The sequence below is a fragment of the Labrys okinawensis genome (assembly GCF_047345005.1).
GTDB lineage: Bacteria > Pseudomonadota > Alphaproteobacteria > Rhizobiales > Labraceae > Labrys > Labrys okinawensis.
On the sequence record NZ_CP178864.1, the window covers coordinates 4,082,001 to 4,533,510 of the forward strand.

The window sequence follows — 451,510 nt, forward strand, 5'->3', positions numbered from 1 at the left end:
CAACCCTGTGCTCGATTTCGCCGATCTCCAGCCCGGGCATCTTGCTGCCGATGCCATAAGGTCGGCGGCAAGAGACCTTGGGCTGACACCGGAGCATGGTGTCCGCGTGCGGCTGACCGGCGACGTGCCGATGGCCGACGAGGAGTTCAATACGCTGGCCGAAGGAGCCGGCCTGAACGGCGCACTCACGGCCCTCGCCGTGCTGATTATCCTCTGGTTGGCCCTGCGATCGGGCCGTCTCATCCTGGCCGTGGTCATCAGCCTTGTGGTTGGCCTGGCCATCACCGCCGCACTCGGCCTGCTGATGGTCGGCGCCTTCAATCTGATCTCGGTGGCCTTCGCCGTCCTCTTCGTCGGACTAGGTGTCGATTTCGGCATCCAATTCAGCGTCCGATATCGCGATAAAAGACATCAGGTTGACGATTTGACGGAGGCGCTGGACCGGTCGGCGCTCAAGGCGGGCCGTCCCCTTGCCCTGGCAGCGGTCGCGGTGGCTGCCGGCTTCTATTCCTTCCTCCCGACGTCCTACCGCGGCCTCTCGGAACTGGGCTTGATCGCCGGCACGGGCATGATCGTGGCCTTCATCAGCAGCATCACCTTGCTGCCCGCCCTCATCCGTATCCTACGCCCGCCCGGCGAACCGGAACCCGTCGGCTTTCTCTTCCTTGCTCCCGTCGACCGCTTCACCGCCCGCTACCGTTACCCCATCCTGATCATCACCCTGCTGCTGGTCATGGCTGGGCTGCCGCTGCTCTGGCACGTCCGCTTCGACTTCAATCCGATCCATCTGCGCAGCCCGGCTGTCGAATCGGTCGCGACATTCATCGACCTGACGCGCGATCCCGATACCAGCCCTGCAACGATCCACATTCTGCGGCCCTCGCTTCAGGCCGCCCAAAGCACAGCGGATGCGCTCGACAAGGTGCCGGAGGTCGGACGAACCGTAACGCTCGCCTCGTTCATTCCCGATGACCAGGCTGCGAAACTCGACGCGATAGCCGGGGCTCGGGCTGCTCTCGAACCGGTTTTCGCGATCCCGCCATCGAAAGGCGAGACTCCCGATGCCGAGACGGTGTCTTCACTGCGCCAGGCGGCGATGGTCTTGAACGGGTTGGGCCAGCAGGACAAGGCGATTGCGCAGCTCGCCGATCAGCTGACGCGGCTGGCGGATGCACCAGCCGGCACACGCGCGCAAGCACAGCAGGCGCTGTTCAGCGGCTTTCCCGGCCTTCTGGCCAGGTTGCGCGACGGCCTGCAGGCATCGAAAGTGACGCTGGACAATCTGCCCCCTGAGTTGAAGAGCGACTGGACCACATCCGATGGGCGTGCCGCGGTTCAGGTGTTCGCTCGAGGCGACACGAACGACAACCTCGCCCTGCGGAAATTTGCCCAGGCCGTGCGCGGCGTCGCTCCCGATGCGACCGGCTATCCGGTCACGATCCAGGATGCCAGCGAGACGGTCGTCAACGCGTTCATTCAGGCGGGAGCGCTGGCTCTGGTCAGCATCACCATCCTGCTCTTCGTGGTGTTGAAGCGCACCACCGACGTGCTTGTGACGCTGATCCCCTTGCTCCTGGCCGGCGTCGTGGCGATGGAACTGACGGTCCTGCTCGATCTGCCGCTCAACTTTGCCAATATCATCGCGCTGCCGCTGCTGCTGGGCGTCGGCGTGGCCTTCAAGGTCTATTTCGTCATGGCCTGGCGCTCCGGCGAGCGCAGTCTCCTGGCCTCGAGCCTGACGCGCGCGGTGCTGTTCAGCGCCGCCACGACGGCCGCCGCTTTCGGGAGTCTGTGGTTTTCGCATCATCCCGGCACGTCGAGCATGGGAGAGCTTCTGGCTCTTTCCCTGGCCTGCACGCTGATGGCGGCAGTGTTCTTCCAGCCGATATTGATGGGGCCACCGCGCCCGCCAAAGGGGTCTGGCGGAGAAACCGCATCGCCCACGGAACTGAAGGAATGATAGGGCCGGACACCGTCGCCGGCACAAAGCCCCAATGGAGGCGATCAGCTTAGTCCCGCAGTTCCCGCGCCGAGGCCACTGAAACTGCATAGGCGCAATGCGAGCCTCTCGACTAGGTCGCGCGTTTCAGGCGCGGTCAGGCCGGCAAGCTCCTCGGCATAGGAATATCCAGGCGCATGCCCCGGAAAGCCGCCGGTGGTCGCTGGATGGGTGTATATTTCCGTAACGCCGTCGGGCGCGTGCGAGAGAACCCCGCGCAGGCGCGCGCCCGTCATGGCTCCCGACCAGGCAAGGCCGAAGACCTGATCGGGCACAAGCAAGTCCCTGCGGCGGGCTCGGCGGCCGAGCAGATTGCTCCACAGCGCCACCGCAGCTCGGGCTGCGGTGGCGGCGGCAGGCTCTATCGCGCTGATGACGGCTGCGGGTTCGGAGGGAATCCTGAGGGCCCGCATGCCGTATCGCGGCCCGATTGCGAAGAGCAAGGACGCCACTGTCGGGTGCAGATGGTAATGCTTGTGGGCATTGACGTGGTCGAGAGCCAGGCCGGTCGATCGGAAGGCCTCGAACTGCGCGGTGATCTCGGCGGCGAGCTGACGCTTCGTCTTCGGGCTCACGAACATCCCCGTGCCGGCACGCACGAGATCGCGACGAAAGCGGCCCGCTGAATCAACCAGGCTCGGGATGCGTTGGGCCGGCAGGATCGGCACGTCCTCGACAAGGACAAGGTGCAGGCCGATCTTGAGTGTCGGCAAACGCCGCGCGATGGCGACAGCGCCTTCTGCGGCAGCCGCGCCGACCATCAGGCTTGCGCAGGTAAGAATGCCGTTCCGGTGCGCTTCCTCGACAGCCTCGTTCACTTCCGTCGACAGGCCGAAGTCGTCGGCGGTGACTATGACGGCGTTCAGGATGCCGTCCCTTTTGAAATGTCACGCCGCTCCCGCAGGAAGTGAAAGAACTCAACCCCTTCCCTCAGTCGCCGCTTCATCATTTCCGGACTGCGGACCATCTCTCCGACGATCGAGGCGATCTTTCCCGCCCGGAAATAGAACTGGCGGTAGAACGTCTCGACGGACTCGAAGATTTCGGTGTGACTGAGGCCCGGATAGTGCAACGGCGCAATCTGCACGCCGTGTTCGTCGACCAGTTCGGCATTGGCATCGTCAAGCCAGCCGTTCTCGATCGCCTGATTATAGAGGAAGGTCCCCGGATATGGCGCGGCAAGCGAGACCTGGATCGTGTGGGGATTGATGCGCTTGGCGAATTGGATGGTCTCCTCGATGGTCTGCCTGGTCTCGCCCGGCAAGCCCATGATGAAGGTGCCGTGAATGGTGATGCCGAGTTCGTGGCAATCCTTGGTGAAGCGTTCGGCCACGTCGATGCGCATGCCCTTCTTGATATTGTACAGGATCTGCTGGTTCCCCGACTCGTAGCCGACAAGAAGGAGCCTCAGGCCATTGTCCCGCATCACCTTGAGCGCTTCGCGCGGAACATTGGCCTTGGCGTTGCACGACCAGGTTACGCCGAGCTTGCCCAATCCCCTGGCGATCTCCATGGCCCTTGGCAGATCGTCGGTGAAGGTGTCGTCGTCGAAGAAGAACTCCTTGACCTCGGGAAAGGCCTTCTGGCTCCAGGCGATCTCCTCGAGCACATGGCCGACGCTGCGCGTACGATAGCGATGCCCGCCCACAGTCTGGGGCCACAGGCAAAAGGTGCAGCGCGATTTGCAGCCGCGACCGGTGTAGAGCGAAATATAGGGATGCTTGAGATAGCCAATGAAATAGTTCCGGATCGTCAGGTCGCGCTTGTAGATCGGCGTCACGAAGGGCAGCGAGTCCATCTGCTCGATCATCGGCCGATCCGGCGTATGGACGATATCGCCCGAGGCTTCTCGATAGGACAGGCCGCGAATGGACTTCCAGTCCATGCCGTCGGCAACGTCCTTGATGGTGAAGTCGAACTCATTGCGCGCCACGAAATCCACAGCGGGCGCCGCGGCAAGGCTCCCGGCGGCATCGACGGCCACTTTCGCGCCGATCAGCCCTGCCTTGAGAGTGGGATTGGCCGCCTTTAGAGCTTCGATCGTCTTCACGTCCGACTTGAACGAAGGCGTCGAAGTATGCAGCACCGCGAGATCAAAATCGCGCGCCTGCGCGGTTATCTCCGACAAGGGGGTGCGGTGCGGCGGCGCGTCGATGAGCTTGCTGTTCTCGACCAAGGCAGCTGGCTGGGCGAGCCAGGTCGGATACCAGAAAGAGGCAATCTCGCGCCGGGCCTGGTATCGCGAACCCGCTCCGCCGTCGAAACCATCGAAGGAAGGAGCCTGAAGAAAGAGAGTGCGCATGGTCAATCGCTTTCGTGTCGTGCAATCATGGAACCATCCGTCTTGACCAGGAACCGTTCCCCCTTCCAGTGCACGGCACTGGGCAGGAAGCTGGCAAGATAGACGAAGAAGGACAGGCCGTCTCTCAACACCAAAAGCCAGAGGGCCACTTCCTTGATGTCGAAACGCCGTTTGACGCTCCATAGCAGCAAATAGCGGCAGGCCAGAGACGTTGCGAGGAGAATACCGCTCCACTCGCTTCTGCCCGTCAGCAGGAAGGCAATCAGCGCCAGCGGTATGACATGTGTGAGCCCGGTGCCGATGAATCCCGGCCTGTCGACATTGGCAATGGTCTTGGCCCAGCGGATCTCATGCTTGAGGAGGTCGCTAAAAGTCCCCTCCGCGCAAATATGGGTAACGAGGAAGCCGGGAACGGCGACTTGCAGGCCCAGTCGGCGGACTCCGCGCCCGATCGCGTAGTCGTCCGCGAGGGTGTCGGCAAAGGTCTCGAAGCCTCCGAGCCTGTCGAGCGTTTCACGGCGCAGCGCGATTGTGGCGCCAAAGCAAGGGGTCGCGAGCTTTCCCGCAAGCCCGACCACGACGTTGGGAAGAAAGTGGCTGTCGATCGCCAGGGCCGCGAAGCGTGACCACGTCGTACGCAGGCGTCCACCGCGATAGGCGCAGCTTACGGCGCCGACGCCAGGGGTCTGGAGCTCGCCGACGACACGCCTCACATAGTCGGGCTCGACGACGATGTCGCTGTCAGCGAGGACGATGACCTCGCCCTTCGCCTGGAGCATCATATTGATGAGGTTGGAAACCTTCGGATTGCTGCCGTGCCGCTGGGGGTTCACCACAAGGCTGAGATCCTGCCCGGGCAAGGCATCGATCAGGGCTCTGACATCAGGAATGGCAGCATCGGCCAAGCTTTGGACGCCGAAGATGATCTGGATCGGCCCGGCGTAATCCTGTTGCGCAAACGAAAACAGGTTCGCGGCAAGAAGCGGTTCCGCGCCGTGGAGAGGCTTGAGAATCGTCACCAAAGGGCTCGAAAGGTGCGCCGCCGCATTGGTCCTCGAACCAAAACGTCCCACCAGCCAGGCTGCCAACAGCCAATAAAGACAGCCGAGAGCTGCCAGAACGCCGATAATCTGACCCAGAATATACATTGCGAGGGCCACACACTCTGATACTTACGCCCGCCCTGCCCGAAGCCAGCCAAGCTCGATGCCTTGCCAGATCGCCAGACCTGTAATTCCGAGTATGATGTCAGGTATGCGCTTTAACAAGCCAATAGCGACGGCGGTCTGAGGAGAGAGACCATATGTAGCGGCGAGCGCGACAATAGCGCCTTCCTGAATGCCGAGGCCGCCCGGAATCACGAAGAACACCGCCCTTGCCGCATGCGACAGGCTCTCGATGACAAGGGCGGCGCTGAAGTCGACCGGATGTCCTATGAACCGGCACGCAATCCAGACTTCGCTGGCGCCGAAGATCCAGATTGCCATGTGAATCGTCGCCGCCAGGGCGAGGCGCCCCGGGGCGGCATGTATTTCCCGGAGACTGCTGGACAGGCCCGCAATTCCACCCGGCATGGTCCAGCCGTTCCGCCCCACCAAGCCGCCGATGCGTTCTTCGATCCAGGCGATACCACCCCAGCGCTGGACCGCAAGAAATCCTGCGACACCGATGGCAAGCAGCCCGACCCCCCCGGCCAGCCACAGCACCAGCCGTGCATCGCTGGACTTCGACCAGAACAGGAAGAGGCCGAGCAGAGAGAAGACCAGCTGGGTGCCAACTTGCACCAGGAGATCTGCGAGTACGCTGGCCGTCGCCACGGAGGCCTTGACGCCGCGTCTCGACAGGAGGCGCGCACCGACAATGTCGCCGCCAACCTGTGCGACGGGCAGGAGAACGTTGATAGCCTCGCGAACCCAGCGAAGGATGGGACAGACCCACCAGGCGATAGAAGCCTCCAGCACGGCACGCCACGCCACACCCGAGGCCAGCACCTGGATATACCGTGCGATGACGATCAGTCCGACACCCCAACCCGCGGCTCCGACCGCTCTCATTATGTCGCCGGCCCCCCAGTACAGGGTCAATCCTGCCAGGATACAGGCACCCAGAAGCATCGCCAGGGGAAGCCGGGCGAGGCCACGAACATCGAGGCGAAGAGCATTTCCCATGCGGATCAAAGCTTTGTCGAATGCATTGCTGGAACGCTCGCGAGAGTAACCTTACGGTCCTTTGAGGGCAAATCACCGGCTTGGCCGCGGCGTCCCCTCGTCGGCCGTTGCACCCGAAAGGCGGAAGCTGAAAGCCAGGTCAGCAACTCCCGCCTGCAATCTCAGGTGCTTCCTGTCGCTTGCCGCGCACAATTCTCCAAGGCGGTACTCATCATTTCCAATACCTTGTCCTTCCGCGAACCAAGGCCGTGACGAGCAGCCAACCAGCTTGGATCGTTGTAGGAAAGCCAGGTTGCGCCCGCTTCATCCTGCCACACCAGCGCCTTCAGCGGCAGGTCGATGCCCATGGTCTGGACCTCTTGCATCAGTGGTGTTCCGGCCTTCGGATTGCCGAAGATCAGCACTTCCGTGGGCCGCAGATCAAGACCGACCTTCTGGGCGGCGCCAGCGTGATCGATCCGTGCAAGCACCGCCATCCCGCTCCGGGTGACAGCCTCGACAAGCCGGTCCTTCGTCTCCGCGGGACCATGTGAACTTCGCAGGGTCATCAGGCCGTCTGGCTTCATGTCGGGCTCCTCGCAGTCTCATAGCGTCGATATGTCCAGCCGGTCCCAGATCCTGACCAGGTCGGCAACGGAACCGGCCTGCATCTTGCGCATGATCTGGCCTCGCCTCACCTTGACCGTGATTTCGCTGACGCCGAGATCGGCAGCGATCTGCTTGTTCAGCAATCCCCGCACCACCAATCCCATGACGTCGCGCTCCCCCGGCGTCAGCGTTTCCCAGCGCCCCCTGAGTCTGGCTGCGACATCGTCTTCCGCTCGCCTCTGCATGTCTCTCTTGATCCCCTGCTGAATGGCATCCAGCAGATCCTGGTCGCGGAAGGGCTTGGTCAGGAATTCGATCGCCCCTGCCTTCATCGCGCGCACCGACATTTCGATGTCGCCATGGCCGGTGATGAAGATGACGGGAATGCGCATGCTGAGCGCAGCCATCTGTTGCTGGAAATCCAGGCCGCTCTGGCCCGGCATCCTGATGTCGAGGACCACACACGCCGGGGTTTCGGAGACGCCATGTTCCAGGAAAGCCTGTGTCGATCCGAAGGAGCGCACGGCCAGATCGACCGACGCGAGCAAATCCTCCAGCGCGCGGCGCACGGATTCATCGTCGTCGATGACATAAACCACAGCCCCGCTTGCTTCCGGTCTTGCCCGAGTGGACGTCACCATGCGTTTGCTCCGGCAACGGGTAGGCTGACGCGGAAGGTAGCACCCATGCGAGGTTTGGAGGACACCGAAATGCTGCCTCCATGGGCTTCGATGATCGTACGGCTGATCGACAACCCAATGCCCATGCCTCCCTCCTTTGTAGTCCAGAAGGCATCGAAGAGACGCTCAAGTTCGGCCGGCTTGATGCCGATGCCGGAATCGGCAACCGTGATGGTTGCCATTCCGGCATTGTCAATAAAGGACGCGACCTCCAGTTCACGCTTGAAGGTCGGCATGTCATGCATCGCCTCCATCGCATTGAGCAGCAAATTCCCGATGACCTGCTGGACCTGGATCCGATCAGCAAGGATCGGCGGCAGGCCGTCGGCCAGCCTTAGGCGTATCGAGATGCTGTTGCGCTCGATTTCCGCCTGCGCCTGCGCCAGACTCTCCTTGATCACATCATTGAAGTCGAGCGCCTCCCGGTGAGGCAGTTCGCTTCGGGCCAGGCCGCGCACACGTATGATGACGTCGCTCGCGCGGTTCGCGTCGTTGATGATGCGGTCGGCGGCCTGGCGGGCCTTTTCCAGATTTGGCGGTTCGCGGTCGAGCCAGCGCCGGCAGGCATCGCCGCTCGTGACGATGGCGGCCAGGGGCTGGTTGACCTCATGGGCGATCGATGCCGTCAGCGCTCCCAGGCTCGTCAGGCGCGCCACGCGAGCCAGTTGTGTCTGCGCCTCGAAGGCCGAGGCCTGGGCGGCCACCGTCTGCAGAACGAGATAGGTGGTGATGCCGATGGCGGCCACGCTGATCCCGCAATTCAGCAGGCCCGCCTCAAACATGCCGCGCCTGGTAAGGAAAAGACTGAGGACCGTCAGGGCCACGCAGACGCCGGCAAGCACGATGACGCCGCGCGTCGACAGGAAGCCGATCGCAAGGAGGATGACCACGATATAGAACACCGCGAAGGCGATCTCGTAGTCGGTAACCGTATCGGCAACGAACACGCAGCCCAGCAAAATCAAGATCATCGCAGCCCGAAGCCCGGGCCGGGCATGATGTCCTGTAAACATGGCGTTTCGCCCACTGCTGCTCATCACGTCGATCCACGCCCCATGCCGCATCCGATGTTCCCGGCTCCCGGCGGCGGTTTCAGCCAGGTCCTGAACCGGCATGATTGCTGCCTACCAGAACACCCGGTCTGCCTATAATAATGCCGAGTATAGAGCCGATATACTTTCGTATACCAAACTATCGTTCGAATTTCTTGCGGCAAGGAAAGCGCATGGACAGATAATGAAGGATATTGCGAGCGCCTGGTCTTGGCGCAAGGCCTGCGCCCCTATGTCATCCTTTTCGCCCATCCGACCGAACCACAGTCGCCGCCCAATCGCCGGTATTGGCCTCCTGCGAAGGGGCTCCCGCCTGCATCCTCTTATTCGGAGATTCATCCATACCGGCTCGCTGCAACTGCTCCGGTTCGCCTTGTCGCTGCGGCGCCTTGGCCTGATCGTCGAGGCACGGTTGGTTCTTCGCCTGTCTCAGTGGCTGTTCAAGGCAGTGACATGACCTCGCGATTATCTGCCTTGAAGTGCCGCATGTTGAGACGGCACTGACGATCGGCAAGATAGGCGTATTGTTAAGGGCTTGTGGCCATCTGTTGCAGCAGTACGCGAGATAATCGGTAATCACGGAGGCTCCGGATATACCTGCGTATAGGCTCGCTATTCCGATGGATGTGTCCCCTTTCCGCACGCATGCTGGCCGGTCGGCACGACCGGTTCTATAGCATCTCCTGCCAGTGGCTTCGAACCACCGCGTCTTCCAACGGAAACGAGAGCCATGCCCGAAACCCCTGATCGAGAAAGCGCGCCGCAACGAGCGTCCGGCGAGATGAGGTGAACGGGCTCGCCCGCGGCGCTCCAAGCGGCCCGCCGTTGAGGTGACCTATGTTTTCGTTCTCGGCAGATGTTCGCAACCGTACTTCCTTGATCCCACCTATGGATGTGCGAGTACTGCCTGAGCGCAAAGATACGCGGGACCGAGATCGGCGATGCGCCTTCTTGCCCTTCCGGCTGTTGCAACGCTCGACCCAATATCCCGGCTAGCGCGAAACGAGGCCTATCATGTCATCCCAGAAATTTGCCCCGCTCGCCATCCGGCGCTCCATCCTGCCAAGCCTGTGGGACCTGATGGCACTCCTGCTCATCGTCGGGGCCATTGTCCTCGTGGCCTATGGCGCTCACGTCACCACCGCGCCGCTCTCGACACTCGACACGACACCGCTCTCGCTCGATCCCGTCAACCTGCCTCTATATGCCGTCAGGACCATGCTGCGCATGCTGCTGGCGATCGTGTTCTCGCTGATCTTCACTTTCATCTATGCCGCCCTCGCCGCCAAGAGCCGGCGGGCCGAAATGGTGCTGATCCCGATCCTCGACATCCTGCAGTCGGTGCCGATCCTCGGGTTCCTCACCTTCACGGTGACCTTCTTCCTCAATCTCTTCCCCGGCAGCGTGCTCGGCGCGGAATTCGCCTCGGTGTTCGCCATCTTCACCAGTCAGGCCTGGAACATGACCTTCAGCATGTACCAGTCGATGCGCAACCAGCCCAAGGATCTGGAGGAAGCAACGAAAAGCTTCCACCTCAGCGGCTGGCAGCGTTTCTGGCGGCTGGACGTGCCCTTTGCCATGCCGGGCCTCGTGTGGAACACCATGATGTCGATGTCCGGCGGCTGGTTCTTCGTGGTGGCTTCCGAGGCGATCACGGTCGGCGACACCACGATGACGCTGCCCGGCATCGGCTCCTATGTGGCGCTTGCCATCAAGCAGCAGGATATCTGGGCGGTCCTCTACGCCGTCATCGCCATGCTTGTGGTGATCATCCTGTATGATCAGTTGCTCTTCCGTCCGCTGGTTGCCTGGGCCGACAAGTTCCGCTTCGAGACCACCGCCTCGGGCATCGAGCCCACCTCGTGGATGCTCGATCTCTTTCGCCGCGCCCGCATCACACAGATCCTGGCCGCGCCATTCCAGTGGCTTGCGCGATTGATATGGACGGTCCGGCTGCCAGAATGGCCGAAACTCGGCTCCGAGAGGAACAATGCTTCCGCCTCGCGCGCCATAGACTGGATCTGGTTTGCGGTCATTGCCGCGGGCGCGGCCTGGGCCGCCTATGTCAGCATCGACTATCTGCGGGCGAGCATCGGCTGGCCGGATGTAACCACGGCCGTGATCGACGGCTTCATCACGCTACTGCGGGTCATCGTCCTGATGGCGATCGCCACCTTGATCTGGGTGCCTGTCGGCGTGTGGATCGGGCTTCGCCCGGCGCTTGCCGAGAAAATCCAGCCTCTTGCCCAGTTCCTTGCTGCCTTCCCCGCCAACATCGCCTTCCCGGTGTTCGTCGTCCTGATCGTGCATTTCGGCCTTAACGCCGATATCTGGCTCAGCCCGCTGATGATCCTGGGCACGCAGTGGTACATCCTGTTCAATGTGATCGCCGGCGCCAGCGCCTTCCCGGGCGATCTCAAGGAGGCGGCCCGCAGCTTCCATATCACCGGCTGGCGCTGGTGGCTGAAGGTGATCCTGCCCGGCATCTTCCCCTATTACGTCACCGGCGCCATCACGGCCTCCGGCGGCTCCTGGAACGCCAGCATCGTCGCCGAGGTAGCAAGCTGGGGCAGTACGCAGCTCACCACGCCCGGCCTTGGCTCCTACATCGCCAATGCCACCACCGCCGGTGATTTCCCGCGCGTGGTGCTCGGTTTCGTCGTGATGTGCGCCTTCGTCACGCTCTTCAATCGCCTGTTCTGGCGTCAGCTCTATGCCTTCGGCGAACGGCGCCTGCGCCTGGGCTGACCGCATTTCCGCATTCCGGAGGATCTTTCCATGCTTGATCAAATTGTGAAGGCCCCGCTCATCGACATCCGGCAGGTCGGCCGCTCCTTTCCCAAGCCGAGCGGCAAGGATGTCGTCGTTCTCGAGAATGTCGACCTGACCATCCGGGAGGGCGAAATCGTCGGCCTGCTCGGTCGCTCGGGCTCCGGCAAGTCCACCCTGCTGCGCATCATTGCCGGCCTGATCTCCCCCTCTTCCGGCCAGGCGCAGTGCCGGGGTGCTCCTATTCAGGGACCGCCGCTTGGCGTGTCCATGGTCTTCCAGTCCTTCGCCCTGTTTCCGTGGCTCACCGTGCTGCAGAATGTCGAGCTCGGCCTGGAGGCCAAGGGCGTGGACCGGGCCGAACGGCGCAAGCTTGCCCTCGCCGCGATCGACCTCATCGGCCTCGACGGCTTCGAGAACGCTTTCCCCCGCGAACTCTCGGGCGGCATGCGCCAGCGCGTGGGCTTTGCCCGCGCCCTGGTCGTCCATCCCGACCTCCTCCTCATGGACGAACCCTTCTCGGCCCTCGACGTGCTCACCGCCGAGACGCTGCGCACCGACATGATCGACCTGTGGATGGAAGGCCGGTTGCCGATGAAGTCGGTGCTGATCGTCACCCACAATATCGAGGAGGCCGTGCTGATGTGCGACCGCATCCTGGTGTTCTCCTCCAATCCCGGCCGTGTGGCGCAGGAATTGAAGGTGAACCTGCCCCATCCGCGCAACCGCCTCGATCCCATGTTCCGGCAATTGGTCGACAGCATCTACGCCTTGATGACTCAGCGCGCGGAGCCACGTGCGCCGTCGCTGGAAGGCATTCCCGGCACCGGAATGGGCATGGTGCTGGAACCGATCTCCACCAATATCCTTGCCGGTCTTATCGAGGCGCTGGCCGGGGCGCCCTATAATGGCCGAGCTGACCTGCCGGTGCTCGCCGGTACGCTGCAGCTTGAAGCCGACGAACTCTTCCACCTTGGCGAAGCCCTGCAATTGCTGCGCTTCGCCCAGCTCAGCGAAGGCGACATCGTGCTCACCGATGCGGGCAAGAGATTTGCCAACCTCGATACCGACGCACGCAAGAAGCTCTTTGCCGAACATCTGCTGGCCTACGTCCCGGTCATGGGCCTGATCCGTCGCGTGCTCGACGAGCGCCCAAGTCACACGGCGCCAGCGGCGCGGTTCCGCAACGAGCTGGAGGACTACATGAGCGAGTCCTATGCGGACGAAACGATGAACACGATCGTTTCCTGGGCGCGCTATGGCGAGCTGTTCGCTTATGACGAGCAGACCGAAACCTTCAGTCTCGAGAACCCGCAGTAACCGCCCTGCCCCGCCGGGTTTCGTTCCCCGTTCTTCAACGGCTGACAAACAGTATGCGTGATCGCCATATCGTCTTTCATCACCGGGCACTGGATTTCTGGCTGGCGCGTGGCGCCGTCCTTATCATCATCTGCCTCCAGTTGCTTGTCATCAACGACATCTCCTTCGGGCCGCGCTGGCTTGCGCCAGGCCTGGAGGCCATCCTGCTGGTGCCCCTCTCCATCGCCACCGCCTGGACGCAGTCGGCCGTGCGTGATGCGGTCGCGGACCATCACTGGCAGGCAATCGCGCGCTTCCGCGGCTTGATCCGCTGGGCCGCTCTTGGCCTGACCGGGCTGATCAGCGTGATGAATTGCGGGGCACTGATCGAACTGGTTCAGGCCTTGCTCGAAGGGCACGCCGGAAACAACGGCACCACGCTGCTGGTCGACGCCCTCAATATCTGGGTGACGAATGTCATCATCTTCGCCTTGTGGTTCTGGAGCACCGACCGCGGTGGACCTCCGACGTGCGGTCTCGTCGACCGCGCCCATTCCGACTTCCTGTTTCCGCAGATGACGATAAACGATCGGGGCATCAGCGACTGGCTTCCGGGCTTCGTGGATTATCTCTTCCTTGCCTTTACCAATGCCACCGCCTTCTCCCCCACCGACACGCTGCCGCTCACCGCACGCGCGAAGATCCTGATGATGGCGGAAGCCATGATTTCGCTGCTGACTGTCGCCCTGGTCGCGGCGCGGGCGGTGAATATCCTGGCTTGAAGATTCCCGCTCTTCGGTCTCGCCCTGCCCTCAGGCAGGCAAGGCCTGCAACACGCCCGCCGGATCTCCGCAATGGGAAACGGCTGCCCCGATAGCGTGGAGGCCGTCGTCAAAACTGATGAGCGACGCCCTCCATGGTTGCGTACGCTAATACTATCCCTCATGAGTTGATTGTTGCACCCCTGCCTCGTCAGTATAACTACATGGCATCGTCATGTTCGAGGAAGCCGGTGAAAACCCGGAACGGTCGCGCCACTGTATTCGGCTGGGCTTCTTGCCAATCGAGAGTCAGACCCTCTTCGTGACTACGCATGACTCATACCTGGACGCGAAATCCGAGGAGACTCCCTTGATCAGTTCAACTGCAGCGCCGATCGCGGCGCCAATTGCCATTCCCCTTCGCGACGTCATTCCCTGGGCGATTTTTGCCGGCCTTCTGTGCCTGATCGCCATCTACTTCGTGGGTGCCGAAGAGGGAGCCACCTCGATCATTCAAGGCATGTATGTGCACGAATGGGTGCATGACGGCCGCCATCTTCTTGGCTTCCCCTGCCACTGAGAAGAAAGCACCGCCAAAATGGTTAGAGATCTCCTCGTCCGGGGGATGCTGGTCGGCATCCTCGCGGGTCTGTTGTGCTTTGGCTTCCTGAAAATCTATGGGGAACCCCAGGTCGACCGCGCGATCGCCTTCGAAACCCAGATGGACGAAGCCAAGGCCAAGGCTGAAATGGCAAAGGGCATGCCGATGCCGGCGGATGAGCCGGAACTCGTCAGCCGGCCCATGCAGGCAAGCTGGGGCCTGCTGACGGGCGTGATGGCGTACAACATCGCTTTTGGCGGCCTCTTCGCCCTGGCATTCGCCTTCGTGTTCGGACGGCTGGAGGCGACGAGTTCGCCCCGTGTCGCGGCAGTTCTGGTAGCCTTGACTGGTTTCATAGCGATCTATCTTGTGCCGAACCTGAAATATCCGGCCAATCCGCCCTCCGTAGGCAATCCGGACACCATCGGCATGCGCACCGCCCTCTATTTCCTGATGATCGCGATTTCGCTCGGCACCATGATTCTGGCGGCCAACATGCGCAAGGCGCTGGTCGGGCGCTGGGGCAATTGGAATGCCACGCTCATCGTCGCCGCATGCTATCTGGCCGTCGTGGTGATCGCCGCCTTGCTGATGCCCGTGATTGACGAGGTGCCGGAGGCCTTCCCGGCGGTCATCCTGTGGAAATTCCGTGTTGCGTCCATGGGCGCGCAGATCATCATGTGGTCGACACTGGCCCTGGTGTTCGGCGCCTTCGCTGAGAAGCTGATGGTTCCAAACCGGGTTGCCGCCTGACCCTTGATGCCGGCCGCTCGCCAGCGGCCGGCCCTTTGCAAGGGCCATCTCCAGAACACGCCGCGAATTCGGCTCTTCACGGTCTCAGGTCAGCCATTGCAAGTCCTCGAGTGAGCCCTCGGATCACGGCCAAAGCGTCTGCAGAATCGCGTCGAGACCATCCGTCAGAGCGGCAGGCCCGGGCTGCAGGATCAGCGGCGACTTGATCTCCACGATTCGCCCTTCGCGCACGGCGGGAATGCGCTCCCACTCAGGCCGGCCGCTGATCCTGGCAGGCACAACCTTCTTGCCGCACCACGAGGCGAGGATCACATCCGGCGCAGCGGCAATGACCTCATCGGACGTGACGATCCGGTCAGCCGCCGCCTTCTCTCGCGCCTTGTGCGGAAACACATCATCGCCCCCGGCGATGCGGATCAGCTCGGACACCCAGCCGATGCCGCTGATCATCGGTTCGTCCCATTCCTCGAAATAGATCCTCGGTCGAGGCCCCCGCACCCGGGAGGCGATATCGCCAAGCCGCTTCTCGTAGCTCAGCGCCAGCGCCTCGGCCTTCTCGAGAGCGCCCACCAGGGCGCCGACCGTGCGGATCATGGACAGGATGCCGGCGATATCGCGCTGGTTGAAGGCGTGGACTTCGATGCCTGCCTTCACCAAACTCATCGCGATCTCGGCCTGAAGATCCGAAAACGTGAGCACCAGATCCGGCTCGAGCGCGAGGATCTTGGGGATATCGGCCGAGGTGAAGGCGGAGACGCGCGGCTTCTCGCGTCGCACCTGTGGCGGGCGCACCGCATAGCCGGACACGCCGACGATGCGGTCCTGTTCGCCAAGCAGATAGAGGGTCTCGACCGTCTCCTCGGTGAGGCAGACGATGCGCGAAGGTGGAAAGCGGCCGGCCATGGGCTAGAGGTAGCCCGTCGCGCGAGCCTCGGCAATGTTTCGGATCAGTCGAGCACGGAGCAAGGTGGCAGCCAGTCACGTTAGCGACTTCCATCCTGACTGGGCGCCTCGTGAGGCTCGGCCCGTGACAACCCCCACTTCAACGCTGGCTGAAAAACACCGCTCCTAAGTTACATCTAAATCTTACCGGCTACCATCATTGTCATTATCCACATGGGTCAGTCAAATATTCCGGCGACCTTCTCGGTCGGATGATGTTGAATAAATATAGATGAGGTCGACATGAGATCTTCTTCACACAACTCCGAATCCTTGTTTCTGAACAAAGTGCCGGAGGTGACTTTGATCTTCTGGGCGATCAAGATCTTGTCGACGACGGTAGGAGAAACGGCCGCGGATCTGTTGTCGATCAGGCTGGATCTCGGGCTCAGTCTGACCTCCTTTGTGATGGGCGCGGTTTTCCTGATCGCCCTATTCTTCCAGCTTCGAGCCCGGCGCTACCAAGCCCCGATCTATTGGGCGACCGTCGTGCTCATCAGCATCGTCGGCACGCTGGTCTCCGACAATCTGGTGGACGGCATGGGCATCAGCCTCATCACCACGTCGGTGGCCTTCGGCCTCATCCTCACAGCAGTCTTTGCGACCTGGTACGCCAGCGAGCGCACGCTCTCGATCCACACCATCGTGACCCGGCGCCGCGAACTATTCTACTGGGCCGCCATTCTCTTCACCTTCGCCATGGGAACGTCGGTTGGCGATCTCCTGGCGGAGAGCCTCGACCTCGGCTACGGCCAGGCCCTCCTCGTCTTCGCGGCGATGATTTTCCTGGTCGCCATCCTCCACTATGTCGCGAGGATGGACGCCATCCTCTCCTTCTGGCTCGCCTATATCCTAACGCGCCCGCTCGGAGCCTCACTCGGCGACCTCCTCGCTAAGCCGATGCTCGCCGGAGGGCTCGGCTGGGGCACGGTGACGACAAGCATCGTCTTCCTCGCCGTCATTTTGGTCGCGGTCGCTTATCTCGCGATCAGCAAGCCCGACGAAATCGCGCTGGATCAGACCTGACCAGCACCGATGCGGTTGATGACCGGCGCCGCTTCTGCCGCAAGCGCACTCGCGCGCTTCCTCTTCAGGCGCCTCCAAAGCACAGGATTATTTCATGCTGAACCATACCCTCAAGATCGCCTTGGTCAGTGTCATCGCCGGACTCGCGGCTACCGGCATCGCCTTGGCCGATTGCGAAAGCGATATGAACCAGCTCGAAAAGGCTCTGCAGACACCCAACCTGACGCCAGCCGCAAAGGCCGCGCTCGATGAGGCTAAAACCAAATCGGTCGCGGCGCTCAAGAAGGACGATGATGCAACCTGCCACAAGGCCATCGAAACAGGACTGAAGAAGGCGGGCATCCCAATGCAGTGACGACCGCCTCAAAATATGAGGAGCTACACAGATGCGCATGACGTCCCTGGCTATCGCCGGCGCTGTTCTACTCGCCAGCGTCGCCTCCGCGAGTGCCACCACTGTCACGGGCAGAATCACGCGGATCGACGCCAAGTCGGATGCAATTACCCTCGAAGACGGCAAAGTGTTCACCTTGCCTGAAGGCGTCGAGGCTGAAAGTCTGAAAGTGGGAGAAAAGGTCGAGATTAACTATACCGGCAAGACACCCCATCTCCGAGCCTCCAGCGTTCGCCCCGTCAAATAGAGGCGGCTCCCCCAAGGAATACAAAGCCGGCGTACGGGTTTCCCCGCACCCCGGCTTGATTGCTCAAGGTGATGGAAACTGCGGAAGGTTCGGCAAGATCGTGGATCATGGAGCCGGCATGTGTCCGGAACGAAGACAGACTTCCCGGTTCAAGGCCTCACGGCCCAGCGCTCACTCCTTCCGCGGCCGGCGAAACTTCTGCTGCGATATTGCGAAGGGCCTTCTCGAAGGCCTCCGCAGGTTGGCCGCCCGAGATCAGCCATCTCTCGTTGATGACCACGGCCGGCACGGCGCTGATGCCGCGCGATTGCCACAGGCGTTCGGCATCGCGAACTTCCTGGGCATAGCGCCCGGTTTCCAGAACCTCGCGCGCCGCCTCGCGGTCAAGGCCCACGGAGATAGCGGCGGCGACCAGCACGTCCGTCTTGGAAACGTTGGCGCCGTCGGTGAAATAAGCCTTGAACAGGGCAAGCTTCAGCGCCTGCTGGTGGCCGCTCGTCTCCGCCCAGTGCAGAAGGCGGTGGGCGTCGAACGTGTTATAGATGCGGCTCTCGTCCGACGTGTTGAAGGTAAAGCCGACGCCGGCACCACGCGCGCGGATCATGGCCCGGTTGGCGGCGGACTGCTCCACGGTGATCCCGTATTTGTGAGTGATATGCTCGACGATGTTCTGCCCTTCGGCGGGCATCGAGGGGTTCAGCTCGAAGGGCTGGAAGGCAATATCGGCCGCCACTGCATCCGAGGCACGAGCGAGCGCTTCCTCGAGCCCCTTGAGACCGATGATGCACCAGGGGCAGGCTACGTCGGAGATGAAGTCAATCTTGAGATGCTGGGCCATATCTTCACTCCGGCGCTGCTTTTTGTCCCGCGGACGGGCCCGAGATATCGCCCCGTGGAAGGCCGGATGCAATCTTTCCCGCTTTTCCAGCCCATCAACTTCCCGCTATCGACCTCAGGCCCCGCCGTCTCCGCCGGCCTGCAGGAGCGTGCCGGCGATCGCGGCGCCCTCCTCCTCTGTGGATCCGGCCGGCATGGTCCGTCCGGCACGGCCATACCAATAGCGTGCGTTTGACAGGTCTCCCTCGATGCGATGCAGCCAGGCATGCACCCAATCGCTCTCGCGGTCGTCCCCGGCCTGGGCGATGGAGTGGGCGCGGTCCCATTCGCCACGCAGGCCGTGCCATATGGCGCGCAGAGGCGGGCTGATCGGCGCAGGCGGCTCCTCGCGCTTTACGCTGGCCATAAAATCAGAAATGTCGGCTACCATCCGGGCCCCCCTTTTCTATGTCCGGCCATGATCGCCGTCCGCGCGAGGCTCTGCAAGTCCGCCTTCAGTGAGCCATGCTCCAAGCCGCCACACCGCCGCGATACCAGTAGACGTTCCGGTATCCGGCATGGATCGCCCGCAGGGCAGCGTTATAGCCCTCCCAGCAACGCGGCCCCCGGCAGTAGAACACCAGCGGGAAGGAGAAATTGCCGCCTGTGATCTGCTGCAGCTTGGCGACGGCGAGCCTCTGGACATTATCTGAAAAGTTGCCGCCGCTGCCCATGCCGGCCAGGTTGATCGCCGAGGGAATGAGGTTGTGCGGCGCGGTCCAGACATCGATGAGAAGGCCGATATGGGCTCCGGAAAAGCCAGCCCAGACTTCACCCGTCGTCAGCACAATGCCGCCCGGGATGGTCGTAGGCGTCGGCGTGCCGATCTCGAAATTGGCCCTCAGCCGGAACTGGGCCGGCACGCCCCAATCCGTGGCTTCCTCGCCGAGGGTGCGCGCGAAGGCGGCGTTCTTGTAGACACCGGCCATCGGCGACATCTGCCAGGCCTGCAGGCCGCCGCGATACCAATAGATATTGGTGTAGCCTGCTTCGCGGGCCCGCAGGGCGGCGTTGTAGCCCTCCCAGCATTCGGCACCGGCGCAATAGAAGATCAGGGGAAAATCGGTCTTGCCCGCCGTTATGTCCTTGAGGCGGCCGGCGAGCCAGCTCTGCGTGGCATCCGACATCGTGCCGTCCCGCCCGGCACCGGCGACGTTCACGGCGCCTGCAATCATCTGGTGAGGACTTTCGAGGGCATCCAGCAGGGCGAACTGCGTCTGCCGCGTCGCGACCAGGGCGGCCACCTCCCCGGTCGAGATGACGGCGGCTCCGGGGATCGAGGTCGGCGTGGGCGTGCCGACGGCATTGCTCGGGCGCAGCGTCGCCTGCGGGGCGACGGCCCAGTCCCTGGCTTCCTCGCCATAGGTGCGGACAAAGGCCGGATTGTTGAGAAGGCCGCGCTTGGCCGAGGGCAGCTCCAGGGAGGCGCTTTGCTGCGACCCGGATGCAGGAGGGGGAGATGCAGCGGGCGCCGGGGTGACGGTGGGCGAAGGAGTCGGCGCCGGCGCCGCCTGGAGCGATGCCAGCTTGTCGCCGGCCATCGTCGCATAGATCGTGCCGGCATAGCGCTTCTGGAATTCCGTCAGGGCGTTCCTGTCGGTTGACGCCGACAGCGACGGCCAGATCAGCGCGGCTTCCGCAACGCGCGGGTCGACGGTGGCAACGGGGGCGGACGAGGGGGCGCCAGGAGCCGGCGATGGTTCCGGTGAAGTGGAAGCCGTGGTGACCAGCGTGAACTTGTCGAAGAGATCAACGACCAGCTCGGGCTTCTGCGTGCCGTTGGTCGAACTGATCACCGACCGCGCCACATTGTTGAGCATTTCGGTAACGTCGACATTGGGCGCCGGCAATTGCGTCAGCAGCGCCGCTGCGAAGGGTGAATGCTCCCCCGCACCGTCCTTGGCCGTCTGCAGATGCTGCGCGGCATACATCACGATCAGCCCGTCGGCGCTCGATACACGGGCAAGGCCCCGTTCCTGCCCGACCGCGCGGGTCTTCGCTGCGCTCTGCTTGAGGGACTGCTCGGCGGCATTGTCGCGGCAGGCATCGAACAGGGCGATACGCACGCCTTTGGCCTCGCGCAGGCGCGCCAGCACCTCCTCCACCGGGATCACGCTGCGCTCGGCCTTGCGCAATTCGTCGAAGACGGCGTCGGAGGGCACGAGATAAGGCTGGTTCTCGAAGGTGGAGCCGTGTCCGGAGAAATAGACAAGCGCGAGATCGGCGTCCCGGGCCTGGTCCTCGAAACTGTCGAGATCGGCCTCGAAATCGTCCTTCTTCAGATCCTCGCCATAGACGACGCTGAAGCCGAGTTTCAAAAGCGTATCGCGTATCGCGCGAGCATCATTGACGGGATTGGCGAGATCGGGGGCCGAAATCGGGCCATTCCCCTTGGAATAGTGGTCGATACCGACCACGAACGCCACGCGTTTGTCGGCGAGCGCCGCCCCCGAGAAACAGCTCGCGACAACGAATATCATGGCGCTGAGAGTGTTTCGCCAACGCATCGGGGCCCTCCTCTCAGCGGGAAGCAGTGACGGTTCGGCGCGATCCGCATCAACCGATTATCACCGGAAAACGAGGTGTCGGAAAAGGCCACTCTTTGTAGCAGGGCCAGCTTAGATGCTTAAATATTAAGGCGGATGACAGCACCGTCAGGCGCCCTCTTCCAATTTCTCACCGCCATGCGCAAACGTTCTCGTTCCCACGCCCTTTCCGGCTGGGTTGATGAGGAGACCGGGCGATGGCGGCTGCGGAGCAGCCGTGTAAGCAGGATCATGGAAGATGCAGGCCGCATTGTCAGGCCGGCCGCCATCGCCCCGTTCCGGCGGCCCGGCACGCTGACAAAGCATGCAAGGCCACCTGCTTTTCCGCCTCTTGGAGGCGGAGGCGAGCCGGGAGCGGATGGCACGGACCATCCGAACCCGGCCCAGCCGGCTCGGCAAAGGGGCTGAGCGACGTCCGTCCTGGCCGGACGGTGGCATCAGCCGTCTTCACCGCATCGGCGGGAGGAGGGACGAAGGCGTTGCCGGGCTCAAGCCCTTCACGCTCCGTCCGGGGATTGCGTGGTCTTTCCATCGCGAGGCACTTCCATGGGGTGCCGATCCCTCTGTCCCGCTCGTCACCCCTGGAGGCCAGCTTCGAAGGAAGCAGGACCGCCACATGCGCCTGCCGCTGGGACAGGCTGTAGGGGTGGATGGAGGCGTTCGGGGCCGGGCTGTACCTGCGCCGGCCATTGACGCCTCATTCCGTTACGGAATAGAGCATGGCAACGGATGAAAGTCAAGATTCGTTCTGTTTGTGTGCTTGTAACCAATGGCGTGCATCACCGGCGGAGGCCCCTTAGCGCCCGTAGCCCGCCCTCCATATATTTGCGCAGGATCTCCTCATGCAGGAGATCGCCGAGGCGCTTGGCGGCCGCTGTAATATGGGCCCGCTTGGCCGCACGCGCCGCCTGGTGGAGCGGCGTATGACGGTATCGCGGAAGCCCCGCGGGAACGATTGCCGAAACATATCGTCAACCCAGCGGCGCTGCAGCACCCCCGGGTCGCGCAATGGCTGCTCGACAAGCCATGGAGGATCGCCTGGCTTTGCTTCGATGCTCCAGAGCAAAACGCGTTTAGGCGTGAACGCATTTTATTCTAGTTCTTTGTTTCGACGCGCCTTTGCGATCCTTACCGATTCCGTCAAATCGCAAAATGCTATAGCCAAGCTGCTCAGGTCGTCTTGATGAAGCAGCCGATCGTCAGCACCAGCCAGCCTGCCAGCGCCACGAAGGCGGCATAGGGCTCAACGGCAGCCACGAGATGGGCTGCGCCAATCAGCGCAGCGATGGCGAGCAGCAGGGAAACAATGAAGATCCATCGGGAGGGAGTGTGCATGGGAGTTCCTTTCGCGGTACTTCCGTAACGTTATCGACCTTGATGGAGAAAGGTCGATTCTCGTTAGTTTTGTCAAGAAAATACAAGTAAAGTAATTGAGAATGAATAGATCAATATTGGTATATCTATATTTCCATAAGGCAGCAACGAAAGAGACATTCAGAGTAATATCGGTCCGGCCCATCGGCCTGCAGGACGCGACCGCGCTGAAGACGCAAGCATTGCGTGTGAAGCGCCCACCCTCGGTTGGCTGGGGAAATCGCATCCTCGGTCACCGTGACGGGCCGATGCATTATCCCTTCTTGCGCGGTTCCCGGTAACCGTGGCTGTCGCTGTCGACGCTCATGGCCAGCACGCGGCTGATGGCGGTGAGGTCGCGCCCGGATTCCCCGGACCAGCGGTTGAAGGCGGCCTGGACGGCGGCCAGGTCCTTCTTGCCGCTCGGCGGCTTGGCCAGCACGCCCTCGCTGATCAGGGCCGCCACCATGTCGGGTGTGGCAATGAAGGCTGGCTTGCCGATCCCGCGCAGGAAGCGACCGGCCGCATCGCCTCCGAGATGGCTGGCGCGCTTCTTGAGGACATCGAGGAGGCCGACATAGTCGCTGTCGGGCCAATCGGCAAAGAAGCGGGCGGCGCTGCCATGCTCAACCTTGAGATCGAGAAGGAATTTCGCGTTGAGCTGGACGGAACGAATCTTGGCGCCGTTGCGAACAATACCGCGGTCCTGCATCAGCACGTCGAAATGCTCGTCCGTCATAAAGGCGCAGGCATGCGGCTCGAACCCCTGGAAACCCTTCTCGAAGGCGGGCCATTTGTCGTCGATGACCTTGGACGAGAAGCCAGCGTAGAAGATGCGGCGGGTCATCTCGGCCAGGATGCGGTCGTCGGGGATCTGCGCCATCTCTGCTGGCGTGCGGGAGGCGGTGGTCGCGAGCGCCTGGTTCAGCGCGGCGGCGCCGCCCTTCCGCCTGGCGGCCAGCTCGAAGATATCGGCAAAAGGCCTCATCGCGGCATTCCCTGCTGGCCGGCCCGGCGGCGCGCGACGGATTCGGCGTGACGATACCGATAGACAATAGTCAGGCGGCTACCCAGGGCAACCCAGCTTTCCGGCTCTCGCGATTTCAGTTGATGATCGATTTGCGCGCCGTAAGGCAAGGCGGCAGCGCCTGCCGGTCGAGCTGCCTCAACGCCTCCGTGACCTCCTCGAAGCTCACCTGTTGCCCGCCGGATGACGGGATAGGCGCACCGAGCGGCGGCAGCGCTTCCGAGGCACAGGCCTGCGATGCCCAGGACGAAAGGATCGCCCGTTGCTCGGCAATCGTCAGGCCGGCGTCGGCGAGAACATTTGCCGGCCGCTTGTAAAAGCGCTGCGGGCACATCAGCCGGTCGAGTTCGGCGTCATGCGTCAGAAGATGCGCTGGCGGGAGTGGGGTGCCTGGCCGCTGCGTCATCGATCGTCTCCCTGCTCTGCTCCTTTCGATACGGCCCGGCATGGCAGGTCGAGCCTGCTCAATATTTTGTCGTGAAATTCCAGCAGTTCAAGGGCAGCGGCATCGTGAAATGCGATCATTTCCGTCGCATAACCCCACCACTTTCACGGCTGGCCGCGGCGAGCCCCAGCTCTCAGGCCATCCATCAGCAGCGACACCAGGCGCCGGGAGCGATCCCGCCAATCGGGCGAGGCCGGCGCTGCGTAGATGCCCGAGAGGGCGTGGAACACATCCGAGACATCGATATCCTCTCGGATAAGACCCTCGGCCCTTGCCGCGTCCAGAAGGCGGCTCAGGGCTCGCGAGATCATGCCCCACGAGCTGGAGAACAGTTCGGAATTGGACGCGCTGAGCAGCTTGAGGCTGTTCGCCATGCCGCGCTTGGCGGCGATGTAGTCAACGAAGCGCTGCATCCACTCGGAGAGGGCAACGTCCGGCGGATGCCGGGCCGCGAGTTCGTCGGCAGCCACGCTGAGTGCCTCGACCTCACGGCGATAGACCACCTCGACCAGATGCTCGCGGCTGGGAAAATGCCGATAGAGCGTGCCGATGCCGACGCCTGCCTTGCGGGCAATCTCCTCCAGCGAAGTCTCGATGCCGTGCTCGGCGAATTCAAGCGCCGCGACCTCGGCCAGCCGTTCGCGATTGCGCTGAGCATCGGCGCGCGGGCGCTTCGGCGGAACAGCCGTAGGCTTCTCCCTCGTCTCAGCCAGCGGGTCGGCAGTCAATTCGAGCTCCAGTGCAGAAAGGACTTGAACCAAACGGCCCAAACCTATAGTTTCAGAAACGGAGGCGCCTCCGCTTTACAGCCAGAGACGCTCATAGCATCTTATCTCACCACATATAAGGCCTGTCATGCATTTTAGGCAGGCCCAGACGACAAAGGGACGGCCTCGCGAGCCCCCTTCCCCCAAATGCCACTCGCTTCCACAAAGCGCATCGGGGCTTCAGCCTGATCTCACAGGGAACAGGACCATGACCTATCAGACGACTACCACACTTGATATCAACGCACAGCGCCGGCCCGTGACGATCGAACCGCGTATCACCGTGCTCGACGCGCCTCGCAATCCTGCCGGGTCCAACGGCCGAGGAATGCCGCTGGCGATCCTGACGAGCGAATGGGGCGACGCTGGAAAGGCGCTCGCCGAAGCGCCAGTGCGCATCCAAGCCACCTACACAACCTCACGCGATCATGACGTGTCGATCGAAACCCGCGTCGATAGGCCCGCGACGCGCCAGACCCTGACGCTCGGCTCCACGCGGCAGGGCATGCTGCTCTCCATCATGCATCGCGGCTTCAGCGATGCCCCGATGGAGGGCGGCTCGGGCGAGCGGCTCGGCGCAGTGACCTCGATCATGTATGCCACCGAGAATTTCCTGTCGCGGCAACGGCGGCTGCCCGTCGCCGGCGCCTCTTCGGGTACCCTGCATGCAACTGGCGAAACTGCGAGCGCCTTCGGCATCGAATGCGCCATCGACGAGCTTGCCTATGAGCTGGGCATCGATCCCCTGGTGATGCGGCTCCTGAACTATGCCGATGTCGATCCGCTGACGAACAAGCCCTGGTCGACGCGGCAGCTGCGCGAAGCTTTCGCGGCCGGCGCGGAAACCTTCGGCTGGTCAAAGCGCAACCCGCAGCCGCGCTCGATGCGCGAGGGTTCCGAACTCATCGGCTATGGCATGGCGGCCGGCACCTGCCCCGCCCGCCCCTCACCCGCCGAAGGTGACATATCGCGTCACAGCTGGTGCGCCCATTTCGCGGAAGTCCGCGTCAATGCGGATTTGGGCACGGTACGGATCACGCGCATGATCTCGGCGCTGGACTCGGGACGTATCAGCAATCGCAATCTCGTCGAGAGCCAATGGAAGAGCGGCATCCTCAGGGGCATAGGCCAAGCCTTGGGCAAAGAGGGTTCCCCCGACATCAAGATGATCTCGGTGGGCATCCCCGACTACGAGGCTTCGGTCCTGGGCACCAAGGCGGTGGGTGACCTCGGCATTGTCGGCGTGGCCCCGGCGGTCGCCAATGCGGTCTTCCATGCCACCGGCAAGCGGGTCCGCGACCTGCCGATCGCACTGGAGAAACTGATCTGAGAGGCGCCAGACTAGCCGGCGCCGCTCGGGGGCGGGTCTTCAGACCCGGCATCTGGTCGCACTCGCCTCCATAGAGAGGCGGGTCTGCAGACCCGCCCCCATCCCACACAGACCCCCATCCTACTCAGAACGGTGCGCCGGGCAGTTCTTGCGTGTCTTCCTTGACCACCGCCTGGAGCTCGGAGGGATCATAGCCCAGCGCGCGCAGCACGGTCGGGGCGACCTGCGTGGTCTGCACCAGCGCGGTGATGGTCTTCGGCTGGATGCCAGGACCGCTGACCAGCAGGGCGATGCTGCGGTCATTGGCATTGGCGCCGCCATGCTCGGCGATCTTCGAGCCGGAGGTATAGACCACGCCCGGATTGACCGTGACGATGAAGTCCGGCGTGCGGCTATCCTTGGCTGGATCCTGGTAGGCCAGCGCCAGCTGGTTCGGCGTCATCACCTGGCCTATGCCGAGGGCCTTGATCGATTTATCGAGATAGGCCGCTGCGGCGGCGAGGTTCTTCTCGCGATCCTGCGGCTTCAGCCAGATTAGCGAGGCATCGTCGGCGATGTGGAAGCCATAGCCCGGCGTCTTCGAATACGGATCGTCGTCGAACGGCTGGAAGGTGGCAGGGTCGATGGGCGACTGGCCATGCTTGGACGCCACCACGATCAGCGTGCTGTCGTCGAGCTTGTTGTCGTGCAGGGCCGCGAACAGTTCACCCAACGCCCCGTCGACATAATCGAGCTGCTTGGCCAGGCCGCTATTGGGCGTGGCGGCTGCATCGGCGTAGCCACCCGTCAGGCCGGCTTCGTCGCCGGGGCCGGATTTCGGCAGCTTCTGGCCCACGCTGACCGCCTGGAAATTCATGCCGAACAGCGCCGGGACGGGCTCCTTCGTGGCGCCGGTGCTGTCAAGGCCGCGCATCTCGTTGATCAGCACCTTGACGCGGGCCTCGTCGAAATCCCGCTCAGCCTTGAAACTGCCCGTCGTCTTCACCTTGGTACCGGGAATGAGTGAGTCCTGCTCCAGTGCATAGAAGTCATCAAGCCCCTTGCCGGAGGGACCGTTCAGCCATTCATAGGCCGGATGCTTGTCCGACCAGGCGGTGCGGCCGCCATGCTGCTTTACCACCTCGAAGATATTGTTCACGCGCACGAAATCATGAGGGAATACGGTGGTGCATTTGCCGCTCGCCAGTGTGACCGGCAGCTTGGCAGGATCGATCTGCGTCATCGCCTGGCCGGGCGTGCCGCCGCCATCGAGGCGGTCGCTATCCTTGTCGACATTCTCGGCGAAGGAGACTTCCGCGCCGGGAGCGCCCTGGCAATTCGAGCCCGGCGCGAAATAGGTGCGATCGTAGCTGTCGTCATAGAAGACACCGGTCACGGCCGGAGAGCCGCCGGTGACCTGCGCCACCAGGCCAGGGAAGGAATCCGACGGGGCCGTGGTCAGCGCATTGGGATAGAACAGCCCATGCTGAATCAGCCCGGCCAGGGCGCCGGTGGGATGGGACGCGACATAATTGGCCACATCGATAGCGTGCAGTCCGTCAACGCTGATGAGCAACACGTGCTTGTAGGGAGTTGCCGCCGCCTGGGCCTGCTGCATGGCGAATGCCGGCATGATGGCAAGCGAGCCGAGCAGAATCGATCTGAAAAGACGCCTCATCGACTTATCCTTCGTTTTTGAGGGAGTGAGTGCGAGTCTCGGCTATCATTACGAAATGACGGCTACATGAAAATTATGTAATGACGCAATTAATACAGAAATCTAAGCCAAAAGATGCTTCCATGAAGCTTAAGAATATTTGATTCAGGCCAATGAATACGATCAATAATTTCTCATCATCGCCCACGGAGGCGACAATTCATTTAGGTTAAATGGTGGAGGAGCGACTGCCAGGCCGATTATGTCATCAGCGTCCTCCCTATGGCGCTCTGCGGTGCCGGGCTTCCCGCAGCACGGCTTCGATGAGAATGACGAGGCAGCCGGCAAGGAGCACGCCACCACAGAGGAGCGGCTCGACCCTTAGGCCCAGGACCAGCGCCGCCACGGCGGCAACCAGGATCAGGGTAGCGATGGTCAGCCTCGCATCGGCTACGAACATGCCGACAAGTTCGCGGAGGACTTCGAGGAGGACGCTCATGGCCGCACCTCCCGAGCCGGCCGTTTCAGCAACGAGGCCATGACGAGGCCGGCGCACAGGAAGATCGCCGCGAAGCCGAGCAGTGCTGCATCCTCACCGGGCCAGGGCACACCTAGCCCCTCTCCGGTCCAGAAGACGCCGAAGGCAGAGAGCATGACGCCGACGCCGAATTTCAGGACATTCTCCGGCACTTGGGCGAGAGGCTTGCGAAGCACCATCCCAATGGCGAGGATGAGCAGGCAGGCTGCCAGCGCTCCGGTAGCTGCCGGCGCCAGGAGGCCATGGCCCGAGCCCACGGCGATGACGATGAACACCACTTCCAGCCCTTCGAGCAGCACAGCCTTGAAGGCCGCCAGTCCAGCGATCCAGTCGAGCGAACCGCCCCCCGAGGTGGCCGCCAGTTGTGCCGACTCGCTGGCAAAGATGGCATCCTCGTCATGGAGCGGGATGCTGCCTGCACTCCGCAGGATCGCCTTGCGCAGCCAGCCCATGCCGAAGAGCAGGAGCAGCACGCCGATGAAGAGTTGGAGCGCATTCAGGGGTATCTGACCAAGCAAGGGACCGAGCAGGATCACCATGAGGCCGAGGACCACGAGTGCTGCCAGCGTGCCGATGCCGGCGGGGCGCCACCCGCGCAGGGTTGCCACCGCCAGCACGATGGTGAAGGCTTCCACCACCTCAACCAGCGAAGCCAGGAAGGCCGCGCCGATGGCCGGCGCCGCCACATGCCAGGAAACGAATTGCCAGGAAATGAAATCCATTATTGCCATCGCTGGAAACAGGATATGAAGGCTTTGTAGTGTATACTACATCAAGGCAATATGATGGTAGCGCTTGCGACATTAGCGGATAATTAGAGAACTGAATGAACACCTCCCTGAACTTCAACGAGCGAGTGGCCGAACGGCTCGAGGGAATGAGCCCGGCCGAGCAGCGGGTGGTACGCTACTTCCAGGACAACAGGGAGGAAGTGCTGATCGCCTCCGCTGCGGCGCTAGCGGAAAAGGCCGAGACCAGCGACGCAACCGTGGTGCGGGCCACCAAGGCCCTCGGCTTTGCCGGTCTCGAGGAACTGCGCCGCACGCTCGCCGCCGAGCTGCGCAATTCGCTCTCGCCGGCCGAACGCCTGAGCCGGACCCTGGGCGTTGTTGGCGCAAGCCTGCCCGCCGCCTTCGAGACGACGCTGGAGACGCAGATCCAATCGCTGGAGGACCTGCGCCGTACCATCACGCCAGAGCTGTTCCAGGCAGCGATCGAAGGAATGATCGGTGCAAAACGCGTGCTCGTCTTCGGCCTCGGCCCTTCCAGCGCGGTTGCCGACTATCTCGTCTTCCAGCTGACGCGCTTCGGGCTGGAGGCGGCATGCCTTTCCAACACCGGCCTGCTGTTCGCCGACGATCTGCGCAGATTGAGGGCCGGCGATTTCGTCGTGATGCTGGCCTATAGCCGCGTCTATACGGAACTGTCCGCGCTGCTCGACGAGATCCGCCGGCTCGGGCTCGGTTCGCTGCTGCTGACGGATACGCTTGCCGCCACGCTGCGGCATAGAGTGGGAACCGTTCTGCCTGTCGCCCGTGGGCGGGCCGATATGCTCAGCCTCCATACGGCCACGCTCGGCTTGATCGAGACCCTGCTGGTCGGCATCGCCAGCCAACGGCCGGCCGAGACGCTAGCCAATCTCCGTTCGCTGAACGAGGCCCGCGAGAAACTGGCCGGCAGGGCCATGAACCTGCCGGTGTCACCCGAGGGCGGCGCCAAGCCTCGTACCCCATGAGCAAAGGGCAGATGTTAGGGATAAGCCAGGCGGAGATTGCTGCCCGCTTCAGCGAGGTCGAGATGACCTCGCCGGGGTTCTCGCTGAGATCCTCACCGCCTCGCCGACACGAGGGCACTGCCGAGATCAAGGTTCCGGCAGTGCCTGACGTGCAATTGAAGAGCGGTGGAATCGGGGGCGAGTCTTCAGACCCGCCTTAACCGCGCCGCCGTGTCGAAGAGCCGGGTCCGAAGACCCGCCCCCCGAAGATCAGCCCTTGATGAAGGCCAGAAGGTCGGTGTTGATGGTCTCCGCCTCGGTGGTGGGCATGCCGTGCGGGAAGCCCTTATAGGTCTTCAGCGTGCCGTTCCGAAGGAGCTTGGCCGAGAGCGGAGCGGAGTCGTCATAGGGCACGATCTGGTCGTCGTCGCCATGCATCACCAGCACCGGCACCGTGATCTTCTTCAGATCTTCCGTGAAATCGGTCTGGGAGAAGGCGACGATGCCGTCATAATGGGCCTTGGCGCCGCCCATCATGCCCTGGCGCCACCAGTTCCAGATCACCGGCTGCGAGACCTTGGCGCCAGGCCGGTTGTAACCATAGAAGGGGCCGGCCGGCAGGTCGTAGTAGAACTGCGAGCGATTGGCGGCGAGCTGCGCCTGCAGGCCGTCGAAGACATCCTTGGGCAGGCCGCCCGGATTGGCCTCGGTCTTGACCATCAGCGGCGGCACCGCCGAGAGGATGGCGGCCTTGGCCACGCGGCTCTCCCCATGCCGGGCGATATAGTGCACCACTTCGCCGCCGCCGGTAGAGTGGCCGACATGCACGGCCTCCTTGAGGTCGAGATAGGCGGTCAGGGCCGCGAGGTCGTCGGCATAGTGATCCATGTCATGGCCGCCGCCCGTCTGGGTCGAACGGCCATGGCCGCGACGGTCGTGGGCGATGACACGAAAACCCTTGCCGAGGAAGAAGATCATCTGGGCGTCCCAGTCATCCGCCGAGAGCGGCCAGCCGTGACTGAACACGATCGGCTGGCCCGAACCCCAATCCTTGTAGAAAATCTCGGTGCCGTCCTTGGTGGTAATCGTGGGCATGTCGTTGATCCCTGTCGCTGTGTGAAGCTGAACGTGTTTGACGGGGAAGAAGCTACTCCGCCGAGGCCGGCCTGCCGATGGGCGAAACTGACATTCTTCGAGGCGATACTGACATTGGGGCTGGGAGAAGAGTGCGGCTCGCCTCCCCCCACGGGGCTCAGGGAGGTGGCATTGCAAAGCAATGACGGAGGGGTGTGGTCCGACGGGCTCCAGACTTGCAGAATAGGGCCGTGGCCCAATCAAAGAACCTGAGCTTCATCCTCTAAAGTCGAGTCTGTAGGGCCACACCCCCTCCGAGCCGACTTCGTCGGCCCACCTCCCCCAGCTTCGTGTGGGAGGCGAGTCGCGTCCTTCACACAGGATCTATTCCCCCATCTCCTCGTTCCGGCGCATCAGTTCCCCCCGTCGCGGCTCCTCCTTGCTGTTCAGCACCGGGATAAGCCGCCGCAGGTGGTCGTGGTGGGTCTTCACCCCATATTCGAGGTCCGACAGGATCACGCCCTGATAACCCGAGGACGAAGTCGCCTCATAGGACCACACCATAAGCTGCATGTCCTCCTTCACCGTGTCCCAGTCGATGCGGGTTGAGAGGAAGCGCGCCGCCTTCATGGCGCGGCTGTCGTCCTGCAATCCATAGACGCCGCCGCGCTGGAGGGTCTCGCCCGTGGCGAGCGGGAATTCCTGATAGAAGGTGATGGTGTCGGGATAGAAGGTCAGCACCGTGTTCGGGAACAAGCCGAGATAGAGCCAGGCACGGCGATGGCTTTCAGGCAAATGGGTCGCTTCCGGCAGCAGCTTCTTGTATTTGCGCACACTCCACAATGTGCCCTCGGTCTTGTTGAAGGGGCCGAAAGCGCGCGAGACGCCGTTGACGAAGGGCTCGTCATAGTAGCCATGGCCGTAGAGGTCGCGCAGGCCTGGATGAGCCATCGGCACGTGGTAGCCCTCATTGTCGACATCACGCACCGACTTCCAGTTCACGGGCGTTTTGTCGTGCCAGAAATCATGCAGGGGCTGCACCTCCGGCACGCGATAGGGCGCGACTTCGGCTTCGAACGGCGCCATCAGCTCGGCCACCGAAGGCTGTGGACCCGGCTTGAAGCGCACGAAGACGAAGCCCTGCCAGATCTCGGTCTCCAGCGGCACGAGGCCGTGGCTGGGGGGATCGAGGGCTGGCAGATATTTGGGCTGTGCCGCTCCCCGCAGCGTGCCGTCCAGATTGTAGCTCCAGCCATGGAAGGGGCAGACGATGGCCGAGCGGCAATTGCCCTTGTTCTCGGCCACCACGCGCGAGCCGCGATGGCGGCAGACATTGTGGAAGGCGCGCACCACGCCGTCCCTGCCCCGCACCACCAGCGCCCGCTCCCCGATCATGTCGAGGCCGACATAGTCGCCGGGGTTGGGCAGGTTGGAGACGTGGCAGATGAGCTGCCAGTGCCGGCGGAACAGCACCTCCTTTTCGAGCTCCAGCAATTCGGGGTTGGAATAGGTCCAGGCCGGCAATCCGCTGCGGTCCCATTCGACGGGAATGCTGATGTCGCGAGCTTGATAATTCATGGCCATTTCCTATGTATGTACGTTCATTCATGATATAGGAAAGCGGCAGGCCTGGCAACCGCGAGGGCCGCTAGGGGAGGATACGCTTTGATGGAATGGCGCGGGCGACGTCATTCCCACAAGCTTTCGCTTGTGAGTGGGGACCCGGAATCCTTGAACACCACCGTCAAAGGACGATGTTCATGGATTCCGGCATTTCGCTTCGCTTCAGCCGGAATGACGTTGCCCGCTCCCCCCGGAACCTGGTTTTCGAGCGATATTGCGCTTGCGCGGCTGTCTGTTAGGCCATGTCATTATCGCCCGGCGGTACGCTGGCGCCGCGATTCGGAGGCATTAGGCATGATCGAGGTGGCGTCCGCCCCTTTGCAGACAACCGGCAAGCGGGCGGACAACAAGCTGCGCTACCGGCAGGCGATCATCGAGGCGACGCTCGACACCATCGCCGAGCACGGCATTTCCGGCACCACCGTCAGCCGTATCGTCGAACGTGCCGGTGTGGCGCGTGGCATGGTGAACCTGCATTTCGGTTCTAAGGAAGCGCTGCTGATGGCCGCACTGGGTGACCTCAACCAGCGCTACGCCGAGCACTTCACCGCCATCTTCGCCGACCGCAGGAGTCCTCCTTCAGTGCGGCTGATGAACTATGTGGATGCCGAGCTCGATCCCGCCATCTTCAACGTGCGCAACATGTCGGTATGGCTCGCCTTCCGGGGCGACCGGCGTTCCGACCCCGATTATATGCCTCTGATCGAAAGCCGCGATCCCGAGACGCTGGTCCTGCTTACCAGCCTGTTTGCTGGAGCCGGCGGCAAGATGGCACAGGAGCGCGCCCCCAGGCTCGCGGAAGGCCTTATGCTGCTGATGGAAGGCATCTATGCGGATTTCCATCTCCATCCCGACGGCTTCGACCGCGAGAAGGCCCGCGCCATCTGCGCCGCCTTCATCGAAGTGTCGCTGGCCTAGCGTTTTACCCCCGCCAGACGCCTTCCCTGCGCAGATCGTCCATGGTCCGCGAGATGCCCTCGCGCAGGATGCGCACCATGTCGTCGATCTGCTCCATGGTGATCACCAAGGGCGGCGACATCACGCACATGTTGATGAGAGGGCGCACCAGGAGGCCGAGTTCGTGGCAGTGGGCGTCGATGCGCTCGCCGACATTCTTGTCGAGCTGCAGCGGATTCTTGCTCTCGCGGTCGGCGACGCATTCCACGCAGGCCATCAATCCGATCCCGCGCACTTCCCCGACCAGCGGCAGTTCCTCCAGCGTCTTCAACCGCGCCTGGAAATAAGGCGCCATGGCGCGAGTGTGTTCGAGGACGCCGTTCTCGAGCAAATCGAGATTGGCGAGCGCCACGGCGCAACCGACGGGATGGCTGGTATAGGTCAACCCGTGGGCATACATGGCGGTGGGGTGGTTGGAGCGGCGCAGCTCCGCCAGAAGGCGGTCGGAGACGATCATGCCGCCGAGCGGGAAGTAGCCCGAGGTCACGCCCTTCGCGAAAGTGATCATGTCCGGATCGAGGCCGAATACATCGCCCGACGCGAAGACGTGGCCGAGCCGCCCGAAAGCCGTCACCACCTCGTCGGCAATAAAGAGGATGTCGTTGTCGCGGCAGATCTTGCGGATGCGTTGCAGATAATCTCCCGGCGGCAGCACCACGCCGCCCGAGGCCTGCACCGGCTCGCCGATGAAGGCGCCGACACGCTCCGCCCCTAGGCGCTGCACCGTTTCCTCGAATTCGGCAACCAGGCTGTCGGCGAAGGTCGCGACGGTCATGCCTGAAGGGCGGCGGAAGGCGTTGGGCGAGGTGAGTTTGATCACCAGGTCATCCGCCCCGTCCATCCAGTCGCGATCGCGCGGGCGCCCGTTCAGCGAGGCCGAAAGATATGTCGAGCCGTGATAAGCCCCGCCGCGCGAGAGGATGAGCTTCTTCTCCGGGCGGCCACGCACATTGTTGTAGAACTGCATGAAGCGCAGCGCACTCTCCACCGCCGTGGAACCGCCAGTTGTGTAGAAGACATGGCCGAGATCGCCAGGCGCATGGCTGGCGATCCGCTCGGCCAGCACGGCCGAGGGCGCGTTCATCGTATACCAGGGCGTGTTGTAGGAGAGCTGCATGGCCTGGTCGTACATCACGCGGGCAAGTTCCTCGCGTCGATGGCCGACATTGACGCACCACATGCCGGCCGGCCCGTCGATCAGGCGCTTGCCCTCACCGTCGGTGATGTAGATGCCTTCCCCGCCCTCGATCAGCGCGCGGCTCTCCGAACCGATCTCGCCGGCCTCGGGCCAGGGCTGCACCAGATGGCGTTTGGCAAGCTCAACCGCATGCGCGCCCTGTCCGTTCTGCGTTCCCGCGATCCATTCGGCTACGGCCATGACATCCCCCAGAATATTGATCGGACGATTCCAATCATAGTTTCTCTAACTATATAAAATGTCTCGCACTTAGTCGATCATATTGAATATCCGTTCATTCAATATTTCAGAAAAATCACTTGATTTCAACCACCATCGGGGCGCATGATGTGAAGATGACAGCGGCGCGGGAAAAGTGCCGCGTCCTCCAGACGGACGGGTGATCATGCTGAAAGAAGGCAATCGCATCGGCGTGCGAAGGCGCCTGCCATGACGGCACCGGCAGAGGGGATCGTCGCGCTGCCCCCCGCGCGAAACCGCAAACGACCCTTCCTGCAGACAGACGCATCGCGCGGCTTCGCCCTGGTCAGCCCCACGCTTGTCTATGCCCTGATCTTCCTGGTGGTGCCGATCCTGCTGGTACTCGCCAACAGCTTCTGGACGCAGCATTACCTCACCATCGACCGCACCTTCACGCTCGACAATTACCGCACCGCGCTGACCGACCCGATCTACCGCGACCTCCTGCTGCGCTCGCTCTGGGTCTCGCTGCTGGTGAGCTTCTTCACGGTCACCCTCGCCTACCCGATCGCCTATTTCATCTCCTTCAAGGGCGGCCGGCACAAAGGCTTGTGGCTGTTCCTGATCACCATCCCGTTCTGGACCAGCTATCTCCTGCGCGTGATGTCGTGGAAGGTGATCCTGGGATACAACGGCGTGCTCAACTCCATCCTGATGGGGCTCGGCCTCACCAGCGAGCCCTCGACGGCGCTGCTCTACAACACCACCGCCGTGGTGATCACGCTCACCCATGCCTGGGCGACCTTCGCCGTGCTGCCCATCTTCGTCTCGCTCGAGAAGATCGACCGCACGCTTCTGGAAGCCGCCACCGATCTTGGCGACGGGCCGCTGCGCAGCTTCCGTCGCATCACCTTGCCGCTCTCGATGCCCGGAATCGTCTCGGCGGTGATGATCGTGATGATCCCGACAGTCGGTGACTATGTCACGCCCCAGCTCGTGGGCGGCAAGGATGGCGTGATGATCGCCAGCGCCATCCAGGCGCAGTTCGGCCGGGCCGCCAACTGGCCGCTCGGAGCCGCCCTGTCCGTGACGACGATGGCCATCGTCACCGCTATGGCTGCACTGGTTGTGTTCTCCCTGCGCGGCATGGCAAGGCAGATGCGATGAGCGCATTCCGGAACATTCTGTCCAAATGGCTGCTGGTCTACGCCTTCGCCTATGTGGCCTTCCTCTATCTGCCGGTGATCTTCCTGCCGATCTTCTCGGTGAACACGGCCGTCACGCCGCAATTCCCGCTCTCGGGCCTCACGCTCAAATGGTATGAGGGCCTCCTCGAAACACCGGCGCTGACGAGCGCGGCCCGGAACAGCCTGATGGTCGGAGTTTCGGCTTCGATCCTCAGTACCGTCTTCGGCATCTGCGCCGCCCGCGCCATCACGCGCTATCGTTTCCCTGGACGCAGCAGCATTCATGGGCTCTTGATGGCGCCACTCGTGCTGCCGGAGATCATTCTCGCCGTCTCCATGCTGCTGGTGATGCTGCAGCTCGATCTCAGCCTCTCGCTGGTTACCGTGGTGTTCGGCCATGTGCTGGTCTGCATACCCTATTCCATGAATGTGCTCACGTCCGGCTTCGAGGGTTTCGATCGCAGCCTGGAGGAGGCCTCCGCCGATCTCGGCGAGACCGCCTTCGGCACCTTCCGGCGCGTGACGCTGCCAATGGTCTCGCCCGCCATCATCTCCAGCCTGCTGGTCTCCTTCACCATCTCGCTGGACGAATTCATCATGGCCTTCTTCCTCACCGGCTCGGACCCCACCCTGCCCGTCTATATCTGGAGCCAGCTGCGCTTCGCCGGCAAGCTTCCCGGCGTGCTTGCGCTCGGCACGCTGCTGCTGCTCGGCTCCGCCATCCTCATGATCATTGCCGAAATCCTGCGCCGTCGTGCCGCGCGGCGGGCTCAACTGACGGGAGGCCTGGTTGCCTGAACAACCGATGATCGAAATCTCCCGCGTCACCCGCAGCTACGGCACCTTCAAGGCGCTGGACGAAACCTCGCTCAGCATCAATGAGGGAGAGTTCTTCTCCCTGCTCGGTCCCTCGGGCTGCGGCAAGACAACGCTGCTGCGCATGATCGCCGGTTTCGACAATCCCACCAGCGGCACCATCTCGGTGGGCGGCCAGCCCATGGTCGGCGTTCCCGCCAACCAGCGGCCGACCAATATGGTGTTTCAGAGCTACGCCATCTTCCCGCATCTCAATGTCGAGCAGAACGTCGCCTATGGCCTCAAGCGTTTGCGGCTCGCTCAGGCGGAAGAAAAGCGCCGCGTCGAGGAGGCGCTGCAGCAGGTCTCGCTCACGGGTCTCGGCAGGCGCGGCGCCACGGAGCTCTCGGGTGGACAGCGCCAGCGCGTGGCCCTTGCCCGCGCTCTGGTGATGCGCCCGAAAGTGCTGCTGCTCGATGAGCCGCTCTCGGCGCTCGACAAGAAGCTGCGCGAGCAGATGCAGGTGGAACTGCGCCGCCTGCAGCGCGCCGTCGGCATCACCTTCATCCTCGTCACCCACGACCAGTATGAGGCCCTGGCGATGTCCGACCGCATCGCCGTGATGTTCGGAGGACGGATCGCACAGGTCGCCTCGCCCAAGGAAATCTATCAGCGCCCCGTCAATTGCCAGGTGGCTGATTTCCTCGGCGGCATGAATTTCCTCAAGGCCGGCATCGCCGAGGAGGGCACGACCTCGATGACGCTCGATACCCCGCTCTTCGGCCGCGTGAAGCTGGATAAGCCTTCAGCCTTCGTGCGGAACGGCAATACCGCCACGCTCGGCATCCGGCCGGAACGGCTGCGGGTGCTCTGGGATGGAGAGAGTGGAAAATACGAGGTGGCGGGCAAGGTGATCGACCGGCATTATTTCGGTGAGATCACCCATCTGGTGGTCGAGATCCCAGGCCTCGAAAAGCCGCTCGCCGTCAGCGAGACCAATGATTTCGGCGCCGACGACCTGCCGATCGGCGCGCCCATCCGTCTCGCCTACGATCCCGACGCGCTGGTGGCGCTGGCGGACTGAGTGGGCCTTGGCGCTGGCTTTGCAGAGTGAGATGCAGATCTGGAGTGTCGATCTCCAGATCGACATTCTTTCAAACGATGCAGTTGCTCGCAAGGAAGATGTCGATCTGGAGATCGACACTCCAGCTGCGTGCCTCACCCCGCAAGGTTGGCGCCTGTGGACTGAGGAGCCTCCGCGGCTGCTGCCGAAAACCGCGCGATCACGGCGCGTGCCTGGAGCCGCCCGATCGTAATGGCACCCTCGACATAGCTCGGGAAGGACGGCGACAATTCCGAAGAGGCGAAACTCACTTCCGCGAGGCCGCGGCGCAATACGTCTTCCGCATCCCGCGCCGCCATGTCCATGATGTCGTCTGAATACCCCCCGCCGCTCCAGCGGTCGCCGGACCAGTCGCGGCAGATGAAATCAAGGGGTTCGGCCGCCTCCGGCCCGAGCGCCGGCACGAGGCGCGACAACAGCTGCCGCCTCAGCATCGCCTCGCCATTCGCCATCCACAGGGTGGCAATGGGACCGCCGGCAAAGGCGACCAGCATGGCGTGGTCCTCATCGGGGCTGGCGTCACAGACATAGAGGCCGCGCCGGTCCAGCCAGAGCACGCTGCCGCTGAGCCCCTTCCTGCGCCAGAAAGCCGAAGGATAGCGCAGGAAGGACTTGACCACCGTGCCGCTTTCCCAGGCCGCGAGCGCCTCACGCAGCGAAGGCGGAAGCCCGGGCTCGAAAGCGATTTTTCTGACCATGACAGGGGGCACCGCGAGGATTGCATGACGGGCCTGGTAGGTCCGCGAGCGGCCCTCGACGGTCACCCCATCGCTGTCCCGGACGATCCGCTCCACCGGCTGGCTCGTTTCCACGCCGCTGCCAAGGGATCGCGCCATGTCTTCAGCGAGGGAATGCAAGGTCTCGCCGGCAAAATATTGCAGTTCCGAGACCTTGTTGGTGATGCGCTGGTCGTTCGAAGCGACATACCAGAACGGGATTGCTTCAGCCGGTTTGCACCACAGGCCCTCGACCATCGAAAGAAACATATGCCGTGCCTCAGGCGTCGTTTCCTGCCTCTCCGCCCACGCCGAGGCTGTCAGCCCGGCGATGGCCGGATCGGCGGGATCGATGGCCCGCATCCGCTGCCGCAAGGCGGCGGCGCGGGCGAAGGCTTCCTCGATGTCGTGCCCGTTGCGCGACGCGGGCTGCAGCAGCGAGTCGCCCTCGAAAGGCGTGGTCACCAGCGTCTTCCCGTATTGTTGCGCCAGGGCCATGACCCCGGGCATGTCCTCGCAGAAGAACTGGCCACCGAGGTCGACCCTCTCGCCAAGTCCGTTGCGGGCGCCCTCGACGCGGCCACCCACCCTGTCCCTGGCCTCCAGCAAGCGGAAGTCGATGCCCGCCGCCTTGAACTCGCTTGCCGCCGCGAGGCCGGTAAAGCCGGCGCCGACGATGACGACCTCGGTACGCTGCATGCGAGCCCTCAATACCCCGCCTTGATCTTCTCGAACTCGGCGATCATCTTCTGCTTCAATTCGTTTGGAAGCGGCGACTGGAATAGCATCTTTTCGGGCTTCTGGTCTTCCGGCGCATAGCCCTTGTCCTTCAAAAGCTTGGGATCGACGGAGGCCATGCCCTTGGCATTGCTGACGCCATAACCCCACTCCTTCACCATATAGGAGGCGTTGTCGGGATCGTTCATGGCGTTGATGAAGTCATAGGCCTTGTCTTCAGAACCGGGTGCGTCCTTGAAGCGCACATAGCCGCACACCCAGGTGGTGGCGCCCTCGTCGGTGTTGACGTTACGCTCCGCCCGCGTGCCCGCTTTCGCGAGTTGCGTCGCAGTGTCGTTCCAGGCCCAGGCAAGCGTGACCTCGCCGCCGCTCATCGCCTGGATGAGCGCAGTGGGATCGGACCAATAGAGCACGACATTCTTGTGCACCTGGCGAAGGAAATCCGAGGCCTGCTTGAACTGTTCGTCGCTCATCTGCGTCCAGTCGTGCATGCCGATGGCCAGCGCGGCAAGCGCATAGGCATCGTCGACATTGTCGCCGATCGAGACATGGCCCTGGAACTTGGGGTCGGCGAAGGCCTTGAGTGACTGGATATCCTTGGCATCGACCTTGTCGGGATTGTAGGTGAGCGCCGTATTGCCCCAGTCGCGCGGCAGGAACCAGGCCTTGCCGTCGGCGGTCGTCATCAGGTCCTTCATGCCGGCAATGCCGGGCGAAATGTCCTTCCAGCCTGGGATCTTGCTGGTATCGAGCGGCTGCAGCAGGCCCGCCTCGCGCCATTTCTTCACGCTCTGGGCGCAGGGATGGCCGAGATCGGCCTTGAAGCCGGAGCGGATCTTCTCGAAGGCTTCGTCTTCGTCACCGAAGAAGGTGAAGGTTGGCGGTTCCTTGTGCTTGGCCATGTAACTGGGATAATAGTCCTGGGTGTCATAGCCGGCCCAATCGAAGACCATCAGGTCATTATCGGCCGCAAAAGCGCCGGCGCCCGTCGCCATGGATAGAGCGGCCGCCAGCCCCAGCACTCCAAGCAAATGCCTGCTAAACATCCTCATCTGCACTTCCCCTTCTGTTTTTTCTGAGGGCAAGCTGCGATCAGATCGCGTTGTAACTTACCCCAACTCTTTGTTTTGACACTACTTTTACTACATGAGCCTTGCCGCGAGGACCTCAGGCGGAATCACGCGCGTCGAGATCGCTCCGCGAGAAATGCCTGGGAAAGATCGAAGCCAGATGCTCGAACGCAGCCTGGCAGGCGGTCTCGCGGTTGAGTCCTTCGGCGCCGAGCAGAAGACGCAGCCGCAGCCCCTCGAGCATGGCGCTCAGCCCCATCGCAGTTGCCCGGGCGTTGAAGTCGTAGCGGCCATCGGCCTTCAGCGCCTGACAGATCTCGATGATGATGTCGTGATATGCTTGGTCGCGCTTGCCGCACAAAGCCTGATAGGTTGGGCGCGACTTGGCTTCGCCCCAGAAGGCGCACCACGCGGCAAGTTTGCGCTTGCTGCAGATCGACCGGTCAAAATCTGCCGTCACCATGCTGGCAAGCTGGCGGGCCGGGTCTCCTCCACCCTTCTCGTAGGCGGCACGCCAATGAGCCGCATACTCGTCCGCCATATATTGCAGAGTGGCGACAAGAAGCTTTTCCTTGCTCTCGAAATGAAAGTTGACGATGCCGCGCGAGAGCCCGGCCCCAACGGCGACGAGCGCCGTCGTGGTCTCGGCATAGCCGCGCTTGGCAAGGGAATCGATCGTCGCCTCGATAAGCTGCAACTGCCTCGTTTCCTTGGAGGCCTTGTGCCCCCTCGCCTCCGGATCGACCTTCCTCATCGGCGCAGCACCACCTTCTCCCAATGAGGACCGCGAGCCATGGCCCAGGCCCCGCAACAGCTCTCCCGATGGAATTTCCGGACGATGCCGAAAACGCGCACCGGGCATTGAGAGAGGATATCGCGAGCCAGCGGAAATGCAATATAATTTGTTGAACATTCATTCAGAATGAAAGGCGTTCCTGTCGAATTAGCACGACAGATCAGACACTAAGGATCCTGGATATCGCGCTCGAAAGGAGACGGAGGAAAGAAAATCAATGTCGACGTGAGCCCCGTCCCCCAACACATCGCGGGCCGCCCGCCCCCTTCCGGTTTGGCTTGGGAAGGTCGCATTGGCTGCGCTGTCCATGAAGGTTGGTTGGCACGGGAGAGTTGGTTGGCGCAAGCGACAAAGCGCCTATTCCTTCTCTCTCGATGAATCACTGCCGTTATCTCGGATTCTGCTCGGCCTTGAGCCCTCAATTCTCAGGACCGCAGAACAATACGTTCATGTGAGTAAATAGTTACATATAGAGCGAATTGTTCTGACAAATCTTTACAAAATATCCTGTTTCTTTAATCGATTTACACATAATTGGATGCGATTAAATACTTGACGGACCACGAGCAGCCTCACATCATGAAACTTCGATTTGGCTGGCGCATTGAAGTTCGCATTATTGCGGCGTCAGGCCAGTACTCCCGGCCAATTTCGACATTTTAGACTCTGCCGCGTCTGCGGCAGAACCAGCCGACTTGCTCTCGGAAAGGTTTGCCATGAGCACAGGTACCGTTAAGTGGTTCAATTCCCAGAAAGGCTACGGCTTCATCCAGCCGGACGACGGCTCCAGGGATGTCTTCGTTCATATCAGCGCCCTAACGCGTTCCGGCCTTCGCGACCTGCAGGAAGGCCAGAAAATCAGCTACGAGCTCCTGGAAGATCGCCGTTCCGGCAAGGTCGCGGCGGACCGCCTGCAGACACACTGACCGAACAGCGAACATTGTACCTGTCGCCGAGCCAGCAGGACACCCTGCGGCCACGCCATCAGGTGACACCGAACCGCCCGCTGTCCCCTCAGGCGACAGCAAGAAATAGCGGCCGGCAAGGAAGCCATGGGAGAACGCATGCAAGAGCGCAAGGACACTGGCAACGACGCCCGCAAATTCTGCATTGAAGACGCCCAGGACTGGATGGGCTGGGCCGGCTTCTCGCTCGCCGACGTCCTGACCGATGACGAAAACCCTCAGGCTCAGTTGGGCGCCATCGGTTTTACCCGAGCCCGTCGCGGTGCGAACAGCAATTTCCGCTTCTCCAATGACGAAGTGCTGGTGGTTACGAGCGGAAGCTGCAGCATCCATATTCGCGACACCGTCCTGCACGCGGAGGCCGGCCAAGTCATCTACCTGCCTGCCGGAACGACCGGAACGATCCGAGCGGACGAGGATTGCGATCTGGTCTATGTCGCCTCTTCGCTTCGCATGGAGGCAAGCAGAGCCGTAGCCGCCTAGATTGGCGGCCGGAAGCAGGCATCGATGCCGCTACAAAGGCTTCCAGTGGGCCGGGCGTTTCTCGAAGAACGCCCGGATGCCCTCGTCGGCATCCTCTTCCATCATGTTTCGGGCCATGACATCACCGGCATAGGCATAGGCGTCAGCGAGCGCCATTTCGCGCTGGCGGTAGAACATCGCCTTGCCGTAGCGCACGGCCGTGGGGCTTTTTGTGCGAATTTCCTCGACTTTCGCTGCGACAGCGGCATCGAGCTCTTCCGCAGGCACGGCCTGATTGACGAGACCCCAGTCGGCGGCCGTCGCGGCGTCGATGAAACGCCCCGTGACCAGCATGTCGAAGGCCCGCTTCCTCGAGACGTTGCGCGACAGGGCGACGGAGGGCGTCGAGCAGAACAGCCCGACATTGATGCCGGAGACGGCGAAGCGCGCGGCATCGGAAGCGATGGCCAGGTCGCAGCTCGCCACCAGCTGGCAACCGGCGGCGGTGGCGACGCCGTGGACGCGCGCGATGACCGGCACCGGAAGCGCCTGAATCGATTGCATCACCCGGCTGCACTGGGCGAACAGTGCCTGATAGTAGTCGAGCCGGCGATTGCCGTGCATCTCGCGCAGATCATGCCCGGCGCAGAAGGCCTTGCCGGCGGCGGCCAGCACCACGCATCGCAACGATTCGTCCTTTGCAAGGCTGTCGAACTCATGCTGCAGTGCGTCCAGAACGGCCTGCGAGAGAGCATTGTATTGATGCGGCCGGTTGAGACGGAGCGTGACCACGCCATCGCGATCTTCGCGCAGGAGCGGTGCGTCGAGGGCGGAGAAGCTCACATTCATGTCCGGACCTCCCAGCAGGCGGGGCGGCCACCTGCGGCAGCCACGATCAGACCCACATTAAAGCAGTTCCCGCAAGTAAGTGCACGCGGAGGATTGAGCTCGCCGGCCGGATGCCGCTTACTGTGCTCCCCACTCCCGCCGCAATGGAAAAGGCATGACCGCACAGACGCCCGAACAGATACTGACCTCTGACCAGGCCCCCGACGTCCGCGTCATCGCCATGCCCGCCGACACCAACCCATCAGGCGACATCTTCGGCGGCTGGCTGATGGCCAACATGGACCTTGCCGCCGGAAACGCCGCCGCCCGGCGTGCGCGGGGGCGCTGCGCCACGGTCGCGGTGGACCGCATGAGCTTCCACCGCCCGGTGCTGGTCGGCGACGAGGTGAGCTTCTTCGCCGACATCCTCAAACTGGGGCGGACGTCGATGGTCATCCATGTGAAGGCCTTCCGCCGGGCGCGGGAATCGGATGAAACGGGGCTGGTGACGGAAGCGACCTTCACCTTCGTGGCGATCGACGAGAACCGGCGGCCGCGGCCCCTTCCGGATTGAGGAACTCTGCTCCGGGTGCACGGGCATCCTGCCCGTTCTTCCCTTGTCGTAGAGCGTTCATGGCCTTTATCAACTTAAGACTGCCACCGTTGATTTGAGGGCAACGCCGCCATCACGCGGGTAGGCGGCTCTAGCTGCGAATTGCACGCCGAATCGATTGAGGCGGCTGTCCGTAAACTCGGATGAACGCCTTTCTCATGTTTTCAGCATCACCGAAGCCGACAGATTCCGCGATGCGTTCAACGGAATCAGCGGTTGCCTCCAGGCGGCCTCTGGCCAGGTCGGCGCGGATCCGTTCGACTACGCGCGCCGGTGTGGCGCCGGTCTGCGCCCGGAATGTGCGGCTGAACTGCCGAAGGCTCATGCCAACCGCGTCTGCCATCCGTTCGACGCTGAGAGCATCGGCGATGTGATCGCGGGCGTAGCCTAGTGCAGCGGCTATCCGATCATTTTTGGGTGCCAAGTCGAGCGAAGCCGCGAACTGTGACTGTCCTCCGTGGCGGCGATGATAGACGACGAGATGCTGCGCCACGCCCTTGGCGACGTCAAAACCATGGTCCTCCTCCATCAGAGCCAACGCAAGGTCGATACCGGCCGTGATGCCTGCCGACGTCCAAACGTTGCCGTCCCGGCAAAAAATGCGATCCGCTTCAACCTTGATGGAGGGGTATTCACGCTGAAGGCGAGCCGCATATCGCCAATGCGTCGTGGCGCGCCGCCCATCCAACAGCCCAGCCGCCGCGAGGGTAAAGGCACCCGTGCAAACACTCGCCACGCGCCGGCACCTGGCAGAGGCCTCCACAAGCCGGCTCAGCGTGGTAGCGGATATCGACAGATCAATCCGTCCGCCGATCACGAGCAGCGTATCGAGCACGGCATCGTCGAGTGAGGCAGTAGCAGTCTCCATGTCGAGACTGTTCGACACACCGCCAGCTTCGGCTGACAGGAGATGGATCCGATAGGAAGGACCTCCATTCCCACTTGCCGCTTCGAAGGCGCCGGCCGGACCGGCCAGGTCGAGCATCTGAAAGCCCGGAGATACGAAGAAGCCAACCGTGATCATGGCCGTATCATAGGGAAGTTTGGCCTTTAGGACAAATGATCGCGAGATTAGCTTGCCCGTGAGGAGAAAAAGCGATGTCCGAACCAATCAGCGTTCTAATTGCCGCGTATGACGAAGTGACCCAGCTCGACTTCACGGGCCCACATCAGTTTCTCTCGCGCACGCCGGATCTCGACGTTCGAGTAGCTTCCCTAGGCGGCCGACCCATCACCGCGGACCGGCTTGTATTCTCAGAATTGGAAGACTTGGCCTCCATCGCCTCCTGCGATGTGCTTCTGGTGCCCGGCGGCGGTGGCTGTATCCCTGCTATCGAGAACGAACTCTATATGAAGGAGATCGTCCGACTTGGTGGGATCGCTCGCTATCTCACTTCGGTTTGCTCCGGGTCACTGATCCTGGGCGCCGCGGGGTTCCTCACCGGTCGACGCGCAGCCTGCCATTGGGCTTGGCGCGAATTGCTTCCGGTGTTCGGCGCCATCGTTGATGAAGGCCGCATCGTACGCGACGGCAATATCCTGTCTGGAGGCGGCGTCACCGCTGGTATCGATTTTGCGTTGGCTCTTATCGCGGAGTTGCGCGGCCAGCACGTAGCGGAGATGGTTCAGCTTGGGCTGGAGTACGCGCCCCAGCCACCGTTCAACTCGGGGCGCCCGGACACAGCTCCAGCCGAAATATTGGAGGCGCTAAACGCTCGCACGGCGCAGGCTCGGACTCAACGGCGCGCGCGCCTCGAAACATGGGTGGCCTCCCGCAATGTCTGAGCCCTCAAACATGCGCGACCGCCGCGCTTTTCTCTCCCTCGTGGGAACTCAAGTCGCTGGTTTGTCAGCCACAGTTTCGACCCTGCCGATTCGTTCCGCCAAGGCTGACCAACCATCCCAGTCTGCAACGCCAAGGAGCAAAAAGTGAGCGGAAGCGAAAAGCCCGATTTCAAAGACGCGCTGTCAGTTGGCCGTACGTTGGCTGTGACTTTGGCCGATAGCCGCCCTGTCCAGGATGCCTACGCGGAGGCACGGGCTGAATCACCGGACTGGCTCTTCAATCACGTTGTGCGCTCTTGGCTGTACGGCGCGAGGCTGACAGAGCGCCGTGCTCTCAACCCCGACGCCGAGGTCGTTGGCGTTTCGGTGCTGCTCCATGATCTCGGCCTTGCGCGCGGCGGCGCTCCCGATCGTCGCTTTGAGGTTGTGGGTGCGGATGCAGGCCGCGCTTTTGCGCTCGCCCACAACATGGGGGAGCGTCGCGCCGAGACAGTCTGGGATGCGATCGCGCTTCACACCAGCCCGTCAATTGGACATTTCAAAAGCGCCGACGTGACCTGTAGCCAACATGGTATCGCGTGCGACTACGGTGGCGCGGGCTATCAGCAATTCAGCGATGACGAGAAGAAGGCAGTTTTGTCCACCTATCCTCGTCTCGACATGAAGAAGCAACTTACTGTATGTCTGTGCGATATCGTCAGGAATCATCCAAACACAACGAAAGACAATTTTCTGTCGGATTTTGGTCTGAAGTACGTTCCAGGATATACGCGCAATTCAGCGGTTGATTTTCTAGAAAATTCTTCTTTCTCAGAATAATCAACAGCTGGAACTGCGCTAGAGAGAGATGAAGTGGCTACAAAAGATTGTTGATGCAAATAAAATTGAGGGCATCGCATCGGCAGTGCGCTAAACAACGCGGCCTTACTAACAAATCAACCGCGTCTGTCTTTGGGTGATAAAGGTCGCGTGCGTTTCCAAGAACGGGCAGGATGCCCATGCACCCGGAGGGCGGGAACCCCACGCTCCCGGGAGCTACTTCCCCCCATCCACACTCAGCACCTGCCCGGAAATCCACCCTGCCGCGTCGGAGGCAAAGAACAGCACGGCGTTGGCGATATCGTCCGGGCTGCCGAGCCTCTTCAGCGCGATGGATTGCACCAAGCGCTCCTGCGCTGCCTTGCCCATGGCGTCCCATTGCCGCTCGGTCGAGGGATTGGAACGTACGAAACCGGGCGCGACATTGTTGACGGTGATGTTCCACGGACCCAGCTCGTGAGCGAGTTGGCGCGTCAGGCCGATCTGCCCTGCCTTGGCGCTGGCATAGGCCTGGATGCCCGTAAGGCTGATGCCGAGCCCAGCGCCGCTGGAGATGTTGACGATGCGCCCGTACCGGCGCGCCTTCATGCCCGGCGCCACCGCCTGTGCCATCAGGAATGCGCCGGTAAGGTTGACGTCCACGATGGCATGCCAGTCCGCCGGCTCGATCTCTTCGATGGGGCGGCCGACCTGCCCACGGACGCCGCCGGCATTGTTGACGAGGATATCGACCGCCCTACCCTGTCTCTCCAGCAAAGTCATCGCCGCCGTCACGCCGGCGGGATCGCTGACATCGAGCGTGACGACCTGCCCCCTCTCGCCGAGCAGCCCGGCAGTTTCCCGAAGACCATCGGCGAGAATATCGGCGGCGACGACATGGGCTCCGCGGGCAGCGAAGGCGAGTGCGATCGCCCGGCCGAACCCGTGCGCCGCACCGGTGACAAGGGCGGTGCGGCCCGAGAAATTCGCGATCATGCCGGTACCTTTCCGGCAGCCTTTGCGAGATCGTCGAGACCGGCCAGTTCCAGGGAACGCCGCCCTTCCTCGGTGGCATGGATCAGGCCGATAAGGGCCTGCGTCACCGGCGTGGCGATGCCGTGCTGGCGGCCGATCTCGACCACCGGCCCAATCTGCTGGTCGACCTCCGTCTTGCGCTTGCGCACCGCGAGGTCGCGCCAGATGCCGGTATGGGACTTGGCCGATCGACGATTATGCGCCACCATCTCGTCATAGGAGCGCTCGGTCGCGGCAGGATCGGCGCCGGGCATGAAAGCCCTGGGATCGAAGCCGTCGAAGGGCTCGAGCTTTACGCCCTCCGCCGCAGCGACGGCCAAAACCTCATGGGCGAGCGCCGTCAGTGTCGGCCGATAACGCTGCATGGCGAGCACGTCGGCGATGCTGTCATTTGTGACGGCGGTGGCAAAGAGCAGCGAGCCAACCACGAGCTTCGACCACAGATAACCCCAGATATTGCGCGTGAGGACGGCGTTGCGGTCGAAGGCGAGGAACTGGCGGTGCAGCCTTTCGATACGCGGCGTCAAGGTGCCATCGATCTCGCCCACAACCACGGCCCCTCGCCCGCCGAAATGAATCACGCCGGGCTCGATATAATCGGCGCCGAAATTGACGAAGGAGCCGACGGTGCGCTCAGGCCCGACGATGGCGGCAATGATGCGCTCGTTCAGTCCGTTCTGGATCGAGGCGACATAGCCGTCGATGGCGAGATGCGGCAACAGTGCCTTGGTCGCCTCCTCGGTGTGATGAGCCTTCACCGCGAGCAGGATCTCGTCATAGACGCCCGTGACCTCTTCGGGAAGGAAGGCGCGGGCCTTGACGTGATGGGGGTCGATCGCGCCTGTGATGGCGAGGCCGTTGCGGTTGATGGCATCGACGTGGGCGGCGTCACGGTCAACGAAGAGCACCTCCTCGCCGGCGCGGATCAGAGCCGCACCGATGGTGCCGCCGATCGCGCCTGCCCCCCAGACCAGGATGGGTCCGGTCATGCCCAGGGGCCTTCCAGCAGGGCGCGCGTTTCAGCGACGCCGACTTCCCACAGCGCCAGCATCTCTTCATCGGGCCTCTCGTAGTAGCCGCCGAAATTGCCATCGCCGAGATAGGCGCGCACGCCTTCAGGCCCCAGCCAGCGCAGGCGCGAGAGATCGATCATCGGCTTTTGCTGCGTGGGCTGAACCTCGCCCTTGAGGCGGGTCCAGGGGAAGTTCTCCATCCAGGAGGCGTGCGAGGCGACGGGGTCGATCTCCTGCACCTTGGCAAACGTCTTCGGCGCATTCCACCAATTGTGGAATTTCACCGCAACCTCCTGGTTGTCGGCCTGCCATTCGGCGGCCACGCTCTGCGCCGGCTGATTGCCGCCATGGCCGTTGACGATCAAAACTTTGCGAAATCCATGGCGCTTCACGCAGGTCAGAATGTCGCGCAGGATCAGCGCATAGGTCTCGACCTTGAGGCTGATCGTCCCGGGGTAAGCGAGAAAATAGGGCGTAATACCATAGGGAAGTACCGGAAAGACCGGGATTCCCAAAGGCTCGGCCGCATCCACAGAGACCTTCTCCGCCAGGATAGAGTCGACCGAGAGGCTGAGTTTCGAATGCTGCTCGGTGCAGCCCAGCGGCAAGATGGCGCGGTCATCGGTCTTGAGATACGCCTCGACCTGGGCCCAATTCATCTCACTGATCTTCATGTTCCCTCTTTTTCGCTTGCGCAGTGATGTCGGTCCCCTCGATCAAAGGGCCGAGCACGCGCTTGATGTCACCGGGATGGGGTGAATGGCGGTATTCGAAGGCGGGTATGCCGGGACGAAGGCGCGTCACCAGTTCCTCGGCGCCGGTGGCATAGACGAGCACGTCGCTGTTACCAAGCAACTGGTCGAGATCGGGCGCATCGCGCAGCGTTATGGTGATCGACGGCACGTGCGGGGCGAAGCGCTGCACGCCGGCCTTCATCAGTGGCGTGAATTCGGGAAAGATCGAGACGACGCCCACCCGCGTCAGCGGATCGAGCGAAGCGAGGGACCGGCGAGTTTCCTCGGAGGGCAGGAAGCTGATCGCGGTCACCGTGCTGCCGGGCAACAGAGCTGCCACTTCGCGCTGGCGGTGGAGGAAGGTCACCACGATGTCGGCGGCGGCGGCCTTCTGCTGCACCACGGGCTGGCGGGCGATCGCATCGATGGTGACGGCCTCGACAGTCACGCCCGCGCCCAGCACCTCCGCGATGGTGCGTGCATAGGCGGCGGTGGCCCCCTGGAAGTTGCCGGCCATGACGATATGCTTGCGCCGCCCCCGTGCCTGGCGCTCGTTGAAGCGCGCGCTGATCATGCCTGCGAGATCGCTCGAGCGCAGGCCCATGGCGAGACCCTCGTCGATGAGCGCATCGATGCGCCTGTGCAGGTCGACGACCTGCAGGTCATAGGAAGAGGTGCGCATGCCTGTATCGGCGATGAAGGTTCCGGAGCCGGCAAAGGACTGGATGAGACCCTTGCTCTTCAGATCCCGGTAGACCTGCGCCACCGTCATCGGAGCCACGCCCGCGAGGTCCGCCATTTCGCGCACGGAAGGCAGGCGTTCTCCCGGCAACAGGCCCGCCGTTGCAATCCCGAATTCGATCAGCCCCCGCAACTGCGTCCCCAGCGGTATGGGCAAATCCCGGTCCAAGCGATAGTCCATCATCGTCACCATACTGTACTATCTTGTTAGAACGCTTTGCGCCATATCGCAACCAAATCCTTAACGATCTTGCTTGACAAGAAGCAATGCACGCCTTTACCGTACTAATTAACTAGAACACTCTATCGCCACCCCGGGGTACCGTGATGAGAATGTCCTTCAAGCACATTGCAACGAGCCTGTTGTTAACCGCGTGCCTGACGGGCGTCATCGCCACGTCGGGAGCCCGCGCCGCCGACACCATCACGCGCGGCGGCACGCTCACATATGGGCGCTATGCCGACAGCCTTTTCCTCGATCCCGTGCTCAACGACGCCAATGTCGACATCTGGATCCTCTCGAACCTCTACGACACCCTGCTGCTGCCCACCGACGACGGTAAGGGCGTGCAGCCTGGCCTCGCCACCGCCTGGCAGGTCGCGCCGGACGGCAAGAGCGTGACGCTCACTTTGCGTGAGGGCATCAAGTTCTCGGATGGCTCGCCCATCACCGCCGAGGACGTGCAATGGTCGCTCAAGCGCGCCGCCAACCCGAAGAACGGCATCTGGAGCTTCATGGTCGGTTCGATCGACGATGTCGTGATCCAGGATCCCAAGACCGTCGTGCTCAAGCTGAAGAATACGGACCCGGCGATCCTTCCGGCCCTGACGGTGTTCAACACCTCGATCCTGCCGATGAAGGCGTTCGAGGCCTCTCCCGGCGCCACCGATGCCGACAAGGCCAAGGCCTTCGCCGAGCATCCGATCGGGTCAGGCGCCTTCATCCTGAAATCCTGGCAGCGCAATGCCGACATGCAGCTGGTGCGCAATCCCTATTACTGGCGCCAGGGCGCTGACGGCAAAGCCCTGCCCTATCTCGACGGCGTGCATTTCGAGGTCATTCCGGATGACGCCACCCGCATCCTCAAGCTCAAGTCCGGCGAGCTCGACGGCGCCGAGTTCATTCCCTATGCCCGCGTGGACGAGCTGAAGGCGGACAGCACCGTCAACATGGCGCTGTTCCCGTCCACCCGCGTCGAATATGTCACCCTCATGGTCCGTCCCAAGCTGAAGGACGGCAGCGACAATCCGCTTTCCAACGAGAAGGTCCGCCAGGCGCTCAATTATGCCGCCGACAAGGACGGCATCATCGGCATCGTCACCCACGGCGTCGGAACGCCGATGACCTCCTTCATGTCCTCGGCGACGCCCTATCATGCCGGCACCACGCCACTCTTCCCCGTCGATCTCGACAAGGCCAAGCAGCTGATGAAGGACGCCGGCTTCGCGAACGGCTTCAAGACCAGCATGTATGTGCTGGCCGGCAACGAGGACGAAATCGGCATCGCGACGGCCCTGCAGCAGATGTGGGCGCAGATCGGTGTCACCCTCGACATCCAGCAGGTCGACAACGCCACCCGCACCGCCAAATACCGCGCCGGCGATTTCTCCATGCGCCTTGCCGCCTGGACGGACGACATCGCCGATCCCAACGAGATCGCCTCCTACTTCGTCTATTCCAAGACTATCGATGCCCTGCATTCGGGCTGGAAGAATGACGAGGCCGATATGCTGTTCGAGCAGTCCCAGAAGGAACTCGACCCCAAGAAGCGCGCAGACGACTATGCCAAGATCCAGGAGATCTACAACGCCAGCGGGCCCATCGTTCCGCTCTATGAGACGCCCTACCCGGTGACGCTCAAGCCTTCCGTCAAGGGCTTCGTTCAGATCCCGCTCGGCAACAACATCTTCGTCGCCACCCATATCGAGAAGTAAGTCCGGAAGAAGCAAGCATTGGGCATGACGGTCCGGGTTTCCCGCCGATGGACACGAAGTGCGGCGCGCCAGCAGGCGGGCCGCACTTCGGATTCCAGATCAGCCTGAAGGAAGGGAACGACGAGTGGGGTTCTTCTATATCCTGCGCCGCCTCCTGCTGATCATTCCGACGCTGATCGTAATCCTGCTCGTCACCTTCGTGATCGTGCGCCTCCTCCCCGGCGATCCCGCCAGCGCCATGATCGGCGACCGCGCCACCGATGCCGATGTCGCCCGCATCAATGCCGAGCTTGGCCTCGACCAGCCCCTGCCCATCCAGTTCCTTTATTTCGTCAAGCGCATCGTCACTGGCGACCTGGGCACCTCCTTCGCCCTGCATCTGCCGGTGGCGCAGGTGATCGCCGAGCGCCTGCCAGTCACGCTGATGCTGACGGGGTTATCGGCCCTCTTTGCGGTGATCCTCGCCGTGCCGCTCGCCTTCATCGCCGCGCTCTCCCAGGACCGGGCCGCAGACCTTGCCATCCGTGAGGCCTTCCAGATCGGCCTTTCCATGCCGGTCTTCTATATCGGCCTCGTCCTGCTCACGATCTTTGCCGCCAACCTGCGCTGGTTTCCGGTGGGCGGCTATGGCGATGATTTCGGGCAGCGGCTTTACCACCTCTTTCTGCCGGCGCTCACCATCGCCTTCAGCCTCTCGGCCATCCTGATGCGCAATCTCAGGGCCGCCATCATCGGCGTGCTCGGCGCCGAATATGTGAACTTTGCCCGCTCCAAGGGGCTGGCGACCCGCATCATCCTGTTCCGGCATGTGCTGCGCAATGCCCTCATCTCCACGGTGACGCTGCTTGGCCTTCACGTCGGCACGGTGGTCGGCAGCGCCGTGATCACCGAGACGGTTTTCGCCATTCCCGGTATCGGCCGACTGATGATCGACAGCATTTATGCGCGCGACTATCCGGTGGTGCAGGGCCTTACCATCGTGCTGGCCGTGCTCGTCTCGCTCATCTTCCTGGCGACAGACCTGGTCCAGGCCGCCCTCGATCCCAGGGTGGCGCGATGACCATCCCCCTCGATGCATCGCGCGTCAAGCGCCGCTCGCTGCGCCTTCCCCCAGCCTTGCAATTCGGCTGCGCCATTCTGCTGATCAGCCTCTTTCTGGCACTCGCCCCCCATCTGTTCGCGCCCTACGATCCCAACAAGATCGACTACAAGGCGATCCTCAAGCCGCCCTCCTGGGCGCATCCCTTCGGTACGGACAATTTCGGCCGCGACATGCTCTCGCGCACCATCCACGCCTATACGATCGATATGCAGATCGCGCTGTACACGACGCTGTTCCCCTTCGTCTTCGGTACGACGGTCGGTGCGCTGGTCGGCTACTATGGCGGTTGGGCGGAGGCGGTGTTCGGGCGAATTGTCGATGCCGTGGTCACCTTCCCCCTCCTGGTGCTGGTGATCGCCATCGTCGCCGTGCTCGGGCCGGGTCTCGGCAACATGTATATCGCCGTCGGCATCGTCTACTGGGTGTTCTATGCCCGCCTCGTCGCCGCCGAGGTCAAGCTGCAGAAGCGCCTCGACTATGCCGCCGCGGGCCGGGTGATGGGCTACAGCAATGCCCGCATCATCATCCGCCACATCATGCCCAATGTGATCGCCACCGCCATCGTCTACTGGATGACGGATATGGCGCTTGCCATTCTCCTGGGTTCGAGCCTGGGCTATCTCGGCCTCGGCGCGCAGCCGCCCACCTCCGAATGGGGCGTGCTGATCGCCGGCGGCAAGAACTACATGGGGACGGCCTGGTGGATCTCGATCTTCCCCGGCATCGCCATCGTCACCACCGGCTTCGGTTTCAGCCTGCTCGGCGATGGCCTGGCCGAACTGTTGAGGCCGAACCGATGAACGGGCCTGTCAGCCTCGGCGCGCATCCGGCCAAGACGCTCACGGTGCGCAATCTCACCACGGCCTTCTCGACACGGCGCGGCACGCTGACGGCACTCAACGACGTCAGCTTCGAGGTCAAGCCGGGCGAGGTCCTCGGCCTCGTCGGCGAGTCCGGTTCCGGCAAGAGCGTGACCCTGCGCTCGATGCTGCATCTCCTGCCCTCGCACGCCCGCACCACCGGCTCGGTGACCTGGGGCGAGCAGGAACTGATCGGTGCCTCGCCTGCTACGCTGCGGGCCATGCGAGGCCGGGAGATCGCCATGATCTTCCAGGAACCGATGACGGCCCTCAATCCTGTGCTCACCGTGCATCGCCAGATCGATGAATCCCTCGTCGCCCATGGCACGCTCGACAAGCGCCAGCGCCGCGAGCGAGCCATCGAACTCCTTGACCTTGTCGGCATTCCCGCAGCTTCCAGCCGCGTCGACGATTATCCGCATCAGTTCTCCGGCGGCATGCGCCAGCGCGTCATGATCGCGATCGCACTGGCCGCCGAGCCGCGCCTTCTCTTCGCCGACGAACCGACGACGGCCCTCGACGTCACCATTCAGGACCAGATCCTGAAACTGATCCTCGGCCTGCGCGAACGGCTCGGCATGAGCGTGATATTCGTTACCCACGATCTTGGTGTCGTAGCCCAGACCTGCGACCGGGTGGCCGTGATGTATGCCGGCAACATCGTCGAAAGCGGCGCGGTGCTCGACGTCTTCCGCCAGCCGCACCATCCCTATACGCGCGGCCTGCTCGGCTCGGTGCCGCAGGGCGGCGATGAGCGTAAACCCCTGATGTCGATCGAGGGCACCCCACCCTCCCTCTCCGCCATGCCGCAGGGCTGCGCATTCCATCCGCGCTGCAGCTTCCGGATCGAGCGCTGTTCGATCGACAAGCCGGCGCTGGCGACCATCGGGGTCGAACGCCTGGTCGCCTGCTTCCGTCACGAGGCCGTGGCGGCCGCGGGAGGAGGCCTGCATGAGTGACGGAACCGTGCCGGCTCCCTTCCTGTCGATCGAAGACGTCGTGGTGCGCTTCGACATCAGGCGGACGTTGCTCGACCGCATCACCGGCCAGCCTGCGCGCGCGATCCATGCGCTCAACGGCGTCCGGCTGGAGATCCCGCGCGGCGAGACTCTCGGCGTCGTCGGTGAATCCGGCTGCGGCAAGTCCACCCTCGCCCGCACCATCGTCGGCCTGATCGAGACCAATGATGGGCGCGTAATGTTCGAGGGCCGCGACGTCGCCGGGCTCAAGGGCGGGGCGCGCCGGGCGTACAACCGCCGCGTCCAGATGGTCTTCCAGGATCCCTATGGCTCGCTCAACCCGCAGATGAGCGTGCGCCAGGTGCTGACCGAGGCCCTCAGCGTCCACAAGATGCGCTCCAGGGCGGAGATTCCCGGCCGCATCGCCGAACTGCTCGACCTCGTGCGCCTGCACCAGGACTCCGCCGACAAGCGCCCGCACGAATTCTCGGGTGGCCAGCGTCAGCGCATCGGCATTGCCCGGGCACTGGCCGTCGAGCCGGACATCCTGGTCGCGGACGAACTTGTTTCCGCCCTGGACGTTTCAGTCCAGGCGCAGGTCGTGAACCTGCTTCTCGACCTGCAGCAACGCTTCAAGCTGACCGTGATCTTCGTTGCCCATGATCTGCGCCTCGTGCGCCACATCTCCGACCGCGTTGCCGTGATGTATCTGGGCGAAATCGTCGAGATCGGCGAGACGGAGGCACTGTTCACCGCCCCACGTCATCCCTATACGCGCGCGCTTCTCGACGCGGCGCCCGACCTCGATCCTACCAGGCGCACGCGCGTGGCCAGCGCCAAGGGCGAGTTGCCGAGCCCGCTCTCGCTGCCTTCGGGCTGCCGCTTCCATCCGCGCTGCCCCTATGTGTTCGATCGCTGCAGCAAGGAACATCCGATCCTGAAGTCACATGGCTCCAGGCAATTGGCTGCCTGTCATCTCGAAGATTTCAGCAAGGCCGGCGCATGACCAGCCATTAGTACGGCCGAACCGTCTCAATCTGTGGGTGGAAACAAATGAACGCCAGGACGACAGGACTGGCCCGTTTCGAACAGGAAATCGGGCGCCTCAACGACATTCTTTGCGCCATCAACATCCTCAACTGGGATGCACGGACCAAGATGCCAGCGGCCGGCGCCGCGACCCGTGGCCAGCAGATCGCTACGCTCTCGGGCCTGGCGCGCGAAATGGCGACGGGCGACATCATGCGCGATGCCATCGAGGCCGGGCTGGACGAGGTGGAGGCTGGCGGTACGGACGAGCAACGCCGGGCGCTGCTCCTGACAAGAGAGACCATCGAGACGCTGCGCCGCATTCCCGAGGTCCTGATCACCCAGGCGGCCGCCCTCAGGACACGGGCACATGAGAGCTGGATTCAGGCTCGCGCCAACGATGACTTTGCTTCCTTCGCGCCCCTTTTGGCCGAAACCGTGGGGCTCCAGCGGGCCATCGCCCGGGCGATTGGCTTCGAGCGCCATCCCTATGACGCCCTGATCGGCCAATACGAGCCGGGCATGACGCTGGCGACCATCGAGCCGCTCTACACCCGCCTCAAGGATGCCTTGCTGCCGCTGATCGACACCGTTTTCAGCCGGAGCGACCAGCCCCGGCTCGATATCCTGGAGCGGTCATTTCCCATCGAGACGCAGAAGGCCTATGCGCGGGACATTGCCGTCAAGATGGGCTTCGATTTCGCGCGCGGGCGGCTCGACGATACCGTCCACCCCTTCGAAGTCTCGTTCACCCGCGAGGATGTGCGGATCACCGGCCGCTTCCGCGAGAACTGGTTGCCGGGTGGACTATTCGCCATCTGGCACGAGGCCGGACACGGCATGTATGAACAGGGAGTGCTGGCAAAATTCACGCGTTCGGCCTTCACCACCGACATCATCAACCTCTATGCCGTCGGCGGCGCCAGTTTCGGCATGCATGAATCGCAGTCGCGGCTGTGGGAAAACCGGGTTGGCCGATCGCAACGCTTCTGGGAGCTGCACTTCCAATCGCTCCAGAACGCCTTTCCTGAACAGCTCGCCGATGTCGATGCCATGGAATTCTGGCGTGCTGTGAATGCGGTGAGGCCGAGCTTCATCCGGGTCGAGGCGGATGAACTGACCTATGACCTGCACATCATCCTGCGCACCGAGATCGAAGCGGCGCTGATTGCCGGCGAGGTCGAGGTGGGCGAGCTACCCTCGCTCTGGAACCAGAAGATCCGCGACTTCCTCGGCTTGATCGTGCCTAACGACAGCCAGGGCCTGCTCCAGGATGTGCACTGGTCATCCGGTATGATCGGCTCCTTCCCGACCTACACGCTCGGCAATGTCATGGGGGCGCAGCTCTTCGAGGCCGCGAGCCGGTTGCCCACCATCGGCAAGGGCCTGGAAGGCGGCAATTATGCTCCCCTGCGTCTCTGGCTCGGCGAGCACGTGCATCGCCATGGCCGCAGCCGCACGCCCGACGAGATCCTGCGGGAGGCCACCGGCTCAGGCCTCGATCCCACCGCCTATATCGACGCCCTGGCCGAAAAGGTGCGCCTGCTGGCCTGATACGGAAATTCATGGAGAATGAGATGTCCAACTTTGCAATCGCTATCCACGGCGGCTGCGGTGTCATGGCGAAAGCCGACCTCAGCGAGGCGGAATGGATCGACGCGCGCGCCGATCTGGCCAAGGCGCTGCGCAGCGGCTGGGCGGTGCTGAAACAGGGCGGACGCGCACTCGACGCGGTACAGGCCGCAGTAGAGGCGATGGAGGACTCGCCGCATTTCAATGCCGGGCACGGGGCGGCCCTCAACGCGGCCGGCGAGCACGAACTCGACGCCTCCATCATGGACGGACAGACGCTCGCAGCCGGCGCCATTGCCGCTACGCGCCGTATCCGCAATCCCGTGCAGGCTGCGCGAGCCGTATTGGACTCCGGCAATCTGGTGATGCTGGTCGGGCCGGCGGCTGATGACTTCGCGCAGAAGCGCGGCGTCGTCATGGTCGAACCCTCCTACTTCACCACGCCACGCCGGCAGAAGGCCCTCGCGGCCATGAAGGCTCATGAGAAGGCGGGCAGCATCAAGGCTGCGAGCGAGGCCGAGAAGCACGGCACGGTGGGCGCCGTCGCCCTCGACGCCGCCGGCCACCTTGCCGCCGCGACCTCGACCGGCGGCTATACCAACAAGCCCGTAGGCCGCATCGGCGATAGCCCGATCATCGGCGCCGGCACCTATGCGCGCGATGGTGCCTGCGCCGTCTCCTGCACCGGCCAGGGCGAGTTCTTCATCCGGCATGTCGCGGGCCACGAAATCGCAAGTCGCGTTGCGCATCTTGGTGAGACACTGGAAAATGCGGCCGCAAGGATGATTTTGCAGGATTTGAAGCCCTATGGCATCGGTGCCGGCCTGGTGGGCGTCGATACCCATGGCACCGTCACTGCCCCCTACAACACCGACGGCATGTTTCGCGGCTGGGTGACCATCTCAGGTGATCTCTTCGTCGCCAGCCACCACGAGGTCTATTTTGTCGAGAGACTGTAGCGGCTTGGGCCCACGTCTTCAGGGCCTCCCCGACTTTCCTTTCCCAACTGTCGCCTTGTAGCCTTCGTAAATTATTCCAAACATGATAAAGGCACGCCGCATGAGCGAGACCGTCGTCGACAACCCGAGCCAGAACCGCTTCGAAATGACGGTGGATGGCGAGTTGGCCGTTGTCTATTACCGCCAGGAGGGCGAGGCTCTGGTGCTCGTCCACACCGAGGTGCCGCAAGCCCTTTCGGGCCAGGGCGTCGGCTCCAGGCTGGCGCGGGGCGTCTTCAACCTGATACGCGCCAGCGGTCGCAAGGCCATCGTCAGATGTCCATTCCTGGTCAAATGGGCGAGCCGTCATCATGATGTTGATGACCTCGTGGTCGGTTGAACCGATCTCGCCGCCACGGAACGGGGGGTGTCATTAGCGCGCCCGCAAGAAGCGCGGGCGCGAGGCGTTTTACTTTCAGATCGAATCACCAAGAATCGCAAAATACTTTTGATACCAGTCAGTTAATTTCGAAATCCGTCCCTACCTGACCGCATTTTGCTCTAGAGACCCTCAATGCGCGATGGCGGCCAGCGCCTTTTCGCGGACGAGATCGGCTTGCACCATCATGCTCGCAAGCTCGCCCACCGTCGTCCGCGGCGTCCAGTCGAGGATGCGTCCTGCCTTGGCGGGACTGCCGAGCAGCATGTCCACCTCGGACGGACGACGCAACGCAGGGTCGATCTGGACGATGGTGCGCCCAGTATCCCGGCAACGGCCGACTTCATCGTCACCGCTGCCCACCCAGTCGAGATGGATATCGGCGGCCGCGAAGGCCTGGGTGGCGAAGTCGCGCACTTTGGTGGTCACGCCGGTGGCGAGCACGAAGGTGTTGGGCTCGTCCGCCTGCAGCATGCGCCACATGCCGTCGACGAACTCGCCGGCGAAGCCCCAATCGCGCCTGGCATCGAGATTGCCCAGCGTGATGCTCGGCTGCAGGCCGAGACGGATGCGGGCCGCGCCGATGCTGATCTTGCGCGTCACGAATTCCGGCCCACGCAGCGGCGACTCATGGTTGAACAGGATGCCCGAGCTCGCAAAGATGCCGTAGGATTCCCGATAGTTCACCGCCGACCAATGCCCGAACAGCTTGGCCACCGCATAGGGGCTCCGGGGGTAGAATGGTGTCTCCTCGGTTTGAGGAATCGCCTGCACCTTGCCGTACATCTCGGCGGAGGAGGCCTGGTAGACGCGGATCTTCGGGTTGACGATGCGCACCGCTTCCAGGAGTTGCAGCGCGCCGACAGCCGAGATCTGCGCGGTCAGCGTCGGCTCCTTGAAAGAGACAGCCACGAAGCTCTGCCCGGCGAGATTGTAGATTTCGTCCGGCTCGATCGCGTTGATCGCACGGATGTTCGAGCCCAAATCGGTAAGATCATGCTCTATCAGCGAGAAGTTCTCGTGATCGGCCACCTTGAGCTGCGCGAGGCGCCAGAAATTCTGCGAACTCGTCCTGCGGTGGCCGCCAAAAACGCGATACCCTTTACTCAGCAGGTGCGCGGTCAGGTATGCTCCGTCCTGTCCCGTTATCCCCGTTACGAAGGCCTGCTTCATTCGTCGTCCTTTCCTGCACGCTTTCGTTGGAACGGTTGTGCGCCTGCCACTTCGCCATGACGAAATCCTTGAATTCCTGGCGGAAGCGGGGAATCGAGAAACGCTCCGCATGTCGGCGGATCGTTGCGGGATCGAATTTGACAGTGGAGCTCTCGAACTTGCGGACAGCCGCGCAGATGGCATCCGTGGTCTGCTCCCAGAAATGGAAGCCTGTCACACCGTCGACCACGGTTTCCGAAGCGCCGCCACGGCCGAAGGCGAGCACCGGCGTACCACACGCCTGCGCCTCCAGCGGCGTGATGCCGAAGTCCTCTTCCGCCGCGAAGATGAAGGCCTTGGCCTCCTGCATATGCTTGAGCAGCACGTCATTGGGCTGGTACCCGAGCACCGACACATTGGAGCCGGCCTTGCGCAGGGCATCCTTGTATTGCGGGCCGTCGCCGATCACGACGAGCTTCTTGTCAGGCATCTGCTTGAAGGCTTCGACGATCAGCGGGATCTTCTTGTAGGGCACCATGCGGGACGAGGTGAAATAGTAGTCTCCCTTGGTGCCGCCAATCTGGAAGTAGTCGGTGTCGACACCTGGATAGACGACTTGAGATTCGCGCCGATAGGCCTTCCAGATCCGCCGCCCGATATATTGCGAGCAGGCTATGAAATGATCGACGCCATTGGCCGTCCGCGTATCCCAGATCCTGGCCCTGTGCAGCAAGGCGCGGGCCATCACGCCACTTGGCCGCCCGTCGAAGCCCTGTTCCCTGAGATATTGGTGCTGGAGATCCCAGGCGTAGCGCATCGGCGTGTAGCAATAGCAGATGTGAAGCTGGTCGGGTCCGGTGATCACGCCTTTTGCGACAGCGTGGCTGTTGGAGATGACCATGTCATAACCGGACAGATCGAATTGCTCGACAGCGATCGTCATCAGCGGAAAGAAATATCTGTAGACCTTCGCGAACGCCTTGAATCTCTGGAGGAAGCTCGTCTTGAAGCTCTTCCCCATGAAATGTTGCTTGAAGCGCCCTTCGCTGAAATCCACCAGGCAGAACAAATCTGCCTGCGGGAAATCCTTCAGCATTTCTGACAGAACCTTCTCGGAGCCTGCATAGGTCACCAACCACTCATGCACAAAAGCTATCCGCATCGGAACTCCAATGGCGCTGAGACAAATCTGCAAAGTAACGCATGGCGCCACGCGGTACATTGCTACTGTCGCATTTCAACCGTTGTTTTGATAGTTCTGAACCAAAACAAATTCGCCGTAGCTGTTAATGCTTTCGCATAAGGCCTTTCATCAAAAGAATGACAAACTTCCCCTAGGAAATCAATAACCACGACCACCAAGCTTGAAAGGCCGAATTGGCGGCACGACTCGAGAGGACGAGATATAGCTTTCCCAGAAATAGAGATCCAATCTAGTCCTTCTTATATATTTCATCGAGCGATATCAACTCGAAGTTGACTCATCTATATGATGAATATGGTCAATTTCACCTAGCGCAGCATATCGGCAAGCGCATCTCGCATGGCAGTACTTGGAATACCGAACAGGCCGCCATAGGGCAAATCGAGATCGGCAATCACGAACATGGCGCTCGCAACCGCGGTGACACCGATGCCCATGACGATCACAGCCAGCCATTTGCGCGGCGCCTGCAGCCCAAAGCTGAGAAAAACCAGCATTAGCCAGAAGGTGAGGATCTGCGAGAACAGCGGCGATACCGAGTTATGGGCGTCCTCGATCACGGTCCAACGCCGGCTCTGCGCATTCTCATAAGCCTCGCGGCAGCTTGCGGCGAGATTTTGGTGCAGCGCGTCCACCGGGGCGAGCTTGGCGATCTCGAGTCCCACCTGGTTCAGCAGTCCGGCAAGTATGGGATTTTCTCCGACCATATTCATGGACTTGGGATCGGGATAGTCCACGCCGGTCGGCGGTGGCTCGTCTGGCCAGGTGCTGGCGATCACGCCGGCGGTGTAGGAATGGAGCTGGCTGCGGGCCTGCGCCGTCTCGGGACCGTAATTGCGCAGGCATTGATCGAGATAGGCAAGCTGCGCCGCATCGAGGCCGCGGTCGTGATAGGCGTTGTCGAACGAGGTCTTTACCGAAGTAAGCTGCAGGCTCATCACCAGGGCCAGGAAGGTCACCAGCAGGCCGGTGACGAGGCGCAGCGCTTCCAGGTTCTCGTTCGACAGATGCACATCGGACAGGCGCTTGCGCAAGGCAAAGCCGGCGATTGCGCTAAGGCAAAGGAGCGCGAAAACGAGCAATCCAGATAGAGGCTGTTGAATGACACGCTCCCCGAAGGCCCCATGGCCCTGGCGGAAATCATATCATTCAGCAAAGATCCGACAATTCAGAATAGGAGGCTGGCCACTGGGGGCGTGTCGCAGGTCAGATCATCTCGAGAGAGCGTTTCCGGCGCGGCGGCGGGAAGGCGGCATCGAGCGCGGCATGGTCGGCGCTGGTCAGCCGGATGGAAATCGACATCAGGTTCTCCATGACATGCGACGGCCGACTGGATTTGGGAATGACGACGATCCCAGGCCTGTCCAGCATCCAGGCGAGCGCGATCTGCGCCGGAGTTGCGCTGTGGGCCGCTGCGATATCGGCCAGCGTCCTGTCACCGATGAGACGCCCCTGCTCGATCGGCGAATAGGCCATGATCGGCATGGACAGTTCGCGGCTCATGGGGATGAGATCATATTCGATGCCTCGGCGCGCCAGATTGTAGAGCACCTGGTTGGTGGCGCAGGCATTGCTGATGGTCTCGAGTTCGCGGATGTCCTCGACATCGAAATTCGAGACGCCCCAGCGCAGGATCTTGCCGGCCTTGCGCAAGTCCTCGAAAGCCCGCACTGTTTCGGCCAGCGGCACGCCGCCACGCCAATGCAGCAGATATAGGTCGAGGCGGTCGGTCCCGATGCGCTTGAGGCTCTCCTCGCAGGCGCGTATGGCCTGGCGATGCCCGGCGTTGGATGGCAGCACCTTGCTGACAAGATAGGCCTCGTCTCGCCGCCCGGCAATCGCGCTGGCCACCACCCGCTCGGCCCCGCCGCTGCCGTACATCTCGGCCGTATCGATAAGGGTGACGCCGAGGTCGAGGCCCGAGCGCAACGCCCTCGCCTCCGCCTCGAAGCTGGCGCGGCTTTCCCCCATGCCCCAGGTGCCGAGCCCGAAGACCGGCATGAAGGAACCATCGGGCAGCTTCGTGGTTGGAATTGACGTCATGTCCTTTCTCCGCCCGTAACCGTTGAACCATTCGCCGCCCTGTGCGTTGTAGGTAGTTGCGGGCTGCCTCTGCCCGTTCCCTATCCGGAAACGCACCGTTCTGGAGACGATCATGTCAGCACTTATCCATGCCCTCTTCGATCGCCCCGATACTGCTGCGAAGGCCAAGGCCGACCTTGAGGCCGCCGGCATCGCGCGGAACCAGATCTTCATTGTGGAAGGTGGGGACAGGGCCACGCAAGAGGCAAGCCATCTCCTTGACCAGCATGGCCTGTCGAGCGAGACCGCTTCGACCTATGTGCATGCGCTCAGCCAGGGCAGCGCGTTCCTCTGGCTGCGCCTCGATCCGGCGGCCCAGAACGAGGCCGACGTCACCGCCGTGCTGGAGCGCGACGGCGCCATCCTAATCGACAAGGCCGATATCAATGACGACGCCTACGAACTCAGCGAGGCGGAGGGCTGGGACGACTTCAACCAGCACGCTAACGAGCACTCACCCGATCCCGATGCCGAGAGCATGTGGACGGGCCGGGACGGCAGCGTGCGGTAGTCGGCGGAGCATATGGGCCGCGACGCTCTCAGGGCCGGCCCACGACGAGGCGCAGGGAGCCTTCGAAGAACGGCCGCGTCCGCAGATGGCCGTAACTGGCGTCCCAACTGCCGTCGGCGAGGTCGCGGCTGAGATCGGTCACGAAGCGCTGGCCGACTGACGGGTCGACAAAGCTCCAGGCTGAATTGGCGAGCCGGGCGCCTGGGTCGAGCAGCCGTTCCGGGCGCCCGTAATAAGCCTCGCCGAAGCCATCGACGCAGTCGAGCGGGACAGGCACCGGCAGGACGTCGGCCCCCCTGCCGCCGAGCCCTTTGATGATGGCTCGTATCGAGGGATAACGCCGCGCCTCCACGGCGATGGCCTCCGGCGCGTAGGCATGCAGCCAGAACCGTTCCAGTGCGTTGGGATCGCAGCTCAGGATCACCACCGGCCCGATCGTCACCCGTCGCATTTCGGCGAGGCCGGCCGCGAGATCCGCCCATTGATGCACAGTGAAGGTGGCCATGCTGGCCTCGAAGCTGCCATCCACGAAAGGCAGGCTCTCCGCAACGGCGTCGATCGCGACCGGCAGATGAGCGGGGCGCTGGGCCCGCATCGAGGCAGAGGGCTCCACGGCCGTCACCAGCCGGTCCGCCGGCTCGTAGGAGCCGGCCCCTGCCCCGACATTCAGCACAGTGGCGGCATCGCCCAGCGCGGCATGAATGAGGCAGGCGATATGGGGATCTGGCTGGCGGTATCTACGATAATCCATGCCGATGACACCATAATTGGCATCGCCCGCACTGCCGTCTTTGTGTCTTTTACGCACAATGGACTCCTGTCGCGCCTGACGACGGCCGCAGTCCGGCGGAGTGCGAGTGCAGCGTCAAAGCGCTTATTTCTCTCCACCGATCACCAATGCATTCACCGTCCGGATCAGATAGAACCATGGCACGCCTCGTGAAAATCGATATGATCGAACAAGCCTTGTGCGGAAAACTCACATGAAGCGACGCTTGCCTTCCCTTAATGCGCTCCGGGCTTTCGAAGCCGCCGGGCGGCTCGGACGCATGACGCTGGCGGCCGAGGAATTGAATGTCACCCATAGCGCCATCAGCCGGCAGATACGACATCTGGAGGAGATGCTCGGCGTGCCGCTGTTCGACGGAGCGCGGAATGCGTTGCGGCTCACGGAGGCCGGGGCCAAGCTGCTGGCCGGCCTCAGCACCGGCTTCGACCAACTGGACCTTTCCGTCCGCGCCGTGGCCGACCCGCAAGAGGGCGTGCTCGACGTCTCCTGTCCCGGCACCTTCACCATGCGCTGGCTGATCCCCCGGCTCTATCGCTTCCAGGCTGCCTATCCCGAAATCGAGGTCCGGCTGACTGCCTCGCACCGTCCGGTCGACCTTGCCCGCGACGCTTTCGACGTCGCGCTGCGCGTCGGCAGTCCTCCCTGGCCCGATGGAGCGGAGGTGGTGCCGCTCTTTGCCGAGCAGACCGGCCCGGTCCTGGCTCCAGTCTTCGCTGCGGAGAAGGCGTCCGATCTGGCGAGTCTGCCTGTGCTGCACACGCGCACACGCCCGCGCGCGTGGGAGGATTGGGTCGCGCGTTCAGGTGTCACGATCAAGACCGGCACGCGTGTCGACTACGAGCATTTCTATTTCATGCTTGAGGCGGCCGGTGCCGCGCTCGGCGTCTGCGTCGCGCCCTGGCCTTATGTCTGCGACGATATCCGCCTTGGCCGACTCGCGGCGCCGCTTGGGTTCATCGACAGCGGACACCATTACGTGGCGCTTCGCCGGGCACCCCGCCACCGCAAATCCTCGCTCTTCTGCGCCTGGCTGCGCCAGGAAGCTATTGATTTCACGGCAAGATCCAGTCCGCCGCCGGGAGTGGCTTTACAAACGCCGCCTTAGCCGCCAATCTTGCCATGTCCGAAACCAACGAAAGGAGGTGATCCAGTGTCTGACTACACCATGATCCAGGGAATTCGCGCTGGTTCAGAGAAGGCGGTGTTGACCGCCTGAACGTGCCAGCCTTGATGAAAGGCCTGGATCATCCGCCGGACCATCGGTGAGAGGTTTCGCTCACCGGTCCGGTCGCCCACAAGCCGGCGCGCGAGGCGACTCGCGCGCCGGTGCTTTTTTGGGCAATCCGAGCGCCGTTCTGCATGATGCGCATTGCGCTACCCGCACCATCGTCAACGGTGCCACAACTTTGATGACGGTCAAGAAATAAAGCAGTGGATGCAGCTCTATTCTTTCTGCTATAGATATCCAAAATAGAGCGCACAATTCCAGCGCGCCCACTCCTGCCCTTTACTGAGACGACGAAGCACGCCATGGCCTTGATCTTCGTCGGCATGCTGCGCGACGTCAAACTAGGTATCTCCAATATTCCAAAGCGTTCATTTTCCTGAGAACACAGAGGTTCCAGAATGTGCGACATCTGCAGAACTGCCGAATCCGGGCTCTCGCACGGCTTCTCCCGACGCCATGTCCTTCATCTCCTGGCGGCGGCCGGCGCCAGCGCCGGCTTTTCGGGAGCGCTGTCCGCCAAGGAAGCGAAGGCCCCGCCAAAGCCGCAGAACGTCGTCTCGCCGGATCAGGCCCTGAAGTTCCTTCACGAGGGGAACCAACGCTATGTTTCCGGCGTATCGAGGCGGCATGATTTCAAACATGAGCGCGAAGCGCTGACGGGTGGTCAGAACCCCTTTGCCGGTATCCTCAGCTGCGCGGATTCCCGCATCGCGCCTGAATACGCTTTCGACAGCGGGAGGGGCGATCTCTTCGTCTGCCGGGTGGCCGGCAACTTCGCGAACGCCGACTCGATCGCGAGCTTCGAATATGCCGTGGCCATTCTCGGGGCGCCGTTGATCCTGGTGCTTGGCCACGAGAGCTGCGGGGCGATCGAGGCCACCATCAAATCACTCAAGGACAATTCGACCCTGCCCGGCCATCTCCCTTCCCTTGTCAACGCGCTCGCCCCGGCCGTCAAGGAAAGCGCCCAGCAAAGCGGCGATCCCCTGGCCAACGCCATCCGTCAGAACGTCGTCGACACCGTCGCGGCGCTGAAATCGGCAACGCCGATCCTGCAGGCCGCGGTCTCGGACGGAAAACTGAAAGTCGTGGGCGGCATCTACCATCTCGCGGATGGGAAGGTGGAGATGGTGGAATAGGATATTACGAGGCGTTCGCCCGGTGACGCGAGCCTGGCAAGAGGAAGTGCGCCAAACGCGGAGTGTCGATCTCCAGATCGACATTCTTGGAAACGATGCGTCTGTTGGCAAGGAAGATGTCGATCTGGAGATCGACACTCCATTCCCGCGTCTACGGTCGCAAGGTTTGCGCTTGGGAGGCCTCCGCCCGCAGGCAGCGGTAGGCGATCAGGATCGTCTTCATACGGCCTTGCCCGTACCGGCCTCGCCGATCTCGAAATCGCCCGGCTGAGGCGGCGCGATGGGCACGAAATCGCGCCGGTCGGGCTTGATGTCGAGCAGAGGCGTGCCGTCCAGGCAATCGAGCCCGCGCACAAGCAGTGCGGACCCGTTTCGCGCTACCTGCAGCACGATCGAGCTGCCGATCGGGTTGGGCCGCGCCGGCGAACGCAGCGCGAAGGTGCCACGCACCGAGCCGTCATTGGCCGGGCTCTGCAGCACCAGGTCGCGGCGCGACATGTCGAGCCAATAGAGGATTTCCAGCTGTGGATAGCGCTCGATGCCTTCCAGCGCGGCGACCCAGGGCTCGAACAGCTCGATATGGCAGATCGGGCCGTCCTGCCGCCCCTGGCGCGGACAGAGCCGGCGGTGCGTCCAGGGCGTCGAGATGCGCCCGATGAACTGCAGTCCCGCATCTCGCGCGGCCGGCGGCTCGACGACAACCTCGCCGTCGCGGATTTCGTTTTCCCTGACCATGATGCAACTAACCCCGCCGCACTCTATTCCGTCAACCGGGCATACGCGGCGGCGAGCAGCAGGATGATAGCGCCGTAGAGCACCTGCTTGATCGGCTCATGCACATCCATGAGGGTGAGGATGCTGGTGAGCACGGTGAGGATCAGCGCTCCGACGATGGTGCCGGCATAGCCACCCCTGCCACCGAAGATCGAGGTGCCGCCGATGATCACGCAGGCGACCGAAGGCAGCAGGTAGGAATCGGCGAGGCTGAGATCGGAGGCGTTGGTGCCGCCGACCAGCACCAGGCCGGCGATGGCGGCGAGGATCGAGCAGAGCAGATAATCGACGAAGAGCACCCGCCAGACGCGGATGCCGGCGAGATGGCAGGCCTCGCGGTTGTCGCCGATCGCATAGAGCAGGCGTCCGAAACCCGTGCGATGCAGGCCGAACAGCATCAGCCCTCCGACGATGAGCCAAAGGAAGAGATTGACGGGAACGAGGCCTAAGAGCTTGCCGGACCCGAGAGTCTGGATGAGTTCTGGCACATGCGGCTGGCTCGCCATCATCTGCTGGCTGTAGACGATCATCACGCCGCCGGTCATCAGTCCGGTGCCGAGCGTCATGATCAAGGGCTGCACGCGAAGCACCGCGACGCCGATGCCGTTGACCACACCCACGACGATGCCGAGGCTGAGGGCAACGGCAAGCGCCGTCGCATCACCCGAACTGGCGTTGGTGGCGAGCAGATAGGCCGCCCCCGTCGCTACCGATGCCACCGAGAGGTCGATGCCTCCCGTCAGCATCACCAGCGTCTGCCCGGCGCCGAGGATGGCGAGCGGCGCGGCGAAGAGCAGGATGTTGGATATCCACAGCGGCGTCACCGTGCCGGGACGCGCGATCTCGATGCCCGCAACGAACAGCGCCAGGATGAAGATCAGCGCGAAGATGGTCTGGTTGCGCAGGAACTGCAGGACTGCCGTCATTTGCGCGCCTGCATGAAGGTGATGAAGCCGCCGATCATCACCACCAGCACGATCAGCGTGCCCTGGATGACCTGCCCGTAATTGGGATCGATCGAGAGGAAGATCAGATCCATCGGGATCAGCGTCAGCAGCAGCGCGGCGACTATCGGCCCCACCATGCCACCGCGGCCGCCAGTGAGGCTGACGCCCCCGATCACCGCGGCGGCAACGCTGCTCAGCGTGTAATAGGTGCCGGAGAGCGGCGCGCCGATGCCGGTCGTCATGGTGAGCGTAATGCCGCCAGCGGCACATGCGATGCCGCCGAAGGTATAGGCCAGGGTGCGAGCGACCTTGACATTGACCCCACTGCGGAAGGCGGCAACGGGGTCGCTGCCGGCGGCATAGATGAGCAGGCCAATGCGGCTGTAGCGTATGGGCAGCCAGATCGCGGCGGTGACCAGCACCATGACGATCAGGGCGTTAGGCACCCATTCGGAGAGATCGGCGCCCGCCGCGATGTTGAGGAATTCGGGCGGCGCCCCTCCGCCGGGACGTTCCAGGATCAGCAGGGCTACGCCGCCCCAGATGAAGCCGGTCGTGAGAGTCACCACCACATCGGGAATGCGGGAAATGGCGGTAACGATGCCGTTGAGCGCGCCCTGCACGGCGCCGACGATCAGGATGAGGATGGACAGCAGCAGGGCCTGGCGGAAGGAGGCCGTCTGCATCAGGCTCGCCGAGAGCACATTGGAGACCGCAATCAGCGAGCCGACGGAAAGATCGATGCCGCCGCTGATCACCACGATCGCCTGCGCCGCCGCGGCCAGCGCCAGCGGCAAGGCGCCAAGGGCGAGAGACTGGATGTCGAAGGAGCCGAAATCAGGGTGGATGGCAGCCGTTGCGAGAATGGCCGCGGTGAAGACGAGGGGCATGCCGAAGGCACGGAGCTTGCGAAACAAGCCCTCCCCGGATTTGCGCGGTATCGCCGTTGTCTCGCTCACGCCCGTACCTCCGCCGTCTCGGCCGGTGGGAGTCCATGCGCGGCATGGAGCAGCCGGGCCTCGTCGGCCTTTTCCGCCGGCATCTCGCCGGAGATACGGCCGCCGAACAACACGATGGCCCGATCACATGCGAGGCGGATCTCCGGAAGCTCGGAGGTGAACAGCAACACCGAAGCCCCCTGCCCCGCCACCTCGCGCAGCAGCGCATAGATCTGCTGCTTGGTGCCAACGTCGATGCCCCGCGTCGGATCGAAGCAAAGCAGCGTACGGAAACCCGAGGCGATCCAGCGGGCGATTACCACCTTCTGCTGGTTGCCGCCGCTGAGACGGCGCACCTCGGGCGCAGCGCGGATATCGATCTGCAGGCGTTGAATCGCATCGTCGACCCGCCGGCGCTCTGCCCCCATGGCGATGGCGCCCCAGCTCCTGAGGGTGCCGAACGCCGAAAGGGCGATATTCTCGCGAACGGAACGCTGATGCAGCAGGGCCTGCAGCCGATTGGCCGGAACCAGTACCAGCCCGGCCCGGATGGCATCGGCCGGATGACGCAGGCGCAGCAACTCGCCACGCGCCCGCACCTCCCCGGCATCCGCCCGCCGCACGCCGGCGATGCAGTCGAACAGCTCCTCCTGCCCCTGCCCCTCGAGGGCAGCGACACCCAGCACCTCGCCCGGCGCGACGCTGAAGGAGACATCGCGCAAGGCATGGCCATAAGTGAGGTTGCGGACCTCCAGGGCCGGTGGCCCGCTTGTCGCGATATTGGGAGCGCGTCGCTCGACGGCCGCAGCAGCCTTGGCGACATCCGTACCCAGCATCATGTTGACGATCTTCGCCTCGGCGCCGGCCGTCGGCGTTACGCCCACCGTCACGCCGTCGCGCAGCACGGTGGCGCGATCGCAGAGCGCGGCGACTTCGGCCATGCGATGGGAGATGAAGATGACGCTCTTGCCGCCACGACGCCAGTCGCGCACCACCTGGAACACCCGCTCCGACAGGTCCGCCGGCAGAGCGGCAGTGATCTCATCCAGCAGCAGGATCGAAGGGTTGGAGGCAAGTGCCCGCGAAAGGTCGATGAGGCGCAGCAGCGCGAAATCGATATCGCGCGCCGTGCGCGACAAGTCGATGTGGTCGATGCCGAGCGTGCGCATCGCTGCCTTCATCGCCTCGAGCGGCACACGGGCCAGGCGCATGTTCTGCGCCACTGTAAGATCCGGCACGATAGCGGGATCCTGGTAGACGGAGACGATGCCGGCCCTGCGTGCCTCGGCGGGGGAGCGGAACACACTGGGCTTGCCGGCCAGGGTGATCTCACCCCCATCCGCGGGGAAGACGCCGGTGATGATCTTCACCAGCGTGCTCTTGCCAGCGCCATTGGCGCCCATCAAGGCGTGGACCTCGCCAGCCTGCACCTGCAGATCGGCCGAGCGTAAGGCGACCACCGAATTGAACCGCTTGGCCACGCCGTGGATACGCAAGAGGAGATTATCGTCGCCCGCCATCAATCCCGCTCAGGAAAGCCGGCGGCTGGGCCGCCGGGGATATTTTGTAGAGCGTAGCACGAGTCGCAAACACGGGCCTCGGCCGAGACAGCCGCGACGCCGACAGCTCCCTTCCCCCTTGTGCGGAGGGGTAAGGGATCGGTGTCGCACCGATAGGACGAGTTCGTCGCCCAAGGACCTCCGCCCTTTTGTTCCCTCCCCACAAGGGGGAGGGATACGGCGACCGGGGCGCCTTTCTGACTAAAATGTACTCGCGCCTCACGGCCCCTTGCAGCCGATGATCTGGTCCATCGTATAGGTCGTGTAATCGGGCACCGAAACAGCGACGCTGTAGAAGGGATCGAGCTTGGGATTGTAGTTCTTCTTCAGCGTGTCGAGGCCGGCGTCGGAATTGTCCCATACGGTCGGCGTAACCTTCACCACATGCGGGTGATCTTTCGTCTTCTGCAGGATATCGAGGGCCAAGGCGAGGCCAGCGCCGCCCACAGCCGGCGGATTGCTGACAGCCACGCCCGACAGGCCCTTGTCCTTGAGATCGATCAACTGGCCGAGGAAGCCATTATTGTCGGCGCCGACCACCGGCACGAAGGGCTTGCCAGCCGTCACATAGGCATCGACGACGGGCTTATCGAGGCCCGATGTCCAGATGCCGTCGATCTGCTTGCCGGACGCCAGCAATTCCTTGGTGGTCTGCGCCGTCTTGTTGAGAGCCCAGCCGGTGAATACCGAGGTCACCTTGATATCCGGATAGTCCTTCAGGGTCTCGGTGAAGCCCTGATGCCGGTCGGCATCGGCCGGCACGCCATCGATGCCACGCATCTCCAGCACATTGCCTTTGCCGCCAAGCTTGTCGAACAGCCATTTGGCGCCGACCTTGCCATAGGCGACCTGGTCGTTGCTCAGCGTATAGGCCTCCGGCGCGGAGACGGACTGGTCGACGGCGACGACCACGATGCCCTTGGCCGCTGCCTGCTTGATGATCGGGTTCAGCGCATCGCGGTCCGACGGATTGATGATGATGGCATTGGCGCCGGCGGAGATCAGGTTGCGGATATCGGCAATCTGTTCGGAGGGGCCGCCATTGCGGTTGGCGACGATGACCTTCGACACCACGCCCGAGGCCTCTGCCTGCGCCTTGATCGAGCAGATCATCTCTTCGCGCCAGCCATTGCCGATCAGCGTGTTGGAGACGCCGACGACGAATTTCTTGTCAGCGGCATGCGCACCGCTGACGGCCAGCAAGGCCGCAATCAGGCTTGCGCCGGCCAGACCATAGTTGCGTTTCATGGTTCCCTCCCAGTCACTGGCGGTTTCTCGACCGCTCCAACATCGCATAGTTGCATTCAAATGAGCCGCGCGGAAGTCCAGGCACCATCATTGCGACTCGATTCCACTGCCGCCTCGATGAAGGCGACACCGCGCGCACCGTCAACGACGCTGGGCGTGGCCGCAAGCGCAGCAGCGCCAGGCGTGTGCCCGGAGCGCCTCGCGACGATCAGTTCGGCCGCGTCGCGATAGAGATTGGCGAAACCCTCGACATAGCCCTCGGGGTGGCCCGCCGGCATGCGCGAGCCACGCCGCGCCTCGTCGGAATTGCCGGGACCGCCGCGCTGCAGCACGCGCGTCGGCTCACCATAGGGCGTGAAACGCAGGAATTCCGGCGTCTCGCCCACCCATTCGATGCCAGCCCTGGTACCGAAAACCTTGAGGCTGAGGCCGTTGAGATTGCCCACTGCAACCTGACTTGCCGCAAGCACACCGCGTGCGCCTCCAGCGAAACGGAGCAGCACATGGGCGTTGTCGTCGAGCCGCCGCCCCGGCACGAAGGTGGTGAGATCGGCCGAAACCTCGTCGAGTTCGAGCGAAGTAACGAAGAGCGCGAGGTTATGGGCATGCACGCCGATATCGGCAAGGCAAGCGGAGGAACCGGCGCGGGCGGGATCCGTGCGCCATTCGGCCTGCTTCTGGCCGTCGGCATCGACGGGATTGGTCAACCAGTCCTGGATATAGGCGGCATGCACGACACGGAGATGGCCGAGCTCGCCAGCCTGGATCATCTGGCGGGCCTGGCGCACCATGGGATAGCCGGTGTTGTTCAGCGTGACCGCAAAGACGAGCTTCTTCTCCTGCGTGAGTGCCACCAGCTCCCTCGCTTGCTCCAGCGTGGTGGAGAGCGGCTTGTCACAGATCACGTCGATGCCTGATTCGAGGAAGGCCCTCGCCACCGGATAGTGGAGATGATTCGGCGTGACGATGATCACCGCCTCGATGCCGTCGGGCCGGGCCGCCTCGCGCACGGCCATCTCGCGATAGTCCGAATAGGCGCGATCGGGCGCAAGGCCGAGATCGACGCCGGACAGGCGGGCATTCTCCGGGTCGGCGGAGAGAGCCCCCGCTGTCAGCACGATGAGGTCGTCGAGGCGCAGCGCCATACGGTGCACGGCGCCGATGAAGGCATTTCGGCCACCGCCGACCATGCCCACGCGCAATTTCCTGCCCCCGCCGCCGTCCTGCGTGGCATAGACCATGGCATCAGCCTCCCACGCCGAGAAGCTTGAGGTTGGTGGCGCGGTCGGCGCCCGTGGCGGCGAAATCGTCGAAGACGCGATCCGTCACCTCGATGATGTGGTCGGCGATGAACGTGGCGCCCTTGCGCGCCGCCACCTCGGGGTGCTGCAGGCAGCATTCCCATTCATAAACGGCCCAGCCGGCGAAATCATAGGCGGCGAGCTTGGAGAAGATCGCCTTGAAGTTCACCTGTCCGTCGCCGAGCGAGCGGTCGCGCCCGGCCCGTTCGAGCCAGCCCTTGTAGCCGCCATACACGCCCTGCTTTGGCGTGGGATTGAACTCGGCATCCTTGACATGGAACATCTTGATGCGGTCGCGATAGGCATCGATGAAGCCGAGATAGTCGAGCTGCTGCTTGATGAAATGGCTGGCGTCATAATTGATGTGGCAGCGGGGATGCCCGCCCACCGCGTCGAGGAACATGTCGAAGGTGTCGCCGTCAAAGACGTCCTCGGTGGGATGGATCTCGTAGCAGAGGTCGACGCCGTTTTCGTCATAAAGGTCGAGGATCGGCTTCCAGCGCCTTGCCTGCTCGGCGAAGCATTCCTCGATGAGGCCGGCCGGACGCTGCGGATAGGGATAGAAATAGGGCCAGGCGAGCGATCCGGTGAAGGTGACGTGCTCCGTCAGTCCGAAGCGGCGGGAAACCTTCGCCGCCTTCTTCACTTGGTCGGCCGCCCAATGGCGACGCTTCTCGGGATTGCCGCGCAGATGGGCCGGACACTGCCCATCGAACATGGCGTCGTAGGCCGGGTGGACGGAGACCATCTGGCCCTGGAAATGGGTGGAGAACTCGCTGATCGCGATACCGATATCAGCGAGCTTGCCCTTCACCTCGTCGCAATAGGCCTCGCTCTCATCGGCCTTGTCCAGATCGAAGAAGCGTTGATCCCAACTCGGGATCTGGATGGCCTTGTAGCCATAACCCTTGGCCCAGCGGGCAATGCCTTCGAGTGTGTTGTGAGGCGCCGTATCCTGGGCAAACTGGGCGAGAAACAGCCCCGGCCCCTTGATGGTCCGCATGGTTTCCTCCCGAGGGACGGCGCAGGTTGACGTCCCACACCCTTTTGTGCCGGGAAATTTTCGGCGATTGATTTGATAATCGCAATAAATTTCTATTTGTCAATTTAACACCTGACACTTAGTCCGGCTCATAAGAACGTCGGCCGACAGATGTGCGTCATTCCGAGCGACCGAAGGGAGACCCGAAATCCAAGAACACAGTCTTGCGAGGATTGTGTTCTTGGATTCCGGCGTTCCGCTTCGCTACAGCCGGAATGACGCGCGTCTGTCTGTGCCTCTGTTAGCCTGAATTCAGTTCCCTGCATGGCCAATACCGCGAGGCGAACCCTCAATCCTGCAGCGGTATTCTGCCCCACGACAGGCGCAAAACCTAAGAGCCACCAATTTGGAACAAAATTTCTCTTATTTGACATTTGGAATATCTGGCTCAAAATCGCGCCTCACGACAAGCCAGGCAGAGCCAAGGTGGAAACGCAGCTCAAGGACAAGGTGGCCCTGATCACCGGGGGGACGCAGGGTATCGGGCGCGCCATCGCCGTGGCGGTAGCGAAATCCGGCGCGGCCGGTATCGCCCTGGTCGGCCGGAACCCCGACCGCGGCGCCGAAGCCGTACGCGAGGTCAGTGCCCTCGGCGTCCCCGCTCATTTCGTCGCGGCCGAACTCGGCGGCACGGAAGCGGCGTCTGATGTCCTGAATGCCGCCCTCCAGCGGTTCGAGCGCATCGACCTGCTGGTCAACGCCGCCGCCGATACCAATCGCGGCACGGTGGCGGCCGCCTCGCCGGATTTCTTCGACCGGCTCTACGCCGTGAATGTCCGCACGCCGCTCTTCCTCATGCAGGGCGTGATAAACCACCTCACCAGGCGCCGGGCGCCGGGCGCCATCGTCAACATCCTCAGCATGAACGCCCATGGCGGCACGCCGGACCTCGCCATCTACGCCTCCACCAAGGCGGCGCTCGCCTTGCTCACCAAGAACGCCGCCTTCTCCCACCGCTTCGATCGCATCCGCATCAACGGCATCAATGTCGGCTGGGCGGATACTCCGGCCGAGCGGCAGATGCAGGCCGTGACCCTCGGCCTCGGCGAGGAATGGCTCGCCAGGGCCAATGCGGCGCAGCCCTCCGGCAGCCTGCTCTCGCCCGAGGATGTCGCGCGCCTAGCGCTCTTCCTGCTCAGCGACGCCTCCGCACCGATGACGGGCTCGCTCATCGACCAGGAGCAGGCCTTCGTGATCGGTGTCCGGGAATAGGGCTGGAGACATGCAGCGACTTGCGCAAGACACGCTCGCCAAGCTCTCGCCGGGAACACGCCGCCCGCATTACGACCGCACGAAGCTTGCCATCGGCATGGCCCATATCGGCGTCGGCGCCTTTCATCGCTGCCACCAGGGCGAGTTCACCGACGACATGCTGGAGGCCCGCTTCGGGCCCTGGGGCGTCGTCGGCATCAATCTGAGGCCGCCGCTGCTGACGGATATCCTGGCGCCACAAGATGGGCTCTACAGCCGCACCTTGCGCGAAGGCACCATCGCCGAAACGCGGGTGATCGGCGCACTCAGAAAGGTCATAGACGTCAGGGATCCTGCCGATGGAGAGGCCGCGATCTCCGCCCTCGCCGCGCCGCAGATCAAGGTCGTAACCATGACGCTGACGGAAAAGGGCTATTGCCACATCCCCTCCTCCGGCACGCTCGATTGGTCCCGTCCCGACATCATCCGCGACCGCGAGGGCGCCTCGCCCCCGGCCAGTGCCCTCGGGCTGCTCGCTGCGGCGCTGGAAAGGCGGCGCCAAACCGGCGGGGGCGGCCTGACCCTGATCAGCTGCGATAATGTTCCTGGCAACGGTGCATTGCTGCGTTCGGTGCTCACCGCCTTCATTGCCGCCCAATTGTCGCCATTGGCCTCCTGGATTGAGACGAATGTCGCCTTTCCCTCTACGATGGTCGACCGGATCGCTCCTGCCCCGATGGCCGAGGACCTTGTCTCCGCTAGCGAGGCCATCGGCTTGCGGGACGAGGCGGCCGTTGTCGGCGAGCCCTTCCGCCAATGGGTGATCGACGACCGCTTCGCCGCGGACCACCCGCCCTGGGACCTCGCCGGCGCGCAGTTCGTGGCCGACGTCACGCCCTATGAGCTGATCAAGATGCGCGTGCTCAACGCCGCGCAATCGACGCTGTCGCATCTTGGCGCCCTTCTCGGCCATGCGTTCAGTTTCCAGGCGGCGGATGATCCAGTGCTGGCTCCGCTTGTTCGCCGCATGCTTGTAAGGGAGACCGCTGGCACCCTGCCCAATGCCCCCGGCATGGAGATCTCCGCCTATATCGACACCTCGCTTTCCCGCATCGCCAACAGCGCGATCCGGCATCGCTGCCACCAGATCGGCACGGATGGCTCGCAGAAGATCGTGCAGCGCCTGCTCAATCCCCTGCGCGGACGCCTTGCCGCCGGCCATGCCCCCGGCTTGCTCGCGCTGGCGGTCGCGAGCTGGCTCGCCTATGTGCTCTGCGGCGCCCGCCGCCACGGTGCTCGCTGGCAGCCCAACGATCCAATGGCGGCAGGCGTCATCGCCATCGGCGAGCAGGGTGGCGATGATTTCGATGGATTGGCGCGGGCGCTGATCGGTATCGAGCAGGTGTTCGGCAGCGATCTCAGGGATTCGACGGCGGTGCCCGCCATCGCCATGCATCTGCGCGGCCTGTTGGGGGGTGACGTACGAGGCTACCTCCGCGAATGCCTGGTGGAGTATGCATGAGCGGCCGGAGTGCACATTTTGGTGTGTCGCCCCCCGGTCGACCTTCCGGAGAGGCCGGGCATAGCGGAGAGATAATGTCGACCGGGAGGTCGACACTCCAAGAAGGCGAGGCTCGATGGCTGAAATCATTCCGGTGGTGAACAAAGACGAGGATCGCGCGGCCTTCGGCTATTCCCGGCCGGAGAGCTATGAGGAATTGCGCGCGGTCCTCTCTTCCGGAACGGTGCGCCTGCCCAACAAGCTCCGGCAGGTGGCGATCTATCTGTGGCAGCACCCGACCGTGGTGGCCCTCGGCACCGTCACCAGCCTCGCCGAACAGGTCGGCGTGCAGCCCTCGACCCTGGTGCGTTTCGCCCAGACCTTCGGCTATTCCGGCTTTTCCGACCTGCAGGACATCTTCAAGGCCTATATCCGCAGCGGCCAGCGGGACGCGAAGGGCGCCTCGCCGTCCGACGGCCAGGCGAGCACAGAAGCAGCGACATTGGTGGACGGCTTCGTCAAATCCTCAACCGTCTCACTGTCGAGGGTGACGGAGCGCCTCGACCTCCAGGCCTTCGAGGCCATGGCCGCGGCGCTGGCCGCGGCGAAGCTCGTCTATATCGTCGGCTCCAAGCGTGCCTTCTCGGTGTCGAGCTATGTTTCGCTGGCGTTGTCCAAGCTCGATATCCGCAACATCACCGTCGACAATGTCGGCTCGGCAGCCTTCGAACATATGCGGCTGGCGACGCCCGCGGACGCGGTGCTGGCGATCAGCTTTACGCCCTACAATTCGATTACGCCCGAACTTGCCGCCTCGGCAGGTCAGCGCGGCGTGCCCATCCTCTCGATCACCGACAGCGCCTTCAGTCCGCTCGTTCCCCTGTCGAAGGCGTATGTCGAAGTGGTGGAGGAGGATTTCTCCGGCTTCAAATCGCTTGCCGCCACGCTTTCGGTCGCCATGGCGCTTGTGCTGCGCGTGGCGCAATTGCGCGGCGCCGAGGAAGAAGACGCGTCCAGCCGCGGTAAGTCATCGACTATGGCGACGAACCGCAGACAAGGCCGCAAGAACGCCTGAAGCCCGGCCTCATCGACGCAGGTTCATAGAGGACGCTCGGCCAAAGGTAATGAGAGGAATGAAAATGCAGACCTGGCGTGTCGTCGGCCTCAGTTTCGAGCATATGCATATGGGCGACCTCCTGCGAGAGGTCCATGAACATCCGCACGCCGAGATCGCAGGTATCTGCGATGCCGATCCTGCCCGCATGGCCTCCGCCATCAGCACCTTCGCCATTCCCCCCGAGCGGGTATTCACAGACATCAGTGCCTGCCTCGAGGCGACCAAGCCGGATCTCGCCATCATCTGCGCCGCCACGGCGCGCCATGCTGAAGTCGCCGAGATCGCGGCCGGTCTCGGCATCGACATGATAATCGAAAAGCCCTTCGCCGCCTCGCTCGCCGATGCCGACCGCATCCTCACCGCCGTCGCCAGGACGGGCGCCAAGATGGCGATCAACTGGCCGCTGCGGTGGTCACCGGCGCTCGTCACTGCCAAGCGGCTGCTCGACGAGGGCGTGATCGGCGCTCCGATCGAGGTACATCACTATGGCGGCAATCGCGGGCCCCTTTATCACCTGGCCGACAAGATTGAAGTCTCCGAAGAGGAGGTGAACCGCCTCAAGCCCCATTCCTGGTGGTACAAGCAGGCTTCGGGCGGAGGCAGCCTGCTCGATTACATCGGCTATGGCGCCACCCTCGGCACCTGGTTCATGAATGGCGAGGCACCGATCGAGGTCACGGCCGTGGTCGACCAGCCGGCAGGCCTGGAGGTCGACGAGCACTCCATCACCATCTGCCGCTACAGCAAGGGCCTCTCCAAGCTCGAGACGCGCTGGGGCACCTTCACCGATCCCTGGACCACGCAGCCCCAGCCCAAATGCGGCTTCGTCATCGTCGGCACGGACGGCACGATTTCCTGCTACGACTATGACTGCCATGTCAGCCTGCAGACGCGTGGACATTCTGAGATCCATGCGCTTCCCGTCGACGAGCTCAAGGCGCCCTATCGCGCGCCGGTGGAATATGTGCTCCACTGCAAGGCCGAGAAGCTACCCATCGAAGGGCCGCTCGATCCCGCGCTATGCCGCACGGCCCAACGCATCATCGACACCGCCGTGCAATCGGCGCTCGAGAAGCGAACGCTGAGGCTGTTGCCATAGCCGGGAAGGCGCCATTGCCGGAACCGCGGACGTCCTCGCCCGCCTCTTCCGTTGTCGTCGAGCACAACGGTTCCAAGAAGCGGATCGTCCGACACTCACTTGAGTGTCGTAGGGACGTCCGCGCTCCCAGCCACTTAAATCTGCTCCCCCTCTACCCAGACCGATCCCAACGCCAGCCCCTCTTCCAGCATTACCACGCTCGCCAACGCACCCGGCACGATGCGGCCGAGATCGGCAAGTGCGAGATACTCCGCCTGCCTTGTCGAGCAGAGCTCCGAGGCCTCGGCAAGCGAGAGGCCCAGCGACACCAGGTTGCGGAAGGCATCCAGCATGGTGATGGCGCTGCCGGCCAGGGTCGTGCCATCGGCCAGCGTAATGCGCAGACCCTTCTTGATAACCGTGCGGCTGTCGGTGTGGTACTCGCCATCCGGCCGGCCGGCGAAGGTGGTGGCGTCGGTGATGGCATAGAGGCGCGGGATGGCACGATAGGCGGCGAGCAGGACGGTCGGATGCACGTGATGAAGATCGCAGATCATCTCGGCATAGCGACCCTGAGCCAGCGCATACGCGGCAACGCCCGGCTCGCGATGATCGACGCCCGACATAGCGTTGAAGAGATGGGTGAAGCCCGCCATGCCGCGACCGAAGGCCGACGCCGCCTCGCTGGCGCTGGCGAGGCTGTGGCCGATCTGCACCCGGCACCGCCGCGCCGTGAGCGCTTCCATCACCTCCATGCCGCCGGGAATTTCTGGCGCCACCGTCGCTATCGCCAGCCTGCAGCGATCGGCCCAGCGCAGCGCCAGGGCAACATCGCCGGCAAGCGGCACATTCATCTGCGCTCCGAGCTTGTTCGGGTTGATGAAGGGGCCCTCCAGATGGGCGCCGAGCACCGTCGGCTCGCTGGCCCGCCGGTTGTTTCGTACCCTCTCGATATCGGCCAGCGCCCGGTCCAGCACCTCGACCAGCGCCGTCGCCGTGGTGGGCGCGATCGCCACCGTGCCGCCGGCGGCATGGAAGCGGATGAAATGACGAATGGCCTCCTCGCCGCCGCTGTAATCATGACCATCGCCGCCATGCACGTGGAGATCGATGAAGCCGGGAATAACATAAGGCGGCTTCGGCGCCTCGGTCGATGCCAGCGCCTCCCCTTCGACGCGCAGGATACGCCGGCCCTCGAAGAGGAGGCGGCCCTTCACCCAGCCGGACGGCGTCAGGATGCTGCCGGCCAGCACGACCTCGGACGACACGGCCATATCGGGCTCCTTCCACACTATTCGATGATCATGTGCTCGACCGGCGCCCTGCCCTGCGCCACGAGCAGGCAACCCTGGAGTGGATCACCCTCCGCCGTCTGCACCGGCCGGCCGATGCGCGCAAGCAGCCCTGCCTGGAGCGCGTCAGCCAGGCCGCCATTGAGATAGAGCGGCACATCCTCGCAGCGCAGCGTGCCGACCAGGGCCGCGAGATAGGCAAGCCCGCGCGACAGGATCTCCGCGGCAACCGGGCAGCCGGTGTCGGCTCCCTTCAGCACCAGCGGGGCGAAGCTGGCAAGTCGACGGGCGTTCAGCCCTGCGAATGCGCCATCGAGGATGCCCCGCACCCCGCCGACATGCTCCATGACCGCGTGGGAAAGCGACGAGGACGCGGCGATGCCATCGCGGACCTCCAGGGCGTGGCGCACGGCCTGTGCCCCCAGCCAGGAACCGCTGCCACGATCTCCGACGATCCAGCCCCAGGCATCGCGCTGGATCGAGGTGCCATCCTCGAACAGGCGGTGGCCGGCAACTCCGGTGCCGATGGTGAGCAGCCCGCAGGGCCGGCCGCCGCCCGCTCCGACAAGAGCTGCGTAGCCATCGCTCATGGCAATGGTGGCGCCGAAGGCCGGACAACGGGCTAGGAAGGCCTCGCGCGGCTTCTCGACATAGAGCCCCGCGCCGCCGATGGCGAAGGCCGTGTCAGCCCGGTCTTCGACGTCCAGCCCCGTTCCGGCAGTCAACTGATGCCAGAGATCGAGGATACTGGCGACAGCCTGCTCACGGTCATAGCTGGCATTGGCGGGGCCGGCCTCGGCATAGGCAAGCTCGCGGCCATCGGCATCGCAGAGACGACCGCGACTCCCCGTGGCGCCGGCGTCGACACAGAAATAGCGCTCGATGGCCATATCCCAGCGGCCTTACAGCTCGACCACGCGCTTTTCCTTGATGCTGAGATCCGCCGCCAACACGATCTTCAGGCTGTTGACCGCCGCCTCCATATGCTCGCCGAGGTCGACCTTGCCGTTGATCGCGTCCAGCAGATAGATCTGCTCCAGCCGGCAGATCTGGTCATGGTCGGGCTTGTCGACCACCGGGATGATCTCGTCGCCCTCCACTGTCGACTGGTCGGGATTGAGCGCCGAATGATGCAGCAGAACCGATTCCATGCGGCCATGGGTATGGATATCGGAGGAAAACGTCCAGGTCGCGCCCTTCGCCGTCCCAAGCTGGTGGGCGGGCGGGATGACGCTGATGCTGCCCTTCGGCCCCATGATATCCTTGACCATGAAGGCAATCTCGCTGATCGAAGGGCCCCAGGCCGCCTCGTACCAGCCGATCGAGCCGTCATCGAAGAAGACCTGAAGCTGGCCGTAATTGTACTGGTCGGTCGCAATCTCCTCAGAGAGCCGCGCGCCCATGCCGCTGACGCGCACCGGCCTGGCCAGGGTCATCTGGCACATGGCATCGACATAGTGCACGCCACAATCGACGATCGGCGACAAGGCCGACAGCAGGTTCTTGTGCCAGGTCCACGATGGGCCGATCGACTGTTGGTTCAGGTTCATGCGCATCACCAGCGGCTTGCCGAGGCCCTGCGCCAGTTCCACCACGCGCTTCCAGATTGGATTGTGGCGCATGGAGTAGCCGACCACCAGCTTCCTGTCGTGCTGGCGCGCCGCGGCGAGGACGCGCTCGGCATCCTCTGCCGTCTCGGCCAGGGGCTTTTCGATGAAAACGTGGGCGCCGGCCTCAAAGGCGGCAACGGCGAAGGCGGCATGGGTGTCGGGCCAGGTGTTGATGGAAACGACATCAGGCCTCACCGCGGCAAGCGCCTCATAATAATCGGGGAAGCGGGGGATCGGGCGCCAATGGTCCGGGAGGTCCATGCGACTGTGGATGCTGCGGGCGCAGAGCCCTGCGATCTCATAGCCCTCCAGACTGTCATAGGCGCGCCCATGCGCCATTCCCATGTGACCAAGCCCGACCAGAAGAACCCGCAAAGGCGCCATGCCATCCCCCAGGAAATTCGACGGCGCAGGCCCCTCAAAATTTTTTGGCCCGCCGCGCAATATGGATTTGTGCTTATTGGGAAGGAGCCTAAGCCCAAACCATTAGCCGTCAAGCAATAGTAGGAGGCGTCGTGACAGGGTATCCGGACACCGCCATCCTCCTTTATGCTCCCCCCGAGCCAATGGTCGGAGCCCCACCCGCCTCCATTTCTTCCTTCCCATTCTCCGGGAGAGGCATTACCCTTGGGTAGTCATGCAACAGGATACTGTTTTACCATCCGGACAACTCACGTTTGTCCCCAATATGCAACGCTATGACTTCGCGATAATATCGCTTATATCCAGCCAACGACGGCTTGCACCCTTGTTGACGAGGCCTGACAAATTTGCCGGTGTGTTTTTCTTAAAACGTTTGACTAAATTATGTGGAAGCATTTTACCTTCCGCGGAATGTCACGGTGAGTAGGCAACAATGAAAGAACGACAAGATCCGGTGATCGAGGCGGCTCTGGAATATGAATTTGCTACGCACGAAGCGATCCTGAATCTCAGCAACCGGCAATCGGCCGGCAAGGTGAGAGCTTGCCTGCGCTGGGCGGATGCCCTGATGCAGCTCGAAGCCCTGCCGGACACCGAACACCGGCGCGCCGGTGATTTTCTGGCCATGCGAGGTCGGATTCCGTTTTCCGCCCGCCGCGTCATTACGGATGCGATGATGCGCCTCGATGAGGCCGCCCTTCGGAATGAGTGCCGGTTCGCCAAGACCCAGACCAAGCACTGAAACCGGTTCCTCCAGACCGCGGCTGCCCCCTGGCGTGCCGGGCCGGACCGACGCCTGCCCTGGAGATCGCCGTGTCGCTTCCGGCCGGTGATGACAGCGGCCAGGGATGCTGGCGCTCCACCTCTTCCACATGGAAATCGGAACATTCGCTCTCGCAGGCACGTTGGGATTGTATTCGCAACACGCCCTGGGAGCATCTCAAATGCCGACGACATCCGGACACACTACTGCAATCCTTGCCTCGCGCGTGCGGGGAAGCAGCGTCTATAATGTGGATCGCGAGAAGATCGGCAACGTCGAGGACCTAGTTCTCGACAAGACCTCCAACGAGATCATGTTTGCCGTCCTAGGCTTCGGCGGCCTGTTCGGCATGGGCGAGAAATATTTTCCCATTCCCTGGTCTAAGCTCGACTATGATCCCGAAGCTGGCGGGTATGTTATCTGCGTTTCCAGGGATGTTCTGGAAACAGCCCCATCCTACTCGTTGAATGACCTGACCAAGAATGACGGTCAGGTTTCGCGTGCCACGAACGAGTATTACCTCAAGGCGATGTAGACGGGGCCAATCCTCGCCACGGAACATGACCGATCCTACCAGGGAGTACACAAATGATGTCGTTCCCTCCTACCGACCCGCATCCCCCCGGAGCAAGATCGGAAACATGGTCAACCGACGATCCGCCGGACATGGCTTCGGAGGCGCCGAACTCCTCCGTGGATTCCGACGAGGAGCCGATGACGGAGGACCAGATCGGCCAACTCAAGGCCCTGAGCGTACAGATAAACGACCCATACGCGTTTTCCAAATCGCTCACCCGCGGCGAAGCTGCTGCCCGGATCAAGATGTTGGAAGCCGCGATCGCACGCTGAAGGCCAGGGGGCAGCCTCCCGAGGGTGCTAGATGTTTAGTCCCGGCATTTGATGGAGCGGGTCGCGGCGTGGCGATCTCTCATCGCCATCCTTGGGAACGAGGCGCCTTATGCAGAGTGACTGCCACTCCGTCCTTGGCGCGCCTTGTCCACGGAAATCAGCACCTATGAGGCAATCTCCTCACCGACCCACGAAAGAGGGGGGATCGCTCGCCGGGAACGATTCATCACTCGCCTCGTCCACCTCGTCCCAACTCGGGGCCGCGGCCGGCACCGGCTCCCGCCGCATGGCACGCTCGGCCCATAGATAAAGCAGGACTTCGTCCGCCAATGCGGCATTCATCGCCGTGCGATGATCGAGGGCGAGCCGCAATTGCCGATTCTGCTCGAGTATCTTGCCCACGAACACGAGGCCCGCGATGGACGCAAGAATACGGAATGCCGACATGACAAGCCTCTCGGTCAATTCTGTCTGAGCAATGAACGGGCAGCCTCCGGCAAAGTTCCAGCCTCTCGGGCTGGCCAAGACTTGGTTGGTGATTTTCAGCTCCCGCAGCAAGGAACGGAATGTCGCCGGGGCTTCGGCTCCCTACAAGGCGGAACGCGAGCGAAAGGGAGCGGTCAATGAACAACATCACCACGACACGGATTCGCCTGCCACAAGGGTCGGAGCCTGTGAAACCCGCCGACAAGCGGGTCGCGGCCTATGATTGGCCGGGCATTTCAGAGGAACTCGGCAACTATGGCTGCGCCATCCTCGAAAAGCTGCTGACGCAGGAGGAATGCGCCAGTCTTGCCGATCTCTACCCGCAGGAGAAGCATTTCCGCAGCCACGTCCATATGGCGCGCCATGGCTTCGGCAAGGGAGAGTATCGCTATTTCAGCTATCCCCTGCCTCCCCTGATCGGTGAGCTGCGCACAGCCCTCTACCCGCCGCTCGCCGTCATCGCCAATGCCTGGAACGATCTGCTCGGCGTTGATGCCAGCTATCCGCCGGATCATGCGGCATTCCTCGCAGCGTGCCATCAGGCCCGGCAGACACGGCCGACTCCCTTGCTGCTCCAATACGTGCCCGGCGACTTCAACTGCCTGCATCAGGATCTTTACGGCGATCTTGCCTTTCCGATCCAGGTGGCCATCCTGCTCTCCGAACCGGGGCGCGATTTTACAGGCGGCGAGTTCGTACTTACAGAACAGCGCCCACGCATGCAGAGCCGGGCCGAGGTGGTGCCACTTCGGCAGGGAGACGCAGTCGCCTTCGCCGTGCACAACCGGCCGGCGCAGGGCGGGAGGGGAGCCTACCGCGTGAACATGCGCCACGGCGTCAGCCGCTTGCGCTCCGGCCGACGCCACACGCTCGGCATCATCTTCCACGATGCCCGCTAGAGCAATCGGCAAGCGTCCGACATCCCGGAAGCCGGGACAAGGAAAAGGCGCGTCGGAAACTCCCGGCGCGCCTCTAAAAAAATGTCGAGTGGGTCAGGGCTGCTGCGATGCCGCCGGCGGGGCGTTCGCGGCAGTGGCAGCAACCGAGCCCTGCGGCACCACCAGGACGCTGTCCGACGAAGTGCCGGCTCGATCTACCTTGACAACGTCGCCAGGCAGCACTGCGTCCGCCTCGGTTGCCGGAATGGCTTGTGCAACGCCGTCGATCGTGCGCACGATCGTGTAGAGGATCTTGCTGGTGATCGAGCCGATCTGTGCGGCCATCGCCTGCGGCGCCTGCACTTCCGAATTGTAGATCAGCCCCTGGGTCGTTGTGGTCCTCTCGACATTCGCGGCGAGTTTGGCGCGAACCTCGGAGATCTCGTTCAGCGTATCGTTGCGCGCCTTGTTGCGCACATCGGCAAGGTCCCGATCGGCCTTCGATATATCCTGCTGGGCGCGCAGCATCTGAAGTTCGACGTCCAGGCGATTGCTCTCGAAGGCCGAGACATTCTGGTCGAGCTGGAGTTGGCGGGAAGCGATGGCCAGGCCCTTCTGAACCAGGCCGTTGACATTGTCGAGCTCCTGCTTGGCGAGATCGAGCTGGTGCTCCAGCGAGACGGTCTTCTCCTTGAGAGACTGGATCTCGGCGGCGAGCAGCGTCTTGGTCTGTCCGATCGCGGCCTCCTGCGAGGTCACAGCTTGATGCCGGGCCTCGAAGAGCAGTTGCTCCTCGCGCATGAGCTGCTGCACCTGTGGCGAGGCGGACTGGCTCGTCAGCTCAGCGGGAAAGGTGATCGTCTGGGCGCCCTGCAACTCGGCATCGAGCCGGGCTTCACGGGCCAGAAGACCGAGACGCTCCACGGCCAGCGTGCGCAAATCACCCCGGGTCACCAGGCTGTCGCGTTGATAGCCGAGCAAGCCGAGATCGGTGACGCGTATCACACCGCCCGCGGTGCTGACGGCCTGGAGAACGGTGAGGCCGGGCTTGTACGGATACTGGCCGGGGGTCGTCACCAGGCCCATGATGAAGAAGGGGCGATAGGTCGAGACCTCCACCGATGCATCGGGGCGGTTGGAAAGACCGATCGTCGACTGGAGGCGCTGGCCAATCAGGGTCGCCAGATCGGCCGTGCTCTTGCCGGCGGCAGGCACTTCGCCGATGAGCGGCAGCGAGACGTTACCGGAGGCCCCGACGACGAATTCCCCCGTCAGCGCCGCCCATTCGTGCGCATCGTTGTTGGAGGGACGCCAGTCATAGACCCGGATCTTCAGCTTGTCCTCGGGACCCAGCAGATAAGGACCTGCCTGTGCGGCGGAGGCCATTCCCACAAGCACGGTCGAAGCCACGAGCAAGGCGGCCGCCCACTTGCTGATGGCGCCGACCTTTGCTTCGCGGCGATGAGAGCCCTGGTGGAGTCGATCAGAATTCATGAAGCCACATACCAATCTTCAATCGGTGCGCAAGCGAGATTGCATGACTTGCGCAGGTTTGACGAAACAAATCAACAGACAGGAGCTGACTTATAGCCTGTACTGCTTCTCACTAACGCGACGCTCGACATATGCTTTCATCTTTTCCATGAAAACACTCTTTCCGAAAGTCTGCGCATGGGCCGTTATTATGGCCGGGTCGATATCCATGCTCTCCAGCCGCTCGATCGCCTCGATGATCGCTTCAACGCTCTGCGTCTCGAAGAAAACCCCCGTCTTGCCGGCGACCACGGTTTCGGTTGCCCCGCCCCGCCCGTAGGCGATCACGGGGCGCCCGCTGGCCATCGCCTCGACCGGGACGATGCCGAAATCCTCCTCCCCCGGGAAGACAAGCGCCCTGCAGCGCGCGTAGTGATGACGCAATGCAGAGAAGGGCTGCGGCCCCAGGACTGTAACGGTGGGCCCCGCCATGGCCCTGATCTTCGGAAGCATTTCGCCGCCGCCGATAATGATCAGCTTCTTACCCGTGCGATTGAAGGCCTCGACGGCAAGATCCGGCCGCTTGTAGCTGACCAGTTCGCCCACCATCAGATAATAGTCACCGAGCTCTGCAGCATCGACAGCCCGGAAATCGGTTGTATTGACGGGCGGGAATATGACATCTGAATCGCGTCGATAATAAGACTGTATGCGCCGTGACACGGTTTTCGAGTTCGCGACGAAATGATCCACCCGCGAGGCGGAGGCCGCATCCCAGTTGCGGATATAATGCGCGATCGGCGGCATCAACAGGCGCGTCAGGAAGCCACTACGCTCGCGATAGTCGTGAAACATGTTCCAGACATAGCGCATTGGCGAGTGACAATAGCATATATGCGTCGCGTCGGCGGGGGGCACGATGCCCTTGGTTGGGCCTGACTCGCTGCTGATCACCAGGTCATAGCCCCGCAGATCGAGGTTTTCGAGCGCCAGAGGCATGAAGGGAAGATAGTTCTTGTAGAGCTTGTGGGCCGCCGGCAAGGCATTGATGAACGAGGTCGTAACCTTATGTTTGCGAATTGTAGGTGAAACCACGTCGGGACGATACACATGCGTAAATATATCGGCCTGTGGATATAGTTCACAAAGCGCCTCGATGACTTTCTCACCGCCGCGCATCCCAACAAACCAATAATGTACGATAGCAATTCGCATTGCACCATTTCCTGCAGCGCCCAAGTAGAACGCTCACCTCTTCAAGCACAAACGACGACTCCGCCGCCAGCATTTTCATGCTGGGGCGTACGACCAATGGCTTAATCCGCGGCTCTACCCCGCCCGGGACACGACCAGGCGTTCCCATACACGGGTGCTATAAAAATCGCATCATATCTCTTGTGACGGGAGACTTCTGTGCGTTTTCGCACAGACCCCGAATGGACGGATAATCGGCTCATTTTTGCCAAAACCTTGCCAATTTCTATCAATTTTCGACTCAAGTGCCCCATACCGTTGGCTTCGACACCACCATTCGAACAGGTCTCGGCAACACCGAAGGGCGGCAGCGGCATCCCAAAGGGCCCTATGCACATTCATGCGTTGCAGTGGCCGTTCTGCCACACCTCCCAGGAGGGAGAATAACCTACGCCCCGCTTTGAAAAATAAGGCGAATTCTACCGCTACCGAGGGCATCGTTCACGACATAGAGGTACGGACAAATGTGATCTGGTACCTCCTAATAACTAGATTTTACCCCCAATTTTAGTTCTTTCGAGGAGTCATACCTATGATGCGCGACGCAACGGTATGCCAGCACTACTCCGAATTCCGTTGGGGCTAATCCTTGCTTTCTGGTCGAAAATTCAGCAATTCAGTGTTCATTAGTTTAACGCAAATCCAAAGACGGCTGGGCCTCTGTTTATCGTTAGCAGCAAAATATTTTCATCCGCTGCAACATTCCAGACGTTGTTTTGAAATGCCGCAACGCAATATGCTGAGCGGCGCGCGTTTGAGTGTTAGGTAACATAACGTAATTTGCCACTCTGACCGAGGCGACAGATGGAGAACTTGGCTAGCTCTGATAGTCTTAGCCGGATTGCCGGTAGTGATGATGCCTCCTTATTCAAGGCAAAAAAGCAAGGCTCCCGCTTTTTTCCGGATTTCGCGAGAGCAAGCAAGCGTGGGTTCGATGTCGCAGTCGCGATTTCAACGCTTGTATTTTTGCTCCCCATGTTCCTTTTGCTTGTTGGCGTACTTCTTGTTGCCCAAGGACGTCCGATTTTCATTCGACACAGCCGCGTTGGGCGTGGCGGCGCCAGCTTCCCGTGTTTGAAATTCCGGTCGATGGTGACAAATTCGGACGTGGTTCTGCGTGAATATCTGGCGAGCAACCCCAGCGCGCATGAGGAGTGGAAGGAGAGCCACAAGCTCAAGAACGATCCGCGCATCACGCCGCTGGGCCATTTCCTGCGCAAGTCCAGCGTGGACGAGCTGCCCCAGCTCTTCAACGTGATCCGCGGCGACATGAGCCTGGTCGGTCCCCGGCCGATCGTACGGGACGAGGTCGTCCGCTACGGTGCCTATATCGAGGACTATCTGCGGGTTCGCCCGGGCCTTACCGGCCTGTGGCAGGTGAGCGGACGTTCCGACACCTCCTATCAGCACCGCGTCGTCCTCGACGTCCGCTATGTGAGGGAATGGAGCTTGTGGCGGGATATCGTCATCATCTTCAAGACGATCCCTGCCCTGCTGCAATCCAAGGGTTCCTACTGAGGTACAGAACCGGGGGCATGAGCCCACCGCCTGGCTGTCCCCCCGCTCCGAGAGCAATCACCAGTGCCGCCCCGAATGCCAACTTTTCGGGGCGGTTTTTTATTGGGCGCTGAAAGCGGCGTTTGCGGCAACGGGAATGCTTGTTCCCCCCGCGCCCGTTTGATAGCCTGTATCTGAATGGGAAGCTTGCGATGATCGCCGACGCAACGCACCCCGCTGGTGCGACAGGTGCGGCTCTTGCGGAGCTGAACTCAAAGCCTCAGCTGGTCGACCTTCCGACTTTCGCCATCAATGGGCGCTTTCTGACGCAGCCCGTCACAGGCGTGCAGCGCTACGCCCGCGAGATCGTGGATCGGCTCGACCGCATCCTCGAACAGAACGGACGACGGGCCAACATCTATCTCCCCGCCGGCGAGGTATCCATTCCGCCTTATGCCGCGCTCAAGCCAGTGCGGTCTGGCCACATGACCGGGCATGCCTGGGAACAGGCTGCGCTGCCGGTCGCAGATAGTGCCTTCCTGCTCAACCTGTGCAATCTGGGGCCGGTCGTCCGCCACAGACAGATCGTCTGCATGCATGACGCCAATGTCTACAATATGCCGGAAAGCTACAGCCGCAGCTTTCGCGCGGTTTACCAGACCCTGCTTCCCGCCCTTGCCCGCCGGGCCGTAGCGATCACCACCGTCTCCCATTTCTCGGCGCGCGAGCTGGCCCGCCATCTGCGCATACGGGAAGAACGGATCACGGTGCTTCCGAATGGACATGAGCATGTCTTCAAATGGGACGCCCGCCGCTCCGTCCTCTTGGCGAAGCACCGATTTGACCGCCCCTATGTCTTCATTCTCGGCAGCCGCGCCCGCCACAAGAACAACGGGATGATCTTCGGCCTCGCCCGAGCCCTCGACGAACTGGGCATCGACATCGTGGTGACCGGCGGCCAGGCCAGCATCTTTGCCGAGGCCGATCAGACGGTCGCCGCCCCGAATCTGCGTTTCATGGGCTTTGTCAATGACGACGATCTTGCAGCCCTCATGGGTGGCGCACTGTGCCTGGTCTTTCCGTCCTTCACGGAGGGATTTGGCCTGCCGATCGTGGAGGCCATGGCTCTGGGCTGTCCGGTCATCTCCTCGGATCGGGCGAGCATGCCCGAGATCTGCGGCGAGGCTGCGTTGATGGCCGATCCGGACCAGCCCGAGGCATGGCTAGCGCAGATTCGGCGCCTGCTGGGCTCACCCCAGCTGCGCGACGAGCTCAGGGAGCGCGGACGTGAGCAGGTAAAATCCTTTTCATGGGACGCTTCGACGGAGGGCTACATTGATCTCATTAGGGAAAGCCAACGCTGAATGGACGAAATTCCCTCTATCTTGGCATCGCCATCCGAAACTGTGATGTGCTGCGCCTAAGATGGCGTCTGGTCTTGTTCGTGCCGCTTATGGGTCGCCTTGGCAGAGCCGCCCCGGACAGGTTTGGGACATAGTGCCGAATGCGAGTAGCGGTCTCTTGAACGGACCGCCAACGAGGAGGGATCCGGCGGGTCGACATTGGCCCCAGGAGCAGGTCCGACGCGCAAGCCACGGCGGAGCGGAATGAGAGTATTTGCGTTACCGTACGCGTCGGCGCGTGCGAGGGCTATTGGAATGGGCCTGTTGCTGCCCGGCCCCAATCGGGAAATTGGCGTAAGGTTGAAACTCGGATGACGATTGAGCCAGTTGGTGCGGTAGCCTTGCTCCTGGGACTCCTGATCCTTTTTCGGGGCCCCGTGGTGGGATTCTACATCCTCATTCCGTCGGGTCTTCTCGGCTCCTGCGCCGTCCTGTTCCTCACCGCGATTGGCGGCGCTCCGGTGCAGCCGGCTCATCTGATGCTGGGATTCGTCATCCTGGCGATGTTCGCCCAACCTGGCACGGCTGATGAGGTATGGTCGGCCCTCGCCTTTCCGCGCGAAGGCTTCTGGCTGCTGTTGACAGTGCTTTGGGGTACCCTTGGCGCCATCCTCTTCCCGAGGATCTTCGCCGGCGCGGTCTATGTATCCGCCATCAACCAGACTGGCGGTGAGGGATCGGCTCTCCTCGTCCCCCTCGGCCCGACCACCGGCAACATCACGCAGTCCGTCTACTTTATCGCGGACCTGGTCACCTTCCTGGTCTGCTATGTCTTCGCCAAGAACCGCGACAACTTCAACGTCCTGGCGCAGGCCTATTTCATCTATTGCACGTTCAATATCTTTTTTGCCCTCGTGGACCTCGCGACATTCTGGACGAATACCTCGTTCCTGCTCGATTTCATGCGCAACACAACATACGCCCTGCATGATGATACGGTCATTGCGGGCATGAAGCGCATCGTTGGCTCGTTTACAGAGGCCTCCTCCTTCGGCGGCGTGACCCTGGGCACCTTCGGCTTCACCTTCAGGCTGTGGCTGGGCGGCGTGCGCCCGGCGCTGACCTTCACCGTCGCCATGATCAGCCTGATCCTGCTGGTGATGTGCACGGCGACCACCGCCTATGTCGCCCTGCCTCTGGTGCTTGCCATCCTCTACATGACATCGCTGTGGCGCCTGATTCGTGGCCCTGTGCCGAAGACCGTCATGGCGTACCTCATCTTCGCGCCTCTCCTCTTCGTCTTGATCTCCGCGGCGGTCATGTTGATACCCGCGGTCGGCGACCAGGTGTGGGCAATCGCCAATGAGATGCTGTTCAACAAGGCTACCAGCCAATCGGCGGAAGAGCGTGGCAGCTGGAACAAGGCGTCAATAGAGACGTTCTTCGCCACCTACGGGCTGGGCGGGGGTATCGGCGCAGTGCGCTCCTCCAGCTTCCTGCTGGCGGTATTCGGCAATCTCGGCGTCATCGGCTGCGTTACCTATGGCCTGTTCCTGTTCCTGATATTGTTCAGACGCTCGAGAAAGCCACTGGACTGGTACGTCCATGAAGTTCGGGCGGCTGCACGCACCACCTGCCTGGCAAACATCATTACATGTGCGATCTCAGCGTCGCTGATCGATCTCGGCCTGTCCTTCTTCATGCTTGCAGGTTTGGCCTGTGCCGCCAATGACACCAGCAATGTTCCGGCCAAACAGCAGGATGAAGAAGACGTCCCCAATCTCCTGCGCGCGGGAACGCCATCATGAACGTTGGCAGCCGTCGCAACCGACCCGGCCCGCGGAGGTCTTGGCACCTGGAAACGGCGCACGGGCCCGCCGGGCGCCGACACCCACCATTGCGGCTTAGGTTCAAGAACTTTATAAGCAATTCGACGAATGACGATCAGGCTAAACGCTATGCTGGTCGGCTGAACGAAAGAATCGTCGGATCATACTATTTAAAGGATGCTCAATTTGCGTCCGGACGGATAGAAAGGCGAGGAAAAGCGGTTCGATCCGGATTTCCTCATATCCACCCCGTGTTTGATATTTGAAGGTTCAAGGCAGCCGGAATGCTTTATCTTAGGCCGCTCAACGATCAGCCCAACCGTTTCAGTCCTCGCGACGTCATCGTGGAAGTTCTGCGATATGGCTGGGGGCTGGTGCTGTGGTTCATTTTCTGCATGGCCTTGGCGATCGGCTATCTGGTCTATACTCCGCCGGAATTCTACGCCTCCACAAATGTCATCCTGCAGCCGAGGAGTTCCTTCTCGACGGTGCAGGGTACCGACCCCAGCCTGCTGCAGGTCAACCTCGACAACTCGCAGGTGGAAAGCCAGATCCAGATCGTCAAATCCGAGCGGGTGCTGCGCTACGTTTTCCAGACCCTGAACCTGCAGAACGATCCGGAGTTCGTCGGCAAGCCCATCACCGATCCCGACCCCACGGGAGAACTCGCCAGGCGCCGGACCGAGGCTGCTTTCCAGTCCTTCTCCGATCGCGTGACCGTCCGCAGGATCGGGCAGTCTCTGGTGCTGGAAATCGGCTTCCGCTCCCGGTCATCGGCGCGCGCTGCCAGCATCGCCAACTCGATCACGGCGTCGTTCATGCGTGAGCAGATCCTGGGCAAAGCCGTCTCCTTGCAGAGCAGCAATGACTGGCTGCAGGTGCGTAAGGATGAAGTCAATGCGCAACAGAAGGCCGTCGAGGATGCCGTTCGAACTGGCGATCTAGGCCAGCAGCAGTTCTCAGCCTCGGACTCGCGCATCATCAGCGGAGCCATCGAGCCGCTTGCCAAGACCTATCCGCAGACCAAGCTGATTCTGGCGCTCGCCTTCGCCCTCGCCTTGCTCACCGGCCTGGGCATGATCGGCGTGCTCCACAGCCTGGATCGTACGCTGCGCGCCAAGCGGCATGTCCAGCGCGATCTGGGCCTGAACTGCCTTGGCATCGTGCCTATGGCGACGGACAGCCGGGAGGGCGGTCTCCTCAGCTTCCTGATCAATCTGCCGCGCTCGGCCCTTCACTCCCTGCGCTCGCTTTGGCCATTCCGCTCGGACGAGCAGGGCGAAAGCTCCGAGGATTTCCTGTCTTACAGCACCTCCCGCGCGGGCACGGTCTCGCCCTTCGCCGAAAGCCTGCGCGCCGTACGCACGGCTATCATGGGCCGCGAAGTGAGTTCCGGACCGCGGCTGATCGGTATGGTCTCCTGCCTGCCAAGCGAGGGCAAGACTACCATCGCATCGAACCTCGCCCATCTCTTCGCCGCGTCGGGGCGGCACACCATGCTGGTCGATGGCGACCTGCGCAATTCCACGCTCACCCGCCATTATGCGCCGAATGCCAAATATGGCCTCAGCGATGTGCTCCAGCACAGCGAAAGCCAGATCACGGTATCCGATGTGAACATCGCTCCCCGCCTCGACTTCATTCCCGCCATGGGCAGCGGCCGCAGCACCGACATCAACCTCTTCATCGGCTCCTCCGCCATGCAGGGCGAGCTGAGGGTGATGAAAGCCTATGACTACGTCGTGGTGGACCTGCCGGCCATGAGCACATCCTCCGACGTGAAGGCGCTCGTGCCGCTGCTCGATGCTGTGGTGTTCATCATCGAGGCCGGCAAGACCACGAGCGATGATGTCACAGAGGCTCTGGAGACCCTTCAGCAGGCCAATGGCAAGGTTCTCGGCGCTATCCTGAACAAGGTTCCGAAGCGCGATTGGCCCACCCTTCTGCGCCGGCCCCGGCAATAGCTCTTTAGAGGGGCAACAGCCGCCGGCATCGCGCCTGAGAAGGTGCAGCCTATGCTATTTGGGCTCCCTCAGGGCTGTCGACGGGGCTAGGCGGCGCGCTTCACCCCGCGACGCTACTCACATCGGGGGGTTTAGCGCGCTCCGGCGTCATCTACTGCCTTTGAGTTACCTGCTACCTAAATTGGCCCCCTTTCTCTGTTTCTCCTATCAACATTGCTAGATTGAAATGATGGGTCATTTGAATCATTCTGCTACCGTGCAGTATGGCGTAAAAGAAGTTTTTGGTTTTGGAGTTGTGAATAGTGCCACCGATAGCGTGTTGCACTATAAGTAATTCTTCCAAAGATTACATTTGAGCTGCTATGCCGAACCACCGGCTTTCGGTCAATTCAAGCAACATCACAAAGGAAGAGTCCTTGGTACTGTTGCAAAATCTGCGCGAAGTAATTTTGCGCTTGGATCCTATTGATTTGTCCACAGTCACAGGCGGCACAGCAAGTAAACTGCAGGTTGCGAGTGATCCCTCCCCCCCGGCACCCTTATACTCGCCGGGTCAATCAAATGGCGGCTCCATGGTAGCAAGTAGTCCGGTCGGGCCGATAGTTCTGGTCAACAACAGAGCCCTGCAACGCGACTGTCTGGGCCGGGTGTTGGCGGCTGAATTCCCGCAACGGCGGGTACTGACTTTTGCGTCGATCGATGAGTGGGACGCCGTCGCGGATCAGGAAACGGCGACGCCGTTGGTGTTCCTTTGCGACAGCGATACCGCTCTCGATCTGGACGCTCTGGGTGTGGGCACCGCCCTGCGGCAGATGGCCCCTGTCATCCTGCTCTCCGACGCGGAGGACCCCGCCAGCATCTTCCGGGCTCTGGATATGGGTATCAAGGGCTACATCCCTTCCAGCCTGGGCATCGAGGTCGCAATCGAGGCGACTCGCCTCGTGATGGCGGGTGGTGTCTTCGTTCCGGCCGCAAGCCTGATCAGGGCAGCGAACGAACCCAGCGCCCCGCGACCGGAGCCCGCCACCAGGTCGCACACGCCGATCTCGCCCCGCCAATTGTCAATCATCGCGGCCGTGAGCCGCGGCAAGTCGAATGCGGCCATTGCCGACGAACTCAACCTGCGGGAAAGCACCGTCAAGGTGCATATCCGCAACATCATGAAGAAGCTCAAGGTTAAGAGCCGGACGGCCATCGCCCACAAGTCGCGCGACATCCTGCGTGCCCAGGGCCAGGAGATCTACAATACGCCGGACGTCGGCCGGCCACCGCTGGGCACCGGCGTCAAGGTCTCCTGACCGGCACTGCGCGCCCCTGGTCCCAAGGCGTCCGACAGCATGGCCATTCGCGGCCCTGAGGAGGCGGCAGGGCACCCATCGATCCTAAAGCCTCTCTTTCCCGGCGCCGGCCCGGAATGCAAGCCAAACGCCCTTCTGGGGGCCTGCAAACCGGCCCACCAGGTACAACCTCAAAATATCGTCTTGAGCTGAACGCGGGCTGTTCTTTTTCGGGGCGTGGCCCGAAGGCGGCCGCGCTGCGGAGCCGCAGGTCCGTGAAATGAGAAAGCGCCGCTGCTCGGACCGGATTGTTCCGGCACGGGCAGCGACGCTTCAAACAAACAAGGAGGGCCCTTTGAGGCCGTCCGAAATCAGAACAGCTCGTTGGTCAGGAAGGCGATCTCGGTGCGGTTACGCGCCTTGATCTTCCGCATGATGTTGCGAACATGCACCTTCACCGTGCACTCGCCCATGTTGAGCTTGTAAGCGATGAGCTTGTTGGATTCGCCCTGACGCAAACGATCGATCACCTCGAGCTGGCGCTGGGTGAAAACGTTCTGCCGTGACTTGTTGCCCATATCCGTCTCCGCCGCCGAGGCGGCAGGCGAACGAGAAGACAGCAGACCGCTCGCCGGCACGAAGGTGCCGCCAGCACGCACAAGGCGAATGGCCGCGATGGCAACGTCCAGATTGGAGCTCATGGCGATATAGCCCCTCGCCCCGCGCTCGAGCGCCGCGACAATCTCCGTGGAATCCTCAAAGTCGGAAACCACGATTACGCGGGCCTCGGTGGCCGACTGGATGACCAGATCGAGATCGCGCCGAACAGCAGACTCGGTCGACTTGCGCCCCGTGGCGCACAAAAGCACGATCAGGGGAATGTCATGAGCATCCGTTCGGCGCCAATCTTCGACGCTGGAATAGCCTTCCGTTATGAAATTCGGCTCGGAAGCCGAAAGACAGCGCATCAAGCAACTGCGTGAAAGCGCATTCTCATCGATGATGGCAATGCGCGTCTGCAGATCCGGCTCGGGCTTTGCGCCCGAGCGGGCATCGTGAGAACCAACGGGATATTCTTCCTTCTTGAAGTCAAGAAAGGAAGTAGAGGGTTTCGAGGACACCCCTCCGCCCGCCGCAAACGGCTCTAGTTCCTGGCGACCCACAGAAAAATCGTTCACAGTTCTAGTCTCCGAACAAATCATTTTTCCCAACGCCGCCAGCAAGCCTGTCCCAACCAAGCTGCGGCACTCAATATTTCGGTAACCTTCGTGGTTCTATCGGCCACGTTCTAATTCTGGCCGGATCGCAGGAGTAATATGCTACCTCTAAAGAAGGAGGCTCGACCCGGCAAACTTTTCCCGATTACCTAACTAGTATGCAACGATTCCGGTGTAAACTCCATAAGAATGCGAGAGAGTCACTCGGAATTTGTATGATGCGTTACGATAGACACCATAGAGCGTGACGCCTGCGTGATACCTCTAGGACATCTTTCAGTCTAAAGTTGGGCTGCCACCACCTCGCGAGTGCTGCTGCCTCGTGGTGGTGAAACTTCCTGGTGCCTTCCCCTATCCGAAAGCCGATCCATCCTCATTGTCATATATATCGGACTCCAGGCAGGACGCAGTGCGAAAACGCACATCGCGAGCATACGAGGCCCTCGCCGGAAAATATAAATTCTTCAGTAAGAGCAAAAACTTATAGATATTCTGGTGGCAGCTCTGCGAATCGGAATCCTGTCAAATCGCGCCGCGCCCCAGTTCTCCGACATCGGGTCCAGTCGACTGCTTGCGCAAACCAACCTGCACCGCGGCGTCGAGCCACGCCCATGCCTCGCTGCCCTTCGCCTCGCCGCGCGCATTCTTTGCGTCAACTCGCCTACTGCAGGCCGCAAAGGCAAACTCTCCCGAATCGCACCCAAACATGGGCGAGACACCTGAAAACCAGCACATCCGGGCGTCCTATAGTACCATTCACCAGCTCACAGCGACCGATCTGCCTGCCGAATCCCCGCCTTGGAGCGTTTTACTTCCCATCGAATCGGTGGAAAAACGCAAAGACGCGTTAAAACAAGGAGTTAGAGCAATGGGCGTTTACGTGCAAACGCGCTTTGCTCTAAAGCGTTTTACTTTGAGATCGAATCACCAAGAATCGCAAAATGCTTTTGGTACCAATAAGTTAATTTCATAATCCGCTCTTGCCTGGACGCATTTTGCTCTAGCGGGAAGAAGCGGGAGCCTGGGCGAATTCGAGGCTTACCTCTTTGTACGGAGAGGGCATCTGGTCGATGAGACTGGTCGGGCGGCCGGCGACGTAACGCTCGAAAAAGCTCAGTATATAGGCATTGACGATCTCAGGTATGCTGCCGGAGCCGGGCAGAAGAGCGGCAAGTTGCTGGGCGACGGAGCGCTTGGAAACGTCGACGAAGCTCTCGTGGTTGGAGCCGGAGATGACGAGATAGTAGCCGCCATGGCTGATCATGTTGGCACGCAGCTGCTTGTAGTCAGCGTCGTTCAAGCGAGCCACCAGGCGCTTATGCATATCGGGCGCGTCGAGATCGGCCGGCGTGGGAATCGGCGTATCGTCGCTGATCTCCATGAAGGGCTGGACGACACCGAGGGTCGAGGCGTCGGCGAAAAGCCAGCCATCCAGGTTGAGAGCTGCCTTGAACCGTGGATCCTGCCAGGCTGTCTGCGCCGCGACGGCGCCTCCGAAGGAATACCCAAGGATCCCGGTCCGGTTGAAATCGAGGCTGCGGATAAGGGTGATCTTCTCGTCAGATGCCGCGCAGGCGGCGGCCGCCGTCAGCGCACCTAAGACGACAATGTTGTCCGACGCGAATCGCCGTGCCTTGCCGTCGGCCAGGGCTTTGGTCCGATCGAAGGCCTCCTGCGAAGAGAAGTCGAGAAACTGGCCGTACTCATTGAGATCGAGCCGGTGATCGATGCTGATCACCACGAAACCATGCGCCACCAGTTCCCGGATCTGTCCGAAATGGCTGTCGCTGCTGCCGCCCCATGCGGCGTTGAACAGCACCACGGGATAAGAGGATCCCGCTGGCGGCTCCTGGACCTTGTTTGGATACCAGGCCTTCACGACCAGCCGCTGCGCGACGTCCTTCAGTCCTTGGGATACCGGCGCCTCGGGGCAGAGTTCCGTCAGCGGCAACGTCATCACCGCCACCGAAGGTGTGTCGGCTGCAGCGGGTCCGGCGACCCCGAAGGCCGTTACCAGCACGCTGACCACCAGCCGCAGGCCGGAAGACAAGGTCTGCCATGACCTGAGGCGCTTCCCGAGGCCTGCAGCGGAGAGCGCCCAGCGTCTCATCGCTGGCCGGACTGCCGCTTCAGCGTTGCATTGATGATATTGGCGATGGTCGTCGATCCGGCCCGCCGCAGGAGATCGCTATGGCTGCCGGGGACCGACGCCATGGTGACGTGCTCTGTGGTCAGCGCCTGCCAGCCCATCGTCTTGTCGAGGAAGAGCCCCAGCGGCATGTCCGCATTGTGGATCGAGAGGATGGGGACCGGCAGCTGCTTGGTCTCCTGGCTGTGGCCGGCCTGGTCGATCCACTTGTTGCGCTGCGTGATCTCATCGATATCGGCATCGGGCTTCGAGTTCAGTCCTATGGCGGCGAGAAGCTTTCTTCCGAACATTCCCATGCGCCGGCGCGCATTCCTACGCTCCTCCGAGCCCCTGAAGAGCAGGCGGATATAAAAGCCCAGCTTCTGGATGCGATAGGAAGATTCGGCGAGGAAGGCGTTGAGCCGCGACTGACGCATCAGATATTTGGGCGCCCAGGCATCGATGGCCACGAGAAGCTCGACGCGCTCACCCTTCTCGACCAGCTGGCGCGCGATCTCGAAGGAGAGACGCGCGGCGAAGCAAAAGCCGAGAAGAATATAGGGGCCTCTGGGGCGCACTTCCTCGATGGCACGCAGATAATGTGCCGCCAAGTCCGAATAAGGGATCTGCGGCCGGGACTCTATGAAATCCGGCACAGGAATGGAGATGAAGGGACGGTCCCCTCCCAGGCGATCGGCGAGATCCTGGAAGATGAAGGTGTCGTGCACCGCCACGATCGGCGTCTCATCGCCAAGTGGCTGCATCACGACAGCGCTCTCGGACTGAACCTCAGGCTCGCCGACAATGAGGTTCGCCAGGCCCGCGATAGTGGGATGGGTGTAGAGATCCTCGAAGGGAATGCGCTTGTCGAAGCTCTTCTCGACGCGCGAGAGCAGGCGAAACGCCGTGAGCGAATGGCCTCCAAGCTCGAAGAAATTATCGGTCCTGCCAGGCATCGGGATTTTCAGCACGGTCTTCCAGATTCCGGCGAGTTGTGCCTCCACCCCTTCGCGTGTGGTCGTGGGGATGGCAGGGACCCGCAGGAACGGTTGAGCCGGCTGGATGGCGCGCACAGGAGCCGCCTGCCTCTCCGCGATCGGCTGATCGGGATCGGCAATAAAGCTTTCGAGCAGCCCCTGCAGTCGCAGGAGATAGCCCTCCGCCGTCTCAGCATTGTAGAGCGAAGTGTTGTACTCGCAGGACATGCGCCAGCCGTCGGGCCGTTCCACGAAGAAGAAGTTCAAGTCATAGAGCGCGCCCGGCGACACGGAAGGCATGTCTATCAGCGTCAGGTCGGGCCGTACATCCGTTGGAATGAACGAGCGCTGGCAGATCACATTGACCGAGAAGAGCGGATTGCGGCCGGGATCCCGCACCGGCTTGACAATGGCGACGATGTCTTCGATCGGCATGCGCTGGTTGACAAGGGCACCTTCGATGACATCGTGCATGCGGCCCAGCAGTTGCCGGAAACTCGGGGTTCCCCCGGCATTGACGCGCAAGGGCACGGTATTGATGAAAGGGCCGATGACGTTGTTGAGCTCCACGCGGTCACGCCCGGCGATCTGCGTGCCGAGGGTGATATCCTCCTGCCCAGTAAGGCGATAGAGCATACTGACCAGCGCCCCTGCTCCCACCATGAAGAAGGTGCAGCCCTCGGACGTGGCCAAGGCGATCATGGCGTCGGTGAGCGTACGCGGCAACTGGCGCCCCGCGATTACCGCAGGCGCGGAGCCTGCGCTGCGGGGCTTATCAGTCGGCAGGTCGAACGGCTGGAAGCCAGCCAGTTGCGTCGTCCAATAATCGCGCTCGGCCTTGAGGTCGTCGACCTTGATCCACTCGGTCTGCCACACCGCGAAATCGGCATATTGCAGCGGCAGATCCGACAATTGCGGCGCCCTGCCCTTCAGACCGGCCTCGTAGAATTCCATCATGTCACGGGCGATGATGCCCACCGACCAGCCGTCGCTGGCTATGTGATGGACGGTCACCAGGATGATGTGTTCTTCGGCGCCGACCTTCAACAGCGTTGCCCGCAGATTGGGAACCGCCGTCAGATCGAATGGCTTGCGTGCCTCGATCAGGCTGATGCGTTCCCGCTCTTCCAGCCGCGCCGGTTCGGGCAGCAGCGTGAGGTCGATGATCGGCAGCTGCAGCGAGGCTTCGGGCATGACAAGCTGCACGGGCTCGCCGTCGACATCACGATAGGCGGTACGCAGGATCTCGTGCCGATCGATCACGGCGTTCAAAGCCTGCTGGAGGACCGGCACGTCGATGCGCCCCTGGAGGCGCCAGCGCACGGCGACATTCAGGGCCGGGTTTTCGGGGGTGATCTGGTCGAGCACCCAGAAGCGGCTCTGCGCCAGGGAGCACGGGAACTCGTAGATCTCGGTCTCCTGAGCCGGAAGATCAATCCCGCCGCTGTTTCCAGGATCCGTATTGGACATCGACATCACCGCTCGGGGTACTGCAAAGTGCTGATCGCCGCAGCCGCCGCGCCACCGGCACGGCGCCCAGCCCTGGCGACACGTACGAGCTGGGGTAGTTCTGGCCGATCCACCAGTGGCGCGATCGTTGAAACGGTCGCGGCTGCGCGGGCGATGGTGCGATTCTGCAGGAGAGTCTTGGCCGAAAGGCTCAGTCCTGCCTGGTTGGCTCGCGCCACGATCTGGAAAATGTGGATCGAATCAGCTCCCAGCGCCAGAAGATCATCCTCGGTACTTACCCTGGACTGCCCCAATACTTCAGCACAAATTTGCGCGAGCGTGGCTTCGGTTTCGTTATTGGGCGCTACGTAAGTCGATTGCTCCTCAACCAGCGTATTGTCGGGCTTGGGCAGCGAACGACGGTCTAGCTTGCCGCTGGAATTGCGCGGCATCGCATCGAGCCGAATCCACTGGCTCGGCACCATGTAATCCGGCAAGGTCTCGGCGACTGCGGCACGCAGCGTCTCGATGCGCGGTGCCTTCTGCTCGGGCGCCTCGAAATAGGCAACCAGGCGCGGATCGCCGGGCGTGTCCTCGCGCAGGAGCACCGCCGCTACGTCGAGGCCTGCCTTGCCCAATGCGGCTTCGATCTCGCCGAGCTCGATACGGAAGCCCCGCAGCTTGACCTGATGGTCGTTGCGGCCAAGCAGTTGCAGACGCCCACCGGGCATCAGGCGCGCGAGATCGCCCGTGCGATAGAGGCGCGCCCCGGACTTGCCGGCGATCGGATCAGCGATGAATTTCTCCGCCGTGAGCTCCGGCCGCCTGAAATAGCCATGAGCCACGCCGTCGCCGCCAATATGAAGCTCCCCCACCACGCCCACGGGCACCACGCGATCGAACTTGTCGAGGATGTGGAACTGGGTGTTGGCAATCGGCTGGCCGACGGTGATCGGCTCCGGACCCGGCTTGATTGGGGCAATGGACGACCAGATCGTGGTCTCCGTTGGCCCATACATGTTCCATAGCGCGCCGCCATTCTGGACCAACTGGTCCGCAAGGCTGCGGGGCAAAGCTTCGCCGCCGCAAAGCATCTTCAGCTTCGGCGAAGGCTTGAAGCCGCTCTCCAACAGGATCACCCACGTAATGGGAGTTGCCTGCATCACGGTTGCGCCGCTCTCGTTGAGGCGCTTCAACAGGGCAAAGCCATCCGCCGTCTCGCTCTGCGGCGCGATCACGACGCTGCCGCCGGTGATCAGCGGCAGATAAAGTTCGAGTGCCGCGATATCGAAAGAGATCGTCGTCACGGCGAGGAGCCGGTCGTTGGCGGTGAAACCAGGCTCGATACGCATCGAAGCGAGGAAGTTCGCCACGCTGCCGTGGCTGACCTCCACGCCCTTTGGCTTGCCTGTCGAACCGGAGGTGAAGATCACATAGGCCAGGTCATCGCCGCCGACCTCGATCGCGCCTGTCGCCAGGGGGACAAGCGAAGCGATGGCGTCGCGCTCGCCGTCGAGCTGGATCACCATGGCCGGCCCAAAGCCAAGCCCGGCATGGTCAGCCTGGGTCACCACGGCGGCTACCTCGGCCTCTTCGATGATCGACTTCAGGCGCGCCGCCGGGTGATTGGTGGCGAGCGGCACATAGGTGCAGCCGGCCTTGAGCACACCGAGCAGCGCCACCAGCATATCGACCGAGCGATCGACCAGCACCGCCACGCGCGAACCGCGGGTGACGCCGCGCTGAACGAGACAGGCGGCAACCTGTCCGGCCCTCCGGTCGAGCTCGTGATAGTTCACCGTCTCGTCCTCGAAAAACGCCGCATCGGCGTTCGACGTCGCCGCAACCTGAGCTTCGAACAGACCATGGATGGTTTTCAGATGCGCTTGGGCAGGCACCGGCAAAGCCGGCCCGTCCAGCGTGGCGACTGCATCCCCTGGCGCAAGCAGAGGCAGCACGTCGACAGGCCTCGTGATGTCGTCGGCGATCGCCTGCAGCAGGTTGCGATAATGCTCCATCCAGCGCAGGATGGTGGCTTCGTCGAAAAGATCGGCGTTGTAGTCGCAGTCGATGCGCAGCCCGTTCGCCGACTCCGTCACATTGGCGAAGAGGTCAAAGGTCGAGAAGCTCTTCGGGTTGGCCGAAACCTCGGTCTTCAGGCCCGGGAAGGCAAGATCGCCGCCGAGACGTTCCAGGTTGAACTGGACTTCGGCAAGAGGAAGGCGGCTGGCATCGCGCGGCAGCGTGAGCTTGCGCAGGATGGTGCCGAGCGTGCAACTGCGATGATCATAGGCATCCAGCACGCTCTGCCTGGTCGCGGCAAGGAAATCGGCAAAGGTCACGCCGTCCTGCCAACTCGCGCGAAGCGGCAGAAGGTTGACGCAGTGCCCCACGAGCGCCCGGTCATCCTCGATCAACGACTGGCCGGCAGCTGGAATGCCTACCACGACCTCGTTCTGGCCCGCAAGCCGGCCCATCAGTATTTCGAAGGCCGCGAGCAGCGTCGCGAACAGGGTGCTACCGCGCTTGGCCCCCGCTTTCTTGACGGCATCGTAGAGCGGCTTGTCGATGGTGAACGGCACCGAGCCGCCGTTGAACGTCTTGATCGGCGGACGCGGACGGTCGGTCGGCAGTTCGAGCGGTGGCGGCGCGGTGCGGTACTGGCCGATCCAATAGGCTTCGTCAGCGGGAGAACCGGCGCTCTGCTGCTCGCTCTGGGCGTAGAGACTGAAGGCCAGAGGCTCAGCCAGCACAGGCAGCGTCTTCTCCAGCTTGGCGCGATAGAGCTCCGAGAGTTCGCCGATCAGCACATTCATCGACCAGCCATCGCAGACGATGTGGTGGGCCGTGAAGACGAGCACATGCTTGTCGGCGGCGAGGAGCAGGAGCTGCGCCCGCACAAGCGGACCACCGACCAGGTTGAACGGCGTCCTGGCGTCCGTCTCGATGCGCTCCTTCAACGCCGCTTCCGGCGCCCCCCCGCCCGAGAGGTCGATGACCGGCACGTCGAGCTGCAGGTCCGGCGCGAAATGAATGAGCGTGCCGGTGGTGTCGAAGCTGGCGCGCAAGGCATCGTGCCGAGCGAGCACATCATTGAGCGAGGATGCCAGGGCGCCGGCATCGAGAGCGCCATCGAAGCGCAGGCTGATCGATTCGTTGAAGGCGCAGGACGCCTCGTCACCGAGCTGAGCCGACAGCCAGACTTCGGTCTGCGAGGCGGTTGGCGAAATCGGGCCGGGGGGCGTAGCTGGCCTGGCGGCTGGGACGGTCCCGACCGACCGGCTCACCGTAACGGCTTCACCGGCCGGCAGCAGGCCGTCGGCCTGCATCGCCTCGATGCTTTCGCGGAAGGCCTGGACGATGCGCGCGACGTCGTCATCCGTATGCTCCGTGGTCAGGAAGCACGGGAAGCCCTCGTGCACGTAAACACCGCGGGCACGCAGATGATAGTAAAGCAGGCTGCCGAAGCGGTAGTCATGGCTCGGCTGCATGTAGAACATACTGCCATAGACCGGGGTCGGCAGGCTGAGCCCGCACTCGGCGAAGCAGGCCTGCAGTTGATCGACCAGCCGGCCCATGCGCGCGGAGACGTCTTCCTGCAGGGCCGGGCCCCTCGCCTTCATATGCTCCAGCACGGCAAGCAGCGCCGCCAGCACCAGGGGATGGCGCACGAAAGTGCCAGCGAAGAAGGTGACGCCGACTTCCGGATAGGAATCGTCGCCATAGCTCCAGGAGCCGCCGTCGAGCGCATCCATGAAGCTCGACTTGCCCGCCAGCACGCCGACCGGCAGGCCGCCGCCGACCACCTTGCCGTAGCATGCAAGGTCTGCCTTGATGCCAAAGATGGCCTGCAGGCCGCCCGGATGCATGCGGAAGCCGGTGACGACCTCGTCAAACACCAGCGCCGCACCTGATTCCTGCGTGATGGCGCGAACCTGCTTGAGAAACTCCACCGGCTGCAGATCCGGACGGCGACTCTGCACCGGCTCCACCACCACGGCGGCAAGCTCGCCGGCATGCTGGCGGATCCAGGCGAGCGCTTCGTCGGAACCGTACTCCAGCACCGTGACATTCTCGACCGACTGGGGCGGGATGCCTGGCGCGACGGGGAGCGAGCGATGCTCGCCCTTGCGCACCTGGCCCTTGACCAGCACCTCGTCGAACTGGCCATGATAATCACCGGCAAAGGTCACCACCCGCTGGCGGCCGGTCACGGTGCGGGCGACGCGCATGGCGGCCATTACGGCTTCCGAGCCGGTATTGCAGAAGGTGACACGGTCATTGCCGGTCATCTCGCAGAACAGCGTGGCGACCTTGCCGGTCAGCGCCGACTGCGGGCCGATGGCGAAACCTTCCTTGAGCTGCCGATCGACGGCCTCGACCACGAAGTCGGGCGCATGGCCGAACATGGTCTGGCCATAGCCATTGACCAGGTCGATATATTCATTGCCGTCGACATCCCAGATGCGCGAGCCCTTCGAACGGGAGGCCACCACGGGATAGACCATCTCCTTCCAGTCGGGATTGAAGCCGGAGGCGGCGCGTGGATCGGCAAGGACCCTGCGGAAGTCCTGAGTCATGCGCTTGGAGCCGGGGCTGCGGGCGCTGTAGAGGGCAGCCAGCGCTTCGATATGAGAGCGCTGGCGGGCGTCGATGCCCTGCTCGTGCGACTTCTGGGTATTCTTGTAGACGGCGAAGCGCGAAGGCAGATCCTTGTCGCCCGCCTCCGGAGCAGCGGGTACCGCCGCAGGCGCCGGTACGGCGGCGACCGGCGCTGGGGCAACGGGTTGAGGCGCGGAAAACTGCGCCGGTACGATCGCCGCCGCCGGTAAGGCCGTCCCGCCCCGCAGCGTCTCCAACTGCTGCTGCATCAGTTGCGCCATGATCTGCAACTGGTCGCGCATCAGGCCCTCGACGCCACCACCGGTCCCAAGCGGAACGGCCGCGGCGAGGGGAGCGAGAGAGGCCATCGCGGAGATTGGCGGGGCTGCAACGGGCGCAGCAATGGCTGGAGCTGCCACCGGTGCTGCGGGAGCCGGTGCAGCGGCGGGGGCGAATTTCTCGGGCGGCAAAGTCGTGGCGACATAGCTCGTCAGGGCGTCGATGCTGCCGAGATCTCCCAGCAAGGCACGGAAGGTGATCTTCAGGCCGAACTTGTTGAGAAGCTCTTGCGCCGCCTGAGTGAGGAAGAGCGAATCGAAGCCCATCTCCAGGAAGGTGGTGCCGGCGGGAGCCGAGCCGACATCCTCTCCCGACAGATCTTCGAAGATCGAAACCACGACGGCGCGGATGGCGTTTTCGCGGGCATTCGCATCGGGCGTGGCGGCTTGCTCAGGCAAAGGCATCAGGCTGGTATCCATGGTCGCGCCGGCGGGAAGCGGCGCCGCGTCGGTTGAAACTCGGGCTTCGGCCATCGGGACGTTCTGAGCGGGCTTGGGGGCATCGACCCAATGGCGCTCGCGCTCGAAAGGATAAGTCGGCAGGGAAACCCGCCGAGGCTGTGCGCCATCGCGCAGACCGGGCCAATTCACCGGCACGCCGGCGGCCCATAGCCGGCCGAGCGCCTCGGCCATGCTGTCCTCATCCGGCCGTTCGCGCTGGGCATCGCCCAGCGAGGGCACGACCACCCTGCCCTTCGCGGCCCCCTGCAGGGCCAGCGAGGTCAAGGTATTGCCGGCGCCGACTTCGAGCAGCACTGCATTCGCGTCGCCCAGCAGCAGTCCCAGGCCATCGGCGAAGCGCACCGGCTGACGGAAATGGCGCGCCCAGTAATCGGGCGAGGTCGCCTCGGCCACGGTGATCCACTGGCCGGTGACGCCCGAGACATAGGGAATGCTCGGGGCTTGCAGCGCGAGCTTGCGCACATGCCCGGTGAAGGGCTCGATGATCGGGTCCATCATCGGCGAATGGAAAGCATGCGAGGTGTGCAGCCGCCGGCTGACGACATTGCGGTCCTTCAGCGCCGTCTCCAGCCGGTCGATCGCCTCGTACGGACCGGAAGCCACGCATAGGGAAGGGCCATTGATGGCAGCGATGGCGAGATCCTTGTCGAGCAGCGGCGCCAGTTCTGCTTCGGGCAGGCGCACCGCCAGCATGCCGCCCGGCGGCAGGTCCTGCATCAGGCGCCCCCGCGTCGCCACCAGCGGCAAGACGTCCTCCAGCGCGAAGACGCCGGCGAGGCAGGCGGCGACGAACTCACCGACACTATGGCCGATCATCGCACGGGGTTGGATGCCCCGGCTCATCCACAACCGGCCCAGTGCATATTCGATCGAAAAGATGCCGGGCTGCGCATAGCAGGTGGCCGCCAGCTCCTTGTGATCGTCCTCGCGACGCTCGGCCGGATAGAGGACCTCGCGCAGATCCCGTTCGAGGTAGGGGCGCAGAATTTCGGCACAGCGGTCGATATCGGCCCGGAAGCCGGCATTCCCTTCATAGAGATCGCGCGCCATGTCGGGATACTGCGAGCCCTGGCCCGGAAACATGAACAGCACGCCGGGATCGGCGGCGGCCTTCACAGCGCGGGCGGTCGCGGCATTGCCGAGGGCGGCTATGGCGCCGTCGAGATCACGGCTCGCAGCGGACCAGCGGTAATCGAAAGCCCTGCGGCCGGCCTGCAGCGTATGCGCGACTTCGGCAAGCGGAAGATCGGGCGTCTGGCGCAAGTGATCTGCCAGCGCGGAACGGGCCCTGCCGAGGGCCGCTTCGCTGCGAGCCGACAGGATCAGCACCTCTACCTGAGAGGCCGTCACCGGCACGGGAAGTTCGGACGCTTCCTCCAGCACGATATGAACATTGGTGCCGCCGACGCCGAAGGCGCTGACACCGGCCCGGCGCGGTTCTGGTCCGGCCGGCCATTCGTTCAATGCCGCATTGACGAAGAAGGGGGTGTTCTCGATGTCGAGGCGCGGATTCGGCTTCTTGAAATGCAGCGTCGGCGGCAGCAGGCGATGCTGGAGGCTCAGCGCCGTCTTGATGAAGCCGACCACGCCGGCCGCCGCATCGAGATGGCCGATATTGCTCTTCACAGAGCCTATGGCGCAGAATTGCCTCGTCTCGTCGCCCGTGGCGCGGAACGCCTTGGTGAGGCCCGCGATCTCGATGGGATCACCAAGCGGCGTCGCCGTGCCATGGCATTCGACATAGGAGATCGACGTAGGCTCTATGCCGGCGTTGGCGTGCGCCATCATGATGGCGTTGGCCTGTCCGTCCGAACTCGGCGCCGTGAAGCCAACCTTGGCCGAACCGTCATTGTTGACGCCGGTTCCGCGCACCACGGCGTAGATATGGTCGCCATCGGCAACCGCATCCTCCAGCCGCTTCAAGAGCACCGCCCCTGCCCCGCTGCCGAACACCGTGCCATTCGCGTCGGCATCGAAGGTGCGGCAATGACCGTCCTCGGAGACCATGCCGCCTTCCTGGCTGAGATAGCCGCGCTTCTGCGGGAAGGTGATGGAGACGCCGCCCGCGATCGCCATGTCGCACTGATAGAGCAGCAATTGCTGGCAAGACTGGGCGATCGCCATCAGCGAGGTCGAGCAGGCGGTGTTCAGCGTGAAGCTCGGCCCGTTGAGGTTGAGCTTGTAGGAGACGCGGGTAGCCAGGAATTCGGCGCTGGCGCCCAGCAGCATCGGATATTGCCCGACCTGAAAGGTGTTGGTGAAATCCTCCGAAACGCCGCGATTGCCCACGACATGATGGAGGAAATAGGTGTTCATGCTGCAGCCGGCGATGACGCCGATGGCGCCAGGATAACTCGCCGGATCATAGCCGCCATCCTCGAGCGCCTCCCAGGCACATTCTAGGAAGATGCGATGCTGCGGATCCGTCAGCTCCGCTTCGCGCGGATACATGCCGAAGAACGGCGCATCGAAGAACTCGACATCGGGCAGGATCGGCCGGGCGCGCACGAAATTCGGAGCGCGGCGAACTTCCGGCCCGAAGCTGTCCTCGAGCTCGCTGTCCTCGAAACGCGTGATCGATTCGACGCCGTCGCAGAGGTTGCGCCAGAACGTGCCAACATTGCGCGCGCCGGGAAAGCGACCGGCCATGCCGATGACGGCCACCGCGTTGAGTGGCAACTCGCTGGCGGGTGCGTCGTTGAAGGGATCGTTCATTTGGCACCCCCGCTCTGACGCTGGCGCAGGCGCTGGAGCGCCTCCGCCTGCTGCCGGGCTCGCAACTGTCCCGCGTTGAGGGCGGCCGACTGAGGGGTAGTGCTGCCGCGGATGAAGGCGGCCAGCGCCTTGATGGTCGGCCGCTCGAACAGATCGTTCATGCGAAGATGCGGGTGAACACTCTCTTGGATCTCATTGAGAACAGTCACCATTTGCAGCGAGCTGCCACCTTGGTCGAAGAAGTTCGCGCTCGTGCTCACCTGCGGAACGCCCAGCACACGCGCCCAGATGGTAACGATCCTCTGTTCGAGCTCGTCGCGTGCTTCAGGAAGGATGGGGGCTACCGCTATGGCCGGAGCCGGGAGTGCCTTGCGGTCGAGCTTGCCGTTCTCCGTCATCGGCAGCGCCGCCAGCTCGACGAAGGCCGAGGGCAGCATGTAGTCGGGCAGCGTCTGAGCGAGATGTGCGCGCAATTCGGCGGCCGTGGCAGACGTGGCGGCCGGTACGACATAGGCCACCAGACGTGCCTCGCCGCCCAAGCCGTCCTTGCGGGCAATAACGGCGCAGGCGTTCACGCCGGAATGTTGGATGAGCTGGCTCTCGATCTCGCCGGTCTCGATGCGAAAGCCGCGGATCTTAACCTGATCGTCGCTGCGTCCGAGATATTCAAGATCCCCATCCGGCAGGCGCCGGGCAAGATCGCCCGTCTTGTAGAGACGCTCCAGCATGCCCGTCTCCGGCGAACGCCATTCGATGAAGCGCTCGGCCGTAAGCTCGGGGCGATTGAGATAGCCGAGGCAGACGCCCCCGCCGCCGACATACATCTCCCCAACTTCACCCCGAGGCGTGGGCATGCGCGCTTCGTCGAGCACATGCACGGTGAGATCGGGGATCGGCACGCCGATGACGCTGCCGCGGTTTTCGTGGAGATCTGCCAGGTTGATCGGCCGATAGGTGACATGCACGGTGGTCTCGGTGATGCCGTACATGTTGACGAGCTGGGGCCTCTTGTCGCCATGGCGGGCGAACCAGGGACGCAGCATCTGCAATTCCAACGCCTCGCCGCCGAAGATGACATAGCGCAGGCTGAGGCTTCCCGGCTGATGGTCGCTGCGCCTGTCCGCCTCGATCAGAGTACGGAAGGCGGACGGCGTCTGGTTGAGCACCGTGACCTTCTCGCGCACCAGGAGATCCAGGAACTCGGCGGGCGATCGGCTGATGACATAGGGCACCACCACCACCCGGCCACCATAGATCAACGCGCCCCAGATCTCCCACACGGAGAAATCGAAGGCGTGCGAATGGAAGAAGGTCCAGACGTCCTGCGGGCCGAAGCCAAACCAATGTTCGGTCGCGCTGAACAGCCGCGCCACGTTGCGATGGGTGACCTGACACCCCTTGGGCTTCCCGGTGGAGCCGGAGGTGTAGATGACATAGGCTAGCGAATCGAGATCCTCGGCGATGTCGGGAACCGTCGAGGGTTCCTCGGCGAGGCTCGCAGCGTCCGAATCAAGCAGGACGACGGGCACATTGCTCTCGGGCAAGGATGGACGTCCCGTAGACGTCGTCACAAAAGCCACGGGCCTGGCATCATCGAGGGTAAATGCCAGCCGCTCACGCGGATAACCTGGATCGAGTGGCAGATAGCCAGCGCCAGACTTGAGAATGCCCAGCAATCCGACCACCATATCGATCGAACGTTCGAGACCGATCGCAATCAGACGCCCGGGACCGGCGCCCATTTTCAGCAAACGATGTGCAAGCTGATTGGATCGGGCCTCCAGCTCTGCGAAAGTTACGGACGCTTCCCCACATGTAACTGCGACACCGTCGCGGCGCGAAGCGGCCTGCAGGCTGATCAGAGCATGCAGGGGCCGTTCGGAAGCAATATCGATCATAGGGCCTCCGGATAAACGATCGCGCCACAGTCATGCTCGTCGCACGATACATACAAATCCTGACAAACTATTTTGCGATCGCAGACGAGTTCCTCCCCAAGAGTTCTCGCCGCACAAATCGTTCCGACACGGCGTACCTTATTGCGCGCCGCCTCGAATGAGTCCAACATAATACAGTCCCAACGCGGCCAAAAAGCACAGAACTATTGAAGAACGAAATAAAATCCAGAGTATTGATCTAGGTTATATTTTGAGTGAGCAGGAATTCTACAACCAAGGCCCGGATTCTTCCATTCATCCACCAAACGATAACCCAAATCGGTAAATTTCGAAAGAAACTCTTTTCTATTGAATAGATAATAGGGACAAAAAGAAGTGCCGATGGATTGCAGCGTCACCACCGTCTCGCTCTCCCGCACTGAAGTTCTGTTGACCAGCACATGTCGGGGTCGCTTCGCAGCTTCCCTAAGGGAGCGTACGGGATCTTCGATATATTGCAACACGCCGGACGCCAGGAAGATGTCCGTCTCTTCCAGACCCTCGAAATCCGTCGTGAAAGAAAGTTGAGTGGCGCCTTCGTCCCTGGCGATCGCCGCGCCGGCCGCTGCCACGGCTGGGACGTCGCAGACGATCCACCGCATCCTCGGCGGATAGGCGAGATAGCGCTGGAAGTTGTAGAAGCAAGTGCCAACATTGCCGCCATAGTCGAAGACAACGCTATCGTCGCGAATAAGCTTTTGCAGCCAGAACATCACGGGATAGTCTGTCGGCGAGGCCTTGTGACGCTCGTGCTCCAGTCGGAGGGCCGAGGCTTCATTATCATAACCGATCGGCTTGGTGGCCGGCGCTGATGCGCGTGCGGTAACGAAATCGGAATAGATGCCGCGAAAGAGCCGTACGTCACCGGAGGCCGAGGCAAAATAACGATCGTAGAGACCATTCAAGACGGGCAGCCCCACCATGCCGTCAAGGCGCCGGCCCAGGCGTCTTGCAACAGCACGTATGTTCATATCCCGAAACCCTTCATGACACCTGCCAACCGGTGACCGACCAACTTTTCCCCCTTGCGCTTCTCACCAACTCCGGCTGCGCCAGGGAAACAAGGAACGACGTGTAAGCGCGCACGTTTCACGCTATAGGTTCTTTTGGACATGTCGCTCCCTACGTCTAGTTAAATATTTCCCATCTTCGCTGCGAAGAAAGGTCAAGGGGACGGCTAATAGATTGTCAGGACACAACTGAACGAAGTGTAACCTGTCCTTGAATATATTATGCATTGTTTATTTAACGCCAAACTATTGTCCAGCAGAGTGATACCCTTTCCCCGAAATCGGTATAAATACAACACAGCACAAAGTCAGTATCGGAGCGGCGATGCCCGGTTCCGTCGGCCTTGCGAGTAACCTACGGGAATCTCTAGTCAAGCAACCAGCGGAACGCCAATTGAAGGTCGCATCCGAATACTAGGACCCATGAACTCAAGCCTCAATCCCGAAATTTGAGGGCTGGCGATAGGGAAAAAGAGACAGAATTCCCCAAAAGGCGTATACATGCGATCCCGAGACCGAGGAATTTCTGAATACCTCCAAAGAGTTAGCTCTCGCAGGAAGAGCGAGGAAACCAAAAAATAGAACAAGAGACGGCTCACTCCCATCTCGAAGTATCGGCTTTTGTGCCTCGCAAGAAAACAGTAAGCGTCAGCGCGGGAGCAGCGGAAAGTAAAATCCTCTCTGAAATTTGGCCTCGATCTTTTCGAATTACCAAGGACGAGTCGGAATCCAGTTATAAGGGGCTATGCCTTCCACGAATCTAGCCCCTCGTCCTGGCGACGGACATGTTCATCTCTGGCTATGGTCGCTGGATACCTCAACCACGGATCTTGAAGCCTGCTGGCAAAGCCTGTCGCCCGACGAGGGCCGCCGAGCGGAATCCTTTCGCTTCGAGAAACATCGGAAGCGTTTTGTCATCGCACGCGGGCGGCTGCGCTTCATTCTTGCGGACTATATGGGCTGCGGGGCCAAAGAGATCGCTTTCGGTTATGGCGAAGCGGGAAAACCCTACAGCCTCACACAGCCGGACGCCTGGCGCCTTGACTTCAACCTCAGCCATAGTGAAGAAAGCGCCGCGCTCGCTGTCTCGGCGGGGATGGAATTGGGTGTCGATATCGAACATATCCGCCCGATTGAGGAGGATATTCTGCCCCAGATCCTTTCGGCAGCAGAACAACGCCAGTTCGAGACCCTCCCCGCTGCACAAAAGAGCGATGCCCTTCTTGAGAGCTGGACACGGAAAGAAGCGTGCCTGAAAGCCTTGGGCACCGGGCTTCAGGGGTCACCGGCCAGGTTCGAGTTCGATCTTGCAGGAAGAGACGACGATTCCTTGTTGCGTGTCGACGAAAGCGCCGGCGAGGCGGCACAATGGCAGGTTCGTACATTCGCGGCGCCCGGTCCCTGCAAGGGCGCCGTCGCCGCGCGCGCCAGGGGATGGTCGCTTCTTGCCATGCCACCAGCACCAAGGCCCTGAAAGTCCCTCCTCAGATGGACGCAGAGGGAATTTCAGAGCTCTTGTCACTACCCGTTCGTACAGCAACCAGCAGGCCGGGTCCGACAGCGGATATCCGGCCCTGCCGCAGCCTCAGGCCGCAGCGGCGTCGACGTTGGTACTGGGCAGCAGCACCGACCCGGTGATCTGGCCGGCCCTTGCAATGCGACCGCGCATTTCCTCGCTGATCTCGAACAGTCCGGCATAGGTCATCACCCGGCCTATGCGGGTCGGCACGCCGATGATATCGGCGGGACAATTCGCCAGCTTGAAGATTCGCGCCATGCGTGCGTCATAGACCGAGACCACGAAGTCTATGCCTGCCAGCATACCGACTTCGACGATCCCGCACAGCAACTCGGTGGTCACGGAATGCAACCGGCGGCTGCCGTCCGTAGCCAGATCGGGATCAATGGCGAAGCGCGAGCTTTCCCAGATCAATGGGCTCTCCACGATCTCGCCATCCGGCAAGAGGACCGGAAAGACGTCGCGAAGCATGTTCGGTCCTGTTGTCGGCAGCAGCCGCAACCCGCCTTCAACGCGGCCAGTGTACTGATTTCTCGATATTAGATAGACAGGATCGCAATCATCAAAATAATCGGTCTCGCGGCCTTCTTGAACATCAACTTCCCAGTTCAATCTATCCTTAAAAACTCTGGCACGCAGTTTATAGAGTGCGTCCAAGGTCTCTGCGTGTAGATGACGATCAAAACTTTGAATCACTTCAATCATCGAACAGTCCCTCCGTCGGAAACTGCTCGACTATACTTAATGATTTACTCTCTTAGAAATACGGCAGATTTGACGGGTTACCTGACGCCAAAAAAAATGCTCATATTTAGTGCCTTAGCTACAGCATGCGTAACATTGGTTGCATTCAGCTTTGCACGAGCAAGGTCGAGATAGAAACGCACCGTCCTATCTGAAAGGGAGAGAATGGTAGCCGTCTCTGAAACTGTTTTGCCACGCGCCACCCATTTCAGGCACTCGATCTCACGAGGAGAAAGGTGAACTTCCTCTTCCTCCACGGTTTCGGTGCGAAGAATGGCGTTGTGAATGTGATAGGCGAGGACCTGAAAATCGCGCTTGAAGGCGCGCAGGGTTTGATCCCACTCGGTATCGGAAACGTCACTGGTGATGGTGAAGAGAGCCCGTTCACCATGACGCCCGCGTATCGGAAAGGTCAGGCCCTGCCGGCCAAGCCCAAACTCGGCAGCCTCGCCGAAAAAGGCCCTGAGTTTGGCCCCCTTCAGATCGAATTGGCGCCAATCGATCGGCAAAACCGCTGAAAATCCCTCGCGAAGGACCGGATCAATTCTTACGTAGTTTTCGCTCTTATAATGCTCAACCCAATCATCGGAGTATGTAACGGCCAGATAAGGATCGTCGGTTGTAGAACTGGGGATATTTACAGCGAAATAGGCCGCCGTCCGCAACCCATAACTCTGAACGACGCGATTTAGCATGCTCTTGACGTCAGAAGACGTCGGTACGCTGCCAATCTCATCGACAATATCATAATATATCTTGTCGAGCGCTTTCATGTTTCGCCCCCTAAAGCATTCAAGCGGTATGATAGTGCAAAACGAACCGGCATGCCAGTTCCCAGACTACGTCTCTCACCCTGAATACCGGAAAGCAATGCTTGGATCATGTACTATAATGTTTTTTCCAATCTCCAAACCGAGAGAGGCGGGACTTGAAATCTCGTACAAGTTTCCTCAGAAGTCCTTTGACTCTTTATTGTTGAAGCAGTCAATGATCCCAGCAGGCAGTACCGGACCAAGCCTAGAAATTGGTTGAACTTCCCTATTCCTCATAGAAAAAGGGTTATCGCAGCGATGAAAAGCGTACATGACGGAATGACATGGTTACAAGAAGATAAGTCGGTGCTTACCATCGACGACGAAACGGGTGCCATCACGATTGACCTCATCGCGTATGGTCCCGTGCGCATCGTCATGACGGCTGAGGGAGACATCGAGGTCGAGGGTCGCAGTATCCTGCATACGGTGCACTGGATCAATTACTCGGGGGCCATCCTCAAGCAAGCCTGACTCAGGCGACAGGCACAGTTGCGCGGGCCAGCATCCCGGTCACGCGCAAAAGGCGCCTCTCGAACGATAGGCGTCAGCAATCGACGTCTTCAAGCGGCCCTCCCCAAGGCGCAAGTGAACATCTCGCGGACGACCGACCTTCCAATGCCGACAGGCGAGATTTTGGGCGCTGAGCCCATATGTGCCCCTTGATCGCGAGCCGATCAGGCCCAGCGCATTGCAGTCGCCGGATTGCGATCAAATGTCGCCCCCCCGTTAGCGCCGCCTATAGATCTCCGAGAAGTCACATGGCAATCGACTGACCCGCCTGGGCAAGCCGGGCATGCACAGGCGTGTGCAGCATCTTTTGCGTCGATCGGGCTCGAGCCGGGGACAGCAACTCCTGAAGTGCTTTTCCACGCACCTCTCCGGTGGGGAGGGTCCGCAGGGCACTCTTGGCGAGGCCTGCCGCTCATGCGGTTGACGGTCCCCCACCGTCCCTGGCCAAAAATGGATCACCAGGAGAGGAACGGGTCCTGGGCCTATTCAACATAGGACCTTCCGGGCGGAACTGGCAGTTCCGCTGGATACAGCCCTTACGTCTTCGGTGAGGTGTGTGCGAACTCGCACATCTTGCCTGCCCAATTTGTTGTTCATCGTTGATTGCCAAGTTATCGCACCACTTCGGCTTATTGAGACGTTGGCAAGCAGTGTTAGCGTCCAATTATGTCAAGCTAAACGGTACGGTTTCTTGAAACTCGCCCGCATTGTTTTTCCACAAGGGAAACAATTTGTGGCCCCGTAACAATTATAGTTGCGGCAATTTGACATTTAGTCAGAAGCCCTTGCCTCGTTATAGTCAAGGGAAGGAGGAACCCGTGACACCGCATGGTGAGCTTGGTCCGACGCTTGATGGAGAGCGTTACTTGAAGATCCCCGTCTGTGTAATTGATAAGCGCACCTTCTGGCGTGATTGCCTGACCCAGTGCTTAACCGCATCGGAGGCAGATCTCGTGGCGGAAGGATTTGATACGGTCGAAGACTGGATCACGACTTCGGTGGATGATGCCCTCGCAATCATTCTTCTTTGCGCCGGCGGCCGCGAAGCCACCGAACTGGCCGTGGCGCGCGATCTGGACACCCTCCTGAATGCCAGACCGGACGCCAACGTCGTCATCGTCTCCGACATCGACAGCCCAGCGACCATGGTGAGCGCCCTGGAAAGGGGAGCCCGCGGCTTCGTGACGATGAGCCTCAGCCTCGAAGTCACCATCGAAGCCATCCGCATCGTCAAGGTCGGCGGCACTTTCGTTCCCGCCAGCGGCCTGCTGTCGGCCCGCCAGGCCTACACCGCGCCGTCCGAGCCTCAGCCCGCCGCCAATGAGGGCCACGCCCATTTTACGGAGCGCCAGCTGGCGATCATCGCCTGCGTGCGCAAGGGCGAGCCCAACAAGATCATCGCCCACAAGCTCAACATGACGGAGAGCACCGTGAAGGTGCATATCCGGAACATCATGCGCAAGATCAAGGCGAAGAACCGCACCGAGGTTGCCTTCCTGACGAACGAACTGCCGCTGCCGAACGAAAATCCGCCCCGCCAGTGATGACTTCGGGCCGCATGTAGGAAGCCGGCCGATCCCGATCCGCGATGCCCAAGGCCCGATTGCTGCAGCGATCGGGCCTTATGCTTTGGCGCGGCAAAAGCTGAAGCCTGCGACCTGCTCTTCCATATCCTTGGACTCCCCGCGCGATTTTATTATCAATAGCTGCGGGGTGGGTTTGTACATATTTGGAGATGGGGATGTCGAATGCAGTCGAGAAATCACCAGCTTCCGAAACGCCTCCGCGCAGCATGCTGTCGCGCTGGCTCTACCCGGCCCTGAGAGCCGGCTTCCTCATCCTCGCGGCCTGGCTGGTCTGGTATGTGGCCGGCAACTGGAACCGCTGGACCGGTGCCGCTCGCCTGGCTGTCACGGATGACTCCTATGTGGCCGGCGATGTCACCCCGCTCTCCGCTCGCGTCTCCGGCTATATCCAGAGTGTGGCGGTCCAGGACTACCAGACCATCCACAAGGGTGACCTGATTGCCACCATCGACCCATCCGACTACCAGGCCCAGCTTGAACTTACCCAGGCCAATCTGTCGGCGGCGCAGGCAAGCCTTGCCAACATCGCCAACCAGAAGAATGTCCAGAATGCCCTGATCCGCCAGGCCGGCGCCAACATCGATGCCGCCGACGCCGATGTGCTGCGCTACCAGGCTGAGGCAGTACGCCAACGTGACCTGCTCAGGGACGGCACGGCGGGCACGCAGCAATTCGTCGAGCAAGCCGATGCCAACGCCAAGCGTGCGATCGCCGTGAGGGCCTTGAATGGGGCCCAGCTCGACCAGCAGAAGGCCCTGCTGACCGGCCTCGACATCCAGGAGCAACAGGTCAACGCCCAGATCAAGGCGGCCGAGGCGCAGCTGATGCTGGCGACCAACAATCTCAATTATACGCATATCGTCTCGCCCGCCGACGGCCTGGTCGGCCAGCGCCAGGTCCGGCCTGGCCAGTTCGTCAATATCGGCACGCAGGTCATCGCCGTCGTTCCTCTCCCGAACATCTGGGTCACCGCGAATTACAAGGAGACGCAGATGACCAATGTGCGCCTCGGCCAGAGCGCCAAGGTCACCGTGGACGCCTTTCCCGATCTGGTCCTGACAGGCCATGTCGAGGCCTGGTCGCCCGGCACGGGCAGCACTTTCGCGCTGCTGCCACCCGATAACGCCACGGGCAATTTCACCAAGGTGGTACAGCGCGTTCCGGTGAAGATCGTGCTCGACACCAATCCGGCCCTCGGCACGCTGGTACGGCCGGGCATGTCGGTCGTTGCCACCATCGACACCGGTAGCAAGGGCACGGATGGCGCGGCTGCAGCAGCGGCTGCCAAGCCATGAGGCTGCATTTCGCCCCCTTCACCGCGGCGGGTGCGGCTCTTCATCCGATATCGCATTTTCACCCGCGCCTGAACACCGACACGCTGCGGCCCTATGTCGGCATCCTCGGGGTGCTGCTCGGGGCGATCATGTCGACGCTCGGCAGCCGCGTCACCAACTTCGGCTTGGCGGACCTGCGCGGCGGCCTGCATCTGGGCTTCGACGAAGGCGCCTGGATGACCACGAGCTACGGGCTCGGCCAAATGCTGGTGGGCGTGTCCTGCCCCTATCTCGGCGCGATCTTCGGCGTGCGGCGCGTACTGCTGCTTGGCATCATCCTGCTGTTCGTTGCGAGCCTGCTGGCGCCACTCTCGCCCAATCTCAACGCTTACCTTGCCATGCAGTTCATGGCTGGCGTGGGCTCAGGCACCTTCATTCCGGTGACCATCAGCTTCATCGTGCGCAGCCTGCCGGCACGGCTCGTCGTCTACGGCATCGCCGTCTACGCCATGAATTCGGAGCTGTCGCAGAATGTCGCCGCCTCGCTGGAGGGCTGGTACACGGACAATTTCTCCTGGCGCTGGATCGCCTGGCAATATTGCGGGATGCTTCCGCTGATGTTCGCTTGCGTCTGGTACGGCATACCTCGCGAAGATATAAAAACGGACCTCCTGCGCCATCTCGACTGGCCGGGCCTTGCCTATGCCGGTCTTGGCTTCAGCCTGCTTTACGCCGGGCTCGACCAAGGCAACCGGCTCGACTGGACCAGCAACGGGCTGGTGAACGGCCTCCTCATCTCCGGTGGGCTGGTGACTGCCGCCTTCGTAATCCGGGAATTATGGGTCACAAGGCAGCCCTTCCTCAACCTGCGCATCCTGATGCGCCACCAACTCGTGCTGATCCTGCTCTTGTTGGCAGGCTTCCGCTTCATCATCCTCTCGACCGCCTACATCATTCCAACCTATCTGCAGTCGGTGCAGAATTTCCGCGAATTGCAGGTCGGCGCGGTGCTGCTCTGGATCGCCCTGCCCCAACTTGCAATCATGCTGCCGCTCGGCTACATCCTGCAGCGCGTGGACGGGCGCTGGGTACTGGCGATCGGCTCGACCCTGGTCGGCATCGCCTGCTTGATGGCCGCGCAGCTAACCGGCGAATGGGCCACCGACAACTTCCTGGCGTCACAGATCCTGCAGGCGCTCGGCCAGTCCTTTGCACTCACGGCCCTTATCGTATTGGCGGTACAGTCCATCAACCCGGCCGACGCCCTCACCATCGGCGCCCTCCTGCAGTTGAGCCGCCTGTTCGGCGGGGAGATCGGCACTGCCTTCATGCAGACCTTCGTGCGCATGCGCGAGCAGATCCATTCCAACCTGATCGGCCTGCATGTCGACAGTCTGGCCGGCCTCACGGCAGACCGGCTTGCGACCTATCGCAACGTGGTGGGAACACACACTTCTGACCTCGCGGTGACCTCGGCAAGAGCGACAAGTCTCCTTGCTTCGGCCGTCTCGAAGCAAGCGGCGGTGCTCTCCTTCATCGATGGATTCCTGGCGGCAGCGGCGGGCGCCTTCCTCTGCCTCCTGCTGACATCCGTGTTGCCGGGACCTGAGAAATCGCCGGCCGCCACCTGACAGATGTCGCCTTGACACGATCGGTGCCATGAACCCATCAAGGCGCATGCCTCAGACAGTGATCACCCTCCAGACCTCAGGCCAGGGTCTCTATGAAATTACCGCCCAGGCAGTTGATTTCATCCGGCGCAGCAAGGTGGAGACCGGGCTCCTCACCGCCTTCGTGCGGCACACCTCGGCTTCGCTGGTTATCCAGGAAAATGCCGATCCCGACGTGAGGACGGATCTCGAAGCGTTTTTCGCGCACCTGGTGCCGCCTGCGACCGATGCCTCGATGCGCTATCTCGTCCATCGCCTGGAAGGCCCCGACGACATGCCAGCCCATATCAAATCAGCCCTGACACAGGTCTCGATATCGATTCCGATAGGCGACAGGACGCTGCTGCTCGGTACCTGGCAGGGCCTCTATCTGTTCGAGCATCGCGACCGACCGCACCGGCGGGAGGTCGTCCTTCACATCAGTGCCTGATCAACGGCGGTCAGGAACTCCAGAAGGCGTAGAGGATGAAGCAAGCAAGAGCCGCGCCGACAAATCCGCCGAGCAGAACGTAGAGAACTCGATGTCCATCCGGCCCCTGCCGGGCTGTATCCGCAGTCACGCTTACAGGATCATCACGCCCTTCACGCGGAGCAGGCTGGACCTTGTCTTTCTCAATGGTGGACATGGCAACCTCCTGTTTCTATTGAAATCCCGCTGCCGCCGGCATTGTTCCACTCCCCGGAACCGCAAGACCCCCTGCTCGTTAGAGTCCGACCCTGCCGCAGCAGGCTACCGGAGCTCTTTCCATGTTCGATGCCGCGCGAGAATCCTCGGCCGATGCCCAGACAGCGGCGGAACTGGCTGCTGTAGAGGCAGGCCTTCGCTATGTCAGCGACGATGAGGCGGGTATCTCGCGTCGCCGGGCCGGCGCCGGATTCCGTTATACGCGTCGCAATGGCGCGGCGGTGCGCGAAGATGCAACCCTGGCGCGCATTCGCAAACTGGCCATACCGCCGGCCTGGAAGGATGTGTGGATCTGCCTCTCTCCCGGTGGCCATATCCAGGCGACGGGGCGCGACGCGAAGGGCCGCAAGCAGTATCGCTACCATGCGGAGTTTCGTGCCAATCGCGAGGCCAACAAGTTCGAGCATATGGCTGTATTCGCTCACGCCCTGCCCGCCATAAGGACGAAGGTGCGTGAGCAGATGGCGCTCCCCGGCCTGCCGCGCGAGAAGGTGCTGGCCAGCGTCGTGCATCTTTTGGAAACCACGCTCATTCGCATCGGCAATGACGAATATGCCCGCCAAAACAAGAGTTTCGGTCTGACGACGCTGAAGAACCGCCATGCCAGGATCAATGGCAGCGAAGTTCGCTTCCAGTTCACCGGCAAGAGTGGGAAGAAATGGTCCCTCGGTGTCCGGGACCGGCGTGTCGCCAGGATCATCCGCTCCTGCCAGGAATTGCCGGGCCAACAGCTCCTGCAGTACCGCGATGGCGGCGGCGACATTCACGCGGTGAGTTCGAGCGACGTGAACGATTATCTTCAGGAAATCTCGGGCGAGGAAATCACCGCCAAGGATTTCCGCACCTGGGCCGGCACGGTCCTGGCGGCGCTTGCACTCAACGAGCTGCAGCGCTTCGACAGCGAGGCTCAGGCAAAGCGCAATCTCAAGGCTGCCATCGAGACGGTGGCAGCGAGGCTCGGCAACACGCCCGCCATCTGCCGCAAATGCTATGTCCATCCGGAGATTCTCAACGTCTACCTCGACGGCAATCTCGTGCTGAACATTCAGTCGGAAGTGGAGCGCGAGCTGAAAGAAGATCTCTCGCAATTGCGACCGGAGGAAGCCGCCGTACTTGCTCTGCTGCATGGCCGGCTGTCGGCCAAAGCCGAGGAACAAAGCGCCCGGCCGGCTGTTGGTTAGCCAAGTCCAGACGCCCTCCCCCGCAGGCGTCCTTGAGAATGCCGGGCGCGCTGCTGGGGCGCCCGGCATTTTTCCTTGCAGACGAGCCATTGCAATGCAACGCCTTCGGGGGTTCTCTGCCTGACGGATTGCAAGGGATTCCCGGCATGAGTCGTGACCCGCAAGGATTCGAGGTCAGGCCCGCCGAGGGCGAGACGGCCGGCGCGACAGCCAGCTTTCCCTATGATCACATGACTGTGGAGCGTTTTCGCGGGGCCTTTCCGCGTGCCCGCTGGCGCGACGATCTCAAGGCCTGGTTCGTGCCGGGCGCGCGGGCAGTCAAGCGGCTCGACCGCTGGCTGGGGCGCGAACTCAGCAGCGTGCTCACCTATGCGGATGAACGCGGCCGCGATGCTTTCCAGTTCGAGCCCATCGAAAGCCGATATCTGCTAGCCGGGGAGGATATCGAGGTCCGTACACCCTATTCCCGCACCGTGATCGAGGAATTGCGCCAGGTGCCCTGGGCAGCCTGGGACGAGGCGTTGAAGGTCTGGCGCGTTCCCTATCGCTCCTGGCACGAGCTTCGCCAGCATTGGCCGGCCATCGAGGAAGCCGCCGAGCGCAACGAGCCCGAAGCGAGGCGAAAACGGCAGGAAGAGCGGCGTGGTACCGCCGAGCATGAGGAGGCAAAGGCAAGGGCCAATGAACGCCGCCGCCAGCGCTATCCCGTTCCGGCCGACGACCTGCCCCCATCTGACCGCATCGTGATGACTGCCTACGGCGCGGTGCACTTCACCGACGTCACCGGCGAAGTGGCCGACGGGGACGTCCTCCAGCACTTCTATCCAGGCGTTGGGGCCGGCATGGGCACATTGGTCTGGGGTTTCTGGAGCAAGCCCTCGCACGCCGAACTGGTCGCGGCATGGCCGGCGCATTGGCCCCCGAGCGAGCGCGAACTGGCCCGTGGTTGGTGGGTTCCCACGCTCGAGGAGCTGCGCGAGGAGCGGCGCAAAGCGCGCTCGTCAGAACGGGCGCGGGCGACGCGCATCGGTGCCGGCACGGGCTGACGGCTCCCCCTCCGGCAGACTCCTGACAATTTCTGTCAGCAAATGCTGTAGGATATCCGCCCCAATCGGATAGTATCGTCATGGCTCGCACCAGCCGCCTCCTCACTTTGCTTCAGCTCCTGCGCGGTAAGCGCTTGCCTGTGACGGCGGCGGCCCTGGCTGGGGAACTCGAGGTTTCCGAGCGCACGCTTTATCGCGATATCGCCGAGTTGGTGGCCCAGGGCGCTCCCATCCAGGGAGAAGCGGGCCTCGGCTATGTGCTGCGGCCGGGGCTCTTCCTGCCTCCCCTGATGCTGTCGGCGGATGAGACGGAGGCGATCGTGCTGGGCCTGCGCTATGTCGACCAACGAGGCGATCCCGTGCTGAGCGAAGCCGCCAAGGAGGCCCTGGCGAAGATCGAAGCCGTGCTACCCCCCGCTTTGCGCGAGACCGCGCAGAATCCCGTCGCCATGCCCGGCCCCTCCAAGCAGCGCTTCCCCGACAATCCCGTCGATCTCAAGGTCTACCGCGCCGCTATCCGCGCGCAGGCCAAGCTCAAGATCACCTATAGCGATGTCGAGGGCAAAACATCCGCCAGGGTGATCTGGCCGATTGCGCTGGGTTTCATGGAAGAGGTGCGTGTTCTCGCGGCCTGGTGCGAGTTGCGCCAGGATTTTCGCCACTTCCGCACCGATCGTATCGCAACAGCGCGAGAGACGGGCGAACGTTACCCCGGCCGGCGCAATGCCCTGGTCAAGACATGGCGCACAGTCGCCCAAAAAACAGCTGGCCGGGAGGGCGGCTAGCGGATGATCGTCGCCGTGCTCTCCACTGTCTCGGTAATCCTGCCGTCCTCGCTGAAGGGCGTGAGCACGCCGCGCGCCTCCTCCAGCACGGCATCGACCCTGTCGCCGAGGATGGCCGGCGAGGTGGAGGAGAACGAGAGGATGCGCTGGACGAGATCCTCCGCCGGAATGGTCTGTTCCGTCAGCACCACGATCTTCTCGCTCACCGCGAAGCGTGTCCCGGCAAAGAAGGCCGGCAGATCGATCTTGGAGGAACAGTCGGGCTTGGCATGCCCCCAACGCACGCGTAGCGCATCATAGGCTTCGACCCAAGTGTTGCGGCCGTCCTTGGCCGTGCTCGAGGCGCAGATCGCGATGGCGCCACCGGGCGCCACCAGGCGATCGAGCACCGTCCTGGTCGGAGCCGGATCCATCCAGTGCAAGGCACGGCCGATGGCGACGAAGTCGAAAGGGTCGAGATCTGCCGGCAGGGACTCGGCCGTACCTTCCACGAAGGTGATGGGGCGCGAGGCCCGGACCGATGCCTGCCTCGCGAGCGCGAGCATGGCGGGTTCGGGATCGACCGCGGTGATGGCGCCGGCATAGGGCGCGAAGCCGAGTGCGATCAGACCCGGCCCGGTGCCTAGATCGATCAGCGACTTTGCCGGCGTGATGTCCAAGGCTGTCGCGACCTTCTCGAAAAAGGCTGCGGGATAAGGTGCGCGAAAGCGTTCGTAGAAATCGACTGTCGAGGCAAAGCGGCTCACTCTGAAACTCCCTGATGAAAACGCCCAGCCTCCGTTCGACTTTGGAAACAGCGGATGACGTTTTGATGGCGAGTGCAACGGTAGTTGGGCAAAGCAATTGTTTTCGAAGAACAAGGGGGACGAGCAACGGGCCTGTTTATCATTGCGTGCGCAGGGAACGAGAATTTCGCACTTCCGCCAGACTATTATCGCCTTTTCCGCACCGGGCTCGTCTGCGGCTTTCTCGCGTTGACCGCCTTGTTCGCTGAAATTTGCGGGCATATACCCTCAACTCGAAACAGAGTAATGCTAGCGAGGAGAGATCATGCGCATTCTGGTTGTCGGCGCGGGCGCGACGGGCGGCTATTTCGGCGGCCGCCTGGCGCAGGCGGGCCGCGATGTCGCCTTTCTCGTCCGCCCGGCCCGCGCGGAAAAGCTTCGCGCTGCGGGCCTGCAGATCGTCAGCCCGCTTGGCAATGTCACCCTTGCGCCGCGACTGGTCACCACCGGCACCCTTGATGGCCCCTATGACGCTGTGCTGCTCACGGTGAAGGCCTATAGCCTCGAAGCGGCCGTTACCGACATCGCCCCCGCCATCGGCCCTGGTACCATGATCCTGCCGGTGCTCAACGGCATGCGGCATGTCGATGTCATCCGGGCCCGTTTCGGCGACAAGGCCCTGGCCGGCTGCGTCTGCCTGATCGGCGCCACCATCGACGACCAGGACCGCATCGTGCAGCTTACGCCAATGCATAACCTCATCTATGGCGAGATGAATGGCGAGCGCTCCGAGCGCATCACGGCGCTGGATGCCGTCATGCAGGGCGCGGGCTTCAATGCCAGGCTCTCCGACGACATCGAGCGCGAGATGTGGGGCAAATGGATCACGCTCGCCAGCCTCGGCGGCATATGCTGCCTGCTGCGCGGCTCGGTGGGCGAGATCGAGGCAGCGCCGGGCGGCCCGGTCTTCGTGCAGCGCTTCTTCGACGAGGTGGTCAGCGTGGTGAAGGCGGTGGGCAAGCTGCCGGGTGAACCCATCCTGAAGATGGCGCTCGCCATGCTGACCGAGCGAGGCTCGGCCATGGCTTCCTCCATGTATCGCGACCTACAAAAGGGCGCCCCAATCGAGGCCGACCAGATCATCGGAGATTTGCTGGCGCGAGGGCAGAAGGCGGGCGTAGAAACGCCTTTCCTGGCCGCGGCTTACGCAAATCTGACGATTTATCAGGCGACCTTGGAGCGCGGACATCCCGTTCGCTCTTGAACCACCTCCCTTGCAAGCAGGAGCGTGACAATTCCTGAAGCGTTGTCGTTTCAAATAGCTGACATCGCGACATGAAATCATGTCGCGATGTCCGCGCTCTCGGTAGTGACCCGAGGCACATGGCGAAATGTGGCGCCGCCCGCCTAACCTGTGTCCAGCTCACACGGGACAGGGACCGCGATGACCACGACAAGCATAGAAGCCGTCGGCAATCCCATCGTCATCGGCATCGATGCCGGTGGCACCATGACCGATACAATCCTGGTGGACGAGAACGGCCACTTCAAGATCGGCAAGGCGGCGACCACACCGCGGGATGAGTCGGAAGGCTTCATCATCTCCGCCGCCGACGCTGCCGATGCCTGGGGCATTTCGCTGGACGATCTGTTCTCCGGCATTGACGTGGTGCTCTATTCTGGCACCGGCATGCTCAACACCCTCCTCTCGCGCACGGGGCGCAAGCTCGGCCTGATCACCACCAAGGGCCTGGAGGACATGATCCTGATGGGCCGCGGCCTGCAGGCCTGGGCCGACTATTCCTATGCCGACCGCCTGCACGCCATCACCCACCACCACCCCGATCCCCTCGTGCCGCGCCGGCGCACCCATGGCGTCACAGAGCGCGTCGACCAGTTCGGCGACGTAATCATTCCGCTCTATGAGCATGAGGTGGTTGCGGCGGTGCGCAAGCTGATCGCCGACAAGGTCGATGCCATCTGCATCATGACGGTGTTCTCCCATGTGAACCCGGCGCATGAGAAGCGCATCGCCGAGATCGCCCGCCAAGAAATCGCCCATTCGGAGATCGCCAAGGCCGGGATCGAGATCCTGGTCTATACCAGCCATGAGGTCCGCCCCGTCATCCGCGAACAGTCGCGCCTCAACTCCGTGCTGATCGAGGCCTATGCAACCTCGCGCGGCCGCAGGCAGCTCAAGGGCATCGAGGACATCTCGAAGAAGCATGGCTACCGCTATCGCGTGCAGACCCTGCTTTCCTTCGGCGGCCTCACCTCGATCGACCATCCCCGCCTGCACGAGACCATGATCTCCGGCCCGATCGGCGGCATTCTGGGCGCGGCCTATGTCGGCAAGCTGATCGGCAACGACTCGCTGATCTGCTCGGACATGGGCGGCACCTCCTTCGACATGGGCGTGATCACCAGGGGCCAGACCCGCATCGAGAACGAACCGATCATGGACCGGTTCAAGCTCAACGTGCCTACGCTGCATCTCGACACCATCGGCGCAGGCGCCGGCATGATCCTCAAGGTCGATCCGCTCACCCGCAAGATCAGCCTTGGGCCTGAGAGTGCCGGTTCCGATCCCGGCCCGATCTGCTTCGATCGCGGCGGCACCCGCCCGACCATCGCCGACTGCGACGCCATTCTCGGTCGCCTCAACCCGGACTACTTCCTGGGCGGCAAGGTCAAGCTCAACGTCGAGATGGCGACCAAGGCCTTCAGGGAACAATGCGCCGACATTCTCGGCGTGCCCCTGTACGAAGCAGCGGAAGGCATGATCGACATGCTGGAGGCCGACGCCAACAACGCCCTGCGCCGCGTGATCTCGGGCCAGGGCATCCACCCCTCCGAATTCACTTTGCTCTCCTATGGCGGCTCCGGGCCGTTGCATCTGGCCGGCTGCAGCCGCGGCATCGGCTTCAAGGACATCATCACCTTTCAGTTTGCCGCCGCCTTCTCCGCTTTCGGCTGCACCACGGCCGACTACATGCGCCGCCATTCGATCTCGACCCAGATCGATATCGCCAGCAGTGCGGGCGACGACACGCTCGCCGCTACGGCCAAGCGCATCTCGGCCGTCTGGGACGAACTCAAGGACGCCGCGGTCAACGAGATGATGGCCGATGGCCATGGCCGCGAGAAGATCCGGACGGTGCCGTTCCTGATGATGCGCTATACAGGCCAGCTCGAAGACGTAGAAGTGGCCGCGCCACTGGAACATGCAAGCACGGCGGACGATATGCGCAGCATCATCGCCGCCTTCGAGGACGTCTACGGCAAGATCAACCATCGCGTCTCGCGCTACGGTTCGGCCGGCTATTCGGTGATGGAGCTCGGCCTGATCGCCACTGCCGACAAGGTCAAGCCGATCCTGCTCAAGCGGCCGCTCGGCTCCGCCAACCCGGCTTCAGCCCGCAAGGGCGTACGCGAGGCCTATCTCGGCGGGCGCTGGCACAAAGCCGACCTCTACGAGATGGACCGCCTGCAGCCCGGCCATGAAGTCGAGGGTCCGGCGATCATCGAGCATCCCGCCACCACCCTGGTGGTGCATCCCGGCGACAGCGTCTTCATCGACGAATGGACGCTGCTGCATTACCGCCACGCTTGAGCGAAGAGGAATAACCCCATGCTGGACCATGTCAAAGCCCACATGCCGCTTCGCGAACGCATGCTGGAATCCGAGCGGCTGATGGAAGAGACCGGATGCTATGACGGCATCACCTCGCTGAAGCTGCGCAAGCAGGATCCGTTGAAATTCGAGACGCTGCACACCAAGCTGCGTGCGTACTGCGTCTCGGCCCGCGAAATGGCCCGCCGCATCTCCGCCTCGCCAGGCGTGCGTGAAGTCGGCGAGATGGTCGTCGCCCTCTACACGCCGGAAGGCGATGCCATCGCGCTCTCCAACGGCATCATGGTGCATGTCCACACCATGAGCCGCTTCATCAAGTGGATGATCCGAGAGGGTTATGAGGCCAATCCCGGCATCAATCCCGGCGACATCTTCGCCAACAACGACGCCTTCATCGGCACAGTGCAGGTGCCCGATGTCATGGACGTGGTGCCGATCTTCCATTCGGGCGAATTGATCGGCTGGGCCGGCGCCGTCTGCCACGAACTCGAAGCCGGCGGCATCACTCCCGGGGGCGATGTGTGCCTCGCCCAGGAACGCTTCACCGAAGGCCTGTTCGTCTGTGCCGAGAAGATCGGCACCAATGACGAGATCCGCCGCGACTATGTCATACGCTGCGAGCGCAACCTGCGCATGCCGATCTATTGGGTGCTCGACGAGAAGGCCAAGGTCGCCTCCTGCATCGACATGCGCGAGAATCTCATCGCTCTCGTCGACGAAATCGGCCTCGATTGCTGGAAGCAGATCTCCAAGGAATTCATCGAGGAGGGACGCATCAGCCAGCTTGCCCGCACCCGCCAGCTCACCGTGCCGGGCGTCTATCGCGGCCACACCTTCTACGGCCATGTCACCAAGGGCAAGCCGGGCTTCCAGCCACTGGGCGATCCCGACTGGCTCTACAACATCCCCGTCGAGATGGAGATCGCCATCGGCGGCAAGATCACGCTGGACTTCGAGGGCACCCAGCCCTGGGGCTACCATTCGATGAACTGCACGCCGGCCGGCATGGATGGCGGCATGTTCGTGACGCTGACCCAGCACATGAACTTCGAGGGCCTCGTCAATGACGGCGCCTGGATGGCCACCGAACTGAAGATCCCCAAGGGCACCTGGACCAATCCCGACAACGAGATGGTGGCGACCGCGACCTCCTGGGCCCTGCTGCTGCCGGCCTATGGCGTGTTCCAGCGCCTGCTTTCGCGCGGCTTCCTGGCCCGCGGCTTCATCGAGGAGGTCTTCGTCGGCCAGGTCAACTCGCCGATGATCGAGATGGGCGGCGAGAGCCAATACGGCACCTTGTTCGGCATGGCGCATTTCGAATGCGCCGCCGCCGGCTCCGGCGCCCTCGCCATCAAGGATGGGCTCGACACCGCCTATGTCGGCTGGAATCCGGAATCCGACATGGGCAATATCGAGATCTGGGAACAGAATATGCCGATGCTCTATATCGGCCGTTCGATCCTGCCCAATTCCGGCGGCTCCGGCAAATATCGCGGCGGCTGCGCCTTCATCTCGACCTGGCTGGTCAGCAAGTCCAACCATCTGCGCCTCGTGACCTCGGAGCATTCCTCCCGCGTCTTCGACAATGGCGGAATGTGCGGCGGCTATCCCGCGCCCACCTGCCAGATGCATCGGGCCGTACGCGACACGAACATCAGTGAGCTGATAGCCGATAGGAAGCCCCTGCCCCACACCATCGGCACCGATCCCTACCGCTCCGATCTCGAAAAGCTGGTCGAGGGCAAGCATGTCACCGACGAGGGCCCCTACATCACGGCCCCGCACAAATCGGGCGATATCTTCACCCATTCCTACAATGGCGGCGGCGGCTATGGCGACGTGCTGGAGCGCGATCCGGTGAAGACAGCCTATGATGTCGAGAACGGCTTCCTCACGCCGGAAGCAGCGGAAGGCGTATTCGGCATCGTGCTGCGGGAGGCCGCCGAGGCCGACCGGCTGGAGCCCGATCTCGAAGCGACCGCCGCATTGCGCAAGCAAATGCGAGCCGACCGCATCGCGGCCTCCGTGCCGGTCTCGGAATGGATCGCCGCAGAAGCCAGGCGCGTGGCGACTTCCGACTTCGCGCCTGAGGTCGGCAAGATGCACGCCAATGCGATGAAGCTTTCGCCCCGATTTGCATCGGATTTCCGCAAATTCTGGGGCCTCGAGGCCTCGTTCACGGTCAAATATTGAGGAGCCAACCTTCACCCTCCCCTTGATGGTCCGCAACTCACTTGAGTTGCGAGGGGTCGGACGAAGTCCGGGTGGGGTGGAATCCCCGTCCCACCCGGTCAGGGCATCTTGCACCACCTCAACAACGTCTCGTTTCTCACCCACCCCGGACTTCGGTCCGACCCTCCCCATCAAGGGGAGGGTGAAAAAATCGAGGTCTCGATGAGCAGCTATCCCAAGGAAACCATCCGCGAACTCGTCGCCGGCACCCTGCCCTGGCACCAGACCAAGCAGATCATGAGCGCCTACAAGGATGATGATCGCTTTCTGACCTACCTCGCAGTGCTGCAGGATCGCGTGCCCTGGAAGGACCGGATCCTCCTGCCTATCAGCGACCACCTCTTCATCGCCGAAACGCCTGGCGGACGCGTCACCAAATGCGAATGCGGCCGGGAATTCGGCCATTACAAGAAGAACTGGAAGCTCGGTGCGCATATCCGCGTGCGCAAGAGCAAGGAGGCACTCCGCGAGATCTATCCCAATTCCGATATTCCCGATCCGGAATGGATGGAGATCCGCGAGTTCATCTGCCAGTCCTGCGGCACGCTGCATGAGGTAGAGGCGGCAGCGCCCGGCTACCCGATCGTGCACGACTTCGATCCGGACCTTGAGGGCTTCTATCGCGAGTGGCTGAAGCAGCCGCTGGAATAGCCTGGGAGCGCGGACGGCCTCGTCCGCTCTTGGAACAACGACCTTGCGCGGTAGGGAGGTTCGGGTTCCAACATTTCGTTCTGAACCCACACCGTTTCAAGAGCGGACGAGACGTCCGCGCTCCCAGGAATATCCCCATGCCCCCCTCCCTCCACGGCCGTGCTGCCCTGGTTACCGGCGGCCTCACCGGCCAGGGTTTTGCCATCGCCCAGGCGCTAGCCGCCGCGGGTGCCAATGTCGCGGTTGGGTCCTATATCGGCGAGGGCGCAAGGCTCGGAGATGCCGCGGCCTATCCCGAGAGGGCTCAGCTCGAGAATGTTCAGGCCGCGCTGACCGCCCTCGGTGTGAAGGTCCATGCCGGACACCTCGATGTGCGTTCCAGCGCTATCATCGATGCCTTCATTGCGGATGCCGAGGTGATGTGCGGCCCGATCGATATCCTGGTCAACGCCGCCGGCACCACGGCCGAGCAGCCGGTGAGCGGGCATTCGGATGCATTGTGGGACAAGATCATCGACACCAATCTCACCGGCGCCTTCCGCACCACCCGTTCGCTGCTGCCCAAAATGATGGCGCGAGGCTGGGGCCGCGTCATCAATATCGGCTCAACGGCAGCGAGCGTCGGCTGGAAGGATAATCCGGCCTATTGCGCCTCGAAATCCGGCCTGCTCGGCCTCACGCGCTGCGTGGCGCTGGAAGGCGCACCGCATGGGGTGACGGCCGTGATGATCTCGCCGACCTGGGTCGAGACCGAGCTGATGCGCCGGAACGTCGCCCAGGTCGCCGAGCGCGAGGGCAAGGGCGAGAGCCTGGAGGCTGCCATGGCCCGGATCGCTGGCCAGAACCCGCAGCAGCGCATCATTCAGCCGAACGAGGTGGCGGGCCTTGCAGTGTTTCTCTGCAGCGAGGCGGCCAAGGGCATCACGGCGGAGAATATCCAGATCACAGGCGGCGCGCTCTGGTAGAGGAGACGGGGCCACGCTAGCCTGAGCCCTGCCCGTTTTGGATTTGCGTCGGATGAAATCGCCTGCCATCGCCTCCGGCCTTCCGCTGGCCTCGATCAACACGGCCCTCGGCGAGGCCGCGCGGCTGGCAGGCACCTCGGGCTTCTACCCCGCGCTGCTATCGGCCTTCCGGGCGCTGGTGCCGCATGATATCGCGACGGTGGTGCGTTATTCGGCCGTCGGAGAGCCGACTTTCCTGCTGCATCACGGCTTTTCCGATAGCCTCGCCCGCCAATATGAGACGACCTTCTTCGTCTTCGACCCCTTTTACCGTTACTGGACGCAGACCGAGCAGCCGGGCGTCGTCTCGCTCGATATGTTTCCAGCCGCCGCGACCCGGCACAGCCGCTATGTGCGCGAGTTCCTGGAGGAATCGAGCATCACCGACGAGCTCGGCATCTTCCTGCCGGCCCTCGGCCGGGCCAGCGTGGCGATGTTCCTGGAGCGCAAGGTCGGACGCTTCGTAAGCGCGGAACGCACGTCCATCGAGGTTTTCTACCCCCTCTTCGCCGGGCTCGATATCGCCCATGTCAATGCGATCCTGGCGGCCGAGGGCGGCAGTGGCCCCTCGCTGCCGCGCGCGGTGATGATCCGCGACCGCGACGGCAATGCCGTGCATATGAGCGACGCCTGGCGCAAGCTCGAGCAGGCCGATGCCGGCCTGAAGCGAGCGGTCGAGCGCCTGGCAGCCGAGGACGCCGGCCAAGCCTTGCTCGGCGAGGGCAACATCCTCCATCGCACGCGCATGTCGGCGGCCCACGCCTTCGCACCGCAGGGCTGGCTGTTCATGGTGGAAAAAGCCCCTTCCACGTCAGCCGATTACGACCAGATCATCATCTCCCGCCTTAATCCGGCGCTGACCCCTCGCGAGGTCGATATCGTCAAGCTGATCCTCGAAGGTCACCCGACCGCGACGATCGCCCAGCGCCTCAACCTGCAACGCGGCACGGTAAAGAACCATCGCCTGCGCATCTACGAGAAGCTCGACATCACCTCCGAGCGCGAGCTTTTCATCACCTATATCCAGGCGCTGCAGCGACAGGGCCACACCGAAAAGTGATGCTGCTCCGGCTTGGCGAAGCCGTCACGCAGGGCCGATAACCTGCACATTCCCTCCGCCTCTTTTCACAAATCCTTTCCCAATCACAAACGGATCGTCCTATGCGCATCAAGTCCCTCGGCAAGACAGGCCTGCAGGTTTCCGAACTTTGCCTGGGCACCATGACTTTCGGCCTTCAGATCGAGGAAGACCCTTCACGCCAAATCCTCGAGAAGGCGGCAGCGGGCGGCATCAACTTCATCGACACCGCCGATGTCTACCCTCTCGGCGGCGGGTTCGATACGGTCGGGCGCACGGAAGAAATTATCGGCCGCTGGCTCAAGGGCAGGCGCGGCAGCTTTATCCTTGCTACCAAGGCCTGCGGCGCCATGGGACCGAACCCCTGGGAGCAAGGCGCGTCACGCAAGCACCTGCTCGATGCCATCGACGCCTCCTTGCGCCGGCTCGGGACCGACTATGTCGATCTCTACCAGCTCCATTCCGATGATGCCTCGACACCGATCGACGAAACGCTGGAAGCCCTCGACGTGATCGTCCGATCCGGCCGGGCTCGCTATATCGGCGTTTCCAACTTCCTCGCTTATCGCCTGGCACGGGCGTTGGGCCGCGCCGACGTCAAAAACACCGGCCGCTTCGTCTGCGTGCAGCCCCGCTACAGCCTGCTCTTCCGCGAGATCGAGCGTGAATTGCTGCCGCTCTGCGCCGAGGAGGGTCTCGGCGTCATCCCCTACAATCCCCTCGCTGGCGGTTTCCTGACCGGCAAGCATAAGAGGGGCACACCAACTCAGGGTACACGCTTCACCCTCGGAACGGCCGGCGCACGCTACCAGGAGCGCTATTGGAACGACCGTGCCTTCGATACCGTCGAACCCTATATCGCCCTGGCCGCCGAGGCAGGCGTCTCTCCCGTGACCCTGGCGATGGCCTGGGTGCTGGCCAATCCCGTCATCACTTCCCCGATCATCGGCGCGAGCCGATCAGAGCAACTCGACGATTCCCTCTCCGCCACGGGCTACACCATCGCGCCGGACCTCAAGAAAAAGCTCGACGAGCTCACGCATGAATACCGTTTTGGCGACGCGCCGAGATGACAAAATAACGTAACGGAATGTCCGATCCTTGTTACGTACGTCATATGACGCGCAAAGCCGCACTTTCGCCTGAATGCGCCAGCATTGCCGTCCGATCGGTGCGGTTGGGGGCAGTCGCGCAGGAGAGCAGGATGCGTCTTCCACTCATTGCCGGGACCGTAGCCGCCCTGGCGGCCGGTTCCCTTTCCATGACCCCTCAAGCCCAGGCCGTAGGCTGTCTGTCGGGTGCCGTCGCAGGCGGCGTCGCCGGGCATTATGCCGGCCATCACGCCGTGCTGGGCGCCATCGGCGGCTGCGCTATCGGGCACCATCTCGCCGTGCAGGCCAAGAAGAAGAAGCTCGAGGAAGAGCAGCAGATGCGGGCTCCCTCACCTGCCTCGGCGCAGCCTGCGCCGGTTCCTCCTCCCGCGCCGGTACCCGCCGCGCATTGAAGCGAACAACTGTTCAGTGTGCCGACCTCCAGGTCGGCACACAATCAGCGCCTCACCACCTCAACCATTTCCTGCCGGCAAAATAGCCCGCGAGTACCACGATACCTGTCGCTAGCGGGTACCAGGTCGCAACGAAAAGCGGGCTGTCGTCCGGGCAGTGCGAGGCATAGAAGGTAGCGCCAATGCCGCTGGCGACCAGGCCGGCGATTGCCCCCATCAGGCCCGGATTCTCCGGCGCGCCCTGGCGCATCACATAGAGGATGCAGGCGAGCGGGCCCACTGCCATCAGCGGGATCAACGTCATGCAATAGGGTGCGTTGGACCCGATCCAGCGCGCCTCCCAAGTGGAAGACGGCATCACCACGAGTTCGACGATCACGGCCACAGCCAGCAGCGCCGGCGCTGCAGCAATCGCCTTGCCCCAGGCTCCGAATGGAACGCCCGGCTGGGCCATGCGCAGGATCAGCCCGGTCGCCGTGGTCGCCATAGTGAGCGTGACCAGGAACTTGAACAGAAAGCGGCCCGTATGCATGGCACTGTCGACATCAGGCCGCATGCCGATCGAGGAGAAGAACAGGACAGCGGTGATCACCGCCCCGCCCGCCAGCGCCGCCGCGAAAGCCTTGCCGATCCGCCATCCAGCGGCATTGTCCTCGGCCAGTGCCTTGATGAAATCGTCGGTCTTCACAAATTGTCACTCCGGTAAAGCGCGGCCAGCGTCTTGAGGGCGCGGTGCAGGGCCACGCGTACGGCTCCCTCCGACATATTGAGCCGGCTCGCGGTGTCGCGGATGCTGGTGCCGCGCACGGAGATCGATTGCACGATGTCGCGCTGCGGGTCCTTGAGTCGGGCCAGAAGGCGCTCGATGTCGAGGTGGTCGAGATCGTCGGCCTGCTCGTCCGCCTCCAGGGTCTCGATCACATCCTCGATCGGCACCACCACTTGTCGGCCCCGACGGCGCATGGTGTCGATCATCTTGTTGCGCACGATGGTGGAGAGCCAGGGGCCAAGCGGGCGAGCGGGATCCCAAGTGCCGCGCTTGAGATGGATGGCGAGCAGCACCTCCTGCACCACGTCTTCCGCCTCGCTCGCCGCCGCCCCGAAACTCTCGCAGCGCTTGCGGGCCATGGAGCGCAGGAACGGCGTCACCGCCTGCAGGAAGCGCTGATAAGCCGCGCCATCGCCCGCGATCGCTGCCCGCAACCATGTCGCCCACTCCTCTTCGCGCAAGGAACTATGCACGTCCTACCCCTTCTTCGCGTGGGTTCACGTCTTTGTTACAGGCCGTAATGAACGCCAGGCCCCGGGCGTAGGGGCCCTTGCAAGCCGATGACGGCTCGCTGCTTTTCATGGAGATACCATAATGGATCGTCGTATCGTAACGCTCGCTCTTGCCGGCTCGCTCGCCTCGGCCATCGCCGCCGTCGCGGTGCCCGCCTTCGCCGGACCGGTGAGCCCCGAGCAGGCTGTCGGCAAGGAGAAGTGCTACGGCATCGCGCTGAAGGGCCAGAACGATTGCGCCGCCGGCGCGCATGACTGCGCCGGTCATTCGACCGTCGACTTCGACAAGGCTTCTTTCAAGCTGGTCCCCAAGGGCACTTGCCACACGATCAAGGGGACGCTGAAGCCGGGTCGGGCCTGAGGCGGCGGGGCGGCCTCCGCTCCGGCCAGGACCGAAGCCGGGAGGCCGCCCCATCTCTTCGATCCTGCTGATCTTCCGTACTAACACTGGCAGAAACGCATGGCCAATCATTGTGTTGTAGCCACTTCTTGATAATCCTCAGAACCCAGAAGGGCGAGGGCTGGCCGCAAGGCGCCTTCGAGTTCGTCGCGGCGCGGTGCGGTGCGCGCGAGCACGCGCAGGCCAAGTTGCACGCTCAGGAAGAAGCGAGCGAGGTCTTCCGCGTCATGGGTGAGAGGGATGCTGCCATCCCGCTGCCCGGCAAGCACACAGCGGTGGAAAAAGGCTTGGATACGCCCCAGCACCTCGGCGACCACAGCGCGGAATTCGGGATCGCGTGGCCCGGCTTCCAGGGCGGAGTTGACCATCATGCATCCTCGCGCCTTCGGGTCGCCGAGGGAGAGTTCGATGATTTCGCGATAGAAGGCAATGATCGCCTCGCGCGGTGGCAGGCTCGCCTCCAGGCGTACCGTACGCTCGCCGAAGCTGCGTTCAGTGTAGAAGTCGAGGGAACGGCGATAAAGCGCGCGCTTGTCGCCGAAGGCGTTGTAGAGACTGGCGCCTGTCATGCCCATCCGCGTTGCCAGATCGCGCACGGAGGTGGCCTCGTACCCCTGCTCCCAGAAACATTGCATCGCCGCGTCGAGCACGGCCTCTTCGTCGAACTCCCGTGGCCGGGCCATAGTCATCTTCCCGAGATCGTGTTCAGGCGGCAATTGTCACGCGTATCTCGCCATGCATTCTATAGCGTGTGTTCCAAAACTCAACGGGAGGAGGCGTCCCTATGATCTGCCTCTATTTCAATCCGATGCCAAGCCCGCTGAAGCCGCCGGCGGCGTGAGGCCCCTGCCCCGACCCGCCATCCCTCCAAACTTCAGAGAAGGATCATCCCGTGACGCATTATGCCATCTATGTTGAACTCAAGGCCAAGCCCGGCAAGGAAGAGGCCGTCGCCAGCTTCCTCGCCAGCGCCCAGGGCTTGGTTGCAGCCGAGCCGGATACCATCGCATGGTTCGCCGTGCGCTATGACAACGACACATTCGCCATCTTCGATGCCTTCGACACCGAAGCCGGCCGTAAGGCGCATCTGAGCGGCGCGGTGGCGGCCGCCCTCATGGCCAACGCGGCCGACCTGCTCGCCATAGCGCCGGAAATCCGGCAGCCTTCCGTGCTGGCGGACAAGCTGCCGGGAGCCTGAACCGGCAGCTCGAGGCTCGAGGCGTAGGGCGCCACGCAGAAGCCTCCTCCACGAAGCTTGGGGGAGGTGTCGCGACGAAGTCGTGACGGAGGGGATGTGGTCAGGAAAAGGCGCGTGAAAAGGAAACCTGAGTTGGTGGTTACCACACCCAATTCTGGCCACGCCCCCTCCGACCTTCGCTACACTCAGCCACCTCCCCCAGCTTCGTGGGGGAGGCTTTCATGTCGCGCCTCTCGACTAACCAGATCGTGGATCGCTGCAACCGTCCGCACGCCCCACAACACCCCATGCAGAACCTCGGCGTCCGGCCCGGTCTCGCGATCGGTGTCGAGCGCCGGGATCACAGCACGCACCATCGCCTGCAGCCTCGTGCCGACCTTGCCGAGCGTGCGAGGCTTGCCGGCAGCGCGCAGGTCGCAGGCCTGCGCCGCCAGCATCGTCTCGATCGTGACAAGCCAACGGGTCTGCTCGTTCTGCTCGTCGAGCTTGCGGATGGTAAGGGCGGAGTGCGGCGTCAGGTCTTCCACCGTGTCGGAGACCGCAAGGCCGTCGAGGCTTGCCGGGGCGGCCTTGAGGCGCACTTCGGCCTGCAGCGCGGAGATCGCCTTCTGCATCGGCACGAAGCCGGCGGAGGCACCACCGACGGGCGAAAGATAGTTCGGCACGCCCGAGAGCCGGCCTGTCATCAGCTTGATCGAGCGGTTGGCCGAAGCCGTCGCAAGATGCGTCATGGCGATGGCAAGGCTGTCGAAAGCGAGTGCGATGGCCGGCGTGTGGAAATTCGCTGAGGAATAGATTTCGCCCGTCTCCGCGATCACCAGCGGGTTGTCGGCGGCGGCGTTGAGTTCGATCTCGACCGCTTCCTTCGCCGCCTCATAGGCGGTGAAAGTACTGCCGGTGACCTGCGACAGAGCACGGAAGCTGATGGCATCCTGGACCAACCGGGCATTGCCGTGCAGATCGCTGCCTTCAAGCCCTTTCCGGAACAGGGCCGCCGCCTCGACCTGCCCCCTCGCTGGCCGGGCCAGCGCCAGGCGCTCGTCGAAGATGCGTGGATTGGCGCCGTAGCCTTCGAAGGCCAGCGTCGCGGCGGCGACGTGCACGTCGAGGATATCCCTGACGGCCTCCAGCGACAGCGCCGCCATCGCAACCGTGACCGATGAGGCGTTGGCGATGGCGAGCCCGTCCTTGGCGCCGAGCGCCACCGGCTTCAGCCCGGCCCTCGCCAGCGCTTCGGTGCCGGGCAAGAGCCGGCCGCCAACCCAGGCCCGCCCACGCCCGATCGCGACTGCCGCCACGCTCATCAGTATGATGAGATCGCCGGTGCCGAGCGAGCCGCGCGAGGGAATGGCCGGGATGATGTCGTGCGCCAGCATCTCGACCATCTGCTCCAGCACCTTCAACGAAATGCCTCCGCCACCCTTGGCCAGCGCGACGATGCGGCAAAACAGGGCGGCGCGGCAGCTCTCGACCGGCAGCGGCTCCCCGACGCCGGCAATGCGGCCGCGCACCATCTGCTCCTGGAAGGCGGGAATCTCCTCAGGCTTGATACGGTGGCCGACATTGCCGCCAAGGCCTGTGTTGAGGCCGTAAACCGGAATATCACCATCGATATGAGCGTCCACAACGGCCCGGGCCTTTCGTATACGCTCGACGACTTCGGGAGTGAAAGCGACACGTAGCGGCCCCTTCGAGGCGGCCACGACATCGGCGAGGGTCAGGCGTGTATCCGCCTGTAGAGTGAATTCGTTCATGACCATCCGGGGAATTGGAGTGTCGACCTCCTGGTCGACATCTTGGAAATGGAGCGTTTGCAGGGAAGGAAGATAGCGGTCGGAGACCGCCACTCCGCGTTTCGTCCGCCTCTCCCGACAAAATTAGCGCCTACGCACACCAAGCTCATTTCACGCATATCGCAGTGTCTGGCCGAGGCCCTTCGCGGTGGCTTTTTTCAGGAAGGCGTGGCCGAGGGCAATGTCCGACAGCGACAGGCCGCGATGCCAGAACAGGATGGTCTCGTCATCGCTCTGCCGGCCCGGCTTCAGCCCGGCGACGATCTGGCCCATTTCTGCATGCAGCGTCTTTTCCGACAGCTTGCCGGCCTCGACATGAGCGCGGAGCGAACCGAACTTGCCGCCCTTGCACTGGCCCCAGTCGTCGACCACCAGCTTGGACATGATGTCGGTGAGGCTGAGTTCCACTGCGCTCATGGTGCCATAGGGCACCACGAACGCGCCGGGCTTGATCCAATCGGTCTTCAGCATCGGCTCGGGCTTCGAGAGGCGCGAAGCCTCGACCACGATGTCGGCGCCTTCCACGCAGGAACGCCAGTCTTCCGTAACTACGATCTTCTTGCCCAAGTCCTTGCCAAGGCGCTCGCCGAAGGCATTGCGGCTTTCGCGGCGGCGGGAATGCACGCGGATCTCGTCGAAGTCGAACAGGCTGTCGAGCAGCCGCACATTCCAATAGGCAGTGCCGCGGGCGCCGATATGGCCAAGTATCCTGGAGTTCTTGCGTGCGAGATATTTCGCGCCGATCGCCGTGACCGCGCCGGTGCGCATGTCGGTAATACCGCTCGCGTCCATGATCGCCCTGGGGGCACCGATACGAGGGTCGAACAGGGTGAGGACACCGAACTCTGACGGCAGGCCTTGCTTATAATTGTCGACGAAGTCGCCGACCACCTTCACGCCGGCCGCATCGATCTCGCCGCCGATCCAGCCGCGCAGCACGTTGAAATGGCCCTCCACCCCTGCCCGCGGCTCGAGATGCACGCGCGGCTCGATCGCCGTCTCGCCGCGACCCTGCATGGCCAGGCTTTCCTCGATGGCCGCGAGGATTTCCTGGTCCGTCAAGGCAGTCGCCTCGATGTCGAGGCGGTTGAGGTAAGTAATATGGATTGGCTGCATGAAAAGTAGATTCCTGGAGCGAAATAGGCGGCGCACTGTCGGGATCTCGGCCGCCGCTGTCAACGACCGCCCTTCCCTCTCACGCAGGCTTTATTGCAGCGGCGTAACCGTCGAGCACTTCGCGCCGCGAGCGACAGGGCTGCCGCCATATCGAAGGGTCCGTCGTGGCGGGCCGAGGCTGGCAGGAATTGATGCACCTGTGTCGGCGGCAAGGTGCAGCCCTCCAAGCCAGCCGAGAATCTCTCGACGGGCGTCATTCCGGTATAGCCGCCACCTTGGTTGACCTGGTTGCAGGTCGCCTCGATCAGCGCTTCGCCGCTCGCCGCGGCCATGCGCCAAGGTCGTTTCGACCACCGCCGGATGGGCCGCGCAGATCGAGGCAATGCCGCCTCGCTTGCCTGCTCGCCGGGTCTCTTCGTGGTCTGGTTCTTGTTCGTGATCAGGCCGAGGCGCGCATCATGAGCTGCGCCTCCAGGCGGAATTGCTGGGGCGCGCCGGGCGCTGTCTCAGCGCCCTCGACCTTCGCCAGCAGGGTCTCGACGCAGAGCGTGCCGATGCGCGAGAAGTTCTGGGCGACGGTGGTGAGCGGCGGGCAACCGAAGCGGCTGTAGGGCTGGTCGTCATGCCCGGCAACCCGCAAGCGGCAATCGGCCTCGCGCCCCACCTTGATGCCGCGCTGGAAGGCGGCCGCCATGACGCCCACGGCGATGCGATCATTGGCGCACAGCAGGGTGGAGGACGGGAAACCCTTGCCGTCGATGACACTTAGCGCCTCGCTGTAGCCGATCTCCTCGAAGCGCCAGTCGGGTCTGCTGGATACCCGTATGATCTCCGGCTGAAAGCCGAGGCGCTCCATGGTCCGGATATAGGCCCTGCTGCGTTCGTCGGCATTGTGGTTCACCGCCGGCATCTCGAAGAAGCAGGGTGGCGAGCCGGTGCGGCAGAGGTAATCGGTGATCAGCCCGATGCTCTGGTCGTTGTCGGTGCCTACGAAAGGCGAGCCGTCGCTCAGAAAGGAATCGAGATAGACGACAGGGATATGCGCTTTCAGGCTCTCCATGCGCGAGGCATCGGTGATGGAGCCGAGCGGCGCAAGAATTGCCCCCGCGATCTTCAGGGACAACAGGGTTTCGACCGAACGCGCCTCGAGCGAGGGATCGCCGCGCGAAGAAAGCACCAGGACGAGATAGCCGTCGAGCGCGCAGCGCATCTCGATATGGCGCACCATCTCGGAGAAAAACATGTCGGAGGTGTCTGGCACGATCACCCCGATGATTTTCGGCCGCTTCTTGTTGAGATTTACGGCGAAGAGGTTGGGTCGGTAATCGTATTTTGCCAGCGCTCGCTCGATCTTGCTGCGGATCGATTTGCGAACGCTGGAGGGATCGTTGAAATATTTGGATACGGTCGGGCGCGAGATGCCGCTCAACTGAGCGAATTCCGCCATGTTCCTGATCTTCTGAACGGCCATAATGCCCAAGCCTCCCGATGTTTCCTATTTTTACACGTGGAAACAATTATATTTTTTACACGCCGTAAATTTGTTCACCGCTACCACTGCTCCCTGGAGTAGGTCGCCATTATTTTATATCGTTTGGACAATATGTTAACCCGATTTCTCGATCTCGATTACGGCCTATCCCTGTCAAGCTTTTCGCGCGCAATATATTTTATTGACGCTTTTGCCGTCAAACCATAGTCTGACAATATAGAAAAGACAAAAATAATATTCGGAGGGAGCCACACTGTCCGGACTGCGCCCAGCACCGCGACGATGATCCATTCACATCCTTCCACACGCCATCGGGTGCCTTCGGGCAACCGTAGCCGGTTCGGCACTTCTCGCCAGAAGAGGCCCCGCACCGGGCATCAAGACCGAACGAACAGCAAACAGAGGAAACGACATGAGGAAGTTGCTCACCGCCCTCGCGGCCCTTGCCATCGGCGTCGGCGTGCTTGCCGTGCCCGCGCAGGCTCAGGACAAGAAATTCACCATCGCCCTCATTCCGGGCCTGACCACGGACGCCTTCTACATCACCATGCGCAAGGGTGCCGAGGCTGCCGCCAAGGCGGTCGGCGCCGAACTCGTGTTTCAGGGTGCGCCAGATTTCAACCCGGTAACCCAGACGCCGGTGCTCGATGCCGTGATCGCCCGCAAGCCTGACGCGATCCTGATCGCCCCCACCGACAAGGTGCAGCTGGTGCAGCCCTTGAAGAAGGCCGTCGATGCCGGCATTCCCGTCATCACCGTCGACACCTTCATCGGCACCGGCCAGTACCAGACCGGCTCGGGCGACGCCGATTTCCCGCTGTCCTACGTCGCCTCTGACAATCTGCTCGGCGGCCGCATGGCTGCTGACGCCCTCGCCAAGGCAATCGGTGGCAAGGGCAAGGTCTATGTCTCCAACGTGAAGCCCGGCGTATCCACCACCGACCAGCGCGAGGAAGGCTTCAAGGAAGAGATGAAGAAGTATCCTGATATCACTGTCCTGGAGACACAATTCAACGACGATGACGCCAACAAGGCAGCTTCGCAGTTCCAGTCCGTCTATGCCCGCAATTCCGATCTCGCCGGCGTCTTCGGCGCCAACCTGTTCTCGGCTCTCGGCGCCGCCAATGGCGTGCAGCAGGCCGGCCAGAGCGGCAAGATCCGCGTTGCCGCCTTCGACGCACCCACCTCGATCGTCGACAACATCAAGTCCGGTCTCGTCGATATCGCCATCGCGCAGCATCCGGCCGAGATCGGCTATTTCGGCGTGATGGCCGCCTACGCCCATCTCACCGGCCAGTCGATTCCGACCTCCATCGGTACCGGCTTCACCGAGATGGACAAGTCCAACGTCGACCAGCCAGAAGTAGCACGCTTCATCTACCAGAACTGAGCCAGGCGTGCCGGTCTCCCGGGCGGCTCGATTGAGGGCCGTCATTGGGAGCCCGGCGCCAATTTCGACAAAGTGCCGGCCCTCTCAGCCATTGCCCGAACTTTCGGTCACGCTTTGAAGACCTGCACACCACGCGCCGCCCATCCGGCGTCTTCTTCCTGTTTCCAACGGAGCGGCCATGTCGTCAGCCCCCTCATCTCTGACCCAAGGGTCGCAGCCCGCCTCAGGTCCTCATCCTCTGCTTCTGCGCATCGCGGAACTGAGGGCTTGGCTCTTTCTCGTCCTGCTGCTGGTCTTCTTCGAACTATGGGCCCGTATCGCCTATGGTTCGACCTTCGTGTTCTCGCTCTCGACCATGCAGTCGATCTCGATCTATACGGTTGCTCCTCTCCTGCTCGCCCTCGGCTCGACCTTCGTGATCATCTCCGGCGGCATCGACCTGTCGATCGGCTTCATCATGGGCCTGTCGGCCGTGGTCGCGGCCCACGCCGTCAACATGCTGGGTGGCGTCATGCCCCTGTTTCCCGCCATGTTGATCGGCGGCGTGGTGGGTGTGGCGGTCGCCATAATTCCGGGCATCATCAACGGCCTGCTGATCTCGAAACTGCGGGTGCCCCCTTTCATCGGCACGCTGGGTATGTATGGCGTGGCACGCGGCGTCGCCTTCCTGCTGGCCGGCGGAACCACGGTGCCGGTGTCGAATGCCTGGTTCTCCGCGCTCGGCAATGGCCGCTTCTATGGGCTGCCGGTGGTGGTGATCGTGACCGTGATCTTCCTGCTGGTGATGCATTACATCCTGTCGCAGACCCGCTTCGGCCAGCACACCTACGCCATCGGCGCCAGCGAGCAAGCGGCTCTGCGGGCCGGCATCAATGTCGGCTGGCACACACAGAAACTTTATATGCTCTCGGCGATTTGCGCCGGCATCGGCGGCGTGCTCTACGCCGCCCGTTTCACCGCCGGCGCGGCGCAGGCCGGTGAGCCGCTGCTGCTCGACTCGATCGCCGCGGTGGTGATCGGCGGCGCCAGCCTGTTCGGCGGCTCGGGCTCGATCCTGGGTACGCTGGCGGGCTCCCTCGTCATCGCCGTCATCCAGTTCGGCCTCGTCTATATCAATGTCGAACCGTTCTGGCAGTTCGTCTCGGTCGGCGTCGTCATCATCGTCTCGGTGCTGGTAGACCAGGCCCAGCGCAGCATCTCGGGAGGACGCCGTCCATGAACACCCAGCCTCTTCTCGAAGTTCGCGACATCACCAAGCGCTTCGGCGGCGTTACCGCGCTCAATGGCGTCTCGATGACGCTGTTTCCCGGCGAGGTCGTAGCCCTGGCAGGCGACAACGGCGCCGGCAAGTCGACCCTGATCAAGACGATCTCGGGCGTTTATCACGCCGATACGGGCGAGATTCGCCTCAATGGCGAGGCAGTAAAGTTCGCGACGCCGGAGGCTGCCCGCGGCCATGGCATCGAGACGATCTACCAGGACCTGGCGCTCGCCGACAATCTCTCCATCGGCGCCAACATCTTCCTCGGCCGCGAACCGATGCGCAAGGCATTCGGCTTCCTGCCGGTGCTCGACCGCGCCAAGATGGCCGAGGCGGCGAAGGAAACCATGGCGCGGCTCGACTTCCACGTGACGCGCCTCACGGCACCCGTCGGCAATTTTTCCGGCGGCCAACGCCAGGCCGTGGCGATCGGCCGCGCGGTGTACTGGAACGCCCAGGTCCTGATCATGGACGAGCCGACCGCGGCCCTCGGCGTGCCCGAGCAGCGCAAGGTCGTCTCGCTGATCCATACCCTGAAGGCGCAGGGCCGGGGCATCATCTTCATCTCTCATAATCTGCAGGACATCTTCGCCGTATCGGACCGCATCGTCGTTCTGCGCCGCGGCACACTGGCGGGCGAGCGCAAGATCGCCGAGACCAACCACGACGAGATCGTCAAGCTGATGGTGGGGGGATAGTTTCCCGGGGCCGCAGGCATCCTTGCCTGCCTCTTTCTTGCATGCGCCGCGGTTCCAAGATGCAGGCAAGGATGCCTGCGATCCCAGGAGGCCCCCTCGCAATAGTCCCCTCCCCCGCCTATGTTGCGGCTGAGGAGGTGGCACCATGGACCGTTACATCGGCGCCGCGCCAGCGGTGGAGCAAGCGAGCATCCTCCTGACCAGCGCCGGGAGGGGTTGGCACTCCCTCGAGGCGGAGTTCCTGAGCATACCCAGGGGCCGGCATCATGTCGCGGGCGGCGAGATGCACCGACTCGGCATCCATTTCGGCACGCCAGTGAATGCCGATTGCCGGTGCGACGGGCGGCACTCGCGGCGCATCCAGAAGCATGGCGACATCGATGTCATTCCGGCTGGCCTCGACGGCAGTTGGGAAGACGATGCCGCCTGCACAATCCTGAGGCTTCGTCTTGCGCCCGCCTTGCTGAGCAAGGTCGCCGAAGAACTCGACGGGCCTCCCGGCCGGTTCGGACTGCGGGCGGTCTTCCAGTTGCGAGATCCTCGCATTGAGGCGATTGCCACAGCGATCAAGGCTGAGCTCGAGGCCGATATCCCTTCCGATCCTCTCTACGCACAATCCCTGGGCCTGGCGCTGGCCGCACGGCTCATGGCAATCCCGGATGGACCGGACCTTTCCGAGCGGACCGGGCTCTCGTCCCGTCAGTACCACCTGCTTGCCGACTTCATCGAGAGCCATCTCGACCGATCCCTGTCCCTGGCAGAGCTTGCCCAGACCGCAGGACTCGGTCTTTCCCAACTCAAGCAGCTATTCCCCCGTAGCTTCGGCATGCCTGTGCATCAATATGTCGTGCGGCGCCGGGTGGAGCGGGCGCGGGCGCTGCTGCTGACCGGTGATATGCCGATGAGCGAAGTCGCTTTGGCGGCCGGATTCGCGCATCAGAGCCATATGGCGACGTGGATGCGCCGTCTCACCGGCATGACGCCAGGCGAAATCTTGCGCCAGCGGCTGTAACCGCGGCCGAACCTGCAACGGGCCGGCTTAATCCGAGCGACATAGTAACTGCGGTCTCGCATCCTGCCCTGAGTGAAGCTTGAGGGAATGACCATGTTTGCAATCCTGGGAGCCGCAGGAAAGGTCGGCCGGGCAACCGTCTCCGCCCTGCGTGCGACCGGCCAGCCGGTGCGGGCGATCATTCGCGATCCCTCGAAAGCGTCAGCTTTCGAGGCGCTGGGCTGCGAGGTGGCGATCGCCGATCTGCAAGATGCTGCTGCCCTGGCGAGGGCCTTCGATGGAGCAGCCTTTGTGCAGGTCATCTGCCCGCCGGCCCCAAGTGCCGAGGATGCAGGAGCGGAGATGCGCCATTCCATTGACTGCATAGCCAAAGCTCTGACGGCAGCGCGGCCTCGGGCAACCCTGGCGATCTCAGACTATGGCGCCGAGATCGGGAGCGGGACCGGCATCACCGTGCTCTTCCATGAATTGGAAGTGCAGCTCAGGGCCCTCCCGACTGAGGCCATCTTCCTGCGTTCGGCCGAGCACATGGAGAATTGGGCCCGAGTGATCCGCGTTGCGGCAGATACGGGCCGGCTGCCCAGCCTGCACCATTCTTTGAGCAAGCGCTTTCCGACAGTCTCCGCGCCCGATGTCGGTCGGATATCCGCGGAGATCCTGCTGCAGCGTCGAGACGGGGCCTCGACAGCCGATCTGTTTCATGTCGAGGGCCCGGAGCGCTATACGCCTGTAGACGTCGCGGAGGCCTTGACCACCCTGCTGAACCGCGAGGTCGTGGCCTTCGAAGTGCCACGCCACGCCTGGCACCAGACCATGCTGAGTGCCGGCCTAAGCGACAGCGGCGCAGAACTCGTGACCGAACTTTACGACGCCCATAATCGCGGCCTGATCGATTTCGAGGCAGGTGCCGGAGAGGTCTTCCATGGCACCACCAACCTTGCCCGCGCTTTCCAGGCGCTCCTCGGCGGAAGATAGAAGAATGGCTGGCTCGGGGAAGCGAAATTGGTCGCGCCCCACCCCTTACACCTCCGGGATGTTCTCCTTGAAGATCACCTGCAGGCGCGGCGGGTGTGCGATGATCGGCAGCCCGCGGATTGACTGGATCAACGTATTGAGCGCCTCTCGTGCCTCGACGCGTGGGTTCTGGTCGATCACCGCATCGAGCGTGCCGTCGAGCAGCAGCGGCTTGGTGTCCTCGGTGACCTCGTGGCCGACGAAGACCACCGAGCGCGCCCGGCCGCATTCCTTCAGCGCCTGGGCGATGCCGGAACTGCCGGCGCCGATATTGTAGATCGCCGAGAGATCGGGATGGCGCTCCAGCAGCGCCTTCGCCTCGCCATAGGCCCGCGCGCTGTCATCGCCCATCTCGCGCAGCTCGACGATCTGCAGGCCCGGATTCTCCTCGGCGAGGATGTGGCGGAAGCCCATTTCGCGCTCCTCATGGCCGCGATAGGACAGCGAGCCGGCGAACAGTGCCACCTTGCCTGACTTGCCGACACCCATGAAACGGCCGGCGAGATAGCCGGCCAGCCGCCCGGCCGCGCGGTTGTCGATCCCGATATAGGCCACGCGCGGCACGGAAAGGATGTCGGAGGCGATGGTCACGACTTTTGCCCCACCAGAGGCGAGCGAGCGGATCGCCTCGCGCACGGTGGGATGGTCGAGCGCGATGACGCCAACGCCGTTGGTGCAGCCGCGAAGGTCATAGAGCACGCGGGCAAGGTTGTCCGGCGTGAAATCCTCTACCGTCTGCACCCGGGCCTCGACGCCTGTGCGCTGGCTCGCCTGTTCCTCGATCTGGTCGCAGAGCTTGCGCATGAAGGCATTGGAGATGGAAGGCAGGATGAAGTCGAGGCGCAGGGCTGCGGCCCTGTCCGCCTCTTCGCCCTCGTCGCTGCCGCCATCGAGGACATAACCGAGGCGCTGGGCAGTATCGAGGATAATATCCCGGGTGCGGCTACGCACACCGGGCCGGCCGTTCAGGACACGATCCACCGTCGCCGACGAAAAGCCGGCCTCTCGCGCTACATCTGACAGGGTGGCACGCACGTTCAACTCGCCTTCCATATGCAGGCAGCCTGGCTGCGACCGCGCTCGTTATGATTCTGATTGAAAATGATGGGATCAGCTTCGCTCCCATGCAAGTTCCTTTCCCCTGGGTCCTCCGGTTGTTTCCTCGCCAACCGCCTGCTTCTTCTTCGCTTTCGCCCGTTAGCGAGCAGGAGTTGATCGAGAATGATTTATAATGATTTTAAATGATGTTGACATCAAACGATGCCGACATCAATATCCATCAAAATAGCAACAAACAGACCCGACGGGAGGATGGATGACGAACGCCATGCGTTTCGTGCCGGACGCGCCGGTGCGCACCAAGCGATATGCGATCGGCTGCATCGGCGCCGGCATGATCATGGCCGAGTGCCATCTGGCCGCCTATAAGGAGGCGGGCTTTCCGGTTGTCGCCATCGCCTCCCGCACTAGGACCAATGCCGAAAAGGTCGCGGCGCGCTGGGGCATTCCTACCGTTCACGCCACGCCGCAGGCCCTGATCGAGGACCCGAAGGTCGAGATCGTCGACATCGCCTTTCCACCCGACCAGCAGCCCGATCTGATCCGACATGCGCTCGGCCAGCCGCACGTCAAGGCGATCCTCGCTCAAAAACCACTCGCCCTCTCGCTCGGCGAGGCGATCAAGTTGCGCGACGAGGCCGAAGCAGCCGGCAAGATCCTCTCCGTCAACCAGAACATGCGCTACGACCAGTCGATGCGCGTGCTCAAGCAGATCCTCGACGCGGGCGAGCTCGGCGAGATCGTCTTCGCCCAGATCGACATGCATGCCATCCCGCATTGGCAGCCCTTCCTCAAAGATTATGACCGGCTGACGCTCGCCAATATGAGCGTGCACCACCTCGACGTGCTGCGCTTCCTGTTCGGCGATCCGGATGAGATCACCACGCTCACCCGCAAGGATCCACGCACTAGCTTCGACCACCAGGACGGCATCACCGTATCGACGCTGAAATTTCCTTCCGGCGTGCTGGCGCTGTCGCTCGAGGATGTCTGGTCGGGCCCGCGCCAGGAAAGCTATCGCGACGACCAGCACATCAACTGGCGGGTCGAGGGCACCGAGGGTTCGGCCAAGGGCACGATCGGCTGGCCCACGGGATCGCCTTCGACGCTCAGCTATGCCTCGGCCCGGACCACGGGCGGCGAGTGGGTGACTCCCAAATGGCAGACCATGTGGTTCCCGCACGCCTTCATCGGCGTGATGGAGCAACTCCAGCATGCGGTGGAGACTGGCACCACGCCGGCGCTTTCGGTGGCCGACAACGTCAAGACCATGGCGCTGGTGGAGGCCGGCTATCGCTCGATCGACACCGGCCGCGCCGTGCGGCTCTCGGAAATACCCATCCATTGAAGTTCAAATAATACTGATACGGGAAGGCAATCGACCATGATGCAGGCAGGCATATTCACCGGCTATTTTCCCTATGGCCTGGAGGAGACGGCGAAGAAGATCCGCTCGCTCGACTTCAACACCGTGCAGCTCGACCTGCATTTCAAGGATGTCGACCTCTCTGCGGGCCAGATCACCAAGGATAAGGCCAGGAAGGTGCGTGACACCTTCCGCGACCACCACCTGCCGGTCTGCTGCATTTCCGGCTACACCAACATCGTTCACCCGGAGAAGGCCGAACGCGAGAAGCGCGTCGGCTATCTCAAGGAAATCATCCGCAACGCGCGCCATTTCGGCTCGCCCTATGTGATCTCGGAGACCGGTACCTTCAACACCGAGTCGGACTGGGTGCACCACCCCAGGAACAAGACCGAGGAAGGCTTCGAGGAATGCCGAAAGGTGATCGCCGACCTAGCGCAGACGGCCTATGACCACGGCGCGATCTTCCTGCTCGAAACCTATGTGAACAATGTCGTCGGCTCGGTCGAAGAGACGGTGAAGATGTTCGCGCAGGTCGACCATCCCGGCCTCGGTCTCCTGATGGATCCGACCAACTATTTCGAGACCCACAACATCGACCGGATGGACCAGATCCTCAACCAGGTCTTCGACACGCTCAGCGACAGGATCCGCATCGCCCACGCCAAGGATGTAAAGCGCTCGGGCACCGACAAAAGCGAGAAACATGCCGATATCGGCGACGAGGACGCGCTTGAAAGCCACACTTTCCGCGGTGTCGGCGAGATCGAGCTGCCCGCGCCGGGCCTGGGATCTCTCAATTACGACCTCTATCTGCAGCGCCTCGCGCAGAAGCACCCCAATATTCCCGTGATCATCGAGCACCTGTCCGAGGACGACGTGCCGCGGGCGAAGAAATTCCTGGACGGCAAGTTCCGGGAGAACGGGCTGTGACATGAGAACAGCGGCGTGATCATGACGCAGCTCTACGGGCATACCCTCACCCGCCGCGAAATTGCCGAACGCGCGGGCCTGTTGTCGCAATTCGCGGGCGTGCGGCTAATGACGCTCGGCGACGGCGTCGAGCGCGGCATTCGCATGCTGGAATTCCGCACCGGCACGGGCCTGCGCTTCACCGTGCTGGTCGATCGCGCCCTCGATATCGCCGACTGCGACTACAAGGGGCAGGCGATCGGGTGGCATTCGCCTGCCGGCTTCAGGCACCCTGCCCTGCATGAGTATGAAGGCGAGAACGGCCTCGCCTGGGCGCGTTCCTTCTCCGGCCTGCTGGTGACATGCGGTCTCGACCATATCCTCGGCCCGGAGGAAACCCCGGCTGACAATTACAACTATCCCGGCAAGAGAAGCGTCTGCCATTCCCTGCATGGCCGCATCAGCACCATCCCGGCCCGCCTCACCGGCTATGGCGAGACCTGGATCGGCGATCGGTGCGTGCTCTGGGCCGAGGGCGTCGTGCAGCAATCGGCCGTGTTTGGCGAAAACCTGCATCTCCTGCGCCGCATCGAGGCCGATGTCGGCGGCAACGAGATCCGTATCGGCGACCGCGTCGTCAATCAGGGCTTTCGCCGCACGCCGCATATGTATTTCTACCACATCAATATCGGCCATCCCGTGCTCGATCAGGGCTCGCGCTATCTGGCGCCGATCCGGGATGTGGCCTGGGCGGCGCATGCCGGCGAGGCCTATCGCAGACAGGACGTCGGCTATCACACGGTCCCTGCCCCACAGGCCGCCTTCCGCGAACAGGTCTGGCAGCACACGCTGGCCGCCGACGCGGCCGGCGAGCAGCCGGTCGCCCTCGTCAACGATCGTCTCGGCATCGGCCTGATTGTTGTGACGCGCCGCGACCAGCTGCCCTGCCTCTACCAATGGCAGAACTTCCAGGCCGGCGAATATGTGCTCGGCATCGAGCCCTCGAGCCATCATGTCCTAGGCGATCTCGCCGCCCGCGAGCGCGGCGAGATGATCTGGCTGGAGCACGGCGAGGGCCGCGACTATCAAGCACGTTTCCAGATCCTCGAGGGCGCCGCCGAGATTGCAGCAGCGGAAAGCAGAATCTCCGCCATCGCGAGGCAGCCGGTCGAGGACTTCCCGGAACCGTCAGGGCGGTTTCCCACGCTGGAGGGGCGATCGTGAGATGGGTCGGTCAAACATGGAGTGGCGGTCTCGGACCGCCATCTTCCCTTGCCGGCAAATGCTCTCGTTTCCGAGAATGGCGGTTGGAAACCGCCACTCCAACTTGGTGCTTCCGGCGAGATTCTGACGTAGGAAAGACAGGTTAGGCGAACGGTATGACCATGGCGACGATGGAAAAGAAGCGGGACTACAGTCTGGTCGGTGAGAGCACGCGACGGGCCATCGAGACCGGCCTGGCCTCGGCCGAATGGTATCACACCGATGTGTCCCGCAAGGTCATGAAGGAGCTGATGCAGCGCTCGGACGCGCCGGCGATCCGCGATACCATCATCTGGATTGCCGCCATCCTCCTGTCGGCTGCTGGTGGCATCTGGTACTGGGGAAGCTGGTGGTGCGTTCCCTTCTTCTTCGTCTATGGCGTGCTCTACGGCTCCTCCAGCGACTCGCGCTGGCACGAATGCGGCCATGGCACCGCCTTCCGCACGCGCTGGATGAACGACGTGATCTATGAGATCGCTAGCTTCATGCTGATGCGTAACCCCGTCACCTGGCGCTGGAGCCACGCGCGCCACCACACGGACACCATCATCGTCGGCCGCGACGCCGAAATCGCCGTGATGCGCCCGCCGGACCTCATCCGCCTGGTGCTGAACTTCGCCGGCATTATCGATGTCTGGTACTCGCTGATCGCCCTCGGCCGCAACGCGCTGGGCACGCTGACGCCGGACGAGCAGAGCTTCATCCCCGAGGCAGAACGCTACAAGGCAGTGACCGCGGCGCGCTGGCACATGGCGATCTATTTCACCGCCATCGTCGCGGCGCTGGCCACATGGTCGTGGCTGCCGCTGATGCTGATCGGCCTGCCGCGCCTCTATGGGTGCTGGCACATGGTGATGACAGGCCTGCTCCAGCACATCGGCCTCGCCGACAATGTGACGGACCACCGGCTCAACAGCCGCACCGTCTACATGAACCCGGTCAGCCGTTTCATCTACTGGAACATGAACTACCATGTGGAGCACCACATGTTCCCCATGGTGCCGTATCACGCCTTGCCAAAGCTGCATGAACTGATCAAGCATGACCTGCCCGAGCCGAATCCCTCGATATGGCATGCCTATCGCGAGGCCTTCCCGGTCGTGCTGCGGCAATTGCGCAACGAGGACTTTTACCTCAGGCGCGAACTGCCGCCGACCGCGCGGCCTTATCGCGCTGAATTCCATGATTTGAATGCGGCTGCAGCCGCCGAGTAAGGACCAGAGAATGCCCCGCAAGAGACCCACGGTTGCCGACCTGCGCGCCATCAAGGGCAAGAAGCAGTTGACCATGCTCCGCGTGCTGACGCTCGAGGAAGCGGAGGCTGCCGAGCGGGCAGGCGTCGACATCGTCTCCATCCCACCTGAGCTGATGCTCAATCCCCAATATCGCGACGCCGCGCCGAGCCTGTTCTCGATGCCGGGTGACAATTTCTACGAGATCGGCACCGCCGACGATTTCGTGCGTTGGGCCTTTCGCCTGTACAAGGCCGGCGCCGACGCCGTCTATTGCAGTGCCTCCTATGCCACGGTGAAGCGCATGGCGGACGAGGCGATCCCGGTCATCGGCCATGTCGGCCTCATCCCCTCGCGCAAGACCTGGACCGGCGGCTTCAAGGCCGTGGGCAAGACGGCCGAGACGGCCTTGCAGGTCTTCGAGGCGGTAAAGCAGCTCGAAGCCGCCGGGGCTTTCGGAGCGGAGATCGAGGTGGTGCCGGCGGAGGTGGCCGAGGCCATTTCGCAGCGCACCTCGCTGTTCCTGCTCTCGATGGGCGCCGGCACCGGTTGCGATGCACAATATCTCTTCGCCGAGGACATCCTCGGCACCAATCGTGGCCACATGCCGAGGCATTCCAAGGTCTACCGCAACTTTGCAGCCGAGTATGAGCGGCTGCAGGCCGAACGGGTTGCGGCGTTTTCCGAGTTCGTGGCGGACGTGAACTCGATGGCCTATCCGGAAGAAAAGCACATCGTGCGCATGCCACCGGGGGAGCTGAAGGCCTTCATGGCGAAGATCGGCAGTTAGCTTTCCTGGGATCGCAGGTATCCCTGCCTGCTCCTGGAAGCGGCGCGTTCTTCGAGAGAGGCAGAGGCAGGCGAGATGCCAGCGGTCCCAGGAGCGCCTGCGCCATGCGCTTTGGAGTGGCGGTCTCTGACCGCCATGGGAAACGTAGCGTCCGCAGGACAAGACGATGGCGGTAGGAGACCGCCACTCCTGCCCCTACAGCTTCACGCCCGTTTCGATCAGCCCGCGCGTGATGCTGCCCGTCGTCGGCAGGAGCGGGATCAGGCAGGCCTGTAGAGCGTGGTAGATGTCCACTTTGCCGTAGAACGGGCCGGTATTGGGCAGGAGGTCCTCGCTGAGCTGCGGGAACCAGCCGCCATAGTCCTTGTCGATGAGACGGGCTGCGCTGAAGTTCCAGATGTTGCGGTACCATTCCTCGAAAAAGGCATCGCCGTCGATGGCGTTGAGGAAGGCGGCGGCGCCGATGCCCTCGCAGCAGGGCCACCAGTAGCGGTCGCGGATGCGCGCCTTGCCCGTCCAGTCGAGCGTATAATAGAAGCCGCCCTTCTCATGGTCCCAGCCGTCCTTGACGGCCTGGCGGAAGAGGTTCTTGGAGGCATCCGGCAGCCAGGAGAGCCTGCGTCCGCCGAGTTCCCAGAGCTGCAGCAGCAGGCGAGCCCATTCGAGCCAATGGCCCGGCGTGGTGCCATAGGGGCGGAAGACCGGGCTGCCCGAATATTCCTTGTCGAGCTTCCAATCTTGCGTGAAATGCTCGGCCACATGCCAATTGTTCTCGGCGGCATGACGGCGGATGATCAGGTCGGCGATGCGCTCGGCCTTGCGCAGATAGTCGTTGTCGGCGGTGGCCTCGAAGGCCGCCATCAGAGCCTCGGTCAGGTGCATGTTGGAGTTCTGGCCGCGATATTTGTCAAAGGGCTGCCAGTCGCGAGTGAACTCCTCCGCCGTGGCGCCCGGCTCCTCCTCCCAGAAGCGCTCGGCCAGCACGGTGGAGATATCGGCGAGCAGGCGGTCGGCATCAGGATGGCCGGCAACCTTGGCGCTGGAGGCAGCCAGCAGCACAAAGGCGTGGCCATAAGCCTGCTTGGTGTCGTCGGTCGGCTCCTGATAGCCGACGCCCCAGAAATAACCGCCCTTGTCCTTGTCGCGATGGCCGTTCCAGATGAAGTCCATGCCATGGTCGATCATCACGTCGGCGCCCGGCCTGCCCATCAGATGGGCGACGGCGAAGCAATGCACCATGCGCGTGGTAGAGTGGATCTGCCGCCCCGGTTTGCTGCCGGGAGGCTTGCCAGGGGCGAAAGGCTTGCATTGCATGTCGAGGTCGTAGAAGCCGCCCGCCGGGTTGAGGCTGTTGCGCTCGAACACGTCGAACAACGTTTCCGCTTGCTGCAGCAGCCAGGCGCGATGGCTCGTCAGCGTCACCCATTTCGGCGTGGCGACGGCGGGAACGGTGGACTTCATGGCACTCTCCTTGGGCTGCTTTTATTTCCGGCACTTGATAGAGCATGGCAGGTGCCAGCGCCACCGATTGGTAAGAGGAATCAAGACGCGCCGGCTTTGATGCACCTGCGCGACGTAACCCCTCATCGATGCCCTTCCCAGACCATGGATGCGTTGCTCTTGCATTCGCGCTTCACGATCCATATAGATAGGTAGCCTATCTATATGGATCGATTTCGATGACCTCCCCTTCAGACGACGCCCTCGCACTTGCCGACGAGATGCGCCCCGTCCTGCAGCGCCTCTATCGGCGCTTTCGCCGCGAGAAAGAGGACATGGACCTGGGCATCTCGCCGATCCAGCGCCTGCTTCTGGCGACGATTGCCGAAAAGCCAGGTCTCGGCGTCGGGGAATTGGCGAAGCACGAGAGGCTGCGCGGCCCCACCATCAGCGGCCACGTCAAGTCGCTTGAGGCGGCCGGATTTATTACGCGTCTCGCCCTGGATCCCGTCGACCGCCGCCGCTCCAGTCTCTTTCTCACCGACAAGAGCCGTGACCTCCTCGAGGAGGTCCGCAAGCGCCGGCGCGACTGGCTGGCCGGCCAGATCGACCGCCTGACACCGCAGGGGCGCGACGCCATCCGCGCCGCCCTCGCCCCGCTCGATGAGATCGGCCAATGAGCATGCAAGCCGAAACTGCCGCCGGAAGCGCCGATCGCAACCGGGAGATCCGCCTGGTCTTTCTCGGCCTGATGATCGTGATGGGTCTCAGCGCCATCGACCAGAGCATCGTCGCCACCGCCCTGCCGCGCATCGTCGCTGATCTCGGCGGCGTCAGCCACCTGTCCTGGGTGGTCACGGCCTATGTGCTGGCCTCCACCGCCACGATGCCGCTCTATGGCAAGCTCAGCGACCAGTATGGCCGCAAGCCGATGCTCTATGCGGCCATCCTCACCTTCCTGCTCGGCTCGGTGCTCTGCGGCCTTTCGCAGGACCTGTTCCAGCTCATCCTCTTCCGCGCCATCCAGGGCCTCGGTGCCGGCGGCCTCCTGCCGCTCGCCCAGATCGTCATCGGTGACCTCGTCACCCCCGCCGAACGCGGCAGGCGCCAGGGCATGATCGCGGCCGTCTTCGCCGTGTGCAGCGTGCTCGGGCCGGTGCTGGGCGGCGTGATCACCGACCTTCTCTCCTGGCACTGGATATTCTATGTCAACCTGCCGGTAGGCGCCGTCGGCATGGCCGTGATCGCCCGCGCCCTCAAGCATACCCCGCCCCACCATGCCCGCCGCATCGACTACCTCGGCTCGGCCTTGCTTACCATAGCCACCACCGCCTTCCTGTTGGTGCTGGCGCTCGGCGGCACGACCTGGCCCTGGAGTTCGCCGGAGCTGGTCGGCACCGCCGCACTTGCCTTTGTCATCACGGCACTGTTCATCCGCCATGTACGCCGCGTGCCCGAACCGGTGCTGCCGCTAGACCTTTTCCGCAACAGGCTCTTCGTCATCGCCAGCGTGGTGATGGCGCTCACCTTTGTCGGCCTGATGGGCTCAAGCGTTTTCTTCCCGCTGTTCTTCCAGGTGGTGATGGGCGTCACGCCCTCGCATTCGGGCTTCCTGACCGGCACGCTGATGATCGGCCTCGTCTGCTCGTCCATGCTGAACGGACGCGTGCTGATGAAATATGGCCGCTACAAGCCGGCGCAGGTGGCGGGGTTGACGCTTGCCGTCATCGCCTTCGCCGTGCTCGCCTGGGCCGCCGCCATGGCGCAGAGCCTGTTCGTGATCGAACCCGCCATGATCGCCCTCGGCTTCGGCCTCGGCCTGGTGATGCCCAACATGACCATCGCCGTGCAGAACGCCCTGCCGCTCGCCCACCGGGGCGTGGGCACCGCCACGCTCTCCTTCTTCCGATCGCTCGGCGGCCTCCTTGGCGTCACCGGCTCCGGCGCCATCCTGACCGCCCAACTGCACGGCGCAGCAAGTGACATTGCCACCTCCGCCGATACCGGCCTGCAGACCTTTTCGAAGCTTGCGCCGACCATGCAGGGCGAGATCATCGATCTCTACCGCCACGCCATTGCCATGACCTTCATCAGCGGCGTGTGCATCGTGGCGGCGGCGCTGATTGTGCTGCTGTTCCTGCCGGAATTACCGCTCGAGGGAAGGAAGGCGTAAATCTGGGGTGCGCGGACGTCCTCGTTCGCGCTTCCTCGCTCGTAGAACGATACGTTTCCGAGAGCGGATCGTCCGACACTCTCTTGAGTGTCGAAGGTACGTCCGCGCTCCCAGCATCATCGCCGGAACGGCATCGTATCCAGCCCTGCGAACTTCGCATTGCCCCCCAGCGCTTCCTCGATCCTCAGCACCTCGTTCCACTTCGCCATGCGCTCGGAACGGGCGAAGGAGCCGACCTTGAGCTGGCCGGCGTGCCACCCGATGGCGAGGTGGGCGATGGCGACATCTTCCGTCTCGCCCGAGCGGGCGGAGACGATGGTGCCGAAGCCGGCGCGGCGGCCGGCCTCGCAGGCGGCCTTCGCCTCGGAAACCGTACCGGCCTGGTTGACCTTGACCAGCACGGCATTGACTGATCGATCCAGAACCGCTTTCTCGACCAGCGCGGCGTTGGTCACCAGGAAATCGTCGCCGATGACCTGGATATGGTCGCCGACGGCGGCAGTGAAGCGCCTGAGCCCCTCGGCATCATCCTCTGCAAAAGGATCTTCGATGGAGAGAATGGGATAGCGTTCGCACCAGCCGAGCAGGTATTCGGCCATGCCGTCACGGTCGAGTTCGCGCTTTTCGAGGCCGAGCACGTAGCGGCCATTCTTGCCGAATTCGGACGCGGCGATATCGAGCGAGATAGCGGCCTCCTCGCCGGGCGTGAAGCCGGCGTGCTCGATGGCAAGCACCAGCGTATCAAGCGCCTCCTCATTGGAGGAAAAGGCAGGCCACCAGCCGCCTTCATCCGCCACGCCCTGCAGCAGGCCGCGCTCGGCCATGATCCTGCCGGCGGCGATATAGACCTCGGCGGTGACTTCCAGTGCCTCGGCGAAGCTTTTCGCCTTCGGTGCAATCACCATGAAGTCCTGGATGTCGGTGCGCCTTCCGGCATGGGCACCGCCACCGAAGATCTGGATCTCCGGCAACGGTATCATCACCGCCTCCTCCCCCGCCAGATGGCGCCAGAGTGGCAAGCCACGGCTGGCGGCGGCGCCATGCAGCACCGCGAGCGAGACGGCGACTGTGGCATTGCCACCGAGACGCTCCTTGGTAGGCGTGCCGTCGAGCGCGATGAGGGCTGCATCGATACCAGCCTGGTCGAAGGGGTCGCGGCCGATGAGCAAAGGCGCGATCTCCTCGCGCACACTTGCCAGGGCGCCCTGTACGTCGAAGCCGCCAAGCGCCTTGCCGCCGTCGCGGCGATCCACGGCCTCCCGTGTACCGCGCGAGGCGCCAGCCGGGGCGATGCCGCGCGCCACCGTGCCATCGCTCAGCGTCACCTCCGCCTCGACGGTGGGCCGGCCGCGTGAATCCCAGATGCGGCGCGCGTGAAGTTTACGAATGGCGACATCGGTCATGGGTGGGTCCAGGAGTCGACGATGGAAAGGAGATCAGTGGAAGGAGCGGCGACCAGTGGAATGGCGAAGCGGCGCACTGCCTCGCGCTCCTCGTCGGCGGTCAAGTATTCGACTGGCGACTTGCCGTCGACACGCGCCAGGAACAAGGCCGGCAGCAGCGCGGCCGCGCGGCTCTCCAGCATGGCCGGCTCCTCCCAGTCGATCCCCGACCGATAAGCCTCCACCAGCGCGACAAAGGCATGACGGTAGGCCTCGCGCCCCACTCCCTTGCGGGCGCCCTTCAGCAGCAGATGGTTGAGGCAAAAGGCGAGATCGAAAGCCGGATCGCCATGGCAGGCGCATTCGGCATCGAGGAAGACAGGGCCTTCCTCCCCGCACAGGATGTTCTTCGGGCTGACGTCGCCATGCACCAGCGCCTTCTTGTTTGCGAGCGTCGCCTGTGCGATCGCCTCGAAGCGCGGCGCGAGATCGGGATGCGCCCTGCCGGTCGCGAGCAAATAGGGCTCGATGCGGATCGGCACGAAAGTGGCGTCATTGGCAAAGCGCGCCGCGATACCCGGATCCCTGGCGCTGCTGGCGTGGATAACCGCGAGATCATGGCCCACGCGCGCGGCGAAGGGCATATCCACGCGTTCCGCCAGAAGCTCATGCTTCCAGATGGGATTGTGCTCCGGCGGCAGGAACGCCATGGCGAACAGGCCGAGATCCTTATCCTCGCCGAGAACCTTCGGCACACTGCGGGGAAGCCAGTTGGAAACCTCTCGCATCCAGGCCGCCTCGGCCGCATTCCGTCCCAGCGGAGCTTGCCACACCGCCGCCACTTTCAGCCGCGCGAGCGCACGTTTGATGCAGAAGCGCCGGCTGGGTGTTTCCACAAGATGAATATCAGAAGAGACGCCGCCCGTAAGGGGCGCAAGCTGCACGGGCTCATCGCCGCCGATAAGACCCATTTTGCGCAGCGATGCGATAACTGCCTCATCCGACATCAACGTGCCTCGACACGCAGGTATTCCCTCAATGGCAAGGTATCCCCTCCTCAATTTTGAGTCCGAAAGCCAAATCGACTTTGGACACCCTCCGCCCCATTTGATTCTCAGGGTTTTATTGCGGAAAAGAAAGAAATAGGCTTTCTTTTGAGAAAGTCTAGGGAATGCCATGCAACCACCCAGCAAGAACCGCGAAGTCGAGACCGAAGCGCTGGATATCGACCGGCGGCGCGACAAGATCGCCGCGATGGTCAATGCCGAGCAATTCGCCTCGGTCCAGGACCTGGCCCGGCTGTTCGGCGTCTCGCAGGTTACCATTCGCGCCGACATCGATGCCCTCAGCAAGGAACGCAAGGGCCTCAGAAGGGTGCGGGGCGGCATCATGCGCGGCCAGGCGCCCTATGCCGAGACGCCCTATGAGGCGCGCAGCCGAGCCCAGGCCGAGGACAAGGCGGCCATCGGCCACGCAGCCGCGGCGATGGTGCATTCGAACGACACCATCCTCCTCGATGTCGGCACCACCACCATGGCCATCGCCGAGGCGCTGGTGCAGCGCACCGACCTGACCAACGTCACCGTCTTCACCAACGGCCTCAACCTTGCCTTGACGCTGGAGAGCGCTTATCCGCACATCCAGACCGTTGTGACGGGCGGGAGCCTGCGTCCGCTGCAGCATTCCCTGGTCGAGCCGATGGCTACGCTGGTGCTGGAGCGTATCCGAGCCGGCATCGCCTTCATCGGCTGCAACGGCATCGATCCCGACTTCGGCATCAGCACCACCAACCTGCCGGAAGCCGCAATCAAGCAAGTGATCATGCGCGCCGCTCTGCGTGTGGTGATCGTCGCCGACGGCAGCAAGTTCGGCCGTTCCACCCTTGCCCGCATCTGCGGCGTGGAAGAGGTCGACAGTTTCCTCACCGCCGGCCACGTCGACGCCTCCTGCGCCACGCAGTTGAAGGAGCTGGGAATCGAGGTCGTCAACGCGCGGCCGGTGGATTAAGGGGGCGGGCGAAGAACGTGAGTAGAACACAGCCCCTTCGAGCACCGCCCGGATCACCGCCGGCGGGTTCCTACTCGGCGCTTCCGATATCCACCACGAGCTTGCCCAACGCCTCGCGGTCGGCGATCAAGCGATAGGCCTCGGCGACGTTGGCGAGTGTAAACAAACGGTCGTCCAGCCTCGGCGCAAGCTTGCCTGCCTCCGCCAGCCGGGTTGCCTCGCGCAGGATGTCGCCGTGATGCTCGCGGCCCTCCCCCGTCAGGAGGGGCAGGAGCGTGAAGACGCCGGAATAGCTGGCGGCCTTGAAGGAAAGCGGCGCCAAGGCATGCGTGCCCCAGCCCAAGGCGCTGACGACATGGCCGAAACGGGCGACGGCGCTGAAAGCCGCGTCGAGGCTGGCGCCACCCACGGTGTCGTAGACGATGTCGAAGCCCCTGCCGCCGGTATGTCTATCCATGTAAGCCTCAACGCTCTCCGCTCGGTCGATCGGCGTGGCGCCCAGGCCAGCGATGAAACCGCTCTTGGAGACACTGTCCACGCCGTAGACATCGGCGCCCAAAGCCACGGCGAGTTGGATAACGATGTGACCGACGCCACCGCCGGCGCCGAGAACAACCACCTTTTGGCCGGGCTTCACCTGCGCACGATCAACCAGGCCCTCCCAGGCCGTGATGAAGATGAGCGGCAGAGCCGCCGCTTGCCGCATCGATATATTGGCGGGCTTCAGCGCCAGCAGCCGGGCGTCTGCCACCTGGTAGGATGCAAGCGAACCCTGCACCCCACCGACCCCGCCAGTCATGCCATAAACCTCATCACCGGGGCGAAAGCCGGTGACATCGGGGCCAACCGCTTCGACCAACCCCGCCATGTCAATGCCCAGCACGGCCGGAAACGGATGCCGGGCATGACCGGCGGCGCCCGCTCGGATCTTGGTGTCGAGCGGGTTCACACCGCTGGCCCTGACGCGGACAAGTACCTCGCCTGCCTTCGGCTCCGGGCGGGGCAATTCCGCGATGCGGAAATCCGCACCTGCGCTGTCGAGAACAAGGGCATTCATCAAGGTCATTACGGCTCTCCCAAATTGTGATGGGGCAAAGATGGCCCTTCGATTGCTGTCTGGGAATTAAATTAATTGTATGATATTCATGCATTTTTGTTTGAGACAATCGACACGATGGATTGGAGCGACATCCGCATTTTCCTCGCCATCGCCCGTGCCGGCACGCTGGGTGCGGCCGCACGCAGCCTCGGCCTGACCCAGCCGACCATGGGCCGGCGCCTGCGGGCTTTGGAAGAGTCGCTCGGCCATGTGCTGTTCCAGCGCACGTCAGACGGTTTCATCCTTACCGACGAAGGCAGCACCGTCCTGGCGCGGGCCGAGCGCATGGAGCAGGAAGCGCTTGGCTTGGAGCGAGAGCTTGCCGGCCAGGAACATGAACTCGAAGGCACCTTGCGCCTGTCCTGCTCGGACTGGTTCGGGCTGCACATCCTATCGCCGATCCTTGCCGATTTCTCGCTCAGCCATCCCAGGGTGGTCGTCGAACTCCTGACCGACACGCGCCTTCTCAGCCTTTCGCGCCGGGAGGCCGACCTTGCATTCCGCATCCGGCGCTTCAGCGAGCCGGATGTCGTCTCCCGCCGGCTGATGCATATCGGCTACAATCTCTACACGAGGAGCGGCACGCCTTGGCCCGCACCGGGCGATGGCGCCGGCTACCGGATCGTTACCATGGACGAAGCCTTTGCGGGTATGCCGGATGTCGAATGGCTGATGCGCACCTTTCCCAGTGCCACCATCGCCATGCGCAGCAACAGTCGCGATGTGCAGGCTACTCTCTGTGCCGGCGGCGTCGGCCTCGCAGTGCTGCCGCGCCCGCTGGGCGACGCCACGCCTGGCATCGAACGGGTCGACCTGCCGGTATCGCCGCCCGGCCGTGAAACCTGGCTCGGCTATCATCGAGACCTGCGCCGCCTGCCGCGCCTGCGCGCCCTGCTCGACATGGTGATTGCCCGCCTTGCACCGGTCGAGTCGAGCTCGCGGGACCCATCGGTCAAATTCGGTCCGTAGCGCCACTTTGCAGTGGTTTGACATCTTTTGATAGTATATGAGTGCTATTGAAATGAACGTGAATCGTCGCCCGCGAGACGCGACGACATGCCGTGACAGCCCAAGGAGCCTCTTCGCCATGGTCCATGCCGACACCCGCCTCGACCAGAAACTGCGCAATATCCGCGCCGGCAAATACAAGCCGGCCGACTTCATCATCGCCGATGCCAAGGACGCGGATATGGGCTCGGGCATCACCGGTTCCGGCTTTGCGCGCAGCGCCGATGGCGGCGTGGGGCGGCGGCGCACCCGCGCCGAGTTCCTCGACCAGATCCAGGCCATCGTCGAGCAGGATATCGTCGACATCATGCTGGTGTCGGCCTCCAATCTGGAGGCGCTGCACGAGCGTGGCGTCTTTCGTGATTCACTGGTGAAGCCGGCCATCCGCGCCAACGACACCACCGATTGCTGGGGTGGCGTACGGTACCAGGCCTATACCAAGCATCCTTCGCGCCATTTCCGCACCGCGAACATCTCCCGCGTGATGTATGGCACCAACCAGCCGGCCATCGGCGCGCCTATTGCCCTCACCGATCTCGGCCTCTATTCGGTGACGTTCATGAACGATATCGACCATGACTACGAGGCGCTCGATGCCTTCGCCGCCTTTCGCGAGGAAGCCGCCGAGAACAATTTCAAATACTTCTTCGAAGTCTTCAATCCGAATGTCGATTGCGGGCTCGATCGTGAGGCCATCGGCGAATATATCAACGACTCGATCCTGCGTTGTCTCGCCGGCGTGACCAAGGCTGATCGTCCGCAATTCCTGAAGATCGTCTATAATGGCCCGAAGGCCTTGGAAGAGCTGGCGAGCTTCGACCCCAGCCTCGTCGTCGGGGTGCTTGGCGGCGGCGCCGGCACCACCCGCGACACGTTTGAACTGCTGAGCCAGGCCGAGAAATATGGCGGCCGCGTCGCCCTGTTCGGCCGCAAGATCAACCTTGCGGAAGACCCGCTGGCGCTGCTGGTGCTGATGCGCGAAGTGGCCAGCGGCAACATCGCGCCCGAGGAAGCGGTCAAGGCCTATCACGGGGAACTGGCCAAGAGCGGCCTCAAGAGCAAGCTCAGCCTCGAGGACGACCGCCAGATCACCGAGACGGTGCTCCAGTCCGCCGCGCTGAAGAAAGCCGCCTGACCGATCTCTCAATCGGCCTGATGATCGAGGAAGGCGGATCCCGGCGGTCCGCCTTTCGCGCCTTCGGCCCTGAGTTTGGTGGGTTTTGCAACAATGTGGGCAGGTCCTGGCAGTTCCGTCAAACGCCGTCGCCTGCAATCCTGTGATCTGCTAAAGCCGTGGAAATCAGAGGCGCGGCAGAGTTTGTCCGAGGACTTTACAGGAGTTCGCCTGAATGGAAGCCTCCACCACCAAGCGTGTCGAGATCATTCCGGCCAAGAGGCGTGCAATGATCCTTGAACATCTGCGCGTAAACGGGGCCGCTTCCATACAGGAACTTGCCGACGCCATCGGCGGCTCGCAATCCACCATCCGACGTGACCTCGAACACCTTATGGAAGGCGGCTATCTCGAACGCACCCATGGCGGTGCGCTGCTCGTACCCCCGCTCCAGGCAACGTTCGAACGCGAATCCCAGATCAATGCCCATTTCCAGCGGGTCCAGAAGATCGCCATCGGCGCGGAAGCCGCGCTGCGCATCAACAACCGCGAGAGCGTGATCTTCGAGGCAAGTTCCACCGTGATGGAGGTGGTTCGCGCCACCGCCCAGCGCGATCTCTCGCTGACCGTGGTCACCAACAGCCTCGACATCGCGCAGATCAGCTCCGATGTCCCGAGCTGGCGGGTGATCATGCCCGGCGGCACCATCCGGCCCGGCGGCTGGCGCTCGCTGTGGGGAGAACCCGGGGAGAGCTTCTTCAACACGGTTCATGCCGATGTCTGCGTCACCGGGGCGTATGCCGTTACCGGCAATATCCTCACCGACGCCATGCTGGAAATCGCCTCGCTGAAGCGCAAGATGATCCAGTCCTCCCGTCGCACCATCGTGGTGGTCGACAGCTCGAAATTCTCCGCGCCATCCTTCTGCACCTTCTGCGAGCTCTCGGCCATCGACGAACTGATCACCGATGACGGCATCAGCCCCGAGCATCTGGAATCGCTGCATTCCTACGGCGTGAAGGTGACGGTGGTGCCGGTGAAGGTTGAGATCTGAGGCATTTGATTGGAGTGGCGGTCTCCGGCCGCCATTCTGGAACCGCTACACTTCCCGGACAGGAAGAAGGCGGTGGGAGACCCCCACTCCCGCCACGCCACGCCCCTCACCGCGCCGCCAGTGTTTCCTTAAGCCTGCCGAGCAGCCAGCTTGCCGCCGGCCCTGGCGGGGTCTCGGCGCGATGGATGGCCTGGAGGCGGTAGACCGCATTGTCCCAGGCGGTGATCGTCAGGCGCGCCAGCCTGCCGGCTGCGATATCTTCCCTCACCATCTCCTCGGGCATGCTGCCCCAGCCGATCCCCGCCTTGAGCAGCAGATATTTCGCGCCGAGATCGGCAAGGCGCCAGCTCTTGGCGCTGATCACCTGATAGTCCTGGCCCTCGGTGAGGCGCGATCGATCCGTCAGCACGAGCTGGATGTGCTCATGCACCTTGGCGTCGGCCTCCTCGCTCGACATGCGGGCGAGGGGATGGTTGGGACCGGCCACCGGGATAAGGCGCACGGCCCCGATCTGCCGGCGCACGATGCCGACCGTAGCGTGTTCGAGCGGCCCGCTGACGCCGATATCGGCAATGCCGTCCAGCACATGCTGGGTGACGGCGCCGAGTGCTTCCATGTGCAGGCGGAAGGCGACGGTGGGAAATTCCTCCTGGAAGGCATCGAGCGCCTGCACCAGGCTGCAGGGCGGCAGCATGACGTCGACCGTCAGCGTCACTTCCGCCTCCAGGCCCGATGTCAGCCCCCTCGCCTTGGCGATCAGACCGCCCATGCCGCGGGCCACCACCCGCGCCTCTGCGAGAATCGCCCTGCCGGCCTCCGTGAGCTGCGGCTTTCTTGTGGTGTCCCGATCGAAGAGCTCGAGCGCGAGCTGAGCCTCCAGATTGGCGATGGTGTAGCTGATCACCGAGGTCGCCCGTCCAAGGCGCTTGGCGGCAGCGGCAAAACTGCCGGCTTCGACGATGGCGAGGAAGACCTGGAGCTGGTCCAGCGTGGGCCTGGGATCTGACATATCAATTCTCTCGAACCTAATCGTCGAGATTATCCATATTTTCTCGAAGATCAATCTGCGGCATTAGAAGCGCCAAGTCAGGCAAGAGTGCAGGCCGGAGCAACGTTCCGGCCCGCGTCTCACTGCTGTCTTGTGTAGACGCAGCAATTTTCGAGCCTCTGGGCTCCAAATTCTGCTTTGCAGGTCACTTTCACATGCCCATTGCCGCCATCCTCGATCGCCTGCTTGGCAGGAAATCGTCAGGAACAGCCCCAGCCGTACCGCCTGAAATCAAATCGACTGAAGTCAAGGAATACCCTATGTCTCAGCCCAAGATTCTCATCGCCTTCTATTCGCGCTCCGGCGTCACCGAAGCCCTCGCCAATGCGGTTGCCGAAGGCGCCCGTGCAAGCGGCGCCGAGGTTCGTCTGCGCCGGGCCCGCGAAGTCGTCAGCGCCGAAGTGATGGCGCTGGCGCCCGGTTGGGCCGAACAAGCCGCTGCCCTCAACGCCAAGTATGAAGCTCCGACCGAGGCCGACGCCGAATGGGCGGACGCCATCATCTTCGGAACGCCCACCCGTTTCGGCGCCGTCACCTCCGAGCTCAAGGCCTATATCGATTCGCTCGGCGGCCTGTGGTTCCAGGGCAAGCTGAACGGCAAGGCCGGCTCGGTATTCGGCTCGTCCTCGACCCCGCATGGCGGCAATGAGTCGACCCTGATCTCGCTCTACAACCCGCTCGCCCATCTCGGCCTGATCATCGTGCCACTCGGCTATGCTGATCCGTCCCTGTTCAAGAGCGGCACGCCCTATGGCGCTTCCGCCGTCTCCGGCAATCCGCCGGCTCCGCCGACTGCCGACGACCTCGAGGTCGCCAACTTCCAGGGCCGCCGCGTCGCCTTCGTCGCCCGCGCCCTCAAGGCTGCCCATATCACCGAAACCAAGGCCTCCTGAAGGCCAAGGCTGCTGCCCCTGGAGCAAAGCGCGTCTACACGCAAACGCCCATTGCTCTAACTCCTTGTTTCAACGCGTCTTTGCGATTCTTGCCGATGCCGTCAAATCGCAAAACGCCATGGGGCGGCACCCTCTCATCAAAGGAAACTCCGATGTCCGCTGATACCCGTTACACCCCGCTCCTTGGCCGTGTCCTGATCGCTGTCATTTTCGTCCTCAGCGGCTTCAGCAAGCTCACTGCCCCCGCCGCCACCGCCGGCTACATCGCCTCGGCCGGCCTGCCGCTGCCCTATGCCGGCGTGGCTCTCGCGATCGTCGTCGAATTGATCGGCGGCATCCTGCTGGTCGTCGGCTACCAGACCCGCATCGTCGCGCTGATCATGGCGCTGTTCGCGGTGGCGACCGCCGTGTTCTTCCACTCGAACCTCGCCGACCAGAACATGTTCATCCATTTCTTCAAGAACATCGCAATGGCCGGCGGCCTTCTGCAGGTCGTGGCCTTCGGCGCCGGCAGCCTCAGCCTCGACGCCAGCCTCGCCCGCAAGAAGGGCCTGGCGACGGCGTGACGCTGCTGGGAGCGCGGACGTCTCGTCCGCCTCTCGAACCTCCTCGGCATCGAGAAAGGGCGCAACCATTCCGGTTTGCGCCCTTTCTTCTGGCTCATCGTTTCCAAGAGCGGACGAGGCGTCCGCGCTCCCAGCTACTCTAAATCGGGGCTCGCCTGCAGCGCGACCATCGGCTCGCCGTCAATCATGATCGGCGTGCGCACCGAGGGAATATAGCCCTCCTTCACCCCGGGATGGGGCAGGTTGACCACCATGCGGCGATGGACAGCCTGCGGATCATGCAGTGCATCTGCCACCGAATTGATAGGGCCGGCCGGCACGCCTACCGCCTCCAGCGAGGCAAGAAGGTCCTCGCGGGTGCGCATGCCCGTCAGGCCGCCGATCAGCACCGCCAGCGCCTCGCGATTGTGCACCCGGTCCTTGTTGGAGAGGTAGTCGGGATGCAACGCCAGGTCGGGAATGTTCAGCACCGCGCAGAGCTTCACGAACTGGCTGTCATTGCCGCAGGCGATGATCAGATGCCCATCCTTGGCCGGGAACACCTGGTAGGGCACGATATTGGGATGGGCATTGCCCATGCGCGTCGGGCTCTTGCCGGATGCAAGGTAGTTCATCGCCTGGTTGGCAAGCACCGCAAGCTGCACGTCGAACAACGCCATGTCGACATGGCCCCCCTCGCCCGTCAGCTCGCGCCGGCGCAACGCCGCCTGCACGCCCACGACGGCATAGACACCGGTAAAGACGTCGGCAAAGGCAACGCCGATCTTCTGCGGCTCGCCCTTCGGATCGCCGGTCAGATCCATGATGCCGCCCATGCCCTGGATCATGAAGTCATAACCGGCTCGGCTGGCATAGGGCCCGTCCTGGCCGAAACCGGTGATCGAGCAGGTGATCAGGCGCGGGTTGATCGCCCTTAGGTTCTCATGGTCGAGGCCATATTTCCTGAGGCCTCCGACCTTGAAATTCTCCAGCACGATATCGGCCTCGCGTGCCAGGGCCCTCACCTGATCGGCCCCTTCGGCCGTCTCGAAATTCAGCGCGATCGAGCGCTTGCCGCGGTTGCAGGAATGGAAATAGGCGGCGCCGAGATTCTCGCCCTCGCTGCCCGTAATGAAGGGCGGGCCCCAGGTCCTGGTATCATCCCCCTGCCCCGGGCGCTCGACCTTGATCACCTCTGCCCCGAGATCCGCCAGGAGTTGCCCCGCCCAGGGCCCGGCCAGGATACGGGCAAGTTCGAGCACGCGCACGCCATGCAGCGGTTTCGGCGGGGTATGGGCGGGAAGGTCGGAAAGCGGGGTCCACATCGATCGATCTATTTCTCTTGGAGTCGAAATCGGCATCAGGCCGGGAAAGGCGGGAACTGGGGCGTTCTGAGCGCTTCAATCCATTTGCCCAGCGCCAGCACGCCGCGGTCGCCATGGCGGTGACCGACAATCTGGAGACCCGCCGGCATGCCGTTACCAGCCAGGCCCATCGGCAACGACAGCACTGGGCAGGAGCTCAAGAGGTTGAAATGGCCGGTCATGTCGACCGAACTGTATCGCCCGTCCGGCTGGATCTCGTCACTTTCCTGGAGCTCGGGGTCGGCGGGCGGCGCGGTTACCGCGGTGGTCGGGCAGAGCAGCGCGTCATAGCCCTGCAGCAATTTGGCAAACTCGCGCCAGAGCGCCGTGCGGCGATGCTCGATGGCGCGCAGACCGATAATGTCGAGGCGACGCCCCTTCTCGATCAGGCCGACTACCTCGGAATCAAGCTTGTCGCGATGGCCCTCGAGGAGATGACCGACATCGCCGGCAAAGCAATAGGCCCAGAGCGCATACCAGTCCTTCGCGGCCTGGACGGTGAAAGGCGTTCTCACCCAGGCAATCTCGGCACCGGCCTTCTCGATATCGGTGATCAGGGCATGAAAGAGACCTGCAACCTCGTCGGAGACGACATGCATGTCGAGATCGAGGGAGACGGCGAATTTCGGCCTCCTCGGTGGCTTGGCCACAGGATAGGCCGTCGGCAGCTTTGGGAGCGACAACGCGTCGGCATCGTCAGGTCCCTCGCAGACCGATAGGAAAAGCGCGGCGTCATCGACGCTGCGCGCTAGCGGACCGAAATGAGCGAGCGTGTCGTACTGCGTGCGCAGGATGTCCATCGGGATGCGCCCGAAGCTCGGCTTCAGCCCGACGACCCCGCAGAGGGAAGCAGGAATGCGGATCGAGCCGCCCATATCCGTGCCCTCCGCGAGGAAGACACCGCCGGTGGCAACCGCAACGGCGGAACCGCCAGAGGAGCCGCCGGATGTACGCTCCGGGTTCCAGGGATTGCGGGTAATGCCCCAAAGCGGGCTGTGCGTCGAACCGGAATAGGCGAACTCCGGCGTGGTGGTATGGCCGAGAATGATAGCGCCGGCAGCCTTCAGCCGCCTGACGATGACGGGATCATGCTCGGCAATATGGTCGCGATAGACCTTCGAGCCGAAGGTAGTACGTTTGCCGGCCAGCGGCGTGAAATCCTTGATGGCGATCGGCACGCCGCAGAGGGGCAGGTCTGCGCGCCCGGCCAGCGGCAATGCGTCGATTCGGGTGGCCTCAGCCCGGGCTTGATCCGCATAGATCTCGGTGAAGCAGTTGAGGCGAGGCTGCACGGCCTGGCTGCGGGCGAGGCAAGTTTCAACGGCTGAGAGAGCCGAAGCTTCGCCACGCTTGACCGCTTCCGATAGAGCTACGGCGCTTTCCGGTTCCGCCATCCCTGTCTCCCAGACTCATTGATCCGCAGCCTAGCGGTAAGCCGCGGGCAGCGGTAGAGGCTGGAGATGCACCGAAGAAGGTGTCCGGCGCCTCATCTTGTCCTTCCCCGCTGCGCCCGGCGGCCAATAACCGTCAACACCACGCCCAGCACCAAGAAGGCACCACCCAGCAGGCCAGCCAGCCCCGCCGGGAACCAGCGACCGGCAAAGCCGTCGACCACGGCGTCCGAGGGATTGCTGGGATCATAGGCGATGGCAACGTCGTCGCCGACATGCCACGAGGAACTGCTTACATTGTTGGTGAAGCGGATGACACTGCCATCGGCCATGGTGAACTCCATGGCAGAAAGTTTGCCGATGGCAACGATCTTGGCCAAGGCGGTGGCGGTATGGCGGCCGCGCCATTCATTGCCGGCGAAATAGACAGCGACGGCCAAGCCGGCCAATCCTAGAACTAGAAAGGCCCTCCCGATGATCGCAAGAGCGGCGGGGCCGCGAACGCGTGTCCCGATGGCCATGCTCATCCCCTCCAGCCAATGCTGAAACCAGTCAAGGAAAACTCCATAATCATATGATCTTGCTTTCTTTAATGACTTGCAACGCTTTGATCGCGCATGCTCTTCCATGTCGCGAGGGCCCGCTTGCGAGCGGCATCGTGATCAACGATCGGGCGAGGATAGTCCTCCCCTAGGCGGATGCCGGCGTCGCGGAGCTCAACCGCGCTCGCCGTCCAGGGATGATGGACGACGCCGGCCGGTAGCCTTGCCAGTTCCGGCAGCCAGCGCTTCACATAGGCACCGTCCGGGTCGAACTTCTCGCCCTGCAGGATAGGGTTGAGGATACGAAAATAGGGCGCGGCATCGGCACCCGTGCCGGCGACCCATTGCCAGTTCGCTGGATTGTTGGCGGGATCGGCATCGACCAACGTGTCCCAGAACCAGCCTTCACCCTCGCGCCAGTCGATCAACAGGTGCTTGACCAGGAAGGAGCCGACGATCATGCGGGCCCGGTTATGCATGCTGCCCGTCGCCCATAATTCGCGCATGGCGGCATCGACCACGGGATAGCCTGTGCGGCCGCGTTGCCAGGCCTCGAGCGCTGCCTCATCCCGGCGCCACGGCATGGCGTCGAAAGAAGCCTGGATGTTCTTACGATGCAGGGACGGCGCGTGGTAGAGCAGCGAATAAGAGAATTCGCGCCACCCAAGCTCAGATTTGAACTTTTCGATGTCCCGGTTCGCGGCCCTCAGGGTCCCGGCATGCTGGCGGCCAGCCAGAGCGTGCCAGATCTGTCGAATCGAAATGTTGCCGAAGCGGAGAAAAGGCGACATTCGCGAAGTTGCCTGGCGATCGAGCCGGTCGCGATTGTCGGCGTAGCCCTGCAACTCCCCCTCGAGAAAGGTGCCCAGTCGCTCCTGGCCTCCCTCCTCACTCCTTTTCCAAAGATCGCGCATCTGGACCGCCCAATCCGGCTTCTGTGGATCAGGATCCAGTCCATAGGGGTAGGTGAAGCGCTTGGCCAAACTCTCCGGCAGAGGGGCGAACCGCATCTTGGCGGGCACCGGCAGAGGCAGCGAAGGTTCACCCTGACTCAGGGCTTCGGCCCAATAAGGGGTGAAGACCTTGAAGGGAGAAGCCGCCTTCGTCAGCACAGCCGAGGGTTCATGCAGCAGCAGGCCGGTGAAACCTCTGGCCTGGACCCCGCGCGTCTGCAGCGCGTCCTTGATGCCGAGATCGATCTCCTGTCCGACCGGGTCATAACGGTGGTTCCAATAGACACCGCGAGCCCCCGTCTCCTCGGCAATGGCTTGGATAACCTCGGCCGCCTTTCCGGCCAGGGCGTAAAGGGTTCCGCCATGCTTCCTCAGAGATTGGTTGAGGTGAGCGAGAGAGCCGTGCAACCACCACAAGGCTGCGCCCTGCGGGACCCGGAAGTTCAGCTCGGCCTTTTCGTGGATGTAGATGCAGAGGATCGGCGCTCCGGTCTTGACCGCCGCATCAAGCGCCGGATTATCACTCAGGCGCAAATCATTGCGAAACCACACGATAGAGGGCGCCGAAGAATCGAGTTTCGTCATCCTGGCACCCTGCGCTCGGATCCGCTTCAGACGGTCCTTTCCTCGAGCCTAACCCCCAGCGAAGCCAATGCGTTCCAATAGCCCGGATAGGTCTTGGCGACGCAGGCCGGGTCCTGAATGGTGATGCCATGGATCTTCAGTCCGGCCAGCGCAAAGCTCATGGCGATGCGATGATCGGCATAGGTCGCGATCGAAGCCGGCAACGTCTGGCCCGCGAGCTTGGGATCAGAAGCGACCAGGAGGTCATCTCCCTCCTCCCGCGCGAGGTCAGGGCGTATGCGGGTCAGGCCGTCGTGTAGGGCGGCGATGCGGTCGCATTCCTTCACGCGCAGATTGGCGATGCCGGTGAAGCGCACGGGCGTCTCGTTGAAGGCGGCGAGCACGGCCAATGTCGGCACGGCATCCTGCATCTGCGAGCCATCGATCACGGCGGGCAGATGTGGGAAGGCAGAGATGAGCTGATAGGCCTTGGCATCGGGCTGAGTGAAATCACCAGCGGGCACGCCAAGATCGATGGCGCCGCCCGTGAGCACCTCGGCGGCCCACAGATAGGTGGCCGCCGAGGCGTCGGGCTCGATCAGGTAGTCGGTTGCGCGGTAGCCGGTAGGCGCCACGCGCCAGGTGGCAGCATCGGGCCGCTCGATCTCGGCGCCGAAGGCGCGCATGGTGGCGAGCGTCAGATCGATATAGCCGCGGGCGCCGATCTCCTGGCCGGTAAGCGCGATATCGACAGGCTCGTCGCTGCAGGCTGCCGCCATCAACAGCGCCGAGACATATTGGCTGGACAGGCCCGCATCGATCTCGACGCGCCGGCCGCCGAAGCGGCCCTTGCCGTACACGGTCACCGGAGGACAGCCCGTCGGCGCCTCGGCCTTCACGCCGAGCGACTTCAGCGCAGCAACCAGCGGTGCGATCGGCCGGGTGCGCATATGCTTGTCGCCATCGACGACGACATCACCCTCCACCAGGGCTGCCGCTGCCGTCAAAAAGCGCGTCGCCGTGCCGGCATTGCCCAGAAACAGCGGCCCCTCAGGCTTGGCGAGCCGGCCCGAACTGGTGACGGTGAAGCTGGTGGCATCTGGCTCCTCGACAGTGACACCCATAGCCTTGAGCGCCAGCGCCATGTAGCGGGTGTCGTCGCTCTTGAGTGCCCCGGTCAGATGGCTGGTACCCTCAGCCAGCGCCGCCACCAGCAGCGCGCGGTTGGTGATGGACTTCGAGCCTGGCGGCACCACCCGCCCCCGCAACGGATGATCCGGCGGAAGCACCGTCGTCTGCTGCCCGCTCCATTCCGCCGCCATGGTCCTGTCCTTCTCAGTGCCCCGGCTCATCTCGCCGGGCTTTTCGCGCGCTTATCTACGATTGTTGCGCCGCTGCGCCAAGCCCGAAGCTTCGTCGCATCCAAGTCTTGCTCAGGTTGCAACCGCCGGCTGCGGGGAGGTAGAAGGTCAGCCTCGTCGAAGTGCGTTTTGAAGGCGTTGCCATGACCGTTTCGAAGACAAGCCCGCATGCCCTCACCTTCGTGCTTGTCACTGTCTTGATCGACATGATCGGCCTCGGCATCGTCATTCCCGTCTTGCCGCGCCTGATCGAAGACATCGCCCATGTCGACATTGCACGTGCCTCGGTTGTCGGCGGCTGGCTGTTCGTGGCCTATTCGGCCATGCAGTTCCTGTTCGGCCCGATCATCGGCAACCTCTCCGATGCCTATGGCAGGCGGCCGGTGCTGCTGCTCTCGGTGGCGGGGCTTGGGGTCGATTATCTCCTCACCGCCTTCGCCCCAACCATAGCCTGGCTCTTCCTGGGCCGGTTGATCGCCGGCATCTGCGGGGCATCCTACACCACGGCCAATGCCTTCATCGCCGACATCACCGCACCGGAGAACCGGGCGAAGGCGTTCGGCATGATCGGCGCCGCCTTCGGCATCGGGTTCACGCTCGGTCCTGCGCTGGGAGGCCTGCTCTCGCATTTCGGCGATCGAGCGCCCTTCTTCCTCGCCGCCGGGCTGTCGATCGTCAATGTGATCTACGGCTACTTCGTGCTCCCGGAAACATTGGCGAGGGATAAGCGCCGCCTCTTCACACTCAGGCGCGCCAATCCACTTGGCGCCCTGGTTGCCTTCCGCCATCATCCGCTGGTGCTTGGCTTCGGCGCAGCGCTGTTCCTGCATTTCCTGGCGACGAACGTCTATCCGGCGATCTGGGCCTATTACACCATCTATCGCTATGGCTGGAGCGAACTCGAAGTCGGCCTGTCGCTGGCGGCCTTCGGCGTGATCACCGCCATCGTACAGGGCGGGTTGGTCGGCCCTTTCATCAAGCGCTTCGGCGAATGGATGGCGGCGGTGATCAGCCTCACCGTGGAATGCATCATCGCGGTGGGCTACGGCCTCGCGAGCCATGGCTGGATGATCTACGCCCTGTTGGTGGTCGGCGCGCTCCAGGGCGTCGCCATGCCGGCCATCAACGCCATGATGACGCATGAAGTGGATGAGAATGCGCAGGGTGAGTTGCAAGGAGCGATCGCCAGCCTGATGGGCATCGCGGCTATCGTCAGCCCCCTCTTGGGCACACAGCTTTTCGGCCTGTTCGCAGGGCCGGGCGCAGTGATGGAGCTGCCCGGAGCACCGTTCTTCCTGACGGCATTCCTGTCGTTGATCGCGCTGTGGGTGTTCGTCGGCGTGCCGGGGAGGAGATTTGCGTAGCCTAGGACCGCCGGCTTTCCAGCCGGCATCTTGGGAAAGGTGACGCTTGTTTGGGAAGTGGCAAGCATGCCGGTCTGAAGACCGGCACACCGACCCAGCGGCAAACGCGACGCCCAATCGGAAAACGCTGCCGCTTCCAAGATGCCGGCTGGAAAGCCGGCGGTCCCGGGTTACATCGTCGCTCCGACCTGCCAGGGCACGAACTCGTTCGAGCCATAACCCAGCTCTTCCGACTTCGAGCGCTCGCCCGAAGCCACCGCCAGGACCTTTGCGAAGATCTCCTTGCCCTTCTCCTCGATCGACACGCCTTCCAGCACGTCGCCGCAATTGATGTCCATGTCATCGGTCATGCGGCGATAGATGTCGGAATTGGTGGCGAGCTTGATCGAAGGGGTCGGCTTGCAGCCATAGGCCGATCCGCGGCCCGTTGTGAAGCAGAGGATATTGGCGCCGCCCGCCACCTGGCCCGTGGCAGAGACCGGGTCGTAGCCGGGCGTGTCCATGAAGACGAAGCCCTTGTCCCGGACCGGCTCGGCATATTCGTAGACGGCGGTGAGCGTCGTGGTGCCGCCCTTGGCAGCCGCACCGAGCGACTTTTCGAGGATCGTGGTGAGGCCGCCAGCCTTGTTGCCGGGCGAGGGATTGTTGTCCATCGAGCCGTTGTTCTTGGCGGTATAGTTCTCCCACCACTTGATGCGCTCGACCAGCTTCTCGCCGACTTCCCGGCTGGCAGCTCTGCGGGTGAGCAGGTGCTCCGCGCCGTAGATCTCCGGCGTCTCGGAGAGAATGGCCGTGCCGCCCTGATGCACCAGGATATCGGCAGCCGCGCCGAGCGCCGGGTTGGCGGTGATGCCGGAATAGCCGTCCGAGCCGCCACATTGCAGGGCGAGCACCAGTTCCGAGGCCGGAATCGTCTCGCGCTTGGCCTGGTTGGCGAGCGGCAGCATGGCCTTGATGCGCTCCATGCCCTGCTCGATGGTCTTGCGCGTGCCGCCGGTGTCCTGGATCGTCATGGTCTGGAAATGATCGCCCTCGACGATGCTGTATTCCTGCTTCATGCGGCCGATCTGGAAGACCTCGCACCCGAGCCCGACCAGCAGCACGGCCGCGATGTTGGGGTTGGAAGCATAGCCCCACTGGGTGCGCTTCATGATCTCGAAGCCTTCGCCCTTGTCGGCCATGCCGCAGCCCGAGCCATGCACGAAGGGCACCACCCCGTCGATGTTGGGATAATCCTTCAGGATGCCCGACTGGTTGAAGGCATCGGCCATGAAGCGGGCAACCGAAGCCGAGCAGTTCACGCTGGTGAGGATGGCGACATAATTGCGCGTGCCGGCCTTCCCGTTGGAGCGGCGGAAGCCCTGGAAGGTCGCTTGCTCGGAAAGCGGCAGGATTGCCTCCTCCTTGGCATCCTGCGCAAAGGCATAGTCGCGGTCGAACGCGTGGAATTCGCAATTATGCGAATGGACATGGCTGCCGGGCACGATGGCCTGCGAGGCGAAGCCTATAATCTGACCGAACTTGACGATGGGTTCGCTCTCGGCAATCGGCGCCACCGCGATCTTGTGGCCCTTGGGCACACGTTGCAGCGCCGCGACGCCCTCGACCTCCATGCCCGGCTCGATCACGTCGACGGCAACGAGGACATTGTCCCTGGCATTGAGGCGCAGGGTGCGGGCGGTCTTGGGGACGATCTGCATGGCGAAATCCGATAAAAAGGCGTCTGGGCATTTTCAAGCGAAGTGGATGCCGGCCCGCGTGAAGAAAATGCGCTAGAACAAGAGGTAGAGACGATTTCCGATCCGGCCGGACCCGAAAACACTCTAGCCAAGCGCGGCATCCATTGCTAACATGTTAGCATGTCAGACGCGGCAGTCAAAGCTTCTTATGAATTTCTCGAACCGCTCGGCCTCTCCAGCCGTGGCGGCACCACCGAACGCGTCCAGTCCGTCCTGCGCGAGGCGATCATCGGTTTCGAACTGGCGCCGGGGGCCGACATCGACAAGCTGGCGATCTGCGAACGGCTCGGCGTCTCGCGCTTTCCCGTCTCGGAGGCGCTGGCGCGGCTGCAGAGCGAGGGCCTCGTCGAGATTTTGCCCCAACGCGGCACACGCGTCTCGCGCATCCGCCTTTCCGACGTGCGCCAGAGCATGTTCATCCGCAGCGCTCTGGAGGCCCAGGCAGTGCGGGTGTTGGCCACTGGCTATGCCACAGACAGAACTGTCATTCCCGGCCGAGCCATTCGCGGGCAGGGCGAGAGAGGGCGAGGGGAAGGGAATCCAGGGGGCAAGGATGGCGCCCTTCGGCCCCTGGATCCCCTTCCCCCGGCCTGCGGCCTCGCCGGGGATGACAGGGATCCGCTCCTGCAAAATCTCGAACGCAATCTGCGCTATCAGCATGCGGCGGCCGAGGCTGGCGACAGGCGCGATTTTCACAGGCTCGACCTCGAATTCCACCTCATCCTCCTCGATGCGCTCGGCTATGCGCGCGTGAAGGCCGCAGTCGAAGCGGCGAGGGCCAATCTCGACCGTGTGCGGCGTCTCCTCTCTTCCCCCCGCCACCACGCCCTCACTGTTGCAGACCACGAGAAGATCGTCGCCGCCCTCGCCGCGGGTAACGCGGATGCCGCCGGGCGCGCGATGGAGGAGCATCTCGATTTCGTCATCACCGAACTGGTGGCTTTTGCCGCCGAAAACCCAGCCCTGTTCGAAGATCTCTAAAGCAAAATGCGTTTGAACCTAAAGCGGCTTTCCAACTTAACCTGTTGGAATTGAAGCATTCCAGTCGGCAAGACCCGAAGCAAACCCCACCAAGAGAGAACCCCATGGTCAAAAGCAATTTCGGCATCCGGTCGCATGTCAGCCGCTCGGGTGCGGTCCTTCGTTTTACCGAACTCGGCTTCGGCACGGCGCCGCTCGGCAACCTTTATCGAGCGCTGGATGAGGATGTCGCCGCTCTGACCGTCAACGCGGCGTGGGACGCCGGTATCCACTATTTCGACACGGCACCACTCTACGGCCTCGGTCTCTCGGAAACCCGCCTCAATCCGCTTCTCCGGCGGCTGAAGCGCGAAGATTACGTGCTCTCAACCAAGGTCGGCCGCCTGCTCAAGGCGGTGCCGCCTGAGCGGCGCACCGGCATCGGCAAGTTCTTCAACACGCCCTCACGACAAGAGGTTTACGACTATTCCTATGACGGCGTGATGCGTTCGGTGGAGTTCTCGCTAGAGCGCCTCGGCATCGACACCATCGACGTGCTCTTCGCCCATGATGTCGACATCTTCACTCACGGCTCGAAGGAAGCGTCGGACCGGCGCATCAGGGAATTGATGGAGGGCGGCTACCACGCCCTCGTCAAACTGCGCGAGGAAGGCACGGTAAAAGCGATCGGCGCCGGCATCAACGAGTGGCAGGTCGCCGAGACGCTGGCCCGTGCCGGCGACTTCGATCTCTTCCTGCTCGCCGGGCGCTATACGCTGCTGGAGCAGGAGGCGCTCACCAGCTTCCTGCCCTATTGCGTGGAGAAGAAAATCGGCGTGGTGCTGGGTGGACCCTATAATTCCGGCATCCTCGCCACCGGCCCGCGCGCCGGCGCCTACTACAATTACGAACCAGCCCCGCCCGCGATCCTCGACCGCGTGGCCCGCATCGAGCGCGTCTGCGCCTCCCATGGCGTCAAGCTGGTGGAGGCGGCGCTGAAATTCCCGCTCGGCCACCCCCAGGTCGTCTCCGTCATCCCCGGTGGGCAGGCGCCGCAGGAAGTGACCCGCAATGCCGAGATCATGGGGGCGAAGATCCCGTCTGGGCTGTGGAGCGACCTCAAGGGCGAAGGCTTGCTGCGCGAGGACGCGCCCGTGCCGATGTGAGCCCTTCCCGGGTGCGCGGACGTCCCGTCCGCATCATGAACCGCAGCGTTTGGTGGTTGGGAAGATGCGGACGGGACGTCCGCGCACCCGGGAGGAAGCCGGCTTTTCATGCTCAGAACTTCCCGTTGCCGTTCTTCTGCTCTTCCTTCGGCGGGATCGCCTCGATCACATCCCAATGCTCGGCGATCTTGCCGTTCTCGATGCGATAAAGATCGTAATAGGCTGATGGCGCCGAGCCGAAGATGCCCTCGCTCACGGCGAGCACGAAATTGCCCTCGCCCAGCACCATATGCAGGCGGTCATATTTCACCCGCATGCCTTTCTCGGCCAGGGTCTTGAGGCCGGCGCCGAGACCGGAAAGACCATCGGCCAAGAGCGGATTGTGCTGGATATAGGCGTTGCCATCGAAATGGCCGGGCAGCCCGTCGAGCCGGCCCGCGATGATGTCCTCGATTTGCCGGCGGACCAGCGCCTTGTTCTCTTCGGTCTTGTCGAGATCGACGACCTCCGTTGGCCCGTCCAGCATAGTGTGGCCGCCGGGATTCGACCCCTTGGGCGTTTCCTGCAAATTGTCCCAATGCTCGACGATGCGGCCGTCCTCATAGCGGAAGATATCGAAGCCAATCTTGGGGCCGAAGAAGTCGTAGTCGGTGTGGGCGAAGACGTAATCGCCATCCTCGAAGACGCGAACGGTGTTCACGCGGGCGGAGCCCGGCGGCAGCTGGGCCAGCGCCGCGGCCAGGCCCGATACCCCCTCGCCGATGGCGAGATTATGCTGGATGTATTTGTCCGGATTGACGAATTGCAGCGCTCCCTCGCCGCCCCTCTCGATCGTCTTCAGCAGGGAAACCACGTCTTGCTTGCGCCTGGACATCGCCACCACCTCTCCATATCTGTTCTAGTTATTTAGTTTCTAATGGAAACTACATTTCACAAGTGCAGCAGATATCGTAGGGTGGGAGAGCCGTAAAGAAGGCACTTTTTGGTTATGTGGTGAGTTGGAGGAAACCGCTTTGCCCCTCGGACGGAAACTGCCGGAAGGCATGCGCTACGACGTCTACACCCAGGCCTGCCCCTCTCGCCTGGTGCTCGACCGCGTGGCCGACAAATGGGCCGTGCTTATCCTCGGCCGCATCGACGACGAGCCCGTGCGCTTCAACCAGCTCAGGCGGGAGATCCAGGGCATTTCCCAAAAGGTGCTGTCGCAGACCCTCAAGAAGCTGGAACGCGACGGCCTGATCCGCCGCGAGGTCTTCGCCACAGTGCCGGTGACGGTCGAGTATTCGATCACCGACCTCGGCAACACCCTCGCCGACACCATTCGCAGCCTGGCGCGCTGGGCAGAGGCAAATATCGAGGCAGTGACCGCGGCGCAGAGGTGCTACGACGAGGCACAGTCCTGAATGAACGATACATTCAACTCAACATCTCCCGTTCCCAAGACTGGCGACCAACCTTGACAGACGTCCAGATCGATCCCTTGGAGGCAGTAACCGCCGAGGACGCAGAGGCGCTCGCCGGACTGATGCGGCAGCTCTCGTCGCACGCTCCTCCGCTCGCGCAGGCCAACTTCGCGAGGATAATCGCGGGCTCATCCACCACGATGTTCGTCGCCCGCATCAACGGGAGGATTGTCGGCACGGCGACCATGGTTCTCATCGAGGTCGCGAGCGGGAGCCGCGTCTCCATCGAAGACGTGGTCGTGGACGAGAGCCAGCGGGGGACAGGCATCGGCGACGCCCTGATGAGGGTGGCTGTCGCCGCGGCGCGCGCGCAGGGTGCAGGGAAAGTCGACCTCACCTCCAACCCTTCGCGCCAGGCTGCCCATCGACTCTACCTGCGCCTCGGCTTCAAGAAGCGTCAGACTGATGTGTTCCGGCTCGAACTTGATGCCGAGGAAGACCGCAAGACACTGGCATGAATTCCCCGCAGAATTGCCCTTGACTTAGAGCGCGCTCGAACCCCTAGCCTCGGGAGCGTCGTTACGAGAAGAGGCCCCATGAAGATTGGCGAGCTTGCCAGACGCTCCGGCTTGTCGGCCCACACCCTCCGCTATTACGAGCGGATCGGGCTGCTGCCTTATGCCGACCGCAACGCTTCCGGACAGCGGGACTACGACGCCGCGATCCTCGACAGGATCGGCTTCCTGCACCGGCTCAAGACCACCGGCATGCCGATTCGCGAGATGCTGCAATATGCCGCCCTGATGGCCGGCGGCGAGACAACCCTGCCGGATCGCCGGCGGCTCCTGGAACAGCACCGCGAACGCGTGCGCGCCCATGTCGACGAAATGCAGGCCTGCCTTCTCGTCCTCGACGCCAAGATCGCCGGCTATGGCGACACTGAAGCAAGGACGAAGAACGATGACGCAAACTCCCGAAACAGGAAACGGCCGGCCCACTCCGTCGGTGGCCGCGCGCATTGAGCCGAAGAAGAGGCGCATGCTTGGGCAGGGCCTGGAAGTCTCTACCCTCGGGCTCGGCTGCATGGGCATGAGCTGGGCCTATGGCGCGACGGATGACGACCATGACGAGTCCGTGAGGACCATCCACCACGCACTGGACATCGGCATCAACTTCCTCGACACCGCCGATATCTACGGGCCCCACACCAACGAGCAGCTGGTGGGCGAGGCCATTGCCGGCCGGCGCGACGAGGTGGTGCTTGCGACCAAGTTCGGCATCGTCCGTGCGCCGGGCACGAGCATCGAGGAAAGGACCATCAATGGCAGGCCCGACTATGTGCGGGCTTCCTGCGATGCCTCCCTGCAGCGCTTGGGCGTTGATCATATCGACCTCTACTACCAGCATCGCATCGATCCGGACACGCCGATCGAGGAGACAGTTGGCGCGCTCAAAGCACTGATCGAGGCCGGCAAGATCCGCCACTACGGCCTCTCCGAAGCCTCGCCGGAAACTCTTCGGCGCGCCCATGCCATCCATCCGGTGACGGCGCTGCAGAGCGAATATTCGCTTTGGACGCGCGATCCGGAGGATGGAGTGCTGGCGACCACGCGAGAGCTCGGCATCGGCTTCGTGCCCTATTCGCCCCTCGGTCGTGGCTTCCTCTCGGGCGCCCTCAAATCCTTGGACGCATTGGCGCCCGATGATTATCGCCGCCGCTCCCCGCGCTTCATCGACGGCAATTTCGAGCGCAACCTGGCGCTGGTGGAGAAGGTCGAGGAGGTCGCGGCACGCAAAAGCATCACGCCCGCGCAGCTCGCGCTGGCCTGGCTGCTCGCCCGGGACGACCACATCGTGCCTATCCCGGGCACGCGGCGGCGCTCGCGCCTCGACGAAAATGCCGGGGCGATCGCCGTCACGTTGACGCCTGCGGAGCTGGCGGAGCTCGATACGGCTCTCCCCCAAGCGGTCGGCGCGCGCTACCCCGAAGCGGCGATGCGGGAGTTGCGCGGCTGACAAACCAACCCGCCATGTGACGAGCGTTTCCAGCCCCACGAAGGCCATAGGATGGGCGGCGCGAGTCGCCCATCAACCCGGTCGGGGTTTCCTCAGCCGCCCTTGATCGCACGGATGATCTCGGCCGTCGGGCGAATGCGTGCGATGCGGGGCATGACGTGGTCGATCGAGAAGCGATGCATCTCAGCCGACATGCTGCTCACCGCGTCCTCGGGCACCACCGGCGCGTAATTGTAGGCGAAGGCGTCACGCACCGTGGCTTCCACGCCGAAATTGGTTGCGATGCCCGATACGATCACCGTGTCGATGGCGCGCCGGCGCAATTGCAGATCGAGCTCCGTGCCATGAAAGGCACTCCATTGGCGCTTGGTGATGACGACATCGGCGATGGAGGTGCTTATACGGCTGTCGAAGGCAATGGCCTCGGCCGGCATCTTGCCCTCGGGCAGGATCATCGGCGAATCGACGGGCACCTTCACCACGTCACCGTAGCCATCGGAAAAGGCCACGCGCACCAGCACGACGGTTCCGCCTGCCTTCCGGAGCGCTCTCGCCATCTTGATGGAGCGATCGACAACATCCTCGCCCGAATGTGGCGCAAGAGGCCGATTCACTATCCAATTTTGCAGATCGATGAGGACAAGCGCCGTATGGCGAGGGTCCAGGTTCAACATCGAGGCACTCCAGTCATTCCATGAGGGGCGGTCGAATCTCGGCCCCGCCAGTTTCCCCTCTCCAGCCGTCAGGCGACGTTATAGGGGGACCTCTTTGTCAGGCTCAAGCCGCTAATCCGAGCGGAGCTGCCCACCAAGGAGGCAGGAAGGCAGAGCGCGGGGTCGGTCGTGACCAAACGCCACCAAAATCGCGCTACCGGCAGGGGTACGCAACAGTGGCGGTGTTGGCTATGTTGCCCGGCAGCAGCCACACGATGGGAGTCGCGGATCATGACCTCGCCCACCAGACTCGCCCAGCGCGTCGAGGAAGCCTGCCTGAATGGCTGGCCGGCGTTGCAGAGCATCATGCTGGATGGCTGGCAGCTTCGCTTCTCGCGAGGATACACCAAGCGCGCCAATTCGATCAGCCTGCTCCGGGCCTCCAGCCTCTCGCTCATGGACAAGGTGGGTCTGTGCGAGAAGCTCTACACCATGCATCGGCTGCCGACGATCTTTCGACTGTCCAGCCTCGATGCCGAGACGATCGACCCCACGCTCGATGCGGCTGGTTTCAGCCCACGGTTCGACGAGGCCTGCGTGCTCTATCGCGATCTTGTAGCAAATCCGGCGCCGGAAGGGCCGGACACTGTCATCCTGCAGACGAGTGCGGGCGATGCCTGGTTCGACGCCCTCGCCCGCATTCAGAATCTCAGCCTGCCGGCACAGGCCAACAACCGCGCCTTGCTTGATGCCGTTGCCGTGCCGACGGCCTTCTCTGCATCGCTGGCTCCGGACGGCCAGATCGCCGCTGTCGCCTTCGGTGCCGTGCACGATGGTATCATCTGCCTCAATTCCGTCGCCACGGATCCAGTCTTCCAGCGCAAGGGCCACGCACGCCTTGTCGTCGGCGCGATCCTCGCCTGGGCCCAGCGCCAGGAAGAGGCGAAGGGGGCATGCCTTCCGGTGGTCGCGGACAACGCGGCGGCACTCGCGCTCTATCACGCACTTGGCTTTTCTACAGAAATCCTCCGTTATTCCTATCGTCTAAAGCAATCGTGATCGGAAAATCTGCCTTGAGGATAGCGCATGGCTCACACCCATGGCTTTGATTACAAAGGAGAATTGCAAAGATCATCATAAATTACAATTTTCTGATGTATTGAAATCTATTTGACAAATTGGATGTGAGAACCGATATCGTGGACAAATTCCAATCAGGGTTTTTGCCATGTCGCTCGCTATCACTGCAAATCGCCTCCGGGACGGGCGCGTGGTGTTCCGCACACCGAGCGGGAACTGGTCCCTCAACGTTGCCGACAGCGCCATCGAGCCCGACCAGGCCAGCGCCGACGGGGTGATTGCCAACGTCAACGCCAAGGCCAATGAACAGGACGTCGTCGAAGTCTATGCCGTCGAGATGAACCTCTCCGGCAAGACCCCGCGCCCCACCAAGCTGCGCGAAGCCATCCGTGCGCTCGGGCCAACCATCGCCTACCTGCCCAAGGGCGAGCTCGAGGCCGCCGAATAATGGGTGCCCTCTACCGTTACGACGAGTTCGACCACGCCTTCGTCAAGGCGCGTGTCGAGGAATTCCGCGACCAGGTCGCCCGCCGTATCAAGGGCGACATCACGGAAGAGGAATTCAAGTCGCTCCGCTTGATGAACGGTGTCTATCTGCAGTTGCATGCCTATATGCTGCGCATTGCCGTGCCCTATGGCACGCTGTCGTCGAAGCAGCTGCGCCAGCTGGCCATGATCGGCCGCCGGTGGGACCGCAATTACGGCCATTTCACAACTCGCCAGAACCTGCAGTTCAACTGGATCGCGCTCAGGGACGTGCCGGACGTGCTGCAGGCACTCGCCGATGTCGAAATGCACGCCATCCAGACCTCCGGCAATTGCATGCGCAATGTCACGGCCGATCATTTCGCCGGCGCCGCCGCCGATGAGATTGCCGATCCGCGCATCTATGCCGAGATCATGCGCCAGTGGTCGACGGCCCATCCGGAACTGTCCTACCTGCCGCGCAAGTTCAAGGTCGCCATCACCGGCGCCGAGCAAGACCGCGCCGCCGTGAAGGTGCATGACATCGGCTACCAGATCGTGCGCAACGAGGCCGGCGAGCTTGGATTCCGTGTTTTCGTCGGTGGCGGCCAGGGTCGCACCCCCATGGTCGGCAAGGCCCTGCGCGACTTCCTGCCCGAGGCGGATCTCCTAACCTACACCGAGGCGATCATGCGCGTGTACAATCTCGAAGGCCGCCGCGACAACAAGTACAAGGCGCGCATCAAGATCCTCGTGCATGAGAAGGGGCTCGATACCATCCGCGAGGAAGTCGAGGCCGAATTCGCCCGCATCAAGGATGGCGCGCTCAAGCTGACCCCGGAATCGGTGGCGGCCATGGCGAAATTTTTCCTCGCCGGCCCCTTCGAGGCGATCGGCGCCACGCCGGCGTTCGACGCCGCCAAGGCCAAGGACGCGGCTTTCGCACATTGGGTCTCGGTGAATGTCCATGCCCACAAGCAGCCGGGTTATGGCATCGCCACCATCTCGCTGAAGCCGATCGGCGGTATTCCGGGTGATGCCTCGTCCGAGCAGATGGACCTGGTGGCCGACCTTGCCGACCGCTATTCGCTGGGTGAGATCCGCATCAGCCACCTGCAGAACCTGGTGCTGCCGCATGTGAAGCTCGACGATCTGCCGACCCTGTTTGCGGTGCTGCAGAGCGCCGGCCTCGCGACGGCGAATGAAGGCCTGATCACCGACATCATCGCCTGCCCTGGCCTCGACTACTGCTCGCTCGCCAATGCGCGCGCCATCCCCATCGCGCAGGGCCTGTCCGAGCGGTTCGGCACCCGCGAACGCCAGGCTGAGATCGGCGAGTTGCCGATCAAGATCTCGGGCTGCATCAACGCCTGTGGCCATCACCATGTCGCGGCGATCGGCATTCTCGGCGTCGACCGCAAGGGCGTCGAGAACTACCAGATCACGTTGGGGGGCTCGGCCCGAGAGGATTGCTCGATCGGCGAGTTGGTTGGCCCGGGTTTCGGCGCCGATGACATCGTCGATGCCGTGGAGAAGGTCGTGGATACCTATCTGGGTCTGCGTCTTTCACCGAAGGAAACATTCCTGGAAGCGGTGCGCCGTGTCGGCCTGCCGCCTTTCAAGGAGGCACTCTATGGACAGCGTGCTTGATTACGACAGCGCGGCCTCTCCCGTGGAGAGCCTGCTTGTCAATGGCAATATAGACCCCGAAGCGCAGGCCATCGCGCTGGCGGCGCAATATCATGATGCCGGCGCCCAGGATATCCTGAAGGCGGCGCTGTCGCTCTATGGCGGCCGCATTGCCCTGGTTTCGAGCTTCGGCGCCGAATCCGCCGCCCTCCTCCACATGGTGGCGGAGATCGACAGATCGACACCGGTCATCTTCCTCGACACCGGGCGCCTCTTCAGCCAGACCCTGCTCTACCGCAACGAGCTTGCCCGCCGGCTCGGCCTTACCGATCTGCGCACGGCCAAGCCCCGCGCCGCGCTGGTGCAGCAGGAGGATCCCGACCGGCTGCTCGCCTATCGCGATCCGGACATGTGCTGCTGGATCCGCAAGGTCGATCCGCTCGACACGGCGCTTGAGCCCTTCTCGGCCTGGATTACCGGCCGCAAGCGCCATCAGGCAGCGACGCGTGCAGCCCTCAGGCCCTTCGAAGCCGAGTCCGGCCGCATCAAGGTCAACCCGCTGGCGGATTGGACCTCGCAGGACGTGACCGATTATCTCGACAGATATGACCTGCCGCCCCATCCGCTGGTTGCCGACGGCTATCCCTCTATCGGCTGCATGCCATGCACCAGCCGGGTGGCCGAGGGCGAGGATGCCCGTGCCGGCCGCTGGCGCGGCAAGGGCAAGATCGAATGCGGCATCCATGTCACGCCAGAGAAGTCCGGCAGCGGCATCTGAACAGGATCTTCTATCTATTGGCAAAGCCTGGCCTTATAAGAAGGCAGGCATGGAGGAGGCTCTCGTGGCCCTTTGGAAGAATGGCCAGTTTGAGGCCAACAGCTACACATCGGTCGGCGACGAAGATGTTCTGCCGGATGGCGCAGTAATTGTGTCGCTGAAACGTTTCCTGGCCGAGAAAGACACCCTGGCGAGCCGCAACACTCCGGTCGGCGTCGTGCTGCAGCCGGCGGACAAGATCGAACTCCTGGCCGATGATCTGCCAAACCTCCCCCTGCTCGCCCTCGCTTTCCCGAAATTCGGCGATGGCCGTGCCTTCTCGCTCGCCCGTATCGCCCGCGAGCGCTATAGCTTCAAGGGCGAATTGCGGGCCGTCGGCGACATCCTGTTCGATCGCATCGCCTATATGATCCGCTGCGGCTTCGATGTCCTCGATATCACCAACGCCCCCACCCTGGCGGCTCTGGAGGCCGGCAAGGTGCCGATCTCGCACGAGCACTATCAGCCGACAGGGGCCGACAAGACCAAGAGCGACGCGCTCAAGCCCTGGCGCCGCCGGGCCTGACAGCCCACACAGAACACGGTGGGCGCTGCAAAGGACAGGCTTGCGCCTGCTGCCGTAAGGGACCACACTCCCCGAGAATCGGAGGTATCATGCTCTCGTTCTCGACCTTGTTTCTTAGGGCGGTGTCTTCCGCTCTCGAAGCCAATCACGCCAGCGCCGTTACAATCAGTCATCGCATGCCCATCCTGGCCAGCTTGACCTTCTGGCCTCATCCAGACAGCGTCAAAGAGGCAAACCGGATGGTGATGGAGAAGTTCGAAGCCATGGCGGAGGGTACGCTCGCGGCCTCCCGGCAGATGGTGGATCTCAGTCTGCGGGCCGCCATGGGCAAGGCCGATGCCGAAGATATCGCTGCCGGCATGATGGCGGTTGCGGTTGCCGCCGCCAAGCCCGCGCAGCGGCGCGTACGTGCCAATGCCAGGCGGCTTTCGAAGGGTTGAAGCGGTCCAGCTTTGGACTGAATCACCAAGAATTGCTAAATGCTTCAGGCAGTCCGGTCTTGAACCAGCAACTGCGTGGCTTCTGGCACGGGCCGCACCGGACGCTGCCGTCCCGAAACTGTGGGCTCCGCGCGCTCAATCCGCAGGAAAAGTCCGATCAGATAGCCGAACTCCAGCGCCGTCAGCACAGCAAAGAGTTCAAGCAATAGCCATCCTATGCCAAAGCCGGCGATGCTCATCGAAACCACGCTGCCCAGCGCGACTCCGAAAATCAATAAAATGAAAAGCAGTAGCGGCGCCCACAGGCCGCAGAAGACCCCCAAGATCGCCGCCATGAGGACTGGCCAGACGAAAATCATAACCCTCTCCAGTTATTCTTGCCCTCTTTACGCACTACTTCCCCGCCGAGGCAGCATCACGCGGGTGTCAGTCTCAACTGGCAACAACTGCTCACGGTAAGTTCACCGAGCACGCGCGCCGCGGAGAACCAGACTTTCGATGAATGCATTTACGGCGGGATCAAGAGCCAAGAACACCGGCATCGCTTCCCGCGCAACGCCGTGAGATCAGCAATATGCCTGCGCTGATCGTGCGGCGGCGCTCGCTATATACTTTGTTGCGTTGATGGAACAGGGTTTAATCGAATCAACATGTTCGCGATGTGCTAAAACGCACATCGCGGTACATAAATACCCGTATATCAAGCGCGGTTCTGGCGCTACGCAGTCCGGTGCAGACGGGCTACTGACGAAAGATTATATCGTCGTGCCCCGCTTAGGTATCCTGATATTAGAAAATCGCAGTATGCATTTGGCATTATCTTACGATATCGGTAGGTAGGCCCTTTCCCTACGACACTAGGCGAGAGGTGGTAGTCAATCTATGCGATTGCGCACATTGTGGATGCACTTGTGCACATGCAATTGCTCTCCATTGTACGGCTTCATGTAACATGGTGCAGCGACCGAATTCGGGAGTATGACTCCGCGGCCGGCACCTTGCTCGACCGCGTCCCGCGCCAGGGGCGGCCGGCGCAGTCTTGATCCCGAGTGCCGCCATGACAGCCGAAAAAGTCTCGTTGACCGGAGAGAAACAGACCCTTCTCATCACGCTCTATGGCAAGGGCGAGGAAAGCCGTCTGCCAGACTCAATTCTGCATGATCGCTTCGCCGCGGCTGCAATCGATCGTATCGATTACGATTTCAGCCGGATGAACGTCACCCGCGACATCATGATTGCGCTGGCTCTGCGCGCCCACATCCTGGACCGCTGGACCAGGGCGTTCCTCGCTTTCCATCCCGGTTGCACTGTGCTGCATCTTGGTTGCGGGCTCGACAGCCGGGTCTTCCGCGTCGATCCACCACCAGGCGTGCGCTGGTTTGATGTCGACTATCCCGAGGTGATAGACCTTCGACGCCGTCTCTATCCCGCGCGTGAGGACTATCGGCTGATCGGAACTTCCCTGACGGAGTCCGGCTGGCTTGAAAGCGTGCCGGGGGACCATCCCGCCCTCATTCTGGCGGAGGGGGTTACGCCCTATCTGCCTGCTCACGCCACGCTGCCGTTGCTCGACCGTCTCACGGCGCATTTCCCAGGCGGGGAACTTGCTTTCGATGCCTATAGCCGGCTGGGGCTGCGCATCATCCGCAAACAGCCCTTCGTGCGGGCCACCGGCGCCCAGCTGCATTGGAGTGTCGAGGACCCCCATACCATCGAAACGGCCATTCCGCGCCTCAAGCTGATGCAAGACCTGCACGCCTATTCGCCCGAAGGCTACGACCCCCGCCAGATCGTCCGGATGACGAAGGCCACTCGCGCCGCCATCTGGCTCTTCCAGGTCATCCCGGCGCTCGGCAAGGTTGGCCGGCTGCTGCGCTTTCGGTTCTGACGGTCGCGCTCGACAACTTCCGTCAAATCGCAAAACGCCAGAGTCTCAGTCCGTCTGCTTCTGGAACTCGAAAATCTTGCGCAGGAAGCCCGGGGCGATGGCGGATAGCGGATTCACCGTCAGCACGGGCGCGCTGGCCTTGCCGGCGACCTTGAAGTTGATGGCGAACACGCCGCCATATTTGCCACCCGCCAGGATCTCCCCGAGGATCGGTATCTTGCCGAAGATGTTGTTGAGCGCATAGGCGGGCACGAAGGTGCCGATCAGGCCGACGCGATCGGCACCATAATCGATGTCGCCGGAAAGGCTGACGCCGACATCTGGCCCCCAGACCACGGAGTCCAGGATGCCGATTCGCGACGCCGTGCGCGTGAAGGAGAGCTGCAGCCTGGTGAACTGGGCCGAATTGCTGTTCACGGCCAGATCCGCGGAGGCCTTGCCGGAGTTCCTCAAGGTCGTGCGGTATTGGCCCAGTGCCGGCTCATTCTCGACGGCAAAATCGCGCATGATCAGATTGCCGCGCATATTGTCGATCACCGGTGTCACCCGGGCCGAGAGGCTGCCGCTCTTGAGATGGGTGTAGTAGTCCAGAAAGCGCATGACGGCGCCGGCGTCCGTAGACTGCGCATCTATGACATTGGAGCCGTCACTGGCAGTGTTGACGTCGGCGGTGAGTTGCCCCCCGCTATCCGAGGTGCCCTTGAGATCGAGCTTTCGGATGGTGGTGCCCTTGCTTTCAAGCGCGAGGGAGAAATTGCTGAGCGTCTCGTCGTTGAAGCCGATGATCTTGTCGATCTTGATATCAGCGCTGAGGCCGGCATTGGCACTGCTGGTCTTGGCACGCTTCTGCAACGAGGCGAGTAGCGGGCGGGCGTCGAGCTGGTCGCCGCGGATATAGACCTTCCAGCCATTGGCGGCCGGTTCGAACGACCCTTGGAAATTGTCCCCCGGCGACAGGCGGATGGTGCTCATTACTGCCTTGCGCAGCTTGTTGTCCGCGGTGAGCGCCACGCTGCCGCGCAGCGAGACGGGCCCGTTGTCGACAACGATATCCTCGACCGTCCCCCCCCCGCCCCGGTCGGCGGGATCCCAGGTGAAACTGGCGCGTGCGGGCTTGCCGGCCGGCTTCTGCCAGCCGGGCAACAGGTCCTTGATGCGTGCGGCAGTAAGGTCGAGATCGATGTCGTAGCGCGGGTCGCTGACGTTGTCGGTAGGACGAATATCCGCCACGATAGGACCGCTCAGCGCATCGCCGAAATCGATCCCCTTCTTCTTGCGGGTTGCATCGTCGAGCGTGACGTTGAGGGCCATCTGCGCTTCATGGTCGGCGGCCTTGCGCATGTCGATCGTCGCCGGCAGGCCGCCAAAGACCGCCTTGCCGGTGAGCAGCACCAGACCGGGTTCAATCGACAGCTTCATGGTGCCATTCTCGAGCTTGCCGCCGGAGACATGGTCCATCGACATGTCCTCCACGCCGCCCGTGACCGAATAATGCACTTCACTCGGCTGAGGGTGGTCCTCAAGCGGCATGTCGAGCTTGACGTCGAGGTCGGCAGTGCCACCAACCCCGTTCGGATCGATCGCCACGCCCTTGACCGCATCCGACAGAGGCGGCTGCGTAAGGAGCTTGGCTACCGCGCGCGAGGGACCGTTCACCGAGAAGCTGACGATCTGCTCGGGCGGCTTGGGCGCGAAATCCGGGATCGTGTAGGACCCCTTCTCGATCGAGAGTTCGTCGCCGTCACCAGTGTCGACACTGGCGCTGTCAACGGCCACATTGAGGCGGCGACCGCTGAAGGTAACCTTGGCTTCGACGTCGCTGGCGGGAGGGAGCGTATCGATAACCTGCACGTTGCCCTGGGAGATCGTGGCCTCGCCATGCATCGCCTCGTCGGGCAAGGGCGGCGTCTTGCCATTGACGGCCACCAAGGCGTCGCGCGGAATTGTGAGCGTCAGGCTGGCACCATCGAGCACGCCACCCTTGATGTGGTCTTCCATCCAGGCCTTGGCCAAAGGCAATGCAAAGACCGGCCAGACGCGCGTCATGGCCACGGCGGGCAAGGCCTTGGCATTCAGCTGCAGCCCGATGGCCGGCGTCTTCCCGCCGAAGACGACGTTGCCGGTGAAATCCATGGCGATGGTGGGGCCCACCGCTCCGCCCTTGTCGAGGCTGAGGCGGTTGGTCGCGGGATCGTAATGTCCCTCGGCACTGATAAGATCGACCTTGAGAGGCGGCTGCTCGGCGCGGCGGCCTGCAAGCAGGACATTGGGCGCGGCCAGGTGGTAGGTCCACACCTGCGCGCCCTCGGCCGACGGCGGGGCAATCGTGCCCTTGAAATCGATGATGCCCTCGCCGGCCTTGACCATGGCACTGTCGAGCCGGACGAGGCGCGCCTGCTTGTCCCAGTGGAGGCTGATCCCAGCGCTGTCATAGACGAAGGGGTCCGCCTTCGGATCGAGCGTCCACACACCTCCTTTGCTGGTGACGTCGGCCTGCGCCATCTCCAGCGTGCCGTCCGCATCGATGCTCGCGCGCGCCAGAACGTCGAAGGAGGCGGTTATCTCCACTTCCTCGGCTCCTGGCGCGAACGTCCTGACCAATTCCCTCAAGATGAGGTTGCTGGCCTTGACGTCGATGGTGCGAGGATCATCGCCGGTACCCGCGATGGTGGCATTGACGGTGCCGCCCCCGGCGGCGAGCGCAACCGAAAGCCCGCCCGCCATCGCCGTGCGGCGGATGGTGAGATCGATGTTGCGGTGGGTGATGTCATGGCCGAGCGCCTGGTCGTGGATGGCGAGCGTAGCGTCCTTGAGCTCGATCGTATCCACCGAGCCGGCGGAGGCAATGACAGCATCGAGTGCATTGATCACGGCGACCGGCGAAAGCGCCTCACCCACCGGCTGCTCGGCCGTCTGCACCCCTGGGCGCAAGGTGAACTTGCCGTCACGGCTGACATAGGCCGTCGCCGCCGCTCCCTCCACCACGATCGAGCGTGGCGCGACCGTGCCGGCCAGCAATGAGGCCGTGTCGAGGCCAATTACGATGCGCGGCGCAGAGGCGACTTCGGCCGTGTTGTCCAGGATGGTCACGCCACTGATGGTCGCCGTCATGCCGCTGTCGCGGCGCTCGAGCGTGACATTGGCGATGTTTATCCGATAGCCCGGCGGCATCTTGGCGGCGATGGCATCGCGCACGGTCTGCGTGATGAAGGGCATCGACATCGGCTCGCCAGAAAGACGCCAGTACAACAGGCCCGCCCCGGCGCAGAGCACCAGTACAAGGCTCAGCATCAGCGAGACGCATCGCCGCACCACGATCGTACCGAAGCTTCGCCTGGGCCGCCCAGAGCGCATGAGCGAGCGTACGCGCTCTTCGCGGGCGGCGCTTTCCTGCGGCATTTCCATCGCGTGGGCATGGTCCGGCGCGGAACGATCAACGACCGCAGCTTCATCCACCGGCTTTTCAGCCTCCGGCACCTGCTTCTGCAACGCGTTCTGGACGTTCTCTTGCCTCAACGATTCGCCAGCCTCTTTCGCCCGCCCCTTCGCGCTCGCAAGTGCGAGAGGGGCACCTCACCATTCATCTCACTTGGCCGCTAAAGAGAAACTGCAGCAAGATAGAGACGCAAACATTTGAAATGACGCAACTTTCCTGAAGCCTTGCCAACCGCCGATACGCTGGACAAACCGCTGTCCCAGACCACGAGCACACTCAAGCGTGAACATGAGGGCACAAACGGTCTGGACCGTGCCTGTCATGACCCATACACGATTGTGCTCTCACCCGCCATTTTGTCGAAAGGAAGGCATATGCAACCGCTCCAGGCCGGACAAGCCGCCCCCGCCTTTTGCTTGCCGACGGCCAATGGAGGCACGGTCAGCCTTGCCGATTTCCATGGCCGCAAGCTTGTGGTCTTCTTCTATCCGAAAGCGGATACGGAGGCTTGTACGCGCGAGGCCGTCGATTTCTCCGGCGCCAAGGCTGCATTCGCTGCTGCTGGCACCGAGCTCCTCGGTGTGTCGCACGATCCGATCAGGAAGCAGCAGAAATTCGTGTCCAAGCATGGCCTCAGCACCACCATTGCCTCAGACGAAACGCTCGACATGCTCAACGCCTATGGCGTGTGGGGCGAGAAGAGCATGTATGGACGCACCTATCTCGGCATCGAGCGCACGACGATGCTGATCGACACCAAAGGCGTCATCGCACAGGTCTGGTCGAAGGTGCGCGTCGCCAATCATGTCGCCGAGGTGCTGGAAGCCGCGAGAGCGCTGCCGGCCTGACTGTCGGGACGCCCCATCCTCAAGCAGGGGCATATACGGACACTGCCGGCCTCCACTTGGCCACTGTCATTGCCGCATATGAGTGCCAACGTCAGCCCTCCCGCCATTCGCTGCATGAATGGATCCATCAATTCTCGCGATAGTCGTACGTGGCACTGGCGTTCGCGGGCCCGTGCCCGTAAATTAGCCGCGCAACATCAAGAGCTTGATATGAACAGACCGCTCGGCCCGATCCGCAGGGCCTCCGCCTGCCCGCATGATTGTCCCTCGACCTGCGCGCTGGAGGTGGAGGTGCTCGACCGCAACACGATCGGTCGCGTCTACGGCGCTGCAGACAACAGTTTCACCAAGGGCGTGATCTGCGCCAAGGTCGCGCGCTATGCGGAGCGCGTACACCACAAGGACCGCCTGCTGCATCCTTTGATGCGCACCGGCCCCAAGGGGTCGGGCCAATACAAGCGGATCGGCTGGGACGAAGCGCTGGACCGCACGGCGCAGGCCATGCTGGCAGCGGAGCGCGATTTCGGCGCCGAAAGCGTCTGGCCCTACTACTATGCCGGCACCATGGGCCTGGTCATGCGCGACGGCATCAACCGACTGCGCAATGTGAAGCGCTATTCGGGCCAGTACTCCACCATCTGCACCTCGCTGTCCTGGGCCGGCTACCTCGCCGGACACGGCCGCATGGCAGGCGCCGATCCGCGCGAAATGGCGCAGTCGGACTGCATCGTGCTGTGGGGCACCAATGCTGTGGTGACGCAGATCAATGTCATGACCCATGCTGCCAGCGCCCGCAAGAAGCGCGGCACGAAGATCGTGGCCGTGGATGTCTATGACAACGCCACCATGCAGCAGGCCGACGTCAAGGTCATCCTCAAGCCCGGCACGGACGGCGCGCTCGCCTGCGCCCTCATGCATGTGCTCTTCCGAGACGGTTATGCCGACTGGCCCTATCTCGAGAAATTCGCGGATCATCCCCGTGAATTCGAAGCCCATCTTGCCACCCGCACGCCCGAATGGGCTTCGGGGATTACAGGCCTGCCGGTGGCCGAGATCGAGGCCCTCGCAAAGCTGCTGGGCGAGCGCCCGAAGACCTTCTTCCGCCTCGGCTACGGCTTCGCCCGTTCACGCAATGGCGCGGCCTCGATGCATGCTGTCAGCGCCATCCCCGTGGTGATGGGCGCCTGGCAGCATGAGGGCGGCGGCGCGCTGCATTCCAATTCCGGCATGTTCGGCTGGCGCAAAAGCCTGATCGAGGGCCTCGACGCGCGAGATCCGAAGGTGCGCCAGCTCGACCAATCGCGCATCGGGCCCATCCTCACCGGCGATGCGGAAGCGCTGTGGAACGGCCCGCCCGTGAAGATGCTGCTGATCCAGAACACCAACCCACTATCCGTCGCGCCAGACCAGACGTTGGTCAGGCGGGGCTTTGCCCGCGACGACCTCTTCACCGTGGTGCATGAGCAGGTAATGACGGATACGGCGAAGATGGCCGATCTCATCCTGCCGGCGACCATGTTCGTCGAACATGATGACGTCTACCAGGCCGGCGGCCAGCAGCACATCCTGCTGGGCCCGAAGCTGATCGAGCCGCCGGGCGAGTGCCGCAACAATAACGAGGTAATCACCGCGCTCGCGACACGCGTTGGCGCCGAGCATCCGGCCTTCTCCCTGGAGCCGCGAGAGTTGATCGATCGCACGCTGCAGGCGTCCGGTCACGGCACTTTGGCCGAACTTGAGGAGAAGCGCTGGCTCGACGTGCAGCAGCCCTTCGAGAAAGCGCATTTCCTCGATGGATTCGGCTGGCCGGATGGCAAGTTTCGCCTGAAGGCCAACTGGCCGAAGAATCCCTATTCTTCGCCCGCCAAGTTCGGTCCGGTGCATGACATGCCGGAGTTTCCCGACCATTGGACTTCAATCGAGCTGGCGGATGAAACCTATCCCTTCCGCCTCACCACCAGCCCGGCACGCAATTTCCTCAATTCCAGTTTCACGGAAACACCGACCTCGCTGGCCAAGGAGGAACGGCCGACGGTGCTGATCCATCCGGAAGACGCGGCGGCACGAGGCATCTGCGAGGGCGACAAGGTCGAGCTCTCCAGCCTGCGCGGCAAAGTGAGGCTGCATGCCAAGGTCTTCGCCGGCCTGCGCCAGGGCGTGCTGATCGCCGAATCCATCTGGCCGAACGCCGCATACGAGGACGGCAAGGGCATCAACACGCTGACCGGCGCCGATGCCCCTGCCCCGGTCGGCGGTGGCGCTTTCCATGACAACAAGGTCGCCATCCACAAACTTCAGGCGCTCGAAGCTTAGCTCCCATCGCTGCTAAGAACATGACCTACGAGGAATTCAACGCATTCTGCGGCACGCTTCAGGCTACGAGTCATGTCGTCCAATGGGGCGGGTCGCATGTCTGGAAGGTCGGAGGCAAAGTCTTTGCCATCGGAGGTTGGGAGAGCGATCAGCCAAGCTACAGCTTCAAGGTCAGCGAGCTCTCCTACGAAGTGCTCAAGGAACAGCCCGGGTTGCGACCTGCTCCCTATCTTGCATCGCGTGGCATGAAATGGATCCAGCACTATGCCGGACCCGGACTGAGCGATGACGAATTACGAAATTATCTCTGCCAATCCCATCGCATCGTCTCGCGCGGTCTCACGAAGAAGAAGCGAGCGGAACTTGGTCTGCCTTTCTAGGAACCAATCATGGATAATCTCGCTACCGAAGCCGTGATCGCCGGCCAGCTTGCTGCCTACAATGCTCGCGATATCGAAGCCTTTATGGCTTTCTGGCACGAGGGCGCCGAGATCTTCGAGCATCCCTCAACCCTGCTGGCAGCCGGCGCTGCCGACATCCGTGCCCGTCATCTCGTCCGCTTCGGGGAACCCGACCTGCATGGCGAACTGATCGCCCGGACGTCCGTCGACAACCTTGTGGTCGATCGCGAAATCGTCACTCGCAATTTTCCCCAAGGGCTGGGCACAGTCGATGTGATCGCCATTTACCAGGTGGAAGGCGGCAAGATCGCCCGGGCCTGGTTCAAGATGGGAACGCCGCACATTGGTTCCAGCTAAGACAGACCTGCCGATCCTGGCGTTCGCAACAGCGGCGAAATTTGAGGAGTGGCTTGCCTTTCAGTCGGCGCAAAGCCCCGGCCTGTGGGTCAAATTCGCCAAGAAGGGCTGCAAGACGCCCACGGTCTCCAAGCCGGATGCCATCGATGTCGCCCTCTGCCATGGCTGGATCGACGGCCAGATCGAAAGCTTCGACGAGGATCATTTTCTCACACGCTTCACACCGCGCAAATCTGCAAGCATCTGGTCGGAAAACAATCGTAAGCGCGCCCTCGTTCTTGTCGAGGAAGGTCGCATGCGAGCGGCCGGGCTCGCGCAAATCGAGCAGGCCAAGGCGGATGGACGCTGGGAGAAGGCCTACGCTCCACAGAGCAAGGCCGAGATCCCCGAGGACCTCGCCGTTGCCCTCGCCGGCAACGCCAGCGCGGCCCGCTTCTTCCAAACACTCAGCGGCGCCAACCGCTATGCGATCCTACATCGCCTGCACAATGCCAAGAAACCCGAAACGCGGGAACGAAAGCTGGCGCAATTCATCGTCATGCTAGAGCGCGAGGAAACGATCCATCCACAAAAGAAGGGCTGACCCATGGCCACCGATCGCAGCCACAAGGCAACACTGAACAACCATCCGCTGCATCCCGAGACGCTGATGCTCGGCTACGGCTATGATCCCGCTCTCTCCGAAGGCTCGGTGAAACCGCCGGTATTCCTGACCTCGACCTTCGTGTTCCAGTCCGCCGAGGACGGGCGCGACTTCTTCGACTACACCTCCGGCCGCCGCGCGCCGCCCGAGGGCAGCAGCGCCGGCCTGGTCTATTCGCGCTTCAACCATCCCAACACCGAGATCGTAGAGGATCGCCTCGCAATTTTCGAACGCGGCGAGGCGGCGTTGTTGTTCTCCTCCGGCATGGCAGCGATTTCGATGGCTCTGCTGGCTTATGCCAGGCCCGGTGACGTCGTGCTGCACAGCCAGCCTCTCTATGGCGGCACGGAGACGCTGCTCGCCCGTACGCTCGCCGATTTCGGCATCGGCCATGAGGGCTTCATCGATGGCCTCCATGCCAGGGAAATCGGCGAGGCGGCCGATCGCGCCGTGAACCGCGGCAGAGTCGGCGTCATCCTGATCGAGACCCCCTCCAATCCCGTCAACACGCTGGTGGACTTCGCGCTGATCGGCGAGGTGGCCGATCACATCGCCGGACGGCAAGGTGCGCGGCCGGTGATCATTTGCGATAACACGCTGCTCGGCCCGGCCTTCCAGCGCCCGCTCGCCCATGGCGTCGATATCGTCGTCTACTCCGCCACGAAATATATCGGCGGCCACAGCGACCTGATCGCAGGTGCGGCGATCGGCAGCAAGGCACTGCTGAAGCCCGTCCGGGCACTGCGTAGCGCCATTGGCACGCAGCTTGATCCGCACACCTGCTGGATGCTGGGCCGCTCGCTCGAAACCCTGTCGTTGCGCATGCAGGCGGCAGCGCGCAACGCCGTCAAGGTGGCTGATTTCCTTTCCGCCCACCCGAAGGTCGAGACCGTGCATGCGTTGCATCATCTGCCCGAGGGCAGCCCTGCCCGTGCCGTGTTCGACCGGCAATGCACAGGCGCCGGCTCCACTTTCAGCCTGGAGATCAAGGGTGGCCAGGCTGAAGCCTTCCGCATGCTGAACGCCCTGCGTGTGTTCAAGCTCGCGGTCAGCCTGGGCGGCACGGAATCGCTCGCGAGCCACCCTGCCTCCACCACCCATTCCGGCGTACCAGCCGAATTGCGCGCCCGGCTCGGCGTCAGCGAAAGCACAATCCGCCTCAGCGTCGGCATCGAGAATGCCGAAGATCTGATCCTGGATCTTACGCAGGCGCTGGAAAAGTCGGGGGGCGGGTCTTCGGACCCGTCGGATGCCCTCGGCTCCACCTGAGGGAGCCTGGTCTGACGGCCGGCCCCCAATTTCGCCTTCCCCAATGGCCGGAGGCCTATCCCGTCCTCAGGACGTCCCGCACAGTCTCTATGAAGGCGCGCAGCTTGGGTGCCCGCGAGGTACGCTGGGGATAATAGAGGAACAGCCCGGGCTCCTCGATGGCGTTTTCCGGCAGCAGCCAATGGAGGCGCCCCTCCTCCAACTCTCGGCGCACCAGGGGTTCGAAGACATAAGCAATGCCTGTCCCTGCCAGGGCGAGTTCTTTCGCATAGGTTGGATCAGTGACCCGCACGCTGCCACCAACGCTGACGACGACATCCTCGCCTGCCTCCTGCAATTCCCAGGCATAGAGGCCGCCTGAGGTGAGGAGGCGAAAGCCGATGCAGTTATGGGCAGCGAGATCGCCAATCGCCTGCGGCACGCCATGCGTCTCGACATAGGAAGGCCCAGCCACCAGCGCCACCTTGAAGGGAGGCGTGAGGCGGAGGGCCACCATATCCTGCGCGATCATGCCGCCGAGGCGCACGCCAGCATCGAAACCGCCCGCCACGATATCGGTGAGGCTGTCGTCGCTGAAGATCTCCACCACCAGGCCGGGATGGCGGCGGGCGAGTTCCGTCAGCACCGGCGTGATGGCGATCTGCAGGGCGACGCGCGGCACGTTGAGGCGGAGCACACCTGTGACGCGGCCCCTCGCGGCGCGCAGCCGTTCCACCGCTTCCGCGATCTCGGTGAAGGCCGGCCCGATGTCGGCGATGAAGGCCCGGCCCGCCTCAGTCATGGCGACGCTGCGCGTGGTGCGGGCGAAGAGCGGCGTGTCCAGCCTGTCCTCGACGGCGCGCACGGCGTGGCTGACGGCCGAAGGGCTCATGCCGAGATCGGCTGCCGCCGGCGCGAACCCGCCGCAGCGGGCGACGGCGAGGATCACCGGCAGATGGATGAGGAGATCACGATCCATTCATGCACCAGATTGCATAACCAATACGAACTGAGCGATCTTATCATTTTATGCCGGCGATGCGATCCTTCGTCATGTCCTCATGACCAAAGTCGGAGCACCATCATGTCGTCCACCACCTGGTTCATCACCGGCGCCTCCTCCGGATTCGGCCTCAGCTTCGCGCGTTACGCCCTCTCGAAGGGTTATAATATCGTGGCAACCGCGCGAGAGCCGGCGAAGCTCGCCGCGCTGCGGGCCGAGGCCCCGGCGCAGATCCTCGCCACGGCCCTCGATGTCAACGACAGGGCCTCCATTGCGGCAGCGATCGAGGAAGCACGGGCCCGCTTCGGGCGCATCGACGTGCTGATCAACAACGCCGGCTATGGTATCGTGGGCGCGGTCGAGGAGACGCCGGAGGCGGAGCTGCGTGCCTTGATGGAGACCAATTTCTTCGGCGCGGTCGCGGTGACGCAGGCTGCCCTGCCCCTGCTGCGGCGGCAGGGAAGCGGCGCCATCGTCAATATCTCCAGCCTCGGCGGCCAGCTCTCCTATGGCGGCTACGGTGCCTATTCCGCCAGCAAATTCGCGCTGGAGGGCCTGTCCGAGGCCATGGCGCTGGAGATGGCGCCCTTCGGCGTCAAGGTGATGATCGTCGAGCCCGGTGCCTTCCGCACGGGCTTTGCCGGCAACGCGCTGCGCCATATGCCGGTGCTCGCGCCCTATGAAGAAGGCCTGAAGTCCGTGCGCGAGTTTACTACCGGCATGCACGAGACCCAGCCCGGCGATCCCTTGAAAGCCGCAGCCGCCATCGACGTGGCCCTGAGGGCGGAGAAGACGCCGCTGCGCCTCCAACTCGGCGAGGACGCCGTTACCGCCGTGCGCGACCATGCGGAAGCCCTGCTGGCCGATCTCGCCGCGTGGGAAAAGGTGGGCCTGGATACGCGGATCGAGGCGTGATCGTTTCACGCCGCCATATATCGCCAGGCTTACGGCTTCCGGGCCCCCGGTCCGAAGGTCTGGCCGTTCACCGTGACCGTCTTCGCCGCGCTGTCGAAGTCGATATCCCAGGTGAGGCGTCCATCCGGGCCGGTCTTGGCAAGCCCCTTCAGGAAGGCCACGCCCATCACACCCTGCTGGGCATTCGGCGTGCTGGCGGCGCCCTTGGTGAAGGCATCCATCACAGCGTCCAGACTGGAGGCGGAGACGGTCGCCTTGCCCCGCTGGGTCGGTGACACAGTGGACTCACCCTGTCCCTTCACATCGAAGGCGGGCGCGGTGAGGCTTTGTTCGAAGGACAGATGCGCCTGAGACCCAAAAAGAATAGCCAAAATGGCTGACCTGATGGCCTCATGCTGTTCCATCGCCTTAGACGCACCGACGACCTCGATCAGTTTGTTCGCCACCAAGTCGAGATCGAGCCCGGTCAGCCTGAAGTTGAGCGTCGCGCTCCTGGGCACCAGTGGCCCAGCCCAGTCCGGAACCATTCCATCGGGCAATTCCAGGCCCGAGAAACTGATTTTTTGGTTGATATTCGTATCTTTGACCGCACCGGTCGTGATGACCTGACTGTCCACCGAGGCGATCTTGACGATACCCTTGGGCGTGCCGACGCTGGCATTGTCGTAGCGTATGTCGCCCTTTAGATCTTGCCAGAGCGGGAGCATTGCCTTGAGCTTGGCCTGCGCTGCAGCCTGGTCGTTTTGATCGACAGTGAAGTCATGATCAACGAAGAACGCCAGCGCCTCGAGAAGTTGGGTGTTGCGAATGCCTGCGGCGGTCGCTTCCTGATGCACCCGGTCGGCCCGGATGGCGACCGGTGGCGAAGGATTGCGCGGGTCCTTCACAGTGACGGTTTCGACGAAGTCCTGCAGATCGCCTGTGACGCCGATGTCGATCCCGTCGCTGGCCCCAGGTTTGGCGTGCCCTTGAATCGTGAGCTTGCCCATCGAGGCATCGATGTCCTCGACGGGTGAACGCACGGTGAGGACTGTACTTTCACAGGTCATGGCCTGGGTGAGGAAAACCATGCGCTTGAGGTCGAGCACGCCGTTGCCGCTGCAACTCTTGAGATGCTCGGCGAACTCGAGCGGCTCCTTCGTCTTGGCCGCTTTGAAGGTCAGGTCGATCGACTGGTCTGCGGTGTAGGCGTAAGTGCCATCGCCCTTCTGCGTCATCTGCATCGTGAAAGGAGCGAACTGGAACTGCGGACCGTCGGCTGGCAGGCCCAACTTGGCGTTGTCGATGGCGAACGTCACGTCGTAATGGTCGCCGTTGGGCGTAACGGTTGCAATGCCTTTGTCGATCAGCTTCCGACCGTAATAATGCGCGAAACTGTCGGCGATGGCCTTCGCGCCTTCCGGCGTCGCGGGGGCGGCATGAGCCGGTGCAGTCAGGAAGAAGCCCGCCAGGACCGTCGCCAGCATCACTCCGCGCGTGCCGACCTGGTGACGGTCGTCAGTATCCGATAAAGTCATACAAGTTGATCCGCTGCGTGAAGATCCCCGCTCTTCTATGCCACAGCGTTCCGCGGCTGGTGTGTGAAATTTTTATGCAACAGGAGCCCGCTACCGCCACCGTCACTGGTTGGTAAATTTCACGGAGGACAATTTACAAAAGCTCCAAAAAGGAGACATGCCGCTGTCATCTGGCTGTCCAAAACTCCGCCCGCTTTGAATCGGGAGAGTTACCATGCGCATCTTTGACAAACCCCTGTCCCGCCGCCGGTTCCTGACCAGCAGCGCCACCACCGGTCTTCTGGGCGCCGCCGGCAGCTTCGCCATGCCGGGCCTCTCCCGCGCCGCTGACCGCCCCGTGGTCACAAGCGGTTTGCAGTCGGGCGACGTCTATGCCGGCCGCGCGGTGTTCTGGTCACGCACCGACCGCGCGTCCAATGCCATCTTCGAATGGTCGACCACCGAGAGCTTCAAGAGTGTGAACCGCCTGCCGGCCGTCGCCGCCACGCCGGAGACCGACTATACCGCCAAGATCCTCGCCGAGGGCTTGCCGTTCGATCAGGAGATCTTCTACCGCGTCCGCTTCCAGAACCTTGCCGACGTCAATGTAGAGAGCGAGCTCGTAGCCGGCCATCTCCGCTCGGCGCCAGCGGGCCTGCGCGACGTCTCCTTCGTGTGGTCGGGCGACACGGTCGGCCAGGGCTGGGGCATCAATGCCGATGCCGGCGGCATGAAGATCTATGCCTCCATCCTCAAGCATGATCCGGACTTCTTCATCCATTCGGGCGACAACATCTATGCCGACGGCCCGCTCAAGTCCGAGGTGAAGCTGCCGGACGGCACGATGTGGAAGAACATCGTTACGCCCGAGAAGTCGAAGGTCGCCGAAACGCTCGACGAATTCCGCGGCCAGTACAAATACAACCTCATGGATACGAACTTCCAGTCGCTCTACAGGCAGGTCCCTGTCTTCACCCAGTGGGACGACCATGAGGTCATGAACAACTGGTCGCCCTCCAAGGACCTCTCGCATGACGACCGCTACAAGGAGAAGTCGATCGAGCTGATCGCCTCCCGTGCCGCCCAGGCCTTCCACGAATATATGCCTGTCGCCACCACCATGGCCGAGCCCCGCCGTGTCTATCGCAAGATCGCCTATGGGCCGCTGCTCGATGTGTTCATGCTCGACATGCGCACCTATCGCGGCCCGAACAGCGACAATCTGCAGACCACCGAAGGAGGGGAAGCGGCCTTCCTTGGCGCCGAGCAGCTCGCCTGGCTCAAGCGCGAGCTTGCCAACTCCCGGGCCACCTGGAAGGTGATCGCCGCCGACATGCCGCTCTCGCTGGTGGTGTGGAACGATGCCGACAACAAGAAGGGGTTCGAGGCCGTCTCGAACAACAACGGCGGCAAGCCCCTCGGCCGCGAACTGGAATTCGCCGACCTGCTGCGCTTCATCAAGGCCGCGGGCGTGAAGAACACCGTGTGGCTGACTGCCGATGTCCACTACACCGCGGCTCATTACTACAATCCCGACAAGGCGGCGTTCCAGGACTTCGATCCGTTCTGGGAATTCGTCTCCGGCCCGCTCAACGCCGGCACCTTCGGGCCGAACGACCTCGACATGACCTTCGGCCCGGAGCTGAAATATGTGAAGGCGCCGGACGCCGGCCAGGCCAACCTCTCCCCGGCCGCCGGCCTGCAGTTCTTCGGCCACGTCGCCATCGCCGCCGACACCCGCGTGATGACGGTCACCCTGCGCGACGTCGCCGACACGGCGCTATGGTCCGTCGCTCTCGAACCGAAACTGGGCTGAGGTTTTGCAAGTATGCCTCGCCCTGGCCACGGGGCGAGGCAAATTTGGAGTGTCGATCACCGATCGACACTCTTGGAAACCGTGTGTTTGCGAAAATGGAAGTTGTCGATCGGTGATCGACACTCCGTGTTTGGCGCGCTTTCACCTCCGAAAATCAGCATACCCCAGGCTTCAACCTCCACTCCCTACTCCTCGCCTTTTCCTTTCTCGGGCAGCTCGAAGGCCTGACCGTTCACCGTGATCTTCCTGGCGGCGAGATCGAGCGCGACATCCCAGGCGAGGCGCCCGTCCGGCGTACCCCTGGCCAGCCCCTTGAGAAAAGCCAGGATGAGCGCATAGCCGGCGACATCGTCGGACTTAAGCTGGCTGACATCCGCTGAGATCGCGTCGTAGCCCGACGCAGAGAAGCTGCCGGTGCCCTGCATGCGCAGAGTGATCGGTGCCTGCGCCTTGCCGATCACGGCATAGTCAGACGCCGTCACGCTGGCATCAGCGCTGAAAACTGCCTTGCCGTCGATGAGAAGCCCCACCAGGGCGCTCTGCAATCCGGCATCGGCAGTGCCGGGATTGTCGAGCGTGGCGCTGGCGATGCGCTCGAGATCGACACTGGCGACATCGAACCTCAACTCCAGCCCAGAGGGCAGGATGCCGGCGGGTAGCGGCTTCCGGCTGGCGGCGAGGGAAAAGCCAGCGAGCGTGACATCGAGGCTGTAATGGCCGTCTTTGACTATGCCGGAGAGATTGTGCTTCTCGCCGTAGTGGTCGAGCAGGACGGTGACCCCGGTCGATTCGACGCGTACCGAGTCGTAGGCGACTTCAACCTGGAGCCCCCTCCACACCGGCAGGACCGCCTTGAACCTGTCCCGCAACTCGCGATCGGCTGCCTGGGCTTTCGCGATCGTGTCCAGGCTGAGGGCAAAGCGGTAGACATCAAAAAGCGCGGCATAGTACACGGCATCGAGGTGGATACCGTAATGAATGCGTCCGACGGTGATGCGACTGAAGTCCTTCGGATCGGGCGTGTCCTTGTTGGGGACTACGGTGACGAGATCGGGCACGTCAAAGGCCATATCGATATCGGAGGCCCCGTTCGCGGCCGGCTTGCCGCTCATGTGGAACGAGATCTTGCCCGCACCCACCGAAAACGGTTCGTTCTCAAGCTGCCCGCTGATAGCGATCCTGTCGCAGCCAGCATCCAGTGAAGCGAAATAGCGGGCCTTGGCATCGAAAACGCCGTGAGCCTGACAATTCTGGAGAGGCGGAATGGCGCCTCCTCCCCTGCTGGAGCCGGCGAAAGGATCGCCTTCGGATGTGAAAGCATAGGTGTCGTCAGCCTCCGGAACGACATGGAAGGTCATCGGAAGATCCGGGGCCGAAAGGTCGGGCTGCTTTGCGGCGATCCGGTTGCGGTGAAACACGAAATCATAACCATCGCCACGCGGCGCGATGGTGAGGATGCCTTTCTCGAAGGTTTCCTGGCCAAAATACCGCTCGATTGACGCCTGCAGGTCACGTGCTCCCTCGGCTGTCCCCTCTGCAGCGCCCGCGGCCGGCGCGGCAGCCCATGTCAGTGCCAAGCTTCCTAGCATCAGCCCCATGACACCCAATATTGGGAGCTGGCGAAGGCGGCTCGAAACAGGCATGCTTTCTCTCGACAAGACTATAGTTCCGCGTCGTCAGATCCAGGCCTGGGGCTGGGCCTATCGATATCCCCAGGCACGCGTGCACAAGGCAGCATACGGAAATGCCGCTTCCAAGCGTCACTCGTCACCAACCGCCCGCTGGCGCGAGCAGTGCTTCGATGCCCTATTGTGGCTCCGGCAGCGCAAAGCCCTGGTCGTTGACCCAGACCTTGTTGGTGACCATGTCGTAGGAGACATTCCAGATCATCTGCCCGTCTGGTCCGGTCTTGGCCAACCCCTTGATGAAGGCAAGACCCATCAGGCCGTTCTGCATATCGGGATCGCCCGATTTCTTCAGCGCATCGACAACGGCGTCGAACCCGGTTGCGGATACCGCAATATGGGCCTGCGGCTCAGGATTGATCGAAGCCTGGCCCTGCCCCTTGACCGTGTAGGCCTGCGCCGTCGCGTTTAGGGAGAGGTCGTAGCGCGGCTGGCCGCTAAAGAAGCGCGTGAGCAGCGCCACGCCCGCCATCTTGCTGAGGGGTGGGTCCTTCGTCAGGTCGAGGCCGCGGATGAGTGCATCGGCCATGCCATCGAGGCCGGAGAAAGAGAGCTTGGTGTCGTAACTCGCCTGGGTAGGAACGAGCGCGCGCGCCCATTCCGGTACCACCGCAGGCGGGATTTCCAGGCCTGAGTAGCTGAGGGCATCGGCATAGCGGGCGTCGTTGACCACACCGGTCAGGGCCTGCTTCTCCTCGAAATGGGCAATTCTGACCGCGCCGGTGGGGAGTTCGACCACACCATCGTCAAGGCCGGCGTTGCTGGCGAGATCCTCCCACAGCGGCAGGGCAGTCCGCAGCTTCGCCTTCAGCTCATCCTGCGGAAGATCGAAGCGGTTGCGCGCCGCATTGTCGCGCACGAAAGTGATCAGATCCGCTACTGCGATCGTGCGGACACCGGTGGCAGCGATCGCCTGGTGCATTCCGCCGAACCGGAAGGTAATGGGGAGCGGCTCGCCCGGGGATTTCTTGTCGACGAACTTGCCGTTCATGATCGCCAACCGCAGGTCGGAGGTGAGATCGACGCCGCCGGTCGCACCGGCCTTGGCGGTGCCCTGCGAGCTCAGTTCCCCGCTCGTGAGGTCGAGATCGCCGTCCGGCGCGCGCACCGTAAGGGCGGCGCTGGCGCATTTCGACGAAAAGGTCGGGAAGGCCATCAGCTTGGGATCGAAGACGCCCTTGCTGGCGCAGTCTGCAAATTTCAGATCGAACTTCTGGTTTTGATCGGGGTCGGCGCCGGTCCAGGAGATGGCGATCGGGCCAGGATCGGTATTGACCGCCCAGGTGCCGTCAGGCTTAGGCGTCAAATGCACGACATAGCGTTGGAGCCGCGTGATGCCCTCCGCCTCCGGCATGTCGAGCTTACCGCTGTCGAATGAAATGGCGAGGTCGTAGCTCTCGCCATGCGGCGCGATGGCCAGAAATCCCTTGGCGAAAGGTTCGATGCCGACATAGGCCTGAAAGACTTCAGTGAGCTTGCGGGCGCCGTCGGCCGTCGCTGGCTCGGCCGAGACCGCTGCGGCGCCGGCAAATCCCAACAGGGCGCCGAGGCCAAGGGAGGCTGTGAAGGCGCCAAACGCCCTGCCCTTGCCAAAATGATATCCGCTCAAGATCGGCATGCTTTCCCCCCGAAAATCGGCTGATGGCCTCTTTCATAAGATCAGGGACGCACACGCAGATGACACGCCCCTATGGTTTCATGAGAAGATCGCCCGAGGCGATCTCCACCCTCTCGCCGACGATCGGCGCCTCGCCACGCGCCACGCGCGCCAAGGCCGCCGGGTAGAGCTTATGTTCGGCGTGCAGCACCCGGGCGGCAAGTTCTGCAGCCGTATCGCCGGCAAGGACGGGTACCGCAGCCTGGGCGATGATCGGCCCCTCGTCCATACCCGGCGTAACATAGTGCACCGTGCAGCCATGCAGCCGGACGCCCGCCTCCAGCGCGCGCTCATGCGTGGCCAGCCCCGGAAAGGCCGGCAACAAGGCGGGATGGATGTTGATCATCCGGCCAGCCCAGCTTTCGACAAAGGCCGCCGTCATCAGCCGCATGAAGCCGGCGAGCACCACGAGATCCACGACATGGGCTTCCAATCGTGCTTCGAGCGCCGCCTCGAAATCCGACCGGCTGGCGAAGGCCTTATGGTCGATCGCCTCCGCGACGAGGCCCGCTTCGCGCGCTCGCGCAAGGCCTGGCGCACCGGGACGGTTGGAAATAACCGCAACGATTTCAGCCGGATACGATGGGTCCCTCGCAGCCTCGATCAAGGCGGCCATGTTGGAACCGCGCCCGGAGATCAGGATGGCGACCCGCTTGCGGCCCTTCATAGTGCGAGCGTGCCTCGATAGGTGACGCGCTCGGTCCCCTCCTGGCGCACCACCGAGCCGAGCCGGATCGGCGGCAGGCCGGCTTCGGCGAGGGCTTTCTCCGTCGCCTCGGCATCGTCAGCCGAGGTGACCACGATCATGCCGACACCGCAATTGAAGGTGCGCAGCATCTCGCGCTCCTCGACACCCCCGGCGCGCGATAGCCAGCCGAACACCGAAGGCGGCTTGATGGCGGCGAGGTCGATCGAGGCGCCGATGCCCTCGGGCAGCACCCGCGGGATATTGTCGGGGAAGCCGCCGCCTGTGATGTGAGCGAGCGCCTTGATGGCACTTCCAGTGGCTTTGAGCGCCTGGAGCAGCGGCTTCACATAGATCCGCGTCGGCGTCAGCAGTGCCTCGCCCAGCGTCTTGCCTTCCGCGAAGGGCGCCGGAGCGTCCCAGGCGAGCCCCGAGAGCGAGACGATCTTGCGCACCAGCGAATAGCCGTTGGAATGCACGCCGGAGGAAGCCAGACCCAGGATCACGTCACCTTCGGTGGTACTGCCGCGCGGCAGGATGGCGTCGCGTTCGACGGCGCCGACGGCAAAACCTGCGAGGTCATAGTCGCCATCCGCATACATGCCGGGCATCTCAGCCGTCTCGCCGCCGATCAGGGCGCAGCCGGCATCCTTGCAGCCTTCGGCGATGCCCTTGACAATGGCAACGCCCTGCCCTGGCACGAGCTTGCCGGTGGCGAAATAATCGAGGAAGAACAAAGGCTCGGCGCCCTGCACGACGAGATCGTTGACCGACATCGCCACGAGATCGATGCCCACCGTGTCGTGGATACCAGTCTCGATCGCCACCTTGAGCTTGGTGCCGACGCCATCATTGGCCGCCACCAGCACGGGATCCTTGAAACCGCAGGCCTTGAGGTCGAACAGCCCGCCGAAACCGCCGATCTCTGCATCGGCGCCGATGCGGCGGGTCGCGCGCACCAGCGGCTTGATGGCATCGACCATGGCATTGCCGGCATCGATGTCGACACCGGCATCGGCATAGGTCAGTGAATTCTGTTGTGTCTTGCTCATCGGCGTCTTGTTCATCGTTGGGCTTTGCCCTGCTTCCGCTCGGCAATCAAGCCCAGATAGTGCTGAACCACAGTTGCACCCGCAATCGAGGTGATGTCGGCATGGTCATAGGCGGGCGCCACCTCGACGAGATCGCAGCCGACGATGTCGAGGAAGCCGAGGCGGCGCAGGATCATCAGGGCCTGGCGGGAGGACGGGCCGCCCGCGACGGGCGTACCGGTGCCGGGCGCATAGGCCGGGTCGAGGCAATCGATATCGAAGGTGATATAGGTCTTGGCATCGCCCACGCGCTCGCGAACCTTATCCACGATCTGATTGACCGTCAGCGTCTCCAGATCCTCGCCATAAAGGATCTTGATGGCGCAATCGTCGGGTGCATGGGTGCGGATGCCGATCTGTATGGAGCGCTCGGGCAGGACGATGCCGTCCTTCACGGCACGGGCGACAAAGGAGCCGTGGTCGATGCGGCCCTCATCGTCGTACCAGGTGTCCTGATGGGCATCGAAATGCACCAGCGCCATCGGCCCGTGTCTGGCAGCGTGGGCCTTGAGCAGCGGCCAGGTGACATAGTGATCGCCGCCGATCGAGCACAGCATCGTGCCGGTGTCGATGATGTCGCGGGCCTGCGCCTCGATGCAGGCCGGGATCTCGCTGTGGCGTGCATAATCGAAGGAGCAGTCGCCATAGTCGACCACGGCCAGATGCTCGAACGGATCGGCGTGGAAGGGATATTGCGGATCACCATCGAAGATCGCCGAGGCGCGACGCACGCCTTGCGGTCCGAAGCGGGCGCCTGGCCGGTTGGAGACGGCGGCATCGAAGGGGATGCCCCAGACCGCTACGTCGATGCCGGTGAGATCACGCTGGAAACGCCGGCGCATGAAGGAGAGCACGCCGCCATAGGTCGGCTCGGTGGCGCCGCCCAGCACCTCCTTGCGGAATACGGCATTGTCGGTCGGACGGGGGCGCAGCGGATCGGCGGAAGGGCCAGCCATGATGAACTCCGGAGTTGGTGCTCAGGATTTACGGCGAACGGGTGACAAAGGAAATACCGTCTCAGCCGGACGCGATCCTGGCAACCGAGTCCCGCACGATCAGGTTGGCGGCGAGCTCGATGCGCCGGGGATCGGAGACATCACCCGCCATGCGGGCGCGCAGGCGCTCGACGGCCTGGGCAGCCAGTTCCTCCACCGGCTGGCGCATCGTGGTGAGAGCAGGCCTGAAGGCGCTCGCCCAGGGGAAATCATCGATGGCGGCCACGGAGATGTCCTGCGGGACCGACAGACCGGCGTCGTGCAGGCGCCGCATCACGCCGACCAGCATCTGGTTGTTGGCGACGAAAAGGGCCGTGGCCCGCTGCGGCCTCTCGATGAGCGCGGCCACAGCGTCATAGGCCCCCTCCTCATGGAAGTCGGCATGGACGATGTTATCAGGCCGGAGCGGTACGCCGCGCGCCTCCAGCGCCGCGAGGAAGCCGCGCGTGCGCTCGATGCTCGAAAGCCCCTGCCGTGGCCCGGCGACGGCGGCGATATGCCGGTGTCCGAGATCGATTAGATGCGATGTCGCTTCGAAGGCAGCGGCGAAATTATCGATCACCACGCAATCGACGCTTGCGCCGAGCGGTGCGCTGTCGACCAACACGATCGGAGTGCCGCGGCCGATGGCGAAGACCTCGCGGTAATCCTGGATGTCGCCGGCCGGGCAGAGCACGATGCCGTCGACACGCTGCATGCGCATCAGGGAGAGCATTTCCCGCTCGCGGGCGACATCGAAGCCGGTGTCGCACAGCAACATCGAATAGCCGTCCTGGCGGGTCAGCTGTTCGACGCCATGGACGAGGTTGGTGAAGAAGGGATTGGTGACATCGGGGATCACGAGGCCGACGAGACGGGAAGACCCGCTCTTCAGGCTACGAGCGATGCCATGCGGAGAATAGCCGAGCCTGTCGACCGCCTCGCGCACCCGCGCCTGGAGCGCCTCGCTGACAAAGGCCGCACCGCTGAGCGTGGCGGAGACGGTGGCCGTGGAAACACCGGCAAGGCGGGCGACATCGCGAAGGGTCGGCATGAACGCTCATCAGGCAGAACGGGGGCGGCAGGCAGCCGCCAACCTTGGAGAGTAAGGCGCAGATCCCTGTCATACGCGGGGTTGTCCCGCATATCCAGACAGCCTTGCCCCCGGGCTGCGCCTTGCGTGGATCCGCCCCTTAGCGCCACCAATGCCCGTCAGTGCCGGTACCGGCCTTACGGGCGGATCGCTGGGCGAAGGCGTTCTCCGGCAATGGCTCGATATCCATCAGGAAGCGATGGGCGGGGTTCATGCGCTCATAGAGGTCCTGCGTGAGATATTCGCGCTGAAGAAGCTGCTGAGGCAGGTCGCGGCGGGTATAGGTCAGGTGCAGCACGCGACGGCGCTCGCCACTGCGGTTCACCGTACCGCCATGCCACATCGAGGAATTGACCACGATCACCGAGCCCTTCGGCGCGGTGACATGCACCTCGCCCGGATAGGGCGCGGCGAGGTCCTTCGGCGTGCGCGCTTCCTCTTCGGGCGTCAGCGGCGCAGGCTCCCAATCACCCTGATTGACGTGCGGCACATTGATCGGATGCCATTTGTGGGAGCCCGGCACGATGCGGGTCGGTCCGTTGTCAGCCTTCATGTCGTCGAAGGTGACGATGGCATTCAGCACCCACCAATCGTCCGGGAAGATCTTGGGCACGTCGACATGGAGATCCTGATGGCCCTTGCCGGCCAGGGGGTCGCGCAGATTGGCCCCATGCAGCTTGAACTCGCCGAGAAGATAGTGGGAGGCGGCCAGCAGCGGCTTGATCTCCAGGCAACGATCATAGACGGCGGTCTTGTTGAAGAGATTTGAGACACGCGGCGCACCGGGTTCGACATGCACCTCATGCCCGCCCCGCTCGCCTTCCTTGCGATGGAGAGCATCGAACTCCTCCGCCATCTGCCGGCACTCCTCGGGCGAGAACACATCGGTGACGACGAAGTAGCCGTTGTCGTCGAGGGAACGCCTCTGCTCCTCGCTGAATTCCGCCCCTGTGACGCCGAGTTCGCGCAAGGCCTGCTTGGTATACATCGCTTTCCTCCGATCGTTGGTGACTGGATCACTCTCGGATCTTAACAGCACGATTGATTAAACGTTTAGCTAAACGTTTAGCTGTGACGATGATAGCTGCCACTGCCCTGGTTGGCAAGAAAGGCGGACGAACCAATTTCACACGGAAAAGTTCACCAAACTGGGAGCGCCGGTGGGCGCGTCTATGAGGGTGACCACGGAAATACTTTTTCGGAAGCGCCCCCCGCCTACGACGACGTAGGCGCGTGGCGGGTACTGGCCACCCTAAGATTTAATCAGTTGGAGATCGCAGGGCGGGTCAAAGCCGAGAAGGTCAACGCTCCGTCGATGCTGGCGATGATGCCTCGGGCGAGATGAATTTGATCACCGATCCCCGCCAAAAGCGCGTCACGCTCTTGCGGATCGAGAGGAGAACTCTCGACGGCGACGCCGAGCTGTGACAGCGTCTCGTGCAGCTTGGCGAGAAGCTGTTGGTGCCGGCGGATCGATGACATATAGGCACGGTGCAGGTCGGTCAGATCGAGCACTGACACTCCGACGTCATTCCCGCTCCGCGTCTGGTATGCACAGTAGGCCAAGATCGAAGTTCCCCGAAAAGATCTGTTCCGCGGATGCTTGCGCTGAACTTTTGCTCCGCTGTTGGGCAAATGCTAGTGACCAACGCCTTGTCGCGCTGTTCTGTTTGCGCACATTGCTGACGAAGCTTGCCGACATTTCGCCCATTTTTTCGCCGCGGAGGAACCTTTCAAAGCGCTGTGAGGGCCGGAATTAACGCGTAGGGAACTGGATTGGTGAATATCCCACGCTCGCCATAAAGCCAGCTCTCATCAGGACCGGATTTGCGCCCTCACTGCTCCGATCCTCTCCGCCAGCCCCTCGCCGAAGCGATCGGCGACGCAGCCGTCATCGAACAGATCGGCATAGCGCTCGCCGGAATCGCAGATCAGCGAGACGATGGAGCCCGCCTCCCCTGCCTCGATGATGCGGCGGCGCAGAGCCAGCACGCCGATGAAGTTGGTACCCGTGGAGGGGCCGACCCGCCGTCCCAGCAGCTGCGAGAGCACGCGCATGGCGGCGATGGAATCGAGATCCTCGACCGGTATCATCTCGTCGACCACGTCACGGATGAAGGAGGGCTCGACGCGCGGGCGTCCGATGCCCTCGATGCGGCTACCGACAGCCGCGACAAGGCTACGGTCGCCGCTGGCGTGATAAGGCGTGAACACCGAATTCTCGGGATCCGCCACGGCGATCTTCGTGGCATGGCGGCGATAGCGCACGAAGCGCCCGAAGGTTGCCGAGGTGCCGCCCGTGCCGGCGCCGACCACGATCCAGGCCGGGATCGGGTGCCTTTCGCGCGCCATCTGGTTGAAGACGGACTCGCCGATATTGTTGTTGCCGCGCCAGTCGGTCGCCCGCTCGGCGAAGGTGAACTGGTCCATGAAATGGCCGTTGGTCTCGCGGGCAAGCTGGTGCGAGGCCTCGTAGACCGCATCGGCGCTGTCGACCAGATGCAGCCGGCCGCCATAGAACTCGATCTGCGCCCGCTTTTCGACGGAGGTGGAGCGCGGCACCACGGCGATGAAGGGCAGGCCGAGCAGGCGGGCGAAATAGGCCTCGCTGATCGCCGTAGAGCCGGACGACGCCTCGATGATGGTGGTGCCCTCATGCACCCACCCATTGCACAGGGCATAGAGGAAGAGCGAACGCGCCAGCCGGTGTTTCAGGCTGCCGCTGGGATGGGTGGTCTCGTCCTTGAAGAAGAGGTCGATCTCCCCGCCGATCGGCAGGCTGACGAGATGGGTGTCGGCGGAACGGGCGAAATCCGCCTCGATCCTGGAAATAGCGCCATCGAGCCAAGTGCGGGGCACGCGGTTTTCTCCTTCAAGGGTCCCGCGCCTATACGGGAAAGCGGCACTCGCCGCCACCCGAAGCGGCAGAAATCAGGAACATCCCGCTTTTCCGCACGTTTTTATGGCGGGACTGGCTCATGAGAGGAGGTTTTCATGGCCTACAAGACAGTAACCTATGCTCTTGCGCTCGCTGCGATGCTGGCGGTGCCCGCCATGGCACAAGCACAACAGGCGAACCAACCGCAGACGACGCAGCATCCGCAGGCGACACCTGCCCCGGCCGCTGCGACCTTCATCACCAAGGCTGACCCCGGCCAGTATCGGGCGAGCGAGCTTGTCGGCGTCAAGATCTATAATCCGCAGGACGAGAACATCGGCAAGGTCAACGAACTGCTCGTGGACAAGAAGGGCTCGATCATCGGCGTGGTCATCGGTGTCGGCGGCTTCCTGGGGATCGGACAGAAGAATGTCGCCCTGCCCTACACCGCCATATCCTGGGTAGACACGCCACCGGCGCCGCCACAGCTGGATCCGCCAGCCGCACCACCGGCTGGTGGCGCGGGGCCAACCACCCCGATGCCCGCCCCCGCCCCGGCACCTCAGAACCAAGTACAGGATTATCCTTATCGAGGCATGCTGGCGATGACGAAGGCGCAACTCCAGTCTGCACCTGACTTCAAGTTCGCCTCAGAGGCGGCAAGTCAATAAGGACTGGTCCGTCCAGAACTGGCACCGACTCCTCCACCAGATGTGGCGTCGCCGGTACCATCAAGAGAGGCCGGGATCCATTTAGATCCCGGCCTTCCATTTCCTTGAATGTCGCAGTTCGGAACGAGTGTTCACCGGCCTGCCGCTGTTCTCCTTCGGCCGATGATGAAGTGGCAGAAAACAGCAAAAATGCCACTCACATCTCCTGGATGAAACGATTGAGGGCCAAAATCGTTCCCCGGCAGAAGCGCATTGGAGCCTGATGGAACAAGCGGGATGCCATCAACACGCTTACCTTCGCAGCGCGACCCATATAGGAAGATAAGCGGCATTCGCACGTCGCCATCCGCAACAGGCAGGAAGCCTCCTCATGCAGAACCTCACCCCCGAGGGCCGCCGTCTCATGGACGAGATCGCCAGCCGCCACGCTATCAGCACGGAGGCCGTGCTCGTGCTTCTGGATGCGCTCGTCAGGGGAAACGGCTACCAGGCCCAGTTCAATCATCCCGATCTCGGCGGCATGGGGCAATGGTCGCAGGGTGGCATGATCATGGTGGGCGACATGTTCAACCAGGGCCTGAAATACCGCGTCGATGCCCTGTGCAATGAACTCGCCGCTCTCGTTCAGAGCCAGCCATCCCTGTGGGCTCCGCCCAAAGGTCCTCAGTTTCAAGGCCGGACCGAAGCCGGCGTCAGCCTGTTCGTCGAGGGGAGAGCGGCAAGCGGCCAGTGGTGGCCGGCCGACCTCGGCCATCCCTCGTCCTCCGGCGCCCAGAATGACATGCGCTACGCCTTCTTCCCCGACCGCCGTCGGCTTGCCATTCTCGAAGGCGGCCATGTCAGGGTCTACGATACGGGCAACCACAGTCTGCATGGCTTTTCCCAGCAGCAGAGTGGTGATCAATCGCTGTCGTTCACGAGTCAGTTCGGCCTTGTGAAGGTCGCCGACCTGCCTCTGGTCGAGCCGGGAGACGAGCAGGCCGATACGAACAGGAAGCCGGATCTTTCGGTCCCCGCCGAAAGCCCGTCCCGGGCAACGGCACCCTCGCCAGCCGCGTCGGCCGAGCCGCCACCCTCGGTTGCGGCGGCGACACGAATGGGGATCTCAAGCGCGGAGGAGATCCTGAAGACGATCGAAGGCCTGGCCGCGCTGCGGGAGAGAGGCATCCTCACGAACGAGGAATTCGCCACGAAGAAGATGGAATTGCTCGGCCGCCTTTGAGAGGAAAGGGATATAGGCGCCCATCGATAAGAAACGGCCTGGCAAGCCGCCAATCCTGCTGATCGACCAGCAATGGCAATCCGTTCAGCCGCGCAGTGTCCAGACTTGACGCGAGCAGGAGTTACTTTCCTTCGACTGCCTGCCGATGGCGTAGCCACGGAAGGCTGCAGCAAGGCTGCGAAGCCAGCCCTGCTCACCGCTCTGGACGACCTCGGCGGGAACTCCCTCCGGCAGTTCGGGTTGTTCCCACTGGCGGCATTGAGCGTTCTTGAAAAAATAGCTGGCGGGAATCATGGCCGGCTCCTTGTGTTAAAGATTTTGAATCGATTCAAAGTAGGCTGCCAAATAAACTCAACATCCAAGTTGGGCACACAATCTGTCTTTGAATCGATTCAAAACTATAGCTTGAAATTATCACTGTCAAGAAAATTGAATCGATCCAAAGCCAGAGCTATCGTACCCCTGCAAGCGGCGGAGAACGGATTTTGGAGAAGGTCGTACGTCTCGTGGACATCGCCAAGGCGGCCGGAGTGTCGCAGGGCACCGCGTCGAATGTCTTCAACCGGCCCCATCTGGTGCGCGAGGAGGTGCGAGAGCGCGTGGAGGACGTGGCGCGCTCCCTCGGCTATCGTGGTCCCGACCCCAAAGGCAGGCTGCTGCGGGCCGGCAAGGTCAACGCCATCGGGCTGGTGACGGCGGAGCCCCTCTCCTATTTCTTCGAGGATCCCTATGCACGCGCCATGATGGCCGCGATTTCGCAGGCTTGCGACGCCCATGGTGCCGGCATCGCACTGGTCTCGGCCATGAACGAGCAGAGGCTCGCCTGGAACGTACAGAGCGCCCTGGTCGACGGGTTCATCCTTTTCTGCATCGACGAGGGTCCGCGGCTGGTCGAGCTTACGCGCGAGCGGCAACTGCCTTTCGTGACATTGCATCTGGGTACCAAGGACGAAACGATTTCGGCCATCGGCGTCGACAATTTCGCCGGCGCCCGTCTGGCAGCCCGGCATCTGGCGAGCCTCGGCCACCGCAAATTCGCCATCCTCGCCACACCTCTCACGGACGAACATTACGGCTTCGTGACCCTGGCGGATGTCCAGGCCGGCATCTACTCGACTTCGCGCGACCGCGTGGCCGGCTATTTCGACGTGCTCGCGGGTTTCGGCGTCGACACCGCCGGCATCCCTATCCTGGAGACCCAGAGCGAGCATGAGGAGGCTCTTCGCGAAGGTCTCGGACAGATCTTCGCAGTCGCCGATCCGCCCACTGCGCTGCTCTGCATGTCCGACCGCATCGCCTTCACCGCCATCACCTGGCTGGCGGAGCGCGGGCTCTCGGTGCCCGGCGATGTCTCGGTCATCGGCTTCGACGGCGTCGCCGAAGGCGCCCAGTTCCGACCGCCTCTGACCACCATCGTCCAGCCGATCCACGACATGGGCCAACTCGCCGTCGAGATGATTCTCGGAGACACCGGCGGCATTCAGCGCCGAGAGTTCGAGACGGATCTGGTGGTGCGGGAATCGACGGCGGCGCCAAAGGTCGGTGCCGACTAGAGCAAAGCGCGTTTACACGCAAGCGCCCATTGCTCTAACTCCTTGTTTTAACGCGTCTTTGCGATTCTTGCCGATACCGTCAAATCGCAAAACGCTATAGCCAAGGCCCTTCGCGACCGAGATACTCTGACCGGGACAACACCCCGCCTGGCATCCTCCTCCGCCGAAGCTCCATGCCTTCGGCGCCTCGGGCACACAAAGAGAACGAATATTGACTTTCGTTCGTTGCCATGCTTTATTCCGTGACGGAATGAGGCGTCAGCGGCCGGCGTCTGTACAACCCGGCCCCGAACCCCTCCATCCACCCCGACAGCCTGTCCAAGTGGTGGGCGCATGCGGCGGTCCTGCTTCCTTCGAAGCCGGCCTCCAGGGGTGACGAGCGGGACAGAGGGATCGGCACCCCATGGAAGTGCCTCGCGATGGAAAGACCACGCAATCCCCGGACGGAGCGTGAAGGGCTTGAGCCCGGCAACGCCTTCGTCCCTCCTCCCGCCGATGCGGTGAAGACGGCTGATGCCACCGTCCGGCCAGGACGGACGTCGCTCAGCCCCTTTGCCGAGCCGGCTGGGCCGGGTTCGGATGGTCCGTGCCATCCGCTCCCGGCTCGCCTCCGCCTTCAGAAGGCGAAAAAAAACAGGTGGCCTTGCGCGCCTTGTCAGCGTGCCGGGCCGCCGGAACAGGGCGATGGCGGCTTGCACCGACAGTGCGGCCTGCATCTTCCATGATCCTGCTTTCACGGCTGCCCCGCAGCCGCCATCGCCCGGTCTCCTCATCAACCCAGCCGGAAACGGCGTGGGAACGAGAGCGTGTGCGCATTGCGGGACGGATTAGGTGTGCATCCCAACAAAAAACCCCGCCGAAGCGGGGTTTTCCGAAATCGCGGTCCGAAACGCTTAGCGCTTCGAGAACTGGAACGAGCGGCGAGCCTTGGCGCGGCCGTACTTCTTGCGCTCGACCACACGGCTGTCGCGGGTGAGGAAGCCTTCCTTCTTCAGGGCCGGACGCAGTTCCGGCTCGAAATAGGTCAGGGCCTTGGAGACGCCGTGGCGGACGGCGCCGGCCTGGCCGGACAGACCACCACCGGCGACGGTGATGTTGATGTCATACTGGCCGGCGCGGTTGGCGACCGTGAGCGGCTGCTGGATCAGCATGCGCAGCACAGGGCGGGCGAAGTACACGTCGAGCTCGCGGCCATTGACGGTGACCTTGCCGGGGCCCGGCTTGATCCACACGCGGGCAATGGCGTTCTTGCGCTTGCCGGTCGCATAGGCGCGGCCCTGGGCGTCGAGCTTCTGGACGTGCTTGGGGGCTTCGGCGGCAGCAGCCACTTCACCCAGCGACTGAAGCGAATTGAGCGTATCGGCCATCGGATCAGCCCTTCACATTCTTGGCGTTCATGGCGCCGACATCGAGCACTTCCGGCTGCTGAGCCTCGTGCGGATGTTCGGTACCCTTGTAGACGCGCAGGTTGAGCATCTGCTTGCGGCCGAGGGGGCCACGCGGAACCATGCGTTCCACGGCCTTCTCAACGACGCGCTCGGGGAACTTGCCCTCCAGGATGAACTTGGCGGTGCGTTCCTTGATGCCACCGGGGTGGCCCGTGTGGTGATAGTAGACCTTTTGATTGCGCTTGCGGCCGGTGAAAACCACCTGCTCCGCATTGATGACAATCACGTTGTCGCCGCAGTCGAGATTGGGCGTGTAGGTCGGCTTGTGCTTGCCGCGCAGACGCATGGCGATCACCGAGGCAAGGCGGCCAACAACCAGGCCCTTGGCGTCGATGATGACCCACTTCTTCTCGATATCGGCGGTCTTGAGCGTATAGGTGGACATGGGTCTCGCCTGGGGTTGCGCTGTCGATCGACGGTTGAAAACGACAAGGCGACCAGTAGCGGCTTGCATTGCAAGCCGCGTCCCAATTAAGGAACCTTTTGGCCGCCGAGTTGGGGAGCTTCTACACGAGCGCCAGATGGGCGTCAATGCATGTTTTTTGCAATATGCCTCGATTTTGCGTTACAAAACAATCACTTACAATAAAGGTATTAAATTACCTCAATTTTGACCGTAATAGGTGATGATCTCGGTGAGGTTCGGACGCGGCCTGTCCGGCATTGCTTCCTTGGCCGTGCCGATATGGACGAAGCCTGCCAGCTTCTCATGCGAGGCGACGCCGAGGCGCAGCAGCACCCGCTCGTCATAGGCCATCCAGCCCGTCAGCCAGCTGGCGGAGAAGCCGAGTGCGTGCGCCGCGATGACGAGATTCTCGCAGACCGCGCCGGCGGAAAGCTCCTGCTCCCACAGCGGGATCTTCACATGGTTGGCCGCGGTTGAGACCACGCCGATCACCAGCGGCGCCATCGAGAAACGGTTCGATTCCTTCTTGCGGGCGATCTCGTCCGCATCGGGGCAGGAGGCCAGGAAGGTATCGAGGACGATCTGGCTGGCCCTGTCGCGAGCTGCGCCCTGGTAGATCACGAAGCGCCAGGGTGCGAGCTTGCCGTGATCGGGCACGCGGCTCGCGATGGTCAGCAGCGTCTCCAGTTGCTCGGCATTGGGGCCGGGCTCCGTGAGAAAGGCGGGCGGCACCGAGCGGCGGGTCTTCAAGAGAGTAACGGCATCCATCGCGAAATTCCTATGCCCAGATCCCATGCCTGCATCAGGCGATGGGCGATCACATAAGGGGTCGCGCGGAGTTTGAACAGACTTGACAGAACTTCCATCCCCTGCCCTGCAGCAGGGTGCGACACTCGGCATCGCCCCGTTCCCCGGTAGGGCTCCGGGCCGGCTGACAGCGCTGCCGGTCAGTTCCCGGCTCTGGGCATGTAGGCGCAGCATTCGACCTCGACCTCCGCCCCCAAGGCCAGGCCATTCGCCCCGAAGGCGGAGCGCGCGGGAAGGCGGTCAGGCTTGAAATAGCGAACATAGACCTTGTTGAAGTCAGGCCATTTGACCATGTCGGCCAGCATGATCGTGCATTTGAAGACGTCGTCAAAACCGAGCCCGTTCTCCCGCAGGACCTGGCCGATGTTTTCCATGGTCTGGCGTGCCTGCGCCTCCATGCCACCGCTGACCAGTTCAAGCGTGCCGGGCTTGTTTCCCAAAGCGCCCGACAGATAGATGATATCGCCGACGCGAACGGCCTGGCTGAAAGGCAGCCCGATGGCGCGGGCTCGCGGGGTATTAATGAATTCGATCATCGTCTTCTCCGGAACCAGTAGCCTATTCGGCGCATCTGGGGGCACGCGACCAGGAACGAGAACACCATCGGCCGCCGCCCATACGATCACGAACCGGCTCGCATGGGAACGAGAGTCCAGCGGACTTTTGAAGAAGGGGCTTGAAATCGCCGACTTTCCGTGAATCGTGACGCCATGATTTCCGATCGCCCTTTCCGCGCCCTTGTTGCGAGTGCCTGCTTCCTTGCGCTGTCGCTCCCGGCGCTCGCCCAGACCGACGCGCCAGCGCCGGGCCCTTCTCGCGCAACACCTTCCGGCGCGCCTCCGCCCGCACCAGCACAGATCGTTCCGGCCGTGGATCCCGCCTCCCTGCGCAGCGTGAGCCTGGCGGCCGTCTTCACCGACAAGGGCGGGCAGATCACCTCCGGCCTCAAGTGGCGCGTCTTCCACATCGAGTCGGCTGGCGCGGATGCGGTGAAGGTGACGGAGTCGGATGATCCCAGTCCGAAATTTAGGCTGCCGCCGGGCCGTTACGTCGTGCATGCGGCTTATGGTCTCGCCGCTGTCACCAAGGAGATCACGGTCGCCAAGGAGGCGCTCGAGGACACACTGGTGATCAAGGCCGGCGGCCTGCAGGTAGAAGCCTCCGTGCTCGACAAGCCGATACCAGCCGCTGAGCTTACCGCTCGCATCATGCTGATCCAGCCGACAGGCGAGCGCCGCCTGATCGCCGAGGGTGTCTCGGCCACCAATATCATGCGCCTGCCCGAGGGCCGGTATTATGTCGAATGCACCTATGGCGATTCCAACGCCGCCGTCTCAGCCGAGATATCGATCACCGCGGGCAAGTTGACCGAGGCGACCTTCCACCAGATGGCAGCCAGCCTGACGCTGAAGCTGGTGAGCCAGCCTGGAGGCGAGGCCATTGCCAACACGGCCTGGTCCGTGCTGACGCCGGGCGGCGACGTCATCCGCGAATCCATCGGCGCCTTCCCCTCGCTGATCCTGGCCGAGGGCAACTACACCGTGGTGGCCCGGCACGAGGGCCGCGTCTATACGCGCGAATTCGACGTGAAAGCCGGCGAGGATGGCGATGTCGAAGTGGTGGCGCGGTAGGCGAACTGTCTTGTCACCCCTTGCGCTGGTTTGCCGCTGCCCGGGAGGGCGCCATCGTCGTGCCGCTGCGATAAGATAAGGACGTGAAAGGCAGGTGTTCATGACAGCCAGAAGCGTCGAACCCGATGCCCGCTTGCGCGAACTGTTGCCGGGCGCCCAGTTCGCCGATGCCTATAGCCTCGCGATCGCCGACCGCTCGATCGATGCACGCCTGGCCGCGGAACGTGTCATTGGGCGCGCACCCCGCTGGGTGGATCTGCTGCTGTCCCTGCGCAATGTCGCCGTCGCTCCCTTCGGCCTGCATAGACAAGCGCCGCAGGCACAGGTCCGGCATGGCGTGCTCGGCATCTTCCCGGTGATCAGTCAGACCCCCGAACGCCTCGTCGCCGGTTTCGACGACAAGCACCTGAACTTTCGGGTGGTGGTGGATGTCTCCGCGCCGTCAGCGCCGCGAAAGGTCACGCTGACCACGGTCGTTCTGACTCACAACCTGCTTGGCCGCGCCTATCTTGCCGCCGTGCTGCCCTTTCACAGGATCGTCGCGCGCGCCATGCTGCAGCAGGTGGCAGAGAACCGAGAGTAAGGCGCGCTAGAGCAAAGCGCGATTAGGCGTAAACGCTTCTCTGCTCTAGCTCTTTGTTTCGACGCGTCTTTGCGATTCTTGCCGATTCCGTCAAATCGCAAAACGCGCTAGGCACTGGCGCGGCGATAAAACGCGAGCGATCCGGCCAGCATGAGCAACGCCCCGCCGCACAGGCGGTCCAGCCACAGAGCGCCCGATTTCTTCAGCATCCGCACGGCATGCGACCCCAACAGGGCGTAGCCGAGCATCACGGCAAAATCGATGCCCGCAAAAACCACGGCGAGAACCACATATTGCTGGAATTGCGGGAATTCCGGCCGCACGAATTGCGGCAGGAAGGCCGAAAAGAACAGGTAGCCCTTTGGATTGGTCACCGCAACGAGGAAGCTGCGCAGAAAGATCGAATGCATGGAGCGGTTGCCGTCGCCGGCTGCCTGGATGGCGCTGTCCAGCGATCCCCTCGAGCGCAGGAGCATGATGCCGAGGAAGGCGAGGTAGCCGACGCCAATCCATTTCACCACTGCGAACCAGAACTCGGACGCGGCAAGCAATGCACCCAGCCCGATAGCAACGGCGCCGATCAACACGAAATCCGACAACACCGCGCCCATCATGCCGATGATGGAGCGACGCACGCCGAAGCGTGAGCCGTTGGTGAGCGCCAGCAGCACGGTGGGGCCGGGCGTGGCGATGCCGATGAAGGCAATGAGCGCAAAGGCGAGGACGGTGACTTCCATCGCGAAGATTCCCCCGTCTGAATAGAGCTGTCGAACGAGATCGAAACGCCAGCGTGGCACACAATTCCAGCGCCGTGAAGCGTTCGCTCCAGGTCCTTGCGACCTTCGCGTGCCAGATTCAGGACGCCAGCAGCACCGGCACGCCCTTGTGCTTGGCCTTCTCTTCCGGCTCCACATGAATGGTCACGCGAGCGCCCTCGATCTCCTGGCGCAGGGCGGCCTCGATGCGATCACAAATGGCGTGCGATTCAGTCACCGACATCGAACCCTTCACCACGAGGTGAAACTCGATGAAGGTGACGCTGCCAACCTGGCGCGTGCGCACGTCATGGGCCTCCTGCGCACCTTCGCTGTGACTGGCGATGGTTTTGGCGATCCTGTCGAGCACGTCGGGCGGGGCCGAGGCGTCCATCAGGCTGGAAACGGAATCGCGGATCATCACCCAGCCCGACCAGAGGATGTTGAGCGCCACGACCGCGGCGAGGATCGGATCGAGCACCAGCCAACCCGTCACCGCCACCAGGGCGACACCGACGAGGATGCCGCAGGACGTCCAGACATCGGTCATCACATGGTTGCCGTCGGCGATCAGCGCCGGGGAACGCCACTCTCGACCGCGTCTCAGCAGCAGCCAGGCCCAGACGCCGTTGATCACGCTGGCGACGGCATTGACGGCAAGGCCGAGCGCCGGCGTGTCCAACGGCCTGGGGGCGAGGAAGCCGCCATAGGCCTCCTTCAGGATCATCACGGCCGCAAAGACGATCAGCACGCCTTCGAGCACGGCGGAAAAATATTCGGCCTTGTGGTGCCCGTAGGGATGGCCGCCATCGGCCGGCTTGGATGCCACTCGCAACGCAACGAAGGCGGCGCTCGCGGCAACGACATTGATGATGCTTTCCAGCGCGTCCGAATAGAGGGCAAGCGAGCCCGTGACCCACCACGCCCCGAGCTTGAGCGCGAGGACAATGAGGCCGATGCCGGCACTGCCAAGGGCGGCTTTCTGGGCGCGATCCATGCTGCTTCCTGAGTCAACGCGCGCATCTTCTCCCGACGCGCGCCTTCGGGCAGGTCCCTACTCCCGGGCCGTGCCCCAAGGCCAGAGCAAGTAATATAGCCCGGGCTATTCGGCGTGTCGTGGGCAGCCCGAAGACCGCCTCGGCGCCGACAGTCGATCACGATCAATTCCCGTTTCACTTTTCCTGCATGAAGGCAGTATCGCTATGCTTGCGACATCCACGCCGAATCAAGAACAGCAAGAATATTTCACAAATCATAGACGGAAAAACACAATGGCAGGAAACGCTGGAGCCAGCCCCGTTTCGACGGGCGGCATGCCGCAGACGCGGGGTGGTCTCGGCCGCATCGTCCTGGCAAGCCTCATCGGCACGACCATCGAATTCTACGATTTCTATATCTACGGCACCGCTGCCGCGCTGGTGATCGGGAAGACCTTCTTTCCCGCCTCCGACCCGGGCGCGCAGACGCTCAATGCCTTCCTGACCTTCGGCATCGCCTTCATCGCCCGCCCGATCGGCTCGATCCTGTTCGGCCATTTCGGCGATCGCATCGGCCGCAAATCCACGCTCGTCGCCTCCATGCTGGTGATGGGCCTGTCGACGACGCTGATCGGCGCCCTGCCGACCTATGAGGGGGCGGGGGTGCTGGCGCCGATCCTGCTCTGCCTGCTGCGCTTCGGCCAGGGCATCGGCCTTGGCGGCGAGTGGGGCGGTGCGGCGCTGCTCGCCACCGAGAATGCGCCGAAGGGCAAGCGTTCCTGGTTCGGCATGTTCCCGCAGCTTGGGCCGCCGATCGGCTTCTTCCTCGCCAACGGCCTGTTTCTTCTGCTCCTGCTCTTCCTCAGCCCGGACGCGTTCAAGGCTTGGGGCTGGCGCATTCCCTTCCTGCTCAGCGCCGCACTGGTGGCAATCGGGCTCTATCTGCGCATCTCGATCAGCGAAACGCCGGAATTCAAGGCCGCAATGGCCCGTAACGAGCGGGTCGAGGTGCCCTTGCTCGAAGTGCTCCGCGAGCATTGGCTGCCGCTGATCCAGGGCTCATTCTCGATCGTGGTCTGCTATGCCCTGTTCTACATCTCGACGGTGTTCGCCCTGGGCTATGGCGTGGCAACTCTGCATATTCCCAGCACAGACTTTCTCGGCCTGCTTTGCATCGCGGTGGTGTTCATGGCGATCGCGACGCCAATCTCGGCCTCGCTGTCGGACAGATTCGGCGCGCGCCCGGTCCTGCTCGTTTCCAGCGCCTTGGCCGCCCTGTCCGGTTTCGCCCTGCCCGTCCTGCTCGGGAGTGGCAATATCTTCGCCATCCTGGTCTATCTCGTCATCTCGCTTGGAGTGATGGGCCTCACCTTCGCCCCGCTCGGCGCCCTGCTGCCGGCGTTGTTCCCCACCCGCGTGCGCTATACGGGCGCCTCGAGCGCCTATAATCTCGGCGGCATCCTCGGCGCCTCGCTCGCGCCTTATCTCGCCAAAGTCCTGCAGGATTTCGGCGGCCTTTCCTATGTCGGCTACTACATCACCACGGCGGCCGCGCTGAGCTTCCTGGCGGTGCTGAGCATGCGCCGATCGGAGGGAGTGTGAGCCCATCGACCGGGGCCTGACCGAGTGTTGTGGTTATAGCTCGCGCCTACCCCTTCCCGGCCCGCCGGGCTGCGACCTTCGACAGGGCCGCCAGGTCGAGGTGGCCCTCGCCATGGGCGACGCCGTCCAGGAGATTGTCCTTCAGCGCGCTCGCGAAGGGCATAGGCGCGCGGGCGAGTTCCGCCGCTTCCAGCGCGAGGCGGATGTCCTTGAGGCCGAGCGACAGCTTGAAGCCGGCTGGCTCGAAACGCTGCTGCACGATAGCCTCGCCATAGATCTTGTAAACCGGCGCGGCGAAGGTGGTGGAGGTGGCCATCGCCAGGAAATCCGCCACGGCGACGCCGTGCCCGGCGACCATGGCGGACGCCTCGGCCATGCTCTCGATGGCGCTGACGAGCATGAAGTTGGAGGCAAGCTTCACTGCATTGGCACGCTCGGGCTCAGCCCCGAAACGCCAGGTCTTCTGGCCCACGACATCGAAAACAGGCTGGACGCGGTCCAGCAAAGCATCCTCACCGGCCGCCAGGATGTTGAGCTGCCCGGCCTCCGCGACATTCACGCGCCCAAGCACGGGTGCGGCGATGTAGCCGATGCCCTTATCGGCATGCCGCCCGGCCATCTCCTTGGCGAACGCAACCGAAACCGTGGCCATGCAGACATGGACGGCGCCGGACTTCAGGGCAGCCAGGGCTCCCCCCTCCTCCAGGATCGAGCGCGTCGAAGCATCGTCCGCCAGCATAGTGACGAAGATCCCAGCCTGCGCCGCTTCGGCAGGTGTCGCCGCTTCCTTCGCACCGAGAGCGGCGAGCCGCTCGACGGGCACCTTCGAACGGTTCCAGGCTAGTACCTCATGCCCGGCCTTGACGAGGTTGGCCGCCATGGCAAAGCCCATATTTCCGAGGCCGGCAAATCCGATCTGCATCGCTGTCGTTTCCTGTTGAATTGTCAACCTGAGATCAGCGCGCCATCACCAGCCGCGCCGGCCCGCCATTCTCGTCCGTCACGACGCGATAAAAGCAGGAGTGCCGACCGGTGTGGCAGCAACCGCCATCGCCCCCGACCTCGACGCGGATGACCAGGGCGTCCTGGTCGCAATCGGCGCGCATCTCCACCACGCGTTGGAGCTGGCCCGAAGTCTCGCCCTTGCGCCACAGGCTCTGGCGGGAACGCGACCAGTACCAGGCCTCGCCAGTCTCCAGCGTGCGGGCGAGCGATTCCTCGTTCATGTGCGCGACCATCAGCACCTCTCCCTTCTCGGCACCGATGGCGACCACGGTGACGAGGCCGTCGCGGTCGAATTTCGGCGTGAAGAGGAGGCCTTCCTCCAGGGAGGCCTTGTCGCCGGGCAGCGGGAAAAGAGACATGGAAGAACTCGCATAAATTCGAAGGGCGCGACGCGAAAGCCTCCCCACGAAGCTGGGGGAGGCTTTCTCGTCGCGCCTTGATCCCTATCTCAAAAAATATAATCCGTGTGGATGAACTTCGACTTGTGGCTGCGCGTGATCTCATCGAGCAGCTTCTTGCTCGGCTCCGTCTGCTTGGCGGCGATCATCGAGCGGATCGAGAAGGAACGCAGGGCGTCGGTGACCGAGAGCGTGCCTTCCGCCGAATCCTTGCGGCCGGTGAAGGGGAAGACATCCGGGCCGCGCTGACATTGGCAATTGATGTTCACGCGGCAGACCTGGTTCACCAGGGGATCCACCAGCGTGGCGATATCATCGGCGCTGGAGGAGAAGATGCTCACCTGCTGGCCATGATCGGAGGTTATGACGTAATCGAGCGCCGTCTCGATGTCGTCGAAAGGCATCACGGGCACGATCGGCCCGAACTGTTCCTCGCGATAGAGCTTCATGCCTTCCTTCACCGGATAGACCACAGCCGGCCGGAACAACGTGGCGTAGTCCTCACCCCCGCCGGCATTGACGACCCTGGCGCCCTTGGCCTTGGCGTCCTCGACGCATTCGATCATGTAGTCTGTCTTCGCCCTGTCCGGCAGCGGCGTGATGGCCACGCCTTTCTCCCAGGGCATGCCGATCTTGAGCTTGCCCAGTTCCTCGGAGAACCGTTGCAGGAAGCGATCGACAATGGAACTGTGCACGATCAGCATCTTCAACGCCGTGCAGCGCTGGCCGTTGAAGGAAAGCGCGCCGAGCAGGCATTCCTTCACCGCGAGTTCCAGATCCGCGTCGGCGAGCACGATCGCCGCATTCTTGGCGTCGAGGCCGAGAATGGCACGCAGGCGGTTGGTCTTGGGATGCATCTTCTTGAGATGGTCGGCAACCTTGCTGGAGCCGATCAAGGTCAGCGCATTCACGTGGCCGGATTCGAGCAGATGTGGCACCACCTCGGAGCCCTTGCCGTAGACCATGTTGATCACGCCGACCGGGAAGGCGCTGCGGAAGGCCTCAAGCAGCGGCTGGAACAATAGCACGCCGAAGCGCGGCGGCTTGAACACCATGGTGTTGCCCATGATCAGCGCCGGGATCAGCGTGGCGAAGGTCTCGTTCAGCGGATAATTGTAGGGGCCCATGCAGAGCACCACGCCGAGCGGCGTGCGGCGGATCTGGCCGATGGTGCCGTCGACGATCTGGAAGCGGGAATTGTCGTTGTCGAGCGTGCGCAAGGCCTCCATGGTGGCGCGCATATAGTCGACCGTGCGGTCGAACTCCTTCTCGGCATCCGGGAGGCTCTTGGCGATCTCCCACATGATCAGGCGTACGATCTCGCTGCGCTTGGCGACCATCTGGTGGGTGAAGTCCTGCATGCAGGCGATACGGTCGGCCACCTTCATGGTGGGCCAGGCGCCGCGGCCGTTGTCATAGGCCTTGACGGCAGCGGCAAGCGCCGCGTCGGCTTCCTCCACTCCGCCCTTGGGGATGCTACCAAGTTCAAGTTTCTCGAGAGTGCCGTCATTACGGCGCAACTGGATGGGCGAAATAACCTTCTGGCGTTCACCCCTCCAGGGGACGAGTTCGCCATTCACCAGCACACTCTCCTGATGGATCTGTGTCTCGATGCGATAATCGGCTGGAATGTCTTCCGCGCGGGGAAAGAGTTCCTTGAGGGCTGATGATTGGGACAAGGTCGTCTCTCCTTATGCTGTGGCGAGTCGTGGCACGGCAGCGCGCAACGCGATGCCGGCACTCTGCAGCACGGTTTGTAAAAGGAGTAAGACGCACCGGTTCCGGTGTCAGCGCGCCTTGAAAGCCTGGCGAACCAGGGTGAGGAAACGCAGCTGTTCTTGCGGATCATCCTTGAACATGCCGGTGAAGCCGGTCGTCACCGTGGAAAGGCCCTGCTTCTGGATACCGCGCATCGCCATGCACATATGCTCGGCCTCCACCATCACGGCGAGACCGCGGGGTTTGAGGTGCTCCTCGATCGCCTGCGTGATGCTGGCCGTGAGATGCTCCTGCGTCTGCAGGCGCCGCGCATGGATGTCGACGACGCGGGCAAGCTTGGACAGGCCCACCACGCCGCCGCGGGGATAATAGGCGACATGGGCATGGCCGAGGATCGGAAGCACATGGTGCTCGCAATGGGAGAAGAACGGGATGTCGCGCACCAGCACCATGTCCTGATAGCCGCCGACTTCCTCGAAGATCGTGTCGAGTTCCTCGCCGACATCCTGGTGATAACCGGCGAACATCTCCTGCCACGCCTTGGCCATGCGGCGCGGGGTGTCGAGAAGACCTTCGCGGTCCGGGTCGTCGCCCGCCCACTCGATCAGGGTGCGCACGGCTGCCTCGGCCTCCTCGCGTGAGGGGCGGTGTACAGGCGTGCGACGATCGCCATCCCGTTCCGTCTGGGCCGCATGCTTGTCTACAAGCGCATCCATCAAACCACTCCAACCATCAGGCACCTGGCCCGGCGGTAAAAACATCATTTCGTCCTGGAGGGATGACATCCCCTCCCCAACACACGTTCCATGCTTATATAGTCGGGAGCGACGCGCCCACAACCAGGCGACCTCCACATGCTCGACGACGTCTATAATAAACGTATTCTCGAATTAGCAGCGAATATTCCGCGTATCGGCCATTTGCCGCACGCAGACGCGGCGGCAACAGCCCATTCCAGGCTCTGCGGTTCCACCGTTTCGGTGGAGCTCACGGTGGATGGCGACAAAGTCTCGGACTTCGCCCATGTCGTGAAGGCTTGCGCCCTTGGCCAGGCCTCTTCCTCCGTCATGGCCCGCAACATCATCGGCGCCAGCAGCGCCGAATTGCGGGAAGTACGCGAGACGATGCGCCGCATGCTGAAGGAAAACGGCCCGCCGCCCGAGGGACGCTTCGCCGAGGCGGCCGTACTGGAGCCGGTACGCGACTTCAAGGCACGGCATGCCTCGACGCTGCTCACCTTCGATGCCGTGGTGTCGGCTCTCGACAGCATAGAGGCGAAGAGAGCGGCGGCGGAATAAGTTGGGAGAAAAAATTCCGTTCGACTCTTGAACTTGCCGGCATTTCGGGGAAATGAGCATCCTGATCTTGTGAATGACGGGGGCGCCCATGTTGAAATTGATCCTGAGGCGCCACGCCAAATCGGGCCTGATCGGCGGCAAGAAGTTCGAGCTCACCTGCCGGGTCGAGAGCGACAGGGATCTCCACGCCCTCTTCAAGGGTTATCCGGACGAACTGGTGCTGGCCTACAAGTCGATCTGGGCCGACCGTTCCGTTTCGCTCAAGCGCAGCGAATTCCTGCGCGGCAGCAAGTTCTCCATCGCCTCGCTCAACGAGATGATCGAGCTGGAGGAGAGGCTGCAGATGGCATTCGACCAGACCAAGCGCATGATCAACATCGTCGAGACCCTCGAGAGGGATATCGCGCTGGAGGAGTGATCGGTGGGTCGACCTCCAGGTCGACCCTGCCCTTATCGGAACGCTCACCGCTTCCAGGAAGATCGACCTGGAGGTCGCCCCCCAAATACGCCCGGCTTGCCCGCGCCAGAGGAGACCAGGGAATAGCCCTGCCATGACCCTTCCCCGCACCATCGCCCGCTACACGATCATCGCCTACAGGGTGACCCTTTCCTCGCTGATCGGGCGTCAGTGTCGCTACTTCCCAAGCTGCTCGGAATATGCGGAGGAAGCGATCGAGAAACATGGCGTGTGGGCCGGCGGCTGGATGGGGTTCTTCCGTATTTGCCGCTGCCATCCATGGGGCGGATCGGGTCTCGATCCCGTGCCGGAGCAATTGCCCGTCGATGTAAGCTGGTATAGACCGTGGCGCTACGGCCCGCGCCGGCCCTTCGTCTGCGACGAGGGTAACCCCGAAAACTGAAACGCAATTCGCTTACCTGCTTGGTTGGCAGGAGTGAGCCTGGAGACAGACTATGCCTGTATTGACCTTTCCCGACGGCAATCAGCGTTCCTATGAGTCCGGCGTGACCGGCAAGGCCGTTGCCGAGGGCATCTCCAAATCCCTGGCCAAGAAGGCCATCGCCATGAAGGTCGATGGCATGCTCAGCGACCTCGCCGACGAGATCGGCAAGGATGCGCGCATCGAGATCGTCACCCGCGACAGCCCCGAAGCGCTGGAACTGATCCGCCACGACGCCGCACATGTAATGGCGGAGGCGGTGCAGTCGCTCTGGCCTGGTACGCAGGTCACCATCGGCCCGGTGATCGAGAACGGCTTCTATTACGATTTCTTCCGCAACGAGCCTTTCACGCCGGAAGACTTCCCGAAGATCGAAGCGAAGATGCGCGAGATCATCAATCGCAACGCCCCCTTCACCAAACAGATCTGGAGCCGCGAGAAGGCCAGGCAGGTGTTCCGCGACAAGGGCGAGGCCTTCAAGGTCGAGCTCGTCGATGCCATCCCCGAGGATCAGGACCTGAAAATCTATTATCAGGACAACTGGTTCGACCTCTGCCGTGGCCCGCATATGGTCTCCACCGGCCAGATCGGCAACGCCTTCAGGCTGATGAAGGTGGCTGGCGCCTATTGGCGCGGCGATTCGAACAACCCGATGCTGACGCGCATCTACGCCACCGCCTGGCGCAGCCAGGAGGAGCTCGACCTCTATCTCAAGCAGATCGAGGAAGCGGAAAAGCGCGACCATCGCCGGCTCGGACGCGAGATGGACCTCTTCCATTTTCAGGAAGAGGGTCCCGGCGTTGTGTTCTGGCATGGCAAGGGCTGGACGATCTTCCAGGAACTGATCGCCTATATGCGCCGGCGCCTCAAGGCCGACTACAAGGAGGTCAATGCCCCGCAGTTGCTCGACAAGCATCTGTGGGAGATCTCGGGCCATTGGGGCTGGTATCGTGACAACATGTTCATGGCGAAGTCCGCCGGCGAGGATACGGATGACGACCGCATCTTCGCGATCAAGCCGATGAACTGCCCGGGCCATCTGCAGATCTTCAAGCATGGCCTGAAGTCCTATCGCGACCTGCCCATGCGCCTCGCCGAGTTCGGCGCCGTGCACCGTTACGAACCGTCGGGCGCGCTGCACGGGCTGATGCGCGTGCGCGGCTTCACGCAGGACGATGCCCATATCTTCTGCACCGACGAGCAGATGGCGGCCGAGTGCCTCAAGATCAACGATCTCATCCTGTCGACCTACGCCGATTTCGGCTTCGACGAGATCGTGGTCAAGCTCTCGACCCGGCCGGAGAAGCGCGTCGGCTCGGACGATCTGTGGGACCGGGCCGAAGACGTCATGATGCAGGTGCTCAAGCAGATCGAGGAACAGTCGGGCGGTCGCATCAAGACCGGTATCAATCCCGGCGAAGGGGCCTTCTACGGCCCGAAATTCGAGTACACGCTGAAGGATGCCATCGGCCGCGACTGGCAATGCGGCACCACGCAGGTCGACTTCAACCTGCCGGAACGCTTTGGCGCCTTCTATGTGGATTCGGACGGCGAGAAGAAGACGCCGGTGATGATCCATCGCGCCATCTGCGGCTCGATGGAGCGCTTCCTCGGCATCCTGATCGAGAACCATGCCGGTCACTTCCCGCTCTGGCTGGCGCCCGAACAGGTCATGGTCTGTACCATCACCAGCGAAGCCGACGAATATGCGGAGGAGGTTGTCGCCGCGCTCAGAAAGGCGGGGCTTCGGGCCGAGGCGGACCTGCGCAACGAGAAGATCAACTATAAGGTCCGCGAGCATTCGCTCACCAAGACACCAGTGATCTTCGCCCTCGGCAAGCGCGAGGCGGCCGAGCGCACCGTCTCGATCCGCCGCCTCGGCTCCCAGCAACAGCAGTCCCTGACGCTGGACGAGGCGATCACGGCGCTGGTGGAGGAAGCCACGCCACCGGACCTCCAGCGCTGATTGCGGTGTGCCGACCTCCAGGTCGGCACTCTGCCTGGGGCCACAGGCGTCTCGCCCATGTGCGCTAGCTTTGCAAGGCGAGGCGCACCAAACGCGGAGTGTCGATCTCCTGATCGACATCTTCCCGCTAACCAGCGCATCGTTTTCAAGAATGTCGATCTGGAGATCGACACTCCAAGCGCGCGCCTCACCTCGCAAAGCTAGAGCGTTTTACTTTCAGATCGAATCACCAAGAATCGCAAAATGCTTTTGGTGCCAACAAGTTAATTTCGTAGTCCGCTCCTGCCTGAAGGCATTTTGCTCTAGCGCACATAGGCGAAACGCGCGCGGTTTCAGGAGTCATTCCCCGTGAGCAAGCTCTTCCTCACCGCTGACACCCATTTCGGCCACGAATCCATCATTCGCCTGTGCAAGCGTCCCTTCGATAGTCCGCAGACGATGGACGAAACCCTGATCGCACGCTGGAACAGCAAGGTCGCGCCCAATGACGTGATCTATCACCTCGGCGACATCAGCTTTCGTGCCGGCAAGCCGCCGCAGGCCTATCTGGAGCGGCTCCATGGCCAGATTCATCTGATCATCGGCAATCATGACAACCGCGAGAAGCTGGAGGGTTCACCGCAGCTGCGTTCGATTTCCGATATCAAGGAGATCAGCTGGAAGGGCCAGCGCATCGTGCTCTGCCACTATCCGATGCGCGAATGGCCGGGCGCCTGGCGCGGAGCCTGGCATCTGTTCGGCCATGTCCATGGCAACCTCGACGACCAGCCGCTGGGCCGTAGCCTGGATGTCGGCGTCGACAGCCATCATTATGCGCCGCTGGCGGTGGAAGAGATCGCCGCCATCATGGCGACGCGCAACAAGCACTTCGGCTTGTGAGCGAGGTGCCTCCTCGATCGGCCCCTACGCCACATTCCTGATCGCGACGCCATCCAGCATCGTGTCCATCACCTTGTCGACATAGGCCTGGTCGGGCGGTGTGATGGTGGAAAGGAAACGGAAGAGGATCGGCCCAAGCACCATGTCGACGATCACGTCGGGATCGATATCGTCGCGGAGCTGGCCCTTATGGATGGCGGATATCACGAAGGCACGGGCGATATCCTGTCGGCGCTTCAGCACGATCTCGCTGAAACGCTGGCGGAAGCCGCGCTCGAATTGCGCTTCGGCGAACAGAGCGCGATAGGCTCCCTCCATCACCGGATTGGGCAGATAAGCCGCGAGACGGTGAAGATAGGCGCGAAAATTGACCAAAGGCTCGCCGCCCACCACCACAGGTGGCATGGCCTCGCTGTAACGGGTCAGGAAAGCGTCGAGCAGAAGGTCCGCCTTGCTGTCATACCAGCGGTAGATGGTCTGCTTGCCCACCCCTGCCGAAGCGGCAATTCGTTCGACCGAAATGTCACGATAAGGCGTATGTTCAAGTAGGTCGGCTGCTGCGTGCAAAATCGCCTTATGCGTCTCCATGCACCGCGGTCTTCCGACCGGACGCGCCGCCTGCTGAGCAATGGCCACGGACAACTCCTTATACGTTAAATATCAATTCTAGACGTAATGTCTCGTATATAAACGCATTTCTGTCTTTTGGCAATCAACTCCACCTTGCAGGCGTCCTAACGGGCTACCACCATCACTTCAGGCCTGCGCCAGCGCCGCGCGGCGGCCCGCTCGATTAGCCCTCGCAAAAGGACATGTCCACAGGGGCCTCGCCGTTCACGAAAATTTCAACCCGCACCGTATCGTTTCTCGTTGCAATTGGAGACGCCGCGTCTTATAAATCATCTGACGGCGACGGTCTGGAGTTTTTTGAGATCAGGTTGTCGCAATAGGGGATCGTGAGTAGATGCCCTTCGGATTCGGTAACGATTGTTAGCACCAAAGAGTAAGTGACGGCGACCCACGCTGCCTAAACCTGGATATTGTAGTTTCTAATGGAACGCCGCACCTTCCCAACGGGTGCGGCGTTTTTAGTTGGAACCGACAGTCTCGATATTTACCAGACTTCGACTAAACGCTGCAATCGGGAGTTGTTCGGGCGACATGTAAGCGGCAAGACTGCCCACCGATCATGCGAATATGGCCTCTTGCTGAAACCTGAAGCGTTCTGCGATTTGACTGGATCGGCGAGAATCGCAAAGACGCGTCGAAATAAAGAGTGAGAGCAAGGCAGCGTTTATGCTTAAACGCGCTTTGCTCTGGGGTTCGGCAAGCCTCGTTGCGGAAGGGCAATTGCACACTGCCCGGATGATATTGCAGCCTCTCCCCATCCCGCCGTTCGGAGGAAGGCGGGAAGTCGCCGCTACCGATCCTGCTGCCCGCCGACAACGCGGTCAACAATCGGAGCCGGGCCTTCGACACCGCTTCGAACCCTGCCGCGCACATAGCCTCTGGCAACTGCCGTCGCCAGGCGCTCGACCTCCGCCTCCAGATAGGCGTTGGCAATGAGGGAGACGGCAAGGGCCGAACGAATATCGCCGTCCGCGAGACGAATCGCCTCTTCGACGGATCTCGCCAGTTCATCCTCGTCGATGGCAGGCTTGCTTCCCGCTTCCTCGGCCTGATCCCGTTCCATGTCTTGCCTCTCCGGCCCCGCCCTCCTTCATGCACGAGTTACCAGAACAAATAAAGAACAAAAGACCGAGCAATCCAATTCTTGCGCCGTTTGACGCCGCCGTCAGGAAACTGGCTGTGCCGCCTGTCGTGCCTGTTACAAAGATTGCTCTGCGCGTCGTCAGGGTTCGTACGCATAACCCAAAAGAGCAAACCTATATTTTCAATGAGTTGAATGGTGCCCCCGGACGGGATCGAACCGCCGACCTTCGGTTTACAAAACCGCTGCTCTACCAGCTGAGCTACAAGGGCATAAAGGAGAGTGCGTAGCCCCTATCAGAGACGCAAGGCTGGTTCAAGCTCGGCTTTACGTGAAAGCAATCCAGCATCGCGGCCTCGGAGCGGGCGAAACCTGGTCGGATTTGGCCAAGCGGCGATCGCATCGGTGGGCATGTATGGCCGGCTGTATCCGGCGACATGCGACATAGCATTCGCGGATGGCTCGCCAACTGCTACACTCACCCCCCACTCAGGGACTCGCAAAGCCGATGATCAGTGTCTTCGACATCTTTAAAATCGGCATCGGCCCCTCCTCCTCCCATACCGTGGGTCCGATGCGGGCAGCGGGCCGTTTCGTGCAGTCGCTGCGCAAGCAGGGCCATTTCGTCCGCACGCACCGGGTCGAGACCACGCTCTATGGTTCGCTGGCCTGGACGGGCCACGGCCACGCCAGCGATATCGCCGTGATTCTCGGCCTGGCGGGCGAGGAGCCCGAGACGGTCGATCCCGAGGCAGTCGCCACCATCGTGGAGGAGGCGACCTCCAAGGGCATGATGGCGCTGGGCGGGCGGCGCGCCATGAGCTTCGAGCGCAATCGCGACATCATCTTCGACCGCAAGACGCCGGCCAAGGGTCATCCCAACACGCTCTCCTTCACCGCCTGGGACGAGGACGGCACGGCCCTGCTCACCGAGTTCTATTTCTCCATCGGCGGCGGCTTCGTTCTGGCCGAGGGCGAGAGCGCCTTGGCAAAGGACGCCGTCGAAGTCCCCTACCCCTTCGCCAGCAGCGCCGATCTCCTGCGCATCGGCAGCGAGCATGGCCTCACCATTGGCAGCATCGTGATGGCCAACGAAAAGGCGAGCCAGCCGGAAGCTGCGATCCGCGAGCGCCTCGCCCGCATACGCGCGGTGATGGATGCCGCCATCGACCGCGGCATGAGCCTGGAGGGCGAGTTGCCTGGCGGGCTGCGTGTCAAGCGCCGCGCCAAGGCGTTGCACGACCGCCTGCTCACCGATATCGGCCGCAATGTCCGCGCCCCGCATGAAATTATGGACTGGGTCTCGCTCTATGCCATCGCCGTGAACGAGGAAAACGCAGCGGGCGGGCGCGTGGTCACGGCGCCCACCAATGGGGCGGCCGGCATCGTCCCCGCCGTGCTGCGTTACTACCGCGATTTCTGCGATTTTAGCGAGGAGGGCGCCGACGAATTCCTGCTCACCGCGGCCGCCATCGGCACGCTGTTCAAAATGAATGCCTCTATATCGGGGGCCGAGGTCGGTTGCCAGGGTGAGGTCGGCGTCGCCGCCTCCATGGCCGCCGGCGGCCTTGCAGCGGCGCTGGGCGGCACCATCGCGCAGGTGGAAAATGCCGCGGAGATCGGCATGGAGCATCATCTCGGCATGACCTGCGATCCGATCGGCGGCCTGGTGCAGATTCCCTGCATCGAGCGCAACGCCTTCGGCGCGAACAAGGCCATCGCCGCCGCGTCGCTGGCTCTGCGTGGCGACGGCACCCACAAGGTCAGCCTCGACCAGGTGATCACCACCATGCGCGTCACCGGCGCCGACATGCAGTCCAAATACAAGGAAACCTCGCAGGGCGGCCTCGCCGTCAATGCGGTGGAGTGCTGAGGCGCGGCCAAGGGGTGCGGACGCGGCGAGGCGATGCGCCGGAATGGCGTGGCCGCCTCTGGCCGCCATCTGGGAAACGAGGCGTCTGTAGGAAGACAAGTTGGCGGTCAGAGACCGCCACTCCAAATTAGACACCGCTCCCGCGGAGCCAGTACCGCCCCTTCCCCAAAAAGAGAACCCCTCCTCTGGTCGGACAAGCCGGCTTGACAGATTCATAACTCCGGAGTTATCAATAACTATGGAGTTATGAATTGCGATGAACGCCGCATCCGACACCCTCTTCAGGACCCTCGCCGACCCCACGCGCCGGGCGATCTTCGAACGCCTGGTGCGCGAGGGTGAGCTCACCGTCCGTGCTCTCACAGATCATTCCGGCGTCTCGCAGCCCGCCATCTCCAAGCATCTGGGCGCCCTCAAGCTCGCCGGTCTCGTGCAGGATCGCCCCGAGGGACGCCAGACCCACTACAGCGCCCGGCCCCAGGGCCTCGCGCCGCTGATCGACTGGATGAGCCTCCATGCCGCCTTCTGGCAGGACCGCTTCGACCGGCTTGAAGATCTCTTGAACAGGATGGACCAATGACTGCAGAACGTTCCGTCGTCGTAGAACGGCTGATGCCGCATCCGCCGCAGAAAATCTGGCGCGCCCTCACACAGGGGCCGCTGATCGAGGAATGGCTGATGAAGACCAATTTCGAGCCCAGGCTTGGTCACAAGTTCAACTTCCGCACGGATCCTATGCCGCAATGGAACGGCGTGCTCGACTGCGAGGTGCTCGCCCTCGAACCCCATGAGACCGTTTCCTACAGCTGGAACGCTTCCGGCGCAGAGGCTGCCAACGGCTTGAAGACCGTGGTGACCTGGACGCTGACCCCTACCGAGGGTGGCACGCTGGTGCGAATGGAGCAGTCCGGCTTCCGGGCCGAGGAGGAGGCGAACTATCAGGGCGCGCTCTATGGCTGGCGGCGCAATCTTGCGGGCCTTGAACGCGTCGTTGGGGGCCTCGCCTGATGCGCTACCACCCTCTTCTCGTGGCGCTGCATTGGGTCTCGGCGGTTCTTGTCATCGCCACTCTTTTCGTCGGTTTTGGCCTCCTCGCCACCACGCCGAACGAGGCCGCTGGCAAGATCGCCATCCTGCGTTGGCACATGGCTGGCGGCATGCTGATCCTTGCCTTGACGATCATACGCCTGGTGGTGCGCTGGCGTTCCTCCAAGCCAGCAGCCGCGCCAACGGGTAACATGCTGCTCGACCGCCTGGCCACACCCGCCCATTACGGCCTCTACCTGCTGATCGTGCTGATGGTCGCGACGGGCTATGCCACCGGCATCCTGGCCGGGCTTCCTGCCATCGTTTTCGCCAACTCAGGCGATCCCCTACCGCCAAGCTTTGCGGCCTATCCGACCTTTACCGCCCATCTTCTGCTGGCCCTCCTGCTGACGACCCTTATTGCGCTGCATATCGCTGCCGCGCTCTATCATCATCTCGTCCTGAAGGACGGCTTGTTCCGGCGCATGAATTTCGGGCGCCGGTCCTGAAGCTCCCGGGCCTGGCACCGCTGCGCCACGCCGCCGGCCCGCCCATAAGAATTAGCGCGCTCTCCCCAGAATCGTCAAAATCATCATCTTTCTGACGTGAGAATCTGCCATCGGGCAGGGCTATGCACGAGGGGAGGCGGCGAAATTCCAGCCGTCAACCTTCGTTATACTCTTGTGGTGCATGGTCTTTTGCTGCAAAACGCAGCGCCTTCCGACCACGCGCAGCGCAGCGGACAGACGAAACAGGGCTCTCGAGCGATTCATGGCTTCCGACAATCGGGCTTCGAAAATTCGTATCGCCCTTGATGCGATGGGCGGCGATCACGGCCCTACGGTCGTCGTGCCCGGCGCCGAAGTTGCGCTCCTGCATCATCCCGATCTCAGCTTCCTGTTCTATGGCGACGAAGCGGCGGTGCGTCCACTGCTTGATGCCCGCCCCAAGCTGGCTGCGGTTTCCAGCATCCATCACACCGATATCTCCATCCGAATGGACGACAAGCCGAGCCATGCCCTGCGCTATGGCCGCAAGAAATCTTCGATGTGGCTCGCCATCGACGCCATCAACAAGGGCGTGGCCGACGCGACAGTATCGGCCGGCAATACCGGTGCCTTGATGGCGATGGCCCGCTTCTGCCTGCGCACACTCGCCGAGATCGACCGCCCCGCCATCGCCGCCCTCTGGCCGACCTTGCGTGGGGAATCCATCGTGCTCGATGTCGGCGCCTCTATCGGCGCGGATTCGGATGCTCTGATCGACATGGCGGTAATGGGTGCGGCCATGGCCCGCATCGTGCTCGGCGTCGAGCAGCCTACGGTCGGCCTGCTCAATGTCGGCGTCGAAGAAGTCAAGGGCCTCGAAATGGTGCGCGAAGCCGGCCGCATCCTGCGCGAGACCAGCCTGCCGGACCTCACCTATCACGGCTTCGTCGAGGGCGACGATCTCGGCAAGGGCACGGTGGATGTCGTTGTCACCGAAGGCTTTGCCGGCAATATCGCCCTCAAGACCGCCGAGGGCACCGCCAAACAGATCGCCTCCTACCTACGTTCAGCCATGTCGCGCACCCTGATGGCGCGTATCGGCTATCTCTTCGCCCGCGGCGCCTTCGAGGCCCTGCGCGAAAAGCTCGACCCCAACCGCGTCAATGGCGGTGTCTTCCTCGGCCTCAACGGCATCGTCATCAAGAGCCATGGCGGCGCCAATGCCGACGGCTATGCGGCGGCTATCGGACTGGCCTATGATATGGTGAAACAAGACTTGATGAAAAAGATCACCGAAAGCCTGAGCTTCGACCACCGCGCCGTGACGGCCGCTGCCGCAGCCAATCCGGACGCAGCATAATGGCAACGCTTCGTTCCGTGATCCGCGGCATCGGTTCCTACCTCCCGGCAAAACGCGTCACCAATGACGACCTCGCCAAGATCGTCGACACGTCCGATGAATGGATCGTGCAGCGCACCGGAATTCGCGCCCGCCACCAGGCGGCCGAGGGCGAGTTCACCTCCCATCTCGCCACCAAGGCGGCGGAACGGGCGCTGGCCGACGCCGGGCTGAAGGGCTCGGATATCGACCTGATCGTGCTGGCGACCTCGACGCCCGACAGTACCTTCCCGGCCACCGCCACCACAGTGCAGGCCAATATCGGCATGACCGGCGGCGCTGCCTTCGACGTACAGGCCGTCTGCACGGGCTTCGTCTACGGCCTCTCCATCGCAGACAATTTCCTGCGCTCCGGCTCGGCCAAGCATGCGCTGGTGATCGGCGCCGAAACCTATTCGCGTATCCTCGACTGGAACGACCGCACGACCTGCGTCCTTTTCGGCGACGGTGCCGGTGCCGTGGTGCTCGAAGCCACCATGGGCGATGGTTCGATCCATGACGAGGGTGTGCTAGCCGCCAGGTTGCGCTCGGACGGCACGCACAAGTCCAAGCTTTTCGTCGATGGCGGCGTCTCCACCACCGGTACCGTCGGCAAGCTGCGCATGGATGGCAAGGAAGTCTTCAAGCTCGCGGTCGGCATGGTGCCGCAGATCCTGCACGATACGCTCGACGATGTCGGCCTGCCCTTCGAGGCGGTAGATTGGTTCGTGCCGCACCAGGCCAACAGCCGCATCATCCACGCCACGGCCGAGAAGCTCGGCCTGGCGCCGGAGAAGGTGGTGCTCACCGTGGCCGACCACGCCAATACGTCTTCGGCCTCGATCCCCCTGGCGCTCGACGTCGCCGTCAAGGACGGGCGCATCAAGAAGGGCGATTTGGTCCTGTTGGAGGCCATGGGCGGCGGCTTCACCTGGGGCGCTGCTCTCATCCGCTGGTAACGTCGCACCGACCATCCTCGACTTCCAGTCACCTTGCGGCTGGGAGAGCGTGTGCGCCGCAGCACGAAATGCTGCGGAGCAGTCCAGGGATCGCGAGTATGGCGCGATTTTCTTTACACGATCCCGCGTCTGCGAAGCGTCAATTCGTGCCACATCGCGCGCGGGATGACTCCTGCCTCGATTGGAGGTTGACCTTGGCTGCATTCGTCAATAGCTTCGCTTTTTCAGTGACATAGAGTCGGGACTTGAATCCTGGCAACACTGGTGGGGATTGCGGCGTGGATTTCACGGTGGTGCTACGGTCATTGCCGGATATTGAACACAGTTCAATTGCGTAATCTGAAACTGCAGTGATCGAACAATCGACAGGCTGCCCACGTCGGGCAGGGTATCTGTCCAGCGAGGGGCATGAAAGCGATGGCGGGAAATACCGTCACAAGAGCAGATCTTTGCGAAGCGGTTTATCAGAAGGTAGGCCTGTCGCGGACCGAGTCGTCAGAGCTCGTCGAACTTGTGCTCCATGAAATTTCGAGCTGCCTGGAACGGGGCGAGACGGTGAAGCTGTCCTCATTCGGCTCCTTCGTCGTGCGTTCCAAGGGCGAGCGCATCGGCCGCAACCCGAAGACGGGCAAGGAAGTGCCGATCTCGCCGCGACGCGTGATGGTGTTTAAACCGTCGAACATCCTCAAGGCTCAGATCAACGGCGAGACTCTGGACGGCGTTTCGGACGAATGATCTCAGTCGGGGCGGGACATGCGTCAGGGCCCGTCACAACCCTGCGGAAGGCTACGCGGCGTCATCGAAAGTGGGCCGCTTATACCTTGCGATGATGTTTTGGGTTGGAAAGACGCGACAAATGCTTGTCTTTCATGGCAGAATCGGTCGACTGATAGGGTGGAGCAAAGTTAGCCGCCTTCCGGTCAGGAGTTCGGGGCCATGGAAAAAGCACCTGACGCGTTTCGCACCATCAGTGAAGTTGCCGAAGATCTCGATCTTCCGCAGCACGTGCTGCGCTTCTGGGAGACCCGCTTTACCCAGATCAAGCCGCTGAAGCGCGGCGGTGGCAGGCGCTATTATCGCCCCGACGACATCGATCTGCTCAAGGGCATCCGCTACTACCTCTATGGCGAGGGCTACACCATCAAGGGCGTGCAGCGTATCCTCAAGGAGCGCGGCAACCGCCATGTCATGGAGATCGGCCGCGCCCAGAACGAGGATTATGTGCCGCCCGTCGCCGTGATCCCGCGGGCGGATGAGGAAGACCGCCGCCGCGAACGCGCCGAGTGGCCCGAGGCGGAAACTCCGGCCCATGGCGTTGCGGCCGATGATTATGACGACATGCCGGAGGAGCGTATCGAGCCTTCCCTCGACGAGGAGGCTGAGCGCTACGAGCCGGCCCCGGCCCAGCAATCTTTGCCGTTGTCCTCGCTTGCCGGCCCGCCGATACGAGCCGAAAACCGCCCTGCCCCGCCGCCGGCCGAGAGCTATCCAACGTCGGAGCCACTGGGAGTGGCGCGGGACGACCGTCGCCGCTTGCAGACCGTTCTGATGGAGCTCGACGAGTGCAAGCGCATACTTGACGCCGCGCGCAGTTGATGCTGCGGGTCTTAGACATCGCATCGTTTCTGGCTGAGGCTTGGGGATTGCTTCTGGCGCGATGCTGAAGAGGCAGGAAATTGGCTGGAGCATATTCGCAGCAGGGCACGGTAGCGCAAGCAGCCTATGACGCCGTCATCGTCGGGGGCGGCCATAATGGCTTGACCTGCGCCTACTATCTGGCGCGGGCTGGCCGCAAGGTGAAGGTGCTGGAGCGCCGCTCCGTGGTCGGCGGCGCTGCCGTGACGGAGGAATTCCATCCTGGCTTTCGCAATTCGGTCGCCTCTTACACGGTCAGCCTGCTCAATCCCAAGATCATCCACGACATGGAGCTTGCCCGCCACGGCCTCAGGATCGTGGAACGCCAGGCGTCCAATTTCTTTCCCTTTCCGGACGGGCGCTACATCCTCTCGGGCGAAGGCCGGACACGGGCCGAGATTGCCAGGTTCAGCATGCGGGATGCCGAACGCTTTCCTGCCTATAGCGCCGAGATCGATACCATCGCCGACGTGCTGCGCGACCTCATCCTGCAGACCCCGCCCAATGTCTCGGACGATGGCTGGTTGAGCTCGCTGCCCGAGCTGCTAAGGGCTGGCAAGCTTGGCCACCGCCTCGCCAAGCTCGACATGCATCACCGCCGCGTGCTGCTCGATCTCTTCACGAAATCGGCCAGCGACTATCTCGGCGACTGGTTCGAGAGCGAGGAGGTCAAGGCGCTGTTCGGCTTCGATTCGATTATCGGCGCCTATCTCGCTCCCTCGACGCCCGGCTCTGCCTATGTGCTCCTGCACCATGTCTTCGGCGAGGTGAACGGCAAGAAGGGCGCCTGGGGCCATGCCATCGGCGGCATGGGCGCGATTACGCAGGCGATGGCCGCGGCCGCGCGCGAGGCTGGCGCCGAGATCGAGACGGATGCAGCCGTGAAGGAGATCATCGTCGAGAAGCGCGCCACCGCCGGCGTGCTGCTGGATGATGGCCGCATCGTCCGCGCCAAGGCGGTGGCCGCCAATATCGGGCCTCGCCTGCTGTTCGACAAGATCGTGCCGGAGGATGCGGTTCCCGCCGATTTCCTGCAGCGCATCCGCCGTTTCAAGGTGGGATCGGGCGTGTTGCGCATGAACGTCGCCCTGTCCGAGTTGCCGAGCTTCACGGCCCTGCCCGGCCATGATCAGGGCATCCATCACACCGCCGGCATCGTGATCGCGCCGAGCCTGGCCTATATGGAAGATGCCTTCCTCGACGCCAGGCGCACCGGCTGGAGCAAGGCACCGATCGTCGAGATGCTGATCCCCTCGACGCTCGACGACACGCTCGCGCCCCAGGGCCAGCATGTCGCGAGCCTGTTCTGCCAATATGTGGCGCCGCTTCTTCCAGGCGGCCAGAGCTGGGACGAACGGCGGGAGGAAGTCGCGGACCTGATGATCGAGACGGTCGACCGTTACGCCCCCGGCTTCCGGCAGAGCGTGCTGGGACGACAGGTACTGACGCCCCTCGATCTCGAACGGATCTTCGGCCTGGTCGGCGGCGACATCTTCCATGGTGCGCTTTCGCTCGACCAGCTCTTCTCCGCCCGCCCGATGCTGGGCTATGGCGATTACCGCACTCCGCTGAAGGGGCTGTATATCTGCGGCTCCGGCACCCATCCCGGCGGCGGCGTCACCGGCGCCCCCGGCCATAATGCCGCTCGCGAGATGCTCTGCGACCGGGTATGATAAGACAAGGGTCCGGCGGCCGGATGTGTCGGGCGCTCCGGCCGCCGGGTCTCACAGGATCAGATTTGTCATTCCGCCGTCATCGGCTCGATGATCGTCCTGACCTGTGATACTTTGTTGGCGGGGAAGCCGGCGCGCTTGGCGTGCTCGCGCACCATTGCTTCGTCCGGCGCAAGATAGACGCAGTAGATCTTATCGTCCGTGACATAGGAATGGATCCACTGGATCTGCGGGCCGAGGGCGCCGAGCACCGCGCAGGATTTCTGTGACGCGCCCTGCAATTCCGGTCGTGTCAGTCCGCCCACGCCGGGCATGTCACGCTCGATTACGAACTTTGGCATAAGTGCCTCCCAATTGTTGGTTCCTCCACAGGAGCAGCGCGCTCCCTCGAGTGGCCAGAGGATCACCCGGAGCCCGTCTCATGACCATGATCGACACACCGAGGGCATTGATCGAAACCCCTGATGTTGCAGTTGCAACACAAAGAGTTGATCTTCTGTCAGACGTGTTGGCCCATATCCGGCTCTCGGGCGCCGTATTCCTGCACGGGAAATATTCGGCGCCCTGGGCGCTCTCCTCCCCCGACAATCCGGATCTCATCGCCCTGCTGGCCCCCGGCACGCCCCGCCTCATCCTCTTTCACATCGTGCGCGAGGGCCGCGCCTGGATGAACGCCTGCGGCTTCCAGGTCGAGGCCGAAGCAGGCGATATCGTGGTGTTGCCGCATGCCCACCGCCATGCCATGGGCAGCCTTGAAAGGGCCGAGCCGGTGCCGATCGCCACGCTGCTGCCCACTCCGCCCTGGCAGGGCATCCCCACCTGCCGTGTCGAAGGCGGCGGCGAGACGGCGCAGATCGTCTGCGGCTACCTGAGATGCGGTGATCTCCTGTTCAACTCCTTCATGCGCCGCCTGCCGCCGATCTTCCGGGTTCGTCCGCCCAAGGGGCCGACGGCGGAGTGGATCCAGGCCTGCATCAACTATGCACTCGACCAGAGCGAGCAGTCGCGCCAAGGCAGTGCCATGATGCTCTCCCGCCTGCCCGAATTGCTGCTGATGGAAGTCCTGCGTCTTCATTGCGAGCAGGATTCGAACGGCACCGGCTGGCTCGCCGCCACCGGCGATCCCCTCATCGGCCGGGCGCTCGCGCTGATCCACGCCGCGCCGGCGCGCAAATGGACGGTGGAGGATCTGGCGCGCTGCGCTGCCACCTCCCGTTCGGTGCTCGACGCGCGCTTTCGCGAAGTGCTCGGCCAGGCACCCATCCGCTACCTCGCCGAATGGCGCATGCAGCTCGCCGCCGATCTCCTGCGCTCGACCGAACTCAAAATGGCAGCGATTGCCGAGGAGGTCGGCTATGGCTCGGAAGAAGCCTTCAGCCGCGCCTTCCAGCGCCACCTCGGCCGCTCACCCGCCGAATGGCGCTGCGCGGCCTGAGCAGCTCATGAAAAAGGAGGGCAACGCGCCCTCCTTCTTCGAACTTGCGCTGATCCTGCGGCTCAGTGATGCGCCAGGATCGCCAGCAGCAGCAAGGCAACGATGTTGGTGATCTTGATGGCCGGGTTCACTGCCGGGCCGGCGGTGTCCTTGTAGGGATCGCCGACCGTATCGCCCGTCACCGAAGCCTTGTGGGCTTCCGAACCCTTGAGGTGCCTCACGCCGTTGGCATCGATGAAGCCGTCCTCGAAGGATTTCTTGGCATTGTCCCAGGCTCCGCCACCGGCCGTCATCGAAATGGCAACGAACAGACCCGTGACGATCACGCCGAGCAGCATGGCGCCCACAGCTGCGAATGCGTCCGACTTCGAGCCCGTGATCAGGAGGACGACGAAGTAGATAACGATCGGCGACAGCACCGGCAGCAGCGAGGGGACCAGCATCTCCTTGATGGCGGCGCGGGTCAGCAGGTCCACCGCCTTGCCGTAGTCAGGCTTCTCGGTGCCCTTCATGATGCCGGGCTTCTCGCGGAACTGGCGGCGAACCTCCTCGACGATGGCCGACGCGGCCTTGCCGACGGCGGTCATGGCGATGCCACCGAACAGATAGGGGATGAGGCCACCGAGCAGCAGGCCAACCACCACGAAGGGATTGGCCAGCGAGAAGTTAGGCTGCACACCCTCGAAATACGGATATTGCGCCGCATTCGAGGAGAAGTAGGTGAGGTCCGATGTATAGGCCGCGAACAGCACCAGGGCGCCGAGGCCTGCCGAACCGATGGCATAGCCCTTGGTGACGGCCTTGGTGGTGTTGCCGACGGCGTCGAGCGCGTCGGTGGACTTGCGCACTTCCTTGGGCAGGCCGGCCATTTCGGCGATGCCGCCGGCATTGTCGGTAACCGGGCCGAAGGCGTCGAGCGCCACCACCATGCCGGCAAGGCCGAGCATCGTGGTCACGGCCACGGCGGTGCCGAACAGGCCGGCCAGAGTGTAGGTGGCGATGATGCCGGCGACGATGACGATGGTCGGCAGGGCGGTCGCTTCCAGGGAGACCGCAAGGCCCTGGATGACGTTTGTGCCGTGGCCGGTGACGGAGGCCTGCGAGATCTGGCGCACCGGGCGATAGCCGATGCCGGTGTAATATTCGGTGATCCAGACGATCAGGCCGGTCACCACCAGGCCGACGAGGCCGCAGGAGAACAGGGCCGTGCCGGTGACGGCGCGCCCGGCCACCGTTCCGATCGTGCCCCAGCCGAGGAGGAGGTGGGTCGCGATCGCAAGGCCGGCGATGGAGAGCACGGCAGAGGCGATGAAGCCTTTGTAGAGCGCGCCCATGATCGACTGGTTGGCGCCGAGCTTGACGAAGAAGGTGCCGATGATCGAAGTGACGATGCAGGCCGCGCCGATGCCGAGCGGATAGAGCAACACGTTGGCGAGTACCGGCGTGCCGGCGAAGAGGATGGCGGCGAGCACCATGGTGGCGACCACGGTCACCGCATAGGTCTCGAACAGGTCGGCTGCCATGCCGGCACAGTCACCGACATTGTCGCCGACATTATCAGCGATGGTGGCGGGATTGCGTGGATCGTCCTCGGGAATGCCGGCTTCGACCTTGCCGACGAGGTCACCGCCGACGTCAGCGCCCTTGGTGAAGATGCCGCCGCCGAGACGTGCGAAGATCGAGATGAGCGAGGCGCCGAAGCCGAGCGCGACCAGCGAGTCCACGATCTCGCGCGCCTGCTTGGGATCGGCGAAGCTGAGGGCCATCGGACCGGTGAGGACGTAATAATAGACGGACACGCCCAGCAGCGCGAGGCCGGCCACCAGCATGCCGGTAACTGCGCCCGCCTTGAAGGCGACCTCAAGGCCGGCGCCGAGCGAGTTCATCGCAGCCTGGGCTGTACGCACGTTGGCCCGCACCGACATGTTCATGCCGATGAAGCCTGCCAGACCGGAGAGAACAGCGCCGATGGCGAAGCCGATCGCACTGGGAATGGAGAGGAAATACCAGACAAGGGCAAAGATGACGATGCCGACGCCTGCGATCGTCGTGTACTGGCGGCGCAGATACGCCTGCGCGCCCTCGCGCACGAAGCCGGCGATTTCCTGCATCCGGGCGGTTCCGGCTGGCTGCGCCATCACCGACTGAAAGGCCCAGACACCATAGACGAGGGAAAGCGCCCCGCACGCAATAATAACCCACAACATCGACGTCGTTTTCCTTGTTCTTTACTCGCACAAGCTGCCAAGCCCCGCCCCTTGTCGAAAGCCGGGGTATTGTGGTTGCGGCGAATCCTCCACCGGACGCCGTGAAATGTCCGGATTGCCCCAATGCTGCCAAAATCAGAGAGGCAGTGCAACCAACCCCGTGCGTTCAGTCGAAGTTCTTTGGCGGACGGGATAACTTCCGCGAAGTAAAGCGCCTGAAGATGACAGGCGCATTTCGAAGTCCCCTGCGGGTTGCCGATGAGCGCACCCTTCGGCCTGAGGGCTGCTCGATCACGCCCGCCATGCGGATGGCATCAATAGCCTATCGCCAGACCATCCTTTCGCGGATCGGAGCCGCCGGTCAAGGTGCCCTTTTCCCAGTCGATCACGATCATCTGGCCGCCGCCCAGCGCCTCCTCCGCGATGCCGACCGCATGGCCGCGCTGCTGCAGGCCACGGATGACGGCAGGTGGAACGCTGCGTTCGACCACCGCGGCAGTCCGGTTGTGGAACACGCGCGGGAAATCGATGGCTGCCTGCGGGTCCATGACATAGTCCAGCACATTGGTCAGTACATGGACATTGCCGAAAGGCTGGTAATCGCCGCCCATCACGCCGAAGGGGGCCAGCACCCGTCCATCGCGCATAGCCATGCCGGGCATGATGGTGTGCAGCGGCTGCTTGCTCGGCGCAATGCAATTGGGGTGCTGGCGGTCGACGCGGAAACCGGCGCCGCGATTCTGCAGCACGACACCCGATTTCGGGCCGACCAGGCCGCTGCCGAAGGACCAGTAGGTCGAGTTGATGAAGCTCACCACGTTGCGGTCGCCGTCGACCACGCAGAGGTAGACGGTGTCCGAAGGCTCCATGGCGCGAACCGGCAGTTCCAGCGCCCTGTCGGGCGAAATCCGCTCCCGCAGCCTGTCGGCATAGGCTTGCGACAGCAGTCCCTCGATATCGACGTTCGCCTGGGTTGGATCGGCGATCACGGCGTCGCGCACCTGATAGGCGAGCCGGCCCGCCTCTATCTCCAGATGGAAGCGCGCAGCGCTGAGCGGATCGAGGCCGGCAAGGTCGAATCCGGAGAGGAGATTGAGCATGAGCAGGGCGGTGAGGCCCTGGTTGCTCGGCGGCATCTGCCAGATTTCCACGCCGCGATAGCTCGCCTTCACCGGCGTGGCATAATTGCCCTGCGCGGCAGCGAAGTCATCCAGCGTATGCAGGCCGCCGGCCGCCTTGAGGCGGGACACCAGGTCCTGCGCGACCTCGCCCTCATAGAAGCCACGGCGTCCCTGGCTTGCAACGCTCCGCAGCGTCCGCGCCAACTCGGGCTGGCGGTGAACGCCGCCTGCCCGCGGCGCCTTGCCGTCGGGCAGGAAGATGCGCGCCGCCCCCTCGTCGCGGGCGAGCAGGTCCTGCGCTTCCCGCCAATCGGCCTCGACGCGGTCATGTACGACATAGCCCTTCTCGGCATAATGGATGGCGGGTGCCAACACGCGCTCCAGCGGCGTGCGGCCCTGATCGGCCGACAGGCGGCACCAGGCATCGATGGCGCCGGGAATGGTCACGGAATGCGGGCTGTCGGAGGCAATGGCCGTTATGCCCCGCTCCTCATACCATTCGACATGGGCGGCCGCGGGCGCCCTGCCCGCGCCGTTATAGGCGATGACCTCGCCCTTGCCGCCAGGCACGTAGAGGCAGAAGACATCCCCGCCAACTCCCGTCGACTGTGGCTCGACCACTGCAAGCACGGCCGCGGCGCAGATTGCCGCATCGATGGCATTGCCACCTTCGCGCAGGAGAGCCAGGGCGGCGGCGCTCGCCATGGGCTGGGAGGTCGCGACCATGGCCTCGGTCGCACGTACAGGCGAGCGACCGGGGAAATGCAAATCTCTCATAGTATCGATTCCTGAAAAGAGCCTGTTTGTGGGATATCGTCCTCAGTGCCCTGGTCGAGCAGGAGGGCATGCTGAACCGAACGCAGATGCCGGCGCATGGCCGCTTCTGCCGCCGGTGGATTATGGCTGGCGATCGCCTCGACGATCTCGCGATGGTGAGCGGTGAGTTCTTCGAAGCGTGCCGGTGTCGTCGGGTCGTTGCGCAACCGCCGCCAGGCCAACTCGTCGCGCACGGCATTGAGGCTGTCGAACACCGCCACGGCCAACGCGTTGTGCGTTGCCTCGGCAATGGCCCGGTGCAGGCGCACATCCCAGATGTCCCAGGTGACCGGATCGCGCGCGGCTGCGCTGCGGCCAAGGAGGTAACGCAGGTTGTCCAGGTCCATGCGGCTCGCCCGCAGAGCGGCCGTGCGCGCAAAGGTCGGCTCGATCCACAGGCTGACATCCATGAGCTCGGCCGGGCTGGTGCTCGCAGTGATCAGCGACATGCCAAGTTCACGCTCGGGCGGCCTGCTGCCGACGAAGGTCCCCTTGCCGACATGGCGCCAGAGCCGCCCCTCGGCCTCCAGCATTTCCAGGGCATGGCGCAAGGCGCGGCGGCTTACCCCAAGCTCGAGGATCAGTTCGCGCTCCGGCGGAAGCTGCGCCCCAGATGGATAGCGGCCGCTGTTCACAAGCGCGAGCAGGCTCTGGATGGCTTGATCTTTTGAATTCATTTGGAACCAATTTTATTATTGGTTCCGAAGATTATGGGCACATCAATACAAATGTCCACCGTAAATGTAATTTTTCTTGCTCATATGCCATAGAGTATGCACCAATATTGATATCGCCATACAAATTGGTCCCAGACATAAGGGCCATACTGGCAACCAACCGGAGCATCACAACATGTGCGTCCCACGTGCCCTCTTGCCTTGTATGCGTTCCCGACTCCTCCTCCTTGCCGGAGCAATCCTGTCCGTCGGCCTGGTACAGGCCGCCCAAGCCCAGGCCATCACGCCGCCGCCTGCCATCGCAGCGGCCAAGAAGGTGGTGATCTGCGCGGATATCGGCTCGCCGCCACTCTCCTTCTACAAGGAAGACGGCACGCTGGTGGGCGCGGAGGTCGATCTCGGCAACGCCATCGCCAAGCAGTGGGGTGTCGCCACCGAATGGAAGTACGTCATCTTCGACGACATCATTCCCGCCCTCGTCGCCAGGCAGTGCGACATGATCATGTCCGAGCTCTACGACAAACCGGCGCGCCGGGAGGTGGTGGATTTTGTGGACTACCTCAATTCCAGCGAGTCCATGGTGGTGCTCAAGGGCAATCCGGCCGGCATCAAGACCCTCGATGACCTTTCCGGCAAGAAGGTTGCCGTGCAGAATGGCACGACGGTGCAATCATTGATCGAGGACCAGAACAAGAAACTGGCAGGCGCGAACAAGGCGCCGGCGCAGATCGTGGTGTTCCCGAAAGATACCGACGCCTTCCAGGCGTTGCGCGTCGGCCAGGTCGACGCCTACGGCACCACCGTGAAGACCGCCGGCTACTATTTCACGCAGGCACCCGACCTCTTCGAGATCGCCGGCGAGCCCTTCTCGCGCACCATCATCGGCGCGGCATTCCGCAAGGACGAGAAGGATCTCGAAACCGCCTTCGCCCAAGCGCTGGACGCGGTCCACAAGGACGGCACCTACATGAACATCCTGAAGACATGGGGCATCGAGCGGGACGCCCTGTGAGGTCCGGCCGATGATCTTCAACTGGAGCGTCTTCTTTCACTATCTGCTCGAGCCCAGCCGCATCTACCTGCACGGGCTCTGGCTCACGCTCAGCATAAGCGTCGTCTCGCAATTCATCGGCACGTCGCTGGGCCTCTTCGTCGCACTCGGTCGGCTGTCGCGGCTGCGGGTTCTGCAGTGGCTCGCGGGTTTCTATGTCTGGGTGATGCGCGGGACGCCGCTGCTTGTGCAGATCGTATTCATCTATACGGCGCTGGCGGCCGCCAACGTCATACACTTCCATGACATCGATCTTGGCTTCCTGGTCCTGCCCGGCAATGTGCAGGCCGGCATCATTGCGCTCAGCCTCAACGAGGCGGCCTATATGTGTGAGATCATTCGTGCCGGCATCAACTCGATCGACCGGGGCCAGACGGAAGCGGCCAAATCGCTCGGCATGACGCCGGGGCTGCTGCTTCGCCGCATCATCCTGCCCCAGGCGGCGCGCGTCATCATTCCGCCACTCGGCAACAACTTCAACTCGATGCTGAAGAGCACCACCCTGCTCAGCGTCATCGGCGTGCCGGAACTCCTGCTGGCGACGCAGATGGTGACTTCGGCGACCTTCCGCGTGTTCGAGCTCTATTCCGTGGTGGCGCTTTATTATCTGTCGCTGACGACGTTGTGGGGCTTCCTGCAGCACCTCATCGAGGAGCGCTACAGCACGCCCTTCACCGAGACGCGCAGCAAGCTGGTGCGGCGTTCGCTCCTGGCGGGAAGGTTCGGAGGCATGCCATGAACCAGGGCAATTCGCAATGGGTGGTCGAGGCCGAGGAGGTCGAGAAATGGTTCGGCCCGGCTCAGGTGCTCAAAGGTGTTTCGCTCACCGTGAAGCGCGGCGAGGTCGTGGTCATCGTCGGCGCCTCGGGCTCGGGCAAGACGACATTCGTGCGCTGCATCAACCATCTGGAGAAGATCCAGAAGGGCCGGATCATGGTCAACGGCCACCTCATCGGCTATCGCGAGGCGCGAGGGAGGCTCATCGAGGACAGCGAGCGCAACATCGCCCGCCAGCGCCGTGAGATTGGCATGGTGTTCCAGCGCTTCAACCTCTTCCCGCATCTGACAGCGCTCGGCAACATCACCGAGGCGCCGGTCCAGGTGCTGGGGGTCGACAAGGCGACGGCTCAGGCCGAAGCGATGGCCCTGCTGACCCGGGTCGGCCTCGGCGACAAGGCGGCCGCCTACCCGGCCCAGCTCTCGGGCGGGCAGCAGCAGCGCGTCGCTATCGCGCGGGCGCTGGCGATGAAGCCGACGCTCATGCTGTTCGACGAGCCGACCAGCGCGCTCGACCCGGAGATGGTGGGCGAGGTCCTCGAGGTCATGAAGGAACTCGCCCGCCACGGCATGACTATGATCGTCGTCACCCATGAGATGGGCTTTGCCCGCGAGGTTGCCGACCGGGTGGTGATGATGGACGCAGGCAAGGTCGTGGAGGAAGCGCCGCCGGAGGTCTTCTTCACCGCCCCAAAGTCGGACCGCACGAGGGCCTTCCTGGCCCGCGTGGCGGGAGCGCTGGGGGAAGAGGCAAGACCAGCAATCTGAACGTATTGTGGTGACGGGCAACCCCCCCGTACACGCAAGGATTGTCATGTCCCTGTCACGGCGACTTGCCAAGGAAGCCAGATGCGAGCCGCCCAGCGAGGAAACCATGCGCCTACTCAGAATTGCCCTTCTCGTCGCCGCTGCGACCCTGCCCATCGCTGCGCAGGCTGAGCCGCTGGCCTATAAGGCGCCCTTCGTCTCGACGAATGCCGGCGATGACAAGATCGATTTCGCCGGCGGCACCTTCATCAATCACGGACTGGTGGGCATCGGCCGCCTGAGTGCCGACCTAAAGGATGCCAGAAGTGATTCGCTCGGCTCCTTCTCCTCGATGGCGATCGACCCCAGGAGCTGGACCAAGACCGCCACCGGTTATGGCGGACGTCTCTACTCCCTGCCCGATCGCGGCTACAACGATCCCGACAAGAACCTGTTCTTCGATTATCAGGGCCGCGTCCTGGCCTTCGACCTCAGCTTCACACCCTATTCCGGCCCGGATCTGCCGCCCGCGACATCTTCGCAGTCGCAGATCGTCCTGAAGCCGCTCGACGACAAGGCGGTGTTCCTCACCGGTCTCGACGGCAAGCCCACCACCGGCGCCGATCCGGGCTCGAACACCGTGGTGATGGATGGCTACACGCTGCCTATCCCAGCCGCCGGTTCTCTCGGCGCAGGCTCGCTCTCCTTCGATGCGGAGGCGCTGACCTATCGCGCCGATGGCAGCTTCTATGTCGGCGATGAATATGCCGCCGCCCTCTATCTCTTCGGTCCCGACGGCAAGCTCAAGGGCCTGATCCCGCCAGGCCCTGCGCTCGTGCCGATGAAGGGCGGCAAGATCAATTACACCTCGCTCGATGCACCCGATACCGGTCGCCGCAACAATCAGGGCCTGGAAGCGGCCTCGATCACGCCGGACGGCAAGACGCTGCTGGCCGTGCTGCAAAGCGCCACGCTGCAGGATAGCGGCGCCAAGGGCCAGCAGAACCGCGCCGTCACCCGCATCTACGTCTACGACATCTCCGCCGATCCGCTGCCCAAGACGCCGAAGGCCGTCTACACCGTCGAATTGCCCGTCTACTCCAAGAAGGGCGACGGCAAGATTGATTCAACTGCTGCCCAGAGCGAGATGGTCGCTCTCGACGATCACCGCTTCCTGCTGCTCGCTCGCGACAGTACCGGCCACGGCTGCAGCTGCAAGGCCCCCGAAATGGTCAAGGCCGTGCTGGTCGTCGACACCACCGGCGCCACCAATCTCGCAGGCACGGAATACGAGACCGGCGTGAAGCCGATCGCGCCGGAGAAAGACGGCAAGGACGTGCTCGATGCCTCGATCACGCCGGCCAAGTCTCAGGTGCTGGTCAACATGCTGAACACCACCCAGCTCGGGAAGTTCGGCATGAACATCGACAATCCCAAGGCCAACGACCTGACGCTTGGAGAGAAGTGGGAAGCAATGACGCTGGTGCCGGCTCTCGACCCGGCGGCGCCGAACGACGCCTTCCTGTTCATCGGCAACGACAACGACTTCCTGACCACCAAGGGTATGATGAAGGGCTCGGCCTATGATGCCGGCCTGACCAACGACACCATGGTGCTGGCCTATCGGCTGACCTTGCCGGAGGATCTCGCGAAGGCACTGGCTACGAAGTGATCGCAATCGGGGGGCGGGTCTGAAGACCCGCCCCATGACCCAATCAAAAATGGCTGAAGCTGCCGCGCTCGAAGCTCTTTTCGCGGCCATCCGCGCCCAGGAAACGCGGCGGGTGGTCGCCAGACGTCACCGTGCCGATCCGCGTCACCGTCGTCCCGAAGGCTCGCGCCATGCCCTCGAAGCTGCTCCGCTCGGCAAGAGGCACGGCGCAGAGAATCTCGTAGTCGTCGCCGCCAGTGAGGGCCCTGTCGAAATGCACCGGATCGAGGGCACAGGCGTGTCTCGCGGCATTGGATAGCGGCACGGCCTGGAGCTCGACATCGGCCGAGGCCCCTGAAACGCCCAACAGCTTGGTGAGATCGCCCACGAAGCCGTCCGAGATATCCATTGAGGCGGAGGCATACGCGAGCACGGCCGACGCGAGCCCGACTCGAGGTTGGGGAAGAAGGTAGCGCCCGGTGAGATAGTCGCGATCTTCTACTTCCAGATCGGTGAGCCCCCCCTGCCCGGTCCGTGTCAGCAGCCCAAGGGCGCCGTCTCCGATCGTGCCGGAGATATAGAGGCTATCGCCCGGCTGCGCACCGCCGCGGCGGGGGATGCGGTCAGTCGGCGTCAAGCCGAAGGCGTTGACTGCGATGGTCAGCGGTCCCGGCGTCTTCACCGTATCGCCGCCGAGCAGGGCAAAGCCGAATTCAGCGCCATCTTGCCTGAGCCCCTCGGCGAAGCGCGCAAGCCACTCCTCGCGCCAGCCCTCCGGCAAGGCGAGGCAGAGCGTATAGGCGTGCGGCCTGGCTCCCTTTGCCGCGAGATCGGAAAGGTTCACGCGCAGGGACTTGCGGGCAATGAGATCGGGCGGATCATCGGGGAGGAAATGCACCCCCGCGACAAGTGCATCGGTGGTGACCACGAGGTGCTGGCCCTCGGGCACGCTGAGCGTGGCGGCATCATCAGTGAGACCGCATGCGCCACTGTCGGCCGCGAGTGGCGCGAAGTAGCGGCTGATCAACTGGTCTTCGGTGAGGCTGGCCATGGATGCCCCTGGGATCGCAGGCATCCTGCCTGCATCTTTCCCACAAGCGCAGCGTTTCCCGGAAGCAGGCAGGATGCCTGCGATCCCGGGACTTACGATGCCTGCAGGTGGTCGCTGCGTTCCGCCTTGGCGATCTTGTCGAGCACGGCGTTGACCATGCCGGCCTCGTCGCGGTCGAGGAAGGCGTGGGCTACGTTGACATATTCGGAGATCGTCACCTTGGGCGGGATGTCGCGGCGATGCGACAATTCGTAGACGCCCGCGCGCATGATGGCGCGCATGATGGCGTCGACCCGCTTCAGCGGCCATCCATCGGCAAGAGCCTGGTCGACTTTCGGATCGATCGTGCGCTGTTCGCGCACCACGCCGCCGACGATATCGCGGAAGAAGCCCTCTTCTGCCGGCGAATATTCGACGCCTTCGATCTCCTGGCCGATCCAGTGGCTCTCGAACTCCGCCAGGACTTCCACGACACTGCTGCCGCGGATGTCCATCTGGTAGAGCGCCTGGACGCTGGCAAGACGCGCGGCGGAGCGTTTTTGCGCCCGGCTCATGCCTCGACCCCATGCAAGCGGCGCTTGAGCGCAACCATGTGAAGGGCTGCGTCGGCGGCGCCGCCACCCTTGTTCATTTCCGAAATGCTGGCGCGCGCTTGCGCCTGCTCATCATTCTCGACCGTCAGAATGCCGTTGCCAAGCGGAAGGGCACGCTGCACGGAGATGTCCATCAAGGCGCGGGAGCTTTCGCCGGCCACGATGTCGTAATGGGTGGTCTCCCCGCGCACCACGCAGCCGAGCGCCACGGCGCCGTCATAGGCGCGGCCGCGCTGGGCCGCAGCGTCGAGCGCCATGACGATGGCGGAGGGAATTTCGAGCGCGCCGGGCACGGTGATCACATCGAAGGTAGCGCCGGCCGCCTTGATCGCGCCGGTGGCGCCGGTGAGCAGTCCGTCGGCGATCTCGTCATAATAGCGCGCTTCGACGATCAGGATGTGAGGCGCAATCGGGCCACCGAACTGGGTATCAGCGGTTTCGGAAGAACGGCGTGGGCCGGCCATAACGGGTCTCTTTGTTTGGAAGGAAGACAGCCCGGATAATCCGGCTGCTCAATCTAACTGGTGGCGCGTTCACTAACGCCCGGCGGCGACATCCGCAAGCCGCGCGGCATAGCGGGCCATGGTGTCGATCTCGATATTGACCTTGTCGCCGACCTTGGCGTCGCCCCAGGTGGTGACGGCCAGGGTATGCGGGATCATCATCACGCTGAAATCGTCGCCCTCTACGTGATTGACGGTGAGCGAGGTGCCGTCCAGCGCCACCGAGCCCTTCTGCGCGATGAATTTGGAAAGCTCCGTCGGCGCCCGGAAGACGAAATGCGAGGTGCCGTCCTGATCCTTGCGCGAGACGATCTCTGCGACGCCATCGACATGGCCGGAGACGATATGGCCGCCAAGCTCGTCGCCGATACGCAAGGCGCGCTCCAGATTGACCCTGTCACCAACCCGCCAGGTTTCCATCGTCGTGCGCTCGATGGTCTCGGAGGAGGCGTCGATGGTGAACACCGTATCCTTGTTCCCCCGCGCTGCCAGGGTGGTTACCGTCAAACATACACCCGCATTGGCGATGGACGCGCCGATGGCGATCGAGTCGAGGGGATAACCGCAGGCGATGGCGATGCGCTTGGCCGAGCCATGGTCCTCGAGCGAGATGATCTCGCCGATGTCGGTGACGATGCCGGTGAACATGGGGCCTTAGCTCCTGCGTTGAATGGTCATGGTATCACGCCCGGCCATTCTTGCGGCCAGGTTGGGGAGTTGCGCGTCGATTTTCGCCAGCAGTTCCGGGGTAAGCGCGGTCACGCCCTCCCCGATCGGCTCGGGCGAGGAGAACTGCACGAATTCCTCGATCAGGTCGTGCTCGATCAGCGCGGCGGCAAGACGCGGGCCAGCCTCGACGATCAGGCGGGTGATGCCGCGCGTGCCGAGGAGCCGCAGCGCTTCGCCAAGATCAAGTGAAGGCGTAGCTGTGGCCGGCACGGCGGCACAGCCTATGCGCATCACTTCCACGCCCGCTGCCACGAGCGCCCCTTCGGGCTCAACCGGCGCATCGGCGCGAGCGATCACCCAGAGGGGCGTCTCGCGTGCCGTGCGCACCAGTTTCGAGGCAAGCGGGATGCGCAGGTTGGAGTCGAAGACGATGCGCAGAGGCGACTGGGCGGCCATCCCCGGCAGGCGCACATTCAGCATGGGATCATCGGCCAGTACCGTGCCTATGCCGACTGCAATGGCATCGCTCTGGGCACGCATGAGATGGACACGCGCGCTGGCGTCGGGGCCGGTGATCTTCACCGGCCTGCCGCCCGGGCCGGCCAGCTTGCCGTCCAGGGAGACCGCGATCTTCACGGCCACCGCCGGGCGGCCGAAGGTCACGCGTGTGATGTGCCCGACATGCGCCTGAAAAGCTTCATCCGCCAGCACGCCCTCGGTCACGTCGAGGCCGTACCGGCGCAGCATGTCGAAGCCGCGGCCGCCCACGCGGGGATCGGGATCGCGCAAGGCGCCGACCACACGCCCCACGCCTGCACGCGCGAGCGCGTCCGCGCAAGGGCCCGTGCGGCCATAGTGGGAACAGGGTTCGAGAGTGACATAGGCGGTGGCGCCTTTGGCCAGAGGCCCTGCCTCGGCAAGCGCCCGCGTCTCCGCATGAGGACGCCCGCCCGGCTGGGTCCAGCCGCGCCCGACGACGACTTCGGCATCGCCGACGCGGCGCACGATGACGCAACCGACCGCCGGATTCGGCCAGGTATTCCCGAGGCCGCGCCGCCCCATCGCCAGCGCCGCGCGCATGAAGCGCTCGTCCCGGCGCAAGGCCTCGATGGCTGAGGGAAGGAAGGGCGCTGTCACGATTGGTCAGTATCCGCCGGAAAGGTCGAAGACCAAATAGACAGGCGCGGGTTCCGGTTCAACCCGCAAAGCCGCAGGGCTGCTCTGTCAAAGCGGTTCGGCGCCGTCCTTCGCCTCGTCCTCGCTGCTGAGTTCGTCGAGCACCGCGGTGAAATCCTTGGCTTCGTTGAAATTGCGGTAGACCGAGGCAAAGCGCACATATGCGACATCATCGAGGGCTTTCAGCCCCTTCATCACGATGCGGCCGATCTGCTCGGAGGTGATTTCGCTCTCGCCGAGCGACTCGATCTGCCGCACTAGGCCGTTGACCAGACGCTCGACGCGCTCCTCGCTGACGGGGCGCTTGCGCAGCGCCGTCTCGATGGAACGCGAGAGCTTGTCGCGGTCGAAAGCCACCTTGCGGCCCGAGCGCTTCACCACGGTCAACTCGCGCAGTTGCACGCGCTCGAATGTGGTGAACCGGCCGCCGCAATCCGAACAGACGCGGCGGCGGCGGATCGAGGTTCCGTCATCGGTGGGCCGGCTATCCTTCACCTGGGTGTCGGGCGCGCCGCAATAGGGGCATTTCATTCCGCTAGTCCGTCATAAGGACGCAGGCATTGCGTCTTGGAAGCGCCAGTTCCTGGGACCGCGGACGTCCTCGTCCGCTCTTGGAAGCGTGGCGTTTGTCGGCGAGGAAGAGCGGATGAGGACGTCCGCGCTCCCAGCTTAATAGATCGGGAAGCGCGCGGTCAGCTTGTTGACCTTGGCGCGCACCGTCTCTTCCACGCTGCCATTGTTGTCGGCACCGTTCTTGGCAAGCCCTTCCAGCGTCTCGGTGATGAGATCGCCGACCTCCTGGAACTCCTTGACGCCGAAGCCGCGCGAGGTGGCCGCCGGCGTACCCAGGCGGATGCCCGAGGTGACCATCGGCTTCTGCGGATCGTAGGGAATGCCGTTCTTGTTGCAGGTGATGTGGGCCCGCTCCAGCGCCTTCTCGGCGAAATTGCCGGTGAGGTTCTTGGGACGCAGGTCCACCAGCATCAGATGGTTGTCGGTGCCACCGGAGACAATGTCGAAACCATTGGCCTTGAGATTGTCGGAGAGCGCGGCGGCATTCTCGACGACCTGCCTTGCATAGGTCTTGAACTCCGGACGCAGCGCCTCGCCGAAGGCGACCGCCTTGGCGGCGATGACATGCATCAGGGGGCCGCCCTGCAAGCCCGGGAATACGGCGGAATTGACCTTCTTGGCGATGTCTTCGTCATTGGTGAGGATGATGCCGCCACGCGGGCCACGCAGGGTCTTGTGGGTGGTCGAAGTCGCGACATGGGCGTGCGGGAACGGCGAGGGATGGGCCCCGCCCGCCACCAGGCCGGCAAAATGTGCCATGTCGACGAAGAAATAGGCGCCCACGGCATCAGCGATCGCGCGGAAGCGAGCGAAATCCCAATGGCGGGCATAGCCCGACCCGCCGGCGATGATCAGCTTCGGCTTGTGCTCATGGGCAAGGCGCTCCACCTCGTCCATGTCGACGCGATGGTCGTCCGGGCGCACGTTGTAGGGCACCACATTGAACCAGCGGCCGGACATGTTCACGGCCGAGCCGTGGGTGAGATGGCCACCGGCATTGAGGTTGAGGCCCATGAAGGTATCGCCCGGCTTCATCAGCGCGAGAAACACGCCCTGGTTCGCCTGGCTGCCGGAATTCGGCTGCACATTGGCATAGGCGCAACCGAACAGGTTCTTGACGCGCTCGATGGCCAGGTTCTCGGCCATGTCGACGAACTCACAGCCGCCATAATAGCGCCGGCCCGGATAGCCCTCGGCATATTTGTTGGTCATGATCGAGCCCTGCGCTTCCAGCACGGCGCGCGAGACGATGTTCTCCGAGGCGATCAGCTCGATATGATCGCGCAGGCGGCCGAGTTCGAGATCGATCGTGTGCGCCAGCTCCGGATCGGCAGCATGCAGATCGGCGGCGAAGAAGCTGTTCGACGGGGTGGCGGAGCGGGCGTCATTCATCGGGAGCGGCCTTGTTGGATCGGAGGCAGACGACATACCCAAGTTGCAGCCGAAAGTCATGTCTGCAAGCGACTAAAGTGTGATTGGCGGGCACAGTGGAGGCGCCCTGGGACCGAAGGCGTCGCGCCTGCATCTTGAACTGTCCCGATTCTAAGAGCAGGCGAGACGCCTGCGGTCCCAGGGATCGGCCGCGCCCACGCAGGGCGTGACGTCCAAATAAAAAGGCGCCGCAAGAAAACCTGCGGCGCCGGAATTTTCCTACGGTTACAAGAGGCGGGCAGGCCGTCCGCGCTTCGAGGTCAGCCCTGCTCTTCCTTGGTCACCACGGCCAGGTTGGCATAGCCGTCCTTGTTGTAGACGTCGTCGCGGAACTCGACGAGGCCTTCCGGCGTCGCCCAGGCGGTGATGTAGGCCCAGAACACCGGCACCTTGGCTGTTGGGAGCGCGGTGATACGGTCACCCGCGCGGATCACCTCGTCGATGCGGTCGCGGGTATATTCAGTGCCCTGCAGGATCCAGGCACAGAGTTCGCGCACGTCCTGCACGCGGGCGCAGCCCGAGGAGTCGAAGCGATATTCCGAGCCGAACACCGACTTGTAGGGCGTGTCATGCATGTAGACGCCGTATTGGTTGGCGATGTTGATACGTACCTGGCCGAGCGAGTTGCCGAAGCCCGGATCCTGGGTGAAGCGCATGCGGGTCGCCTCGTCGGTATTCCAGTCGATCTGGTCGGGCTGGATCTCCTGGCCCTGGGGGTTATAGATGCGGATATGGTGCTCGGCCAGATAGGTCGGCTCCTTCTGCATCAGGGGGATCAGGTCCTTCTTGATGATGGACAGCGGCACCGTCCAGAACGGGTTGAAGTTGACGTTCTGCACCACGGTGGAGAGGATCGGTGAGGGGCGGTCCGGCTTGCCGATCACGGTGTTGTGGCGCTGCTCGACAACGCCATTGTTCACGGCTTCGAGTTCCGTCGCCGGTATGTTCATCATGATGTAGCGATTGCCGAGATTGCCCATGGTGCGCAGGCGCACGATGTTCATCTGGAGCTGCTTGACTCGGATGTCGATCGGAATGGCGAGGGCGGCTCGCGAGGTGTCGCCGACCACGCCGCTGGCGAGGATGCCGTGGCGGGACTGGAAGCGCTTCACGGCGCCGTCGAGATAGGAATCGAACACGGGCGAGCCCCCGAGCGAAGGGGCAAGGTCGCCGGATACGATCAGACGCTGGCGCAACGACACCACGTCGGCATTGCGGTCGCCGAGTTGGAGGCGGCCAGTGCCGGTCACCTGCGGCCACCCGCCCTGCGCGGCCAGCTCGCTATATTTCGCCAGCGCGTTCTGGGTTGCCTGCAGCGTATAGGGCGAGAAGGTGGGTGAGGAACTCGTCGCGGCCGCGATGGGGCTCGCAACGGAATCGTAGCGTTCCTTCATCTCCATCTGGCCGAGGCCAAGGTCATCGGCAAGTGCGGGACGAACGAGAGCAGTCGTCGCGGCTCCCAACGCCAGGGTGGAGAGAAAATCGCGGCGAGAAAAATGAGACATATTGATCCAATCCTGCAGTCAAAGCCTGCTTCCGCCACGCGCCTACCGTATCGGCAATCCCCCGCAGCCATGAATTGCCGCAGGTAATACACCAGGAAGGTAAACGAACCGCGACCAGAGCAGCACTCTGTACCCGTTCCCGACAGGGATATGTGTACTAAACCTGAGGCGAGGCCTATCGGCAGAAAGCGGCAAAACCGGGACAATTGTGGCAAGGAGCCGGCTAAATCACCCGGAAGCGAGCTTTACCCACCGCATCGTGACATTGTTGCAACAACCCCGATACGCGCTGAGGCCTCAATGGCGCTGGCGTTCGCGGGAGGCAAAATACGCCAAGCCGACATAAAGGACAATCAGGACGCCGATGGTGGTCATCATCGCATATTGCCTCCCGAAGATCTCCGGGCGGAACAGCGAGATGATGAAATAGCCGCCCGAGGCGATCAGCCAGATCACCCCGCCCCACGTCGTCGCCATCCACAGGCCGACGGCGGCGACGAGATCGAATACGGCAAAGAAGATAACGGCGGTCTGGGTCAGCACCGGCATGCCGAGGAATCGGTCGGGATCGGCATGGCCAATCCCAAGGATGAGGCACCAGTGGATAATGCCCTTCGCCATCCACAAAATAGCGGCAGCGCGCATGAACCACAACAGATAGGCGCCGTAGGGCGGACCGTCGCGGTCAAACTCGATATCACTCATTTCATGCCTCGTTGCAGGCGGCTGTTCTAGCGGGGCGCACGCCGGAGAGCAAATACCGGGAGTTCCCGGGGGTGTGACATGACGCCCTCTTCGCAAGCGCTGGGATGTGTTAAAACCAGCTCAACCAACGCGCTGCAAGAGACTGTCATGCCCTCCTCCGTCACCCCGCTCAAATCAGCCCCCGCTCCAGCCAGGGAGAGGCTGGATCTCATCGAGCGTCCCCGGCGCAATCGCAAGAGCGAATGGGCGCGCCGGCTGGTGAAGGAGAATGTGCTCACCACCAATGACCTGATCTGGCCGATCTTCGTGCAGGACGGCGTCAACACGCGCACGCCCGTTGCGGCGATGCCCGGCGTCGATCGCGTCACCGTCGATATCGCGGTGAAGGAGGCGGCACGCGCCCTCGCCCTGGACATTCCCGTGGTGGCGATCTTCCCCTACACGGACCCGGACCTGCGCGATCCCACCGGCAGCGAGGCGCTCAACGCCCAGAACCTCACCTGCCGCGCCTGCCGCGCCATCAAGGCAGAGGTGCCGGATATCGGTCTCCTCACCGATGTTGCGCTCGATCCCTACACGTCCCACGGCCATGACGGCCTCCTGGAGGGCGGCCGGATCCTCAATGACCAGACCGTCGCTCTGCTGGTACGCCAGGCCTTGGTGCAGGCCGAGGCCGGCTCCGACATCATCGCGCCCTCGGATATGATGGACGGACGTGTCGGCGCCATCCGCGCGGCCCTGGACGAGGCCGGTTTCATGGACGTGCAGATCATGGCCTACTCGGCCAAGTATGCCTCGGCCTTCTACGGCCCCTTCCGAGAGGCAGTCGGCTCCTCTGGTACGCTCAAGGGCGACAAGCGCACCTACCAGATGGACTATGCCAACACGGACGAAGCCGTACGCGAGGCCGAACTCGATCTCGCCGAGGGCGCCGACATGATCATGGTCAAGCCGGGCCTGCCTTATCTCGACATCGTCGCCCGCCTGAAATCGACCTTCGGCCGCCCGACCTTCGCCTACCAGGTCTCGGGCGAATACGCGATGATCATGGCCGCCGCCCAGAATGGCTGGATCGACGGCGAAAAGGCGATGGTGGAAAGCCTCACCGCCTTCAAGCGCGCTGGCGCAGACGGCATCCTCACCTATTTCGCACCACGGGTCGCGGAGTACCTGAGGAAGGAAAAGTAGGATCTTTCCTTTCAGGTGATCGCTGCTGCGTCGATAACAAACTTTGCTACAGTCTGTTATCGCGCCTATACTCCTGACAGTTGGAGCAGCCAATATGAATATGAATGTCTCCCTCACTGAAGAGTTGGCCCGCTTCGTGAAGGCTAAAGTCGAAACGGGCCGCTACACCTCTTCCAGCGAGGTTGTCCGCGAAGCCCTTCGCTTGTTGGAAAAACATGAGCAGGCCGAAGATCTCGCCTGGCTGCGCCGCGCCTGGCAGGAAGGCGTCGACAGCGGGGACGCTGGCGAGATAGATTTTGACGCCTTAAAACACGAGGCTCGGGTCCGTATCGCCGCAAAGGCCTAATCTGTGGGGGTTGTGCGGTATTCGAAGCTTGCGAAGGAAGATCTCCTAAAGATCTGGCGCGACATCTCCGCCCATGACGAGGTGGCGGCAGACCGAATCCTGGACCTGATCCGCGATCGTTGCGATCTATTGCGCGATCAACCCCGTCTGGGAGCACAACGCCCTGAGATTGGCGAGGGAGCGCGAGTTCTCATTGTCGAAAAGTGGCTCGCATTCTACAGGGAGATCGCTGGCGGCGTGCAGATTGTTCGCGTTGTCGACGGTCGTCGTGACCTCAAGCAGATCGAATGGTCGCATTAGTCGCTACCTGTCGTTATGGCCGAGGTCCCGCTCGGGGTCGAGCCGATCGCGCACCAGCTGCTTGAGCGTCTTCACGTCGGGAAAACCGCCGTCGCGCTTGCGCTCCCAGATCTCCACGCCCTCATATTCAATGCGGAAGGCCCCGCCCGTCGCTGGCACCAAGGTGACTTCGCCCAGATCCTCCTGGAACGTGGAGAGCAGTTCCTGCGCCATCCAGGCAGCCCTGAGCATCCAGTTGCACTGCCGGCAATAGACGATGGTTACACCAGGCTTGTTGTCGCGCATCACGATTCACCGAACCAACAGAGGATAGGATAAAGCCAAGATAGGCTTGCGCCCTGCCCCACGAAAGCGCATCGATCATGGCATCCGCAAGACTGTCCCGATAGCAGCCGCTTTGATTCAACGCCTTGTCGCCCTGATCCTCCTGGCCATCTGTCTTGTCTCCTGCGGCGATGGGCTCGATCGGCAACAAGTGACCATCTGCCGGCAGACCTTGCCGGCCGTCAATCTCGATGCGGAGAAGATCTACGTCACGAAAGTCAGCCCGGCGCCGCCGCCCTATATGGTGCGGATCGACTATCGCCTGACCCAGCACGGCCAGACGAGCCCCTCCTTCGTGCTCTGCGGCTTCGGCCCGAACGAGAGAAACGACAAGGCCGTCGAACTGAAGATCCTCTCGACACCCACCGAGATCTTCTCGCCGATGAAGCTGCACATCCTCAACCGTTACTGGCTCGATCGCCACGACCTGTCCTACCCTGCCGATCCCGGTCCGGGCGATACCGAAGCCAATGTGCCCGAGGTGCCCAAGGCGCTCGCCTATCTCCTGCAAAGCGTCGCCAACGGCTTGCCGAACATGGCGATGACCATGCTCATCGCCGTCGCCTACGCACTCATCTTCGGCCTGGTCGGGCGCATCAATCTCGCCTTCGGCGACTTCGCCGCCCTCGGCGGCATCGTCAGCGTCGCAGCGGTGCTGACCATGCTGGCGCTCGGTTCGAACTCCCTGGCCCTCAACCTTTTCCTCGCAGCCCTGTTCGGAGTGGGGCTGACGGTGCTTGCCGGGAAGGTAGTCGAGCACCTCGTCTTCGCTCCTCTTGCCTTCCGGAGCGGCCAATCCATCCTGATCGCGACCGTTGGCGTCGCCGCCATCATGCGCGAGCTCATGCGGCTGCTGGAAGGACCTGAGAATCGCTGGGTCCCGCCGATTGACGCCATGCCCATCCCGCTGGTCAAGGCAGAAGGCTTCATCGTCAACGTCACGCCCATGCAGATCGGCGTCGGGCTCGGCGCCACGCTGCTCGCGCTGCTGGTTGCCAGGCTGATGCATGTCAGCGAGTTCGGCCGGCGCTGGCGTGCCATCTCCGACGATGCGCTGATGGCCAACCTCATGGGCATCTCCAGCCGTGGCATGCTGAGCCAGACCTTTGCCCTCGCCTCAGCGCTGGCCGGCCTCTCGGGCTTCATCATGACCGCCACCTATGGCGGCACAGACGCCTATGGCGGCGTGCTGATCGGCCTCAAGGGGCTGGTCGCGGCCGTGATCGGCGGCATCGGCTCGGTGGGAGGTGCCCTCCTGGGAGGCCTTGCGCTCGGCCTTTTCGAGATGATCTGGCAGGCCTACCTGCCCATCGGGGATCGCGACGTCGCGGTGATGGTCGTGATGGTGGTGATGCTGATCTTCCGCCCCGGCGGTCTGCTCGGCTATGCGGAAAGTGGCCCTCGCCAGGTCTGACCCAGCGTCCCGGGCACCGCCCGATCAGGCTATCAACAGGGCAGAATGCGTTCAAATCTGTACGAGATGCTGGCAGTCGGCGCAGGCCAGTGGTACGCTTGCCGAATTCGCAAGGAGCGTGGCGTTGAGCATAGAAATTCGGGACTCACCGCAATTCTATCTGACTGCCCCCTCGCCCTGCCCCTATCTGAAGGGCCGGCAGGAACGCAAGGTTTTCACCCACCTGATCGGCGAGCGCGCTGCTCGGCTCAACGACGTGCTGAGCCATGGCGGCTTTCGCCGCTCGCAGACCATCGCCTACCGCCCGGCTTGCGAGAACTGCAAGGCGTGTGTGTCCATACGCGTGCCTGTGGCTGATTTCGTCCGCAGCAAGTCCTTCCGTCGCACCTGGACTGATAACCAGGATGTCGTCTCGGATATGCGAAGCGCCACGCCGACATCCGAGCAATATTCCACTTTCCGCGCTTATCTCGACCAGCGCCATGCCGATGGCGGCATGGCCGACATGACGGTGCTCGACTATGCGATGATGGTCGAGGACACCCATGTGAACACAAGGCTGGTGGAATACCGGCTCACCGGCAAGGACCTGCCGCTCAACCGCCAGGGCGAGGGCCCGCTGATCGGCGTCTCCCTTACCGATATCCTCGCGGACGGCCTGTCGATGGTCTATTCCTTCTACGAGCCGGAGATGGCCGAGCGCAGCGTCGGCACCTATATGATTCTCGACCATATCGAGCGCACCAAGACCATGGGCCTGCCTTATCTCTATCTGGGCTACTGGGTCGAAGGCTCACGGAAGATGGCCTATAAGGGCCGCTTCCTTCCCCAGGAGCGCCTCGGCCCCAATGGGTGGGACCGCGTCGAGAAATAATCAGAAACATTCCTGAACGAGCGATGACAGGCACACTCAAGCCTCGTTCAGTCGCCCCGTGCCATAGTTCCTCACCGTAATGTCAGTGAGGGTACCGATGAATTTCCCCACCAAGACCATCCTTGCAGCCGCGCTCGCTGTTGCCGGCCTGACTGCTACCGTCGAGACCTCCTCAGCCATGCCGCTGGGCCCGGCAGCGCCGGCTCCCTCGCCTTTGGTCCAGGATGTACGCTGGGGCTGCGGCCCGGGCTGGCACCCCAATCCCTGGGGTCGCTGCGTACCCAACCGCCGCCCGGTCTACGGCTATGGCTATGGCTATGGGTATGGCTATAGCTACGGCTATCATCCCCACTACTGGGGTCATCCCGTCTACCGGCCCTATCATCGCTGGGATCGTTACTGAAGCAAAATGCGTTCCGGTCGGAGCGGATCTCCAGATTAGCGCATTGGTATCAAACGCGTTTTGCGATTCTTGGTGATTCGATCTGAAGGTGGGACGCGCTAGAGTAGTGCCGGTTGGAGCCACCGGTTGTTGCGTCAATGGCTCTCGTCTGGAGAACGGCGTCCCTCGGGGCGCCGTTTTTCCTTGTGATCCATCCGACCTTTCCAGCACATCAGGTCAACTGCGTTGACGCATCGCCGAGTTTGATCGATAGTTGCTTACCCCAACAATCTCGGCGGGGTTGCATAAAGAAAAAAACAGAACTTGGAGGAAACGCGCCGGGGCAATCCAGTCCCGCCGCACTCACAGCCAGGCGCCCGTGCCCGCAGTCCCGATCCGGGAAGACGTGCCGGCAAGGCAGCACCATCCTGCAGAATGGATGGCGTCGCCAAACTTCATATTGCCCCTGACCCTCGTTGTGCGGTGGTTGCCTCTATGAAGATCAAGACGCGTCTTCCATTGCTGTTCACGGCGCCGCCGATGCTGACGCTGCTGCTCCTTTCGCTCGTGCCGACAGTCTACGCCATCAACATCGCTTTTGAGGATCGCGAGTTGAGCAGCGACGAAGTCAACTATGTCGGCTTTGCCAATTTCATCGACCTCTTTCACGACAACCGCTTCCTCAATTCGATCTCGGTGTCGCTGATGTGGGAGATTTCCACCGTCATCGCCACCATGGTGGTCTCGGTGGTGCTCGCTATCATCCTTTTCGAGACGACCTCGCCACGCATACGCAATATCCTCTGCGCGATCTTCATCATCCCGGTGCTGCTGCCGCGCGTCTCGGCCGCCTTCGTATGGAAATTCGCCTTTCATCCGCTGTTCGGCATCGCCGTCTATCCCATCCGAATGATCACCGGCGAGCCGATCGATCTCCTGGCCGATCCGCGCACCGCCATGGCGACGGTGGCCGTCGTCGACGTCTGGCAGTGGAGCCTGCTGTTCTGCGTCATCCTGGTGAAGCTGCTGGAAACCCTGCCGCAGCAGCCGCTCGAGGCCGCCCGCCTCGACCATGCCCGCACCTGGGAGGTCTATCTCTACATCGCACTGCCGATGCTCGCCGCACCGCTCGTCAGCCTGACCTTCGTCAAGATGATCGAATCCCTGCGCGCCTTCGACCTTATCTATGTCATGACGCGCGGCGGGCCGGGCATCGCGACCGAGACGCTGGACATGTATGCCTTCTCGCAGGGCTTCATCGAATCCGGGCGCATTTCCTACGCCTCTTCCATGGCAGTGCTGATGATGGTCGCCACCACCATCGCCTTCACCATCATCTTCAAGCGGGTGAAAAAATGGCAAGAGGTCTAGCGCGCTACCTGGCCTGGCTGATCATCGCTATCCTGGTCTTCCTCACTCTCTTCCCGCTGTTCTGGACGCTGCTCAGCGCCTTCAAGAACCGCGTCGACATCGTCACCACTTCGCCGGTCTTCTTCTTCACGCCGACGCTCGACAACTTCATCTACATCCTCACCCGCGACAGCGTGCAGGCCGGGCTGATCAACTCGCTGGTCGTCACGGGCTCCGCGGTCGCCATCGGCGCCGTGCTCGGCCTGCCTTGCGCCTATGCCGTGGCGCGCTATCCCATGAGGCTTGCCGACGACATCAAGTTCTTCGTGCTCTCGATGCGCTTCATGCCACCTGTCGCCATCGCCGTGCCGCTGATGGTGATCTGGCTCAATCTCGGCCTTTATGACAGCAGGATCGCCCTGATCATCACCTATTCCCTGTCGACCCTCGCCACTACCGTCTGGCTCGCCATCCCCGCCTTCTCCCGTGTGCCGCGAGAAATCGAGGAGGCTGCCTATGTCGACGGCTATGGCCCCTACTCGATCTTCTTCCGCATCGCGATTCCCGTCGCCGCCAAGTCGCTCATCGGGGCCATCGTGTTCTCCTTCATCCTGGTGTGGAACGAATTCTTCATTGCCCTGATGCTCACCACCTCGGACGCCAAGACGCTGCCGATCGTCGCCTCCGAATTCACGCTGCTTGGCCGCGACGTACCCTGGGGGATTCTCAACGCCTCCGTCATCCTGCTCTCGCTGCCACCGCTGCTCTTTCTTGGTGTCATCTCGAGCTTCATCAACTCGGCCCTGAAATCACGAGACTGAAATGCGCGCGCTTGTCCTGGAAAAGAAAGACGTCCTCTCCATCCGCGATATCGACCTGTCCCAGGAGGTCGGTCCGCGTGACGTGAAGATCCGCCTGCACACCGTCGGCATCTGCGGCAGCGACGTGCATTATTACACCCATGGCGGCATCGGCTCGCGCAAGGTCGAAGCACCGATGGTGCTGGGCCACGAGGCGTCGGGCACGGTGGTCGACGTCGGCTCGGCGGTGACGAACCTGAAGGCAGGCGACCGGGTCTGCATGGAACCCGGCATTCCCGACATGAATTCGAAGGCCACCCTGCTCGGAATGTACAATGTCGACCCCTCAGTAACCTTCTGGGCAACGCCCCCTATCCATGGCTGTCTGACGGGCTACGTCGTCCACCCCGCCGCCTTCACTTTCAAGCTGCCCGACAATGTGAGCTATGCCGAGGGCGCCATGGTCGAGCCCTTTGCGGTGGGCATGCAGGCCGCCGCGCGGGCGAAGATCAAACCCGGCGATGTCGGCGTGGTGCTCGGTGCCGGCCCGATTGGCATCATGGTGGCGCTGGCCGCCCTCGCGGGGGGCTGCAGCAAGGTCGTCATCACCGATCTGCACCAACCCAAGCTCGATATCGCAGGACGCTATCAAGGCATCATTCCCGTCAACGTCCGCAATCACGATGTGAAGGAAGTCGTCAACCGTGAGACGGACAATTGGGGCGCCAATGTCGTGTTCGAGGCGAGCGGCGCCCCCAAGGCGATCGAAAGCGCGCCCACGCTCGCCTGCCCGGGCGGAGCGATCGTTTTCGTCGGCATTCCGGTCGATGCCTATCACCTCTCGATCCACGCCCTGATGGGCAAGGAACTCAGGGTCGAGACCGTGTTCCGCTATGCCAATGTCTACGACCGGGCCATCAACCTGATCGCCTCCGGCAAGGTCGACCTCAAGCCCTTGATCTCCGAGACCTTCAACTTCGAGCAATCCATCCAGGCTTTCGAGCGCGCCGCTTCCGGCCGCCCCGAGGACGTCAAGCTGCAGATCGAGCTCGCATCCACGCAGGACTGGTAGTCTCCAGGATTGGTGTTCCAATGGCCGATATCTCCTTTCGCAAGGTCGTCAAGAAGTTCGGGGAAGTCGGCGTCGTGCACGACTTCAGCCTGGAGGTGACGGATCGCGAATTCATCGTCTTCCTCGGCCCCTCGGGCTGCGGCAAGTCGACCTTGCTGCGCATGCTGGCGGGCCTGGAGAACATTACCGGCGGCGAAATTGCCATTGGCGGACGGGTAGTCAACGATCTCACGCCCCGCGAGCGCGACATCGCCATGGTGTTCCAGAACTACGCGCTCTATCCGCATATGAGCGTCTACGGCAACATCGCCTTCGGTCTCAAACGCATGAAGATCGGGAGGGCCGAGATCGACAAGCGGGTGCACGCGGCCGCAGCCACGCTCGGCCTGGAGCCCTTTCTGCAGCGCAAGTCGACGGCGTTGTCGGGCGGCCAGCAGCAACGCGTCGCTATTGCGCGGGCCATCGTCAAGACGCCGGGCGTCTTCCTGTTCGACGAGCCACTGTCGAACCTCGATGCCAAGCTGCGCAACCATATGCGGGTGGAGATCGCTCGCTTGCACCAGCGTCTCAACACGACCACCGTCTATGTTACCCATGACCAGCTCGAAGCGATGACGCTGGCCGACCGCATCGTGCTCCTGCGCGACGGCGTGATCCAGCAGGTCGGCACGCCGCGTGAGATATTCGAGCGCCCCCTCACTCAGTTCGTAGCTGCCTTCATCGGCACGCCCGCGATGAACTTCATCGATGTCGACCTGCGCGGCAATGGCGGTCTCGTGCTCGAACTCACCCGCTTCGAGCTTGACGGTCGCAGCAAGGTGGTCGCCGGAATTCGGCCGGCCCATTTCCGGCAGGCCACGCCCCAGGACAGCACCAACATCATCGAAGGCATGGTCGATCTCATCGAGTTCCTCGGCAACGAGGCCCTTATCAGCCTGCAATATGCCGGCGTCGAGCTCGGCATCCTGGTGCCGGCGGGGCAGTGCCCCGCCGTCGGCGACAAGGTGCGCATGACTTTCGATGCCGACAACGTGCATGTCTTCGACGCGGAGAGCGGCATGTCGCTCCGCCGGCCAGAGACGGGACGGTCGAGGGCAGTGGCGTAGGCCTGCGATCTCAGGAGGACCTCAGCCCAGCCTCTCCATCGCCTGCTCCACCGCTCGGCGACCCGGCATGCCGTCCCAGCCATTGCCGAGCTCGCATTTGAGGCCCGCCGCTGCACTGGCAAAGCGGGCCGCCTGCAACAGCGGCTGGCGTTCGGCCAAGGCCGCTGTCAGAGCGCCGTGGAAGACATCCCCAGCGCCAGTGGTGTCCTGAACCGTCACCGGCAGGGCGGGGACATGCGCCAGCCCGCCATCGGTCCACCAGATCGACCCCTCCGATCCAAGCGTCACGCCGATCGTGGTGCCGAGGCTCTCCGCCAGTGCCTTGCAGCTCGCCGCATCGGGGGCGGCGCCCCTGCTGATCAGAGCGAAGCCATCCTCGGAAAAGACCGGAAGGCTGGAACGCCGGGCAAGATCGAACAGCTTGTCGTGGTCGATTCCCTCCGCGTCGAGCACCGAAGGTACCTTTGCGGCCCTGGCGGCGTCGAGCAGGGCCACGGCACCCTCATACCAGGTGATATCGGCGAGAACCGCACCGGCCTTCACCACCTGATCAAGCGGCAGATGCTCCGACGAGCATGGCAGCGATGCGTGGCCATAACCGACGATGAAGCGCTCGCCCTTGCGGTCGACGATGACGACGGCTGTCACCGTATCCACACCGTTCCGGAACAAGGTGCCGGAAAGGCCCACGCCGTGGTGAAGCAGCCTCTCGCGCAGAAACTCGCTTTCCGGGTCCGCGCCCATGCGACTCCACAACTCGGCCGGCTGATCCAGGACGGCGCATGCCACCGCGGCTGTCGCCGCCGGCCCTCCGCCCCGCTTGGCATGACGCAAGGCCGGAATCTTGATGGCCTGCTTCGGCATTTCCTCGATTTCGAGTACCTGGTCCAGCGTTGTCGTACCCACGCAGATCACTGGCTGCGATCTCGTCACCATACTTATCACGGTTGTCTATCCATTCCTCGGCTACCAGCGCTGCGCTGGCCATTTCCTCGAATCTCAGAGTGCCGGGGAACAGGTTCCGATTCTTGGCGATCGGCTTGTAAACGAGCCCGGACCGGGGGCATACCCGGCACCATGCTAGAGTATCGCGCCGAAAAGTGGAAGCGCATTTCGAGCCGAAAAATGTTGCGATAACAAGGGGCTACGAGGATGGCTCAGCCGTCGCGGCGGCCTGCGCGGCGCATGAATCAAAGCTGCCGCTTATCTGTGGAAATGCGCGCAGCCCCGTTGCGATGCGTCGGAACCGAGATAGGGTGGCGTGGATCCATCGCGTTGGGGCCATGCTGGGCCACACCCACCTGGCAGGCCGCTTTCAGCACCGATATAACACCTGCGTCACGCTGTGATGGCGATGCTTGAGGCAGTATCCGCAGCCCTCTGGGGGGAGCGCCTTATGCAGAAAAGGACGAAAGTCGTCTCCTCGTCCGGCTGTAGGAATGTACCACGCCGCGCGGGGCTCCGCGCACAGATCGAGCAAAACAAAAGCCCGGCTCGCAATCCTGCAGCCGGGCTCGATTCTTATGGAGTACCGAATGTATCAGCCATGCCGGGCGAGGTCAGGAATGTCGCCACGGCTGAAGCCGATTTCGGCCAAATCCTTGTCCGTCAGCATCTGATAGGCCGCCAGACGATTCTGGTAGGCCCTATAGGCCTGGTAACGGGCACGCAGAGCGGCAATAAGGCTCGCAAAAATCATGATCTTTCTCTCGAATCTGTCGTTTGTTGCAGTGCAATATAAAGATGCGCTGCTTCGGCCAGTAGAGATGAGAGTGCATGGCTACTATGCGGGCACATCGCAACCACGCCCGTAAAAGGAGCAAAATCATCGCCTACCTAACTGCCCCCTCTTCCCAGCCCTCGGCGTCGGACCATCCAGCCCGGCCGGTTGCTACTCTTGGTACCGATCCATCATTCGAGATCGAGGAAAGTTCGCCCATGTCCCGTTTGTCGGCATTCACAGTGCCTCCAATCCTCGAGACGCCGCGCCTGATTTTGCGCGCGCACGGTCCCGGCGATCTGGAAAGCTGCACGGCGATGTGGTCGGAGCCGGCGGTGCTGCGTTATATCCGCAAGTCCCCCTACCCGCGCGAGGAAGTGTGGACGCGCATCCTGCGGTACGGCGGACACTGGCAGTGGCTGGGCTTCGGCTTTTGGGCGATTCTCGAAAAGGTGACCGGCCAGTTCATCGGCGAACTCGGCATCCAGAACTTCGAGCGTGATATCGAGCCGGAGTTCAGCGGCACGCCAGAACTCGGCTACTGCATCACGAGCGTGAACCACGGCAAAGGATATGCCACGGAAGCAGCGAGGACGGTTCTAAGCTGGTTCGACGGCCATATTGATATTCCCTACACCAATTGCATGACGAGCCCCGACAATATTCACTCGCAGCGTGTCGCACTCAAATGCGGCTATGAATATGTGCGGCAGTCGATTCATCAGGGCTCCCCTGTTGCGATGTTCCGCCGCCGTCGCGCCGCGCAGCCACCGGCCTAGAACCACGCCGAGAAACGCCAGAGGCTCTACCTGCTGACGCTACGGCGCAAATGCCGTCAACTGAGACATATTCATGCAACGCACGCTGGGCGCGAGCGCCCAGCAAGCTTTGCCCGAAACGGAAACTTTGCTGATTACCCGAAAGTTCCGCTTTTTTCTTTCTCAGACTCAGTCTATCACCTGTGTGTGCCGTACCTTCGCCGCAATCCTAATCGCAAAAATAGGCATCCCGGCTGAGGGTTATCCAAGAGTCGGCGGCGGATGTGATTCGTCGAGAGAGAGGGAGTTATCCAATGATTCGTTCCGTTATCGTTGTCGCCGGACTGGCGCTCGCTGGCGCCGTGGCTTTCGCCGCCCCCGCCAGCGCGCTCACCATGAAGGAGTGCAGCACCAAGTATGAAGCGGCCAAGTCGGCCAACTCGCTCAACGGCATGAGCTGGAACGACTTCCGCAAGGCCCAGTGCGGTGCTGATGCGACGCCCGCCGCCATGCCGGCAGCGCCTGCTCCGGCTGCGCCGGCCGCGCCTGCCCCGACGACGACCATGGCTAAGCCGAAGCCCGCGGCACCGGTGGCGGTGAGCGGCATGTTCCCGAGCGCCATCGACCCGGAATTCGCTAACGTCAAGGATGCGAAGATCAAGACTTGCGGCAAGCACTGGAAGGCCCTGAAGGCCGCCGGCCAGACCAATGGCATGAAGTGGGGCAGCAAGGGTGGCTACTGGAGCCAATGCGCCGCCGCTCTCAAGGAAGCCAAGTAGGCGCCTCGCCTCAGCAGTCTACGCTATATCGACATAGCCACGAGCCCCCGGCTCGTGGTTTTTTCATTAAGGGGCGGCCCTTGCTCCGCCGCCCGAGATGCGCGCCACTCAGGTCACCTTGACCCACCCACCCTTGCCGAAGCTGTCGGCAATGGCGTGCACGGTTTTCTCGATGGCAATGCCGTCGTCGAAATCGAAGATCGAGGCCTGCTCGCCCCTGATCCGGCCGATCAACTCGCGGCATTCGATCACTTTGAGATCGTTGAAGCCGAGACCGTGGCCCGGTGCGGGGATGAAGCGGTCATAGGGCTTGTGCACCGGCGCGCTCAGGATCGTGCGGAAGCCCTGGGTCTCCTCGGCGCCTTCGTGCTGGAAGAGCTGCACCTCGTTGAAGCGCTCCTGGTCGAAGACGATGCTGCCGCCTTCGCCGAAGAGCTGCAGCTGGATGCGCCCCTTGCGCCCCCAGGCGGCGCGATTGACGGTGAGCACGCCGGAGGCGCCGTTGTCGAGGCGCAGCAGGGCTGTCGCGATGTCGTAATTCTCAATGGCCCGCCGCCCGCCCTTGCCATCTGGCCGCTCGGCATAGGGCCGCGACATTTCACCGAACACCTCGGCCACGCCGCCGAGCACGTAGCGCAGCAGGCTGAGCGGATGCACCGCGAAATCGTCGAGAGCGCCATAACCGGCGCTCGCCTCGTTCCGCATGGCGAAAGGCGCTTGGGCATCGGCCATGAAGTCTTCGTCCATCTCCATGCGGACATGGTTCACCATGCCGATCGCCCCCTCCGAGATCAGCTTTCGGATCAAGCGCATCGCCGGGTTCTGGATATAGTTGAAGCCAAGTGCCGCTACCTTGCCACTCGCCCGCCAGGCCGCATGCATGGCCTCAGCCTCCTCCAGGCGGGGCGCCATCGGCTTTTCGCACCAGACATGCTTGCCGGCCTTGAGGGCCTCGATCGCCATCTCGGCGTGGAAGCGATTCGGCGTGGTGATGGAGATGACGTCGACATCCGGATTGGCGAGAAGGTCACGCCAGTCGCCTGTCGCGCTGGCAAAGCCGAACTCCCTGGCTTTGCCGCGCGCAAGATCTGCCGATGCGTCCGCCAGCGCCACCAGCCTCGGTCGCTCGACATCGCCGAAAGTCGAGGCCACCGCGTTCCAGGCGAGCGCATGACATTTGCCCATATAGCCTGTGCCGATCAGGCCGACCCCCAGCCCCGCCTTGTCTGTTCCGTTCATGCTTGTGTTTCCTGCCCTTAGATTATCAAGACACCGTCACCCCGCGACGGCATGCCGCCACGGTATGGCCGCCATTCCCTTTCATTGTGCATCGCAACAAGGATTTGCTGTATGCTGCAGCGCATCAATATCGACATAGATCGATTCGTCCTTGGAAGACCGGCGATAGCTGCCGGACGAAGGGAACCTATCCGAACGAGGCCTCTGGCCGTATGCGACCAGATGCCAAGGGGACAACTGCCATGCTTTTTACTGGCTTCATCGCGGCGCTGATCGCCCGCTTCTACGACTACCAGGCTCAGCGCGTGCGCGACCGGCGCTTGACGCCGATGCATTCCGACGATTCCCGGAATGGGGACGACGACGGACCGGGCGCCGGCAAATCCGGCCCGCTCGCCCGCAACTGCTGAGCGCTTCGTCGCCACCAGCCCCCATACAAGTTTTGCCGGCTTGCGACTGTTTGCGCCTCGGGGGCTTGCGCGAACCCGCTGCCTGCCGCAACCTTTGCCCGCGGCTGGGCGCCGGGCGTAGGATCGATCCTCTCCCAAGACGCCGCGCAGGACTGGCGGGGCGGCGGTAGCGTCGCCCCTTCTCGGGAATGGGGCATTTGGATGGCTGAAGACGATACGCGCGACTTTGCAGACTTCTCTGCGCGTCTCGCCGACCGGGTCGAGCAATTGCCCAAGCGCCTGCGGCAGGTTGCCCATTTTGCCCGCGAACATCCCGACGAGATCGCTCTGGGCACCGCCGCCTCGGTGGCGGAGAACGCGGGCGTGCAGGCCTCCACCCTGGTACGCTTCGCCAAGACGCTCGGCTATGCCGGGTTCTCGGATCTCCAGCAGGTCTTCCTGGCGCGCCTGAAGGAACGTTTCCCGGACTACCGCCAGCGCGTGGCCCTGCTGCGCGCCGACGCCGGCGCGGGCTCGTTGTCCGGCCCCCTGCTGAATGGCTTTGCCGACGCCGCTAGCCTGTCGATCGAGCGCCTGCGCGCCTCTGCCGACACAGGCAAGATGGATGTGGCGATCGAATTGCTGGCGGGCGCCGAGATCATCCACCTGCTGGCAGCCCGTCGCCTCTTCCCGGTTGCGGCCTACCTTGCCTATGCCTTTGGCAATCTCGGCCAGCGCTGTGCCCTGGTCGACCATGTCGGCCAGCTCGGCCGCGAGCAGATCGGTCTTGCCGGATCCAGGGATGTGGTGTTGGCAATTTCCTATGCGCCCTATTCGCCGGACACGATTCAACTCGCAACCCTCGCCTCTCAGCGCGGCATCCCTGTGGTAGCCATCACCGACAGCCCCTCCAGCCCCCTCGCACGCCTGGCGAAGATCCGCCTCGACGTCGAAGAGGCCGACCATGGCGCCTTCCGTTCGCTGGCCGCGACCTTCGCGCTGGCGATGACCCTTGCAGTCGGTACCGCCGAGCACAAGGGCCGCGATTGAGGCAGGGTGGGCTCTCGCCGCCATGGTTCCATCCCGCCGGCCGGAGATGACAATTCGCCTCAGAGCTTCACCGTCTGGCCGCTCTTGGCCGATTCGGTCGCCGCATCGGCCAGGACCTGGGCCTTGAGGCCGTCCTCGCCTGACGGATTCGGTGCCTTGCCCGCGGCAATGGCGTCGAGAAAGGCGGTCATTTCGAGGCGATAGGCCTCGGCATAGCGTTCCAGGAAGAAGTCCTGGATGGGATCGGCAAGGAAGCCTGCCCCCGTCGCCACCTCGACTGTGGTGCGTGGCACATTATGGGCACGGATCAGGCCCTTGGAGCCATGGACCTCGATGCGCTGGTCGTAGCCATAGGTAGCCCGGCGCGAATTGGAAATCTGGGCGATCTTGCCCGAAGCAGTCTTCAAGAGCACCGCGGCGGTATCGACATCGCCCGCCTTGCCGATCGCAGGGTCGACCAGGGAAGATGCCACCGCATGCACCTCCACCGGATCCTCCGCCAGCAGGAAACGGGCGAGATCGAGGTCATGGATCATCATATCGCGGAAGAGACCGCCCGAGGTCTCGATATAGGAAACCGGCGGCGGTGCGGGATCGCGCGAGATGATGGTAAGGAGCTCGACCTCGCCGATCACGCCGTCAACGATGCGCTGCTTGAGATTGGCGAAATTCGGGTCGAAGCGGCGGTTGAAGCCGATCATCAGGGACTTGCCGCTCTTGGCGACCGCGGCGAGGCAGGTGCGGATGCGATCGGACGAAAGGTCCACAGGCTTTTCGCAGAACACCGCCTTGCCGGCCTTGGCCGCCTTTTCGATGAAATCGGCGTGGGTCGTGGTCGGTGTGCAGATCAGCACCGCATCTACGTCGGACGCAGCGATGGCATCCTCGATGGAGCTGACGCGGGCGCCCGTCTCGGCCGCCAGTGCTTCCGCAGAGGGCTGGTGCGGGTCGGAGACGGAGACGAGCTTCGCCTGCGGATGCAGCGCGGCATTGCGCCCGTGGATCTTGCCGATACGGCCGGCGCCAAGAAGTGCGAGACGAACCATTTCTCTCCCCTATAATCGATGTTTGGCCCGACAATCCGGGCAAGCGGTCATGCAGGATCACGGCCGACAACAGCCATCCTCAAGGGGCTTCGCGCCTTTTCGGTGGGCTGAAGACTGGCTTCCTGCTTCGTTCCAAAATATGGCATTTTTATTCTATATTGACAACACAATAGAATATATGTTTCATTTTTGGAGCGCGAGGCAAGGAGGCGCCGGGCCTCATATCGGCGCCGCTCCACGCCTGTGCGATAACAAGAAAAACGCGGCCATGCCTCCCTGGCTGGTTGCGACGAGGATGCGTCTTTCGCTGAACCAGGAATCGTCCAGACTGGTCGGCACATCTGGAGGTCAGGATGAACATGCCCGCACTCGATGTCATCACCATTGGCCGCTCCTCGGTGGACCTTTATGGCCAGCAGGTCGGCGGACGCCTCGAAGACATGGCCTCCTTTTCAAAGGCCGTGGGTGGCTGCCCAGCCAATATCGCCATTGGTACGGCCAGGCTTGGCCTGAAATCGGCTCTGATCACCCGCGTTGGCGACGAGGCCATGGGTCGATTCATCCGCGAGCAGATGGAACGCGAAGGCGTGGAGACCAGCGGCATCCATACGGATCCTGCCCGCCTGACCGCTCTCGTCGTGCTCGGCGTGCGCGACGAAAAGCAATTCCCCCTCATCTTCTATCGCGACAATTGCGCCGACATGGCGCTCGATGAAAGCGATATCGACGAGGCCCTGATCGCTTCGGCGGGTGCGATCGTCGTGACCGGCACCCATTTCTCCAAACCCAACACTGACGCGGCCCAACGCCGGGCTATCGCCCTTGCGAAGAAGCATGGCCGCAAGGTGGTCTTCGACGTCGACTATCGCCCCAATCTCTGGGGCCTTGCGGGCCATGGCGCGGGCGAGGAACGCTACATCAAGGCTGACCACGTCACCGCCCATCTCCAGGCCATCCTGCCCGATTGCGACCTGATCGTCGGCACCGAGGAGGAACTGGCGATAGCGGGCGGCTCCGAGGATACGCTGGAGACGCTGCGCCGCATCCGCGCTGTCTCCGGGGCCACCATCGTGTGCAAGCGCGGTCCGATGGGCTGCGTGGTCTTTCCGGGCGACATTCCCGCCAGCCTCGACGACGGCATCAAGGGTCCGGGCTTTCCGGTCGAGGTCTACAACGTGCTGGGCGCGGGCGACGCCTTCATGTCCGGCTTCCTGCGTGGCTGGCTCAAGGGCGAGCCCCTGGAGACGGCCTGCGCCTACGCGAACGCCAGTGGCGCCTTTGCGGTCTCGCGCCTGCTCTGTTCGCCCGAGATCCCGACCTTCACAGAGCTGCAATATTTCCTCAAGCATGGCAGCAAGGAGCGGGCCCTGCGCAAGGATGCAACGCTCAACCACGTGCATTGGGCCACCACCCGCCGACCCGCCGCCGAAGGCCTGATGGCCCTCGCCATCGACCATCGCGCCCAGATGGAGGCCATGGCGGATGAAGCCGGCGTGCCACGCGGCAAGATCTCGGATTTCAAGGTGCTCGCCGTGAGGGCGGCGGCCAAGGTCGCCGGAGGGCAGCCGGGCTTTGGCATGCTGATCGACGGCATTTACGGCCGTGAGGCCCTGTTCCGCGCTGCCGATCACCCGTTCTGGATCGGCCGCCCCGTGGAATTGCCGGGCTCCCGCCCGCTCGAATTCGAGGGTGGCGCCGATATCGGCACCAGCCTGATCGAATGGCCCGTCGGCCAGACCATCAAATGCCTGTGTTTCTACCATCCCGAAGACCCGCCAGCACTGAAGGAGCAGCAGGAACGGCAATTGCTGCGCCTTTATGCGGCGGCGCGCACCGTAGGCCGCGAACTCCTCGTCGAGATCATCGCCGGCAAGCACGGCCCCCTCAAGGACGATACGGTGTCGAGCGTCGTGCAGCGGCTCTACGATCTCGGCATCAAGCCGGACTGGTGGAAGCTGGAGCCCCTGAAGACGCCCGCGGCCTGGCGCGCTGTGGCCGATGTGATCGAAAAGAACGATCCGCTTTGCCGCGGCATCGTGCTGCTCGGCCTGGAAGCGCCGGAAGAGGATCTCGAAGCCGCCTTCGCCGCCGCCGCGAGCGAGCCGCTGGTCAAAGGCTTCGCGGTCGGCCGCACCATCTTCAACGAACCGGCTCGCGCATGGCTGAGGGGCGGCCTCAGCGACGAGGCGGCCATCGACGCCATGGCGTCGAAATTCGCCCGGCTGGTGGGCGCGTGGGAGGCTGCCTCAAGGCACGCCGCGGCGGCTCAATAAGGCTCGCCCATGATGGTGGCCCGCGCTATGGTGCGGGCCTCAAAATGACGATGACATTGCAATCTATCATTCAATAACAATACCTTAGAGACCCTGGCTCAACCGTTTTCACGGTTGCCTCGCCTGAATATAGGGAGAGTTCTCGTGGCAACGATCCGCCTCACAATGGCCCAGGCCCTGGTTCGTTTTCTCACCGCCCAGAAGACGGTGGTCGACGGCGAGACCGTGCCTGTATTCGCCGGTGTCTTTGCCATTTTCGGCCACGGCAATGTCGCCGGCATCGGCGAGGCCCTCTACCAGGTGCGCGATACCCTGCCGACCTATCGTGCCCATAACGAGCAGTCGATGGCCCATGCGGCCACCGCCTATGCCAAGGCGATGCGCCGCCGCCGGATGATGGCCTGCACCACCTCCATAGGTCCCGGTGCCACCAATCTGGTGACCGCGGCGGCCGTTGCCCATGTCAACCGTATCCCCCTCCTCCTCCTGCCTGGCGATGTCTTCGCCAACCGCCGGCCGGATCCTGTATTGCAACAGTTGGAGGATTTCGGCGACGGCACGGTGACGCCCAACGATGTCTTCCGCCCGGTCTCGCGCTATTTCGACCGCATCACCAGGCCCGAGCAGATCATTCCGGCGCTGGCACGCGCCATGACCGTGCTGACCGACCCCGCCGAATGCGGCCCGGTGACCCTGGCGCTCTGCCAGGATGTCCAAGCCGAGGCCTATGATTATCCTGCCTCCTTCTTCGAAGAGCGCATCTGGTCCAGCCGCCGCCAACGCCCCGACGAAGACGAGCTCGCGGCAGCCATCGCGGCCCTCAAGACTGCCCAAAGACCGGTGATCGTCACGGGCGGCGGCACGCTCTATTCGGAAGCCGAGGCTACCCTGGCGGCCTTTGCGGAAAAGCATGGCATTCCCGTCGGCGAGACGCAGGCCGGCAAGAGCGCGCTCTCCCGCGACAACCCGCTCGGCATGGGTGCCATCGGCGTCACCGGCACCGGCGCGGCCAACGAACTGGCTGGGGACGCCGATCTGGTGCTTGCCGTCGGCACCCGCCTTCAGGATTTCACCACCGGCTCCTGGGCCCTGTTCAAGGGCGACAAGCGCCGGATGATCGGCCTCAACACCCAGCCCTTCGATGCGGCCAAGCACAAAGCGCTGCCCCTGGTCTGCGATGCGAGGGTGGGGCTTGAACTGCTCTCCGCCGGCCTCGGTGGCTGGAAGGCGCCGGCCGCCTGGACGCAGAAGGCGATCGAGGGTCGCAGCGCCTGGCTGAAGACTGCCGCGCGCTACACCGATGCCAGCAATGCCGAGTTGCCATCTGACGCTCAGGTCATCGGCGCCGTGCAGCGAGTGGGCCAGCCCACCGACATCGTGGTCTGTGCTGCCGGCGGTCTGCCCGGCGAGTTGCACAAGCTCTGGCAGCCTGGAGCACCGGGCGGCTACCATATGGAATATGGCTATTCGTGCATGGGCTACGAGATCGCAGGCGGCCTCGGCGTGAAGCTGGCGCAGCCCGACCGCGAGGTCATCGTCATGGTCGGTGACGGGTCCTATCTGATGGCCAACTCCGAGATTGCCACCTCGATCATGGCGGGTGCCAAGCTCACCATCGTCGTGCTGGACAATCGCGGCTATGGCTGCATCAACCGCCTGCAGCGTGCAACGGGCGGCGAGAGCTTCAACAATCTCCTGCGTGATACCCGCCACGAGGAACTGCCCGACATCGACTTCGCTGCCCACGCCGCCAGCCTGGGCGCCTATGCCGTCAAAGTGAAGAGCCTTGCCGAGCTCGAAGCGGCAGTGGCGACCGCGCGTGGGCATAGCCGCACCTCGGTCGTCGTCATCGATACGGATCCGCTCGAATCGACCGACGCGGGCGGGGCCTGGTGGGATGTCGCCGTGCCGGAAGTTTCAGTGCGCCCGCAGGTCGAGGCGGCCCACGCCAAATATGTCAAGGCCAAGACCCTGCAGAGCATCGGCGACTAGTCCGGGGCGGGTCTTCAGACCCGCCTTCTTCCAATTTTCCAGACGACAGGCGGGTTTGAAGACCCGCCCCCCAAATGAATCGGAGCCTTCCTTATGCCTATCCGCATCGGCGCGAATCCCATCGGCTGGTCGAATGACGACATGCCCGAGATCGGAGGCGATACGCCGCTCGAAACTTGCCTGGCGGAGGCCAGGGAAGTGGGCTTCGAGGGCATGGAGCTCGGCAACAAGTTCCCTCGCTGGGCCCCCGCCCTCAAGGCGGCGCTTGCCCCTTATGGCCTCGCTTGCGTCGGCGGCTGGCATTCGATCGAATTGCTGGAGCGCGACGAGCATGCCGAATTCGCCGCCGCCCGTGCTCATATCGAGCTGCTCAAGGCGATGGGCACCAGCGTGTTCATCGTGGCGGAGACCTCGAACGCCATTCATGGCGACAAGTCGAAGCCCCTTTCACAACGTCCGAAACTCGCCGACGGCGACTGGGCCGAATATGGCCGCCGCATCACGGCCTACGCCCAAATGTTGAAGGGCGAGGGACTGCAGCTCGATTACCACCACCATATGGGCACGATCGTGCAGTCGCAGGCCGACATCGATCATTTCATGGCTGCGACCGGTCCGGCTGTGCATCTTCTGCTCGACACCGGCCACGCGACCTGGGGTGGCTCGAACCCGGTGGACCTCGCCCGGCGCTATCGCAACCGCATCAGCCACGTCCATACCAAGGATATACGCGCCGATGTGCGTGCGCGTTCAGATGCCGAGGACTGGAGCTTCCTCGATAGCGTGCTCGAGGGTGTCTATACCGTACCTGGCGATGGGATGATCGACTTCGCCTCGGTCTTCGAGGCACTCGACGGCTATTCGGGCTGGGTAATCGTGGAGGCGGAGCAGGATCCCAAAAAGGCCAACCCGCTGAAGTATGCCAAGGCCGGTTATGCCCATCTGAAGAGTGTGCTGGCTGAAGCGGCACTGGTTTAACTTGGGAGCGCGGACATCCTGTCCGCGCGCCCTTTGTTGACAGACGAGTCGTTTCCAAGAGCGGACGTCGCCGCCACATTGAACGGAGTCCAATGTGGCTGAATTCCACGCTCCCAGGAGAGCCCCATGTCCAAGCTCCTTATTCATCCCGACAAGTCGTCGTCGAAGATCCACCACGTCACGCCGCAATCCGCAGGCTGGACCTATGTCGGCTTCGAGGTGCACCAGCTTGCCGCCGGCGCCTCGTTGAGTGCCCAGACCGGCGACAACGAGATCTGCCTTGTCCTCGTTGCCGGCAAGGCCGCCATCAAGGCCGGCGACCAGGATTTCGGCGTGCTGGGCGAGCGTAACAACCCCTTTGAAGGAGCGCCCTGGTCGGTCTATGTGCCGGCGAAGTCGCGCTATGAGGTGAGCGCCGAGACCACTGTCGAGCTCGCCGTCTGCGCGGCGCCAGGCACGGGCGCCCTTCAGGCCCGTGCCATCGGGCCCGAGAAGGTGGGCCAGGAGACGCGTGGCAAGGGCTCCAACACCCGCCATGTCCGCAACATCCTGCCCGAATGGGAACCGGCGGAGAGTCTGCTCGTGGTCGAGGTGATCACGCCCTCCGGCAATTGGTCGAGCTATCCGCCTCACAAGCACGACCAGGACAATCTGCCGGCCGAGAGCTTCCTGGAAGAGACCTATTACCACCGCTTCAACCCGCCCCAGGGCTATGGTGTGCAGCGCGTCTACACCGACGACCGCTCGCTCGACGAAACCATGGCATTCGGCGACCGCGACGTGGTGCTGGTGCCCAAGGGCTACCACCCCGTGGGGGCGGCCCATGGCTATGATCTGTATTATCTAAACGTCATGGCCGGCCCGAAGCGCGTGTGGAAGTTCCACAATGATCCGGATCATGAGTGGCTGATGAAGGCGTGAGGCGGGACAGCCCCTCGCGCAATATCGGCAGGGCCGGCATGCGAACGACAAAGCCCAGCACAAGGCCGGGCTTTCTCTCAAGGTCGCAATTGATCAGAACTTGTAAGCGACGCCGACACGCACGTCATTGGTCTTCAAAGTGTAGTGGTCGTTGAAAAGTCCGCCAGCGGTCGGCTTAAAGTCGAGTTCGTCCTTGTCGCCGTAATCCGTGTAGCGATATTCGACGCGGGCGATAATGTTATCGGTGATAGCGTATTCAACACCGGCGCCGATGGTCCAGCCCCACATGTCGGTCTTGTGCGGGACGGCCTTATCGATCGGATAGATCGGGCGCCACTTAAACTCCGTGCCGGCAACACCACCTGCGATATAAGGCAGGAAGCGGTCGATCGCATAGCCGACACGCAGACGTGCGGCACCATCCCACGTCATACGTGCAGAACTTGGCGAATCCGGGCGACCAGGCGGAATGCTTGTCAGGACGCCATCTCCATCGATGGCGCCAAACTTGGCATCGACTTCAGCACCCACCACGAAGTTGGTATTTTCGAACTGATAGTTCGCACCAATGTAGCCGCCAGCCGAGAAACCGTCCGAGTCGTTGCTTCCCTTGTAGTCGAGAATGTGACCAGCAATCTGGTAGTTGTCGGTGTCAGACTGGCCCCAGCTATAGGCCGCCTGCACACCACCATAGAAGCCGGTCCAAGTGAAGGGGACGACGACGGGAGCAACCGGCTCGGCAGGCGCAGGCGCTAAATCCGCAGCGAATGCAGCGGAAGACAACGCCAACAAGGAAACCGATGCAAGAATCAGGCGGTTCATTAAATTGCTCCCCTCTACTGAGACATTGCGTACCAGATTCCGCTTAGGAAATCTGTCACCCAGTTGCAACAGTGTCGCTCATTTTCTAACCGTAGAGCGCGTTGAACGGACGCGGTGTTCCGGCCAAGAGCCATGTGGAGCTAAATCTTGATCAATTTTGCCTGATATTGAATACAGAATGTTGTTATTGAGTTATCTCACCAGTCAAAATCTACCACTTTCGTATTAAGGGAGTGACTTGTGAGATAGGAAAATCGGCGATGTTCACCTTATGATGCCATCGCCGAGGCAAGTCACGAGCCGCGCCTTTCCTTCGGTGTAACCTGGAACGCACGCGACTTTCCGTTCCGCAATACGTCGAATCGCGTGCTCCGCCCGATGCGCTCCTCGTTCAGCAAACGGATGAGGTCATCCACCGCGGACACCTTCTGGCCGTCCAGCGCCACAATGATATCGCCCATCAGCAGGCCTGCCGATTCGGCCGGTTGGCCGATTTCCGACGCGGAGATCATCACGCCGGCTGGCTGATCGACACCGGCCGACAACTGGACGCGCCGGGCGATCATCGCCTGCTGCGCGGCTATGCCGATCGAGGCGCGGCGCACATGACCGTGACGGATGAGCTGCCCCATCACGAAGCTGGCGGTGTTCGAGGCAACGGCAAAGCAGATGCCTTGCGCGCCCATGATGACGGCCGTGTTGATGCCGATCACTTCGCCCAGGGTCGACACCAGCGGGCCACCGGAATTGCCGGGATTGAGCGCGGCGTCGGTCTGGATCACGTCGTCGATCAGACGGCCGCTCTTGGAGCGCAGCGAGCGTCCGAGCGCCGATATTACGCCCGAGGTCACGGTCGCCTCGAAGCCCAGCGGATTGCCGATGGCAACCGCAACCTGGCCACGGCGCAGCAGGCTGGAATTACCGAGCTTCGCTGCCGTCAGATTGACCGGCTGCTCGATGTGGACAAGCGCAAGATCGGTATCGGGATCATCGCCGATCAGCCTGGCATCGAAATGGTGGCCGTCCTGGGTCTGCACCGAGACACGGGGCGTGCCCTGCGCAACATGGCTGTTGGTGAGGACGAGCCCGTCCGGCGAGAGGATGACGCCGGAGCCGGAGCCTGCCGGCTTGCCACCCTTGCGGATGTCGAGCTTCACCACGGCCTGGCCGACCCTGTCGACCACGCCTATCACCGTGTTGGAATAGGCATCCAGAAGCTGGGCATCGTCGGGCGTCCCAAGAGACAGGGAAGCAAGAGATTGGGAAACTTGTGAAGCCGGTTCTTCGTCGAGGACGAAAGTGGGAGAAGTATCGAGCAGCATAGCGATAACCAAGGTCAGTTCATCAATCGGTCAGCGCTATATGGGTGTACTCTTTCATTACTGTAAGGGCGGCCTGTTCGCATGGCTCTGCATGGCAGCGATGAGCGAAACGGGCCCGAAGTCAGGAAGCGGGCGGGGACGGCAAATATCCAATCGTGACCGCCCATTCAGGATGACGCGCCGAAATCCAAGCCATTTGAACGGTCAGTGACCGCTTACTTGCCAAGGACCTGCTTTACTGTCTTGCGCACGCCGACACGCATCGGCGTCATCACCTGCATCACGGCAGCCTTGGCATGGTCCGCTGAAGGATGAAGACCTGGCTGCTGCGGCTTCATGCCGAGCATGCGCAGATAGTGATTGGCCGAACGGGCATTGCTGCGCTCGCGGCTGGCGTCGGTCTCGAACACGAAGGCATAGGAGACGCTGCGCACGGTGCCGGTCTTGACCCAATGCGGCGCATTCTGGGGCTGGTGGAACGCCCTGCCCGGTTCAAGGTCGAACACATGTTCCTGCTTGGGATCGCAGCGCGCCAGGTCGAGCTGCCCGATATCCACGACGCCTTTCACATAGAAGCGCTCCAGATCGGCCTCATCCACCGCGCTGGGGGCGAAGACATGATAGTTCTTCGGCCCTTCGATCTGGAAGAAATGATTGATCTCGGGATCGAAATGGAAGGGAGTGGTCGAGGCTGCCGAAGAGATGAAGACGGAAGACTCGAGTCGCAGAACCTTCTCGCCCCGCAGGCCGCCACGCAGATCCGCCAGGGCGTCGAACAGAGTGTGCAGGAGATCGCGGAACTCGGAGTCATGATTTTCCAACCGCTTCAGCAAGACGCGCACGGGGCTGCTGTCCAGCTGGCCAAGCGCCTCATGCGGTTTGAACATGCTGTGCTTCACGTCATAGAACTTCGTGCCGGGCGCGGAAGCTGAAGCGGCCACAAAGAAATCCTGCGGCTTGTCGGCATAACGCTCAGCCATCCGGGCCAACGCCTCGGGCTGAAACATCGGCAGCTTGTGCAAGCTATGCTGGAAGCCGAAGGGGAGTGTGTCGAAAGCACTGCGGTAACCCGCCGGATCGATGGTCAAGAGTTCATCTGCAGAGGGAATCATTTTCAAGCCAACCTTGCATCGCGGGCGCGGCCATGCGTCATACAGTATTTTTGCTCCTTGTTTCATGACGACGCAAGTTCAGCCTCCGAGCAACTTGGTGTCCAGATTCAGGAGACTCGGCAGTATGAGGACGCAATCCAGGGTAGATGGCGAGACTCACAATCACTCTAAACCACTGAAAAAACAAGATTATAGCTCAACTCATGGCTGTCCGGCCGCCGCACTTGGCGTCCACGCCAGACAACGAACTACTAAGGATACAGGCGCCTTAATACTTTGTCGCAGGACCACAATGGATAAAGACCCCTCCAATCAGACTAGGCTGCTACCTCCAAGGAGGGGCATTTGAAGCGCATCGCGGCGGCATGACCTCTCGCACGAGGTTACGGCCGGGACCAGCTCTCCCGAGAAGCGCTCGGCCTTTGATCGAACCGATCAAAAATCCTGATCGTCCAGCAAGCCGTCCAATATTGCGTCCGGCGGCTTTATCGTCTCATCTGCGAGCCCTTCTCCTGCCTTCCCGGTTGCGCCATGAATATCCTCTCCATCCAGTCCTGGGTCACCTACGGCCATGTCGGCAATGCCTCGGCCGTCTTCCCGATGCAGCGCCTGGGCTGCGAGGTCTGGGCTATCCACACCGTGCAGTTCTCAAATCATACGGGATACGGCGCCTGGAAAGGCCGCGTCTATGACGGCACCATGGTGGACGAACTGGTGGAGGGGCTCGCCGATCGCGGCGTGCTCGGCCGCTGCGATGGCGTGCTTTCGGGCTATATGGGCTCTTCCGATATCGGCAATGCCATCATGGCCGCGGTCGACAAGGTGCGGACCGCCAACCCCGCTGCCACCTATTGCTGCGACCCGGTGATCGGCGATGTCGGCCGCGGCATCTTCGTGCGTCCGGGCATCCCGGAATTCATGCGCGACAAGGCTGTGCCTGCGGCGGACGTGATCACGCCGAACCGCTTCGAGCTCGAATATCTCTCGGGCCAGGCGATTCGCACGCTCGGCGACGCAAAGTCGGCGGTCTCGGCGCTTCATGCCCTCGGCCCGAAGGTCATCCTGGTCACCTCGCTCGACGTGCATGAGACACCCGACGATGCCATTGATCTCCTCGCCTCCGATGCCACCGGTTTCTACCGGCTCCGCACGCCGCGCCTCGGGCTCTCGATCAACGGGGCGGGCGATGCTATTGCCGCCCTCTTCAATCTGCACTGGAAGCGTTCCGGCTCAGCGGCACATGCGCTCGACCTTGCCGGCGCCTCGGTCTACGGCCTGCTGAAGCGCACGGAAGAAGCGGGCTCGCGCGAGATTTTGACCGTCGGGGCCCAGGACGAGTTCGTTGCGCCAACCTGGCGCTTCGCCGTCGAGAAGGTCTGACCGTCAGGGTAGATATTCCAGCGTTCTGTTTCCAAGAGCGGACATCGCCGCCACATTGAATGGAGTTCAATATGGCTGAAGTCCGCACTCCCGAGGAGTTGCCATGCCCCGCCGCTTTTTCACCCTCGACGTCTTCGCCGACCGCGCCCTCGCCGGCAATCCCCTTGCTGTCGTACTCGACAGCGACGACCTCGACACCATGGCGATGCAGCAGATCGCCCGCGAGTTCAACCTGTCCGAAACCGTCTTCGTGCAGCCGCCGGCGGACAGCCGCCACCGGGCCAAGATCCGTATCTTTACGCCAGGCCTGGAGATGCCTTTCGCCGGCCATCCAACGGTAGGCACCGCCGTGCTGCTGGCAAGCCTCGACCACAGGAACGGAACAGGCGACTATCTCTTCGGCCTGGAAGAACTAATCGGCACCGTACCCTGCGCAGTCAGCCTCGGAGAAGGCGTCGCCTATGCGCGCTTCGACGTGCCGGTGCTGCCCACCGAGCGTGGCGCGCCCGCCGCCACGGCCTTGATTGCCGAGGCGCTCGGCCTCACCGTCAAGGATATCGGCTTCGAGAACCATGTCCCCACTTTGCTAGGCACCGGCTTTCCCTACACCTTCGTCCCGGTACGCACGCTGGAAGCCATAGGCCGCATCCGCATCAACACCAGCGTGTGGAAGGCGGCCTTTGGCCAGGAAGGCCTCGGCGCCGCCTATGCCTATACGCGCCAAACCGCGGAGCCGACGTCGAGCCTGCATGCCCGCATGTTCTCGCCCGGCGACGGCATTCCCGAGGATCCCGCCACCGGTTCGGCCGTGGCAGGCCTCTCGGGCGTTCTCCACCGCTTCGACGATCTTGCCGAGGGTATCCGGCATTTCCGCATCGAACAGGGCTTCGAGATGGGCCGCCCCTCTCTCATCGATCTCACCATGCAGATCGATGGCACGCGCCTGATTTCCGCCTCGATCGGCGGCCATGCGGTGATCGTCAGCGAAGGGGTCCTGCATGTCTGAGCCCGAAATCGTCGAACTCGACGAGATCGACTGCCGCTTCGAGCCGCGGCCCTGGCCCTTCGCGGAGAATAACCGCGAGGCGATCGCGGCGCATTGGCAGGAGGTCATCGCCAGAAAGCCCGCCAGCTTCAATGGCAAGATCCTGCTGCTGCATCGCTGGGAGGTCAGCGGCCGGCGTTTTCGCGGCGCCTACCTGATGACGGACTATGCCAGCTTCCTCGCCTGGCGCGATTTCGGGACGCCGGGCGAGCCAAAATGGAACTGCTTCGCCATGGCCGCGCTGCAGGCGGCCGATGGTGCGTTCCTGCTTGGCGAGATGGCGGAGCATACCAGCAACGCCGGCGCCGTCTATTTCGCCGCCGGCACGCCCGACCCGTCCGATCTCGACGGCAACGTCGTCAATCTCGCCGGCAGTGTCACACGCGAGCTGGAAGAGGAAACCGGAGTGTCCCCCGCCGACGTCGCCATCGCATCCGGCTGGACGGCGGTGTTCCACGGGCCGCGCATCGCCCTGATGAAGACAGTGTGCTCCTCCCTCCCGGCAGCCGCGCTGAAGGCGCGGATCGAGGGCTTCCTCGCCACCGACAGCAAGCCAGAGCTAAGCCGCATGCATATCGTCAGCGGCCCGGACGATCTCATCGCCGACCGGATGCCGCCCTTCCAGCGTGCCTATCTGCTACATCGGCTGGCGCAGGCGCCATCTGAAGGAGAGTGCGTCAGCGGCGCATAGGTGCGCGCTCTTGTGAGGGCTCTTTGGGGGGCGGGTCTGAAGACCCGCCCCCCAGAAACTCAGGATTTCAGGCCTCGCCGAGGGCGAGCTGGACTTTCATCGACCGGCTCTTGTCGGCGGCAAGATCGAAAGCGCGCTTGGCCTCCTTCAGCGGCACGATCTCGGTGAGGAGGGGACGTACGTCGATCTGCCGCCTGGCGATGAACGACGCGGCGGTCTCGAATTCGGTATCGAAGCGGAAGGTGCCGATCAAATTGATCTCCTTGGTGACGATGGCGGACATCGGGAGGTCAGCCTGCGCGCCCTGGCCAATCTGCACGATCGTTCCGAGGGGGCGTACCGCCTTCAGGCCCGCCAGCAGCGGCACGGCGCTGCCGGCCGCTTCGAACATCACGTCGAACCAGCCCTTCTCGGCTTCGTATCCCGCCAAGGCTTCTGGCTCGCTGGCTACATTGATGGTGCGGTCTGCCCCCGTCCTGCGCGCCATGAACAGCGGGCCGTCAAGGATGTCCGTCGCGACGATCTCGGCCGCGCCTGCGGCCCGGGCGGCTGCGACGGTGAGGATGCCGATCGGCCCGGCGCCGGTGACGAGGACGCGCTGGCCCAGCAGAGGCCCCGCCCTCACGACGGCGTGGAGGCACACGGCAAGCGGCTCGGCGAAGGCCGCCTCGTTCACCGAGGTGCCCTCCGGCATCGGCACGGCCTGCACGGCCTCGCAAACGACGCTGTCACGGAAGGCCCCCTGGACGTGGGGCATGCGCATGGCCGAGCCGTAGAAGCGCATGTCGAGGCAGTGATTGTGCAGCCCCTTCATACAGTACCGGCAGGCGCCGCAGGCAAGGCTCGGGTTGACGGCGACAGTATCTCCCGGCTTCACCGAGGTGACACCGGACGCCACCTCCGCGATGACACCGGCAACCTCATGACCCAGGATCATGGGCTCGCGCAGCCGCACGGCGCCGAAGCCGCCATGCAGGTAGTAGTGCAGGTCCGAACCGCAGATACCGCCAGCTCGCAGGCTCACACGCACCTGACCGGGGCCAAGCGACGGCGGCTCCCGTTCCTCCACGCGCAGATCGAACGGTGCATGCAGGACCACTGCTCTCATGACCGGCTTTCCTTCCGTTCATTTGGATTCAGTTTATTTGAAGTCGGATCGCCGCTCGGCGGCAACGCCGAAAGTACAGATCAAAAAGAGACGACCTGCTCATCTTACGACTGGAAAGCGGCAAGGCCAGCGCCGAGGTCAAAATCTGGGTCGGCAGGCTCGGGCCGCCAATCCCTCAGCGCACCGGATAGCCATGGCGGCTCTGGGTGGCCGATATGATCTGGTCGGCCCTGGCATCGTTGCCGGCGTTGCAGGCCTGCGTGGCCGCAGCCAAGTCCCTACCCATGTCGTCATGGACCTTCTTGTCCACGAAGCCGGTCTTCACATCCTTGTCGATGATACGCTGCACATAGGCGATGCGGCTGGTGCAGGAGGCGGCCAGGGCGGGAGCACAGGAGGCCGCCAGCAGGACGGCGCAGATCAGAAGGCGCATCGGAGAATTCCATCAGATTCATGGTCGGGACGGTCTTGGCGGAAACGCTCCCCCTCGCCTGTTCCTAGCGCAAGTTCGTTTAAATACTGTGAGGCGCCTCCGAAGAGCGGTCACGGCTTCAGCGATCACGGCTTGGGCGGCGGCACGATCTTCAGGTCTGGAGCGAGCTTGTAGGTCGCACTGAAACGGGCCGTGTCACCACCGCTTTGCATCGTGCCCTCCGTCCTCACTGGCAGGCGGCTCGCCGGATCGACATAGACGGTCATCGGCACGGTGAAATTCGCGATCGCGGCGTCATATTTGAAGCCGAGATATTGGGTGCCGTCGACCATCGTCTCGCCGAGGCATTGAACGTTCTGCGCCTTGTCGGAATAAAGAATGCCGGCCAGCGCAAAATCGGTCTGCATCTGGCGCGCGGTCGCTTCGTCGAGCGGCAACCAGAACCCCTTGACATTGCCCCAAGCCTGGCCGCCGGTGACGATGACCTCCTGGTCGCCTTGCGGCGTGCTGACATGGACATGTGCGGCATCGGGTGGGACGACCTCAGTAACCGTCACCATGCGCAACGCACCAACGGATGCTTCCCCTTCGACACGGAAAGGCCCGACTTCGCGCCCATGATGCATGATCGCTGCGAAATCGGCGGCGCAGTCGGCCTGGGCGCCGGCAGTGCCAAGCAGGACCGCCGCGAAGGCAAGGAAAGCAAGACGCATGCGTACTCCTCAAGAGAAGGCTTGCGCGACCCTACAGCACAGCACCCGATTCCGAAAACCGACATCGCGTCGGCGGCGGATAGGTCTTGCCCGAGCGGCAACATCGCTGTACAAGCCCCTCACACCGCGCGGCTGCAGCCGCAGCACAAAGAGGACTGAGCCGTGGCGACATCGCCCGCCAAGATCGAAACGCTTGCGCTCCCCGCGCCGGCGCTGGCGCTCGCCCTTCTTTCCGGCCTCCTCCTTAGCCGCCCCTGAGGGCCGGCCGGGCATCAGCCTGGGCGCTCAGGGGACCATGCTCCAGCGGCCTAACCTGCCGCTCCCTCCCTTCGGCTGAAGAGTTTCATCATGACATATGCTGCCAAAGTCTCGCAGTTTTCCGCCCCCAAGGTCGACGTATCAGCGAAGTACAAACCCTGGCCGCCGATCGACCTGCCGGACCGCCAATGGCCGTCGAAGACCATCACCCATGCACCGACCTGGTGCGCCGTCGACCTGCGCGACGGCAATCAGGCCTTGATCGAGCCGATGGGCCATGAGCGCAAATTGCGCATGTGGGATACCCTGGTCGGCATGGGATTCAAGGAGATCGAGGTCGGCTTCCCCTCCGCCTCGCAGACCGACTTCGACTTCGTCCGCTTTCTGATCGAATCAGGCCGTATTCCCGATGGCGTCGCCGTACAGGTGTTGACGCAGGCCCGCGATGAGTTGATCCGCCGCACCTTCGAGAGCCTGAGGGGCGTCAAATCAGCGATCGTCCATCTCTACAATTCCACCTCGGAACTGCAGCGCCGTGTGGTCTTCCGCCAGGATCGCGCCGGCATCCGCGACATTGCGGTCAAGGGTGCCGAATTGATCGTCCAACTCACCAGGGAGCTGGGCATGGAAGACAAGATCCGCCACCAATATTCGCCCGAAAGCTTCATGGGTACCGAACTCGATTTCTCCAAGGAGATCTGCGAGGCCGTGATGGACGTCTACAAACCGACGCCCGAGAAGAAGCTGATCCTGAACCTGCCGCTGACGGTGGAGATGTCGACGCCGAACATCTATGCCGACCAGATCGAATGGATGTCGCGCAACATCAAGGACCGCGACAGCGTGATCATATCGCTGCATCCGCACAATGATCGCGGTACCGGCGTCGCCGCTACCGAGCTCGGCCTGATGGCGGGCGCGGATCGCGTCGAAGGCACGCTGTTCGGCAATGGCGAGCGCACGGGCAATGTCGACCTGGTGATCATGGCCGGCAATCTGATCATGTCGGGCGTCGATCCGGAAATCGACATCTCCGACGTGAACGGGCTGGTTCGCGTGGCCGAGCATTGCAACCAGTTGCCGATCCATCCACGCCATCCCTATGCCGGCGAGCTCGTGTTCACCGCCTTCTCCGGGTCGCACCAGGATGCGATCAACAAGGGCTTCAAGGCGATGGAGACGGCGACCACCCCGGTGTGGGAGGTGCCCTATCTGCCGATCGACCCGAAGGATCTCGGCCGCTCCTATGAGGCCGTCATCCGTATCAACTCGCAATCCGGCAAGGGCGGCATCGCCTTCATCCTCGAGAAGGAGCATGGCATCGAACTGCCGCGCCTGCTGCAGATCGAGTTCTCCAAGGTGGTGCAGGGCATCGCCGACGGCGAGGGTGTCGAACTGAGCGCCGACCGGCTCTGGCACGCCTTCACCGGCGAATATCTCGACAATGGCCGCTATTCCTTCGTCTCCCACCAGGTCACCAGCGATGGCGAGGGCGAAGAGCGCACCATCACCGCGCGCATCCGCGACGAGGGTGTCGAGAAGACGGTGACTGGCCAGGGCAACGGCCCGATCGATGCCTTCGTACAGGCGATGCGCCATGAGAGCGGCCTCGACTTCGATGTCGCCAACTACCGCGAGCATGCCATCGGCTCGGGCGCCAACGCAGCCGCCGTCTCCTATGTCGAGCTGCGCATCGCCAATGGCTCAACCCTGTTCGGAGTCGGCATCGACAAGGATACGACGAAATCTTCGCTCAAGGCGGTGCTCTCCGGCGTGAACCGGATCTTGAAGCGGTAACCTGGGAGCGCGGACTTCCAGTCCACTCTCGAAGCAGCGCCCGTGCAATAAGGGGCGCGGCCGTCAAGGTCAGCGCCCTTTTCCATTTGAGTCGAGGTTCAAAAGCGAATCGTATGACGCTCACTTGAGTGTCGTTGGGAAGTCCACGCTCCCAGCAAGATAAAGCCTCAGCATCAGCCTGACCTCTGCCTCCCGGGCAGCATCGCTCCCCTGGTCCAGGCTCAGTCCCTTGAGCATGTGCAGCACCAGCACGGCCATCACAGCGGCGCGCTCTTCGGGAAGGCCTCTGAGAGTCTTGCGCAGGATGACCGCAACGCCCTCGCGCAACGCTGTGCGGAACTGAGCCCTCTTGTCGTCGCCGTCGCTGCGCACATCGACAAGTGCGATGGCGAACGCCCTTTCGTTTTGCAGGCGGCGCGAGAAATCGACCAGCTCGTCGGCCAATTCCCGCGCGCTGAGATTGGCGGCGAGATCCTTCAAGTTCTTCAGCCCGGCAAGGCTCTGCTCGACGAATTGTGCCAGCAATGCGTCGGCCAAGGCTTCCTTCGAAGGAAAGAAGCGGTAGAGCGAGCCGATCGCCGTCTTCGAGCGCGCACCGATCTCCGTCATCGTGGCGGCATCATAGCCCTTCTCGCTAAACACCTGCGCTCCCGTTGCCAGAATAGCTGCTACGCGCAGATGGCCGCGCTGACGCTTGGGAGCCCTAGCATCGGCTGGCACTGTCGTTGACATATGCGAGGGTATCCTCTACTAACTGTTTTGCGAGGGTATCCTCGCATATCTTTCACACTCCCACCAGTTCGATCGGTGTTCCCATGAGTGACATCTTGCTGCTCCTTGCCGGTGCCCTCCTGTGCAATGCCATCCCGCATGTCACCAGCGGGCTGATGGGCTCGCCCTTTCCGACGCCTTTCGCCAAGCCGCGCGGCATCGGCCCATCCTCACCGCTGGTAAATTTCCTGTGGGGCGGGCTGAACCTCATGCTGGGTCTCGCCATCCTAGCCGGCCATCCGGTCGCCATAGGCTTCAACGAGGGCTTTCTTGCTCTGGTCGCCGGCGCCCTGGCACTGGGCGCCCTTATGTCGCGCCATTTCGGCAAGGTGAAAAGCGGCGAGCTGACGCGTTGAAGCCCGGGAGAGCGGACTGGAAGTCCGCGCTCCCGGGATTACCCGGCGGCCGCACCCTCATCCCGCAGCCTCTGGGTGTAGACATTCATCACCAGGGCCGCGAGCAGGATGATTCCGCGGATCAGGATCTTCTGGAAGCTGTCGACCTGCTCCATGTGGTCGAGGCCGTTGTTGAGAACGCCCAGCACGCAAAGGCCGACAATGGTGTTGCCGATGCCACCACGCCCGCCGAACAGGCTGGTGCCCCCAACCACAACGGCGGCGATGGCATCGAGCAGGTAGCTGGTGAATTCATTCTGCTGGGCGCTGCCGAAATGGGCGACGCCGATCATGCCGGCAACACCGGCGCACACGGCCGAGATCACCATCACCGACGCCAGGATCATTTTGATGTTGATGCCGGAGAACTCCGCCGCCTCGCGGTTGCCACCCACCATGTAAATGTATCGGCCGAACCTCGTGTAGGTCAGCACGACGTGGCCGACTGCCAAGAAAACGCCGAGCACGATGACGATCCATGGTACGCCACCAATGTTGCCGGCTCCCAGCGTATTGACCAGATCAGGCACCGCATAGGCAATCTGCCCGCGCAAAAGCACGGCGCTGATGCCATCGGCGATCTGCATCATCGCTAGAGTCATGATGAAGGAGGGAATGAGAATCCGGGTGACGCCGAAAGCATTTATCAGGCCAAGCACGGCGCAAACCACTAGGGCCAGCACGATCGCCACACTGCCGGGCACGATGAAGTTGGTATTGGCGATATTCACATAGGATTCCTGGGCCGTGAAGAAGGCCACCGCCACCCCGGTGACGTTGGCGATGGAGGCTACCGACAGATCGATCTCGCCGCAGAGGATCACGAAGGTCAGCCCGACGGCGATCACGCCCGTCACCGAGATCTGCACGAGGATGTTGGACAGATTGTCGAGCGTCACGAAGGATGGGCTCGCGACGGCAAAGAAGATCACCAGCGCCAGCAAGGTGACGAAGGGAGCGATGTTGCGCATCTGGTTGCGCAGGATCGATCCCAATCCCTGCCTTGCGAAGGCCGCCTGCCCGCCATCCTGAACCGGTGTGCTCATCAACCAAAACTCCCAGGCCTAATCGATCGTGTGAGGAAGCGCTGCTTCACGCGGCTTCCAGCAATCTGTCTTTTGAAATCGTCTCATTGGCGAATTCGCGCACGATCCGCCCTTTTTTCATTACCACCACACGGTCGGCCAGTGAGAGCACTGTTTCCGGCTCGGCCGAGACGACGATCACGGCCAGCCCCTTGTCGCGTAGATCGCGCACGATCTTCACCACATCGTCCTTGGCGCCTACATCCATGCCCCGAGTAGGCTCGGAGAGGATCAGAACCTTGGGAGGATAGGTCAGCCATTTGGCCAGCGCCACCTTCTGCTGGTTGCCGCCCGAGAGGGAGCCCAGCAGCGCGTTTACCGAGGGCGGGCGGATATGCAGCGCCTCGATGTGGCCCTGCGTCGTCTTGCGCTCGACATTCGGCTTCAGCCACAGGCGCGAGATCCGCTGAAGGATGGAGATGGAGACATTGCGATAGATCGGCTGGTGATAGAACAGCATCGAACGCCGGCTCTCAGGCACGAAGGCGATGCCGGCCTCGCGCGCCTGCGCGGTGTTGCGCAGATGGCGCGTCCTGCCTTGTAGCTCCAGGTGACCGCGCGAGGGCTTGAGCTTGCCGAACAGGGTGCGGGCAAATTCGAGCTGGCCGCAGCCCATGAAACCATAGACGCCGAGCACTTCTCCTGCGTGCACATCGATGCTGACATCGTCGAAGACGCGGCCATAGGACAGGCCCTGCGTCGCCAGCACGGGCGTGCCCGCAGGCTTGGCCGGCAGGCTGATCGAGCCGGAATAGCTCTCCTCCAGCCCTTCATGGCCGCGGCCGATCATGTGCTCGATCACCCAGTTCTTGTCGATCCCTTGCGTGGAGTGGGAGATCACGTGCCGACCGTTGCGGAAGATGGTCACGGCGTCCGAGATCGAAAGGATATCGTCGAGGAAATGCGAAATGAAGACGATGCTGCGGCCATCGGCCCGCACCTTGCGCAGCACTTCGAACAGGCGCGCCACCTCGGGTGGCGAAAGCGCCGACGTCGGCTCGTCCAGGATGATGATGCTCGCGCCTGAGAACAGCACGCGGGCAAGCTCGATCAATTGCTGCAGGCCGATCGGCAAGGCACCGATGCGCATCTTGGGATCGACATCGATGCCCAGATTCCTGAGCTGCTCGCGCGCGCCCTTCACCATCGCAGGCCAGTCCACCGCGCCGAAGGCATTGAGCGGCTGCTTGCCCAGATAGACATTCTCCGCGACAGTCAGGTCCGGCACGATGCTAAGCTCCTGATGCACCATGCGAATGCCGGCCGCGAGAGACTCATGCGCCGAGCGGAAGTGGACCTCCTTGCCGTCGATCTCGAGCTTGCCCTGATATTCGGTATGGACGCCGGCAATGATCTTCATCATCGTCGACTTGCCGGCGCCATTCTCGCCGACCAGGCCATGAATCTCGCCGGCCAACAGCGTGAAATCGACGCCCTTCAACGCAGCGACGCCGCCGAAGGATTTGGAGATGTCGGTCATCTTGAGGCGCGGCGCTTCGACAACGCCTGCCTGTGCTTCATCAATCGACATCACGCCTCACACGACTGAAAAGGGATACCGGGAGCCAGACAAGGCTCCCGGATCGGTGTGTTGGTCTTCACAGCCGCATCGGCTGTCAGGCGATGCGGCGGGACAGGCATCCTCAGGACAAAGCAGTGCCGGTCATAGCGACATCGACAATGCGTCGATATCACCGGGAAGACCGGCACACCATTCCCGCTCAGATCAGGAAGTGCTTTTCCATCCAGAGCATGCCTTCGGCATTGTCCTTGGTCACCACGGGACCGTCGGTCACGATGTTCTTCGGAATGCCGTCCGCACCGGTCTTCTCACCGCCGACGACGGCCGCAACACCGGCGACGATGGCGCCGCCATGGATGCGGCAGGACGGATTGCGCACCGTGGCGAACATGCGGCCGTCGATGACCGCGCTGATGGCCGGCGGCATGGCATCGACACCGCCGATCTTGATGTCGGTGCGGTTGTGGGCCTTCATGATATTGGCCGCGGCCAATGCCATGTCGTCATTGTGGAAGAAGGCCGCATCGATCTGCGGATATTTGGTGAGATAGGTCTCCCACAGGCGGGCTGTCTTGGTGACGTCCCAATCGGCCGGCTGGGTGTCGAGCACCTCGATGCCGGGGAACTGCTTGACCACCGACTCGAAGCCCCTCGCCCGGCCCTGCGCGCCCGTGTGGCCGAGAGCGCCCTGGGTCATGATGATCTTGCCCTTGCCGCCGATGGCATTGCAGAGCGCCTGCGTCACCGAGGCGCCCATGAACTCATTGTTGGGCGCAAGGAAGGAGTGCACATTGATCTTGTCGAGCGGGGCGATCAGGGTGTCCATGTCGATGACCGGGATGCCGGCATCGATCATCTTCTGTACGGGCTGGGTCAGCGTGCCGATGCCGAAGGCCTGGATGGCGACGAAGTCCCACTTCTGCGAGGCCATGTTGTCGATGGCGGCACGCTGCTTGACGGCGTCTAGCTGGCCATCGAACCACGTCACCTCGACATTGAAGAGCTTGCCCCAATATTCGGCCGCCTGCTTGCCCTGGGCACACCAGGTGGCCTGAAGGCCGGCGTTGGAGAAGGCCGCCTTCAGTGGCTTGTCGGAACGCCCCGCCACCTCGGCGACCTCAGCCGCAAAAGCCGGGTTCACGCCGAAGCCTCCGAACAAAGCGGCGGCAGCACCTGCGGAAAACGAAGCGGTGCGAATGAAGTCCCGCCGCGTGTGCGGCGTCGAATCCTTGGTCATCATGTCCTCCGTAGCGATCTTTGCTTTCAATGCGCGAGCATTGATGCGGCCCTTTTGAGCCTGACGCAGCCAGTTGAGTCCGTTGCGCTCGGCTCATCTTATGATTGTTCGGACAAATGACAACTAGGATTCTTCGTCGATATCCCTCCCGCCCATACCACAATTGTGGATCAAGGGCCGTGCCAACTGGTTGCGCGCATCGTTTCGACGATAGGATCGGGAATGAACAGCCTTTCCATCGCCATCGTGGGCGCAGGTACTGCCGGACTTTCCGCAGCCTCCTTTCTTGCCGATGCCGGCCACAGGCCGGTGCTCTTCGAGCGTTTCGCGCAGGCCAAGCCGGTCGGAGCGGGATTGCTGATCCAGCCGACAGGCCTGGCGGTGCTCGAGCGCCTCTGCCTGCGGGACGAGGCCACGAGGCTTGGCTCGCGCATCGAGCGTCTCTACGGCCGCTGCGGGCCGGATGGGCCGCTGATATTCGACCTGCGCTACGATGAGTTCCTACCCGGCCTGCACGGCACGGCGATGCATCGGGCAAGCCTGTTTCACCTCCTGATGGGTGCAGTGCTCGCCCGTGGCATCGCCCTCGAACAGGCTGTTGCCGTCGCCGGCATCGAGGACATCTCGGACCGCCCTGCCCTCCTCGACGGCATCGGACGGCGGCTCGGCCGGTTCGACCTGGTTGTCGATGCCAGCGGCGCGCGCTCGCGCCTGCGCGAAGCGGCCGCTGCAGCGCGCATCCGGCCCTACGCTCATGGCGCCGTATGGGGCGTCGCGCGCGATACCGGCTTCGTGCGCGACGCCCTGCAGCAGCGCTACCGAACGGCTCGCTTCATGATCGGCGTGCTGCCCGCTGGGCGCCTTCCCAACGATCCCGCGCCCCTGGATGCCTTCTTCTGGAGCCTGCCGGTGGAGGATCTCGAGCGCTGGAACAACACCGATCTCGGCGCCTGGCGCGAGGAGGTTGCGGCGATCTGGCCGGAAACCCTGGCGCTCACTGCACAATTCACGCGCCACGACCAGCTCACGCAGGCGCGCTACGCACAGGTCACCGTTGCCGAGCCGGTGCACGGCCGGCTCGTCCTCATCGGCGACGCCTGGCACCAGACCAGCCCCCAACTCGGCCAGGGCGCCAATATGGCGCTGCTCGATGCCGCCGCGCTTGCGGACGCCATCGCCCTCAACGGCGATCTCGGCGAAGCCCTCTCCGCCTTCGTCGCCGGCCGCCGCGCCCATTTCCGCTTCTACCAGATGGCCAGCATGGTGCTGACGCAGTTCTTCCAGTCCCACTCCGGGCTCACTGGCCCGCTGCGCAACGCCACCTTCGGCCCGCTGGGCAGGTTGCCCTGGTTGAAAACGGAGATGGTCAAGACGCTGGCCGGGCTGAAGACGGGGCCGTTCTCGTGGAAGAAGGCTGAGGAACTGGCGGGATTCAATAGAATCTCTCGACTTCGCGGCTCGAAGCTAGGCGATGAGATTCTTGAAGTTCATACAAAATTGTAGTAACAAAAATGAAAACTCGATACGAGTGGGATTCCACAAAGGCAGATACCAACCTTCGAAAACATGGGGTCAGTTTCGACATCGCCCTGCGTGTTTTCGCCGATCCCTTTGCCTTGATGGAACAGGATCGGATCGAGGAAGGCGAACAGCGCTGGCAGACCCTCGGCTGGGCCGACAACTATATGTTGCTTCTGGTCGCACATACACTCTGGGAAGAAGAGGAGGATGGCTCGCTGGTCGAGGTTATTCGCATTATTTCAGCCCGAGCCGCCACGAGAAAGGAAAGAAGACGCTATGAACAGCAAGGTCGTTAGGCGTGTTGTGGATCTGGCTAACCTACCTCCTCTGACGGCAGAGCAGAAGGCAGAATTGGCCGCTTTGGCTGCCCGCCCTGACAGCGATATCGACACGAGCGATATTCCCGAACTCGGTGAAGAGTTCTGGCAGAAGGCAGTGCGAAACCCACTTTACAGGCCGACGAAGACCTCCACCACAGTGCGGATCGATTCAGATGTGCTGTTATGGCTTCGCAGCCAGGGAAAAGGCTATCAGTCACGTCTCAACGCGATATTGCGACGTGAAATGATCGAAGCACTCAAGGCGAAGAAGCGGGCCTGACGAAACGTCGAGCGCTCACCGATAAAGGTCCTCTCTCGTCGGCGGCAGCCCTGACGGGCCCTTCGCCTTCTTCGAGGCCAGCGTCTGGAAGATGCCTACGGCCGAACGTTCGAAGGCGAGCGAGCAGCCCGCGAGATAGAGCAGCCAGATCCTCGTCTTCGCCTCGCCTACCTCGGCGGCGGCCTCGTCGCGCCTTGCGTAGAGGTTCTCGGTCCAGGCCTTGGTGGTGCGGGCGTAATGCTCGCGCCAAGCCTCGGCGTCGTGCACCTCGAAACCATGGCTTTCCAGGCCATTGGCCGACATGCCGACGGTGTCGAGTTCGCCGCCCGGGAAGATGTAGCGCGTCAGGGCCGCGAATTCCGGGCGCTTCCTGCGGAAGGTCTTCATGTTGCGCTTGGCCGGGCGGGCGATGGCGTGATGGAGGTAGAGGCCGCGCGGGCGCAGCAGGCTGTGGATCTTCCGGAAATAGGCGTCGTGATTGTCGAGGCCGACATGTTCGAACATGCCGATCGAAGCGATCTTGTCGAAACTGCCGGTGACATCGCGGTAGTCCTTCAGTTCCACTGTCACCCTGTCCTGCAGGCCGAGCCTGGCGATGCGCTCCTGCGCGAAGTCGTATTGCTCCTGCGCCAGGGTCACGCCATGGGCAGTGACGCCGTAATGCTGGGCGGCGTGGCAGATCAGGCCGCCCCAGCCCGAACCGATGTCGAGCATGCGATCTCCGGGCTGCAGGCGCAGCTTGCGGCAGATCATGTCGAACTTGGCAGTCTGTGCCTCATCGAGCGTGGTCTCGGGCCTTGGCCAATAGGCGCAGGTATAGGCCATGGTCGGGCCGAGGAAGAGGCCGTAGAACGCATTGGAAAGGTCGTAGTGGAACTGCACCAGCGGCTTGTCGTCTCGCCCTTTCTCGACCTTGTCGGCGATATCGCCGGCATAGTCGTGCTTCTCCACCTTCTCTTCCTTCTTCGGGAGCGAGCGCGTGAGGAAGGGCCAGAGGCCGCGGGCAAGTTGCACCTTGCTGAGGCGCTTGAACAGGCCCTTGGTGTTCATGCTGCCGCGCCGGGATGCGACATCGAGCAAAGTACCGCCTTCGATACGCAGGCTGCCGTCGGCCAGAAGCTGGATAAGCTGGTCGAAGCCCTTGCCCAAGGGTGCCTTGCGCACCAGCCTGGTGATGGCTTCCGGATTCATGATCTTCAGGCGAAGGTCGGTGCGGGCGTCCTTGCCGAGTGGCAGCACCTCGCCATTCCACAATTCGACGGCAAAATCCGCCTGCAACTGGTCGGCCAGATGAGTGATCAGCCGCCTTGCCACTTCGATATATCTGTCCACGGAGCCTCCGCCTATTGCGAGGCGTTATACCGTGATCTCTTCGCGGCGCCAGTATTTCAGTGAAGGCGGAATTCCTGCGCCACGGCGCGCAATTCGGCCGGCTTGATCAGGCCGCTATGCGAGACGGTGACCGAATGGAGCGCGCCCTCCAGCCTGTCCCGCCAGAAGGCGAGGAATTTATGCAGCTCGGGGAAGACGGGGGCGAGATCGTATTCCTGCCAGATATAGGTCTGCAGCACGGCCGGATGATCCGGCAAGCGATAGAGAATATTAGCCGTGGTGAGGCCGTACCCTTCCAACTGACGACGAAACGCAACCGACACCATAGATGGCACCTCCTGCGGGAACAACGTCCATATTGCACCGCAAAAGTCACATTCCTGCAATGAAAATTTTGTTAATAATCAAAAGAAATCAATATGTTAGCACTCATTACGCGAGAGTGCTGCCAGATCGGATAAGGCGCCATCCGATGTGCCGCCGAACAGATCGCACATACTTCACACCCGCATCTTGCTGCAGCAGCCTCTGAGAAACAGCTTGGCGCACAGTCTGGCCCGGTAAGCGATCTCCTTCTCGTCGGGGGCATTGCGGCGACCGAGCATGACGGCACGCTGGATTTCCATGATCATCATGCCGCGCAGCATGCCGGTGGCGGCCTGCGGATCGGGCAGTTCGATCAGACCGCGCTCGGCTTGGCGACGCAGCCAGGTCTCGATGGCCGCGTTGGTGCGCATCACCGCGGTTTCGTAGAAGACATTGCCGATCTCGGGGAAGCGGTCGGACTCCCCGATCACGAGGCGGTTGAGAGCGATGGTTTCCTCACTCAGCGTCAGCTTGCCATAGGCGATGAGGATGCGCTCCAGCGCCGGCACAAGGCCATCCAGATCCAACGCTTCATCATCGATCACCAGCATGAACAGATGGATGCGGTCGGCGACGACCTTGCTGAACATCTCGGCCTTGGTCGGGATCAGCCGATACATCGTCTTGGTGGAGACCCCTGCCCGCTGCGCTACTGCGCTCATGCTGGTGCCCGCATAGCCGTTGACCTGGAATTCCTTGGCCGCGGCTTCGATCACCAGATGCCGGGTCTCCTCATCGGACCGGATCTGAGGCCGGCCGCGCTGGCGCTTCACAGGGAGTTGATTTTGTCGCATGGCCGTTTTCCAATTTTCCATTGACAGCGGGCGATTGCATCTTATTTTAGAAAACAACTGATTTCCTAATTAAGGCATACCGACCGATCCCGCAAGGGCGGCCATAGGAAAACGAGGCAAATAACATGACCAAGCATTCCCCATCCCTTGAGATCGACCGCCCGATTCCGGCCGCCGAGGCCGCTCCTGGCCTGGATATCACCACCAAGCCGGCAGCGCCCCCCGTTGTCCCCACTGCTCCCACAAAGAAGAGCCGCCTGCGCAAGCCGCTCCTGATTGGCGCGAGCCTGCTGATTCTCGCCGGCGCCGCCTATTATGGTGACCAGTACTGGACGGTCGGCCGCTTCCAGGTCTCGACCGACGATGCCTACGTCCAAGCCGACAACACCACCATTGCTCCGAAGATTTCGGGCTATCTCTCCGAGGTTCTGGTCGGCGACAATGAAAGCGTCAAGGCTGGCCACGTACTCGCCCGCATCGACGATCGCGATTTCAAGGTGGCGCTCGACCAGGCCAAGGCCGATGTCCTAGCCGCCCAGGCGTCCATCGCCGGCAGGCAGGCGGCTCTCGATACCCAGCAGTCGATCATCGACGCCGCCAAGGCGACGATTACGGTCGACCAGGCCAACGAGACCTTCGCCGAGCAGGACGACAAGCGCTATGCCTCCCTGGCAACCCAAGGCTTCGGCAGCGTGCAGAACGCCCAGCAGGCAAGTGCCCGTATCATGGCTGCCCGCGCCACCACGCAGCGCGACTCGGCCGCCCTGGTCACCGCCACCAAGCAGGTCGACAGCCTGAAGGCCGAACTGGCCCAGGCGCAGGCGACGCTCGCCCATGACCAGGCCGTGCAGCACCAGGCAGAGCTCAACCTTTCCTACACGAACGTCGTCTCGCCGGTGGACGGCGTGGTTGGCAACCGCACGCTGCGGGTCGGACAATATGTCCAGGCCGGCACGCAGCTGATGGCTGTGGTGCCCTCGCAGGCCGCCTATATCGTGGCCAACTACAAGGAAACGCAGCTCACCAACGTCCATGCCGGCCAGCCGGTCGACATCGACGTCGACATGTTCCCGGGCGCGACCTTCAGGGGCCATGTCGACAGCCTCGCGCCGGCCAGCGGCCAGGAATTCGCCCTGCTGCCACCCGACAACGCCACCGGTAACTTCACCAAGGTGGTCCAGCGCATCCCCGTGAAGATCGTGCTGGACCCCGGCAGCCCACTCTCCGGCGAGCTGCGCCCCGGCATGTCGGTCTACCCGACGATCGAAACGAAGTAACTGGGAGCGCGGACGCCCCTACGACGCTCGATAGAGTGTCGGACGATCCGCTCTTCCTCTCCCGCAACCGCAGCGTTTCCAAGAGGCGGACAAGATATCCGCGCTCCAAGGGAGCCACGCCCATGCCCACCACCATTCCCGCCACGGCCGAAAAGGCCAGCATCACCACCTGGATCGCCATCCTCGCCGGCATGATCGGTGCCTTCATGGCCATCCTCAACATCCAGATCACCAACGCCTCGCTGCTCGACATCGAGGGCGGCATCGGCACCGGTGTCGACAACGGCGCCTGGATCTCGACCTCCTACCTCATCGGCGAGATCGTGGTGATCCCGCTCACCAACTATTTCAGCCGCGTCTTCTCCTTCCGCATCTACATGATCGCGAGCACGGTGTTTTTCGCCCTGTTCTCGATGGCCTGCGCCTTCACCCATGACCTCGGCTCGATGATCGCCATGCGCGGCCTTCAGGGCTTTGCCGGCGGTGTGCTGATCCCCATGGCGTTCACCATGGTGGTCACCAAGCTGCCGAAGGCCCAGCAGCCCGTTGGTCTGGCCATGTTTGCCCTTGCCGTGACCTTCGCGCCCGCGATCGGCCCGACCATCGGCGGCTATCTGACCGAGAATTACGGCTGGCAGACCATCTTCTTCATCAATACCGTCCCGAGCATCATCATGGTTGTGGCGCTCTATTTCACCCTGGAGCGCGAGCCGGTGAATTTCGGCCTCCTGAAGGAGGGCGATTGGGCCGGCATCGTCACCATGGCGATCGGCCTGTCCGCCCTGCAGACCATGCTGGAGGAAGGCAACAAGGACGACTGGTTCCAGTCCGCCTTCATCGTGCGTCTGGCTGTCATCGCCTTCGTGTTCCTTACTGCCTTCGTGTGGCTCGAGCTGACGGTGAAGAAGCCGCTGGTGGATCTCAAGCTGCTGCGCAACCGCAATTTCGGCATCGGCACGCTCGCCAATGTGCTCGTTGGCTTCGCGTTGTTCGGCTCGGTCTACGTGCTGCCGCAATATCTCGGCCAGGTGCAGGGCTACAATGCCGAGCAGATCGGCCAGGTGCTGGCGTGGACCGGCCTGCCCCAGCTCCTGCTCATCCCGCTGGTGCCCCGCCTGATGAAGAGCTTCGATGTACGTTATATCGGGTTTGTCGGCATCGGACTGTTCGCCGTGAGCTGCTTCATGAACGTCGCCATCTCGGCGGATTATTCGGGCGACCAGTTCTTCGTGCCCAATATGGTGCGCGCGGTCGGCCAGGCCATGGTGATCACGCCGCTGACGGCGATCGCCATGCTCGGCATCGGCCCGAAGGATGCCGCCAACGCCTCCGGCCTGTTCAACATGCTGCGCAATCTCGGCGGCGCGGTTGGCACGGCCAGCCTCTCCACCATCATCACCAAGCGCGAGCAGTTCCACTCGAACATCATCGGTCAGTCCGTGTCCACTTACCGGGACGTGGTGCGCGAGCGCATCGACCAGATGACGGCCTATTTCCAGTCGCACGGCATTACCGACCAGGCTCTCGCCCATCACAAGGCGATCGTCGCGCTCGGGGGCATCGTCCGGAAGCAGGCCCTGATCCTGGGTTTCGGCGACACCTTCGCCGTGATCGGCGTGATGCTGGCCATCGCCGCCATCTTGCTGCTCTTCGCCCGCAAGGGCCAGGTCGCCGGCGGCGCCGGCGCGCATTGAAGCCCTGGGAGCGCGGACGTCCCTACGACACTCAAGTGAGTGTCGGACGATCCGCTCTTGAATCGAGGAGAATAAAAGAAAGGGCGCCAACCGTGACTGCGGTAGCGCCCTTTTTGCTGTCGATGTGGTTCAGGAGCGGATCGTCCGACACTCACTTGAGTGTCGTAGGGACGTCCGCGCTCCCAGCTTAGTTCCGCGCCTTGTCGACCAGCTTGTTCTTGCCGATCCAGGGCATCATGCCGCGAAGCTTCTCGCCGACCGCCTCGATCTGGTGGGCGTCGTTCAGGCGGCGGATGCCCTTGAAGCGCGAAGCGCCGGCCTTGTATTCCTGCATCCATTCGGAGGTGAACTTGCCGGTCTGGATGTCCTTGAGGACGCGCTTCATCTCGGCCTTGGTGGCATCGGTGATGATGCGGGGACCGGAGACATACTCGCCCCACTCTGCTGTGTTGGAGATCGAGTAGTTCATGTTGGCAATGCCGCCCTCATAGATGAGGTCGACGATCAGCTTCACTTCGTGCAGGCACTCGAAATAGGCCATTTCCGGGGCGTACCCGGCTTCCACCAGCGTCTCGAAGCCAGCGCGGATCAGCTCGACCAGACCGCCGCAGAGCACAACCTGCTCGCCGAAGAGGTCCGTCTCGCACTCTTCCTTGAAGTTGGTCTCGATCACGCCCGAACGGCCGCCGCCGACGCCGCAGGCATAGGAGAGAGCGATGTCATGGGCGTTACCCGAGGCATCGTGATGGACGGCGATCAGGCAGGGCACGCCGCCGCCCTTCTGGTATTCGCCGCGCACGGTGTGGCCCGGCCCCTTCGGCGCGATCATGATGACGTCGACGGTCTTCTTCGGCTCGATCAGGCCGAAATGGACGTTGAGGCCGTGGGCGAAGGCAATGGCCGCGCCGTCCTTGATGTGAGGCGCGATCTCGTCGCGATAGATGTCGGCCTGCAACTCGTCCGGGGTCGCCATCATCAGGAGGTCGCCCCATTTGGCGGCTTCCGGCACGCTCATGACCTTAAGGCCGTCGGCCTCGACCTTCTTGGCGGTGGTGGAGTCGGGGCGCAGCGCGATGGCGATGTCCTTGACGCCGGAATCCTTGAGGTTCATCGCGTGGGCGCGGCCCTGGGAGCCGTAGCCGACGATGACGACCTTCTTCTTCTTGACCAGGTTGAGATCGGCGTCACGATCATAATAAACGCGCATGGTCCTTCGTCCTTCAGACATTTCCATGAGGGGAGATTATTGATGGGGGCGAATAGCCCTTCATCGGGTGGGAGGCAAGTTTCGTTGCTGAAAAAAGCGCGGGAAGCTTCATTTCTTTCGCGCGGGAATAGAGAAACGATAGAGGCTCGACCTGCACCCTCCCCTTGATGGGGAGGGTCGACGCATAGCGTTGGGGCGGGGTGGGAAGCGAGGCCGTTGAGGTTCTCACCCCACCCCGGACTTCGTCCGACCCCTCGCAACTCAAGTGAGTTGCGGACCATCAAGGGGAGGGTGAAAGTCACCCTCATCCCCCCAGCGGATCGGGGCCGCGCGAAATCGCGGCGATGCCGGTGCGCGAGACCTCGACCAGACCGATCGGGCGCATCAGCTCGATGAACTGGTCGAGCTTGTCGCCCTTCCCGGTAAGCTCGAATACGAAGCTCTCGACTGTGGCATCGATGACGCGGGCGCGGAAGGCATCGGCGATGCGCAGGGCCTCGCCCCTCTGCTCGCCCTTGCCGCGCACCTTGATCAGCATCAGCTCGCGCTCCAGCGCCCTGCCGGTCTCGGTGAGGTCAACCACCTTGTGCACCGGCACGAGGCGGTCGAGCTGCGCCTTGATCTGCTCGATAACGCTCTTGGTGCCCGTGGTCACCACCGTGATGCGCGAGACATGCTCGGCATGCTGGGTTTCGGACACCGTAAGGCTCTCGATATTGTAGCCGCGGCCCGAGAACAGCCCGACGACGCGCGCGAGAATACCCGGCTCGTTGTCGACCTCGACCACCAGGGTGTGGGTGGAGATAGTCTCGGCCGTCGAGGCCATGAAATAGGCAGATCCGGTCATGATGTATTCCTGGGAGCGCGGACGTCTCGTCCGCTCTTGGCTGTCAGCGAATGCTGCAAACGACGTGCTCTATGAGAAAGGAAGAGCGGACGAGACGTCCGCGCTCCCAACGCACACAAATGTGCGCGTGATATCACACCAATTGCTTGCCCTTGGCGTCGATCACGCTGCCGATGTCGACGGCCGCATCGCCCAGGATCATCTCGTTATGCGCCTTGCCCGAGGGGATCATCGGGAAGCAGTTCTCGGACTTGTCGACACGGCAGTCAAAAATGACCGGGTGCGGTGAATCGATCATTTCCTTGATCGCAGCGTCCAGGTCGCCCGGCTTGGAGCAGCGGATGCCGACGCCGCCATAGGCTTCCGCCAGCTTGACGAAATCGGGCAACGCAGCCGAATAGCTCTCCGAATAGCGCCCGCCATGCAGCAATTCCTGCCACTGGCGCACCATGCCCATATATTCGTTGTTGAGAATGAAGATCTTCACCGGCAGGCGGTACTGCACCGCCGTCGACATCTCCTGCAGCATCATCTGGATCGAGGCCTCGCCGGCGATATCGATCACCAGCGCCTTGGGATGGGCGAGCTGCACGCCGATCGCCGCCGGGAAGCCATAGCCCATGGTACCCAGGCCCCCGGAAGTCATCCAGCGCTTGGGATCCTGGAAATGGAAATGCTGGGCCGCCCACATCTGGTGCTGGCCGACTTCGGTGGTGATGTAGACGTCGCGGTCCTTGGTGAGCTGATAGAGACGCTCGATGGCGTATTGCGGCTTGATCACCTCGTCCGAATGCCGGTAGTTCAAGGACTTGCGGGCACGCCAGCCCTCGATCTCGCCCCACCAGCTCTTCAGTGCAGCCTTGTCCACCGTCGGCTTCAGCTCGCGCCAGGCGGCGAGCATCTGCTCCAGCACATGGGCGCAATCACCGACGATGCCGATATCGACCTTGACGTTCTTGTTGATCGAAGAGGGATCGATATCGACATGGATCTTGCGGCTATGCGGCGAGAAGGCGTCGATGCGGCCGGTGATGCGGTCATCGAAACGGGCGCCGATATTGATCAGCACGTCGCAATCATGCGTTGCCATATTGGCTTCGTAGGTGCCGTGCATGCCGAGCATGCCCAACCACTGCGGATCGGCAGCCGGATAGGCGCCGAGACCCATCAGGGTCGAAGTCACGGGATGACCCGTCAGCTTTGCGAATTCGCGCAGCAACGTCGTAGCACGCGGGCCGGCGTTGATTACGCCGCCACCGGTATAGAACAACGGTTTCTTGGCACTGGCGATCAGGGCCACCGCCGCCCTCACCTTGTCCTGGTCTCCTTCCAGGCGGGGCCGGTAGGTCTTGTGGATGTTGTCGGTGGGCTTGAAATATTCGCCGGTCTTGAACTGGATATCCTTTGGGATATCGATCAGCACCGGGCCGGGGCGGCCGGACGAGGCGATCAGGAAGGCCTCGTGCAGGATGCGCGGAAGGTCCTCGATGCGCTTCACCAGATAATTATGCTTCGTGCAATGGCGGGTGATGCCGATGGTGTCCGCTTCCTGGAAGGCGTCAGAACCGATCAGATGCGTCGGCACCTGACCGGTGATGCACACCAGCGGGATGGAATCCATCAGGGCGTCGGTCAGGCCGGTCACGGCATTGGTGGCGCCCGGGCCGGAGGTCACCAGCACGCAGCCCACCTTGCCGGTGGAGCGCGCATAGCCCTCGGCGGCATGAACGGCGGCCTGTTCGTGGCGGACGAGGACGTGACGGAGCTTTTCCTGATGGAAGATCGCATCATAGATCGGCAGAACCGCACCGCCGGGATAGCCGAACAGGGTGTCGGCACCCTGATCGATCATGGCTTGCACCACCATTTCCGCGCCGGTCATTTGCTTCGTCGACATCGCCTTTTTCCTTGGCTTTCGGACTTCGAATTTCGTTCGTTGAGTTTTAGGCAATAAAAAAGGCCCTCAAGGGGCCCATGTGCGTCATCGCAGGAGATTCGGGACCTATGCCCGCTCCACCGACGACGCCAAACCTACGATAAGAATGTTGCGCAACGGAGCGCTCCTCTTTGCGAAAGTTACGGGGTTTTAGGAGCTTGAGTCGATGCGGTCAAGCGCTGATTACGAGAAAATGATATTTGCTGCACGTTCTCGGGGCGGGGGTCTTCAGGCTCGGCCCTTTCCCGCATGTGCTCTCGGAAAGCCGGGTCTGAAGTCCCGCCCCCCAATTGAGCCCCGCCGCAACGTGCCCTACCCCTGTTCCTATCGGCGCTGCCAGCTCACTACCTCGAAGGAAGCATCGTCTCCCTCACCGCGCGGAAAGGCTACGCGTGAGATTTCCCGCCATTCCCGCTGCGAGAAGGCCGGGAAGACGGCATCGCCCGTGGCTTCGAGATCGAGTTCCGTAATCAACAGCCGGTCGGCGTTGGCGAGGGCCTGCTCGTAGATGGTGGCCCCACCCGCGACGATCACGGCATCGGCACCCATCTTCGTTGCGACTTCCTGGCCGCGGGCCAGAGCAGCTTCGATGCTGTCCGCGACCTCCACGCCCTCGGCGATGAAAGCCTTGTCACGCGTGACCACGATGCTGCGCCGTCCCGGCAGCGGACGTCCGATGGACTGGTAGGTCTTGCGCCCCATGATCAGCGGCTTGCCCATGGTCGCCGCCTTGAACTGTTTGAGGTCCGAGCGCATGTGCCAGGGCAGGCCGTTGTCGACGCCGATGACGCGGTTGCGTGCCATGGCGGCGACCATGATGACGGGAACGGGCATGGGCTCTCCCAGGCTACACCGCGATCGGCGCCTCGATAGCGGGGTGCGACTGGTAGTCCTCGATCACGAAGTCCTCGAACTTGTAATCAAGGATCGAAGCAGGCGTCCTGATAAAGCGCAGCTTCGGCCAGGGCAGCGGCGTGCGACTGAGCTGCTCGCGCACGAGATCCCCGTGATTCTCATAGACGTGCGTGTCGCCGCCGAACCAGACGAACTCGCCTGGCTCGAGGTCGCATTGCTGCGCCATCATGCGGATCAGCAGCGAAGCCGTCATGATGTTGTAGGGCACGCCGAGACCGACGTCGCAGGAGCGCTGGTGCAGCAGGCCCGAGAGCCGCCCGTCAGCCACGAAATACTGATAGGTCGTGTGACAGGGTGGCAGCGCCATGCCGTCGAGTTCCGCGACGTTCCAGCCGGTGAACATCAAGCGGCGGGAGGTGGGATTGATGCGAATGTCATGCACCAGCTTCGTGATCTGGTCGATGCCTTCGGGATCGCGGCGATAGAGCTGCTCCTCCCCTTCGACATCCGTGGGCACGAAAATCGGCCAATGCCGCCACTGCGCGCCATAGACTGGGCCGAGGTCGCCCCAGCGCTCGGCAAAGGCCTCGTCGGCGACGATGCGCGCCTCGAAATCCTTCTGAGAGATCGCGTCGCCGGATTCACGGCGATATTTGGCGAGCGGCCAGTCCGTCCAGATCGTCACCTTGTCGCGGAGCAGCGGCCGGATATTGGTGCCACCGTCGAGGAACCACAGCAGCTCGCGCACGATCGTCTTCCAGGAGACGCGCTTGGTGGTGAGCAGCGGCACGGTGCCATCGGAAAGATCGAAGCGCAGCGTCTGCCCGAACAAGGCGCGCGTACCAACGCCCGTACGGTCGCGCCGGGGCGAACCCTCACGCCAGACGCGTTCTAGGAGTTCCAGATAGGCCAGTTCGGGGTGTGGTCTATGGGAGCGATCGAGCATGAGGCTTATATAATCCCGGGCAACCGATTCCGCGATGGCAGACAGGTCGTCATCCACTATTGCACGTTGTCGACGATTCAAACCTAGCTCAAGCAGACCACTCCCGATTGCTACCGAAGTTTCCTCAGCTTTTAGATCCAGTCTGTCAATTGACTTGTCAGCAGCCAGTCCGACGAGGAGCCTGAATGTTGGCCATGAGAACGCCCTCCTTCGCGCCAAAGGCTTCAGATTTCATGCTTTGACCACAGAGTTGAGAATGAAGAAACCTCTTGCTGTTTGGGTCGTCGTTCTCACAAATTTGTTCCTGATCGAGTCAGCCATTGCCAAAGAAGCCCGCCGAATAGTGACGAAGAACGAAATTGTAGAGTTATTTCGATCGATGAAAGCAGAGTTAGACCCTCATAATGGTCCTGGAGCTGGCGAATGTTACTTCGCATTAAAGTGGGGTAGTACAGCGATACCAAAGAGCGAGGCGTTGAAATATTTAAAGCTCAGAATTTCCACCGATATCACGCCCTCTTCAGAACTCAGTACCCCGGTTGAAATTTTAGGGGCAGCCGGTTTTCCGGGCTCGCTATTCTGCGATGAGAGGCGACTGCAGGCCGATATTGAAACACGATACCGTCAGGAATTCACAGCGAAGCCACCTTCCGAGGTAAAGCCGGGACAATCTTGTATTGACGTAGGAACCGAAGAGGTTGGTTTCCCAATTCTCAACAACAATCATGACCGAGCGCTGGTGACTTACTCAGATTCAGCCGATCTCTACAAACAGGGTGAGGATGGAACTATTAGCCGCGTCAGTTCGAGTGGTGGCTCCGGAATCCTGGTGTACGGAAAGAAAAATGGCACTTGGAGTAAGATTGACTTCGTTGAGCTTAGTAATTGGGATGGACCATCCTGTTACTAGGGGCCGCTAAAAAATCAGTGAATCGGACTGCCGGTATTGAGATTGCAGGAAAGGCGCGGCGCTGGAGGCGCTCATTCTTGAACGATCCCTTGGCTAGCCGGTCAAACCGCTCGTCGGCGACCGGGTCAATCGACACCACCCAGCCTGGCATTCTCCTCCTGCAGCATAAGAATAGAAACAGAACGAATCTTGACTTGCGTTCGTTCCCATGCTCTATTCCGTAACGGAATGAGGCGTCAGCGGCCGGCGTCGGTACAACCCGGCCCCGAACACCTCCATCCACCCCGACAGCCTGTCCCTGTGACGGGCATACGCGGCGGTCCTGCTTCCTTCGAAGCCGGCCTCCAGGGGTGACGAGCGGGACAGACGGGATCGGCACCCCATGGAAGTGCCCTGGATCCCCGGACGGAGCGTGAAGGGCTTGAGCCCGGCAACGCCTTCGTCCCCTCCTCCCGCCGATGCGGTGAAGACGGCTGATGCCACCGTCCGGCCAGGATGGACGTCGCTCAGCCCCTTTGCCGAGCCGGCTGGCTCAGGTTCGGATGGTCCGTGCCATCCGCTCCCGCTCGCCTCCGCCCTCACAAGGCGGAAAAAACAGGTGGCCCTGCGCGCCTTGTCAGCGTGCCGGGCCGCCGGAACGGGGCGATGGCGTCTGGCACCGACAAGGCGGCCTGCCATCTTCCATGATCCTGCTTTCACGGCTGCTCCGCAGCCGCCATCGCCCGGTCTCTCTTCATCAACCCAGCCGGAAAGGGCGTGGGAACGAGAGCGCTTGCGCATTGCGGTGAGAAAGCGGCGGAGGCGAAAGGCGCTGATGCTTGGGGAACACTTACAAAATCAACGGATCGGCAAGCCGGTGTTCAGAGAGCTGAGAGGCGCGCAAGCGTCGCGCTGGAAGGGTTCATTTTTAATGATCCCTAAGCACGGTAGCCTTGTGCATAGAGCAGAGCGGTAAGATCTCCATGTTCAATTCGCATACGCGCGACCGCGGCGACAGCCGGCTTCGCGTGAAACGCCACGCCTATCCCTGCTTCGCTCAGCATGGCAAGATCGTTGGCGCCATCCCCCACCGCCATCGTATCGGTGGCCGCTAGTCCCCTCGCATTGCGCAGGCGTTCGAGATTGGCGCGCTTAGCCTCCTTACCGAGAATCGGTTCAGCGACCTCTCCGGTAAGAAAGCCGTCCTTCGTGACAAGAATATTGGAATGGTGCTCATCGAAACCAATCATCGCTCCGATCTTCGCAGTGAACAGCGTGAAACCGCCTGAGACCAGCGCCGTATAGGTGCCATGCGCGCGCATGGTGCGCACCAGCTCCGGCCCGCCCGAGGTCAGGGTCAGGCGTTCGCGGATCACCTCGTCGACGATGCCCTCCGGCAGGCCCTTGAGCAGCATCACACGCTCGCGCAATGCCGGTTCGAAGGCGATCTCGCCGCGCATGGCCCTTTCGGTGATCTCGGCCACCAGCGCCTTGGCGCCGACGAAATCGGCCAGCTCATCGATGCATTCCTGGCCGATCATGGTTGAATCCATGTCGGCGAGGAAAAGATGCTTGCGCCGCCCCGCGCCTTCCTGCACCACCAGATCGACCGGAATGCCGGCCAGCGCCTCGCGTAGCCGCGCCTCGATGGCCTGCGGCTCGGCATCGGCGGCACAGGCGATGTCGACGGCGATCCCGGGGGCGAGGATCACCGGGCTCTGCGGAGCGCTCAGCGCCTCGGCGGCCCGCGACAGCGCCTCGGCGTCGATGGCAGGCCGGTCGGGATGGGAGATCAGCGTGGCGACAAGGGACATGACAGCAAAGGACTTGTGGTGACACCTGGACAATTCGATGCGGTGCTTCTGGCAGGTCCGACCGCCAGCGGCAAGTCGGCTCTCGCTCTCGACCTCGCCGAGCGTTTCGGCGGCAGCGTCATCAATGCCGATTCCATGCAGGTCTACCGCGATCTCCACATCCTCAGCGCCCGCCCCGACGCGAGCGAGACGGCACGTGTGCCTCATCTCCTCTATGGCCATGTCGACGGCGCCATCAACTATTCGGTGGGCCGCTGGCGGGAAGACGCCGCGGCGATGTTGCAGCGCGTGCAGGGCGAGGGGCGCCTCCCCATCGTGATCGGCGGCACGGGGCTCTATTTCAAGGCGCTGGAGCAAGGCCTTGCCGACATGCCCGCTGTGCCGGATGCGGTACGCGAGGCAATCCGCCTCAGGGCCGAGCCCTTGGAAACGCCCGCTCTCCATGCCTGGCTGGCGCAGGACGATCCCGCGACCGCCTCCCGGCTGCGGCCGAGCGATCGCCAGCGCCTGATCCGTGCGCTCGAGATCTTCGCCGCGACCGGGCGATCGCTGTCCTCCTGGCAGCAGGAGCCGCACTCCGCGCCCTTGCTCGAGGCCTCGCGTTGCCTGCGCCTCTTCCTCGAACCGGAGCGGGCGGTGCTTTATGCCAGGATCGACCGGCGCTTCGACCTCATGATCGAACAGGGGGCGCTCGAGGAAGTACGCGCTCTCGCTGCCCGCGGCCTCGACCCGGCCTTGCCGGTGATGCGGGCACATGGCGTGCCCGGGCTGATCCGCTATCTTCGGGGTGAAATCCCGCTGGGCGAGGCGATGGACGGCGCCAAGGCTGACACGCGCCAATATGCCAAACGGCAGTTCACGTGGTTCCGCCACCAGATGCATGGCTGGCGATTCGTATCGCCGGAGGCTGCACCGGCCCTGGCGCGGGAAGCCCTCGGCTGACCAGCGGATGTTCGCCTGAAGATGAAGGTGGCCCCTTCCCCGCCTCTCACTCCAAGTCAAGACGCAGCCCCTGCCCGCAGAGCTCCGAACTTGGATTGACAAGAGTGGGATTCCGTCCGGCCACTTAGGCGAGGACAAGTCTTGCCGCATCGCAAGCGCTTGACGGGAAAGATGGTTTCCTTAGCCAAAGGCACTCGTGAACGAAATTTAACGCCCTTGCGGCCGCAGGAGGGAGCCCGCCACTCCCAACGGAAAACCTGAAGCAATATCAATGGCGTAAATATGGATTGCGCCGTGGCTCGGACGACGACGGCGCGCTCATGCCAGCTTCGCTTCGAGTTCCACCTTTTTGTTTCGATTGATCGCGGGGGCGACGTTCCTATATGCAGCCTCTTCGGGACCCGTTTGCCCAGCGGCACGGGGAGTGGTGCATCATAAGGACGGAAACATGCCTTGGAGTAACCAGAGCGGCGGTGGTGGCCCCTGGGGGAGCGGCGGCGGCAATGGCGGCGGCGGGCGTCCCGGTGGCGGTGGCCCCTGGGGAGGCGGTCCGTCGGGCGGCGGGACCCCGCCTGATCTCGAGGACTGGCTGCGCCGGAGCAAGGACGGTCTGAGGAACCTGCAGGGCGGCGGCGGCCTCACGCCTCGCAACATCGCCATCGGCCTGGTCGTTCTGGTCGCCATCTGGCTCCTGACGGGCTTCTATCGCGTGCAGCCCAACGAAGTGGGCCTCAACCTCGTCTTCGGCGATTACAAGACTCTCAGCCCGCCGGGCCTGCGCTACAACATTCCCTACCCGATCGGCACGGTTGAAAAGCTCACGGTCACCAATGTCGAGACCATCAATATCGGCGCCCGCGGTGACAGCGACAGCGATAACGAAATGCTGACCGGCGACGAGAATATCGTCAATATCGGCTTCACCGTGCAGTGGCAGATCAACCCGGCCAATCCGCAGGACTATGCGTTCAACCTGGCCGATCCACGCGGCACCATCCGCGCCGTGGCTGAGAGCGCCATGCGCGAGGCCATCGGTCAGCGCAACATCACCCCGATCCTCACCGGCGACCGCCAGGCGATCGAGCAGCAGGTGCAGTCCGAAATGCAGAAGGCGCTCGACAGCTACGGGGCCGGCGTCCTAGTCCGCTTGGTCCAGTTGCAGAATGTCGACCCGCCGCCTCAGGTGATCGATGCCTTCCGCGACGTCCAGGCGGCTCGCGCCGACCAGGAGAACACCATCAACCAGGCGCAGGTCTATGCTAACAAGGTGATCCCCGAGGCAAAGGGCAAGGCGTCCACCATCACCCAGGCCGCCGAGGCCTACAAGGTCCAGACCATCGCCGAGGCCAGCGGTGAGGCACGGCGCTTCAACGAAGTCTATACCGCCTACCAGAAGGCTCCCATCGTCACGCGCGAGCGCATGTATCTGGAAGCCATGACGTCGGTGCTCTCCGGCACCAACAAGGTCATCGTCGACGACAAGGGGCAGGGCCAGGGCGTTGTGCCCTATCTCCCGCTTGATCAGTTGCTGAAGCGCAAGCCGCCAGTGCCGCAAGCCCCGCAAGTCCAGCAAGGAACCACGCCATGAGATCGCCTCTCGCAACCGGCGGCCTGATAGCAGTGGTCGTCGCCGTCATCCTGGTATTCTTCTCGGCCTATACGGTCACGCCGCGCGACTACGCCCTGCCGCTGCGCTTCGGCGAACCACAGCCGGCGAAGACGGAACCGGGCCTGTACTGGAAGTGGCCCTTCATCGAGAATGTCGAGTATGTCAACAAGCAGGTTCTCGACCTCGACTCGACGCCGCAGGAAGTGATCGCCAGCGACCAGAAGCGCCTGAAGGTCGATGCCTTCGGCCGCTACCGCGTCAAGGATCCGCTGCGTTTCTTCCAGACCTCGCGCTCCGAAAAGGGGGCCGAGCTGCAGTTGTCCTCGATCCTGTCTTCGGCCGTCCGCCGGGTGCTCGGCCAGGCGACCTTCTCCGCCGTGGTGCGCGATCATCGTACCGAACTGATGGAGAAGATCCGCTCCGAGGTTAATCGCGAGGCGGAGGGTCTAGGCATCGAGGTGGTGGATGTGCGCATCCGCGGCGCCGACCTGCCGGAGGCCAACAGCCAGGCCGTTTACAAGCGCATGCAGTCGCAGCGCCAGACCGAGGCCCAGCAGATCCGCTCGAAGGGTACGCAGGACGGCCTAGGCATCCGGGCGGACGCGGACCGTCAGGTCGCGCAGATTCTCGGTGATGCCAACGGCCAGGCTTCGGCGACCACGGGCGAGGCGGATTCACAGAGGATCAAGATCCTTGCCGATGCCTACAACAAGGATCCGGAATTCTTCCAGTTCTACTTGTCGATGCGCAATTACGTCGACGCTTTGAAGCCTGACAATACGCAGGTATTCGTCAGCCCCAACTGGGATTATTTCCGCTATCTGCGATCGCCCGCCGTGGCGGGTCCATCCGCTGCGCCGGCCGCCCCTGCCCCAGCGGCGCCAACGACATCGGCCCCGTCGCAATAGGCTTGACGTCGGCTCTGGATAAAGCTCCATTTGCGCCGGCCGCTTCCTTGCGGCCGGCGTTTTCATAGAATACCAAGAACCCTTCGTATAATGTGTGGGGCGGATGGGCATTTTTTCTTTCGGCGACTTCATCACGGCGCTGGGTCTCGCCTTCGCAATCGAAGGTCTGGTCTTTCTTGCTTTCCCTGACCCGGTGCGGAAGATGATGGTTTCGGTCGCCACCTCTCCCAACGCGCAACTGCGCATTGCCGGTTTCATCTCGGCCATCATCGGCATCATCATCATCTGGTGTGTGCGCGGGCTCTGACAAACGCCATTTCTGTCTCTTTTGGAACAGAATGGGCACAACATCGCGTGAATGGCCGGACATGTCACGCTCGCGCCGCATTCAACCCTTGAAATCAATCGCGATTGCTCACCACATCAGCGGCCAATCAACCTGGGAAAGCCGCATCCACTGAGGATTCTATGCTGATCGACTCCAAGAGCCTGATGCGCCGCAGCGGCGCCGTCGCCCTCGCCGCCTTGCTCGCCGCCAGCCCGGCTGCCCTGCTCGCCCCGCCTGCCTTCGCCGCGGCCGGGCCTCCCTCCGTCGCAGACCTGTCCGCGCAACTGATCGATTCGGTGGTCAACATCTCGACGTCGCAGACGGTCACAGCCGACAACAGCGACAATGACGACGATGGCGATGCGCCGCCGCAGCCTATGCCAAAGCTGCCGCCGGGAGCGCCTTTCGAGGACTTCTTCAACCAGTTCTTCAACAAGGACGGCAAGGGCCCTCCGCCCCAGCCGCACAAGGCCGAGGCACTTGGCTCGGGCTTCGTCATCGATCCCTCGGGCATCATCGTCACCAACAACCACGTTATCGATGGCGCCGACGACATCGAGGTCAATTTCAACGACGGCAGCAAGCTGAAGGCCAAGCTTGTCGGCCGCGACAAGAAGGTCGACGTCGCCGTTCTCAAGGTCGATCCCCCCAGGCCCCTAAAGGCGGTGAAGTTCGCCGACAGCGACAAGGTGCGCGTAGGTGACTGGGCGATGGCCATCGGCAACCCGTTCGGCCTGTCCTCGACGGTGACGCTGGGCATCATCTCCGCGCGCAACCGCGACATCAATTCCGGGCCTTACGACAACTACCTGCAGACCGATGCCGCGATCAACAAGGGCAATTCGGGCGGTCCGCTGTTCGATATGGACGGCGATGTCATCGGCATCAACACCGCCATCATCTCGCCGACAGGCGGGTCGATCGGTCTCGGCTTCTCGGTGCCCGCCGCTACGGTGCAGCCGGTGATCGAGCAACTCGAGAAATATGGCGAGACGCGCCGCGGCTGGCTGGGCGTGAAGATCCAGAGCGTGACCGACGATATAGCCGAGAGCCTCGGCATGGATCACGCGGAAGGTGCGCTGATCGCCGGGGTCGACGATAAGGGCCCCGCCAAGCCGGCCGGCCTGGAGCCCGGCGATGTCATCGTGAAGTTCGATGGCCACGACATCAAGGAAATGCGCGACCTGCCCCGTATCGTCGCTGATACGCCCGTGGACAAACAGGTCGAGGTGGTGATCCTGCGCAAGGGCCAGACTCTTACAAAAAGCGTCACCGTAGCCCGCCTCGACGAGGGCGACACGGTGATCAAGGCTTCGGCCGAACCGGCCGTGCCTCCCAAGCCCAAGACCGCCAAGGCGCTCGGCCTTGAAATGTCCGGCCTGACCAAGGACCTGCGCGACCAGTTCAAGCTTGGCAGCGACGCCAAGGGCGTGCTGATCACCAAGGTCGATAACGGTTCGCCGGCCGAGGACAAGCAGGTCAAGCCCGGCGATCTCATCCTCGAGGTCGGCCAGCAGGCCGTCTCCAGCCCCGACGATGTGACCAGACGTCTGGACGATCTGAAGAAGACCGGCACCAAGCAGGCTCTGCTGCTGCTCTCCAACGCCCAGGGCGAACTGCATTTCGTGGCCCTGGCGCTAAACTGATCACAATATGTAGGACCGGCAGATCCTCAAGAACAAAAGCCCTGCTCCAAGGCTATGGAGCGGGGCTTTTGTTTGGGACCGGATGCCCTGTTATTTCTTTTTGCGGAAATGGTCGAGGCTGACGATCTTCTCGCTCTCAGCCGGCTTATCTTCCTCGGCGGCACTCTGTGCTTCGGCTTCCACCACCACTGGAGCCGGCTCCTCAACGGCCGGCTCGACCTTCTTGCCGCGTGCCGGCTTGGAGGGAGTCACCTTCTTTACCGCCGGCTCCTCGGCGGCTTGCGGCACGGCCCGCACTGCCGGCGGTATCGGACTGATCTCGGCAGCCACCGCATCTTCCGGCTCATCGACCTCGAACTTCACGCCGAAATCGACAGAAGGGTCGAAGAAAGCCGTCACCGCCGCGAAAGGCACCACAAGACGCTCGGGCGCGTTGCCAAAGGACAGGCCCACCTCAAAACCGTAGTCGCTGACGTTCAGATCCCAGAACTGGTGCTGAAGGACGATGGTGATCTCCTCCGGGAATTTCTCAGCCAGGCGCGACGGAATGTTCACGCCGGGATATTGCGTCTTGAAGGAAATGAAAAAGTGATGTTCGCCGGGCAAGCCCACACGCGCAGCATCGGACAGCACCCGGCGGACCATGCCCCGCAGCGCATCCTGCGTAAGAAGATCATATCGGATATGGTCAGTACTCATCGCGCTTCTTACCAGGCCAGCACATCGGAAAGGCCTGCAGGCAGACCGGAATTGAAGTGGAGGCTTCTGTTGCCAGGTGCCTCCGAACCCCGCCTGCCGGTGCTACCCGTCAGGACTTGATTTCGGTCTAGTTACCGCTTACGCGGCAACCGCAACCGGAGCATAGTTGTCGTTGGCAACTATTGAAATGGCCCGATGTCGGCGGAACCATGCCGAGCAAAAGCACACCCTTTACACCCTCGTCGATCCTATTTCGCCCCCGCCCCAATCCGCCCTTGCAGCACGGATTGAGGTGGAGGCGCCGGGTACTGCCCCCGGGTCCGATAGGTTTATTTCGATGACCATTTATCGCCATAGCCGGCGCGAGCCGGCAAAGGGAATATAGGCTGCCTCGTCGGCAGAAAAAAGAGGCGATTGCGGCTTGTCCTTGCTTTCCTCGGGATTGCCCAACGCCCTTTGAACAGAAATATTGTTAAGTCAGGCGGGACACGGCGATGAACAGGCACGCGCCGGTGATCCGCTTGGAAAGCGGATCCTTCGGCGGCGTCGATGTTCCGATCGCGCATCGCTGTTGCGTTGGCGATTTGACTGAAGCAGCGAGAATCACAAGGGCACGTCGAAGCAAGACAGCGTCTACGCTTCAACGCGCTTTGCTCCAGCGCCCAGACCGGGAGCCCCCTGCAGAACTTCTGCATCAGTGGCGAGAGGATGCTGCGCCCGCTCCTTCACTCGCTTGGGCTAACAAAATTCGCCGCGGCGTGCGCCAGGCGGGAACTTGGCGCGCTCCAAGCACGTTTGCGAAAGCAATCGAGCGCATGGAGCGCGAGGTTGCGAATGGCAAGGCTCGACGATGAGTTCCCCTCGTGGTCTGGCAGACGGGTTCGGGCAGGCAGACCAACATGAACGCCAACGAGGTCATCTCCAACCGGGCCATCGAAAGGCTCGGCGGCATAATCGGGCCGAGAAGGCCCGTTCATCCTGATGACCATGTCGATGGCGGCCAATCATCCAACGACACCATTCGGACCGTCATGCATGTTGCCGCCGTCGAGATCGAAGCGAGGGTGCTACCCGCAATGGTGGGGCTCGCCGAGGTACGGGAAAGCGAGGCTGAAAGCTTAGGGGGCTTTGTCAAGGCCGGCCGCACACACCTCCGGGACGTGAGGCCGCTGTCGCCAGGGCAGGAATTCTCAGACTACGCCGCGCAGGTCAGTCACAGCATCCGGCGCGTGGAGGCAGGGCTGGCGGACTTGACGCCGCTCGTGCCGGGCAAGGCCAACCCCACTCAATGCGAGGCGATCACCGCGGTTAGCGTGCGAGTGCTCGACACCCATGCCAGTGTAACTCTCGCCGGCAGCCAAGGTCAGCGGGAGCTGGACGTCGTCAAACCGGTCATCACTGGGGCGATGTGGCAGTCTATACGCCTTTTGGCTGATGCCACCGTCAGTTTTATTGAACATTCCGTCGTCGATCTTCCCACGGACGCTGCGCGAATCAGTGACCTCGACTCGCGATCCCTGGTGCTGATGACCGCGCTCGCGCCGATCATAGGTTATGATGAGGCTGCTCATATTACGAAGGCTGCCGACCGGAGCGGTACCACGCTACTTAAAGAAGTAATGGCAGCGAAAATAATGGACAAAAGGGCAATTGAGGATGCAATCAGCCTTGCACCTATGATCACAGGAGATAAAGAATGACCAAACGGTCGTTTTTTATCAACCATTATATGGGGTAAGCTGCGTAGCCTGGGGTAGCAGCAGAATTACTCATTCGGGAGAAAATTCCTTTCAGGTAAGTTTATGGCTGAGATTGTAAATTTGAAGAGAGCTCGCAAGGCTCGGGCAAAGAGGAACGCTGAGCAGGAGGCTGTTCGGAACCGCACAGTACATGGGTTGTCTCGAGCGCAAAAAGAAAGGCTTAAAGCGGATAAGAGAGATGCTGATAAACATCTCGAACAACACCGGCGGGGGCCCAGGATTGAAGAGTGATTGGCTGCTATGAAGAGCAAGGTTGTAAAACGTTCGATCGTGATCGCTGGGCACAAGACGAGTGTGTCGCTGGAGGATGCGTTTTGGGATGCGTTGAAGGAGCTCGCCGCCAAACGTGACCTGACACTCTCGGACGTCGTAGCCGAAATCGATGCCACGCGCGCACAGGGAAATCTCTCTTCGGCGATCCGCCTCTTCGTGCTCGACAACGTTCGTCGCGGTTGAGCCAGGCCGTCACGCCTGCCCATTCCCCATTCCATTCGCGCATTTGAGGCAGAACAACTTGCCGACCTCGCACGCAAGTCCATTGGATCGTTCGAAATCGAAAAGATCGTATTCTTGTTCCACCGCTAAAGCCGTCGTGGACCTTTCCCCAAACCGCCATGGGGCTCCCCACGCCCTTGACCTTTTCCCATCACGCCCCACGCACCGAGTGACGGCTCCGACTGCAGACCGGGTCCGCACATCTCACTGCGCCGCAGGCTGTGCCGGAGTACCGGGCGATTGTGGTCCGGCGCTTGGAACGCTCGGTGCCGGCATCACGGTGGTCGGTGCGGGCACCACCGGTGTCGCCGGCAAACTGTTGAGGGATGGCATCTTCATAATGGGAGCGCCCCGTCCGCCGATCTGCGGCACCGGCGCCGGTGCGGGCCCCACCGCCGCAGGGGGGAGTTGGTCCTTGGGCGGGCCTGCCGGCCCGGGAGATTGCAGCAGGACCTTGAGGCGGGCGGCGTCGATCGCCTTCTGCATCTGGGCCGCTTCGGCACGGCGAGCTTCGTCGGCAGCCTTCTCTTCAGCCTGGCGCTGCGCCTCCAGCTGTTCGAGCTTGCGCGCCTGCTGCTCGGCACCCCTGATGCTCAGCCAGGCTATCAGGCTGGAGACATCGACATCGCGTTGCAGATTGTCGATCGCGCCACGGATCTGCACGGGGATGGAAGGCGACGGGCCGCCGAAGCCGTCGGCAATATCGGCCGGCATCAGTGCTACATCGCTCTTCACGGTCAGGTCGGAAAGGTCGAGAAGGCCCGATAACGTCACCGTGCTGTTGGCCGAGGCAGTGCGTGTGGACGAGAGGCGCAGAATGCCGCCTGCGAGCGACACATTGCCGGTGATCGGGCTGACATTCAGCGCCTCACCGGCAAGGCTTCGCATGAAAGCAGGCTTCACATGCGAGGGATCGTTGGCAAGGCCGCCATCGACAGCGGAGACCGTTTCATTGAAGGCATTCTCCGAAAGGCCCGACAGCACCGGCTCTTTCAGTTCCAATGTGCCGCCGCCCGTCAGTGATGACATCAGGCCATCAGCCGAACGCCCCGTTCCCTGGAAGTCGAGGCCCGCATTCAGCCTGCCGCTGACATCCGGCGTCCTGAGATCGACATTCTGCAGGCTGAAGCGGCCCGTGACGGCGGTATCGAGTGCGGCCCGCGAGAGCTGCAAGGCGCCGGTGACGGTGCCCCCACCAATGCTGGCAGTGAAATTGTCTATGGCAACGGACCGCGGGCCGAAGCTCACTTCTCCCTTTGCATCGCTGAGATCGGGCAGTCGATGCGACAGCTGCAGGGCCTGGGCAGAGACACTCAGGTGCCCGGCCAGATTGTCGAGGGCGGTCGGCCCGAATGCCTCGTCCGAGAAGGCATTGCCACTGGCATTGCCGGCGCCGAGATCCGCGCCCGCCAGCAGGGAGCCCAGGACCTGGCCATCGGCTTCCGCGAAGCTCAACTGGCCATCAAGGCGCAGCGGCTTGCCGGGATTGACCGTGAGCGAACCGCTCACCGGCATGCCGAGCAGCGTGCCGAACAGATTGTCGAAGGCAAAGCGCCCTGCCCTCATGTGCATCCCAGAGGAGAGCGTCACGCCCTGCGCCGGCATCACGCCTGGCAGCGCCACGCCGAAAAGCCGGGCGGGCGCGAGGATGTCATCCGTCCCGGCGGTTATTTGTCCATCGAAAGCCGGCGCCTCGAAAGATCCGGTCATCTGGCCCTTGCCACCGATATCAAGGCCGACGCCCTTGAAGGCGGCGGTCCAGCTCATTGCCCCGCCGGGCACGCCGGACAGGTTCAGGTCGAGTGCGGCACGGCCGGGAATGTTGGCTACGGCAAGGGCAAGCCCCGCCTGGCGCAACAGCGTCGCTACGTCGAGGCTGTCCGCCTTCAGCTTCACGGCGATCGCGGACTGGCGGGACCGGCTGCCGAGATCGGTATCGAGCTGGATGACACTGCCGCCGAACTTGCCATCGACCGAATAGCGCTCCGAATTGCCAAAGGCGATGACGAGGTTGCCGTTCGCGGGCGAAAGCGATGGGGCCCGGTCAGCAAAGGCATTGACCCAGAAGGGCGGCAGGGCACTGCGCTTCAGCGTGGCGGCAAGACCCGTCAGGTCACGTCCATTCAAGCTGACGCGGATTTCGCCCTGCGGCAGCACGCCTATATTGTCGATGTGGCCGTTCGCGGTGAGATTAGCGCCGCCGAGATCGTTCACCACCACGTCCTCGAGGGCGATCAGCTTCCCACCGGCCTTGATATGACCGCTGACAGACTTGGCTTCTATGCCGGCAAGCGCCAATTCCTGGGCCTGAAGCCTGATATCGGCTTCGCTGAAAATATCGCCACTGCCAGGTAGCAAGGCCGCGACGGAAGGCAACGCATCGAGGTCGATGCGTTGTGCGGCAAGATTGGCTTCGACGCGGCCAGCGGCCCGCCCGTGCGCAAGACGGCTCCAGGCAAGCTCCCCCTTGACGGCGGCATCATCGACCGCGAGCGTCAATTGGGAGAGGCCCACCTTGTCGGCATCTGCCGTCAGGTTTGCCTGCAAGGTCAGCTTCTTGGCGGCATCCGGCCGGCCGAGCACGGGCTGGCCCTGGAGCCAGCCGATCAGGCCGGTGGCGCGGTTGGAATTCAGGCTGAGATTGCCCTTGAAGCCGCCGCCGTCGTCATTCACGTCACCCGCAAGCAAAAGATGCGACTGGCCGGGCAGATCGGCCTCAAGGCGATCGACCTGCAGCTTGCCGTCGTTCATGCGAAGGCTGACGCGGGCATTGCTCATCAGTTCGCTGCCGAGCATGAGGCCCTGCACCGACAGATCGAGATGCGAGGAGGCCGAGAGATCGGCAAAGCTTGGCATGGCCTTGACGAGCCGCGTCAGCACGGCGGCCGGCGGCAGACGCTGGTCCGGGCCGATGCCGGCGAAACGGTCGAGTTGCAATTGCTTGCCCGACAGCGTGCTATCCAGCACAGTGCGGGTGCCGAACGATATGTTCAACGTGCCGCCCAGCTTGAGCGAGCTCTCATCGGGCCCGATCTGGACCGCGACCTTGTCGGAGATCAAGCCGGCCGGCGAAGCGGCGACCGGACCGCTCACGCTCCAGGGCGTCTGGTTTTCGCCCGAAGCGTCGGCCGATGTGTCACCGCCATTGCCCTTGGTGGCGACGAGCGGCCGCATCAGCATCGCATTGCCAACGAAGGTCGGCTTGCCATCCGCAAGCTTGATCTCACCGTCCAGATCGAGGGTCACCGGCTTGTCGGCCGGCACGATGGTGAGGCGCAGATGCAGCCCACTCTTGTCGGCCGTGCCGGTGGCCAGCTTGACAGTATGGGGGACGCCAGCAAACTGGACGCCACCTTCGGCCTTGTAAGGGCCGAAAACCGAGCCACCCTCGCCCACGAGATTAATTCCCGACAGCGTTATGTTCTGGCCATCGGCCTTGTTGATGTAATGGAGCGAACCGTCGTTGAGCTCGAAGCTTTCGACAGCCGCGTCGAGCGAAACCGAATTCTGAGAGAGCGGCGCGACCAGCCCCCGGTCATCGGCGATGATGGTCAATTCCGGGCTGCGGACCACGACATTCGACAGTTCGATATCACCGCGCAGCAGGCCTCCAAGGCTGACATCTCCGTCGATCCCCGCCACCTTCAGCTTGGTGGAACCATAGGGGTCGCCGATCGAGACATCGCCGAGAGAGAGCCAGGGCTGAGGCAGGAGCCGCGCCTGAATCGCGCCCTTGATGATCACGGGCGTACCGAAATGCTCGGACAGGCGTGCGCCAATATCGTCGCGCCAGGCGTTCCAATCCATATAGAGCGGCGCGGTAAACAGGGCCGCAAACGCCAGGATCAACAAGAAACCAACAACGGTGAGCGCCTCGCGCACGCCGAACTTCCTTTCCTTCAGCCCACAATCATACCTGCCCTAGGAGCACGGAACTCCCTGGCATTGGGCCCCTTCGTGAATCTCATCCAATCCTCGGACCATACGCGATAATTGAGACAAATCGAAACTATCAACAGGAAGAAAGTGTGATCTGCACAAGAAGCGGGCGCAGTTCACATTTTCACCAAAACTTTAGATTTCATTAAGGCTGGCAGAAATTTTGTGCTATTAAAATGGATACCGGGATAAATGCAAAAGCATGAGCCGGTTGGGCTGTTTCCGGATGATCCCACAATAAAAAGAGGGATCCCCGGGATAGGGGTGGTCGATTTAGTGACCACCGTCATAACAGCGTCGCGTCAATAGAGGAACGGTATCTCTCGCTTTCAGTGAGGTGGGTACGCAATGTTACGCTTGATCAGCTCCGCCGGAGTCGCATTGGCGTTGGGCGTTTTCGGCGCAGGCTTCTACACGGTTGGCGTTCACACGATCCAAAATCCGTTGGCCCGGAGTGAACCGACCAGTCGTGTTGCGGCGGCAAATATGCTGGTGTTTCTTTCAGTGGACAAGCAGACTCAGCAGGCAGGCTATCTCGATGGCCGGCCGGTCCCCTCGGGGTTGACAATGCCGATCATCGTTCGTGTCAAGCCGAAGGATGCTACTGAAGGAACAAAGGCTATTGGCCAGCCCGTGGTGGTTACGCCATAGCAAGTGGCATTTTCTGACGATGCGTTCCGGTCTCGCTGGGAGCCGGATCCCCGAAGGAGAGTGCCAATGACAGGACAGAATTTGCGGCAGGCGGGTGTTTATAGGGAGAACACCCGCCTGTTGCATGTCCAGCCCATGGAAATGATGAGGACACCCTTTCAAAGGGTTGGCTGTGGGGTCGGTCCTACTGAATCCAGGGGCTGGTTCGTTCGCCCCCTGTAAGCGACTGATCTGTCATGCCGGCGGACCCATGCCTGCGGACCGAAGGCCCGGGGATGCCAGGCGCCATCCGGTTTCCCCGCGTTGCGGACTTCGTAGAACCGCTCATCCCCCGCCAACTCAATCCGGAAAGATCTTCCCCGGGTTCATGATACCCTTGGGATCGAGCGCCTGCTTGATCGCCCTCATGGCGGCGAGCGCCGCTTCGCCGTGCTCTGCCTTGAGATATTTGCGCTTGCCCTGTCCCACCCCATGCTCGCCGGTGCAGGTTCCCCCCATGGCAAGGGCGCGCGTCACCATGCGTTCCAGGAAGGCCTCGCATGCCCTTACTTCTCGGGGATCATCGACGTCGATGATCGGCTGGACATGGAAATTGCCGTCGCCGACATGGCCCACGATGGGGGCGATCAATCCGGTCTCGTCGATGTCGCGGCGCGTCTCGGCCACGCATTCGGCCAGACGCGACAGCGGCACGCAGACATCGGTCGCCACGCTCCGTCCGCCCGGCCTCAGGGCAGCGCCCGACCAGTAGGCGTTGTGACGGGCGGTCCAAAGCTTGGTGCGCTCCTCCGGCTTGGTGGCCCAGGAGAAAGGGCCGCCGCCACAGTCTGCTGCAATCTCGCCGAAACGCTCCGCCTGCTCGGCAACGCCCGCCTCGCTGCCGTGGAATTCCAGGAACAACATCGGCGTCTCCGGCAGGTCGAGGCCGGAATAGGCGTTGGCCGCCTTCACCATCAGGGCATCGAGCAATTCGATGCGCGCCACCGCGAGGCCCGACTGGATGGTCGCGATCACGGCATCGCAGGCCGCTTTCTCGGTGGCGAAGGGGCAGATCCCGGCGCTGATCGCCTCGGGAATGCCATGCAGGCGCAAGGTCACTTCGGTGATGACCCCGAGCGTGCCTTCCGAACCGACAAGAAGGCGCGTCAGATCGTAGCCGGCCGAACTCTTCTTGGCCCGGCTCGCGGTGGCGATGATCTCGCCATTGGCGAGCACGGCGCGCAACGACAGGACATTGTCCTTCATCGTGCCGTAGCGCACCGCATTGGTGCCGGAGGCACGCGTGGCCGCCATGCCGCCGATCGAGGCATCGGCGCCGGGATCGATGGGGAAGAACAGGCCCTGGTCGCGCAGGTAGTCGTTGAGCTGCTTGCGGGTGACGCCTGGCTGCACCACGGCGTCGAGATCCTCGGCATGCACGGCGACGATCGCATTCATGCGGCTGGTGTCGATGCTGATGCCGCCCTCCGGCGCGTTCACGTGCCCTTCGAGGCCGGTACCGGTGCCGTAGGGAATGACGGGCACGTCATGGTCGGCGCACACGCGCACGATCTCGGCAACCTCGGCCTCACTTTCAGGAAAGACCACGCCATCGGGCGCCTGCGGCGGCAGCCAGGTCAGGACGCTGGCATGCTGATCGCGCAGCGCCTGGCCGGTCGAAAACCGAGATCCGAAACGCGTAGCGAGCCGGTCGTATACTAATCCAAGGTCATCGGCTGTGTACCGCCGGGCATTTTCGCCAGAATCAACCATATTATGCTGCTTTTTCTTGAGGTATTGTTCATTTTGCATACACTGAGTTCAGAGGCCAGCGCGAGGGTCTGCTCTCAACCAGGGTCAGGAGTGCCAATATCGGTTGCAGGCCCGCGTGATCCCAAAAAGAAAATCTGTTGCGTGGGAGCGAAAATGTTTGACACCAATAAGCTACCAGCACTGTTCTTTGCGCCTTTCGTCTCCTCCTCCATGCGCATAGAGCCGCACTGGATCGATTATAACGGCCATCTGAACATGGCCTATTATCATGTCCTGTTCGACAACGCGCTCGGCGAAGCGCTGTCGCTTGTCGGTTTGGGCGAAGACTATATCGAGCAGCGTGGCATGTCCTTCTTCACTGGAGAAGTCCATGTCATCTACAAGCGTGAACTGCATCTCGACGATCCCGTGCGCGTGCGCCTCCAACTCGTCGGCTACGACGAGAAGCGCCTGCATATCTACGAAGAGTTGTGCCACGCGACCGAAGGCTGGGTCTCGGCCACCTGTGAGCTGATCTCGCTCAATATTGATCTGGCGACCCGGCGCGTCGCCCCCTTCCCAGGCGACATCATCGACAATCTCGCAGAAATGCGTTCCTCGCATGGCTATCTGCCGACGCCCGAGATCATCGGCAGCGCCATCCGCCGGCCGGCGCCGATCAACCGGCAATAAGTTTGCCGAGCGGGCGACGCAGCAATACGGGCCTGTGCACCAGCGAAACCAGCACGAAGCTGACGATCATCAGAAGATACCAGGCGCCGAGCTTGCCGAAGGAGACGAGCGCAAAGCCGCGATGCTGGTTCGGATAGATCCAGACCTGGCTGAAGGTGCCGATATTTTCGGCAATCCAGATGAACAGCGCCACCAGGAAGAAGCCGAGCAGCAGCGGCATCGAGCGCCGCTCGCGATCCACCGTGAAATAGATCTGTGTGTTCCGGAACAGCCAGGCAATCCAGGCGAACAGCCCGAGGCGGATATCCGGCAGGAAATGATGGGTGAAGAAATTCACATAGATCAGTCCGGCCAGAAGAAGCGTCCAGCGCATGCGGGGATAGGCGCTGTAATGGAAATCGAAGAGCCTCGCGGCACGGGCGATATAGCTGCCGACCGCCGAATAGAGAAAGCCGGAGAAGAGCGGCACCAGGCCGATTTTCAGCACGCTTGCCTCCGGATAGGCCCAGGAGCCGACGGAGGTCTTGTAGATCTCCATGATCGTGCCAACGACATGGAAGACGGCGATCACCGCCGCCTCCTCCCAGGTTTCGAGCTTCAGGACCAGCAGCAGACCCTGGATGCCGAATGCGGCGAAGACCAGGAAGTCGTAGCGGCTGAGCCAGGGCTGCGCCGGATAATAGAAGCGCGTTGCAAGGATGAGGGCCAGGAACGAGCCGCCGAACAGGCAAGCCGAAGCCTGCTTGAGGCCGAACAGCCAGAATTCACGGAGGAAGAGCTGGAAGAATGCCATGCCCAAGGCTGACGCCCTGGCGTGCACCCCTGATGCAGGACGAATGTTCCAAGTGTGGAAATGCCGCTTACGCCGCCGATGGAGCGAGGTCGAAATAGCTATTCCGGCAAACTCTTAAACTATCCATGATGCCGACCGGAGGTCGCCAGTCCATTTACCCTCGCGCCGAAACCAGGCCGCGCGCGCCGTCGAACAGCGACTTCGCGCCGAAGCCCACGAAGGCTACGCCGACGACACGCGTCACCCACACGCCATAGCGAGCGAAAAAGCGCCGCACGGGCGTAAGGCCGATAGCGACAAAGAGGATGAGATCCGCCGCCACGAAGCCGAGGAAGGCGCTGGCGATCAGGGCCGGCGTCTCGCCCCAGGTGATGGCCGAGCCATAGGGCGCCACCAGCGCGCCGAAGGTGGCGAAGGCTACCGGATAGGATTTCGGATTGGTGAGACCGAACAGCACGCCGTTCAGAAGCGGCCTGTCGGCGCCGATCACCGCCGCCTTGCCATCCTTGCGCATCGTTATCGCCCGCACGCCCATATAGATCAGGTAGACGCCGCAGCAGATGCCGAGGATGTCGAACAGCACCGGCCCGATCTGGCTGACCCCGACGATCGCCGCCAGTGCCGCCACCGACCAGGTGACATCGCCGACCAGATGTCCGGTCATGAACCAGGCCCCCGGCCGTCGCCCCTTGGCCGCACCGAGGGTGAACAGGGCAAGGAAGGCCGGGCCTGGCGCGATCGTGTAGATGAAGCCAGCGAGGAAGGTTGCGAACAGGAGCGACAGGCTGATCATGGGAGGAGAATCCGAAGGCGGGGTGACGCATTGCTGCATGGAAGGGCAGGAAGCGCAAGCTGGGAGCGCGGACGTTCTCGTCCGCCCTTGAAACGGGAGCGCTGCAAGCAAAAAGGAAAGCGTTCAGGAAAGCGTCCCGTGCTTCATTCGTGGACCGAACTACTTCAACGGCGGACGAGACGTCCGCCCTCCCAGGCTTCCAAAACTCGACGCAGCCCCCCATCTAAGCCATTATCCGCCATCCGAGAATCACGCGAAAGCGCACCTTGTCCGACGAGCGTTCCCCTTCCCTCGCCCACCAGCCGGCCGCCGGCGGCATTGCCGCGCGCGCAATGGCCGCGGCGAGGCCCGCCACCTATCTGCAGGGTCTCAACCCCGAGCAGCGCGCGGCGGTGGAGACACTCGATGGACCCGTCCTGGTGCTGGCCGGCGCCGGCACGGGCAAGACACGGGTGCTCACCACGCGCATCGCCCACATCCTTGCCACCGGCCGGGCCGCGCCCCACCAGATTCTGGCGGTGACATTCACGAACAAGGCGGCGCGCGAGATGCGCGAGCGCATCGGCGTGCTGATCGGCCAGAGCGTCGAGGGCATGCCCTGGCTCGGCACCTTCCACGCTATCGGCGTGAAGATCCTGCGCCGCCATGCCGAACTGGTCGACCTCAAGTCCAATTTTACCATCCTCGATACCGACGACCAGGTTCGCCTGATGAAACAGGTGATCGAGGCTGCCGGTATCGACGAGAAGCGCTGGCCCGCCCGTCAGCTCGCCAATGCCATCGATAGCTGGAAGAACCGCGGCCTTGCGCCCGCCCAGGTACCGGCCGGCGAGGCGATGTCCTTCGCCAATGGCAAGGGCGGCGAACTCTATGCTGCGTACCAGGCCCGCCTGAAGACGCTGAACGCCGCCGATTTCGGCGACCTGCTGCTCGAATGCATCCGCCTCTTCCGCGAGAACCCCGGCGTGCTCGCCGAATATCATCGCCGCTTCCGCTTCATGCTGGTGGACGAATACCAGGACACTAATGTCGCCCAATATCTTTGGTTGCGCCTACTCTCGCAGGCACCGGCAGGTGATAAAGTAAATCTATGTTGCGTTGGCGACGACGACCAGTCGATCTACGGATGGCGAGGGGCAGAAGTAGATAATATATTACGGTTTGAAAAGGATTTTCAGAATTCTACGGTAATTAGACTAGAACGCAACTATCGATCAACTGGCCACATCCTGGGCGCTGCCGGTCATCTCATCGCCCGCAACGAAGGCCGCCTCGGCAAGACGCTGTTCACCGACGATGTGGAAGGGGAGCGCGTCACCGTTGCGGGCGCCTGGGATTCCGGTGAGGAAGCCCGCGCCATCGGTGACGAGATCGAGACGCTGCAGCGCAAGGGCCATGCCCTCAACGACATCGCCATCCTTGTGCGCGCTTCCTTCCAGATGCGCGAATTCGAAGACCGCTTCGTCACGCTCGGCCTGCCCTATCGCGTCATCGGCGGCCCGCGCTTCTATGAGCGCGCAGAGATCCGCGATGCGCTGGCCTATTTCCGCGCAACCATGCAGCCGGCCGACGATCTTGCCTTCGAGCGCATCGTCAACGTTCCCAAGCGCGGCCTCGGCGATGCCACCGTGCAGATCCTTCACGACTATGCCCGCCACAACACCGTGCCGATGATGCAGGCTGCCCGCGTGCTGGTGGAGACGGAGGAGCTTAAGCCAAAGCCCCGGCAGACCCTGCGCGACCTGATGACCTCCTTCGCGCGCTGGGCAGCGCAAAGCGAGGTCCTGGGTCACCAGGAGCTTGCCGAATTGATCCTGGAGGAATCCGGCTACACCGACATGTGGCAGAAGGATCGCACCGCCGAGGCCGCCGGGAGGCTCGAGAACCTCAAGGAACTCGTACGCTCCATGGAGAGCTTCGAGAACATGGCCGGCTTCCTCGAGCACATCTCGCTGGTGATGGATGCCAGCGAGGAAGGTGCCAGCGAGGACAAGGTCTCGATCCTCACCCTGCACGGCGCCAAGGGCCTCGAATACGACACCGTCTTCCTGCCCGGCTGGGAGGAGGGCCTGTTCCCGCACCAGCGCTCGCTTGACGAGAATGGCCGGGCGGGCCTCGAGGAAGAGCGGCGCCTGGCCTATGTCGGCCTCACCCGCGCCCGCCGCCGGGCTAAGGTATGGTTCGCCTCCAACCGCCGCATCCACGGCCTCTGGCAGGCGACGATGCCCTCGCGTTTCGTCGACGAGCTGCCGGCCGCCCATGTCGATGTGGTCGAGCCTTCCGGCTCCTACTCCTCCGGCGGCGCCTTCGCCATGAGCCGCTTCGACAAGGCCCAGCCCTTCGCCGGCTCGACCTATTCGACGCCGGGCTGGCAGCGCGCCCGTGAGAACATGGCCTCCGGCTTCAAGGCGACTCAGCCCCCGCCGCGCCGCGAGCCGCTGACCATCGAGGGTGAACTCGTCGCCCGCTCCACCGGCGCGGCCTCGGTGCACAAGGTTGGCGACCGCGTATTCCATGTGAAATTTGGCTACGGGGACGTCGCAGAGATCGACGGCAACAAGCTCACCGTGGATTTCGACAAGGCCGGCCGCAAGCGCGTGGTGGACTCATTCGTCGCTGCCGCCTGAGGCGTCCTTCCCTGCATCGTTTTTCGTCCGACCTGGACGCATCAGCTCTGGCTGGGAACGACAACTGCGCCGGAAAGCGGTTCTATCAGGATCAGCTCGTTCCTCACGGACTTGACGCCGGCGACGTTCTCAGCGGCGACTTGCGCGGCCCTGCTGGCATCGGCATTGAAGACTGTCCCACCCAACGTGACGACGCCGTCGCGTACGCCAAGTTGTATGTTGCTTTGATAGCCCCAGCGCTGGTGTGTCAGCTCGGCGAGAATGGCTGCCTCGATCTCGCTGTCCCCGACCGTCGCGCCGTCCTGGGGCAGGGTCCGCTCCAGCGCCCGCATGAAATCCGAACGGGCGAAGATGCCGACGAGCTTACCGTCGAGAACAACGGGCAGCCGCTTCACCTTGTACTCCGTCATGAGATCCGCCGCCTCGGCAAGCGAGGCGTCCGGTCGGATCGTCACAACTGCCCGCGTCATCACCTCGCCGACCGTGCGGCCTCGCGTGCGGATATAGTCCTGAGCTGCCTTGCCGGGACGGGCGACCAGGTCCTGCAACCAGGACCGGCCGGTGCCCTGCGTCTCGATCTCGCAGCGCCGGACGAAATCGCCTTCGGTAACGATACCGACAAAGCCTCCGTTTGCGTCGACGACCGGCAGCCCGCTGATCCGATAAGCGATCATCAGCCGCAATGCATCTTTGATCGACGCGGCCGGGTCGATCGACAGCACCGATTTCGTCATGACATCTTCGACCAACATGGTGTCCTCCACCTTCAGTCTGCCCTGGTAAGAACGCCCCGTGCGAGCAGTTCCGCGGGGTGTCACATGCGTCTTGATTCCAACTCGGCGACCGTTTCCGATTGCTCGGCTCGGGCCGCTGCCTCCTCGATGACGCCGAATACTCGCAAAGTTGCCTCGAGATCCTCGAGGCTGACGCTGCCGAGCACCTGCTCGCGCAGCGTCACCAGTTCCTGCTCGATCAGAACAGTAAGTGCCCTGCCCTTACGGGTCAGGAACAGCATCTTGGCACGACGATCCTGCGGATCCTCGCGGCGCTCCACGAGACCGGCTTCACAGAGCTGGTCGAGCAGACGCACCAGCGAGGGTCCTTCCAGGCCGACGGCCTCGGCAAGCGCCACCTGACGCACGCCGTCGCCCATCCGGCTTATGGTCAGGAAGGGAACGGCGGCCGCCTCCATGATGCCGTGCGGGCCCACCACGTCACGTGCCAGGCGACGCCAATGGCGCCCAATCTGGTTCATGGTGTTCGTGAGCTTGCGGCGAACGGCGTCAAGGTCAGTCATGACATTTAGATAGCATCCTAATTAATAGTATGCAATCTAAATTTTGCGCCACCAAGGCTTGCGGGTCGGCAAAGACGGGCCCGGCTCCAGAGCACCGACGAGGATCTCCGGTCCTGGAAACCTCCCTTCCCGCATCCCGATTGCAGTTGCGAACTTTTGACTTGGCGTTGGCGCTGTTTGCGCGAATGATGGCATTGGTCTGAACAATCCCAACACCAATAGTCAAAGGAAACGTCCATGCAACTCGATCTTGCAGGCAAGGGTGTGCTGGTCACGGGCGCGAGCACGGGCATCGGCGCCGCCGTGGCCAAGGCCTTCGCGGCGGAAGGCGCCCTCGTTGCCGCGCATTACAATTCGAGCGAGACCGAGGCTAGGGAGGTCGAGAGTGCCATCAAGGCGAAAGGCGGCAAGGTCTGGCTGATCCGCGGGGACCTCGGCAAGGAAGGCGAAGCCAGGCGCGTGGTCGAGGAAGCGGTGAAACTGCTTGGACGGCTCGACGTGCTCGTCAACAATGCGGGGTCGCTGATCGCCCGGAAGCCATTTCTCGAGCTGGACCGCGACCTTTACGACAAGGTTTTCAACCTGAATGTCGCAGCCGTAATTGAGGGTACGCAAGCTGCAATCCCGCATCTGGAGAAGCAGGGCGGTGGGGCCATCGTCAATCTCGGCTCGATCGCCGGCAACAATGGCGGCGCGCCGGGCTCGGCCATCTATGCCGCCGCTAAATCCGCCATCCACAATCTGACGCGCCATATGGCGACCGATCTGGGAGCGAAGAACATCCGCGCCAACGCCATCGCGCCCGGGGTGATCACCACCCCCTTCCACGCCTCGACCCCACCCGAGCGGCTGGAGTTCGTGCGCAAGAGCACTGTGCTCGGGCGCCTGGGCACGGCGGAGGAATGCGCCGGCGCGGTGCTGTTCCTGGCTTCGAATGCGGCGGCTGGTTATATCACCGGCCAGATCCTGCATATCAATGGCGGACAGTTGATGCCGTAGGTGGGGCACGGACGTCCCTTCGACACGCATAAATGCGTGTCGAACGATCCGCTCTTGGAAACGTGTCAGCAAAGAGAAGAGCGGGCCCCTGGAGGCCGCCTTCTCTTGCAGCCCTACCGGTTCGAGAGCGGCCGAGGACGTCGGCGCTCCCAGCGCACCTCCAGCGCCTTCAGCCCATGAAAATGATAGGTGTCGCCATAAAACGGCACGCCTTCCAGCCTCAGTTCCGGCAGGCGCTCGAACAGGATCGGCACGGCCACCTCGAGTTCCAGCCTCGCCAGCGGGGCGCCCACGCAGAAATGGATGCCGCCGCCGAAGCTGACATGCGGCGGACGTTCGCGGCTCGGCAGGAAACGTTCGGGTTCCGCGAAGCGGGCTGGATCGTGGTTGGCGGCGCCGAGCAGCAGGCCGACCTGCTCGCCCTTGCGAAGGCTCGCAGGCCCCAGCGTGACATCCTCCAGCGCATAGCGCTTGAACATGTGAAGCGGCGGATCGAAGCGCAGCATCTCCTCCACGAGCCCCTCCCCACCGGTACGGACGGCAGACGCGTCGAGACCGGCCTGCAGGATCGCCTTCACGCCATTGCCGATGGCGTGCACCGTCGCCTCGTGACCAGCGTTGAGGAGCAGGATGCAGGTGGAGATCAACTCGTCCTCGCTCAGCCGGTCGCCCTGCGCTTCGGCCGCGATCAGGTGGCTGATGAGATCATCGCGCGGAGCGGCCCGCCGCTCCTCGACATAGCCACGCAGGAAGGCACAGAATTCCTGTGCTGCGGCAACGGCTTGATCCTCGATGCTACGTGTGCGGTTGAACTGATACATCGCCACCATGCGGTGCGACCAGTCGAGCAGCTGGGGCGCCATGCCAGCGGGAACGCCGAGCAACTCCGCAATGAGGATCACCGGAATAGGCGTGGCGAAGGCCTCGATCAGGTCGACCCTGCCCTCCGGCTCGAACCGATCGATCAACTCATGCGCGAGCGCGGCGATGCGCGGGCGCAACCGCTCGATCTGCCGGGAAACGAAGGCGCGGTTCACCAGCGTGCGCAGGAGGGTGTGCACCGGTGGCTCGCGCTCCAGCATGGAATGGGCGTCGACCGCATCGAACGGAGCGAGATGGGCCTGCGGCTCCAGCCAGCCAAGTTCCTGGCGCGTCGCCACATGCAGGATCTCGCGCCCGAAGCGCTTGTCGCGGAAGAGATCGAAGACGAGTTGGTGGGACGCTGCGCACCAGCAGCCATATTCCTCCCAGAAGAACAGCGGCGCGGCCTCTCGGATAGCCCGATAGGCCGCATAGGGATCCTGCACGAAGACGGGATCGGCGGGACTGAGGGCTACGCGCGAACGGGAAGCGTCGATCTTAAGGCTCGGAGGCAGGGGCATTCGGAAAGGCTAGGAGATTCCCGGCGCCGTGTCATCGCCGTGAAAGCGATCTGCAGGAGAAGTTGAATTCAGCGATGGGCCGGTGCCAGCCAAGCGCGCAAGTACATCTTGATCGGCAGCGACCATGCCGAACTCGTGGCGCAAAGCCGGGAGTACGATTGACTCGCCACCGGGCGAATGCTGCAACTTGGATTTCGGGAAGCCGATCTCGTCATAATCCTGCAGCGGACAAAAGGGAGGACGAGATGAGTGCATTGCAAATGTCTCGCAAAAGGGAAAACCCATGCTGGACCACATATTTCTAACGGTAAGCGATATCGGCCGCTCAATCGCCTTCTATGAGGCCGTGCTTCCGCATGTCGGTATGACGATTCGCCATGATTACGACGGCAAGGACGGGCCGGCTGGACATCCCGATCTGAAGGGTTTTGGTGCGGATGGTCGAATACCCTTTTGGCTCAGGCATGGCACCCCTGCTCCCGGTGCTGTCCATGTGGGCTTTGTCGCTCATTCCGAAGCTGAGGTACGAAACGCCCATGAAGCTGCGTTACAGGCCGGTGCCACGAACAAGATCACGCCGGGACCGCAGGCCTATTACGATCCCCGCTATTTCGCAGGGCAAGTAACCGATCCTGACGGCTATACGCTGGAATTCGTCTACAAGCCTTGGCAGCACTGATTGTCGTAAACCCTGAAGCAAAGGGCGTTCAAGCGCAGTCAAGTTTTGCTCTAACACTTTGTTTCGACGCGTCTTTGCGCTTCCTGCCGATTCCGCCAAATCACAAGACGCTATCGCCCATTGAGCTCCCTCTGGCGAATGCCTTCCACAAGCCCTTGCCAGCCCGGCACGCGGCGGGCAAAAAAGTGCCATGAGCACCCGTCCCGCAATCAACCCCAATCTCATCGACACCGCCACGCCGCCCATCCCGGAGGCTCAGGCCTGGGCCCGGGCCTATGACGGGGCCGCCGGCCCGCTGATCGATCTCTCGCAGGCCGTGCCCGGCTATCCGCCGCACGCCGAGTTCCTGGAACACCTCAGCCGCAATGCCGGCGAGGCGGCGACGGCGAGCTACGGCCCGATTGAGGGCGACACGGCCTTGCGCCAAGCCTATGCGGAGCATGTCTCCAGCCTGTATGGTGGGCCTGTCGACTGGCGCGATGTCGCCATCACCACTGGCTGCAACCAGGCCTTCTTCATCGCAGCCCTTGCCACCGCCAAGGCTGGCGACTCGATCCTGCTGCCAAGCCCCTGGTACTTCAACCACAAGATGGCGCTCGACATGCTCGGCATCGAGGCGCGGGCGCTGGCCTGCCCACCCGAGAGCGGATTCGTGCCGGATGTCGAGAGCGCGGCTGAGTTGATCGACGCCACCACGCGGGCGATCGTTCTGGTCACGCCCAACAATCCAACCGGCGCGGTGTACCCTCCGCAGACCATCGAAACCTTCGCCCGCCTTTGCCGCGAGCGCGGCCTCTTCCTCATTCTCGACGAGACCTATCGGGACTTCATCGCCGAACGCCCGCACGATCTCATCGCTTCAGGCGATTACGCCAACACGCTGATCTATCTCTATTCCTTCTCCAAGAGCTACTGCATTCCCGGCCATCGCCTCGGCGCTCTTGTCGCGTCGCAGACCGCCCAAACGCAGATCGGCAAGATCCTCGATACGCTGCAGATCTGCGCGCCGCGCGCGGCGCAGGGCCCCGTTGCCTGGGCCATCGACGGGCTCGCCGACTGGCGCGAGGCCAACAGGCAGGAGATCGCCCGGCGCACCGATGCCTTCCGTACCGCCTTCCAGGGGCTCAATGGCTGGAAGGTCGATTCCATGGGCGCCTATTTCGCCTTCCTGCGCCATCCCTTTCCCGGGCGGCCCGCGGCGGCAGTGGCGAAGGAACTTGTCGAGAGGGCCGGTGTGCTCTGCTTGCCCGGCCCCTATTTCGGCCCGGGCCAGGAAGGTCATATGCGGGTTGCCTTCGCCAATGCCGGCGTAGAGCAGTTACGGGCGTTGAGGGAGAGGTTTTCGCGATTTCCAGGTTAGCGCGACTCGCCTTTTCCATTGCCCTTCCGCGCCCGTCGCGATAGCCAAGCAGCATGCTCGAAGGTCTTCACCCCAACAATCCCACCCATGTCGCCCGTATCGTCACCGACGAGATGCGGGCGCGCCGCATCGCCGATTTGCTCGGCGAGAGCTTCGATCCAACCGAGACGGCCATCGCCGCCTTCGAGAGGGAAGACGGCACGGCCAAGCCCCCCTGGCTGGTCGAGGTGTATTTCCGCTCTGCGCCCAATGAAGACTCTGTCAGGGACCTGATCGCCCTTGCGGCAGGCCCCGATATGGACGTCACCTTCGACAGTTTCGATGACAAGGATTGGGTCGCCGCTTCGCTGGAGGGCCTTGCACCCGTGCGTGCCGGCCGCTTCACCGTGCATGGCAGTCACGACCGGGCGGCGGTTCCCGGCAATACAATCGGCATCGAGATCGAGGCGGCCCTCGCCTTCGGCACCGGTCATCACGGCACCACCCGCGGCTGCCTGCTCGCCCTCGACGATCTCCTCAAGCGCCGGCGCCCCAGCCGCCCGCTCGACATCGGCACAGGCACCGGTGTGCTCGCCATCGCTGTCGCCAGGGCGCTGCATCTGCGCGTGCTGGCCTCCGATATCGATCCCGTCGCCATTGCCACCGCGCGCAACAATATCCGCTTCAACAAGGCGGGCGCCTATGTGCAGAGCTTCGTCGCGCGCGGCACGACGGCCCGCGCCATACAGGCGAACAAGCCCTTCGATCTCGTCTTCGCCAACATCCTGATGGGCCCGTTGGTGCGCCTTGCCGCGCCGATGAGCCGGCTGCTCGCCCCGGGCGCCACCGTAATCCTCTCCGGCCTCCTGCATGCCCATGCCAATGCTGCGCTCGCGGCGTATCGCATGCAGGGTCTGCATCTTATCCGCCGCATCAGGCTTGATGAATGGACGACGCTGGTGCTGTCCTATGGCGGAGGCAAGCCGAGGAAGGTTTGACTGGGAGCGCGGACTTCCAGTCCGCGCTTCCTTGCAGGCAGACGACATCGTTTCCAAGAGCGGACGGGACGTTCGCGCTCCCAGGGATATCAACCAATGCCTTTTCAGTCCTTTTATGAAGTTTCCCAGCCCTCTCTCGGCCCCGCCCGTATCAAGGCCCTGCGCGACAAGCTCGGCGAACTTGGGCTGGACGGTTTCGTGGTTCCCCGTTCAGACGAGCACCAGAACGAATATTGCCCGCCTTCGGAGGAGCGTCTCTCCTGGCTCACCGGCTTCGCAGGCTCGGCCGGCATCGCCATCATCCTGAAGGACCAGGCGTCGATCTTCGTGGATGGCCGCTACACAGTGCAGGTGCGCGAGCAGGTCGACACCAGCCTGATCACGCCGCGCCATCTCATCGACGAGCCACCGGAAAAGTGGCTGGGCGAGGTGCTGAAGCCGGGCCAGAAGCTCGGCTATGACCCCCACCTTCAATCAATGAATGAGGTTGAACGCCTTCGTGCCGCCTGCGAGAAAGCTGGCGCAAACCTCGTTCAGGTGAAGGAAAATCCTATCGATGCGATCTGGAAGGACCGCCCGGCGCCTCCGCTGGCACCAATAGTGCTGCACGATGTGGCTCTCGCCGGCGAGGACTCCGGCTCGAAGATCGGGAGGCTCCAGGCCAAGCTGCGCGAGCAGAAGGTCGATGCCGTCTTCACCAATGACGCCCATGCTGCCGCCTGGCTCTTCAATATCCGCGGCGGCGACGTCTCCCACACGCCCCTGCCCCTCTCCTATGCCCTGGTGCCGGCCGAGGGCCAGCCGACCCTGTTTGCCGATGGCCGCAAGCTCTCCAACGCCGTGCGCGACGACCTCTCTCACCACATGGCCATCGCCGAGCCGCGCCAGATCGAGGCCGTGCTCGCCGAGACGGTGAAGGGTAAGACGGTTCGGCTCGATCCCAACATGGTGGTGGAGCATTTCGCCACCCTGGTCGAACGCGCGGGCGGAAAGATCCAGAAAGGCGGCGATCCCGTGGCGCTGCTGCGCGCCGTCAAGAACGAGGCCGAGCGGGCCGGCACCCGCGCCGCCCATATCCGCGACGGCGTCGCCTTCGTGAATTTTCTCGCCTGGTTCGACCGCACGGTGCCTGATGGCCAGGAGACCGAGATCTCGGTGGCAGAGGCGCTGGAGCGCTGCCGCAGCGAGACGGGTGTGCTCAAGGATCTTTCCTTCCCCTCGATCTCGGCCGCCGGGCCCAATGCGGCCATTCCCCATTACCGCGTCAGCCATGCCTCGAACCTTCCTGTCAGCTCCGGCCTCTATCTCATTGATTCCGGCGCTCAATATGTCGACGGCACCACCGACATCACTCGCACCATTGCGGTGGGCGATGTGACGCCGCTGATGAAGGACCGCTATACCCGCGTGCTCAAGGGCCACATCGCCATCGCGACGGCCCGCTTCCCGAAAGGCGCAGCGGGCTCGCAACTCGACAGCTTCGCCCGCGCGGCCTTGTGGAAAATCGGCGCCGATTTCGACCACGGCACCGGCCACGGCGTTGGCTCCTATCTCTCGGTGCATGAGGGCCCGCAGCGCATCTCCAAGCTTGGTACCACGCCGCTGGAGCCGGGCATGATCCTCTCCAATGAGCCAGGCTATTACCGCGCGGGCGAGTTCGGCATCCGTACCGAGAACCTCGTGCTGGTCGAGGAGATCGAGATCGAGGGTGCCGAGCGCACCATGTATGGCTTCGAGACCGTCACCATCGCGCCGATCGATATGCGGCCGATCGAAGTCTCGCTGCTGACGAAGAGCGAGATCGATTGGCTCAACGCCTATCACGCACGGGTTTATGAGACGATCGCCCCGCTGGTCGACGACGCGGAGCGCGCTTGGCTCGAGCGGGCAACGGCGAAGATCGGGTAGCTGGGGGGGCGGGTCTTCAGACCCGCCTGCCCTGCTTCTTTTCGCATCGGGCGGATTTGAAGACCGGCCCCCACATCAAGGCATCGCCATTCGCAGCAGCACCACGCTGACGACTCCGATCACAATCGTCACCAGCAGCGGCAAGCGCGTCGCGGAGATACCGGCGATCACCGTTGCCGTGGTCTCGGCTGGGCCGGTGGCGAGGGCGACGGGTGCGATCACCGAGACCAGCACGGCGGCGGGAATGGCGTCGAAAGCAGCCTTGGGGCGTCCCGCCAGCTTCAGACGGCCAGAGAGGAAGATGCCGGCGATACGGGTGCCGTAGGTCACCAGCGCCATGACGAGAATGGCGGCGGCGACGTTGAGGTTAAGCGACATGAAGAGCCTCCTCGCCGTCGTGCCTGCCGGTGGCCTCCGGCTTGGCCGCGAGATAGGCGGCCGCGATACCGGCCAGGGCGCCGGCAGGCACATGCCAGGGTGCGCCGACCCTCACATAGACGAGCGCGGCAACGGTGGCACTGGCCAGGATCGTGGCGGCGGTGGCGCGCCCTTCCCAGAAGCCGGCGATCAGGCCTATGAACAGCGCGGTGAAGGCGAAGTCGGCGCCGTAGCGGGCGGGATCGCCGAGAAGCTGGCCGACGAGGCTGCCAGCCGTGCTCCACACCAACCAGTTCAGGTAGAAAAAGATCGCCATCGAGAAATAATAGAGCGGCGTCAAAGCCGTCTGGGTGGCACGCCGTTCGGACATCGCCCAGATCTCGTCGGCCAGGAAGAAGAAGCCCAGGAAGCGCTGGGCGGGCGAGAACAGCCTCGTCTTCGGCGTCAGCGAGGCCCCCATCAGGATGTGGCGGCAGTTGATCAGCAGCGTGCCGAAGGCGAGCGTCAGGATCGGCACGGGCTGTGCCCATTGCTCCAGCGCCGAGAACTGTGCGCTTCCGGCAAAGACGCTTGTCGACATCAGAGCGACTTCCGCCGGCGACAGGCCCTTCGACACGGCAATGGCGCCGAACAGGAAACCGATCGGCACGGCAGCAAGAGCCGGCGGAGCGATATCGATCAGGGCGGAACGGACTTCGGATCGGACAGGCAAGATGGGGCTCCTGGTAGAGCCGCCTGATTAGGCGCATCGCGATGCGGGGTCTTGGACAAAAGTTGCAATGTGATGTGAGGCGCTACCGGCCGCGACGTTCCTGGAACTGCAAGCGTCTCGCCCATGGATGCTCACTTTGTTAGAAGAGGCGCGCCAAACGCGGAGTGGCGATCTCCGATCGCCATCATTCTTGCAACAAACGCACCGTTTCCAAGATTGTCGATCGGAGATCGACACTCCAATTCCGCGCCTCGCCCTGGGTACGATGTCTCCGTGCCGGTCTGGAGACCGGCTCACCGTTACTGCGCCCGAAAAGCCCCGGGGGTCACGCCCATGCGGGCCTTGAACACCCGGTTCAAATGGCTCTGGTCGCAGAAACCGCAGGCGGCGGCGACTTCCGCTGGACCTTCGCCGACGGCGAGCAGGCGGCGGGCGGCACGGTAGCGTCGGTCGAGCAGATAAGCGTGGGGCGTGGTGCCCATCGCCTTACGGAAGGAGCGCACCAAATGGCTGCGGTTGAGCCCGGCCACCTGTGCCAGTTCGTCCAGCGCAACGTCGCGGTCGAAATGCTGGTCCAGATGGTCCCGCGCCTTGGCGATCGGCCCGCTCTCATTGCCGAGCTTGATAGGCTCTCCCAGGCCGCCCCAGCGTCCCAGCATGGCCGAGAAGAAGCGCTCGAGCAGCGTGTCGCGCTCAAGCAGCGTCACCTCGCTATCCCTGAGCGCGACCTGCAGCTTCGCCAGCTCACCGGCGAGTTCGGGATCATGCACCACCGAACGGTCGAACCACGGGGTGCCCGACACGGGCTTGCCGAACGCATCCTCGGCGATGGCGCGCATCAGGTCGACCGTGGGATAGAGCACGCGGTAGACGAAGCCGCGGTCCAGCGGCTCGCCATCATGCAATTCGTCCGGGCAGACCACCGCGAAGCTGCCGGGATGAGCGTAGTTGCGCACGCCGCGATGGTTGAAGACCTCACAGCCGTCAAGCACGGCGGCAATGGCGTAGGTCTCGTGGGTGTGCGGCACATAGCGGTGCTGGCGGAAGGTGGCGCTCAGGCATTCCAACCCGTCATAACGCTGCTCGCGCCAGAACCGAACGGCGTCTCCCCTTTCGGCGGCATCCTCAAGCGTGGTGAAGGCGGTGGATTGCGGCTGCATGCCCTCAAGATAATGCAGCCGGCAACCCATTGCTTGGACGAAAGTTGCATCCACGGAAAAAACAGAACACGCGCGTCGTCATTCCGGCCGCAGCGCAGCGAAGAGCCGGAATCCACCAACACAATCCTCAAAGGGCAGCGTTCATGGATTCCGGAGCTCCCTCTGGTCGTCCGGAGCGACGAAACCGTTCGTTCCATCCTCATGAATTCGACGGAGGACCCTGGCTATTTCAGCGACAGGATCTGACGCAGCGACCAAGCGTCCTCGCCACCGCCCGGCTTCGATATGTTGAAGACGCGCCACTGGCCGCCTTCCTTTACGAGATCGTAGAGCAGTTCGTCACGCTTGGGATCGTAGGTGTTGAAGCTCACCTTCACCTGCGCCTTGTCGCCCTGCACTTGCAGGGGCTCGATCTTCAAATCCTTGATCATCGGATCCTGAGAGTCACTCACCGGATCGAAATCGAGAGCCCCGACATCGCCCGACTTGGCGGACTCGTCGTTATCCTTCTTCACCGCTGCAGCGAGATCCTTGCTGAGATATTTCGCGCGCAGCTTGGCATTGTCGATGATGTCGAGGCCCTTGGTGGTGGGCGTCTTGCCGGAATAGATCTGCTGCACCACCGCCTCGGGCGTCGCCTCGGCGGCAAGCGCCGGCGCGGCAAGACCCAGCGCCAGCATCAGGCCGAGGGTAAGTTTATGGTTCCTGGTCATTTGCTTTGTTCCCTGCTCCATTCACGAGCTCGAACCATTCATCCTCATTAATCACGCGCACGCCGTGCTTTTGCGCATCCGCCAGTTTAGAGCCGGCGCCGGGACCGGCGACGACGAGGTCCGTCTTCTTCGACACCGAGCCGGAGACCTTGGCGCCGAGACGGTCCGCCATGGCCTTGGCCTCGTCGCGGCTCATGCGCTCCAGCGAGCCGGTAAAGACCACGGTCTTGCCGGCAACCGGGCTTTCGGCCCGGGGTTTTTCAGCGTCGATGATGCGGACTTCCGCCGTCAGGCGTTCGAGGATGGCAAGGTTATGCGCTTCGCCGAAATAGGCGCCGATCGCCTCCACCACCGTCTCGCCAATCTGATCGATGGCGTCCATCTCGGCCGCCGCCTCAGCGTCCTTGGCGGCGATACGCAACGCCGCCTGTTCGAAAGCCTGCCAGGAGCCGTAGGCCCGGGCGAGCTGGCGGGCCGTGGTTTCGCCGACGTGGCGGATACCGAGCGCATAGAGGAAGCGCTCCAGCGCGATGTCACGGCGGGCATCGATGGCGGCGAAGAGATTGCGGGAGCTGGTTTCGCCAAAGCCTTCTCGATCCCTGAGTTTCTTCAGATTCTGCTTGTCGCGCGCCGCCAAGGTGAAGATGTCGCCGGGCTCGCGGATCGCCAGTTCGGCGTCCTCGAAGAAGAAGGCGATCTGCTTCTCGCCGAGGCCCTCGATATCGAAGGCACGGCGGGACACGAAATGGCGCAGATGCTCGATCTTCTGGAAAGGGCAGGCGAATTCGCCCGAGCAACGGCGCACAGCGCCTTCCCCGCCAGTGACGGTCTCTTCGCGCACTACCGGCGTCTGCAGCGAGCAAGGGCAGAGCGCCGGGAAGACAAAGGGTACGGCCTCGGCCGGACGCTTCTCCAGCACAGGTCCCAGGATCTGCGGAATGACGTCGCCGGCGCGCTGCACGATGACGGTATCGCCCACGCGTATGTCTTTGCGGGCGATCTCGTCCTCATTGTGCAGCGTCGCGTTGGAGACCACCACACCGCCCACTGTGACGGGCTGAAGCTTGGCCACCGGCGTCAGCGCGCCGGTGCGGCCGACCTGGATCTCGATGTCGCGCAGAATGGTCGTGGCCTTCTCGGCGGGAAATTTGTGCGCGGTGGCCCAGCGAGGCGAGCGCGAGACGAAGCCGAGGCGCTGCTGCAGGTCGAGCCGGTCGACCTTGTAGACTACGCCGTCGATGTCATACCCCAGGCTCGCGCGCTGATCCTCGATCATGTGGTAGTGCCTGAGCAAGTCCTCGACACCGTGGCAACGCACCATCAGCGGATTGACGGTGAAGCCCCAGTCGGCAAAGGCCTGGACCACGCCGAACTGCGTGTCGGAGGGCAGCGCGCTCACATCGCCCCAGGCATAGGCGAAGAAATGCAGGGGACGGCTCGCGGTGATCGAGGCATCGAGCTGGCGCAGCGATCCGGCGGCGGCATTGCGCGGATTGGCGAAAAGCGGCTTGCCCGCCGCAGCCTGGCGCTCATTCATGGCATTGAAGTCGCTATGGCGCATATAGACTTCACCCCGCACCTCGAATCGATCCGGCACCTTGCCCTTCAGCGTGTTGGGCACGTCGCCGATGGTGCGGACATTGTTGGTGACATCCTCGCCCTCGGCACCGTCGCCGCGCGTCGCCGCCACCACCAGCTTGCCGTCCTCGTAGCGCAATGAGCAGGACAAACCGTCGATCTTGGGCTCGGCGGTGATGACCACATCATCTCCCTCTCCAAGTCCAAGGAAACGGCGGATGCGGCCGACGAACTCCTCGACATCCGCGTCCAGAAAGCTGTTGGAAAGCGACAGCATCGGCACACGGTGGCGAACCTTGGCGAATTTCTCCGACGGCGCCGCGCCGACCTTGTTGGAAAGGCTGTCCGCCGTCTTGAGCTGTGGGAACTTCTGCTCGATGGCACCGTAGCGCAGGCGAAGCGCATCATACTCGGCATCGGAGATGACAGGCGCATCATCCTGGAAATAGGCCTGCTCCGCTTCCAGAAGCCTGGCGGTCAATGCCCCATAGTCGCGAAGGGCTTCCTCGAGCGTGAGTTCGGAGACGGGCTTTGCGTTAATCATGGGGATGCTTTACCGGCACATATTGGGGGGCGGGCCTTCAGACCCGGCTCTTTGACGCCACGCACGAAGATCAGGGCAGCACGGATCGCCCCGTCTTCTTCCGGAATGCACTTGACCATCGCCAATCGGAGGGTTGCTGGCACAAGCCCGCTTGGGCGGGGTTACGTTCGATATAGTCGATGGTCCGGCTCATCTGCTCCTCATTGCGCATGTAGCGATCAAAGTAGTCAGGTTGCCAGAAGGCCCCCTTCCTTGCCATAAGGCGATTAGCCTTCGCCGCACTATATGCCTTCCACGACTTTACAACATCTGCGAGACGGCACCCGTTGAGTGCTTCAAAAAGTACATGAACATGGTTGGGCATAATACACCGAGCCCAGAGCCTGTATCGGTCTCGATCGAAGGCCGGCAATGCTTGTTCGACGACATTAGCTACACCCGGATTGCTCAGCCAGCACGCGCCGTATCCCTTGTCGAGCATCCTCTGCACCCGACAGCGCATTTCCACCGGCGGTTCATGCCGATGTACGGCATGCGCCGGAAGGCTGTCCGCGAGCCGGAAGGTTATGAATTGCATGATCTCAGGAGAATCGAAGCGCGGAAGACCATGGGGCTGGTGCCAACCGCGATGCGATCTACCCTCATCGGTGTTACAATTTGCGTCGGCGATGTCGTTTGCGGCCTCAGCCATTTACTGTCAGACCTGCGATCTGGCCGGGTCTGAAGACCTGCCCCCCAGCAGCCGATCCGCAGCCGCTCTTGCCTCCTCGGTCACATGGGCACCGGCGAGCATGCGGGCGATTTCCTCCCGGCGCCGCACGACATCCAGCGACGAGACGCGCGTGGCGACCTTTTCCTTGCCCTGGGCTTCCTTGGCGATAAGGAAGTGGGTGGAGGCGCGGGCGGCGACCTGCGGGGCATGGGTCACATTGATGACCTGCACGCGCTCGGCAAGCCGCGCCAGCCTCTGGCCGATCGCGTCGGCGACCGCGCCGCCGACTCCTGAGTCGATCTCGTCGAACACCAAGGTGGGGGCCGAGCCACGATCGGCCAGCGCCACCTTCAGGGCCAGCATGAAACGGGAGAGTTCGCCCCCTGAAGCGACCTTCATCATCGGGCCGGGACGCGTGCCGGGATTGGTCTGCACCCAGAATTCGACGCGGTCGAAGCCATCGGGCGAAGCCAGGGTCTTGTCGCTGTCGACATTGGTGGAAAACCTGGCGCGCTCCAGCTTGAGCGGGCCAAGCTCGCCATTGACGGCCTTGTCGAGATGGCCGGCCGTGGCCTGACGCTTCTGCGAGAGGGTGGCAGCCTCGGCCTCATAGGCCTGTCGGGCAGCACGGTCCGACTCCTCCAGCGCCTTAAGCTGACCCTCTCCCTCGTCGAGCGCCGCGAGATCGGCCGCATAACGTTCAGCGAGGGCGGGAAGCCCCTCGACCATGACATCATATTTGCGGCTGGCGGCCCGCAGGGCGAACAGGCGTTCTTCCAGCCTCTCCAACTCGGCGGGATCGAAATTTGCCTCCTCCAGCGCGGTCTGCAAGGCGATGCGTGCCTCCTCCAGCGCATTCAGGGCCTGGTCGAGCGAGGCGATGGCGGGCTCCACCAGACGTGGGGCCTGGGCACCACGCCGCTCGAGCCGGCGGATGATGGCGGCCAGCGCCGGGCCGGGCGAGTCATTGCCGCCGACTCCCTCATAGGCCTCCTTGAGGTCGACGGCGATCTTCTCGGCCTGCATCATCAGCGCGCGACGCTCGGCCAGCACCTCTTCCTCTCCGGGCTGGACGTCGAGTTTCGAGAGTTCGTCAACCGAATGGCGCAGCCAGTCTCCTTCCGCCCTCGCCTTTTCGAGGCGCGCACGATGCTGGGCCAGGGTCTGCGTCGCCTTGCGCCAGGCCGCATGCCTGGCGGCAACGCTGTCCGCCAGATCTTCAAGGCCGCCGAAGGCGTCGAGCAGGGCGCGATGCGAAGCGGGATCGGTCAAGGCTCGGTCGTCGTGCTGGCCATGGATTTCCACCAGCGCCGCGCCGGCGGCGCGCAACACCTGCACGCTGACGGGCTGGTCATTGATGAAGGCGCGGGTGCGGCCGTCGGCCATCTGCACGCGACGCAGGATGAGGTCGCCGTCATCTTGTATGTCGTTGGCCTTCAGCACGGTCCGGGCAGGATGATCGACGGCGATGTCGAACACGGCCGTCACCTGCCCCTGGCTCTGGCCGTGACGGACGAGCGTGCCGTCGCCGCGCCCGCCAAGCGCCAGGGAAAAGGCATCGAGCAGGATCGATTTGCCGGCGCCCGTCTCTCCCGTCAGCACCGAAAGCCCCGAGATGAATTCGAGGTCGAGCCGGTCAATCAGGACGATATCGCGAATGGCGAGCTGGACGAGCATGCGGTCTTATATCGTTCTTGGCGCTGCGCCGCATGCCAAAAGAGCGCGTCGCACACAAGGAAAAGGCCGGTCTCGCGACCTAATGCGGTTCACTTAAGCGAGAACGAGTTCGCGCTACTTTTGTCATTGCCAGGCTTGTCCCGGCAATCCAATGCGGAACCATGTCGTCGACGGTATGGCTGGGTACCCGGGTCAAGCCCGGGTACGACAAAATTGAGCATTTTCCGGCTTAGGTGAACCGCATTAGGTCTCGCGACCGGCCTTTTCAACAAACCGAGACGGAGGCGCTCAGAGAGTGATGGCGTTGCGGAAGGTGCGGCTCAGCCAGGAATCGGTGTCCTCGCGCGGCTCGAGGCCATGCGACTTCACAAGCGAATAGGCATCCTTGTACCACTGGCTGTCCGGGTAGTTATGGCCGAGAATGGCGGCAGCCGTCTGCGCCTCGCTGCTGAGGCCCAGCGCCATGTAGCACTCGGTCAGGCGGCTCAGCGCTTCCTCGATCTGGCGGGTCTGCGCGTACTGCGCCACCACCGCCTTGTAGCGATTGACAGCGGCCGTGTAGTTTTCCTGCTTCTGGTAGTAGCGGCCGATTTCCATTTCCTTGCCGGCCAACTGATCCCTCACGACCTGGATCTTGAACTTGGCATCGTCGACATATTCCGACTTCGGATAGTCGGAGAGGATCATCTGGAAGCCGGCCAGGGCCTGGTTGGCGCGATCCTGGTCGCGCGTGATGTCCGGAATCTGCTTATATTGCGAATTGGCCCAGATATAGGTGGCGTAAGCCGCGTCCTTGTCCTTCGGCCACAGCGTCACATAACGGCGCGCAGCCGAGATGGCATCGTCATAATTGCCGGAGGAATAATTGGCATAGGCGCTCATGAGAACCGCCTTCTTCTGCCAATCCGTCTGCGGATATTGCTTGTCGAGCGAGTCGAAGCGCTTAATCGCCTTGGCGTAGTCGCCCCCCTTCATGGCTACGAGGCCCTGATTGTAGAGCAGGTCCGGCGGATCCGTCGCCTGGGTAGTGTAGACCGGATCGTCATCCCACAGGCCGCAGGCAGCCAGCGGGGTCGCCAGCATGGCGACCGCGAACACGCGGACCGCGAGCCGCGTCGCGATCGCGCGGGAAGACGAGAGGGAACGCAGCGGCATCACTCAAACCTCTACTTCGACGAAAACCGGCGTCGCAGCACGCTTCCGGTGGATGATCCCATCCATCAGATTCGCACCACAACGTTAACACTTCGTGGCTCGACCTTGGCAGGCAACCATGGCCGCTCCATGGCGGAAAGGCCCTTTACCCGGTCGCAATTCACGCGCCCTTCTAGCCGATTATAAGGCCAAGCGCCACCGCCTCGATCGATTTGTACAAAGCCTTGCTGCAATGTCGCCGAAGAAGGCAAATGCCTTCGCGTTCAATTGGTGTCGGGCGCGAAGGCGGCAGCTGCAAGCCCGCTGCTCAATTCGGCGTGGCCGCTCTCGCGGCGTACCGGTGCGTCGACCATGGTCCAGGCGCTGTCATCGGCGAAGAGCGCCTCGAGCATCATGAAGTTGACGCGATGACCGCCACAATAGGAGCGGTACAGACCGATCAGCGGCGCACCCGCGAGGGCGAGATCACCCACGGCATCGAGCATCTTGTGACGCACGAATTCGTCGCCATAGCGCAGACCTTCCGGATTGAGGATGCGATCCTCGCCCAGCGCCACCGAATTCTCCAGCGAGGAACCGAGCGCGAGGCCCCGCTCCCACAGTTGCTCGACATCCTTGACGAAGCCGAAAGTACGCGCACGCGACAGCTCGCGGCGGAACGAGTCCGGCGCGAGGTCTAGAATGCGGCGCTGGCGGCCGATCAGTGGCGTATCGAAATCGATCTCGACATCGAGACGGAAGCCGGCCGTGCTCTTGTCTGACGGCAGGAGCTCGGCCCAAGCGCGGCCCATTTCGACCCGCACAGGCTTGAGCACCTTGATCTGGCGACGGCGCGCCCGCAGCGTGGCGATGCCGACCTGTTCGATCGCGTCCACGAACACCGCCGAAGATCCGTCCATGATCGGAATCTCGGGACCGTCGACTTCGACCGTGACATTGTCGATGCCCAGACCACGCAGGGCAGCCATCAGATGCTCGACGGTGCCAACAGAACCGCGCACCGGATCACCAACGACCGTGCACAGGCGCGTATCGATGACATTGGGATAATGAGCCAGGATCTCCCGTTCGCGCCCGTTCTCAAGATGGGTGCGCAGGAAAACGATCCCACTATTGGCCTCGCCCGGATGCAAGGTGATGGAGACAGGCTTGCCAGAATGGACACCGATCCCTTCAAGGGATACCCGGTCATTCAAAGTCGTCTGGAAACCAGATTTCATGTTCGTATTCCACAAGCCATCCGCCAACTGGGCGAAACTCAACCAAAACCAGACTGGCCTGTTTTCTCTCTTGACCCCTGGTCCTTGTCGCCCACATCTGACGATGTGGACTCGGACCTTTCTTCAGAAATACGTAAAGCAGAACCCAAAGGTTTAGCCAAATCACGCTTTCTTACGGTCTGTAACACAGGCCTGCCTCATTCAGGCCGCTCAACCTAGTTTCCGAATCCTTAATCATTTCAAAAGACTACGGCCCGGGTGGCGAGCCCGGGCCGTCGATGTTCAGTTGTATGGTTACAAATTCCTCACAAGCTGGAATTTGGCCTCAATTGGAGTGGCGGCGCAGAAAGGCCGGAATCTCGAGCTGCTCGTCCTCGATCGAGCGAACCTGAGGAGCCGTGCGCGGGGCCGGCGGACGGCGCTGGGCCTCGGGCGGACGCGGCGGGGCCGGACGGGGCTCGGGCTGGCGCGCCACCGGCGCGGGGGCCGCTTCCATCTCCTCCGTCTCCGGACGGCCAAGGCCAACCGCGGCAAGGCGCTGCAGCAGCGTCATGCGCTTCTTGTCGGCACTTGGGCCCTGATGGGCTTCGGGAGCGCGCTGGGCGGCGATCTGGGCCTGGACGGGCATCGGCAGGTCCTGAATGCTCGGCATGCGAGGTGGACGCACCACGGCCTTTTCGGGCGCGGGCGGCACGAAATGGTCGGGCTCGGCATAATGCTCGGCCACGCGCGGGGCTTCCTCGACCACCGGCTCACGGAAAAGCGTGGGCTTCGGGGCCAAAGGGCGCAGCGTCACGTCGTTGGCGACGGCCATCGGCGCGGGCTCGACCGGAGCCGGCACGACGACAGGCTGGGCGATCTCGGGCTGTACGGCGGCCGTCTCGACCATGATCGGCGCGGAAGCCGGAGCGACTGGGCGGGGTGCGGCGACGCGGGCAGCCTGAGCGGCCTGGGCCGCAGCCTGCTCGCGCACGCGGGCGGTCATTTCGGCGAGGCGTAAATCGTCCTTGGAGGGAGCGGCCTGCGGCGAGAGGGCCGAGTCGATGCCGGTGGCGACCACCGACACACGCATCGTGCCTTCCAACGACGGATCCTGGGTGGCGCCGAGAATGATGTTGGCTTCCGGATCGACTTCCTCGCGGATGCGGGTAGCGGCTTCGTCGAGCTCGTAGAGCATCATGTCGGGGCCGCCGGTGATGGAGATGAGGAGGCCGCGGGCACCCTTCATCGAGACATCGTCGAGCAGCGGGTTGGCGATGGCGGCTTCCGCAGCCAGAATGGCGCGGCGCTCGCCGGAGGCTTCGCCGGTGCCCATCATCGCCTTGCCCATCTCGCGCATCACGGCGCGGACGTCGGCGAAGTCGAGATTGATCAAGCCGGGCTTGACCATCAGGTCGGTGATCGAGGCAACGCCCGAATAGAGCACCTGGTCGGCCATCGCGAAGGCGTCGGCGAAGGTGGTCTTGTCATTGGCGACCCGGAACAGGTTCTGGTTCGGAATGACGATCAGGGTGTCGACGCTCTTCTGCAGCTCGGCAATGCCGGACTCGGCCAGGCGCATGCGGCGCAGGCCCTCGAAGTGGAAGGGCTTGGTCACCACGCCGACGGTAAGGATGCCGACCTCGCGTGCCACGCGGGCGATCACTGGGGCAGCTCCGGTGCCGGTGCCGCCGCCCATGCCGGCGGTGACGAAGACCATGTGAACGCCATTCAGATGATCGCGGATCTCGTCGATCACCTCCTCCGCGGCGGCGCGGCCGACTTCCGGCTGCGACCCGGCGCCGAGGCCCTCGGTGACCTGGATGCCCATTTGCACGATGCGGTCAGCCTTGGAGAGAGTCAGCGCCTGGGCGTCGGTATTGGCGACGACGAAGTCGACGCCTTCGAGCCCAGCCTCGATCATGTTGTTGACAGCGTTGCCGCCAGCCCCACCAACGCCGAACACGGTGATACGCGGCTTCAGTTCCCGGATATCCGGCATTTTGAGGTTGATCGTCATGGTTCGCCTCTTTTGCAAAGGCCGCGTCTCCGCGCCCCTTAATTGACGTTCTTCAAGGCCTTACGACCCCTTCCTGCCCTTTGAATCAGAAAGTTACTGATTTGCGAAGCAGGCTTTTGTGTATTCCGGGCGAAATCGACCGGTTTTTTTAAGTTCAAACGGCCTTGAAAAACCGCTCGACCTTAGTAGTTCAAGGTACCCATCCTGATTCGAAACTGAATTTCCGTTTTGAAATCAAGACTTAGAAACTGTGCTTCAACCACCGTCCGACCCGACCGAAATAACCGTCTGTTCCGGTGGCCTGAGCGCGCATGCGGACCTGGGGTTCGAAATGCTCAACTCCTGCGATCTGTGGGTAGACCAGTAGACCCGCTGCCGTAGCGAAAGGCGGTCCCTTCGCAGCTTCCGGCATGCCCGCGATACCGAGCGGGCGGCCGATGCGGACCTGCCGGTCCAGTATCTTGCGAGCAAGCTCGACCGTTCCGGTAAGCTGGCAGGCGCCGCCCGTCAGCACGACGCGGCGGCCAGCCTCGGCCCAGGCGCCGGAATTGCGCAGGCGATCACGCACCATTTCGAGGATCTCCTCGATACGTGGGCGGATGATGCGCACAAGGCGCGAGCGCGGCACGTGATGAATGCCATCGCCGTGATCGTCCCCCACCGGCGGCACCGCGATCGTCTCGCGGTCGTCGGACGGGCTGGCGATGGTGGCGCCGTAGAGAACCTTCAGGCGCTCGGCCTCGGAGAGCTTGGTCGACAGGCCGCGCGCCACGTCGGTGGTGACATGCGCGCCGCCGACCGCCAGGCCGTCCGCATGCACGAAAGCGCGATTGGCGAACACGGCCACCGAGGTGGTACCGGCCCCCATGTCGATCAGGGTGACACCCATCTCTGTCTCGTCGTCGACCAGGGCCGAAAGGCCGGCGGCATAGGGCGTCGCCACCATGGCCTCGACATGGAGATGGCAGCGCTCGATGGCGAGCATCAGGTTCTTGGCGGGCGAGGCCTCCGCCGTGACCACATGCATGTCGACGCCGAGCTGGCGGCCGAGCATGCCGCGCGGATCGCGGATACCGCCGACACCGTCCAGCATGTGGCCGATCGGCAGGGAGTGCAGCACGGCGCGGCTGTCGCGCACCGAATGATTGGCGCCGGCATCGAGCACGCGATGGATGTCGTGGTCGCAGACCTGGTGGCCGCTGAGTTGGACGGACGCTGAGTAATGTTCGCTGTTGATGCGGCCGCAGGAGACATTGACGATCACCGACTCCACGCGCACCCCGGCCATGCGCTCGGCGGCGTCGACCGCATGGCGGATGGCCTGCTCGGCGGCTTCCATGTCGACGACGGCGCCCGACTTCATGCCGCGCGAGCGCTGATGGCCGATGCCCAGGATCTGGGCCTGGTGGCTGCGCCCGGGAAGCAGATCCGCGCCCTCCAGCGGGCGCAAGCGGGCGATCAGGCAAACGATCTTGTTGGTTCCGACGTCAAGCACCGACATCACGCTGGTCCTGCGCGGCGCTAGCGGCTTCAGCTTGGGGGTCAGGCCGTTCTCGAAGGGGCTCATACCTTGTCCCCCTTCTTCTTCTTGGCAATGGCATCGCCCCGGGCCGCCGCGGCCTGTTCACTCAAACGGAAAGTAGCGCGATCGGGCATACGCATATCGACTGCCAAAATATCTTTTTCCAAAACCTTGGCGTTCCGCTCGAGGGCCGCCAAATTCTTCAGGGCCTGCCTGGGGTTTTCCTCCGGCAGCTTGACCACCACGCTGTTGTCGAGCGTAAGGTTCCAGCGGCGCTGGGAGACCAGCGTGACGCCCTTCACCCGCCCGTTGAATTCGGGCGTATCGGCCAGGGCGGCGATGATCTCATGGGCGCGCTTGTCGGCCCCCTCGCCCACGACCAGCGGCAGGTCGGCGAAACGCTGGTCAACGGCATTGTCGATCACCGTGCCGTCCTCTGCGATCACCATCACCGAGCCGTCGCGCTGCCAGAGGGCATAGGGTTTTCGTTCCTCGATGGTCACCGAGAGCGTGGAAGGAAAGAGCTTGCGGACTTGGGCGGACTGAACAAGCGCCAGCTTCTCCAACCCCTGGCGCGCCGCCTCGGCATCCAGGAACAGCAGGGAGGAAGTATTGGTGACGCCGGCCGCCGCAAAGATCTGCTGGTCGGTCAATTCGCGCTGGCCTGTCACGGCGACGGTCTCGACGCGGAAGCCGAAGGCATTGGCGGCCATGTCGAGCGGAGTGCCGTACTGGCCCTGCAGCTGCGGCCAGACCGGGCCGGTTTCGGCGCCATAGACGATGGTACTGGCGAGAAAGGCAAGCGCCAACGTCAGCCCGAGGCCGCGCGGCGGGTTGGAAGCGAAGCGCTGCAGGCGCGTCGAGCGCAGATCCACCCACGTGCGTGTCGTGAATCCGGCTTGGCGCAGATCGGGCAGATTGAACAAACGCAGCATATGCTCGAAGCCAACGCTCTCTTGAGGAACCACCCGTGCAGGATGATCTTTTTGAAGGGCGGTTTCAGGAGCCCGTTCATCCTCCTCAAGCGGAAAATGCCACACGCCCCATTAAGGTTAGCTTTCGGACAAATCGGTAAACAATCGGTTACCGGCGCTTAAGGATTGCCTCTTTAAGGGCTGCAGCCGTTTAGAAAATTATACGCGGGACGCTGCGATATGCCGCTGCGGCAGGCAACTCCGGCAAGCCGCTCAGGCAGGCGTGCCGACGCGCTTGATCTCCCATTCGAGCTCAATGCCCGATTGGTTCCTGACACGTTCGCGAACTGTCTCACCCAGAGTCTCAATATCGGCGGCCGAGGCATTGCCGAGATTGACGAGGAAGTTCGTATGCATCGGCGAAACCTGGGCGCCGCCGATGATCAGCCCGCGGCAGCCGGCCTCGTCCACCAGCTTCCAGGCCGAATGGCCCGGCGGATTCTTGAAGGTGGAGCCGCCCGTGCGGGTATTGACCGGCTGGGTCGAGGAGCGGGATTCGGTGATGCGCTGCATCTCGGCGAGGATCTCCTCGCGATCGCCCGGCACGCCCCGGAATACCGCTTCGGTAAAGACCACGTCCGAGGGAACAGCGCATCTGCGGTAGCTGAAGCCCATCGCCTCAACATCGTAGGTGACGCGCGAACCATCGCGCGCAACCGCCCGCGCCGACACGAAAACATCCTTGGTCTCACCGCCATAGGCGCCGCCATTCATGCGCAGCGCCCCGCCGATCGCACCAGGAATGCCACGCAGGAACGAGAGTCCCTTGATGCCTGCCTCGGCCGCCGCGCGCGCCACCTTCACATCCGGTGCCCCGGCCCCGGCCTTGACGGCGAGGCCATCGACCTCGATGCCGCCGAAGCCCTTGCCGAGCCGAATGACGACGCCTTCGAGCCCGCCGTCACGCACCAGGAGGTTGGAGCCGAGCCCCACTACCATCCAGGGCACATCCGCCGGCAAGGCAGCCATGAACAGTGCGAGATCATCCTCGTCCACCGGCGTGAACAGCACCTGTGCCAGGCCGCCTGTGCGGAACCAGGACAGCGGCGCCATCGACGCATTGGCTTCAAGCGCGCCGCGCAGGCCGGGCATCACGCGATGCAGGGAGGGAATGATGTCGGGAAAGGTCATCGAGGCGATCGGCAATTGGGAACGCGCGCCTTATTGCCTACATTCGAGGAAAAGCCCAGCGATTCTACCTTGGAGAGCCATGAGCAAGCCTCAGACTAATGAAGCGCGCCTGCGCGCCATCCTCCACGCGGATGAGGACCTCATGGCCTTCCTGCGCATCGCCCGCTCGCTCGGCCTGCCCCAATGGAGATTGGTGGCCGGCAGCATCTACCAGACGGTATGGAACCATCTCACTGGCCAGCCGAGGGGCACGGGCATCAAGGATTACGACCTCATCTATTTCGACGATGCCGACCTGAGCTGGGAGGCCGAGGATGCGATCATCAGGCAGTCCGAGGCAGCCTTCGCCGGCCGCTGGCCGGTGGAAGTCCGCAACCAAGCTCGTGTGCATCTGTGGTTCGAACAGCGCTTCGGCACGCCCTACCCGCAACTCAGATCGGCGGACGAAGCTTTCCTCCATTATGCGGCAATCGTCCACGCCGTGGGCGTGCGGCTGGAAGCCGACGACTGTCTCGACATCGCCGCGCCTTTCGGGCTCGAGGATATGTTCGGCATGATCGTTCGCCCCAACCCCCATCGCGAGCACGACAAGGGGTTGGCTGCCAAGGCGGAAAAGGCAAAGGCGATCTGGCCAAAGCTCACGGTGATCCCATGAGATCACCCCAGCGCCGCCAGTTCGCCCGGCAGCGCATAGGCCCACTGGGTAATGTTTCCCGCGCCGAGGCAGATGACGTAATCGCCGGGCTTGGCCACGGAGGCGACGATGCCGGCGAGCGAGGCGGGACGATCGAGGGCCACGACATGGCGATGGCCGCGGGCGCGGATGCCGGCGACGAGGCCATCCTTGTCGGCGCCTGGGATTGGGCTCTCGCCGGCCGCATAGACATCGGCGACGATCACCATGTCGGCGTCGTTGAAGCAGGCGGAGAATTCGTTGAAGAGGCTGGCGAGGCGGGTGTAGCGGTGCGGCTGCACCACGGCGATCACCTGACCACTGGTCGAAGCGCGTGCGGCCTTGAGCACGGCGGCGATCTCCACCGGGTGGTGGCCATAATCGTCGAAGACGGTGACGCCGTTCCACTCGCCGGTACGGGTGAAGCGCCGCTTGACGCCACCGAAGCTTTCCAGGCCCTTGCGGATACTCTCGGCATCCATGCCGAGATTATGGGCGACAGCAATGGCGGCGGTGGCGTTGAGGGCGTTATGGCCGCCAGGCATGGGAAGGCCGAGATCGGGGAGTTCGACGCTCGCACCCGACTTGCGGTCACGGATGACCACCCGGAAGCGCGAACGCCCGCCCGAAAGATCGAGATCGACAAGCCTCACATCGGCCTGCGGGTTCTCGCCATAGGTGACGACACGGCGGTCCTCGATGGTGCCGACCAGTTCCTGCACCACTGGATGGTCGAGGCACATCACGGCAAAGCCATAGAAGGGAATGTTTTCCACGAAGGCGCGGAAAGCATCCTTGATGGCGTCGAAGGTCTTGAAGTGGTCAAGATGCTCGGGGTCGATATTGGTGACGATGGCGACATCCGTCGGGAGTTTCAGGAAGGTGCCGTCGCTTTCATCCGCCTCCACCACCATCCAGTCGCTCGAGCCGAGGCGCGCGTTGGTGCCATAGGCGTTGATGATGCCGCCATTGATCACGGTGGGGTCGAAATCGCCCGCATCGAGAAGAGTGGCCACCAATGAGGTCGTCGTGGTCTTGCCGTGGGTGCCGGCGATGGAGACACAAGTCTTCAGCCGCATCAGTTCGGCCAGCATCTCGGCGCGGCGGACTACCGGCAGGCGGCGCTCGCGAGCGGCGGCGAGTTCAGGATTGTCGCGCTTGATGGCGGTGGAGACGACAACCACCTCGGCATCGCCGAGGTTCTCGGCGGCATGGCCGATGAAGGTCTTGACGCCCTTATCCTTGAGACGCTTGACGTTGTAGTTGTCCGCCGCGTCCGAGCCCTGCACCGTGTACCCGAGATTGACCAGCACCTCCGCGATACCGGACATGCCGATGCCCCCGATGCCGACGAAGTGGATGGGGCCGATCTCGCGGGGCAGCTTCATGGACTCTCTCGGAAAGGTGGAATTTCGGTTCGTATAGGGGCGCGAGCGGCGGGAGGCAACAATTGGGGCGGGTCTTTGGACCCGGCTCTTCGTCGCGAGCGGCTTCAGCCAGAAGCCGGGTCTGAAGACCCGGCCCCCGAAGCTTACATCGCCGCCAGCTTTACCACCCAGTCCGCGAGGCGGTCCGTTGCGTCGGGAATACCGGCCTGCCGGGCATTTCCCGCCATATGCTCCAGGCCGACGGGATCCGCGAATAGCGCGGTAAGATCGCTTGCCAGCGTCTCGGGTGTGAAGTCCGACTGCATCACCATCCTCGCCCCGTCGACGGCCGCCAGCGTCCGGGCATTGGCGGCCTGGTCCTGATCGAGGGCTCCGGGCAGCGGCACCAGGATCGACGGACGCCCGATCACGGAGAGCTCGGCGACGGTGGAGGCCCCGCTGCGACTGACCACGAGATGGGCCTCGGCGATGCGGGCCGGCAGGTCGCGGAAGAACTCCTCGATCTCGGCGCTGACGCCCAGCCCGGCATAGGTCTCTCGCACCGCGGCCAGATCCTCCTTGCGGGCCTGCTGGACGATGTGCAACCGGCGTCTCAGTCCCTCGTCGAGGCGGGCGATGGCGGGCGGCACGATCCTCGACATCACCGCCGCCCCCTGGCTACCGCCGAAGACGAGCAGGGTGATGCGATCGCCCGTCGCGGGATAGGGCTTCGATGCTGCCTCGATCACGGCCGGGCGCACGGGATTGCCCGTATGAATAAGCTTCGACTTCTGGACATTGTCCATCATCGAGACTTCGGCAAATCCAGTGGCGATGCGTGTCACCTTGGGCGCCAGCATGCGGTTGGCCCGGCCCATCACCGCGTTGGCCTCATGGATCATGGTGGGGATCTTGCGCCAGGTCGCGGCTGTCAGGGGCGGCACGGTGGGATAGCCGCCAAAGCCGATCACCACTGCCGGTTTCACCCGGCCCAGCATGCGCCAGGCGGCGAGGGTGCCGCTGCCGAGGCGCCAGAGCGTGTTCGCCATCGCTACGGGCGAGCGTGAGCGCACGGTCTCCGAGGGAATGACGTGGATGTGCTGCCAGGCGAAGGTGCTCGTGTAGCGCTCCACCCTCTCGTCGGTAGCGAGCTGGACGCTGAAGCCGAGTGGCACCAGGGCACTGGCAAGGGCCTCGGCCGGGAAGAGGTGGCCGCCGGTACCCCCGGCACAGAGCAGAATGGTCTTACCGCTCACGATGCCAGCCCCACGCCGGCCTCGGAGGGGCCACGATGGCGGTCACGGAAGGTGAACGCGCTTTCCAGCATGTCGGTGCGCGGACGGCGGCGGGTAAGCGCGAGCACCATGCCCATGCCATAAGCCACCGAGATTAGCGAGGAGCCGCCATAGGAGATGAAGGGCAGCGTCATGCCCTTGGCCGGCATCATGTGGAGATTGACCATCAAGTTGATCGAGGACTGCAGGCCGAACAGCAAGGTGAGGCCGGCGGTGGCGAAGCGGCAGAACGGATCTTCCAGCCTGAAGGCGTGCCAGAAGCCGCGCAGCACGATCAGCGCGAACATGGCCACCAGGACCATGACGAAGAGCAGGCCGAACTCCTCGCCCGTCACCGCCATGATAAAGTCGGTATGACAGTCCGGCAGGATCAGTTTGTAGGTGCCCTCGCCCGGGCCCTTGCCGAACCAGCCGCCGGAGAGAAAGGCGTCGCGTGCCACGTCCACCTGGAAGGTGTCGGTGCCCTCGGGCTTCAGGAAGCGGTCGATGCGCGAGGTGACGTGTGGAATGAAGTGATAGGCCGCCACGATGCCGACGGTGCCGATGCCGCCGAGCCCGACCATCCACAACCAGTGCAGGCCGGCCATGAAGAACAACGCCCCCCAGACGATGGAGATCAGCATGGTCTGGCCGAAGTCGGGCTGCATGATCAGCAGGCCCGCCGAACAGGCGAGCAGCAGGATGGCGAGGATGTTGCCGGGCACGTCAGTCCGTTTGACGTTTTCGGAAAACAGCCAGGCCGCCAGCACCACGAATGCGGGCTTGAGGAATTCGGAGGGCTGGATGCCGGCGATCCAGCGCTTGGAGCCTTTGACCTCTGCGCCGAACAGCAGTGTCGCCACCACCAGCATGATCGAGACGATGAAGACCGCAAGCGCGAGCCGCCTTAGGGCCTGGGGCGAGAGAAAGGACACGCCCACCATCACCATCAGTGCCGGTGGGATCAGGATTGCCTGGCGGTTGACGAAATGGAACATGTCGTTGATGCCGATGCGTTCGGCGACCGCAGGGCTCGCAGCCAGCAGCAGCACGATGCCGATCAGCATCAAAGCAAGGATGGTCATCAGCATCAGTCGATCGACGGTCCACCACCAGGAATTGAAGGCTGATCGTTCGGTACGCGAGGCCATGAAAGGGAGGTCCGTCAACTGAGGCAGATACGCCCTAGCAGTGCTCCCGACACGGTTTAGGAAGGGTTAAGTGGAACCCCCTTGTGGCTCTTTCTCCCGGCCCCCGATACGGAACCCGATGACGAAGGGCATCGGGCGTGGTCCCCGGCAGCGGAATACCTGATCCCGCAGGGTGGCGCGCGGACTTCCACGAAGCGTTGGAGCGCCGGCGCGATCATCACACCGGCACTCCAAAGACGACACGATGATCCGGGAGCTTTGCCCTCAGCTGTCCGACTTGAGCTTCCCGGCTACTGCCCACGCGTCCTTGGGAATCTCGCTAATAATGATCTCGACGGATTCCGGAGGGCACACCAGGGTTTCAACGACGGCTCTCGTCGCCTCGCGGACAAAATTGCGCTTTTGCTCTTGTGTCCGTCCGGGATGCATTTCCAGGTGTAAGACAGGCATGATCACTTCCTTCTGAAAAAGGCCTGATTGAAGGCCCACGGGAATGTCCTGCAAACCAAATTGGCGATAAACACGCATCTGGGTATTTCATTCTGAACCATATGGGTTGCAATAATGGACAGGCTGGCCGGCATGGCGATGTTCGTCACGGTTGTGGAACGTGGCAGTTTCGCCGCAGCCGCGGAGGCCAGCCGCGTTTCCGCGACCATGGTCGCCAAACACATACGCTCCATCGAACGACGCCTGGGTGCTCGACTGCTCCACCGCACCACCCGTCGCCACCAACTCACGGAAGTCGGACGCCTCTATTACGAACGATGCAAGAATGTGCTGGCCGAAGTGGCCATGGCCGAAGCAAGCGCCTCGGAATTGCAGGCCAGCCCTCGCGGGCGCCTGCGCCTTGCCGCGCCGGTGAGCTTCGGCAGCGAAAGCCTTGTTCCGGCCTTGGTGGACTATCTGCAACGCAACCCTGAGGTCAGTGTCGATCTCGTGCTTGACAACCGCACGCCCGATCTGATCGGCGAGGGTTGTGAGCTCGGCATTCAAATCGGCGAATTGAAGGATGTGAACCTGGTCGCGCGGCCGTTGAAACCCTATCGGCGCATTCTGGCCGCCGCGCCTTCCTATCTGACCCGCTGCGGCCGGCCGGAACATCCCCTGGACTTGAGCGGTCATGAATGCCTCGGCCACGCCTATTGGCGCACGCAAGGCGTCTGGCACCTCGTCGGTCCGGAAAACGAAACATGCGCGGTGGCCGTGAGCAGCCGCTTCACCACGAACCAGGGATCGGCGCTGCGTGTTGCCGCGCTCCATGGCGCGGGCGTCGTACTTCAACCGGAACTGTTGCTTCTCAACGATCTCGAAGCGGGTCGACTCGAACCGGTTCTGCCGCAATGGTCTTACATGCAGACGCCCATGCACTTGGTCTACGCGCCGGACCGCCGGCCGACGGCCATGCTGCGCAGCGCCATCGACTTTCTGGTAGCCCGTTTCGGCTAGACTCCTACTGTTGGCGCAACGCCTACCGCCGATCGCGTGAAGCCGATTGCGAACCCCACCGCACACTCAGTTCGCATCCACGAGGGCTTCCTGTGCGCCGACGCCCGCAACCGCACCGGCGATGTAGCCACCCCGCTACTCTTCGACGCGCAGCCTCGGCAGCCGCAGTCAGACCTTCCCAATACCCGGCAGGGCCAGCACGGCAGCGCTGAAGGCCTTGCCCCGTTCCTCGAAATTACGGAACTGGTCGAGGGAAGCACAGGCCGGCGAGAGCAGCACCACCGGTTCGGCAAGACCGGAGGCGGCGGCATCGGCGGCGGCGAGCGGGACGGCCTTATCGATGGTCTCCGCGAGCACAAACGGGACATGCCCATCCAGCGTCTCCGCGAATTCCTCCGCCGCCTCCCCGATCAGATAGGCTTTGCGGATCTTCGGGAAATACTCGGCCAGCGAGACGATGCCCCCGGTCTTCGGCTTGCCGCCGGCGATCCAGTACATGGTCTCGAAGGAGGAGAGCGCCTTCGCGGCAGCATCGGCATTGGTGGCCTTGGAGTCGTTGACGAACAGCACCGGCCCGAGCCGGCCCACCTGCTCCATGCGGTGGGCAAGACCGGGGAAGCTGCGCATTCCGGCCTGGATCTGGTCGAGGCTGAGGCCTTGGGCGTACGCGGCCGCGAACGCCGCGCAGGCGTTCTGCGCGTTGTGCGCGCCACGGAGGGAGCCGATGCCGGCCAGGGAGGCAACCTCGACGGCCGGGCCAGCCTGCGCGGAATAAAGTGTCTCGCCAATGGCATAGACACCATCGACCAGGACCTTCTCCACTGAGATGCGGACAGGCTTGCCGCCCATGCGTTCGATGTCGTCGGCGATGGCGGCGCACCAGGGATCATCGACGCCGACGACAACCGTCTTGGCCCCCCGGACCAGGCGCGCCTTCACCTCGGCGTAATGCTCCAGCGTGCCATGGCGGTCGAGGTGGTCCTCGGTGACGTTGAGCAGGATGCCGACGGAAGGATCGAGGCTCGGCGCGAGATCGATCTGGTAGGACGAGCACTCGATGACATTCACGCGATCCGGCGCCGGCGGCTCGAGCGACAGGATCGCCGTGCCGATGTTGCCTCCGAGCTGGGTGTCGTGGCCCGCAGCCGTGAAGAGATGGGCAATCAGCGCCGTCGTGGTCGATTTGCCATTGGTGCCGGTAATGGCGACGAAGGGCGAGCCCGGCGCCTGCAGGCGACGTTGGCGCACGAAAAGCTCGATATCGCCGATCACTTCGACGCCGTGGCTGGCAGCGAGCTTTACCGTCCAGTGCGGCTCCGGATGGGTGAGCGGCACGCCGGGAGAAAGGACTAGAGCTGCGACGGAGGTCCAATCGATCTCGGCGAGATTTCTAACCGACAACCCCTTGCCGGCCGCCGCGTTGCGCCCGGCTTCGCCATCGTCCCAGACAACCGGCCGCGCGCCACCCGCGGCCAAAGCCAATGCCGTGGCGAGCCCTGAGCCGCCAAGGCCGAACACGGCAACCATACGGTCGCCGAAACAGGTCACCGGGGTCATGCCTACCTCAGCTTCAGCGTGCCGAGGCCGAGCAGCGCGAGCACGATGGCGATGATCCAGAAGCGAATGACGACCTGCGGCTCGCTCCACCCCAATTGCTCGAAATGGTGGTGGATCGGCGCCATCTTGAAGACGCGCTTGCCAGTATAGCGGAAAGAGATCACCTGGATGATCACCGAGAGCGTCTCGGCCACGAACAGGCCTCCGACGATCAGCAGCACGATCTCATGCTTCGTCGCAACCGCGATCGAGCCCAGCATGCCGCCAAGAGCGAGCGAGCCCGTGTCGCCCATGAAGATCTGGGCGGGCGGGGCATTGAACCACAGGAAGCCGAGGCCCGATCCGATCATGGCGCCGCAGATCACCGCCAACTCGCCGGTGCCGGGCACGAAATGGATCTGCAGGTAGCTGGAGAACACCGCGTTGCCGGCGAGATAGGCGATGAAGCCGAAGCTGCCCGCCGCCACCATCACCGGCACGATGGCAAGGCCGTCGAGACCATCGGTGAGATTAACCGCATTGCCGAAGCCCACGATGATGAAAGCACCAAAGACAACAAAGAAGTAGGAGAGGTTGACAAGAAGTTCCTTGAGGAAGGGAAACGCCAGCGAGGTCGCCTGGGGGATCGCCTCGCCGCCGCCCCACAGGAAGCCGAAAAAGCGTGCTCCGCCCACTTCCGCCATGACGATCACCGCGATCGCCGCTATGGCGAACTCGAACGAGAGTCGCGATCGGCCCGAGAAGCCCTTGTGGCTCTGCTTGGTCACCTTCAGATAGTCGTCATAGAAGCCGATGGCCCCGAAGCCGAGTGTGACGAGCAGCACCATCCAGACATAGGGATTGGCGAGGTTGCCCCAGAGCAGCACCGAGACCGTCAGGCCGGACAGGATCATCAGCCCGCCCATGGTCGGCGTGCCGCGCTTGGAGAGATGCGACTGCGGGCCGTCGACACGGATCGGCTGGCCCTTGCCCTGCTTCAGGCGCAGCCAGGAGATCGTCCAGGGTCCGAAGAAGAAGACGAAGAGCAATGCCGTCGCAATCGCCCCGCCGGTGCGGAAGGTTATGTAGCGAAAAACGTTGAGGACCTCGAAATGTTCGCTGAAGCGGCTCAGCAGATAGAACATGGAAACCCTCTCAAACCTTCGGCCACGCCTGGCCGAATCAGGCCGCTCGCAGGAGCGACGTTACACCAAGCCGCACCTTTGGGGGGCGGGTCTTCAGACCCGGCCGAGCTTATCCAGAGGCGGGACATTCCAAGGAGGCCGGGTCTGAAGACCAGCCCCCCAATACAGGTCGGCTTCACGCCGTGCGGCGCGCGATGGCCTCGCGCGCCACCTCGTGATCGGAAAAAGGCAGGACGGTCTTGCCGACGATCTGGCCGGGCTCATGGCCCTTTCCGGCAATAAGCAAGACATCGCCGTGACCGAGTTCGGCGACTGCGGTCTCGATGGCGAGGCGGCGGTCGCCGATCTCGATGGCGCCGGGTGCGGCGGCGAGCACGGCAGCGCGGATTGTGGCAGGATCCTCGCTGCGCGGATTGTCGTCGGTGACGATGACCTTGTCGGCGAGGCGGGTTGCGATCTCGCCCATCATCGGGCGCTTACCGGGATCCCGGTCGCCGCCGCATCCGAAGATCACCACGAGTTCGCGCTTAGCGAAGGGCTTCAGGGCTTCCAGTGCCTTTTCGAGCGCATCCGGCTTGTGGGCATAGTCGACCAGAACAGGCGCTCCTTCCACGGTGCCGACCAGGTCGAGCCGCCCCTTGGCACCATGCAGCTGTTCCAGCGCAGCGAAGACCGCGGCGGGATCCCCGCCCGTGGCGATGCACAGGCCTGCCGCCACCAGGGCGTTCTCGACCTGGAAACGGCCGGCGAGCGGCAAGTTCACGGCATAGGAGCGCCCGCGATGCTCCAGCGTCAGATGCTGGGTGAAACCATCGATCCGGTTGGACAGCAGCTTGATGCCGTCACCCGCCTCACCGACCGTGATGAGGACGAGCCCTCTCGCCTGCGCGGCTGCGATCACTGCCTGGGCTTCGGCATGGTCGGCCGAAACTACAGCGCCGGCGCCGCGCGGCAGTAACTCGCGGAAGAGACGGAGCTTGGCCTCCAGATACGCCTCGACCGTGGGGTGGTAGTCGAGATGGTCCCGCGACAGGTTGGTGAAGGCGCCGGCGGCCAGCCTGACACCGTCGAGCCGGTACTGGTCGAGCCCGTGCGAGGAGGCCTCCATGGCCAGATGCGTGATGCCCTTGCCGGCAAGTTCGTCGATCAGGCGGTGCAGTTCGACCGGATCGGGCGTGGTCAGAGAGCCATAGGTCTCGCCCCACGGCGTCACCATGCCGATCGTGCCGATATAGGCGGCCTGATGGCCGAGACGTTCCCAGATCTGGCGCACGAAGGCGGCGACCGAAGTCTTGCCGCTGGTGCCCGTCACAGCGGTGATGGTAGCGGGCTGGCGGTCATAGAAGGCCGCCGCGATCTCGCTGAGGGCCTTGCGGGCGTTCGCCACCCGGAGGCCGGCTACCTGCCCCCCTAGCTCGAGCCTCCGTTCTGCCGCCACCGCGACCGCGCCGGAGGCAAGGGCTTGCGGCACATAATCCAGCCCGTCGCTCTTGGTGCCGGGAATCGCCACGAAAACGAAGCCGGGTTTCACTTGGCGCGAATCCGCCGTGATGCCGGCGACGGCGATCCCGGCAAAGCCCGGATCGAGGGTGCCTTTTGGCGCGATGTCGGCAAGAGTCTTAGTCATGGGAGGTCTTGGTCATGAGGTGTTCGGTAAGCAAGATTCAGCGGGCGTCTTCTATAGACGGAAACCCGGCAATGGAACCTTTCCATGACCGGGCTGTGGCGCAGCGGCCATGACCACCACCTTCTTGCCGGCCACGCGCCTCAATGGGCGGTGAGCCAGGCCATGTTCAGGGCCTGGTCCTTCGGCGCGTAGAGCGGAGGTACGGAGTTTGGCACATCGTAGAAGCGCGGCTTCACACCGAGCAACGGGGCAACGCGCTCCAGGATCTTGCCGGTGGTGACGCCGCCGTTCCACGCCGCCGTCGTGTAGCCATAGCTTTCCGGCACGGGCTGGGGCTCGTCATAGATCACCAGCACCAGATATTTTGGCTTGTCGAACGGAAACACCGCCATGAACGTCGTGAAGTTGTGGAGCTTGTCCTTGGCATAGCGGCCACCGACGAGCTTTTCGGCGGTACCCGTCTTGCCGCCGACCTGCAGGCCGGGCCGGTCGGCGAATTTCGCCGAGCCCTTCGGATCGGTGGCGTTGAGGCGCAGCACATAGCGCATCACGTCCGAGGTATGCGGCTTGAGCACCTGGATCGAGGACGCCAAAGCGGCCTCCTCGTTGCGCACCAGGAAGGTAGGCTTGATGAGATGGCCGCCATTCATCATCGCGCCCACCGCCATCAGCGCCTGCAGCGGAGCGACGGCGATGCCGTGGCCGAAGGAGATCGTGGCCGTGCTCACCTCACTCCAGCGGCGCGGCACGAGGGGCATGGCATTTTCCGGCAGCTCCGTGACGAGGCGAGAGGTCTGCCCCATCATGGTGAGGAAGGCTTTCTGCGCATCTGTACCGAGCGACAGCGCGATCTTGGCGGCGCCGAGGTTGGACGAATGCACGAACACCTGCGGCAGGCTGAGCATCGAGTAGGTGGCGTGGTAGTCGGTGATGGTGAAGCGGCCGAAATGCAGCGGATGCACCGCATCCAGGATGGAGTTGGTGGTGAACTTGCCGGATTCGATGCCTTCGGCCAGGGTGAGAGCCTTGAAGGTCGAGCCCATCTCGTACGTGCCGACATTGATGCGGTTGATCTTGTTGGGATCAAGCGCGTCGGCCGGATTGTTCGGATCGAAATCAGGCAGCGACACCAGGGAGAGCATCTCGCCGGTGTTCACGTCCATGATGGCGCCGGCAGCCGCCTTGGCGCGGAAATGCGCCATGCCGTCCACCAGCTCGTCACGCATGATGGCCTGGGTACGCAGGTCGATGGAGAGTTGCACCGGCTTCAGGTCAGCCGAATTGGAAGCGTAGCCGAGCGCCTGCAAGTCGCTGAGGCCTCGCTTGGAATCGATATATTTCTCGATGCCGGCAATGCCCTGGTTGTCGATGTTCACGGCGCCCAGCACGTGGCTCAACGTGGCGCCGTTCGGATAAATCCGCTTGTTCTCCATGATGAAGCCGACGCCGGGCAGGCCAAGCTTGTAGATCGAGGCCTGCTGCTCCGGTGTGATCTCGCGCTTCAGCCAGATGAAGCCCTTGCCGGAAGCGAGCTTGGCGCGCAGCTCGCGGGCATCGAGATCCGGCAGCTGGGCGGTCAGAAGTTCGGTCGCCTCATCGACATCAATGATCTTCTTCGGCTCGGCATAGAGGGAGGGCACCTGCACGTCCGTGGCGAGGATGCGGCCATTGCGATCGAGGACGGCGGGGCGCGCTGCGGCGAGTTGGTCGGCGGCGGAACGGCGCGCATCGAATTGCTGGTCGGGCTCGGCACCGAACTGGGTCAGGCGGGCAAAGATCGCCACGTAGATGCAGGCAAAGCCGGCCACGAGCAGCATGATGCGGCTCGCGCTCTTCTGCAGCTTGGTCATGCGGCGGCGTGGTGGTGCGGCTCGCGCCGGCGCAGCAACCGGTTCGGGCATGACCTCATCCGGAGCAGGGACGGTGCCCATGATGTGATCTTCCACGAGAGTCTCGCCGCTCAAGGTCTCGCCGCCCGAAGTCCCTTGGCTCATTGCGTCGATCCTGTCACTTGCGGCTGCCCGGCGAGGCCCAAACCTTCGAGTTTCTCGGCGATCAAATCGCCCTGTTGCACCTTCGCCGGCAGGTCGGCGGGGGTGACGACCTGAGTAATCTTCATCGGCACGAGGTTGAGATGGCGCTTGGCCATCTCTCCCACCCGCTCCGGCTGGCTCATATAGGCCCATTCGGCCCGAAGCGCTTCGATCGAGCGGCGTTCGGCATCGATCGAGCGGCGGAGCTTGGCGACCTTCTCAGCCTGAAGGGTAGACTCATATTTAATCGAATAGACGCCTATCGCCGAAGCGACCAGCAGGCCGACCAGAATGAGATTGAGGATGCGCGTCACCGGCTCCTCCCGGATTGAAGTTTCATGTCAGGCAGTCCGAGAAAGCTGGTACCGGTGTCGCGGGCTGGCGCCTCGCTGCGAATGGCAAAGCGCAGCTTGGCGGAACGGGCGCGAGGATTGGCTTCCGCCTCGGCGGGGGAAGCGGCGATGGCGGCCCGATGGGTCTGGATGAAGGTTGCCGGCGGCACCGCGGTCACAGGCGCGTGGCGCGAGCCGCCCGCCTGGCTGCGTGTACGGTCGGCGAAGAAGATCTTGACGATGCGGTCTTCCAGCGAGTGGAAGGTAACGATGACAAGGCGCCCGCCGGCCTTCAGCGCGCGCTCGGCGGCAAGCAAGGCTTCGCCCAGTTCGTCGAGCTCACCATTGACGGCGATGCGCAGGGCCTGAAAGGCGCGTGTGGCCGGATGGATGTCGCCAGGCTTGGAGCGGATCACCCGCCCGCAAAGGTCCGCGAGCTGCATGGTGCGCGTGAAGGGTTCCCGAGCCCTGTCTGTGACGATGGCGCGGGCCAGCGCATTGGCACGGCGCTCCTCGCCGAGGACGAAGAAGATGCGCGCCAAGGTTTCTTCCGGCAAGGTCGCCACCAGGTCGGCGGCATCAGGTCCCTCGCCGGACATGCGCATGTCGAGAGGGCCGTCACGGCGAAAGGAAAAGCCGCGCTCGGCCTCGTCGAGCTGCATGGAGGAGACCCCAATGTCGAGCACTACGCCGTCCACCCCGCCCTCGCCCAGCATCGGCGCGAGCTCGTCGAGATTGGAAAAGCGGTCCTCGACCAGCGTGAGCCGTCCCTTCATGGCATCCACGAGCGGCATGCCATTGGCTATGGCGGTGCGATCGCGGTCGATCGCAAGCACGCGGACACCGGGCGCGGCATCGAGGATAGCCTTGCTGTAGCCGCCAGCGCCGTAGGTGCCGTCTATAAAGCGCTCGCCCGCGCGCGGCGCCAAGGCCTCCAGCACCTCGGCGAGCATCACCGGCACATGCCGCGCAGCATCGTTGGAGGGCATGGAAGGTGCGGACATCGTACTCTCGGACAGCAGGATTGCGGACGAACTTGCCCGCAAATCGAGCGAATTTCTCCGATCCCATTAACGCCGATGAAAGGTTAATGAACGGTTCGCGGGCCTCATGAAATCCCGCCCGAACTTCCCAAACGTTATGCAAATCGATGGAATGTGAAACCGCAGATTTGCGGCATTGCGCTTACCACTTTCGTTGCCCCGCAAAGCCATGCACAATCGCCAATTCACCGCACTGGTGTGGAGATTCGGTCTCGATGTCGACTTCCGCAAAAGCGCTTCTTCTGAGTGCCGGCCTTGCCCTCGCTCTGCCCTGCGGCGGTGCCCTGGCGGACGATTCCGTGGCCAATCTCGATGCTGGCGGCCTGGTTCTGGGCAAGAACGACCAGATCGAGCTGAGGGCCGAGGATGTCTTCCTCTCGACCAGACAGATCCGCGTCGCCTACCGCTTCTACAACAAGGGCGACAAGGACCTTCCCCTCGCCGTATCCTTTGCGCTGCCTGATATCGCCGGCGAACAGGACCTTGCAGTCGCCATCCCCGGCGCCGGCTCCGCCAATTTCCTCAACTTCCAGACAAAAGTTAATGGGCAGCAGGCGGAAGCGGCGCTGGAGCAGCATGCCTTTTTCACTCCCGACGGCGGCCAGGAAACCGAGATCACGGACCTGCTCAAGGGCTTGAATGTTCCGCTGATGCCGTTCGGCGATGCCACCGCGGCGGCCATTAGGCAGCTCGGCGCAGAGGATCGCGCCAAGCTCACCGGCGCCGGCTATGCCAGCATCGAGGGCGACAGCGTCACTCCGCTTTGGACCCTGCGCTCGACCTTCACCCGCCAGCAGGTTTTCCCGGCTAGGAAGGAAGTGCTGCTTCAGCACAGCTTCACCCCCAGCGTCGGCACAGCATCGGGCGTCTATTTCGACAAGGCCAATCTCACCGGTGAATCGCTGGCACAATACCAGAAGAAGTACTGCACCAATGACGGCTTCCTGCGCGCCGCCGATCTCCTGACCAAGCGTATTGCCGAAGCCAAGGCGAAGGGCGGCGAGATGCCCGGCGATCTCAAGGCCCAGCAGACCTATTTCGGCTATGCCATCGCGAAAGACAGCCTCGGCCCGATCGGTCGCTTCGACCTCACCATCGACAAGGCCTTTCCCGACAACCTCGTTTCCTTCTGCGCCGACGGGGCGCAGAAGATGAGCAGCACGCGCTATGAATTGAAGAAGATGAACTACACGCCGGACAGGAATATCGACGTGTTGATTCTCGACAAGCATGCGGTGAAATAAACCGCACGGCCCTCATGGCCCCGCCTTGCTCACCGTCGCGCCCTTGTCCTCCACCCGCGAGCATGTGGTGAGCCCTACTTCGTCGGCAGCCGTCTGCACGCCTGCCAGCGCCTTGGCGTAGACCTCGCCTGATTTCAAATCGACAGGGTTCTTGAACAAGGTGCGCGGGCCCTTGTCATCCTTGTACCAGCCGGCATCGATGCAGCGCACCGTGGCCGTGCAGCTATTGGTGATGCTGATCTCGACCGAGCGCTTGCCGTCGACGCTCTTTACGCTGGCGGCACGCGCCACGCAGTCGCCGGCGTAATCCGGGCGCGCGGGGACCGGGTTCGGCGCCTTGAGGTCGATCATGGCATCGCGAATCCAGTCATAGGAATCGGCGATCGGCGCCGGTGCGGAACTGCCCTGGCATTTGAGATCGGCGCGCGAGTTCACGCCGATCTGCCGCGGCGTATCGGCACCGTCGCTCAGGATGATCGGGCCGCCAGAATCGCCGCTGCACACCGAATAGGCTGCCTTCTCGGGCGCCGCGAGCAGGATGTTGGAATATTCGAAGACACGCAGGCCGCCGAGGTCCTTGCGCTTGAGGCGGATGTCGAGCTTCTTCTTGCCCTTGGGCGTTATGATATCGCCGTAGCCCAGGCTGTAGCCCGAGATCATCCGCGAGAAATGGCCGTCGGTCTTGTGCGTGGTGGTGTAGTCGAGCGCGACGGGCTTGTAGCCGTCGGGAATATCGCGCGACAATTTGATCACGGCAAGGTCGGCCTCGTGCTGGTCCTGCCACCACAGCGTGGTCTTTTCAGCCGGGCCGGCATCGTCGAAATAGCGCGGATTGGTCCTGATATCCGCAGCCGGGATGCCCCTGCCCCCGCGTAGGAAACGCCGCATGTCGGTGCCGAAATAAACGGTCGTCGCACCCGCCCTCGGCGCGACGCAATGCGCCGCCGTCAGGATGAAGCGCCGGTCGATAACGCTGCCGGCGCAATAATAGAAGACCGAGCCCTGCCGCGTGGCGATGAAGGCGACATATTTGCCATAGGCATCAGCGTCGTCGACATAATGGAAGCTCGGATCGGGAGGTGGTGGGGAGGGCTTGGCGCCCCAGGACGTGGATGGCAACAATGCCGATGACATGGCAGCGCTCGCCACGGCCAGGACCAGGGTGAGCATCCGCTTCATACGCATCGTCGTTTCCGGCCGAATCCAGATCTCGTCTCGTCAAGGCTTACAGCAACGCGCTGCCGGAGACCATGACGCCAGGTTGTGGGAATATGAGGCGCGTTCGTGCAAGGCAAGCATCGCACACGGCGTTGGCGTCATCGGACAATCCTGACGATGGCCGATGTCGTCAACGTGCAGACCGGTTTCAGAAGAAGGTAGGGCAACACACGCCAGTCGAAAGAGACTTCCCTGTTGTCACGCCGCGTCTCCGCCTCGCGTTTCCACCTGTCGTAGAGCCGGTAGCGCAAGGCCCAGAAATAACGGTTCAGGGAGAGTGCTGCCTTCAGGAGGCGTTCGTCCGAAGGCTTGCGCCGGATCGATTTAATCTCCTGCCAGATAACCTCATCCGCCACGCAGCGATTAGAGTCGTTGGCTCCGAGTTGACGCCTGCCGATGCCGCCAACACCCGTATTGGCCATGATGCGGACCGTGTCGCGGCAGTTGGCCGAGGCCGCATGCATCAGGAGAGGATGCATCACCACGACGTCGCCGGCCTCGCCGGTCAACTGCACCACGCTGTCCTGCCCTTCCTTGCGAGAAATATAACCTTCGCAGAACGCCACCATGTCCTGGCGCCTGATGGGCTCGTCCATCGAGCCCAGCAAGCGGGCGACGACCCGGTGCGAGCCGGCGGCAACAAGCGTGCAGGCACCGTCCTGCCTGGAATCGGTCACCAGGAATGCGGGCACGAAGGCACAGTTCCTGTCATGGATGTCATGGGCCTCTGCGGCGCGGTGGCCGAGATCGACATGCCAGCGACCGACAAGGGGCGAGGGCTTTTGCGAAGACTTCACAAAACCCGGAAATGTGATGAAGAAGTCGCCATGGCTGCGGAAATGCGTCGAATCCCAGCCATCTCTTCCGAAAAGTTTATTCAGTCCAGCGGTAAGCTTTGATGTAATCATCTTGTCGAAAACGACGCTGGCACGTCTATTCAAGACAAACCTGGCTTTGTAGGGTACTTTCGGGTCGACTTGATATTCGCTTTTCAGCATTTCGAGAATCAAATTCTCACATGACTTTGCAGTATCTTTTGTAAAGGCAGCCTTGATAATCATATAGCCGTCGCGCCGGAACTGCTCCAGCTGACGTTCAGAGATTACGTCCGATTGAGTAATAGCACTCACCATATGCAGTAACTCCACAACCTATCTACCTCTTTTGATACTAGCAGAAAAATGCAGCATGGTTGTGGACCTTCAATAACCACGCCGCATAAATTTTGGGCTTGCGATACCCGGCGCCCAAACCCGCGCCAGAGGCCGGATGCTCACTTTTCTCGGAGGGAAAACGTCAGCCCGGACGCGAAGGTGAAGCCGCCCCTAAGGTCCCGAACCCACCAAACCAAGCCGAACACAATTTTGTGATAGAGGCAGAGTCGAAACTCACAAATATAAAATATTTATACCATGAGGAGCGAATCTTTTGGCTTATTTTCAGTAATTTAGGTCCAGGATTTGATCGACATATCTAAATTATTGCATCTTAAACGCTCCCCATACGAATAGTATACATATGATTGAGTCAACTAACGCCATGGTTGAGGATTATAAGCTTCCTGCCTCTCGTAAAATCGGATATCTGCTTGTTCATTGATACCGCATTGCCGGGTTCGAAAGAGCCAAAGAACGCATATTGAAAAGGATTATCGGGTGAAGAGAATCTCTGTTCTCATTGCCTGCGTCTGTGGCAACAGATATGTAGACATAGATGCAGTTCGTTCATTTTTAAGCATAACTCTCGAGCTGAAAAAGAATAAGATCGAAGTCGACTTTCTCGGCCAATCGGGAATTCCTCATCTGGAGCATGCCAGGAACGCAGTCGTCAGCTACTTTCTAAGTGGAAATTGCACACATCTTCTTTGTCTCGACTCGGACATGGAGGTTCATCCGAAAACAGTGCTGCGCATGCTGCAGTTCAGCGAGATGCACAACCAGCCCTTCACGGCGGCGCCCTATGTCTCGAAGGGCTATGACAACGAGAAGGCGGCGAGGGTCTTCGCCCGCGATCTCGAGGACTTCCACGCTTCCACCGTCCGCTGGAATGTGGTGTTCGAGGATCCGTCCGTGCTCAGCGGCCAGTCACACCTGGGCGAGATACGCAACGGCTTCGCGCGGGCGCTGCGAGTCGGTGCCGGCGCCATGCTGTGCCGACGCGACATGCTCGAGAAGATGGTCAACCGCTTCAAGAGCGACGGATACCAGTATCACAACGTGCCCTATCGTCTCTATCCGCTGTTCAACATCCCGGTGGTGGACGGGCAGGCGATCGGCGAGGACTATGCTTTCTGCGACCGCTGGCGCGAGTGTGGCGGCGAATTGTGGGTGGATACCACAGCCACCATTAACCATCACGGCTACCATTCCTACCACGGCAATCTGCAGGAAAGCCTGGAACTTCGGCGCCGCGCCAAGACGAAAATCCCTGAACCGGGCACGATGCAACAAGCCGTGACCGGCTGAGCCTGCCCGCAATGGCCGGATCGAGGCGGGCCATTGCTGCTTCGGACAGCCCCCTCACGCGGCAACCCGTCTTCAGGCGCTGCGGGCGAAGACACGCCAGATCATCAGCACCAGGATCGAGCCGATGATGGCGCCGATGAAGCCGGCCCTGTCGCCCGGGCTGTACCAGCCGATCTGCTGACCGAGCCAGGTCGCCAGGGCGGCGCCCACGATACCCAGCACGGTAGTGAGGATGAAGCCACTCGGATTATGCGGTCCTGGCGACAGAAAGCGGGCGATCAGGCCGACGATGAAGCCGATGATGATGGTCCAGATAATGCTCATTGCCGAATTCCAAGACGATTTGCTGCGCAATCTGGCGGGATTTGACGACAAAAACAAGAATGGGGGAGGCCCGGCACCAAATACCGGCCCGGGGATCGAGCCCGCTGATTTCACAAGAAGAATGCTAGCTGGCCTGTAAGCCGGGTTCTGTATGGCCCGCTTTCGCGAACGTGGCGGCCATTCTTCTGGGGCTGCCCTCACAGGCAACCTCGATGCAACCAACCCGGACGGCAGCGCGGAAATGCGCTTCGGCGCGCCCGAAGGCCGCCGCGGCCGTCCCTATTCGGTCTTGCTCCGGGTGGGGCTTGCCGTGCCGCCTCTGTTACCAGAGGCGCGGTGCGCTCTTACCGCACCCTTTCACCCTTACCCCGGCAAGTTCAAAAATGAATCCCTGCCGGGGCGGTTTGCTTTCTGTGGCGCTTTCCCTGAGGTCGCCCCCGCCGGCCGTTAGCCGGCACCCTATTTCCGTGGAGCCCGGACTTTCCTCCATCCCAGAAGCACGAGGCCCTGGAACAGCGGCCGCCCGGCCAGCTAGCCGCGCCTGTCTGACGCGATGTCATCAGGACGTCAACAAAGAAAAAGCCGGCGCAGAGCACCGGCTGAGTGTGTCTTGGGGGGAATGAACCATTCGCGAGTTTGTGTGTAGGAGGTGGCGTCGAGTCGCGATGTGCGAAAACGCACAGGATGAGTTAGGAGGCCGCCAGTTGAAGGGCGATGCTTCCATGCCGGTCTGAAGACCGGCACACCGAGGAAGGGCGCGCTTGGTGCGCCGATCTTCAGATCGGCATCGAAGCACAGCGCCGCGAAGAAAGGGTTTGCTACCCCCGCCTCGCGATGAGATCGCGCAGCGTCTCGATGGTTGAGGCGTCGCAAATGCCATCCACGCGCTCCTGCCGGAAATGGCGCTGGAAAGCGGTAACCACAGCCTCGGTCAGTTCGTCGTAGACGCCTGTGATCGGCAGGCCATAGCCATAGAGCGCGAACATCGCCTGCAGGGCCTCGATCGGCTGTCCGGTCTCGCCGGGCGAAAAGAAGCGCCCTCCCCGGATCGGAACGGGCGGCACATGAAGGCCGACGCCCTCAGCGGCGAGACCCGCCCAATCGAAGCGTTCGCCCGGATCGGTCTTGCGCAAGGGGGCGATGTCGGAATGGCCGAGGACATGCTGGGGCAGGATGGCGCGCCGGCTGACGATGTCGCGGCAGAGCGCCCCAACGGCGGCCATCTGCACGACCGGAAAATCGCGATAGCCCCATTCATGTCCCGGATTGACGATCTCGATGCCGATGGAACGGGAATTGATGTCGGAAATCCCCTCCCAGTTCGACAGTCCAGCATGCCAGGCGCGCCGCGCCTCGGGCACCATCTTGATGATCTCGCCGTCCTCTCCGATGAAATAATGACAGGAGACCTGCGATGCTTCGTCCGACAAGCGCTCCAATGCGCCCTGCCCATCCGGCATGCCGGTGTAATGCAGGATCAGCATCGACGGGCTTGCCGTACCGATGCGCTTGCCATGGTTGGGCGAAGCGACGCAACGGCGGACAAGGGAGCTGTCGGGATGCAAGAAGCTATTCTCCGCAGGACGGAAAGCGATGTGGCCGACCGAGATTCGCGGCACACCCTACGGCTCTACGCCATCCACTGGAGGCGATAAAGACCAGATGCCGCGCACTTTCAGAGCCAATTGACCCTCTTGAGCACCCACAGGGTCAGCACTGAAATGGACAGCGTCACAACGACGATGACGACGAAGGCCCAGGTGTCGTTCACACCCGGAATGCCCCCGACATTCATGCCGAACAGGCCTGCGATCACGCTGGGCGGCAGTAGCAGGGCAGCCAGGGCCGCGAGCCGGTTCGAATTGCGGGCGATGCGTTCGCTGATCACGGTGCCGAGGTCGTCATGCAGGATGGTGGTGCGGTCGCGGATGGCGTCGAGATATTCGATGAAGCGCATCAGCTTGTCGGTGACCTCGCGCAGCCGCAGCTTGTCGCGCTCGGAGAGCCAGGGGGCGTCGTCATGCTCCATGCGGTTGAGGGCATCGCGCTGCGGGGCGAGATAGCGGCGCAACTGCACCGAGCGGCGGCGCAGCAGTTTCAGCCGCTCGCGCACCTCGCTGGCCTCGCCGTTGAAGATCAGATCGTCAAGTTCGTCGACCTCCTCGTCCATGCCGTCGAGCACCGGCTCGAGGTCGCGCACCAGCTTGTCGCCGATCATGGCCAGGAGGTCGCCGGTATGGTTCGGTCCCTTGCCCTTGTGCAGTGCTTTGCGAATGTCGCGCAGCGCCGTCATGTAGTGACCCTTGTCGCGCAGCGAGATCACGCGATCGCCGTCCACCCACAAATGCAGCGGCACGAGATCGATGTCGGAGGGCCTGTCCGTTTCCTCCACTTCCTCAGGCGAGGTGGCGCAGACCCCGCGAAGGATGATGAGCAGGCCGTCATCCACGGGCTCAACCCGGGGCCGCGACTCCTCCTCGAGCAGCGCCTCGGCGATCACGGGATCGAAGCCCGCCTTGTTGTTGATCCACTCGGCGGCAACAGGATCGTCGCGCTCCAAATGGAGCCAGATCATGCCCTGCTCGGGCCGCCAGGCGCAGGCCTCAGCCCAGCCGATCTGCCGACAGCCGCCGCGGCCGTCGAGCAACAAGGCAAACCGCAGCCCCGGTTCGATGCCGTAACTTGTGGCAGGTGAAGTCAGCTCTCCCATGGCGCCCCTGGGATAATTGACCGCCCCTCAGGAACTCTGGGAGCGGTGACAAGACAAACAACACAAAAGCTTGTCGCCACGTGCCAATCGACTTTAGCAGGTCGGTCGGCGCTTACAAGGCAAGGACCGTTCACCTCACCGGGAGTCTTCCGTCGAACGTTCGATGCCGCTAGGTTGCCTTCCCTTCTTGCCCCTTTTTTGGCTTCCCTGTCAGTTGACCGAACGATCGATCATGGACCTCACAATTGCTGAGCTCACGGAGCACTTTCCCGACTTTCGCGTTGCAGTCATCGTCGCAGAGGAGTTGACGATCACGCCTGCCCGTTCGCAAACGCTGGCGAACTGGATTGTCTCGCGGGAGAGCGCCTGCCGAGAGCGCTACGCCGGCATGGAGCTCTCGGCGATTCCCGGCGTCGCGGCCTGGCGTAGCGCCTACAAAGGCTTCGGCATCAAGAAGACCAGCTACCGCTCCTCGGTCGAGCGGCTGATCAAGCGTGTGCTGGCCGGCGACAGCCTGCCCGCCATCAATAGTTTCGTCGACATCTACAACGCCGTGTCGCTGGAGCACGGCTTCTGCATCGGCGCCGACGACCTCGACAAGATCGCCCCGCCCGTGGCCTTCCGCTTCTCGCGACCCGATGACAGTTTCCTCGACATGGGCGCGGAGGCCGGCGAGGATCCGAACGACCCGCCGAAGGACGGCGAAGTGGTACTGGCAGACAGCCGCCATGTCCTGTGCCGGCGCTGGAACTGGCGCCAGGACATGCGCTCGGCCATCACGACGGGGACAAAGCGGGCGCTGATCACGGTGCAGGCCAACGGTTGGGGTGATCTGGAGGCAGCCACGAATGAATTGGCCGGCCGACTTTCGGCCGAGTGTGGGTCAGAAGCGAGGATCGCCTACGCTGGCAGGCACCAGCCGACGGTAGTGATTCGGTGACAGGAAGACCGGCACCGTCACGCCGCGGCCTTCTCCACCTTCGGCCTCAGGCCGAGGAGATGGCAGATCGCATAGACTAGGTCCGCCTTGTTCATGGTGTAGAAATGGAAGTCGCTGACGCCGCGGTCGACCAGGTCGAAAACCTGTTCGGCGGCCACTGCCGCAGCCACGAGTTTACGGGTCGCGACATCGTCGTCGAGCCCTTCGAAGCGTTCTGCCAGGCGCCGGGGCACGCTGGTGCCGGCGCGCTCGGCAAAGCTCCTCACCTGGTTGAAGTTCTGCACCGGCACGATGCCGGGCACGATCGGAATGTCGATGCCTGCCTCGCGGACGCGGTCGACATAGCGCAGATAATGCTCGTTATCGAAGAAGAACTGAGTGATGGCGCGATTGGCGCCGGCATCGACCTTCGCCTTGAGAATGTCGATATCGAAGGCAATCGAGGGGCTTTCCGGATGCTTTTCGGGATAGGCCGAGACGGAAACCTCGAAATCGCCGAGCGACTTGATGCCGGCGACGAGGTCGGCCGAGCTGGCATAGCCGCCCGGATAGGGCTCGTAACGCGCGCCGACACCCGCCGGTGGATCGCCGCGCAGGGCCACGATGTGTCGCACGCCAGCCTCGATGTAGGAGCGGATCACGTCGTCGACAGCCTCACGCGTTGCGCCCACGCAGGTGAGATGCGCCGCCGGACGGATATCGGTCTCGCGCACCATGCGGGAGACAGTGTCATGCGTGCGCTCGCGCGTGGTGCCGCCCGCGCCATAGGTGACGGAGGCAAACAGCGGGTCGAGCGGGGCAAGCCGCTCCACCGCTTCCCACAACGTGGCTTCCATCTCGTTATTCTTGGGCGGAAAGAATTCGAAGGAAACGTGGATACCGCCGCGTGAGGGCAATGCATGGCCGGCCATCACGCCACCTCCTGACCAAGAGAAATTCTGTCGGAGACCCGACGCGGATCACGCCCGGTCCAGATCGAAACCGTGAGGCTGGCAGGCCCCTCGCCCGCCTCCACCTCGCGCCAATCCTCCGGCTGCAGATGCGCTGCCTCGAACCAGTGTTCGATGGTCTCGCGGGCAAAGCCGAGCCGGCGATGGGCGAAGTCCTCGCGCATGAATTCGAGCTCATGCGGCGAGAAGTCGACGATCACCAGCCGCCCGCCCGGCCGTAGTGCACGGGCGATCTCGCGCAGCGCCCGGGCACCATCGTCGAGATAATGCAGCACCTGGTGGACGATGATGAGATCATAGGCCCCCGGCTCCACGGAGAGAGCGAAGAGATCGCCCTGGCGCACCACCGCGTTGCGGATGCCGTTGCGCTCGAGATTGGCGCGGGCGATCACCAGCATTTCGGCGCTCGCATCAATGCCGACGGCGCGCGTGGCCAGCGGGGCGAAGAGTTCGAGCATGCGGCCGGTGCCGGTGCCGATGTCGAGAAAGGCGTTGACGCGCTGCGTGCCCACCACCCGCTTGAGCGCCGCTTCGACCGCCTCGTCCGAGGCGTGCAAGGCGCGGATGCGATCCCAGTCGCCTGCGTGGGCGCGGAAATAATCGGCGGCGACGGCGGCGCGAGTGCTGCGCACCTCGACAAGGCGCGAACGGTCGCGGGCGAGGATGCGGTCGCTGCGGTCGAGTCCCGCCAGGATCTGGGCGAAGAGCTCTGATTTCAACGTGCCCTCTGCGAGACGGAAGAAGGCCCAGGCCCCCTCGCGGATACGCTCGACCAGGCCGGCTTCCACCAGAAGCTTGAGATGTCGCGAGATGCGCGGCTGCGACTGGCCGAGGATTTCGGTGAGGTCGGTGACGTTAAGCTCCCCCTCCGCCAGGATGGCGAGCAGCCGCAGGCGTGTCGGTTCACCCGCCGCCTTGAGCGCACCCAATACTGTTTCGAAGGGAGCTGGAGTCACCATCCGCTTGCTTTCGCCTCTCACATAAAGATATGTTTATGTGATTTCCGAAAATGCGCAAGATTTTTGTTTCAGAACCGACGATGGTATGTGCGATGGCGACTTTTGGCGGAAATACCGGGTCCGCAGGCCCTCCAGGGGAATCACCCCCGCCAGACCCATTGCTCCGGCACGCGAACGCTGAATTCCTCGCCCGACGCGATGATCCCGGGCCTGTCCACATAGGCGACCACCCCGCGCAGGCGCTTGGCAGCGGCGGCGAAGCGCAGCGCCAGCCCGTCGGATCCCGATAGGTTGCGCTCGACCTCAGCCCCCGCGATTCGGCAGGGCGCGTTCTGGTCCGTCACCGCCAGCACAGCGCCGGAGGGGAAGAACAGCCTTGTGCCACGCGGAATGAAGGAGAAATCTGGCAGCCCCTCCACCGCGAGATTGGCACCCAGCCACTCGGGCTCTACCCTTTCGATGCCGAGATTGGCGGCAATGATGGCGAGTTCCTCCATCGAGACGATCGAGACCTGGCGCTCATTCTGGATGGCCTCGCCGCGCTTGAACCAGGGGACGCGCACATCGGCGGGACGCAGGAAGCCGGCATGACGGTCGCCCGGGATGCCCTCATGGGTGAGTTCGAGGACGGACAAGCGCTCGGCGCCAATGGCCTCGCCTTCGGCAAGGCCGAGCGCGGCCACCCGGCCCTTGCGCTTGATAGCGGGCACGATGACGATGCCGGGAATGGTGTACTGGGCCTGCTCGGACATAAATCTCCCTTCGCGATGATCCCTGTCTCGGTCACGCGGCCTTCTTCCAGCCCATGGCAAGCAAACCCGCGCCGATCATCAGGCTTCCGCCCGTGCGATTTACCAGGCTCTGGATGCGCGGCTTGCGGATGGTGGAGCGCGCCATCGCCGCCATCAGCGCATAAGTGCTGGCGTTGAGCGTCGCGAGGATAAGGAAAGTCACCTCAAAGATCACCATCTGCAGGGCGATCGGACGCGCAGTATCAAGAAATTGCGGCAGGAAGGCCACGAAGAAGATGATGCTTTTGGGGTTGAGCGCCGTCACCACATAGGCATGCAGGAAGATGCGGACCGGCTGGCCCGGTGGCTCGGTCGCTTCGCCGTCCAGCGGCGCCGATACCGGCGAGCGCCAGAGCCTGATGCCGAGATAGATGAGGTAGGCCGCGCCGATCCATTTCAACACGGTGAACACTGCGGCCGATGTCGCAAGCAAGGCGCCGAGGCCGAGCATCGAGGCGGTCATGGCGGTGAAATCGCCGAGAGCCACGCCCGCCACCGTCGCCCCCGCCGAGCGGCGGCCATGGCCGAGAGCGTAAGAGATCACCAGCAGGATCGTCGGCCCGGGAATGGCGAGGAGGACGGCCGAGGCAGCGGCGAAGGCAAGCCAGTGATCGAGGGACATGGGAGGGCTCCGGTCTGGAGAGCCAGCAATCCATGGGTTGCCGGGAATTGCAAGACCGGGACCGCCGGCCTTCCAGCCGGCTCTTGGAAACGCAATCTGAAAAGAAAACGCGGAGCGCCTATCACCGGCACTCCGCCTTTCCTACGAAAGTCGAGGTTCAAGAGCGGACGGGACGTCCGCGCTCCCAGGTTACGCGCCCACCTTCACCGCCGCGCGATTGGCGATTCGGCGCTGCTCGACCGAGAGCGCCAGGCGCTCGAGCACCACCACCGTCGTATCCCAGTCGATGCAGCCATCGGTGATGCTCTGGCCATAGATGAGCGGCTTGCCCGGCACCTGGTCCTGGCGGCCGGCCACGAGGTTGCTCTCCACCATCACGCCGATGATGCGGTTGTCGCCCGCAGCCACCTGCCCGGCAATGTCCTCGACCACCAGTGGCTGGTTCTCGGGCTTCTTCGAAGAGTTGGCATGGCTGGCATCGATCATCACCAGCGGCGGGAGGCCGGATTTGGCAATATCGGCACAAGCCGCCTCGACGCTGGCGGCACCGTAGTTCGGCGTCCGACCGCCCCGCAGGATGATGTGGCAGTCCTCATTGCCGGTGGTCGAGGCGATGGCGGACTGGCCGTCCTTGGTCACCGCCATGAAATGATGCGGTTGCGAGGCGGACTTAACGGCATCCACGGCGATGCGCACGTTGCCGTCGGTGCCGTTCTTGAAGCCGACCGGACAGCTCAGGCCCGAAGCAAGTTCGCGATGGATCTGGCTCTCCGTTGTGCGCGCGCCGATGGCACCCCAGGCGACGAGATCGGCGATATATTGCGGCGTGGTCATGTCCAGGAATTCGCAGGCCGCCGGCAGGCCGAGATTGTTGACGTCCAGCAGCACCTTGCGAGCGATCCGCAGGCCCTTGTCGATCTGGAACGAACCGTCGAGGTCGGGATCGTTGATCAGGCCCTTCCAGCCCACCGTGGTGCGGGGCTTCTCGAAATAGACCCGCATGATGATTTCCAGCGAGGAACCCAGGCGCTGGCGCAGCTTCACCAGACGGTTGGCGTAGTCGAGGGCGGCCACCGGATCATGGATCGAGCAAGGACCGATCACCACCGCGAGACGGTCGTCGCTGCCGCGCAGGATATTGTGGAAGACGGCGCGCGATTCGGTGACGGTGCGCGTGGCTTCCAGCGTGCGCGGATGCTCGCCCATCACGACAGAAGGCGTGGTCAATGCCTTGATTTCACGAATACGAAGATCGTCGGTGGTGCTTAACATGGGGTCAGTTCCTTGGCCTGGATTCCAAAAGATGTTCTTGGAGAGAGTTGGGTCCCAGCCGGCGGCACAAAAAAACCGCCAGATGGGCTGGCGGTTGTTCGGGTCTGATTTGCTGCAATCTTCAGATCGAGCGCACCCCTACCTCCGCCAGCGGCCTGCGAAAGCCAAAATACCAGTAAAAGGTGGGCGCGGATGCAAAGGTCATGGCGTGCATATAGTCGCGCAAACGAACTTTGTCACCTGTCTTTTGCAGGGAACTCCTATCCCTTTCGAATTACGCTACGGGAGGCGCGCGCCAGGACGTCAGACTGAAATCGTCTTCTCCCCTGCCATCTCCTGCACCCTGGCCGCGGTGGCCTCGCCGAGAATGCGATGGGCTTCCTCATCATAATGGATGCCGTCTACCGGGCTGACCGCGACGAGTTTGCCGGCGTCCAGGAAGTCGGCGCCGTGCTTATGAGCGATGGCTTCGTAGAGCGGCGGCAGGGCCATGGATTTTTCAACGCCGCCGGCAAACATGGCGCCTAGGAAACCGACCAACCGGATCGGCGGCGGCCCGACGATCAGGAGCTTTGCCGGCGGTGCGCCGAGATTGGGCGTAGCCTTGACGATGCTGGCGAGGATATCGATGCCGGCGGCGACATCCTCGGGCGGAGCGCCGAAGCGTGCCTTCAGGTCATTGGTCCCGAGGCCGAGCACGATGACGTCGAGTGGCCGGTGGCTCTCGAGGCAGGCGGCGAGATATCGCCGGCCGTTCTTGAAGGTGCCTTCGATGAGGTCATCGCGGATGGTGGTGCGGCCAGGCAGCCCCTCCTCGATGACATGCCAGGAATGGCCGAGGATCTTGCGCATCACACCGGGCCAGCGCGTCTTGGCGTCGAAGCGGCGCTCGTCGCCAGGCCCGCTCATCGGGGGCGTGCCAAAGGTGTTGGAATCCCCGAAGCAGAGAACGTTCTTCACAATATTCCTCCAAGTAATTGATATTCCTGGGATCGCAGACATCCCTGCCTGCTCTTGGAAACGATGCGCCTACAGAAAGGAAGAGCAGGCAGGGATGCCTGCGATCCCAGGAAATTACCTCTTCACCACGATGAAGATGCGAGGGAAGGCCAGCACCACCCTGCCGTCGCTGCGCGGCGGATAGGCGTGGGCGATGCGGGCGGTATAGTCCTCGAGATAATGCGGCTGCTCCTCGGGATCGAGCAGGTCAAGATAGGCCCGCAGGCCCGTCGCCCGTACCCAGGAGACGATTGCCGCCGCATCGTCGAGCACATGGAAATAGGTGGTGCGCCAGATATCGATGGACGAGGCCTGGCCGGCGAACAGGTTGTAGTAATCCTCGGCCGGCAGGATGCGCTCGCGAATGCGCCCACCTTCCGCGATCTTGGCCGCCCACGGGCCGAGGATGGCGGTCTCGCGCATCAGGCGGTGTGAGGGCTCTTCCAGATTATCGGGCATCTGCACGGCAAGGACGCCGCCCGGCGCGGCCTGTGCGAGCAGGCGCGTCAGCAGCGCGGCATGGCCCGGCACCCATTGCATCACCGCATTGGCGAAGATCAGGTCGGGTGCCTTGTCGGCATGCCAATGCGCGGCATCGCCCTTCTCAAAACGGGCAGACGGCAGACGCTTGCGGGCATCCTCGATCATGTTGTCCGACGTATCAATGCCGAGCACGTCGGCACCGGGCCAGCGTTCCGTCAGCAATTGCGTGGAATTGCCAGGGCCGCAGCCGAGGTCCACCGCATGGGCAACGTCGTCAAGGGGGACGCGGCCGAGAAGGTCGTGGGCGGGGCGGGTACGCTCGTCCTCGAAACGCAGGTAAAGGGAGGGATTCCAATCAGCCATCAACAATACTCGAATGATGTGCCGGCCGGGGTGCTGGCGCGCGGGCACCATGACGCGCGCAAGCCGGCGATGCCAATCAATTAATCAAGAAACCGCCATCGACGGGCATGGTCACGCCATTCACCATCGAGGCCTTGTCGCTGAGCAGGAAGGCGATGGTCTCGGCGCATTCGACCGGCTCGAAGAAGCGCCCGAGCGGAATGCGCTTCAACATCGGATCGGCCTTGGCAGGATCGCTCCAGGCCTTCACCGCCATCGGCGTCAGCACGATGGTGGGGCAGACAGCGTTGACGCGAATACCCTGTCGCCCGAGTTCGTTGGCCATCACGGTGGTGAGACTGTCGAGCGCGCCCTTGCTGGCGCAGTAGGCCGCATGATCGGCAAAGCCGAGAGAAGAGGAAATGCTGGATACATTGACGATGGCGCCCTTCTTGCCGCGAGCGATCATGCTTTTCGCCGTCTCCTGCCCGAAGATCATGGCGGCGATCACATTGACCGCCATCAGTTCCTGGATGGCGGCGACGCTGGTCTCCAGAAAAGGTTCGAGGCTCGTCGTGCCGGCATTGTTGACGAGGCGGTCGATCGGCTGGATGGCCTTGGCAACCACCCTCACCGCCTCGGGATCGGCAAGGTCGACAGAATGCGTCTCGGCATCGATCTCGGCAGCCAGGCTGGCGAGATCTTCCTTGCTGCGGCCGATGGCAACGACCTTGGCACCCCTCTCCGCCAGCAGTTGCGCGGTAGCCCGGCCGATCCCCTTGGTCGCTCCCGTGACGACAATGCGTTCGCCGGCGAACTCCATTCCGTCCTCCCTTGCCTGTTTCGTTCATCGTAGCGAGCGCATGGATGCTGACAAGTCTGACAAATGAGTGAGGGCTGTGAAGTGAAACTTTTGGGGGCGGGTCTTCAGACCCGGCTCTTGCTTTGCCTGCGAATGCGACGCTTCCAAAAGCCGGGTCTGAAGACCCGTCTCCCAATTTTGCGCGTTTCGTCCTTCCCGGGCCAGCCTGCTGACGGCAACTTCAGCTTCCCTTGAAGCCCCCCAGCAACCAAAAACCCCTAGCTTTCTCCTCCCAACTCGGCTATTGCCCCCGGCCCTTCCCAATCTCAGGTTCAGCCATGCCGGACACCTCGCACACGCGCGGGCAGAACGCGCCGCTTTCCATCGGCATTGATTTCGGCACCAGCAACACGGTGGTCGCCTTCGCGTATGCGGATGGCCGCGCCGAGGTCCTGACCTTCGACCATGACGGCCAGACGCTGCAGGGCTTCGTCACCGCCCTGTGCTTCTGGGACGAACGCAGGGGCGGCTCGCTCACAACGCGGGTCGAAGGCGGCCCGTGGGCCATCGACCAGTTCCTCGATGGCAGCTCGGCGCTGCGCTTCATTCAGTCCTTCAAGACCTTCGCTGCCAGCGCTACCTTCCAGGAGACGCGCATCCTGCGCGAGCCGTATCGCTTCGAGGATCTGCTCGCCAAATTCCTGCGTACCTTGGTCAAGCATGCCGACGGCCGGCTCGACCTGACGGCCTCCAACATCGTCATCGGCCGGCCCGTGACCTTTGCCGGCCGGCGGCCGGATGATGCACTGGCGATGCAGCGCTACCGCACGGCGTTCGAGCGCCTTGGTGTGAAGAACCCCGCCTATGTCTACGAGCCCGTGGGCGCCGCCTTCTTCTACGCCCGCCATCTCGAACGCGACTCGACCGTGCTGGTCGCCGATTTCGGCGGCGGCACCAGCGATTTCTCGGTGATGCGCTTCGAACAGGTGGCCGGCCAGTTCCGCGCCGAGCCGCTCGGCCATGCCGGCATCGGCATCGCGGGGGACGCCTTCGATTATTGCATTGTGGATCGCATCGTCGCCCCGCGCCTGGGCAAGGGCGGACACTTCCGCTCCTTCGACAAGGAACTGTCAATCCCCAACCACTATTATGCCAACCTCGCGCGCTGGCACCAACTTGCCATGATGAAAACCAATGGCGATCTCAACGGTTTGCAGGACCTCCTGAAATCTGCAGTGGAGCCAGACAAGCTCAAGAAATTCATCGAGATCATCGAGTTCGACATGGGATTCTCGCTCTATAGCGCGGTGTCGCGAACCAAGATCGCCCTTTCCAGCGAGGAGGAAGCCCGCTTCTCCTTCAAGGGTGGCGACATCGCCATCGAGGGCAAGCTCAAGCGCGAAAGCTTCGAGCGCTGGATCGCCCCTGGTGTGGCGAAGATCGCAGGGACGCTCGATGAAGCGCTGCAACGGGCCCGAGTGGAAGGTGGGGACATCGACCGCGTCTTCCTCACCGGCGGCACCTCCTTCGTGCCGGCGATCCGCAGGCTCTTCATCGAGCGTTTCGGCGAGGAGCGGCTGGTTTCCACCGACCAGTTCGAGTCGATCGCCTATGGCCTGGCGCTGATCGGCCAGGATACACAGAGGGAACGTTGGGCTGTGGCCGGTAGCGCGGACGTCCCCGTCCATGGGCGCTGACTTTGCGTGGGAGCGCACTGGCTTGGAGTGACGATCTCTGATCGCCAATGTTGGAAACGGTGTGCTTGCGGTGAAGAAGATGGCGATCGGAGATCGCCACTCCGCGTTCCCTGCGCCTTTTTCCACAAAGTTAACGCCCATGGGCATCCTTGCTGGCTCTTGAACCGCCGCGGGTGAAGAAAGGGGCTCAACCGTTGTCCACAGTCGAGCCCCATCGGGAACATCACGGTTCAAGAGCGGATCGTCCGACACTCAAGTGAGTGTCGTCGTGACGTGCGCTCTCCCGGCAGATCAGGCCGCTTCCGGCAGGCTCGCCATGTCAATGACAAAGCGATACTTCACATCGCTCTTGAGCATGCGTGCATAGGCCTCCTCGATCTTTTGGATCGGAATGATCTCGATATCGGAGACGATGTTCTTCTCGCCGCAGAAGTCGAGCATCTCCTGCGTCTCGGCGATGCCGCCGATCAAGGAGCCGGCGAAGTTGCGGCGCTTGAAGATCACGCTGAAGGCAGAGACCGCCAGCGGCTTTTCAGGCGCGCCGACCTGCACCATGGTGCCATCGCGCTTGAGCAGCCCAAGATAGGCGTTGACGTCGTGATCGGCTGCCACCGTGTCGAGGATGAAGTCGAAGCTGGTGGCATGCGCTGCCATTTCCTCGGCATTCTTCGAGACCACGACCTCGTCGGCGCCGAGGCGCTTGGCGTCCTCGCTCTTGCCGGGCGACGTGGTGAACAGCACGACACGGGCGCCCATGGCATGGGCGAGCTTCACGCCCATATGGCCGAGACCGCCGAGACCGACGACGCCGACCTTCTGGCCCGGGCCCACCTTCCAGTGGCGCAGCGGCGAATAGGTGGTGATGCCGGCGCAGAGCAGCGGAGCGATGGCGGCGAGGTCGAGATTCTCGGGCAGGTGCAGCACGAAGTCCTGGTCGACGACGACATGGGAGGAATAGCCGCCCTGCGTCATGCCGCCGAGATGGGCGTCGGGGCTGTTATAGGTACCCGTGAAGCCGTTCTCGCAATATTGTTCCAGTCCGTCCTTGCAATTCGAACAGGTGCGGCAGGAATCGACCAAGCAGCCGACGCCGGCGAGTTCGCCGACCTTGAACCCGGTCACCTCGGCGCCGACGCGTGTAATCTCGCCGACGATCTCGTGGCCAGGCGTACACGGATAGACCGTGTTGCCCCATTCATTGCGGGCAGCGTGCAGGTCAGAGTGGCATACGCCGCAATAGCGGATCTTGATCTCGATATCGCGGGGGCCGGGATCGCGGCGATTGATCTTGGCAAGGCCAAGCGGCTGGTCAGCCGCGCCCGTCGAAAAGCCGGTGCAAACAAACATCGATATGTCCTTGAAAAAGCCGTCCAAAATTATCGCGGTCCCAGAGGCACGACGGGAATGTTTGGCCGGGTTTTGATTTGAGGATTTCGGTACGATAGAAAGTGGAGCCACCCTCCACTTTCGCAACCATAGTCCGGCATTTGCTGCAGCGCAAACGCAATTTTTACGGCGCGTTCTTTCACGTCGGACCATTCCAAGCCGATGGCGCGGAGCGCTCCGACACCCGCAATCCCGAACCCTTGACGCGAGAACCTCTTACGCAGCTTCCGGCAGGCTCGCCATCTCGATGACGACGCGATATTTCATTTCACTGGAGAACATGCTCACGTGGCGGAGATCCGGTTCATGTCGGACAACATCATTCAGGGCGTCATGACGGGCACTGTCCGCGACAATCGGGATCCGGAGGCGGAAGGCCGCGTGCAAGTCACTTATTCCTTGCCGGGCCAATCCCAGGCCAGTCAGTGGGCGCGGATGGCGGCACCCATGGCGGGCGGCGATCGCGGATTCTATTTCTTGCCCGACATCGGCGATGAGGTGTTGTTGGCCTTTGAGGCTGGTAACCCGAGACAACCCTACGTGGTGGGGGCGCTATGGAGCGGTCGCGACCGCCCGCCGGCCACCAATGGGGACGGCAAGAACAATATCCGTATGATCCGTACGCGAAATGGGAACCAGTTGACCTTCGATGATGGGGACGCGGGTTCGGTGCGGATCGAGCTCCGCGACGGCAAGAAAGTCGAGCTCGACAGTGCCGGCCTGCGGCTCGAAGACATTGATGGCAATCGCGTTGTGATCGACAGTCAGAGCGGATCAATCGTAATTTCAGCGGCAAAGACCCTCACGCTCAAGGCGCCCGACATAACGATTGAGGCTTCAGGAACTTTGAAAACATCGCCTGAGGCAACGGGCAAGCTCAAGCACCGGCCGTGAGGGAAGACTTTGTGTGAGATGCGTGCCCTAGCCTGAACTGGGCGCGGAAACGCGACGTCCGGGGAATACGGAGCTCCCCGAGGCAACGGAGAGGGTGTCGAACGGTCTGCCCCTGCTCTTCCGTGGGAGCGGTGTTTCCAAGTGCGGACGTCAGCCACGGTGAACACCGTTCAATGTCGCTGACGTCCGTATCTCCATAAATTTAGCGCGAGAACTTCTTGTACTGAATGCGCTTCGGAATGGTGGAATCGATGCCGAGGCGCCGCTTCTTGTCTTCCTCATAGGCCTCGAAATTGCCCTCGAACCACTCGACATGGCTGTCGCCCTCGAAGGCCAGGATGTGCGTAGCGAGGCGGTCGAGGAAGAAGCGGTCATGCGAGATGATGACGGCGCAGCCGGCATAGTTCTCCAGCGCTTCCTCCAGGGCCCGCAGCGTTTCCACGTCGAGGTCGTTGGTCGGCTCGTCCAGGAAGAGAACGTTGGAGCCTTCCTTCAGCATCTTGGCAAGCTGGACGCGATTGCGTTCGCCGCCCGAGAGCACGCCGACCTTCTTCTGCTGGTCGCCGCCCTTGAAATTGAAGGCGGAGGTGTAGCCGCGCGAATTCACCTCGCGCTTGCCGAGATAGAGGATCTCGTTGCCGCCGGAGATTTCCTGCCAGACCGTCTTGTTGGGGTCGAGCGCATCGCGCGACTGGTCGACATAGCCCGGCTGTACGGTGTCGCCGAAGGTGATGGTGCCGGCGTCGGGCTTTTCCAGGCCGAGCAGCATGCGGAACAGGGTGGTCTTGCCCGCGCCGTTGGGGCCGATGACGCCGACGATGCCGCCGGGCGGCAGGGTGAAGTTGAGGTCGTCGATCAGCAGGCGGTCGCCGAAGGCCTTGGACACGCCGGCAACCTCAATGACCTTGCCGCCGAGGCGCGGGCCGGTCTGGATCATGATCTGGGCCGTGCTCGGGCCCTTCTCGTTCGCCTTCGCGAGCAGGTCCTCATAGGCATTGATGCGGGCCTTGGACTTGGCCTGGCGCGCCTTGGGGCTGGCCGCGATCCATTCCTGCTCGGCGGCAAGCTGCTTCTGGCGGCTCTCCTCCTCGCTCGATTCCTGGGCGAGGCGCTTCTGTTTTTGCACCAGCCAGGACGAGTAATTGCCCTCGTAGGGAATGCCGCGGCCGCGATCGAGTTCGAGGATCCAGCCGGTGACGTTGTCGAGGAAGTAGCGGTCATGGGTGACGATCAGGATCGCGCCCGGATAGGTGCGCAGATGGCCTTCGAGCCACGCCACCGTCTCGGCATCGAGATGGTTGGTCGGCTCGTCCAGCAGCAGCAGTTCCGGCGCCTCGAGCAGCAGGCGGCAGAGCGCCACGCGGCGGCGTTCACCGCCGGAGAGATTTTCGACGGCAGCATCGTCGGGCGGGCAGCGCAAGGCATCCATGGCCTGATCGACCTGGCTGTCGAGGTCCCACAGATTCTTGGCGTCGATCTCGTCCTGCAGGCGGCTCATCTCGTCGGCCGTCTCGTCAGAATAGTTCATGGCGAGTTCGTTGTAGCGGTCGAGGATCGCCCTCTTGGCCGCGACCCCGTCCATGACGTTCTCGCGCACCGTCTTGGTCGGATCGAGCTTCGGTTCCTGCGGCAGGTAGCCGACGCGCGCACCCTCCGCCACCCAGCCATCGCCGGTGAAATCCTTGTCGATGCCGGCCATAATGCGCAGCAGCGTCGATTTGCCCGAGCCGTTGACGCCGAGCACGCCGATCTTGGCGTCGGGGTAGAAGGAGAGATGGATGTTATCCAGCACCTTCTTGCCACCCGGATAGGTCTTGTTCAGACCCTGCATGTGGTAGACGAATTGATACGAGGCCATGGTGCCTTGCTGCCGCTTGTCATAGAAATGGGGATTGGGGCGGTGTGTAGCGGAGGCGACGCAGCGGGGCAAGGGCGCCCCCGCGAAACTTCCGCTCCCACCATGGGCTCGGCGCCCTGTCGCCGTCAGTTCCAGAAGCGGAACAGGCTCAGTCCGTAGAAGATATATTGCGGGTCGAGGCCGAAAAGATCGGTCAGGCGGAACACGGCGTTCCAGACCATGCCTCCGAACTGGGTGTTCCACAGGAGGAGCAGCGCCAGCATGGAAACGATGGGGGCAGCCCGGATCGCCTGGGCCTGCATGTCATAGGGCAGATAAGGCTTGATGATGCCGAAGCCATCGAAACCGGGGATGGGCAGAAGGTTGAGCACCACGGCCGAGCCTTGCAGCGCGGCCAGGAAGGCAAGACCGCCCCAGAAGGGCGCCGTTCCGACCTGTTCGTGGAGGCCCAGCATGAAGGGAATGGAGAGAACAACCAGCACGACGAGGTTGGCGAGCGGCCCGGCCGCCGAGCAGAACGCATCCCAATGCTTGCTGCGCAGGGCGCTCGTATTGATGTAGACGGCACCACCAGGCAAGCCGATGCCGCCCAGCAGCAGGAAGAGGATCGGCAGGCCAAATGTCATCAGAGGATGGGCATAGGCCAGGGGATCGAGCGTCAGATAACCCCGCTCCACCACGCTCCTGTCGCCACCCCAATAGGCAACCAGCGCGTGGGAGGCCTCATGCAGGCAGAGGGTGATGACCCAACCAGCCACTACAAAGGCAAAAACGGCAATCGGCGCGTAAAGCCAGCCGGTGAAAAGCGAGAAGCCCGTCACCAGGAACACTGCCAGGATCGGCAGGAAATTGGGGCTAAGGTGCCAAGGGGCGGAGACGGCGCGGGACAAGGCTCACTTCCACAATAAGACCATCGAAGTCTCCGGCTCTTATGGAAGCGCGACGGCTCTTTCGCAAGGGCAGCCGCGACGTTTTGGCCCGATCCTTACCAATCCTTCACAGGCGCAGACCCGCTCCCACGCGCTTCAGCACCCAGTAGAACACCGTCGTCGCAACGACGCCGATGATCATCGCGAACCAGAAGCCGCCCTCGGTATCCGTGAAGGGCAGATCCTTGGTGTTCATGCCGAAGATGCCAGCCACCATGCTGCCCGGCAGCAGCAGCGCGGTGATGATCGACAGCGCTCGCAAGGAGCGGTTGGTCTCGTCGGCCTGGCGGGCCGCGACCTCGTCGAGTAGCAGCTTGGCGCGCTCCTGAAGCGTGTGCATGTCGTGATCGAGCGATTCGAGCCGGTCGGCCAGCCGCTTCGACGAGATGTGCATCGCTGGCTTGTCCTTCTCGTCGCGCGGCCGGGCATGCCAGTTGCGCAGCACCGAGGAAAGGGAAGAAAGCTGGCGATGCACTCGCACCGTGACGCGGCGGACATTGATCAGCCTGCTGCGCTCGGTGGTCGCCATGTCCACGACGACGCGATCCTCGGCAGCATCGAGTTCATCCGTCATCGCCGCGACGCGGCGGGCGACGGAATCGCAGAAGCGATCGATGATGGTTTCGATGAGCTGACCCGCGACGGGAAGGTTGAGCCCGCCCTGGATGGCGCGGTGGATCTCCTCCACCGAGCGGAGCGGGTGCCTACGCCCGGAGATCACCAGCCTCTCGCTGAGTCCGAAGCGAAGGCGCCCGATATGATCGCTCTCGCCCGCCAGCTCGCTGTGGAAATCGGCGATCACGCCGTAAATGACATCACCGCTGGCCTGCAGGCCGAGCGGCTCGTCGCTGGCCAGGAACAGGGCGCGAACCTCCTCCGGCAACTGCTCGAGCGAAGAGATCCAGTCCCGGCCCAGCCTGTCGGTGAGGCTGAAATGCAGCCAGAGCCAGCCATCTTCGGCCAGTAGCGCGCCCGGAACGTCACCGGCTTCAAGCGCCTCGGGTGCATAACCTTCGCGGAAACGATAGGCCCAGACCAAGCCCGATATCGCCACCGGGACGAAATTCGTACCCGGCAGGCGTTCGTGTCGAATATTGTCCATAACGGCTCCGCCAGGATCGCCGCCCCGCCCAGCCCGAACAGCCGGCACACCCTGGGAAGTCACCGGCTAGATCAAGCGTGTGACAGACTCATGACACTTACCCGGCAACGGTCACGCTGCTTCCTCCAGCCCTTCCAACAGAGTCGACAGACCCACCTCTGCCACCAGCAGCGCGGCGTCATGCGGCTTGAACCAACGCACCTCTCGCTCGCCCATTTCGCGCCAGGCAGGTAAATGACCGGTGACATCGAGCTGGTAGACGAAGACGCGAACGAGATCGAATTGCAGATTGCGCCGCTTCCAGTAGAAGTACTCGCCAACCGGCTCCTTTTGGGTCTTGCCCAGGAGGCCGGCTTCCTGTTCGGCCTCGATGGCGGCGGCGCGGCAGTCCTTGATATCCTTCATCGGCCATCCCTTGGGGATGGTCCAGCGCCGTGTTTCCCGCGTGGTGACCAGGCACACTTCAAGTCCACCATCCTCCATGCGCAATGGGAGGGCCGCGACCTGTCGCAACTCGGGCAAGACGAATGATGATTTCAGCGGGTGTTTTGCGGCCTTGCCCATGCTTTCGTAAGAAAACCTCTATCTTCGCTTCTCGAAACAAATTTCCATGCCAATATTTCAAGCATAAATGAGTCGGCGCGCGCTTTCGCACACTATTTTGATTTCTCCTCTGGGAAATCGCAATCGTGTGGTAACCGGTTCCGGAGAAATCAAGTCCCGTTACCCAGAGCATATTCCTTAACGGAAAGCAGCGCCTGATCTGCTTTATTAGCAATAAACTTGTTATTTTTTTGTCGGAATGCGACAGCTAAGACACGAAATTGCACGTTTTGGCGATTTTGAGACATTCCTGCCGTGCAAGCGCCCCCGGACTTGCACCGTTGAAAGACGCCGGGGCTTCGCCTATGGCGGGCTGATGATGGCCGATTCGAACCTCGGCTCGAAAAACAGGAATGGCCCTGGTGAAATCAGCCCCACTCGCCGCGCTCCTTGGCGCTCTTGCATTCGCCCTCGCCTCCTGCGGCGGTGGCGAGGATTGCACGCCCGAAGCGCTGCAGCAAAAGCACCAGGATCTGCGGGACGCCATGACGGCGGCCCTCGCCAACGATCCGGCCAAGGCCACCGCCAACCCCGAAGCCTGGGGCAAGGCGCTGGACCTGATGGCAAAGGCGCAATCGGCCGGCGCTTCACCGTCGCAGGATATCTGCAGGGCCTATGACGAGCAGATCGAGGCGGTGCGAAAGCAGTCATCCTGACGCTTGTACGTCACATTTGTCAGACGAACTGGCTGGCCTCTCCCGCGCTCGCACATTAGGGTCAAAAAATGCGACAAGACAGAATCTGAAGCGCCATCCGGTTCCCTTGGAACCGTTTGCAGTCCGGCACGGGAGGAAGCCATGCTGACGGATATGTTCGACCTGACGGGCCGTATCGCCCTTATCACCGGCTCCAGCCAAGGCATCGGCCTGGCGCTGGCCAAGGGGCTGGCTGAAGCCGGCGCCACGGTGATCCTCAACGGGCGGGGCCAGGGCAAGCTGGACAGCGCCGCCCGTTCCCTGGTGGAACAGGGCCTGACGGTGGAGACCGCGGCCTTCGACGTTACGGACCGCGCTGCCATCGAAGCGACCGTCGATGCGATCGAGGCGCGCCACGGCCGCATCGACATCCTCATCAACAATGCCGGCATCCAGCGCCGCGCGCCTTTCGTGGAGTTTCCGGCCGAGGTGTTTCGCGAGGTGCAGACCACCAATGTCGACGGCGTGTTCTTCGTGGCCCAGGCCGTGGCGCGCGGCATGATCGCGCGCAGGGCGGGCAAGATCATCAATATCTGCTCGGTGATGAGCGAACTCGGCCGCGCCAACATCGTGCCCTATACCGCCGCCAAGGGCGCGGTGAAAATGATGACCAAGGCGATGTGCGCCGAGCTTGGCCGCCACAACATCCAGGTCAACGGCATCGGCCCCGGCTATATCGAGACCGAACTCAACACCGCCCTGATGGCAGATGAGAAATTCTCGGCCTGGGTGGAAGCGCGCACGCCGGCCGGGCGCTGGGGCAAGGTCGAGGAACTGGCGGGCGCAGCCGTCTTCCTGGCGAGCGGCGCCTCTAACTTCGTCAACGGCCACATCATATATGTGGATGGAGGGCTGACAGCGTCCGTCTGATGGTATCGTCTGGGTTCGACTCCATCTGCGCGACCGAATACAGCTACTCCTTTCCTCATGCCCCTGCCCCTTTCCCATGCAAGACGGGCATGGAAAGAAAGTGATACACAACTGTCACAATAGCGCCATAATCGGGCCCGCTCATGCGGTAATTCCATTTGCCGGCAAAAGGATTTCAGCTTGGCGGTGCAGCGTAGCGATGTCCTGGCCGGACTGTCCGTCGCGGGCTTGCTTGTGCCCGAGGCAGTCGCCTATTCGACCATTGCGGGTCTGCCGCCCCAACACGCGATCTTTGCCGCCATCGTCGGCCTGGTTGTCTATGCCCTGCTGGGACGCAGCAATTACGCGATCACCACCGCGACTTCGTCTTCCGCCGCAATCCTGGCCGCCACTGTCGCCACCTTCCAGTCAACAGGCGGCGCCGACAAGCAGGCGATAGCCTTCACCGCCGTCGTTATCGCCGGCGCCGTCTTCGTCATTGCCGGCTTTGCCAGGCTGGGATCGCTGTCGAGCTTCGTATCCCGGCCGGTTCTGCGGGGCTTTGCCTTCGGTCTTGCCATCACCATCGTGCTCAAGCAGATCCCCTCCGTGCTCGGCATCCAGGCAAGCGGCGATCCCCTGAGCCTCGTCATCGGCATCGCCAGGCAGTTCTCTCAATGGAACGGCGTTGGTCTCATCACCGGCACGCTGGCGCTGTTGGCCCTGCTCACGCTCCGGCGCATCCCTGCCCTGCCCGGCGCCTTCCTCGTGCTGGCGGCCGGCATCGCCGCAACCTATCTCGTCGATTTCCCCGGCCACCAGGTCGCCGTCGTCGGCCCGATCGACGTCACGCCGGAACTGCCCGTCGTCCCCGATCTCACCGGGCGCGAATGGTCGCGCCTGGTGCAGACCTCGGTGCCCCTCGCCCTCATCCTGTTCGCCGAATCCTGGGGCACCGTGCGCTCGCTCGCCCTGCGCCATGACGAACAGGTCGAGGCCAACCGCGAATTGCTGGCGATCGGCACCGCCAACCTGATCTCCGGCCTCGTGCGCGGCATGCCCGTCGGAGCCGGCTTTTCCGCCTCCTCGGCCAATGAGGCGGCAGGCGCCGTCAGCCGCTGGGCCGGCGTCGTCGCCGCGATGGGCGTCGCCGTCCTCATCGGCGTTGCCGGCAGCCAGGTCGCCCGCCTGCCCGAACCGATCCTCGCCGCGGTGGTGATCGCGGCGATGACCCACGCCCTCGATCCTCAGCCTCTGTGGCGGCTGTGGAAGATGGACCGCGATCAATATGTCGCCTGCGGGGCGGCACTGGCCGTGATGGTGCTCGGCGTGCTCAACGGCATGTTGGTCGCCATTGCCCTGTCCATCGCAGCCACCCTGCGCCGCCTCGGTTCGCCCCAGGTTGCGAGGTTGGGCGAACTCGGCGATTCCCGCGACTTCGTCGACGTCGCACGTCATCCAGACGCCCGTCTGGACGAGGCGATCGGCATTTTCAGGCCCACCGAGCCGCTGTTCTTCTTCAATGCCGAGGCGAGCCTGGGTCAGGGCCAGCGCCTTTGCCTTGACAAGCCAGCCATGAGCGCCGTCATCCTCAGCCTGGAAGACAGCTCCGACATGGATTCGACCGCCCTCGACGCCCTTGTCGAGTTCGAGGGCGTGCTCAGAGGCAAGGGCAAGACGCTCTACCTGGCGCGGCTGAAGGACGATGCCCGCGCCGGCCTGGCCAGGGCGGGGGCTGGGGACCTCGCCGGGCCCAATCGCTGCTTCTGGAGCGTGTGGGATGCTTATGAGGCAGCTCGCTCCATGCTCTCAACATCGGGAAGATCACCATGACTAGCACCGCCCGCGTCGATCACTATGTCGATCCCGTCATCGAGCCGGTTCCGATCGACAGTCTCCGGCCCACCCAGATCACCGTCGGGAGGAAGGAGGTCGAGGACAAGCGCAAGCGCTGGAAAGCGCAGGGTGTCCATAAGGAGATGAGTTACGTCAAAGATCATATGATTCCGGTGATCGTCGGCCCCAAGGGCAACTACTACATCCTCGACCACCATCACCTCTCGCTTGCCCTGCATGAGGAGGGCGTGGAGAAGGTCTTCGTGACCGTCCGGGCCAACTACTCCAAGTTAGACAGACAAGCCTTCTGGTTCGTGCTCGACAGTCTCAACCTGATGCACCCCTTCGATGCGAATGGAGTGCGCCAGTCCTACGATGCCATTCCCAGACGGATCACCGGCCTGGTGGACGATCCCTACCGCTCGCTCGCCGGCTCCCTGCGCCGGGCCGGCGGTTACGCAAAGTCGGATGCGCCCTATGTCGAATTCCTCTGGGCCGACTTCCTGCGCCGCCGGATCACCAGGAAGCAGATAGATGCCGATTTCGGGGGCGCCCTCGATCGCGCGCTGCAACTCGCACGCTCGGAAGAATCGGACTACCTGCCCGGCTGGGCCGGGCCCGACCAGGAGTAGACTTTACTTCCAGGCGGCCAGCAAGGTACGCAGATGGGCCTGCGCGGCACCTGCCTCGGTGCCGATCTGCCCCGTCACGGTGCGGAATTCAACACGCGCCCGCAGCCCCTTGTCGAGGGCGAGCGTACCGATACAGTAGTGCTGGCCCGTAACCGGCAAGACGTCGGCGTCGCAGGCGACGAGGAAGGGATCGCCGCCCTTGCCGTCGCGTTCAACCCAGACGCCGCCAGGATAGACATCGAAGTCGCCATCGGCTTGCGCCGGCGGCGGGGTGCCCGCCTTGGTCAGCCGGTCCTTCCAGGCCAGGAAGTTCGCATATTGCGGCGCTTCCTGGGGAAACATGCTCTCGCCGTTGAAAGTGTCGGGATTGTAGATCGCCACCAGGGCAAGGCGGCGCGGCGTGCCCTTGGGCCGTTCCTCGCCACCGCACAGGAAGCGGATGGCCTCCGGCGCCGCGTCCGTGCAGAACTCGGTACGCCAATTGGCGGCGACGCCCCAGTCCTTCTCCATGGCGTCGAAATTGAGCGCGATGGCCTTGGCCGTGATAGCCGGCGCCTGGCAGGCCTTGTCTACTCCCGCCTTGGTGGCGAAATTGATCTCATCGTCGACGCCATCGCCTGTTATCACCGTCAAGGCCGGCGGGCCGGAGATGTGAAAGCTCGCCTGGCTCAGCGTCACCACGATACCCTTGCGCAGGCAGCTCTCGGCGTCCCGCGGGGTGGGAACCGCGGCGGCCGGAGGCGCGGGTGGCGACGCCGGCGCGGCAGCGGCCATGTCCGCCTCGACGGCGCGGGACGGCACGGCCGGACGTTTCAGCGCGAAGCCACCCAACGCCAGCGCCAGTCCTATCACCCCAATGGCCGCCAGGCCGATCTGCTGTCTCGATTCCATCTTGCCGCCTGGACGGAGGTTTCCACGCCATCGAAAGGATGGGCCCGGATGTCGCTGCGTCTTCTCAAAGTCCGAGTCTTTTGAAAATCCCCGGCCGGAAACTCCGTATCACCGAAGCTGGTGCCCGATAGAACCGCCGAATGCGGCGAAACGGTGGGAAACTCGATCTTTTGGTGATTCTTGCACGCTGCTGTTGCAATCGCGCTACGCCTCCACACATTGTCGTGTGGATTACCCGGGATTGCCACATGACGCTCAAGCGCCTTTTGCTTCTCCCCCTGCAGATCGTCGTCGGCTTCATCGTCATCATCGACGAGCTCGCCCGTCCGCTCTACCGCCCGCTCATTCGGCGCTTTGCGGAACTGCACGTCGTCGAGGCGGCCGAAGCGCACGTGGCGCGTCTTCCCCGCTTCGTCATCCTGGTGCTGCTGCTGGTGCCGCTCGCCATCGCCGAGCCCCTGAAGATCTACGGCCTTTTGCTGATTGGCGAGACCCATGTCATCCGCGGTCTCCTCATTCTGGTCTTTGCCTATCTCGCCAGCTTCCTGCTGATCGAGCGTATCTATGAAGCCGGCAAGCCCAAACTGTTGACGATCGGCTGGTTCGCCTGGTTGATCGATTTTATCGCCTGGATCCGGAGCTCGATCCTGAACTGGCTGAAGGGCACGCCGGTGTGGGGGGTGGTGACGACCACGAAGGAACTCGTGGCCCGGGCAGTCGCTTCGATCAGAACCGCCCGGTAGCTCTATTAGGCCAGCACGCCCAGGGCGATACCTATGACGCCCAGCGCGATCACCACGAGCCAGGGTGGTGCCCGGCCGAATACCAGCGCGCTGAAGCCTCCCAGTGTCAGCACGATATCGCCGACGCCGGTGACCGTGGATGTCCAGAGCGGCTGGTAGAAGGCAGCGGCGAGCAGCCCGATCACCGCGGCATTAACGCCGCGCATCGCAGCCTGCACGGCTGTGATGCGGCGCAGGTCGTTCCAGAAGGGCAGCATGCCGTAGATCAGCAGAAGTCCGGGCAGGAACAAGGAAACCACGGCGATCATGCCGCCGAGGACACCGTTTGGCGCCGGCGATGCCACCGCTCCGAGAAATGCGGCGAAGGAGAAGACCGGGCCGGGCATGGCCTGTGTCGCGCCATAGCCGGCGACGAAGTCGCCGACACTCACCCAACCAGGCGCAACCACCACATCATGCAACAGCGGGAGCACGACATGGCCGCCGCCGAACACCAGCGAGCCGGAGCGGAAGAAGCCGGTGATCAGGTCGAGGAGATGCGAACCCGTGGCGGCGGCTAGCAGCGGCAGCCCAAGAAAGAGGACCGCGAAGGCGGCGAGCGCCATGCCACCCTGCCTGCGCGAAATCGGCAGCACCGCATGAGAGATGTCCGGCCCCTCACCGCCCTTGATCAGACCGAGCCCTGCCAGCGCGCCCATCGCGATCACGCCGATCTGCGCCCAGCCGCCTTCGAGCGTCAACGCCATCGCAGTGGCGACGATCGCAATGGCGATCAGGCGCCTGTCCCAGGCCAGCGTTCGCGCCATGCTCCAGACGGCGTGCGCAACGATGGCGACCGCTACGAGCTTGAGACCGTGCAGCAGCCCGACTTGCCAGGGCTCGCGGAAAGCCGAGGCGCCATGGGCGAAGGCCAGCAGCAGAATCACCGTCGGCATGGTGAAGCCGAGCCAGGCGGCAAGACCGCCGGCGATCCCACCGCCCCGCAGCACCCCGAGCGCGAAGCCGACCTGGCTGGAGGACGGCCCGGGCAGCAGCTGGCTGAGAGCGATCAGGTCGGTGTAGCCGGCCTGCGAGATCCAGCCCCGGCGCTTCACCAGGGTCTCGTTGAAATAACCCAGATGCGCAATGGGACCGCCAAAGGAGAGCAGCCCCAGCCGTAGGAAGACACCCAGAATCTCAAGGAAATGGCCACTCTGTGGAGGATGCGCGCTGTCGGACGTCTCTGCCATGGGCCATCAGGAGTTGAGAAAGCGGCAAGATTAGACTCTCCCCATGACGATTTGAAGCAGCGGCGACGTGCCAGTGTCGCATGGCGTGCTCGCTCCAGAACGCAGCCGGACGTTGTGAGATCAACGACAACAGCGCACAGTTTTGAAAAACTCTAAAGAACAACGCCAGACTACGCAGTTTAGAACTACTCACAACTATAATTTAGAATTACTCTTATCTTTGATTTCTAACGTCTTTTTGTATCAATACCTCTTGTTCATCAAATTCAATAGCGTGTAATAGCCCTAGCACATCGGCAACGCTGCGGGGGCAAGCGAGACCATCATTATGCTCGTACCGTTTCTCATCATGCTGCGCGAAGGCATCGAGGCAGCGCTGATCGTCGGCATTGTCGCCTCCTATTTGCGGCAGACCGGACGCAGCAACTGGATGCCGGCAGTGTGGTGCGGAATCGTCCTTGCCATCGGCCTGTCGCTTTCGGTCTTCGCTGCCCTCTATGTCGCCGCCGCCGAATTTCCCCAGCGCACGCAGGAACTGTTCGAGGCGATTGTCGGCCTAATCGCCGTGTGTCTGCTCACCGCCATGGTGTTCTGGATGCGCAAGGCCGCGCGCACCATCAAGGCCGAGTTGCAGCATTCCATCGACGAGGCGCTTGCCTCGCACGACCATCAGGGCATGGCGCTGGTGGGCATGGTGTTCCTGGCCGTGGCCCGCGAAGGGCTGGAATCGGTATTCTTCCTGCTTGCGACCTTCGAACAGAATGTCGGCTATAGCGCGCCCATCGGCGCCTTCCTGGGCCTGGCCGGTGCGATTGCCTTCGGTGTCGCGCTCTATTACGGCAGCGCCCGGCTCAATCTGCGCGTGTTCTTCCGCTGGACCAGCATCCTGATCGTCTTCGTGGCCGCCGGGTTGGTCGCCACCGCCCTGCGCTCACTGCACGAGGCGGGCCTCTGGAACTACCTGCAGGGCACGGCCTTCGACATCTCCGGCATCCTGCCGGATGACAGTGCGGTCGGTTCGGTTCTCGCAGGTATATTCGGTTACACGGCCACGCCCACCAATGGCGAGTTCATCACCTATCTCCTCTACCTCCTGCCGGCGCTCTTCCTCTTTCTGCGTGCGCCCGCGATGCCCTCCACTCCAACCTCCAAGGCAGCCCAGTCGTGACAGCCCCACGTATCAATTATCTGGCTGTCGGCGCCGGCATGCTCGTGATCATGGCGGGCGTTGGCGTGGGAACCTATTTGCTCGCCGCCCGCAAGGAGACGGCGGAAGGACCGAAGCCAGGCGACGCCGTCGCAATGACCATCACGGCGACCGCCTGCGAGCCCAATGAGCTGACGGTACCGGAAGGGCGCACGACCTTCGCCATCACGAACAAAAGCACCCGGGGGCTCGAGTGGGAAATCCTGAAAGGGGTCATGGTGATCGAGGAGAAGGAGAACATTCTCCCGAGCGAGAACACATCTCCCGACAAGCTCCCGCGGCTGACTGCGCGGCTGGAGCCGGGCGACTATGAAATCACCTGCGGCCTGCTCACCAATCCGCGTGGGAAGTTGCATGTCACGGCGCTCGCCAATGCACCCAAACAGGCCCCGCCCAGCCTGGTCGACCTCATCGGCCCGCTCGCCGAGTACAAGGTCTATATGAACCTGGAGGTCGACGATCTCGTCGACGCCACCAAGGCGTTCACCGACGCCGTCAAGGCGGGTGACCTCGCCAAGGCGCAGGCCCTCTATGCCGCGATGCGCCAGCATTACGATCGCCTGGAGCCGGTGGCTGAACTCTTCTCCGATCTCGACAAGGCCATCGATGCCCGCGCCGACGTCTATGAGAAGCTCGAGGCCGATCCGAACTTCACTGGGTTCCATCGCCTCGAATATGGCCTGTTCAAGCAGAAGAGCACGGATGGCCTGCCGCCCCTCGCCGACAAGCTGATGAAGGATGTCACCGAGCTGCAGGGTCGGGTGTCCACTCTCACGGTCCCACCCGAAAAGATGGTGGGCGGCGCATCGATGCTGATGGAGCGGATCGCCTCCTCCAAGATCTCAGGCGGGGAAGAGCGTTACAGCCACATCGATCTCGCCGACATCCAGGCCAATATCGAAGGCACCAGCAAGATCACCGACCTGCTCGTGCCGCTGACTACCAAGGCCAATGCCGCGCTCCAGAAGAGCATCGACGACAATTTTGCGGCGGTGAACGCCGTTCTCGGCAAGTACAAGACGCCGGATGGCGGCTTCAAATCCTACGACGCGCTGACGCAGGACGATCGCGCCGCGCTTCAAAAAGCAGTGACGACCCTTGTGGATAGCCTGTCGACACTGCGTGGCACCCTCGGGCTGGACTGACAGGGCCAAAGACCATGACGAACAAATTCTCCCTCACCCCTGAAACTGAAAAGGTAGCCGGCGGCAATCCGGCCTCTCCCGGCCGGCGATCGATGCTGCTCGGCCTCGGCGCCGCCGGCGGCGGTGCCCTGCTCGCCGCACTCCCGAACAAGGCTCAGGCCCAAGGCCAGGCCGACGAAGCGGGCGCCGTCACCAGCCTGCAGGACCGCCAGCCCTATCTCGGCGCCTATCAGGCAGGCATCACCACGCCGCGCCAGCCCATGGGCCTCGTGGTCGCCTTCGACGTGCTCGCCACCAAGCGAGCCGATCTCGAACGCCTGTTTCGCACCCTTACCGAACGCATAGCCTTCCTGACCCAAGGCGGTACGCCGCCAGTGATCGACCCGAAATTCCCGCCGCCCGACTCGGGCCTGATGGGGCCCGTGGTCGCCCCCGACAATCTCAGCATCACCGTCGGCGTCGGCGCTTCGCTGTTCGACCAGCGTTTCGGCCTTGCCGGCAAGAAGCCGTCCCAGCTGGTCCGGATGCCGCAATTCCCGAACGATGCGCTCAAGGAGGATCTCTGCCACGGCGATCTGATGGTGCAGATCTGCTCCAACACCACGGACACCAATATCCACGCCCTGCGCGACATCGTGAAGAACACGCCGGACCTGTTGATGGTGCGTTGGAGGCAGGAAGGCTTCGTGCCGCCGCCGCGCGCCGTTGGGGAGAAGCAGTCTTCCCCGCGCAACCTCCTCGGCTTCAAAGACGGCACCGCCAATCCCGATCACAACAACGAAGTGGAAATGAAGCGCGTCGTCTGGGTGCAACGGGAGTCGAATGAGCCTGCCTGGGCAGTCAACGGCACCTATGGTGTCGTGCGCATCATCCGAAACTTCGTCGAGCGCTGGGACCGTACGCCCCTGCAGGAGCAGGAAGCCATCATCGGCCGCCACAAACCGACGGGTGCGCCCCTCACCGGCAAGGCCGAGCTCGATCTGCCCGTCTACAGCGACGATCCCGAAGGCAAACGCACGCCGCTCGACGCCCATATCCGCCTGGCCAACCCGCGCACGCCGGAATCGCTGAAGAATCTGATCCTGCGCCGCCCTTTCAACTACTCGAACGGCGTAACCAGGTCCGGGCAGCTCGACATGGGCCTGCTCTTCATCTGCTTCCAGTCAGACCTCGACGCCGGCTTCACCCATGTGCAGAGCCGGCTGAACGGCGAACCGCTGGAGGAATACATCAAGCCGGTCGGCGGCGGGTATTTCTTCATCCTGCCGGGCATTCCCGACAAATCCGCCTTCCTCGGACAATCGCTTCTCGAGGCGACAGCCTGACGAAAGACCAGAACGATCCTTCAACCTTGAACTGAAGAGAGAAACGCATGAAGAATCTCAGATGGCGCATCCTGCTGGGTGTCGCTGCTTTCGGCATTGCCACTGCTGCCGGCGCGAGCACCAGGGCAGTCTCCCCGCTCGACCTCGTGCAGCCCGTCGCCGACTACAAGGTCTATGTCGCCAAGGGCGTGAAGAGTCTTGTCGACGACACCGCCAAGTTCACCGCTGCCGTGAAGGCCGGGGACCTCAAGAAGGCCCAGGAGCTCTATGCGCCGACCCGCTTCCATTATGAGATGGTCGAGCCCATCGCCGAGCTCTTCTCCGACCTCGACGGCAGCATCGATTCGCGCGCCGACGATCATGAGAAGAAGGAAGAGGATCCGGGCTTCGTCGGCTTCCACCGCATCGAATACGGGCTGTTCGAGAAGAAGAGCACCGACGGTCTGGCGCCGATCGCCGACAAGCTGAACGCCGACGTGCAGGACCTGCAGAAGCGCATCGCCGGGCTCACCGTGCCGCCGGAAAAGATGGTGGGCGGCGCCGCCGCGCTGATCGAGGAAGTCGGCGCCACCAAGATCACGGGTGAGGAAGACCGCTACAGCCACACCGATCTGTGGGATTTCAAGGCCAATGTCGACGGCGCCAAGAAGATCGTCGATCTCCTGCATCCGCTGACCGTCAAGGCCGACAAGGATCTGTCGGAAAAGGTGAACGACAACTTCGCCACGGTCGAGAAGATCCTCGCCAAGTACAAGACGGCGCATGGCTACGAGACCTACGACAAGCTGACGGAAGAAGACCGCAAGGCCCTGCAGGGCCCGGTCACCACGCTGGCCGAAGACCTCTCCAAGCTGCGCGGCACGCTCGGCCTGAACTGAGGCGAGTATCGCAAGATCGACAAGAGCGGGCCAGCAGCCCGCTCCTTTCTTTTTCGTGGGTGCTCATTGCGCGCTGTAGCGCCAAAACCAGTCGCAACGCCCGTAATTCCGGGCGACCAGAGCGAAACGCCGGAATGACGAGGAGTCCTGATTGGAAAAAGCACCCCATCGCGCCGGGTGCGCTCTGCCCTACTTATCCAGCAATTCGATCGAGCGGCTGAGGGCCACCTTCTTGCCGCCGATATTGTCCTTGAGCAGCACGTCGATGCGGTAAGGCCCAGGCTTATCATCCGGCTCGAAATGGATGCTGAGGGTGGAACGGCTGTCCAGCACGTTGAAACGTCCCGGTATCTTGTCCTTGAGGGCGGCGACGCCGCTCTGGCTCGAATTCGGATCGACCTTGCCGTCCGGCGCCGTCACCTTGATGTCATAGCTGACATCGGCCGAAAGATCGTCCGCCAGTTGCATGCCGGAGAACAGCACGGTCACCCCGATCGTATCGCCGCGGCGGGCGGTGTGCGGCCCGTCGGGGCCCGCCATCGCCATGCCGTCGGCGTCGCCCTTCTCCGGAAGCATCAACGTCGCGATGGCGCCGGCAAAATCGCCATCGTGATCAGGGGCCGGCTTGTACGCCGCTTGGCGGGAAGCCAGCAGGGCGTTGAGGACCTGCTTGTAGGGACCGCCGGCCTCGAGGGAGCGTTGGCGGATATAGCGTTCCAGCACCTCGTGCTGGCGCATGTTCAGGGTCAAGCCTGCCAGCGACGTGTTGCGGATGGCGGCATCGAGCTCGCGGCTACCGGTGAGTGGCCGGCCGGCGTCGAGCGCATCGACCATGGCCGCGACGAAGCCCGGATTACCCGTGGCGAAGAAGGCGCCCCATTTCAGGTCCATCTCAACGTCCGAGCGTGGCGTAAGCGTGTAGAGATTGCCGGGCTTGTCGGTGGTGAAGTTCGGCAATTCGTGAAAGAGCGGATAGATGAGGTCGGTATTGCCGGATTGCCAAAGCGCGAAGATCAGCGCCGATTTCATGTCCGGCGGGTAATTGGCGGCGGGGCCGATCCAGCCTTCCAGGCGCGACCGGTTCTGCAGGAAGACCATCGACAGGAAGCCGGCCAGTGATGCCCGCGACAGACGTGCGCGTGTCAGTCCGCCCGGTTCGCGCAGCGCCGCGAAGACCGGAAACAGGGTCGTCGGATCCTTGCGCACGTAATAGAAGACGATCGTCTCGGCCAGCCTGATATCGGCGGGTGTGGGTCTCGCCGGCGAAGCGGCCAGCGCCGCGCGCGGGCCGGGCGCCGGGGAGGACGGGGCAGCATTCTGCGCGAGAGTCGGCGTGATGCCGAGGCTCCCGAGCCAGATCGCCAAAAGCAATGCACGCATAAGCACCTGTCGAAGATCGAACTATTCCGTAGACCTGATTCCAAGCCCATTAGTTACGGCACAACGCGGCAAAATTGCGCTCGACCTATCAGGGCGTGTCATCAGTTATGGTTTCGGGCAGGACGGGAGCGATTCTACCCGAGTCGATGGAGGATGAGGACGCAAGCCTTCCGGCTTGCTACGTCCACCACAGGCAAAAGCCTGTGGTGTGGCGACACGCCAATGGGGTAGAAGCGCCCCGCCGTGGAGTGGTGAGGCGGAAAATGGCCAACTGCAGCGTCGCAGCCCTCGCCAAGACGCATGTCTTGGCGTCGCGCCGCTCCTCCCATTTGGCCATTTATGACCTCATCCTGCTCCAAACCATAACGGATGATACGCCCTAAGCAGCCCCCTTCATGGCCGGATATAGCCTTCGCCAGCCCGCCAGCGCCTCGACATAGGCGGCGGCAAGCGACTGATCCGGCTCGATGGTCTCGACCCGGCGCGGCGGCGTGCACACCGCGGCTGGATCCTCGCCCGTCACTGCCAGGCGGGCGAGGCGAGCTGCTCCGAAGGCGCCGCCGGTCTCGCCATCGGCAAGGCGGTGAATGGGAAAGCCCAGCACATTGGCGAGCACTTCCAGCCAGAAGCGCGAGCGGGAGCCGCCGCCGATCACATCGGCGGCGGCGATGGTGGTGCCGGCGGCGGCCAGGGCATCACGGCAATCCGCAAAGGCGAAGGCAACACCTTCCAGCACGGCCTGAACCATGGCGTCGCGGCCGTTTTCATGGGCGAGTCCAGCGAACACCCCGCGGATGCGGGGGTCGTCATGGGGTGTGCGCTCGCCGGAGAGATAGGGCAGAAACTGCACGGGCGAAGGGGCTGCCGGCTTGTCGCCGAGCGGGGCCAGCAGCACGGGCTCCTTGGTCTGCAGCACATTGGCGATCCAGGCCAGGCTCGAGGCCGCCGAGAGAATCACGCCCATCTGGTGCCAGGTCTGCGGGATGGCATGGCAGAAGGCATGCACGGCCCGATCCGGATTGGGCAGGAAGCGGTCGGTCGTGGCCCACAGCACGCCGGATGTACCGAGCGAGACGAAGGCCGAGCCCGGCTTGATGGCGCCGAGGCCGACAGCGCCGGCGGCATTGTCCCCTGCCCCGCCAGCGAAGACCGGCGCCCTGGCCATGCCCCAGCGCGCCACGAGATCGGCGCGGAGCTGGCCGGCGGGCGCGGAGCCCTCCACAAGGCGTGGCATGGCCTGGCGCGTCAGGCCAGTGGCTTCGAGGGCCGCATCCGACCAGTCGCGCTTGCCGACATCGAGCCAGAGGGAGCCGGCCGCATCCGACATCTCCTCGATCGCTTCCCCCGTGAGCGCCAGGCGGATATAGGCCTTGGGCAGCACGACCAGCCTGGAACGCGCGAAGATCTCCGGCTCGTGATGGGCGACCCAGAGGAGCTTGGGGGCTGTGAAGCCCGGCATAGCCTTGTTTCCGGTCACGGCGCGCAATTGCGGCAATTTGGCTTCGAGCTCGGCGCATTCGGCGCTGGAACGGCCATCGTTCCACAGGATCGCGGGCCGCAGCGGCCTGTGGTCAGCCCCTAGCAGCACAGCGCCGTGCATCTGGCCGGAGAGGCCGATGCCCTGCACAGCAGCCACTTCCTGGGGATGGGAGGCCTTCAGGGCATCGACCGCTGCGATCACGGCATCCACCCAGGCATCGGGGGCCTGTTCGGAAAAGCCCGGTTGGGGGCGCTGCACCGTGAGGGCCACGTCGTGGCTGGCCAGCACGCGCTGCTCGCCATCGGCCAGAAGCGCCTTCACGGACGAGGTACCGATATCAAGGCCTAGAAACACGCCGCATCCTCCCAAGATTCTCTGGGAGCGATCATGCGTCAGGGAGAAAAGTGGGAGCAAGCCCTATCGCTGGAATCGCGCCGGGCCGTTTCAGCGTCCATCCGGGCGATCAATCATCGTTCCGCGGGGCGGTCGCGATCGGCAAGGCGGGTTTGGCCGGGAAGGAGCGCAGAGCAGCAACTGCAATATGCGGTTTTTCACGCGCGCGTCACTCGCCCTGCCCTATTGCAATTGCTCGTGGACCCCGACTTCCCATCAGGGGCTGCATGACGGAGACGCCATTCCCTGTCATGGTCCGGAGCACTGAACGCTCTGCAGCCCCTGATGCTTTTTTTGGCTTGCAGCCACGATATCGGCCATCCCCACCCGACATACTTCTTCGCGATGCAACCACCGCGAGAGTGATTCTCGACAAGCCTCCCATTTCAGCCGATTTCTCGGCCGGCCTAAGGGCCGGCCGAGATTGCTGCAAAATCCGTGCGGCTCAAATCAGCCCATACTGCTTGGCCTTGTTGCGCAGGAAGGGCAGGCCCTCGGCCAGGATCTCCTCGCGCGAATTGGCAACTGGCCGCCAGACCGACAAAGCCGAGGCAAGCTGTGGCGGCATGTGGATGAAGCTTTCCATTGCCATGCCACCCTTGAAGCCGATGCCTGCGAGGCCCGCGAACACCTCGTCCCAGGCGATCGTGCCCATGCCGGGCACGCCGCGGTCGCTTTCCGAGAGATGGATGTATTTCAGATGCTCGCCGGCCTTCAGGATGCCGTTGGCCTGTCCCTTCTCCTCGATATTCATGTGATAGGTATCGAGGTGGAGGAAGACATTGGGCGCTCCGATGCGCTCGATGATGCCGACCACCTGCTCGGTGGTATTCATCATGTGGTTCTCGTAGCGGTTCACCGCCTCCAGGCCGATCTCAAGGCCCAGCGTGCGGGCATGGGCGGCGACCTTCGTCATCACCTTGGTCACGGCATCATATTCGGCCTGCGTCGGCGGATTGCCGGTGCGCTCGCCGATCGAACCGTAGATCACGCCCGAAAGGGCCTTGGCACCGATCTCGGCCGTCTTGTCGAGTGCCAGCGTCAGGAATTCCAGCGCCTTGTCCGGATTGTTGGTAGGGCGGGAATCATTCGGCAGGCCGAGCGAGCAGACCGCGCCGATCTCATGCTTCTCGAGCAGCGCCCTTGAGTGCGCGGTATCGGCCTTGGCCGGCTCGAGCAGCGCGATCTCCACGAAAGCGAGCTTGTACTTCGCCGCCTCCGCGATCGACAGCTCCGCAGCCTCGCGGGTCCAGCTATGTGCCCAGAGGCTGGTGTGAATGCCAAAGCCCTTCATGATTCAATCCTTACAATGTGGGTTTTCTGGTTAGGTGAGAGAAATTCCCTGGGAGCGCGGACGTCCTCGTCCGCTCTTGAAACGATACTCTTGAAGGAGGGGAGGAACCTCCAGGAAGGTCGCAAGCACCCGCGACCGTTCTTTCATGCGAACAGTTTCAAGAGCGGACGAGGACGTCCGCGCTCCCAGCCGTTGTCCGATCCTTACGATCCAAGTTTCCTTGTGAAGAGAGATTGCAGGAATTCACGTGCCCAGACCCAGCGCAGGATCATGACCACAAGCAGGAAGGCTCCCCACATCGCGGTGGCCAGATGCTGGTTGGCGCCGAGCAGATTGAGGCCGGATGCGATGACCTGGAGGATCACCAGGGCGATGACCACGGGAATCACGCGCCCGAATCCACCGAAAGGATCGACACGCCCGAGGAAACAGGCAAGCACCGTGATCAGCAGGTAGGATTCGCCATGGCCCACGCGCACCGAATTGAAGCGTGCCAGCATGACGACGCCGGCGATGCCGCACATCAGGCCGGAGAGCGTGTAGATCAACGTCAGCGCCCGTTTGGTGTCTATGCCGGAATAGCGCGTCGCCTCGATGTTCGAGCCGATCATGCGGGTGGCGAAGCCGAGGCGCGAGCGTGTCATCACCACATGCCAGGCCAGCGCGGCTGCGACCAGGATCCACATTGGCGCGGGGACGCCGAGAAGCGTGCCGTGGCCGATCTCGCCGACGAAGGGAGGAAAGCCCGAAATGTCGCCGCCATGGGTGAGGAACTCGCCGAGCCCGCGCAGGAAGATCATCATCGACAGCGAGACGAGAATGGGATGGGCGCCCGTATAGGCGATGATGGTGCCCATCAGCCAGCCTGCGGCAGAGCCCGCCGCCAGCGCCGCGAGGACGCCGAGGATGAAGGCGCCAACGCCGGCATCGACGCCGCCATAGCTCTGCAGGACCCAGGCCATGGCGAGTCCGGCGATATTGGCGGTGAAGGTCGCCGCCAGATTGAAGCCGCCGGAGATGATCGGCATCAGCATGGCGAGCGTCAGCAGGCCGAGCTCTGGCAGTTGGAAGGCGATGGAGACGAAAGTGGTGTCGGATAGAAAGTGATCGGTCGTCAGGCCGAGCAGCACGATGACCACGAGAAGGAAACCGAGAAGGCCGACCACGTCGTTGGCGAGGAGAGCTTTCAGGCCGGGCCTGCCGCCGCCCGTCGAGGCAGGAAGGGAACTCATGCTGCCGCTCTCCGCGTCTTGGGACCGCGCCAGGAACCGATCAGCCTGTTCACGCCGTCGCTCGACAGCGTAATGGCGATCAGGATGATGGCGCCGATGATCATCTTGAAGGCGTAGGGACTGATGCCGAGCAGGTTCAGCCCGTTCTCGGTGATCGCCACCAGGAAGATGCCGAGGATCGCGCCAAGGAGCGTGCCCTTGCCGCCGCCCAGGCGCGCACCACCGAGCACCACGGCGGCAAGCACATCGAGTTCGCGGCCGTAGAGCGCGTTCGGCACCACCTCCTGGGCGTAATGAGCCTGCATCAGCCCGGCGATGCCGGCCATCAGGCCGAGCCAGCCGAAGGCGAGATAATGCATCGCCCCAATATTGATGCCGACGCGCCGCGCAGCCTCGGGATTGTCACCCATGGCATAGAGCTGGCGCCCGCTGGTGGTCCGCCGCAGCAGCAGCCATGTGAGAAAAACGCACATAGCCATCACGGCGACGGGCAGGGTCAGCTCGGCCGAGCCATTGGCCGTGTCGAGATGCAGCAGCACGATGCGGTCCGACAGCCAGTCCGGCAGGTCGTAGAGCGAGACGCCGCCGGTGCAGAACATCAGCGCGCCGAAGAAGAGATTGAAGGTGGCGATGGTTACCACGATCGAGACGATGCGGAAATGATAGATCAGCGCCGCGTTGAAGGCGCCGAGCAGGAAGCCGAAGCAGCCGGCCGCCAGGAAGCCGAGCGCCCAGTTGCCGCCGCCAAGATACATCACTGTGAGCGCGGTGAGATATTGCACCACCGAGGCACCGACGGCGAAGGAGATGTCGATGCCGCCGGAAATCAGCACCACCAGCAGGCCGGCGGCGAAGATGATGTTCACGGCACTGGTGTTCAAGAGGTCGAAGATGTTCGACAGCGTCAGGAAGGTGTCGGTGGTCAGGCCGAGGCCCGCCATCATGACGAGGATCACCAGCATCAGCCAGCGCTCCGTGCCGCCGATCAGCCAGCGGCGCTTCTCGCGCGCGGCGGTGTTCTCAGGCATGCACATCCTCCTCGATCTTGTCGATCGGCACGAGGCCCGGGACGTAGTCGCCGATCATGCGGCCATCGCGCATGTGCAGGATGCGGTCTGCGTTGAAATAGACCTCAGTGATCTCGTCCGAGATCAGGAGAATGGCCATGCCTTCCAGCGCGAGCTTGTGAATGATGGCGAAGATGCCGGCCCGGGCCCCGACATCGACGCCCACGGTGGGCGAATCCAGGATCAGGAGCTTCGGGTTGGTCGCCAGCCATTTCGACAGAACGACGCGCTGCTGGTTGCCGCCCGAAAGGGTCGAGACGGCATTGTCGGGCGAAGAAACCTTGATGGCGAGCGCCCGCACCCATTCGTCGATCAGGCCGCGCCGCTTGGCCGGCGAGATCAGGCGGAAGAGATCGAGCAGGCGGTCGAGCACGGTGACGGTGGCGTTGTCGCCGATCGATTGCGGCTGGATCAGCCCGAGCTGCAGCCGGTCTTCCGAGACGTAGGAAATACCGGCGTCGATGGCGGCGCGGTTGGAATGCAGCGACAGCGCCTTGCCGTTGAGCCGGATGATGCCTGCGGACGGGCGCGTGAGACCGAACAGGGAGAGCGCCAGCTCCGTCCGCCCTGCCCCGAGGCGTCCGGTCAGGCCAAGGATCTCGCCCTTGCGGATGGTGAGGCTGATATCCTCGTACTCGCCCGGCCTTGTGAGTTTTTCGACTTCAAGCACCACCGGCGCAGCCGAATGGTCGCGCGCCTGCACGGCCTGGTCGAAGGTCTTGCCGGTCATCAGTTCGGTCAGGCGGGTCTGCGTCATGCCGTCAGTGGGAAAGGTGCCGACATAGAGGCCGTCGCGCAGCACGGTGACGCGGCTGCAGACATCGAGCACTTCGGCGAGACGATGGCTGACGAACACCACGGCGATGCCGTCCGCCGCCAGGCGCCGCACGATCACCAGGAGCGCATCGGTTTCGGCCTGGCTGAGAGAAGCAGTCGGCTCGTCCATGAAAACGAGACGGGCGTCTGCGACCAGGGCGCGGGCGATCGCCACGATCTGGCGCTGTGCGATGGAAAGCGTGCGCACGGGCGCATCGAGGTCGAGCACGACGCCGAGGCGATCGAGGATGCGCCGGGCATCGGCCCGCATGGCAGCATAATTCACAAGCCTCGGCCTGGCGCCGAGATTGCGCTCGAAGGCGATGTTCTCCGCCACCGCCATTTCGGGAAAGAGCGCAAGATCCTGCCAGATTACCTGGATGCCGAGCGCCCTCGCCTTCGACGGGTTGAGATTGTCCATGGGCTGGCCGTCGAACAGCATCTCGCCGCCGGGCTCCGGCTGGTAGACACCGCTGATCAGCTTGATGAGCGTGCTCTTGCCGCAGCCATTCTCGCCGGCAAGGCACAGCACCTCGCCAGGCATGACGTTGAAGGACACCGACTGCAGCGCCTTCACGCCGCCGAAGCGCTTGGAGATGTTGCTGAGGGAGATCAGCGCCTGCGCGGGGGCAGGCGCCTCAGCCACAGTGGTCATTGCAACCTCACGGCCAGGAACAGTGTGCCGATCTCCGGATCGGCACCGAAGCGTGTCGTCCCACAGGAAGGGTGCCGACCTGAAGGTCGACACACCAAGCCTGCGGTCCCAGGAAAGATTACAACCCCATCTTGGCGAGGTCGTCGACCGTCTTATCGTTGAGCTGGACCAGCTGGTCGACGATCAGGTTATGCCCATCCGGATGTACCACGCCGAGGCCTTCGATCTTGGTGCCATCCTTGATTTCCTCGCCCCTGGTCAGCATGGTGCCGATGGTGACGAAGACCTCGCCGGCCTGCTCCGGGTTCCACATGAAGCCGCCGGTGAGCACGCCGTCATGCACGAGCTTGCGGCCCTGGCCGGGCGAGAACGGGCCGAGCACCAGGATCTGGCCTTTTTTGCCGCGCTCCGCCACGGCGCGCGCGGCACCGATCGGCCCCTGGCTGCCGAAGGCGAGGAAGGCCTTGAGGTCGGGATGGGCGCGGATGAGATCGAGGGCAGTGGAGCGGGAGGCGTCGACATCCTCGGCAACGCCGTAGCGGTCGCCGATAAGCTTCATGTCGGGCGCGTTCTTCTTGATATAGGCGTTGGCCGCATCGGCCCAGGCATTGTGCAGGGGCACGGTCAGCGAGCCGACAAACACCGCATATCCGCCCTTGCCGCCAAGCGCATCGATGAGGTTCTTGGCATAGGCCTCGCCGAAGCCCTGCACCGAGGCGAGCTCGAAATCCCAATCGGCCTGCTTCTGCTTGGGCGATTCATGGGTGACGACCTTGATGCCGGCCTTGCGGGCACGTTCCAGCACCGGCTCCAGCACTTCGGCATCGTTGGGCACCACGCCGATGACGTCGACATTCTTGGCGATGAGGTCTTCGATGGCACGGACCTGGAGGGCCGGGTCGGCGCTGGTCGGGCCGACCATGAAGGCATCGACGCCGAGTTCGGCCGAACGCTTCTTGATGCCGGCCTCCATGGCGTTGAACCAGGGAATGCCCCCGATCTTCACGACCACGCCGATGACCGGCTTCTCCTTTGATGCCCGGGCGGCGCCGAGCATGCCGGGCAGCAGGAGCGAGCCTGCACCCAGGCTCGAGGCGATGAGAAATCTGCGGCGATCGATCTTGGCAGCTCGAATGGAATCGAAGCTCGAAGCCATGTCATTTCCTCCATGAATTATCTTTGCCTGCAGCGGCAACCGCGAGTTGTCGCCCCGCGGAGAATTAGGAGCTAAATCCATTTAGCTTTTGTTGTCAAGCAAACTGAATGGATTTAGCATCCACTCTTGTAGGGTGGTGTATTTGTCCTCCCTACGGTATCGGAGTGAGGAAACGAATGCCGCGGGCAGCAGGCGGGCGACGGTCCACCATCTACGACATCGCCGAAGCGACGAGCGCCTCCCCGTCCACGGTCAGCCTTGTGCTGAATGGCAGCTGGACGCGCTACCGCATCAAGGAGGAGACCGCCAAGCGCATCCTGAAGACGGCGGGGGAGCTCGGCTATGCCGTCAATATGAAGGCGCGGGGCCTGCGCCTCTCACGCTCTGGGCTGGCCGGCATGATCATCCCGCATTACCGCAACCGCTTCTTCGCAGGCCTTGCCGAAGCCTTCGAGACCGAAAGCCGCAAGCGCGGCCTCTGCCCCATCGTGGTGAGTGGCCAGCGCGAGGAGGAGGTGGAGGCAAACGTCACGTCCACCCTGCTCTCCCAGCAGGTCGAATTCCTGTTCTTTGCCGGCGTGCACAACACCTCGCCCCTAAATGCGCTCTGCCACGCCGCCGGCATTCCCTGCGTCAATATCGACCTGCCCGGGAATGATGCGCCCTCGGTGGTCACCGACAATTACGGCGGCGCCTACGCCCTCACCGAGAGCCTCCTGCGCAAGATCAAAAAGCGCAAGTCTCATCCGCGTGATCTGTTTTTTCTCGGCGGCGTCCCTGGAGAGCACGCCACCGAACAGCGCCTTGCCGGTTTTCGCGACGCCGTCGCCGCCAGCGATCTCGGTACGGAGCCGGAAGTGCTGTGCTGCGGATATCGCCCCTCCGCGGCCAAGGAGGCGCTGGTCCAGCACTTCAATGCCCATGGCCGCATGCCCGGTGGCCTGTTCATCAACTCGATCACCACCTTCGAGGGCCTGATGCAGTTCTCCCTGCTGGTGCCGCGCAGCGCCATGCACCATGTCAGCACCGTCTGCTCCGACTGGGATCCCTTCGGCGCCCACCTGCCCTTCGACGTGACCATGACGCGCCAGAATGTCGAAGCCCTGATCGCCGAGGGCTATGCGCTGGTCGACAATTACACGCCGGGACAGAACCCGGTCGTGGTGGTGCCGCCGGAGTTCGCTCCGAGCCAGGAGAAGGAGACTATCTGGCGGTAGCGGAAAGCGGTGAGATCGTGGATCACTTCAAGGCGTATCGTCATTTACGCCTTAGGCTGGACCACCCTCAGGACGCACCAGCGCACCGCCGGCGAGAGCAGGATCTGGAACAGGGATACCAGCACGATGCCGCCAAAAATGCCCACCAGCCGGTCGACGGCTGGCAGGATGTCGGCCGAGGGCGCCAGGCCTTCCACCATGGCGATGATCGCGGCGACGCCCGCTTGCTGGCCGGCATAGGAGGCATCGCCGTTGCGGTGCAGAACGTGGCCCGAAAGATAGAGGCCGAGGAACAGCAGTCCCAGCCAGAGGAACAGGGAATCGCCGACGAGGCCGAGGCACAGAAGGCCGTAGGCGCCGCCCGCGAGGCAGCCGAGGGCCCGCGTCGCGGCGGTCCATTGCGGATCACGCCGCATGGCGATCATGATTACGAAGGCGGTGATCGGCGTCTGGCCGAGGCCGGGCAGTTCGAGGCTGGTCCATACGCTCGGCACCGACGCAATGGCGAGCCCCGCCGAGATGGCGATGACCAGTTGATCCACATCCACCGGCTTGGAGAAGACTCCCGGCTTTGGGGCGCCTTTCGCCGTATCGCTGCGCCGGGGCGCGAGCATGATATCCACGAGGCTCGCCACCGCCACCCCGACGATGATCTCGAGGCCGCGATAAACAGCGAGATCGAGGGCCGCGTCCGGCGTCGAGAGCGAACCGAACATCACGAGAAGGGCGGTGACGCCGACGAGCAGCACCGCATAGCTGTGATCCATGCGCGCCTGGCCGTAGAGCGTGAAGCTGACGATCACCACGCAGAGGCCGGTAAAGACTGCATGATCCGCCACGGTGGCGGCCACCATATAGCCGAGGGCGGCGCCGACGATGCTGCCGAGCACACGATCGAGCGCACGCGAGAGCGTGGCGGCGACGTCCTGCTGCAGCAGCCCGAAAGCGGTGATGCCTGCCCAATAGGGATTGTCGAGATGGGCGGCCAAGGCGACCACGACGGCGAGCACGCCCGCCAGGGCGGCGCGGAACGCCAGCCCGGCCGTGGGGCCCGAAAGGGAGATGGCGCCGATCTCGGTCCTGATCTCCCGTCCCAGCCGCTCGAAGGTAATCATCGGATGATCAGGACGCGCGCATCCGCTCCCATGTAGAGATCGCTCGGGGGCACGGGCGGGTCGAAGACGATGGTGACTGGCAGCCGGCGCAGCAGGCGAATCCAATTGGTGGTGGGCGTCACATAAGGCAGGAGGAGTCCGGGCGTATCGTTACGGGAAATGCCGCGCCCGACACTCTCCACACGTCCGGGGAACAGCCGCCAGGGATGGCTGTCGAGCCAGATCCACACCGTCTTGCCCGGCGTGAGGCTCGCCGCCACATTCTCCTTGAAATTGGCGATGACGCGAAAGCGGCTGTCATCCACGATGCCGATCAGGGGTGCGCCGACCCTGGCATAGACGCCGGGCCGCAAGGTCAGGTTGGTCACATAGCCGTTCACCGGCGCGTTGATCTCGGTGCGGGAAAGGGCATAGGCGGCGATGGCCTGCTCGGCCCTGGCGGCCTCGACCGCCGTTTTCGCCAGGTCGACCTGACGCCTCGCCACATCGGCCTGGGTGCGCGCCTCGGCGAGCTGGTCTTGCGCCCGGCGCAAGACATCCGTCGCGCGGTTCAGCTCCTCCTGGGACAGGGCCTGGTCCGACACCAGGGGCTTGATGCGGTTGTATTCCTGCTGTGCGAGCTGAAGCGCCGCATTGGCGGAATCGATTTGTGACACCGTCACGGCCGCGGCGCCCGTCTTCTCATCCACATCCGCCACGGCGGCGGTCACCTGGTCCTGCTTGAGGGCCAGTGCGAGGCGATAGGATTCAGGATCGAGCTGGAGGAGGCGGTCCCCGACCTTGACGGACTGGTTGTCCGTCACAGAGACGGACTGGACCACGCCGTCCACTTCGGGCGCGATGGCTACGAAATCGGACTGCACATAGGCGTCATCCGTGTAGGCGACGACGGCGTCGCCGCCGAAATAGACTACTGCCCCGAGGCAAAGGAAGAGAACGATCCACCATCGAAGACGCGACTTGCGCGGGGGAACGGGCGTTTGCGGGGGATCTGATGCCATGGGAGAACTTAGTGAAAGGGAGAACGAAGGCCGGTCTCCGGCGGTGGGGACCGGCCTTCGTCGCAGCCTCTATGCACTATCCGCCCGAAGGGAATGCAACACCGATAGTCCGGTGAAACTCCGGTATATTCTGAATAGGAGTTAACCTCGCAAGGCGAGTCGCGATCGGAGTGTCGATCTCCTGATCGACACTCTTGGAAACGTCGCGTTTGCCGGAAAAGAAGATGTCGATCAGGAGATCGACACTCCGCGTTCCGCTCGGCTTACTTCGCAAATCTAACGCCTATGGCCGGGTGTCCGCGCTCGCATGCGGGTTCGCATTCGCAGGGTACGCCTGGCTGAAGGCTATCTCCCCCGTCTCAAGCAGGGACTTCAGGTTGGAGAGGATCTTCGGCCAGCCCCCCGAAACGGCCTCGACAAACTTCTCGCCGGGTCCCTCCAGGCCATGGGTGATGGTGAGTTTCACCGCGTCTTCCAGCGGTTCCAGTTCCATCGTGCAGCGCGAATAGCCTTCTTCCCTCAGCTCCGGCCGGAATTCGTTACGCCATCTGATCACGAGGCGCCTGTTGGCCTCGACCTCGAGGATCTCGCCGGCATCGGCGGTGCGGCCATCCTCGAAGACCAGGCGCCAGGGTGAGCCCGGCTTCCACTCGCTCTCCTGATGCGTGCCGAACCAGTATTGCTTGTTGAATTCGGCATCGGTCAGCGCCGTCCAGAGCTTTTCGGGCGTGGTGCGGATATAGGTGACGTAGACGAACGTGTTGCCGACTGGGTTAGTCATGGTCGTCTCCTTCAAGGCTCTTCTTCAGGTCAGAGAGCGCGCTGAGGCGCGGGCGGTCGAACTTGCCGATCCAGCGCTCGGCGATCTCGTTGATCGGCACTGGATTGATGAAATGCAGCCTCTCCCGCCCCTGGCGCTGCCAGGAAATGAGATTGGCCTCCTCCAGAATGGCGAGATGCTTGGTCACCGCCTGGCGCGTCATCTCTAGTCCCTGGCAAAGCTCGCCCAGCGTCTGGCCGCTGCGCTCATGCAACCGATCCAGCAATTGCCGGCGGCTGGCATCGGCCAAAGCGCGAAAGACAGTGTCGTCATTCATGAATGTTAATATGCAACCATTTGGTTGCATGTCAAGCCATGATGAGAAACACAATCTGACGAACACGCTTCTTCTGGCGTCCGATTTGATCCTGCCCTGACCATCGCATGCGCTCGCCTGGGATAAAAAGTCGAGGCGAATCAGAAGCATAACAGAAATACTTGAGTCCTATCATTCGCCGCCCTTATGCTTTCTTTATTTGTACGGGCCTGCCCGACGGCCTAGCCTCTGCGGCTAGGGTTCGCCCGGAGATTTTGGGCCGATGATCGGATATTTGGCAATTCCCGCGCATGTCGCGAAAGTCCTGCTCGTGGTGGCGCCGTTCATGACGGACGAGCCGCGGGTGCCGCTCGACAAGCTTCTGGCGGACGGCTTCCAGGTACAGTCGGCCGTACGCGATGACGGTATCGTGCTGTTCCTGCAGAAGGGGCCGGAGCTTTATGGCTGCCAGGTATCCACCACGATGCTGGCCTCCGGCTTTCAGCCAGCCGGCGAGATCGCCTCGCACGACATACTTTGCACGCCCTTCCGCTGAGGCTGGCTTCGAAGATGGGTGCAATCGTCCGGGGGGGGCCTGCAGACCCGCCCGTTGGCCGCGGCGGAGCCATAAAGAGCCGGGTCTGAAGACCCGCCCCCCAAAAATTTCACATCTTAACCAACCGTCGGCACCCAGATGCCTTCGACCGGAATCGCATCGCCCTCGGGCGGCCATGGCGGCATGGTCACACCGAGGATGGCAAGTGGCTCATCGCCAAGGGAGCGGAACTGGAAATGGGTGCCGAGCGGGATGGTGATGCAAAGGCCGGGAAAGACGTCAGTCACGCTTTCCTGTTCGCCCTGCTTGCGCCAGATCTCCCCGCGGCCGGAAAGGATGTACCAGATCTCCTCGACTGTCTTGTGGGTGACCGCCAGCGATATCAGGCCAGCGGCCAGCTCGAAATGGGCCATGCCGCCACGCGGCAGGTTGAGGAGGACGCGCACATCCGAACCGTCGGGCGCCCTTGCATCGGGCCTATCAGGCAGTTTCCTGGTTTCGGGGTAGACGACAGCCATCGGCACTCTCCCTCAGATGAGCCAGCGGGCCCCTTCATCGACAAGGCACAGACGCCGGAGCAGACCTATCCATTTACAATCAGATCGTTCTGCCGCTTCAGCCGGCCCTTCAGCAGCATCGTGGTAAGCACATCGTCCAGCCGCTCCTTCAGCACCGAGCTCGTCGCGGCGAAGCCGAACAGGCGGGCGGCGGCGGTGAGGAGGGCGTCGCGGGGGGCGCCGTAATTTGCGGCTATGACGGCCAGGAAGGCGGCCTCGATCTCGTCGTCCGGCAGCATATCGGGGCGGCGCAGGCCCAGGCTGGCGACCTCCGAGCGATCGCGCAGCGCCACCGGCACATCGGGCAGCGCGTAGAAGGGGCCACCGGTGATCTTGCCGGTCATTCGGGCGACGTCGATGCCGTCCTGAACTGCGTCGCGCACGCGGCTGCCGGCGCGCGCCAGGCCGAAGGCGTCGCGGATCCGGGTGACGATCTCCTGCTCATGCACCGGTCCCTCGACCTGCACGACGCCGACGACATAGGCGGCCATTCGGGCGGTCGAGATCTCGTGAAGTTCGTGGCTCCTGCTGGTCTTCAGAGCGGCCTCGACATAGGGCCGGCTGAGCGAGGAGACCTCGACCTCCGCCATGATTGAGGCTGGTGCGGGAGGTAGTTCGAGTTCCGGCGGCAAGGAAGGCAACTCCGGCCGCGCTGCAGCGTCGGTCTCGACGGGCGATGCCGTCGAGACGAGATCCGCCTCCCGCTGAGCCCACGCCGCCTTCGCCCGAGCGATCGCCGCTTCGACCTTGTCGAGTTCTTCCTGCGGGCGCAGATACCAGTCGGTCGACCAGATGCGATGGATGATCCAGCCCTGCGCTTCCAGCACAAGCTGGCGCAACCGGTCGCGGTCTCGCGCCGAGCGCGAGGCATGATATTGCGCGCCATCGCATTCGATACCGAGCAGGAAGCGCTGCGGCTTGTCGGGATCGACCACGGCGAGATCGACGAAGAAGCCGGCGCTGCCGATCTGATGGGCGATGGCATGACCGCGCGAGCCCAATCGCGCCGCCACCTGCTCCTCGAACAGCGAGTCGGCGCCCCTGCCCGTCTGGACCGCCTCGCTCAGCCGGCCCGTCTCGGCATAAGTCAGGAACAGCTTCAACGCGGCGACACCGCGGGCATTGGCGCGTTCGAGATCGATATCCTCGCCCCGGATGGAGGAGAATACCTCGCAACGATATTTGGCACGCGAGATCAGCACGTTGAGCCGCCGCTCGCCGCCCTCCAGATTGAGCGGACCGAAGCTCATGGCCAGATACCCTTCGGCGCTGCGGCCATAGCCCACCGAGATCAAGATCACATCGCGCTCGTCGCCCTGGATGTTTTCGAGATTCTTGACGAAGAAGGGCTCGTTGCCCTCGCGCGTGAAGAAGGTCTCGGTGGCCGGGCTCTCCCGGCGCAGCACTTCCAGCTCCTTGAGGATAGCCTGGCGCTGCCCCACCGAAAAGGTCGCCACGCCCAGGGACTGCGAGGCGTGGTGGCGGGCATGGGCCATGATCGCGACAGCAACCGCCTTCGCCTCTTCCGGATTGGTACGGCTGTTGCCGCGGTCATAGGCCGCCTTGGGCAGATAGCGGAAGATCAGGCCCGCGGCCGCAGCTCCGCCTTTCCCACCGCCGAGATAGGGGCTCGGCACCACCATCAGGCGGTTGTCGTAGAATTCGCGGTTGGAGACGGTGATCAGCGACTGATGCCTGCTGCGGTAATGCCAGTTGAGCTGGCGGAAGGACATGCCCTTGGCGAGGCAGAGGTCGAGCACGCTTTCGGCATCGCGCGCCTGGAAGGTCATCTCCTCCTCCGGCGCCTCTTCGCTCTCGCCTGTGAGTTTGGCGAAGAAGCGCGTCGGCGGCAGTTGGCGCTCATCGCCGACAACCACGATCTGCTTCGCTCGCGCGATGGCTCCGAGCGCATCCACCGGCTCGACCTGCGAGGCCTCGTCGATGACGAGGAGATCAAAGGCTAGCACACCAGGCTTGAGGAACTGGCTGACCGAAAGCGGGCTCATCATCATCACCGGCTTCAGTCGCTGAATGGCCGGTCCGGCCTTGTCGAGCAATTGGCGGATCGGCAGGTGATTGCGCTTCTTGGCGATCTCGCCGTTGAGCACGCCCAACGGCCCGATGCCGCCAAGGGCCGTCGGCCGCTCGCGCTGGTGCTTGAGCGCCACGCTCTCACGCGCCAGGGCGATACGGTCGCGATCATGGATCCTGAACTGCTCGACCAGCCGCTCCTGCAGGACGCCATCGAAGCGCTTGAGCTCGGGCTGGCGGGCGAAGAGATCGGCCCGCAGCGCTTCGTAATAGGCACGCTCATAGGTCGATACCAGCGCCGCGCCCGGGATGCTGCCGGCAAGCAAGCCGTCGACCAGAGGCCCAAGGCCAGCTTCGCGGGCCTTGCGGCAACGATTGGCGAAGGCGATCCAGCGGCTGACCGATTCCAGATTGGCGAGCCAGAGGCGCAATTGCGCCGAAATCTCCGTGATCGGCAGGTCGGCGCATTCGCTGACGCGGTGACTGGCTTCCAGATCATAGTCGAGGAAGGCGCTGAGCTGCTTGAGGTCTTCGAACAGCCGCGGCACGCTCTGCGTGATCACGGCGCCGAGCGAGCCGAGATCTCCGCGCGGGCGGGCGGCGAGATGATCGAGGAAGCCGGGATGGTCCCCCTGGCCGAGGGTATCGGGCCGGTGGTCGCGCCACCAATCGGTGACGGCCTGCAGCCTGTCCCAGTCCGAATTCTCGCCGGCCCAACGCGAACCGAAGGCCCGAGCCCCGAGCGGCGCCAGTGCCTCGAAGCGCCGCCGCTCCTCCTGGGCCGCGATCATGCCGTCGAGCAGGGCCAGGCGCTCGGTGAGCTCGCCCGGCATCTCGATGGCCAATACTGCCTTCAGTTGCGCCTTGGCGCTTCGGTAGCTGCCCGACAGGAAACGGAACCAGGAGGCGCCGCGCGCCGCGAATTCCTTCCTGACCGGCTGCAGGTCGGCACTCCAGGCCGGCGGGCGGAAAAGGCTCGCTGCCGCGGCCGCCACCCTCTGATAGCTGCGCCCGAGCGTCACCAGTTCGCCGAAGCGGCCGGCTTCCTCCCGCCAGACGGGCTGGGACAGGAGCTGCCGATCTGCATCAGCCGGCAGGGCAGCGGCGCACCTTGCAATGCGCAGGAGCATGTCGAGATCGCGAATCCGGCTCATGGCGACGCCGAAATCCCGGCCGATCGTGGCAGCCGCCTCCTGCACCGCCTCCAGATCCGCCTCGACGCTGCGCATCAGGCTGCCTAGGCGTTCGAGCTCGGCAGGGTCGATGGAATCGCGCCGCACGCCGCGCCAGATATTGGCCGCCGGATCGCCCACGGCGCCGAGCCTCGCTGCAAGCTCGACCATGAGGTCATGACGGGCTCGCGCCTCATCGGCCGTCCAGCCTGCACCATTGTCGAGCGCGAAGCCCGGCACGCCGCCTGCCTCGCGGATTGCCAGGAGATGACCGAAGAGGCGATAGGGGCTCATGCCGCTCGGGCCAGAGGATGCATGCAGCAGGGCCGCATGGCGGTTGAGCTCGCCTTGGACCTCGTCCAGGCGCCCGACGACCTTGGGATCCTGCACCGGCATCTTCAGGGTGAACTCCCGGGTGCGGCGCAGTTCTTCCAGCAGCATGCGCTTGTTGGCCTTGGTGGAATGCAGCTCCAGCGTCATCGGTCCGAGGCCGACATGGCGCAGGCGGCGCTGCACGACGTCGAGAGCGGCCATTTTCTCGGCCACGAACAGCACCCTGCGGCCTTCCAGCACCGCGCCGGCAATGATGTTGGCGATGGTCTGGCTCTTGCCGGTACCCGGCGGCCCCTTGATCACGAGGTGATGGCCGCGCAGTACCTCCTCGATGGCGACGGCCTGGGAGGAATCGGCATCGAGCACATGGTTGAGCGCCAGGGGCGGGATCGCCGGATCGATCGGCTGGTCGTCGGCTACAATGGACTCATGCGCGGCAAAGCCGTCGCCGAGCAGCGCCGCCACCGGAATATGGGCATCGATCGGGCTGCCCAGCGGCCAGTTCTCGGGATCGAGATCGCGATACATCAGGAATTTCGCGAAGGAAAAGAAGCCGAGCACCATGGCATCCGGCAGTACCTTCCAGCGCGCCTTGCCCGAGACCGTGCGGGCGACATCGGCCAGATAGGCCGCGATGTCGACATCGTCCTCGTCCTTGAAGTCCTCGACCACCAAGCCGAAATCGCTACGCAGCTTGGCCTGGATCGAGAGGTTCGGCGACGCCGGCTCGACGCGCCAATGCAAGGTGAAGCGCTCCGCGGCGCTGGAGCGTTCGAGGCGGACCGGCAGCAGGATCAGCGGGGCATGACGGGCAACGTCGGACTTGTCGTCCTCGAACCAGCGCAACAGGCCGAAGGCGAGATAGAGGATGTTGACGCCCTGCTCTTCCTCGAAGCTGCGCGCGTCATACCAGATGTCGAAGAGACGCTTCTGCAGCCCCTCCCCGCTCAGCCTGGTCTGCAGCCTGAGATCGGTATAGCGTTTGGGGATGCCGTTCCGATCGAGTTCCTCATCCGCCGGCCGGGGAATGACGGCTGTCGCCTCGCTGGCGGCATCGAGTTCGGCCTGTTCCTCCGGCGACGGTTCCCGGCCCGGCAGGAAGGTCAGGCCCTTGCCCTGCGTGAGCAGCGCGTAGATTTCGCTGCATTTCTCGTCGACGATTTCGATGGTGCGCACGCCCTTGACGCGCAACGGCACATTGATCAGCCGGTTGCGTGTGCCCAGATCAAGCAAGGCCTGCCGCTGAGCCAGCAGACGCTTGCGCACCATCGTATCAGGCATTGATTCGAAACCCCTTCGCCCGGCAAGTTTAAACTGCCGGGAGGCCGGCTTTCCAGCATGACACCCCGATACCACCCGCACTGTTCACCGGAAATGAAGGCGGCGCGACATGCTGCCATGCCGCGCCGTCGTGTCGAACTGGGGATGCCTCAGGACGGAATGTTGTCGAGATCGCGGTCCTTGGTTTCCGGCACGAAGATCAGCCCGATGATGAAGGTCAGGGCCGCCACCACGATCGGGTACCAGAGGCCGTAATAAAGGTCGCCGCTGGCCGCCACCATGGCAAAGACCACGAAGGGCACGAGACCGCCGAACCAGCCATTGCCGATGTGGTAAGGCAAGGACATGCCGGAGTAGCGGATCCGCGTGGGGAACAGCTCCACCAGCGCCGCCGCCATCGGGCCGTAGACGAGGGTGACCAGCAGGACCAGCACGAGAAGCATGACGACGAGCATCGGCTTGTTCATGGCGTTGAGATCGGCCGGCGCCATGAGATAGCTCGTCGTGGTCTTGTCGGTGCCGTCGGCATTCTTGGCGGGGGTACCGTCAGGGTTCTTCGCCGGCACCTGCTTCTCGACGACCGGATAGTTGTGATCCTTCAGGGCCTTGAAGAGCGCCGTGGTGAACTCGGCCTTCTTGGCGGCGGCCGCGGCCGCATCGAGCCCCGCCGTCGAAACGTAGGAAACCACCGTATCGCCGATCTTCACCGAAGCGGGCGTGCCGGCTGGCGCCGCCTGGTTGGTGTAGGCGACCGAACCGCTGGCAAGGAAGTTCTTGGCCACGTCGCAGGAGGACGTGAACTTCGCGGTGCCGACGGGATCGAACTGCACCGAGCAGTCGGCAGGATCAGCCGTCACCGTGACAGCCGATTCGGCGAGCGCCTTCTCGAGCGCCGGGTTGCCGTAATGGGTGATGGCCTTGAAGATCGGCTGGTAGAAGACCGCGGCCAGCAGGAAACCAATCAACATGATCCATTTGCGGCCGATCTTGTCCGACAGTCCGCCGAAGATGACGTAGAAGGGCATGCCGATCGCCAGGGCTATCGCCAACAGGATCGAGGCCGTGGTCAGGTCGATACGCAGGACCTTGGTCAGGTAGAGCAGCGCATAGAACTGGCCGGAATACCAGACGACGGCCTCGCCCGCGACCATGCCGAAGAGGGCTATCAGGGCGATCTTGAGGTTGCGCCATTGCAGGAAGGCTTCGGAGAGCGGCGCCTTGGAGTGTGAGCCCTCCTCCTTCATCCTGACGAAGGCCGGGCTTTCCGCCAGCTGCATGCGGATCCACACCGAGATTCCCAGCAGGACGACGGAGATCAGGAAGGGAAGGCGCCAGCCCCAGGCGGCGAAGGTGCTGTCTCCCATCGAGAGGCGGATGATCAGGATGACGATCAGCGACAACAGCAGGCCGCCGGTGGCGGTGGTCTGGATCCAGCCCGTGAACAGGCCGCGCTTGTTCGCCGGGGCATGCTCGGCGACATAGGTCGCCGCACCGCCATACTCGCCGCCAAGTGCCAGTCCCTGTACGACGCGCAGGGCTATCAGAATGGTCGGAGCCAAAAATCCCGCTCCGAGATTATCCTGGAACCAGCTGTAGCTGGGCAGCAGGCCGACCAGGAAGGTCGACGCGCCCATAAGCGTGATGGTGACCAGGAAGGTATATTTGCGCCCGACGAGATCGCCGATACGTCCGAACACCAGCGCGCCAAAGGGGCGGACGATGAAGCCGGCGGCGAAGGCGAGCAGCGCCGCGAGGAAGCGCGCGGTCTCGCTCAGCGGCGAAAAGAATTGGGCGGCGATATAGGCCGTCAGCGAGCCGTAGAGGTAGAAATCATACCATTCGAAGGCCGTGCCCAGGGAGGAAGCGAAGATGACCTTCTTGTCGTCCCTGGAAATCGGCCCGGCAGAACTGGCCGTTACCGAACTATATGCCATTGGTTTTCTCTCCCAGCCGGTACGGCGCGGCTGAGCGCGCGCACACCGGTCAATGCGTTTCCCGACGGACCGTTGATCGGCCTCTCATGATCTTGATGCCGGTGGATGCTGCTGAAAAGCATATGCCTTTCCGCCTCAGGCGCCGGGACGGAGAAAAGAACGGAGCGGGCCGGCGACTCGGCCGGAAGAGACTGCGCTCCCATAACCTATTGCTTTCACAGATGCTTGGCAGCGTCAAATAGGGATGCGACTTATACTTAGCGGCGGCGGAACCTGCGTGCCTTGCCTGCCAATGGCGGGCCCTACGCGTCCTCGATGCGCAGGAAGCCCGGCTGTCGTCCCCTCGGACGGCGCACTATATCGCAGGCTGGGCCATCCGTCCCGATTGTGGAGGCAGGCCGCGCCAAGCTTGCGCTATTGTGCCGTCCGATTCGGCTCGCGGGGATACCACCATGCGCCACATCGGACTTCTCCGCGCCGTCAATGTCGGCGGCACCGGCACGATCCGGATGGCGCAACTGCGCAGCCTCGGCGAAAAGCTCGGCTTTGCCGCGGTGACGACACTGCTGCAGAGCGGCAATCTCACCTTCGAGACGGATGAGGCCAATCCCACCCAGTTGGAGCGTCGCTGGGAGAAGGCGGTGGAAGAGCATTTCGGCGTCACCACTGCCTTCATCATCCGCACCGCCCCGCAATGGCAGGCCATGATCGAAGCCAATCCCTTCGCAGCCGAAGCGAAGGAGGATCCTTCCCATCTCCTCCTCCTGCCAGCCAAGGGCGCCATCGCAGAGGCTGATGTCGAAGCCCTGCGCGGCGCCATCAGGGGGCGCGAATCCGTCGCCGCCGGCGAGCGCTGCCTCTATGCCGTCTATCCCGATGGCATCGGCACCTCCAAGCTCACCACCAAGGCGATCGAGCGCCATCTCGGCACGCTGGTGACCGGCCGCAACTGGAACACGGTACTGAAGCTGGCGGAATGAGGCCGGCGTCCGGCCGAGCAGCCGCCAGCCCGAACTGAAGGGATCGCGAGTAAACGCCTGCACCCGACTCCCACGACTTGCACCCCTGTTCCCAGAGTCACAGCCGTGTCCCCCGTCTTCGATTAGAACGCCGCCCACGGAGAACGACGAGACGGATGAGACGGATGACACCCACCGACATTGCCGAGAGCCTGTTCGCCACGGCCCTGCTGGCACTGGCCGCCCTGCTGCTGATAACCTCCGGCGTGCTGGCGGCGTAAGCCTGCACCAGCGGCCATACGAAATGCGATTCCGGCAAATGCGACCACCGACCGGTACGGAAGAGGTGCCCAGGACAGTCGGCGCGGCGGAAGCTCTCGCATTCGTACGTATTCGAATCTCGAAGAACAAATCCTAGACGTCAATATTGGTGAAATACTTCTTGAGAGACGAATTCTGCCGACGCATCTCCCGCTTCAGCAGTCTCTTATAGATATTCCGAGCCAGCCCCTTGCTGCTTTCCACCTTTTCGCTGAGCCGCTCCGCCGCATTTTTCTTGAAGCGATAATCCACCGCGTTGCTCGAGATACCACCATTCGTGACGCGCTCGCTCATCTTGGTCAGCCGGCGATCGATCGAGAATACCGTCATGGATTCAAAAAACTCGACCGAATGTATTTGCCGGGCCGGCGGCTTGGCGCCTCGGGTGCTTCCTGTGTAACGGCCGTGAATGCGGTCAATGATCGATTTTGCAAATGCGATGAAGCTGTACGGCGAAGGGTTGCCGAATGCCTTCAAATAGCTTGCATGGGTGTCCTCGACGATCAACAGGCCGCCGTCGCGAATATGATGCACGGCCTTTAGCACCGTGACGATTTGCTGACGGTTGGTGTGACCGCCATCATCGATCAGGATGTCGACCGGCCCCACCTCCTTGAAGAAATTGTCCCAAAACTCCTCGGAGGCCTGGTCTCCAGTAAAAATCCTGAAGCCGTGTTCCTCCCACTTTTTGGCGGATGGATTGAACTCGACACCGATTATGTTGGCGCTTTCACCGAAATAATCACGCCACATGAACAGAGAACCACCGTTCAGCACGCCAACTTCTACTATCGTTATGGGTTTTCCAATAAACCTGTTCAATACTTTGTCGTAAGCATCGAAATAACTATCCTGCTTGACGGACAAATATTTCGAATTATCAAATGATTCACGCAGCGTCTTCATGTCTCGTCCTTAATTCGATATCGTGTCGAGCGCTTCGTGGTCGACAAATTTGGCGTCCGTAGTGCGTACCATGGAAAAAATCAATTCGAGGAGAAAGCGCCTATTCGAGTCTGAACTTTCGTTTGAGACGATGTCTTGAAGCGCACTCCGGATCGATAATTCACACTTCATCTGTCCTGCGCCCTGAAGCGGCCTGACTGAGGTATCGTGCGGAAAGCCGTGGATCGATGACTGCATGAGAGGTATACGACCTTCGAGAAATTCTCCTCCGATCTGACCATTTTTGACCTCATCAAACTCCAATCCATAACCTGACAACACGCCCTAGAGCGGCGGCAGTACAAGAAGACAGTTCCAACATGCGAATTCTCGTCACGGGCGGTACCGGATTTGTCGGTCGATGGGCGGTAGCCGCTCTGAAGGAGGCCGGCCACGAAGTCGTTGTTTGCGTCCGGCGCGAGAGCGTCATTCCAGGCTGCCGCGTGATCGAGGCAGACCTCCTCGACGACCGGGCTGCCGGACGGGTGATGGGCTGGTCTCGCCCAGAGATCGTGTTGCATCTGGGCTGGTATGTCGAGCACGGCAAATTCTGGAATGCGCAGGAAAACCTTGATTGGGTGGCCGCGACAATGCGTCTTGCCACCGCGGCAAAAACCGCGGATGTGCGAAGGTTTGTATGTGCCGGCACCTGCATGGAATATAACCTCGAAGGCGAACAGGGGCCCCTTCCCGAGACTGCCGCCACCAAGCCGAGCAACCTCTATGGGGTGGCCAAGGACGCGACCCGCCAGATTCTCGGAGGCTATTTCGGGCCTCACGAGATCGAGTTTGCCTGGGCGCGCCTGTTCTTCATCTTCGGCCCGAACGAGCAGTCTGACAGGCTTGTTTCTTCCATCGCGATCAGCCTTCTTTCCGGCCGGCCGGCCTTGATGACCTCCGGCGCGCAGGTACGGGACTTCTGCTCAGTTCAGGATGCCGGCGAGGCGCTGGCGGCGCTTGCCGTCTCCAACGTAACCGGTCCGGTGAACATCGGCTCCGGCCAGGGCATCCGGATAGCAGAGCTTGCCGAGGAAATACGCAACGCGGTTGGGACCGGAGAACTTCGCTTCGGCGCATTGCCCGATCGAACCAATGAGCCCCGGACCATCCTCGCGAATATCGACAGGCTGCGGTCCGAGGTAGGCTACAAGCCAAAGCGCGAAATGCGCGAGCGTGTCATCGAAACCGTGCAGTGGTGGAGAGACCGGGTCAATAGCCGCACACCGATCTGAGCCTCGGAGCCAAAGCGGTCAGTACCCTGGCTCATGTTTCTGCTTTCGGTATCCAAGACAAGAAAGCCAACTCTATTTGTAAGCAAGGCGGCCATGTCGCGTGTGACAGTTGTATACCTCTGGCGAAAGGTAAACGACCCCAGATTTGCCCACGCGTTTTTCCGAAGCATCAGCCGATTTGCAGCCGGTGAAGACTTCGATTTCGTGTTTGCGGTAAAAGGATATGGTGCCGGGGAATTGCCCCCTTTTGCCGCGAAGATCGGCCAGGTGCCGGCATCCTCGACCAAGGTGATGCATTTCGCGGATGAGCAGACACCCCTCACGGTATTCCGGGCCGTCTCGAAGGTATGCGGCACCGAGTTCATCGTGAGCTTCAACTCCTGGAGCCGCATCCTGGCGCCGAACTGGCTGAGAAGCTATCTGGCAGCCTTCGAAACCGTGCCTGACTGTGGCTTTGTCGGCGCCAGCGGCGGTTACGAGACGGTGTGGGATCAGCCGTTCCCCAATATCGGGATACGGTCCAACGCATTCATGATCCGAACCGAACTGTTCAACTCGCTCGACCCGGGAAACCTGGCAACGATTGCCGACGACCACCTGCTGGAAGCCGGCCCGAACAGTATGACCAAGCAGATCATGGTTCGCGGACTCCAGCCGATTATCGCTGATCGATTCGGCAATGCGTGGCAGGCCAAGGATTGGCCGCGCAGCCGCACCTTTCGCCTCGCAGAACAGGAAGGCCTTCTCATTGCGGATAATCGCACCAACCAGTACGCCTGCGGCAGTCAACGCAAGCGCGGCCGCCTCGTTGCTCGCTGCTGGGGTCCCGACGCCAAGGCCAAGCCCGGCTCCATGGTCCGCAAGTTCCTGGTATGGCTGTGGTGGAACTACCCTCGCGGCCCCATCGACATGATCCCGGATACCATGGCAAAGGTCGGCGAGATCCTTGCCAAACTGACCGGGCGTGCGCCCAAACCCCGATCCACCGTCTTCCCGAACTAAGGCAAAATGCGTTCGAGTAGGAGCGGATTTCGAAATTAACCTCCTGGAATCAAAAGTATTTTTCGATTCTTGATGATTCGGTCTGCCAGTAAAACGCGCTAACCGGAAGTTGACCTTCTCCTCGAAAGCGGACCCTCTGCTTCGCGCCTCCATTCAGGTCATTTGGATTGCAAGCGGTCTCGGGCAACAGCATTCGTTCGACAGAAGCCGAGCACGAGCAACATCGGAATTACCGGATTGACGATCTGGATCACCACAAGCGCGTGTAGACCGATCCGGCCGACAAGATATGCCTTGAGGGAGAGCATCAGCACGGCATGGATCAGAACGCCGCCAGCGATGGTTGCGACCACCGCCCGCACCCCGAGCCCCGGTTGCCGCGGCGCGACCCAGAAAGTCCACAATGAGAGCGGCAGAAACAGCAGAACCGCTGTGACAAGACCAGGATTGTAGCTGCCACTTACCAGAGCCGGTCCGAGATGAACCGCCGCGTTGACAGCAGGCACGCCGAAATAGCTGAGGGCGATCGCCGGTCGGTGACGCCCGAGCAGAGCCGAGATCGGACCAGCCAGCCACACCACTGGAATGTTCACAGCAGTGATGAAGGTCTCCGGAATTGGACAGGCGTTCGCGTCGGGAAAGCCGAACGTGGCGCATAGTGAGCCGCGAAAGGCATAGGGCGTGCCGCGCGCATCGATGCCGTGCTCCTCGAACTGGTGAACGAGGTAGGCGGCAGTGGCCGCCCAGGCGAGCCAGACCATGTCCCTGGTGCGTGGTTTCTTGGAGTCTCCACGCAAATCACCAAACAGCAAACAAGCAAGTACCAGCGCGGCGAAGCCGAGACCGAGCCATGGCCAAAGGTGTGAGAACGAAGACATTTCAAAACCTTAGTGGGTGTCCAACGTACCTTTGAGCCTGTATCGCCTTGGCAGTCTAAGGGAACCGTGGTTTGCCTCGGTTCCCGGCGGTCTTGGGATGGGCAGCCAGCGCCGTGCAATAGCGCACTTCGCAGTGGTGTCACGCCAGCCTTATATGTTGTAGTTACAACATGGGGGATTCGATGTCGGACAACTTAGACGGTACCTACGCCATGGTAGCTACCTCGTTAACGGGCTGCTTGGCTGGCGTGTGCGTGATTTGCCGCGGGCAATTGGAGGGTGACGATTTCGAGGGAGGTCGCTACAGGGGCGATGTGTGCATTCGGGACGAAGTGATTGAGCTCAACCTCACCTTGGAGGGTCCGGTAGTCTCATCGAGAATGTACGACGAAAAAACCCGTCATTTGCTTCGGCTCAGGGAAACAATTTCGGCAAGAGAATGGAATGGCGGCGGCACGATCCTCCTCAGGAACTCTGGCACATGGCTCATAATGCGTCGGATCTCCGGTGCAGCGAGCAGTGCTCACAGCCAGCAGGTCAGCCGTTACGCCGCCTAGCGCAAAATGCATTCGAGCAGGAGCGGATTTCAGCGAGCACCGCCAAGGCCGCCCGGCGCGGTCTTGACGAAGGGTGGTTTGGTCGAGCTCTCCGTCAGGCATTCGAAGGCGAAGCCTGCGTAACTGTCGGCATTGAGGAGACGCTCCGCAGCGCCGAGAGGTACGATGAACGTGTCGTTGAACCAGCCGCGTCCATTGTCCTCGATCGACTCGCCGTCACGACGACCGGTGAAATGCGATAGCTCGTGCATGATGATAAAGGCGCCGAAGTCCGGGCTGACTGAAGGCGCGAAGAAACCAAAGCCGAGGCGAATGTGTCTCGCCGGATTGTCCTCCCCGTTAATCAGCGGCGGCTCGAAAACACCCTCTGGCGTCGTGAGAGCGATCTTGGCGTTGTTCGGATCGACATCGAAGGCCTCGATTGCGCCAAACATGCCAAAAAGATCGGGCCTGTCGATTACGAACCCCATTTCGCTGAACGTCTCGAAAAGCGTAACGCGAGCGGCGCTCTGCCCGGCCGGGTCGAGCCTATTCAGAAGAAAATGCCGGTTGAGCCTGTCTTCGGCGAGTGGAGCGGCACCCGGCCCGCCCGTAATAACGGCTGTGATGTTGCGCACGGCTGCCGAGAGCGCCGCTCTGGCGCGAGGCAAGACCAGAGCCAGCTTCGCATTGAGATCAAATTTAGACTCAGGCGTCACGATCTGGTTGAGGCGAAGGATGGTTTTCTTGCCGGGCTCCACGACGCCATCCGGATTGCCCATTTCCTTTACCTGCAGACGCTGGAAGTTGATGATCGCGGCCACGGTCTTTGGACCCACTATGCCGTCGACAACCAGAAACGGTATCGGCCCTCCCGGCAATCCGTTGACGGTGACCTGATTGAGCGCCTCCTGAATGATCCTGACGTCGTCGGGAAGATTGCGTGCCAGCGGACCCTGACCAACCGGCTTGGTAATCGATATGGCTCCGTCGAAATCGGCAGGCAATTCCGACATCGGAATGCAGCTGCCGACCGCCGGCATCATCAGAAATCGGGCCATGGCTTGCACTCCGAAGAAATCTCTTCTGGAGGTTAGAGCGGCTCAAGCCCGAGTACAAATATTTAGGCGGGCGGTTTGATTTCCATTCTAACTGCCAATGGCGCAGTTTCGCAGGTGTGGCTCTTGCGCCGCTGGCGCCAATTGATCATGTTCGATATCTGACATTCATCGGCGCGCGCGCCATCTCCCACCGCTCAAGAACAAAATGACGCACTTCGCGGACGTGACGGTGCAGCCCTAGATGTTCAGTCCGAGATTCTGATGGTGGATCGTCGATCCGGAGCCGACCCACAAGGTGATCTCGTTCCTTACCAAGTCAGTACCTCAGCGCTCCCAAAGCTAGATTTAAGCCGCGCGCCTGGAACTAATGACCGGCGAGACTGTTCAGGTGTGACTTTGACATGACGCCGACACGCCCTGCTGGCTGGGTGAGCGGCGATCTTAAGAGACTTGCATCATGAATATTTCGTCGAGACTCCGTTCGATCTCAGTTCTGGCTATTGCCACAGCAGGCCTCGGCTTTGCCGGCTCCGCGCATGCCGACAGCGGTACGATCCGCTTCTCCGTTTACAAGGCTGCCTTCTTTGTGGGTGGCTCAGGAGGCGATGGCACGCTGATCTTCCATGGTCGCCGTTATCCTGTCTCCATCGGCGGCATTTCGGGGGGACTCGCCTTCGGGGCCTCTAAGACCTATTTCCAGGGCAGGGTGAGCCACATTCGCCGCGCCAGCGATGTGACGGGCGTCTACGGTGCCGCGGGCGGCGGCGGCGCGCTCATCAAAGGAGCCCAGGTGATCCTCATGACCAATGACAAGGGCGCCCAACTCGAACTCACAGGCAAGCAGGTAGGCCTACAAGTCAACGTCGATGTCACCGGTCTTGCGATCACGGTGAAGTAACGGCGATCGCCTGTTTTCTAGGACCGTGCTTCCGGGCCGCGCTGGGTGCCATCGCCTTGCAACCGAATTTTGGTAACGCTCTCCAAGACAGCCAACGAGCGGCCCGGTCAGCTCTGATATTCCGCACTTTGTCTCTTCGGCGGAGCGGCAACGATCAAAAGCGTTCGGCGGCATTCGAGATGGAAAGCGATCGCAAAACGACGCAGGCCCGCTAAAGTTGGTGATATAGGCGATGCTCTGAGAGTTCAAATTCCGGCATGACGCTCGATCGTCTCGGCAAGGTCAATCCAATACGGGCGGTTGTCCCACCAATGAACATGATCAGGCGCAGGAAAGGACGGATCGGCGAATGTACCGCCCGCGATGACGACAGTGCCGGGAAAATATGTTCCGGATTTCGAGAATCCGCCCCCACCGCAGATCGGGCAAAACGCTTTCATCACATCGGGTGTGGTTTCGCCTTGCGGAAACCATACGGAATAGTCTCCAGAGATGATCCGGACATTTTCCTCACGGAACCACACGTTGTGTGCAAGTGCGCTGCCGGATGCACGCTGACAGCGCGTGCAAGTGCATGCGTGGTTGTGCAAGGGATCGCCATCGACCTCGAGGCAAAGGGCGCCGCAGATACATTTGGCATGAAAGATGGGCATTTGGGCTTATTCCATGTTGACCACCGGTTATCGATGTTACCGTGCCGGAATCCACAAGATTCATCAAAATCTCCGTGCAGAGACACTGGCATCGCGCGGCTGGCATCCGCCGGGTAGTCGCGATATGAGTGACCACCCCATTGAAGGCATTTGAGTCACCGTGATCATTGCGCCTGAACGTATCCCTGTCGCTGGCCCCTCCATCACAGATCGCGAGCCGGAGCTCGCCGCCGAGGCCGCGCGCACGGCGTGGTATGCCAACCACTATGCCTACAACGCCCGCTTCGAGAAAATGATGGCCGAGTATGTCGGCATTCGGTATGCCGTCGGCGTCCCACATGCGACGGCCGCCCTGCACGTTATCTTCGCGGCCCTCGGCATCGGCCCGGGCGACGAGGTCATCGTGCCGGACGTGACCTGGATCGCCTCGGTCGCGCCGATAGTCTATGTCGGAGCCGAACCGGTCCTCGTCGATATCCTGCCCGATACCTGGTGCATCGATCCGGCAGCGGTCGAGGCGGCCATCGGACCGAAGACCAGGGCGATCCTCGGCGTCGACCTCTACGGCTCCATGTGCGACTGGGATGCCCTGCAGGCTATTGCGGACAAGCACGGCCTTCATCTCATCGAGGATGCGGCCGAAGCCCTCGGCTCGAGCTATCATGGCCGTCGCGCCGGCTCCTTCGGCCGCGCTGCCGCCTTCAGCTTCCACGGGTCGAAGACGGTCGCTACCGGCGAAGGCGGCATGTTCGTCACCGACGACGCAGATCTGGCCAAGCGCATGCTCTTCCTGCGCGATCACGGCCGCAATCCGGGCGACCGCTACTTCCTCAATCACGAAGTTGCCTTCAAATATCGCATGAACGCGGTGACGGCCGCCCTGGGTATCGCCCAGATGGAGCGCATCGACGAGCTGATCGCGCACAAGAGGGGTATCTTCCGCTGGTATCAGGAACGGCTGGGCAATTGGAACGGCATTACCCTCAATGCCGAGCCTCCCGGCGTGGTCAATTCCTACTGGATGGTGACCGCGGTTTTCGATCCGGCGCTGGGCTACAACAAATTCGAGCTGATGTCGGCTTTCGACAAGCGCAACATCGATACGAGGCCTTTCTTCTCGCCCCTGTCTTCCCTGCCGGCCTTCGATGACCGCCCCAATGCCAAGCGGTTGGTTAGGCCGGATGACCGGGGGCAAGCCATCGCCAAACATTCCATCAACCTGCCTTCCGGCTACAATATGACCGAGGAGAGGGTCGACATCGTATGCCGGGCCATGTGCGAGATCCTGTCAGAACCGCGGTGATGACCGATCCAAGCCGCCCTTTGGTGCTCTGGGGAGGCACTGGCCATGCCAGGGTGTTGCGCGAACTCGCGCAAACTCTGGGGACGAGCGTTGCTGTCGTTGTCGATAATCGCAGCATGCCGGCTCCGTTTCCCGGCGTCTCCATCGTACAGGGGCTGGACGGCTTGAGAGCGTGGCTCGCCCAGCAACCCAATGCGCCGGAGGCCTATGATTTTGCCATTGCGGTGGGTGGGGGCTACGGCCGCGATCGCCTCATGCTCGCCTCCCGACTGAAGGATCTCGGCCTAGCGCCGCGCACGCTCGTCCACCCGGCCGCAAACGTGGCCGTCGACGCCAGTCTGCAGGAGGGCAGCCAGGTCCTGATGGGAAGCGCGATATCGGCCTGCGCGACCATAGGTCGATTCACGATCATCAATACCAGGGCAAGTGTCGATCACGACTGCCGAATCGGAGATGGTGTGCATGTCGCCCCCGGAGCCACGCTGTGCGGGCAAATCCAGGTAGGCGATGGCGCCTTTGTCGCGGCGGGCGCAACCATACTGCCGAGGCTGCGTGTTGGGGCCGATGCGATTGTCGGAGCAGGCGCTATCGTCACCCGGGACGTACCGGCTGGAGTAACGGTTATGGGCTGCCCTGCGCGGGTCGTCACGAAGGACATCTCACCCTCTCCCCAAGGCACTCCCCATCTCTCGTGATATGCCTGAAACAATCGTTGTAATCGCAGGAAGGCTGGCACCGATTTGTCCCAGGAAACCAACCCCGAAAGCTCCCGCCAGGTCCTTCTGGATTACCCACCGGATAATATCATACTGCGCTCGGGCTTCGACCGCTGGCTCAGCCAGGCAAGGCTGCCGCGCCCCTTGCTTCAGTCAATACGCAAATACTCCCGAAGCAAATACGCCGCCCGTGACGATCTTATGCGTGCGACTGTCGAGAAACGCTTTGGCATCCCTGTTGGCAAGTACAGTTATGGTTATAAGCAGTTCTGCTACAAGAATTCGCCTGTGGTAGAGATCGGGGGGTTCTGCTCCTTCGGCCCCAATATTGGGGTCTCGATGGGCAATCATCCCCTCCACCTCGTCTCGACCAGCCCCGTCTTCTACCTCGACAAATGGGGCATCGTGACCCGCACGCGCGATGAAGTCCGGCCCGTGGATGGCCCAATCCGCATTGGCCATGATGTCTGGATCGGCCTTGATGTGACACTGCTCACCGGCGTCACCATCGGACACGGCGCGGTCATCGCTGCCGGCGCCGTGGTGACGAAGGACGTGCCACCCTATGCCGTGGTCGGGGGAGTGCCGGCCAAGCTGCTCCGCTACCGCTTCGACGAGCCGACAATCGAACGCCTGCTGGCGAGCAAATGGTGGACCTGGCCGGACGATCGGCTCCGGACCGAAGCCGAGGCCTTCCTCAATCCTGCCAGTTTCAATTCTGCGCCGACGGAACCGGCCGCTTGAAATAGCCGGCCAGCTCGCGTTTCAACAAACGGCGCGCCGTGTAGACGCGCTTGCCGGCGTAGGGCCAGATGGCTGCGTTCAGGATGAAACGGGTCGCCGCACCAAAATCGCGCTCGGCCAGGAAATCCTGGCAGGATCTAATGAAGACGGCCCGCATCTTCTTCACATGCTCAAGAGGAGGCTTCTCCCCCTTCTTGGGCGTATATTCCTTTACGACAATACGCTGGATGAAACGGGTCTCTGGCACCGCCGCCACCGCACGGTCGAGCAGTAGAGGGTAGAGCGTCAAATGATCGGAAGCCCAGGCAAAGGGGAATTCGGTCCAGACGCGGTGAACCAGCGTGCGCAGGGTTGCGGTGTCCCACAGGCCGTAATACCAGCCGGCGTGGGAACGGAACATCAATTGCACGATTTCGATGGCCGGCAGCGATCGCGGCGGCAATCGAGGCACGAGGATATCAGTCTTGCGCCCGGCGCGACGGACATGCTCGATCGTTCCGGTCGCCAGCTTCGCCCCTGGATTTCGCTTCAGGCCGGCAAGCAGCTTCTCGATATAATCAGGCGAGGAGAGATCGTCATGGGCGCGCCACATGAAATAGGGAGAGGTCGCCTCGTCAAGCGGATCGATGAAGTTCTTGATGGCGCCAACATTCTCCGGACGCCTGACATAGCGTATGCGCGGATCCCTGGCAGCAAACCCTTCGATGATCTGCTGTGTTCCATCCGTGGAGGCATTGTCGAAGATCAGAATCTCGATGTCCCGGAAGGTCTGGTTGACGAGGCAGTCCAGGCTCTCGGCTATGAGATCCGCGCCGTTGTAAACCGGCACTCCAACAGTCACCTCAGCCATTGTCACTCCACCTGAACCGACGGGCGCGACCATTCTTTCGGCACGCCAGCGCCTCTCCTGTCATGGGTCTTACTTACCTATAGCGGCGGTCCATTGATAGCCGATGCCCCAACAAAAAGCGGCCCATTCACCGGGAATGGGCCGCGTCAGTCTCGGTCGGAATGGCTCGAGCCTTACACCTTCCGGCGCTTGTTCCGGCGATACTGGTCGATCACGACGGCCGTTACGATGATGGCGCCGAGCACGATCTGCTGCGGGGCAGCCTGGACGCCGACGAAGGTGAAGCCGGATTGCACCACGCTGAGAATGAGGAGGCCGATCACTGTCGAGGTGATACGTCCCACGCCTCCGGAGAGCGAGGTGCCGCCGATCACCACCGCGGCGATGGCCTGCAGCTCATAGCCGAGGCCCGCGCCCGCTTGGCCGGAGCCGGCACGTGCGATCTGTACCACACCGGCAAGGCCGGAGAGCAGGCCGGCGATGCCATAGACCTTCACCAAGTGCCTTTTAACGTCGATGCCGGAGACGCGCGCCGCCTGCATGTTCGAACCAATGGCGTAGGTGAACTTGCCATAGCGCGTGTAGCACATCGCGATGTGGAAGATCAGCGCGACCACCAGGAAGATCACTGTGGGCACGTCCACCGAGAAGCCGAACAGTTCCACCGGCGAGCCGAGCACGCGGAAGGAGGGCGTGAAGGTCGAGACCGGCTGGCCGTTCGTGTACCAGGTGGCGAAGCCACGAGCCGAGACCATCATGCCGAGCGTAGCGATGAAGGGCGGCACGCTGGCATAGGCAATCAGGGCGCCATTGATGGCGCCGGCAATCAGGCCGGTCGCCAGGCCCGCGAGCACGGGTATGATGAAGGGCAGGTCCGTCAGATGGGGATAGACCACCGAGCGCGCGGTGCTTACCTGCGCCAGCGAGGCGGCGATCATTGCCGTGGCGCCGACGACTGAGCCCGAGGAGAGATCGACGCCGCTGGTGATGATGGTCTGGGCTACGCCCACGGCGATGATGCCGATCACCGCCACCTGCAGGAAGATGATGCTGAGGCGGCCGGAATTGAAGAAGAAGCTCTGGCCCTTCAACGGCCAGCCGATGGCTTCGAACACCGCAATGATGGCGGCGAGTACGACCAGAATGCTCAGTTCCTGCGGGAGCCGTCGATGCGGCTTGACGCTCGATATCTGCGGCGACTTGCCGGTTGCCTCATTCGCAGACATTGGATCCTCCAGTTCTTCTCTTTGAGCGCCCTCCGGGACGCGTTGTCGGGGTTCTTTCCAATTCCAAAACGCGTTTTGCTCTAGCGCGCGGCCAGTTCCATGATGCGCACCTGGTCGGCCTCGGCCCTGTCGAGGATGCCGGTGGCGTGGCCAGCATGCATGACCAGGATGCGGTCGCTCATGCCCAGCACCTCGGGCAGTTCGGACGAGATCATGATCACCGCCACGCCCTCGCCCGCGAGGTTGCTGATCAAGCGGTGGATCTCCGCCTTGGCGCCGACATCGATGCCGCGCGTCGGCTCATCGAGGATGAGGATGCGCGGCTTGGTGAGAAGCCAGCGGCCGATGAGCACCTTCTGCTGGTTGCCGCCCGACAGGTTCTCGATACGCTCATGCATGTTGGGCGTCTTCACGCGCAGCGCCGTGCTCATCTGGGAACAGGCGGGCCCGACCTCACCTGACGACACGAAACCGGCCTTGACGTAGCGCTGCGTCAGCACAGCCATCTGCATGTTCTCGAGGATGTCGAGAATGAGGAAACAGCCGGTGTCCTTGCGGTCTTCGGTGAGAAAAGCCATGCCATGTCGCATGGCCACCGATGGCGCGGCGATGTTGACCTTCTTGCCGTCGATCTCAATGCTGCCGCTGGAGGCGGGGGTCACGCCGAACAGGGTCTCGGCCACATTGGAGCGCCCTGCCCCGACCAGCCCGGCGAAACCAAGGATCTCGCCGGCCCGCAAGTCGAAGGAGATGTCGTGGAACACGCCCTTGAGGGTCAGATTCTTGACCGAGAGCACGACGTCGCCGATCGGCACCGTCTCCTTGGGAAACATCTGCGTGATCTCGCGGCCTACCATGCGGCGGATGATCTCGTCGCGGGTGAGGTTCTGGGCGAGGTCCGTGCCGATATATTTGCCGTCGCGGAAAATCGACACTTCGTCAGCAATCTGGAAGAGTTCGTTCATCTTGTGTGTGATGTAGACGATGCCCTTCCCTTGGGCCTTGAGGTCGCGAATGATCTCGAAGAGGTGGGAAACCTCGGTCTCCGTGAGGGCCGATGTGGGCTCATCCATGATCAGCACGTCGGAATCATAGGAAACCGCCTTGGCGATCTCGACCATCTGGCGGTTGGCGACGCTGAGCGAGCCGACCTGTACTGTCGGATCGATCTTGATCTTGAGCTGTCCGAAGAGCTCAGCCGTGCGGCGGTTGAGTTCGCGATGGTCGACGAAACCGAGGCGGGTCAGGGGTTCGCGGCGGATCCAGACATTCTCGGCCACCGTCATGTACTGCATCAGGTTGAGCTCCTGATGAATCATGGCCACGCCATGCTGGAGGGCGTCGAGCGGGCCGGCGAAATGCACCTCCTGGCCGCGCAGTTTCATGACCCCGCCATCCGGCTGATAAATGCCCGCGATGATCTTCATCAAAGTGGACTTGCCGGCGCCATTCTCCCCCATCAGCGCGTGCACGGTGCCCGGCCGCAACTTGAACGAGACGTTGTCGAGAGCGAGCACGCCCGGAAAGCCCTTGCGGACGCCCTCCACTTCAATGAGATAGTCAGAGCTCCCAATGCCGCGGCTCGGCGCGGCCGAATGCGCAACAGCCATCCTTGTTCTCCCTGTGCCAGCGCGCAATCCATTCAGCGAGCTTGATTGCGCTCTTAAGCCCTTGTTTCGTCGCACTTTCCTGACGCGAAACGCGACCCGTTCCGCCCGAAAATGCGCCGGCCGCTACGGCATGCTCCATCGGTTCGGATTCACATCCAAACGTATGCAACAGGCGGAGAGAAAATCATGAACTCCTCCGGCGATGGCCGGAGGAGCCATGGCGCAGTTCAATCAGTTCTTCTTGATGTACTTGTCGGCATTGGCCGGAGTCACGAGCTCGAAGGGCACCCAGACCATCGGATCACCGATCTTCTCGCCCTTGGCGAGCTTCAGCGCGGTATCGACGGCGCCCTGTCCCTGGCCGGCAGCGTTCTGGAACACAGTGACCTGCAGATCGCCGTCCTTCATCGCTCCGAGGCCATCCTGGGTGGCATCGACGCCGCCAACGAGGGTCTTGCCGCCGGCAATTCCTGCCTGCTTGAGGGCCTGGATGGCGCCGATGGCCATTTCGTCATTGTTGGAGACCACAGCGGCCGGCTTGATGCCGGAGGTCAGCCAGTTGGTCATCAGGTCGATCGCCTGGGTGCGATCCCAGTTGGCGGTCTGCTTCTGCAGGATCTTGATACCGGTGCAAGGCTCCTTGGAAATGACGTCTTCGACATCCTGCGTGCGCTGGCGGGCGGCCTGGTTGGACAATTCGCCCATGATGACGACGATGTCACCCTTGCCGCCGAGAAGCTTGCAGATTTCCTTGGTCTCGAGCGTGCCGGAATCGACCTCGTTCGAGCCCACGAAGGCCACCTTCGCAGGCAGCTTTTCTTCGGAGGGCATGCGGTTGACATAGACCAGCGGAATGCCGGCATCTGTGGCGAGCTTCGTCATCTGGGGCGTCGCGTCGGTGTCGACGGGGTTGACGATGATTGCGTCGACCTTCTGGGCAATGAAGTTCTGGATCTGGCTGAGCTGCTTGTTGACGTCGTTCTGTCCGTCCTCGATCTGCAGGTTCACACCGGGCTTGGTCTTGGCATAGTCGGTCATGCCGTTGCGCAGCACGGTGAGGAAGTTGTCGTCGAATTTGGCCATGCTGACGCCGATATTCTCGGCATAGGCCGTGCCGCACAACAAGGTGGATGCGGCAAGAGCGATAAGAGTCCGTTTCATCGTCGTTCCTCCTGGATGTCCGGATGCACCCGTCATTTTCCGGATAATCCCCGTTTAGCGGGGAATTCGCTTGATTGTCAGGACACTACACCAGCCGTAATGAAAGCCATACTGGCGGTGAGAGCCTCGCGGATCTGTGATGCATCGAGCTTTTGCACGCTCTCGGCGAAAGGCTCGAAGGAGAGCGGGCCGGCATAGCCGGTGACGCGCAAGGCCCTGATCTGGACGAGATTACCGAGGCGGTCCGCGCCGTCGACCAGCACGCGATGGCTGTCGCGCATGTCGCCTACGGCAACCGCGGAATCATCGACCCCGGAAATGTGAACGAGCCCGGTCCGCTCAGGAAATATCGCCCCTTCGCCCGCCAGATGATGATGGAAAGTGTCGTGCACCAGCTTGAAAGTATCGGCACCATCGACCGTGTCGATGCCGGCGACGGCTTCGGACTTGCGGCGCAGCGAGCAGATCTCGAAGCCCAGGGGCTCGACGAGGCCAATCAGCCCTCTCTGCGCCAGGATGGGCTTGAGAGCGGTGAGTGCGGTGACGAGATTGGGCAGGCGCTCGCCATCGCCTCGGCCTTCGCCGTCATTGCGGGGCACCAGCACGAGGGCCCTGGCACCGGAGGCGGCCGCATAGTCGGCGAGTTCGATCGCCTCGCGCTCACGCTCCGGCGACCAGGCATTGAAGCGCTGCAGGGCATTGATGGAAATGATTTCGATGCCGGCCTTGCCGGCCGCCTCCGCCACATCATTAGCCGGGGTGCCATCGATAATGGCATTTCCGGCAAGATCGTTGCGGATCTCGACACGCGC

At 62.8% G+C, this 451,510-nt stretch carries 414 protein-coding genes, 1 tRNA gene, 2 other RNA genes, 2 pseudogenes and 1 riboswitch (2 of these 420 only partly in view); of the genes and pseudogenes, 199 read left to right on the forward strand and 220 right to left on the reverse strand.

What is annotated here, in order from left to right:
• Positions 1 to 1,960: the 3' portion of an MMPL family transporter gene (locus ACMDCR_RS19135; RefSeq protein WP_413988132.1), read on the forward strand. 656 nt of this gene lie to the left of the window's left edge; 1,960 of the gene's 2,616 nt are visible here — the last part of the coding sequence; the start codon falls outside the window, past its left edge; its stop codon occupies positions 1,958 to 1,960.
• A 44-nt stretch (positions 1,961 to 2,004) separates the two neighbouring features.
• On the opposite strand, the gene hpnK is transcribed toward ACMDCR_RS19135, so the two are convergent.
• The 7 genes from hpnK to ACMDCR_RS19170 form a co-directional block, all read right to left on the reverse strand.
• Positions 2,005 to 2,865 carry a hopanoid biosynthesis-associated protein HpnK gene (gene hpnK, locus ACMDCR_RS19140; protein ID WP_413993669.1) on the reverse strand — a complete coding sequence of 287 codons (861 nt, stop codon included), beginning with the start codon at positions 2,863 to 2,865 and terminating at the stop codon, positions 2,005 to 2,007.
• Complete coding sequence (hpnJ, locus tag ACMDCR_RS19145; protein WP_413988133.1) at positions 2,862 to 4,301, reverse strand: hopanoid biosynthesis associated radical SAM protein HpnJ; 1,440 nt, start codon at positions 4,299 to 4,301, stop codon at positions 2,862 to 2,864. The genes hpnK and hpnJ overlap by 4 nt, the downstream gene beginning before the upstream one ends.
• Positions 4,302 to 4,303: 2 nt before the next feature.
• Complete coding sequence (gene hpnI / locus ACMDCR_RS19150) at positions 4,304 to 5,449, reverse strand: bacteriohopanetetrol glucosamine biosynthesis glycosyltransferase HpnI (RefSeq protein ID WP_413988134.1); 1,146 nt, start codon at positions 5,447 to 5,449, stop codon at positions 4,304 to 4,306.
• A 24-nt stretch (positions 5,450 to 5,473) separates the two neighbouring features.
• On the reverse strand, positions 5,474 to 6,469 hold the full coding sequence (locus tag ACMDCR_RS19155) for a lysylphosphatidylglycerol synthase domain-containing protein (RefSeq protein WP_413988135.1): 996 nt from the start codon (positions 6,467 to 6,469) through the stop codon (positions 5,474 to 5,476).
• A 161-nt stretch (positions 6,470 to 6,630) separates the two neighbouring features.
• Complete coding sequence (locus ACMDCR_RS19160; protein WP_413988136.1) at positions 6,631 to 7,035, reverse strand: DUF302 domain-containing protein; 405 nt, start codon at positions 7,033 to 7,035, stop codon at positions 6,631 to 6,633.
• Positions 7,036 to 7,053: 18 nt separating this feature from the next.
• Complete coding sequence (locus tag ACMDCR_RS19165; RefSeq protein ID WP_413988137.1) at positions 7,054 to 7,698, reverse strand: response regulator transcription factor; 645 nt, start codon at positions 7,696 to 7,698, stop codon at positions 7,054 to 7,056.
• On the reverse strand, positions 7,692 to 8,852 hold the full coding sequence (locus ACMDCR_RS19170) for a sensor histidine kinase (RefSeq protein WP_413988138.1): 1,161 nt from the start codon (positions 8,850 to 8,852) through the stop codon (positions 7,692 to 7,694). Before ACMDCR_RS19170 ends, ACMDCR_RS19165 begins: the two co-directional genes overlap by 7 nt.
• A gap of 951 nt (positions 8,853 to 9,803) precedes the next feature.
• Between ACMDCR_RS19170 and ACMDCR_RS19175 the strand changes: the two genes are divergently transcribed.
• The 5 genes from ACMDCR_RS19175 to ACMDCR_RS19195 all read left to right on the forward strand — a co-directional run bounded on the left by ACMDCR_RS19175 (position 9,804) and on the right by ACMDCR_RS19195 (position 14,972).
• The gene (locus ACMDCR_RS19175; protein WP_413988139.1) at positions 9,804 to 11,537 is read left to right on the forward strand and encodes an ABC transporter permease; all 1,734 of its coding nucleotides are present in this window, start codon (positions 9,804 to 9,806) and stop codon (positions 11,535 to 11,537) included.
• Between the two features lie 30 nt (positions 11,538 to 11,567).
• A complete protein-coding gene (locus ACMDCR_RS19180) occupies positions 11,568 to 12,878 on the forward strand; it encodes an AAA-associated domain-containing protein (RefSeq protein WP_413988140.1) in 1,311 nt (436 codons plus the stop codon).
• A gap of 53 nt (positions 12,879 to 12,931) precedes the next feature.
• Positions 12,932 to 13,639 (forward strand): hypothetical protein, encoded by a 708-nt coding sequence (locus ACMDCR_RS19185; protein ID WP_413988141.1) that lies wholly within the window; start codon positions 12,932 to 12,934, stop codon positions 13,637 to 13,639.
• Positions 13,640 to 13,861: 222 nt separating this feature from the next.
• Positions 13,862 to 13,933, forward strand: a riboswitch (cobalamin riboswitch).
• A gap of 55 nt (positions 13,934 to 13,988) precedes the next feature.
• Positions 13,989 to 14,198, forward strand: a complete 210-nt coding sequence (locus ACMDCR_RS19190; RefSeq protein WP_413988142.1) for a CbtB domain-containing protein — start codon at positions 13,989 to 13,991, stop codon at positions 14,196 to 14,198.
• An 18-nt stretch (positions 14,199 to 14,216) separates the two neighbouring features.
• A complete protein-coding gene (locus ACMDCR_RS19195) occupies positions 14,217 to 14,972 on the forward strand; it encodes a CbtA family protein (RefSeq protein ID WP_413988143.1) in 756 nt (251 codons plus the stop codon).
• A 123-nt stretch (positions 14,973 to 15,095) separates the two neighbouring features.
• Here the strand turns inward: ACMDCR_RS19195 and ACMDCR_RS19200 are convergent, their stop codons facing one another.
• Positions 15,096 to 15,875, reverse strand: coding sequence for a cobalamin-binding protein (locus ACMDCR_RS19200; RefSeq protein ID WP_413988144.1), 780 nt, complete (start codon positions 15,873 to 15,875; stop codon positions 15,096 to 15,098).
• Positions 15,876 to 16,157: 282 nt separating this feature from the next.
• Here ACMDCR_RS19200 and ACMDCR_RS19205 point away from each other — a divergent pair, with 282 nt between their 5' ends.
• The 3 genes from ACMDCR_RS19205 (at position 16,158) to ACMDCR_RS19215 (ending at position 17,581) form a co-directional block, all read left to right on the forward strand.
• Complete coding sequence (locus tag ACMDCR_RS19205) at positions 16,158 to 16,940, forward strand: hypothetical protein (protein ID WP_413988145.1); 783 nt, start codon at positions 16,158 to 16,160, stop codon at positions 16,938 to 16,940.
• A gap of 94 nt (positions 16,941 to 17,034) precedes the next feature.
• On the forward strand, positions 17,035 to 17,295 hold the full coding sequence (locus ACMDCR_RS19210; RefSeq protein ID WP_413988146.1) for a hypothetical protein: 261 nt from the start codon (positions 17,035 to 17,037) through the stop codon (positions 17,293 to 17,295).
• A gap of 31 nt (positions 17,296 to 17,326) precedes the next feature.
• A complete protein-coding gene (locus ACMDCR_RS19215) occupies positions 17,327 to 17,581 on the forward strand; it encodes a DUF1344 domain-containing protein (protein WP_413988147.1) in 255 nt (84 codons plus the stop codon).
• Between the two features lie 157 nt (positions 17,582 to 17,738).
• Here the strand turns inward: ACMDCR_RS19215 and ACMDCR_RS19220 are convergent, their stop codons facing one another.
• The 7 genes from ACMDCR_RS19220 to ACMDCR_RS19250 all read right to left on the reverse strand — a co-directional run bounded on the left by ACMDCR_RS19220 (position 17,739) and on the right by ACMDCR_RS19250 (position 24,556).
• Positions 17,739 to 18,419, reverse strand: coding sequence for a DsbA family oxidoreductase (locus tag ACMDCR_RS19220; protein ID WP_413988148.1), 681 nt, complete (start codon positions 18,417 to 18,419; stop codon positions 17,739 to 17,741).
• A 114-nt stretch (positions 18,420 to 18,533) separates the two neighbouring features.
• Positions 18,534 to 18,848: a hypothetical protein gene (locus tag ACMDCR_RS19225; protein WP_413988149.1), complete on the reverse strand. Its 315-nt coding sequence runs from the start codon at positions 18,846 to 18,848 to the stop codon at positions 18,534 to 18,536.
• 64 nt (positions 18,849 to 18,912) lie between these two features.
• A complete protein-coding gene (locus ACMDCR_RS19230; RefSeq protein ID WP_413988150.1) occupies positions 18,913 to 20,964 on the reverse strand; it encodes a caspase family protein in 2,052 nt (683 codons plus the stop codon).
• Positions 20,965 to 22,173: 1,209 nt separating this feature from the next.
• Positions 22,174 to 22,338: a hypothetical protein gene (locus ACMDCR_RS19235; RefSeq protein ID WP_413988151.1), complete on the reverse strand. Its 165-nt coding sequence runs from the start codon at positions 22,336 to 22,338 to the stop codon at positions 22,174 to 22,176.
• Between the two features lie 292 nt (positions 22,339 to 22,630).
• Positions 22,631 to 23,344, reverse strand: a complete 714-nt coding sequence (locus ACMDCR_RS19240; protein WP_413988152.1) for a DNA-3-methyladenine glycosylase I — start codon at positions 23,342 to 23,344, stop codon at positions 22,631 to 22,633.
• A gap of 115 nt (positions 23,345 to 23,459) precedes the next feature.
• Positions 23,460 to 23,789 carry a hypothetical protein gene (locus tag ACMDCR_RS19245; RefSeq protein WP_413988153.1) on the reverse strand — a complete coding sequence of 110 codons (330 nt, stop codon included), beginning with the start codon at positions 23,787 to 23,789 and terminating at the stop codon, positions 23,460 to 23,462.
• A 143-nt stretch (positions 23,790 to 23,932) separates the two neighbouring features.
• Positions 23,933 to 24,556, reverse strand: a complete 624-nt coding sequence (locus ACMDCR_RS19250; protein ID WP_413988154.1) for a TetR/AcrR family transcriptional regulator — start codon at positions 24,554 to 24,556, stop codon at positions 23,933 to 23,935.
• Between the two features lie 349 nt (positions 24,557 to 24,905).
• Here ACMDCR_RS19250 and ACMDCR_RS19255 point away from each other — a divergent pair.
• Positions 24,906 to 25,925 (forward strand): annotated as a pseudogene (locus ACMDCR_RS19255) (molybdopterin cofactor-binding domain-containing protein); the annotation flags it as partial.
• Positions 25,926 to 26,049: 124 nt separating this feature from the next.
• On the opposite strand, the gene ACMDCR_RS19260 reads toward ACMDCR_RS19255, so the two are convergent.
• The 3 genes from ACMDCR_RS19260 to ACMDCR_RS19270 all read right to left on the reverse strand — a co-directional run bounded on the left by ACMDCR_RS19260 (position 26,050) and on the right by ACMDCR_RS19270 (position 28,821).
• Complete coding sequence (locus ACMDCR_RS19260; RefSeq protein WP_413988155.1) at positions 26,050 to 27,582, reverse strand: alkaline phosphatase family protein; 1,533 nt, start codon at positions 27,580 to 27,582, stop codon at positions 26,050 to 26,052.
• Positions 27,583 to 27,841: 259 nt separating this feature from the next.
• The gene (locus ACMDCR_RS19265) at positions 27,842 to 28,060 is read right to left on the reverse strand and encodes a hypothetical protein (RefSeq protein ID WP_413988156.1); all 219 of its coding nucleotides are present in this window, start codon (positions 28,058 to 28,060) and stop codon (positions 27,842 to 27,844) included.
• On the reverse strand, positions 28,057 to 28,821 hold the full coding sequence (locus ACMDCR_RS19270; RefSeq protein ID WP_413988157.1) for a COG4280 domain-containing protein: 765 nt from the start codon (positions 28,819 to 28,821) through the stop codon (positions 28,057 to 28,059). Before ACMDCR_RS19270 ends, ACMDCR_RS19265 begins: the two co-directional genes overlap by 4 nt.
• 104 nt (positions 28,822 to 28,925) lie before the next feature.
• Between ACMDCR_RS19270 and ACMDCR_RS19275 the strand changes: the two genes are divergently transcribed.
• On the forward strand, positions 28,926 to 29,834 hold the full coding sequence (locus tag ACMDCR_RS19275; protein WP_413988158.1) for a MurR/RpiR family transcriptional regulator: 909 nt from the start codon (positions 28,926 to 28,928) through the stop codon (positions 29,832 to 29,834).
• A 249-nt stretch (positions 29,835 to 30,083) separates the two neighbouring features.
• Here ACMDCR_RS19275 and ACMDCR_RS19280 read toward each other — a convergent pair whose 3' ends face one another.
• Positions 30,084 to 30,908 (reverse strand): alpha/beta fold hydrolase, encoded by an 825-nt coding sequence (locus ACMDCR_RS19280; RefSeq protein ID WP_413988159.1) that lies wholly within the window; start codon positions 30,906 to 30,908, stop codon positions 30,084 to 30,086.
• A 363-nt stretch (positions 30,909 to 31,271) separates the two neighbouring features.
• Positions 31,272 to 32,465, reverse strand: coding sequence for an aromatic ring-hydroxylating oxygenase subunit alpha (locus ACMDCR_RS19285; protein WP_413988160.1), 1,194 nt, complete (start codon positions 32,463 to 32,465; stop codon positions 31,272 to 31,274).
• A gap of 339 nt (positions 32,466 to 32,804) precedes the next feature.
• Here ACMDCR_RS19285 and ACMDCR_RS19290 point away from each other — a divergent pair, with 339 nt between their 5' ends.
• Complete coding sequence (locus ACMDCR_RS19290) at positions 32,805 to 33,428, forward strand: TetR family transcriptional regulator (RefSeq protein WP_413988161.1); 624 nt, start codon at positions 32,805 to 32,807, stop codon at positions 33,426 to 33,428.
• A 4-nt stretch (positions 33,429 to 33,432) separates the two neighbouring features.
• Here ACMDCR_RS19290 and ACMDCR_RS19295 read toward each other — a convergent pair whose 3' ends face one another.
• On the reverse strand, positions 33,433 to 34,845 hold the full coding sequence (locus tag ACMDCR_RS19295; RefSeq protein WP_413988162.1) for an aminotransferase: 1,413 nt from the start codon (positions 34,843 to 34,845) through the stop codon (positions 33,433 to 33,435).
• Positions 34,846 to 35,094: 249 nt separating this feature from the next.
• Here ACMDCR_RS19295 and ACMDCR_RS19300 point away from each other — a divergent pair, with 249 nt between their 5' ends.
• From ACMDCR_RS19300 to ACMDCR_RS19310, 3 genes are read left to right on the forward strand one after another with little or no spacing between them, the layout of a single operon-like run.
• Positions 35,095 to 36,012 (forward strand): ABC transporter permease, encoded by a 918-nt coding sequence (locus tag ACMDCR_RS19300; protein WP_413988163.1) that lies wholly within the window; start codon positions 35,095 to 35,097, stop codon positions 36,010 to 36,012.
• Complete coding sequence (locus ACMDCR_RS19305) at positions 36,009 to 36,830, forward strand: ABC transporter permease (RefSeq protein WP_413988164.1); 822 nt, start codon at positions 36,009 to 36,011, stop codon at positions 36,828 to 36,830. Before ACMDCR_RS19300 ends, ACMDCR_RS19305 begins: the two co-directional genes overlap by 4 nt.
• Positions 36,831 to 36,837: 7 nt before the next feature.
• On the forward strand, positions 36,838 to 37,911 hold the full coding sequence (locus ACMDCR_RS19310) for an ABC transporter ATP-binding protein (RefSeq protein ID WP_413988165.1): 1,074 nt from the start codon (positions 36,838 to 36,840) through the stop codon (positions 37,909 to 37,911).
• 134 nt (positions 37,912 to 38,045) lie between these two features.
• Here the strand turns inward: ACMDCR_RS19310 and ACMDCR_RS19315 are convergent, their stop codons facing one another.
• From ACMDCR_RS19315 to ACMDCR_RS19325, 3 genes are all read right to left on the reverse strand, one after another.
• Positions 38,046 to 39,365 (reverse strand): flavin monoamine oxidase family protein, encoded by a 1,320-nt coding sequence (locus ACMDCR_RS19315; protein ID WP_413988166.1) that lies wholly within the window; start codon positions 39,363 to 39,365, stop codon positions 38,046 to 38,048.
• An 8-nt stretch (positions 39,366 to 39,373) separates the two neighbouring features.
• Positions 39,374 to 40,456 carry an extracellular solute-binding protein gene (locus ACMDCR_RS19320; protein WP_413988167.1) on the reverse strand — a complete coding sequence of 361 codons (1,083 nt, stop codon included), beginning with the start codon at positions 40,454 to 40,456 and terminating at the stop codon, positions 39,374 to 39,376.
• 115 nt (positions 40,457 to 40,571) lie between these two features.
• Positions 40,572 to 41,228, reverse strand: a complete 657-nt coding sequence (locus ACMDCR_RS19325) for a TetR family transcriptional regulator C-terminal domain-containing protein (protein ID WP_413988168.1) — start codon at positions 41,226 to 41,228, stop codon at positions 40,572 to 40,574.
• Between the two features lie 758 nt (positions 41,229 to 41,986).
• On the opposite strand from ACMDCR_RS19325, the gene ACMDCR_RS19330 reads away from it, so the two are divergent.
• Positions 41,987 to 42,196 carry a cold-shock protein gene (locus tag ACMDCR_RS19330; protein WP_413988169.1) on the forward strand — a complete coding sequence of 70 codons (210 nt, stop codon included), beginning with the start codon at positions 41,987 to 41,989 and terminating at the stop codon, positions 42,194 to 42,196.
• Between the two features lie 138 nt (positions 42,197 to 42,334).
• The gene (locus tag ACMDCR_RS19335) at positions 42,335 to 42,718 is read left to right on the forward strand and encodes a hypothetical protein (RefSeq protein ID WP_413988170.1); all 384 of its coding nucleotides are present in this window, start codon (positions 42,335 to 42,337) and stop codon (positions 42,716 to 42,718) included.
• Between the two features lie 30 nt (positions 42,719 to 42,748).
• Here ACMDCR_RS19335 and ACMDCR_RS19340 read toward each other — a convergent pair whose 3' ends face one another.
• Positions 42,749 to 43,546: an enoyl-CoA hydratase gene (locus tag ACMDCR_RS19340; protein ID WP_413988171.1), complete on the reverse strand. Its 798-nt coding sequence runs from the start codon at positions 43,544 to 43,546 to the stop codon at positions 42,749 to 42,751.
• 154 nt (positions 43,547 to 43,700) lie between these two features.
• Here ACMDCR_RS19340 and ACMDCR_RS19345 point away from each other — a divergent pair, with 154 nt between their 5' ends.
• Entirely contained in the window at positions 43,701 to 44,099 is a 399-nt protein-coding gene (locus ACMDCR_RS19345; RefSeq protein WP_413988172.1) for an acyl-CoA thioesterase, read from the forward strand.
• A 130-nt stretch (positions 44,100 to 44,229) separates the two neighbouring features.
• On the opposite strand, the gene ACMDCR_RS19350 is transcribed toward ACMDCR_RS19345, so the two are convergent.
• Entirely contained in the window at positions 44,230 to 45,162 is a 933-nt protein-coding gene (locus tag ACMDCR_RS19350; protein WP_413988173.1) for a GlxA family transcriptional regulator, read from the reverse strand.
• Positions 45,163 to 45,236: 74 nt separating this feature from the next.
• On the opposite strand from ACMDCR_RS19350, the gene ACMDCR_RS19355 reads away from it, so the two are divergent.
• Both ACMDCR_RS19355 and ACMDCR_RS19360 read left to right on the forward strand, forming a co-directional pair.
• A complete protein-coding gene (locus ACMDCR_RS19355; RefSeq protein WP_413988174.1) occupies positions 45,237 to 45,923 on the forward strand; it encodes a DJ-1/PfpI family protein in 687 nt (228 codons plus the stop codon).
• A gap of 144 nt (positions 45,924 to 46,067) precedes the next feature.
• Complete coding sequence (locus ACMDCR_RS19360; RefSeq protein ID WP_413988175.1) at positions 46,068 to 46,742, forward strand: HD domain-containing protein; 675 nt, start codon at positions 46,068 to 46,070, stop codon at positions 46,740 to 46,742.
• A gap of 216 nt (positions 46,743 to 46,958) precedes the next feature.
• Here the strand turns inward: ACMDCR_RS19360 and ACMDCR_RS19365 are convergent, their stop codons facing one another.
• Genes ACMDCR_RS19365 through ACMDCR_RS19380 form a run of 4 tightly spaced genes read right to left on the reverse strand, consistent with a single transcriptional unit; the run spans position 46,959 to position 50,437 of the window.
• Positions 46,959 to 47,717: an SDR family NAD(P)-dependent oxidoreductase gene (locus ACMDCR_RS19365; protein WP_413988176.1), complete on the reverse strand. Its 759-nt coding sequence runs from the start codon at positions 47,715 to 47,717 to the stop codon at positions 46,959 to 46,961.
• Positions 47,714 to 48,745, reverse strand: a complete 1,032-nt coding sequence (locus ACMDCR_RS19370; RefSeq protein ID WP_413988177.1) for a ketopantoate reductase family protein — start codon at positions 48,743 to 48,745, stop codon at positions 47,714 to 47,716. The genes ACMDCR_RS19365 and ACMDCR_RS19370 overlap by 4 nt, the downstream gene beginning before the upstream one ends.
• A complete protein-coding gene (locus ACMDCR_RS19375) occupies positions 48,742 to 49,443 on the reverse strand; it encodes a creatininase family protein (protein WP_413988178.1) in 702 nt (233 codons plus the stop codon). The genes ACMDCR_RS19370 and ACMDCR_RS19375 overlap by 4 nt, the downstream gene beginning before the upstream one ends.
• On the reverse strand, positions 49,430 to 50,437 hold the full coding sequence (locus ACMDCR_RS19380; RefSeq protein ID WP_413988179.1) for a GntR family transcriptional regulator: 1,008 nt from the start codon (positions 50,435 to 50,437) through the stop codon (positions 49,430 to 49,432). Before ACMDCR_RS19380 ends, ACMDCR_RS19375 begins: the two co-directional genes overlap by 14 nt.
• 134 nt (positions 50,438 to 50,571) lie before the next feature.
• On the opposite strand from ACMDCR_RS19380, the gene ACMDCR_RS19385 reads away from it, so the two are divergent.
• The 8 genes from ACMDCR_RS19385 (at position 50,572) to ACMDCR_RS19420 (ending at position 59,039) form a co-directional block, all read left to right on the forward strand.
• Positions 50,572 to 52,179: an ABC transporter substrate-binding protein gene (locus ACMDCR_RS19385; protein WP_413988180.1), complete on the forward strand. Its 1,608-nt coding sequence runs from the start codon at positions 50,572 to 50,574 to the stop codon at positions 52,177 to 52,179.
• Between the two features lie 124 nt (positions 52,180 to 52,303).
• Positions 52,304 to 53,239 carry an ABC transporter permease gene (locus tag ACMDCR_RS19390; protein ID WP_413988181.1) on the forward strand — a complete coding sequence of 312 codons (936 nt, stop codon included), beginning with the start codon at positions 52,304 to 52,306 and terminating at the stop codon, positions 53,237 to 53,239.
• Complete coding sequence (locus ACMDCR_RS19395; protein ID WP_413988182.1) at positions 53,236 to 54,081, forward strand: ABC transporter permease; 846 nt, start codon at positions 53,236 to 53,238, stop codon at positions 54,079 to 54,081. Before ACMDCR_RS19390 ends, ACMDCR_RS19395 begins: the two co-directional genes overlap by 4 nt.
• Positions 54,078 to 55,100 carry an ABC transporter ATP-binding protein gene (locus tag ACMDCR_RS19400; RefSeq protein ID WP_413988183.1) on the forward strand — a complete coding sequence of 341 codons (1,023 nt, stop codon included), beginning with the start codon at positions 54,078 to 54,080 and terminating at the stop codon, positions 55,098 to 55,100. The genes ACMDCR_RS19395 and ACMDCR_RS19400 overlap by 4 nt, the downstream gene beginning before the upstream one ends.
• The gene (locus ACMDCR_RS19405) at positions 55,093 to 56,106 is read left to right on the forward strand and encodes an ABC transporter ATP-binding protein (RefSeq protein ID WP_413988184.1); all 1,014 of its coding nucleotides are present in this window, start codon (positions 55,093 to 55,095) and stop codon (positions 56,104 to 56,106) included. Before ACMDCR_RS19400 ends, ACMDCR_RS19405 begins: the two co-directional genes overlap by 8 nt.
• Before the next feature lie 47 nt (positions 56,107 to 56,153).
• On the forward strand, positions 56,154 to 57,683 hold the full coding sequence (locus ACMDCR_RS19410) for a carboxypeptidase M32 (protein ID WP_413988185.1): 1,530 nt from the start codon (positions 56,154 to 56,156) through the stop codon (positions 57,681 to 57,683).
• Between the two features lie 23 nt (positions 57,684 to 57,706).
• On the forward strand, positions 57,707 to 58,660 hold the full coding sequence (locus ACMDCR_RS19415; RefSeq protein WP_413988186.1) for an isoaspartyl peptidase/L-asparaginase family protein: 954 nt from the start codon (positions 57,707 to 57,709) through the stop codon (positions 58,658 to 58,660).
• Between the two features lie 100 nt (positions 58,661 to 58,760).
• On the forward strand, positions 58,761 to 59,039 hold the full coding sequence (locus ACMDCR_RS19420) for a GNAT family N-acetyltransferase (RefSeq protein WP_413988187.1): 279 nt from the start codon (positions 58,761 to 58,763) through the stop codon (positions 59,037 to 59,039).
• A gap of 171 nt (positions 59,040 to 59,210) precedes the next feature.
• Here the strand turns inward: ACMDCR_RS19420 and gmd are convergent, their stop codons facing one another.
• From gmd to ACMDCR_RS19440, 4 genes are all read right to left on the reverse strand, one after another.
• Positions 59,211 to 60,251, reverse strand: coding sequence for a GDP-mannose 4,6-dehydratase (gene gmd, locus ACMDCR_RS19425; protein ID WP_413988188.1), 1,041 nt, complete (start codon positions 60,249 to 60,251; stop codon positions 59,211 to 59,213).
• Positions 60,181 to 61,392, reverse strand: a complete 1,212-nt coding sequence (locus ACMDCR_RS19430) for a glycosyltransferase family 4 protein (protein WP_413988189.1) — start codon at positions 61,390 to 61,392, stop codon at positions 60,181 to 60,183. The genes gmd and ACMDCR_RS19430 overlap by 71 nt, the downstream gene beginning before the upstream one ends.
• 350 nt (positions 61,393 to 61,742) lie before the next feature.
• Positions 61,743 to 62,468 carry a hypothetical protein gene (locus tag ACMDCR_RS19435; RefSeq protein WP_413988190.1) on the reverse strand — a complete coding sequence of 242 codons (726 nt, stop codon included), beginning with the start codon at positions 62,466 to 62,468 and terminating at the stop codon, positions 61,743 to 61,745.
• A 172-nt stretch (positions 62,469 to 62,640) separates the two neighbouring features.
• A complete protein-coding gene (locus ACMDCR_RS19440) occupies positions 62,641 to 63,477 on the reverse strand; it encodes an aldo/keto reductase (RefSeq protein ID WP_413988191.1) in 837 nt (278 codons plus the stop codon).
• Between the two features lie 112 nt (positions 63,478 to 63,589).
• Here ACMDCR_RS19440 and ACMDCR_RS19445 point away from each other — a divergent pair, with 112 nt between their 5' ends.
• Positions 63,590 to 64,027, forward strand: coding sequence for a hypothetical protein (locus tag ACMDCR_RS19445; RefSeq protein ID WP_413988192.1), 438 nt, complete (start codon positions 63,590 to 63,592; stop codon positions 64,025 to 64,027).
• A 28-nt stretch (positions 64,028 to 64,055) separates the two neighbouring features.
• Here the strand turns inward: ACMDCR_RS19445 and ACMDCR_RS19450 are convergent, their stop codons facing one another.
• Positions 64,056 to 64,835: a class I SAM-dependent methyltransferase gene (locus ACMDCR_RS19450; RefSeq protein ID WP_413988193.1), complete on the reverse strand. Its 780-nt coding sequence runs from the start codon at positions 64,833 to 64,835 to the stop codon at positions 64,056 to 64,058.
• A 175-nt stretch (positions 64,836 to 65,010) separates the two neighbouring features.
• Between ACMDCR_RS19450 and ACMDCR_RS19455 the strand changes: the two genes are divergently transcribed.
• Both ACMDCR_RS19455 and ACMDCR_RS19460 read left to right on the forward strand, forming a co-directional pair.
• Positions 65,011 to 65,922, forward strand: a complete 912-nt coding sequence (locus tag ACMDCR_RS19455) for a LysR family transcriptional regulator (protein WP_413988194.1) — start codon at positions 65,011 to 65,013, stop codon at positions 65,920 to 65,922.
• Positions 65,923 to 66,443: 521 nt separating this feature from the next.
• Positions 66,444 to 67,184, forward strand: coding sequence for a carbonic anhydrase (locus tag ACMDCR_RS19460; RefSeq protein WP_413988195.1), 741 nt, complete (start codon positions 66,444 to 66,446; stop codon positions 67,182 to 67,184).
• Positions 67,185 to 67,403: 219 nt separating this feature from the next.
• Here ACMDCR_RS19460 and ACMDCR_RS19465 read toward each other — a convergent pair whose 3' ends face one another.
• The 7 genes from ACMDCR_RS19465 to ACMDCR_RS19495 all read right to left on the reverse strand — a co-directional run bounded on the left by ACMDCR_RS19465 (position 67,404) and on the right by ACMDCR_RS19495 (position 74,954).
• Positions 67,404 to 67,919, reverse strand: coding sequence for an SAM-dependent methyltransferase (locus ACMDCR_RS19465; RefSeq protein ID WP_413988196.1), 516 nt, complete (start codon positions 67,917 to 67,919; stop codon positions 67,404 to 67,406).
• Positions 67,920 to 67,942: 23 nt separating this feature from the next.
• Positions 67,943 to 68,884: an ABC transporter permease gene (locus ACMDCR_RS19470; RefSeq protein WP_413988197.1), complete on the reverse strand. Its 942-nt coding sequence runs from the start codon at positions 68,882 to 68,884 to the stop codon at positions 67,943 to 67,945.
• On the reverse strand, positions 68,881 to 69,864 hold the full coding sequence (locus ACMDCR_RS19475; protein ID WP_413988198.1) for an ABC transporter permease: 984 nt from the start codon (positions 69,862 to 69,864) through the stop codon (positions 68,881 to 68,883). Before ACMDCR_RS19475 ends, ACMDCR_RS19470 begins: the two co-directional genes overlap by 4 nt.
• Positions 69,861 to 71,363: a sugar ABC transporter ATP-binding protein gene (locus ACMDCR_RS19480; protein WP_413988199.1), complete on the reverse strand. Its 1,503-nt coding sequence runs from the start codon at positions 71,361 to 71,363 to the stop codon at positions 69,861 to 69,863. The genes ACMDCR_RS19475 and ACMDCR_RS19480 overlap by 4 nt, the downstream gene beginning before the upstream one ends.
• 258 nt (positions 71,364 to 71,621) lie before the next feature.
• Entirely contained in the window at positions 71,622 to 72,650 is a 1,029-nt protein-coding gene (locus ACMDCR_RS19485) for an ABC transporter substrate-binding protein (protein ID WP_413988200.1), read from the reverse strand.
• 56 nt (positions 72,651 to 72,706) lie between these two features.
• Entirely contained in the window at positions 72,707 to 73,891 is a 1,185-nt protein-coding gene (locus tag ACMDCR_RS19490) for a Gfo/Idh/MocA family protein (protein WP_413988201.1), read from the reverse strand.
• Between the two features lie 4 nt (positions 73,892 to 73,895).
• A complete protein-coding gene (locus ACMDCR_RS19495) occupies positions 73,896 to 74,954 on the reverse strand; it encodes a sugar phosphate isomerase/epimerase family protein (RefSeq protein ID WP_413988202.1) in 1,059 nt (352 codons plus the stop codon).
• Between the two features lie 465 nt (positions 74,955 to 75,419).
• On the opposite strand from ACMDCR_RS19495, the gene ACMDCR_RS19500 reads away from it, so the two are divergent.
• The 4 genes from ACMDCR_RS19500 to ACMDCR_RS19515 all read left to right on the forward strand — a co-directional run bounded on the left by ACMDCR_RS19500 (position 75,420) and on the right by ACMDCR_RS19515 (position 79,901).
• Complete coding sequence (locus tag ACMDCR_RS19500) at positions 75,420 to 76,205, forward strand: SDR family oxidoreductase (protein ID WP_413988203.1); 786 nt, start codon at positions 75,420 to 75,422, stop codon at positions 76,203 to 76,205.
• A 10-nt stretch (positions 76,206 to 76,215) separates the two neighbouring features.
• The gene (locus ACMDCR_RS19505) at positions 76,216 to 77,706 is read left to right on the forward strand and encodes a mannitol dehydrogenase family protein (RefSeq protein ID WP_413988204.1); all 1,491 of its coding nucleotides are present in this window, start codon (positions 76,216 to 76,218) and stop codon (positions 77,704 to 77,706) included.
• Between the two features lie 115 nt (positions 77,707 to 77,821).
• Positions 77,822 to 78,760 (forward strand): MurR/RpiR family transcriptional regulator, encoded by a 939-nt coding sequence (locus ACMDCR_RS19510; protein WP_413988205.1) that lies wholly within the window; start codon positions 77,822 to 77,824, stop codon positions 78,758 to 78,760.
• A 64-nt stretch (positions 78,761 to 78,824) separates the two neighbouring features.
• Positions 78,825 to 79,901 (forward strand): Gfo/Idh/MocA family protein, encoded by a 1,077-nt coding sequence (locus ACMDCR_RS19515; protein WP_413988206.1) that lies wholly within the window; start codon positions 78,825 to 78,827, stop codon positions 79,899 to 79,901.
• 134 nt (positions 79,902 to 80,035) lie between these two features.
• Here ACMDCR_RS19515 and ACMDCR_RS19520 read toward each other — a convergent pair whose 3' ends face one another.
• Genes ACMDCR_RS19520 through ACMDCR_RS19530 form a run of 3 tightly spaced genes read right to left on the reverse strand, consistent with a single transcriptional unit; the run spans position 80,036 to position 83,166 of the window.
• Entirely contained in the window at positions 80,036 to 81,154 is a 1,119-nt protein-coding gene (locus tag ACMDCR_RS19520; protein ID WP_413988207.1) for an N-acetylglucosamine-6-phosphate deacetylase, read from the reverse strand.
• A 17-nt stretch (positions 81,155 to 81,171) separates the two neighbouring features.
• On the reverse strand, positions 81,172 to 82,062 hold the full coding sequence (locus ACMDCR_RS19525) for a BadF/BadG/BcrA/BcrD ATPase family protein (protein ID WP_413988208.1): 891 nt from the start codon (positions 82,060 to 82,062) through the stop codon (positions 81,172 to 81,174).
• A gap of 12 nt (positions 82,063 to 82,074) precedes the next feature.
• The gene (locus tag ACMDCR_RS19530) at positions 82,075 to 83,166 is read right to left on the reverse strand and encodes a Gfo/Idh/MocA family protein (protein ID WP_413988209.1); all 1,092 of its coding nucleotides are present in this window, start codon (positions 83,164 to 83,166) and stop codon (positions 82,075 to 82,077) included.
• Between the two features lie 493 nt (positions 83,167 to 83,659).
• Between ACMDCR_RS19530 and ACMDCR_RS19535 the strand changes: the two genes are divergently transcribed.
• From ACMDCR_RS19535 to ACMDCR_RS19545, 3 genes are all read left to right on the forward strand, one after another.
• Positions 83,660 to 83,947, forward strand: a complete 288-nt coding sequence (locus ACMDCR_RS19535; RefSeq protein ID WP_413988210.1) for a hypothetical protein — start codon at positions 83,660 to 83,662, stop codon at positions 83,945 to 83,947.
• 202 nt (positions 83,948 to 84,149) lie between these two features.
• Positions 84,150 to 84,503 carry a PRC-barrel domain-containing protein gene (locus ACMDCR_RS19540; protein WP_413988211.1) on the forward strand — a complete coding sequence of 118 codons (354 nt, stop codon included), beginning with the start codon at positions 84,150 to 84,152 and terminating at the stop codon, positions 84,501 to 84,503.
• Positions 84,504 to 84,634: 131 nt separating this feature from the next.
• Complete coding sequence (locus ACMDCR_RS19545; protein WP_413988212.1) at positions 84,635 to 84,817, forward strand: DUF3072 domain-containing protein; 183 nt, start codon at positions 84,635 to 84,637, stop codon at positions 84,815 to 84,817.
• 180 nt (positions 84,818 to 84,997) lie between these two features.
• Here ACMDCR_RS19545 and ACMDCR_RS19550 read toward each other — a convergent pair whose 3' ends face one another.
• The gene (locus tag ACMDCR_RS19550; protein WP_413988213.1) at positions 84,998 to 85,375 is read right to left on the reverse strand and encodes a hypothetical protein; all 378 of its coding nucleotides are present in this window, start codon (positions 85,373 to 85,375) and stop codon (positions 84,998 to 85,000) included.
• A 65-nt stretch (positions 85,376 to 85,440) separates the two neighbouring features.
• Here ACMDCR_RS19550 and ACMDCR_RS19555 point away from each other — a divergent pair, with 65 nt between their 5' ends.
• Positions 85,441 to 86,202, forward strand: a complete 762-nt coding sequence (locus ACMDCR_RS19555; protein ID WP_413988214.1) for a 2OG-Fe(II) oxygenase — start codon at positions 85,441 to 85,443, stop codon at positions 86,200 to 86,202.
• Between the two features lie 93 nt (positions 86,203 to 86,295).
• Here the strand turns inward: ACMDCR_RS19555 and ACMDCR_RS19560 are convergent, their stop codons facing one another.
• Positions 86,296 to 87,675 (reverse strand): polysaccharide biosynthesis/export family protein, encoded by a 1,380-nt coding sequence (locus tag ACMDCR_RS19560; RefSeq protein ID WP_413988215.1) that lies wholly within the window; start codon positions 87,673 to 87,675, stop codon positions 86,296 to 86,298.
• Between the two features lie 90 nt (positions 87,676 to 87,765).
• The gene (locus ACMDCR_RS19565; RefSeq protein ID WP_413988216.1) at positions 87,766 to 88,869 is read right to left on the reverse strand and encodes a glycosyltransferase; all 1,104 of its coding nucleotides are present in this window, start codon (positions 88,867 to 88,869) and stop codon (positions 87,766 to 87,768) included.
• 1,014 nt (positions 88,870 to 89,883) lie between these two features.
• Between ACMDCR_RS19565 and ACMDCR_RS19570 the strand changes: the two genes are divergently transcribed.
• From ACMDCR_RS19570 to ACMDCR_RS19590, 5 genes are all read left to right on the forward strand, one after another.
• A complete protein-coding gene (locus ACMDCR_RS19570) occupies positions 89,884 to 90,426 on the forward strand; it encodes a sugar transferase (protein WP_413993670.1) in 543 nt (180 codons plus the stop codon).
• Positions 90,427 to 90,617: 191 nt separating this feature from the next.
• On the forward strand, positions 90,618 to 91,769 hold the full coding sequence (locus ACMDCR_RS19575; RefSeq protein ID WP_413988217.1) for a glycosyltransferase family 4 protein: 1,152 nt from the start codon (positions 90,618 to 90,620) through the stop codon (positions 91,767 to 91,769).
• Positions 91,770 to 92,119: 350 nt separating this feature from the next.
• Positions 92,120 to 93,556 (forward strand): hypothetical protein, encoded by a 1,437-nt coding sequence (locus ACMDCR_RS19580; protein WP_413988218.1) that lies wholly within the window; start codon positions 92,120 to 92,122, stop codon positions 93,554 to 93,556.
• A 305-nt stretch (positions 93,557 to 93,861) separates the two neighbouring features.
• Positions 93,862 to 95,541, forward strand: coding sequence for an AAA family ATPase (locus tag ACMDCR_RS19585; protein ID WP_413988219.1), 1,680 nt, complete (start codon positions 93,862 to 93,864; stop codon positions 95,539 to 95,541).
• 572 nt (positions 95,542 to 96,113) lie between these two features.
• Entirely contained in the window at positions 96,114 to 96,839 is a 726-nt protein-coding gene (locus tag ACMDCR_RS19590; protein WP_413988220.1) for a LuxR C-terminal-related transcriptional regulator, read from the forward strand.
• Between the two features lie 350 nt (positions 96,840 to 97,189).
• On the opposite strand, the gene ACMDCR_RS19595 is transcribed toward ACMDCR_RS19590, so the two are convergent.
• From ACMDCR_RS19595 to ACMDCR_RS19620, 6 genes are all read right to left on the reverse strand, one after another.
• Positions 97,190 to 98,041 carry a LuxR C-terminal-related transcriptional regulator gene (locus tag ACMDCR_RS19595; RefSeq protein WP_413988221.1) on the reverse strand — a complete coding sequence of 284 codons (852 nt, stop codon included), beginning with the start codon at positions 98,039 to 98,041 and terminating at the stop codon, positions 97,190 to 97,192.
• 994 nt (positions 98,042 to 99,035) lie between these two features.
• On the reverse strand, positions 99,036 to 100,145 hold the full coding sequence (locus tag ACMDCR_RS19600; protein WP_413988222.1) for an alpha/beta hydrolase family protein: 1,110 nt from the start codon (positions 100,143 to 100,145) through the stop codon (positions 99,036 to 99,038).
• Positions 100,142 to 102,610: a condensation domain-containing protein gene (locus ACMDCR_RS19605; protein WP_413988223.1), complete on the reverse strand. Its 2,469-nt coding sequence runs from the start codon at positions 102,608 to 102,610 to the stop codon at positions 100,142 to 100,144. The genes ACMDCR_RS19600 and ACMDCR_RS19605 overlap by 4 nt, the downstream gene beginning before the upstream one ends.
• 5 nt (positions 102,611 to 102,615) lie before the next feature.
• Complete coding sequence (locus ACMDCR_RS19610) at positions 102,616 to 110,706, reverse strand: amino acid adenylation domain-containing protein (protein ID WP_413988224.1); 8,091 nt, start codon at positions 110,704 to 110,706, stop codon at positions 102,616 to 102,618.
• Complete coding sequence (locus ACMDCR_RS19615; RefSeq protein ID WP_413988225.1) at positions 110,703 to 112,604, reverse strand: amino acid adenylation domain-containing protein; 1,902 nt, start codon at positions 112,602 to 112,604, stop codon at positions 110,703 to 110,705. Before ACMDCR_RS19615 ends, ACMDCR_RS19610 begins: the two co-directional genes overlap by 4 nt.
• 203 nt (positions 112,605 to 112,807) lie before the next feature.
• On the reverse strand, positions 112,808 to 113,614 hold the full coding sequence (locus ACMDCR_RS19620) for a methyltransferase, TIGR04325 family (RefSeq protein ID WP_413988226.1): 807 nt from the start codon (positions 113,612 to 113,614) through the stop codon (positions 112,808 to 112,810).
• Positions 113,615 to 114,398: 784 nt separating this feature from the next.
• Here ACMDCR_RS19620 and ACMDCR_RS19625 point away from each other — a divergent pair.
• Positions 114,399 to 115,127 carry a 4'-phosphopantetheinyl transferase family protein gene (locus tag ACMDCR_RS19625; protein ID WP_413988227.1) on the forward strand — a complete coding sequence of 243 codons (729 nt, stop codon included), beginning with the start codon at positions 114,399 to 114,401 and terminating at the stop codon, positions 115,125 to 115,127.
• A gap of 111 nt (positions 115,128 to 115,238) precedes the next feature.
• On the opposite strand, the gene ACMDCR_RS19630 is transcribed toward ACMDCR_RS19625, so the two are convergent.
• Both ACMDCR_RS19630 and ACMDCR_RS19635 read right to left on the reverse strand, forming a co-directional pair.
• Positions 115,239 to 115,877: an acyl-homoserine-lactone synthase gene (locus ACMDCR_RS19630; protein ID WP_413988228.1), complete on the reverse strand. Its 639-nt coding sequence runs from the start codon at positions 115,875 to 115,877 to the stop codon at positions 115,239 to 115,241.
• A 77-nt stretch (positions 115,878 to 115,954) separates the two neighbouring features.
• Positions 115,955 to 116,689, reverse strand: a complete 735-nt coding sequence (locus ACMDCR_RS19635; RefSeq protein ID WP_413988229.1) for a LuxR family transcriptional regulator — start codon at positions 116,687 to 116,689, stop codon at positions 115,955 to 115,957.
• 345 nt (positions 116,690 to 117,034) lie between these two features.
• Between ACMDCR_RS19635 and ACMDCR_RS19640 the strand changes: the two genes are divergently transcribed.
• The 5 genes from ACMDCR_RS19640 (at position 117,035) to ACMDCR_RS19660 (ending at position 122,201) form a co-directional block, all read left to right on the forward strand.
• On the forward strand, positions 117,035 to 117,202 hold the full coding sequence (locus ACMDCR_RS19640; protein WP_413988230.1) for a hypothetical protein: 168 nt from the start codon (positions 117,035 to 117,037) through the stop codon (positions 117,200 to 117,202).
• 992 nt (positions 117,203 to 118,194) lie between these two features.
• On the forward strand, positions 118,195 to 118,785 hold the full coding sequence (locus ACMDCR_RS19645; RefSeq protein WP_413988231.1) for a LuxR C-terminal-related transcriptional regulator: 591 nt from the start codon (positions 118,195 to 118,197) through the stop codon (positions 118,783 to 118,785).
• A 197-nt stretch (positions 118,786 to 118,982) separates the two neighbouring features.
• The gene (locus ACMDCR_RS19650; RefSeq protein ID WP_413988232.1) at positions 118,983 to 120,122 is read left to right on the forward strand and encodes an HlyD family secretion protein; all 1,140 of its coding nucleotides are present in this window, start codon (positions 118,983 to 118,985) and stop codon (positions 120,120 to 120,122) included.
• The gene (locus ACMDCR_RS19655; RefSeq protein ID WP_413988233.1) at positions 120,119 to 121,732 is read left to right on the forward strand and encodes an MFS transporter; all 1,614 of its coding nucleotides are present in this window, start codon (positions 120,119 to 120,121) and stop codon (positions 121,730 to 121,732) included. Before ACMDCR_RS19650 ends, ACMDCR_RS19655 begins: the two co-directional genes overlap by 4 nt.
• Before the next feature lie 46 nt (positions 121,733 to 121,778).
• Positions 121,779 to 122,201 (forward strand): secondary thiamine-phosphate synthase enzyme YjbQ, encoded by a 423-nt coding sequence (locus ACMDCR_RS19660; RefSeq protein WP_413993671.1) that lies wholly within the window; start codon positions 121,779 to 121,781, stop codon positions 122,199 to 122,201.
• A gap of 10 nt (positions 122,202 to 122,211) precedes the next feature.
• Here the strand turns inward: ACMDCR_RS19660 and ACMDCR_RS19665 are convergent, their stop codons facing one another.
• Positions 122,212 to 122,397 (reverse strand): hypothetical protein, encoded by a 186-nt coding sequence (locus ACMDCR_RS19665; RefSeq protein WP_413988234.1) that lies wholly within the window; start codon positions 122,395 to 122,397, stop codon positions 122,212 to 122,214.
• Positions 122,398 to 122,518: 121 nt separating this feature from the next.
• On the opposite strand from ACMDCR_RS19665, the gene ACMDCR_RS19670 reads away from it, so the two are divergent.
• The 3 genes from ACMDCR_RS19670 (at position 122,519) to ACMDCR_RS19680 (ending at position 125,468) form a co-directional block, all read left to right on the forward strand.
• Positions 122,519 to 123,637, forward strand: coding sequence for a DNA topoisomerase IB (locus ACMDCR_RS19670; RefSeq protein ID WP_413988235.1), 1,119 nt, complete (start codon positions 122,519 to 122,521; stop codon positions 123,635 to 123,637).
• 146 nt (positions 123,638 to 123,783) lie between these two features.
• Positions 123,784 to 124,683, forward strand: a complete 900-nt coding sequence (locus ACMDCR_RS19675; RefSeq protein ID WP_413988236.1) for a hypothetical protein — start codon at positions 123,784 to 123,786, stop codon at positions 124,681 to 124,683.
• A gap of 80 nt (positions 124,684 to 124,763) precedes the next feature.
• Positions 124,764 to 125,468 carry a helix-turn-helix transcriptional regulator gene (locus tag ACMDCR_RS19680; protein ID WP_413988237.1) on the forward strand — a complete coding sequence of 235 codons (705 nt, stop codon included), beginning with the start codon at positions 124,764 to 124,766 and terminating at the stop codon, positions 125,466 to 125,468.
• On the opposite strand, the gene ACMDCR_RS19685 is transcribed toward ACMDCR_RS19680, so the two are convergent.
• Positions 125,465 to 126,214, reverse strand: coding sequence for a class I SAM-dependent methyltransferase (locus ACMDCR_RS19685; RefSeq protein ID WP_413988238.1), 750 nt, complete (start codon positions 126,212 to 126,214; stop codon positions 125,465 to 125,467). The two genes, ACMDCR_RS19680 and ACMDCR_RS19685, sit on opposite strands and share 4 nt — an antisense overlap.
• A gap of 304 nt (positions 126,215 to 126,518) precedes the next feature.
• On the opposite strand from ACMDCR_RS19685, the gene ACMDCR_RS19690 reads away from it, so the two are divergent.
• The 8 genes from ACMDCR_RS19690 to ACMDCR_RS19725 all read left to right on the forward strand — a co-directional run bounded on the left by ACMDCR_RS19690 (position 126,519) and on the right by ACMDCR_RS19725 (position 136,296).
• Complete coding sequence (locus ACMDCR_RS19690) at positions 126,519 to 127,457, forward strand: ketopantoate reductase family protein (protein WP_413988239.1); 939 nt, start codon at positions 126,519 to 126,521, stop codon at positions 127,455 to 127,457.
• Between the two features lie 180 nt (positions 127,458 to 127,637).
• On the forward strand, positions 127,638 to 129,806 hold the full coding sequence (locus tag ACMDCR_RS19695; RefSeq protein ID WP_413988240.1) for a hydantoinase/oxoprolinase family protein: 2,169 nt from the start codon (positions 127,638 to 127,640) through the stop codon (positions 129,804 to 129,806).
• A gap of 18 nt (positions 129,807 to 129,824) precedes the next feature.
• The gene (locus tag ACMDCR_RS19700; RefSeq protein WP_413988241.1) at positions 129,825 to 132,020 is read left to right on the forward strand and encodes a hydantoinase B/oxoprolinase family protein; all 2,196 of its coding nucleotides are present in this window, start codon (positions 129,825 to 129,827) and stop codon (positions 132,018 to 132,020) included.
• Between the two features lie 201 nt (positions 132,021 to 132,221).
• Positions 132,222 to 132,710, forward strand: a complete 489-nt coding sequence (locus ACMDCR_RS19705) for an acetone carboxylase subunit gamma (RefSeq protein WP_413988242.1) — start codon at positions 132,222 to 132,224, stop codon at positions 132,708 to 132,710.
• Between the two features lie 137 nt (positions 132,711 to 132,847).
• Positions 132,848 to 133,675: an SDR family NAD(P)-dependent oxidoreductase gene (locus ACMDCR_RS19710; RefSeq protein WP_413988243.1), complete on the forward strand. Its 828-nt coding sequence runs from the start codon at positions 132,848 to 132,850 to the stop codon at positions 133,673 to 133,675.
• A gap of 52 nt (positions 133,676 to 133,727) precedes the next feature.
• The gene (locus ACMDCR_RS19715) at positions 133,728 to 134,774 is read left to right on the forward strand and encodes a helix-turn-helix transcriptional regulator (protein WP_413988244.1); all 1,047 of its coding nucleotides are present in this window, start codon (positions 133,728 to 133,730) and stop codon (positions 134,772 to 134,774) included.
• Positions 134,775 to 134,875: 101 nt separating this feature from the next.
• Positions 134,876 to 135,865, forward strand: coding sequence for an aldo/keto reductase (locus tag ACMDCR_RS19720; protein ID WP_413988245.1), 990 nt, complete (start codon positions 134,876 to 134,878; stop codon positions 135,863 to 135,865).
• A 131-nt stretch (positions 135,866 to 135,996) separates the two neighbouring features.
• On the forward strand, positions 135,997 to 136,296 hold the full coding sequence (locus ACMDCR_RS19725; RefSeq protein WP_413988246.1) for a hypothetical protein: 300 nt from the start codon (positions 135,997 to 135,999) through the stop codon (positions 136,294 to 136,296).
• 52 nt (positions 136,297 to 136,348) lie between these two features.
• On the opposite strand, the gene ACMDCR_RS19730 is transcribed toward ACMDCR_RS19725, so the two are convergent.
• Entirely contained in the window at positions 136,349 to 136,984 is a 636-nt protein-coding gene (locus ACMDCR_RS19730; protein WP_413988247.1) for an NrsF family protein, read from the reverse strand.
• On the reverse strand, positions 136,981 to 137,538 hold the full coding sequence (locus tag ACMDCR_RS19735; RefSeq protein WP_413988248.1) for a sigma-70 family RNA polymerase sigma factor: 558 nt from the start codon (positions 137,536 to 137,538) through the stop codon (positions 136,981 to 136,983). Before ACMDCR_RS19735 ends, ACMDCR_RS19730 begins: the two co-directional genes overlap by 4 nt.
• 121 nt (positions 137,539 to 137,659) lie before the next feature.
• Here ACMDCR_RS19735 and ACMDCR_RS19740 point away from each other — a divergent pair, with 121 nt between their 5' ends.
• A complete protein-coding gene (locus ACMDCR_RS19740) occupies positions 137,660 to 137,938 on the forward strand; it encodes a DUF2282 domain-containing protein (protein WP_413988249.1) in 279 nt (92 codons plus the stop codon).
• 107 nt (positions 137,939 to 138,045) lie between these two features.
• Here the strand turns inward: ACMDCR_RS19740 and ACMDCR_RS19745 are convergent, their stop codons facing one another.
• Complete coding sequence (locus ACMDCR_RS19745; RefSeq protein WP_413988250.1) at positions 138,046 to 138,660, reverse strand: TetR/AcrR family transcriptional regulator; 615 nt, start codon at positions 138,658 to 138,660, stop codon at positions 138,046 to 138,048.
• Between the two features lie 209 nt (positions 138,661 to 138,869).
• Here ACMDCR_RS19745 and ACMDCR_RS19750 point away from each other — a divergent pair, with 209 nt between their 5' ends.
• A complete protein-coding gene (locus tag ACMDCR_RS19750; protein ID WP_413988251.1) occupies positions 138,870 to 139,175 on the forward strand; it encodes a putative quinol monooxygenase in 306 nt (101 codons plus the stop codon).
• A gap of 185 nt (positions 139,176 to 139,360) precedes the next feature.
• Here ACMDCR_RS19750 and ACMDCR_RS19755 read toward each other — a convergent pair whose 3' ends face one another.
• From ACMDCR_RS19755 to ACMDCR_RS19770, 4 genes and pseudogenes are all read right to left on the reverse strand, one after another.
• Complete coding sequence (locus ACMDCR_RS19755; RefSeq protein WP_413988252.1) at positions 139,361 to 140,929, reverse strand: HAL/PAL/TAL family ammonia-lyase; 1,569 nt, start codon at positions 140,927 to 140,929, stop codon at positions 139,361 to 139,363.
• A gap of 150 nt (positions 140,930 to 141,079) precedes the next feature.
• A complete protein-coding gene (locus ACMDCR_RS19760) occupies positions 141,080 to 142,084 on the reverse strand; it encodes an ornithine cyclodeaminase family protein (protein ID WP_413988253.1) in 1,005 nt (334 codons plus the stop codon).
• Positions 142,085 to 142,326: 242 nt separating this feature from the next.
• Positions 142,327 to 142,468 (reverse strand): annotated as a pseudogene (locus tag ACMDCR_RS19765) (class II D-tagatose-bisphosphate aldolase non-catalytic subunit); the annotation flags it as partial.
• 55 nt (positions 142,469 to 142,523) lie between these two features.
• Entirely contained in the window at positions 142,524 to 143,555 is a 1,032-nt protein-coding gene (locus ACMDCR_RS19770) for a LacI family DNA-binding transcriptional regulator (protein ID WP_413988254.1), read from the reverse strand.
• Between the two features lie 433 nt (positions 143,556 to 143,988).
• On the opposite strand from ACMDCR_RS19770, the gene ACMDCR_RS19775 reads away from it, so the two are divergent.
• The 5 genes from ACMDCR_RS19775 to ACMDCR_RS19795 all read left to right on the forward strand — a co-directional run bounded on the left by ACMDCR_RS19775 (position 143,989) and on the right by ACMDCR_RS19795 (position 148,912).
• A complete protein-coding gene (locus tag ACMDCR_RS19775) occupies positions 143,989 to 144,966 on the forward strand; it encodes an ABC transporter substrate-binding protein (RefSeq protein ID WP_413988255.1) in 978 nt (325 codons plus the stop codon).
• A 178-nt stretch (positions 144,967 to 145,144) separates the two neighbouring features.
• Positions 145,145 to 146,185, forward strand: coding sequence for an ABC transporter permease subunit (locus ACMDCR_RS19780; protein WP_413988256.1), 1,041 nt, complete (start codon positions 145,145 to 145,147; stop codon positions 146,183 to 146,185).
• The gene (locus ACMDCR_RS19785; RefSeq protein ID WP_413988257.1) at positions 146,182 to 146,925 is read left to right on the forward strand and encodes an ATP-binding cassette domain-containing protein; all 744 of its coding nucleotides are present in this window, start codon (positions 146,182 to 146,184) and stop codon (positions 146,923 to 146,925) included. The genes ACMDCR_RS19780 and ACMDCR_RS19785 overlap by 4 nt, the downstream gene beginning before the upstream one ends.
• 145 nt (positions 146,926 to 147,070) lie before the next feature.
• Positions 147,071 to 147,937 (forward strand): helix-turn-helix domain-containing protein, encoded by an 867-nt coding sequence (locus ACMDCR_RS19790; protein ID WP_413988258.1) that lies wholly within the window; start codon positions 147,071 to 147,073, stop codon positions 147,935 to 147,937.
• Positions 147,938 to 148,024: 87 nt separating this feature from the next.
• Positions 148,025 to 148,912 (forward strand): NAD(P)H-binding protein, encoded by an 888-nt coding sequence (locus ACMDCR_RS19795; protein WP_413988259.1) that lies wholly within the window; start codon positions 148,025 to 148,027, stop codon positions 148,910 to 148,912.
• Between the two features lie 45 nt (positions 148,913 to 148,957).
• Here ACMDCR_RS19795 and ACMDCR_RS19800 read toward each other — a convergent pair whose 3' ends face one another.
• Complete coding sequence (locus ACMDCR_RS19800) at positions 148,958 to 149,986, reverse strand: LacI family DNA-binding transcriptional regulator (protein WP_413993672.1); 1,029 nt, start codon at positions 149,984 to 149,986, stop codon at positions 148,958 to 148,960.
• Between the two features lie 280 nt (positions 149,987 to 150,266).
• On the opposite strand from ACMDCR_RS19800, the gene ACMDCR_RS19805 reads away from it, so the two are divergent.
• The 5 genes from ACMDCR_RS19805 (at position 150,267) to ACMDCR_RS19825 (ending at position 155,573) form a co-directional block, all read left to right on the forward strand.
• Positions 150,267 to 151,358, forward strand: a complete 1,092-nt coding sequence (locus ACMDCR_RS19805; RefSeq protein ID WP_413988260.1) for a Gfo/Idh/MocA family protein — start codon at positions 150,267 to 150,269, stop codon at positions 151,356 to 151,358.
• Between the two features lie 36 nt (positions 151,359 to 151,394).
• A complete protein-coding gene (locus ACMDCR_RS19810) occupies positions 151,395 to 152,309 on the forward strand; it encodes a sugar phosphate isomerase/epimerase family protein (RefSeq protein ID WP_413988261.1) in 915 nt (304 codons plus the stop codon).
• 21 nt (positions 152,310 to 152,330) lie between these two features.
• Positions 152,331 to 153,512: an aldose 1-epimerase family protein gene (locus ACMDCR_RS19815; protein ID WP_413993673.1), complete on the forward strand. Its 1,182-nt coding sequence runs from the start codon at positions 152,331 to 152,333 to the stop codon at positions 153,510 to 153,512.
• Between the two features lie 161 nt (positions 153,513 to 153,673).
• Entirely contained in the window at positions 153,674 to 154,765 is a 1,092-nt protein-coding gene (locus ACMDCR_RS19820) for a fatty acid desaturase family protein (RefSeq protein WP_413993674.1), read from the forward strand.
• 10 nt (positions 154,766 to 154,775) lie between these two features.
• The gene (locus ACMDCR_RS19825; RefSeq protein WP_413988262.1) at positions 154,776 to 155,573 is read left to right on the forward strand and encodes a 3-methyl-2-oxobutanoate hydroxymethyltransferase; all 798 of its coding nucleotides are present in this window, start codon (positions 154,776 to 154,778) and stop codon (positions 155,571 to 155,573) included.
• Positions 155,574 to 155,768: 195 nt separating this feature from the next.
• Here the strand turns inward: ACMDCR_RS19825 and ACMDCR_RS19830 are convergent, their stop codons facing one another.
• Positions 155,769 to 157,034, reverse strand: coding sequence for an AGE family epimerase/isomerase (locus tag ACMDCR_RS19830; protein WP_413988263.1), 1,266 nt, complete (start codon positions 157,032 to 157,034; stop codon positions 155,769 to 155,771).
• A gap of 218 nt (positions 157,035 to 157,252) precedes the next feature.
• Here ACMDCR_RS19830 and ACMDCR_RS19835 point away from each other — a divergent pair, with 218 nt between their 5' ends.
• Both ACMDCR_RS19835 and ACMDCR_RS19840 read left to right on the forward strand, forming a co-directional pair.
• Positions 157,253 to 157,693, forward strand: coding sequence for a MarR family winged helix-turn-helix transcriptional regulator (locus tag ACMDCR_RS19835; RefSeq protein ID WP_413988264.1), 441 nt, complete (start codon positions 157,253 to 157,255; stop codon positions 157,691 to 157,693).
• The gene (locus ACMDCR_RS19840; RefSeq protein ID WP_413988265.1) at positions 157,690 to 159,186 is read left to right on the forward strand and encodes an MDR family MFS transporter; all 1,497 of its coding nucleotides are present in this window, start codon (positions 157,690 to 157,692) and stop codon (positions 159,184 to 159,186) included. Before ACMDCR_RS19835 ends, ACMDCR_RS19840 begins: the two co-directional genes overlap by 4 nt.
• A gap of 116 nt (positions 159,187 to 159,302) precedes the next feature.
• Here ACMDCR_RS19840 and eno read toward each other — a convergent pair whose 3' ends face one another.
• Both eno and ACMDCR_RS19850 read right to left on the reverse strand, forming a co-directional pair.
• A complete protein-coding gene (eno, locus tag ACMDCR_RS19845) occupies positions 159,303 to 160,589 on the reverse strand; it encodes a phosphopyruvate hydratase (protein ID WP_413988266.1) in 1,287 nt (428 codons plus the stop codon).
• Complete coding sequence (locus tag ACMDCR_RS19850) at positions 160,586 to 161,575, reverse strand: aminoglycoside phosphotransferase family protein (RefSeq protein ID WP_413988267.1); 990 nt, start codon at positions 161,573 to 161,575, stop codon at positions 160,586 to 160,588. Before ACMDCR_RS19850 ends, eno begins: the two co-directional genes overlap by 4 nt.
• A gap of 169 nt (positions 161,576 to 161,744) precedes the next feature.
• Here ACMDCR_RS19850 and ACMDCR_RS19855 point away from each other — a divergent pair, with 169 nt between their 5' ends.
• Positions 161,745 to 162,575, forward strand: a complete 831-nt coding sequence (locus ACMDCR_RS19855) for a DeoR/GlpR family DNA-binding transcription regulator (RefSeq protein WP_413988268.1) — start codon at positions 161,745 to 161,747, stop codon at positions 162,573 to 162,575.
• Positions 162,576 to 162,645: 70 nt separating this feature from the next.
• On the opposite strand, the gene ACMDCR_RS19860 is transcribed toward ACMDCR_RS19855, so the two are convergent.
• A complete protein-coding gene (locus ACMDCR_RS19860) occupies positions 162,646 to 163,641 on the reverse strand; it encodes a zinc-dependent alcohol dehydrogenase family protein (RefSeq protein ID WP_413988269.1) in 996 nt (331 codons plus the stop codon).
• Between the two features lie 108 nt (positions 163,642 to 163,749).
• Between ACMDCR_RS19860 and ACMDCR_RS19865 the strand changes: the two genes are divergently transcribed.
• The 3 genes from ACMDCR_RS19865 to ACMDCR_RS19875 all read left to right on the forward strand — a co-directional run bounded on the left by ACMDCR_RS19865 (position 163,750) and on the right by ACMDCR_RS19875 (position 166,850).
• Positions 163,750 to 164,643 (forward strand): LysR family transcriptional regulator, encoded by an 894-nt coding sequence (locus tag ACMDCR_RS19865; RefSeq protein ID WP_413988270.1) that lies wholly within the window; start codon positions 163,750 to 163,752, stop codon positions 164,641 to 164,643.
• Between the two features lie 118 nt (positions 164,644 to 164,761).
• Complete coding sequence (locus ACMDCR_RS19870) at positions 164,762 to 165,817, forward strand: hypothetical protein (protein WP_413988271.1); 1,056 nt, start codon at positions 164,762 to 164,764, stop codon at positions 165,815 to 165,817.
• A gap of 214 nt (positions 165,818 to 166,031) precedes the next feature.
• On the forward strand, positions 166,032 to 166,850 hold the full coding sequence (locus ACMDCR_RS19875; protein ID WP_413988272.1) for a DeoR/GlpR family DNA-binding transcription regulator: 819 nt from the start codon (positions 166,032 to 166,034) through the stop codon (positions 166,848 to 166,850).
• Between the two features lie 106 nt (positions 166,851 to 166,956).
• Here ACMDCR_RS19875 and ACMDCR_RS19880 read toward each other — a convergent pair whose 3' ends face one another.
• Positions 166,957 to 167,859, reverse strand: a complete 903-nt coding sequence (locus ACMDCR_RS19880) for a LysR family transcriptional regulator (RefSeq protein WP_413988273.1) — start codon at positions 167,857 to 167,859, stop codon at positions 166,957 to 166,959.
• A gap of 299 nt (positions 167,860 to 168,158) precedes the next feature.
• On the opposite strand from ACMDCR_RS19880, the gene wrbA reads away from it, so the two are divergent.
• Together wrbA and ACMDCR_RS19890 are read left to right on the forward strand one after the other, a co-directional pair.
• The gene (gene wrbA, locus ACMDCR_RS19885) at positions 168,159 to 168,791 is read left to right on the forward strand and encodes an NAD(P)H:quinone oxidoreductase (RefSeq protein WP_413988274.1); all 633 of its coding nucleotides are present in this window, start codon (positions 168,159 to 168,161) and stop codon (positions 168,789 to 168,791) included.
• Positions 168,792 to 168,943: 152 nt separating this feature from the next.
• The gene (locus ACMDCR_RS19890; protein WP_413988275.1) at positions 168,944 to 169,357 is read left to right on the forward strand and encodes a DoxX family protein; all 414 of its coding nucleotides are present in this window, start codon (positions 168,944 to 168,946) and stop codon (positions 169,355 to 169,357) included.
• 134 nt (positions 169,358 to 169,491) lie between these two features.
• On the opposite strand, the gene ACMDCR_RS19895 is transcribed toward ACMDCR_RS19890, so the two are convergent.
• From ACMDCR_RS19895 to ACMDCR_RS19915, 5 genes are all read right to left on the reverse strand, one after another.
• Positions 169,492 to 170,661 (reverse strand): CaiB/BaiF CoA transferase family protein, encoded by a 1,170-nt coding sequence (locus ACMDCR_RS19895; protein ID WP_413988276.1) that lies wholly within the window; start codon positions 170,659 to 170,661, stop codon positions 169,492 to 169,494.
• Between the two features lie 35 nt (positions 170,662 to 170,696).
• On the reverse strand, positions 170,697 to 172,094 hold the full coding sequence (locus ACMDCR_RS19900) for an amidase (RefSeq protein ID WP_413988277.1): 1,398 nt from the start codon (positions 172,092 to 172,094) through the stop codon (positions 170,697 to 170,699).
• Positions 172,095 to 172,186: 92 nt separating this feature from the next.
• Positions 172,187 to 172,612 (reverse strand): DUF3592 domain-containing protein, encoded by a 426-nt coding sequence (locus ACMDCR_RS19905; RefSeq protein ID WP_413988278.1) that lies wholly within the window; start codon positions 172,610 to 172,612, stop codon positions 172,187 to 172,189.
• A 68-nt stretch (positions 172,613 to 172,680) separates the two neighbouring features.
• Positions 172,681 to 174,171, reverse strand: coding sequence for a cryptochrome/photolyase family protein (locus tag ACMDCR_RS19910; RefSeq protein ID WP_413988279.1), 1,491 nt, complete (start codon positions 174,169 to 174,171; stop codon positions 172,681 to 172,683).
• A 26-nt stretch (positions 174,172 to 174,197) separates the two neighbouring features.
• On the reverse strand, positions 174,198 to 175,502 hold the full coding sequence (locus ACMDCR_RS19915) for a 3-phosphoshikimate 1-carboxyvinyltransferase (protein WP_413988280.1): 1,305 nt from the start codon (positions 175,500 to 175,502) through the stop codon (positions 174,198 to 174,200).
• A 152-nt stretch (positions 175,503 to 175,654) separates the two neighbouring features.
• Between ACMDCR_RS19915 and ACMDCR_RS19920 the strand changes: the two genes are divergently transcribed.
• On the forward strand, positions 175,655 to 176,875 hold the full coding sequence (locus ACMDCR_RS19920) for a TCR/Tet family MFS transporter (RefSeq protein ID WP_413988281.1): 1,221 nt from the start codon (positions 175,655 to 175,657) through the stop codon (positions 176,873 to 176,875).
• 170 nt (positions 176,876 to 177,045) lie between these two features.
• On the opposite strand, the gene ACMDCR_RS19925 is transcribed toward ACMDCR_RS19920, so the two are convergent.
• Positions 177,046 to 178,575: a UxaA family hydrolase gene (locus ACMDCR_RS19925; RefSeq protein WP_413988282.1), complete on the reverse strand. Its 1,530-nt coding sequence runs from the start codon at positions 178,573 to 178,575 to the stop codon at positions 177,046 to 177,048.
• Between the two features lie 159 nt (positions 178,576 to 178,734).
• On the opposite strand from ACMDCR_RS19925, the gene ACMDCR_RS19930 reads away from it, so the two are divergent.
• Both ACMDCR_RS19930 and ACMDCR_RS19935 read left to right on the forward strand, forming a co-directional pair.
• Complete coding sequence (locus ACMDCR_RS19930) at positions 178,735 to 179,595, forward strand: GntR family transcriptional regulator (protein ID WP_413988283.1); 861 nt, start codon at positions 178,735 to 178,737, stop codon at positions 179,593 to 179,595.
• Positions 179,596 to 179,699: 104 nt separating this feature from the next.
• Positions 179,700 to 180,740, forward strand: a complete 1,041-nt coding sequence (locus ACMDCR_RS19935; protein WP_413988284.1) for an aldo/keto reductase — start codon at positions 179,700 to 179,702, stop codon at positions 180,738 to 180,740.
• Positions 180,741 to 180,852: 112 nt separating this feature from the next.
• Here ACMDCR_RS19935 and ACMDCR_RS19940 read toward each other — a convergent pair whose 3' ends face one another.
• Positions 180,853 to 181,614, reverse strand: a complete 762-nt coding sequence (locus tag ACMDCR_RS19940; RefSeq protein ID WP_413988285.1) for a hypothetical protein — start codon at positions 181,612 to 181,614, stop codon at positions 180,853 to 180,855.
• A gap of 169 nt (positions 181,615 to 181,783) precedes the next feature.
• On the opposite strand from ACMDCR_RS19940, the gene ACMDCR_RS19945 reads away from it, so the two are divergent.
• From ACMDCR_RS19945 to ACMDCR_RS19960, 4 genes are all read left to right on the forward strand, one after another.
• A complete protein-coding gene (locus ACMDCR_RS19945) occupies positions 181,784 to 182,143 on the forward strand; it encodes a winged helix-turn-helix transcriptional regulator (protein WP_413993675.1) in 360 nt (119 codons plus the stop codon).
• Positions 182,144 to 182,196: 53 nt separating this feature from the next.
• Positions 182,197 to 182,661 carry a GNAT family N-acetyltransferase gene (locus ACMDCR_RS19950; RefSeq protein ID WP_413988286.1) on the forward strand — a complete coding sequence of 155 codons (465 nt, stop codon included), beginning with the start codon at positions 182,197 to 182,199 and terminating at the stop codon, positions 182,659 to 182,661.
• A 78-nt stretch (positions 182,662 to 182,739) separates the two neighbouring features.
• Positions 182,740 to 183,165, forward strand: coding sequence for a MerR family transcriptional regulator (locus ACMDCR_RS19955; protein ID WP_413988287.1), 426 nt, complete (start codon positions 182,740 to 182,742; stop codon positions 183,163 to 183,165).
• Between the two features lie 16 nt (positions 183,166 to 183,181).
• A complete protein-coding gene (locus ACMDCR_RS19960) occupies positions 183,182 to 184,159 on the forward strand; it encodes an aldo/keto reductase (RefSeq protein WP_413988288.1) in 978 nt (325 codons plus the stop codon).
• 92 nt (positions 184,160 to 184,251) lie between these two features.
• On the opposite strand, the gene ACMDCR_RS19965 is transcribed toward ACMDCR_RS19960, so the two are convergent.
• Positions 184,252 to 184,833: a hydrolase gene (locus ACMDCR_RS19965; RefSeq protein ID WP_413988289.1), complete on the reverse strand. Its 582-nt coding sequence runs from the start codon at positions 184,831 to 184,833 to the stop codon at positions 184,252 to 184,254.
• 270 nt (positions 184,834 to 185,103) lie between these two features.
• On the opposite strand from ACMDCR_RS19965, the gene ACMDCR_RS19970 reads away from it, so the two are divergent.
• The 6 genes from ACMDCR_RS19970 (at position 185,104) to ACMDCR_RS19995 (ending at position 189,769) form a co-directional block, all read left to right on the forward strand.
• Positions 185,104 to 185,871, forward strand: a complete 768-nt coding sequence (locus ACMDCR_RS19970) for a GNAT family N-acetyltransferase (RefSeq protein ID WP_413988290.1) — start codon at positions 185,104 to 185,106, stop codon at positions 185,869 to 185,871.
• Positions 185,872 to 186,040: 169 nt separating this feature from the next.
• Complete coding sequence (locus ACMDCR_RS19975; RefSeq protein ID WP_413988291.1) at positions 186,041 to 186,340, forward strand: DUF2849 domain-containing protein; 300 nt, start codon at positions 186,041 to 186,043, stop codon at positions 186,338 to 186,340.
• A complete protein-coding gene (locus ACMDCR_RS19980; RefSeq protein WP_413988292.1) occupies positions 186,340 to 188,007 on the forward strand; it encodes a nitrite/sulfite reductase in 1,668 nt (555 codons plus the stop codon). The genes ACMDCR_RS19975 and ACMDCR_RS19980 overlap by 1 nt, the downstream gene beginning before the upstream one ends.
• Positions 187,991 to 188,764, forward strand: a complete 774-nt coding sequence (locus ACMDCR_RS19985) for a phosphoadenylyl-sulfate reductase (RefSeq protein WP_413988293.1) — start codon at positions 187,991 to 187,993, stop codon at positions 188,762 to 188,764. The genes ACMDCR_RS19980 and ACMDCR_RS19985 overlap by 17 nt, the downstream gene beginning before the upstream one ends.
• A gap of 49 nt (positions 188,765 to 188,813) precedes the next feature.
• The gene (locus ACMDCR_RS19990) at positions 188,814 to 189,329 is read left to right on the forward strand and encodes a DUF934 domain-containing protein (protein ID WP_413988294.1); all 516 of its coding nucleotides are present in this window, start codon (positions 188,814 to 188,816) and stop codon (positions 189,327 to 189,329) included.
• An 89-nt stretch (positions 189,330 to 189,418) separates the two neighbouring features.
• Positions 189,419 to 189,769, forward strand: a complete 351-nt coding sequence (locus tag ACMDCR_RS19995; RefSeq protein ID WP_413988295.1) for a hypothetical protein — start codon at positions 189,419 to 189,421, stop codon at positions 189,767 to 189,769.
• A gap of 44 nt (positions 189,770 to 189,813) precedes the next feature.
• Here ACMDCR_RS19995 and ACMDCR_RS20000 read toward each other — a convergent pair whose 3' ends face one another.
• The gene (locus ACMDCR_RS20000) at positions 189,814 to 190,128 is read right to left on the reverse strand and encodes a hypothetical protein (RefSeq protein WP_413988296.1); all 315 of its coding nucleotides are present in this window, start codon (positions 190,126 to 190,128) and stop codon (positions 189,814 to 189,816) included.
• 698 nt (positions 190,129 to 190,826) lie between these two features.
• On the opposite strand from ACMDCR_RS20000, the gene ACMDCR_RS20005 reads away from it, so the two are divergent.
• Positions 190,827 to 191,657: a class I SAM-dependent methyltransferase gene (locus ACMDCR_RS20005; RefSeq protein WP_413988297.1), complete on the forward strand. Its 831-nt coding sequence runs from the start codon at positions 190,827 to 190,829 to the stop codon at positions 191,655 to 191,657.
• A gap of 45 nt (positions 191,658 to 191,702) precedes the next feature.
• Here the strand turns inward: ACMDCR_RS20005 and ACMDCR_RS20010 are convergent, their stop codons facing one another.
• Entirely contained in the window at positions 191,703 to 195,173 is a 3,471-nt protein-coding gene (locus ACMDCR_RS20010; RefSeq protein ID WP_413988298.1) for a DUF3971 domain-containing protein, read from the reverse strand.
• Between the two features lie 294 nt (positions 195,174 to 195,467).
• Here ACMDCR_RS20010 and bcp point away from each other — a divergent pair, with 294 nt between their 5' ends.
• From bcp to ACMDCR_RS20040, 6 genes are all read left to right on the forward strand, one after another.
• Positions 195,468 to 195,941, forward strand: a complete 474-nt coding sequence (gene bcp, locus ACMDCR_RS20015; protein WP_413988299.1) for a thioredoxin-dependent thiol peroxidase — start codon at positions 195,468 to 195,470, stop codon at positions 195,939 to 195,941.
• A 210-nt stretch (positions 195,942 to 196,151) separates the two neighbouring features.
• Entirely contained in the window at positions 196,152 to 198,254 is a 2,103-nt protein-coding gene (locus ACMDCR_RS20020) for a molybdopterin-dependent oxidoreductase (RefSeq protein ID WP_413988300.1), read from the forward strand.
• 20 nt (positions 198,255 to 198,274) lie between these two features.
• On the forward strand, positions 198,275 to 198,634 hold the full coding sequence (locus tag ACMDCR_RS20025; RefSeq protein ID WP_413988301.1) for an MmcQ/YjbR family DNA-binding protein: 360 nt from the start codon (positions 198,275 to 198,277) through the stop codon (positions 198,632 to 198,634).
• 9 nt (positions 198,635 to 198,643) lie between these two features.
• Entirely contained in the window at positions 198,644 to 199,012 is a 369-nt protein-coding gene (locus ACMDCR_RS20030) for a nuclear transport factor 2 family protein (RefSeq protein WP_413988302.1), read from the forward strand.
• On the forward strand, positions 198,999 to 199,595 hold the full coding sequence (locus tag ACMDCR_RS20035; RefSeq protein ID WP_413988303.1) for a YdeI/OmpD-associated family protein: 597 nt from the start codon (positions 198,999 to 199,001) through the stop codon (positions 199,593 to 199,595). Before ACMDCR_RS20030 ends, ACMDCR_RS20035 begins: the two co-directional genes overlap by 14 nt.
• 3 nt (positions 199,596 to 199,598) lie before the next feature.
• The gene (locus tag ACMDCR_RS20040; protein ID WP_413988304.1) at positions 199,599 to 200,924 is read left to right on the forward strand and encodes a cystathionine gamma-synthase family protein; all 1,326 of its coding nucleotides are present in this window, start codon (positions 199,599 to 199,601) and stop codon (positions 200,922 to 200,924) included.
• A gap of 55 nt (positions 200,925 to 200,979) precedes the next feature.
• On the opposite strand, the gene ACMDCR_RS20045 is transcribed toward ACMDCR_RS20040, so the two are convergent.
• Positions 200,980 to 201,882: a LysR family transcriptional regulator gene (locus ACMDCR_RS20045; RefSeq protein ID WP_413988305.1), complete on the reverse strand. Its 903-nt coding sequence runs from the start codon at positions 201,880 to 201,882 to the stop codon at positions 200,980 to 200,982.
• Between the two features lie 105 nt (positions 201,883 to 201,987).
• Here ACMDCR_RS20045 and ACMDCR_RS20050 point away from each other — a divergent pair, with 105 nt between their 5' ends.
• Positions 201,988 to 202,821 (forward strand): oxidoreductase, encoded by an 834-nt coding sequence (locus tag ACMDCR_RS20050; RefSeq protein WP_413988306.1) that lies wholly within the window; start codon positions 201,988 to 201,990, stop codon positions 202,819 to 202,821.
• A gap of 29 nt (positions 202,822 to 202,850) precedes the next feature.
• On the opposite strand, the gene ACMDCR_RS20055 is transcribed toward ACMDCR_RS20050, so the two are convergent.
• Entirely contained in the window at positions 202,851 to 204,290 is a 1,440-nt protein-coding gene (locus tag ACMDCR_RS20055) for a hypothetical protein (RefSeq protein ID WP_413988307.1), read from the reverse strand.
• Positions 204,291 to 204,552: 262 nt separating this feature from the next.
• On the opposite strand from ACMDCR_RS20055, the gene ACMDCR_RS20060 reads away from it, so the two are divergent.
• Entirely contained in the window at positions 204,553 to 206,133 is a 1,581-nt protein-coding gene (locus ACMDCR_RS20060; protein ID WP_413988308.1) for an alkaline phosphatase D family protein, read from the forward strand.
• A 185-nt stretch (positions 206,134 to 206,318) separates the two neighbouring features.
• Here the strand turns inward: ACMDCR_RS20060 and ACMDCR_RS20065 are convergent, their stop codons facing one another.
• From ACMDCR_RS20065 to ACMDCR_RS20105, 9 genes are all read right to left on the reverse strand, one after another.
• A complete protein-coding gene (locus ACMDCR_RS20065) occupies positions 206,319 to 207,710 on the reverse strand; it encodes a hypothetical protein (RefSeq protein ID WP_413988309.1) in 1,392 nt (463 codons plus the stop codon).
• A gap of 229 nt (positions 207,711 to 207,939) precedes the next feature.
• Entirely contained in the window at positions 207,940 to 209,436 is a 1,497-nt protein-coding gene (locus ACMDCR_RS20070; protein WP_413988310.1) for a hypothetical protein, read from the reverse strand.
• Positions 209,437 to 209,506: 70 nt separating this feature from the next.
• Entirely contained in the window at positions 209,507 to 210,142 is a 636-nt protein-coding gene (purN, locus tag ACMDCR_RS20075; protein WP_413988311.1) for a phosphoribosylglycinamide formyltransferase, read from the reverse strand.
• Positions 210,139 to 211,212, reverse strand: a complete 1,074-nt coding sequence (gene purM / locus ACMDCR_RS20080; protein ID WP_413988312.1) for a phosphoribosylformylglycinamidine cyclo-ligase — start codon at positions 211,210 to 211,212, stop codon at positions 210,139 to 210,141. The genes purN and purM overlap by 4 nt, the downstream gene beginning before the upstream one ends.
• Positions 211,213 to 211,223: 11 nt before the next feature.
• On the reverse strand, positions 211,224 to 212,207 hold the full coding sequence (speB, locus tag ACMDCR_RS20085) for an agmatinase (RefSeq protein WP_413988313.1): 984 nt from the start codon (positions 212,205 to 212,207) through the stop codon (positions 211,224 to 211,226).
• A 61-nt stretch (positions 212,208 to 212,268) separates the two neighbouring features.
• Positions 212,269 to 213,279, reverse strand: a complete 1,011-nt coding sequence (locus ACMDCR_RS20090; RefSeq protein ID WP_413988314.1) for a LacI family DNA-binding transcriptional regulator — start codon at positions 213,277 to 213,279, stop codon at positions 212,269 to 212,271.
• Positions 213,280 to 213,418: 139 nt separating this feature from the next.
• Positions 213,419 to 214,306: a phytanoyl-CoA dioxygenase family protein gene (locus ACMDCR_RS20095; protein ID WP_413988315.1), complete on the reverse strand. Its 888-nt coding sequence runs from the start codon at positions 214,304 to 214,306 to the stop codon at positions 213,419 to 213,421.
• 275 nt (positions 214,307 to 214,581) lie between these two features.
• A complete protein-coding gene (locus ACMDCR_RS20100; protein WP_413988316.1) occupies positions 214,582 to 214,833 on the reverse strand; it encodes a hypothetical protein in 252 nt (83 codons plus the stop codon).
• 300 nt (positions 214,834 to 215,133) lie between these two features.
• On the reverse strand, positions 215,134 to 216,177 hold the full coding sequence (locus tag ACMDCR_RS20105) for a PLP-dependent cysteine synthase family protein (protein ID WP_413988317.1): 1,044 nt from the start codon (positions 216,175 to 216,177) through the stop codon (positions 215,134 to 215,136).
• 135 nt (positions 216,178 to 216,312) lie between these two features.
• Between ACMDCR_RS20105 and ACMDCR_RS20110 the strand changes: the two genes are divergently transcribed.
• Together ACMDCR_RS20110 and ACMDCR_RS20115 are read left to right on the forward strand one after the other, a co-directional pair.
• Positions 216,313 to 216,867: a PRC-barrel domain-containing protein gene (locus tag ACMDCR_RS20110; protein ID WP_413988318.1), complete on the forward strand. Its 555-nt coding sequence runs from the start codon at positions 216,313 to 216,315 to the stop codon at positions 216,865 to 216,867.
• Between the two features lie 370 nt (positions 216,868 to 217,237).
• Positions 217,238 to 218,089, forward strand: a complete 852-nt coding sequence (locus tag ACMDCR_RS20115; protein WP_413988319.1) for an SHOCT domain-containing protein — start codon at positions 217,238 to 217,240, stop codon at positions 218,087 to 218,089.
• 84 nt (positions 218,090 to 218,173) lie between these two features.
• Here the strand turns inward: ACMDCR_RS20115 and ACMDCR_RS20120 are convergent, their stop codons facing one another.
• Entirely contained in the window at positions 218,174 to 218,383 is a 210-nt protein-coding gene (locus ACMDCR_RS20120; protein WP_413988320.1) for a hypothetical protein, read from the reverse strand.
• Positions 218,384 to 218,574: 191 nt separating this feature from the next.
• Between ACMDCR_RS20120 and ACMDCR_RS20125 the strand changes: the two genes are divergently transcribed.
• A complete protein-coding gene (locus ACMDCR_RS20125; RefSeq protein ID WP_413988321.1) occupies positions 218,575 to 219,642 on the forward strand; it encodes a LacI family DNA-binding transcriptional regulator in 1,068 nt (355 codons plus the stop codon).
• 893 nt (positions 219,643 to 220,535) lie between these two features.
• Here ACMDCR_RS20125 and rpsI read toward each other — a convergent pair.
• The 4 genes from rpsI to ACMDCR_RS20145 all read right to left on the reverse strand — a co-directional run bounded on the left by rpsI (position 220,536) and on the right by ACMDCR_RS20145 (position 222,839).
• A complete protein-coding gene (rpsI, locus tag ACMDCR_RS20130) occupies positions 220,536 to 221,009 on the reverse strand; it encodes a 30S ribosomal protein S9 (protein ID WP_413988322.1) in 474 nt (157 codons plus the stop codon).
• 4 nt (positions 221,010 to 221,013) lie between these two features.
• Positions 221,014 to 221,475 (reverse strand): 50S ribosomal protein L13, encoded by a 462-nt coding sequence (gene rplM, locus ACMDCR_RS20135; RefSeq protein ID WP_413988323.1) that lies wholly within the window; start codon positions 221,473 to 221,475, stop codon positions 221,014 to 221,016.
• A gap of 219 nt (positions 221,476 to 221,694) precedes the next feature.
• Positions 221,695 to 222,264 carry a nitroreductase gene (locus ACMDCR_RS20140; RefSeq protein ID WP_413988324.1) on the reverse strand — a complete coding sequence of 190 codons (570 nt, stop codon included), beginning with the start codon at positions 222,262 to 222,264 and terminating at the stop codon, positions 221,695 to 221,697.
• 179 nt (positions 222,265 to 222,443) lie between these two features.
• Positions 222,444 to 222,839, reverse strand: a complete 396-nt coding sequence (locus ACMDCR_RS20145; RefSeq protein WP_413988325.1) for a RidA family protein — start codon at positions 222,837 to 222,839, stop codon at positions 222,444 to 222,446.
• A gap of 174 nt (positions 222,840 to 223,013) precedes the next feature.
• On the opposite strand from ACMDCR_RS20145, the gene ACMDCR_RS20150 reads away from it, so the two are divergent.
• Both ACMDCR_RS20150 and ACMDCR_RS20155 read left to right on the forward strand, forming a co-directional pair.
• Complete coding sequence (locus ACMDCR_RS20150; protein WP_413988326.1) at positions 223,014 to 223,934, forward strand: hypothetical protein; 921 nt, start codon at positions 223,014 to 223,016, stop codon at positions 223,932 to 223,934.
• A gap of 100 nt (positions 223,935 to 224,034) precedes the next feature.
• Positions 224,035 to 224,517 (forward strand): DUF2867 domain-containing protein, encoded by a 483-nt coding sequence (locus tag ACMDCR_RS20155; RefSeq protein WP_413988327.1) that lies wholly within the window; start codon positions 224,035 to 224,037, stop codon positions 224,515 to 224,517.
• A gap of 107 nt (positions 224,518 to 224,624) precedes the next feature.
• Here the strand turns inward: ACMDCR_RS20155 and ACMDCR_RS20160 are convergent, their stop codons facing one another.
• Together ACMDCR_RS20160 and ACMDCR_RS20165 are read right to left on the reverse strand one after the other, a co-directional pair.
• The gene (locus tag ACMDCR_RS20160) at positions 224,625 to 225,254 is read right to left on the reverse strand and encodes a LysE family translocator (RefSeq protein ID WP_413988328.1); all 630 of its coding nucleotides are present in this window, start codon (positions 225,252 to 225,254) and stop codon (positions 224,625 to 224,627) included.
• A gap of 118 nt (positions 225,255 to 225,372) precedes the next feature.
• The gene (locus tag ACMDCR_RS20165; RefSeq protein ID WP_413988329.1) at positions 225,373 to 226,269 is read right to left on the reverse strand and encodes a cation diffusion facilitator family transporter; all 897 of its coding nucleotides are present in this window, start codon (positions 226,267 to 226,269) and stop codon (positions 225,373 to 225,375) included.
• 316 nt (positions 226,270 to 226,585) lie between these two features.
• Between ACMDCR_RS20165 and ACMDCR_RS20170 the strand changes: the two genes are divergently transcribed.
• Complete coding sequence (locus ACMDCR_RS20170; protein ID WP_413993676.1) at positions 226,586 to 227,851, forward strand: MFS transporter; 1,266 nt, start codon at positions 226,586 to 226,588, stop codon at positions 227,849 to 227,851.
• A 46-nt stretch (positions 227,852 to 227,897) separates the two neighbouring features.
• Here ACMDCR_RS20170 and ACMDCR_RS20175 read toward each other — a convergent pair whose 3' ends face one another.
• From ACMDCR_RS20175 to folE, 4 genes are all read right to left on the reverse strand, one after another.
• A complete protein-coding gene (locus ACMDCR_RS20175) occupies positions 227,898 to 228,773 on the reverse strand; it encodes an NAD(P)-dependent oxidoreductase (protein ID WP_413988330.1) in 876 nt (291 codons plus the stop codon).
• A gap of 34 nt (positions 228,774 to 228,807) precedes the next feature.
• On the reverse strand, positions 228,808 to 229,215 hold the full coding sequence (hisI, locus tag ACMDCR_RS20180; RefSeq protein WP_413988331.1) for a phosphoribosyl-AMP cyclohydrolase: 408 nt from the start codon (positions 229,213 to 229,215) through the stop codon (positions 228,808 to 228,810).
• Positions 229,216 to 229,304: 89 nt separating this feature from the next.
• A complete protein-coding gene (locus tag ACMDCR_RS20185; protein WP_413988332.1) occupies positions 229,305 to 230,933 on the reverse strand; it encodes an NADP-dependent glyceraldehyde-3-phosphate dehydrogenase in 1,629 nt (542 codons plus the stop codon).
• A gap of 108 nt (positions 230,934 to 231,041) precedes the next feature.
• Positions 231,042 to 231,689, reverse strand: a complete 648-nt coding sequence (gene folE / locus ACMDCR_RS20190; protein ID WP_413988333.1) for a GTP cyclohydrolase I FolE — start codon at positions 231,687 to 231,689, stop codon at positions 231,042 to 231,044.
• Between the two features lie 138 nt (positions 231,690 to 231,827).
• Here folE and ACMDCR_RS20195 point away from each other — a divergent pair, with 138 nt between their 5' ends.
• The 5 genes from ACMDCR_RS20195 (at position 231,828) to ACMDCR_RS20215 (ending at position 236,015) form a co-directional block, all read left to right on the forward strand.
• Positions 231,828 to 232,271 (forward strand): iron-sulfur cluster assembly scaffold protein, encoded by a 444-nt coding sequence (locus ACMDCR_RS20195; RefSeq protein WP_413988334.1) that lies wholly within the window; start codon positions 231,828 to 231,830, stop codon positions 232,269 to 232,271.
• Between the two features lie 88 nt (positions 232,272 to 232,359).
• Positions 232,360 to 232,689, forward strand: coding sequence for a hypothetical protein (locus tag ACMDCR_RS20200; RefSeq protein ID WP_413988335.1), 330 nt, complete (start codon positions 232,360 to 232,362; stop codon positions 232,687 to 232,689).
• A 133-nt stretch (positions 232,690 to 232,822) separates the two neighbouring features.
• Positions 232,823 to 233,131 carry a membrane protein insertion efficiency factor YidD gene (yidD, locus tag ACMDCR_RS20205; RefSeq protein WP_413988336.1) on the forward strand — a complete coding sequence of 103 codons (309 nt, stop codon included), beginning with the start codon at positions 232,823 to 232,825 and terminating at the stop codon, positions 233,129 to 233,131.
• 52 nt (positions 233,132 to 233,183) lie between these two features.
• A complete protein-coding gene (gene thrS / locus ACMDCR_RS20210) occupies positions 233,184 to 235,136 on the forward strand; it encodes a threonine--tRNA ligase (protein WP_413988337.1) in 1,953 nt (650 codons plus the stop codon).
• A 348-nt stretch (positions 235,137 to 235,484) separates the two neighbouring features.
• Complete coding sequence (locus ACMDCR_RS20215) at positions 235,485 to 236,015, forward strand: metallophosphoesterase family protein (protein WP_413988338.1); 531 nt, start codon at positions 235,485 to 235,487, stop codon at positions 236,013 to 236,015.
• 24 nt (positions 236,016 to 236,039) lie between these two features.
• Here the strand turns inward: ACMDCR_RS20215 and ACMDCR_RS20220 are convergent, their stop codons facing one another.
• From ACMDCR_RS20220 to ACMDCR_RS20230, 3 genes are all read right to left on the reverse strand, one after another.
• Positions 236,040 to 236,603, reverse strand: coding sequence for a TetR/AcrR family transcriptional regulator (locus ACMDCR_RS20220; protein ID WP_413988339.1), 564 nt, complete (start codon positions 236,601 to 236,603; stop codon positions 236,040 to 236,042).
• An 832-nt stretch (positions 236,604 to 237,435) separates the two neighbouring features.
• Entirely contained in the window at positions 237,436 to 237,708 is a 273-nt protein-coding gene (locus ACMDCR_RS20225; RefSeq protein ID WP_413988340.1) for a hypothetical protein, read from the reverse strand.
• A gap of 214 nt (positions 237,709 to 237,922) precedes the next feature.
• A tRNA-Thr gene (locus ACMDCR_RS20230) sits at positions 237,923 to 237,998 on the reverse strand.
• Between the two features lie 236 nt (positions 237,999 to 238,234).
• Here ACMDCR_RS20230 and ACMDCR_RS20235 point away from each other — a divergent pair.
• The 9 genes from ACMDCR_RS20235 to ACMDCR_RS20275 all read left to right on the forward strand — a co-directional run bounded on the left by ACMDCR_RS20235 (position 238,235) and on the right by ACMDCR_RS20275 (position 246,758).
• Positions 238,235 to 239,599: an L-serine ammonia-lyase gene (locus ACMDCR_RS20235; RefSeq protein WP_413988341.1), complete on the forward strand. Its 1,365-nt coding sequence runs from the start codon at positions 238,235 to 238,237 to the stop codon at positions 239,597 to 239,599.
• Between the two features lie 256 nt (positions 239,600 to 239,855).
• Positions 239,856 to 240,179: an ArsR/SmtB family transcription factor gene (locus ACMDCR_RS20240; protein ID WP_284314432.1), complete on the forward strand. Its 324-nt coding sequence runs from the start codon at positions 239,856 to 239,858 to the stop codon at positions 240,177 to 240,179.
• A complete protein-coding gene (locus ACMDCR_RS20245) occupies positions 240,176 to 240,607 on the forward strand; it encodes an SRPBCC family protein (protein ID WP_413988342.1) in 432 nt (143 codons plus the stop codon). The genes ACMDCR_RS20240 and ACMDCR_RS20245 overlap by 4 nt, the downstream gene beginning before the upstream one ends.
• Positions 240,607 to 241,134 (forward strand): cytochrome b, encoded by a 528-nt coding sequence (locus ACMDCR_RS20250; protein WP_413988343.1) that lies wholly within the window; start codon positions 240,607 to 240,609, stop codon positions 241,132 to 241,134. Before ACMDCR_RS20245 ends, ACMDCR_RS20250 begins: the two co-directional genes overlap by 1 nt.
• 262 nt (positions 241,135 to 241,396) lie before the next feature.
• Positions 241,397 to 242,473, forward strand: a complete 1,077-nt coding sequence (gene plsX, locus ACMDCR_RS20255) for a phosphate acyltransferase PlsX (protein WP_413988344.1) — start codon at positions 241,397 to 241,399, stop codon at positions 242,471 to 242,473.
• Positions 242,473 to 243,450 carry a beta-ketoacyl-ACP synthase III gene (locus ACMDCR_RS20260; RefSeq protein ID WP_413988345.1) on the forward strand — a complete coding sequence of 326 codons (978 nt, stop codon included), beginning with the start codon at positions 242,473 to 242,475 and terminating at the stop codon, positions 243,448 to 243,450. Before plsX ends, ACMDCR_RS20260 begins: the two co-directional genes overlap by 1 nt.
• Positions 243,451 to 243,867: 417 nt before the next feature.
• Complete coding sequence (locus ACMDCR_RS20265; protein ID WP_284314488.1) at positions 243,868 to 244,185, forward strand: integration host factor subunit alpha; 318 nt, start codon at positions 243,868 to 243,870, stop codon at positions 244,183 to 244,185.
• Positions 244,186 to 244,386: 201 nt separating this feature from the next.
• The gene (locus tag ACMDCR_RS20270) at positions 244,387 to 245,046 is read left to right on the forward strand and encodes a MerR family transcriptional regulator (RefSeq protein ID WP_413988346.1); all 660 of its coding nucleotides are present in this window, start codon (positions 244,387 to 244,389) and stop codon (positions 245,044 to 245,046) included.
• 80 nt (positions 245,047 to 245,126) lie between these two features.
• The gene (locus ACMDCR_RS20275; protein WP_413988347.1) at positions 245,127 to 246,758 is read left to right on the forward strand and encodes a phytoene desaturase family protein; all 1,632 of its coding nucleotides are present in this window, start codon (positions 245,127 to 245,129) and stop codon (positions 246,756 to 246,758) included.
• A gap of 68 nt (positions 246,759 to 246,826) precedes the next feature.
• Here ACMDCR_RS20275 and ACMDCR_RS20280 read toward each other — a convergent pair whose 3' ends face one another.
• A complete protein-coding gene (locus ACMDCR_RS20280; RefSeq protein ID WP_413988348.1) occupies positions 246,827 to 247,099 on the reverse strand; it encodes a DUF4242 domain-containing protein in 273 nt (90 codons plus the stop codon).
• An 80-nt stretch (positions 247,100 to 247,179) separates the two neighbouring features.
• Between ACMDCR_RS20280 and ACMDCR_RS20285 the strand changes: the two genes are divergently transcribed.
• Positions 247,180 to 248,193: an AraC family transcriptional regulator gene (locus ACMDCR_RS20285; protein ID WP_413988349.1), complete on the forward strand. Its 1,014-nt coding sequence runs from the start codon at positions 247,180 to 247,182 to the stop codon at positions 248,191 to 248,193.
• Positions 248,194 to 248,255: 62 nt separating this feature from the next.
• On the opposite strand, the gene ACMDCR_RS20290 is transcribed toward ACMDCR_RS20285, so the two are convergent.
• The 3 genes from ACMDCR_RS20290 to ACMDCR_RS20300 form a co-directional block, all read right to left on the reverse strand.
• Positions 248,256 to 250,400 carry a sodium-translocating pyrophosphatase gene (locus ACMDCR_RS20290; protein ID WP_413988350.1) on the reverse strand — a complete coding sequence of 715 codons (2,145 nt, stop codon included), beginning with the start codon at positions 250,398 to 250,400 and terminating at the stop codon, positions 248,256 to 248,258.
• A 314-nt stretch (positions 250,401 to 250,714) separates the two neighbouring features.
• Complete coding sequence (gene ggt, locus ACMDCR_RS20295) at positions 250,715 to 252,298, reverse strand: gamma-glutamyltransferase (RefSeq protein WP_413988351.1); 1,584 nt, start codon at positions 252,296 to 252,298, stop codon at positions 250,715 to 250,717.
• A complete protein-coding gene (locus ACMDCR_RS20300) occupies positions 252,295 to 253,014 on the reverse strand; it encodes a FadR/GntR family transcriptional regulator (protein ID WP_413988352.1) in 720 nt (239 codons plus the stop codon). The genes ggt and ACMDCR_RS20300 overlap by 4 nt, the downstream gene beginning before the upstream one ends.
• Positions 253,015 to 253,219: 205 nt before the next feature.
• Between ACMDCR_RS20300 and ACMDCR_RS20305 the strand changes: the two genes are divergently transcribed.
• The 4 genes from ACMDCR_RS20305 (at position 253,220) to ACMDCR_RS20320 (ending at position 257,261) form a co-directional block, all read left to right on the forward strand.
• Positions 253,220 to 254,026, forward strand: coding sequence for an ABC transporter substrate-binding protein (locus ACMDCR_RS20305; protein WP_413988353.1), 807 nt, complete (start codon positions 253,220 to 253,222; stop codon positions 254,024 to 254,026).
• Positions 254,027 to 254,036: 10 nt separating this feature from the next.
• Complete coding sequence (locus ACMDCR_RS20310) at positions 254,037 to 254,804, forward strand: amino acid ABC transporter permease (RefSeq protein ID WP_413988354.1); 768 nt, start codon at positions 254,037 to 254,039, stop codon at positions 254,802 to 254,804.
• A complete protein-coding gene (locus ACMDCR_RS20315; protein ID WP_413988355.1) occupies positions 254,801 to 255,610 on the forward strand; it encodes an amino acid ABC transporter ATP-binding protein in 810 nt (269 codons plus the stop codon). The genes ACMDCR_RS20310 and ACMDCR_RS20315 overlap by 4 nt, the downstream gene beginning before the upstream one ends.
• Before the next feature lie 106 nt (positions 255,611 to 255,716).
• On the forward strand, positions 255,717 to 257,261 hold the full coding sequence (locus tag ACMDCR_RS20320) for an esterase-like activity of phytase family protein (protein ID WP_413988356.1): 1,545 nt from the start codon (positions 255,717 to 255,719) through the stop codon (positions 257,259 to 257,261).
• A gap of 43 nt (positions 257,262 to 257,304) precedes the next feature.
• On the opposite strand, the gene thiL is transcribed toward ACMDCR_RS20320, so the two are convergent.
• The 9 genes from thiL to ACMDCR_RS20365 form a co-directional block, all read right to left on the reverse strand.
• Positions 257,305 to 258,291, reverse strand: a complete 987-nt coding sequence (gene thiL, locus ACMDCR_RS20325; protein WP_413988357.1) for a thiamine-phosphate kinase — start codon at positions 258,289 to 258,291, stop codon at positions 257,305 to 257,307.
• A 92-nt stretch (positions 258,292 to 258,383) separates the two neighbouring features.
• Positions 258,384 to 258,845, reverse strand: a complete 462-nt coding sequence (gene nusB, locus ACMDCR_RS20330; protein ID WP_413988358.1) for a transcription antitermination factor NusB — start codon at positions 258,843 to 258,845, stop codon at positions 258,384 to 258,386.
• The gene (locus ACMDCR_RS20335; protein ID WP_413988359.1) at positions 258,842 to 259,348 is read right to left on the reverse strand and encodes a 6,7-dimethyl-8-ribityllumazine synthase; all 507 of its coding nucleotides are present in this window, start codon (positions 259,346 to 259,348) and stop codon (positions 258,842 to 258,844) included. Before ACMDCR_RS20335 ends, nusB begins: the two co-directional genes overlap by 4 nt.
• A 72-nt stretch (positions 259,349 to 259,420) precedes the next feature.
• On the reverse strand, positions 259,421 to 260,035 hold the full coding sequence (locus tag ACMDCR_RS20340; RefSeq protein ID WP_413988360.1) for a riboflavin synthase: 615 nt from the start codon (positions 260,033 to 260,035) through the stop codon (positions 259,421 to 259,423).
• 6 nt (positions 260,036 to 260,041) lie between these two features.
• Positions 260,042 to 261,136 carry a bifunctional diaminohydroxyphosphoribosylaminopyrimidine deaminase/5-amino-6-(5-phosphoribosylamino)uracil reductase RibD gene (gene ribD / locus ACMDCR_RS20345; RefSeq protein ID WP_413993677.1) on the reverse strand — a complete coding sequence of 365 codons (1,095 nt, stop codon included), beginning with the start codon at positions 261,134 to 261,136 and terminating at the stop codon, positions 260,042 to 260,044.
• 144 nt (positions 261,137 to 261,280) lie between these two features.
• Positions 261,281 to 261,763 (reverse strand): transcriptional regulator NrdR, encoded by a 483-nt coding sequence (gene nrdR, locus ACMDCR_RS20350; RefSeq protein WP_413988361.1) that lies wholly within the window; start codon positions 261,761 to 261,763, stop codon positions 261,281 to 261,283.
• A 138-nt stretch (positions 261,764 to 261,901) separates the two neighbouring features.
• Positions 261,902 to 263,197 carry a serine hydroxymethyltransferase gene (glyA, locus tag ACMDCR_RS20355; protein WP_413988362.1) on the reverse strand — a complete coding sequence of 432 codons (1,296 nt, stop codon included), beginning with the start codon at positions 263,195 to 263,197 and terminating at the stop codon, positions 261,902 to 261,904.
• Between the two features lie 299 nt (positions 263,198 to 263,496).
• Complete coding sequence (locus ACMDCR_RS20360; protein ID WP_413988363.1) at positions 263,497 to 264,741, reverse strand: L,D-transpeptidase family protein; 1,245 nt, start codon at positions 264,739 to 264,741, stop codon at positions 263,497 to 263,499.
• A 297-nt stretch (positions 264,742 to 265,038) separates the two neighbouring features.
• Positions 265,039 to 265,446, reverse strand: coding sequence for a DUF6163 family protein (locus ACMDCR_RS20365; protein ID WP_413988364.1), 408 nt, complete (start codon positions 265,444 to 265,446; stop codon positions 265,039 to 265,041).
• Between the two features lie 147 nt (positions 265,447 to 265,593).
• Between ACMDCR_RS20365 and hemB the strand changes: the two genes are divergently transcribed.
• The 3 genes from hemB (at position 265,594) to ACMDCR_RS20380 (ending at position 267,280) form a co-directional block, all read left to right on the forward strand.
• Positions 265,594 to 266,634: a porphobilinogen synthase gene (gene hemB / locus ACMDCR_RS20370; RefSeq protein WP_413988365.1), complete on the forward strand. Its 1,041-nt coding sequence runs from the start codon at positions 265,594 to 265,596 to the stop codon at positions 266,632 to 266,634.
• A gap of 94 nt (positions 266,635 to 266,728) precedes the next feature.
• Positions 266,729 to 266,980: a type II toxin-antitoxin system ParD family antitoxin gene (locus ACMDCR_RS20375; RefSeq protein ID WP_413988366.1), complete on the forward strand. Its 252-nt coding sequence runs from the start codon at positions 266,729 to 266,731 to the stop codon at positions 266,978 to 266,980.
• A 12-nt stretch (positions 266,981 to 266,992) separates the two neighbouring features.
• A complete protein-coding gene (locus ACMDCR_RS20380) occupies positions 266,993 to 267,280 on the forward strand; it encodes a type II toxin-antitoxin system RelE/ParE family toxin (RefSeq protein WP_413993678.1) in 288 nt (95 codons plus the stop codon).
• Positions 267,281 to 267,283: 3 nt separating this feature from the next.
• On the opposite strand, the gene ACMDCR_RS20385 is transcribed toward ACMDCR_RS20380, so the two are convergent.
• Entirely contained in the window at positions 267,284 to 267,565 is a 282-nt protein-coding gene (locus tag ACMDCR_RS20385) for a SelT/SelW/SelH family protein (RefSeq protein ID WP_413988367.1), read from the reverse strand.
• A gap of 112 nt (positions 267,566 to 267,677) precedes the next feature.
• On the opposite strand from ACMDCR_RS20385, the gene ACMDCR_RS20390 reads away from it, so the two are divergent.
• The 7 genes from ACMDCR_RS20390 to ACMDCR_RS20420 all read left to right on the forward strand — a co-directional run bounded on the left by ACMDCR_RS20390 (position 267,678) and on the right by ACMDCR_RS20420 (position 274,602).
• Positions 267,678 to 269,018 (forward strand): branched-chain amino acid ABC transporter permease, encoded by a 1,341-nt coding sequence (locus ACMDCR_RS20390; RefSeq protein WP_413988368.1) that lies wholly within the window; start codon positions 267,678 to 267,680, stop codon positions 269,016 to 269,018.
• 124 nt (positions 269,019 to 269,142) lie between these two features.
• Positions 269,143 to 269,892, forward strand: a complete 750-nt coding sequence (locus tag ACMDCR_RS20395) for an arginyltransferase (protein ID WP_413988369.1) — start codon at positions 269,143 to 269,145, stop codon at positions 269,890 to 269,892.
• A 97-nt stretch (positions 269,893 to 269,989) separates the two neighbouring features.
• Positions 269,990 to 270,295 (forward strand): GCG_CRPN prefix-to-repeats domain-containing protein, encoded by a 306-nt coding sequence (locus tag ACMDCR_RS20400; protein ID WP_413988370.1) that lies wholly within the window; start codon positions 269,990 to 269,992, stop codon positions 270,293 to 270,295.
• Positions 270,296 to 270,769: 474 nt separating this feature from the next.
• Entirely contained in the window at positions 270,770 to 271,645 is an 876-nt protein-coding gene (locus ACMDCR_RS20405) for a carbohydrate ABC transporter permease (RefSeq protein ID WP_413988371.1), read from the forward strand.
• Complete coding sequence (locus ACMDCR_RS20410; RefSeq protein WP_413988372.1) at positions 271,630 to 272,445, forward strand: carbohydrate ABC transporter permease; 816 nt, start codon at positions 271,630 to 271,632, stop codon at positions 272,443 to 272,445. Before ACMDCR_RS20405 ends, ACMDCR_RS20410 begins: the two co-directional genes overlap by 16 nt.
• A gap of 1 nt (position 272,446) precedes the next feature.
• Positions 272,447 to 273,496 carry an NAD(P)-dependent alcohol dehydrogenase gene (locus ACMDCR_RS20415; protein ID WP_413988373.1) on the forward strand — a complete coding sequence of 350 codons (1,050 nt, stop codon included), beginning with the start codon at positions 272,447 to 272,449 and terminating at the stop codon, positions 273,494 to 273,496.
• Positions 273,497 to 273,516: 20 nt separating this feature from the next.
• Positions 273,517 to 274,602, forward strand: a complete 1,086-nt coding sequence (locus tag ACMDCR_RS20420) for an ABC transporter ATP-binding protein (RefSeq protein ID WP_413988374.1) — start codon at positions 273,517 to 273,519, stop codon at positions 274,600 to 274,602.
• Positions 274,603 to 274,623: 21 nt separating this feature from the next.
• Here the strand turns inward: ACMDCR_RS20420 and ACMDCR_RS20425 are convergent, their stop codons facing one another.
• Together ACMDCR_RS20425 and ACMDCR_RS20430 are read right to left on the reverse strand one after the other, a co-directional pair.
• Complete coding sequence (locus ACMDCR_RS20425) at positions 274,624 to 275,508, reverse strand: PfkB family carbohydrate kinase (RefSeq protein ID WP_413988375.1); 885 nt, start codon at positions 275,506 to 275,508, stop codon at positions 274,624 to 274,626.
• A 634-nt stretch (positions 275,509 to 276,142) separates the two neighbouring features.
• Entirely contained in the window at positions 276,143 to 276,301 is a 159-nt protein-coding gene (locus ACMDCR_RS20430) for a hypothetical protein (protein ID WP_413988376.1), read from the reverse strand.
• Between the two features lie 239 nt (positions 276,302 to 276,540).
• Between ACMDCR_RS20430 and ACMDCR_RS20435 the strand changes: the two genes are divergently transcribed.
• A complete protein-coding gene (locus ACMDCR_RS20435; RefSeq protein WP_413988377.1) occupies positions 276,541 to 277,101 on the forward strand; it encodes a GNAT family N-acetyltransferase in 561 nt (186 codons plus the stop codon).
• 293 nt (positions 277,102 to 277,394) lie between these two features.
• A complete protein-coding gene (locus ACMDCR_RS20440) occupies positions 277,395 to 277,859 on the forward strand; it encodes a hypothetical protein (protein WP_413988378.1) in 465 nt (154 codons plus the stop codon).
• 108 nt (positions 277,860 to 277,967) lie between these two features.
• Here the strand turns inward: ACMDCR_RS20440 and ACMDCR_RS20445 are convergent, their stop codons facing one another.
• Positions 277,968 to 279,098: a Gfo/Idh/MocA family protein gene (locus ACMDCR_RS20445; protein ID WP_413988379.1), complete on the reverse strand. Its 1,131-nt coding sequence runs from the start codon at positions 279,096 to 279,098 to the stop codon at positions 277,968 to 277,970.
• A gap of 242 nt (positions 279,099 to 279,340) precedes the next feature.
• On the opposite strand from ACMDCR_RS20445, the gene ACMDCR_RS20450 reads away from it, so the two are divergent.
• Positions 279,341 to 279,508 (forward strand): hypothetical protein, encoded by a 168-nt coding sequence (locus ACMDCR_RS20450; protein ID WP_413988380.1) that lies wholly within the window; start codon positions 279,341 to 279,343, stop codon positions 279,506 to 279,508.
• 201 nt (positions 279,509 to 279,709) lie between these two features.
• Complete coding sequence (locus tag ACMDCR_RS20455; RefSeq protein ID WP_413988381.1) at positions 279,710 to 280,537, forward strand: MurR/RpiR family transcriptional regulator; 828 nt, start codon at positions 279,710 to 279,712, stop codon at positions 280,535 to 280,537.
• A gap of 59 nt (positions 280,538 to 280,596) precedes the next feature.
• Here ACMDCR_RS20455 and iolG read toward each other — a convergent pair whose 3' ends face one another.
• Positions 280,597 to 281,583: an inositol 2-dehydrogenase gene (gene iolG, locus ACMDCR_RS20460; RefSeq protein WP_413988382.1), complete on the reverse strand. Its 987-nt coding sequence runs from the start codon at positions 281,581 to 281,583 to the stop codon at positions 280,597 to 280,599.
• 353 nt (positions 281,584 to 281,936) lie between these two features.
• Between iolG and ACMDCR_RS20465 the strand changes: the two genes are divergently transcribed.
• The 4 genes from ACMDCR_RS20465 (at position 281,937) to iolB (ending at position 287,747) form a co-directional block, all read left to right on the forward strand.
• The gene (locus ACMDCR_RS20465; protein WP_413988383.1) at positions 281,937 to 283,856 is read left to right on the forward strand and encodes a bifunctional 5-dehydro-2-deoxygluconokinase/5-dehydro-2-deoxyphosphogluconate aldolase; all 1,920 of its coding nucleotides are present in this window, start codon (positions 281,937 to 281,939) and stop codon (positions 283,854 to 283,856) included.
• Between the two features lie 165 nt (positions 283,857 to 284,021).
• Positions 284,022 to 285,848, forward strand: a complete 1,827-nt coding sequence (iolD, locus tag ACMDCR_RS20470; RefSeq protein ID WP_413993679.1) for a 3D-(3,5/4)-trihydroxycyclohexane-1,2-dione acylhydrolase (decyclizing) — start codon at positions 284,022 to 284,024, stop codon at positions 285,846 to 285,848.
• Between the two features lie 93 nt (positions 285,849 to 285,941).
• Positions 285,942 to 286,826 carry a myo-inosose-2 dehydratase gene (gene iolE / locus ACMDCR_RS20475; RefSeq protein WP_413988384.1) on the forward strand — a complete coding sequence of 295 codons (885 nt, stop codon included), beginning with the start codon at positions 285,942 to 285,944 and terminating at the stop codon, positions 286,824 to 286,826.
• Positions 286,827 to 286,952: 126 nt separating this feature from the next.
• Positions 286,953 to 287,747 (forward strand): 5-deoxy-glucuronate isomerase, encoded by a 795-nt coding sequence (gene iolB, locus ACMDCR_RS20480; RefSeq protein ID WP_413988385.1) that lies wholly within the window; start codon positions 286,953 to 286,955, stop codon positions 287,745 to 287,747.
• Positions 287,748 to 287,840: 93 nt separating this feature from the next.
• Here the strand turns inward: iolB and ACMDCR_RS20485 are convergent, their stop codons facing one another.
• From ACMDCR_RS20485 to ACMDCR_RS20495, 3 genes are all read right to left on the reverse strand, one after another.
• Positions 287,841 to 288,569, reverse strand: a complete 729-nt coding sequence (locus ACMDCR_RS20485; protein ID WP_413988386.1) for an outer membrane protein — start codon at positions 288,567 to 288,569, stop codon at positions 287,841 to 287,843.
• A gap of 293 nt (positions 288,570 to 288,862) precedes the next feature.
• Positions 288,863 to 289,888, reverse strand: a complete 1,026-nt coding sequence (locus ACMDCR_RS20490) for a S1C family serine protease (protein ID WP_413993680.1) — start codon at positions 289,886 to 289,888, stop codon at positions 288,863 to 288,865.
• A 218-nt stretch (positions 289,889 to 290,106) separates the two neighbouring features.
• Positions 290,107 to 291,003, reverse strand: coding sequence for a hypothetical protein (locus ACMDCR_RS20495; protein ID WP_413988387.1), 897 nt, complete (start codon positions 291,001 to 291,003; stop codon positions 290,107 to 290,109).
• A 531-nt stretch (positions 291,004 to 291,534) separates the two neighbouring features.
• Between ACMDCR_RS20495 and pdxY the strand changes: the two genes are divergently transcribed.
• The 3 genes from pdxY to ACMDCR_RS20510 all read left to right on the forward strand — a co-directional run bounded on the left by pdxY (position 291,535) and on the right by ACMDCR_RS20510 (position 294,119).
• Complete coding sequence (gene pdxY, locus ACMDCR_RS20500; protein ID WP_413988388.1) at positions 291,535 to 292,383, forward strand: pyridoxal kinase PdxY; 849 nt, start codon at positions 291,535 to 291,537, stop codon at positions 292,381 to 292,383.
• Between the two features lie 103 nt (positions 292,384 to 292,486).
• On the forward strand, positions 292,487 to 293,389 hold the full coding sequence (locus ACMDCR_RS20505) for a PhzF family phenazine biosynthesis protein (RefSeq protein WP_413988389.1): 903 nt from the start codon (positions 292,487 to 292,489) through the stop codon (positions 293,387 to 293,389).
• On the forward strand, positions 293,382 to 294,119 hold the full coding sequence (locus ACMDCR_RS20510; RefSeq protein WP_413988390.1) for an NUDIX hydrolase: 738 nt from the start codon (positions 293,382 to 293,384) through the stop codon (positions 294,117 to 294,119). Before ACMDCR_RS20505 ends, ACMDCR_RS20510 begins: the two co-directional genes overlap by 8 nt.
• 67 nt (positions 294,120 to 294,186) lie before the next feature.
• Here ACMDCR_RS20510 and ACMDCR_RS20515 read toward each other — a convergent pair whose 3' ends face one another.
• From ACMDCR_RS20515 to ACMDCR_RS20525, 3 genes are all read right to left on the reverse strand, one after another.
• A complete protein-coding gene (locus ACMDCR_RS20515; protein ID WP_413988391.1) occupies positions 294,187 to 295,227 on the reverse strand; it encodes an L-idonate 5-dehydrogenase in 1,041 nt (346 codons plus the stop codon).
• 175 nt (positions 295,228 to 295,402) lie between these two features.
• Complete coding sequence (locus tag ACMDCR_RS20520) at positions 295,403 to 295,660, reverse strand: hypothetical protein (protein ID WP_413988392.1); 258 nt, start codon at positions 295,658 to 295,660, stop codon at positions 295,403 to 295,405.
• A 125-nt stretch (positions 295,661 to 295,785) separates the two neighbouring features.
• On the reverse strand, positions 295,786 to 296,373 hold the full coding sequence (locus ACMDCR_RS20525) for a hypothetical protein (RefSeq protein WP_413988393.1): 588 nt from the start codon (positions 296,371 to 296,373) through the stop codon (positions 295,786 to 295,788).
• Between the two features lie 348 nt (positions 296,374 to 296,721).
• Between ACMDCR_RS20525 and leuA the strand changes: the two genes are divergently transcribed.
• On the forward strand, positions 296,722 to 298,428 hold the full coding sequence (leuA, locus tag ACMDCR_RS20530; protein WP_413988394.1) for a 2-isopropylmalate synthase: 1,707 nt from the start codon (positions 296,722 to 296,724) through the stop codon (positions 298,426 to 298,428).
• A 120-nt stretch (positions 298,429 to 298,548) separates the two neighbouring features.
• On the opposite strand, the gene ACMDCR_RS20535 is transcribed toward leuA, so the two are convergent.
• Positions 298,549 to 299,160: a TetR/AcrR family transcriptional regulator gene (locus ACMDCR_RS20535; RefSeq protein WP_413988395.1), complete on the reverse strand. Its 612-nt coding sequence runs from the start codon at positions 299,158 to 299,160 to the stop codon at positions 298,549 to 298,551.
• An 83-nt stretch (positions 299,161 to 299,243) separates the two neighbouring features.
• Here ACMDCR_RS20535 and ACMDCR_RS20540 point away from each other — a divergent pair, with 83 nt between their 5' ends.
• Entirely contained in the window at positions 299,244 to 299,555 is a 312-nt protein-coding gene (locus ACMDCR_RS20540) for a hypothetical protein (RefSeq protein ID WP_413988396.1), read from the forward strand.
• Between the two features lie 38 nt (positions 299,556 to 299,593).
• On the opposite strand, the gene ACMDCR_RS20545 is transcribed toward ACMDCR_RS20540, so the two are convergent.
• The 3 genes from ACMDCR_RS20545 to ACMDCR_RS20555 form a co-directional block, all read right to left on the reverse strand.
• Entirely contained in the window at positions 299,594 to 300,640 is a 1,047-nt protein-coding gene (locus tag ACMDCR_RS20545) for an ABC transporter permease (protein ID WP_413988397.1), read from the reverse strand.
• Between the two features lie 46 nt (positions 300,641 to 300,686).
• Positions 300,687 to 302,210, reverse strand: coding sequence for a sugar ABC transporter ATP-binding protein (locus ACMDCR_RS20550; protein ID WP_413988398.1), 1,524 nt, complete (start codon positions 302,208 to 302,210; stop codon positions 300,687 to 300,689).
• Positions 302,211 to 302,400: 190 nt separating this feature from the next.
• Positions 302,401 to 303,438, reverse strand: coding sequence for a sugar ABC transporter substrate-binding protein (locus tag ACMDCR_RS20555; protein ID WP_413993681.1), 1,038 nt, complete (start codon positions 303,436 to 303,438; stop codon positions 302,401 to 302,403).
• Positions 303,439 to 303,660: 222 nt separating this feature from the next.
• Between ACMDCR_RS20555 and ACMDCR_RS20560 the strand changes: the two genes are divergently transcribed.
• From ACMDCR_RS20560 to ACMDCR_RS20570, 3 genes are read left to right on the forward strand one after another with little or no spacing between them, the layout of a single operon-like run.
• Positions 303,661 to 304,941: an FAD-dependent oxidoreductase gene (locus ACMDCR_RS20560; RefSeq protein ID WP_413988399.1), complete on the forward strand. Its 1,281-nt coding sequence runs from the start codon at positions 303,661 to 303,663 to the stop codon at positions 304,939 to 304,941.
• A gap of 8 nt (positions 304,942 to 304,949) precedes the next feature.
• Complete coding sequence (locus ACMDCR_RS20565) at positions 304,950 to 305,255, forward strand: BrnT family toxin (protein ID WP_413988400.1); 306 nt, start codon at positions 304,950 to 304,952, stop codon at positions 305,253 to 305,255.
• The gene (locus tag ACMDCR_RS20570) at positions 305,236 to 305,559 is read left to right on the forward strand and encodes a BrnA antitoxin family protein (RefSeq protein WP_413988401.1); all 324 of its coding nucleotides are present in this window, start codon (positions 305,236 to 305,238) and stop codon (positions 305,557 to 305,559) included. Before ACMDCR_RS20565 ends, ACMDCR_RS20570 begins: the two co-directional genes overlap by 20 nt.
• A 15-nt stretch (positions 305,560 to 305,574) precedes the next feature.
• On the opposite strand, the gene ACMDCR_RS20575 is transcribed toward ACMDCR_RS20570, so the two are convergent.
• The 3 genes from ACMDCR_RS20575 to ACMDCR_RS20585 all read right to left on the reverse strand — a co-directional run bounded on the left by ACMDCR_RS20575 (position 305,575) and on the right by ACMDCR_RS20585 (position 308,051).
• Positions 305,575 to 306,891 carry a class I SAM-dependent methyltransferase gene (locus tag ACMDCR_RS20575; RefSeq protein WP_413988402.1) on the reverse strand — a complete coding sequence of 439 codons (1,317 nt, stop codon included), beginning with the start codon at positions 306,889 to 306,891 and terminating at the stop codon, positions 305,575 to 305,577.
• 56 nt (positions 306,892 to 306,947) lie between these two features.
• Positions 306,948 to 307,217 carry an usg protein gene (locus tag ACMDCR_RS20580; RefSeq protein WP_413988403.1) on the reverse strand — a complete coding sequence of 90 codons (270 nt, stop codon included), beginning with the start codon at positions 307,215 to 307,217 and terminating at the stop codon, positions 306,948 to 306,950.
• Positions 307,218 to 307,391: 174 nt separating this feature from the next.
• Positions 307,392 to 308,051 (reverse strand): TetR/AcrR family transcriptional regulator, encoded by a 660-nt coding sequence (locus ACMDCR_RS20585; protein WP_413988404.1) that lies wholly within the window; start codon positions 308,049 to 308,051, stop codon positions 307,392 to 307,394.
• A gap of 125 nt (positions 308,052 to 308,176) precedes the next feature.
• On the opposite strand from ACMDCR_RS20585, the gene ACMDCR_RS20590 reads away from it, so the two are divergent.
• Positions 308,177 to 309,328 (forward strand): HlyD family secretion protein, encoded by a 1,152-nt coding sequence (locus ACMDCR_RS20590; RefSeq protein ID WP_413988405.1) that lies wholly within the window; start codon positions 308,177 to 308,179, stop codon positions 309,326 to 309,328.
• 122 nt (positions 309,329 to 309,450) lie between these two features.
• Positions 309,451 to 311,022 carry a DHA2 family efflux MFS transporter permease subunit gene (locus ACMDCR_RS20595; RefSeq protein WP_413988406.1) on the forward strand — a complete coding sequence of 524 codons (1,572 nt, stop codon included), beginning with the start codon at positions 309,451 to 309,453 and terminating at the stop codon, positions 311,020 to 311,022.
• A 187-nt stretch (positions 311,023 to 311,209) separates the two neighbouring features.
• Here the strand turns inward: ACMDCR_RS20595 and ilvC are convergent, their stop codons facing one another.
• The 5 genes from ilvC to thyA form a co-directional block, all read right to left on the reverse strand.
• Positions 311,210 to 312,229 carry a ketol-acid reductoisomerase gene (gene ilvC, locus ACMDCR_RS20600; RefSeq protein WP_413988407.1) on the reverse strand — a complete coding sequence of 340 codons (1,020 nt, stop codon included), beginning with the start codon at positions 312,227 to 312,229 and terminating at the stop codon, positions 311,210 to 311,212.
• A gap of 304 nt (positions 312,230 to 312,533) precedes the next feature.
• Positions 312,534 to 313,076 carry an acetolactate synthase small subunit gene (ilvN, locus tag ACMDCR_RS20605; RefSeq protein WP_413988408.1) on the reverse strand — a complete coding sequence of 181 codons (543 nt, stop codon included), beginning with the start codon at positions 313,074 to 313,076 and terminating at the stop codon, positions 312,534 to 312,536.
• Between the two features lie 133 nt (positions 313,077 to 313,209).
• Positions 313,210 to 314,973: an acetolactate synthase 3 large subunit gene (locus ACMDCR_RS20610; protein ID WP_413988409.1), complete on the reverse strand. Its 1,764-nt coding sequence runs from the start codon at positions 314,971 to 314,973 to the stop codon at positions 313,210 to 313,212.
• A gap of 363 nt (positions 314,974 to 315,336) precedes the next feature.
• Positions 315,337 to 315,846 carry a dihydrofolate reductase gene (locus tag ACMDCR_RS20615; protein ID WP_413988410.1) on the reverse strand — a complete coding sequence of 170 codons (510 nt, stop codon included), beginning with the start codon at positions 315,844 to 315,846 and terminating at the stop codon, positions 315,337 to 315,339.
• Positions 315,847 to 315,859: 13 nt separating this feature from the next.
• Complete coding sequence (gene thyA / locus ACMDCR_RS20620; RefSeq protein ID WP_413988411.1) at positions 315,860 to 316,813, reverse strand: thymidylate synthase; 954 nt, start codon at positions 316,811 to 316,813, stop codon at positions 315,860 to 315,862.
• Between the two features lie 256 nt (positions 316,814 to 317,069).
• On the opposite strand from thyA, the gene ACMDCR_RS20625 reads away from it, so the two are divergent.
• Entirely contained in the window at positions 317,070 to 317,723 is a 654-nt protein-coding gene (locus tag ACMDCR_RS20625) for a hypothetical protein (RefSeq protein WP_413988412.1), read from the forward strand.
• Positions 317,724 to 318,640: 917 nt separating this feature from the next.
• Here the strand turns inward: ACMDCR_RS20625 and serB are convergent.
• Positions 318,641 to 319,516 (reverse strand): phosphoserine phosphatase SerB, encoded by an 876-nt coding sequence (gene serB / locus ACMDCR_RS20630; RefSeq protein ID WP_413988413.1) that lies wholly within the window; start codon positions 319,514 to 319,516, stop codon positions 318,641 to 318,643.
• Between the two features lie 18 nt (positions 319,517 to 319,534).
• Between serB and miaA the strand changes: the two genes are divergently transcribed.
• The 5 genes from miaA (at position 319,535) to ACMDCR_RS20655 (ending at position 324,949) form a co-directional block, all read left to right on the forward strand.
• Entirely contained in the window at positions 319,535 to 320,458 is a 924-nt protein-coding gene (miaA, locus tag ACMDCR_RS20635; RefSeq protein WP_413988414.1) for a tRNA (adenosine(37)-N6)-dimethylallyltransferase MiaA, read from the forward strand.
• A gap of 448 nt (positions 320,459 to 320,906) precedes the next feature.
• Positions 320,907 to 322,046: an FtsH protease activity modulator HflK gene (gene hflK, locus ACMDCR_RS20640; RefSeq protein WP_413988415.1), complete on the forward strand. Its 1,140-nt coding sequence runs from the start codon at positions 320,907 to 320,909 to the stop codon at positions 322,044 to 322,046.
• The gene (gene hflC, locus ACMDCR_RS20645) at positions 322,043 to 322,975 is read left to right on the forward strand and encodes a protease modulator HflC (protein ID WP_413988416.1); all 933 of its coding nucleotides are present in this window, start codon (positions 322,043 to 322,045) and stop codon (positions 322,973 to 322,975) included. Before hflK ends, hflC begins: the two co-directional genes overlap by 4 nt.
• Positions 322,976 to 323,078: 103 nt before the next feature.
• Positions 323,079 to 323,282, forward strand: a complete 204-nt coding sequence (locus ACMDCR_RS20650) for a DUF2065 domain-containing protein (RefSeq protein WP_284314355.1) — start codon at positions 323,079 to 323,081, stop codon at positions 323,280 to 323,282.
• A gap of 161 nt (positions 323,283 to 323,443) precedes the next feature.
• Complete coding sequence (locus tag ACMDCR_RS20655; protein ID WP_413988417.1) at positions 323,444 to 324,949, forward strand: DegQ family serine endoprotease; 1,506 nt, start codon at positions 323,444 to 323,446, stop codon at positions 324,947 to 324,949.
• A gap of 90 nt (positions 324,950 to 325,039) precedes the next feature.
• Here ACMDCR_RS20655 and ACMDCR_RS20660 read toward each other — a convergent pair whose 3' ends face one another.
• Complete coding sequence (locus ACMDCR_RS20660) at positions 325,040 to 325,648, reverse strand: SspB family protein (RefSeq protein WP_413988418.1); 609 nt, start codon at positions 325,646 to 325,648, stop codon at positions 325,040 to 325,042.
• A 55-nt stretch (positions 325,649 to 325,703) separates the two neighbouring features.
• Positions 325,704 to 326,059, reverse strand: a transfer-messenger RNA (tmRNA) gene (ssrA, locus tag ACMDCR_RS20665).
• A gap of 488 nt (positions 326,060 to 326,547) precedes the next feature.
• On the opposite strand from ssrA, the gene ACMDCR_RS20670 reads away from it, so the two are divergent.
• The 3 genes from ACMDCR_RS20670 to ACMDCR_RS20680 all read left to right on the forward strand — a co-directional run bounded on the left by ACMDCR_RS20670 (position 326,548) and on the right by ACMDCR_RS20680 (position 327,864).
• On the forward strand, positions 326,548 to 327,348 hold the full coding sequence (locus ACMDCR_RS20670) for a lyase family protein (protein WP_413988419.1): 801 nt from the start codon (positions 326,548 to 326,550) through the stop codon (positions 327,346 to 327,348).
• A 102-nt stretch (positions 327,349 to 327,450) separates the two neighbouring features.
• Positions 327,451 to 327,639: a DUF4169 family protein gene (locus tag ACMDCR_RS20675; protein WP_413988420.1), complete on the forward strand. Its 189-nt coding sequence runs from the start codon at positions 327,451 to 327,453 to the stop codon at positions 327,637 to 327,639.
• 9 nt (positions 327,640 to 327,648) lie between these two features.
• Positions 327,649 to 327,864 (forward strand): ribbon-helix-helix domain-containing protein, encoded by a 216-nt coding sequence (locus ACMDCR_RS20680; protein ID WP_413988421.1) that lies wholly within the window; start codon positions 327,649 to 327,651, stop codon positions 327,862 to 327,864.
• Positions 327,865 to 328,107: 243 nt separating this feature from the next.
• Here ACMDCR_RS20680 and ACMDCR_RS20685 read toward each other — a convergent pair whose 3' ends face one another.
• Positions 328,108 to 331,785, reverse strand: coding sequence for an AsmA family protein (locus tag ACMDCR_RS20685; protein ID WP_413988422.1), 3,678 nt, complete (start codon positions 331,783 to 331,785; stop codon positions 328,108 to 328,110).
• Between the two features lie 405 nt (positions 331,786 to 332,190).
• Between ACMDCR_RS20685 and ACMDCR_RS20690 the strand changes: the two genes are divergently transcribed.
• Positions 332,191 to 332,493, forward strand: a complete 303-nt coding sequence (locus ACMDCR_RS20690; protein ID WP_413988423.1) for a hypothetical protein — start codon at positions 332,191 to 332,193, stop codon at positions 332,491 to 332,493.
• Positions 332,494 to 332,832: 339 nt separating this feature from the next.
• On the opposite strand, the gene ACMDCR_RS20695 is transcribed toward ACMDCR_RS20690, so the two are convergent.
• On the reverse strand, positions 332,833 to 334,245 hold the full coding sequence (locus ACMDCR_RS20695) for an FAD-binding oxidoreductase (RefSeq protein WP_413988424.1): 1,413 nt from the start codon (positions 334,243 to 334,245) through the stop codon (positions 332,833 to 332,835).
• 153 nt (positions 334,246 to 334,398) lie between these two features.
• Here ACMDCR_RS20695 and ACMDCR_RS20700 point away from each other — a divergent pair, with 153 nt between their 5' ends.
• Positions 334,399 to 334,917 carry a thioesterase family protein gene (locus tag ACMDCR_RS20700; RefSeq protein WP_413988425.1) on the forward strand — a complete coding sequence of 173 codons (519 nt, stop codon included), beginning with the start codon at positions 334,399 to 334,401 and terminating at the stop codon, positions 334,915 to 334,917.
• Here ACMDCR_RS20700 and ACMDCR_RS20705 read toward each other — a convergent pair.
• Together ACMDCR_RS20705 and ACMDCR_RS20710 are read right to left on the reverse strand one after the other, a co-directional pair.
• Positions 334,904 to 335,710: a DUF817 domain-containing protein gene (locus tag ACMDCR_RS20705; protein WP_413993682.1), complete on the reverse strand. Its 807-nt coding sequence runs from the start codon at positions 335,708 to 335,710 to the stop codon at positions 334,904 to 334,906. The genes ACMDCR_RS20700 and ACMDCR_RS20705 overlap by 14 nt on opposite strands.
• 154 nt (positions 335,711 to 335,864) lie before the next feature.
• On the reverse strand, positions 335,865 to 336,503 hold the full coding sequence (locus ACMDCR_RS20710) for a LysE family translocator (protein WP_413988426.1): 639 nt from the start codon (positions 336,501 to 336,503) through the stop codon (positions 335,865 to 335,867).
• 266 nt (positions 336,504 to 336,769) lie between these two features.
• On the opposite strand from ACMDCR_RS20710, the gene ACMDCR_RS20715 reads away from it, so the two are divergent.
• On the forward strand, positions 336,770 to 339,130 hold the full coding sequence (locus ACMDCR_RS20715; protein WP_413988427.1) for an ATP-dependent helicase: 2,361 nt from the start codon (positions 336,770 to 336,772) through the stop codon (positions 339,128 to 339,130).
• A 41-nt stretch (positions 339,131 to 339,171) separates the two neighbouring features.
• On the opposite strand, the gene ACMDCR_RS20720 is transcribed toward ACMDCR_RS20715, so the two are convergent.
• Together ACMDCR_RS20720 and ACMDCR_RS20725 are read right to left on the reverse strand one after the other, a co-directional pair.
• Complete coding sequence (locus ACMDCR_RS20720; RefSeq protein ID WP_413988428.1) at positions 339,172 to 339,882, reverse strand: CBS domain-containing protein; 711 nt, start codon at positions 339,880 to 339,882, stop codon at positions 339,172 to 339,174.
• A 62-nt stretch (positions 339,883 to 339,944) separates the two neighbouring features.
• Entirely contained in the window at positions 339,945 to 340,427 is a 483-nt protein-coding gene (locus ACMDCR_RS20725) for a MarR family winged helix-turn-helix transcriptional regulator (RefSeq protein ID WP_413988429.1), read from the reverse strand.
• 237 nt (positions 340,428 to 340,664) lie between these two features.
• On the opposite strand from ACMDCR_RS20725, the gene ACMDCR_RS20730 reads away from it, so the two are divergent.
• Complete coding sequence (locus ACMDCR_RS20730) at positions 340,665 to 341,426, forward strand: SDR family NAD(P)-dependent oxidoreductase (RefSeq protein WP_413988430.1); 762 nt, start codon at positions 340,665 to 340,667, stop codon at positions 341,424 to 341,426.
• Between the two features lie 113 nt (positions 341,427 to 341,539).
• On the opposite strand, the gene ACMDCR_RS20735 is transcribed toward ACMDCR_RS20730, so the two are convergent.
• Together ACMDCR_RS20735 and ACMDCR_RS20740 are read right to left on the reverse strand one after the other, a co-directional pair.
• Positions 341,540 to 342,808 carry a cytochrome P450 gene (locus ACMDCR_RS20735; protein WP_413988431.1) on the reverse strand — a complete coding sequence of 423 codons (1,269 nt, stop codon included), beginning with the start codon at positions 342,806 to 342,808 and terminating at the stop codon, positions 341,540 to 341,542.
• A 9-nt stretch (positions 342,809 to 342,817) separates the two neighbouring features.
• On the reverse strand, positions 342,818 to 343,093 hold the full coding sequence (locus tag ACMDCR_RS20740) for a hypothetical protein (RefSeq protein ID WP_413988432.1): 276 nt from the start codon (positions 343,091 to 343,093) through the stop codon (positions 342,818 to 342,820).
• Between ACMDCR_RS20740 and ACMDCR_RS20745 the strand changes: the two genes are divergently transcribed.
• The 4 genes from ACMDCR_RS20745 to ACMDCR_RS20760 all read left to right on the forward strand — a co-directional run bounded on the left by ACMDCR_RS20745 (position 343,092) and on the right by ACMDCR_RS20760 (position 347,732).
• A complete protein-coding gene (locus ACMDCR_RS20745; RefSeq protein ID WP_413988433.1) occupies positions 343,092 to 343,487 on the forward strand; it encodes a VOC family protein in 396 nt (131 codons plus the stop codon). The two genes, ACMDCR_RS20740 and ACMDCR_RS20745, sit on opposite strands and share 2 nt — an antisense overlap.
• 190 nt (positions 343,488 to 343,677) lie before the next feature.
• On the forward strand, positions 343,678 to 344,847 hold the full coding sequence (locus ACMDCR_RS20750) for an aminotransferase (protein WP_413988434.1): 1,170 nt from the start codon (positions 343,678 to 343,680) through the stop codon (positions 344,845 to 344,847).
• A gap of 53 nt (positions 344,848 to 344,900) precedes the next feature.
• Positions 344,901 to 345,824, forward strand: a complete 924-nt coding sequence (locus tag ACMDCR_RS20755) for a 50S ribosomal protein L11 methyltransferase (RefSeq protein ID WP_413988435.1) — start codon at positions 344,901 to 344,903, stop codon at positions 345,822 to 345,824.
• A gap of 96 nt (positions 345,825 to 345,920) precedes the next feature.
• The gene (locus tag ACMDCR_RS20760) at positions 345,921 to 347,732 is read left to right on the forward strand and encodes an aminopeptidase P family protein (protein ID WP_413988436.1); all 1,812 of its coding nucleotides are present in this window, start codon (positions 345,921 to 345,923) and stop codon (positions 347,730 to 347,732) included.
• Positions 347,733 to 347,807: 75 nt separating this feature from the next.
• Here the strand turns inward: ACMDCR_RS20760 and ACMDCR_RS20765 are convergent, their stop codons facing one another.
• The 6 genes from ACMDCR_RS20765 to ACMDCR_RS20790 all read right to left on the reverse strand — a co-directional run bounded on the left by ACMDCR_RS20765 (position 347,808) and on the right by ACMDCR_RS20790 (position 353,319).
• The gene (locus tag ACMDCR_RS20765) at positions 347,808 to 348,110 is read right to left on the reverse strand and encodes an AzlD family protein (protein ID WP_413988437.1); all 303 of its coding nucleotides are present in this window, start codon (positions 348,108 to 348,110) and stop codon (positions 347,808 to 347,810) included.
• Entirely contained in the window at positions 348,100 to 348,822 is a 723-nt protein-coding gene (locus tag ACMDCR_RS20770) for an AzlC family ABC transporter permease (RefSeq protein WP_413988438.1), read from the reverse strand. Before ACMDCR_RS20770 ends, ACMDCR_RS20765 begins: the two co-directional genes overlap by 11 nt.
• 299 nt (positions 348,823 to 349,121) lie before the next feature.
• Positions 349,122 to 349,982 carry a helix-turn-helix domain-containing protein gene (locus ACMDCR_RS20775; protein WP_413988439.1) on the reverse strand — a complete coding sequence of 287 codons (861 nt, stop codon included), beginning with the start codon at positions 349,980 to 349,982 and terminating at the stop codon, positions 349,122 to 349,124.
• 224 nt (positions 349,983 to 350,206) lie between these two features.
• On the reverse strand, positions 350,207 to 350,695 hold the full coding sequence (locus ACMDCR_RS20780) for a DUF3828 domain-containing protein (RefSeq protein WP_413988440.1): 489 nt from the start codon (positions 350,693 to 350,695) through the stop codon (positions 350,207 to 350,209).
• On the reverse strand, positions 350,679 to 352,817 hold the full coding sequence (gene ligA, locus ACMDCR_RS20785) for an NAD-dependent DNA ligase LigA (RefSeq protein WP_413988441.1): 2,139 nt from the start codon (positions 352,815 to 352,817) through the stop codon (positions 350,679 to 350,681). The genes ACMDCR_RS20780 and ligA overlap by 17 nt, the downstream gene beginning before the upstream one ends.
• A 70-nt stretch (positions 352,818 to 352,887) precedes the next feature.
• Positions 352,888 to 353,319 carry an REP-associated tyrosine transposase gene (locus ACMDCR_RS20790; protein WP_413993683.1) on the reverse strand — a complete coding sequence of 144 codons (432 nt, stop codon included), beginning with the start codon at positions 353,317 to 353,319 and terminating at the stop codon, positions 352,888 to 352,890.
• On the opposite strand from ACMDCR_RS20790, the gene ACMDCR_RS20795 reads away from it, so the two are divergent.
• A complete protein-coding gene (locus ACMDCR_RS20795; protein ID WP_413993824.1) occupies positions 353,233 to 353,541 on the forward strand; it encodes a hypothetical protein in 309 nt (102 codons plus the stop codon). The two genes, ACMDCR_RS20790 and ACMDCR_RS20795, sit on opposite strands and share 87 nt — an antisense overlap.
• On the opposite strand, the gene recN is transcribed toward ACMDCR_RS20795, so the two are convergent.
• The 7 genes from recN to murB all read right to left on the reverse strand — a co-directional run bounded on the left by recN (position 353,515) and on the right by murB (position 363,207).
• On the reverse strand, positions 353,515 to 355,206 hold the full coding sequence (gene recN / locus ACMDCR_RS20800; RefSeq protein WP_413988442.1) for a DNA repair protein RecN: 1,692 nt from the start codon (positions 355,204 to 355,206) through the stop codon (positions 353,515 to 353,517). The two genes, ACMDCR_RS20795 and recN, sit on opposite strands and share 27 nt — an antisense overlap.
• 288 nt (positions 355,207 to 355,494) lie before the next feature.
• On the reverse strand, positions 355,495 to 356,361 hold the full coding sequence (locus tag ACMDCR_RS20805; RefSeq protein WP_413988443.1) for an outer membrane protein assembly factor BamD: 867 nt from the start codon (positions 356,359 to 356,361) through the stop codon (positions 355,495 to 355,497).
• Between the two features lie 263 nt (positions 356,362 to 356,624).
• The gene (lpxC, locus tag ACMDCR_RS20810; RefSeq protein ID WP_413988444.1) at positions 356,625 to 357,581 is read right to left on the reverse strand and encodes a UDP-3-O-acyl-N-acetylglucosamine deacetylase; all 957 of its coding nucleotides are present in this window, start codon (positions 357,579 to 357,581) and stop codon (positions 356,625 to 356,627) included.
• Positions 357,582 to 357,906: 325 nt separating this feature from the next.
• Entirely contained in the window at positions 357,907 to 359,580 is a 1,674-nt protein-coding gene (ftsZ, locus tag ACMDCR_RS20815) for a cell division protein FtsZ (RefSeq protein WP_413988445.1), read from the reverse strand.
• Positions 359,581 to 359,821: 241 nt separating this feature from the next.
• On the reverse strand, positions 359,822 to 361,147 hold the full coding sequence (ftsA, locus tag ACMDCR_RS20820) for a cell division protein FtsA (protein WP_413988446.1): 1,326 nt from the start codon (positions 361,145 to 361,147) through the stop codon (positions 359,822 to 359,824).
• The gene (locus ACMDCR_RS20825; RefSeq protein ID WP_413988447.1) at positions 361,144 to 362,037 is read right to left on the reverse strand and encodes a cell division protein FtsQ/DivIB; all 894 of its coding nucleotides are present in this window, start codon (positions 362,035 to 362,037) and stop codon (positions 361,144 to 361,146) included. The genes ftsA and ACMDCR_RS20825 overlap by 4 nt, the downstream gene beginning before the upstream one ends.
• A gap of 252 nt (positions 362,038 to 362,289) precedes the next feature.
• Entirely contained in the window at positions 362,290 to 363,207 is a 918-nt protein-coding gene (gene murB / locus ACMDCR_RS20830) for a UDP-N-acetylmuramate dehydrogenase (protein WP_413988448.1), read from the reverse strand.
• 79 nt (positions 363,208 to 363,286) lie between these two features.
• Between murB and ACMDCR_RS20835 the strand changes: the two genes are divergently transcribed.
• Positions 363,287 to 363,862 carry a nucleotidyltransferase family protein gene (locus ACMDCR_RS20835; protein ID WP_413988449.1) on the forward strand — a complete coding sequence of 192 codons (576 nt, stop codon included), beginning with the start codon at positions 363,287 to 363,289 and terminating at the stop codon, positions 363,860 to 363,862.
• Positions 363,863 to 363,864: 2 nt separating this feature from the next.
• Here the strand turns inward: ACMDCR_RS20835 and murC are convergent, their stop codons facing one another.
• From murC to ACMDCR_RS20855, 4 genes are all read right to left on the reverse strand, one after another.
• On the reverse strand, positions 363,865 to 365,268 hold the full coding sequence (murC, locus tag ACMDCR_RS20840; RefSeq protein ID WP_413988450.1) for a UDP-N-acetylmuramate--L-alanine ligase: 1,404 nt from the start codon (positions 365,266 to 365,268) through the stop codon (positions 363,865 to 363,867).
• Positions 365,269 to 365,411: 143 nt separating this feature from the next.
• Entirely contained in the window at positions 365,412 to 366,506 is a 1,095-nt protein-coding gene (gene murG, locus ACMDCR_RS20845) for an undecaprenyldiphospho-muramoylpentapeptide beta-N-acetylglucosaminyltransferase (protein ID WP_413993684.1), read from the reverse strand.
• Positions 366,500 to 367,672, reverse strand: a complete 1,173-nt coding sequence (locus ACMDCR_RS20850; protein WP_413988451.1) for an FtsW/RodA/SpoVE family cell cycle protein — start codon at positions 367,670 to 367,672, stop codon at positions 366,500 to 366,502. The genes murG and ACMDCR_RS20850 overlap by 7 nt, the downstream gene beginning before the upstream one ends.
• A gap of 264 nt (positions 367,673 to 367,936) precedes the next feature.
• Positions 367,937 to 368,122 carry a 4-oxalocrotonate tautomerase gene (locus ACMDCR_RS20855; protein ID WP_413993685.1) on the reverse strand — a complete coding sequence of 62 codons (186 nt, stop codon included), beginning with the start codon at positions 368,120 to 368,122 and terminating at the stop codon, positions 367,937 to 367,939.
• Between the two features lie 114 nt (positions 368,123 to 368,236).
• Between ACMDCR_RS20855 and ACMDCR_RS20860 the strand changes: the two genes are divergently transcribed.
• Positions 368,237 to 369,121 (forward strand): LysR substrate-binding domain-containing protein, encoded by an 885-nt coding sequence (locus ACMDCR_RS20860; RefSeq protein ID WP_413988452.1) that lies wholly within the window; start codon positions 368,237 to 368,239, stop codon positions 369,119 to 369,121.
• Positions 369,122 to 369,289: 168 nt separating this feature from the next.
• Here the strand turns inward: ACMDCR_RS20860 and murD are convergent, their stop codons facing one another.
• The 6 genes from murD to rsmH form a co-directional block, all read right to left on the reverse strand.
• The gene (gene murD / locus ACMDCR_RS20865; RefSeq protein WP_413988453.1) at positions 369,290 to 370,678 is read right to left on the reverse strand and encodes a UDP-N-acetylmuramoyl-L-alanine--D-glutamate ligase; all 1,389 of its coding nucleotides are present in this window, start codon (positions 370,676 to 370,678) and stop codon (positions 369,290 to 369,292) included.
• 2 nt (positions 370,679 to 370,680) lie between these two features.
• Positions 370,681 to 371,802: a phospho-N-acetylmuramoyl-pentapeptide-transferase gene (mraY, locus tag ACMDCR_RS20870; protein ID WP_413988454.1), complete on the reverse strand. Its 1,122-nt coding sequence runs from the start codon at positions 371,800 to 371,802 to the stop codon at positions 370,681 to 370,683.
• Positions 371,803 to 371,977: 175 nt separating this feature from the next.
• A complete protein-coding gene (locus ACMDCR_RS20875; RefSeq protein ID WP_413988455.1) occupies positions 371,978 to 373,429 on the reverse strand; it encodes a UDP-N-acetylmuramoyl-L-alanyl-D-glutamate--2,6-diaminopimelate ligase in 1,452 nt (483 codons plus the stop codon).
• A 140-nt stretch (positions 373,430 to 373,569) separates the two neighbouring features.
• Entirely contained in the window at positions 373,570 to 375,423 is a 1,854-nt protein-coding gene (locus ACMDCR_RS20880; protein WP_413988456.1) for a peptidoglycan D,D-transpeptidase FtsI family protein, read from the reverse strand.
• Positions 375,420 to 375,776 carry a hypothetical protein gene (locus ACMDCR_RS20885; RefSeq protein WP_413988457.1) on the reverse strand — a complete coding sequence of 119 codons (357 nt, stop codon included), beginning with the start codon at positions 375,774 to 375,776 and terminating at the stop codon, positions 375,420 to 375,422. Before ACMDCR_RS20885 ends, ACMDCR_RS20880 begins: the two co-directional genes overlap by 4 nt.
• Entirely contained in the window at positions 375,773 to 376,798 is a 1,026-nt protein-coding gene (rsmH, locus tag ACMDCR_RS20890) for a 16S rRNA (cytosine(1402)-N(4))-methyltransferase RsmH (protein ID WP_413988458.1), read from the reverse strand. Before rsmH ends, ACMDCR_RS20885 begins: the two co-directional genes overlap by 4 nt.
• Positions 376,799 to 377,052: 254 nt before the next feature.
• On the opposite strand from rsmH, the gene ACMDCR_RS20895 reads away from it, so the two are divergent.
• The gene (locus tag ACMDCR_RS20895) at positions 377,053 to 378,081 is read left to right on the forward strand and encodes a DUF4424 family protein (RefSeq protein WP_413988459.1); all 1,029 of its coding nucleotides are present in this window, start codon (positions 377,053 to 377,055) and stop codon (positions 378,079 to 378,081) included.
• 12 nt (positions 378,082 to 378,093) lie between these two features.
• Here the strand turns inward: ACMDCR_RS20895 and ACMDCR_RS20900 are convergent, their stop codons facing one another.
• Both ACMDCR_RS20900 and ACMDCR_RS20905 read right to left on the reverse strand, forming a co-directional pair.
• Positions 378,094 to 379,266 carry a S1 family peptidase gene (locus tag ACMDCR_RS20900; RefSeq protein ID WP_413988460.1) on the reverse strand — a complete coding sequence of 391 codons (1,173 nt, stop codon included), beginning with the start codon at positions 379,264 to 379,266 and terminating at the stop codon, positions 378,094 to 378,096.
• A 131-nt stretch (positions 379,267 to 379,397) separates the two neighbouring features.
• Positions 379,398 to 380,432 carry a phytanoyl-CoA dioxygenase family protein gene (locus ACMDCR_RS20905; protein ID WP_413988461.1) on the reverse strand — a complete coding sequence of 345 codons (1,035 nt, stop codon included), beginning with the start codon at positions 380,430 to 380,432 and terminating at the stop codon, positions 379,398 to 379,400.
• Between the two features lie 747 nt (positions 380,433 to 381,179).
• On the opposite strand from ACMDCR_RS20905, the gene ACMDCR_RS20910 reads away from it, so the two are divergent.
• Positions 381,180 to 381,764 carry a hypothetical protein gene (locus ACMDCR_RS20910; protein WP_413988462.1) on the forward strand — a complete coding sequence of 195 codons (585 nt, stop codon included), beginning with the start codon at positions 381,180 to 381,182 and terminating at the stop codon, positions 381,762 to 381,764.
• 72 nt (positions 381,765 to 381,836) lie between these two features.
• On the opposite strand, the gene ACMDCR_RS20915 is transcribed toward ACMDCR_RS20910, so the two are convergent.
• The 4 genes from ACMDCR_RS20915 to ACMDCR_RS20930 form a co-directional block, all read right to left on the reverse strand.
• A complete protein-coding gene (locus tag ACMDCR_RS20915; protein ID WP_413988463.1) occupies positions 381,837 to 382,088 on the reverse strand; it encodes a GlsB/YeaQ/YmgE family stress response membrane protein in 252 nt (83 codons plus the stop codon).
• Positions 382,089 to 382,208: 120 nt separating this feature from the next.
• Positions 382,209 to 382,623, reverse strand: an RNA gene (gene rnpB / locus ACMDCR_RS20920) — RNase P RNA component class A.
• Positions 382,624 to 382,906: 283 nt separating this feature from the next.
• Positions 382,907 to 383,653, reverse strand: coding sequence for an N-acetylmuramoyl-L-alanine amidase (locus tag ACMDCR_RS20925; protein ID WP_413988464.1), 747 nt, complete (start codon positions 383,651 to 383,653; stop codon positions 382,907 to 382,909).
• Between the two features lie 110 nt (positions 383,654 to 383,763).
• On the reverse strand, positions 383,764 to 384,798 hold the full coding sequence (locus ACMDCR_RS20930; RefSeq protein ID WP_413988465.1) for a CorA family divalent cation transporter: 1,035 nt from the start codon (positions 384,796 to 384,798) through the stop codon (positions 383,764 to 383,766).
• Positions 384,799 to 385,030: 232 nt separating this feature from the next.
• Here ACMDCR_RS20930 and ACMDCR_RS20935 point away from each other — a divergent pair, with 232 nt between their 5' ends.
• Positions 385,031 to 385,738: a B3/4 domain-containing protein gene (locus tag ACMDCR_RS20935; RefSeq protein WP_413988466.1), complete on the forward strand. Its 708-nt coding sequence runs from the start codon at positions 385,031 to 385,033 to the stop codon at positions 385,736 to 385,738.
• 17 nt (positions 385,739 to 385,755) lie between these two features.
• Here ACMDCR_RS20935 and metF read toward each other — a convergent pair whose 3' ends face one another.
• The 8 genes from metF to ACMDCR_RS20975 all read right to left on the reverse strand — a co-directional run bounded on the left by metF (position 385,756) and on the right by ACMDCR_RS20975 (position 392,979).
• Complete coding sequence (gene metF / locus ACMDCR_RS20940) at positions 385,756 to 386,649, reverse strand: methylenetetrahydrofolate reductase [NAD(P)H] (protein WP_413988467.1); 894 nt, start codon at positions 386,647 to 386,649, stop codon at positions 385,756 to 385,758.
• Positions 386,649 to 387,647 carry an ArsR/SmtB family transcription factor gene (locus ACMDCR_RS20945; protein WP_413988468.1) on the reverse strand — a complete coding sequence of 333 codons (999 nt, stop codon included), beginning with the start codon at positions 387,645 to 387,647 and terminating at the stop codon, positions 386,649 to 386,651. Before ACMDCR_RS20945 ends, metF begins: the two co-directional genes overlap by 1 nt.
• A gap of 140 nt (positions 387,648 to 387,787) precedes the next feature.
• Positions 387,788 to 388,399: an MOSC domain-containing protein gene (locus ACMDCR_RS20950; RefSeq protein ID WP_413988469.1), complete on the reverse strand. Its 612-nt coding sequence runs from the start codon at positions 388,397 to 388,399 to the stop codon at positions 387,788 to 387,790.
• Positions 388,400 to 388,430: 31 nt separating this feature from the next.
• Complete coding sequence (locus tag ACMDCR_RS20955) at positions 388,431 to 389,060, reverse strand: LysE family translocator (protein ID WP_413988470.1); 630 nt, start codon at positions 389,058 to 389,060, stop codon at positions 388,431 to 388,433.
• Positions 389,061 to 389,249: 189 nt separating this feature from the next.
• Complete coding sequence (locus ACMDCR_RS20960) at positions 389,250 to 390,332, reverse strand: 3-deoxy-7-phosphoheptulonate synthase (protein ID WP_413988471.1); 1,083 nt, start codon at positions 390,330 to 390,332, stop codon at positions 389,250 to 389,252.
• 303 nt (positions 390,333 to 390,635) lie between these two features.
• Positions 390,636 to 391,292: an SGNH/GDSL hydrolase family protein gene (locus ACMDCR_RS20965; RefSeq protein WP_413988472.1), complete on the reverse strand. Its 657-nt coding sequence runs from the start codon at positions 391,290 to 391,292 to the stop codon at positions 390,636 to 390,638.
• 114 nt (positions 391,293 to 391,406) lie between these two features.
• A complete protein-coding gene (gene tam / locus ACMDCR_RS20970) occupies positions 391,407 to 392,177 on the reverse strand; it encodes a trans-aconitate 2-methyltransferase (RefSeq protein ID WP_413988473.1) in 771 nt (256 codons plus the stop codon).
• Between the two features lie 76 nt (positions 392,178 to 392,253).
• Positions 392,254 to 392,979 carry an SDR family oxidoreductase gene (locus ACMDCR_RS20975; protein ID WP_413988474.1) on the reverse strand — a complete coding sequence of 242 codons (726 nt, stop codon included), beginning with the start codon at positions 392,977 to 392,979 and terminating at the stop codon, positions 392,254 to 392,256.
• Between the two features lie 317 nt (positions 392,980 to 393,296).
• On the opposite strand from ACMDCR_RS20975, the gene ACMDCR_RS20980 reads away from it, so the two are divergent.
• Complete coding sequence (locus tag ACMDCR_RS20980; protein ID WP_413988475.1) at positions 393,297 to 394,655, forward strand: Hsp70 family protein; 1,359 nt, start codon at positions 393,297 to 393,299, stop codon at positions 394,653 to 394,655.
• Between the two features lie 291 nt (positions 394,656 to 394,946).
• Here ACMDCR_RS20980 and ACMDCR_RS20985 read toward each other — a convergent pair whose 3' ends face one another.
• On the reverse strand, positions 394,947 to 396,002 hold the full coding sequence (locus tag ACMDCR_RS20985) for an NAD(P)-dependent alcohol dehydrogenase (RefSeq protein WP_413988476.1): 1,056 nt from the start codon (positions 396,000 to 396,002) through the stop codon (positions 394,947 to 394,949).
• A gap of 345 nt (positions 396,003 to 396,347) precedes the next feature.
• On the opposite strand from ACMDCR_RS20985, the gene ACMDCR_RS20990 reads away from it, so the two are divergent.
• Positions 396,348 to 396,935 carry a phage baseplate assembly protein V gene (locus ACMDCR_RS20990; protein ID WP_413988477.1) on the forward strand — a complete coding sequence of 196 codons (588 nt, stop codon included), beginning with the start codon at positions 396,348 to 396,350 and terminating at the stop codon, positions 396,933 to 396,935.
• Positions 396,936 to 397,137: 202 nt separating this feature from the next.
• Here the strand turns inward: ACMDCR_RS20990 and ettA are convergent, their stop codons facing one another.
• The 4 genes from ettA to ACMDCR_RS21010 all read right to left on the reverse strand — a co-directional run bounded on the left by ettA (position 397,138) and on the right by ACMDCR_RS21010 (position 401,388).
• On the reverse strand, positions 397,138 to 398,793 hold the full coding sequence (ettA, locus tag ACMDCR_RS20995) for an energy-dependent translational throttle protein EttA (protein WP_413988478.1): 1,656 nt from the start codon (positions 398,791 to 398,793) through the stop codon (positions 397,138 to 397,140).
• Positions 398,794 to 398,918: 125 nt separating this feature from the next.
• On the reverse strand, positions 398,919 to 399,683 hold the full coding sequence (locus tag ACMDCR_RS21000; protein WP_413988479.1) for a site-2 protease family protein: 765 nt from the start codon (positions 399,681 to 399,683) through the stop codon (positions 398,919 to 398,921).
• 106 nt (positions 399,684 to 399,789) lie between these two features.
• Positions 399,790 to 400,824 (reverse strand): CorA family divalent cation transporter, encoded by a 1,035-nt coding sequence (locus tag ACMDCR_RS21005; RefSeq protein ID WP_413988480.1) that lies wholly within the window; start codon positions 400,822 to 400,824, stop codon positions 399,790 to 399,792.
• Between the two features lie 111 nt (positions 400,825 to 400,935).
• Positions 400,936 to 401,388 (reverse strand): NUDIX hydrolase, encoded by a 453-nt coding sequence (locus ACMDCR_RS21010; protein WP_413988481.1) that lies wholly within the window; start codon positions 401,386 to 401,388, stop codon positions 400,936 to 400,938.
• Between the two features lie 401 nt (positions 401,389 to 401,789).
• Here ACMDCR_RS21010 and ACMDCR_RS21015 point away from each other — a divergent pair, with 401 nt between their 5' ends.
• The 4 genes from ACMDCR_RS21015 (at position 401,790) to ACMDCR_RS21030 (ending at position 405,439) form a co-directional block, all read left to right on the forward strand.
• On the forward strand, positions 401,790 to 402,083 hold the full coding sequence (locus ACMDCR_RS21015) for a hypothetical protein (RefSeq protein WP_413988482.1): 294 nt from the start codon (positions 401,790 to 401,792) through the stop codon (positions 402,081 to 402,083).
• Between the two features lie 141 nt (positions 402,084 to 402,224).
• Entirely contained in the window at positions 402,225 to 402,992 is a 768-nt protein-coding gene (locus ACMDCR_RS21020; RefSeq protein ID WP_413988483.1) for a glucose 1-dehydrogenase, read from the forward strand.
• A gap of 186 nt (positions 402,993 to 403,178) precedes the next feature.
• The gene (locus tag ACMDCR_RS21025) at positions 403,179 to 404,804 is read left to right on the forward strand and encodes a SulP family inorganic anion transporter (RefSeq protein WP_413993686.1); all 1,626 of its coding nucleotides are present in this window, start codon (positions 403,179 to 403,181) and stop codon (positions 404,802 to 404,804) included.
• A complete protein-coding gene (locus tag ACMDCR_RS21030; RefSeq protein ID WP_413988484.1) occupies positions 404,801 to 405,439 on the forward strand; it encodes a ParB-like protein in 639 nt (212 codons plus the stop codon). Before ACMDCR_RS21025 ends, ACMDCR_RS21030 begins: the two co-directional genes overlap by 4 nt.
• A gap of 3 nt (positions 405,440 to 405,442) precedes the next feature.
• Here ACMDCR_RS21030 and ACMDCR_RS21035 read toward each other — a convergent pair whose 3' ends face one another.
• Positions 405,443 to 406,330, reverse strand: coding sequence for a hypothetical protein (locus ACMDCR_RS21035; RefSeq protein WP_413988485.1), 888 nt, complete (start codon positions 406,328 to 406,330; stop codon positions 405,443 to 405,445).
• 248 nt (positions 406,331 to 406,578) lie between these two features.
• Between ACMDCR_RS21035 and ACMDCR_RS21040 the strand changes: the two genes are divergently transcribed.
• Positions 406,579 to 407,073: a hypothetical protein gene (locus ACMDCR_RS21040; RefSeq protein ID WP_413988486.1), complete on the forward strand. Its 495-nt coding sequence runs from the start codon at positions 406,579 to 406,581 to the stop codon at positions 407,071 to 407,073.
• Between the two features lie 5 nt (positions 407,074 to 407,078).
• On the opposite strand, the gene chrA is transcribed toward ACMDCR_RS21040, so the two are convergent.
• On the reverse strand, positions 407,079 to 408,302 hold the full coding sequence (chrA, locus tag ACMDCR_RS21045) for a chromate efflux transporter (protein ID WP_413988487.1): 1,224 nt from the start codon (positions 408,300 to 408,302) through the stop codon (positions 407,079 to 407,081).
• A gap of 328 nt (positions 408,303 to 408,630) precedes the next feature.
• Between chrA and efeU the strand changes: the two genes are divergently transcribed.
• From efeU to efeO (ACMDCR_RS21065), 4 genes are read left to right on the forward strand one after another with little or no spacing between them, the layout of a single operon-like run.
• The gene (gene efeU, locus ACMDCR_RS21050; RefSeq protein ID WP_413988488.1) at positions 408,631 to 409,470 is read left to right on the forward strand and encodes an iron uptake transporter permease EfeU; all 840 of its coding nucleotides are present in this window, start codon (positions 408,631 to 408,633) and stop codon (positions 409,468 to 409,470) included.
• Complete coding sequence (efeO, locus tag ACMDCR_RS21055) at positions 409,467 to 410,654, forward strand: iron uptake system protein EfeO (RefSeq protein ID WP_413988489.1); 1,188 nt, start codon at positions 409,467 to 409,469, stop codon at positions 410,652 to 410,654. The genes efeU and efeO (ACMDCR_RS21055) overlap by 4 nt, the downstream gene beginning before the upstream one ends.
• Before the next feature lie 14 nt (positions 410,655 to 410,668).
• The gene (gene efeB / locus ACMDCR_RS21060) at positions 410,669 to 411,979 is read left to right on the forward strand and encodes an iron uptake transporter deferrochelatase/peroxidase subunit (protein WP_413988490.1); all 1,311 of its coding nucleotides are present in this window, start codon (positions 410,669 to 410,671) and stop codon (positions 411,977 to 411,979) included.
• 47 nt (positions 411,980 to 412,026) lie between these two features.
• Positions 412,027 to 412,857: an iron uptake system protein EfeO gene (gene efeO, locus ACMDCR_RS21065; RefSeq protein WP_413988491.1), complete on the forward strand. Its 831-nt coding sequence runs from the start codon at positions 412,027 to 412,029 to the stop codon at positions 412,855 to 412,857.
• A gap of 189 nt (positions 412,858 to 413,046) precedes the next feature.
• Here efeO (ACMDCR_RS21065) and ACMDCR_RS21070 read toward each other — a convergent pair whose 3' ends face one another.
• The 7 genes from ACMDCR_RS21070 to ACMDCR_RS21100 all read right to left on the reverse strand — a co-directional run bounded on the left by ACMDCR_RS21070 (position 413,047) and on the right by ACMDCR_RS21100 (position 422,231).
• The gene (locus ACMDCR_RS21070; RefSeq protein ID WP_413988492.1) at positions 413,047 to 414,237 is read right to left on the reverse strand and encodes a hypothetical protein; all 1,191 of its coding nucleotides are present in this window, start codon (positions 414,235 to 414,237) and stop codon (positions 413,047 to 413,049) included.
• A 379-nt stretch (positions 414,238 to 414,616) separates the two neighbouring features.
• Positions 414,617 to 416,071, reverse strand: coding sequence for a xylulokinase (gene xylB / locus ACMDCR_RS21075; RefSeq protein WP_413988493.1), 1,455 nt, complete (start codon positions 416,069 to 416,071; stop codon positions 414,617 to 414,619).
• Between the two features lie 484 nt (positions 416,072 to 416,555).
• Positions 416,556 to 417,404: a sugar phosphate isomerase/epimerase family protein gene (locus tag ACMDCR_RS21080; protein WP_413988494.1), complete on the reverse strand. Its 849-nt coding sequence runs from the start codon at positions 417,402 to 417,404 to the stop codon at positions 416,556 to 416,558.
• 203 nt (positions 417,405 to 417,607) lie between these two features.
• Positions 417,608 to 418,636, reverse strand: a complete 1,029-nt coding sequence (locus ACMDCR_RS21085) for an ABC transporter permease (RefSeq protein ID WP_413988495.1) — start codon at positions 418,634 to 418,636, stop codon at positions 417,608 to 417,610.
• Positions 418,633 to 419,664, reverse strand: a complete 1,032-nt coding sequence (locus ACMDCR_RS21090) for an ABC transporter permease (RefSeq protein ID WP_413988496.1) — start codon at positions 419,662 to 419,664, stop codon at positions 418,633 to 418,635. The genes ACMDCR_RS21085 and ACMDCR_RS21090 overlap by 4 nt, the downstream gene beginning before the upstream one ends.
• Positions 419,657 to 421,174, reverse strand: a complete 1,518-nt coding sequence (locus tag ACMDCR_RS21095) for a sugar ABC transporter ATP-binding protein (protein ID WP_413988497.1) — start codon at positions 421,172 to 421,174, stop codon at positions 419,657 to 419,659. Before ACMDCR_RS21095 ends, ACMDCR_RS21090 begins: the two co-directional genes overlap by 8 nt.
• Before the next feature lie 118 nt (positions 421,175 to 421,292).
• Positions 421,293 to 422,231: a substrate-binding domain-containing protein gene (locus ACMDCR_RS21100; protein ID WP_413993687.1), complete on the reverse strand. Its 939-nt coding sequence runs from the start codon at positions 422,229 to 422,231 to the stop codon at positions 421,293 to 421,295.
• 275 nt (positions 422,232 to 422,506) lie between these two features.
• Between ACMDCR_RS21100 and ACMDCR_RS21105 the strand changes: the two genes are divergently transcribed.
• Positions 422,507 to 423,547 (forward strand): substrate-binding domain-containing protein, encoded by a 1,041-nt coding sequence (locus ACMDCR_RS21105; protein WP_413988498.1) that lies wholly within the window; start codon positions 422,507 to 422,509, stop codon positions 423,545 to 423,547.
• A 44-nt stretch (positions 423,548 to 423,591) separates the two neighbouring features.
• Here ACMDCR_RS21105 and ACMDCR_RS21110 read toward each other — a convergent pair whose 3' ends face one another.
• The 4 genes from ACMDCR_RS21110 to ACMDCR_RS21125 form a co-directional block, all read right to left on the reverse strand.
• Positions 423,592 to 424,662, reverse strand: a complete 1,071-nt coding sequence (locus tag ACMDCR_RS21110; RefSeq protein WP_413988499.1) for an FUSC family protein — start codon at positions 424,660 to 424,662, stop codon at positions 423,592 to 423,594.
• Entirely contained in the window at positions 424,659 to 425,663 is a 1,005-nt protein-coding gene (locus tag ACMDCR_RS21115) for an HlyD family secretion protein (RefSeq protein ID WP_413988500.1), read from the reverse strand. The genes ACMDCR_RS21110 and ACMDCR_RS21115 overlap by 4 nt, the downstream gene beginning before the upstream one ends.
• 283 nt (positions 425,664 to 425,946) lie before the next feature.
• Positions 425,947 to 426,444 carry an SRPBCC family protein gene (locus tag ACMDCR_RS21120; RefSeq protein WP_413988501.1) on the reverse strand — a complete coding sequence of 166 codons (498 nt, stop codon included), beginning with the start codon at positions 426,442 to 426,444 and terminating at the stop codon, positions 425,947 to 425,949.
• Positions 426,437 to 426,760 (reverse strand): ArsR/SmtB family transcription factor, encoded by a 324-nt coding sequence (locus ACMDCR_RS21125; RefSeq protein WP_413988502.1) that lies wholly within the window; start codon positions 426,758 to 426,760, stop codon positions 426,437 to 426,439. The genes ACMDCR_RS21120 and ACMDCR_RS21125 overlap by 8 nt, the downstream gene beginning before the upstream one ends.
• Positions 426,761 to 427,022: 262 nt before the next feature.
• On the opposite strand from ACMDCR_RS21125, the gene ACMDCR_RS21130 reads away from it, so the two are divergent.
• Positions 427,023 to 427,295, forward strand: a complete 273-nt coding sequence (locus tag ACMDCR_RS21130; RefSeq protein ID WP_413988503.1) for a hypothetical protein — start codon at positions 427,023 to 427,025, stop codon at positions 427,293 to 427,295.
• Positions 427,296 to 427,411: 116 nt separating this feature from the next.
• Here the strand turns inward: ACMDCR_RS21130 and ACMDCR_RS21135 are convergent, their stop codons facing one another.
• The 3 genes from ACMDCR_RS21135 to ACMDCR_RS21145 all read right to left on the reverse strand — a co-directional run bounded on the left by ACMDCR_RS21135 (position 427,412) and on the right by ACMDCR_RS21145 (position 434,603).
• Positions 427,412 to 427,813: a cupin domain-containing protein gene (locus ACMDCR_RS21135; RefSeq protein ID WP_413988504.1), complete on the reverse strand. Its 402-nt coding sequence runs from the start codon at positions 427,811 to 427,813 to the stop codon at positions 427,412 to 427,414.
• A gap of 65 nt (positions 427,814 to 427,878) precedes the next feature.
• On the reverse strand, positions 427,879 to 432,669 hold the full coding sequence (locus ACMDCR_RS21140; protein ID WP_413988505.1) for a DUF3320 domain-containing protein: 4,791 nt from the start codon (positions 432,667 to 432,669) through the stop codon (positions 427,879 to 427,881).
• Positions 432,670 to 432,818: 149 nt separating this feature from the next.
• Entirely contained in the window at positions 432,819 to 434,603 is a 1,785-nt protein-coding gene (locus tag ACMDCR_RS21145; protein ID WP_413988506.1) for an MFS transporter, read from the reverse strand.
• A gap of 452 nt (positions 434,604 to 435,055) precedes the next feature.
• On the opposite strand from ACMDCR_RS21145, the gene ACMDCR_RS21150 reads away from it, so the two are divergent.
• Positions 435,056 to 435,583, forward strand: a complete 528-nt coding sequence (locus ACMDCR_RS21150) for a DUF1697 domain-containing protein (protein WP_413988507.1) — start codon at positions 435,056 to 435,058, stop codon at positions 435,581 to 435,583.
• Between the two features lie 393 nt (positions 435,584 to 435,976).
• Here ACMDCR_RS21150 and ACMDCR_RS21155 read toward each other — a convergent pair whose 3' ends face one another.
• Complete coding sequence (locus ACMDCR_RS21155) at positions 435,977 to 436,789, reverse strand: class I SAM-dependent methyltransferase (RefSeq protein ID WP_413988508.1); 813 nt, start codon at positions 436,787 to 436,789, stop codon at positions 435,977 to 435,979.
• Between the two features lie 359 nt (positions 436,790 to 437,148).
• Between ACMDCR_RS21155 and ACMDCR_RS21160 the strand changes: the two genes are divergently transcribed.
• On the forward strand, positions 437,149 to 438,060 hold the full coding sequence (locus ACMDCR_RS21160; RefSeq protein ID WP_413988509.1) for an NAD-dependent epimerase/dehydratase family protein: 912 nt from the start codon (positions 437,149 to 437,151) through the stop codon (positions 438,058 to 438,060).
• A gap of 93 nt (positions 438,061 to 438,153) precedes the next feature.
• On the forward strand, positions 438,154 to 439,062 hold the full coding sequence (locus ACMDCR_RS21165; RefSeq protein WP_413988510.1) for a hypothetical protein: 909 nt from the start codon (positions 438,154 to 438,156) through the stop codon (positions 439,060 to 439,062).
• Between the two features lie 158 nt (positions 439,063 to 439,220).
• Here ACMDCR_RS21165 and ACMDCR_RS21170 read toward each other — a convergent pair whose 3' ends face one another.
• Complete coding sequence (locus ACMDCR_RS21170; protein WP_413988511.1) at positions 439,221 to 439,940, reverse strand: HXXEE domain-containing protein; 720 nt, start codon at positions 439,938 to 439,940, stop codon at positions 439,221 to 439,223.
• 586 nt (positions 439,941 to 440,526) lie between these two features.
• Positions 440,527 to 441,537: a hypothetical protein gene (locus tag ACMDCR_RS21175; protein WP_413988512.1), complete on the reverse strand. Its 1,011-nt coding sequence runs from the start codon at positions 441,535 to 441,537 to the stop codon at positions 440,527 to 440,529.
• 457 nt (positions 441,538 to 441,994) lie between these two features.
• Between ACMDCR_RS21175 and ACMDCR_RS21180 the strand changes: the two genes are divergently transcribed.
• On the forward strand, positions 441,995 to 442,435 hold the full coding sequence (locus ACMDCR_RS21180) for a hypothetical protein (RefSeq protein ID WP_413988513.1): 441 nt from the start codon (positions 441,995 to 441,997) through the stop codon (positions 442,433 to 442,435).
• Positions 442,436 to 442,680: 245 nt separating this feature from the next.
• On the opposite strand, the gene ACMDCR_RS21185 is transcribed toward ACMDCR_RS21180, so the two are convergent.
• Positions 442,681 to 443,088 carry a GFA family protein gene (locus ACMDCR_RS21185; protein WP_413988514.1) on the reverse strand — a complete coding sequence of 136 codons (408 nt, stop codon included), beginning with the start codon at positions 443,086 to 443,088 and terminating at the stop codon, positions 442,681 to 442,683.
• A 160-nt stretch (positions 443,089 to 443,248) separates the two neighbouring features.
• On the opposite strand from ACMDCR_RS21185, the gene ACMDCR_RS21190 reads away from it, so the two are divergent.
• The 3 genes from ACMDCR_RS21190 to ACMDCR_RS21200 all read left to right on the forward strand — a co-directional run bounded on the left by ACMDCR_RS21190 (position 443,249) and on the right by ACMDCR_RS21200 (position 445,851).
• The gene (locus ACMDCR_RS21190; protein WP_413988515.1) at positions 443,249 to 444,391 is read left to right on the forward strand and encodes a DegT/DnrJ/EryC1/StrS family aminotransferase; all 1,143 of its coding nucleotides are present in this window, start codon (positions 443,249 to 443,251) and stop codon (positions 444,389 to 444,391) included.
• Positions 444,391 to 445,086 carry an acetyltransferase gene (locus ACMDCR_RS21195; RefSeq protein WP_413988516.1) on the forward strand — a complete coding sequence of 232 codons (696 nt, stop codon included), beginning with the start codon at positions 444,391 to 444,393 and terminating at the stop codon, positions 445,084 to 445,086. The genes ACMDCR_RS21190 and ACMDCR_RS21195 overlap by 1 nt, the downstream gene beginning before the upstream one ends.
• A 222-nt stretch (positions 445,087 to 445,308) precedes the next feature.
• Complete coding sequence (locus ACMDCR_RS21200) at positions 445,309 to 445,851, forward strand: CatB-related O-acetyltransferase (RefSeq protein ID WP_413988517.1); 543 nt, start codon at positions 445,309 to 445,311, stop codon at positions 445,849 to 445,851.
• On the opposite strand, the gene ACMDCR_RS21205 is transcribed toward ACMDCR_RS21200, so the two are convergent.
• The 5 genes from ACMDCR_RS21205 to ACMDCR_RS21225 all read right to left on the reverse strand — a co-directional run.
• Positions 445,820 to 446,701: a glycosyltransferase family 2 protein gene (locus ACMDCR_RS21205; RefSeq protein WP_413988518.1), complete on the reverse strand. Its 882-nt coding sequence runs from the start codon at positions 446,699 to 446,701 to the stop codon at positions 445,820 to 445,822. The genes ACMDCR_RS21200 and ACMDCR_RS21205 overlap by 32 nt on opposite strands.
• A gap of 173 nt (positions 446,702 to 446,874) precedes the next feature.
• The gene (locus ACMDCR_RS21210; RefSeq protein WP_413988519.1) at positions 446,875 to 447,927 is read right to left on the reverse strand and encodes an ABC transporter permease; all 1,053 of its coding nucleotides are present in this window, start codon (positions 447,925 to 447,927) and stop codon (positions 446,875 to 446,877) included.
• Between the two features lie 80 nt (positions 447,928 to 448,007).
• On the reverse strand, positions 448,008 to 449,537 hold the full coding sequence (locus tag ACMDCR_RS21215) for a sugar ABC transporter ATP-binding protein (RefSeq protein WP_413988520.1): 1,530 nt from the start codon (positions 449,535 to 449,537) through the stop codon (positions 448,008 to 448,010).
• A 231-nt stretch (positions 449,538 to 449,768) separates the two neighbouring features.
• A complete protein-coding gene (locus ACMDCR_RS21220) occupies positions 449,769 to 450,698 on the reverse strand; it encodes a sugar ABC transporter substrate-binding protein (protein WP_413988521.1) in 930 nt (309 codons plus the stop codon).
• A 77-nt stretch (positions 450,699 to 450,775) separates the two neighbouring features.
• On the reverse strand, positions 450,776 to 451,510 hold the 3' portion of the coding sequence (locus tag ACMDCR_RS21225; RefSeq protein WP_413988522.1) for a TIM barrel protein. It continues 96 nt past the right edge of the window; only the last 735 of its 831 coding nucleotides appear in the window; its start codon lies beyond the right edge, outside the window; it ends in the stop codon at positions 450,776 to 450,778.

Excerpts from the sequence above, each read along its gene's own strand:
- hpnJ (WP_413988133.1), bottom strand. The coding sequence starts at position 4,301 with ATGCGCACTCTCTTTCTTCAGGCTCCTTCCTTCGATGGTTTCGACGGC.
- hpnI (WP_413988134.1), bottom strand. The coding sequence starts at position 5,449 with ATGTATATTCTGGGTCAGATTATCGGCGTTCTGGCAGCTCTCGGCTGT.
- ACMDCR_RS19155 (WP_413988135.1), bottom strand. The coding sequence starts at position 6,469 with ATGGGAAATGCTCTTCGCCTCGATGTTCGTGGCCTCGCCCGGCTTCCC.
- ACMDCR_RS19160 (WP_413988136.1), bottom strand. The coding sequence starts at position 7,035 with ATGAAGCCAGACGGCCTGATGACCCTGCGAAGTTCACATGGTCCCGCG.
- ACMDCR_RS19165 (WP_413988137.1), bottom strand. The coding sequence starts at position 7,698 with ATGGTGACGTCCACTCGGGCAAGACCGGAAGCAAGCGGGGCTGTGGTT.
- ACMDCR_RS19170 (WP_413988138.1), bottom strand. The coding sequence starts at position 8,852 with ATGCCGGTTCAGGACCTGGCTGAAACCGCCGCCGGGAGCCGGGAACAT.
- ACMDCR_RS19175 (WP_413988139.1), top strand. The coding sequence starts at position 9,804 with ATGTCATCCCAGAAATTTGCCCCGCTCGCCATCCGGCGCTCCATCCTG.
- ACMDCR_RS19180 (WP_413988140.1), top strand. The coding sequence starts at position 11,568 with ATGCTTGATCAAATTGTGAAGGCCCCGCTCATCGACATCCGGCAGGTC.
- ACMDCR_RS19185 (WP_413988141.1), top strand. The coding sequence starts at position 12,932 with ATGCGTGATCGCCATATCGTCTTTCATCACCGGGCACTGGATTTCTGG.
- ACMDCR_RS19195 (WP_413988143.1), top strand. The coding sequence starts at position 14,217 with ATGGTTAGAGATCTCCTCGTCCGGGGGATGCTGGTCGGCATCCTCGCG.
- ACMDCR_RS19200 (WP_413988144.1), bottom strand. The coding sequence starts at position 15,875 with ATGGCCGGCCGCTTTCCACCTTCGCGCATCGTCTGCCTCACCGAGGAG.
- ACMDCR_RS19205 (WP_413988145.1), top strand. The coding sequence starts at position 16,158 with ATGAGATCTTCTTCACACAACTCCGAATCCTTGTTTCTGAACAAAGTG.
- ACMDCR_RS19210 (WP_413988146.1), top strand. The coding sequence starts at position 17,035 with ATGCTGAACCATACCCTCAAGATCGCCTTGGTCAGTGTCATCGCCGGA.
- ACMDCR_RS19215 (WP_413988147.1), top strand. The coding sequence starts at position 17,327 with ATGCGCATGACGTCCCTGGCTATCGCCGGCGCTGTTCTACTCGCCAGC.
- ACMDCR_RS19220 (WP_413988148.1), bottom strand. The coding sequence starts at position 18,419 with ATGGCCCAGCATCTCAAGATTGACTTCATCTCCGACGTAGCCTGCCCC.
- ACMDCR_RS19225 (WP_413988149.1), bottom strand. The coding sequence starts at position 18,848 with ATGGTAGCCGACATTTCTGATTTTATGGCCAGCGTAAAGCGCGAGGAG.
- ACMDCR_RS19230 (WP_413988150.1), bottom strand. The coding sequence starts at position 20,964 with ATGCGTTGGCGAAACACTCTCAGCGCCATGATATTCGTTGTCGCGAGC.
- ACMDCR_RS19235 (WP_413988151.1), bottom strand. The coding sequence starts at position 22,338 with ATGCACACTCCCTCCCGATGGATCTTCATTGTTTCCCTGCTGCTCGCC.
- ACMDCR_RS19240 (WP_413988152.1), bottom strand. The coding sequence starts at position 23,344 with ATGAGGCCTTTTGCCGATATCTTCGAGCTGGCCGCCAGGCGGAAGGGC.
- ACMDCR_RS19245 (WP_413988153.1), bottom strand. The coding sequence starts at position 23,789 with ATGACGCAGCGGCCAGGCACCCCACTCCCGCCAGCGCATCTTCTGACG.
- ACMDCR_RS19260 (WP_413988155.1), bottom strand. The coding sequence starts at position 27,582 with ATGAGGCGTCTTTTCAGATCGATTCTGCTCGGCTCGCTTGCCATCATG.
- ACMDCR_RS19265 (WP_413988156.1), bottom strand. The coding sequence starts at position 28,060 with ATGAGCGTCCTCCTCGAAGTCCTCCGCGAACTTGTCGGCATGTTCGTA.
- ACMDCR_RS19270 (WP_413988157.1), bottom strand. The coding sequence starts at position 28,821 with ATGGATTTCATTTCCTGGCAATTCGTTTCCTGGCATGTGGCGGCGCCG.
- ACMDCR_RS19275 (WP_413988158.1), top strand. The coding sequence starts at position 28,926 with ATGAACACCTCCCTGAACTTCAACGAGCGAGTGGCCGAACGGCTCGAG.
- ACMDCR_RS19280 (WP_413988159.1), bottom strand. The coding sequence starts at position 30,908 with ATGCCCACGATTACCACCAAGGACGGCACCGAGATTTTCTACAAGGAT.
- ACMDCR_RS19285 (WP_413988160.1), bottom strand. The coding sequence starts at position 32,465 with ATGAATTATCAAGCTCGCGACATCAGCATTCCCGTCGAATGGGACCGC.
- ACMDCR_RS19290 (WP_413988161.1), top strand. The coding sequence starts at position 32,805 with ATGATCGAGGTGGCGTCCGCCCCTTTGCAGACAACCGGCAAGCGGGCG.
- ACMDCR_RS19295 (WP_413988162.1), bottom strand. The coding sequence starts at position 34,845 with ATGGCCGTAGCCGAATGGATCGCGGGAACGCAGAACGGACAGGGCGCG.
- ACMDCR_RS19300 (WP_413988163.1), top strand. The coding sequence starts at position 35,095 with ATGACGGCACCGGCAGAGGGGATCGTCGCGCTGCCCCCCGCGCGAAAC.
- ACMDCR_RS19305 (WP_413988164.1), top strand. The coding sequence starts at position 36,009 with ATGAGCGCATTCCGGAACATTCTGTCCAAATGGCTGCTGGTCTACGCC.
- ACMDCR_RS19310 (WP_413988165.1), top strand. The coding sequence starts at position 36,838 with ATGATCGAAATCTCCCGCGTCACCCGCAGCTACGGCACCTTCAAGGCG.
- ACMDCR_RS19315 (WP_413988166.1), bottom strand. The coding sequence starts at position 39,365 with ATGCAGCGTACCGAGGTCGTCATCGTCGGCGCCGGCTTTACCGGCCTC.
- ACMDCR_RS19320 (WP_413988167.1), bottom strand. The coding sequence starts at position 40,456 with ATGAGGATGTTTAGCAGGCATTTGCTTGGAGTGCTGGGGCTGGCGGCC.
- ACMDCR_RS19325 (WP_413988168.1), bottom strand. The coding sequence starts at position 41,228 with ATGAGGAAGGTCGATCCGGAGGCGAGGGGGCACAAGGCCTCCAAGGAA.
- ACMDCR_RS19330 (WP_413988169.1), top strand. The coding sequence starts at position 41,987 with ATGAGCACAGGTACCGTTAAGTGGTTCAATTCCCAGAAAGGCTACGGC.
- ACMDCR_RS19335 (WP_413988170.1), top strand. The coding sequence starts at position 42,335 with ATGCAAGAGCGCAAGGACACTGGCAACGACGCCCGCAAATTCTGCATT.
- ACMDCR_RS19340 (WP_413988171.1), bottom strand. The coding sequence starts at position 43,546 with ATGAATGTGAGCTTCTCCGCCCTCGACGCACCGCTCCTGCGCGAAGAT.
- ACMDCR_RS19345 (WP_413988172.1), top strand. The coding sequence starts at position 43,701 with ATGACCGCACAGACGCCCGAACAGATACTGACCTCTGACCAGGCCCCC.
- ACMDCR_RS19350 (WP_413988173.1), bottom strand. The coding sequence starts at position 45,162 with ATGATCACGGTTGGCTTCTTCGTATCTCCGGGCTTTCAGATGCTCGAC.
- ACMDCR_RS19355 (WP_413988174.1), top strand. The coding sequence starts at position 45,237 with ATGTCCGAACCAATCAGCGTTCTAATTGCCGCGTATGACGAAGTGACC.
- ACMDCR_RS19365 (WP_413988176.1), bottom strand. The coding sequence starts at position 47,717 with ATGATCGCGAATTTCTCGGGCCGCACCGCCCTTGTCACCGGTGCGGCG.
- ACMDCR_RS19370 (WP_413988177.1), bottom strand. The coding sequence starts at position 48,745 with ATGACCGGACCCATCCTGGTCTGGGGGGCAGGCGCGATCGGCGGCACC.
- ACMDCR_RS19375 (WP_413988178.1), bottom strand. The coding sequence starts at position 49,443 with ATGAAGATCAGTGAGATGAATTGGGCCCAGGTCGAGGCGTATCTCAAG.
- ACMDCR_RS19380 (WP_413988179.1), bottom strand. The coding sequence starts at position 50,437 with ATGGTGACGATGATGGACTATCGCTTGGACCGGGATTTGCCCATACCG.
- ACMDCR_RS19385 (WP_413988180.1), top strand. The coding sequence starts at position 50,572 with ATGAGAATGTCCTTCAAGCACATTGCAACGAGCCTGTTGTTAACCGCG.
- ACMDCR_RS19395 (WP_413988182.1), top strand. The coding sequence starts at position 53,236 with ATGACCATCCCCCTCGATGCATCGCGCGTCAAGCGCCGCTCGCTGCGC.
- ACMDCR_RS19400 (WP_413988183.1), top strand. The coding sequence starts at position 54,078 with ATGAACGGGCCTGTCAGCCTCGGCGCGCATCCGGCCAAGACGCTCACG.
- ACMDCR_RS19405 (WP_413988184.1), top strand. The coding sequence starts at position 55,093 with ATGAGTGACGGAACCGTGCCGGCTCCCTTCCTGTCGATCGAAGACGTC.
- ACMDCR_RS19410 (WP_413988185.1), top strand. The coding sequence starts at position 56,154 with ATGAACGCCAGGACGACAGGACTGGCCCGTTTCGAACAGGAAATCGGG.
- ACMDCR_RS19415 (WP_413988186.1), top strand. The coding sequence starts at position 57,707 with ATGTCCAACTTTGCAATCGCTATCCACGGCGGCTGCGGTGTCATGGCG.
- ACMDCR_RS19420 (WP_413988187.1), top strand. The coding sequence starts at position 58,761 with ATGAGCGAGACCGTCGTCGACAACCCGAGCCAGAACCGCTTCGAAATG.
- gmd (WP_413988188.1), bottom strand. The coding sequence starts at position 60,251 with ATGAAGCAGGCCTTCGTAACGGGGATAACGGGACAGGACGGAGCATAC.
- ACMDCR_RS19430 (WP_413988189.1), bottom strand. The coding sequence starts at position 61,392 with ATGCGGATAGCTTTTGTGCATGAGTGGTTGGTGACCTATGCAGGCTCC.
- ACMDCR_RS19440 (WP_413988191.1), bottom strand. The coding sequence starts at position 63,477 with ATGACGTCAATTCCAACCACGAAGCTGCCCGATGGTTCCTTCATGCCG.
- ACMDCR_RS19445 (WP_413988192.1), top strand. The coding sequence starts at position 63,590 with ATGTCAGCACTTATCCATGCCCTCTTCGATCGCCCCGATACTGCTGCG.
- ACMDCR_RS19455 (WP_413988194.1), top strand. The coding sequence starts at position 65,011 with ATGAAGCGACGCTTGCCTTCCCTTAATGCGCTCCGGGCTTTCGAAGCC.
- ACMDCR_RS19460 (WP_413988195.1), top strand. The coding sequence starts at position 66,444 with ATGTGCGACATCTGCAGAACTGCCGAATCCGGGCTCTCGCACGGCTTC.
- ACMDCR_RS19465 (WP_413988196.1), bottom strand. The coding sequence starts at position 67,919 with ATGGTCAGGGAAAACGAAATCCGCGACGGCGAGGTTGTCGTCGAGCCG.
- ACMDCR_RS19470 (WP_413988197.1), bottom strand. The coding sequence starts at position 68,884 with ATGACGGCAGTCCTGCAGTTCCTGCGCAACCAGACCATCTTCGCGCTG.
- ACMDCR_RS19480 (WP_413988199.1), bottom strand. The coding sequence starts at position 71,363 with ATGGCGGGCGACGATAATCTCCTCTTGCGTATCCACGGCGTGGCCAAG.
- ACMDCR_RS19485 (WP_413988200.1), bottom strand. The coding sequence starts at position 72,650 with ATGAAACGCAACTATGGTCTGGCCGGCGCAAGCCTGATTGCGGCCTTG.
- ACMDCR_RS19490 (WP_413988201.1), bottom strand. The coding sequence starts at position 73,891 with ATGGTCTATGCCACGCAGGACGGCGGCGGGGGCAGGAAATTGCGCGTG.
- ACMDCR_RS19495 (WP_413988202.1), bottom strand. The coding sequence starts at position 74,954 with ATGCGGACCATCAAGGGGCCGGGGCTGTTTCTCGCCCAGTTTGCCCAG.
- ACMDCR_RS19505 (WP_413988204.1), top strand. The coding sequence starts at position 76,216 with ATGCAGCGACTTGCGCAAGACACGCTCGCCAAGCTCTCGCCGGGAACA.
- ACMDCR_RS19510 (WP_413988205.1), top strand. The coding sequence starts at position 77,822 with ATGGCTGAAATCATTCCGGTGGTGAACAAAGACGAGGATCGCGCGGCC.
- ACMDCR_RS19515 (WP_413988206.1), top strand. The coding sequence starts at position 78,825 with ATGCAGACCTGGCGTGTCGTCGGCCTCAGTTTCGAGCATATGCATATG.
- ACMDCR_RS19520 (WP_413988207.1), bottom strand. The coding sequence starts at position 81,154 with ATGGCCGTGTCGTCCGAGGTCGTGCTGGCCGGCAGCATCCTGACGCCG.
- ACMDCR_RS19525 (WP_413988208.1), bottom strand. The coding sequence starts at position 82,062 with ATGGCCATCGAGCGCTATTTCTGTGTCGACGCCGGCGCCACGGGGAGT.
- ACMDCR_RS19530 (WP_413988209.1), bottom strand. The coding sequence starts at position 83,166 with ATGGCGCCTTTGCGGGTTCTTCTGGTCGGGCTTGGTCACATGGGAATG.
- ACMDCR_RS19540 (WP_413988211.1), top strand. The coding sequence starts at position 84,150 with ATGCCGACGACATCCGGACACACTACTGCAATCCTTGCCTCGCGCGTG.
- ACMDCR_RS19545 (WP_413988212.1), top strand. The coding sequence starts at position 84,635 with ATGGCTTCGGAGGCGCCGAACTCCTCCGTGGATTCCGACGAGGAGCCG.
- ACMDCR_RS19555 (WP_413988214.1), top strand. The coding sequence starts at position 85,441 with ATGAACAACATCACCACGACACGGATTCGCCTGCCACAAGGGTCGGAG.
- ACMDCR_RS19560 (WP_413988215.1), bottom strand. The coding sequence starts at position 87,675 with ATGAATTCTGATCGACTCCACCAGGGCTCTCATCGCCGCGAAGCAAAG.
- ACMDCR_RS19565 (WP_413988216.1), bottom strand. The coding sequence starts at position 88,869 with ATGCGAATTGCTATCGTACATTATTGGTTTGTTGGGATGCGCGGCGGT.
- ACMDCR_RS19570 (WP_413993670.1), top strand. The coding sequence starts at position 89,884 with ATGTTCCTTTTGCTTGTTGGCGTACTTCTTGTTGCCCAAGGACGTCCG.
- ACMDCR_RS19575 (WP_413988217.1), top strand. The coding sequence starts at position 90,618 with ATGATCGCCGACGCAACGCACCCCGCTGGTGCGACAGGTGCGGCTCTT.
- ACMDCR_RS19580 (WP_413988218.1), top strand. The coding sequence starts at position 92,120 with ATGACGATTGAGCCAGTTGGTGCGGTAGCCTTGCTCCTGGGACTCCTG.
- ACMDCR_RS19585 (WP_413988219.1), top strand. The coding sequence starts at position 93,862 with ATGCTTTATCTTAGGCCGCTCAACGATCAGCCCAACCGTTTCAGTCCT.
- ACMDCR_RS19590 (WP_413988220.1), top strand. The coding sequence starts at position 96,114 with ATGGTAGCAAGTAGTCCGGTCGGGCCGATAGTTCTGGTCAACAACAGA.
- ACMDCR_RS19600 (WP_413988222.1), bottom strand. The coding sequence starts at position 100,145 with ATGAGACGCTGGGCGCTCTCCGCTGCAGGCCTCGGGAAGCGCCTCAGG.
- ACMDCR_RS19605 (WP_413988223.1), bottom strand. The coding sequence starts at position 102,610 with ATGTCCAATACGGATCCTGGAAACAGCGGCGGGATTGATCTTCCGGCT.
- ACMDCR_RS19610 (WP_413988224.1), bottom strand. The coding sequence starts at position 110,706 with ATGAACGATCCCTTCAACGACGCACCCGCCAGCGAGTTGCCACTCAAC.
- ACMDCR_RS19615 (WP_413988225.1), bottom strand. The coding sequence starts at position 112,604 with ATGATCGATATTGCTTCCGAACGGCCCCTGCATGCTCTGATCAGCCTG.
- ACMDCR_RS19620 (WP_413988226.1), bottom strand. The coding sequence starts at position 113,614 with ATGAACATACGTGCTGTTGCAAGACGCCTGGGCCGGCGCCTTGACGGC.
- ACMDCR_RS19625 (WP_413988227.1), top strand. The coding sequence starts at position 114,399 with ATGCCTTCCACGAATCTAGCCCCTCGTCCTGGCGACGGACATGTTCAT.
- ACMDCR_RS19630 (WP_413988228.1), bottom strand. The coding sequence starts at position 115,877 with ATGATTGAAGTGATTCAAAGTTTTGATCGTCATCTACACGCAGAGACC.
- ACMDCR_RS19635 (WP_413988229.1), bottom strand. The coding sequence starts at position 116,689 with ATGAAAGCGCTCGACAAGATATATTATGATATTGTCGATGAGATTGGC.
- ACMDCR_RS19650 (WP_413988232.1), top strand. The coding sequence starts at position 118,983 with ATGTCGAATGCAGTCGAGAAATCACCAGCTTCCGAAACGCCTCCGCGC.
- ACMDCR_RS19655 (WP_413988233.1), top strand. The coding sequence starts at position 120,119 with ATGAGGCTGCATTTCGCCCCCTTCACCGCGGCGGGTGCGGCTCTTCAT.
- ACMDCR_RS19660 (WP_413993671.1), top strand. The coding sequence starts at position 121,779 with ATGCCTCAGACAGTGATCACCCTCCAGACCTCAGGCCAGGGTCTCTAT.
- ACMDCR_RS19665 (WP_413988234.1), bottom strand. The coding sequence starts at position 122,397 with ATGTCCACCATTGAGAAAGACAAGGTCCAGCCTGCTCCGCGTGAAGGG.
- ACMDCR_RS19670 (WP_413988235.1), top strand. The coding sequence starts at position 122,519 with ATGTTCGATGCCGCGCGAGAATCCTCGGCCGATGCCCAGACAGCGGCG.
- ACMDCR_RS19675 (WP_413988236.1), top strand. The coding sequence starts at position 123,784 with ATGAGTCGTGACCCGCAAGGATTCGAGGTCAGGCCCGCCGAGGGCGAG.
- ACMDCR_RS19680 (WP_413988237.1), top strand. The coding sequence starts at position 124,764 with ATGGCTCGCACCAGCCGCCTCCTCACTTTGCTTCAGCTCCTGCGCGGT.
- ACMDCR_RS19690 (WP_413988239.1), top strand. The coding sequence starts at position 126,519 with ATGCGCATTCTGGTTGTCGGCGCGGGCGCGACGGGCGGCTATTTCGGC.
- ACMDCR_RS19695 (WP_413988240.1), top strand. The coding sequence starts at position 127,638 with ATGACCACGACAAGCATAGAAGCCGTCGGCAATCCCATCGTCATCGGC.
- ACMDCR_RS19700 (WP_413988241.1), top strand. The coding sequence starts at position 129,825 with ATGCTGGACCATGTCAAAGCCCACATGCCGCTTCGCGAACGCATGCTG.
- ACMDCR_RS19705 (WP_413988242.1), top strand. The coding sequence starts at position 132,222 with ATGAGCAGCTATCCCAAGGAAACCATCCGCGAACTCGTCGCCGGCACC.
- ACMDCR_RS19710 (WP_413988243.1), top strand. The coding sequence starts at position 132,848 with ATGCCCCCCTCCCTCCACGGCCGTGCTGCCCTGGTTACCGGCGGCCTC.
- ACMDCR_RS19715 (WP_413988244.1), top strand. The coding sequence starts at position 133,728 with ATGAAATCGCCTGCCATCGCCTCCGGCCTTCCGCTGGCCTCGATCAAC.
- ACMDCR_RS19720 (WP_413988245.1), top strand. The coding sequence starts at position 134,876 with ATGCGCATCAAGTCCCTCGGCAAGACAGGCCTGCAGGTTTCCGAACTT.
- ACMDCR_RS19725 (WP_413988246.1), top strand. The coding sequence starts at position 135,997 with ATGCGTCTTCCACTCATTGCCGGGACCGTAGCCGCCCTGGCGGCCGGT.
- ACMDCR_RS19740 (WP_413988249.1), top strand. The coding sequence starts at position 137,660 with ATGGATCGTCGTATCGTAACGCTCGCTCTTGCCGGCTCGCTCGCCTCG.
- ACMDCR_RS19745 (WP_413988250.1), bottom strand. The coding sequence starts at position 138,660 with ATGGCCCGGCCACGGGAGTTCGACGAAGAGGCCGTGCTCGACGCGGCG.
- ACMDCR_RS19755 (WP_413988252.1), bottom strand. The coding sequence starts at position 140,929 with ATGAACGAATTCACTCTACAGGCGGATACACGCCTGACCCTCGCCGAT.
- ACMDCR_RS19760 (WP_413988253.1), bottom strand. The coding sequence starts at position 142,084 with ATGCAGCCAATCCATATTACTTACCTCAACCGCCTCGACATCGAGGCG.
- ACMDCR_RS19770 (WP_413988254.1), bottom strand. The coding sequence starts at position 143,555 with ATGGCCGTTCAGAAGATCAGGAACATGGCGGAATTCGCTCAGTTGAGC.
- ACMDCR_RS19775 (WP_413988255.1), top strand. The coding sequence starts at position 143,989 with ATGAGGAAGTTGCTCACCGCCCTCGCGGCCCTTGCCATCGGCGTCGGC.
- ACMDCR_RS19780 (WP_413988256.1), top strand. The coding sequence starts at position 145,145 with ATGTCGTCAGCCCCCTCATCTCTGACCCAAGGGTCGCAGCCCGCCTCA.
- ACMDCR_RS19785 (WP_413988257.1), top strand. The coding sequence starts at position 146,182 with ATGAACACCCAGCCTCTTCTCGAAGTTCGCGACATCACCAAGCGCTTC.
- ACMDCR_RS19790 (WP_413988258.1), top strand. The coding sequence starts at position 147,071 with ATGGACCGTTACATCGGCGCCGCGCCAGCGGTGGAGCAAGCGAGCATC.
- ACMDCR_RS19795 (WP_413988259.1), top strand. The coding sequence starts at position 148,025 with ATGACCATGTTTGCAATCCTGGGAGCCGCAGGAAAGGTCGGCCGGGCA.
- ACMDCR_RS19805 (WP_413988260.1), top strand. The coding sequence starts at position 150,267 with ATGACGAACGCCATGCGTTTCGTGCCGGACGCGCCGGTGCGCACCAAG.
- ACMDCR_RS19810 (WP_413988261.1), top strand. The coding sequence starts at position 151,395 with ATGATGCAGGCAGGCATATTCACCGGCTATTTTCCCTATGGCCTGGAG.
- ACMDCR_RS19815 (WP_413993673.1), top strand. The coding sequence starts at position 152,331 with ATGACGCAGCTCTACGGGCATACCCTCACCCGCCGCGAAATTGCCGAA.
- ACMDCR_RS19820 (WP_413993674.1), top strand. The coding sequence starts at position 153,674 with ATGGCGACGATGGAAAAGAAGCGGGACTACAGTCTGGTCGGTGAGAGC.
- ACMDCR_RS19825 (WP_413988262.1), top strand. The coding sequence starts at position 154,776 with ATGCCCCGCAAGAGACCCACGGTTGCCGACCTGCGCGCCATCAAGGGC.
- ACMDCR_RS19830 (WP_413988263.1), bottom strand. The coding sequence starts at position 157,034 with ATGAAGTCCACCGTTCCCGCCGTCGCCACGCCGAAATGGGTGACGCTG.
- ACMDCR_RS19835 (WP_413988264.1), top strand. The coding sequence starts at position 157,253 with ATGACCTCCCCTTCAGACGACGCCCTCGCACTTGCCGACGAGATGCGC.
- ACMDCR_RS19840 (WP_413988265.1), top strand. The coding sequence starts at position 157,690 with ATGAGCATGCAAGCCGAAACTGCCGCCGGAAGCGCCGATCGCAACCGG.
- eno (WP_413988266.1), bottom strand. The coding sequence starts at position 160,589 with ATGACCGATGTCGCCATTCGTAAACTTCACGCGCGCCGCATCTGGGAT.
- ACMDCR_RS19850 (WP_413988267.1), bottom strand. The coding sequence starts at position 161,575 with ATGTCGGATGAGGCAGTTATCGCATCGCTGCGCAAAATGGGTCTTATC.
- ACMDCR_RS19855 (WP_413988268.1), top strand. The coding sequence starts at position 161,745 with ATGCAACCACCCAGCAAGAACCGCGAAGTCGAGACCGAAGCGCTGGAT.
- ACMDCR_RS19860 (WP_413988269.1), bottom strand. The coding sequence starts at position 163,641 with ATGACCTTGATGAATGCCCTTGTTCTCGACAGCGCAGGTGCGGATTTC.
- ACMDCR_RS19865 (WP_413988270.1), top strand. The coding sequence starts at position 163,750 with ATGGATTGGAGCGACATCCGCATTTTCCTCGCCATCGCCCGTGCCGGC.
- ACMDCR_RS19870 (WP_413988271.1), top strand. The coding sequence starts at position 164,762 with ATGGTCCATGCCGACACCCGCCTCGACCAGAAACTGCGCAATATCCGC.
- ACMDCR_RS19875 (WP_413988272.1), top strand. The coding sequence starts at position 166,032 with ATGGAAGCCTCCACCACCAAGCGTGTCGAGATCATTCCGGCCAAGAGG.
- ACMDCR_RS19880 (WP_413988273.1), bottom strand. The coding sequence starts at position 167,859 with ATGTCAGATCCCAGGCCCACGCTGGACCAGCTCCAGGTCTTCCTCGCC.
- wrbA (WP_413988274.1), top strand. The coding sequence starts at position 168,159 with ATGTCTCAGCCCAAGATTCTCATCGCCTTCTATTCGCGCTCCGGCGTC.
- ACMDCR_RS19890 (WP_413988275.1), top strand. The coding sequence starts at position 168,944 with ATGTCCGCTGATACCCGTTACACCCCGCTCCTTGGCCGTGTCCTGATC.
- ACMDCR_RS19895 (WP_413988276.1), bottom strand. The coding sequence starts at position 170,661 with ATGTGGACCCCGCTTTCCGACCTTCCCGCCCATACCCCGCCGAAACCG.
- ACMDCR_RS19900 (WP_413988277.1), bottom strand. The coding sequence starts at position 172,094 with ATGGCGGAACCGGAAAGCGCCGTAGCTCTATCGGAAGCGGTCAAGCGT.
- ACMDCR_RS19905 (WP_413988278.1), bottom strand. The coding sequence starts at position 172,612 with ATGGCCATCGGGACACGCGTTCGCGGCCCCGCCGCTCTTGCGATCATC.
- ACMDCR_RS19910 (WP_413988279.1), bottom strand. The coding sequence starts at position 174,171 with ATGACGAAACTCGATTCTTCGGCGCCCTCTATCGTGTGGTTTCGCAAT.
- ACMDCR_RS19915 (WP_413988280.1), bottom strand. The coding sequence starts at position 175,502 with ATGAGCCGGGGCACTGAGAAGGACAGGACCATGGCGGCGGAATGGAGC.
- ACMDCR_RS19920 (WP_413988281.1), top strand. The coding sequence starts at position 175,655 with ATGACCGTTTCGAAGACAAGCCCGCATGCCCTCACCTTCGTGCTTGTC.
- ACMDCR_RS19925 (WP_413988282.1), bottom strand. The coding sequence starts at position 178,575 with ATGCAGATCGTCCCCAAGACCGCCCGCACCCTGCGCCTCAATGCCAGG.
- ACMDCR_RS19930 (WP_413988283.1), top strand. The coding sequence starts at position 178,735 with ATGTCAGACGCGGCAGTCAAAGCTTCTTATGAATTTCTCGAACCGCTC.
- ACMDCR_RS19935 (WP_413988284.1), top strand. The coding sequence starts at position 179,700 with ATGGTCAAAAGCAATTTCGGCATCCGGTCGCATGTCAGCCGCTCGGGT.
- ACMDCR_RS19940 (WP_413988285.1), bottom strand. The coding sequence starts at position 181,614 with ATGTCCAGGCGCAAGCAAGACGTGGTTTCCCTGCTGAAGACGATCGAG.
- ACMDCR_RS19945 (WP_413993675.1), top strand. The coding sequence starts at position 181,784 with ATGCGCTACGACGTCTACACCCAGGCCTGCCCCTCTCGCCTGGTGCTC.
- ACMDCR_RS19955 (WP_413988287.1), top strand. The coding sequence starts at position 182,740 with ATGAAGATTGGCGAGCTTGCCAGACGCTCCGGCTTGTCGGCCCACACC.
- ACMDCR_RS19960 (WP_413988288.1), top strand. The coding sequence starts at position 183,182 with ATGCTTGGGCAGGGCCTGGAAGTCTCTACCCTCGGGCTCGGCTGCATG.
- ACMDCR_RS19965 (WP_413988289.1), bottom strand. The coding sequence starts at position 184,833 with ATGTTGAACCTGGACCCTCGCCATACGGCGCTTGTCCTCATCGATCTG.
- ACMDCR_RS19970 (WP_413988290.1), top strand. The coding sequence starts at position 185,104 with ATGACCTCGCCCACCAGACTCGCCCAGCGCGTCGAGGAAGCCTGCCTG.
- ACMDCR_RS19975 (WP_413988291.1), top strand. The coding sequence starts at position 186,041 with ATGTCGCTCGCTATCACTGCAAATCGCCTCCGGGACGGGCGCGTGGTG.
- ACMDCR_RS19980 (WP_413988292.1), top strand. The coding sequence starts at position 186,340 with ATGGGTGCCCTCTACCGTTACGACGAGTTCGACCACGCCTTCGTCAAG.
- ACMDCR_RS19985 (WP_413988293.1), top strand. The coding sequence starts at position 187,991 with ATGGACAGCGTGCTTGATTACGACAGCGCGGCCTCTCCCGTGGAGAGC.
- ACMDCR_RS19990 (WP_413988294.1), top strand. The coding sequence starts at position 188,814 with ATGGAGGAGGCTCTCGTGGCCCTTTGGAAGAATGGCCAGTTTGAGGCC.
- ACMDCR_RS19995 (WP_413988295.1), top strand. The coding sequence starts at position 189,419 with ATGCTCTCGTTCTCGACCTTGTTTCTTAGGGCGGTGTCTTCCGCTCTC.
- ACMDCR_RS20000 (WP_413988296.1), bottom strand. The coding sequence starts at position 190,128 with ATGATTTTCGTCTGGCCAGTCCTCATGGCGGCGATCTTGGGGGTCTTC.
- ACMDCR_RS20005 (WP_413988297.1), top strand. The coding sequence starts at position 190,827 with ATGACAGCCGAAAAAGTCTCGTTGACCGGAGAGAAACAGACCCTTCTC.
- bcp (WP_413988299.1), top strand. The coding sequence starts at position 195,468 with ATGCAACCGCTCCAGGCCGGACAAGCCGCCCCCGCCTTTTGCTTGCCG.
- ACMDCR_RS20020 (WP_413988300.1), top strand. The coding sequence starts at position 196,152 with ATGAACAGACCGCTCGGCCCGATCCGCAGGGCCTCCGCCTGCCCGCAT.
- ACMDCR_RS20025 (WP_413988301.1), top strand. The coding sequence starts at position 198,275 with ATGACCTACGAGGAATTCAACGCATTCTGCGGCACGCTTCAGGCTACG.
- ACMDCR_RS20030 (WP_413988302.1), top strand. The coding sequence starts at position 198,644 with ATGGATAATCTCGCTACCGAAGCCGTGATCGCCGGCCAGCTTGCTGCC.
- ACMDCR_RS20040 (WP_413988304.1), top strand. The coding sequence starts at position 199,599 with ATGGCCACCGATCGCAGCCACAAGGCAACACTGAACAACCATCCGCTG.
- ACMDCR_RS20045 (WP_413988305.1), bottom strand. The coding sequence starts at position 201,882 with ATGGATCGTGATCTCCTCATCCATCTGCCGGTGATCCTCGCCGTCGCC.
- ACMDCR_RS20050 (WP_413988306.1), top strand. The coding sequence starts at position 201,988 with ATGTCGTCCACCACCTGGTTCATCACCGGCGCCTCCTCCGGATTCGGC.
- ACMDCR_RS20060 (WP_413988308.1), top strand. The coding sequence starts at position 204,553 with ATGCGCATCTTTGACAAACCCCTGTCCCGCCGCCGGTTCCTGACCAGC.
- ACMDCR_RS20070 (WP_413988310.1), bottom strand. The coding sequence starts at position 209,436 with ATGCCGATCTTGAGCGGATATCATTTTGGCAAGGGCAGGGCGTTTGGC.
- purN (WP_413988311.1), bottom strand. The coding sequence starts at position 210,142 with ATGAAGGGCCGCAAGCGGGTCGCCATCCTGATCTCCGGGCGCGGTTCC.
- purM (WP_413988312.1), bottom strand. The coding sequence starts at position 211,212 with ATGAGCAAGACACAACAGAATTCACTGACCTATGCCGATGCCGGTGTC.
- speB (WP_413988313.1), bottom strand. The coding sequence starts at position 212,207 with ATGGCTGGCCCTTCCGCCGATCCGCTGCGCCCCCGTCCGACCGACAAT.
- ACMDCR_RS20090 (WP_413988314.1), bottom strand. The coding sequence starts at position 213,279 with ATGCCGACCCTTCGCGATGTCGCCCGCCTTGCCGGTGTTTCCACGGCC.
- ACMDCR_RS20095 (WP_413988315.1), bottom strand. The coding sequence starts at position 214,306 with ATGTATACCAAGCAGGCCTTGCGCGAACTCGGCGTCACAGGGGCGGAA.
- ACMDCR_RS20110 (WP_413988318.1), top strand. The coding sequence starts at position 216,313 with ATGGCCTACAAGACAGTAACCTATGCTCTTGCGCTCGCTGCGATGCTG.
- ACMDCR_RS20115 (WP_413988319.1), top strand. The coding sequence starts at position 217,238 with ATGCAGAACCTCACCCCCGAGGGCCGCCGTCTCATGGACGAGATCGCC.
- ACMDCR_RS20120 (WP_413988320.1), bottom strand. The coding sequence starts at position 218,383 with ATGATTCCCGCCAGCTATTTTTTCAAGAACGCTCAATGCCGCCAGTGG.
- rpsI (WP_413988322.1), bottom strand. The coding sequence starts at position 221,009 with ATGGCCGATACGCTCAATTCGCTTCAGTCGCTGGGTGAAGTGGCTGCT.
- rplM (WP_413988323.1), bottom strand. The coding sequence starts at position 221,475 with ATGTCCACCTATACGCTCAAGACCGCCGATATCGAGAAGAAGTGGGTC.
- ACMDCR_RS20140 (WP_413988324.1), bottom strand. The coding sequence starts at position 222,264 with ATGGATGCCGTTACTCTCTTGAAGACCCGCCGCTCGGTGCCGCCCGCC.
- ACMDCR_RS20145 (WP_413988325.1), bottom strand. The coding sequence starts at position 222,839 with ATGATCGAATTCATTAATACCCCGCGAGCCCGCGCCATCGGGCTGCCT.
- ACMDCR_RS20150 (WP_413988326.1), top strand. The coding sequence starts at position 223,014 with ATGATTTCCGATCGCCCTTTCCGCGCCCTTGTTGCGAGTGCCTGCTTC.
- ACMDCR_RS20155 (WP_413988327.1), top strand. The coding sequence starts at position 224,035 with ATGACAGCCAGAAGCGTCGAACCCGATGCCCGCTTGCGCGAACTGTTG.
- ACMDCR_RS20160 (WP_413988328.1), bottom strand. The coding sequence starts at position 225,254 with ATGGAAGTCACCGTCCTCGCCTTTGCGCTCATTGCCTTCATCGGCATC.
- ACMDCR_RS20165 (WP_413988329.1), bottom strand. The coding sequence starts at position 226,269 with ATGGATCGCGCCCAGAAAGCCGCCCTTGGCAGTGCCGGCATCGGCCTC.
- ACMDCR_RS20170 (WP_413993676.1), top strand. The coding sequence starts at position 226,586 with ATGCCGCAGACGCGGGGTGGTCTCGGCCGCATCGTCCTGGCAAGCCTC.
- ACMDCR_RS20175 (WP_413988330.1), bottom strand. The coding sequence starts at position 228,773 with ATGCAGATCGGATTTGCCGGCCTCGGAAATATGGGCTTTGCCATGGCG.
- hisI (WP_413988331.1), bottom strand. The coding sequence starts at position 229,215 with ATGTCTCTTTTCCCGCTGCCCGGCGACAAGGCCTCCCTGGAGGAAGGC.
- folE (WP_413988333.1), bottom strand. The coding sequence starts at position 231,689 with ATGGATGCGCTTGTAGACAAGCATGCGGCCCAGACGGAACGGGATGGC.
- ACMDCR_RS20195 (WP_413988334.1), top strand. The coding sequence starts at position 231,828 with ATGCTCGACGACGTCTATAATAAACGTATTCTCGAATTAGCAGCGAAT.
- ACMDCR_RS20200 (WP_413988335.1), top strand. The coding sequence starts at position 232,360 with ATGTTGAAATTGATCCTGAGGCGCCACGCCAAATCGGGCCTGATCGGC.
- yidD (WP_413988336.1), top strand. The coding sequence starts at position 232,823 with ATGACCCTTCCCCGCACCATCGCCCGCTACACGATCATCGCCTACAGG.
- thrS (WP_413988337.1), top strand. The coding sequence starts at position 233,184 with ATGCCTGTATTGACCTTTCCCGACGGCAATCAGCGTTCCTATGAGTCC.
- ACMDCR_RS20220 (WP_413988339.1), bottom strand. The coding sequence starts at position 236,603 with ATGGAGACGCATAAGGCGATTTTGCACGCAGCAGCCGACCTACTTGAA.
- ACMDCR_RS20225 (WP_413988340.1), bottom strand. The coding sequence starts at position 237,708 with ATGGAACGGGATCAGGCCGAGGAAGCGGGAAGCAAGCCTGCCATCGAC.
- ACMDCR_RS20235 (WP_413988341.1), top strand. The coding sequence starts at position 238,235 with ATGATCAGTGTCTTCGACATCTTTAAAATCGGCATCGGCCCCTCCTCC.
- ACMDCR_RS20240 (WP_284314432.1), top strand. The coding sequence starts at position 239,856 with ATGAACGCCGCATCCGACACCCTCTTCAGGACCCTCGCCGACCCCACG.
- ACMDCR_RS20245 (WP_413988342.1), top strand. The coding sequence starts at position 240,176 with ATGACTGCAGAACGTTCCGTCGTCGTAGAACGGCTGATGCCGCATCCG.
- ACMDCR_RS20250 (WP_413988343.1), top strand. The coding sequence starts at position 240,607 with ATGCGCTACCACCCTCTTCTCGTGGCGCTGCATTGGGTCTCGGCGGTT.
- plsX (WP_413988344.1), top strand. The coding sequence starts at position 241,397 with ATGGCTTCCGACAATCGGGCTTCGAAAATTCGTATCGCCCTTGATGCG.
- ACMDCR_RS20260 (WP_413988345.1), top strand. The coding sequence starts at position 242,473 with ATGGCAACGCTTCGTTCCGTGATCCGCGGCATCGGTTCCTACCTCCCG.
- ACMDCR_RS20265 (WP_284314488.1), top strand. The coding sequence starts at position 243,868 with ATGGCGGGAAATACCGTCACAAGAGCAGATCTTTGCGAAGCGGTTTAT.
- ACMDCR_RS20270 (WP_413988346.1), top strand. The coding sequence starts at position 244,387 with ATGGAAAAAGCACCTGACGCGTTTCGCACCATCAGTGAAGTTGCCGAA.
- ACMDCR_RS20280 (WP_413988348.1), bottom strand. The coding sequence starts at position 247,099 with ATGCCAAAGTTCGTAATCGAGCGTGACATGCCCGGCGTGGGCGGACTG.
- ACMDCR_RS20285 (WP_413988349.1), top strand. The coding sequence starts at position 247,180 with ATGACCATGATCGACACACCGAGGGCATTGATCGAAACCCCTGATGTT.
- ACMDCR_RS20290 (WP_413988350.1), bottom strand. The coding sequence starts at position 250,400 with ATGTTGTGGGTTATTATTGCGTGCGGGGCGCTTTCCCTCGTCTATGGT.
- ggt (WP_413988351.1), bottom strand. The coding sequence starts at position 252,298 with ATGAGAGATTTGCATTTCCCCGGTCGCTCGCCTGTACGTGCGACCGAG.
- ACMDCR_RS20300 (WP_413988352.1), bottom strand. The coding sequence starts at position 253,014 with ATGAATTCAAAAGATCAAGCCATCCAGAGCCTGCTCGCGCTTGTGAAC.
- ACMDCR_RS20305 (WP_413988353.1), top strand. The coding sequence starts at position 253,220 with ATGCGTTCCCGACTCCTCCTCCTTGCCGGAGCAATCCTGTCCGTCGGC.
- ACMDCR_RS20310 (WP_413988354.1), top strand. The coding sequence starts at position 254,037 with ATGATCTTCAACTGGAGCGTCTTCTTTCACTATCTGCTCGAGCCCAGC.
- ACMDCR_RS20315 (WP_413988355.1), top strand. The coding sequence starts at position 254,801 with ATGAACCAGGGCAATTCGCAATGGGTGGTCGAGGCCGAGGAGGTCGAG.
- ACMDCR_RS20320 (WP_413988356.1), top strand. The coding sequence starts at position 255,717 with ATGCGCCTACTCAGAATTGCCCTTCTCGTCGCCGCTGCGACCCTGCCC.
- thiL (WP_413988357.1), bottom strand. The coding sequence starts at position 258,291 with ATGGCCAGCCTCACCGAAGACCAGTTGATCAGCCGCTACTTCGCGCCA.
- nusB (WP_413988358.1), bottom strand. The coding sequence starts at position 258,845 with ATGAGCCGGGCGCAAAAACGCTCCGCCGCGCGTCTTGCCAGCGTCCAG.
- ACMDCR_RS20335 (WP_413988359.1), bottom strand. The coding sequence starts at position 259,348 with ATGGCCGGCCCACGCCGTTCTTCCGAAACCGCTGATACCCAGTTCGGT.
- ACMDCR_RS20340 (WP_413988360.1), bottom strand. The coding sequence starts at position 260,035 with ATGTTCACCGGCATCGTCACCGACATCGGCGAGATCATCTCGCTCGAG.
- ribD (WP_413993677.1), bottom strand. The coding sequence starts at position 261,136 with ATGCGCGCGGCGCTGGCGATGGGGCGGCGCGGCCTCGGGAATACCTGG.
- nrdR (WP_413988361.1), bottom strand. The coding sequence starts at position 261,763 with ATGAAATGCCCCTATTGCGGCGCGCCCGACACCCAGGTGAAGGATAGC.
- glyA (WP_413988362.1), bottom strand. The coding sequence starts at position 263,197 with ATGAATGACGCCCGCTCCGCCACCCCGTCGAACAGCTTCTTCGCCGCC.
- ACMDCR_RS20360 (WP_413988363.1), bottom strand. The coding sequence starts at position 264,741 with ATGTCTCATTTTTCTCGCCGCGATTTTCTCTCCACCCTGGCGTTGGGA.
- ACMDCR_RS20365 (WP_413988364.1), bottom strand. The coding sequence starts at position 265,446 with ATGAGTGATATCGAGTTTGACCGCGACGGTCCGCCCTACGGCGCCTAT.
- hemB (WP_413988365.1), top strand. The coding sequence starts at position 265,594 with ATGCCCTCCTCCGTCACCCCGCTCAAATCAGCCCCCGCTCCAGCCAGG.
- ACMDCR_RS20375 (WP_413988366.1), top strand. The coding sequence starts at position 266,729 with ATGAATATGAATGTCTCCCTCACTGAAGAGTTGGCCCGCTTCGTGAAG.
- ACMDCR_RS20385 (WP_413988367.1), bottom strand. The coding sequence starts at position 267,565 with ATGCGCGACAACAAGCCTGGTGTAACCATCGTCTATTGCCGGCAGTGC.
- ACMDCR_RS20400 (WP_413988370.1), top strand. The coding sequence starts at position 269,990 with ATGAATTTCCCCACCAAGACCATCCTTGCAGCCGCGCTCGCTGTTGCC.
- ACMDCR_RS20405 (WP_413988371.1), top strand. The coding sequence starts at position 270,770 with ATGAAGATCAAGACGCGTCTTCCATTGCTGTTCACGGCGCCGCCGATG.
- ACMDCR_RS20410 (WP_413988372.1), top strand. The coding sequence starts at position 271,630 with ATGGCAAGAGGTCTAGCGCGCTACCTGGCCTGGCTGATCATCGCTATC.
- ACMDCR_RS20415 (WP_413988373.1), top strand. The coding sequence starts at position 272,447 with ATGCGCGCGCTTGTCCTGGAAAAGAAAGACGTCCTCTCCATCCGCGAT.
- ACMDCR_RS20420 (WP_413988374.1), top strand. The coding sequence starts at position 273,517 with ATGGCCGATATCTCCTTTCGCAAGGTCGTCAAGAAGTTCGGGGAAGTC.
- ACMDCR_RS20430 (WP_413988376.1), bottom strand. The coding sequence starts at position 276,301 with ATGATTTTTGCGAGCCTTATTGCCGCTCTGCGTGCCCGTTACCAGGCC.
- ACMDCR_RS20435 (WP_413988377.1), top strand. The coding sequence starts at position 276,541 with ATGTCCCGTTTGTCGGCATTCACAGTGCCTCCAATCCTCGAGACGCCG.
- ACMDCR_RS20440 (WP_413988378.1), top strand. The coding sequence starts at position 277,395 with ATGATTCGTTCCGTTATCGTTGTCGCCGGACTGGCGCTCGCTGGCGCC.
- ACMDCR_RS20445 (WP_413988379.1), bottom strand. The coding sequence starts at position 279,098 with ATGAACGGAACAGACAAGGCGGGGCTGGGGGTCGGCCTGATCGGCACA.
- ACMDCR_RS20450 (WP_413988380.1), top strand. The coding sequence starts at position 279,341 with ATGCTTTTTACTGGCTTCATCGCGGCGCTGATCGCCCGCTTCTACGAC.
- ACMDCR_RS20455 (WP_413988381.1), top strand. The coding sequence starts at position 279,710 with ATGGCTGAAGACGATACGCGCGACTTTGCAGACTTCTCTGCGCGTCTC.
- iolG (WP_413988382.1), bottom strand. The coding sequence starts at position 281,583 with ATGGTTCGTCTCGCACTTCTTGGCGCCGGCCGTATCGGCAAGATCCAC.
- ACMDCR_RS20465 (WP_413988383.1), top strand. The coding sequence starts at position 281,937 with ATGAACATGCCCGCACTCGATGTCATCACCATTGGCCGCTCCTCGGTG.
- iolD (WP_413993679.1), top strand. The coding sequence starts at position 284,022 with ATGGCCCAGGCCCTGGTTCGTTTTCTCACCGCCCAGAAGACGGTGGTC.
- iolE (WP_413988384.1), top strand. The coding sequence starts at position 285,942 with ATGCCTATCCGCATCGGCGCGAATCCCATCGGCTGGTCGAATGACGAC.
- iolB (WP_413988385.1), top strand. The coding sequence starts at position 286,953 with ATGTCCAAGCTCCTTATTCATCCCGACAAGTCGTCGTCGAAGATCCAC.
- ACMDCR_RS20485 (WP_413988386.1), bottom strand. The coding sequence starts at position 288,569 with ATGAACCGCCTGATTCTTGCATCGGTTTCCTTGTTGGCGTTGTCTTCC.
- ACMDCR_RS20495 (WP_413988387.1), bottom strand. The coding sequence starts at position 291,003 with ATGATTCCCTCTGCAGATGAACTCTTGACCATCGATCCGGCGGGTTAC.
- pdxY (WP_413988388.1), top strand. The coding sequence starts at position 291,535 with ATGAATATCCTCTCCATCCAGTCCTGGGTCACCTACGGCCATGTCGGC.
- ACMDCR_RS20505 (WP_413988389.1), top strand. The coding sequence starts at position 292,487 with ATGCCCCGCCGCTTTTTCACCCTCGACGTCTTCGCCGACCGCGCCCTC.
- ACMDCR_RS20510 (WP_413988390.1), top strand. The coding sequence starts at position 293,382 with ATGTCTGAGCCCGAAATCGTCGAACTCGACGAGATCGACTGCCGCTTC.
- ACMDCR_RS20515 (WP_413988391.1), bottom strand. The coding sequence starts at position 295,227 with ATGAGAGCAGTGGTCCTGCATGCACCGTTCGATCTGCGCGTGGAGGAA.
- ACMDCR_RS20520 (WP_413988392.1), bottom strand. The coding sequence starts at position 295,660 with ATGCGCCTTCTGATCTGCGCCGTCCTGCTGGCGGCCTCCTGTGCTCCC.
- ACMDCR_RS20525 (WP_413988393.1), bottom strand. The coding sequence starts at position 296,373 with ATGCGTCTTGCTTTCCTTGCCTTCGCGGCGGTCCTGCTTGGCACTGCC.
- leuA (WP_413988394.1), top strand. The coding sequence starts at position 296,722 with ATGACATATGCTGCCAAAGTCTCGCAGTTTTCCGCCCCCAAGGTCGAC.
- ACMDCR_RS20535 (WP_413988395.1), bottom strand. The coding sequence starts at position 299,160 with ATGTCAACGACAGTGCCAGCCGATGCTAGGGCTCCCAAGCGTCAGCGC.
- ACMDCR_RS20540 (WP_413988396.1), top strand. The coding sequence starts at position 299,244 with ATGAGTGACATCTTGCTGCTCCTTGCCGGTGCCCTCCTGTGCAATGCC.
- ACMDCR_RS20545 (WP_413988397.1), bottom strand. The coding sequence starts at position 300,640 with ATGAGCACACCGGTTCAGGATGGCGGGCAGGCGGCCTTCGCAAGGCAG.
- ACMDCR_RS20550 (WP_413988398.1), bottom strand. The coding sequence starts at position 302,210 with ATGTCGATTGATGAAGCACAGGCAGGCGTTGTCGAAGCGCCGCGCCTC.
- ACMDCR_RS20555 (WP_413993681.1), bottom strand. The coding sequence starts at position 303,438 with ATGACCAAGGATTCGACGCCGCACACGCGGCGGGACTTCATTCGCACC.
- ACMDCR_RS20560 (WP_413988399.1), top strand. The coding sequence starts at position 303,661 with ATGAACAGCCTTTCCATCGCCATCGTGGGCGCAGGTACTGCCGGACTT.
- ACMDCR_RS20565 (WP_413988400.1), top strand. The coding sequence starts at position 304,950 with ATGAAAACTCGATACGAGTGGGATTCCACAAAGGCAGATACCAACCTT.
- ACMDCR_RS20570 (WP_413988401.1), top strand. The coding sequence starts at position 305,236 with ATGAACAGCAAGGTCGTTAGGCGTGTTGTGGATCTGGCTAACCTACCT.
- ACMDCR_RS20580 (WP_413988403.1), bottom strand. The coding sequence starts at position 307,217 with ATGGTGTCGGTTGCGTTTCGTCGTCAGTTGGAAGGGTACGGCCTCACC.
- ACMDCR_RS20585 (WP_413988404.1), bottom strand. The coding sequence starts at position 308,051 with ATGCGACAAAATCAACTCCCTGTGAAGCGCCAGCGCGGCCGGCCTCAG.
- ACMDCR_RS20590 (WP_413988405.1), top strand. The coding sequence starts at position 308,177 with ATGACCAAGCATTCCCCATCCCTTGAGATCGACCGCCCGATTCCGGCC.
- ACMDCR_RS20595 (WP_413988406.1), top strand. The coding sequence starts at position 309,451 with ATGCCCACCACCATTCCCGCCACGGCCGAAAAGGCCAGCATCACCACC.
- ilvC (WP_413988407.1), bottom strand. The coding sequence starts at position 312,229 with ATGCGCGTTTATTATGATCGTGACGCCGATCTCAACCTGGTCAAGAAG.
- ilvN (WP_413988408.1), bottom strand. The coding sequence starts at position 313,076 with ATGACCGGATCTGCCTATTTCATGGCCTCGACGGCCGAGACTATCTCC.
- ACMDCR_RS20610 (WP_413988409.1), bottom strand. The coding sequence starts at position 314,973 with ATGTCGACGAAGCAAATGACCGGCGCGGAAATGGTGGTGCAAGCCATG.
- ACMDCR_RS20615 (WP_413988410.1), bottom strand. The coding sequence starts at position 315,846 with ATGCCCGTTCCCGTCATCATGGTCGCCGCCATGGCACGCAACCGCGTC.
- thyA (WP_413988411.1), bottom strand. The coding sequence starts at position 316,813 with ATGCTCGATCGCTCCCATAGACCACACCCCGAACTGGCCTATCTGGAA.
- ACMDCR_RS20625 (WP_413988412.1), top strand. The coding sequence starts at position 317,070 with ATGAAGAAACCTCTTGCTGTTTGGGTCGTCGTTCTCACAAATTTGTTC.
- serB (WP_413988413.1), bottom strand. The coding sequence starts at position 319,516 with ATGTCCCTTGTCGCCACGCTGATCTCCCATCCCGACCGGCCTGCCATC.
- hflK (WP_413988415.1), top strand. The coding sequence starts at position 320,907 with ATGCCTTGGAGTAACCAGAGCGGCGGTGGTGGCCCCTGGGGGAGCGGC.
- hflC (WP_413988416.1), top strand. The coding sequence starts at position 322,043 with ATGAGATCGCCTCTCGCAACCGGCGGCCTGATAGCAGTGGTCGTCGCC.
- ACMDCR_RS20650 (WP_284314355.1), top strand. The coding sequence starts at position 323,079 with ATGGGCATTTTTTCTTTCGGCGACTTCATCACGGCGCTGGGTCTCGCC.
- ACMDCR_RS20655 (WP_413988417.1), top strand. The coding sequence starts at position 323,444 with ATGCTGATCGACTCCAAGAGCCTGATGCGCCGCAGCGGCGCCGTCGCC.
- ACMDCR_RS20660 (WP_413988418.1), bottom strand. The coding sequence starts at position 325,648 with ATGAGTACTGACCATATCCGATATGATCTTCTTACGCAGGATGCGCTG.
- ACMDCR_RS20670 (WP_413988419.1), top strand. The coding sequence starts at position 326,548 with ATGAACGCCAACGAGGTCATCTCCAACCGGGCCATCGAAAGGCTCGGC.
- ACMDCR_RS20675 (WP_413988420.1), top strand. The coding sequence starts at position 327,451 with ATGGCTGAGATTGTAAATTTGAAGAGAGCTCGCAAGGCTCGGGCAAAG.
- ACMDCR_RS20680 (WP_413988421.1), top strand. The coding sequence starts at position 327,649 with ATGAAGAGCAAGGTTGTAAAACGTTCGATCGTGATCGCTGGGCACAAG.
- ACMDCR_RS20690 (WP_413988423.1), top strand. The coding sequence starts at position 332,191 with ATGTTACGCTTGATCAGCTCCGCCGGAGTCGCATTGGCGTTGGGCGTT.
- ACMDCR_RS20695 (WP_413988424.1), bottom strand. The coding sequence starts at position 334,245 with ATGGTTGATTCTGGCGAAAATGCCCGGCGGTACACAGCCGATGACCTT.
- ACMDCR_RS20700 (WP_413988425.1), top strand. The coding sequence starts at position 334,399 with ATGTTTGACACCAATAAGCTACCAGCACTGTTCTTTGCGCCTTTCGTC.
- ACMDCR_RS20705 (WP_413993682.1), bottom strand. The coding sequence starts at position 335,710 with ATGGCATTCTTCCAGCTCTTCCTCCGTGAATTCTGGCTGTTCGGCCTC.
- ACMDCR_RS20710 (WP_413988426.1), bottom strand. The coding sequence starts at position 336,503 with ATGATCAGCCTGTCGCTCCTGTTCGCAACCTTCCTCGCTGGCTTCATC.
- ACMDCR_RS20720 (WP_413988428.1), bottom strand. The coding sequence starts at position 339,882 with ATGTTGGTCGAAGATGTCATGACGAAATCGGTGCTGTCGATCGACCCG.
- ACMDCR_RS20725 (WP_413988429.1), bottom strand. The coding sequence starts at position 340,427 with ATGACTGACCTTGACGCCGTTCGCCGCAAGCTCACGAACACCATGAAC.
- ACMDCR_RS20730 (WP_413988430.1), top strand. The coding sequence starts at position 340,665 with ATGCAACTCGATCTTGCAGGCAAGGGTGTGCTGGTCACGGGCGCGAGC.
- ACMDCR_RS20735 (WP_413988431.1), bottom strand. The coding sequence starts at position 342,808 with ATGCCCCTGCCTCCGAGCCTTAAGATCGACGCTTCCCGTTCGCGCGTA.
- ACMDCR_RS20745 (WP_413988433.1), top strand. The coding sequence starts at position 343,092 with ATGCTGGACCACATATTTCTAACGGTAAGCGATATCGGCCGCTCAATC.
- ACMDCR_RS20740 (WP_413988432.1), bottom strand. The coding sequence starts at position 343,093 with ATGGGTTTTCCCTTTTGCGAGACATTTGCAATGCACTCATCTCGTCCT.
- ACMDCR_RS20750 (WP_413988434.1), top strand. The coding sequence starts at position 343,678 with ATGAGCACCCGTCCCGCAATCAACCCCAATCTCATCGACACCGCCACG.
- ACMDCR_RS20755 (WP_413988435.1), top strand. The coding sequence starts at position 344,901 with ATGCTCGAAGGTCTTCACCCCAACAATCCCACCCATGTCGCCCGTATC.
- ACMDCR_RS20760 (WP_413988436.1), top strand. The coding sequence starts at position 345,921 with ATGCCTTTTCAGTCCTTTTATGAAGTTTCCCAGCCCTCTCTCGGCCCC.
- ACMDCR_RS20765 (WP_413988437.1), bottom strand. The coding sequence starts at position 348,110 with ATGTCGCTTAACCTCAACGTCGCCGCCGCCATTCTCGTCATGGCGCTG.
- ACMDCR_RS20775 (WP_413988439.1), bottom strand. The coding sequence starts at position 349,982 with ATGCAGCCGCAATCCACCGCCTTCACCACGCTTGAGGATGCCGCCGAA.
- ACMDCR_RS20780 (WP_413988440.1), bottom strand. The coding sequence starts at position 350,695 with ATGACCAGGAACCATAAACTTACCCTCGGCCTGATGCTGGCGCTGGGT.
- ligA (WP_413988441.1), bottom strand. The coding sequence starts at position 352,817 with ATGATTAACGCAAAGCCCGTCTCCGAACTCACGCTCGAGGAAGCCCTT.
- ACMDCR_RS20790 (WP_413993683.1), bottom strand. The coding sequence starts at position 353,319 with ATGCGCTGTCGGGTGCAGAGGATGCTCGACAAGGGATACGGCGCGTGC.
- recN (WP_413988442.1), bottom strand. The coding sequence starts at position 355,206 with ATGCTCGTCCAGCTCGCCATTCGCGATATCGTCCTGATTGACCGGCTC.
- ACMDCR_RS20805 (WP_413988443.1), bottom strand. The coding sequence starts at position 356,361 with ATGCCGCTGCGTTCCCTCTCGTCTTCCCGCGCGATCGCGACGCGGCTC.
- lpxC (WP_413988444.1), bottom strand. The coding sequence starts at position 357,581 with ATGAAATCTGGTTTCCAGACGACTTTGAATGACCGGGTATCCCTTGAA.
- ftsZ (WP_413988445.1), bottom strand. The coding sequence starts at position 359,580 with ATGACGATCAACCTCAAAATGCCGGATATCCGGGAACTGAAGCCGCGT.
- ftsA (WP_413988446.1), bottom strand. The coding sequence starts at position 361,147 with ATGAGCCCCTTCGAGAACGGCCTGACCCCCAAGCTGAAGCCGCTAGCG.
- ACMDCR_RS20825 (WP_413988447.1), bottom strand. The coding sequence starts at position 362,037 with ATGCTGCGTTTGTTCAATCTGCCCGATCTGCGCCAAGCCGGATTCACG.
- murB (WP_413988448.1), bottom strand. The coding sequence starts at position 363,207 with ATGACCTTTCCCGACATCATTCCCTCCCTGCATCGCGTGATGCCCGGC.
- ACMDCR_RS20835 (WP_413988449.1), top strand. The coding sequence starts at position 363,287 with ATGAGCAAGCCTCAGACTAATGAAGCGCGCCTGCGCGCCATCCTCCAC.
- murC (WP_413988450.1), bottom strand. The coding sequence starts at position 365,268 with ATGAAGCTGCCCCGCGAGATCGGCCCCATCCACTTCGTCGGCATCGGG.
- ACMDCR_RS20850 (WP_413988451.1), bottom strand. The coding sequence starts at position 367,672 with ATGGCCTCGCGTACCGAACGATCAGCCTTCAATTCCTGGTGGTGGACC.
- ACMDCR_RS20855 (WP_413993685.1), bottom strand. The coding sequence starts at position 368,122 with ATGCCTGTCTTACACCTGGAAATGCATCCCGGACGGACACAAGAGCAA.
- ACMDCR_RS20860 (WP_413988452.1), top strand. The coding sequence starts at position 368,237 with ATGGACAGGCTGGCCGGCATGGCGATGTTCGTCACGGTTGTGGAACGT.
- murD (WP_413988453.1), bottom strand. The coding sequence starts at position 370,678 with ATGACCCCGGTGACCTGTTTCGGCGACCGTATGGTTGCCGTGTTCGGC.
- mraY (WP_413988454.1), bottom strand. The coding sequence starts at position 371,802 with ATGTTCTATCTGCTGAGCCGCTTCAGCGAACATTTCGAGGTCCTCAAC.
- ACMDCR_RS20875 (WP_413988455.1), bottom strand. The coding sequence starts at position 373,429 with ATGACTAAGACTCTTGCCGACATCGCGCCAAAAGGCACCCTCGATCCG.
- ACMDCR_RS20880 (WP_413988456.1), bottom strand. The coding sequence starts at position 375,423 with ATGAGCCAAGGGACTTCGGGCGGCGAGACCTTGAGCGGCGAGACTCTC.
- rsmH (WP_413988458.1), bottom strand. The coding sequence starts at position 376,798 with ATGTCCGCACCTTCCATGCCCTCCAACGATGCTGCGCGGCATGTGCCG.
- ACMDCR_RS20895 (WP_413988459.1), top strand. The coding sequence starts at position 377,053 with ATGTCGACTTCCGCAAAAGCGCTTCTTCTGAGTGCCGGCCTTGCCCTC.
- ACMDCR_RS20900 (WP_413988460.1), bottom strand. The coding sequence starts at position 379,266 with ATGCGTATGAAGCGGATGCTCACCCTGGTCCTGGCCGTGGCGAGCGCT.
- ACMDCR_RS20905 (WP_413988461.1), bottom strand. The coding sequence starts at position 380,432 with ATGGTGAGTGCTATTACTCAATCGGACGTAATCTCTGAACGTCAGCTG.
- ACMDCR_RS20910 (WP_413988462.1), top strand. The coding sequence starts at position 381,180 with ATGGAGGTTCATCCGAAAACAGTGCTGCGCATGCTGCAGTTCAGCGAG.
- ACMDCR_RS20915 (WP_413988463.1), bottom strand. The coding sequence starts at position 382,088 with ATGAGCATTATCTGGACCATCATCATCGGCTTCATCGTCGGCCTGATC.
- ACMDCR_RS20930 (WP_413988465.1), bottom strand. The coding sequence starts at position 384,798 with ATGGGAGAGCTGACTTCACCTGCCACAAGTTACGGCATCGAACCGGGG.
- ACMDCR_RS20935 (WP_413988466.1), top strand. The coding sequence starts at position 385,031 with ATGGACCTCACAATTGCTGAGCTCACGGAGCACTTTCCCGACTTTCGC.
- metF (WP_413988467.1), bottom strand. The coding sequence starts at position 386,649 with ATGGCCGGCCATGCATTGCCCTCACGCGGCGGTATCCACGTTTCCTTC.
- ACMDCR_RS20945 (WP_413988468.1), bottom strand. The coding sequence starts at position 387,647 with ATGGTGACTCCAGCTCCCTTCGAAACAGTATTGGGTGCGCTCAAGGCG.
- ACMDCR_RS20950 (WP_413988469.1), bottom strand. The coding sequence starts at position 388,399 with ATGTCCGAGCAGGCCCAGTACACCATTCCCGGCATCGTCATCGTGCCC.
- ACMDCR_RS20955 (WP_413988470.1), bottom strand. The coding sequence starts at position 389,060 with ATGTCCCTCGATCACTGGCTTGCCTTCGCCGCTGCCTCGGCCGTCCTC.
- ACMDCR_RS20960 (WP_413988471.1), bottom strand. The coding sequence starts at position 390,332 with ATGTTAAGCACCACCGACGATCTTCGTATTCGTGAAATCAAGGCATTG.
- tam (WP_413988473.1), bottom strand. The coding sequence starts at position 392,177 with ATGGCTGATTGGAATCCCTCCCTTTACCTGCGTTTCGAGGACGAGCGT.
- ACMDCR_RS20975 (WP_413988474.1), bottom strand. The coding sequence starts at position 392,979 with ATGGAGTTCGCCGGCGAACGCATTGTCGTCACGGGAGCGACCAAGGGG.
- ACMDCR_RS20980 (WP_413988475.1), top strand. The coding sequence starts at position 393,297 with ATGCCGGACACCTCGCACACGCGCGGGCAGAACGCGCCGCTTTCCATC.
- ACMDCR_RS20985 (WP_413988476.1), bottom strand. The coding sequence starts at position 396,002 with ATGTTTGTTTGCACCGGCTTTTCGACGGGCGCGGCTGACCAGCCGCTT.
- ACMDCR_RS20990 (WP_413988477.1), top strand. The coding sequence starts at position 396,348 with ATGTCGGACAACATCATTCAGGGCGTCATGACGGGCACTGTCCGCGAC.
- ettA (WP_413988478.1), bottom strand. The coding sequence starts at position 398,793 with ATGGCCTCGTATCAATTCGTCTACCACATGCAGGGTCTGAACAAGACC.
- ACMDCR_RS21005 (WP_413988480.1), bottom strand. The coding sequence starts at position 400,824 with ATGGACAATATTCGACACGAACGCCTGCCGGGTACGAATTTCGTCCCG.
- ACMDCR_RS21010 (WP_413988481.1), bottom strand. The coding sequence starts at position 401,388 with ATGGGCAAGGCCGCAAAACACCCGCTGAAATCATCATTCGTCTTGCCC.
- ACMDCR_RS21020 (WP_413988483.1), top strand. The coding sequence starts at position 402,225 with ATGCTGACGGATATGTTCGACCTGACGGGCCGTATCGCCCTTATCACC.
- ACMDCR_RS21030 (WP_413988484.1), top strand. The coding sequence starts at position 404,801 with ATGACTAGCACCGCCCGCGTCGATCACTATGTCGATCCCGTCATCGAG.
- ACMDCR_RS21035 (WP_413988485.1), bottom strand. The coding sequence starts at position 406,330 with ATGGAATCGAGACAGCAGATCGGCCTGGCGGCCATTGGGGTGATAGGA.
- ACMDCR_RS21040 (WP_413988486.1), top strand. The coding sequence starts at position 406,579 with ATGACGCTCAAGCGCCTTTTGCTTCTCCCCCTGCAGATCGTCGTCGGC.
- chrA (WP_413988487.1), bottom strand. The coding sequence starts at position 408,302 with ATGGCAGAGACGTCCGACAGCGCGCATCCTCCACAGAGTGGCCATTTC.
- efeU (WP_413988488.1), top strand. The coding sequence starts at position 408,631 with ATGCTCGTACCGTTTCTCATCATGCTGCGCGAAGGCATCGAGGCAGCG.
- efeB (WP_413988490.1), top strand. The coding sequence starts at position 410,669 with ATGACGAACAAATTCTCCCTCACCCCTGAAACTGAAAAGGTAGCCGGC.
- efeO (WP_413988491.1), top strand. The coding sequence starts at position 412,027 with ATGAAGAATCTCAGATGGCGCATCCTGCTGGGTGTCGCTGCTTTCGGC.
- ACMDCR_RS21070 (WP_413988492.1), bottom strand. The coding sequence starts at position 414,237 with ATGCGTGCATTGCTTTTGGCGATCTGGCTCGGGAGCCTCGGCATCACG.
- ACMDCR_RS21080 (WP_413988494.1), bottom strand. The coding sequence starts at position 417,404 with ATGAAGGGCTTTGGCATTCACACCAGCCTCTGGGCACATAGCTGGACC.
- ACMDCR_RS21085 (WP_413988495.1), bottom strand. The coding sequence starts at position 418,636 with ATGAGTTCCCTTCCTGCCTCGACGGGCGGCGGCAGGCCCGGCCTGAAA.
- ACMDCR_RS21090 (WP_413988496.1), bottom strand. The coding sequence starts at position 419,664 with ATGCCTGAGAACACCGCCGCGCGCGAGAAGCGCCGCTGGCTGATCGGC.
- ACMDCR_RS21095 (WP_413988497.1), bottom strand. The coding sequence starts at position 421,174 with ATGACCACTGTGGCTGAGGCGCCTGCCCCCGCGCAGGCGCTGATCTCC.
- ACMDCR_RS21100 (WP_413993687.1), bottom strand. The coding sequence starts at position 422,231 with ATGCTCGGCGCCGCCCGGGCATCAAAGGAGAAGCCGGTCATCGGCGTG.
- ACMDCR_RS21105 (WP_413988498.1), top strand. The coding sequence starts at position 422,507 with ATGCCGCGGGCAGCAGGCGGGCGACGGTCCACCATCTACGACATCGCC.
- ACMDCR_RS21110 (WP_413988499.1), bottom strand. The coding sequence starts at position 424,662 with ATGATTACCTTCGAGCGGCTGGGACGGGAGATCAGGACCGAGATCGGC.
- ACMDCR_RS21115 (WP_413988500.1), bottom strand. The coding sequence starts at position 425,663 with ATGGCATCAGATCCCCCGCAAACGCCCGTTCCCCCGCGCAAGTCGCGT.
- ACMDCR_RS21120 (WP_413988501.1), bottom strand. The coding sequence starts at position 426,444 with ATGACTAACCCAGTCGGCAACACGTTCGTCTACGTCACCTATATCCGC.
- ACMDCR_RS21125 (WP_413988502.1), bottom strand. The coding sequence starts at position 426,760 with ATGAATGACGACACTGTCTTTCGCGCTTTGGCCGATGCCAGCCGCCGG.
- ACMDCR_RS21130 (WP_413988503.1), top strand. The coding sequence starts at position 427,023 with ATGATCGGATATTTGGCAATTCCCGCGCATGTCGCGAAAGTCCTGCTC.
- ACMDCR_RS21135 (WP_413988504.1), bottom strand. The coding sequence starts at position 427,813 with ATGGCTGTCGTCTACCCCGAAACCAGGAAACTGCCTGATAGGCCCGAT.
- ACMDCR_RS21140 (WP_413988505.1), bottom strand. The coding sequence starts at position 432,669 with ATGCCTGATACGATGGTGCGCAAGCGTCTGCTGGCTCAGCGGCAGGCC.
- ACMDCR_RS21145 (WP_413988506.1), bottom strand. The coding sequence starts at position 434,603 with ATGGCATATAGTTCGGTAACGGCCAGTTCTGCCGGGCCGATTTCCAGG.
- ACMDCR_RS21150 (WP_413988507.1), top strand. The coding sequence starts at position 435,056 with ATGCGCCACATCGGACTTCTCCGCGCCGTCAATGTCGGCGGCACCGGC.
- ACMDCR_RS21155 (WP_413988508.1), bottom strand. The coding sequence starts at position 436,789 with ATGAAGACGCTGCGTGAATCATTTGATAATTCGAAATATTTGTCCGTC.
- ACMDCR_RS21160 (WP_413988509.1), top strand. The coding sequence starts at position 437,149 with ATGCGAATTCTCGTCACGGGCGGTACCGGATTTGTCGGTCGATGGGCG.
- ACMDCR_RS21165 (WP_413988510.1), top strand. The coding sequence starts at position 438,154 with ATGTCGCGTGTGACAGTTGTATACCTCTGGCGAAAGGTAAACGACCCC.
- ACMDCR_RS21170 (WP_413988511.1), bottom strand. The coding sequence starts at position 439,940 with ATGTCTTCGTTCTCACACCTTTGGCCATGGCTCGGTCTCGGCTTCGCC.
- ACMDCR_RS21175 (WP_413988512.1), bottom strand. The coding sequence starts at position 441,537 with ATGGCCCGATTTCTGATGATGCCGGCGGTCGGCAGCTGCATTCCGATG.
- ACMDCR_RS21180 (WP_413988513.1), top strand. The coding sequence starts at position 441,995 with ATGAATATTTCGTCGAGACTCCGTTCGATCTCAGTTCTGGCTATTGCC.
- ACMDCR_RS21185 (WP_413988514.1), bottom strand. The coding sequence starts at position 443,088 with ATGCCCATCTTTCATGCCAAATGTATCTGCGGCGCCCTTTGCCTCGAG.
- ACMDCR_RS21195 (WP_413988516.1), top strand. The coding sequence starts at position 444,391 with ATGACCGATCCAAGCCGCCCTTTGGTGCTCTGGGGAGGCACTGGCCAT.
- ACMDCR_RS21200 (WP_413988517.1), top strand. The coding sequence starts at position 445,309 with ATGCGTGCGACTGTCGAGAAACGCTTTGGCATCCCTGTTGGCAAGTAC.
- ACMDCR_RS21205 (WP_413988518.1), bottom strand. The coding sequence starts at position 446,701 with ATGGCTGAGGTGACTGTTGGAGTGCCGGTTTACAACGGCGCGGATCTC.
- ACMDCR_RS21210 (WP_413988519.1), bottom strand. The coding sequence starts at position 447,927 with ATGTCTGCGAATGAGGCAACCGGCAAGTCGCCGCAGATATCGAGCGTC.
- ACMDCR_RS21215 (WP_413988520.1), bottom strand. The coding sequence starts at position 449,537 with ATGGCTGTTGCGCATTCGGCCGCGCCGAGCCGCGGCATTGGGAGCTCT.
- ACMDCR_RS21220 (WP_413988521.1), bottom strand. The coding sequence starts at position 450,698 with ATGAAACGGACTCTTATCGCTCTTGCCGCATCCACCTTGTTGTGCGGC.